The sequence below is a fragment of the Saccharothrix mutabilis subsp. mutabilis genome, assembly GCF_039521145.1.
Lineage (GTDB): Bacteria > Actinomycetota > Actinomycetes > Mycobacteriales > Pseudonocardiaceae > Actinosynnema > Actinosynnema mutabilis.
This window is the reverse complement of record NZ_BAAABU010000005.1, coordinates 1-445,655: the sequence shown is the minus strand read 5'-3', so window position 1 is coordinate 445,655 and position 445,655 is coordinate 1. Positions and strand designations below refer to the sequence as shown.

Genomic DNA, 445,655 nt, shown 5'->3' with positions numbered 1-445,655 from the left:
TCCGGCAGGCCGTGCGGAGGGAGACCGACGCCCTTCCCCTCCGGGGGCCTGCCGCGCGGCGAGCGCCGCTTTTCATCTTGAGAGCGCGCAGCGCGTCAAAAAGGCGAAGCCCAAAAGGACCCAGCCGACGCGGGCCGCGAAAAAGCACAGCGGAGCGTGCGCGCGCAACCTGCTGGTCCGGGAATTTCGTCACCCGGCATACTCACGTCCCGTGACCCTCCGGACTGCCCTGGCCGTGGTGGCTCTCCTGGTGCTCAGCGGATGCGGCCTGTTCTCCTCCAAACCCGGCCCCGACCAGGTCGCCGGGGACTTCCTGGCCAAGCTGGCCTCCGGTGACGTCGACGGCGCCGTGGCGCTGACCGACGACCCCGGCGGGGCGAAAGAGCTGCTGGAGAAGGTCCGCGGCGCGCTCAAGCCGGCCGCCGTGCGGGCCTCCGTCGAGCAGGTGCGCTCCGCGGGCGAGTCCTCGTCGGCCGACGCCACCGCGAAGCTGGAGTGGGAGCTGGAGCACGGCCGGGTGTGGTCGTACCAGACCAAGTTCGACCTGCGCCGCGAAGAGGACGCGTGGAAGGTGCACTGGGCGCCGACCGTGCTGCACCCGAAGCTGAGCGCGCAGCAATCCATCGGGGCGTCCGAGGTGAAGCCGGCGCTGGCCCCCGTCCTGGACCGCGAGGGCACGCCCCTGCTGTCACCTGAACAGGTGGTCTCGATCCTGTTGGACCCGGCGCAGGCCGGTGACGTGGGCGCGGTGGCCGGCGCGCTGGGCACGGCGCTGGGCCGGATCGACCCGAAGATCACGGCGGCGTCGATCACCGAGGGCGTGGGCAAGGTGCCCGCCGGGCAGGTGTACCAGGTGGCGGCGTTGCGCGACGCCGACTACCAGAGCGTGAAGCCGGAGATCTACGAGCTGCCCGGGGTGCGGTTCACCACCCAGACGAGCCTGCTCGCGCCGGCGCGGGACTTCGGGTCGCAGGTGCTGCCCGCGGTGCGCAAGGCCGTGGAGGAGGAGATCGCCGGGCGGGCCGGGTTGCGGATCTTCACCGTCAACGCGGCCGGCGCCGAGGTCGAGGACCTGCACGAGGTGGCGCCGGAGCCCGCCGAGGCGGTGTCCACCGGCATGAGCCGGGCCGTGCAGACCGCGGCCGAGGACGCGCTGGAGCCGATCGCCGAGCCCGCGATGCTGGTGGCGCTGTCCGCGTCGACCGGCGACATCCTGGCCGTGGCCCAGAACAAGCCCGCCGACGACCAGGGCGCCATCGCGCTGACCGGCCGGTTCCCGCCCGGGTCGACGTTCAAGATGATCACCGCGGCGGCGGCCGTGGAGGCGGGTGTGCCGGCGGACTCGCCGCAGCCGTGCCCGGGCAAGATGACCATCGACGGGCGGCGGATCGTGCCCAACGACAAGGAGTTCGACAAGGGGACGATCCCGCTGCACTCGGCGTTCGCGTTCTCGTGCAACACGACGTTCGCCAAGGTCGCCTCCGAGCTGCCGGCGGACGCGCTGACCAAGCAGGCGGAGAAGTTCGGCCTGGGCGTCGACTTCGAGATCCCGGCCATCACCACCATCACCGGCTCCGTGCCGCCCGCGACGGACGTCGTGGAACGCGCGGAGGACGGCTTCGGCCAGGGCAAGCTGCTGGCGAGCCCGTTCGGCATGGCCCTGGCGGCGGCCACGGCGGCCCACGGCTCGATGCCCACGCCGGTGCTGCTGAAGGGCCGCGAGACGAAGGCGAACCTGAAGCCGACCGCGCCGTCGCCCACGGTCCTGGAGCCGTTGCGGGCGATGATGCGCGAGGTGGTCGAGTCGGGCACGGCCCCGCAGTTGCGGCCGTACGGGGACGTGCGGGGCAAGACGGGGACAGCTCAGTTCGGTGACGGGACCAACTCGCACGGCTGGTTCATGGGGTACCGGGGCGACGTGGCCTTCGCGACGTTGCTGCTGGGCACGAACACCTCCGCGCCCGCCGTCGACGCCTCGGCCCGGTTCCTGAGCGCACTGGGCTGAACGGAGCAACATTGATGTGATACCATGTGATACATGGAGCGCATCGGGCTTCGCGAACTGAGGCACCACTCCACCGACTACGTGCGGCGGGCGGAGGCGGGCGAGCGGATCGCCGTGACCGACCACGGACGAGTCGTCGCGCAGATCGTCCCGCCGGACCCGGAGGCTTCCAGCCTCTGGGACGAACTGGTGGCCAATGGTGAGGTGCTGCGCGGCCGTGGTGGCCCGCTCCCCGAACCGCTACCCCCGACGACCGGCACGCCGTTGTCCGAGGTCTTGCGCCAACTGCGGGAAGACGAGCGCTGGTGATCTACTTCGACACCTCCGCACTGGTCAAGCTGGTGCAGACCGAGTCGGAGACGGCCGCGCTTCGCGAGTGGATCGACTCCCGGACCGGGGTGCGGCTGCTGACGAGCACCCTGGCCCGGGTCGAGCTGGTTCGAGCGGTGCGCGCTGAAGGCGACGCCGCCGTTCGGGTGGCGACCCGCTTGCTGGTGCAGCTCCACCAGATGCCGATGACCATGGATCTCCTCGACGCGGCCGGGGCGCTGCCAGTCCCGTTGCGGTCGCTCGACGCCATCCACCTGGCCTCGGCGCTGCGCCTGAGGGGCGAGCTGATCGCGTTCGTCGCCTACGACAAGCGGTTGCTGGCGGCGGCGGACGAGTTGGGGCTTCCGGTCGCCGCGCCAGGGGTCTCTTGACCGCATTGCGGGCATACGGCGCACAGAGCGTCACGGGCACGCCGTACTGTGGAGGGCATGTCCGTGCGTGCCCCTCTTGAGCCCGGTGTGCTCTCCCCGCGTCGTCCGGTGCCCGCTGAGATCGAGCGGCCCGAGTACGTGGATCGCAAGGAGCCCAAGCGCAACACCGACCCGTGGGTGCAGCCGCCCGAGGTGATCGAGGCGATGCGCGTCGCCGGGCGGTTGGCCGCGCAGGCGTTGCAGGAGGCCGGGAAGGTCATCGTGCCCGGTGTCACCACCGACGAGATCGACGCCGTCGTGCACGAGTTCCTCTGCGACAACGGCGCCTACCCCTCGACGCTGGGCTACCGCGGCTTCCCCAAGTCGTGCTGCACCTCGCTGAACGAGGTCATCTGCCACGGCATCCCCGACTCGACCGTCGTCCAGGACGGCGACATCGTCAACGTCGACGTCACCGCCTACATCGGCGGCGTGCACGGCGACACCAACGCCACCTTCCTCGCGGGCGAGGTCAGCGAAGAGGTCAAGCTGCTGGTCGAGCGCACCCACGAGGCCACCATGCGGGCGATCAAGGCGGTCAAGCCCGGTCGTCAGCTCAACGTCGTGGGCCGGGTCATCGAGTCCTACGCCAACCGGTTCGGCTACGGCGTCGTGCGCGACTTCACCGGGCACGGCATCGGCCGCACCTTCCACAGCGGCCTGGTCGTGCTGCACTACGACGCCCCGCACGTGCCCACGGTCATCGAGACGGGCATGACGTTCACCATCGAGCCCATGATCACGCTCGGCGGCATCGACCACGACATGTGGGCCGACGGCTGGACGGTCACCACCCGCGACAAGAGCTGGACCGCCCAGTTCGAGCACACGATCGTGGTCACCGAGGACGGGGCCGAGATCCTCACCGTCTGCTGAGGTCGGCCACCAGGCCGGCCACGGCGGCGGCGACCGGTTCGGGCGTGGACGCGGCGGCCAGGTGGTGCGCGTCCAGCGACCGCACCGGCCAGCCCAGCGCGCGGGCCCCGGCGGCGGCGTCCGCGTAGGCCTCGCTGAGCCGCAGGTAGCCGCACGGCCCGGTCCAGGACACCGTCGGGCGGGGCTCCTTGAGGAACGCCAGCGGCACCTCGGGGGCCTCGCCGACGATCTCCTCCAGCAACCGCACGTCCGGCACCATCGCCGAGAGCACCTCGGGCGCGAACCAGGTGTCCCACCGGGGCATCAGGCCGTCGCGCGAGATCGCCTTGAGGTGCGCCATGCGCTCGGCCGGGGCGTCGTCGCGCCAACTGCGGCCCGGGGTGGGCAGTTCGGCGTCCAGGAACACCAGGCCCGCCACCGGGGTCTCCAGGGCGTCGGCGAAGGCCGGGAGCAGCGGGCCGGCGCCGCTGTGCCCGACCAGCACCAGCTCGCCCTCCACCAGCGAGTCCTCCACGGCGTCGGCGAAGACCCCGATGATCCGCTGGTGCACGGGGGCCGCGTTCACGGTGACCCGCAGGTCCAGCAGGAGCGTCGGGTGGCCGTGCGCGGCCAGCGCGTCGGCCAGCGGGCGCAGGCTCGCCGGACCGAGGTAGGGGCTGTGCACCAGGACGGTGGTGGCGGGCACGTCGACCATGACGTGGATGATGTCAGCCGGGACCGACAACGGAGGGACTTCGAGGACTGTGGGCGGTGCGCTGCTGGTCGCGGGCACGACCTCGGACGCGGGCAAGAGCGTCCTGGCGGCCGGGTTGTGCCGCCGGCTGACCCGGCTGGGGGTGCGGACGGCGCCGTTCAAGGCGCAGAACATGTCCAACAACTCCGTGGTCACGGTCGAGGGCGGCGAGATCGGCCGGGCGCAGGCGCTCCAGGCGGCGGCGTGCGGGCTGGAGCCCAGCGTGCGGTTCAACCCCGTGCTGCTCAAGCCCGGCGGTGACCGGTCCTCGCAGGTGGTCGTGCTGGGCAAGGCGGTCGGCGAGGTGTCGGCCCTGTCCTACCGCGAGCGCAAGGCCGAGCTGATGACGACCGTTCTGTCCACTTTGGATGGTTTGCGGCGGGACTTCGACGCCGTGGTCTGCGAGGGCGCGGGCTCCCCGACCGAGATCAACCTGCGCGCCGACGACATCGCGAACATGGGCCTGGCGCGTGCCGCGGACCTGCCCGTCATCGTCGTCGGCGACATCGACCGCGGCGGGATCTTCGCGCACCTGTTCGGCACCCTCGCCCTGCTCGACCCCGCCGACCAGGCCCTGGTCTGCGGGTTCGTGGTGAACAAGTTCCGCGGCGACCCCGCCCTGCTCGAACCCGGCCTGCGCCAGCTCGACGCCCTCACCGGGCGGCCCGTGCTCGGCGTGCTGCCGTGGCGCGAGGAGCTGTGGTTGGACGCCGAGGACTCCCTGTCCTACACCGCCGACGGCGTGATCGGCCGCCCCGCGCCCCCGCACGGCGACCAGTGGCTGCGGGTGGCCGTGGTGCGGCTGCCGCGCATCTCCAACGCCACCGACGTGGAGGCGTTGGCGTGCGAACCCGGCGTGTCGGTGCGGTTCGTCACCGAGCCGTCCCGGCTGGCCGACGCGGACCTCGTCGTCGTGCCGGGTACCAAGGCCACGGTCAGCGACCTGGCCTGGCTGCGCGCCACCGGGCTCGCCGACGCGATCGCCCGCCACGACGGCCCGGTCCTGGGCGTCTGCGGCGGCTTCCAGATGCTCGGCCGCACCATCGAGGACGCCGTCGAGTCGCGCGCGGGCACCGTCGAGGGCCTGGGCCTGCTCGACGTGGACATCCGGTTCGAGCCGGAGAAGACCCTGCACCGCCCGCACGGCGAAGCGCTGGGCGAACCGGTCACCGGGTACGAGATCCACCACGGCCGCGTGGTCCGCTCGACCGGGCAGGGCCTGGTCACCCTGCCCGACGGCACGCCGGAGGGCGTCCTGGCCGGCCGGGTCGCCGGCACGCACTGGCACGGCCTGCTGGAGAACGACGGCTTCCGCCGCGCGTTCCTGCGGTGGGCGGCGGGTCACGCGGGCCGCGACGGGTTCACCCCCGCCCCGGACACGGACTTCGCCGGCCGCCGTGCGGCGCAACTGGACCTGCTGGGCGACCTGGTCGCCGACCACCTGGACACCGACGCGGTGCTCGCGCTGCTCGAACGCGGTGCTCCGGCCGGACTCCGAGTCGTCCCACCCGCGGGCGCCCCGCCGATCGCCTGAGCGGTGTCGGGGTCGTGCGCGACCACCAAGTCGCGCCGGGTGCCACCAACGGCGTGCTCTCGGGCGGTTGTCACCGGGGCGCGGCGGAGCGGGGCCTGATCGGCCACCAAGCCGGGGCTTCCACTCGCCGGGTCACCGGTGGTCCGCGCGGGCCGAGCCGCGGTGCGGAACCACTGCGAAGTCGTCAGGGGCCTTACTTGTCCAGCACCGATGTGCTGCCGAGGCCCGAGGAGGTCCCGCGTGCTTGACGCGCGTCGCATCGCATGGCAGGCATCCCCCTTCCCAGCGCGAGTGGCTGTAAAAGGAAAGTACCGGTGACGCCCTCCGGAATACGTGGCCCGATCGGGGGAAGAGTCGCTACTTCTCGTGACGGAGAACGGCCCAACCGCTGTCCGAGGGCGCTTCCGTCCACCCTTCCGGCCACTTCCGCCGCGCGTCGCCGAGTTTCGTGCTCGCTCCGTCAAGGGCGGCGGTCGTGTGGACGCCGAAGTCGGTCTCGCCCTCGAACCGCGCGCCGCGGAACACCGCCTCGGCGAAGGTGACCCGGCGGAAGTCCGCGAGCCCGCGGAACCGGGCCTCGCGGAAGTCGGCCGGGCCGGTGAACCGCGTGCCCCGGAACGTCGCCGGGCCCACGAACGTCGTCCCGGTGAACGACGCCGACCGGACCCGCGCGTGGGTCAGCGTCAGCTTCACGAGGGTGGCGTGGGACAGGTCGAGGTCGACGTCCGCCCAGAACGCCTCCGGCCGGTCCGGCCGCAGGTGGCCGACGAGCAGGCCGGTGGCGGTCTGGCGGACCTCCTGCTCCTGGAACTTGCCGGCGTCGCGCGGGCCGATGCGGTCGCGGGTGTCCGGCGGGAGGCTGAACGGCATCCGCAGGTAGGCGCACACCAGGTTGACGATGGTCTGCCGGTGCGCGGGGTTGCCCTGCGCGAGCCGTTCGAGGGCGTAGAGCCCGGCCAGCCGCACCGGGGCCTTGTCGCTGCCCAACTGGTCCGCGGCCTTGCCGTACAGCTCGGTGACGCGGCGCTCGGTGGCGTCGTGGTCCTTCTGCGCGAGGTCCAGCTCGGTGGACCGCTGGCGGCGGGCGGTCAGCAGCAGCGCCGCCGCGCCGCCCGCGCCGAGCACGATGCTGGACGCGGTGCGGATCACGTCCAGCCGCACGCCGTCGCGCGCGTCACCGGACCCCAGCGTCACCAGCAGGACCACCACGGCCGCCGCCGCCAGGACGACCAGCCCGACGCCCCAGGCGGTGATCGTCCTGGCCGACAGCACCCGGTGCTCCACGCACCCAGGTAATCGTCACCCGCTGCGAGCGTCAACCACCTCTCTGTGCACGATCGGGGGTGTCGCCGGTTTCGACCACCGGACGGTCGTGGCCGCCATGCCCGCGATCACCAGGGCGGCGGCCCCGATCCGCACCGGCGACACGGCCTCGTCCAGCAGCAGCCAGCCGGAGAACATGCCCGCCACCGGGACCAGCAGCGCGAACGGCACCACGGTCGAGGCGTCGTACTCGCGCAGCAGGAACCCCCACACGCCGAACCCGAACAGCGTCGAGACCCAGGCGATGAACAGCAACGCGCTCACGCCGGTCCAGCGCAGGTCGCTCAACGCGGCCCACCCGGCGGCCGGGCCCTCGAACACCAGCGACAGCCCGAGCAGCGGCAGGACGGCGACGGCGCTGACCCAGACGATGAAGCTCAACGCGTCCGGCGGCTTGGCGTGGCGGGTGGCGACGTTGGACAGCCCCCACGCCACCGCGCCCAGCACGACCAGCAGCAACGCGGACATCGGGCTGGTGACGCCGTAGTCCAGCGCGATGAGCATGATGCCGACGGCGGCCACGGCCATGCCGGCCAGCTGCACCGGGCGCGGCCGTTCGCGGAGCAGGACGGCGGCGAAGACCACCGTGAAGATGACCTGGCTCTGCAGGACCAGCGACGACAGCCCGGCCGGCATCCCGGCGCCCATGCCGATGAAGAGCAGCCCGAACTTGGCCACGCCGAGCAGGAACCCGACCGCGAGCACCCACTTCCACGCCACCCGCGGCCGGCCGACGAACCACAGCGCGGGCACGGCGGCGGCCAGGAAGCGCAGCGCGGAGAACAGCAGGGGCGGGAACTCGGCGAGACCGACCTTGATGACGACGAAGTTGACGCCCCAGATGCTCGTGACGAGGACCGCCAGGGCGACGTGGCGAGGTTTCACGCCGTCGAGTCTTCGCGGACCAACTGTTTAGCACCAGCGAATACTGCTTAGGTTTTCGGTTTAGTATCACTACATGCTCGATCTCGGGAGGTTGCGGGCGCTGCACGCCGTCGCCACGCACGGGTCGGTGGGCGCGGCGGCCACCGCGTTGGGCTACACGCCGTCGGCGGTGTCCCAGCAGATCGCCAAGCTGGAGCGCGAGACCCGCAGCACGCTGTTGGAGCGGCGTGGACGCGGGGTGGCGCTGACCGACGCAGGGTTCCTGCTGGCGACCACGGCCGCGCAGGTGCTGAAGCTGGTCGAGGAGGCCGAAGTCACGCTGGAGGAGCAGCGCGGGGCGGCGGTGGGGGAGCTGCGCATCGGCGCGTTCGCCACGGCCGCGCGCGGCTTGCTGCCGGCGGCGCTCGTGGCGCTCACGCGGGACCACCCGGCGCTGGACGTGCGGCTGGTGGAGGTGGACCCGCCGGAAGGGCTGGAGGCGGTGGCGCGGGGCGAGCTGGACATGGCCGTCACGCACGACTGGGTCAACACGCCGTTGGCCGTGCCGGACGGGGTGTCGCGGGTGCGGTTGGGCGAGGACGTCGCGGACGTGCTGTTGCCGGTGTCGCACCGGTTGGCGGCGCGCGAGGTCGTGGAGCCGGAGGACCTGGCGGGGGAGCGGTGGATCTGCCAGCCGGAGGGCACCATCTGCCACGACTGGCTGGTCAACACCTTCCGCGGCGCGGGCCTGGAACCCGACCTCGCCTACCGGATCGCCGAGTACGAGACCCAGTTGGCGTTGCTGGCCAAGGGGATCGGGGTCGCGTTGCTGCCCCGGCTCGGGCGCGGCGAACTGCCCGCCGTGGTCCGGGCGGTGCCGTTCACGCCGACGCCGACGCGCCGGGTGTTCGCGGTGTGGCGGACGCAGGCCACCCGGCGGCCCGCCGTGGCGGCCACGCTGGCGGCGCTGCACGGCTGTTGGGGTGAACGTTCGACCGCCTGAGTAACGATCGCGCAACCGCGGCCCGCGGCGCCGCGCGCGCCGACGACCCTGGTCGCGGGCACCCGGAAGCCACCACCCAGGGGACCTCCCAGGGATTCATCCGCCGCCGTGGGAGGTCCCCGCCCGGCTCTTTTCAGTCCTTGTGGCGTTCCAGCAGCTCCTCCAGGAACCCGCCCGCCTCCGCGGCGGCCCGCGCCGGGTCGCGGTCGCGGACCGCGTCCAGGAGGCCGGCGTGGGACACGTGGTCGTCCTCGTGGTCGGTCTCGACCGTCGCCGTGATGCTCGCCCGAACCGCCTCCGTCAAGCCCTGGTAGAGCTGGTACAGCAGGTTGTTGTGCGAGCACTGCACGAGCAGCAGGTGGAAGGCGGCGTCGCGCTCGACCAGGTGGTCCCAGTCCTTGGCGGCCAGGGCCGCGTCGCGTTCCGCCAGGAGCGCGGCCAGGCGGGTCAGCTCCTCGTCGGTGCGTTCGGTCGCGGCCAGTCGAGCCCCCTCGACCTCCAGCGTCCGGCGCACCTGGAGCACTTCGCGCAGCTCGCTGCCGCACAGCCGGCGCACCGCGCCGGACAGTTCGCTGGTGGCGCGCACGAACGTGCCGTCGCCCTGTCTGACCTCCAGCAGCCCCGCGTGGGACAGCGCACGCACCGCCTCCCGCACGGTGTTGCGGCCCACGCCGAGGGCGTTGACCAATTCGGGTTCCGGCGGGATCCGCCGGCCCACCGGCCATTCACCGCCGGCGATCGCGCCCCGCATCTGGTCGATCACCTGGTCGACGAGTCCGGCCCGTCGGGTAGTGGCCAACGGCACAGCGTCGTCCTTTCATCCGAACATCCCATGTCTGCGATAGTAATCCGGTGACGATCCAGCAGACCCAGCCAGACCGGACACCGTCGAAGGTTCACATTGCCACTGATGCCGGTGCCAATGCGACGATCGCGGTCCATCCTTCTGGCACGACTGCCGGGTCCGCGGCAACGAATCGCCAAGTTGCCCTGGTCGGCAGCACCCTGTTGGCGATCGGCGTAGCGCTGGCCGCCGCCAACCTGCGGCCGGCCGTCACGAGCCTCGCCTCCGTCCTCGGCGACGTGCGCGGCTCGCTCGGTGTCTCGACGGCGTGGACGTCCCTGCTCACGGCCGTGCCGACGCTGTGCTTCGGTTTCGCGGCCTTCCTGGCCCCCTGGTTGGGGCGTCGGCTGGGGATGGCGCGGGCGGTCGGCTTGTCGCTCCTGGTGCTGACCGCCGGCCTGGTGCTGCGGGTGGTCGACGGTCCGGCGGTGGTGCTGGGTGGCACGTTCATCGCGTGCGCCGGGATCGCCGTGTGCAACGTCCTGATCCCTGTGGTCGTCAAGGACTCGTTCCCGGGGCGGGTCGGTCTGATCACCGGTGTCTACACGGCGGCTCTCGCGGCCGGTGCCGCGCTGGGTGCGGCTTTCACGCCCGGTCTGGAGTCGTGGCTGGGTTCGTGGCGACTCGCGGTGGGGGCGTGGGCGTTCCTGTCGCTGGCGGCGTTGGTGGTGTGGCTGGCGGGTGCTCGGCACGGTGCGCCGGCGCGCACGACCGCGTCACGTGGTGCCGCTCCCAAGCGTTCGTTGGTGCGCAGCCCGTTGGCTTGGGTGATCACCGTGTTCTTCGGCTTGCAGTCGCTGCTGGCCTACACGGTCATGGGGTGGCTGCCGCAGATCCTCGGTGACGCGGGCGTGGACCGGACGACGGCCGGGTTGCTGCTGGCCATCACGATGGTGCTGGGCGTCCCGGTGAGCCTGATCGTCCCGCCGCTGGCGGCTCGGCGTCCCAGCCAGTCCGGCCTGGTGCTGGGCCTGGGCCTGTTGTCCATGGCCGGTGTCGCCGGGTTGGCGCTGGCTCCGGCGGCGGCTCCGGGCCTGTGGGTCGTGCTGGTGGGGCTGGGCATGGGCATGTTCCCGCTGGCCCTGGTGATGATCTCGCTGCGCACGTCCTCGACGGCGGACACTGCGCGGTTGTCGGCGATGGCGCAGTCGATCGGTTACCTGATCTCGGCGGCCGGGCCGTTCGCGTTCGGCGTGCTGCGGGGCGCGACGGGGACGTGGACCGTGTCGATGCTCCTGCTGGTGGGCCTTCTCGCGCTGCTGACCACCCTGGGCTGGATCGCCGGCCGCCCGCGCACGGTGTGACGCGGGCGGCCCGGCGGGTCAGTCCAGCGGCAGGTTGAGCAGGGCGTTCTCGACCACCTCGGGCATCGCCGGGTGGATCCAGTACTGGCCCCTCGCCATGGTGCGCGCGTCCAGGCCGAAGCTCATCGCCTGGATGATCGGCTGGATCACCGACGACGCCTGCGGCCCGATGATGTGCGCGCCCAGGATCCGCCCCGTCGACGGGTCGGCCAGGACCTTCGCGAAGCCCGTCGTGTCCTCCATCGCCCAGCCGTAGGCGATGGACGCGTACGCCTGCGACGCCGCCACGTACCGGACGCCCCGCGCGCCCGCCTGCTCCTCGGTCAAGCCGACCGACGCCACCTGCGGGGACGAGAAGACCGCCGCCGGGACGAAGCGGTGGTCCGAGGCGATCGGGGACCCGGGGTGGAGCAGGTTGTGCTGCACGACCCGCGCCTCGTGGTTGGCCACGTGCTTGAGCTGGTACTCCGAGCTGATGTCGCCCATCGCCCAGATGCCCTCGACGGAGGTCCGCTGGAACTCGTCCACCGCGATCCGGCCGTCCGGGTGCACCTCGACGCCCGTCGCGGCCAGGTCCAGCAGGTCCGAGTTCGGCCTGCGGCCCACCGCCACCAGCAGTTCGTCCGACTCCACGACCTCGGCGCCGGCCGGACCCTCCAGGTGGAGGCGGACCGTGCCGTCGGCGGCGCGTTCCGCCCGCACGGCCTTGCGGCTCAGGCGCACGTCCCACTTCTCCGCCGCCAGCGCCGTGAAGCGCTCGGCGACCTCGCGGTCCTCGTGGCGCAGGAGCAGGTCCGAGCGGGCGATCACGGTGACCTCGACGCCGAAGGACGAGAACACGTGCGCGAACTCCGCCGCCACGAAGCCCGAGCCCAGGATGGTCAGCCGCCGGGGCAGCTCCTCCAGGCGCATGACGGTGTCGCTGGTGTGGTAGCCGACCGACGCCAGGTCCGCGACCTCCGGCACCACCGGGCGCGAGCCGGCCGCGATCACGAAGCGGTCCGCCGTGATCACCTCGCCGGTGCCCGTGTCCAGGGTCTTCGGGCCGACGAACCGGGCTGTCCCCTCGTACACGGTGACGTTGGCGTTCTCCTCCGCCCGCCACCGCCTGCCGCCCTCGGAGATGGGGTCGATGCGGCCGAAGATCCGGTCCCGCACGTCGGCCCAGCGCACGCCCTCCAGCGCCAGGTCCACGCCCAGCCGGCCGCCGGCCCGGGGCGTGGCGGCGACGTCGGCGGTGTGCACGAACATCTTCGTGGGGATGCACCCGACGTTCAGGCACGTGCCGCCGAACACGCCCTTCTCGACGATCGCGATGTCCCAGTCCGCGAATCGCTCGTCCGCGATGGAGTTGCCGGAGCCGGTGCCGATGATGACCAGGTCGAAGTGCCTCACGTCGTGCTCCAACCCACGACGTGGGGCGCTCATTCCCGCACCTCAGGCCGCGTAGGTCGCGACCAGCACGGCCCGCGCCAGCGTGTGGAAGGCCAGGTTGAAGCTCACCACCGCGGGCGACGAGTCCGGCGTGACGTCCAGCTTCTCCACGTCCACCGCGTGCACCACGAAGTAGTACCGGTGCGCGCGGTCGCCGGGCGGCGGCGCGGCGCCGCCGAACGAGCGGGTGCCGTAGTCGTTGCGCACGTGGAAGGCGTCGCCGGGCAGGCCGTCGTCGGACCCGCCCGCGCCGGTCTCCAGGGACGTCGCCGACACCGGCAGGTTGACCGCCACCCAGTGCCAGAAGCCCGACGGCGTCGGCGCGTCCGGGTCGAAGCACGTGACCACGAAGCTCTTGGTCCCGGCGGGGAAGCCCGACCAGCTCAGCTGGGGCGAGGTGTCGCCCTCCGCGTGCACGTGCGCGTCGGGCAGCGTCCCGCCGTCGCGCACGTCGGTCGAGGTGACGTCGAACGACGCCACGGCCGGGAGCAGGGAGTAGGGGTCGGGAGCGACGGGGCGCTCAAGGCTCATCTGTGGTCCTCCACCCAAGCGGTTCTCGCTCGACCTTATCGGTCGGGTGAACATTGGTTGCGAATCCGTCACCGCGCAACCCGAGTGGCGCTCGGACCGTCTCCAATACCAGGGGCCGCCGCGCCGGCGGCGGATCTTCACCTGGGGGGACGTCCCGACAATGCGAAGAATCGGCGTGGCGGTCGCCGCTGCCCTGGCCGTGGTCACCGTCGCCTGCGCGCCCGAGCCCGTGGCCCGGCCCACGACCTCGGCGGCGACTGCCACCACGGCCACCGCCACCACGACCACCCCGCCCACGGCGGTGCCCGGTCCCGGCGGCACGACGGTGCCGGTGTTCCAGCACCCCTACGAGTACGGCACCCCGCAGGCCAAGGTCCCCGCGAGCCAGGACGGCCTGTTGCCGGTGGTCCGGCGCATCCAGACCGACAAGCCGTACGTGTTCATCACCATCGACGACGGCGCGGTCCGGCACCCGGCGGCGCTGGAGCTGATGAAGAAGTCGGGCACCCGGCCGTCGCTGTTCCTCAACACCAAGCACGTGGTGGAGCAGCCCGCGTTCTTCAAGGCGTTCCAGGACGACGCGAAGGCCGCCGTCCACTCGCACACCGCGAACCACCCGAACCTGATGGGCAAGGGCTACGCGTTCCAGAAGCAGGAGATCTGCGGCAACGCCGACTACCTCCAGCAGCAGACCGGGGTCCGGCCGACGCTGTTCCGCCCGCCGTTCGGCAACCACGACGCCACCACCCGCAAGGCGGCCACCGACTGCGGCTTCAAGGCGCTGGTCATGTGGACCGCGGCGGTCAACGACGGGGTCGTGCAGTTCCAGGCGGGCGCCAAGCTCGTCCCGGGCGACATCGTCCTCATGCACTTCCGGCACACGTTCGTCGAGGACTTCCTGGCGTTCCTGGAGCACTGCAAGGCACACGGCCTGACCCCGGTGCCCCTGGAGGACTTCCTGTCCACGACGCAACCCTGACGGCGCAACCGTGTGACCCGCGACACGTCCTAACGGGTGTCACCCGGCACCAGCCGGGCCCCGCCCCAGGAGGGCAGCCACATGACCAGCCGCCTCAGAAAGCTCGTCGTCCTCGCCCTGGCACTCGTCGCCGTCGGCGTCGCGGTGCCCGCCGCGGCGACCGCCGGCCCCACCACCCCGGAGCTGACCGGCATCCGGGTGGGCCGGCACGACGCGTTCGACCGGGTCGTGCTCGACCTGAACGGGCCGCGCCCGGAGTTCTTCATCCGGCGCGTCGACCAGCTCCACCACGACGGCAGCGGCGCGCCGGTGTCGTTGCCGGGCAGCACCTTCCTGGAGGTGCGGTCCTTCCCCGCCGCCGCGCACGACGACAGCGGCAACCCCACCTACACCGGTCCCCGGCAGTTCACCACGCCGTCCCTGGTCAACGTCCAGGCCGTGGCGATCACCGGCGACTTCGAGGCCAACCTGACCGTCGGGCTCGGGATGCGCCGCGAGTCGTGGCACCGGGTGTTCCTGCTGAGCGGCCCGACCCGCGTGGTCATCGACGTCGGTCACTGACGTCCTGCGAGGGCAAGGGGGTCCCGTCCGTCCGGGACCCCCTTGCCGACAGGTGAAGTCCGGGTGAACGTCCCGCCATCGAGACCGGGCCCGGGTGAGCCGGCGACGCAGAATTCGGTGTGCAGATCCTGCGGTCCGCGCTGGACTTCCTCGGCGGCCCCGGCCCGGTGGCGCTGGCCATCGGCCTGCTCTTCGCGACGCCGCTCATCGACCGGTTGTTCGTGCGCCGCAAGCGACTGGGCTTCCGCGTGCTCTACAACTCCAAGATCGGCCTGGGTCCCGACCAGCTGCACGACGGCACCGACTCCCAGGCGCCCCAACTGCGCGAGCTGGTGCACCAGTTGGAGCGGATGAGCATCGTGGTGGTCCGCGTCCGCAACAGCGGCAACTACGACATCGACCCCGACGACTTCGACAAGCCGCTGACCTTCACCTTCGGCGACCGGGTCGTGTGGAACGCGCGAGTGTCCGAGGCCGGGTCGGAGGAACTGCGCGAGGAGGTGCGCCGCAGCCTCCAGTTCTTCGGCCGCGACGAGCTGCGCGTCCCCCTGCCGACCGTGCGCGACCGGGTGGCCCAGAGCCTGACCCGCTTGTTCCGCAACGGCGGCGACCGGCCGCGCGCGGTCGTGGAACCGGTGTGGCACGGCGTCCGCCTGGAGTCGTTGACGCTGCGCCGCAAGCAGAAGTTCAAGCTGCTGGTCGTCCTGCGCGAGCCCGACACCAACCCCGCGGGCGAGATCGGCAAGGAGGTCAAGATCACCGGCAGCCTCGGCGGGGCCGGGGTCCTGCACGACGAGAAGCAGGAGCGCTTCCTCACCCTGCCCCGCCTGACCGGCGGCCTGGCCGCGGTCCTGGCGGGGGTGCTCGTGGTGACCCTGGCGTGGGCGCCGCCGTCGTCCGACGCGTCGGTGGCCTGCGGGAGCGGGCCGTTGCGCGTCGAGGGGTCGAGCGTGTTCATGCCGACCATGGCGAAGATCGCCGAGCAGTACCGGAAAGCGTGCCCGGACGCGGACGTGGTGACCGACCCGAACGGCAGCATCGCCGGCGTCCGCTCGGTGGCGTCGGGAACCGCGGCGATCGCCCTGTCCGACGGCAAGCAGGACGTGCCGGACGTGGTGGCCCAACAGGCGGCGATCGTGGTGTACCACGTGGTCGTGCACAGCTCGGTGGGTCTGGACACGATCAGCCTGGACCAGCTGAAGGGCATCTACTCCGGCGCGTACACCGATTGGAGCCAGTTGCGCGGCGGGGACCCGTTGCCCGTCCGGATAGTCGGCCGCGGCGGCGAGTCGGGCACCCGGGAGCTGTTCGAACAACGCGTCCTGGGCACCGGCGAGGGCGCGCTGACCTCGGACGACTGCCGGACCAGGGACCGGGCCCCGCAGGCGCCGGTGATCAGGTGCGAGCGCGACAAGAACGCCGACGTGGTGCGGGAGATCGGGGCGGTCGAGGGCGCGATCGGGTACGCGGACGCGCCTTCGGTGGCGGAGGCCCGCAAGACCGACCGGATGACCGCGCTGTCGTTGGACGGCAAGGTGTTCGACGCCTCGGTGGGCGTGGAGGCGGGCTACCCGTTCTGGACGGTGGAGTACCTCTACACCAAGGGGACGCCGGACGGGGGCGCGTTGCCGGGCCGGTTCATCCGGTACGTGCTGGAACACGACGAAGCCCGCGTCCGGATGAAGGACGCGGGCTACCTGCCGTGCCGGACCCCCGAAGGGACCCCGCTCGAACTGTGCAACCTCCGCTAGGACCGGGTCAGGCGGCGACCGCCGTGGCCGCCTCCCGTTCCAGCGCCAGGTCCAGCACCTCCCGGACGTCGGCCACCAGGTGCACGGTCAGCGCTTCCCGCACCGACTCCGGCACGTCGTCCAGGTCCGGCTCGTTGCGCTGGGGCAGCAGCACCGTCGTGATCCCGGCCCGGTGCGCGGCGAGCAGCTTCTGCTTCACCCCGCCGATCGGCAGCACCCGGCCCGTCAACGACACCTCGCCGGTCATCGCCACGTCCGAGCGCACCGGCCGGCCCGACAGCAGCGACGCCAGGGCCGTGGTCATCGTCACGCCCGCCGACGGCCCGTCCTTGGGCACCGCGCCCGCCGGGACGTGGATGTGCACGCCGCGCTCGGCCAGCGCCGCCGCCCGCTCGTCGTGGGACTTCAGGTACGACAGGGCGATCTGCGCGGACTCCTTCATCACGTCGCCGAGCTGGCCGGTCAGCGTGACGCCGGGCGAGCCGGTGCCCTCCGACGCCAGCGACGCCTCCACGAACAGGACGTCCCCGCCCGCGCCGGTCACCGCCAGGCCGGTCGCGACGCCCGGGACCGCCGTGCGCTCCGCCGACTCCGGCGTGAACTTCGGCGAACCCAGGTAGCCCCTGAGGTCCGGGACGTCCACCGCGACCGGCAGGGACGCCTCGTCCAGGGCCACGCGGGCGGTGACCTTGCGCAGCACCCGCGCCAGCGAGCGCTCCAACTGGCGGACGCCCGCCTCGCGGGTGTACTCGCCGGCCAGCTTGCGCAACGCGTCCTCGGAGACCGTGACGTCCTCGGGCGTCAGGCCGGCCCGCTCGACCTGCCTCGGGAGCAGGTGGTCACGGGCGATGGTGACCTTCTCGTCCTCGGTGTACCCGTCGAGCTGCACCAGCTCCATGCGGTCCAGCAGCGGGCCGGGGATGGACTCCAGGACGTTGGCCGTGGCCAGGAACACCACGTCCGACAGGTCCAGCTCGACCTCCAGGTAGTGGTCTCGGAAGGTGTGGTTCTGGGCCGGGTCCAGCACCTCCAGCAGCGCCGCGGTCGGGTCGCCGCGGTAGTCCGCGCCGACCTTGTCGATCTCGTCGAGCAGGACGACCGGGTTCATCGAGCCCGCCTCGGAGATGGCCCGCACGATCCGGCCGGGCAGCGCGCCGACGTACGTGCGGCGGTGGCCGCGGATCTCGGCCTCGTCGCGCACGCCGCCCAGCGCCACGCGGACGAACTCGCGGCCCATCGCCCTGGCCACGGACTCGCCCAGCGACGTCTTGCCGACACCGGGCGGGCCGACCAGGGCGAGCACCGCGCCGCTGCGCCGACCGCCGACGACACCCAGGCCGCGGTCGGCCCGGCGCCGCCGCACCGCCAGGTACTCGGTGATGCGCTCCTTCACGTCGTCCAGGCCCGCGTGGTCGGCGTCGAGCACCGCGCGTGCGCCGGCGATGTCGTAGGTCTCCTCGGTGCGCTCGTTCCACGGCAGGTCGAGGACGGTGTCCAGCCAGGTGCGGATCCACCCGGTCTCGGGGGACTGGTCGGACGTGCGCTCCAACTTGTCCACTTCGGACAACGCGGCCTTGCGCACGTGCTCGGGCAGGTCCGCGCTCTCGACGCGGGCCCGGTAGTCCTGCTCCTCGGTGGCGGGCTTGCCGTCCAGCTCGGCCAGCTCCTTGCGGATGGCGGCGAGCTGTTGGCGCAGGAGGAACTCGCGCTGCTGGCGTTCGACGCCCTCCTTGACGTCCTTGCGGATCGTCTCGGCGACGTCCAGCTCGGTCAGGTGCTCGCGGCCCCATTCGAGCAGCTTCTCCAGCCGCTGCGCGACGTCGCTGGTCTCCAGGAGCCAGATCTTCTGCTCGTCGGTCAGGTAGGAGGCGTAGCCCGCGAGGTCGGCCAGCGCGGACGGCTCGTCCACCTGCTGCACCGAGTCCACGACCTGCCACGCGCCGCGCTGCTGGAGGATGGTGGTGACCAGCGCGCGGTACTCGCGGGCCAGCTCGCGGGTGCGGTCGTCCACGGGCGGCTCGTCGGCCACCGTCGCCTCGACCCACAGCGCCGCGCCCGGCCCGGTGGTGCCGGTCCCGATCCGCACCCGCTCCGTGCCGCGCACGACGGCCGCGCGCTCGCCGCCGGAGAGCCGCCCGACCTGCTCCACGACCGCCAGCGTGCCGACCTTCGCGTACTTGCCGTCCAACCGGGGCACCAGCAACACCCGGGTCTCGCCGCCCGCCGCGGAGGCGGCCTCGACGGCGGCGCGCGCCTCGGCGGCGGCGTCCGAGCCGGTGAGCCGGATCGGGACGACCATGCCGGGGAGCACGACCACGTCGTCCAGCGGCAGCACCGGAAGCGCCAACGTCTCACCCATGTTCGATCCTCCAAAGTTGAGTCTGTACGGCTCAACCAACGTGAGCGGAGGATTGTTTCCCCCAAGCGTTCGCTGTCAGCGATGCCGGTGGAGGCCTCGGAAGCCCGCTTTACGGTCAACGGTTCTCGCGCGGAATCCATGTCGGCCACAAGGAATACTTCGGCTGTAGTACTTTGTCCGGAGTGGTTCTTGGGCGAGTGGAGTGGTGGCTGTGGTGCGGCGCAATCCCGAGCGGAGGGCGGCGTTGCTCGACGCCGCGATCGAGGTGTTGGCGAGGGAAGGCGCGCGTGGCCTGACCTTCCGCGCCGTCGACCAGCAGGCCGAGGTGCCCGCGGGCACCGCCTCGAACTACTTCGCCAACCGCGACGACATGCTCAAGCAGGCCGGCGAGCGCGTGTACGAGCGGCTGGTGGACGAGGACGTCATCGCCGGTGGGTTGACCGGGGCCCGTGACCGCGACCGCGTCACCGAGCTGATGCACGAACTCGTGGACCGCGTGGCCGCGTTCCCGACCGGGTTCCTGGCCCTGCTCGAACTGCGCCTGGAGGCCACCCGCCGCCCGGAGCTGCGCGAGGTCCTGACCCGCCGCATCCGCCAGGACGTGGAGTTCAACGTCGAGTACCACGAGAAGTCCGGCCTGCCCGGCGACGGCACCATGGTCGTCCTGCTCTGGCTGGCGCTCAACTGGCTGATCATGGAACGCCTGACCCTGCCCGACCTGCTCACCGAAGACCAACGCCGAGACCTGGTCACCGCCCTGGTGGACCGCCTCCTGCTCGGCCAACCAGGTGAACCGACCACCCCGTTCCGGGCCGGCCCGTAATCCTTCCGGGTGAACGACTCGTATCGACGCCCGCCCCGGCGGCTCCTCCTCGCGAACCGCGGCCCACCGGCCGCGCGAACCCGATCAGAGGAGTCGAAGTGCGAATCCCGTTCATCCGCACCACCCTGGCCGCCGCGGCCGTCCTCGCCGCGGTGGTCACCCCGGCCCAGGGCGCCACCGGCAAGACCGAGCAGACCCTGCCCCACGACAGCGCCTACTACGAGCGCGCCCTGGCGGAAGAAGCCGCGAACGCGCCCGTGCTCGAAGAGCGCCCGGAGGTCGCCGCGGCCAACGAGGCCGTCCGGGCGCGCGTCCACGAGCAGCTCGCCGCGGGTTCCCGGCACAGCTTCACGACCTTCACCGACCCGACCATCGGCAAGGCCGTGCTCCTCACGGACGCGCCGCGCGAGGTGGTCGCGACGCTCGTCGGCGAGCACGCCGACCACGTGACCGTCATCGCGGACCCCGTGCTGAACACCGCCAGCCGCAAGTACGACTCCGCGCCCTTCTACGGCGGCGCCGGCATCCAGTACTACAACGACCCGCCCTGCACCACGGGGTACGCGGTGAAGACCGCGTTGGCCAAGAAGTTCCTGGTGACCGCGGGCCACTGCTACGACAACGGGCAGAGCGTGTGGGTCGAGAACAGCCCCAACAACACGCAGAACACCCCCGAGCACCTGGGCAGCGTGAGCCTCGACGGCTACCCGGCCCACGACATGGCCCTCATCGGCGGCAAGACCTACTCCGGCAACATCTACGTCGGCGGGACGAACAGCACCACCTCGGTGCCGGTGGCGACGGCCTCGAACCCGATCAAGGGCGTCTACACCTACTGCCACAGCGGCCGGAGCACCGGCGAGCAGTGCGGCCACGGCGTGGTCAGCCTGGACGCCGAGGTGTGCAACTACGGCGAGACCTGCCGGAAGCCGGTCGCGGCCTTCAAGGGCGGCGTCCTCAACACCGGCGGCGACTCCGGCGCCCCGTTCTACACGAAGTTCCAGGACTCCAGCGTCGCCATCCGCGGTCACGTGATCGCCGCGAACAGCACGTACGGCTTCGCCGAGACGTGGGGACGGGTGCAGGCCAAGTACAACGTCTCCATCGTCACGCCCGGCGCGTAGCCCGTTCAGGGGTTGTGCCCCGGTTTGACCCTCCGCGACGATCACGCGGTTCGCGCAACGTCGAGGGGAAGTGGCATGGAGCAGGCAGGCTGGGTGCCGGCGTCGGTGGACCTGGGGCGCCCGAGCGCGGCCCGCATGTACGACTACTACCTGGGCGGTTCGCACAACTTCGCCGTGGACCGCGAGGCCGCCCAGTCGGTCGAGCGGATCTACCCGGGCATGTCCGGCGCCGCCCGCGCCAACCGGTCTTTTCTGCGCCGCGCCGTGCGCTACCTGGTGGAGCGGGGCGTGGACCAGTTCCTCGACCTCGGCTCGGGCATCCCGACCGTCGGCAACGTGCACGAGATCGCCCAGCAGGCCAACCCGTCGGCGCGGGTGCTGTACGTGGACGTCGAACCCGTCGCCGTCGCGCACAGCACCGCGCTGCTCGCGGACAACCCGGGCGCGACGGCGGTCCAGTCCGACCTGCGCGAGGTGGACACCGTCCTGGAAGCCGCCCGGGAGGTGCTCGACTTCGACCGGCCGATCGCGTTGCTGATGGTGGCGGTGCTGCACTTCGTGCCGGACTCGGACGAGCCGGGCAAGGCGGTGGCCCGCTACCGCGACGCGCTGCCGGCGGGCAGCTGGCTCGCGCTGTCGCACGGCAGCCTGGAGGGCGTGCCGCGGGACGGCATCCAGGACACCGAGCGCATCAAGGCGATCTACCGCCGCACCGACAGCCCGCTGGCGTTGCGGCCGCACGAGGAGATCGCGGCGTTCTTCACCGGGTTCGACGTGGTCGAGCCGGGCGTGGTGGCGCTGTCGGAGTGGCGGCCGGACTCCGACGACGCCTACATCAGCGCGTACGTCGGCGTGGGCCGCAAACCTATTCCGGGGGCGTGAGGCGCAGGTCCGGGTCCACCGGCGGCTCGCCGTCGAACGGGCCCGGCCGCAGTCCCGCCAGGCCGTCCAGGGTGAGGATGACGTCGGCGCCGTGCGGGTCGGCGCCGACGGGCGGCGTGTCGAACCACTCGTGCAGGTCCGCGGGGATCGGGTAGTCCTCGGCGAGGTCCTTAAACAGGTCGGCGTGCTGCCGGGCCTGGGCGGCGAGCAGTTGGTACTCGCGCATGGCCAGCCGCATCCGGATCCAGCGGTAGCGGTCGGTCTTCTCGGCGTCGTCGGCGGTGAACCGGTCGCGCAGCAGCGTGCCCGCGAGCCGGCCGCGTTCGGCGAGGGCCAGGATGGTGTCGGGCGGCATGAACAGGTTCGTGCCGCCCTCGCCGTCGGCCAGCCGGATGTGCGCGATGCGGCCCCGGTAGCCGGGCAGCGCGGACTGCATGGTGTCGCGCCAGGCCAGCATGGTGTCCAGGATCGCGGTGGCGAACTGGAGCGGCCGGGCGACGTCGCGGTGGGGCGTGCCGGCGGTGGAGGAGTCCTGTTCGGGCAGCCACACCGGGTCGTTCGAGCCGCGGAACCCGCTGAGCGTCAGGCCGAACGTGGGCCAGCGCGGCAGCAGGCTGTCGAAGAAGTGGATCGGGAAGTTGCTCGTGATGCCGCCGTCGGAGAACCAGTGCACGCGCGGCTCGGGTTCCGCGCGGCACAGCGGGACGGCGGCGATCAGGCCGGGCATCGGCATGCTCATCCGGACGGCCAGCGCCACCGGCAGGTCGTGCGGCAGGGTGCGCAGGGGTGTGCCGTCCAACGGGCAGGCGTGCGGGGTTTCGGCGCCGTCGAGCGCATCGGTGATCCGTTGGGGGACAACGTTGTTGAGGCAGCGCGTGCAGTAGAGCCACTCGGGTCGCGGCTCGCTGAACGGCAGGCGGTAGGGGCGGCCCTCGGACAGGTCGGTCGTCATCAGGACGAGGTTCGTGGTGAGGTCGGAGAACTTGAGGTTCTCCGTGCCGGCCAGGTCGTCCAGGCGGTCGGCGAACCAGTCGCTCATCGGCGGGACGCCCGTGGAGCGCGGGACGCCGCAGCGCCGGTCCCAGAAGTTCGCGGTGAACCCGCCGGTGCCCGGGACCAGTCCGAAGTGGATCGCCTGCGCCTTGGCGGTGAGGAACCGCTTGGCGCCGAGGAGGTAGGTCGTCGCCACGGCGCTGACGAAGGCGAAGCCGAGCACCAGCCACCAGGCCGTGGCGGTGGCGGCGGAGGCGAGGCTGGGGGTGGTCCAGCGGGTGGCGAGGTAGACGGGGATGAGCGGCAGGACGAGCAGGGCGGCCGTGCCCAGGCGGCGCAGCCACGTGAGGGCGGTGCTCCTGCGGGTCTTGCGCCTCGGGCGGACGCGGAGGAGCACGCTGGGCACGACGACGAGCACGGTGACGATGAGGGCGATGAGCACCCAGCTCGGCGTGGTGCCCCAGTCCACGGCGAGGAACCAGGCCGTCGGGCCGACCAGCCACAGGGCGAGCACGAGCGTGAGCGCGATCTTGGCCCGGAACCCGATCGCGCCGAGGAGGGCGAGGACCAGGCACGTGGTGGCGCTGCGGCCGGTGGTGTCGCGGGACTGCATGGAGGCGGCGACGATCCGGTAGAGCTTGCGGGTGTGCTCGCTGGGCTGGAAGAGCTGGGCGAGCCGCCAGTCCGGGTGGGCGAACCACCGGATGACCTCCGCCAACTTCCCGAACCCGCCCGCGTCGCGCCCCTTCTCGGCGGCGGCGGTGAAGGCGGCGGCGATGGCCCCGGCGGAAGCACCCCCCAACGACCGGAACCGGTAATGCCGAGCCAGCTCCACCACGGCCCACGGGTAGACCACCCCGCTGGCCGCCCCACCCCGCATGGTGACGTCGCAGTACCGGTTGAACTCCTCGCGGTCATCGCCCATGGCGACCTCCTCGGTACGGCTCAATGATCGCGCCACCGGGCCGGGCCGTCGCTAGACCAACAGGCTGGCCGACCACGCGGTTCGCGCGCCTCGCTACGCGCGTTCGACCGATCGGGTGGTTGGCGGACGTGCCCATAACGCCGAACGCGTGCGGCGCGAAGGAGGTGACGACCGGCCACCGAACGGCGGTGCCGAGGAACACGGGTGTCGTCATGACTCAACCACCACCGGGGTACTCGTACCCGCCGCCCGGAGACGGGCCGCAGTACGCACCGCACGGCCCGCAGTACCCGCAGCATGGCCCGCAGTACCCGCAGTACCCGCAGCAAGGGACGCAGTACCCGCCGCCGTGGGGACCGCCACCTCCGCCGCCCCAGGGGTTCATGCCGCCACAGCCCGTGCCGCCGCGGAAGAAGTCGCCCAAGTGGCCGTGGGTGGTGGGCGGGATCGTCGTCTTCGTGGTCGCGGCGGCTGCCGTCACGCCGCCGTCGAGCACCAAGACCGCGGAACCGGCGGCCTCGTCGGCACCGGCGTCCCAGGAGCCGGTGGTGGCGGCGGAACCCACGACGACCACCACCACACCGCCTCCGCCGCCTCCGTCCGTCTACACCGGATCCGGCGACGACGTGATCACGCTGGACCGCCCGGCGGGTGTCAAGATCGTCAAGTTCGAGTGCCCGGCCTGCACCGGCAACACCGTCCTGAAGTCCAACGGCTTCGAGTCCCTGCTGGTCAACGAGATCGGCGCGTACACCGGGCTGCGGTGGATGGACGTCCGGGACGGCAGCCGCTCGACCACCTTGACGGTCACCGCGACCGGTGCGTGGACCATCACCGTGGGCGGCTTCGACATGGCCGGCACGTCGGACGGCGCGATGTCCGGCAGCGGCGACTCCGTGCAGATCTTCACCGGCAACTCCACCAAGGCGCGGATCACCAACAACGGCGAGGGCAACTTCGTCGTCCACGTCATCTCGGTGAAGTCCTCGCGGATCGCGTTGGCGGTCAACCACATCGGCGGTTACGAGGGCACGGTGCCGTTCGACGGGCCCGCGCTCGTCGAGATCACCTCCACCGGCGACTGGACGATCACGCCGTCCTGACCGCGCGCCTCACGAGTCCTTCAGCAGGCCGTGGTCTTGAGCGATTCTCTCGATCTCCGACGGCGTCCCGGACATGATCGTGCGCACGTGCTCGGTCACCAAGGAAATCGGCCAGTCCCACCACGCCGCCCGCAAGAGCCTGTCCACGTCGTCGGGTGAGTAGCGTTGCTTCACCGCCTTCGCCGGGTTGCCGCCGACCACCGTGTACGGCGGCACGTCGGTCGTCACCACCGCGCCGGACGCGATGATCGCCCCGTCCCCGATCCGCACGCCCGGCATGACCAGGGACCCGTAGCCGAACCACACGTCGTTGCCCACCACGGTGTCCCCGCGTGACTCCATGCCCGTGATCAGGTCCAGCGTCTCGGTCTGCCAGGTCCCGCCGAACATCGTGAACGGGAACGTCGACACGCCCGACGTCAAGTGGTTGCCGCCGGCCATGATGAAGCGCGTTCCCGTCGCCAGGGCGCAGAACTTCCCGATGACCAGCTTCTCCGTCCCGTACGCGTACAGCACGTTCCGCGTCTGGAACTCCGCCGCGTGCTCCGGGTCGTCGTAGTACGTGTACTCGCCCACCTCGATGGTCGGCGCGTCCACCAACGGCTTGAGCAGCACGACGCGCGGGTGGTCGGGCAGCGGGTGGACGGTGGTCGGGTCGGGGATGAACGTCAAGGCGGCTCCTTAAAGCAACTCGGGTTGCGTTAAGCATGCCCTCAACTCGCCGCAAAAGCAACACGAGTTGCGTTTAGGATCGGCGCCGTGACCACGAGACCCGGTGGGCGCTCCGCCCGCGTCCGCGACGCCGTCCGCGCCGCGACCTACGCCGAGCTGGTCGAGCACGGCTACCTCGGGCTGACCGTGGAGAACGTCGCCACCCGCGCCGGCGTGCACAAGACCACCGTTTACCGGCGTTGGGCCACCATCGACGTCCTCATCGCCGACGCCCTCGACCACGCCCGCGACACCGACTGGCCGGTCCCCGACACCGGCACCCTCGAAGGCGACCTGATCGCCATCGCCGACGAGGTGGTGGACGCCTTCACCGACCCGGCACTGCGCGCCATGCCCGAGGCGATCGTCACCGCCGCCCTGCACTCCCAACGCGCCCGCGCGGCCAAGCGCGACTTCTACGCCGCCCGCCAGGCCCAGGCCGCCGAGGTCGTGCGCCGCGCCCAACGACGCGGCGAGCTGCCCGAAGGGGTCGACGCCGTCGAACTCGTCCGGCTCACCTGCGCCCCGCTCTACTACCGGATCTTCGTCACCGGCGAACCGCTCGACCACGACACCGCCCGCCGGTCGGCCCGCGCGGCACTGGCCGCCGCACGGGCCGGGGTGCTCTAGAACTCGTACCAGCGCAGGATCTCCGGGTCGAGGACGCGCGTCGCCAACCCGATCCGCCGGGCCGTGTCGGCCAGCTCGGCAGCCGCCGCCGGGTTGCCGCGCGGCGGGAGCTTCGGGTCGTCCAGCTGGGTCACCATGTCGTCGTGGTGGCTGGGCACGACCACCCGCGGCCGGGTCGCGCGCAACGCCCTAGCCGTGTAGTCGAAGACGTTCGCGTGCCCGCTCATCCCCAGCACCAGCACGTCCGGCCGCAACCCGGCGACCTCGCGCTCGATGAAGTTCGCCGTGCCGGACAGGAACAGCACCGAGAACCCGCCGACGTCGACCAGGTAGGCCAGCGTCCCGCCCTCGACCAGGTCCGCGATCGTCTCGGGACGCCGCGGCACGGCGGTCAGGGTGCCGGGCGCGAAGGTGCCGTAGTTCCCGAACACCGAGTGCAGGCTGCGGAACGCCTGCACGGTGAACCCGTGGAAGTCCAGGTGCTCCCCACCGGACGCCAGCGTGATGTTCGACGCCGGAACGCCTTGCGCCAGCAGGAGGTTGCGGTGGGTCTCGGTCCCGATCACGCGGGAACCGTGCTTCTCCACCAGGTACGGCGCCTCCAGCATGTGGTCGTAGTGCCCGTGCGACACCAGCACCAGCTCGGGCTTCTCGGCCAGGTGCCGGTCGAGCAGGTCCTTCCGCACGGTCAACGGGTAGTCCTCGATGAACCCGCCGTCCGCGCCGAACACCGGCAGCCGGGTCAGGTACGGGTCGATCACCACGCGCCGCCCGGCGAAGGTCAGCTCCCACCCCGCGACGCCCAGCCACCGCAGCCGCACCCCGCTGCGCCCCTCGGCGAAGGCCGGCACCGCCGATCCCGCGACCGCCGCCCCCGCCAACGCCGCCGCGGACCCGACCAACACCTGTCGTCTGTTCAAGCACATGAGCCCAGGACACCAGCGCACGCGAGCATGTGTCCAAGTCCAATATCGCGCGGACAGCGATATTCGAACCTCTATCATCGCTGCTCGTGGACCTCCTGCGGCACCTCCGGTACTTCCTCGTGGTCGCCGAGGAGCTGCACTTCGGGCGCGCCGCCGCCCGGCTGCACATGTCGCAGCCGCCGCTGTCGCAGAGCATCCAGCGCCTGGAACGCGAACTCGGGGTCCGCCTGTTCGACCGGGACGCCCGCCGCGTCGCCCTCACCGACGCCGGTCGCCACCTGCTGCCCGAGGCGCGGGACGTGCTGGCCGGCGAGGACCGGTTGCGCGCGTCGGCCGAGCGGTTCCGGCGCGGCGAGGCGGGGACGTTGCGCGCGGGCGTGCCGCCGGACCTGGGTGGTCGGGCGGTCGCCGCGTTGCTGCCCGCGTTCCGGGTGCGCAGCCCGGTGGAGCTGAAGTTGCGCGAGATCGGCACCGCCGAGCAGTTGCGCGCCCTGGCCGACCGGTCGCTGGACGTCGGCGTGCTGCGGCTGCCGTTCGACGTGTCGTGGCTGAGCCTGGGGGAGGTGCTGACCAGCCCGCTGGGCGTGCTGCTGCGCGCCGACCACCCGCTGGCCGCCGCGCCCGACGTGCGGCTGGCCGACCTGAACGGCCTGGGCCTGGTGCTGTTCCCGCGCGCCACCGCGCCCGCGCTGCACGACGAAGTGCTCACCACGTGCGCCCGGCACGGGTACACGCCGACCGAGGTGCACCAGGCGGGCAACGCCGAGTTCGCGCTGGGCCTGGTGCTCGCGGGCGGCGCGGTCGCGTTGCACGACGGCGTCTCGCCGCCCGCCGACGTCGCCTGGCGACCCCTGCGCGGCACCCCGCTGCTGTGGCGGACCGCGCCCGCGTGGCCGCGCGGCCGGCACACCCCGGCGGTCACCGCGTTCGCCGACGCCGTCGCGGAAGTGCTGACGGGACAGGGGATGCGGCCCGCCGAGGGCACCCTCCCGCGCTACCCGCGCCCGGCCGCGGAGTACCTGTCGTGAGCGCCGCCCGCGTCCGCGCCGCGTTCGCCGACGCCGGGGTCACCGGCCGGCTGCACGCCGTCGACCTGGCCGACCCGACCCGCGAGGTGGCCGTCGGCGCGGACGAGCCCGTGGTGCTGGCCAGCGTCTTCAAGCTGCCGCTGCTGGTGGCGCTGCTGCGCGGCGGAACGGACCTCACCCGGCGGGTCACCCTCGACCCGGGCGGGCGCAGCACCGGCCCGACCGGCATCGGCGGCATGCTCGACCCGGTCACCATGTCGTTGCGGGACTTGGCTTTCCTCGCGATGACGGTCTCCGACAACGCCGCCGCCGACGCGCTCGTGGACGTCGTCGGCCTGGCCGAGGTGAACCGGGTGCTGCGCGAGCTGGGCCTGACGAAGACGACGGTCGTCCACCGCGCCCGCGACTTCGCGCGGTCGATGGCCGAGGACGCCGCACCCGCCGAACTGCCCGCCGCCCTGACCGACCCGCTGGTCCTGTCCCGCCTGCGCGCCCTCGACCCGGCCCGGACCAACCGCGGCACGGCCCGCGAGCTGACCACGTTGCTCGGGCACGTCTTCGGCGACGACCGCTACGAGCCGATCCGCCGCGCGATGGAACTCCAGGTGTGGCCGCACCGGCTCGCGTCGGGCTTCCCGTTCGACGACGTCCGGGTGGCGGGCAAGACCGGCACCCTGCCGACCGTGCGCAACGAGGTCGGCGTGGTCTCCTACCCCGACGGCGGCCGGTACGCGGTGGCGGTGTTCACCCGCAGCGCGAGCACGGCGTTCACCCTGCCCGCGGCGGACGCGGTCATCGGGACGGCCGCCCGCCTGGCCGTCGAACACCTGCGCTGACCAGTGGTCGTGGAGTGCGCCGGACGCTGCCCACGACCACCGACGATCAGATCGAGTCGAGGAACTCGTCGACCTCCGCCAACGCCCGGTCGCGCACGGGTTCGGCGGACAGGAACAGGTCGTGCAACCCGTTCTCCACCTGCACGACCGTCACCCGGGAACCGATCTTCGGCGCCCACCGCCGCATGTGCTCGACGTCCAGCACGGTGTCCGCGCTCATCGCCTCCGGCGTCCACTTCTTCGCGTGCAGGTGGCTGCGGGCGGACCGGAGGAGCAGCACCGGCACCGACACGTCCAAGCCCCGGTGGACGGTGGCGTGCCCGCGGCGGACCGCCCGCAACCAGCCCGCCAGCACGGGGAACGCCTCGATCGGCTTCCACGTCGTGTCGAAGTCCCACTCGCCGTGGTGGTCGGAGTGGATGCTCTGGCCGTACACCGGGCCGAGGCCCTTCTTCAGCACCAGCTTCGGCGCGATCCGGCCCACGGCGCGGATCACCGCCGTGCCGACGGTCCGCGTGATCCACGGCTCCGCCAGGTCCAGCCACGGGCTGTTGAGCACCAACGCGTCGAACAACCCGTCCGCACGCCGCTCGTGCGCCCACAGCGTGGTGATCAGCCCGCCCGTCGAATGGCCCATCACGACCAGGTGCCGGTGCCCGTCCTCCTCGCGGATCACGCGCACCGCCGCGTCGATCTCCTCGAAGTGCTCGGCCAGGTCGGTCACGAAGTTCGCCGTCTGGCCCGCCTTCAGCGACCGGCCGTACGCGCGCAGGTCCAGCGCGTAGAAGTCGAAGCCGCGCGCGGTGAAGTGCTCCGCCACGTGCGTCTGGAAGAAGTAGTCGGCGAAGCCGTGGACGTAGAGCACCGCACCCCGGGTCGCCGGCCGGGCGCGGCGGCGGACCAGGGTCGCGCTGAGGTCCCCGCCGCCCAGGGGCAGCGTCCGGGTCTCGTAGCCGGCGCCGAGCACGTCTGCGTTCACCGCGCCAGTGTGCATCGGGAATGCCCGTTCCGGGAGATGACACTGCCCACCCGTGGCACTGTGGAGGCCATGAGCGAGGAGATCGAGCGGTCGAGTTCGCGCGTGCGGTTCCCGGGGATCAGCCCGCGGGCCTACGAGCACCCGGCCGACCGGGGGGCGTTGGCGGTCTTGCGGGCGGTGCCGGGCATCGGGCCGGTGTTGCAGGCGGTGGCGGGGGCGTTCACCGAGCGCGGCGAGCGGTTGTTGTACGTGGCGTCGGCGATCCGGGTCGGGCCGCGCCAGTACCCCGTGATCGACGGGCTGCGGAAGGAGGCCGCGGCGGCGCTGGACCTCGACCCGGTGCCCGAGGTGTTCATCGAGCGCAACCCCGACCCGCAGGCGGCGACGCTGGGCATCGACAGGCCGTTCATCGTGCTGACCACGGGCCTGGTGGAGCTGCTGGACACCGAGGGCCTGCGGTTCGCGATCGGCCACGAGATGGGGCACGTGCTGTCCGGCCACGCCCTGTACCGCACGATCCTGTTCCGCCTGATGCAGCTGCAGAACAGCCTGGGCTGGATGCCCGCCGGCTACTGGGCGGTCCGCGCGGTGATCGCGGCGCTCACCGAGTGGTACCGCAAGACCGAGTTGAGCTGCGACCGCGCCGGCCTGCTGGTCGGCCAGGACCCGGCCGCCGCGCTGCGGGTGCACGTGGCGATGGCGGGCGGCATGGACGTCTCGCAGGTGGACACGGCCGAGTTCCTCAAGCAGGCCAAGGAGTACGAGCAGGTCGAGGACGTGCGCGACAGCGTGCTCAAGCTGGCCAACACGTGGCGGCGGACCCACCCGATGGCCGTCGTGCGCGCCGCGGAACTCCAGCGGTGGGCGGCCGGCGAGGAGTACCGGGAGATCCTCACCGGCACCTACGCGCGCCGCGAGGACGACCGCCCGACGTCGTCGTTCACCGAGGACCTTAAGAACGCGGCCCGCTCGTACAAGGACTCCGCGGCCCGGTCCGAGGACCCGCTGGTCAAGGTGCTCAACGAGGTCGGCGACGTGCTGGTCGGCGCGGCGGACAAGGTGCGCTCCCGCTTCGGCGGCAACGGCGCCAAGGACGACGCGGAGTAACCCGATAGCGTGACAGCCCCGCCACTGCCGCTGATTGGCGTAGCGCGCGCGGCCGTTCTGGCTAGCCTCGGACGGGTGTTGCCGATCAGAGGAGGCCTTGTGCGGCTGGGTGCGCTCGTGGCGGTGTTGGCGGTGCTGTTCGGGGGTTCGGCGGCGGCCGACCCGAGAGTGGTCGGCGGTGACCGGGTGAAGATCGCCGACCACCCGTGGGTCGTGTTCATCGCGGACGCGAGCGGCAACCAGTTCTGCGGCGGGACGCTCGTCGCGCCGACCAAGGTGGTCACCGCGGCGCACTGCGTCGCCGGCCGCTCCACGCGCTCCACCCGGGTCGTCGTCGGCCGCGAGGACAAGCAGAGCGAGGAGGGCAGGGTCGTCCGGTCCTCGTCGATCTGGGTGCACCCGGACTACATCAGCGCCGACCGCGGGAACGACGTGGCCGTGCTGACCCTGCGCGAGCAGGTGACCGCGCGGCCGGCGCGACTGGCCGACAGCGCCGCCCCGTACGCGCCCGGGACGAAGGCGTTCGGGCTGGGCTGGGGCCGGACCTCCGAGCAGTCCCCGGCGTCGCGCTACCTGCTCGGCGTGACCCTGCCCGTGGTGTCCGACGAGGACTGCGAGAACGCGTACTTCCAGTACGACGCCGAGTCGATGGTGTGCGCCGGCTACGCCGAGGGCGGCAAGGACACCTGCCAGGGCGACTCCGGCGGCCCGCTCGTGGTCGGGGAGGTCCTGATCGGCGTGACGTCGTGGGGCGAGGGCTGCGCCCGGCCGGGCAAGTACGGCATCTACTCGCGCGTGGCGACCTACCACGGTGTGCTGTCCGAGCAGATCGCCCTGCCCGGGGGAAGCGCCTCCGAGTGACGTGAGTGGCGCGGGCCGGGGCGACTCATTTCAGTGCTGGTCACGAGGACTTCCTTGGCCGTGCTGCCGGCACTGGTGACGTTCGCCCCGTCCGCCGTCGCGACCGAGGACCCGAGGATCGTCGGCGGCACCGTCGTGGAGGACGTGTCGGAGATCCGGGCCGGGTCAGACGACCAGGCCGACCGACATCGCGAAGAAGACCGCCGCGCACACCGCGTCCAGCGCCGTGGTCACGCCGGGGCGGCCCAACCGGGTCGCCATCCGGCTTGCCGCCAGCACGATGAGCAGCTCCCACAGCGCCGCCAGGCCCAGGAAGACGACCGCCAGCAGCGCGAGCTGCGCCGTCGGGCTGCCCGTCCCGATGAACTGGGGCAGGAAGGCCAGCGAGAACAGCAGCATCTTCGGGTTGGTGATGTTGGTCAGGAACCCCTGGCGGAACGGGCGGACCGACACGACCTCGCCGTCGTCCTCGACGCCCACCCGGCGGACCAGGCTCCGCGCGATGGTCACCGCCAGGTACAGCAGGTAGGCCGCGCCGATCCAGCGCAGCGCCGTGAGCACCGGCGGGTACTGCGCGATCACCACGCCGAGGCCGGAGATCACCAGCAGCACCTGCACCGCGGCGGCGGTGTGGATGCCGGCCAGCGCCCACAGGCCGGCCTTGGTCCCGGCGCGCAGCGACGTCCGGAGCAGGAGGAAGGCGTCCACGCCCGGCGTCAGCACGACCACCGCGCACGCGATCAGGAACGCCGGTAGCTGGGTGAAGTCCAGGTGCATGTTTCCCTCCCTCGATGGCCGGACAGATGCGCGTGATCTGCCTCACCTGCCGTGGAATCTTCGGCTCTACAGGATCCTAACAACAAAATTTCCGGATTTGATACCCGGTGAGCACGACCGCTACTGTCTGTGCACATTCGGCCACCTGTCGTAGAGGGGTGCTCCATGCGGATCACTGCGCTGGTCTTCGCCGTGCTCGTCCTCGTCGCCACGCCGGCCGCCGCGGTCGTGGGCGGGCGGGAGGCCGCCGACCAGCCGTGGGTGGTCGCGCTGTACGACCGGTACGGGCAGTTCTTCTGCGGGGGCGCGTTGATCGCGCCGGACAAGGTGCTCACCGCCGCGCACTGCACGGTCGAGCGCTCGGCCCTGGGCACCCGGGAACGGCTGGTGGGCGACCTGCGCGTGGTCGCGGGCCGGCGCGACCTGGACCGCTCGGACGGGCGGGAGGTGCGGGTGGCCTCGGTGTGGCGGCACCCGGACTTCGAGACCGCCGCCCAGGGCGACGACATCGCCACGCTCACCCTGGTCCAGCGGCTGCCGTACCGGCCGGTCCCGCTGGGCGAGGCCGGGCCGGGCGACGTGGCCACCGTGTACGGGTGGGGCCGCACCGCCGAGTTGGCCCCGCCCAGCGCCACGCTGCGCGAGGTGGACCTGCCGGTGTTGAGCGACCAGGCGTGCGCGCAGGCGTTGGAGGGCTTCCGGCCCGACTCGATGCTGTGCGCCGGCTACCCCGAGGGCGGCAAGGACGCCTGCGAGGGCGACTCCGGCGGGCCGATGACCGTGCGCGGCGCGCTGGTCGGGATCGTGTCCTACGGCAAGGGGTGCGCGCGGGCCGGGTTGCCCGGCGCCTACACCAGGGTGAGCCGGTACCTCGACCGGATCTGAGACTGTGGTACCAATCCGGGGTGCGTTCGCAACCGTTCCCGGCCACCCTGCGCCGCAAGTGGTCCGCCGACCTGACCGCGGCGGAGGTCTACCACCTGCTCAAGCTGCGCAACGACGTGTTCGTGGTCGAGCAGAACTGCGTGTACGCCGACCTCGACGGCCGTGACCTCGAACCCGCCACCCGGCACTTCTGGCTGGAGGTCGACGGCGTGCCGCAGGCCTACCTGAGGCTGCTGGAGGAGCCGGGCGGCACCTACCGCATCGGCCGGGTCTGCACGGCCCGCGCCGCGCGCGGCCTCGGGTTCAGCCGGCGGCTGGTGGAGGCGGCGCTGGTCGAGGTCGGGACCACCGAGTGCGTGCTGGACGCCCAGACCTACGTGGCCGACTTCTACGCCTCGTTCGGGTTCCGGCCCGAGGGCGCGGAGTTCATCGAGGACGGGATACCGCACCTGCGGATGCGCCGGTCTCGCTGATCACCCGCACCGCGCGCTCGACGTCGGCCTCGGTGAGGTCGGCGCGGGCGGTCAGGCGCAGCCGCGAGACCTGGTCGGGCACCGACGGCGGCCGGAAGCAGCCGACCAGGACGCCCTGCGCCCGGCACCCCTCGGCCCACGCCACGGCCGCCTCCGGCGACGGCGCCTGCACCGACACCACGGCGGCGGTCGGCGAGCTGACCCGGAAACCCTTGTCCTTCAGACGGAACGCCAGGTCCTGAGCCACGTCGAGGGCGCGCGTGGGCCGGTCCGGCTCCTCGCGCAGCACCTTCAGCGCGGCCAGGGCGGCGGCGGCGCTGCTGGGCGCCAGGCCGGTGTCGAAGATGAACGTGCGCGCGGTGTCCACCAGGTGCTTGATCACCCGGCTGGGGCCGAGCACGGCGCCGCCCATCGCGCCCAGCGACTTGGACAGCGTCACCGTCGTCACCACATCGGGTGCTTTCGCCAGGCCGGCCGCGTGCACCGCGCCCCGCCCGCCCTCGCCGACCACGCCCAGGCCGTGCGCGTCGTCCACGACCAGCGCCGACCCGTGCTCGCCGCAGGTCGCGGCGAGTTCGGCCAGCGGGGCCAGGTCGCCGTCGACGGAGAAGACCGAGTCGGTCACCACTAGCGCGCGCCGCTTGCCGCGGGTGGCCAGGGCGTGCGCGACCTTCGGCACGTCGCAGTGGCCCGCGACGACGACGTCCGCCTTGGACAGCCGGGTCCCGTCGATCAGCGAGGCGTGGATGTGCTGGTCGGCGACGATGGCCGTGCCGGGGCCGGACAGGGCCGTGAGCACGCCCAGGTTGGCCGCGTAGCCGGAGGAGAACACCAGTGCGGACTGGGTGCCGCAGAAGTTGGCCAGCTCGTACTCCAGCTCGGTGTGCAGCTCGGTGGAACCGGTGACCAGGCGGGACCCGGTGGAGCCCGCGCCCCAGCGCAGCGAGGCCGCCGCGGCGGCGCCCGCGACCCGCTTGTCCCGGGCCAGGCCCAGGTAGTCGTTGGACGCGAGGTCGAGGTCGGTCGAGTCGGCCGGGCGCGGGCGCACCTGACGGGCCAGGCCCGCCTTCGCGCGCGCCTCGGCACGCGTGTCGATCCAGTCGAACACCGACTCCGGCGCGGACACCCCTGTGCTCACACTCACGCCGGCAGTGTCGCATCCGACGGTTACCGTCCCCGCGTGGACCTCTTCCAGCTCGGGCGGGACGACCTGCGGTCGCTGCGCGTGGACGCGCCGGTCCACCGCGACGAGCGGACCGGGTTGTGGCTGGTCAGCCGGTACGCGGACGTGAAGGCCGTGCTGGCGGACCCGGGGACCTTCCACCCGGACAACGCGCTGACCGCCGTGACCCCGATCCCGTCGCCGGTGCTGCGCACGCTGGCCCGCGCGGGCTTCTCGCTGCCGCCGACCCTGGCCAACAACGGCACCGACACCCACACCGGCCTGCGGCGACTGGTGGCGGCTTTCCTGACCCCGTCGCGGGTCGCCGCCATGCGCCCGCGGATCGCCGAACTGGCACGCGAACGTTTGCGCGAGTTGTCGGGGAGGGTTGACCTGCACCCCGCGCTGGCGCGGGACCTGCCGGCGATCGTGCTGCTGGAGGTCATGGGCATCCGGGACGTGGACGTCGACAAGCTCAAGGCGTGGAGCACGGCGTCGCTGGAGCTGTTCTGGGGTGACGTGACCGTCGAGCGCCAGCACGAGCTGGCTGGCCCCGCCGCCGAGTTCCACCAGTGGCTCACCGCGCGGATCAAGGCCGCCGACCCCGCCGGGGACGACCTGTTCGCCGCGCTGCGCCGGGAGGACGTGCCGGTCCGGGACGCGGCCGGCCTGTGCTACTTCCTGCTGATCGCGGGCCAGGAGACCACGACCCAGCTGCTGTGCGCGGTGTTCGACGCGGTGCTGCGGCACGGCGACCTGTGGTCCCGGCTGGGCGAGCCCGGCATGGCGGAGCGGTGCGTCGAGGAGGTGCTGCGCCGCGACCCGCCGGTCAACACGTGGCGGCGGGTGGCGGCGCGGGACGTGACGCTCTCCGGCGTGGCCGTGCCGAAGGGCGCGCAGCTGCTGCTGATGCTCGCGGGCGCCGGGTCCGACCCGGAGGTGTTCGACGAGCCGGAGCGGCTGTGCCCGGCCCGGCCGAACGCGCGCAAGCACCTCGCGTTCGGGTTCGGCCGGCACTTCTGCCTGGGCGCGGGCCTGGCCCGGCTGGAGGCGGAGGTGGTGCTGCGGGAGACCTTCGCGCGGTTCCCCCGCCTGCGCCTGGCCTCGACCGAGCCGCCGCCCATGCTCGGGCTGCTGTCGTTCCGGGCGCCGCTGAGCGTGCGCGTCGAGCTAGGGGACGAGGATCAGCTTGCCGGTGGTGGCGCGGGACTCCAGGGCCTCGTGGGCGCGGGCGGCGTCGGCCGGCGGTAGCGCCTCGCCCGGGGTCGTCTTCAGGCCCAGCTCGAACACCTTGCGCACGTTGTCCGGCGTGAGCGGGTCGCCCAGGCCGATCAGGGCGACGCCCTTGGCGAAGACGTCCGACGCGGTGACGTCCAGCGGTTCGCCGCTGGCGAAGCCGAACACCACCAGTCGGCCGGTCCCGGGGCGGACCAGGTCGAACGACTGCCGGGCGGTGGTGCCGCCGACGGAGGAGAACACCACGTCCACCTCGCCGACCCGCTCGGCCCAGCCCTCGAATCGGACCGACGGTCCGCTTTGCTCGTCCGCTACGATACGGACTGCCGGTCCGGTTCTGTCGAGTCGTGGGAGGTGCCCGTGGCCGAACGCCGCGACGCCGCGCGCAACCGGGCCGCGATCCTCGCCGCCGCCTCGCGGCTGATCGGGGAACGCGGGCTCGACGCGGTGAACATGGAGGACGTGGCGGTCGCGGCGGGCGTCGGCAAGGGGACGGTGTTCCGCCGGTTCGGCGACCGGGAGGGGTTGGTCCAGGCCGTCGTGGCGGAGAGCGCCGAAGCCTGGAAGGCCGAGTCCGAAGTGTTGGTCACCTCCACCGACCGGCCGCCGGACGAGAGGGTGATCACGTTCGTGGCCACCCTGTTCGACCACGTGATGGCCAACCTGGCGGTGGTCCGGGCGTTGGAGCAGGTGTCGGCGCGGGGCAGCGGGTGCGACGCCGACCTCGACCTCGCGCACGCCCGGCTGTCGACGTTGATCGCGCAGGTCAGGCCGTACGAGGACGCGGATTTCCTGGCGCACGCGCTGCTGGCGAACCTGCGCGGTGAACACCTCCACCACCTGGTCCACCGGGTCGGTCTGCCGGTGGGGCAGGTGCGGCTGGGTGTGATCGCGCTCGCGCGCGCCGTGCTGACCGGGGACTTGGTCGGCGCCGGCCGGGATGCGACGATGCCTCCGCTGTAGGGGTGCGCGAGGAAGCCGGTGCGAATCCGGCACGGTCCCGCCACTGTGACCGGGGGAGTTCCGCCGGGAGTCAGGAACTCGGCCCCCGGACGACTCGACCGGACACGGGCGTGGACACCCGAGGAAGGACACCGCCGCATGGGCGCGCGTTTCCCCTTTTCCGCCGTCGTCGGACACGACGACCTCCGCTTGGCCCTGCTGTTGAACGCCGTGCACCCCGGGATCGGCGGTGTGCTGGTGCGGGGTGAGAAGGGGACCGCGAAGTCGACCGTGGTCCGGGCGCTGGCGGCTTTGCTGCCGGAACTGGACGTGGTGCCGGGCTGCCGCTTCGCGTGCGACCCGGCGGTGGAGGTGGACTGCCCGGACGGCCCGCACGACGCGGGTGTTCCGGACCGGCGGCCGGCGCGGTTGGTCGAGTTGCCGGTCGGGGCCACCGAGGACCGGTTGATCGGGTCCCTCGACCTTGAGCGCGCGTTGACCGAGGGCGTCCGGGCGTACCAGCCGGGGCTGCTCGCCGCCGCGCACCGGGGCGTGCTGTACGTCGACGAGGTCAACCTCCTGCACGACCACCTGGTGGACCTGCTGCTCGACGCCGCCGCGATGGGCCGCGCCCACGTCGAGCGCGAAGGGGTCTCCGTCTCGCACGCGGCCTCCTTCCTGCTGGTCGGCACGATGAACCCCGAGGAAGGCGAACTCCGCCCGCAGCTGCTGGACCGCTTCGGCCTCACCGTGTCCGTCAAGGCCGCCCGGGACGTCGCGACCCGCACCGAGGTCATCCGCCGCCGCCTCGCCTACGAGGCCGACCCGGTCGGGTTCGCCGCGCGGTGGGCCGAGCAGGACGCCGAGCTGGCCGCCCGGATCGTCACCGCCCGCGACCGCCTGTCCGCCGTCGTGCTGCCCGACGCCGAGCTGCGCCGGATCGCCGCCGTCTGCGCGGCCTTCGAGGTGGACGGCATGCGGGCCGACCTGGTCGTCGCGCGCACGGCCGTCGCGCACGCCGCCTGGCGCGGTGCGGACGAGGTCGCCGAGGCCGACGTGGAGGCCGCCGTCCGGCTCGCGCTGCCGCACCGCAAGCGGCGGGACCCGTTCGACGAGCCGGGCCTGGAAGAAGAGCAGCTCGAAGACGCCATGAAGCAGGGCGCCGAGCACGCGGCCGAGCCCGAGCCCGAACCCGACCCGGACGGCCCGGACGGCGGCGGCCTGCCCGACGGCGGCGACGACGGCCTGCCGCCCGACCACGGCGATGCCCCGTCCACTCCGGACGGTCGGGGGAACGCGCCCGAGCGCACGCACGCGCCGGCGCCGTCGTTCCGCACGCGCCTGCTCGAAGTGCCCGGGGTCGGTGAAGGCGCGCCGGGCAAGCGGTCCCGGGCGCGCGCCCGCACCGGGCGGGTCGTGCGGTCGTCCACTGTGGACGGCAGCGGGCTGCACCTGGTCGGCACGCTGGGCGCGGCGGCGCCGCACCAGGCCGCGCGCGGGCGCAGCGGTCCCGGGCTGGTGCTGCGCGGCGCCGACCTGCGGCGGGCGGTCCGCGAGGGCAAGGAGAGCAACCTCGTCCTGTTCGTGGTCGACGCGTCCGGCTCGATGGCCGCCCGGCAGCGGATGTCGGCGGTCAGCGGCGCGGTGATCTCGCTGCTGCGCGACGCCTACCAGCGGCGTGACAAGGTCGGCGTGATCACCTTCCGGGGCGGCGCCGCCGAGACCGCGCTCCCGCCGACGAACTCCGTGGACGCCGCCGCCGCCCGCCTGCGGCAGCTGCGGACCGGCGGGCGCACCCCGTTGGCCGACGGCCTGCTCAAGGCCCGCCGGGTGTTGCAGACCGAACGGGTCCGCGACCCGCGCCGCCGCCCGCTGCTGGTCCTGCTCACCGACGGCCGCGCCACCGCAACGAGCACCGGCGGCGACCCGATGCGCGACGCCCTGCGCGCCGCCGGCCTGCTGGCCGCCGACGAGGTGGCGGCCGTGGTCGTGGACTGCGAGTCCGGCCACATCCGGCTGGGGCTGGCCGCCCGCGTCGCCCAGGCGCTGGACGCGGTGTGCCTGCGCCTCGAAGAACTGTCCGCCGACCAGGTCGCCGGCGTCGTGCGCGCCGCACGCGCCGCGTAAAGGAGCCCGCAGTGCCCCAGGGACAGCCATCCGTCGTGCCCACCGACGGGCTCACCACCAGGCAGCGGCGCAACCGGCCGCTGGTCGTCCTCCACACGGGGGAGATGAAGGGCAAGTCCACCGCCGCGTTCGGCCTCGCGCTGCGCGGGTGGAACCAGGGCTGGTCGATCGGTGTCTTCCAGTTCGTGAAGTCGGCCAAGTGGAAGGTCGGCGAGGAGAACGCCTTCCGCGCGCTGGGTCGGTTGCACGAGCAGACCGGCGAGGGCGGGCCCGTCGAGTGGCACAAGATGGGCGAGGGCTGGTCCTGGTCGCGCAAGCAGGGCACCGAGGAGGACCACGCCGCCGCCGCGCGCGAGGGCTGGCGGGAGATCGCCCGCCGGCTCTCCGCCGAGCAGCACGGCCTGTACGTGCTGGACGAGTTCACCTACCCGCTGCACTGGGGCTGGATCGACGTGGACGAGGTGGTCACGGCGCTGCGCGAGCGGCCCGGCCACCAGCACGTGGTCATCACCGGCCGGTACGCGCCGCGGGCGCTGGTCGACGCCGCCGACCTGGTCGTGGAGATGACCAAGGTCAAGCACCCGATGGACGCGGGGCAGAAGGGCCAGAAGGGGATCGAGTGGTGAACCGCCTGGTGGTCGCCGCGCCCGCGTCGGGCAGCGGCAAGACCACCGTGGCCACCGGCCTGATGGCGGCGCTGCGCCGCGCGGGGGACCGGGTGGCCCCCTTCAAGGTCGGGCCGGACTACATCGACCCCGGCTACCACGGCCTGGCCACCGGCCGACCGGGCCGCAACCTCGACCCGGTGATGGTCGGCGAGCACCGCGTGGCGTCGCTGTTCGCCCACGGGTCGCGCGGCTGCGACATCGCCGTGGTCGAGGGCGTGATGGGCCTGTTCGACGGGCGGGTGGACACCGAGGGCGTCGGCTCCACCGCGCACGTGGCCAAGCTGCTGTCCGCGCCGGTGCTGTTCGTGGTGGACGCGCGCGGCCAGAGCCGCAGCCTGGCCGCCCTGCTGCACGGGTTCCGGGGCTACGACCCGACCGTGCGGCTGGGCGGGGTGGTGCTCAACCAGGTCGGGTCGGCCCGGCACGAGCACGTGCTGCGCGGCGCGTGCGCCGAGGTCGGGCTGGAGGTGCTCGGCGTGCTGCCCCGGGACGACCGGTTCGCGCTGCCGTCCCGCCACCTGGGCCTGGTCACCGCCGCCGAGCACGGGTCGGCGGCGGTCGAGGCCGTGGACGCCGTGGCCGAGGCGGTCGCGGCCCACGTGGACCTGGCGGCGGTGCGGCGGCTGGCGGCCGGGGTGCCCGCGCTGGCGGTGCCCGCGTGGGATCCGGCGGAGGAGGTCACGGCCGTGTCCGGCGCGCCCGTCGTGGCGGTCGCGGGCGGGGCCGCGTTCACGTTCGGGTACGCCGAGCACGTCGAGCTGCTGCGGGCGGCCGGCGCGGACGTGGTGACGGTGGACCCGTTGCGGGACGAGGACCTGCCGGAGGGCACGTCGGGGCTGGTGCTGCCCGGCGGGTTCCCGGAGCAGCACGCCGCCGAGCTGTCGGCCAACGCCGGTCTGCGGGCGGCCGTGGTGGCGCTGGCCCGGTCCGGCGCGCCCGTGCACGCGGAGTGCGGCGGGCTGCTGTACCTGGCGAAGTCGCTGGACGGCGTGCCGATGTGCGGGGTGCTGGACGCGGACGGCTCGATGACGCCCCGGCTCACCCTGGGCTACCGGGACGCCGTCGCGCCCCACGACTCCGTGCTGGCGCGGGCGGGCACGCGGATCACCGGGCACGAGTTCCACCGGACGACGTTGAGCGTGCCGGCGGGGGCGAAACCGGCCTGGCAGTGGCGGGGGCACGACCTGAAGCCGGTGGCCGAGGGTCACGTGCTCGGCGGTGTGCACGCGTCCTATCTGCACACCCACCCGGCATCAGCACCTGACGCGATCACCCGCTTTGTGCGGGCTTGCGAAACGAAGCAGGTCCGGGTCGAGGCCACTCGATAGTGGATCGCCCGGGCGCGGTACGGTCGTTGCCCACCAAGCCGAACACGTCGTGGGGAGCAGTTGTGATGACTGGTCGGGTCTCCTTCGTGGGCGCCGGTCCCGGCGCCGCCGATCTCATCACCCTCCGGGGCGCGAAGCGCATAGCCGAGGCCGACGTCGTGATCTGGGCGCCCAGCGTCGTGGAGGCCGAGTGCGTGCGCGAGCACGCCCGCCCCGACGCCGAGCTGGTCGACTTCTCCCGCGTGTCCGAGGCCGAGGTCGTGGACGTGTACCGGCGCGCGTCGGCCGCGCAGCTCAAGGTGGTCCGCCTGCACGCGGGCGACCCGGCGCTGTGGGGCGGCCTGCGCGAGCAGCACGAGACGTGCCAGCGGCTCGGGCTGACCACCGAGGTCGTGCCCGGCGTGTCGGCCGTGTCGGCGGCGGGCGCGGCGGTGGCGCGCGAGCTGACCTCCTCCGACGTGGCGCAGTCGCTGGTGCTGGCCGGGCCGGAGGGCGCCGAGCACCTCAAGGACTTCGCCGCCCACGGCACGACCCTGGCGATCTCCGCGTCCGGCGCGCGCACGGCGCGGATCGTGGAGCAGTTGCGCGAGGGCGGTTACGCCGACGACACGCCCGTGGTGGTGGCGTACAAGGTCTCCCTGCCCGACGAGACGCTCGCGCAGACCACGTTGGGCGAGCTGGAGGCGTGCGTCAAGGAGCACAAGCTCTACCGCACCACGCTGTTCCTGGTGGGCGACGTGCTGAAGGCGTCGGCGCGGCGGTCGTCCGACGAGCCGGTGCGGCGGTCGCGCGCGGCGAAGTGGGGCAAGCGCCGCGAGTCGCCGTCCGCCACGGCGTGGTCGATGGTGCACGACTGGCAGGAGACCGCGCGGGCCAACCGCCCCGCCGCGAAGGCGAAGCCGGCCGAGCCGGTGCTCGCGCTGGTGTCGGAAACCGTTGAGGCGCAAGAGGAACCCGGGGCCGTCGAGGAAGCGCCGAAGCCCAAGGCGGCCGTCGCCGCGGCGGCGAAGAAGAAGCCCGCGACCGTCCAGGCGAGCACGACGCCGCGCCCGCGCAAGCCGGCCGCGCCGCGCACCACCAAGAAGACAAAGCGCGCCAACTGACATGGATGTAGTCGCACTGCACGGTTTTCTCACCGCGACCGGCCGGTCATGGGACTCGGTGACCGTCGTGGACGCCGCCGCCGTGGGCGTCCGGCACGCGCTCAACGTGTGCCGCGCCCGCGCCGCCGTCGTCGTGTCCGGCGCGGACCCGGCCGAGCTGGCCGCCGGGCTGGCCGGGTGGCGGCGGACGCTGACCGTGTCCGACGGCGGTGAACTGTCCACTGTGGACCCGGCGGACGCGGTCGTGCGCCGGTGGAACGCGCCGGACTTCCTTCTGTGCGCGGCGGAAAGCGCTCTTCCGGTCGCGGCCGGCGGTTGGGCGCTGCCGGACGACGACTTCGCCCACCGGGACGGCATGGTGGCCACCGCGGAGGTGCGCGCGCTGGCCCTGTCCCGCCTGGCCCCGCGGCCCGGCGTGCTGGTGTGGGACGTCGGCGCGGGTCCCGGTGCGGTCGCGGTCGAGTGCGCCCGGCTGGGGGCGGCCGTGATCGCGGTCGAGCAGGACCCCGTGCAGTGCGTGCGGATCATCGCCAACGCCTCCGCGCACGGCGTGGACGTGCGGGTCGTGGAGTCGCCGCTGGCCGAGGCCGCCGACCTGCCCCGGCCGGACGCCGTGTTCGTCGGCGGCGGTGGCGCGGACGCGGTGCGGCGGTGCGCCCGGGTCGGGGCCGGCCGGGTCGTCGTGGCGACCGCCGACCTGGACCGGGTGCTGCCCGCGCGGGACGCGTTGGCGCAGGCCGGGTACGAGGTCGAGGGCAGCCAGCTGTCGGCGGCGCGGCTGACCGGCGGGACGCTGCTCGCGGCGAACCCGGTGACCGTGCTGTGGGGGACGAGGAAGTCGTGATCGGGGTCTTCGCGGCGGGTGAGGCGGCGCGGCGGTCGGCCGTCGACCTGGCCAAGCGGCTCGGCCCGGACGCCGTCGTCCCGGACGGCCCGGTGCGCCCGGCGCTGCGCCGGCTGTGGCCGCGCCTGGGGTCGGCCGTGTTCTTCCTGGGCACCGAGGCGACGGTCCGGCTGGTCGCGCCGCTGCTGCGCGACGAGCGCGCGGACCCCGGTGTGGTGTGCGTGGACGGCGGGTTCACGGTGTCGCTGCTGGGCGGTGCGGACGCGTTGGCGGTGCAGGTCGCGGACCTGCTGGACAACACGCCGGTCCTGACGCCGACGGACATCTCGCCGTTGGACGAGCTGGTCGAGCTGCTGGACGTGTCGGTCGAGGGCGACCTGGCGGCGTGCGGCGCGGCGCTGCGCGCGGACGAGCGGGTCGTGCTGGCCAACCCGTTGGGCTTCCCGTTGCCGGCGCTGCCGGACAACGTCGTGGTCGGGGCGGACGCGCACGGCGCCGGGTGGACCGTGCTGCTGGACGACCGCATCCCGCAGGGCAGGCCGCGCGAGGACGTGGTCCGGTTGGTGCCGCGGTCGCTGGTCGTGGGCATCGGGTCGAGCAGCGGGGTGTCGGCGCAGGCGGTGTCGGCGGTGCTGGGCGAGCTGGAGGCGCGCGGCCTGGACCTGCGGGCGGTGCGCGCGTTCGCCACGGTGGACCGCAAGGCGGCGGAGCAGGGCATCGCCGACGCCGTCGAGGACTGGGGCTTCTGGCACTCGGGTGTCGCTCCGCTGCTGGTGTACCCGGCGGAGGAGCTGGCGGTCGTGCCGGTGCCGAACCCGGCGGAGCTGGCGATCGGCATCCCGTCGGTGGCGGAGGCGGCGGCGCTGCGCGGTGCGATGGAGCTGTCGGGCGGCGGCCGGGTCGAGATCGCGGTGGAGAAGGTGAAGGGCGAGTCGGTGACCGTGGCGGCGGCCCGCGTGCTGCCGCGCGGGCGGCTGGCGCTGGTGGGGCTGGGTCCGGGGGAGGCCGACGAGCGCACGCCCCGGGCGGAGGCGGAGCTGCGGCGGGCATCCGTGGTCGTCGGGTCGGAGGAGTGCGTGGACCTGGTGCGGCACCTGTTGCGGCCGGGGACGCGGGTGGTCGCGGACGGCGCGGTGGGGTTGGCCGAGGCCGGCGCGGCGGTGGCTTACGTGGGCCGGGACTTCGGGCCCGAGGTGACCGGGCCGGTGCGCGCGGAAGTCGTGCGGGTGGCCGGTGTGAGCACCACCCGCACCCGCTGACACGCCGACCAACCGCCCAGAACCCGCCGCCCCGGCAACCCGCCGCCCCGGCCTCGCTGCCGCCGTCGCGCCCGCCCGGCGTCGCTGCCGCCGCGCCTGCCCGGCCTCGCTCACCCGGCCCGCGCCCACCCGGCCGAACCCGGACTCACCCCGAACCCCCGCACGTCGGGTCGTCAAGTGTGAATTCGGGTCCGAGGCTTGTCGCCCCAGCGTTTTTCCGCCTAGCTGGGAGGACGCCGCCGACCGTTCCCTGCCGGAAGGACAGAGCGCCATGGCGAAAACCCTGCATCGCCTGATCACCGCTCTCGCCGCAGCCATCGCCGCGGTCGGGTTGCTCACCGTCGCACCAGCGCAAGCGGACACCGTCGAGCCCTACATCGTCGGTGGCACGCGGGCGTCGATCAGCCAGTACCCCTGGACCGTCTACCTCGCCACCTCCAGCGGCGGGCAGTTCTGCGGGGGCACGCTCGTCTCCGCCAACAAGGTCGTCACCGCCGCCCACTGCACCAGCGGCCGGACGGCGTCGAGCACCCGCGTGGTCTGGGGGCGTGAGGACAAGCAGAGCACGGCCGGCATCGTCGCCGGCGTCACCCGGATCTGGATCCACCCGTCCTACCGCTCGGCCGGCTCGGGCTACGACGTCTCCGTCCTGACCCTCGACCGCAGCATCTCCTCCGCCTACCTGCCCCTGGCCACCCCGTCCGACACGGCCCTCTACGCGGCCGGCACGAACGCCACCATCCTCGGCTGGGGCACGACCTCCTCCGGCGGCTCGGCGTCGCGCTACCTGCTCAAGGCCACCGTCCCGGTCACGTCCGACGCGACCTGCCGCTCCGCGTACTCCAACTACAGCAGCACCTCGATGGTGTGCGCGGGCTACCCGCAGGGCGGCGTGGACACCTGCCAGGGCGACTCCGGCGGCCCGCTGGTCGCGGGCGGCAAGCTGATCGGCGCCACCTCGTGGGGCCGGGGCTGCGCGCTGGCCGGCTACCCCGGCGTCTACGCCCGCATCTCCACCTACTACTCGGCGCTCACCCAGCAGATCAACTCGTGAACCGCGCCGTGCCCACGTCCGGGTGACCTGCCGGGCGTGGGCACGGCCCGCGTGGTCCGATCGACGCCATGCGACGACTGCTCATCGCCGTGCTCCTGCTCCTCGGCACAGCCACGACCGCCGCCCACGCCGACCCCGGCCTCTACGGCTGCGGCACGTCCGTCCTCGGGTCCACCGGCAACGGCTGGTGCTCCGGCACCGGCACCTTCCGCCTGGTCGTGGCCTGCGAGGACGGCAAGTTCGCCCGCAGCCGGTGGATGACCATCGAGACCGGTGACGGCACCCTCGCGATCTCCTGCGCCAACGCCAAGGCCGTCGGCGCGGAGATCGAGGTCAAGTAGCCTCCGCGGCGTGGACGACTACCTGCCGCTGCCCGAGGACTGGGACCGCGCCCTCGCCGTCGTGGCCCACCCCGACGACCTGGAGTACGGGGGTGCGGGCGCGGTCGCCCGCTGGACGCGGCAGGGCAGGTCCGTCGCGTACCTGCTGGTCACCCGGGGCGAGGCGGGGATCGACTCGATGCCGCCGGAGGAGGCAGGCCCGCTGCGCGTGCGCGAGCAGATCGCCAGTGCCGCCGTCGTCGGCGTGACCGAGGTCGAGTTCCTCGACCACCCGGACGGCACGGTCGAGTACGGCCTGCCGCTGCGCCGCGACATCGCCGCCGCCATCCGCCGGCACCGCCCGGAGATCGTGTTCACCAACAACTTCCGCGACACCTTCCCCGGCGGCGCGCTCAACATGGCCGACCACAAGGCCGTCGGCCGGGCCGTCGTGGACGCGGTGCGCGACGCGGGCAACCGGTGGGTGTTCCGCGACCTCGGTCTCGAACCGTGGAACGGCGTCCGCCACGTCGCGCTGGCCGCCTCGCCCGAGTCCGGGCACGCCGTGGACCTCACCGACACCTTCGACCTCGGCGTCGCGTCCCTGCGCGAGCACGCCGCCTACCTGGCGGGTCTCGGCGGCGGGCACCTGGCCGACCCCGAGGCTTTCCTGCGCCGGATGGCCGAGTCGGCGGCGCAGCGGTTCGGCGGCCGGCTCGCCGCGCCCTTCGAACTCCTGGCGATGTGACCGCGGGCCCGGGGGTGCTCCATCTAACACGGCACCCGGGCTTGGACATGACATGTCTGGTGTGGATGCTTCTACCCATGCACGGTGAACAGCACTACCTTGTGGGCCTCGACCTGGCGGGCAAGCGGGTCGTCGTCGTGGGCGGCGGCACGGTCGCCCAGCGGCGGCTGCCGCGCCTGGTCGCCGCCGGCGCCCGGGTCGAGGTCGTCTCGCCCGAGGTGACGCCCGCGGTCCAGGGGATCGTCGACGCCGGGGACGCGGTGTGGCACCGCCGCCGCTACGAGGCCGGCGACCTCGACGCCGCCTGGTACGTGCTGGCCTGCACGTCCGACCCCGAGGTCAACGCCCGGGTCACCGCGGACGCCACCGCCCAGCGGGTCTTCTGCGTGCGCGCCGACGTGGCCGTGCAGGGCACCGCCGTCACACCGGCGGTCGGCGAGCACGACGGGCTGCTGCTCGGCGTCCTCGCGGGCGGGCAGCACCGGCGGTCGGCGGCGGTGCGCGACGGGCTGCTCTCCGCCCTGCGCGACGGTTCCCTCACCGACCAGCACGAGCGGTTCGCCGGCGTGGCGCTGGTCGGCGGCGGCCCCGGCGACCCGGACCTGATCACCGTGCGCGGTCGGCGGCTGCTGGCCCGCGCGGACGTCGTCGTGGCCGACCGGCTGGCCCCGCAGGAGCTGCTGGACGAGCTGCCGCAGCACGTCGAGGTGGTGGACGCCGCGAAGATCCCGTACGGGCGGGCGGCGTCGCAGGAGTTCATCAACACCACGCTGGTGGACAACGCCAAGGCCGGGAAGTTCGTCGTGCGGCTCAAGGGCGGCGACCCGTACGTGTTCGGGCGCGGTTTCGAGGAGCTGATCGCGTGCGCCGAGGCCGGGGTCCCGGTGACCGTGGTGCCCGGCGTGACCAGCGCGTTCGGCGTGCCGGCGCTGGCCGACGTGCCGGTGACGCACCGGGGCGTGGCGCACGAGGTGGTCGTGGTGTCCGGGCACGTGGCCCCCGACGACGAGCGGTCCATGGTCGACTGGGACGCCCTGTCCCGGCTGCGCGGCACGGTCGTGATCCTGATGGGCGTGGAGCGGGCCGGCGCGTTCGCCGCGGCGTTGCGCGCCGGCCGGCCCGGTGACACCCCGGTGGCGGTCGTGCAGGAGGGCAGCACGCGGGCCCAGCGCGTCGTGCGGTCCACTTTGGACTCCCTGGCCGCCGACGTGGTCGAGCACGCGATCCGCCCGCCCGCGATCATCGTTGTGGGACCGGTTGCCGGACTGGCGTCGGAGTTGCCGTTCCGGACTTCCTGAACGCCCACGCGACGCCCAGGACGAGGGCGGCGAGCACGGCCAGCAGCGAGGCGAGCGTGGTGGGTCCCGGGTGCACCAGGGGCTCACCGCGCAGCGCCTGCCAGGTCAGCACCGCGAACACGCCGGTGTAGCCCAGCGCCGCCACCAGGACCAGGCGCAGGCGGGTGCGCTCGGCCAGGCCCAGCGCGGTCAGCCCGAGGCCGAGCAGGATCAGCACCTGCAAGCCGTGCATGCCGAAGAAGTGCGGGATGCGCAGGTCGCCGCCGGTGGTGCTCCACGTGGTCACCGGCATGCCGGGGCCGCCGTCCGCAACGCCCACCGCGTGGCCGCCGTGCATCTTGATCTCGTGCCCCGCCGCGTCGGTGACCACGGACCGCTTGTGCTTGGCCTGGAAGACCATCAGGTAGCCCGACGCCATGCCCAGGATCGCGATGTAGAGGCCGGTGCGGATGGCCCACGTGGTCGGGCGGTCGCCGAGCCTCTGCACGGACAGGAAGACCGCGAGGACCACGTTGGCCAGGAACATCAACGGGATCGAGGTCCCGAACATGAACTGGACGACCTGGTTGTAGGGGTCGCCCTTGATGCTGTTGAAGTGGCTGAACGTGCCGCGCGCGGCCTGGATGCCCACCAGCGCCACGTCCGCGAACAGGATCCACGTGATCGTCGTGGCCAGCCCGGACGTCCACCGCTTCCCCTTGTGCGGCAAGGAGAGCATCCACGACAGGGTGGCCGAGTAGATCGCCAGGGACAGGCCGAACTTCAAGGGCTTGAGCCACACCGGTTCGCCGTTGAGCACGCGGTCGTCCACCACGAGCCCGACCAGCGGGACCAGGGACAGGACGGCCATCGCGACGGCGACCCACAGGGAGGGGCGGTGCCAGGACTTGGTCATGCCGTAGAGCGTGCTCGGTTGTACCGTGTCGATCACTGGTGTCGGCAGGCGAGTCCGGGGTAGGGCTGTCCCCCGCCGCGAGGGAGGGTTGGCCCGGTGGCCGTGCGGATCTCGTTGGCGGGCGTGGGCCTGGCCAGGGTGCGGTTCGCGTACTCGCCCGTGTTCGAGACCGTGATGGCGGTGGACGGGCTGCGCGTGCCCGGTGCGCACGCCGTGCACCTGCCGTGGGTGTCGTGGGCGCGCGGGCGGGCGGGGTCCGTCAAGGACCTGGACGTGCTGCTGGACCTGGTCGCGGGGCCGGTGAAGCCCGCGGTCCTGATGCCCGTGCCGGACGTGCGGATGCCGGACCTGGAAGCCGAGCTGACCGGCGTGCCGGCGCGGGTGGCGGACGTCGTGCGGGCGTGCCACGAGGTGCTGGTCGCGCCGTTCTGGTCGCGGATCACGGCGCTGCTGGAGGCGGACATCGCGTTCCGCGCGTCGGTGTTGGCCGAGCGCGGGGTGGAGGCGGTGTTCGGCGACCTGCACCCGGAGGTGAGCTGGTCGGGCGGTGAGCTGGTGCTCTACGCGGACCGGCGTGCCGACCAGCCGCACCGGGTGGACCTGTCCGAGGCGGGCCTGGTGCTGTCGCCGAGCGTGTTCTGCTGGCCGCGGGCGTGGGCGGCGGTGGACCCGGTGGGGCCGGGCGTGGTCCGCTACCCGGCGCGCGGGATCGGGACGCTGTGGGAGGAGCCCGCGCCGGTGGTCGGCGACGAGTTGGCGGCCCTGATCGGCCGGACCCGGGCGGCGCTGCTGGGCCTGCTGTCGGCCCCGATGTCCACCACGGAACTGGCGTCCCGGCTGGGCGTGACGGCGGGCGCGGTGTCGCAGCACGTGGCGGTGCTGCGCGCGGCCCGCCTGGTGACCACCCGCCGCGAGGGCCGGACGATGCTCCACATGCGCACCGCCCGCGCCGACGCGCTCATCGGCTGAAAGCGACGAGGCCGCCCGCGGCGTCACACCGCGGGCGGCCTCGTCGTCATCGCTGATCAGGAGTGCTGTGCGCTCCGGCGCGGGCGGAAGCCGCGTTCGGCGCGGTCGCGGTCCGGTCGGCTGCCGCGGAAGCCGCCGCTGTTGCCGCCGCGGCGCGGGCCGCCGTTGCGGCGCGGTGCGCGCACCGGGACCTCCGGCTCGGTCACCGGGATGCCGCTGGGCACCCGGGCGCCGGTGATGCGGACCAGCTCGTCGTCGCCGGGGCGCACCTTCGACGTCGCCGGGCGGATGCCCGCACGGGCCGTCAGGCCCTGCACGGCGCGCTTCTGGTCGTGGGTCACCAGGGTGACCACCGTGCCCGACTGGCCCGCGCGCGCCGTGCGGCCGGCGCGGTGCAGGTAGTCCTTCGGGTCGGCCGGCGGGTCGACGTGCACGACGAGCGAGACGTCGTCCACGTGGATGCCGCGCGCGGCCACGTCGGTGGCGATCAGGACCGGCGTGGTGCCCTCGCGGAACTGGCCGAGCACGCGGGTCCGGGCGCTCTGCGCCTTGCCGCCGTGCAACGCGCCCGCGTGGACGCCCATCTGGCGCAGCTTCTTCGCCAGCCGGTCCACGTGGTGCTTGGTGCGCACGAACATGATCGTCCGACCCTCGCGGGCCGCGACCTCGGTCACCACGTTCTGCTTGTCCTCCGCGGAGACGAACAGCAGGTGGTGCTCCATCGTGGTCACGCTGCCGGTCGGCGGCGCGACCGAGTGGACCACCGGGTCGTGCAGGTACTGGCGGACCAGCTTGTCGACGTCGCCGTCCAGCGTCGCCGAGAACAGCAGCCGCTGCCCGTCCTGCGGGGTCAGGTCGAGGATGGCGCGGACCTGCGGCATGAAGCCCATGTCGGCCATCTGGTCGGCCTCGTCCAGGGCGGTGAACCGCACCTCGGACAGGTCGGCCGTGCCCTGGCGCACGTGGTCGGACAGCCGGCCCGGCGTCGCGATCAGCAGGTCCACGCCGCGCCGCAGCGCGTCGATCTGCCGCGGGAACGACGTGCCGCCGACGACCGTGCGGCACCACAGGCCCAGCGCCCGCGCGAACGGCGAGAGCGCCTCTTCGACCTGCATGGCCAGCTCACGCGTGGGCACGAGCACCAGCGCGCGCGGCTTCAACGGCTTCGCCCGGCCGCCCGCGAGGCGGGACAGCAGGGCCAGGCCGAACGCCAGCGTCTTGCCGGAGCCGGTCTGGCCCCGGCCGAGGATGTCGCGGCCGGCCAGCGAGTCGGGCAGCGTGGCGGCCTGGATGGGGAACGGCTCGGCGATGCCGGCCTGCGCGAGCGCCTTGACCAGCTCGTCGGTGAGGCCGAGTTCGGCGAACGAGGGCAGCGGGCCCTCGGGCACGGTGCTCTCGACGTGATCCGGGATGGTCGTCTCCAGCACGGGCTGGGGACGGCGGTTGCCCTGGCCTGACGGGCGCCGCGTACGCGGTTTGCGGTTCTGCGGGCGCTCGGAACGGCCGTGGGACAGTGGTGGCAAAACAAACCTCCGGGACATGGCACGTCTCGGGGATCTGCCTGTTGCCGCGGATCGCAAGGACGAGCCCGGCGCGGTTGCGCGCCGATCGTGGTTGGGGAGCACCGCGGTAGGAACCGCTGATTCGCGTCACCGGGCGGTGCACCGTCCAGTCTAGCCGATCAATGTCCGGTCTGTCGCACCAAGGCGGTGTTCTCGCGCACACGGGTCGCCAAATGCGCGATTCCGTGCACGGTTCCCACGGCGATCGGGAACCACATCAGCGCACGTGGGGACGTGTTCGGGCGGATGCCTTCGCGGCGGAGCCGACGAAGTGCCCACCACGTGAAGGGCGCGACGACGGTGGGCGCGGTGATCACGCCCGGGGTGTACCCGCGGAACACCAGGCTCGCCGCCACGTGCGTCGCGGAATGCAGCCCGAATCCGGTGAGGACGGTCTGGAAGAACGGTGATCGCCCACCCGTGCGGGCGCCGGCCGCCGCGGCGGCGGTGAAAACACCACCCATCAGGCCGATGGCGATCGCCGCTTGTGCCGGAGTGGTGGGCATTACCCGTTTTTTGCGGGTCCAGCCGGGCATGGTCGCCAACTCCTCCAGGTCGTGGACGACCCATGCGGCGAGCAACCCCCAGGTGACCTTCTTGCTGACCATGACACTTACGTTACAAGATGTAACGTATGTCGGGTAGACCACGCAGCGCGGAGATCGACCGCGCCCTCACCACCGCCGCCCTCGACCTGCTCGCCGAGGTCGGCTACGACGCGTTGACCCTGGACGCGGTGGCGGCCCGCGCCGGCGTGAGTCGACCGGCGCTCTACCGGCGCTGGCCGACGAAGCTGCACCTGGTCGCGCACGCGGCGCTGGCGAGCGTGCCGATGCCCGACCCGGACACCGGCGACGCCCGCGAGGACCTGTTGCGGATGGCCAACGCCCTGGTCGACGGCCTGTCGTGGGTCGTGCTGGCCGTGCACGCCGAGGCCCGGCGGGTGCCGGGCCTGGTGGACGGGTTCCTCGCCGAGCGGCACGCGGTGGTGGCCGAGGTGGTGCGGCGGGGCGTGGCGCGCGGCCGGCTCCGGGCCGACGTGGACCCGGAGCTGGTGCGCGACCTCCTGTTCGGCCCGCTGGTCTACCACTGGCTGGCCACCGACCGCCGCCGCCCGGCGGAGGAGGTGTTCGCCCTGGTCTGGCCGGTGCTCAGCGCAGACCGGCCAGGTCCAGCAGCGTCGCGGTCAGGTCCATCGGATCAGCCATCTCGACCGGGAGGCCGCGCTGGCTGAACCAGCCCACGATGTTGCGCACGTCCCGCTCCAGGAACTCGGGCCCGCGCGGGTTCGCCGCCAGGTCCACCACCTGGGGCAGGTCGATCACGACCAGCCGGCCGTCGTGCACCATCAGGTTGTACGCCGACAGGTCGCCGTGCGCGTAGCCCGCCGCGGCGAGCATGCCCAGGGCGTCCACCAGCTGCCGCCACAGGTCCAGCAGCTCGTCGGGCTCCGGCCGCAGCTGGGCGAGCCGGGGCGCGGCGGCGCCGTCCGTGCCGATGAACTCCAGCAGCAGCTCGGTGCCCGCCCGCTGCACCGGGTACGGCACGGGCGCGCCCCGCTGCCACAGCGCGCTGAGCGCGGCGAACTCGGCGACCGCCCACTGCTCGGCGATCAGGTTGCGCCCGAACGCCGTGCGGTTGGCGATGGCCCGCGTCTCGCGGGACTTCTTCATCCGGCGACCCTCCAGGTAGCCGGCGTCCCGGTGGAACATGCGGTGGTCGTTGCTGCGGTACCGCTTGGCGGCCAGCACGCACGACCGGTCGGTGCCGGGGACGGCCCGTTCCAGCAGGAAGACGTCCGCTTCCTTGCCGGTCTTGAGCACGCCCAGCTCCCGGTCCACGGCGGACAGGTCGGTGACCAGCCACGCCGGCCACGGCTCGGGGCCCTGGTCGGCGGTGTCCCAGGTGGTCCAGCGGTCGCCGTCCTCGGGGACGTCGGCGGCCTCGGCGTCCTCGCGCAGCTGCGCGAGGCGGTCGCGGGCCTCCTCGGTGAGCCGGCCGCGGCGGGTCGGCTCCACGTCGTCCTCGGTCCGGCGGCGCTTGGCGCCCCAGGTCAGGTCGTCGGCGTGGTCGAAAGCGTCCTCGAAGTCGTTGTCGAGGTCGTCGGAGCGCAGGTTGAACTTGTGCTTGCGCACTGGGGTGATCTCCAAGAGGGAGGAGGTGGTCGCCCCAGCTAGCGCGTGTGGTCGGCGCGCTAGGCCTGAGGGGCGAGTGGACGGGTCGGTGCCACGTCCCGGACAGCGATCGCCATCTGGCACCTCCTCGGGTCCACCGGATCACCCGGCGCTCGTGCGTTCGCGGGAAGAGTGCCGCGCGGGCGCCGCGCGGCGCAAGCGGTTTTACCGGTCGAGGCGGTAGCTGGTGCGTTGGCCGAGCCAGGCCGCGCCGAGTTCGCCCATGACCTTGGAGTCGTGGCGCAGCACGCGTTCGTCGTCCCACTGGGTCGCGCTCGGTGCGGCGGCGAGCATGGCGCGGCGGGCGGTCGCGCTGAACTCGACCAGGGCGTCCACCGCCTCCTGGGCCTGCTCGGGCGGCAGCGGCGCGGCGGTCGGCGGGGTGGGCAGCGCCAGCGGTTCGCCCGCGAAGGCGGCGGAGGTGCCCAGGTCGCGGGCCAGCTGGTGCTCCACGGACTCGGCGTTGACCTGGAGCTTGCGGTAGCGGTCGTCGGCGGCCAGGCGCAGGCCGAGCAGGCGTGCCTGGACCAGTCCGCACCAGACGCGTTTCAGGGTCTCCGGCGCGTCCATGGCGTCGGTCCGCAGGTCTTCGATGACGCCGCGCAGACCCTTCGGTGTGACAGCGTCGTCGTCTTCGCCGGGTGTGTCGGGGCTCACGCGGCCTATTGAATCAGCAGCGTCACGAGAGGTGACACCTCGCTGCGTTCAGTCACGCTTTTGGCCGCTCACCGATGTGCGAACGACCGGCGGTAGTCCTTGGGCGCGACGCCCACCACGGAGTGGAAGTGGTGCCGCAGGAGGGCGGCGGTGCCGAACCCGCACTGGTGCGCGATGGCCTCGATGCCGAGGGTGGTCTCCTCCAGGAGCTGGCGGGCCCGCAGGACGCGCTGGGTGGTGAGCCAGCGGTGCGGCGTGGTGCCGGTCTCGGCGGCGAACCGGCGGGCGAAGGTGCGTTCGGACATGCGGGCGTGCCGGGCGAGGCTGCCGACGGTGTGCTCGGTGTCGAGGTGCTCGGTCATCCAGGCCAGGGTCGGCTGGAGGCTGTCGGCCTCGTGCACGGTCGGCTGCACGATGAACTGCCGCTGCCCGCCCTCCCGCTGCGGGGCCACGACCATGCGGCGCGCGATGGCGTTGGCGGCGGCGGCCCCGAGTTCGCGGCGGGCCACGTGCAGGCACGCGTCGATGCCCGCCGCCGTGCCGGCTCCGGTGATGACGTCGCCGTCGTCGACGAACAGGACGTCCGGGTCCACCTTCGCCTTGGGGAAGCGCTCGGCCAGTTCGTCCACGTACCGCCAGTGCGTGGTGCAGGGCCGCCCGTCCAGCCGGCCCGCCGCGCCGAGCACGAACGCGCCGCTGCACACGGACAGGACGGTCTTGGCGCTCGCGACGGCGTCGAGCAGGGCTTCGGGGTAGCCGTCGCGGACCTTGCAGGCGGCGACCGCGACCAGGTCGGCGGAGTAGAGGGCGTCGAACCCGTGGTCGGCGACGAGCGAGGCGCCGATGCTGGTCCGGACCGGTTCGCCGGGACGTTCGCCGCACACCTTGAAGTCGATGGGTGGCACGCCCTCGTCGGTGCGGTCGATCCCGAAGACCTCGCAGAGGACGCCGAACTCGAACGGCGTGACCCCGTCGATGACCGGGACGGCGACGGATCTCAGCATGGGGGGAGCGTAGCTGGCGGGATTTTGACGGACAACGGCAAAGCTGCCAATGGTGGCAGGTTCTTGGCGGTCGCATAGTTGGTGCCATGACCGCACTGCTGATCGTCTTGTCCGTCCTCGCGCTGGTGGTCTACGGCCTGGAGCGCAACCACCACCGGCAGGCCCGCTACGGCGCCCGCCTGGCCGGGAGCCACGACGTGGACGACCGCGACCTGGCCCGCGTGGAGACGGAACTGCACGCCGCCGCCGACCACGCGCCGGTTCGCGAGACGCCCCGCCTGGCCCGGTTCGCCCCGCGCTCGGTCTGACCCCGCCGGCGAGGCGGCTCCGACCAAGTGCTCCGGTGGTCGGACGCGGCGGATTGTCGGTGGTCGTCGTTACGGTTCGCGGCATGTCCTTCACCATCGCCTCGATCACCATCGACACCGCCGACCCGCGCAAGCTCGCCGACTTCTGGACCAAGGCCCTGAACACCGAGGTCGCCCACGACTGGGGCGAGTACCTCATCCTCGCGCCCTCCTCCGAGGGCGGCCCGCAGCTCGGCCTCCAGCGCGTGGACGACGCCGTGCCGGGCAAGAACCGCATCCACTTCGACGCCGTCGTGGAGGACCGGGTCGCGGAGGTCGCCCGGCTGATCTCCCTGGGCGCGACAGAGGTGGCCGAGCACACGGTGCCCGGCCTGACCTGGACCGTCCTCGCCGACCCCGACGGCAACCAGTTCTGCGTCGGTCAGGCCGGCTGAGGCGGTGGTCCGGCGGGGTCGGTAGTGCCGGCGCTGGTTGGGCCGGCGCTGGTTGGGCCGGCCCTGGTTGGGCCGGCGTGGTCGGGTCGGCTCCGCCGCCGGACTAGGCTGCCCGTTCGTGCTGGTACTGCTCCCCCCGTCGGAGACCAAGGCGTCCGGCGGCGACGGCCCGCCGTTGTCGTTCGAGGCGCTGTCGCTGCCCGAGCTGAACCCCGTGCGGGCGAAGCTGGTCGACGCCCTGGTGGACCTCGCGGGCGACGTGCCGGCGAGCCTGGCCGTGCTCGGGCTGTCCGAGCGGCAGGCCGGTGAGGTGGCGCGCAACGCCGAACTGCGGACGTCCCCGACGCTGCCGGCGCTGTCCCGGTACACCGGCGTGCTCTACGACGCGCTCGACCTGCCCACCCTGACCCGGGTCGAGCGGGGCCGGGCCGCCGAGCGGCTCGGGGTGGCGTCCGCGTTGTTCGGCGTCGTGCTGGGGGCCGACCCGATCCCCGCCTACCGGCTCTCGGGCGGGAACGTGCTGCCCTCGGTCGGTCCGCTGGGAAGCCTGTGGCGGCCCGTGCTCACGCCGGCGCTGGCCGAGCGGGAGGTCATCGACCTGCGGTCGGCCCCGTACTCGTCGCTGGCCCGGATCCCGCACGCGATCACCGTGAAGGTCGTGACCGAGGACGGGACCGGGCGCCGGCAGGCGGTGAGCCACTTCAACAAAGCCCACAAGGGGCTGCTCGCGCGGGCCATCGTGCGGTCGCGGGCCGTGCCGCGGGCGCGGAACCTCGTGAAGATCGCCGCGAACGCCGGCCTGCGCCTGGAGCCCGCCGGCGAGCGCCACTTCGAGCTGGTCGTGTAGCCCGACGCCGGACAACCCGTTGGAACCGCCCGGTGGGGGTTCACTACTCTTTCCGGACAACCCGCGCCACGAGGAGCACCCACCGTGATCACGAGGATGTCGTCGCTGTTCCTGCGCACCTTGCGCGAGGACCCGGCCGACGCCGAAGTCCCCAGCCACAAGCTGCTGGTCCGCGCCGGCTACGTCCGCCGGGTCGCGCCGGGCGGGTACTCGTGGCTGCCGCTCGGGCTGCGGGTGCTGCGCAACATCGAGCAGGTCGTGCGCGAGGAGATGGACGCGTTCGGCGCGCAGGAGATCCAGTTCCCCGCGCTGCTGCCCAAGGAGCCCTACGAGGCCACCAACCGGTGGACCGAGTACGGCCCCAACATCTTCCGCCTCAAGGACCGCAAGGGCGCGGACTACCTGCTCGGCCCCACCCACGAGGAGCTGTTCGCGCTCACCGTGAAGGGCGAGTACTCCTCGTACAAGGACTACCCGGTCACGCTCTACCAGATCCAGACCAAGTACCGGGACGAGGCGCGGCCCCGCGCGGGCATCCTGCGCGGGCGCGAGTTCGTCATGAAGGACTCCTACTCCTTCGACCTCACCGACGAGGGCCTGTCGCACTCCTACCGGCAGCACCGCGACGCCTACATCCGCATCTTCGACCGCCTGGGCATGGAGTACGTGATCGTCTCCGCCACGTCCGGCGCGATGGGCGGCTCGGCGTCGGAGGAGTTCCTGGCGGTCGCGCCGACCGGTGAGGACACCTTCGTCCGCAGCACCGGGTCCGACTACGCGGCCAACGTCGAGGCCGTCACGACGCCCGCGCCGCCGGAGCAGTCGATCGAGGACAAGCCCCAGGCACAGGTCCACCACACGCCGAACACGCCGACGATCGAGTCGCTGGTCGACTTCCTCAACGCCGCCGGCCTCGGCCGGACGTTCACCGCGGCCGACACGCTGAAGAACGTCCTGGTCAAGCTCACCCAGCCGGGCGCGAAGGAGTCCACGCTGCTCGCCATCGGCGTGCCCGGCGACCGCGAGGTGGACTTCAAGCGCCTGGAGGCGGCCGTCTCGCCCGCCGAGGTGTCGATGCTGGAGGAGTCCGACTTCGCCAAGAACTCCTTCCTGGTCAAGGGCTACATCGGGCCGGGCGCGCTCCAGGCCAACGGCGTGCGCTACCTGGTCGACCCGCGGGTCGTGCGCGGCACGGCGTGGGTGACCGGCGCGGACAAGGCCGACCACCACGTGGTGGACCTGGTCCAGGGCCGCGACTTCACCCCCGACGGAGTGATCGACGTCGCCGAGGTCCGCGAGGGCGACCCGTCGCCGGACGGCCAGGGCGTGCTGGTCGCGGCGCGCGGCATCGAGATCGGCCACATCTTCCAGCTCGGCCGCAAGTACGCGGACGCGTTCGCGCTGGACGCCCTGGGCCCGGACAGCAAGCCCATCCGGATCACCATGGGCTCCTACGGCATCGGCGTGTCCCGCCTGGTCGCGGCGATCGCCGAGCAGAGCCACGACGACCGCGGCCTGATCTGGCCCCGCAACGTCGCGCCGTTCGACCTGCACGTGGTGGTCGCGGGCAAGGACGAGGCGCTGGCGGCGGGCGGCGAGAAGCTCGCGGGCGAGCTGTCGGCGGCCGGTCTGAAGGTCCTGCTGGACGACCGCAAGGCCAGCCCCGGCGTGAAGTTCGCCGACGCCGAGCTGATCGGCGTGCCGACCATCGTGGTCGTGGGCCGCGGCCTCGCGAACGGCGTGGTCGAGGTCAAGGACCGCCGCTCGGGCGAGCGGGTCGAGGTCGCGGTGGACGAGGTCGTGGAGCACCTCCGGACGCTGGTCCGGGGCTGAGCGCGGACGCCGGGAGGGCTCGCGCGAGGAGCCCTCCCGGCGGACCCGGTCAGCGGCGGAGGATCGCCGCGAGTGCCGCTTCGGTGTCCGACAGGTCCTTGAGGACCACGTGGGCGCCGGCCTCTTCCAGCTCCGCCACGCTGCTGCGCCCGGTCGCCACGCCGATCGCCAGCGCGCCGTGGTGCAGGGCCGCGTCCACGTCGTGGGGCGTGTCGCCGACGACGACCGCCGAGAACTCCCCGCCGTGCTTGGCACGGGCCAGGCGCACGGCCTCCAGCACCAGTTCCGGCCGGTGCTCCGAGAGGGTCCCGTACCCGCCGATCTCGAAGTCCAGGTGCGTGTCCAGCCCGAACGCCGCCAGCTTGAACCGGGCGATCTCCACCAGGTTCCCGGTCACCAGGGACTGCACCACGGTCTCGTGGCCCGCCAACGCCTCCAGCACGGCCGCCGCGCCGGGCAGCGCGTGCCCGTGGGTGGGCAGCAGGTCGGCTTCCCGCGTGGCGACCGCGACCAGTTCCTCGTGCACCCGGTCGACCACCTCGTCGGTCGGCTCGATGTCGTGCAGCGCGAGCAGTTCCAGGGTGATCGCCCGCTCGGTGCGCCCCGGGAACGTCGGCACGTGCAGCAGGTCCACCCCGGTGGCGGCCTGCAACGCCGTCCGGTACCAGGTGTGGCCCAGGCCCCGCGCGTCGATCAGGGTCAGGTCGATGTCCCACAGCACCAACGTGTTCACAGCTTCTGCACGCTCTCCAGGATGTGCTTGACCTCGTCCGCGCTGGGCCCCTCGGCGACGTGCGGGCCGCCCTCGGCCACGTTGAGCACGACCACGGCGACCTTGCTGCCGTCCCGCATCGCCACGGCGGTGACGGTCGCCTTGGGCGCGAAGCACGGGTTGACCGCGTTCGGCTCCGCCTTGACGCTCACCACGGCCCGGTCGTCGCTCTCCGACTCGACCTTCGGCTCACCCAGCCGCGGTTCCTTGCGGTCCACGGTGTAGCCGCCCTTGGCGATGCCCGTGGCGACCTCGGTGGCGATCTCGGCGGGGGAGTCGGACACCACCGACCCGGACGCGATCTGCGCCTGGATCATGCTGCGCCCCTGGCACTCGAACGGCCGCGACACCGCCGACTTCGCCAGCCGCACCCGACCCGCCACGCCGCCGCCGGAGGTCTCCCACGACTCGGGCAGCTCGTAGGAGACACCGGACTGCGCGTCCTCGACCGTCTGCCACTTGGTCTGCTCCACGGGCTGCGCGGACGTGGTCGGCGCGGCTTCGGTGTCGCCCCGCGTGAAGACGACCGCCGCGACGACGCCACCCGCGACCGCGAGCACGCCGAGGATCGACAGCGCGATCCACAGTGGACGGCGGTTCGGCTTGGGCGGCGGCTGGGGCTGGTAGTAGCCGAGTCCGGAGTAGCTCATGGCGTCAGCCCAGCGGCTTCACGGAGTCGACCATCGCCTGCAGGTCGGCCTCCGTCGGCGGCTTGGGCTCGGCCGGGCCGCCCTCCAGGTCGCCGTTGGCCATGAACACGTGCAGACCCTTGGTGCTCTTCAGGATCAGGATCTTCACCATGCCCTTGGTGGCCAGGCACTCGCTGCCGGTGGTGGTGATGGTGGCGTCCACCTGCACGGCGTCGATCTGGCCGCCGTTGTTGTTCGGGATCTTCAGCGCCTTGGGCTCGGTGAGCTTGATGTCGCGCGTCTTGCCCGAGCTGTAGTACTCCGCGCCGATCTTCTCGGCGAGGTCCTTGGCCACGGCCGCCATGTCGCCGGACGGCAGCACCGCCCCGCCGGTCGCGCCCCGGTTGTAGCCGCCGCCCTGGCAGTCGTACTTGCCGAACAGGGTCAGGCCGGTGAGCGCGAGGTCCGGGATGGTCTGGAACTTGGCCGACCCGGCCGCGGGCGTCCACGTCTTGGGCACGTCGTAGCTGTAGTGCAGGTTCTCGACGGCCAGGCAGTTCCAGTCCGCCTTCGACGCCTTGCACGACGACCCCGCCGTGCTCGGCTTGGTGGAGCTGGTGGTGCTCGGCTTGGTCGTGGTGGTCGTCGCGGGCTCGGACGAGTTCTGCGCGACGTTGGTCTGCTGCGCGTCGTCGGGGCGGGTCAGGAAGAACGCGGTGAGCCCACCCCCCACGAGGACCACGACGGCCGCGGCGACGGCGATCCACACCTTGGCGCCGCTCTTCTTCGGCGGCTCCTCGCCACCGGAGAACACGCCGAGACCGCCGTAGCCCCCGAACTGTTGCTGCTGCTGGGGATCGCCGTAGGGGTAGCCCGGCTGCTGGCCGTACGGGTCGCCGCCGTAGGGCGCGCCGTAGCCCGGCTGCTGCCCGTACTGCTGCGGCTGCTGCTGGCCGTACTGCTGCTGTTGCGGGTCGTAGGAGCCGCCGTACCCCTGCTGCGGGTAGCCCTGGTTCTGCTGCCCCCAGTCGCCCTGGCCGGACTGGCCTCCCCAGTTGCTCTGCCCGTCACCTGGGTAAGTCACCGGCAAACCGTACCCCGCCGGTTCCGCCGGCCGGGCCGCCCCAGCTAATTCAGCACGCGTTGACTTGTGTGCGGGCCAGTCGTACGCTCCCAATTCAACAGGTGATGAACAAGTTCTGGAGGCAGTCATGGCCACACCACAGGACCGGCCGCCGGCCGTCGTCGCGGTGGCCGCCGCCGTCGTCGCGGTGGCCGCCGCCGTCGTCGGCGCGCTCGTGGCGCTCGTGCTCGGGCTGGTCACGTTCGGCGTGCAGGCGACGGTCCACCCCGCCGACGTGCCGCTGGCGGTCGCGGTCGGCGCGGACGCCCCGCCGCAGCTGCGCGCGGTGGCGGACAAGCTCGCCGGCGCCGACGCCGCCGAGGTGGCGTGGCGGGTGGCCGCGCCCGACGAGGCGCGGGACCTGCTCAAGGCGCAGGACGTCTACGGGGTGCTCGAACTCGCGCCGGGGAGCGCGACGGTCGTGCTGTCGGGAGCGGTGAACCCGTCCGGCACGCAGGTCGCCCAGCAGGTGCTGACCGGGGTGGCACAGGGGGCGGGGCTGCCCGCCGAGGTCGTGACGCTGGACCCGGCGTCGGCGGCGGGCCGGACGGCGCCGCTGGCCGCGAGCGCGTTGCTGTGGATCGGCGGGCTCGTGGCGGGCGCGGCGTTCACGGTGCTGTCGGCGCGGAGCCGCGCCCGGGTCGGCGTGGGGGCGCGGCTGCTCGGCGCGACCACCGCCGCCGTGCTCGCGGTGGCCGTGGTCGCCGGGTTCTTCGCGTGGTGGGACCCGGCCCTGCCGCTGGGCTGGGACGTGCTGGGCTACCTCGCCCTGGTCGCGGTGTCCTTCGCGCTGCTCCAAACCGGCCTGCTCCGGGTGCTGGGCCTGCGGGCGATGGCCGTGCTGGCCCCGCTGTACCTGATGGCCCCGGCGGTCGCGGGCCAGGTGCCGGAGCTGCTCAACCCGGCGTACCGGGCGCTGCTGTGGTCGTGGACGCCGTTCCGGTTCTCCACCGAGGGCCTGCGCGCCCTGCTCCAGAACGGCACGCTCGAAGCCGCGCAGGTGTGGGTGTTCGTGGGAATCGCGCTGGCCGGCCTGCTGATCCTGCTGCTACCCGCGATGGAAGCTCAGCCGGACCTTGCGGACGGGGTTGCGGTGTCGGGTGGCGCGACTCCGTCGCGCGGCGAGGCCGCCTCGGAGTCGGCCCGTCGCGTCGTCTTGCCCGCCGATCGGAAGGGCTGATCGGCGGGCAAGGCGGCGCGACAAGCCGACGGCGGCCTCGCGGTGAAGGGCCGGGTGGCTGATCGTGCTGCTACCCGCGAAGGAAGCTCAGCCGGACCTTGCGGACGGGGTTGTCGACGTTGGTGTCGACCAGGCAGATCGACTGCCAGGTGCCCAGCGCCAGCGCACCGCCTAGGACCGGGATCGTCGCGTACGGCGGCACCAGCGCGGGCAGCACGTGGTCGCGGCCGTGACCGGGGCTGCCGTGCCGGTGCCGCCAACGGCCGTCCTTGGGCAACAGGTCGCGCAGGGCGGCGAGCAGGTCGTCGTCGCTGCCCGCGCCGGTCTCCAGCACCGCGAGGCCGGCCGTGGCGTGCGGCACCCACACGTGCAGCAGGCCGTCGCCGTCCTCGTCGCGCAGGAAGTCCTCGCACGCGCGGGTCAGGTCGTGGACCACCTCTTCGCCGCCGGTCCGGATCTCGATCTCTTCACTGCGCATGGATCAATCGTGCAGGATTCGGTCTCGTGCAGCACACCGCCATCGTCACCGGCGCCAACCAGGGCATCGGGGCCGCGACCGCGCAGGCCCTCGCCGCGCGGGGCGTGCAGGTCCTGATCACCTTCCTGCGCTACGCGCCCGCGCCGGACCCGAGCGTGCCGGAGGAGTACTTCACCGCCCGCGAGGCCGGCGCGGACGCCGTCGTCGCCGCGATCACCGAGGCCGGCGGCAAGGCGCACGCGATCGAGGTGGACCTCACCGAGACCACCGCGCCCGCCTTGCTGTTCGACACCGCCGAGCGCCTGTTCGGACCGGTGGACGTCCTGGTCAACAACGCCTCCGGCTGGGTGCAGGACACGTTCCTGGCCACCGAGACCGACCAGTTCGGGCGCGTGCTCAAGGCGGTCACGCCGCAGACGTTCGACGCCCAGTTCGCCGTGGACGCCCGCGCCGGCGCGCTGCTGATCGCCGAGTTCGCCCGCCGCCACCTGGCGCGCGGCGGCAACTGGGGCCGGATCGTCTCGCTGACCTCGGGCGGGCCGAACGGGTTCCCCAGCGAGGTGTCCTACGGCGCGGCGAAGGCGGCGCTGGACAACTTCACCATGTCCGCCGCCGCCGAACTCGGCCCGCACGGCGTGACCGCGAACGTGGTCAACCCCGGCGTCACCGACACGGGTTGGGTCAACGACGCCGTCCGCGCGCGGCACAAGGTGGGCCTGCCCGAGGAGGTGGCGGACGTGATCGCGTTCCTGTGCTCGCCCGCCGCGAAGCGGGTGACGGGCAACATCATCCGGCTGCACTGACATTACTGGCGAGTAACATGCCTCGCATGAAGGCTTCTCGTCTGCGGCGGGGCATGAACCTGTGGCCGCCGTTCCTGTTCGCCGGCATCCGGGTCGTCGCCCTGTCCGACGACTACCGGCACGCCAAGGTGCGCATGCGCCTGCGCTGGTACAACCGCAACTACGTGGGCACCCACTTCGGCGGCTCGCTGTTCGCCATGACCGACCCGTTCTGGATGCTGCTGGTGCTGCGCCACCTGGGCCGCGACCACGTGGTGTGGGACCGGGCGGGTGAGATCGACTTCGTGAAGCCGGGTCGCGGGACCGTGCACGCGGAGTTCACGCTGACCGACGAGCACCTCGACGAGCTGCGGGCGCAGGCGGCGGACGGCGGCAAGGCGCTGCTGTGGTTCCCGGTGGACGTGGTGGCCGAGGACGGGACCGTCGTGGCGCGCGTCCGCAAGCAGGTCTACGCGCGCCGCAAGGATGCCCGACCGGACAAATTGGCGTCCGAGGCGCTCAATGCCTGAGATTCATCGGTAAAACTATGGACTAGCTGAACGATCCACGGTAGTGATAGAGGTCATGCGCACCTCCTTCGGCTCCACCTTCGACGTCCCCGCCGGTTACCTCAACACCCCGAGCATCGGCGTCCCGCCCGCGCCCGTGGCGGCCGAGGTGGCCGACGCCGTGCGCCGGTGGGCGGGCGGCCTCGACGGTCCCACCAGCGCCGAACCGGCCGTGGACACCGCCCGCGAGGCCTTCGGCAAGCTCGTCGGCGCGCCGGTGTCGCGGGTCGCCATCGGGGCGTCGGTGTCGCAGCTGGTGGCGAACGTGGCGGTGGGTTTGCGGCCCGGGTCGCGGGTGCTGGTGGCGCGCGGGGACTTCACGTCGCTGACGTTCCCGTTCGCGGCGCGCGGGTGCGAGGTCACCGAGGTGGAGCTGGCCGACGTGCCCACGGCGGCGGCCGGGCACGACCTGGTCGCGGTGAGCGTCGTGCAGTCCGCCGACGGCCGGATCGTGGACCTGGACGCGCTGCGGGCGGCGGGCGTGCCCGTCCTGCTGGACGCCACCCAGGCCGTCGGGTGGCTGCCGCTGGACCTGGCCTGGGCGGACTACGTCGTCGCCGCCGGGTACAAGTGGCTGCTGTCGCCGCGCGGGTCGGCGTGGCTCGCGTGCTCCCCGGCGGGGATCGAGCGCGCCGAGCCGGTCGCGGCCAACTGGTGGGCCGGCGACGACCCGTGGACCTCCGTCTACGGCCTGCCGCTGCGGCTCGCGCCCGACGCCCGCCGGCTGGACATCTCGCCGGTGTGGCTCGCGCAGTACGGGGCGGCGGTGGCCCTGCCGTACCTGGCGTCGCTGGACCTGGCCGCCGTGCGCGACCACAACGTGGCGTTGGCGGACTCGCTGCTCACGTCGCTGGGGCTGCCGGCGCGGGGGAGCGCGATCGTGTCGCTGGAGCTGACCGACGAGCAGGCGGCGCGGCTGGCGGCGGCCGGGGTGCGGTCGGCGAGCCGCGCCGGGCGGACCCGGCTCGGCTTCCACCTCTACAACACCTCCGAAGACGTCGATCTCGTGCTCGAAGCGCTCGCGTAGCGGCCGTCCGTTACCGTGACGGTTTGTGTCGGTTCCTCCCGAATCACCTGAAGAGGTGACCCAACGGTTACCCCGCGTCCCTCCGGCGCGACCGTCGGACACCGCACCGCTGTGGCGGTCGGAGATCGGGCAGCTCGACTCGCTGATGGGTTCGGCGCCCGCTCCCCGGCCCGCGCCCGCTCGTCGGCCGCCGCCGCGGAAGGGTTGGCTGCTCAAGGGGTTGGGCCTGGTCGGCGTGGCGCTGGTGTCCGGGCTCGTGTGGCTCGTGGTGATGTCCAAGGGCGACACCGAGACCCCGCCGACCACGACCTCCACCGCCCCGACGGGCGAGTTCTCCTTCGCCCGAGCACCCCAGGCGCCGGAACCGGTCCTGGACAGCTCGTGCGCGCCGCACGCCTACGGCAAGGCGAAGGAGTACTTCACGACCACGCCGTGCCAGCAGTTGTCCCGGTCGCTCTACACGGTGAGCGCCGGCGGCAAGCAGGTGCTGGTGTCCGTTGTGGTGGTGAAGATGGCGGACGACAAGGCGGCGACGGAGCTGAAGAAGTTCCTCGACGGCGACAACACCGGCAACATCTACGACCTCTCGCGGGAGGGCGTGGCGAAGGTGCCGGGCGGTCCGGACTGGGTGGCGCACGGCGAGTACGCGTCCACCCTGAAGGGCCGCGAGCTGGTCATCGTCGAGTCGGACTTCTACGGCGCGGCGAAGTCCGCCGACCGCGACCGCAAGCTGCTCGACCGGATCAGCAACGACGCCCTGCGCCTGGCTTCCTGAGCCGGGCGGGGGCGTCCCGCTCGGCCCGGGTCAGCCGACCGCGGTGCCGGGCAGGGTGATCGAGATCGGCGTCACACCGGCGATCCTGCGCCAGCGGGTCGCCCGGATCGCCGATGTCGTCAGCGCGTCCAGAGCGCTCTTGCGCAGCTCCGCGTCCTCCGTCCGCTCCACCACCCCGCGCCAGGCCACACAAGCGTCCGTCTCGACGGCGATCAACGCCGCGATGGCCGACGCCGCGCTGTCCACCGGCGCCGGCGGCAGGTAGGCCGGCGCCGGCGGGCGGGGTGTGGCGGACTTGTCGCGCAACCAGCGCTCCGTGACGTCCCGGCGGGACCGGTGCGCCAGCGCGCCCTCCGCCACGGCCGCCGCCTGCTGCTCCACGAACGCGCTGACCAGTCCGTACGTCCACACCGCCGCGTGCTCGGCCGCCAACGCGTCCTGCACCGCATCCACGCTCACGCCAGCGCCTCCAGCAAGCTCGCGCACCCCGCCGACACCGACGCCACCAGGCCCGCCCGGTGGGTCGGCACGGTCGGCGCCAGGTCGGCCGCCTGCTTCTGCGCCGCCCGCAACGCCGCCACCAACTGCTCCCGGGTCGCCCCGGCGGGCGGCGCCACCGACGTGGGCGCGGCCGACGAAGGGGAAGACGTCGTGGGGACCTTGGGGGTTGCCCGGTCGATCTCGGCGGCCAGGCGGGTCGCGTGCTCCGCCCGCGCCGCGGCCGTCTCCGGGGCGCCCACCGCCGTGGCCAGGGCCGCGTCCGAGCGGGCCGCGCGGAGCAGGTCCTCCAGGACGTCCGGCGGCGGCGGGGGAGGCGGGGGTGTGGTGCACGCTACTGCCAGCGGCGCGGTCGCGACCGCCACCAGCACGCCGCGCCTGCTGAGCGCCGTTGTTCCGATCACGCGTCCCGATCCTGCCAGAGCCGCCGTGATCGCCTCTGCGGCGTGCGGGACCCCGGAGACGAGATAGTCTGGGCGACCACGGCCGGCGGCGTGCAGCGTCGGCCGGGGTCGCCGTGCCCTCTGCACTCGAAGCTCAAGGAGTCACCACGTGTCCAGCCCGCCGCGCGGAGATCTCGCCGCGCAGCTAGCACCCGTCGTGCGGGAAGCGGTCGAGGCCATCGGCTTCGACCTCGAAACGCTCGACGTGAACCAGGCTGGGCGTCGCCGGCTGGTGAAGGTCGTCGTGGACGGCGACGACGGGATCGGCCTGGACGAGGTGGCGCAGGCCAGCCGCGCCGTGTCCGCCGCCCTCGACGCGCACGAGCACCTCATCGCGGGCCCGTACACGCTCGAAGTGACCTCGCCGGGCGCCGACCGCCCGCTCACCAGGCCGCGCCACTGGAAGCGCGCCCGGCTGCGCCTGGTCAAGGTCAAGCAGCCCGACCAGGTCGAGTGGTTCGGCCGCGTCGGCGAAGCCGACGACACGGGCGTCGTGCTGCTGGTCAAGGGCGAGCTGCGCCGCGTCGAGTACCGGACGATCGAGCGCGCCGTCGTCGAAGTGGAGTTCAAGCAGCCGCCCGTCGAGGAGCTCGCGCTCCTGGAGGGCCGCGCGCCGAAGGAGGAGTCGGAGTGAACGTCGACATCGCCGCACTGCGGGCGATCGAACGGGACAAGGACATCCCCTTCGACACCGTCCTGGAAGCCATCGAGACCGCCCTGCTGACCGCCTACAAGCACACCGAGGGCCACCACTCGCACTCGCGGGTGGAGATCGACCGCAAGACCGGGGTCGTGCGCGTGCTCGCCCAGGAGATCGGGCAGGACGGCCAGGTCCTGGAGGAGTGGGACGACACCCCCGAGGGCTTCGGCCGCATCGCCGCCACCACCGCCCGCCAGGTCATCCTCCAGCGCCTGCGCGACGCCGAGCACGAGCGCACCTTCGGCGAGTTCTCCGCCAAGGAGGGCGAGATCATCGGCGGCGTCGTGCAGCGCGACGCCCGCGCCAACGCCCGCGGCATGGTCGTGGTGCAGATCGGCGACACCGAGGGCGTCCTGCCGCCCGCCGAGCAGGTGCCCGGCGAGGCCTACGAGCACGGCTCGCGGATCAAGTGCTACGTCGTGGGCGTCTCCCGCGGCGCGCGCGGCCCGCAGATCACCCTGTCCCGGACCCACCCGAACCTCGTGCGCAAGCTGTTCGCGCTGGAGGTCCCGGAGATCGCCGACGGCACCGTGGAGATCCCCGCGGTGGCACGTGAGGCAGGTCACCGTTCCAAGATCGCGGTCCGCTCCACGGTCCCCGGCGTCAACGCCAAGGGCGCGTGCATCGGCCCGATGGGCGCCCGGGTGCGCAACGTCATGAGCGAGCTGGCGGGCGAGAAGATCGACATCATCGACTTCTCCGAGGACCCGGCAACCTTCGTCGGGAATGCCCTGTCACCTGCGAAGGTTGTGTCCGTACGGGTGGTCGACGAACGGGCCAAGACGGCGCGCGTCGTCGTGCCGGACTTCCAGCTCTCCCTCGCCATCGGCAAGGAGGGCCAGAACGCCCGCTTGGCCGCCCGGCTGACGGGGTGGAAGATCGACATCCGCAGCGATGTGGCGGGTGCCCCGACGGGCGCCGCGACATCCGGTTCGGCTGATTGAGCGTCAGGAGATAGACTTCTCAGTGGTTCAACGTCGGGGATCGGTTTTCACGCACAACGGCCCGGTTCGTACGTGCATAGGATGCCGCGCCCGGACGTTGCCCTCCGAGTTGCTGCGCGTCGTGGTCGTGGACGGGGCCGTGGTCCCGGACACGCGTCGGCGGTTGCCCGGCCGGGGAGCTTGGCTGCACCCCGATCCGGGCTGCCTCCGCGACGCCGAGAAGCGGCGGGCGTTCCCGCGGGCCTTCAAGGTCCCGGGGCCGCTCGACGTGGAACGCGTGCGCGGGCACCTCGCGCAGCAGGAGCACCAGGTCACGGGATCGCCCCGGGACCGCCAGGAAGCAAGGAAGCAGGTCGACCCGTCATGAGTCAGCCGTGAAGCTGAAGACATGAACGCGCGACGTTAAGACGAGGTCGACGGGACTGCCGCCGGCCTCATCACCAGAGGAGTGCAGTGGCAGGTAAGGCCCGTGTGCACGAGCTCGCGAAAGAGCTCGGTGTCACTAGTAAGGAACTGCTCACGAAGCTCGCCGACCAGGGCGAGTACGTGAAGTCCGCGTCCAGCACCGTCGAGGCCCCCGTGGCCCGGCGGCTGCGTGACGCTTACGCCGCGAAGTCCGAGGCGAAGCCCAAGCCGGCCGGCGCGCGCCCCGCGCCGCCGAAGCCGCAGGCGAGCGCGGCCCCGTCCGAGTCCAAGACCGACGCGAAGCCCGCGGCCCCGGTCGGCAAGCCGGGCCCGCGCCCGGTGCCCGGCCCGAAGCCGCAGGCCCCGAAGCCCGCGCCGAAGCCGGCTCCGGCCGCCCCGGCCCCGGTGGCGCCCGCCGCCCAGGCCCCGGCCGCGCCGGCCACCCCGGCTCCGGCCCCGCAGGCCCCGGCCGCGTCCACCCAGGCCCCGTTCCAGGCTCCGACCCCGCAGCAGCAGGGTCCGAAGCCCGGTGGCGCGCCGCGTCCCGGCCCGCGTCAGCAGCCGGCCGCCGCGCAGGGCGGTCCGTCCGTCGTGCCGCCGAAGCCGCAGGCCCCCAAGCCCGCGGGTCCGCGCGCGCCGCGTCCGGGCAACAACCCCTTCGGCGTGGGCGGCGGCGCTCCGGCTCCGCGTCCGGCCCCGCCGCGTCCTTCCCAGCCCGGTCCCGACCGCGGCGAGCGCGGCGGCGCGCCCAAGCCGGGCGACCCGCGTCCGGCCGGCCCGCGTCCCGGTGACCCGCGTCCGGGCGGTCCCCGTCCCGGCGGCGGCGCCGGCTCCGGCGGTCCGCGCCCGAACCCGGGCAACATGCCGCCGCGGCCGAACCCGGGCATGATGCCCGGTCGTCCGGCCGGTCCGCGGCCCGGTCCCGGCGGCGGTGGCCGTCCGGGCGGTGGCCCCGGTGGCGGTGGCCGCGGTCCCGGTGGCGGCGGCGGTCGTCCCGGTGGCGGCGGTGGCGGTGGCTTCCGCGGCGGTCCCGGTGGGGGCGGCGGCGGTGGCGGCTTCCGTCCCGGTGGTGGCGGTGGCGGTGGCGGTGGCTTCCGCGGCGGCCCCGGTGGCGGCGGCGGTGGCGGTGCCCCGGCCGGCGGTGGCGGCTTCCGCGGTGGCGGCGGTCGTCCCGGTGGCGGTGGCCCCGGCGGTCGCGGTGGCGCGGCCGGCGCCTTCGGTCGTCCGGGTGGTCCGGCGCGTCGCGGACGCAAGTCCAAGCGGCAGAAGCGCCAGGAGTACATGGACAACATGCAGGCGCCTTCGGTCGGTGGCGTCCGCCTGCCCAAGGGCAGCGGCGAGACCATCCGCCTGCCGCGCGGCGCCTCGCTGACCGACTTCGCCGACAAGATCAACGCCAACCCGGCCTCGCTGGTGCAGGTGCTGTTCCACCTCGGCGAGATGGTCACCGCGACGCAGTCGGTGTCCGACGAGATCCTGGAGCTGCTCGGCTCCGAGATGAACTACGTCGTGCAGGTCGTGTCCCCCGAGGAGGAGGACCGCGAGCTGCTGGAGACGTTCGACATCACCTACGGCGACGACGCCGGTGGCGAGGAGGACCTCCAGGTCCGCCCGCCGGTCGTCACCGTCATGGGTCACGTCGACCACGGCAAGACGCGCCTGCTGGACACCATCCGCAAGGCGAAGGTGGCCGAGGGCGAAGCGGGTGGCATCACCCAGCACATCGGCGCCTACCAGGTCCGCACGGAGCTGGAGGGCACCGAGCGCCTCATCACCTTCATCGACACCCCGGGTCACGAGGCGTTCACCGCCATGCGTGCCCGCGGCGCCAACTCGACCGACATCGCGGTCATCGTGGTGGCGGCCGACGACGGCGTCATGCCGCAGACGGTGGAGGCGATCAACCACGCCCAGGCGGCCGAAGCGCCGATCGTGGTCGCGGTCAACAAGATCGACAAGGAGGGGGCCAACCCCGCCAAGATCCGCCAGCAGCTCACCGAGTACGGGCTGGTCGCCGAGGAGTACGGCGGCGACACCATGTTCGTGGACATCTCGGCCAAGCAGGGCATCAACATCGACGGCCTGCTGGAAGCGATCCTGCTGACCGCCGACGCCTCGCTCGACCTGCGGGCCAACCCGGAGATGGAGGCGCAGGGCGTCGCCATCGAGGCGCACCTCGACCGCGGTCGCGGTCCGGTCGCCACGGTCCTGGTCCAGCGCGGCACGCTGCGCGTGGGCGACTCGATCGTGGCGGGCGCCGCCTACGGTCGCGTGCGCCGCATGGTGGACGAGCACGGCGTGGACGTCACCGAGGCGTACCCGTCGCGTCCGGTCCAGGTCATCGGTCTGACCTCGGTGCCCGGCGCGGGCGACACCTTCCTCGTGGTCGAGGAGGACCGGGTGGCCCGGCAGATCGCCGAGCGCCGCCAGGCCCGCAACCGCAACGCCATGAACGCGGCGAAGCGCAAGCGCGTCAGCCTGGAGGACCTCGACGCCGCGCTGAAGGAGACCAGCCAGCTCACGCTGATCATCAAGGGTGACAACTCGGGTACCGTCGAGGCCCTGGAAGACGCCCTGATGAAGATCGAGGTCGGCGACGACGTCGAGCTGCGGGTCATCCACCGCGGTGTCGGTGGCATCACCGAAGGCGACATCAACCTCGCCGTCGCGGGTAGCGCGATCGTCCTGGGCTTCAACGTCCGGGCCGAGGGCAAGGCCACCGAGCTGGCCAACCGCGAGGGCGTGGACGTCCGCTACTACACGGTGATCTACCAGGCGATCGACGAGATCGAGCAGGCCCTCAAGGGCATGCTCAAGCCGGAGTACGAAGAGGTCCAGCTGGGCCGCGCGGAGGTCCGCGAGGTCTTCAAGTCCTCCAAGGTCGGCACGATCGCGGGTTGCATGGTGCTGTCGGGCGAGATCCGCCGCAACGCGCGGGCCCGCCTGCTGCGCGACAACAACGTCGTCCAGGAGAACCTGCCGATCAGCTCGCTGCGGCGGTTCAAGGACGACGCGACCGAGGTCCGCGAGGGCTTCGAGTGCGGTCTGACGCTGGGCAACTACTCCGACCTCAAGGTCGGCGACGTCATCGAGACCTTCGAGATGCGCGAGAAGCCGCGCGTCTGATGTTCTCCCGGCCGCCGGGGGCTCTCCGCGAGGGGAGCCCCCGGCACCACCCACGGTGATCACATTTGTACGTAGGTGCCCTTGAGCTGGACGTGCTGCTCGGCGACGTCCACTCGTTGAAGCAGAAGCGGTCCGTGGTGAAGCCCGTCGTGGCCGAGCTGCGGCGCAGGTTCGAGGTGTCCGTCGCCGAGGCGGGCCACCTGGACCTGCACCGCCGAGCGCTGATCGGAGTGGCGGCCGTCGCCGCCGATGCCGAACATGTCAGGGACGTCCTGGCCGCGTGCGAGCGGCTCGTCGCGGGACGCCCCGAACTGGAACTTCTCTCCGCCCGCCACCGGTTGGTGGGGCCGGAGGACGACTAGCCGGCCGGTCGCCGCGTTCGACCGCCGGGGTGTGAAGGAGGGAGCGCCGTGGCCGACCAGGCACGTGCGCGCAAGCTGGCCAAGCGGATCTCGCAGATCGTGGCCTCCGCGCTCGAACACGAGGTGAAGGACCCGCGCCTGGCGCGCGTGACGATCACCGACACGCGGGTGACCGGCGACCTGCACGACGCGACGGTCTACTACACCGTGCTGGGCGAGAAGCTCGACTCGGAACCGGACCTCGCGGGCGCCGCGGCGGCCCTGGAGAAGGCCAAGGGCGTCCTGCGGACGATGGTCGGCCAGCAGACCGGGGTGCGGTTCACGCCGACCCTGTCGTTCGTGACCGACACCGTGCCCGAAGCGGCCCGGCAGATGGACGAACTGCTGGCCAAGGCCCGCGAGCAGGACGCCGAGGTGGCCCGCCTGGCTTCGGGTGCCGAACCCGCGGGTGAGGCAGACCCGTACAAGGCCCCTCGCGAAGCCGAGGAAGCCGACTAGCGTTCCTGTCGTGTCCACTGACCTGAACGCCCCCCTGCGGGCCGCCGCCCGGACCCTGACCGACGCCACCGACGTGACCCTCCTGGCCCACGTGAACCCGGACGCCGACGCCCTGGGCAGCGCCCTGGCCCTGGGCCTGGTCCTGCACCGGATGGGCAAGCGGGTGCGCGTGTCCTTCGGCGCACCGGACGAGGTGCCGGAAACCCTGCGGGACCTCGACGTCGAGGGCCTGCTGGTCCCGGCCGCCGCCGTGCCCGAGGCCCCGGAGGTGCTGGTCGCCCTGGACACCGGTTCGGTCAAGCGCCTGGGCCCGCTGGCGGACCGGGTGGAGAAGGCCGGCGCGGTGATCGTCCTGGACCACCACGTGTCGAACCCCGGGTACGGCACGGTCAACGTCGTGGACGACACGGCGGAGGCCACCGCGCTGGTGGTGCTGCGCCTGTTGGACGAGCTGGGCGTGGAGCTGGACGAGCCGGTCGCCAGGTGCGTCTACGCGGGTTTGGTGACCGACACCAGGTCGTTCCGGCACGCGTCCTCATCCACCCACCTGGTGGCCGCGCGCCTGCTGGATGCCGGTGTGGACGCGGAGGCCGTCGCCAGGCCGTTGATGGACTCTCACCCGTTCGGGTACCTGGGGATGTTGGCCAAGGTCCTGTCGAAGGCCACCTTGGAACCGGCGGGCGCCGGCGGCTTGGGCTTCGTCCACGCCGTGGTGACGCTGGAAGACGCCGAGGGCTTGCGGCCCGAAGAGGTCGAGAGCGTGGTCGACCTGGTGCGCACCACGGCGGAGGCCGAAGTCGCCGCTGTGCTGAAGGAGTTGCGACCGGCTTATTGGTCGGTGTCACTACGCGCGGTGTCGAAGGTGGACGTCCGCGAGGTCGCGCAGCTGCTCGGTGGCGGCGGCCACCGCCTGGCCGCAGGCTTCACGGCCCGAGGCGAAGCCGACGACGTCCTCACCAAACTACGAGAAGCCCTGAACACCGTCACCAGCGCTTAACACCGGCGCGAAGCGCCGAACGGGCAGTCCACCGGAGGGGACACAACCCAAGCCGGGCTTCTTGCTTGTGTCATCTCCGTATGGCCCGCCCGAAGGGCTACCACATTTTCCCGGGGTTGGGCCAAAAAGTTTTGCGAGGAACGAGCAAAAGTTTTTCGACCAACCCCGGGAAAATGTGGTCGGCTTTGCCGGGTCATGCGGAGATGGGACAAGCAAGAAGCCCCCGCTTTGGTAGTTGTGTCCATCTTCGGTGGCTCGCCCGCCGGCGAGGCTCTTTTACGCTTTGAACTTGCGCTGTCGCTCTCAAGCCCACGCTTCGCGCGTCTAAACGCAACGCGCTCCGCGCTAACTAAGGATGAACGCGCTTCGCGCTTGGAAGCGCTTCGCGCGTTGCGCGAAGCGCTCTAAAGATAAAAGCGGCCGGGAGGCCTCCAGTGGGGGGGAAGGGCCTGCGTGTTCCCCACCGCATGACCTGGCGGAGCCGACCACACTTTTCGGGGGTCGGTCGAAAAACTTTTGCTCGTTCCTCGCAAAACTTTTTGGCCCGACCCCCGAAAAGTGTGGTAGCCCTTCGGGCAGGTCATACGGTGGGGAACACGAAGGCCCCTTGTGGCTGGGAGCCCAGCCCGCCGCTGCGCGGCGAAGTGCCGCGCTTCGCGCGAAGGGTGTGCCGTGCTTCCGATCGGTTGGAGTGTCGGTGGGGCGTGAGAAGGTGGGATGACCGGAGGAGGTGGGCTGTGTCGGAGCGGGTGTCTGCGAGGCGGGTTGTCGGGTTGGCTGTGCCCGCGCTCGGTGTCCTGGCCGCCGAACCCCTCTACGTCCTGGTCGACACCGCCGTGGTCGGTCACCTCGGTGCGCTGCCCCTCGCCGGGCTGGCGCTGGGTGGCGTGCTGTTCACCCAAGTGGCCACTCAACTGACCTTCCTCTCCTACGGCACCACCGCCCGCGCCGCCCGCCTGTTCGGAGCGGGGCGGCGCGCTGAGGCCGTGCAGGAAGGTGTGCAGGCGACCTGGTTGGCGCTGGCCGCCGGGGTGCTCGCCGTGCTCCTCCTCCAAGCCGTCGCCTGGCCGGTGGCCCGGGTCCTCGGTGGGGACGAAGTCGCCGGGCAAGCGGTCGCCTGGTTGCGCATCGCGGTGCTGGGGGCGCCGTTCGTGTTGGTGACCATGGCGGGCAACGGGTGGATGCGCGGGGTCGAGGACACCGTTCGGCCGCTTCGGTACGTGCTCCTCGGCAACGGGCTGTCCGCCGTGCTCTGCCCCGTTCTCGTCTACGGCGCGGACTGGGGGCTCGAAGGCAGCGCGGTGGCCAACGTGGTTGCCCAGGTCGTGTCGGCGGGGTTGTTCTTCCGGGCGTTGAAGGCGGAGGACGTGCCGCTTCGGCCGCAGCCCAAGCTGATGGTCGCCCAACTCGGCCTCGGGCGGGACCTGGTGGTGCGGGGGCTCGCGTTCCAGGCCTGCTTCATCTCCGCCGCCTCGGTGGCCGCGCGGACCTCGGTCGCGGCCGTGGGCGCGCACCAGATCGTCCTCCAGTTGTGGACGTTCCTGGCGCTCGTGCTCGACTCGCTGGCGATCGCGGCCCAGGCGATCGTGGGGCAGGCGCTGGGGGCGTCCCGACAAGAGCAGGCCAAGCGGTTCGCCTGGCAGATCACCGGCTACGGGCTGGTGTTCGGCGTGGTCCTCGGACTGCTGTTCGCGGCGCTGTCCGGCGTGATCCCCGGGCTGTTCACGTCCGACCCGGCGGTGTTGGGCGAGGTGCCGCACGCCTGGTGGTTCTTCGTGGCGTTGCAGCCCGTCGCCGGTGTCGTGTTCGCCCTCGACGGGGTGCTGCTGGGCGCGGGGGACGCGAAGTTCCTCCGGACCGCCACCCTGCTGTCCGCCGCGCTCGGCTTCCTGCCGCTGATCTGGCTGTCCCTCGCCTTCGGCTGGGGGCTGACCGGGATCTGGACCGGACTGTCCGCGTTCATGGCGCTGCGGCTGGTGACGATCCTCCTGCGCACCCGTTCGGGCAGGTGGGCGCGGGTGGGCGCGGTGTGGTGAGACCCACGTACCGGAATTGTTAACACTAGGCAAGTGTTTGCGGATGAACGGGGTGCCGCCGCGAAACCCAGAGGAGTCCGAACCTTGCCGGTCGATCGTGCCACGAAGCGAGCGTGGCTGATCTGGTCCACCGCGGTCGTCGTCTACGTCGCCGCCCTCTTCCACCGCACCTCGCTCGGCGTCGCCGGGCTGGAGGCCGCCGACCGGTTCCACGTCGGGCCGGCCGCGCTCGGCACGTTCACCGTGCTCCAGATCGGGCTCTACGCCCTGATGCAGATCCCCACCGGCCTGCTGGTCGACCGCTTCGGACCGCGCCGGGTGCTCACCGCCGCCGCCCTCCTCATGGGCACCGGCCAGCTGATGTTCGCGCTCGCCGAGTCCTACCCGCTGGGCCTGGCCGCGCGCGCCGTGCTCGGCGTGGGTGACGCCATGACGTGGGTCAGCGTGCTGCGCCTGGCCGCCGCGCACTTCCCGCCACGCAAGTTCAGCGTGGTGATGACGCTGTCCGCCGCGCTGGGTGGCGCGGGCAACCTGGTGGCGACCGTCCCGCTGACCCTGCTGCTGCGGAGCACCGGCTGGACCCTCACGTTCCTGGTCGCGGGCCTGGCGACCGCCGCCTACTCCGCCGTCGTGCTGTGGCGGGTCCGCGAGGCGCCCGAAGGGGTGACGCCGCCGGTCCCGGAGGCGGTGCCGCTGCGGACCGTGGCCAAGCGGGTCGCCTCCGCCTGGCGGGTGCCCGGCACGCGGCTCGGGTTCTGGGTGCACTTCACGTCCATGTCCGCGCCCGCGCTGCTCGGGCTGCTGTGGGGCTTCCCGTACCTGGTCGAGGCACAGGGGCTGAGCCGGCCGCAGGCCTCCGCCGTGCTGAGCGTGCTGGTGCTGGTGGCGATCGCGTCCGGGCCGGTGATGGGCGCGGTCATCGCGCGCAAGCCGGAGTGGCGGATGCCGATCGTCGGCGGGTACCTCGCGGCGGCCCTGGGGTGCTGGGCGGTGCTGCTGGGGTGGCCGGGCGGGGTGCTGCCGACGCCGGTGCTGTACGCGGTGTTCGCGGTGCTGGCGTTCGGGAACCCGGCGTCCGGCGTGGCGTTCGCGCTGGTGCGCGACTACAACCCGCTGCACCGGGTGTCCACGGCGACCGGCGTGGCCAACGTCGGCGGGTTCGGCGCGATCACGTTCGCCGCCCTCGCGGTGGGCGTGGTGCTGGACGTGCTGCCCCCGATGCCCGTCGCGCAGGCCTACCGGATCGCGTTCCTGTCCGTGGTCGCCGTGCTGGTGCTCGGGGTGTGGCGGACGGCCGTGTGGTGGCGCCGGGCGCGGGCCGCCGTGTTCGCCGCCGAGGACCGGGGCGAGCAGGTGCCGGTGCAGATCCGTCGCCGGCGTTGGGACGTGCTGGCGTCGGCCTAAGATGTCCGGTCGTGTCCGCATCATCTTCCGCTGTGCAGCCAGGTCTCGTCGTCGTCGACAAACCCGAGGGCATGACGTCGCACGACGTCGTGGCCAAGGTCCGCCGCATCCTCGGCACCCGCAAGGTCGGGCACGCGGGCACGCTCGACCCGATGGCGACCGGCGTCCTGGTGCTGGGCGTGGAGCGGGCGACGAAGCTGTTGGGCCACCTCGCGTTGGACAGCAAGGCGTACCTGTCCACGATCCGGCTCGGCGCGGCCACCACGACCGACGACGCCGAGGGCGAGGTGTTGTCCACTTCGGACGCTTCGGCGGTGCCGGAGGACGCGATCCGCGCGGGCGTCGCCAAGCTGACCGGGCCGATCCAGCAGGTGCCCAGCGCGGTGTCGGCGGTGAAGATCGACGGCAAGCGCGCCTACGCGCGGGTGCGGGCCGGTGAGGCGGTGGAGATCCCGGCGCGGCCGGTGACCGTGCACCGGTTCGACGTGCTGTCCATCCGCCGGGAGGAAGGCGCGACCGAGCTGGACGTGATGGTCGAGTGCTCGTCGGGCACGTACGTCCGGGCGTTGGCCCGCGACCTGGGCGCGGACCTGGGCGTGGGCGGTCACCTGGCCGCGCTGCGCCGCACCCGCGTGGGCCCGTTCGACCTGCGGGTCGCGCGGACCCTGGAGCGGCTGGCGGAGGAGCCGGGGCTGTCGCTGTCGCTGGACGAGGCGGTGGCGAAGGCGTTCCCGCGCCGGGAGATCGCGCCGCGCGAGGCGGTCGCGCTGTCCCACGGCCAGCGCCTGCCGGCCGGCGGCATGGAGGGCACGTACGGCGTGTTCGGCCCGGACGGCCACGTGGTCGCGCTGGCGAAGGACGAGGGCCCGATCGCCAAGCCGCTGGTGGTCCTCACCCCGGCGGGCTGACCTCACCCGGAAGGGTGATATTCGCGCACGGTCGGGTTCGTCGTGCCGAAGCCGCCGTTGGCGGTACTCGCACGCGGCCGACGCGCCTACGGTGGGGCGCATGGCGAGATGGGTGTGGCCCACGGCGGCCGGCGTCGTGACCTCGGCCACCGGGGTGGTCATCAACGTGGCCACCGACCGGGCGGACAGCCTCCTGGCGTGGGTGGGCGTGGTGCTGCTGACCGCGCTCGGGGTCGGGATCGGCATCGCCGCCCAACGAGCGGACCTGCGCCACCGGGAGGCCGCGCGGCACGACCTGCGCCCCACCGCGCCCGCCGCCCCGCCCGCCACGCCGCCCGCCGCCACGCCGCCCGCCGCCGCCCCGCCCGCCGCCGCCCCGCCCGCCGCCGCCCCGCCCGCCGCCGCCCCGCCCGCCGCCACAGCGCCCGCCGCCACAGCGCCCGCCGGCGAGCGGGCCGCTGCCGGTTCGCCGGACCCCGCGCACGCGCCGCCGCCCGAGGTGCCCCGATCCGTCTACAACCACCACCAGGGCAACACCTCCGGCCCCGTCATCCAGGTCGGCTACCTGCACGGCAACCTCAACCAGGGCAACACCGTCGACCAGAGCGCCACCGCCCACGGCGGCAGCACCATCCACCAGGCCGGACGTGACGTGCGCCTCGACCGCGACCGCTGAGTCCGCCCCTCACCGCCCACCACCCGCGGCTAGGCTTCCCCCGTGCAACGGTGGCGAGGGCTGGAACACCTTCCGGGCGGCTGGGGTCGCTGCGTCGTGACGATCGGCGTGTTCGACGGCGTGCACCGCGGGCACCAGGCGCTGATCAACCGCGCCGTCGCGATCGCCCGCGACAAGCAGGTGCCGTCCGTCCTGATGACCTTCGACCCGCACCCGTCCGAGGTCGTCCGGCCCGGCAGCCACCCCGCCCAGCTGACCTCCCTGCGCCGGCGCAGCGAGCTGGTCGAGGAGCTGGGTGTGGACGTGTTCTGCGTCATCCCCTTCACCGTTGAGGTGTCGCGGATGCCCGCGGACGAGTTCGTGCACGAGGTGCTGGTGGAGCAGCTGCACGTGGCGGCCGTCGTGGTGGGGGAGAACTTCACGTTCGGCAGCAAGGCGCTGGGCAACGTCGAGTTGCTGCGGCGGCTCGGGCAGCGGTTCGGTTTCGTGACCGAGGGGGCGGACCTGGTGACCGACGACGGTGTGACGTACTCGTCCACCTACATCCGGGCGTGCATCGACGCCGGTGACGTGAAGGCCGCGGCGCACGCGCTGGGCCGCCCGCACCGGCTGGAGGGCATCGTGGTGCGCGGCGACGGGCGCGGCAAGGAGCTCGGCTTCCCCACCGCGAACCTGTCCACGACCCGGTTCGCGGCGGTCCCGGCCGACGGCGTCTACGCCTGCTGGTTCGTCCACTCCGACGGCCGGCGGCTCAAGGCGGCCGTGTCGGTGGGCACCAACCCGACGTTCAGCGGTCGCGAGCGGCGCGTGGAGGCGTTCGTGCTCGACGTGGACGAGGACTTCTACGGGCAGCGGGTCGCGCTGGACTTCGTCGAGCGGCTGCGCGGCATGGAGAAGTTCGACACCGTCGAAGCCCTGCTGGAGCAGATGCACCGCGACGTCGAAGAGGCCCGCGGGTTGCTGGCGTGAGGGCTTTGGGCTAGCTGGGTGGAACCACCCGTGGGCCGGCGGCCCACCTGGCAAGATGCCTGTCACGTCCAAGCCGGTCAGGGGAGAGGCGAAGGTGGAGGACCACAAGATCGTCCAGCGCAACCTCGCGTTGCAGCGCGAGTGGTACGGGGAACCCCTGGGGGACCGGGTGCGGCGGCTGGTGGTCGCCTTCCGGGTGTCCCAGGCCCAGTTGGCCGACGTGCTGGGGATCAGCGCGCCCATGCTCAGCCAGGTCATGAGCGGGCGCCGCGCCAAGATCGGCAACCCGTCCGTGCTCGCGCGGATGATCATGCTGGAGCGCAAGGTCCTGACCCCCGACGTGGCCACCGGCGCGCCCGAGGCGTTGCAGCGGGCCCTGGACGAGGTGCGCGACTCCAAGCCCACGGTCAGCCGCGACTCGCTGCCGGTCAACGGCGCGGACGACGAGGCCGTCGTGTTCCCGTACCTGCGCCGCGTCGCCGACCGGCGGGAGCTGTCGCAGGCGGCGGACATGCTGCGCGACGACTTCCCGGCGCTGGCCGAGCTGCTGCGCCGCGCGGGCAAGGGCCGCGACGGCTGACGTGCGGCTGTTCACCGGCGTCTTCCCGCCCGACGCGGTGGTGCGGGAGCTGACCGCGGCGCTGGCGCCGGTCCGCGCCGCGCACCCCGGGCTGCGCTGGGTCGCGCCCGGTCGCCTGCACGTCACGCTCCGCTTCCACGGTGACGACGCGGAGCCGGGCGGGCAGCTCGACGCGCTGGCCGGCCTGCCCGCGCCGACGGTCCGGCTGGCGGGCTGCGGGCACTTCTCCGGGGTGCTGTGGATCGGGGTGGAGGGGCCGCTGGAACCGCTGGCGGCAGCCGCCGGGACGCCCCTGGACACCTGGCGTCCACATCTGACGGTCGCCCGCGCCCGCGGCCGGCGCACCCGTTGGCCGCACGTGGAGTTCACCGGTCGTGAGTGGACCGTGGGCGAGGTGGCGCTGGTGCGCAGCGACCCCGCGACGGGGTACGAGGTGCTCGACCGGGTGCCCTTGAGCACGTCGAACGCCCCGGACTAGCGACTACTGGTAACCTCGACAGTTGGGTCTGGCTGCGGTCCGTGGCGGCCATGACCGACTACCCCCGGCGACGGGGGCCGCACGGAACACGTCAAGGTAACAAGGAGTAGCGGGAACGTGGCACTGACCACCGAGCAGAAGAAGACCATCCTCGCCGAGTACGGCGTCCACGACAAGGACACCGGCTCCGCCGAGGCCCAGGTCGCGCTGCTGAGCAAGCGCATCGCGGACCTGACCGAGCACCTCAAGCAGCACAAGCACGACCACCACTCGCGTCGTGGTCTGCTGCTGCTGGTCGGCCGTCGCCGCCGGCTGCTCAACTACCTGCAGAAGGTCGACATCCAGCGCTACCGGTCGCTGATCTCGCGGCTCGGCCTGCGCCGGTGACCACCGCCGAGGGGGAGTGACCGGTCCGGTCGCTCCCCCTCGGTGCAGTACCAGCGGTACAACGAAACAAAGAGGATAGGGACGCAACGCACGCGCGGCGCACGGGACGACAGTTCGCCGGTCCTCGGTAGTGGCCCCCTGGCAGTGGAAAAGACCAGGGGACTTCGATCGAAGACCGGCCTCGTCCGAACCGCGACCCCGCGCCCGAACGCGCGCTGCGGCCCGCATGACGAGGAGTTTTTGAGCATATGACGGACACCGAGGTCCACGAGACTTCCGCCGTGATCGACAACGGGCGCTTCGGCACCCGCACCATCCGGTTCGAGACCGGTCGGCTCGCCCGCCAGGCGGCGGGCAGCGTCGTCGCCTACCTGGACGACGAGACCATGCTGCTGTCGGCGACCACGGCGTCGAAGCACCCCAAGGAGCACTTCGACTTCTTCCCCCTCACGGTGGACGTCGAGGAGCGGATGTACGCCGCGGGCCGCATCCCCGGCTCGTTCTTCCGCCGCGAAGGTCGCCCGTCGACCGACGCGATCCTGACCTGCCGCCTGATCGACCGCCCGCTGCGCCCGTCCTTCGTGGACGGTCTGCGCAACGAGATCCAGGTCGTCATCACGGTGATGAGCCTGAACCCGGCCGACCTGTACGACGTGGTGGCGATCAACGCCGCGTCCGCGTCCACGCAGCTGGCCGGCCTGCCGTTCTCCGGCCCCATCGGCGGCGTCCGCGTGGCGCTGATCGAGGGCCAGTGGGTGGCGTTCCCGACCCACGAGCAGCTGGAGAAGGCCGTCTTCGACATGGTCGTCGCCGGCCGCGTCGTGGGTGACGACGTCGCGATCATGATGGTCGAGGCCGAGGCCACCGAGAACGTGATCGACCTGATCGGCGAGGGCGCGCAGGCGCCGACCGAGGAGGTCGTCGCGGCGGGCCTGGAGGCGGCCAAGCCGTTCATCAAGGTGCTGTGCGAGGCGCAGGCGCAGCTCGCGCAGGTCGCCGCGAAGGCCACCGGCGAGTTCCCGACCTACCCGGCCTACCAGCCGGACGCGTTCGAGGCCGTCGAGGCGGCGGCGTCGGGCGAGCTGGCCCAGGCGCTGACCATCGGCCCGAAGCAGGAGCGCGAGACCAAGCTCGACGAGATCAAGGCGTCGGTGCTGGACAAGCTCGCCGAGCAGTTCGAGGGCCGCGAGAAGGAGGTCGGCGCCGCGTTCCGCTCGCTGACCAAGAAGCTGGTCCGCCAGCGCATCCTGCGCGACAAGGTCCGCATCGACGGCCGCGGCCTGACCGAGATCCGCTCGCTGTCGGCCGAGGTCGAGATCATCCCGCGGGCGCACGGCTCGGCGCTGTTCGAGCGCGGCGAGACCCAGATCCTGGGTGTCACCACGCTGAACATGCTGCGCATGGAGCAGCAGATCGACTCGCTGTCCCCCGAGACGCACAAGCGCTACCTGCACCACTACAACTTCCCGCCGTTCTCCACCGGTGAGACCGGCCGCGTCGGCTCGCCGAAGCGGCGCGAGATCGGCCACGGCGCGCTGGCCGAGCGGGCGATCATGCCCGTGCTGCCCAAGCGCGACGAGTTCCCCTACGCGATCCGCCAGGTCTCCGAGGCGCTGGGCTCCAACGGCTCCACCTCGATGGGCTCGGTCTGCGCGTCCACCATGTCGCTGCTCAACGCCGGCGTGCCGCTGAAGGCGCCGGTGTCCGGCATCGCCATGGGCCTGGTGTCCGACGAGGTCGACGGCAAGACCGAGTACGTGGCGCTGACCGACATCCTCGGCGCCGAGGACGCGTTCGGCGACATGGACTTCAAGGTCGCCGGCACCAAGGAGTTCGTCACCGCGCTGCAGCTGGACACCAAGCTGGACGGCATCCCGTCCGAGGTGCTCGGCGCGGCCCTGGGCCAGGCCCGCGACGCGCGCCTGACCATCCTGGAGGTCATGGCCGAGGCCATCGACAGCCCGGACGAGATGAGCCCGTTCGCGCCGCGCGTCACGTCGGTGAAGATCCCGACCGACAAGATCGGCGAGGTCATCGGGCCCAAGGGCAAGATGATCAACTCGATCACCGAGCAGACCGGCGCCGACATCTCCATCGAGGACGACGGCACGATCTACGTCGGCGCGGCGGACGGCCCGTCCGCCGAGGCCGCGATCGGCATGATCAACGCCATCGCGAACCCGCAGCTGCCGAAGGTGGGCGAGCGCTTCCTGGGCACCGTGGTGAAGACGGCCGCGTTCGGCGCGTTCGTCTCGCTGCTGCCGGGCAAGGACGGCCTGATCCACATCTCCAAGCTGGGCAACGGCAAGCGCATCGGCAAGGTCGAGGACGTCGTCAAGGTCGGCGACAAGCTCCGCGTCGAGATCGCCGACATCGACCAGCGCGGCAAGATCAGCCTGGTGCTGGTCAACGAGGACGACAACGCCGCTGCTCCGGCCGAGGCTCCGGCGCAGGACGAGGCCGAGGTCTCGGAGACCCCGGCGCAGTGACCGGACGCGTCAACGGGACGGCCGCGGGTGCTTCGAGCACTCGCGGCCGTCCGCTTAGCGGCCGGCTCGGGCACCTCCAGCGGCCGGGCAGCACCCGGTTGCTGGAGAGCGGCGAGACCGGGGTGACGGTGCGGCGCAGCGTGCTGCCGTCCGGGCTGCGGGTGATCACCGAGCAGATCCCGGGCGTGCGGTCGGCGTCGGTGGGGCTGTGGGTGCAGGTCGGGTCGCGCGACGAGCGGCCGGAGGTCGCGGGCGCCGCGCACTACCTGGAGCACCTGCTGTTCAAGGGCACGGCCAACCGGTCGGCCGCCGCCATCGCGGAGGAGATCGACGCGGTCGGCGGCGAGCTGAACGCGTTCACCGCCAAGGAGCACACCTGCTACTACGCGCACGTGCTGGACGAGGACCTGCCGCTGGCGATGGACCTCGTGTGCGACGTGGTGTTCGAGGCGCTGTGCGAGCCCAAGGACTTCGAGACCGAACGCGGTGTGGTGCTCGAAGAGATCGCGATGCGGGACGACGACCCCGAGGACCTGCTGCACGACGCGTTCCTGGACGCGCTGTTGGGCGAGCACGCGTTGGGGCGCTCGGTGCTGGGCACCGAACGGTCCATCCAGGACATGGACCGCGATGCGCTGTTCAGCTTCTACAAGCGGCGGTACACGTTGCCGCGGATGGTGCTCTCGGTCGCCGGGAACATCGACCACAACCACGTGATGCGGTTGGCGCGCAAGCAGATCGGCGACCGCCTGGCGCGGTCGGGGTCACCGGTCGCGCCGCGCACCGGACGGGCGCGCATCGCGTCCACGCGCAAGCTGGTGCTGCACAGCGACGACACCGAGCAGGCGCACCTGATGCTGGGCGTGCGGGCGTTGGACCGGCACGACGAGCGGCGGTTCGCGTTGAACGTGCTCAACGCGGCGCTGGGCGGCGGCATGTCGTCGCGGCTGTTCCAGGAGGTCCGCGAGCGGCGCGGGCTGGCGTACCAGGTGTACTCGTCGGTGGGGCTGTACGCGGACACCGGCACCTGGTCGGTGTACGCGGGGTGCCAGCCGGACCGGCTCGGCGACGTGGCCGGCGTGGTGCGCGACGTGCTGTCCGTGGTGGCGTCCGGCGGCCTGACCGACGCGGAAGTGGCGCGCGGCAAGGGCCAGCTGCGCGGCGGGCTGGTGCTGGGGCTGGAGGACACCAGTTCCCGCATGTCGCGCATCGGCAAGGGCGAGCTGAACTACGGCGACTACCTGTCGGTGGAGCAGACGTTGAGCCGGATCGACCAGGTGACCGGCGAGGAGGTCGCCGCGCTGGCCCGCGAGTTGTTGCGACGCCCCGTCGCCGCGGCCGTGGTCGGCCCTTACGCTCACGCCGACGATTTGCCGTCCCAGGTGCACGAGGTGATCTCTTGAGTGAGCGTTCTGCGATCCGTGTCGGCGTGCTGGGTGCGCACGGGCGGATGGGGTCCGAGGTGTGCCGCGCGGTGGACGCGGCGGCCGACATGGAGGTCGTGGCCCGGGTCGACGCGGGTGACCCGTTGCAGGCCCTGGTCGACGCGGGCGTCGAGGTCGTCGTGGACTTCACCAACCCGGACGTGGTCATGGACAACCTGCGGTTCTGCGTGGACCACGGGATCCACGCGGTCGTCGGCACGTCCGGTTTCGACGGCGAGCGCCTGAAGACCCTGGAGAAGTGGCTCGGTTCCGGTTCGGTCGGTGTGCTGATCGCGCCGAACTTCGCGATCGGCGCGGTGCTGTCGATGCGCTTCGCGGAGCTGGCGGCCAAGTACTACGACTCGGCCGAGGTCATCGAGCTGCACCACCCGCGCAAGCTGGACGCGCCGTCCGGCACGGCCGCCCACACGGCGCGGCTGATCTCCGCGGCGCGGGCGGCGGCCGGCGTGCCGCCGATGCCCGACGCGACCACGCAGGAGGCCCCCGGGGCGCGGGGGACGCTGGTCGGGGACGTGCGGGTGCACTCGCTGCGGATCGCCGGGATGATCGCCCACCAGGAGGTCGTGTTCGGCACGGAGGGCGAGACGCTGACCCTGCGCCACGACTCGCTGGACCGGACGTCGTTCATGCCCGGCGTGCTGCTGGCGGTGCGCACGGCGCCCGAGCGGCCCGGGTTGTCGGTCGGGCTCGACAAGTACATGGACCTGTGAAGACCCGCACGGTCGCGTTCCTCATCACCGCCGCGCTGGCGGTGTACTTCGTGCTGCTCGGCGGCCGGGCGTTCGTGCTCATCGGCACGGGCGACCCGGTCGGCGTCGGGCTGGGGATCGGCGTGCTGGTGCTGCCCCTGATCGGGGCGTGGGTCGCGTGGACGAACCTGCGGTTCGGGTTCGTGACCGAGCGCATGGCCCGGCGGTTGGCGGAGGAGGGCGGGCTGCCGGACACGTCGTCGTTGCCGCGCCGCCCGTCGGGCCGGGTGGACCGGGACGCCGCCGACGCGTGGTTCGAGGAGCGGCGGGCCGAGGTGGAGCAGTCGCCGGAGGACTGGCGGCGCTGGTTCCGGCTGGCGCAGGCGTACGACCTGGCGGGGGACCGGGGGCGGGCGCGGTCGACCATGCGCAAGGCGATCGAACTATTCCAATTGCCGACGAATCGGGCGTGAAGCATTCGGGTGAGACGGACTTCATCCGGTCTTAACGGCTTCTTGCCTTGGATTGTCCGGTGACCCTCAGTAGCGTGGGTGGCGTGTCGAACGCCTGCCAGAACGTGCGGCTGACCGTCGCCTGCCTGCTCATCGTGACCGCCCTCGGCGCGGCCCTCGCCCTGACCTGACCCGGCCCCGTTGGGATGTTCGGGGGTCACACCTCCGGGTGGTTCCGGGTGCGATCAGTGCTGGACACGGGTAGCCGCATGAACATGGACCGAACAGCGGTGGACCGCCTTTTCGACTGCGACCTGCTCGACCGTCACGGAGAACGCGTGGGCACCGTGGCGGAGCTCTGGATGGACGGCGGCCGTCCCCTGTGGGCGACCGTGCGGACCGACCACGCCACCACGCTCGTGCCCATCAGGGGCGCCCAGGTGCGGGATCGGCGACTGGTCGTGCCGGTCGACAAGAGGGAGATCGAGGACGCGCCCGAGATCGGCCCCGAAGTGTCCGAAGTGGACCACGTCCGGCTGCACGACCACTACGGGCTGACCGTCCCCCAGCAGCGGCTGGTGCGGCGGGCGCGGCCTAGTGGAGCAGCCACCCCGCCATCAGACCGGGCGACGCGGCGAGGACGCTGAACCGCGCGAACCTGCCCACCATGCCGGTGGTGATGAACAGCCACGACGACATGCCCGCCAACCCCGCGAGCACCGTGGTGAACATGAACGGCGGCAAGCCGACCACCGAGCTGACCGCGTGCGTGCCGAACATCCAGTGCGGGTGCCGGTGGCAGCGGTCCCGGATGCGGTCCAGGCGGGCCTTCCACCTCAGCCGCCGCGTCGACGGCGGCTTCTCCTTCCCGGTCCGGTGCATGAACGCCGGCAGGCGCAGCGAGCCGCGCGCGGCCAGGAAGTAGAACATCTTGCCCAGGACCTGGCCCACCGCGACCGCGAGGCCGATCCACCACCACGAGATGTGGGGCTGCTGCGTCACGAGGCCGATGACGAAGACCTCGATGCTGATGAGGGGGATGATCGCGGACCCGAACGCCACTCCGAACGTCAGGCCGAGCCACCCCAGCAGTGCCCACACCCGTTCGAGGCTAGCAACACCTCAGTCGGCCAACAGTAGGGTCAACCCCCCGGAAACCCTTATTTCGCGCAACGGTCGCCCTCCGGCGTCCAGCGTGCGCACCGTGCCGTCGGACTCCCACCCGGCCTTGGCGTAGAAGCCCGTGGACGCCGGGTCCGCTTCCGGGACCCAGGCGACACCGCGCGTGTTCCCCTTGTCACGCAGCGTCCCGGCGGCGGTGGCGAGCAGGCGTCCGCCGTGCCCCCTCCTGCCCCAGCGGGGTTCGACCAGGATGCTGACCAGGCCGGTGGTGGCGGCGTCCGCGGGAAGCGTTCCGTCCGCCCTGGCGACCTCGTCCGCCGGCGCCTGGCCCACCACGCAGTAGCCCACGAGGTGGTTGCCCTCGGTGGCGACCAGGACCTGGCCCTCCTCGACGGCCTCGGCCCACGCCTGCGTGGTGTCGCCCAGACCGCCCAGGACCTCCTCCGGAAGGAGGTTGCGGTACGCGGTGCGCCACGTGTCGCGGTGGAGGCGGGCGATCTCCTGGACGTCGTCGGGTGTCGCTGCCCGGACTGCGGCGTCGGCCATGGGAAGACCCTAGTGGCCGAAACTCGCGTGAACCGGACGGGTGTCCCGTGAAAGCGTGCGGGGCATGCGCTGGGCAGCTCTGGGTGTCGTGTATGTGGTGTGGGGGTCTACGTACCTGGCCATCAAGTTCACAATCGAGACCATGCCGCCGCTGTTGTCGGGTGGGTTGCGCTTCTTAGTGGCCGGCGTGGTGCTCACGCTCGTGGTGGGGCGTCGGATGCGCATGACGTGGCCGCAGGTGGGGACCGGTGTGCTGCTCGGGTTGCTGTTGCCCGCGTGGGGCAACGGGTTGGTCGTGGTGGCGGAGCAGTCCGTGGCGTCCGGGTTGGCGGCGTTGATGGTGGCGTCCGTGCCGCTCTACGTGGTGGTGATGCGGCGCGTGGGCGGTGAAAGGCCGCCGGCGGTGACCTATGTGGGCGTTGTGGTCGGGTTGGTCGGCCTGGGCGTGTTGTTGCTGCACGACGTGGGCGGATCGACGTGGTGGGGGCCGTGGTTGGTGCTGCTGTCCGCGTTCGGGTGGGCGCTGGGGACGTACCTGAGCGGGCGGTTGCCGGTGCCGGCCAACCCGTTCGCGTTGTCCGCCGTGGAGATGGTGGCGGGCGGGGTGGCGTTGACCGTCGTCGGGCTGGCGTCGGGGGAGCGGCTGGACGTGACGGCGGTGTCCGCGCGGTCCTGGACCGCCTGGGGTTACCTGGTGGTGTTCGGGTCTCTGTTGGCGTTCAGCTCGTACGTCTACGTGCTGGGGCAGTTGCCGGTGTCGACAGTGGCCACTTACGCCTACGTGAACCCGGTGATCGCCGTGCTGCTCGGGGTGTGGCTGGCCGACGAGCGGTTCGGGGCGGTCCAGCTGGCCGGCGGCCTGCTGGTGGTGGTCGCGGTGGTGCTCGTGGTGCGGGCCGAGCGGAAGTGTCGTACCCCCGTGGGAACATCCGAACCGTGCAGAACATGAGTGCGGACGTCGCCCGCCGGATCGCGCTGGGCGCCCAGGGATTCGCCGACCCGCGGCCGTCGTCGCCGCCCACGCGGCGGCACCTCCAGCGGGTGCTCTCGCGCGTCCAGCTGATCCAGCTCGACTCGGTCAACGTGGCCGTGCGGGCGCACTACATGCCCGTGTTCAGCCGGCTGGGGTCCTACACACCGTCGCTGGTCGACGAGGCGGCCTGGTCCCACAGCTCGCGCAAGCCGCGCATGCTCGTGGAGTACTGGGCGCACGAGGCGAGCCTGGTGCCGGTCGAGGACTGGCCGCTGCTGCACTCCGGCGCGAAGCGGCCCGGCTGGTGGCACAACTACACCTCGATCGCCGAGCGCGACCCGGGCCTGGTCGAGGACATCCTGGCCGTGGTGAAGGAACTCGGGCCGGTCGGCGCGGGCGCGATCGAGAAGGCGCTGGCGGGCGGCGGGCCGCGCCGCAAGGACCACTGGGGCTGGAACTGGTCGGAGGTCAAGAAGATCTGCGAGTGGCTGTTCGGGTCCGGGCAGCTCACCACGGGCACGCGGCGCGGGTTCGAGCGGCTCTACGACCTGACCGAGCGGGTGCTGCCGCCGGAGGTGGTGTCGAGGCGCGTCACGGCGGAGGAGGGCGCGCGGGAGCTGGTGGCGCGGGCCGCGTCGGCGCTGGGCGTGGCCACCGAACCGGACCTGCGCGACTACTACCGCCTCGCCCCGGCCCGCAGCCGGCAGGCCGTGCGGGAGCTGGTCGAGGAGGGCGTGCTGGAGCCCGTGCAGGTGCAGGGGTGGACGTCGGTGGGCTACCGCCACACGTCCGCGCGCGTGCCGAGGTCGGTGCCGGGCCGGGCGCTGCTGTGCCCGTTCGACCCGCTGATCTGGGAACGTGACCGGACCGAACGCATCTTCGGCTTCTACTACCGGATCGAGATCTACGTGCCGGCGGCGAAGCGCGTGCACGGCTACTACGTGTTCCCGTTCCTGCTCGACGGCCACCTGGTGGGTCGGGTGGACCTGAAGGCGGACCGGCAGGCGGGCGTGCTGCGCGTGCAGGCGGCGCACTCGGAACCCACGGCCGACCTCGGCCGGGTGGCGGTGGAGCTGGCCGCCGAACTGCGCCACATGGCCGACTGGCTGGAACTGGACAAGGTCGCCGTGACCTCGCGCGGTGACCTGGCCCCGGCACTGAAGGCGGTGGTGCGCTGACCACTGCTGTCGCCAAGCGCCGGGCGGGCGGCACAGGGCGGTCCGCACGCTCCTCGGATGAGGACCGCGGCGCGCGCGTCGGGGGTGCGCACGCCGCGGTCGGTCTCAGGCGGAGCCCGCGGTCGAGGCCGCGGTCACCAGGGCGTTGCCGGTGCCCGTGCGGCCGGTGATGACCAGGGCCGGCGTCTCGGTCGGCGGCGTCCCCGACACGTCGAGTTCGCTGCGGGCCGTGCCGGCGGTCGAGAGCAGGTCCACCTCGGCCGCCACGCCGGGGTGCACGCCCACGCGCACGTGGCCCGAGCCGGTGCCCATCTGGATGCGGCCGGCGGCGGCGTCCGCGATGGTCACGTCACCGCTGCCGGTGCGCACCTGCACGTCGTTCCGCACCGCGCCCAGCCACACGTGCCCGGTGCCGCTGTAGAGCACCGTGTTGCCCGCGATGGACGCCACCTCGATGTCCCCGCTGCCCGTCTTCGCCCGCAGCCCGCCCGGCATCGGGCCCAGGCGCAGCTTGCCCGACCCCGAGTTGACCTGCGACGGGGCGTCGGCGCCGTCCGTGGTGACGTCGCCGGTGCCGGTCTGGATCTCCAGCCGGCCCGCGGTGCCGGTCACGGTCACGTCCGCCGCGCCCGACTTCGCGATCACGTGCGACCCGACCGGCGCGCGCACGGTCACGCCCAGCGGCACCGCGCGCAGCGGCAGCGCCTTGGACGAGTGCACCTTCAGCCGCCGCCCGGTCAGCTCGACGCGGGCGTCCCGCACGGCGTCCGGCGGCGCGGCCCCGCCACCGCCCTGCCCGAACTGGTCGTTCACCCAGCTCAGCAGGCCGGTCAGGCCCGCGGTCCACGAGTCGCCCGGCGCGGCCTCGTGCCGGACCTCGACGTGCACCCCGGGCTCGTCCACCAGGTGCACCCGCACGCGGCCGGCGAGCAGGGCGATGTCGACCTCCACCACGCCCTCGACCTCGAAGCTCTGCTGTCGCACGACTTCCGAGTCCACGACGTCCCCCCTCAGCCCTGCACCCAGCCGCGCACCCGGGACCCGTTGTCGTCCTTCGGCGGCTGCTGGTGCTTGTCGTGCCAGTTCTTGTGGTGCCCGCGCCGCCCGCCGACCGCGCCCTGCACGGCCTGCGCGACGAACGTGTTGAGCGACATCCCCTGCGCCGCGGCGGCCTGCTCGGCCTTGGACTTCAGCTCGTCCAGCAACCGCAGCGTGATGCGCGTGGCGTCACCGCCGGTGGGCCGGGGAACTTCCCGCGGCTCCGGTTCGTGGTCCCGGGGGGAGGACGCGCCGGTGACGACCACCTGGACGTCCCGGCCGTCCAACCGGACCTGCACGACGGGCCCGTCGAGCGCGACGGTCACCTCCGCGGCCAGGTCGGACAGGGCGTTCATGAGGGCCAGCCGGGCGGCCGGCTCCAGCGCGGCGGACAGCACGGCCGCGGTGCGCCGGGTGTCGTCGTCCCCGGCGGAGGCGGCCGTCGCGAGGTCCTCGCGCAGTTGCGCGATGTACGGCGACAGATCCATGACACCACCATGCCGCCATCGGTGACATCAGTCAAGGAAGAAATGACATCACGACGACACCACAACCGTTGCCATAGCTGCTCGGCCTACTCCATGCGGCGCAATGCGGCGTGATTCTGAGCCACGCGCGGCCCTGGGTTAGGGTTCCCGGCATGGCTGAGACGGTGTCGCCGAAGGTGCAGTTGATCGCGAAGACGGAGTTCTTCCCCCCGGCGGACGTCCCGTGGTCCACCGACGCCGACGGCGGCGAGGCGCTGGCCGAGTTCGCCGGGCGCGCCTGCTACCAGTCGTGGACCAAGCCGAACCCCGCGACGGCCACCAACGCCGGCTACATCAAGCACATCATCGAGGTCGGCCACCTGTCCGTGCTGGAGCACGGCAGCGTCAGCTTCTACTTCACCGGCCTGTCGCGGTCGCTCACCCACGAGCTGATCCGGCACCGCCACTTCAGCTACTCGCAGCTGTCCCAGCGGTACGTGCCCGAGCGCAACGCCGCCATGGTCGAGCCGGACGTCATCGCCGCCGACCCCGAGCTGCACGAGCTGTTCCTCAAGGCCACCCAGGCCAGCGTCGACGCCTACACCGAGCTGCTCAAGGGCCTGGAGCAGAAGTTCTCCGACGTCCCCAGCGCCACCCTGCGCCGCAAGCAGGCCCGCCAGGCCGCCCGCGCGGTGCTGCCCAACGCCACCGAGACGCGCATCGTCGTGACCGGCAACTACCGCGCGTGGCGGCACTTCATCGCCATGCGCGCCACCGAGCACGCCGACGTCGAGATCCGCGCCCTGGCCGTCGAGTGCCTGCGCCAGCTGCAGAAGGCGGCGGCCAACGTGTTCGCCGACTTCACCATCTCCGCGCTGGCCGACGGCACCGAGGTCGCGTCCAGCCCGCTGGTCACCGAGGGCTGAGGCGCCGGCGTGAAGCGGCTGATCGTCGACGTCCAGCCGGGGGAGTACACGGTCGCGCGGCTGCCCGCCGACGCGGCCGTCCCGCCCGGCCTGCTGGACCGGGCGGGCCTGGTGTCGGTGACGCGCACGCCGGACGAGCTGTCCATCGTGTGCCCGAGCGAGCACGCCCCCGCCGGCGGCGACGCGCAGCCGGGCTGGCGGCTGCTCACCGTGCGCGGTCCGCTGGAGTTCACGCTGACCGGCATCATGGCGGCGCTGTCCGGTGAACTGGCGGCGGCCGGCGTGAGCCTGTTCGCGCTGTCCACCTACGACACCGACCACCTGCTGGTGAAGGCCGCCGACCTCGGCCGCGCCACGCAGGCCCTGCGCAACTCCGGCCACGAGGTGAACCTCCCGACCTGATCGGGCGTGTTCCCCGGCGAAGTCACGAATCCGTGAAACCGGGTGGGCCGCGCGACGGTCTGAAGTAGCGTTCGGCCGTTCCAGGCTTCGAGGAGTTGCGCAGCGGTGACAGGTCCACAAGGTGTGAGTGCCCAACCACGCGTCATCGCGGGCAGGTACGCGCTGCTCGGCGAGCTGGGCCGCGGCGGCATGGGCGTGGTGTGGCGCGCGCAGGACAACGTCATCGGGCGCCAAGTCGCCATCAAGGAGCTGCACCTGCCCGACGGCATCGCGGCCGAGGAGCGCCGCGTGCTGGAGGAACGGGTGCTGCGCGAGGCGCGCACCGCGGGCCGGCTCAACGACCCCGCCGTGGTGACCGTGTTCGACGTGGTCGCCGAGAACGGCATGACCTACATCGTCATGGAGCTGGTCGAGGCGGCCACGCTGTCCACGATCATCGCCCAGTCCGGCCCGATGCCGCAGGACCGCGTGATCTCCATCGCGCTCCAGGCGCTGTCGGCGCTGGAGACCGCGCACAAGGCCGGGATCGTGCACCGGGACGTCAAGCCCGGCAACCTCATGGTCCAGCCCAACGGCCGGGTCAAGCTCACCGACTTCGGCATCGCCCAGGCGATGGACGACCCGCGCCTGACCACCAGCGGCAGCCTCATCGGCTCGCCCGCCTACATGTCGCCCGAGCGCATCCACGGCCACGAGGCCTCGCCCGCCTCCGACCTGTGGGCGCTGGGCGCCACGCTCTGCTACGCCGTCGAGGGCCTCAACCCCTACGAGCGCTCGTCCACCGCGTCCACGCTGCACGCGATCATGAACGAGATGCCGCGCCTGACCAGGGCGCACGGCGCGCTGGGCGCGGTCATCACGGGCCTGCTCATGCCCGACCCGAACGCCCGCCTCACCGGCCCGCAGGCCCGCGCCATGCTCGACCGCGCGGTCGCCCAGCCGACGCCGCCCAGCGGGTTCGCCGGCCCCGGCGGCCCCACGATGCAGTACCAGCCGCCGACCATCCCGCCGCGGCGCAAGCCGTGGGTGAAACCGCTGCTCACGGCGGTTGCCGCGATCGGCGCGGTGGCGTTCCTCGTCCTCGGCGTCCTGGTGGACCGGTGGCTGTTCACCGACAAACCGCCCGCCGCGATGGCCGAGACCATCACCTTCGGCAGCGGCGGCACGCTGCCCGAGTTCAAGCTCAACGCGGGCTACTGCGGCGACAACTTCCTCGCCCCGTCGGTCCGCGTCGGCAGCGCCGAGTGCGACGAGGCGCACAGCGTCGAGGTGTACGGGGAGGGCGGCCCGTTCGGCAGCTCGGACAAGGTCGCCTACCCGGGCGACGAGTGGCTGCGCAAGTACGCCGAGAACTTCTGCACGCTGGTCTTCAAGTCCGACCGCGTGCCGCTGGAGGGCAAGGACGCCAAGCTGCGCTACGTCGCCGTCGTGCCGACCCAGGCGGAGTGGAAGGAGAGCTACTCCGCGTCCAAGGGCTCGCGCGAGGTGTTCTGCGTGCTGTGGGACAAGAACCGGGTCGAGCTGACCGAGCAGGTGCACGCCAAGAAGTAGGGTGGGGCGCATGGGCGTCGCACAGGACGAACGCAGGCTGCTCAGCGAGCTGTTCACCGAACGCGGGCCGGACGCGCCCACCCTGTGCGACCCGTGGCGCACCCGCGACCTCGCCGCCCACCTGGTCCTGCGCGAACGCCGGTTCGACGCGGCCCTGGGCATCCTGGCCAAGCCGCTGGCCGCGCACGCGCGGCGCGTCCAGGACGGTTACGCCGCCAAGCCGTGGGCCGAGCTGGTCGACCTGGTTCGCTCGGGCCCGCCCGCCTGGTCCCCGTTCGCCCTGCTCGACGACGTGCTCAACACCGTCGAGTACTTCGTCCACCACGAGGACGTGCGGCGCGCGGCCGACGACTGGTCGCCCCGCTCGCCCGACCCGCGCCGCGACGCGGCCCTGTGGAAGGGCCTGGCCCGCGTGGCGAAGCTGACCTACCGCGCGAGCCCGGTGGGCGTCGTGCTGCGCCGCCCGGACGGCGAGTCGGTGACCGCGAAGGCCGGTCCGAACCCGGTGATCCTGTCCGGTCAGGTCTCGGAACTGCTGATGCACGCCTTCGGCCGGGCCCGCGCCGAGGTCGAGTACGACGGCGACCGCGACGCCGTCACCGCCGTGAAGAGCCTCGACCGGGGCGTGTAAGCCCAGCCCAAAGGGGGTTGCGGGCACCGCAGGCGGTAGCGTTTGGCCATGACCGGATGCCCGACCGCCTCACCCGGCCGACCTTTCGGCCGCGTGCTCACCGCCATGGTCACGCCGTTCGACGCCTCCGGGGCGCTGGACCTGGACAAGGCGCAGGAGCTGGCGAAACACCTGGTCGACCTGGGCAACGACGGTCTGGTCGTCAACGGCACCACGGGCGAGAGCCCCACGACCACCGACGCCGAGAAGGCGGAGGTCATCCGCGCCGTGGTGCAGGCCGTGGGCGACCGCGCCACCGTGGTCAGCGGCGCCGGCACCTACGACACCGCCCACAGCGTCCACCTGGCCCGCTCCGCCGAGGCCGCCGGCGCCCACGGCCTGCTCGTGGTCACCCCGTACTACTCCCGGCCGCCCCAGGCGGGCGTGGAGGCGCACTTCAAGACCGTCGCGGACGCCACGGGCCTGCCCGTGATGCTCTACGACATCCCGCCGCGCGCCGTGACCCCGATCGAGGTGGACACGCTGCTGCGGCTGGCCGAGCACCCGCGCATCCTGGCCGTCAAGGACGCCAAGGGCGACCTGTTGGCGGGCAGCAAGGTCATCGCGGCCACCGACCTGGCCTACTACTCCGGCGACGACCCGCTGAACCTGCCGTGGCTGTCGGTCGGCGCGGTGGGCTTCGTCAGCGTGATCTCGCACATCGCCGCCGACCGGCTGCGCGCGATGCTCGACGCGTTCGAGTCCGGCGACGTCGCCGCGGCCCGGACGATCCACCGCGAACTGCTGCCCCTGCTGCGGCCGTTCACCCGAATGCCCGGCGTCACCTACGCCAAGACCGCTCTGCGTCTGAAGGGCCTGGACGTGGGTAACCCACGCCTGCCCCTGGTACCCGCATCCACCGAGGACATCGAGGCCGTCTCCGCTGTCACGGCCGAACTGGGAGTCAACGCGTGATCAACCCGACGTCACCCCCGCCCGCCCTGCCCGACGGAGGTCTGCGCGTCGTCGCACTGGGCGGCATCGGCGAGGTCGGCCGCAACATGACCGTGTTCGAGCACGCCGGCCGGCTGCTGGTCGTGGACTGCGGCGTGCTGTTCCCCGAGGACGACCAGCCGGGCGTCGACCTGATCCTCCCGGACTTCCGGGCGATCGAGGACCGCCTGGAGGACATCGACGCGCTGGTCCTGACCCACGGGCACGAGGACCACATCGGCGCGGTGCCGTTCCTGCTCAAGCTGCGGCCCGACCTGCCGGTGGTGGGCTCGCGGTTCACCCTGGCCCTGCTGGCGGCGAAGTGCCGCGAGCACCGGCAGACGCCCGCGCTGGTGGAGATCGCCGACGGCGAGCGCCGCACGTTCGGGCCGTTCGAGCTGGAGTTCTTCGCGGTCAACCACTCCATCCCGGACGCGGTCGCGGTCGCCATCCGCACGGCCGCGGGCCTGGTCCTGCACACCGGCGACATCAAGCTGGACCAGCTGCCGCTGGACGGCCGGCTGACCGACCTGGCGGGCTTCTCGCGCCTGGGCGACGAGGGCGTGGACCTGTTCCTGGTCGACTCCACCAACGCCGAGGTGCCCGGTTTCGTCGCGCCGGAACGGGAGATCGGCCCGGTCCTGGAGAACGTGATCCGCAAGGCGAACCAGCGCGTGATCGTCGCGTGCTTCGCCTCGCACGTGCACCGGGTGCAGCAGGTGCTGGACGTGGCGGCGCAGTACAAGCGCCGGGTGGCCCTGGTGGGCCGTTCCATGGTGCGCAACATGGGCATCGCGGCCGAGCTGGGCTTCCTGCACGTGCCGGACGGCTTGTTCGTGGACCTCAACGAGGCCATGGACATGCCGGAGAACGAGGTCCTGTTCGTCTCGACGGGCTCGCAGGGCGAACCGCTGTCGGCGCTGTCGCGCATGGCGCGCGGCGAACACCGCCAGATCTCCATCAAGGCGGGCGACACCATCGTGTTGGCGTCGTCGCTCATCCCGGGCAACGAGAACGCGGTCTTCAACGTGGTGAACGGCCTGTCCCGCTTGGGCGCGACGGTCGTGCACCAGGGCAACGCGAAGGTCCACGTGTCGGGCCACTCGCCGGCGGGTGAGCTGTTGTTCCTCTACAACGCCGTGCGGCCGTCCAACGTCATGCCGGTGCACGGCGAGTGGCGGCACCTGCGGGCGAACGCGGCGCTGGCCGTGGCGACGGGCGTGTCCGAGGACCGGGTGGTGATCGCCGAGGACGGCGTGGTCGTGGACCTGGTCGACGGGAAGGCCTCCATCACCGGCCGCGTGGAGGTGGGCCACGTGTACGTGGACGGCCTCTCGGTGGGCGACGTCGGCGAGTCCACCCTGTCCGACCGCCTGGTGCTGGGCGAGGGCGGCTTCATCGCGATCACGGTGGCGGTGGACTCCAACACCGGCCGCGCGGTGGCCCCGCCGACGGTGTCGGGCCGCGGCTTCTCCGACGACCCGAAGGCGCTGGACCAGGCGATCTCGTTGGTGGAGATGGAACTCTCGCGCACGGAGGTCGAGGGCATCACCGACTCGCACCGCATCGCGCAGGCGGTCCGCCGCGTGGTGGGCCGCTGGGTGGCCGAAACCTACCGCCGCCGCCCGATGATCGTGCCGACGATCATCCCGGTCTGACCGGCCCCGTGCCGCGCGGCGAGCGTTCGCCGCGCGGCACGGTGTTCTACGCCGCCTCGGGCCGCCAAGGGCTGCTGCCCGTCGTGGGTCGCGTCGGGTCGTGGAACTTCGGCAGGTCCGGTTCGTCCGCCCGCAACGGCACCAGCCCCGCCGTGATCGCCCGCATGATCCGTTCGTGCGCCCGTCGCGCATCCCCCGGCCGTCCGTCGCGCAAGTCCGACAAGTCCACCGGCGCGCCGAAGTGCACCTTGAACGTCGGACGCCGCCGCAGCCCGCGCACGTAAGAAACCAGGTAGGGCTTGAAGTCCGCCCACCCGTTCACGTGCGTGTTGCCCCAGTACACCGCCTCGTGCGCGCCCCACTGGCTGACCGGGATCACGGGCACCCGACCGCTCAACGCCAGCCGCGCCGCCCCCGTCTTCCCGCGCTCGGGCCACAACCCGGGGTCCAGGCTGATCTTGCCCTCCGGGTACACCGCGATGGGGTCGCCGCCGCGCCGCAACGCCTCCACCGTCCGGTGGTAGGCCTCGCCGACCGACGTCGACGCCCGGTCCACCCGCAGGTGGCCCGAGGCCCTCAACGCGGGCCCCATGACCGGGGCGTCGAGCAGGCCGCCCGCGAGCAGGAAGCGCGGGTGCACGCCCAGTTCGCGGCACGCCGCGATCAGGACGAACGGGTCGAGGTTGCCGATGTGGTTGGACGCGAGCAGCAGGGGACGGCCCTTGAGGTCCGCCGGGATGTCGCCGGTGACTTGCAGCCGTCCGCTGAGACCTACGAACCCGCGGTCGATGGTCGTCAGCACGCGCCACAGCAGTGGTGTGGACACAGCGGGGAAGGCTACGGCGTGTCGAGGTGTGGCCGTAACCGATTCCGGGCAACTATGGACGACGAGCAGCGCAAGTCACGTCCTGCCGTGACCGTTGGGGCCGGTGGGACCAGAGCGACTAACGTTGGAAACCATGGCTGGCCGAACCGGATCCCCGCGTGGCAAGGGCACGACCCGGAAAGGCGGGTCGAAGCCCCGGGCGCGCACGTCCCGGTCCCGCCCCGCACCCCGCAAGCCCGCCGGAGGGGGCTCGGTCGCCAGGGCCTGGGGCCTGCTCGGCCGCGGCGTGGGCGGCGTGGTCCGCGCGGTCGGTCGGGGCAAGGACCTCGACCCCGAGCACCGGCGCGACGGGCTCGGCCTGGTGCTGATCGCCGCCGCCGTGATCACCGGCGCGGGCGTGTGGTGGCAGGCCGGCGGTCCGGTGGGGCAGTGGGTGGACGTCGCCGTGCGCAGCTCGGTGGGCGCGCCCGCGATGATCGTGCCGCTGGTCCTGCTCGCGGTCGGCGTCACGCTGATGCGCACCGACCCCGACCCGGAGGCCCGGCCCCGCCTGGTGATCGGCGGCGTGCTGGTCGCGGTCGGCTTCCTCGGCATGTTCCACCTCGTCGGCGGGCTCCCGACCGACCCGGTCGAGCGGCGCGGCGCGGGCGGCGCGCTGGGCTACCTCGCCGGCGGGTTCCTCGCCCAGGGCCTGACGCCGTGGGTCGCCGGGCCGCTGCTGGTGCTGATCTTCGCCTACGGCGTGCTGGTCCTCGCGCACCTGCCGATCCGCGAGGTGCCCGCCAAGCTCGGCTCGCTGCTCGCCGGCCGCCGGACCGACGACCGGCTGGAGGGGTTCGGCCGCGAGGAGGAGCAGCCGGCGGAGGAGGACAAGCCGGTCCGGCTGCGCCGCCCGTCGCGCCGCCGCCAGGCCTCCGCCCCCGACGAGCAACCCGAACTGCCGCTGGACGAGGCGCCCGCGGAGGAACAGCCGCCGCCACCGCCGCGCCCGGCGCCGAAGCCCAAGCCCAAGGCGGAGCCCGAGAAGCCGCAGCCGACGATGGCCGTGCGCGCGGTCGAGGGCGACTACCAGCTCCCGCCGCCCACCATCCTCAAGGACGGCGACGCGCCCAAGGCCCGCAGCAAGGCCAACGACCAGATGATCGAGGCGATCACCGGCGTCCTCGACCAGTTCTCCATCGACGCCCAGGTCACCGGTTTCACCCGCGGCCCGACGGTGACCCGCTACGAGGTCGAGCTCGGCCCCGGCGTGAAGGTCGAGAAGATCACCGCGCTGACCAAGAACATCGCCTACGCCGTCGCCACCGACAACGTCCGCCTGCTCGCGCCCATCCCGGGCAAGTCCGCGGTCGGCATCGAGGTGCCCAACAGCGACCGCGAGATGGTGCGGCTGGGCGACGTGCTGCGCTCGCCGAGCACGGTCAAGGACAACCACCCGATGGTCATCGGGCTGGGCAAGGACATCGAGGGCCACTTCGTCACCGCGAACCTGACCAAGATGCCGCACCTGCTGGTCGCCGGCTCCACCGGTTCGGGCAAGTCGAGCTTCGTGAACTCGATGCTGGTGTCGCTGCTCGCCCGCGCGACGCCGGACGAGGTCCGGATGATCCTCATCGACCCGAAGATGGTCGAGCTGACGCCGTACGAGGGCATCCCGCACCTGATCACGCCCATCATCACCCAGCCGAAGAAGGCCGCCGCCGCGCTGGCCTGGCTGGTGGAGGAGATGGAGCAGCGCTACCAGGACATGCAGGTCAACCGGGTGCGCCACATCGACGACTTCAACCGCAAGGTCCGCTCCGGCGAGATCGCCGCGCCGCCGGGCAGCGAGCGCGTGTACCGGCCCTACCCGTACATCATGGCGATCGTGGACGAGCTGGCCGACCTGATGATGACCGCGCCCCGCGACGTCGAGGACGCCATCGTCCGCATCACGCAGAAGGCGCGCGCGGCGGGCATCCACCTGGTGCTGGCGACCCAGCGGCCGTCGGTGGACGTCGTGACCGGCCTGATCAAGACCAACGTGCCGTCGCGGCTGGCGTTCGCCACGTCGTCGCTGACCGACTCGCGGGTCATCCTCGACCAGCCCGGCGCGGAGAAGCTGATCGGCATGGGCGACGGCCTGTACCTGCCGATGGGCGCGTCCAAGCCGGTGCGCGTCCAGGGCGCGTTCGTCGGCGACGAGGAGATCGCCGAGATCGTCAACTTCACCAAGCTCCAGGCGCAGCCGGAGTACACCGACGGCGTCACCGCGGCGAAGGCGGGCGAGAAGAAGGAGATCGACGCCGACATCGGCGACGACCTGGAGCTGCTGTTGCAGGCGGCGGAGCTGATCGTGACGTCCCAGTTCGGCTCGACGTCGATGCTCCAGCGCAAGCTGCGCGTGGGCTTCGCCAAGGCGGGCCGGTTGATGGACCTGCTGGAGACGCGCGGCGTCGTCGGTCCCTCGGAGGGGTCGAAGGCGCGCGAGGTGCTGATCAAGCCGGACGAGCTGGACTCGGTGGTGTACCTGATCAAGGGCGGGCCGGCCCCGGACGAGGACTGACCCGCCCCGGTCTCAGCTCGCGCCGAACTCGCGGACCGCCTGGTAGTACAGGTCCGCGGTCCGGTCGCACGTCCAGTTCCCGGCGCACTGGTGGTACAGGTCCGCCTTGAACTTGTCGTCGATGCGCAGGCGCGTGGTCTCGTTGAACCGGGACTGGCGCTTGTAGTTGCGGTAGCCGAAGTCGTGCCGGTGGCAGGCGGGCAGGAACTTGAAGCCGAACGGGTTGTCCGGCGACCAGGAGCAGCCGTCGGAGGACCAGTCGAGCTGGTCGGCGTGCGGGGTCTGCGCCCGGATCGAGCCGAACTGGGCCAGCGTGCGACCGAACAGGTAGTCGTCGGTCACGGCCGGCGCGTCGATGGCGGCTCGGGCGTCGCCCGCGCCGAGCAGGAAGGCGGCGGTGGCGAGGACGGCGGTGGCGGCGGAGCGCAGGGTTTTCACAGGTGTTCCCCCTCGTGAGGAATGGCCGTGAAAACGTTCCTACCGGTGGCTGATCGACATCCGACAGCCCCGATCGGCTCACGCGAGAGCAACACCGGGTGAACGTTCGCGGTGCCCGGCGGGCCTCTCGCGGTCCGCCGGGCACCGTCGTGCCCCGTCGTCGGACGTGCGAGCCGAACCCCTCCGAACCGGCTCGTGCGCCCCTGGCACGCTCAGGAGGGCTCGTCGCCCTGGTCGAGGAACCGGCGGATGGTGGTCTCGTCCGGTATCTCGTTCTCCGTGTCGATGAGACGTTCGGCGATGGGCACGGGTTCCTCTGCCCAGGCGGGTCGGAAGTCGCCGCCGGGCAGCAGCCCGTGCCGCCGCGCGAACTCCTCGGCGGCCTCGCGGATCGACTCGCGCAGCGTGCCGACGACCACCGTCTCGGCGGTGTAGGTCAGCTCGACCAGCAGCGCCCGGACCCGGTCGAGCTGGTCCTCCTCGGCGGACTTGCCGTCCAGCTGGGGCCACAGCCGCCGCTCGAACACCTCCACGAAGTCGGCGGCGATGCCGTCGGTGGCCCGGCGCAGCCCCGCGAACTGGTCCAGCACGTCCTCGGCGGGCACGGCCAGCCCCGCCAGCCGGTTCCCGGCCTCCAGCGCCCACCGCCGGGTGTGCGGCCACCCCCGCCGCCACCGCACGAGCCCGAGCTGGATGGCGCGGCGCAGCACGGCCGGCCGCATGTCCCCGGTGGGCACCAGCCGCTTGAGGTCCCGGACCCGCACGCGCACCCAGTCGTCGGGACCCTCGGTGTCGCCGACGCCGAGCACCGCGGCGACGCTCGCGCCCTGTTCCCGGGCCTTGACCAGCTCGGCGATCGCGGGCAGCGAGAACCCGCGCGACTGCAACCGCTGGACCAGCGTCAACCGCTCGATGTGGGACTCGTCGTAGTAGGCGACCCGCCCCTGCCGGCGCGGCGGGTGCAGGACGCCCTTGGTCTGGTACATGCGGATGGTGCTGCCCGGCAGCCCGACCCGGACCGCCAGCTCGTCCACGGTGAGCTGCACGCGCCCATCCTTCCGGCGCGTGGCTCAACGAGTCAACACTGTTCGAGTGAACACTCGAACAATCAGAGGTGGAGCAGCATCCGCGAGTTGCCCAGGGTGTTCGGCTTCACGTAAGAGAGGTCGAGGAACTCCGCCACGCCCTCGTCGGCCGACCGCATGATCTCCTCGTAGACCTCCGGCGACACCGGTGTGCCGTCGATCTCCACGAACCCGTGCCGGCTGAAGAACTCGGTCTCGAACGTCAGCACGAACACCCGGGACAGCTGGAGCTCGCGCGCGGTGTCGATCAGCCGCCCGACGAGCCGGTGCCCGATCCCGCGCCCCAGCGCCTGCGGCGCCACGGCCACCGTGCGGATCTCCGCGAGGTCCTCCCACAGCACGTGCAGCGCGCCGCACCCGAGCAGCTCGCCGCCCTCCTCGGCCACCCAGAACTCCTGGATGTCCTCGAACAGCGTGACCAGCGGCTTGGACAGCAGCACCTTGCCCGCGTACAGGTCGATGAGCGCCTTCATGGCCCGCACGTCACCGGTGCGCGCCCGGCGCACGTTGATCGGGTCGTTCACGGTGCAAACGTAGCTCCCGGCGGTCCCGTCGTGCCGCTCGTGGGCATCCGGGTCGCCGATGGCGGTGATCGGGTGAGCGGCAGTTGGGCGCTGACGTCCGGCGTTCACACCCAGGGCGGCTACCCTGAGCACCGTGTCTTCCCCCACCACGGCCAAGCGCGTCGCCATGCTGACCCTCGGGTGCGCCCGCAACGAAGTCGACTCCGAGGAGCTCGCCGGCCGGCTCACCGCCGGCGGCTGGGAGCTGGTCGACGGTGACGACGCCGACGTGGTCGTGGTCAACACGTGCGGCTTCGTGGAGTCGGCCAAGAAGGACTCCGTCGACACCCTGCTCGCCGCCGCCGACAGCGGCGCGAAGGTGGTCGCCGTCGGGTGCATGGCCGAGCGGTACGGGGCGGAGCTGGCCGACAGCCTGCCCGAGGCGCAGGCCGTGCTGGGCTTCGACCACTACGACAAGCTCGCCGAGCGCCTGGACGACGTCCTGGACGGCAAGACCATCGAGTCGCACAAGCCGGTGGACCGCCGCACGCTGCTGCCGCTCACGCCCGTGCAGCGGCCCAAGGCGGCCGAGGACGTGCAGGTCCCGGGCCACGGGTGGGGCCCGCGCGTGCTGCGCACCCGCCTGGAGGACACCCCGGTCGCCCCGCTGAAGATCGCCTCCGGCTGCGACCGCCGCTGCTCGTTCTGCGCCATCCCGAGCTTCCGGGGCGCGTTCGTGTCCCGCCACCCCGACGAGATCGTGGCCGAGGCCCGGTGGCTGGCCGAGCAGGGCGTGCGCGAGGTGTTCCTGGTCTCGGAGAACTCCACCTCCTACGCCAAGGACCTGCCGCGCGAGCTGGGCGGCCTGGAGAACCTGCTGGAACGCCTGGCGCAGGTCGCGGACCGCGTCCGCGTCTCCTACCTCCAGCCCGCCGAGACCAAGCCGTCGCTGGTCAAGGCCATCGCGACGACCCCGAACGTCGCCCAGTACTTCGACATGTCCTTCCAGCACTCCAGCGAGGCCGTGCTGCGCCGGATGCGCCGGTTCGGGTCCACCGAGTCGTTCCTGGGCCTGGTCGAGCAGATCCGGGCGCTGGCGCCGCGGGCTGGCATCCGGTCCAACGTCATCGTCGGCTTCCCCGGCGAGACCGAGGAGGACGTTGCCGAGCTGGAGCGGTTCCTGACCGAGGCCCGCCTGGACGCCGTCGGCGTGTTCGGCTACTCCGACGAGGACGGCACCGAGGCCGAGACCCTCGACGGCAAGCTCGACGCCGACACCATCGCCGAGCGGGTCGCGCGGATCTCGAACCTGGTCGAGGAGCTGACCGCCCAGCGCGCGGAGGACCGCGTCGGCGAGGAGGTCGTCGTCCTGGTCGAGACCGAGGAGGACGACGAGAACGACTGCGTCGGCCGGGCCGCCCACCAGGCGCCCGAGGTCGACGGCGAGTGCGTGATCACCAACGCCGACGGCCTGCGGGTCGGTGACCTGGTGCGCTGCCGCGTCGACGCCGCCGAGGGCGTGGACCTGGTGGTCACCGCGATCGAGGTGCTCCCGAGGTGACAGAACCCGCGCGCGTGCCGGTGCTGAACATCGCCAACGTGCTGACGATGTCCCGGCTGGTGCTCGTGCCGGTGTTCCTCTACCTGCTGTTCGCCGAGGACGGCGGCTCCTACTGGTGGCGGCTGGCGGCGTTCGGCGTCTTCGCCGTCGCGTCGGTCACCGACCACGTGGACGGCAACCTCGCCCGCAAGCACGGCCTGATCACCGACTTCGGCAAGATCGCCGACCCGATCGCGGACAAGGCGCTCACCGGGGCCGCCCTGGTCGGGCTGAGCCTGCTGGGCGAGCTGCCCTGGTGGATCACCGTGGTGATCGCGGTGCGCGAGCTGTTCATCACCCTGCTGCGGTTCTGGGTGATCCGCCACGGCGTGATCCCGGCCAGCCGGGGCGGCAAGGCCAAGACCCTGGTGCAGATCGTCGCGATCGGCCTCTACCTGCTGCCGCTGCCCGCGAACCTGGAGCTGATCGCGGTGGTGGCCATGTACGCGGCGGTCGTGCTCACCGTTGTGACCGGCGTGGACTACGTGGTGCGCGCGTTCCGGCTGCGTGCCCGCGGGAAGAGGGCGGTGGCCGGGGCGTGAGCGCCGTGGACGTCGTCGCCGCGCTCAAGGCGCGGGGGGAGACCGTGGCCACCGCCGAGTCGCTGACGGCCGGGCTGGTGGCCGCCGAGATCACCACCGTGCCGGGGGCCAGCGCGGTGCTGCGCGGCGGGCTCGTGGTCTACGCGACCGACCTGAAGGCGTCCCTGGCGGGCGTGGACGCGGCGCTGCTGGCCGAGCACGGCGCGGTGCACCCGGAGGTGGCCCGGCAGCTCGCCGAGGGCGCGCGGACGCGCTGCGGGGCGACGTGGGGCCTCGGGCTGACCGGGGTGGCCGGGCCCGACCCGCAGGACGGGGTCGAAGCGGGTACGGTCCACATCGGTTTGTCCGGTCCGTCCGGTTCGGCGGTCGAAACCATCACTGTCGGTGGTGATCGTCACGAAGTCCGCCACGCTTCCGTGATCGCCGCACTCGATCTTCTGGAGGACCACCTGAAGATCGCCCGAGCGTGACTTGAGCAGCGCAATCCCGGTCACACCGGGACGGCCCCGCGGGAACAACGGGGCCGGTTCAGTCGTTCGCTTGTGGCGGACGTGCACCGAAGTCACTGCCCGTCGACGGGACGGGTCGGTAACGTGGTGGCACGGCCGGCCGGAAGGAGGCGCGCGATGACCGTGCTGCTACGCGAGGCGATCGGTGATCGGCTCCGCCATGCCCGCACCACCCAACGCCGCACGCTGCGCGAGGTCTCCAGGACCGCCCGCGTGAGCCTGGGGTACCTGTCCGAGGTGGAGCGTGGCCGCAAGGAGGCGTCCAGCGAGCTGCTGGCCGCCATCTGCGAGGCGTTGGACCTGCCCCTGTCGGAGCTGCTGCACCTCGTCGCGTCGGACATCGGCGCGGTGACGCAGCCGGTGCCCACGCCCGCGGAGCTGGCCGAGCGGACCGAGCGTCCGACCGCGCCGAGCCTCGAAGGCGGCACCCTGGTGCCCACCGTCATCGGCAACGACCTGTCCGATCTGCGCATCCAGCCGATGCTCACGCACCGGCTGTCCACGTCGATCGAGCCGCGCGGCGCCGTGGTGGCGGCGTAAGCCGAGCACTGCTCACGACGAAGCCGAGCCGGGGCACACCGGCTCGGCTTCGTCGCATGCGCGCGGGCGCTGCGTCCGAGCATGGGTTTCGTCACACTGCAACGAGTTGGCAACCGGGGGCGGGGTCGCCGCGTCCACCCCGGCACAGGAGCGGCAGGATGACCATGTCGACGCCGAAGTTTCAGGGGTGACTCAGGGTGAACCCGGATATCTCCCCAGGTCGGTGGAAGCGGCACGGGACAACTGACACGATGGAACCAACACCGGCACCGGGTCGTTGCCAGTCACGAGCGCGAGCCAGGGAAGTGCGGAGAAGGCAGGCGTAGGAGATGGCCAACCCTTTCGTGAAGGCGTGGAAGTACTTCATGGCGGCGTTCTCGTCCAAGATCGACGAGCACGCCGACCCGAAGGTGCAGATCCAGCAGGCCATCGAGGAGGCGCAGCGGCAGCACCAGGCCCTGTCGCAGCAGGCTGCCGCCGTGATCGGCAACCAGCGCCAGCTGGAGATGAAGCTCAACCGGCAGCTCGGTGAGGTCGAGAAGCTCCAGGCGTCCGCGCGCCAGGCGCTCGTCCTCGCCGACGAGGCGCGGACCAAGGGCGACGAGCAGCGGGCGCAGGAGTTCGAGAACGCGGCCCAGTCGTTCGCGACCCAGCTCGTGACGGCCGAGCAGAGCATCGAGGACCTCAAGACGCTGCACGACCAGTCGTTGCAGGCCGCGCAGCAGGCCAAGTCGGCGGTCGAGCGCAACGCGATGGTGCTGCAGCAGAAGCTCGCCGAGCGCACCAAGCTGCTCTCGCAGCTGGAGCAGGCGAAGATGCAGGAGCAGGTGTCCAACTCGCTGCGCCAGATGACCGAGCTGGCCGCGCCGAGCAACACGCCGTCGCTGGACGAGATCCGCGACAAGATCGAGAAGCGCTACACCACGGCGCTCGGGTCGGCGGAGCTGGCGCAGAACTCGGTGCAGGGCCGGATGCTGGAGGTCCAGCAGTCGACCACGCAGATGGCGGGCTCGTCGCGGCTGGAGCAGATCCGGGCGTCGATGCGCGGCGGGCAGGTCGCCGGTGAGGTGACCAGCGGCCAGTCGCAGAGCGCGGCGGCGAGCATCCAGCAGGAGATCGCGCAGCGCGTGCAGCAGGCCCAGAGCGCGCCGCAGGGTGCGCAGCAGGCCCAGCAGAACCCGCCCGCGAGCCAGAGCTGAGCGTGGGGTCCGCGATGGAGCACCCCGCGCGCAAGGCGGCGGGCGAGATCGCCCAGATCGTCGGCGCCCAGCTGCAAGGTCAACTCGCGGACCAGGTCAAGAGGCGGTTCGCCGCGTGGAACGACCCGCGCGCGAAGCTCGACCGGCGCTACCGCCGGTCGAGCCGCGCGCTCACGTTCTGGCTGATCGTGCTGTCGATCCTGACCGTCGTCGGCGGCCTGGCGCTGGCGGTGGGCATCCACACGGCCTTCGCCGTGGTGGCCTTCGGCGGCGCGGCGGGCACGGGCGTGCTGGCGCTGCGCACGCGCGGCAAGATGCGCGAGATCGACGCGGCCCGGCAGCAGTTGGCGATCGCCCCGGTGCGCACGCCCCTGCCGGCGCGGTCGTCGGCGGCCCGCGGCCCGATGGAGCGCCTGGAAGAGGCCGAGGACACGCTGCGCGAGTTGCTGCACCAGATCGACTCGGCGGCGCTGACGTCCGTGCCGACCGACTCGGTCGTGCAGGCGCGGGCGACCGGCGCGGAGGCGGCGTCGGCCCTGCGCGCGGTGTCCCAGCAGTTGCAGGCGGTGGAACGCGCCCGCGACACGGCCCCGCCCCTGGACCGCGCTGCGCTGGTGGAGGGCGTGCGGCGGTTGCGGGAGCAGCTGGACGAGGGCGTGGACGGCTACTGCGGGCTGGTGGCGGCGGCGGGGCGGGTGCTGGCGGAGAGCACGGCGTCCAACCCGCGGCAGGTGCTGGGTGAGGCGACCGACCACCTGGCCGGCCTGGCCTCGGCCATGCGCGACCTACCCCGCTGGAACTGAGCCCGACACGGCCGGCGTTGTGCCGCGCGGCCGGCTGGCGGCTGGCGTTGTGCCGCGCGGCGGGCTGGGCGGCTGGCGTTGTGCCGCGTGGCCGGCTGGGCGGCCGGCGTTGTGCCGCGGCTGGCTGGGCGGCCGGCGCTGACTGCCGGGCGGCCGGCGTTGTGCCGCGGCTGGCGCTGAGTGCGGCGCGGCTGGCTGGGCGGTCGGCGTTGAGTGCGGCTGTCGAGCGCGGCGCGGGCGGCTTGGCGGGTTTGTCGTGCTTGGGCGCGGCCTCCGGCCCCCGGTTCGATCATCGCACGCGGCACCGACAGTTCACCGCGTGTGGTGGTGGGAGGCGCGCAGGAACCAGTCGACCTCGGCGCGCGTGCTCTCCGGCGCGGCCCAGCCGTTGATCAAGGCCAACAGGGTCAGGTAGCGCTCGCGGCGCGGGTCGTTCACGGCCTCCAGGTGCTCGGCCAGGCCGTCGCCGAAGCGGTCGGTGAGCTCCGCGACCACCTCGCCCGCCTCCGGTGCCGTCGGGTCGAGTGCGAGCAGCGGGCGCACCCGGTCGCGGACCACCGCCACCGCGTCGGGCCGCACCCCACCGGACCCGCCGCCGCCCGACCAACCGGACCCGCCGCCGCCCGACCAACCGCACCCGTCGCCGCCGGACCCGCTGGACCCGCCCGACCGACCGGACCCGTCGCCGCCGGACTCGCCAAGCCGCCCGTAGCGGGCCGTCAGACGGGCCAGGAGCGTCCGGAAGCCCGGGTCCCGGGCCAGGGCCGCCAACTCCACCCACGCCGCCACCTGCGCGGGCTCCGGGTCGTCGGGCAGCTCGGGCGTCAGGGTCCGCGCGATGCCCTCCACGCCCGACCGGCCGGCGAACACCTCCGCCAGGAAACCCGCCACCAACTCCCGGCGGGCGTCGGCGGACAGCAGGGCCAGGTCGTGCACCACGTCGATCTCCTCCGGGTTCGTCGCCAACCGGCGCAGCACCGCCCGTCGCCCCACCAGCACCCGGAGGTGGGCGTCGAGCGCGTCGGCGTGCGCGGCGGCGACCTCGGCGACGGTCGTCTCCCGGTCCAGCACGCGTTGGATGGTCGCCAGGTCCACGCCCAGGTCGCGCAACGTCCGCACGAGGTCCAGGCGGGCCGCGGCGGCGTGGTCGAAGCGGCGGTGGCCGGTCGGTCCGCGGTGCGTCGGCGGCACCATCCCCCGATCGGCGTAGAACCGGACCGCCTTGACCGACAGGCCGCTGCGTCGCGCGAGGTCACCGATGGTGAGGGAAGTGTCACCGCTCATGGCGCCCACCCTGGGTGCTCCCCCTGGTGGAAGGTCAAGTTCCCGGTCGCGCCATGATGGGGCCATCCGCACGAACGGGTGTTGGATCACGTTGCGTAGTCGAGTTGGGCTGAAGTGGCACTGGGCCTGGTATCCCTTGCTGCAATCGTGTGATTATCAGACCGTTATCTGGCCTCGCCCACTACATGGCGTGGCAGGATCCGTTGGTCGGACAACGGCGTTCGGCCTGGTCGCCGGGGAGGGCATTGAGTGGCGTTGTGGACCGTGCACGGCGATGGGCGCACCACCGACGGTGACGCCATCGCGCCCGAGGAGCGGCTGAGCTGGCCGCTCACCATCGGCTTCGGTGCCCAGCACCTGGCCGCCATGGCCGGCGCCACGATCCTCGTCCCCGCCACCACCGGTCTGCCCGTCAGCACCACCCTGCTCTTCTCCGGCGTGGGCACGCTGCTGTTCCTGCTCATCACCCGCAACCGGGTCCCCAGCTACCTCGGCGCGTCCTTCGCGTTCATCGCCCCGCTGGAAGCCGCGCGCAGCGAGGGCGTCGCCGCCCAGCTCGGCGGGGTCGTCGCGGCCGGCCTGCTGGTGATCATCCTCGGCGTGGCGGTCAAGGCCCTGGGCGTCCGGCTCCTGGAGTCGGTGATGCCGCCGGTCGTGACCGGGGCCGTGGTGATCCTGATCGGCCTCAACCTGTCCCACCGGGCCACGGACTCGTTCTCCGAGCAGCCGCTGCCCGCCGTGGTGACGATGGGCATCATCCTGCTGTGCGGCGTGCTGGGCCGGCGCCTGTTCTTCCGGTTCTCGGTGCTGCTCGGCGTGGTCGTCGGCTGGGTCCTCGGTTTCGTGCTGGGCGTGGTGAACACCGACGCCGTCGGCAACGCCGCCTGGGTCGGCCTGCCCGACTTCCACGCGCCGGAGCTGCGCCCGTCGGTGACGCTGCTGGTCTTGCCGGTGGTGATCGTCCTGGTCGCGGAGAGCGTCGGCCACGTCAAGGCGGTCGGCGGCCTGACCGGGCGCAACCTCGACGGCAGCGTCGGCGACTCGATCATCGCCAACGGCCTGTCCACCACGTTGGCGGGTTTCGGCGGCGGCACCGGCACCACGACGTACTCGGAGAACATCGGCGTCATGGGCGTGACGAAGGTGTACTCCACGGCCGCCTACGCGGTGACCGGCGTGTTCGCCGTGCTCCTGGCGTTCTCCCCGAAGGCGACCGCGGCCCTGGCCACCGTCCCGGCGGGCGTGGTCGGCGGCGCGACGCTGGTCCTGCTCGGCCTGATCAGCCTGGTCGGCGTGCGCATCTGGATGGACAACCGGGTGGACCTGACGAACCCCGGCAACGCCCTGGTCGGCGGCGCGGCCCTGGTGGCGGGCGTGGGCGACCTGACGTTGAAGCTGGGCGACCTGGAACTGGGCGGCCTGGTGTGGGGCTCGCTGCTCGTGGTGATCCTGCACCCGATCATGCGCTGGCTGCGCGCCGCGCGCCCCGCCCAGCCCTAGAGCGCCTTCACGATCCGGCGCACCAGCCCCGGGCCCTCGTAGATGAACCCGGTGTAGACCTGCACCAGGCTCGCCCCGGCGTCGAACATGGCCTTGGCGTCGTCCGCCCCGAAGATCCCGCCCACGCCGACGACCGGCAGCTTCCCGTCGGTCTCCCGGCTCACGAACCGCACGACCTCGCGCGCCCGCGCGGCCAGCGGACGGCCGCTCAACCCGCCCGCCTCGCCCGCCCTGGGCTGGTCGGCCGGCGCGAGGCCGTCCCTCGACAGGGTGGTGTTGGTGGCGATCAACCCGGCCACCCCGTGCGCCGCGCACACCTCCAGCACCTCGCCGATGGCCTGGTCGGTCAGGTCGGGCGCGATCTTGACCAGCAGCGGCTTGCGCCGGCCCGACCCGGCCAGCTCGCCGGACGTCTCGTCCAGCGCGGACAGCAGCTCGGTCAGCGCGCCGCGGTCCTGGAGGCTGCGCAGGCCCGGCGTGTTGGGGGAGCTGATGTTGACCGCGAAGTAGTCGCCGTGCCGGTACAGGGCGCGCAGCGAGGCGCGGTAGTCCTCGACGGCCTCCTCGACCGGCGTCACCTTCGACTTGCCCAGGCTGATGCCCAGCGGCACCGACAGCGGCCCGAGCCGGTCCAGGCGGTTGGCCAGTTCCAGCGCGCCGTCGTTGTTGAAGCCCATCCGGTTGATGATCGCCTCGCTGTCGCGCAGGCGGAACAGGCGCGGCTTGGGGTTGCCCGGCTGCGGGTGCCGCGTCACCGTGCCGACCTCGACGAACCCGAACCCCAGCGCGCCCCACGCGGGCAGCGCGCGGCCGTTCTTGTCCAGGCCGGCGGCCAGGCCGACCGGGTTGGGGAACCGCACGCCGAACACCGTGCGCTCGGCGGCGGGCTTGCGGCGCACCGCCTTCGCCAGCGGGCTGACGGCGCTCAGCGCCCGCAGGGTGGTCTCGTGGATGCGCTCCGCGTCCCCGCCGTGCATCCGGAACAGGACGTTGCGCACCACGCTCTTGTAGACCACGGCGGCAACTCTAAGCGATCGGGCCCGGTTGGCAGCGCGGGCACCAGAACGTCGGCCGCTCCTGCACGCCCGGTCCCTGACCGGCCACGCGGATCTTGGTGCCGCAGCGGAAGCACGGCCGGCCGGTCCGTTCGTACACCCAGGACTCCTTGCCGCGACCCATGAACCCGGTGGTGTTGCGGAAGACGGTGTTCGCGTTGGCCAGCAACAGCTTCCGGCTCAACTTGACCGCCTTCGCGGCGTCCACGTCGGACACTTTGGTCCACGGCGAGGCGCCCATCAGGAAGCACACCTCGCACTTGTAGACGTTGCCGACGCCGGCCATGATCCGCTGGTCCAGCAGCGCCTGGCCGATCTCCTGGTCGGGCTGCGCCGTGAGACGCCTCACGGCCTCCGCCTCGGCCTCGGGGGTCCAGTCGCCGAGCAGGTCGGGCCCGAGGTGACCCACCAGGGTGTCCTCGCGGTCGGTCGGCACCAGTTCCAGGTCGTGCAGGTTGAACCCGACCGCGAACCGCTCCGGGACCTCCAGCAGCACGCGCACCTGGTGACCGGGCCGCTTCCAGCGCTCGCCCGGCCGGTACAGGTGCCACGAGCCGTCCATGCGCAGGTGGCTGCGCAGCGTCAGGTCGCCGGAGAACCGGGTGAGGATGTGCTTGCCGACCGTCGCCACCTCGCGGACCTCCCGCCCCGCGAGGTCCACAGTGGACAGGCGCGGGTGGCGCAGTTCCGCCCGCACGAGCGTCTTCCCGGCCAGCGCCTCGTCGAGCCGCCGGCCGGTCAGGAAGACCGTGTCACCCTCGGGCACCGGTGTCGAACGCCACCTTCAGGCCGAAGCCGACCAGCACGGACGCGGTCAGCCGTTCCGTCCACCGCCGGACGCGGGGCCTGGTCAGCGCCACGGCCGCCCGCCCGGCGAGCCACACCACGCCGATCTGCCACACCTGCCCGAGCCCGACGTGCACGCCGACCAGCAGCGCCGCCCACCCGGTCGGGTCCCCGGCGGTCGGCAGGAACTGCGGCAGCAGCGACAGGTAGAACACGCCGATCTTCGGGTTGAGCAGGTTCGTGGTGAACCCGACCCGCAACGCCTGCCCCGGCGTGATCTCCGGGACGTCCGCGGGCCGCTCGACCCTCCGCCCCCGCCACGACCTCCACAGCGCCGACCCGCCCAGCCACAGCAGGTAGGCCGCGCCCGCGTACCGCACGACGTCGTAGGCGAAGCGGGACGCCACGAGCAGCGCCGTGAGACCCGCGATGCTCGCCGCACCCCACACCAGGCAGCCCAGGGTGGTGCCGAACCCACCGACGATCCCGGCCTTGCGCCCGCCGCCCAGCACCATGCGCAACAGCATCATGGTGTCCAGGCCCGGCGTGATGGTCAGCAGCAGCGCGGCGACCGTGAACGCCAGCAGGGCGGTCGTGCTCACGCCTCCACCGCCTCCTGGATCTCCTCGTCGTCGAAGTCGGCGTGCACCGGCCGGCGGCGGCTGCGGCTGATCCGCAGTATCCGCGCCAGCAGCAGGTTGAACGCCAACGCCACCTCCCGCGCCCCCGGGGTGCCCCATTCGTGGATCGGCATGCACGCGCCCTGCGCCTGCTGCACCGCGAGCCGGTCCGGCAGCGCCACCGGCATCACCAGCGGGCCGAAGATGTCGCGCAACTCGTCGATGCGGAACTGGTGCTCGTGCGAGCGGGGCCGGACCCGGTTGACCACGACGCCCAGCGGCTGGAGGTCGGCGTTGTGCGCGCGCTCGGACTGGACCGCCTCGAACGCCCGCTGCACGCCCGCCACGGCGAACATAGTGGGCTCGGTCACCAGCAGCGCCCGGTCCGCCGCGACCAGCGCCGAGCGGGTGAGCTGGCCCAGCGACGGCGGGCAGTCCAGCAGGACCAGCTGGTAGGGCTCCTCGTCCTCCTCGGCCAGCACCCGCAGCGCCTCGCGCAGCCGCCCCAGCCGGGACTCGCCCGGATCGGGGTGGTTGAGCAGCTCGGCGTCCTCGGACCCCGAGAGCACGTCCACGCCGTCACCCCAGGCGCTGGTCGAGACGGCCGCGCGCAGCTTGTCCACCGTGGGCTCCCGGAGGACGTCGTAGATGCTGGCGTCGGTCTCTTCGGGCTCCAGCGTCGAGGTGGCGTTGCACTGCGGGTCCAGGTCGATGACCAGCGTCCGGACGCCGCGCCGGAGCGCGGCCGACGCGAGACCCAACGCGACCGTCGTCTTGCCCACGCCACCCTTGAGGCTGAGCACCGCCACCGTATGCACGGGGTGCAGCCTACGGTCTCTAGGCTCTACGTCCATGCGACCGGACGCCGTACACAGGGTGCTCGACACCGAGCTGGCCGCCGCACGCGACCGCCGCGGCGGCGAACCCCCCAGGGTGCTCGACGTGGGCGGCGGCAGCGGCGTGTGGGCCGTGCCGCTGGCCGTGGCGGGCTGCACGGTGACCGTCGTCGAGCCCAGCCCGAACGCCCTGGCCACCCTGGACCGGCGGGCGTCCGAGGCGGGCGTCCTGGACCGCATCACGGCCATCCAGGGCGACACCGACGCGTTGGACGCGGACGCCTCGGCCGACCTGGTCCTGGGGCACGGCCTGCTGGAGGTCGTGGACGACGCCCCGGCGGCCCTGGCGGCCCTCGCGGCGGCGGCGGCCCCCGGCGCGGCGGTGTCCATCCTGGTGGCGAACCGCTACGCGGCCGTCCTGCACCGGGCCATCGCCGGCCGCCTGGTGGACGCCCGCAGGCTGCTGGACGACGAGGCCGGCCAGCTGGCCGGTTCGCGGGAGCCGGTCCAGCGCCGCTTCGACGTGGCGGGCCTGGAGGCGCTGGTCCTCGACGCGGGCCTGAAGATCGAGCTGCTTCAGGGGCACGGCGTGGTGGCGGACCTGGTCCCGGGCGCGGTACTGGAGGCGAACCCGGGCGCGGCGGACGCCCTGGCCGAGCTGGAACTGGCCGCGGCCACCCGCCCACCGCTGCGCGACGTGGCCGCCCGCCTCCACGTCCTGGCCCGCAAGCCGGCCTGACGGCGGCCATCCGCCCACCCGGGGCGTCGAACTTGCGGTAGAAACGCGGGAGGCAACCGCCGCCTACCCGCGAGGAGCCCGCAGTGGGAGACCCGCACTTAGCCGAGGCCGCCTGATGGCCGACACCCCCGACCTCGACGACGGGGTCCGCAGGGCCGTCGCGGGCGACCGCACCGCCACCGCGTGGCTGCTCGGCGCCGTCCGCCCGCTGGTCGTGCGCTACTGCCGCGCCCGCGTCGGCCGCCAGGAACGGTCCTTCGCCTCCGCCGACGACGTCGCGCAAGAGGTCTGCGTGGCCGTCCTCACGGCGCTCCCGACGTACAAGGACCACGGCCGCCCGTTCCTGGCCTTCGTCTACGGCATCGCCGCCCACAAGGTCGCCGACGCCCACCGCGCCTCCCTGCGCAACCGCGCCGACCCCGTCCCCGAACTGCCCGACGCCCCTACCGACGAGGACGGCCCCGAGCAGGCCGCCCTGCGCGACGAACTCGCCCGCCACGTCGCTGAACTGCTGAAAGTCCTCCCCGAGAAGCAGCAGGAGATCCTGCTGCTCCGCGTCGTCGTGGGCCTGTCCGCCGAACAGACGGCGGCCGTCGTGGACTCCTCGCCGGGCGCGGTCCGGGTCGCTCAGCACCGAGCGCTGTCGCGGCTGCGCAAGGAGATGTCCCGCTTCAGTGCCGCCACCGGGTGACGCGCGCGACCTCCTCGGGCGACGCGCCGGCGAACCGGGCTACCTCCCCGCGCCGCACGTCCACGATGGTCGCCGCGAACTCCGGGCCGAACGCCTCCACCAGCACGTCATCCGCCTCGAACGCCCGCACCGCCTCCTCCAGCGACCGCGGCAACCGGGGCACGCCCGCCACGTGCACCGGGTCCACGTCCACCGGTTCGGGCAGCCGCAACCCGTCCACGATCCCCGCCAGCCCGGCCGCCAGCGTCGCCCCGACCACCAGGTACGGGTTGCCCGCGAGGTCGTAGCACTTGACCTCCAGGTCACGGCCCTCGACCACGCGCAGCGCCGCCTCCCGGTTCTCCACGCCCCACGCCGCGAACGCCCCCGCCCAGTGCGACGGCACCAGCCGCAGGTAGCTGGCCACCGACGGGCAGCCGACCGCGCACAGTCCCGGCAGGTGCCGCAGCACCCCGGCCGCGAACGACTCCGCGTCCGGCGCCCCGGCCAGGTTCCGCCCGTCCCGCCACAGGCTGACGTGCAGGTGACCGCCGTTGCCCACCCCGTCCGCCACGACCTTCGGCGAGAACGACGCCCGCAGCCCGTGCCGCGCGGTGATCGCCCGGACGGTCTCGCGCACCAGCACCGCCGTGTCGGCCGCGTGCACCGGGTCCTCCGGCGCGGTGGACACCTCGAACTGGCCCGGCGCGTACTCCGGGTGGAACTGGAGCACCTCCACGCCCTGCTCGCCCAGCGCCGCCACCAGGTCGGCGCAGTAGTCCGACAGCTCGACCTGCCGGGTGTGGCCGTAGGCGGGACCGGTCGCGGCGGGCACGAAGTCGTCGGTGCCGGGCTGCCCGACCGCCCACTCCACCTCGAACCCGGCGCGCACGTCGTAGCCGTGCACGGCCATCCGGTCGGCCATCGCCCGCGCGAAACCGCGTTCGTCCTGCGGGTGCGGCACGCCGTCCCGGTCGTGGCGGTCCGCCGGCGCCCACGCCCAGCCCGGCTGGCCCGCCAGCACGGTGATCCGGTCCAGGTCCGGGTGCAGCCGCAGGTCGCCCACCGGGCCGCCGGCGTGCCGACCGGCCACGATCGAGTCGTCCAGCAGGAAGGCGTCGAACACGGGGGACGCGCCCACGCCGTGCGCGGCGGCGTCCGGGAGTCTGCGCAGCGGCACGGACTTCACGCGCGTGATGCCGCTGTGGTCGACCCACGTGATCGCGACGAGGATCACGTCCCGGTCGGCGAGGTCGTCCACGAGGTCGGCGGCCCGGTCGTACCGGCGTTGCCGTTCGTCCGTGTCCATGAGGTGCGTGGTTACACCAGGTCACTACTCTTCAACAAGTGGAGCCGCTGCTGCCTTATGTGGCCGAGTTGAACCTCGTGGACCACCACTGCCACGGGGTGCTGCGGGACGACGTGGACCGCACCGGGTTCGAGGAGTTGCTGACCGAAGCGGACGTGGTGAGCCCGTGGGGCACATCGCTGTTCGACTCGGCCGTGGGCCTCGCGGTGCGCCGTTGGTGCGCCCCGTTGCTCGACCTGGCGCCCAACGCGCCCGCCGACGAGTACATGGCGCGGCGGCTGTCCTTGGGAGCCTCCGAGGTGAACCGGGCGTTCCTGGTCGCGTCGGGCATCTCGGTGTTCCTGGTGGACGGCGGCCTGTGGCCGGAACGGTTGTCCGGGCCGTCGGTTTTCACCGGATCACGTGAGTTCCCGGTGCTGCGGCTGGAGCGGTTGGCCGAGGAACTCGTGGGGGACGGGCCGAAGGCGTTCCCGGACGCGGTCCGCGCCGCGCTGGAACGCGCGCCGGCCGTGGCCGCCAAGTCGATCGCCGCCTACCGGGTGGGCCTCGACCTGGCCCCCGAACGGCCGTCCGACGCCGAGGTCGTGGCCGCGTGCGAGCGCTGGGCCGGGAACGGGCGGTGCGCGGACGAGGTGCTGTCGCGGTTCCTGGTGTGGGAGGCGCTGGAGCGGGGCCTGCCGGTGCAGTTCCACGTCGGCTACGGCGACCGGGACGTCACCCTGCACCGCGCGGACCCGTCCCTGCTCACGCCGCTGCTGCGGGCCACCGGACCGCTCGGCGTGCCGATCATGCTCCTGCACAACTACCCGTTCCACCGCACCGCCGGGTACCTGGCGCAGGTGTTCCCGCACGTGTTCGTGGACGTCGGGCTGGCCACCCACAACGCCGGCCACCAGGCCGGACGGGTGCTCGCCGAGGCGCTGGAGATCGTGCCCTACGGCAAGTTCCTGTTCTCCACGGACGCGTTCGCGCTGGCCGAGCTGTACCACCTGGGCGCGCTGTTCTTCCGGCGCGCGCTGTCGGACTTCCTGCTCTCCGCCCTGCGCAGGCATGCTTTCGCGGAGGCCGACGCCGTGCGCATCGCTCACCTGATCGGGTGGGAGAACGCGCGTCGGGCCTACCGTTTGGACTAGACTGTCGAACAAGCGTTCGGACCGGGGGGGGGGGGGTCATGGGCCGCAGCGCGAACCTGCCACGCGGCCTGGTCGACCGGTTCCGGGCGCGGGGCGACGTCTGGCCGGACGACACCGGCTGCTCGATGCTGCACGTCGACATGGACGCCTTCTACGCGTCCGTGGAGATCCGCGACAACCCGGAGCTGGCCGGCAAGCCCGTGGTGGTCGGCGGCACGGCCAACCGCGGTGTCGTGTCGTCGGCGAACTACCTGGCGCGCGAGTACGGCGTGCGCTCCGCCATGCCCACCTCCCACGCCCGGCGGCTCGCGCCGCACGCGGTGTTCGTGATGCCGAACTTCGCGCGCTACCAGGAGGTGTCCCGGGGCGTGATGGCGATCTTCCGCGACATCACCCCCCTGGTCGAACCGCTGAGCCTGGACGAGGCGTTCCTCGACGTCAGCGGCGCGCTGCGGCGGCTGAAGGCGACACCGGCCCAGATCGGGGCGCTGATCCGCCGGCAGGTCGAGGAGGCCCAGGGGGTCACCTGCTCGGTCGGCGTGGCGCCCACGAAGTTCCTGGCCAAGCTGGCGTCGGGCATGTGCAAGCCGGACGGGATGATGGTGGTGCCGCGCTCCGACGTGCTGGAGTTCCTGCACCCGCTGCCCGTGTCGGCGCTGTGGGGCGTCGGCAAGCGCACCGCCGAGCAGCTCGACCGCGTCGGGCTGGAGACGGTGGCGGACGTGGCGGCCACCCCGTTGCCCCGGCTGCGCCGCGTCCTGGGCGTGGCGCTGGCCGAGCACCTCCACGCCTTGGCCCAAGGGCTGGACGACCGGCCCGTGGTGCCGTCCACCAGGGAGAAGTCGATCGGCGCGGAGGAGACGTTCGAGGTCGACCACTACGACCGCGAGGTGCTGCGGCGGGAGCTGCTGAGGCTGTCCGAGCGGTCGGCGGCCACGCTGCGGCAGCGCGGGCTGCGCGGGCGCACGGTGTCGATCAAGGTGCGGTTCGCCGACTTCACCACCATCACGCGGTCCAAGACGCTGCGCGTGGCCACGGACGTGACGCGCGAGGTCTACCAGACGGCGTCGACCCTGCTCGACGAGCAGGTGCCGCCGGGCGCGGTGCGGCTCATCGGCGTGCGCATCGAGCAGCTGGTCGAGGGCGACGACGGCGAGCAGCTCATGTTCGACGCGCCCGAACGCGGCTGGCGCGAGGCCGAGCAGGCCGCCGACCAGGCGCGAACACGCTTCGGCCGGGCGGCCGTGAAACCCGCGTCCCTGCTGTCCTCCGCCCCGGCCCAGCCGAACCTGCCCGAACCCAAACCGGACCGCTAGGCGCGCCGTTCGGGTGGTCGTGCCGGACAGCGGGGGCGATCATGGGCCACCCTGTCGGGCGTGGACCGTTTCTGGGGTCTCCTCACGCCCGCCGAACACGCGGTGCTGGCCGCGACCGGCACCGAGCGCGACTACGCCAGCGGAGCCGTGGTGTGCCACGAGGGCGAGGTCAGCCGGCACGTCCTGGTCGTCCTGCGCGGGTTGCTCCGGGTCACCGCCGCCACCGCCAACGGCGGCGAGAAGGTGCTGGCCGTGCGCGGCGCGGGCGACATCGTGGGGGAGCGGTCCGCGATCGACGGGCGACCCCGGTCGGCGACCGTGCGCGCCCTGGTGGACGTGCGGGCGCTGGTGCTGACCGACACGGCGTTCGCCGACCTGTGCCAACGCCGGCCGCGCATCGCGTGGGCCGTGCTGACGGTGGTCGTGGCGCGGCAGCGGGACACCGACCGGCAGCGCATCCAGTTCAGCGGCACCGCCACCCAGCGCGTCGCGGCCGTGCTCATCGACGTGGCGCTGCAACGCGGGATCGCCGACCAGGGGGCCGTGTCGCTCAGCCAGGAGGAGTTGGCGGGCATCGCCGGGACGTCCCGGGAATCGCTGGTCCGGGTGCTGCGATCACTGCGCGAACAGGGCATCATCAGGACGGGTCGAAAGAAGATCGACATCCTCCAGGTGAGCCGGCTGTACGACCTGACCACCTGAATTCTCCCGTTGTGCGTCATCTGACGCAGAAGGCGTCCGTCATTCCCCTTACAAATGAGCCATGACGAGCTGAAGGGGGAGAGATGAACCGAAACGAGGAACCCGCCCGGTCGCGCCGCCGCTTCACCGAACGCCTTGCCTGCACCCTGGTCTTCACCGCCGTCCAGCTGTGGGCCGCCGCCGTGATCGTCACCCAGTTGGACACGAACGGCCTGGTCGCGATGGCCGTGGCCCTGGTGCTGTCGGGTGCGCTGGTCGCCGTCCACGACGCGTGGCAGACCGTGCGGGCGGGGCGGCGAGCGCTGGACGAGAAGATCCGCGAGGACCTGGTCCGGCTCTAGCGGGCCACACGGCGGCCGACGAGGGGCGGCCGTCGTCTCCCAGAGGCCTTCTGCGGGCGGTCGGGTCCGCAGAAGGCCTCTTCGCTCGTTTGTCCACAGGCCCGGAGTTGTCCACAATTCGGCTTTCGCTGCTCGCCGAGTCCGTCGTCGGGCCCGATCGTGGACCCATGCACACCAAAACCCGAACCACGATCACCGTAGAAGCCCTGGCCACCCTGTTCCCGCACCAGGTGGCGACCGCAGGCGACCTGATCACCCTGGGCCTGGACCACGAGGAGTTGGTGACCAGACGCCAGTCCGGCGAGTGGCAACTCCTGCTCCCCGGGGTCCTCCTCCTGACCCGAAAACCGGCGACCCGCCGCCAATGGGTACAAGCAGCCCTCCGCTACGCCGGCCCGGGCGCGTTGCTCACGGGTCTGGACGCCCTGCACCTGCACGGCCTGCGCACAGTCCCGGCAACCGGCCAGGTCCTGCTCCTGACGCCCCGCCCGATGGAACCAACAGCCGAGGTCAAGGCCCTGCGCCCCCGAACGACGGTTGAGCCGTGCCTACGGGCGGGCTTCCCCACGGCCCCCCTGCTGAGGGCGGTGGCCGACACCACAAGGCACCTGACGTGCCCGCACGCGCGCCGAGCAGTCCTGAGGGACGCGGTTCACCGAGGCGGCATCCCACCGTCAGACCTGGCCCGCCTGCTGTCAAAACGAGGGGAAGAAATCAAACACTTCCTAACCACCCTCACCCCACCCCCACCACCCCCCACCCGCACGTCCACCCACCCGCGCACGGCACCCCACCCCCGCACGTCCACCCACCCGGGAAAGGCACCCTCCCCACCAACGCCCACCCCACCGACCAAGCCAACCCCTCCAACCAGCCCCGCCGCCCCAACACCCTCACCGCCACCGCCACCGCCACCGGTGCCATCGCCGCCGGTGCCATCGCCGCCGGTGCCATCGCCACCGTCGCCGGTGCCGCCGCCCCTCCCACCCTCCGGTACTTCGGAGTTCCGAATAATGTCGGCGGGCGCGGACGGTCGGGCAGGGGGTTGACAGTTGACCTTGGGTGCCGCCGGCGACTCCGGGCCGGTCCGTTTCGTGACCTCACGAAGGTCCTACCGTTGACCCGTGAGGATGATGGTGACCGAACGAACCGCTTAGGGGCGCGGACTGGGTAGTCGCCAAGCCTCGCGAATCGTATCCTGGTTGTGACGCCCCCAGGGTGGGGCGTCCGCCGGGACCGGCGGCAACCGTGAACACCCGGCGCCCGCGACCGCTGTGCCGGAGGAGGAGCCATGCCACTCTCCGAGCACGAGCAGCGACTGCTCGACCAGATCGAGCGCGCGCTCTACGCCGAGGACCCGAAGTTCGCATCCACTGTGCGCGGCGCCAAGCTGCGCAAGCCGTCCCGACGGCGTCGCATCCAGGGCATCGCGCTGTTCGCCGTGGGTGTGGCTCTGCTGGTGACGGGTGTGATGTTGCCGAAGCTCGCTGGTATCCCGGTGGTGAGCGTGGTCGGCTTCTTGTTGATGTTCTTCGGCGTGCTGCTCACCGTGACGACGCTGCGTCGTGGTGACCAGGGTGCCGACGAGCCCAGCGAAGAGGGAAGCCGCCCCAGCCGCAGCTCGTTCTCCCAGAAGATGGAAGAGCGTTTCCGTCGTCGCCTAGAGGACGAGTAGGAAGCCATTGCCCCCACGGCCCGCCCTCACCCGAGGGCGGGCCGTGCGGCATGCCCACCCACCGCCACCACCCCTAACCACCCCTACCGGCGGCGCGCTCAACACATCACCCAATCGAGCGACATACAGGATCCGCGACCAAACCCCATCTCACGCGTCCCGTAAACAAGGAGCGCGGCACAACGGCACCCCCCACCAAGGCCACCACCCCAGCCACACCCCCACCCACCCGCGAACACCCCAACGACCACCCGCCGCCAGCCTCCCAGCTGCCCCTCACCGCGACCCGCGCCACGCCGCCACCCGCGCCACGCCGCCACCCGCGCCACGCCGCCGCTCGCCGCGCCCACTCGCCGACTTGCGCCACCGACTCGGCCCGCCGCCATTTGCTCCTGAGGTGTCGCCGCGAGCCCCCGCAGCGCACCGGCCGTCGAGCCACGCGAGTTCGCCCGCAATCCCGCCGAGCCGCGCCGCAGCGAGCCCGCGCGAAGCCGGCCCGCTTACTCGTCGCCCCCGCGCTACCGCGTGCCCGCTCCGCCGCTTGCCCCGCGTGCCGGTGCCCCGCGCCGCGCCTGACCCGCGTGCCGGTGCCCCGCGCCGCGCCTGACCCGCGTGCCGGTGCCCCCCGCCCCGCCCTGCGCCGTCGCGGTCCGCCGGCACCGCCTGCCGCGGTCAGCCGTCAGTCGTCGGCCGTCAGTCGTCAGCCGTCAGTCGTCCGTATCCGGCGGGGTGGTGGGTTGTAGGACTGAGCGGGGGAGGACTTTGGCTCGTAGGGCCAGTGGGGCGTTTCTCGTCATGCTCTTGCGGACTTCGTCCACCGCGCCGGGCAGGGTCGGGTCGGCGGCCGAGTTGGTGCTGTACCAGGAGCGTTCCACCGCCCCCACCACCGCGCGCAGGCCGTCGCGGCCCTGTTCGTCCAGGTTGTGGGCCTTCGCCATGCGGCGGGCGGCTACTCGGACCGTTTCCGTCGTCGGCACTCGGGTGCCCCGGTCCACCGACTCCGCCAGCAACTCCTGCCACGCGGCCCCGGCGGCGTCCGGGCCCAGGCCGGCGACGGCGCGCAAGCGTTCGCGGCGGCGCCATTCGCGTATGCCGGCCGGGATCGCGATCAGCACGGCCACCAACAGCGGGATGGCTATCCACCACGACATCAGGGCCACCAGCAGCGTCGCCATGACTATCCACGCCACCGCGGCCACGGTGGTGAGGAGGGGCCGCAACCAACGTGCCCTGCGAAGGTTGAGCGGGATGCGGGTGGCCTGGCGCGACAGCAGCAACAGGAGCGCGGTGAGCAGGACTCCGACGGTGGCGGCGACCAGCAACGTGACCATGTGCCACGTCGGGATCGGCGTCTCCCTCGCGTTCGGGTCGTCGCCCGCCTGGTCACCCGTCGTCGCGGTGGTGGTCGCGGCGGACGCCGAGGTCGTGGGGGCGGTGGTCGTGGTGGGGGCCGTCGAGGTGTCGGATTCGTCGCCGTCGACCTGGCGGCCGGCGATGTACGGCGGCACCACGCCGCGGCCGTCCGACAGCGGGGTCGGGTCGAAGACGGTCCAGCCGTAGTCCGGGAAGTAGATCTCCACCCACGCGTGCGCGTCCTGCGTCGTGATCGTCTGCGCGTCACCCGTCGGGAAGCCCGCCGTGAAACCCATCGCCACCCGCGACGGCAGGCCGATCGACCGCGCCATGATCGCCATCGCCGACGCGTACTGCTGGCAGAACCCGCGCTTGCCGGTCATCACGAAGTCGCGCAGCGCGTCGGACGTCGCCGCCCCGCCGGTGTCCGTGGTGTAGGTGAACCCCTGGGTGCCGTCGGTGAAGTAGTTGTAGAGCGCGGTGGCCTTGTCGAAGCCGTTCGGCTGGCTCCGGGTGATCTCGCGCGCGAGGTCCGCGACCTCGGGGCTCACCCCCCGCGCGTCCAGGTACACGTCCTCGACGTCCGCCGCGCCGTTCGCCCGCCGCAACGCGTCCGCCGGGGGCGTCTTGAGCACCGTCTCCAGCTTGTACGGCGCGGCCTTGCGCTGCCGGACGCTGTAGACCATCCCGCGCACCGGGTCGTACCGCCAGTTGTCCTCGACGTCCTGGATGCGCCGCGGTCGCCCGTACACCGGCAGCCAGTTGTCCAGCCAGTTCACCGGCTCGATGGTCACCGTGGTGACCTCGCCGTCGCCCGGGTCGCCCGGCTGCTGCGGCAGGTCGCCGTTCGCGGGCACGCCCGTGGACAGGTCGCCGCCCAGCTGCCAGCCCTTGTCCGGCACGTACTCGCGCAACGTCATCGCCCGCAGGTACGCCGCCTCCGGCAGCCCGCGCACCCGGAACATCTCCCGCGTCGCGCCCTGGTTGAGCATGCCGCGCAGCTCGGTCATCGGGTCCAGGCCCAGACCGTCCGCGCCGCCGCCGACCTCGTCGCCGCCGGGCAGCCGGCCGACCGTCCCGACCAGCGTGAAGCTCGCCCCGGCCAGCATCGCGACCACCACGGCCGCACCCGCGACCGCCGTCGCCGCCGGCCCGGAACTGCTCCCGCCCGGCCCGGGTCGCCGCCCGCGCCACGCGTCGTGCCGGTGCTGCCCGTCCACCGCCAGGAGCAGCGCGAACGCTCCCGCGCCGAACACGAACGTCCACACCGGCAGCATCTCGTCGGCCAGCGACGCCGGCACCGCGAACACGCACAGCAGCACCAGGCCGGACGCGGCGGGCGCGGCGGCCCCGACCGCCAGCAGGTCCACCAGCACGGCCACGAGACCGATCGCCAGCATCACCAGGCACCGGATGGCCTCGCTGTCGGCCACCGGCGGCACCCCGGTCTGCACCTCGGCGAACGCGTCGCCGAGCACGGTCATCAGGTCGCCCAGCGACTGCGGTCCGGGCAGCACGACCAGCACGCCGGTCCGGGTGAAGATCGTCACCAGCAGCGACATCAGCGCGAACACCTGCACCAGCGCGATCAGCGGGTTGGGCAGCCGCGTCTGCCGCAGCAGCACGCCCACGCCGACCACGACGGTGATCGCCACGGCCAGGTTCACCAGCCACAACACGCCCGCCACGACGCTGGACAACGCCGTCGCGGCGCACAGCGTGGCGAGGCCCGCGACGGCCGGTGTCGCGCTCACGACCCAGTTGCCCCGAGCGGCGGTACTGCCGGTCACTACCCCACCTCCGTGCGCACCACCGGGCCGCGGTTGCCCGCGCTGTGGCACAGCTCCTGCCAGACCTGGCCCATCGGCGTCGACGGCCGGGCGACCACCGCGCCCCAGCCGGCCGCCGCCAGCAGGCCACGCGCCTCCTCCGGGTCGGGCGCGGGGTCCTCGCCACCCGCCGCCCACGCCCGCACGTCCATCACCACGGCCAGGCTGCGCATGCCGCGCGGCCGGTTGCGCACCAGCGCGTCCACCACGGCCGGCGTGCTGCCGCCGAGCACCGCGATGACCTCCTGGCCCGCGCCCGGGTCCAGCCCGACCGCCGGTTCCCGCCGGTGCGACGGCTGGAGCGCGGCCAAGGCGTCGAGCACCACGGCGTCGCTGTGCCCGCCGTCGCCCGACCCGCCCGCCAGCACCCGCCCGTCGTCGCCGACCAGCCGCACCTGGTGCCCGAACCGGTGCAGGTGCAGGCACACCGACGCCGCGAACGACACCGCCCACTCCAGCGACGAGTTCGGCCCGGTGCCGCGGTGCGCGGTCAGCCGGTGGTCCAGCAGCACCGTCGTGCCGCCGCGCCACGGCCGTTCCTCGACGCGCACCATCAGCTCGTCGCGCCGCGCGGTGGACCGCCAGTGCACTTTGCGCAGGTCGTCGCCGTGCCGGTACGGCCGCACCACGGCGTCGTCCTCGCCCTGCCCGGCGCGCAGCCGGATCGAGCCGTCGTCGCCCGCGCCCATGCCGGACCCGCTGGGCAGCCCGGCCAGGCCCACCACGCGCGGCACCACGACCAGCTTCGAGCGGCCGGCCAGCTCGCGGTCGAACTCGGCCAGCCCGAACGGGTCGGTGATCCGCGCCATCAGCGGCCCGACCTGCTGGATGCCGCGCATGACCGGCTTCAACGGGTAGCGCAGCGCGGTCACCGTGTTGCGCGGCAGCCGCTCGACGACGAACCGCGGCCGGGCGCCCAGCGCGTACGGCACGGCGTCCTCCAGCAGCAGACCGCCGGTGGGCAGCCGGCCCGCGGAGCGCAGCTCGACCTTCACCTCGGTCGCCGCGCCCACCTGGACGCGGCTGGGGAACAGGAACCGGGACGCGTGCAGGCCCACGCGGGCCCGCTGCGCCAGCCACGCGGCCAGCACCGGCAGGGCCACCACGAACGCCGCGACCCGCAGCAGGTCCCGCTCGTTGAGCACGACCGCGCACAGGCCCGCCGCGAACCCGGCGGCGAGGAGGCAGCGGCCCCGGGTGGTCAGCCCGGACAGGGCTCCGCGCATGTCAGCGGTGGTGGCCGTCGCCGTGGCCCGGGGCCGGGTGGCCGCCGGGGTGGCGCTGCACGTTCGCGAGGAACTGGCCGGACGGGTCCATCGCCGCCTGCGGCACCGGCACCCGCTGCAACAGGTTGCGGACCAGGTCCGCCGCCGACCGGCGAGCCGCCTGGGCCTCGGCCGTCAGCACCAGCCGGTGCGCCAGCACGGGCACGGCCACGGCGTGGATGTCGTCGGGCACCACGAAGTCGCGCCCGGCCAGCGCCGCCTGCGCCCGCGCCGCCCGGACCAGCTGCAACGTCGAGCGCGGCGACGCGCCCAGTCTCAGCTCCGGCAGCCGCCGGGTGGCCCCGACCAGCTCCACCGCGTACCGGCGCACCTCGGGCGACAGGTGCACCCGGCGCACCGCGTGCACCAGCTTGAGCACCGTGTCCGCGTCCGAGACCGGGCGCAGGTCGGCCAACGGGTCGTTGCCCGCGTGCTCGTCCACCATCGCCAGCTCGGCCTGCGGGTCGGGGTAGCCGATGGAGACGCGCGCGGTGAACCGGTCCCGCTGCGCCTCGGGGAGGGCGTAGGTGCCCTCCATCTCGATCGGGTTCTGGGTGGCGATCACCATGAACGGCGCGCTGAGCGGGTAGGTGTTCCCGTCCACCGTCACCTGGTGCTCTTCCATGCACTCCAGCAGCGCCGACTGGGTCTTCGGCGACGCCCGGTTGATCTCGTCGCCGACCACGATGTTGGCGAACACCGGGCCGGGGCGGAACTCGAAGTCGTTGTCCTGCCGGTTGTAGATCGACACACCGGTGATGTCGCTGGGCAGCAGGTCCGGGGTGAACTGGATGCGGCTCACCGAACAGTCGATGGACCGCGCCAGGGCCTTGGCCAGCGACGTCTTGCCGACGCCGGGCACGTCCTCCACCAGCAGGTGGCCCTCGGCGAGCAGCGTCACGATGGCGATGCGGACCACGTCCGGCTTGCCGACGATGACCTTCTCGACGTTCGCCGCGATGCGTCCCACCACGGCGTGCAGTTCGGCGAGCACCTCGTCGGGCCGGCTGTGCACGTGGGCCGTGTTGTTCACGTGATTGAGCCCACCGCCCCCGAAAGAGTGTTCGGGCAGCGCGGCTGGCTGGGTACTCGGAGTCACTCGACCTCCCGAAGACCACCGCGACCGGTTCGCGGAGGCGGTGAGCGTTTCACGCAGTGTGTCAAACCGGGGCGAAGCGCCCCACACCGATTGAACATTCTCGTGCCGCTGGTTTCCACGGCCGTCCCCGGCTGCCGGTTCACCCGCTCCCACCACGATTCCCCACCACCCGCCGCGCTGAACCCGATTTGCCCGATTTCGCTGGGCCGTTCGGGTGGGATTTCGAGTCGATCACCGCCCTCGCGGCGGCCGGGGCGCTCGGCTTCCCCCACCACCCCCCACGGTCGTCATCTCCGCTCTACCTGCGTAAACGTTCCCCATCCGGGTGGCTGACCACCCGTTTCAGCGTTGACTGTGGTGAAAAGTGGGGTACTGTGGCGGCCGGTGGGGCAGACGGGGGCCCCACTGCCGGTTCGCCGTCCGGCGGCGGGAGGTGGGTTGCCGTGTTCCTGGGCACGCACCACCCCAGGCTGGACGACAAGGGCCGGCTGACGCTGCCTGCGAAGTTCCGGGACGCGCTAGCGGGGGGTCTCATGGTCACCAAGGGCCAGGACCACTGCCTCTACGTGTTCCCTCGGGCCGAGTTCGAGCAGATGGCGCGCAAGGTCGCGGAGGCGCCGTTCACCAACGAGGCGGTCCGCGCCTACCAGCGCTACCTGTTCGCGGGGACCGATGAGCAGCGGCCGGACGGCCAGGGCCGGGTGTCGATCGCACCGGAACTGCGCCGCTACGCCGGGCTGACCAAGGAGTGCGTGGTCATCGGCGCGGTGAACCGGCTGGAGATCTGGGACGCGCAGGCGTGGCAGCGCTACATGGACGAGCACGAGGACAGCTACGCCGAGGCTCGCGAGGAGGTGCTGCCGGGCGTTTTCTGATGGGCTTGGACGCTTGAGGTTTCGGGTGCCGTGAGGCCTCGGTCCGCTCGGCTTTCGGCCCTGGCGCACCTTCCCCGGCGCCAGGTCCGACGGGCGGGCGGGGACCTGACGACACCCGAATTTTTGTCGGTGGGGGGATGTGGGAGGGGACATGGGCGAGCGGGCGCGGCACGTGCCGGTGCTGCTCGACCGCGTCCTGGGCCTGCTGGCCCCCGCGCTGGCCGACCGGGACGCGGTGTTCGTGGACTGCACGCTCGGCCTGGGCGGGCACTCCGAGGCCGTGCTGCGGGCCCACCCGCGGGTCCACCTGATCGGCCTGGACCGCGACCCGCAGGCGATCGAGCTGGCGCGCGAGCGCCTTGAGCCCTTCGCCGACCGGACGACGTTCGTGCAGACCACCTACGACCACATCGCCGAGGCCGTGGACGGCCCGGTCGACGGCATCCTGATGGACCTCGGCGTCTCCTCGCTGCAACTGGACGCCGAGGAGCGCGGTTTCGCGTACTCGCGGGACGCGCCGCTGGACATGCGGATGAGCGCCGGCACCGGGATGACGGCCGCGGACGTGCTCAACGAGTACTCCGTGGACGACCTGACCCGCATCCTGCGCGACTACGGCGAGGAGCGGTTCGCCCGCAAGATCGCCCAGGCCGTGGCGCGCGAACGCGCCCGCGAGCCGTTCACCAACTCCGGGCGGCTGGTCGAGCTGCTCTACGACGTGGTGCCCGCGGCGACCCGGCGCACCGGCGGCCACCCCGCGAAGCGCACGTTCCAGGCGCTGCGGATCGAGGTCAACGGCGAGCTGGAGTCGCTGCGCCAGGCCCTGCCCGCGGCGCTGTCGGTGCTCGCGGTGGGCGGGCGGATCGTCGTGGAGTCCTACCAGTCGCTGGAAGACCGGATGGTCAAGCGGGCGTTCGCCGACCTGGCCGTCTCCAAGACCCCGCCGGGCCTGCCGGTCGAGCTGCCCGGCCACGGCCCCGAGCTGAAGCTCGTGACCCGGGGCGCCGAGGTGGCGACCGAGCAGGAGATCGAGGACAACCCCAGGGCCGCGCCGGTACGACTCCGGGCGGCGGAACGGATCAGGGAGGCGACATGACCGCACCGGCCCGGACCGGCGGCGTGCCGTCCACCCCCGGCAAGCCGCGCGAGCGCGCCCTGCGCTCGGTGCCCACCCGCTCCCGCTCGGCGGCGGCCGAGCGCGCCTACGCCCGCCGCGAGCAGCGCACCCGCGGCACCGCCGTGACCCGCCGGCCGGTGCCCGCGCCCCGCGCGCCGTTCGTGGTGATGGTGATGGTCGTGCTGGGCGTCGGGATCGCCGCGATCATGTGGCTGTCCACCCAGGCGACCGCCGACTCCTACCGCCTCCAGGACGCGCGGGCGGAGGAGAAGCGCCTGGCCCGCCAGGTCGAGCAGCTGCGCCAGGAGGTGGCGCTGGCCGAGTCGCCGCGCCAACTCGCGGAGGCCGCGGCGCGGCTGGGCCTGGTCCCGGTCGAGGACCCGGCGCGCCTGCGCCAGCTGCCCGACGGGACGATCGAGGTCCACGGCAAGCCGTCGGCCGCCCAGACCCCGACCCCGCCCGCGCCGCCGGCCACGTCCACGCCCCCGCCGGACCCGAACGCGCAGCAACCCCCGGCCGACCCGAACGCCCAGCAGCCGCCGGCCGACCCCAACGCGCAGCGACCACCCGCCGACCCGAACGCACAACAACCACCCGCACAGCAGGTGCCCGGAGGTCAGTGATGCCAGGGCCCACCAGGGGGAGGCCCACCAGGCGGCCGTTGTCGGTCCGCGCGCCCAAGCGGCGCCGGGGCGGCAACAGCAGGGTCCGCATCGCCGTCGGCCGGCTGCTGCTGGTCGGCGCGCTGGTGCTGGCCGGGCTCAAGCTCGTCCAGGTGCAGGGCTTCCAGGCCGAAGCCCTGTCCAAGCAGGCGGAGGAGCAGCGCGCCACGCAGATCGACGTCCCGGCGGCGCGCGGCTCCATCACCGACCGCAACGGCAACCAGCTGGCGTTCAGCGTGGAGGCCCGCCAGCTCTACGCCGTTCCGCAGCTGACCCGCACGAAGTGGGCCAAGGCGCAGGAGGCCGACCCGAAGATCGGCTCCTACGAGGACTGGGCGCGCGGCGTCGCGAAGTTCATCCAGGACACGCTCGGCACCGAGGTCAACGGCCAGAAGACCGACGAGCAGACGATGTACTCGCTGATCACCAAGGACATCACCTACGTCGAGCTGGTCGACAACATCGACCCGGCGAAGGCGGCGGCGATCACCGAGAAGTACGCCGACATCGGCCAGGAGTACCGTGCGGTCCGCGTGTACCCCAACGGCGAGCTGGCGTCGAACATCATCGGCGCGGCGAACTGGCGCGAGGACCAGGAGCCGCCCGCCACGCACGGCGTGCTGGGCCTGGAGAACTCGCAGGACAACCTGCTCGCCGGCCGCATGGGCCGCCGGGTCGTGGACACCATGCAGGGCAACAACGACGTGGTGATCCCCGGGCCGGGCCGGTCCCGCGAGCTGGCCGCCGCCGTGCCGGGCCGCAGCCTGGAGCTGACCCTCGACGTGGACACGCAGTACGCGTTGCAGCGCATGGTCACCGACTACACGGCCAAGTCCGGCGCGAAGACCGGTTCGGCGGTGGTGCTCGACTCGCGCACCGGCGAGATCCTGGCGATGGCCAACGACAAGACGTTCGACCCCAACGACTTCGGCAAGGCCTCCGAGGACCAGCTGCGCAACGCGGCGGTGTCGTCGGTGTTCGAGCCGGGGTCGGTGAACAAGATCGTGACGGCGGCGACGGCCATCGAGGACGGCATCTACCAGCCGGACAGCGTGCTGACCGTCGACTACACGATCAAGGTGGCCGATCGGACCATCAAGGACTCGGTGTTCCACCCGACCCAGGACATGACGTTCACCGGCGTGTTCGCGAAGTCCTCCAACGTCGGCACGCTGATGGCGGCGCAGAAGATCGGCGAGGACCGCTACGCGGACATGCTGCGCAAGTTCGGCCTGGGCAAGCGAACCCAGTCCGGCCTGCCCGGCGAGGAGTCCGGCTCGGTCCCGCCGCGCAACCAGTGGTCCGGCTCGACGTTCGGCAACCTCCCCATCGGCCAGGGCCTGAACATGACCCTGTTGCAGATGACCGGCATGTACCAGGCGATCGCGAACGACGGCGTCCGCGTCCCGCCGCGCATCATCCGAGCGGAGGTCGACCAGAACGGCGCCCGCAAGGAAGCCGAGCGCCCGGAAGAAGTCCGCGTGGTGTCCCCGCAAACGGCGAAGACGGTCCGCGACATGTTCCGCGCGGTGGTCCAGAACGAGCCGGGCCAGACGGGCACCGGCCCGTCGGCGGCCCTGGCCGGCTACCAGGTGTCGGGCAAGACGGGGACGGCTCAGCAGGTGGACCCGAAGTGCGGGTGCTACAGCCAGACTTCGTACTGGATCACGTTCGCGGGGATCTTCCCGGCGGACAACCCGAGGTACGTCGTGGGCATCATGCTGGACGCGCCGAGCGGCGGCGGGCAGTACAGCGCGTCGGCCGCGCCGTTGTTCCACGACATCGCTTCGTACTTGGCCCAGCGGTTCCAGGTGCCGATGTCGGCGGAAGAGGCTCCCGTCATGCAACTGGTCCTCTGACCCGCCTCGGCGCCCCGCGCAGCGGGCCTCGCCCTCGGCACGCGCAGCGCGCCCGCTTTTGGGCTTTTCCGTCCTCCCCGTATGGCCTGCCCGAAGGGCTACCACAGATTCGCCTGGGTGCAGCCGAAATTTTTGTGAGGAACGAGCAAAAATTTTAGCGGCACCCAGGCGAATCTGTGGTTGGCTCCGCCAGGCCATACGGGGAGGACGGAAAAGCCCCCTCTTTTTCTTTTCCTCCCCCGGCGGCCTGCCCGCCGGCGAGGCTCTTTTATGCTTTGAACTCACGCTTCGCTGCTCAAGCCCACGCTTCGCGGGTCCTCGCCGGACGCGCTCCGCTCTCTTGACCTCGAACGCGCTTCGCGCTGTAGAGCGACGCGCTGGCGCGCTCTCAAGATCAAAAGCTAAAAGCGGCTGGGGAGGCCTCCAGTGGGGGGAAGGGCCTGCGTGTTCCCCACCGCATGACCTGGCGGAGCCGACCACAGATTGCCGGGGTCGGTCGAAAAACTTTTGCTCGTTCCTCGCAAAACTTTTTGGCCCGACCCCGGAAATCTGTGGTAGCCCTTCGGGCAGGTCATACGGTGGGGAACACGGAGGCCCCTTGTGGCTGGGAGCCCAGCCCGCCGCTGCGCGGCGAAAAGCGGCGGCGGTCGTGGGATGGGTGTGGCTTGTTGCCGGCGGGTGGCGGTTGTGAATGGCGGGTGCGGGTGGCGTGCGGCGGGTGTGGGTGGCGTGGCCTCCGGCCCCCGATGCCATGGTCGCACGGCGGTACGACGGTTTCTGCTGGCAATGAATGGTTTTCGTGTCCGCAGTGGACGTGGTGGGTGAACACTCTCCGTGCGCCGGTAGCCTTCCGCGCGTGCCTGCCAAGCTTGAGGGCAAGGTCGCGACCGCCCCGCCTCGCCCCTCCCGCGTCCAGCCCGTCGCCGTGTCCGAACTCGCCTCGACCGTGGACGCGCACCTCACCGCGCCCGATCGGGCGCACACCCCCGTTTCCGGAGTGACGTTGCGCGCCCAGCACGTCCAGGCCGGGGACCTGTTCGCCGCGCTGCCCGGGGCTCGGGCGCACGGTGCGGACTTCGCCGACCAAGCCGTCGCTCGCGGAGCGGTGGCGGTGTTGACCGACGAGGTCGGCGCGGCGAAGGTGCGGGGGGTGCCCGTGCTGGTGCACCCGGACCCGCGTGAGGTGTTGGGGGCGTTGGCCGCCCGCGTCTACGGTGAGCCCGCCACGAAGGTCGCGGTGTGGGGGGTCACCGGCACGTCCGGCAAGACCACCACCAGCTACATGGTCGAGTCCGCGTTGCGCGCCGCCGGGCGCACGACCGGGTTGATCGGCACGGTCGAGACGCGCATCGCCGGGGAGCGGCTGGACAGCGCGCTCACCACGCCCGAAGCGCCCGACCTGCACGCGCTGCTCGCCGTCATGGCCGAGCGCGGGGTCACCGACGTGACCATGGAGGTCTCCAGCCACGCCCTGCGCCTGGGGCGGGTCGGCGGGGTCGGGTTCGCGGTCGCCGGGTTCACCAACCTGTCGCAGGACCACCTCGACTTCCACCCGGACATGGAGGACTACTTCCAGACCAAGGCGCTGCTGTTCGACGGCCGCGCGCGGCGCGAGGTCGTGTGCGTGGACGGGGAGTGGGGGCGTCGCCTGGTCAAGCCGGGCACCGTCACCGTGTCCACCACCGGCGAGGCCGACTGGACGGCCTCGGGCATCAGCGTGTCCGCGACCGGTGAGCAGCGGTTCACCGCGCACGGGCCGGACGGTCTGGTGTTCGACGTCGAACTGCGGCTGCCGGGTGAGTTCAACGTCGCCAACGCGCTGCTGGCCACCGCCCTGCTGCACCTCCAAGGGGTTGACGTCGAGTCCATCGTGCGCGGGCTGGCGGACGTCCAGGTGCCGGGCCGGATGCAGCGGGTCGACGAGGGGCAGGACTTCACCGCCGTCGTCGACTACTCGCACAAGCCGCAGGCCGTGGCGCTCGCGCTGGACGCCGTCCGGGCCCGTGCCACCGGCCGGATCATCACGGTGCTCGGCTGCGGCGGCGACCGGGACACCGCGAAGCGCCCGCTGATGGGCGAGGAGGCGGCTCGGCGCAGTGACGTGCTGATCGTCACCGACGACAACCCGCGCAGCGAGGACCCGGCCGCGATCCGGGCCGCGATGCTGGCGGGCGCCCTGAACGTGCCCGACGGCGACCGCGGCGAGGTGCTGGAGATCGGCGACCGCCGCGCGGCGATCGAGCACGCCGTGAACCTCGCCCGGCCCGGTGACGTGGTCGTGGTGGCGGGCAAGGGCCACGAGACCGGTCAGGAGGTGGCGGGCGTCGTGCACCCGTTCTCCGACGCCGACACCCTCGCGCACGCGATCAGAGAGGTCCGCCGGTGATCCCGCTCAGCCTGGCCGAGATCGCCGACGCCGTCGGCGGCGCCCTGCACGGCACCGACGGGACGCCGGTGGTCACCGGCACCGTCGAGTTCGACACCCGGAAGATCACGCCCGGCGGCCTGTTCCTAGCCCTGCCCGGCGAACGCGTCGACGGCCACGACTTCGCCGCCCAGGCCGTCGCCCAGGGCGCGGCGGGCGTCCTCGCCGGTCGCCCGGTGGACGGCGTTCCGACCGTCGTCGCACCCCCCGCCGAGAAGGGGCACGGCAACGCCTACGTGCTGTCCGGGGACAAGGACGGCGCGGGCGCGGCGGTGCTGGCGGCGCTGGCCAAGCTCGCCCGGCACGTCGTGGACCGGCTCCCCGACCTCACCGTGATCGGCGTCACGGGCTCGTCCGGCAAGACCTCCACCAAGGACCTCATCGCCCAGGTGCTGGCCCCGCTGGGCCCGACCATCGCGCCGCCCGGGTCGTTCAACAACGAACTCGGCCACCCCTGGACGGTCCTGCGCGCCGACGAGTCCACCCGGTTCCTGGTGCTCGAACTGTCCGCGCGCGGTCGCGGGCACATCGCCGCGCTGTGCACGGTCGCCCCGCCCAAGGTCGGCGCGGTGCTCAACGTCGGCAGCGCCCACCTCGGCGAGTTCGGCTCCCGGGAGGGCATCGCCCAGGCCAAGGGCGAACTGGTCGAGGCGCTCCCGGCCGACGGGATCGCGGTGCTCAACGCCGACGACCCGCTGGTCGCCGGCATGGCGCCCCGCACGGCGGCCAACGTCGTCCTGGTCGGCGAGCACCCCAACGCCGAGGTCCGCGCCGTGGACGTCGAGCTGGACGCCACCGCCCGCGCCGCGTTCACGCTGGTCGCGCCGCAGGGGCAGGCGCGCGTGCGGCTCGCCGTGCACGGCCCGCACCAGGTCGGCAACGCCCTCACCGCCGCCGCGATCGCCCTGCGCCTGGGCGCGACCCCCGAGCAGGTCGCCGACGCGCTCGGCCAAGCCGAACGGGTTTCCGCGCATCGCATGGCGGTCTCCGAACGTCCTGACGGTGTGACGATCGTCAACGACGCCTACAACGCCAACCCGGAGTCGGTGCGCGCGGCGCTCAAGTCGCTCGCCACCATCTCGCGGGCCACCACCCCCGCCCGGCGCAGTTGGGCCGTCCTCGGCCCCATGGCCGAGCTGGGCGAAGACCACGTCCGCGCGCACGACGAGATCGGCAGGCTCGCCGTGCGCCTGGACATCAACAAGCTGGTCGTCGTCGGGGACCAAGCCCGCCCGATGCACCAGGGCGCGCACCTGGAAGGATCATGGGGCGAAGAAGCGGTATTGGTGCCCGATGTGGCGGCGGCCGTGGAGCTGCTGCGCGACCAGGTGCGTCCGGGTGACGTCGTGCTGGTGAAGGCATCCAACTCATACGGCCTGTGGCGGGTTGCCGAGGCCCTCCTGGAGGCGGTCAGCAAGTGAAGAGCATCCTCATCGCGGCGGCCATCGCGCTGATCGCGTCGATCATGCTGACGCCGTACCTGATCAAGATCTTCTCGCGGCAGGGCTTCGGCCAGGAGATCCGCGAAGAGGGCCCGCAGCACCACAAGACCAAGCGCGGCACGCCCACCATGGGCGGTGTGGCCATCCTGGTCGCGATGTGGGCGGGCTACCTCGGCGCGCACCTGGTGAACTCGATGTCCGCGTCGGCGGCCGAGCAGACGCCCAGCGCGTCCGGCCTGCTCGTGCTCATGCTCACCACGTCGCTGGGTGTCGTCGGCTTCCTCGACGACTTCATCAAGATCCGCAAGCAGCGCAACCTCGGTCTGAACAAGACGGCCAAGCTGGTCGGCCAGTTCGTCGCCACGATCATCTTCGCCGTCCTGGTCATGCAGTTCCCGAACAAGGACGGCCTCACGCCCGCGTCGGTGAACCTGTCGTTCGTGCGCGACATCGCGGTGGTGTCGTTCGGCGTGGTCGGGTTCGTGGTGTTCTGCTACGCGGCGATCTCCGCGTGGTCCAACGCGGTCAACCTCACCGACGGCCTGGACGGCCTCGCGGGCGGCACGTCCGCGATGGTGCTCGGCACGTACGTGGTGATCAGCTTCTGGCAGTTCCGCTACAACTGCTCGAACCTGCTGGTGGCCGGCTGCTACGACGTGCGCGACCCGCTGGACCTGGCGCTGGTGGCCGCCGCCGCGATGGCGGGCTGCATCGGCTTCCTGTGGTGGAACGCCGCGCCGGCCAAGATCTTCATGGGCGACACGGGGTCGCTGGCGCTGGGCGGCCTGGTCGCGGGCCTGTCCATCGCGACGCGCACCGAGCTGCTGATGGTCGTGATCGGCGGCATCTTCGTGGTCGAGGCGCTGTCGGTGGTGCTGCAGGTGGCGGTGTTCCGGACGTCGCGGCGGCGGTTGTTCCGCATGGCGCCGTTCCACCACCACTTCGAGCTGGCCGGGTGGGCGGAGACCACGGTCATCATCCGGTTCTGGCTGATGGCGGGCATGTGCTGCATGCTCGGCCTGGGCCTGTTCTACAGCGAGTGGCTCACCGCGGCGGGGAGCTGACGTGGGGTTCCTGGCCGGCCGTGACGTCCTGGTCGCCGGCGCGGGCGTGACCGGCCGGTCCGCCGCCGAGGCGTTGCTGGCGGCGGGGGCGTCGGTGACCGTGACCGACTCCTCCGCCGACCGGCTGAGCGCCCTGGAGCCGCTGCTGCCCGGGGTCGCGCTGGTGCCGGGCCTGGTCGCGCCGCCGCCGTCGGCGGAGCTGGTCGTGACCTCGCCCGGGTGGCGTCCGGACAGCCCGTTGCTGGTGGCGTCGCGGGCGGCGGGGCTGGAGGTCGTCGGCGAGGTCGAGCTGGCGTGGCGGATGGGCCTGGAACTGGCCGACCCGCCCGCGTGGCTCGCGGTGACCGGCACGAACGGCAAGACCACGACGGTGGGGATGCTGGAGTCGATCCTGCGGGCGGCCGGCATCGACGCGGTGGCGTGCGGCAACGTCGGCCTGCCGGTGGTGGACGCCCTGCTGGCCGGGCACCGGGTGCTCGCGGTGGAGCTGTCGAGCTTCCAGCTGCACTGGTCGCCGTCGGTGCGGCCGGCCGCCGGGGTGCTGCTGAACCTGGCCGAGGACCACCTGGACTGGCACGGCTCGTTCGCCGCTTACGCGGAGGCGAAGGCCCAGGTGCTCACCGGCGACGTCGCCGTGGCCGGCGTGGACGACCCCCACGTGGCCGGGCTGCTGTCGGCTTCGCCGTCGCCGGCGCACGTCGGTTTCACGCTGGGCGCGCCCGAGGAGGGGCAGCTCGGCGTGGTGGACGGGAACCTGGTGGACCGGGCGTTCGGTCCGGACGCGGTGCTGGCGGCGGTGTCGGACGTGCGGCCGGCGGGGCCGCCGGGGCTGTCCGACGCGTTGGCCGCCGCGGCGTTGGCCCGGGCGCACGGTGTGTCGGCGGAGGCCGTGCGGCAGGGGTTGCGCGATTTCCGGCCCGGGGCGCACCGGGCGGAAGTCGTGGCGGTGGTCGAGGGCGTCACGTACGTCAACGACTCGAAGGCGACCAACCCGCATGCGGCTGCGGCGTCGTTGCGGTCCTACGAGAGCGTCGTGTGGGTCGCGGGCGGGTTGTTGAAGGGCGCGTCGGTCGACGAGTTGGTGCGGGCCGAGGCGTTCCGGATGCGCGGGGCGGTGCTGATCGGGGCGGACCGCGAGGTGATCGCGGCGGCTTTGGCGAAGTACGCGCCTTCCGTGCCGGTGGCGGTGCTGGAGGCGGCGACCATGCGCGACGCCGTGCGGGCCGCCCGGTCGATGGCGCGGGCCGGGGACGCGGTGGTGTTGGCTCCGGCGGCGGCGTCGATGGACATGTTCAGCGACTACGCGCACCGGGGGCAGGCGTTCGCGGAGGCGGTGCGGGAGCTGACGGGCCAGGGCTGAGCGAGCCGGCGTGGCCTCCGGCCCCCGGTTCCATTGTCCCATCGGGGACCGACAGGATCGGGTGGCGGAGCTGAGGGGCGGCTGGCGGGGGATTCGGTCGGGGGCGCAACCGGGGGTGGGTTTCGGGCGTCCCACGGGTAGGTAACCCGCGTGACTGCGGTCGCGTCTGGGCGACACGCGGTGGATTTTCGGCTTTCGCCGTGCGATGCGGGAGACGATGGGCGCATGACAGCGGTGGACAGAGCGGTGGAGCGGGGGGCGCGGCCCAAGCGCACGGTCAAGGTGGTCGCCGTGCGCAGTGCCCTCACCGCCTGGTTGGGCCGGCCGCTCGCCGACTTCCACCTGCTGCTCGCGATCTTCGGCCTGCTGACCGTGCTGGGCCTGGTGATGGTGCTGTCCGCGTCCGCGCCCGGCGAGGTCGCGGACGGGGCCTCGGCCTACAGCGTCTTCCAGAAGCAGTTGCTGTACGTGGTGGTCGGGGCGGTGCTGTTCCTGATCGTGCTGCGCATCCCGCTGCGGACCGTCCGGCAGAGCAGCATGATGGCGATGCTCGCGTGCGTGATCATGCTCGGCCTGGTCCTCACTCCACTCGGGACGGTCGCGGGCGGCGCGCAGTCCTGGTTCACCGTGGGGCCCGTGTCGTTCCAGCCGATCGAGGCGGCGAAGCTCGCGATGGCCCTGTGGGGCGCGCACGTGCTCGTCACCAAGCGTGCGCTGCTGGACCAGTACCGGCACCTGCTCGTGCCCGTGGTCCCGGTGGCGTTGTTGGTGTTCGCGCTGGTGATGCTCCAGCCCGACCTCGGCGGCACGATCACGCTCGGCGTCGTCCTGGTCAGCCTGATGTGGTTCGTGGGCGCGCCGATGCGGTTGTTCGGCGTGATCGCGGTCGGCGCTGCGGCGGGGGCGGCGGTGCTCGCGGTCGGCGCGACCTACCGGCTCCAGCGCGTGCTGACCTACCTCGACCCCGACAAGGACCCGACCGGCGCGGGGCTCCAGGCGCGGCAGGCGATGTTCGCCTTGGCGGAGGGCGGGTTCTTCGGCAAGGGCCTGACCAACGGCAGTTCCAAGTGGCGTTACCTGCCGAACGTGCACAGCGACTTCATCTTCGCCGTGATCGGCGAGGAACTCGGGTTCATCGGCTGCCTGCTGGTGCTGGGCCTGTTCGGGTTGCTCGCCGTGGTGGGCCTGCGGATCGCCGCGCGCAACACCGACCCGTGGATCCGGCTGGTGTCCGCGACGCTCACCGTCTGGCTGGTGGCGCAGGCCGCGATCAACATCGGCTACGTCGTGCGGCTGCTCCCGGTCACCGGCATCACGCTGCCCATGATCTCCTCCGGCGGCACGTCGATCGTCACCACGATGGTCGTGTTCGGCATCCTGGCCAACTGCGCGCGCCACGAGCCGGAAGCGGTGTCCGCGCTGCGCTCGCTGGGTCCCGGCCGCGTCGGCGGCGTGCTGAAGCTGCCCGCCCCGGAGGCCTACAAGCCGCCGCCCAAGCGCCGGCCCGTCCGACCGTCCACCCCGCCGCGCGGGCGCAAGGCCGCGCCGCCGCCGGTGGACGAACGGAGGATGGCCGGCCGTCACGCTCCGCCGTCGGAGTACCGTCGGCGCGACTCGCGCCGGGCGACCCAGGACCGGTCCCGGCGCCGCGACGGGCGCTAGCCCGCCCCACGACACAAGGAGGAAGTGCGTGACCGGGGTTCCCCAGCAGGCCGGACCGTGCGTGGTGGTCGCCGGAGGCGGCACCGCCGGGCACATCGAGCCAGCCCTGGCCCTGGCCGACGCGGTCAAGCGGCTGCGGCCCGACGCGCGAGTGATCGCGCTGGGCACCGAGCGCGGGCTGGAGAACAAGCTCGTGCCCGCCCGCGGCTACCCGCTTGAGCTGATCCCGCCGGTGCCGATGCCGCGCAAGCCGTCGCCCGACCTGTTGAAGCTGCCGCTGCGCGTGCGGGAGTCGGTGAAGCGCACCCGCGAGGTGCTGGAGCGCCACCACGCCGACGTCGTCGTCGGCTTCGGCGGCTACGTCTCGCTGCCCGCCTACCTCGCCGCGCGCGGCCGGGTGCCGATCGTCGTGCACGAGGCCAACGCCAAGGCGGGGCTCGCGAACAAGGTCGGCGCGAAGTTCGCCGAGCGCGTCGCCGCCGCCGTGCCCGACTCGGGCCTGACCGACGCCGAGATCATCGGCATCCCGCTGCGGCACTCGATCACCACTCTGGACCGGGCCGCCCTGCGCGGCCAGGCCCGCGCCCACTTCGGCCTCGACCCCAACGCCCCGACGCTGCTGGTGTTCGGCGGCTCGCAGGGCGCGCGGTCGATCAACAACGCGGTGTCCGGCGCGGCGCAGGCGTTCGCGCGGGCCGGGATCGGCGTGCTGCACGCCCACGGCCCGAAGAACTCCGTCGCCGTGCAGGCGGTGCCCGGCGCGCCCGCGTACGTGCCGGTGCCCTACCTGGAGCGGATGGACCTCGCCTACGCCGCCGCCGACGCGGTGCTGTGCCGGTCCGGCGCGATGACCGTCGCCGAGGTGTCCGCCGTGGGCCTGCCCGCGGTGTTCGTGCCGCTGCCGCACGGCAACGGCGAGCAGGCCCTCAACGCGGGCCCCGTGGTCGGCGCGGGCGGCGGCATCCTGGTCCCCGACGAGCAGCTGACCCCGGACTGGGTCGCGCGGCACGTCGTCCCGCTGGTCGCCGACCGCGACCGGCTGGCCGCGATGACCACCGCCACCCTGAGCACCGGCCACCGCGAGGCCGACGAGGTGCTCGCCCGGATCGTCCTGGATGTGATCAAGAAGTGAACGTGCTGGAACGGGTCCACCTGGTCGGCATCGGCGGGGCGGGCATGAGCGGCATCGCCCGGATCCTGCTCGCGCGCGGCGCGCACGTGTCCGGCTCCGACGCCAAGGACTCCCGCACCGTCCTGGCGCTGCGGGCGCAGGGCGCGCACATCGCCGTCGGCCACGCGGCCGAGCACCTCGACCTGCTCGACGGCGGTCCCACCTCCGTCGTGGTGTCCACGGCCATCCGCGAGGACAACCCCGAGCTGGCGGCGGCCCGCGAGCGCGGCGTGGTCGTGCTGCGCCGCGCCGAGGCCCTGGCCGCGCTGATGCTCGACCACCGGGTCGCGTGCGTGGCCGGCACCCACGGCAAGACGTCCACCACGTCCATGCTCACCGTGGCGTTGCAGCACTGCCGCATGGACCCGTCCTTCGCCATCGGCGGCGACCTCAACGAGTCCGGCGCCAACGCCCACCAGGGCACCGGCGGGGTCTTCGTGGCCGAGGCCGACGAGAGCGACGGGTCGTTCCTGTACTTCGCGCCGTCGGTGGCGGTGGTGACCAACGTCGAGGCCGACCACCTCGACCACCACGGCACGGTCGAGGCCTACACGGCCGTGTTCGGCTCGTTCCTGGAGCGGATCGAGCCCGGCGGCGTGCTGATCGCGTGCGTGGACGACCCGGGCGCGAAGGCGCTGGCCGACCGCGCCAGGGGCCTCGGCCTGCGGGTCCGCCCCTACGGCCGCACCGCGACCGGCGAGGGCGCGGCGACCCTGGTGGACTACCGGCCCGAGGACGGCGGCGGCATCGCCGTGCTGGACCTCGACGGCGAGAAGCTCGACGTGCGGGTGGCCGTGCCCGGCGAGCACATGGCGGGCAACGCGATCGCCGCCCTGCTGGCCGCGCTGGAGCTGGGCGCGGACCGCGACTGCGTGCTGGAGGGCCTGGGCGCGTTCGGCGGCGTGCGGCGGCGGTTCGAGTTCAAGGGCCGCGCCGCCGGGGTCCGCGTCTACGACGACTACGCCCACCACCCCACCGAGGTCGCCGCGCAGCTCACCGCCGCCCGGCCGGTCGCGGGGGAGGGCAAGCTGGTCGTGGTGTTCCAGCCGCACCTGTACTCGCGGACCCGGCTGTTCGCCGACGAGTTCGGCGCCGCGCTGGGCCTGGCGGACGAGGTCGTGGTCCTGGACGTCTACGGCGCGCGGGAGGACCCGGAACCGGGCGTGACCGGCGCGCTGGTGGCCGGGACCGTGCCGCTGGAGCAGGACCGGGTGCACTACGAGCCGTCGTTCGACCGGGTGCCCGCGCTGGTTGCGGGCCTGGTCGGCGAGGGCGACGTGGTGGTGACCATGGGCGCGGGCGACGTGACCATGCTCGGCCCGGAGATCGTCGGGGAGCTGGACCGGGCATGACGACCCAGACGGCGCGCCGCCGCACCGCCTCCGCGTCGCGGCGGCGCCCGTCCCGGCGCGGAGGGCCCTCCCGGCGCGTGGTGCTGCGCCGCCGGGCGGTGGCGCTGCTGTCCGTGCTGTCCGTGGTCGGCCTGGTCGTCGCCGTCTGGTTCACGCCGCTGCTGGGCGTGCGGCGGGTGGACGTCGCCGGCACCGTCGAGCTGACCGCCGACCAGGTCCGCGCCGCCGCCGCGGTCGAGCCGGGCTCGCCGCTGGTCCGGCTGGACGTCGACGGGATCGCCGAGCGCGTGCGCGGGCTGTCCCGGGTGGCGGCCGTGCGGGTGGAGCGCTCCCTGCCGGGCACCGTGCTGCTCACCGTGGACGAGCGCACCCCGGTCGCCGTGGTGAACGCAGGCGACGGCGCGCACCTGGTGGACGCCACCGGCCGGGACTACGCGACCGTCGCCCAGCCGCCGGCCGGGCTGCCGGAGCTCAAGGCCGAGGGCAAGGGGCGGCCGGCGGCCGTCGCGGTGCTGGTCGCGCTGCCCGAGCCGTTGCGCCGGGAAGTCCTGGCGGTGTCGGCGACGTCGGGAGCCGACGTGCGGCTGACCCTGACCGCCGGGCGCGAGGTGCGGTGGGGCTCGCCGGACGACACGCCGCGCAAGGCCGCGGTCGTCGAGGTGCTGATGACCCGCGACGGCTCGGTGTTCGACGTCTCCAGCCCGGAGCTGCCGACCGTCTCGTGATCTTCACCACGGCGGTCGGGCGAAACTCGGTCGTTCGCCGCGTTCGCGCAGGTGATACTGCGCGGCATGACTGTGACGAAGATCGTGACCAAGCCCGAGGAGCGGGTGGACATCGCCTTCACCGGCGACGAGCGGACCCTGCTCAACGGGTTCCTGGACTACCTGCGCGGGACCATCGAGCTGAAGTGCGCCGGACTGTCCGAAGAGGACGCGACCCGCTCCACGCTCCCGTCGCCGCTGAACACGGCCGCGGGCATCGTCAAGCACCTGCGGTGGGTCGAGCACCACTGGTTCGAGGTCGCGCTGCTCGGACGGCCCAGCGCCGCCCCCTACACGAGGCAGGACCCGGACGCCGATTGGCGGATCGAGCCGGGGGAGACGATCTCGGGTCTGCTGGCCGACTACGCTGAGCAGTGCGGGGTGAGTCGCGACATCGCCGCGGGGCTCGACCTCGACCACGAGGTGGTGTTCCGGGGGGACAAGCGGCTTTCCGCGCGCTGGGTGCTGATCCACATGATCGAGGAGACGGGTCGGCACGCGGGGCACCTGGACGTGGTGCGCGAACTGCTCGACGGGGTGACCGGCGAGTAGTCGGCCTCACCCGGTCGGGACACAACACGGCGTGGCAACTGGACCGAGGCATTTCTGGTGCATAACGTCCGGTGGGAACATACGGGGTTGACATAACTCTCGACCTCTGGTTGAGGGTTTCAATCCGGGTGGACTTCCGTCCGGGTGTGACACCGGTGGTCATCCACTCCAGCACATGAGCACGGACACGATCAGGAAGGCGGATCCGATGACGCCCCCGCACAACTACCTCGCGGTGATAAAGGTCGTCGGCATCGGCGGCGGCGGTGTCAACGCCGTCAACCGGATGATCGAGGTCGGGCTCAAGGGCGTCGAGTTCATCGCGGTGAACACCGACGCCCAGGCTCTGCTGATGTCCGACGCCGACGTGAAGCTCGACATCGGCCGTGAACTGACCCGCGGCCTCGGCGCGGGCGCCAACCCCGAGGTCGGCCACAAGGCCGCCGAGGACCACCGCGAGGAGATCGAGGAAGTCCTCAAGGGCGCCGACATGGTCTTCGTGACCGCCGGCGAGGGCGGCGGGACGGGCACCGGCGGCGCGCCGGTCGTCGCGTCCATCGCCCGCAAGCTCGGCGCGCTGACCATCGGCGTCGTGACGCGCCCGTTCTCCTTCGAGGGCAAGCGGCGCGCCAAGCAGGCCGAAGAGGGCATCCAGGCGCTGCGCAACGAGTGCGACACGCTCATCGTGATCCCCAACGACCGGCTGCTTCAGCTCGGCGACATCGGCGTCTCGCTGATGGACGCGTTCCGCTCGGCGGACGAGGTGCTGCTGTCCGGTGTCCAGGGCATCACCGACCTGATCACCACCCCCGGTCTGATCAACCTGGACTTCGCCGACGTCAAGTCGGTCATGTCGGGTGCGGGCTCGGCGTTGATGGGCATCGGTTCGGCGCGCGGCGAGGGCCGTGCCGTGCAGGCGGCGCAGAAGGCCATCAACTCGCCGCTGCTGGAGGCGTCCATGGAGGGCGCGCACGGCGTGCTGCTGTCGATCGCGGGCGGGTCGGACCTGGGCCTGTTCGAGATCAACGAGTCGGCGTCGCTGGTCCAGGAGGCCGCGCACCCGGACGCGAACATCATCTTCGGCACGGTCATCGACGACTCGCTGGGCGACGAGGTCCGGGTCACGGTGATCGCGGCCGGCTTCGACAGCGGCGGCCCGACCCACAAGAAGCTGGAACCGCAGGCCCTGTCCTCACCACCGCGCACGACGGTGGCGCCGGGCCAGTCGGGCACGGTGCAGCCGGCTCCGGTGGCGCAGCCGGTCCAGCCGCAGCCGGTGCAGCACCAGGTCCAGCCGCCGGTCCAGCCGCAGGTGGTGGAGCAGGCCCCGGTGGCCGCGCCCCGCCCGACCGTGCCGACGCAGCCGACGCAGCCGAACGGGACGACCCCGCAGCCCGCGTACCCGACGTCCCAGCCGGCGGTGCCGCGCTCGCTCTCGCAGAGCGGGTCGCTGCCGTCGCGCGCGGTGCCGGTGACCGACGACCCGGACGACGAGGTCGACGTGCCCCCGTTCATGCGCCGCTGAGGTAGACAGGCCGCCATCGAGAGCCCGCTTCCCGCTCGGGGAGGCGGGCTCTTCGCGCCTGGAGGACCAGCCGGACCTGCTCCAAGGGACCGCGACGAGCCGGGTTGGGCTTGGCTGGCTCAGGCCGGGCTGGGCGAGGTAGGGCGGGGCTGGGCAAGGCTGGGCAAGGCTGGGCAAGGCTGGGCAAGGCTGGGCAAGGCGTCTCGGCAAGTGGGTGGCCGGGGTGGCGGGCCTCAGGTCGGCCTGCCCGGATTGTCGGTGGGTGCTGGGACAATGGCATCGGGGGCCGGAGGCCGCCGTCGCCGCGGGGGCCGGAGGCCGCGGTCGCCGCCGCACCGGTCATGGCAGGCTTGGCGCGTGCGCATCCGTCGTGTCGTGACCACCCGCGAAGGCGGGGTGTCGAAGCCCCCGTTCGACTCCTTCAACCTCGGCGACCACGTCGGTGACGACCCCGCCGCCGTCGCCGCCAACCGCCGTCGGCTCGCCGAGGGCATCGGGCTCGACGTCGACCGGCTCGTCTGGATGGAGCAGGTGCACGGCCGGACCGTCCAGGCCGTCGACGGCCCGCAGGCCTCCCCGCTCGAAGCCACCGACGCCGTCGTCACCGCCACGCCCGGCCTCGCCCTGGTCGTCCTCACCGCCGACTGCGTCCCCGTCCTGCTCGGCGACCCCGAGGCCGGGGTCGTCGCCGCCGTCCACGCCGGGCGCGTCGGCGCCCGCGTCGGGGTCGTCCCCGCCGCGCTGGACAAGATGGTCGAGCTCGGCGCTCGGAAGGACCGCGTCGAGGTGCTGCTCGGCCCCGCCGTCTGCGGCCAGTGCTACGAGGTGCCGGCCGAGATGCGCGCCGACGTCGAGAAGCACCTCCCCGGCAGCGCCGCCAAGTCCCGCCGCGGCACGCCCGCGCTCGACCTGCGCGCCGGGATCTGGCAGCAGCTCGCGGACGCCGGCGTCGGCCGGATCGGCGTGGACCCGCGCTGCACGGTCGAGGAGAAGGCCCTGTTCAGCCATCGGCGGGACCCCGGAACGGGGCGGATCGCCGGCGTCGTCTGGATCGACGCGTGAACCGCCGCGACGAGCTGGCCGCCAACCTCGCCGAGGTCCGCGAGCGCATCGCACGGGCCTGCGACGCCGCCGGCCGCGACGTAGCCGACGTGACCCTCCTCGCCGTGACCAAGACCTTCCCCGCCGAGGACGTCGCGATCCTCAGCGACCTGGGCCTGACCGAGTTCGCCGAGAACCGCGACCAGGAGGCCGGCCGCAAGACCGCCGAGTTCGCCCGGCTCCGCCCGGCCGCCACCGCCCGCTGGCACATGGTCGGCTCGGTCCAGCGCAACAAGGCCCGCTCCGTCGTCACCTGGGCCGACCAGGTGGACGCGGTCGACTCCACCCGGCTCGCGGACGCCCTGGCCAAGGCCAACGCCGGCCGCGACCCGCTGGACGTGCTGCTCCAGGTCAGCATCGACGGCGACCCGGCTCGCGGCGGCTGCCCGATCCCGGACCTTCCCGATCTTGCCCACCATGTCGCTGAGAAGGGTGAACTTCGTCTGCGCGGTGTGATGACCGTCGCACCCCTCGGGATGTCTCCAGAGGTCGCGTTTCGTGCTCTACAAGGTGCGGTAACCCGCTTGCGTGACGATCATCCCACTGCCACCGTGATCTCGGCGGGGATGTCCGGTGACCTGGAAGATGCCATCGCGCACGGATCCACGTGCGTGCGTGTCGGAACAGCGCTGCTGGGCAGCCGAGGGCTAGCCTCGCCGTAACTGGCAGGAACCTCGGGACGGCCGCGACGTCCTAGCGGGTAGGGATCGGCGGAGGAAGGGCTCGACCATGAGCGGGTTTCACAAGCTGAAGGCCTACTTCGGGATGGTTCCCGCCGAGTACGCCGACGACCCCGACTACGACGGTGAGCGCGGCCGGTACGACTACCGGGCCGAGGCCGAGGACTACGACGCCTACCCCGAGTACCCGGAGCGCAACGGCCGCCGACGCCCGCACGGCGGCTACCGCGCCGAGCTGGACGACGCCGACGACTACGAGCAGCCCGACGCCCGCACCCGGTCCCGCCGGTCGTGGGCGGCCGAGCCGACGCACGGGTCGCTGGCCGTCGAGCCGGCGCGCGAGCCGGTCAGCCGGGTCCGCCCGGCGCCCGAGCCCTCCCGCCAGTCGCTGGGGCGCATCACGACGCTGAACCCGCGCAGCTACAACGAGGCGCGGACCATCGGCGAGCACTACCGCGACGGCACGCCGGTGATCATGAACCTCACCGACATGGACGACGCGGACGCCAAGCGCCTGGTCGACTTCGCCGCGGGGCTCGCCTTCGCGCTGCGCGGCTCGATCGACAAGGTGACGAACAAGGTGTTCCTCCTCTCACCCCCCAACATCGACGTGACGGCGGAGGACCGGAGGCGACTCGCGGAGGGCGGGTTCCTCAACCACGGGTGAGTGATGGCACAGTTGACGGTGTGTATGCCCTCGCGCTCGTCGTCTACTACGTGCTGTTCTCGTTCTGGCTGCTGCTCACGGCCCGCGTCGTGGTCGAGCTCGTCCGGACTTTCGCCAGGGAGTGGCGGCCGGCGGGCGGCGTCGCGGTGGCCCTGGAGACCGTCTACACCGTGACCGACCCCCCGGTCCGACTGCTGCGTCGGCTCATCCCGACCGTGCGGATCGGGGGCATCGGTCTGGACTTGTCCATTATTGTGCTGTTGCTGGTCGTTATCATTCTGATGCGAGTAGCCGATCCCAGGTGAGGGGACCAGGGATGTCCACAGCCCAGGAGTGCGTGAGGTGATCTGATGCCGTTGACCCCCGCGGACGTGCACAACGTCGCGTTCAGCAAGCCGCCGATTGGCAAGCGGGGCTACAACGAGGACGAGGTGGACGCGTTCCTCGACCTGGTTGAGGGCGAGCTCGCCCGCCTGATCGAGGAGAACAACGACCTGCGCCAGCAGGTCGAGCAGCTCGACCAGCAGGTCGAGACCGCGCGTGCCGACCTCGAAGACGCCCGAGCCAAGATCGCCGCTGGAGTGGGTGGTCCCAGCCGAGTCGTCGACGAGCCGCGCAGGCTGGCGCCGGTGCCACCCCCCTCGGCGCTGGAGCAGACCTCGCCCGGTGGTGGCGGTGACCACCACGTGCAGGCCGCCAAGGTGCTCGGGTTGGCCCAGGAGATGGCCGACCGGCTCACCGGCGAGGCCAAGGCCGAGGCGGACGGGATGCTGTCGGAGGCCCGGACCAAGTCCGAGCAGCTGCTCTCCGAGGCCCGTGCCAAGGCCGACACGATGGTCAACGAGGCGCGCACCCGCGCCGAGACCATGCTGAACGACGCGCGGACGCGCGCCGAGACGCTGGAGCGGCAGGCCCGTGAGAAGGCCAGCGCGCTCGACCGCGACGCGCAGCGCAAGCACGCCGAGGTGATGGGCAACATCACCCAGGAGAAGAACACGCTCGAAAAGCAGATCGACAAGCTCCAGACGTTCGAGCGCGAGTACCGGACCCGGCTCAAGACCATGCTGGAGTCCTCGCTGCGCGACCTGCAGGACCGCGGCCCGGCCGCACCGTCCGACGGCCGCCAGCAGGGCTACTCGTTCGGGGCGCGTGCCGAGGCCGGCTGAGCGGTCGCGTTGATCTAGTCTGCGCAACGTGCTCTACATCGTTCTGCTGCTGGTGCTGGCAGCCCTGGGGCTGCTCGTGCCCGCCCTGACCACCGCCCAGACCCACTGGGCGTGGCTCTCGGTGGGCGCGAGCGCGGCAGCGGCCCTGGTCCTGGTCTGGGACTGGTGGCTGCGCCGCCGGTCGGGACCCGTCCCGGCGGCTGCCAGTACCGCGGCGGAACGAGGTGATCACCAGGCTAACCCCGCTGACCAGGCGGAACCCGCGGCCGAGGCCGCGGACACGCCCGTTTCACCCGATCAGGACAGCGAGCCGGGCGAGGAGGACACGGACGCCGCCGACCTGCTGGTCGTGGCGGACCTGACCGACGAGGTCCGCGTTCTGGACGAGCACCCCCGCTACCACCTGGCCGCCTGCGGGTGGCTGGGCTCGCGGGCCACGCTGGGCCTGCCGATCGCCGAGGCCAGGCAGTTGGGCTTCACGCCGTGCGCGGTGTGCACGCCCGACGCGGTCCTGGTGGCGAAGAAGCGGGCCTCGGGCGACTAGCCGCGGGCGCGGCAACCGGTTTGCGGCGACCGGTTACCCTTGACGCACAGGCACCGATCCGGCCATCACCGGGGAGCCTCCGGAAGAACGGGCGCGACCACCTCACCGAGGCGCGCGCCCCAGTAGAACCGGACGGGAACGGCCCGTCACAGCCGTCAACGAGAGGCCGTCGCGCGTGCGCGTCGGCAAGCGGGGTGGTACCGCGGTGTGCCCGCCGACAGGGCGCGTCGTCCCCGCGTGCCGGGCGAGAACAGCACGCGAGGAGCAACACGATGGCCTACCCCAAGGCAGGCGAGGGTCCGGTGCCCTCCCAGCCGTCCTTCCCCGCCCTAGAGCGGGACGTCCTCGACTTCTGGAAGTCCGACGCGACCTTCCAGGCCTCGATCGACGCGCGACCGGCGGGGGACAAGGGCGCCAACGAGTTCGTCTTCTACGACGGCCCGCCCTTCGCCAACGGCCTGCCGCACTACGGCCACCTGCTGACCGGTTACGTCAAGGACGTCGTCCCGCGCTTCCAGACCATGCGCGGCAAGCACGTCGAGCGCCGGTTCGGCTGGGACACCCACGGCCTGCCCGCCGAGGTCGAGGCGGAGAAGCAGTTGGGCTTCTCGTCGAAGTCCGAGATCGAGGCGTTCGGCATCGAGAAGTTCAACGAGGCCTGCCGCACGTCCGTGCTGCGCTACACCGACCAGTGGCGCGACTACGTGACCCGCCAGGCCCGCTGGGTCGACTTCGACAACGACTACAAGACCCTCGACCTGGACTACATGGAATCGGTCATGTGGGCCTTCAAGACCTTGTGGGACAAGGGCTTGGTCTACGAGGGCTTCCGCGTGCTGTGGTACTGCTGGCGCTGCGAGACGCCGCTGTCCAACACCGAGACCAAGATGGACGACACCTACCGGGACCGGCAGGACCCGGCGGTCACGGTCGGCCTGCGCCTGGAGACCGGCGAACTGGCCCTGGTGTGGACGACGACCCCGTGGACCCTGCCGTCCAACCTCGCCGCCGCCGTGCACCCCGACGTGGACTACGTGACCGTCGAGGGCCAGGACGGCAACCGCTACCTGCTGGCCGAGGCCCGCGTGCCCGCCTACGCCCGCGAGCTGGGCGAGGAGCCGACGGTCGTGGCCCGGCACAAGGGCGCGGACCTGGTCGGCAAGAAGTACGCGCCGCCGTTCGACTTCTTCGTGGGCCGCGAGAACGCCCACCAGGTGCTCGCGGCGGACTACGTCACCACCGAGGACGGCACGGGCATCGTCCACATCGCCCCCGCCTTCGGTGAGGAGGACAAGGTCGTCACCGACGCGGCCGGCATCGAGGTCGTCGTCCCGGTCGACCCGCACGGCCGGTTCACCGCCGAGGTCCCGCCGTATGAGGGTCAGCAGGTCTTCGAGGCGAACAAGGCGATCATCCGCGACCTGAAGGACGCGGGCCTGCTGCTGCGCCACGAGACCTACGACCACCCGTACCCGCACTGCTGGCGGTGCGACAACGCGCTCATCCAGCGCGCGGTCTCGTCGTGGTTCGTCGCCGTGTCGCAGTTCAAGGACCGGATGGTCGAGCTGAACAAGCAGATCAACTGGGTGCCCGAGCACATCCGCGACGGCCAGTTCGGCAAGTGGCTGGAGAACGCCCGCGACTGGAACATCTCGCGCAACCGGTTCTGGGGCTCGCCGATCCCGGTGTGGGTGTCCGACGACCCCGAGTACCCGCGCGTGGACGTCTACGGCTCGCTGGACGAGCTGGAGCGCGATTTCGGCGTGCGCCCGACCGACCTGCACCGGCCGGGGATCGACCAGCTGACCCGACCCAACCCGGACGACCCGACCGGGCGGTCGGTGATGCGCCGCGTCCCGGAGGTCCTGGACTGCTGGTTCGAGTCCGGGTCGATGTCGTTCGCCCAGGTGCACTACCCGTTCGAGAACGCGGAGTGGTTCGACAACCACTATCCGGGCGACTTCATCGTCGAGTACAACGGCCAGACGCGCGGCTGGTTCTACACCATGCACGTGCTGGCGACGGCCCTGTTCGACCGGCCGGCGTTCAGCAACTGCGTGGCGCACGGGATCGTGCTGGGCGACGACGGCCAGAAGATGTCAAAGTCGCGCAAGAACTACCCGGACGTCAACGAGGTCTTCGACCGCGACGGCTCCGACGCCATGCGCTGGTTCCTCATGGCGTCCCCGATCCTGCGCGGCGGCGACCTGATCGTCACCGAGCGCGGCATCCGCGACGCCGTGCGGCAGGCCGTGCTGCCGCTGTGGAACTCGTGGTACTTCCTGGCGCTGTACGCCAACGCCGAGGGCGTCGAGGGCACGTGGCGGACGGATTCCCGGCACGTCCTGGACCGGTACGTGCTGGCGAAGACGCACGACCTGGTGAAGGTCGTGACCGAGCAGCTGGAGACCTACGACATCTCCGGCGCGTGCGCGTCCATCCGGGATTTCCTGGAGGTCCTGACGAACTGGTACGTCCGGCGGTCGAGGGACCGGTTCTGGGCGGGCGAGCAGGACGCCGTGGACACCCTGCACACCGTGCTGGAGGTCGTGTCCCGGGTGGCAGCGCCGCTGCTGCCGTTCACGACGGAGGTGGTGTGGCGGGGCCTGACCGGCGGGCGCTCGGTGCACCTGACCGACTTCCCGTCGGTGGCCGACCTGCCGGCGGACGACGCCCTGGTGGCGGCGATGGACCAGGTCCGCCAGGTCGCGTCCACCGCGTTGTCGCTGCGCAAGGCCAACAAGCTGCGCGTGCGCCTGCCGCTGGCCAAGCTGGTCATCGCGGCGGCGGACGTGGCGCAGCTGGAGCCGTTCGTCGAGGTGCTGCGCGACGAGGTGAACGTCAAGGACGTGGAGCTGACCACGGACGTGGACGCGCACGGGCACTTCCAACTGGCGGTGAACGCGCGCGTGGCGGGTCCCCGGTTGGGTCCGGACGTGCAGAAGGTCATCAAGGCGGTCAAGGCCGGGGACTGGTCGGAGGTCGAGGGCCGCGTCGTGGCCGCCGGTCTGGAGCTGTTCCCGGAGGAGTACGAACAGCGCCTGGTGGCGACGGACCAGGGTGCGACGGCGGCGTTGCCGGGCAACAGCGGCCTGGTGGTGCTGGACACCGTGGTGACGGACGAACTGGCGGCCGAGGGCGTGGCGCGCGACCTGGTGCGCGTGGTGCAGCAGGCCCGGAAGGACGCCGGGTTGGACGTGTCCGACCGGATCGCGTTGACCTTGCAGGTGCCGGACGAGGTGGCCGAGGCGGTGCGGCGGTTCGAGGAATTCGTGGCCTCGGAGACGTTGAGCACGTCGGTGGTTTACGGCGAGGTGGCCGAAGGGTCGGATGGCGCGGTGGGGGACGGCGCGAAGGTCCGGGTAGCGGTCACCCGCTCCTGACACCCGACGCCCGACGCATGACGCTTTTCGCGCGGAGCGCGGCTCTTCGCCGCGCTCCGCGCGGCTCCGCCGCGCAGCGGCGGCTGGGCTCCCAGCCACAAGGGGCCTCCGTGTTCCCCACCGTATGACCTGCCCGAAGGGCTACCACAGATTTCCCCGGGTGACGCCGAAAGTTTTGCGAGGAACGAGCAAAAGTTTTAGCGGCACCCGGGGAAATCTGTGGTCGGCTCCGCCAGGTCATGCGGTGGGGAACACGCAGGCCCTTCCCCCCACTGGCGGCCTCCCCAGCCGCTTTTAGCTTTTGATCTTGAGAGCGCGTCAGCGCGTCCTTCAACGCGCGAAGCGCTCCCAAGCGCGAAGCGCGTTCGAGGTCAAGACAGCGGAGCGCGTTGCGTGAGGACCCGCGAAGCGTGGGCTTGAGAGCGTCAGCGTTCAGTTCAAAGCGTAAAAGAGCCTCGCCGGCGGGCAGGCCTCCGGGGAGGAAAGAAAAAGAGGGGGCTTTTCCGTCCTCCCCGTATGGCCTGGCGGAGCCAACCACACTTTTGGTCGGGTGCCGCTAAAAATTTTGCTCGTCCCTCACAAAATTTTCGGCTGCACCCGACCAAAAGCGTGGTAGCCCTTCGGGCAGGCCATACGGGGAGGACGGAAAAGCCCAAAAGCAGGGCGCTGCGCGCCCCAGAAGCGGGGGGCGCTGCGCGCGGTCAAGTCAGGGCTCTGGAGATGGTGATCAGCAAGCGGACCGACTCCACCAGGTGGGGTGGAGGCGGGTCGATGCAGTCCACCAGTTCTTCCAGCCATGTCGTCTCGTCGTCCATGTCAGACACCTCCCTCCCGGTCCAGCAGGTTGCGCAGCGTCCCCAGGCATCGGCCCCTTGTCGGGCCGATGCTGCCCCTCGGCATCGACAGGGCTTCGGCTACCGCCTTGTACTCCGCCCGGCCCGCCAACACCGTCAGGCGCAGGATTTCCTGGCAGCGCCTCGGCAGTTCCGAGAACGCTCGCCACAGGCGGCGGTCGCGGTCGTCTCGCAGGGCCTCCGTTTCCGGGAGCCACCTGGTGTCGGCCACGTCCAGGGCGGAGTCGGAGGAGAGGGCCGGGCGGCCGTTGAGTTCTCGCCACGCGCGTTGGGACTCGCGTCTCGTGGTGACGATCAGCCAGCCCGCCAGGGCCCTGGGTTGGGCGATGCGGTCGAGGTGGCGCAGGAGGCTCAGCCAGACCGTTTGGACCACGTCCTCCGCCGTGGGCTGGTCCAGGCCGTTGCCCCTGGCCACGTGCCAGACCAGCGGGGTCAGCTCGGTGATCAGGGTGTCCAGGGCGCCCCGGTCGCCGTTCCTCGCCGCGGTGAGGAGGGCGGCGTGGCGTTCGGGGGTGGACTGCTTGGGCGTGGCCTGGGCCATGATCGCCGCCACGCCCAGGTCGTCCTCGGCCGGGTCGTCGGGGATGGACTCGGACAGTTCCGCGCGCAGGTCGTCCAGGCGCGGGTCCAGGTCGGCGGTCCGGTCGGGGTCGTCCTCGGTCATTCGGTCCCCTTTCCGCGCCTCGGGCCGCGGGCCCTGCGCTCGACGTTGCCGACCACCGCGCTGACCCGGGCGCGTGCCTCCGACACGTACCGCCGCACCGAGTCCCTCCGGCATCCCAGCACGTCCGCGATCTCCTCGTCGGCGAAGTCCCAGAACCGCAGGACCAGGGCCGTGCGCAGCTGGTCGGGCAGTCGGGCGATCGCGGCGAGGGTGGCGTTGAGCTCGTGCCACGTCTCGGCCTCCCGGTGCCGTTGGACCAGCAGGTGGGACCGGGCGATCACCTCGTCGGTCACCTCGCTGGGCCGTTCCAGCCGGCGGGACTGGTCGACCAGGAGGTTGCGGGTGGTCTTGACCAGCCACGACCGCCGCGCGGGCGGGCTGATCGAGGGCCAGTTGCGCCAGGCGCTGACGAACGCCTCCTGCACGGCGGACTCGTGGTCCAGGTGCGGGGACATGACGGCGGCGAACCGGAACAGCCTGGTGCGCTCGCGGTGGTAGAAGTCGCTGAAGGAAGCCGCGTGGTCATCGGAGTCGCCCGGTGTCACGAACCCTCCCTCTGGTCAGCGCCCGGTAACCAGAGGACGGACGCCGGGGCGGGTTGTGGATGCCCCGGGTTCAGCCGAACCGGCGCGCCACCGCCCGCAGCACCCGGACCCACCACGAGTAGCGCGACCTCCGGAACGCCACGCCGGCCTCGGTGCTGAGGTTGTCCAGCAGGTCTTCGATCAGAGCGTCGTGCAGCCAGCGGACGGCCAGGGGCCACCACAGGCGCATCCACCCGGTCAGGTGACCGCGGATCACGTGCCGCACCCCGCCGGGCACGACCTCGAACGCGTGGGTGCCCACCAGGCCGATCCTCGGGTCGAACGTGAACTCGACCCGCCGGCCCGGCTCGTAGGCGGTGCAGCGGTAGCGGACGAAGCCGTGGCCGCCGTCCGCGCCGACGCCCAGCGGGCGGTCCAGCACCAGGGGCGGCCAGTCCTCCGCCGGCCACGCGGCCACCGCCCGCTCCACCCAGTCGCCCTTCGGCGGCAGCATCCGGACGTGCACGTTCTCGACCACCACAACCTCCGTACGGTCCCGTATGGAACAGGACCGTACGGTAGCGTACGGCGGTGTGAAGAAGCGCCGGACCAAGGACGACTGGACCGCGGTGGCCCTCCAAGCCCTCGCCGAGGGCGGCGTGGCGGCGGTGGCGGTGGAGCCGCTGGCCGCGCGGATCGGGGCCACCAAGGGCAGCGCGTACTGGCACTTCCCGAACCGGGAGGCGCTGCTCAAAGCCACCCTGGAACGCTGGGAGGCCGAGCACACCGAGGCCGTGATCGCGCTGGTCGAGGCGCGCGACACCCCGCTGGACAAGCTGCGCACGCTGTTCGCCTACGTGCTGGAGGACCCGGAGTCCAGCACGATCGAACTGGCCATGCTCGCCGCCAAGGACGACCCGGCCGTGGCGCCCGTGCTGGCCCGGGTCACCGAACGCCGGATCGCCTACCTGGAAGAGCTGTTCGCCGCCCTGGGCTTCCCCGCCGACACCGCGCACCACCGGGCCGTCCTCGCCTACTCGATCTACCTGGGCCAGGCCCAGCTGCTGATCGCCACCCCGCACGTGGTCACCGGCGGCCGGGCGCTGCTGGAGGACACCATCGCGGCGGTGACCGGCCGTGGCTGAGGCGTTCCGGTTCGCCGTCCGGGTCAAGCCGGGCGCCAAGCGCGCCGCCGTGGGCGGCCGGTGGGACGACCGGGCGCTGGTCGTGGCCGTCGCCGCGCCGGCCGTCGAGGGCAAGGCCAACGACGCGGTCCGGCGCGCCCTGGCCGCCGCGTTCGGCGTCCGCCGCCAGGACGTCCACCTGGTGCACGGCGAGCGCGGCCGGGACAAGGTCGTGGAACTCGACCCCGCCCCGGCCGACGCCCGGGACGTGCTGGACCGCCTGCTAGCCGGCTAGCGTCCAGAGCGCCGAGGCGATCGCGTCGGCGTTGCGGTCCAGGGCCGTGGCGTTGACGTTCGCCGTCGTGTCGCACGAGCGGTGGTAGCAGCGGTCGTAGGCGACGCCCGCCTGGCCGCCCCACTTTTGCGCCTGCGCCGAGGTCTTGATGCCCTCCGCGCCGGTGAACGTGCCGCCCACCGGGATGCCCGCCCGCGCGAACGCCGCGTGGTCGGACCGGCCGCCCACCGAGGTCAGCTCCGACTGCACGCCGATCGAGCTGAAGTACTGCTGCAACACCTGCTGCACCCGCAGCGAACCGGACGGCTGCCCGGACGCGCTGTAGACGAAGTACCCCGGGTTGGGCGAGCCGGTCATGTCGAAGTTCAGGTACGTCTTGATCCGCGAACGGTCCGTTGTGGACAGTGAGTTCACGTAGTGGGTGGACCCGACCAGGCCCAGCTCCTCGGCGCCCCACCAGGCGAACCGCAGGTGCCGGCGCGGCTGGAACCCGCTGCTGCGCACCGCCAGCGCGACCTCCAGGATCGACGCCGAGCCGGTGCCGTTGTCGTTGATCCCCGGACCGGCCGACACGCTGTCCAGGTGCCCGCCGAGCATCAGCACGTCGTCGGTGTCGCCGCCGGGCCAGTCGGCGATCAGGTTGTAGCCGGTCGCGCCGTTGCGGCTGAACGACTGGACGCGGGTGGTGAAGCCGGCGGCGTCCAACTTGGACTTCACCCAGTTCACCGAGGCCAGGTAGCCCGGACGGCCGTGCGCCCGGTTGCCGCCGTTGGCCGAGGCGATGGACTGCAGTTGGTCGAGGTCGGCCCGCACGGCGGACACCGGGATGTCCGGGGCCGCCGCGAGGCGGACGGGCTGGGCGTCCGCGAGGCCGGATCCGACGAGCGCGCCGGCGGTGACCAGCGCGGTGAGGAGTGCTTTCACGGTTTCTCCCGCAGGGATGGGGGTGTGAACCGGGGCGGCGGACCCGCACATCAACATGCACGCACCCGCATGGTTCGCGATACCTGCGTTCGGCTGGTGACGCTGCGCGCCCGCCCGATTAGTCCAGATCGGTGTCGCCGGGGGAGAATGACCCCTCCGGGTGAACAGGGAGGTCGAGTGGGTGGTGTGACGGCCTTCCTCGGCATCGGCGCCGCGGTCCTGCTGCTCTCGGTCATCGCGGTGCGGGTGTCGATCCGGCTCGGTCTGCCCTCGCTCCTGCTGTACCTGGGCATCGGCGTGCTGCTGGGCGAGGCGGTGCTCGGCATCCAGTTCGAGGACGCCGACCTGACCCGCTCGCTGGGCACGGCGGCGCTCGTGCTGATCCTCACCGAGGGCGGCCTGACCACCCGCTGGACGGCGGTGAAACCCGCGCTGGGCCTGGGGATCGCACTGTCCACAGTGTCCGTCGGCGTCAGCGTCGGGATCACCGGCCTGGCCCTGCACGAACTGCTCGGCCTGGACTGGCGCACGGCCCTGCTGTGGGGCGCGGTGCTCAGCTCGACCGACGCGGCGGCGGTGTTCAGCGTGCTGCGCGGCGTCGGGGTGGGCAAGCGGCTGACCGGCGCGCTGGAGCTGGAGTCGGGCATCAACGACGCCCCGGTCTACATCGCGGTCGTCCTGCTCGCCTCGCCCGACCCGATCACCTGGACCGCCCCGCTGCTCATGGGCTACGAGCTGGTGGCGGGCGCGGCGATCGGCGTCGCGCTGGGCTGGCTGGGCGCGGAGGGCCTGCGCCGGGCGGCGCTGCCCGCGACCGGCCTGTACCCGCTGGCCACGGTCGCGGTGTGCCTGCTCGCCTACACCGCGGGCGACCTCGCGCACGCGTCGGGGTTCCTCGCCGTCTACACCGCCGCGCTGGTGCTGGGCAACGCCCGCCTGCCGCACCGCGCGGACACTCTGTCCTTCGCCGAGGGCCTGGGCTGGATCGCCCAGATCGGGCTGTTCGTGCTGCTCGGCCTGTACGCCTCGCCCGGCCGGCTGCTGGAGGCGCTGGTGCCCGCGCTGGTGGCGGGCGGGGTGCTGGTGCTGCTGGCCCGGCCGCTGTCGGTGCTGTGCGCGGCGCTGCCGTTCCGGGTGCCGTGGCGCGAGCAGGTGTTCATCTCGTGGTCGGGGCTGCGCGGCGCGGTGCCGATCGTGTTCGCGCTGATCCCGTTGATCCAGAACGTGCCGGGCGCGCAGGACCTGGTGGACGCGGTGTTCGTGCTGGTCGTCCTGCTGACGGTGGTGCAGGGCAGCACGCTGCCGTGGCTCGCGCGGTGGCTGGAGCTGGAGAGGTCCGGGGAGGCCCGGGAGGTCCAGGTCGACTCGTCCGCGCTGGACGAGCTGGGCGCGGAGCTGCTCCAGGTCCGCATCCAGCGCGGCTCCAAGCTGCACGGCGTGTACCTGAGCGAGCTGCGGCTGCCGCCGGGCGCGGTGGTGAGCCTGGTGGTGCGGGGTGACGAAGGGTTCACGCCGCTGCCCACGACCCGGCTCCAGGAGTTCGACCAGCTCCTGGTCGTCTGCACCGACACCGTCCGCACCGCCACCGAGCAGCGCATCCGCGCCGTGGACCGGGCCGGCCGGTACGCGCGGTGGAAGGGCGACACCGGTCTCCCATGATGTGAACGCGGCTCGACGCGTCGTCGGCGGTGGGTTAACGTCGGGTCCAAGGTCATGAGTGCCGGCGCGAAGCTCGGGCTAGCCGGCCGGCAACCCTCCTACCGCGGTGGGGTGCCCCCGATGAGGACCTGGCCTGGCGCGGAGGGCGTCGGGCAAGCGCGGGCCTCCTCTCCCGGTAGCGGAGTCCGCCTGGACCCCGCCGGAGGGTGTCGTGACCGTCGCAGTCCCCGGATCGATCGCCGCTTTGCCCCGCGTCGTCGGCGCGTCGCTGCGCGTGCCGCTGGTGACCGGTGAGCGCGTGGAGTACGCCAACCTCGACCACGCGGCCAGCGCGCCCTGCCTGGAGCAGGTGCGCGACGCGGTGGACGAGCTGCTGCCCTGGTACGCGAGCGTGCACCGGGGCGCGGGCTTCGCTTCTCAGGTCTCCACGAAGGTCTACGAGCAGGCCCGGGACTCGGTGCGTCGGTTCCTCGGGGCGCGGACCGGCGACACCGTCGTGTTCACCCGCAACACCACCGACGCGCTGAACCTGCTGGCCCGCAGCCTGCCGCGGAAGACCGCCGTGGTCCTGTTCGACACCGAGCACCACGCGGCCCTGCTGCCGTGGCGCGGGCCGCACGTGCGGCGGCTGCGGACGCCGGGCAGCGCGGGCGAGGCCGTGCTGGAGCTGGACCGCGCGCTGCGCGCGGCCCCGGTCGGACCTCGGCTGGTCGTCGTGACCGGTGCGTCCAACGTGACCGGCGAGGTGTGGCCGGTGGCCGAGCTGGCCGCCGTGGCCCGGCGGCACGGCGCCCGCATCGCCCTGGACGCCGCCCAGCTCGCCCCGCACCGGCCGGTGGACCTCAGGGCCCTGGACGTCGACTACGCCGTGCTGTCCGGGCACAAGGTCTACGCGCCCTTCGGCGCGGGCGTCCTGGTCGGGCGCGCGGACTGGTTGCAGGCGGCCGAGCCGTACCTGGTCGGCGGCGGCGCGACGGCCCGGGTCAGCGACCGCGGCGACCGGCTGGGCGTGGCCTGGACGGCGGTGCCCGAGCGGCACGAGGCCGGGTCGCCCAACGTGGTCGGCGTGCACGCCCTGGCCGTGGCCTGCGACGTGCTGGGCCGGCACTGGGAGCAGACCGCGGCGCACGAGCGGGAGCTGCTGGCCCGGCTGCGGGCGGGCCTCGCGACCGTGCCGGGGACCTGCGAGCTGGCGCTGTTCGGGCCCGAGCACGACCGGGTCGGCGTCGTCAGCTTCGTGGTGCGCGGGCAGGACGCCGGTTTCCTGGCCGCCGCGCTGTCCGCCGAGCACGGGATCGGCGTGCGGGACGGGGCGTTCTGCGCGCACGTCGCCGTGCACCGGCTCGCCGAGGGGCAGCGGGCGCTGCGCGCGTCGCTGGGCCTGGGCACGACGGTCGAGCACGTGGACCGGCTGGTGGCGGCCCTGCGGTCGCTGGTGGTCGAGGGACCGCGCTGGGAGTACGAGGTCGTGGACGGCCGCTGGACCCCGGCCGACGACCGGCGTCCGCTCCCGCCGTTCCTGCGCTGAGGCGATGCTGGACAATGGGCCGGTGAGCACCGAGTCCAACGCCGAGCCCGCCGAGCCCGCGGCGGCGACGCCGGTCGAGAAGCCGCTGCCCCCGAAGCGGGTGTGGTTGCTGGCCGCCATCGCCCCCGTCGTCTTCGCGCTGGACCTGGTGACCAAGGTCATCGCGGTGCAGCAGTTGGAGGGGCAGCCGCCGGTCGAGCTGTTCGGCGGGCTGGTCTACCTGTCCTTCCTGCGCAACTCCGGCGCGGCGTTCGGCATGGCCGAGGGCTACACGGTGATCCTCGCGCTGATCGCGTGCGGCGTGGTCGGGTTCATCCTGTGGATCGCGCGCAAGCTGCGGTCCGTCGGCTGGGCGATCGGCCTGGGCCTGGTGCTGGGCGGCGCGGTGGGCAACCTCGCCGACCGGATCTTCCGCGGCCCGGGACCGCTGCGCGGGCACGTCGTGGACTTCGTCTCCGTGGTCGAGCCCTACGGCGCGTTCTTCCCGGTGTTCAACGTCGCCGACTCCGCCATCTGCGTCGGCGGGGCCGTGATCGTGCTGATGGCGATCCTGCAACGCGACTACGACGGGACCCGCGTGGAGAAGAAGTCGGCCGCGTCGCCGGAGAAGAAGGCATGAGCGGCTACCGCACGCTGCCCGTCCCCGACGGGCTGGACGGGATGCGCGTCGACGCGGGCCTGGCGAAGCTGCTGGGCCTGTCCCGGACCGCCGTCGCGGCGCTGACCGAGTCCGGGGACGTCGTGCTGGACGGGCGTCCGGCGGGCAAGTCCGACCGGCTGGTCGCGGGCGCGTGGCTGGAGGTCACCCTGCCCGAGCCGGAGCGGCCGGTGCAGGTGCAGGCCGTGCCCGTGGAGGGCTTGATCGTCCTGCACGAGGACGACGACGTGATCGTGGTGGACAAGCCGGTGGGCGTGGCCGTGCACCCCAGCCCCGGCTGGACCGGGCCGACCGTGGTCGGCGGCCTGGCGGCGGCCGGTGTGCGGATCGCCACGTCCGGCGCGGCCGAGCGGCAGGGCGTGGTGCACCGGCTCGACGTCGGCACCACCGGCGTGATGGTCGTCGCCAAGAGCGAGCACGCGTACTCGGCGCTCAAGGCGGCGTTCAAGGAGCGGACCGTCGAGAAGCTCTACCACGCGCTGGTGCAGGGCCACCCCGACCCGATCCGGGGCACCATCGACGCGCCGATCGACCGGCACCCCAAGCACGACTACAAGTTCGCCGTGATGGCCAACGGCAAGCCCAGCATCACCCACTACGAGGTGGTGGAGGCGTTCCGGGCCGCGTCGCTGCTGGACGTGCACCTGGAGACCGGGCGCACCCACCAGATCCGCGTGCACTTCTCGGCGCTGCGCCACCCGTGCGTCGGCGACCTGACCTACGGCGCGGACCCGGTGCTGGCCAAGCGGCTGGGCGTGACCCGGCAGTGGCTGCACGCCCGGACGCTCGGGTTCCACCACCCGGCGGACGGCCAGTGGGTCGAGTTCACCAGCGAGTACCCGGCGGACCTCGCCGGAGCGCTGGAGATCCTGCGCGCGGAGGGCTGACCTCCCCCGATCACCGCCTCCCCGACCAGGTCGCGTTCGCGTAACGTTCTGATCAACGGCACGTCGACCAGGGGGAGGTACGTGTGGTGTCCACGCACCACGGCGATGCGGATCTCACGCCGCCGCAGGGTTTCCCGCGCGCGGAGGACCCGGACGGGTTCACCGTGGCGCCGGCGGTGATCGGCGGCGACCTGCCGGGAGCCCCACCGGCTCCCGCACCGCCCCCGACCGCCGGCCACCAGCCGCACGCCCGCCCGCCCGGCCCCGACGTTCACGGCCCCGGTGTCCACGGCCCCGGTGTCCACGGCCCCGGTGTCCACGGACCTGGGGTCCGCGGCCGGGAGGCCCACGGCCCTGGCGTCCGCGGTCGGGAGAAGGCCGAGGAGGCACCCAAACGGTCGTTCTTCGGCAAGTTGCTTCGCCGGAACGGGTGACCACGCGCATCTCGGCGGCGCGTGGTCCCTCCACTCCTGCGTAGCTCCGAGTGGAACCGGGGGGATCCATGAGGACGAGGCTCGTTCTGCTGTTGGGCGCGTTGTGCCTGCTCGGCCCGTTGTCCATCGACACCCACCTGCCGGCGTTCCCCGCCATCGCGGAGGAGTTCGGCGCGGGGCAGTCGGAGGTCCAGTGGTCGCTGGCGACGTTCATCATCGGCATGTCGATCGGCCAACTGGTCGTGGGCACCCTGTCGGACTCGTGGGGCCGCCGCCGGCCGCTGCTGTTCGGCGTCGCGCTCTACGCGGTGGTGTCCCTGGTGTGCGCGGCGGCCCCGTCGGCGGGCGCGCTGGCGGCGTTGCGGCTGGTCCAGGGGTTCAGCGTGGCGTCGGGGTTCGTGGTGGCGCTGGCGATCGCGCGGGACCGGTTCGAGGGTCTGGCGATGGCGCGGTTCATGTCGCTGCTCATGCTGACCAACGGGTTGGGGCCGGTGCTGGCCCCGGTGCTGGGCGGTCAGCTGCTGCGGGTTATGACGTGGCGCGGGACGTTCGTGGTGCTGGCGCTGGTCGCGGTGGTGCTGTTCGCGGTGCTGGCCTTCGCGCTGCCCGAGACGCTGCCGCCGGAGAAGCGGCGGCCCACCCAGTGGCGGCCGACCGTGCGGGTGTTCGGGGCGCTGCTGGCCGACCGGGCGTTCCTCGGGTACGCCCTGGCCTCGGCGTTGGCGCTGGGTGCGCTGTTCGGGTACGTGGCCGGGGCGTCGTTCGTGCTCCAGGGCGTGTTCGGGTTGTCGCCGCAGGGGTTCAGCCTGGTGTTCGCGGCCAACGCGGTGGCGATCTTCGTGGCCGGGCTGCTGAACACGGCGTTGACCGGGCGGGTGGTGCCGAAGGCGCTGCTGCGGCTGGGGTTGGCGATGGGCGCGGTCGGCGGGCTGGGGCTGGTGGCGACCGGCCTGTTCGGCGGTGGGCTGGTGGCGTTCCTGGTGCCGTTGTTCGTGGTGACGACCAGCGTGGGGGTGCTGACGCCGAACGCGGCGACGCTGGCCATGGCCCGGCACGCGGAGGCGGCGGGCAGCGCGTCGGCGGTGCTGGGCGTGACGCGGTTCGTGGTGGCGGGGCTGATGGCCCCGCTGGTGGGGGTGAGCGGGTCCGCGAGCACCGGGCCGATGATCGCCGTGATGGCGTGCTCCACCACGTTGGCGCTGGTCGTCGGGGTGGTGCTCACCAAGGGTGACGCGGGCATCACCCGGGAGGCGGCGGTCGCCTAGTCCTCGACCACCCAGACCAGGGTGTTCAGGTCGGTCTCCGGGCGGGAGCTCCAGCGGATCGACGTGACGCGGGTGTTCTCCGGGAGGATGTAGACCGTGTGGCCGCCGGCGGTCTCGCCGGGCTGGACGCCGATCTTGTGCGGCGGGCGGGAGGAGAGGGAGACCGGGGCCTTGCCGACCGTCTCGCCGGTGTTGGTCATCAGGACCAGGTACATGTCCGGCAGCGCGTTGAAGGGCACGGTGCCGATGTTGTTCAGCTCGGTGTGCACGACGACCGCGCGCTCGCCGTCGGCGAGCTTGTAGCCGGCCGCGGTGAACAGGAAGTCCGCCGGGTCCACGACCTCGACCAGCTGGATGGTGAAGCGCGCGCCTTCCAGGCCCTCGGTTTCGAGGGTGCTGCCGACCTTGCCGGTGCGGGACCGGGGCGCGGGGGCCTGCTCGCCGCGGGCCCAGCCGGACGTGCCGGGCACGCCCCAGGTGTTCTGGGGTTCCGGCACGGGCACGGGTCCCGAGTGCACCGGGACCGGGCCGGACTGGGCGGGGAACGGGCCGCTGGGCGGGCCCTGGCGGTAGGGGCCGGAGACCGTGCCGGGCGGCTGCGGGTAGGGGCCGCTGGGGGTGCCGCGGGTCGCGCCGGCGGGGCCGTTGTAGTTGCCCCAGGCGACGCTGTTGGCCAGGGCCTTGCGGATGCCGTTGGGGTCGCACTCGACGCCGACGAGCAGGGGCAGGCCGCTGCCGGACAGGGTGATCAGCCTGGTCGCGGCTTCCCGGGGGTCCATCCCCAGCCGGGCCGCGATCTCGTGCACGGCGGCGCGCCCCATCTCGGCGAGCATGGCCAGGAGACGGGCGTCGACGGGATCCGGCGCTACCACACGGGGAACGCTACCCGTCCGACAAGATCCGCGCCCCATCGCCCCGCCGCCGATCACCGGATCGACCCATCCGCGCGGGTCGGTCGCCGGAAGTCGCGACATGCCCGGCGCGGTCCGCGGTCCGGCGATCCGGCGGGTGGAGAATCGGGTTCGCGGAGGGTCCCGGGCCGTGTCCGGCCGGCGCGCGAGATGTAGGGTCGGAGGCAGTCTTGCCCGTGCCTTCCCACCGGGCAGTTTCGATCTTCGAGGAGGCATGGTGGCGGACTCGTTTGTGCACCTCCACGTGCACACCGAGTACTCGATGCTCGACGGCGCGGCGAAGCTGAAGGACATGTTCGCCGAGTGCGAGCGCCTCGGCATGACCGCCGCCGCCATCACCGACCACGGCAACATGTACGGCGCCTACGACTTCTTCAAGCAGGCGACGGCGGCCGGCATCAAGCCCGTGGTCGGGATCGAGGCCTACATGGCGCCCGACTCCCGGTTCAACAAGAAGCGCGTCCTGTGGGGCGACCCCGGGCAGAAGGCCGACGACGTCTCCGCCAGCGGCGCTTACACGCACCAGACGATCTGGGCCCGGAACAACGAGGGCCTGCACAACCTGATGAAGCTGTCCAGCCGCGCCTCCACCGAGGGCCAGCTGGGCAAGTGGCCGCGCATGGACGCCGAGCTGGTCGCCGAGCACTCGGCCGGCCTGATGGCGACCACCGGCTGCCCGTCCGGCGAGGTGCAGACCCGGCTGCGGCTGGGCCACGAGAAGGAAGCGCTGGAGGCCGCCGCCAAGTGGCGCGACATCTACGGCGCCGAGAACTTCTTCGTCGAGCTGATGGACCACGGCATCGAGATCGAGAGCCGGGTCCGCGGCGGCCTGCTGGAGATCTCGAAGAAGCTGGCCATCCCGTTCGTCGTCACCAACGACAGCCACTACACCTACGCCGAGGACCGCGAGGCCCACGACGCGCTGCTGTGCGTGCAGACCGGCAAGACCCTCCAGGACCCGACCCGGTTCAAGTTCGACGGCTCGGGCTACTACCTGAAGTCCCCCGCCGAGATGCGCGCGATCGACTCCTCCGACGCCTGGCAGGAGGGGTGCCGCAACACCCTGCTGGTGGCCGAGAAGGTGGACACCACCGGCATGTTCGCCTTCCAGAACCTCATGCCGCGCTACCCGATCCCGGACGGCAAGACCGAGGCCGAGTACTTCCGCGAGCAGGTCTGGGAGGGCATGCGCCGCCGGTTCCCGGAGGGCGTGGACGAGGTCCACGAGAAGCAGGTCGAGTTCGAGATCGGCGTCATCCTCCAGATGGGGTTCCCCTCCTACTTCCTGGTGGTCGCGGACTTCATCAACTGGGCCAAGGAGAACGGCATCCGCGTCGGTCCGGGCCGCGGGTCCGCCGCGGGCGCGCTGATCGCCTACGCGATGGGCATCACCGACCTGGACCCGCTCGCGCACGGCCTGATCTTCGAGCGGTTCCTCAACCCCGACCGCGTGTCGCCGCCCGACATCGACATCGACTTCGACGAGCGCCGGCGCGGTGACGTGATCCGCTACGTCACCGAGAAGTGGGGCCAGGACAAGGTCGCCCAGGTGATCACGTTCGGCACCATCAAGGCGAAGGCGGCCATCAAGGACTCCGCCCGCGTCCTGTACGGCCAGCCCGGCTACGCGGTGGCCGACCGCATCTCCAAGGCGATGCCGCCCGCCGTGATGGGCAAGGACATCCCGCTGTCCGGCGTGTTCGACCCGGCGCACAAGCGGTACTCCGAGGCCGCCGAGGTCCGCGCGCTCTACGAGACCGACCCGCAGGTCAAGGAGATCATCGACACCGGCCGCGGCCTGGAGGGCCTGATCCGCAACGCGGGCGTCCACGCCTGCGCGGTGATCATGTCCGCCGAACCGCTGATGGACCACATCCCGGTGTGGATGCGGCCCCAGGACGGGTCGATCATCACGCAGTTCGACTACCCGACGTGCGAGACGCTCGGCCTGCTCAAGATGGACTTCCTGGGCCTGAGCAACCTCACCACCATCGACGACGCCCTGAAGAACATCAAGCTCAACGGCAAGGGCGACGTCGACATCACCCAGGTCCCGCTGGACGACAGGAAGACCTACGAGCTGCTGGGCCGCGGTGACACCCTGGGCGTGTTCCAGCTCGACGGTGGCGCGCTGCGCGACCTCCTGCGCCTGATGCGCCCGGACAACTTCGAGGACGTCTCCGCCGTCATCGCCCTGTACCGGCCGGGCCCGATGGGCGCGAACTCGCACACGAACTACGCGCTGCGCAAGAACAAGCAGCAGGAGATCGTGCCCATCCACAAGGAGCTCGAAGAGCCGCTGGCCGAGATCCTGGACACGACCTACGGCCTGATCGTCTACCAGGAGCAGGTCATGGCGATCGCGCGGAAGGTCGCGGGCTACTCGCTGGCCCAAGCGGACCTGCTCCGCCGCGCGATGGGCAAGAAGAAGAAGGAGATCCTCGACAAGGAGTTCGAGGGCTTCGAGAAGGGCATGCTGGACAACGGCTACTCGCCCGAGTCCATCAAGACGCTGTGGGACATCCTGGTCCCGTTCGCCGACTACGCGTTCAACAAGGCGCACTCCGCCGCCTACGGCCTGATCGCGTACTGGACCGCCTACCTGAAGGCGAACTTCCCCGGCGAGTACATGGCCGCCCTGCTCACCACGAACTCCGACAACAAGGACAAGTCGGCGATCTACCTCGCCGAGTGCCGGCGCATGGGCATCACCGTGCTGCCGCCGGACGTCAACGAGTCCGAGCGCGAGTTCGTCGCGGTCGGCGACGACATCCGCTTCGGCCTGGGCGCGATCCGCAACGTCGGCGCGAACGTGGTCGAGGCGATCATCAAGGCGCGCAAGGAGAAGGGGAAGTTCGTCGACTTCTCCGACTTCCTGCGCAAGGTCGACGCCACGGTCTGCAACAAGAAGGTCGTGGAATCGCTGATCAAGGCGGGCGCGTTCGACTCGCTGGGCCACCCGCGCAAGGGCCTGCACATGATCCACGTCGAGGCGGTCGACGCGATCATGGTCACCAAGAAGGAGGAGGCCCGCGGCCAGTTCGACCTGTTCGGCGACGGCGGCGGCGACGACGGCGCGGGCAGCGCCTTCGACGTGAAGATCCCCGACGAGCAGTGGGAGCCCAAGCACCAGTTGACGCTGGAGCGGGAGATGCTGGGCCTGTACGTGTCCGGCCACCCGCTCAACGGGGTCGAGCAGGTGCTGGAGTCCTATTCGGACGCTTCCATCGCGCGCATCCTGGAAGGCGACGTCCCGGACGGCACGCAGGTCACGCTGGGCGGCATCCTCGCGTCGGTGACGCGGCGGGTGAACAAGAACGGCGAGCCGTGGGCGTCGGCGCAGCTGGAGGACCTCGCCGGTGGCATCGAGGTGTTGTTCTTCCCCAAGAGCTACATGGTCCACGGCATGTCGGTCGCGGAGGACGCGATCGTGCTGGTCAAGGCGCGGGTGGCCAAGCGGGAGGACCGGATCTCGCTGATCGCCAACGACCTGGTCGTGCCGGACCTGTCGGAGCTGGGCGCGCAGGCGTTGAAGCTGAAGGTGCAGGCGGCGCGGTGCGACCCGAAGCTGGTGACGTCGTTGAAGGAAGTGCTGCGGGCGCACCCCGGGACGACCGAGGTGCACCTGAACCTGATCATCAACGCCAGCCGGAACACGGTGCTGAAGCTGGACGACGCGTTGCGGGTCAGCCCGACGCCGTCGCTGATGGGTGACCTGAAGGCCCTGCTGGGTCCGGGCTGCCTGGGCTGACGGCGCCGGTCTCGCGGGCGTGGACCACGCGTCCCGCGACGGACCCCGCTAGGCCGATCGAGTGACGTTGTGACGAAGTGGGCACTCTCCGATTCCCACGAGCGTTGAGTAAACAGAGTTAACTCAACAGGAGGGTTGCACCATGGGGGAGACCGCGAGGGGTCCGCTCGTGATCGACCAGGAGTACTTCGAGGACCCGCACAGCGTGCACGCGCGCCTCCGGGAGGAGTCCGCCGCGACGCGGATCGTGCTGCCGCGCGGGTTGCGGGTCTGGCTGGTCACCCGGTACGAGGAGGCCCGCTTCGCGCTGGCCGACCCGCGCTTCGCCAAGGACCACGCGAAGACCAACGAGCTGGCCGTGCGGCACTGGACGGGTGAGGGCGACCCGGTGATGTTCGACCAGTCCCTGGTCCGGCACATGCTCAACACCGACCCGCCCAACCACACCCGGCTGCGCAAGCTGGTCACCAAGGCGTTCACGCCCAAGCGGGTCGAGGCGCTGCGCCCACGCATCCAGGAGATCACCGACGAGCTGCTCGACGCCGCCGCCGGCCGGGGCGAGGTGGACCTGGTCGAGGCGCTCGCGTTCCCGCTGCCCATCACGGTCATCTGCGAGCTGCTCAACGTCCCGCTGGACCAGCGCGACGACTTCCGCCGCTGGTCGAACATCCTGGTCGCGGGCAACCAGCCGGAGCTGATGCACGAGGCCGGCGCGGCGATGGCGGGCTTCCTCGCGGGCCTGGTCGCCGACAAGCGGGCCAACCCGGGCGACGACTTCTTCTCCGCCCTGGTGCACGCCACCGAGGACGACGACCGGCTGGACGAGGTCGAGCTGATCTCGATGGCGTTCCTGCTGCTGGTCGCGGGCCACGAGACGACCGTCAACCTGATCGCCAACGGCGTGTTCAACCTGCTGCGCCACCCCGACCAGCTGGAGAAGCTGCGCGCGGACCGGTCGCTGCTGCCCGGCGCGATCGAGGAGTTCCTGCGCTACGAGGGGCCGGTCAACCAGGCGACCTTCCGCTACACCACCGAGGACGTCCAGGTCGGCGACGTGCTGATCCCCGAGGGCCACTTCGTGCTGGTGTCGCTGGTCGCGGCGAACCGGGACGGGGCGCGGTTCCCCGACGCGGACTCCTTCGACATCACCCGGCCGGCGGGCGGGCACCTCGCGTTCGGGCACGGCGTGCACTACTGCCTGGGCGCGCCGCTGGCCCGGCTGGAGGGCGAGATCGCCGTGGGCTCGCTGCTGGACCGGTTCGACGTCGCCCTGGCCGCCGAGCCGGAGACCCTGCGGTGGCGGGAGAGCACGCTCATGCGCGGCCTGTACTCGCTGCCGGTTAGCCTTTCGGACCGTGGAGCGCACTGAGCTGCTGAAGCTGGACCAGGCGCACGTCTGGCACCCGTACGCCCCGATGCCGGGCACCCACCAGCCGTTGGTCGTCGCGTCGGCGGAGGGTGTCCGGCTGCGGCTGGACGACGGGCGCGAGCTGGTCGACGGCATGTCGTCGTGGTGGGCGGCCATCCACGGCTACCGCCACCCGGTGCTCGACGCCGCCGTCCGCGACCAGCTCGACCGGATGAGCCACGTGATGTTCGGCGGGCTCACCCACGAGCCCGCCGTGGCGCTGGCGAAGAAGCTGGTCGACATCACGCCCGAGCCGCTGGAGCACGTGTTCCTGTGCGACTCGGGCTCGGTGTCGGTCGAGGTCGCGGTCAAGATGTGCCTCCAGTACTGGCGGTCGCGGGGCCGTCCGGAGAAGCGGCGGCTGCTGACCTGGCGCGGCGGGTACCACGGGGACACGTTCCAGCCGATGTCGGTGTGCGACCCCGAGGGCGGCATGCACGCGCTGTGGCGGGGCGTGCTGCCCGACCAGGTCTTCGCCGGCCCGCCGCCGCGCGACCTGGAGACCGACTACGTCGAGGAGCTGGCGCGGCTGGTCGAGCAGCACGCCGACGAGCTGGCCGCCGTGATCGTGGAACCGGTGGTCCAGGGCGCGGGCGGCATGCGCTTCCACGACCCGCGCTACCTGCACGTGCTGCGCGAGCTGACCCTGGCGCACGACGTGCTGCTGGTCTTCGACGAGATCGCCACCGGGTTCGGCCGCACCGGCGAGCTGTTCGCCGCCGACCACGCGGGGATCAGCCCGGACGTGATGTGCGTCGGCAAGGCGTTGACCGGCGGTTACCTGTCGATGGCGGCGACGCTGTGCACGGCGCGGGTGGCCGACGGGATCTCCCGTGGCGAGGTGCCGGTGCTGGCGCACGGGCCGACGTTCATGGGCAACCCGCTGGCGTCGGCGGTCGCTTCGGCGTCGATCGACCTGTTGCTGTCGCGCGACTGGCGCGCGGAGGTGGCCGGGATCGAGGCCGGGTTGCGGGAAGGCCTGGCGAACGCGCCGGGTGACGTGCGGGTCTTGGGCGCGATCGGCGTTGTGCAGTTGGACCACCCCGTGGACATGGCGGCGGCGACCGCGGCGGCCGTGGACCACGGGGTGTGGCTGCGGCCGTTCCGGGACCTGATCTACACCATGCCGCCGTTCATCAGCACCCCCGACGACGTGGCGACGATCTCGGCGGCTGTGGTCGCAGCCGCCGAGGCTGCCTCGAATTGACCTGCCTTACGACAGGTCGGCTCGGCCGCTTGGAGGTCGGGCTGTCGCGGCCGAGCGTCACGCGCGCGGCGGGGTCGAGCCCCGGTTGAAGCTGCTCCCGGCCATCAGACCTCGATGGCCTCGGCCAACTGGGTGTTCGTCGGCTCCACGAGGACCTTCCCGTCGGGCAGCACGACCACCGGGATGTTCTTCCGGCCGCCCGCGATCTCGATCGCCTTGTCCCGCGCGGCGTCGTCGTGTTCGACGTCGACCTCGGTGAACGCCACCCCGTGCTCCCGCAGCCAGGCCTTCGCCCGGCGGCAGTCGCCGCACCAGTCCGCACCATAGAGAACGATCTCAGCCATGTGAGTGAGCGTAGAGCGCTGCCGGTCGTCACGGTGCGTGCAGTCGTAGGGTGAGCACCCGTGAGCGTCCTCGTGATCACCGGAACGGGCACCGAGGTCGGCAAGACGGTGACCGTAGCCGCCCTGGCCGCCCTCGCGGTCGCCGACGGTCGCCGGGTAGCCGTGCTCAAGCCCGCGCAGACCGGGGTCGCGGACGGCGAGCCCGGCGACCTGGCTGAGGTGACCCGTCTCGCGGGTCCCGTCACCACCCGTGAGCTGCGGCGTTACCCCGAGCCCCTGGCGCCGGCGACGGCCGCGCGGCGGGCCGGGCAGCCCAGCGTGCACCCGAGCGAGGTCGCCGCGGCGGCCGTCGAGCTGGACCAGGCGCACGACCTGGTCCTGGTGGAGGGCGCGGGCGGGCTGCTGGTGCGCTTCGACGACGAGGGCACGACCATCGCCGACGCCGCGTGGGCGCTCAACGCGTCCGTGCTCGTCGTCGCGCAGGCCGGCCTGGGCACGTTGAACGCGACCGCCCTGACCGCCGAGGCCCTGCTGCGGCGGGGCCTGGAGTCGGTGGGCGTGGTCGTCGGCCGCTGGCCCGCCGAGCCCGACCTCGCGGCCCGGTGCAACCTGCTCGACCTGCCCGAAGCCGCCGGCGCGCCGCTGCTGGGCGTGCTGCCCGACGGCGCGGCCGGGCTGGGGCGCGACGAGTTCCTGGCCGTCGCGCGCGAGGGGCTGTCGCCGTGGTTCGGGGGCACGTTCGACCCGGAGAAGTTCGCCGCGCCACACGTTTGTTGACCGTGTCAGTGACGTACGTCGCTGGGTGGGGGGCGCGGGTCTGCGGCAGACTGACCGCCGGACCACCGCCGGACGACCCCCTGGGAGAACCACCGTGACCGCAGCCCCCGAACAGGTCGATGTCCTCGGCGTTGCCCGTGAGCAGGTGCTTCAGCGCGGTGTCGGCCTGTCCGAGGAGCAGGTGCTCGCCGTGCTGACCCTGGGCGACGACCGCATCCCCGAGCTGCTGGAGCTGGCCCACCAGGTCCGGATGCGCTGGTGCGGGCCCGAGGTCGAGGTCGAGGGCATCGTGTCGCTCAAGACCGGCGGCTGCCCCGAGGACTGCCACTTCTGCTCGCAGTCCGGGCAGTTCCCGTCCCCGGTGCGCTCGGCGTGGCTGGACATCCCCGGCCTGGTGCGCGCCGCCCGCCAGACCCGCGACACCGGCGCCACCGAGTTCTGCATCGTGGCCGCCGTGCGCGGCCCGGACAAGCGGCTGCTCTCGCAGGTCCGCGACGGCATCAAGGCGATCCGCGAGGACGGCAACGACATCCAGATCGCCTGCTCGCTGGGCATGCTGACCCAGGAGCAGGTGGACGAGCTGGTCGCGATGGGCGTCCACCGCTACAACCACAACCTCGAAACCGCGCGCTCGCACTTCCCGAACGTCGTCACCACCCACTCCTGGGAGGAGCGGTGGGACACGCTGAAGATGGTGCGCGAGGCGGGCATGGAGGTGTGCTGCGGCGGCATCATCGGCATGGGCGAGACGCTGGAGCAGCGCGCGGAGTTCGCCGTGCAGCTCGCCGCCCTGGAGCCGGACGAGGTGCCGCTGAACTTCCTCATCCCCAACCCGGGCACGCCGTACGAGAACTACCCGGTGGTCGAGGGCACCGAGGCGCTCAAGACCGTCGGCGCGTTCCGCCTGGCCCTGCCCCGCACGATCCTGCGCTTCGCGGGCGGCCGGGAGCTGACCTTCGGCGACCTGGGCGCGAAGCAGGGCATGTTGGGCGGCGTCAACGCGATCATCGTCGGCAACTACCTGACCAACCTGGGCCGCCCGGCGCAGGAGGACCTGGACATGCTGGAAGAGCTGTCCATGCCGATCAAGGAACTGAGCAAGACCCTGTGACCGGGCGGGACGCGGTGATGACGGCTGTGTACTGCGGCTACTGCGGCAAGGAGCTGGCGGGCGCCGACCACGCCCCGTGCGCCAAGCGGCTGCGGGTGATCGACCCGCCGCGGTTCTGCTCGGCGTGCGCCCGGCGGATGGTCGTGCAGGTGACGCCGGCCGGCTGGACCGCGACGTGCAGCCGGCACGGGGAGATCGCCTCGACCTGACCCGGTCCGCCGTCGCTGGTGTTGTGGGCACGCGCGGTAACCTGCCCTGCGTCGGGTCGTTCGGGCAGGGGAGGTCGTGCGTGGTGGCGGAACAACCGGTGGACGAGCGCGCCGCGCCCGTGCGCGTGCCGCCCGTCTTCGTCTACCGCTACCTGCCGCCGCGGCCCCGGGTCGTGGTGAAGCGCGACCTGCTGCCCGGGTTCGCGGTGCTGTCCACGATCGCCCTGCTCGGCCTGCCCGTCGGGTGGCTGTGGGCCCGGCTCGCGCCGCCGCAGAACGTGGTGGTGGCCGACGACGGCGCGCTGGTGCCGGTGACCGGCGAGAGCTACCACCGGCTGGACGGGCTGATGCTGTTCGTCCTGATCGGGTTGGGCGCGGGGCTGCTGACCGGGATCGCGGTGTGGCTGCTGCGCGAGCGGCGCGGCCCGGTGGTGATGCTGGCGGCCACCGGTGGCGGCGCGCTGGCGGCGTACCTGGGGCAGCGGACCGGGATCGGGTCGGCGGCCGGCCGGTACGCCCTGGAGGCCGCGCCCAAGGTGGGGGACTCGATCGCCTTGGCCCCGGTGCTGGAGACCTGGTGGGGCGTGTTGGCGTGGCCCTTGGGCACGGCCTTGGCGTACGGCTGCCTGGCGGCGTGGAACGGGTTGGACGACCTGGGTCGCCGCCTCGGTTAGCCGGTGGGGCCGTCGGTTCTCCGGCGGAGGTCCGCGGGGCTCATGCCAGTTCCCTCCCGAGCGTCTCGGGCAGGCCGAGCAGCGCGAGCACGGCGATCCCGTACGCGACCGCACCGAAGATCATCGCGCCGCCCACGCCCATCGTGCTCGCCATGAACCCGACCAGCGCCGGGAACAACGCGCCGACCGCGCGGCCGAAGTTGTAGGTGAAGCCCTGGCCGGTGCCGCGCAGCGCCGTCGGGTACAGCTCGGCGAGGAACGAGCCGAAGCCGCTGAAGATCGCCGACGTGCAGAACCCCAGCGGGAAGCCGAGGAAGAGGATGACCGTGTTCGCGCCCTCGGGGACCTGGGTGTAGAGCACGATCAGGATGGCCGACAGGAAGGCGAAGAGGGCGAAGGTCTTCTTGCGGCCGAGGCGGTCGGTCAGGTAGCCGCCGGTGACGTAGCCGATGAACGCGCCGGAGATCAGGAAGGCGAGGTAGCCGCCGGTGCCGATGACGGTGAGGTCGCGTTCCTTCTTCAGGTAGGTGGGGAGCCAGGTGGCGAGGGTGTAGTAGCCGCCCTGGACGCCGGTCGCGAGGAGGGCGGCGAAGAAGGTCGTGCGGAAGGTGCCGGCTTTGAAGATGGCGGCGAAGGAGCCCTTGTTCTTGGTGGTTTCGCGGCGCTCGGTGACGTGCGGGGCGTCTTCGACGTTGCGGCGCAGGTAGATGATCAGGACGGCCGGGAGTGCGCCGGTCCAGAACAGCACGCGCCAGGCGACGTCCTGCGGGAACAGGTTGAACACGAGCGTGTAGACGAGGACGGCGAGCGCCCACCCGACCGCCCAACTCGACTGGACGAACGCGACCGCCCGGCCGCGGTAGCGCGGTTTGCAGTACTCGGCGACGAGGATCGCGCCGGCCGCCCACTCGCCGCCGAAGCCGAGTCCTTGGAGGGCGCGGAAGATCAGCAGGGTTTCGTAGCTGGTCGCGAAGCCGCAGAGGACGGTGAAGACGGCGTAGGTGATGACGGTGATCATGAGGGTGCGGACGCGGCCGATGCGGTCGGCCATGATGCCCGCGATCACGCCGCCGAGGGCGCTGACCAGGAGGGTGACGGTGGTCAGGAGGCCGGCTTGGCCGGTGGAGATGCCGAAGTAGGCGGTGATGGCGACCAGGCTGAGGGGGAGGACCTGGAAGTCGTAGGAGTCCAGACCCCAGCCGCCGGCAGCCCCGACGAAGGCCCGCTTGCCCTTCTTGCCGAGGGTCCGGTACCAGGCGAAGGCCCCGGTGTCGTGGCCGGTGCCGGTGGCAGTGTCGCGGCTGGTGCCGGTGGCGTGGCCGGTGCCGGGGCCGGTGGCGTGGCTGGTGCCGGTGGCGTGGCTCGGGGCGGTCTCCGCGGTGGCTTTCGCTGTGGCGGCGGTGGTTTTCGCGGTGGTCGTGTTCGCGGTGGTGTCGGCGGTGGTGTCCGCGTCGTGGCTGCTCATGTCGACTCTCACCTCGCAGCTCGTGGGTGTGCGGTGCCGGGGTTCGGTGCTGACTGTGCGCTGCACCACACGGTAGGGGATTGTTGAACAATCCGACTAGGGGGCAATAGGATTAATCAACACGAGAACAGCCGGCGGCCACCCAGCCGGCCCGACGCAGGCTGAAAGGGCTGGCGGGCCGACCGGTCGGGTTGGCGCGCTCGCGGCTCCGCGGGTCGGCGGCTGCGCGGGTCGGCGGCTGCGCGGGTCGGCGGCTGCGCGGCTCGCCGGCGGCGGCTGGCGGCGCTCGGCCTGCCGTGCCTCGATCAGCCTCCGCGGCAGCCCGTAGTCCGCCGCGTGGTCGACCGGAGTCCGACCCGTGCCGTGTCAGTTGCGGTGGGGGAGGTGGCCCAGTTCTGCCAGGGGAGCCGGGACCGCGTGCAGCGCCGTGATGATGCCGGCCTCTCGGTGCATCGCCCGCCGCACCATCCGCAGCCGCCGCGCCTCCGACCGCTCTTCCAGCAACCGCTGCCGATCCTCCAACGTCAGCAAGCAGTCATTCGCCAACACGTAGGCCAGCACGTCCGAAGCCCCGACCTCCGGATCGTCCTCGAACGCCGCCCGCCGGTACCGGCTGAACGCCGCCCGCGCCCGCTCCTCCAGCAACGGCAGCATTTCCGCCACCTCCGGCGGCGACGCGACGTCCTCCACCCACTCCACCGTCCCCATGAGGTACGGCGCGCTCTCCGTGTCCACCGACACCAGCCTGAACCGCCGCCCACCCCGGCACGACAGGTCGAACCGCCCGTCCGGCAACGGCTTCGCGTCGTGCAGCAGCGCCTCGCACCCCACCGTGTGCAGCGCGGTCGCGTTGCCGGGGCCCACCTCCCAGCCCTGGCGGATCGCGACGACGCCGAAGCTCTGGTCGGGCAGCCGGCCCGTCACCAGGTCCACCGTCAGCTGCCGGTACCTGGGCTCGAACACGTGCAGTGGCAGCGACGTCCCCGGCAGCAGCACGGTGCCCAACGGGAACAGCGGGAGCGTCGTCGTCACATGCCCAAACTACGGCCGGCCGGTGGCCGCAGCACGGCGAACGGGTCGGTCACCCGCATTTCCCCCGACACGAACCGGAACAACGCCGCCGGCCGCCCACCCGAGGGTCCCACCGGCGCGACCCCGCCCGTCGGCTCCAGCAACCCCCGCCGCGACAGCACCCGTTGCAGGTTCGTCGCCGACACCTTGTACCCCAGCGCCGCCGAGTACAGCGACCGCAGCGCGGAGATCGTGAACGACGGCGGCGCCAGCGCGAAGCCCAGGTTCGTGTACGACAGCTTGGCCGCCAACCGGTGCCGCGCCCGCTTGATGATCGCCTCGTGGTCGAACGCCGTCGGCGGCAACGCGTCCACCGGGTGCCACGCGGTGTCCGAGGGCACCACCGGGTCCGTGTCGGACGGCACCAGGCCGAGGAACGCCGTCGCCACCACCCGCGGCCCGGGTACCCGCGTGGGCGCGCTGAAGACCGCGAGCTGCTCCACGTGCGAGAGCTGTCTCACGTCCACCTTCTCCGCGAGCTGGCGGCGGATCGACGCCTCCACGTCCTCGTCCGCCCCGAGTCCGCCGCCGGGCAGTGACCAGCGGTGAGCGTGCGGTTCCCGCGCGCGCTCCCACAGCATGACCTGGAGTGATCCGTCTCTCACCTGGAGCACTGCGGCCAGTACCTCATGTCCCGCGAGACCCACTTGGCTGATACTATCGGCCACGTTTTCGCCCGGAAGGCGAAAACCTGGCTCAAGGAGGACACGATGGTCGCTACCGCCTACGTGGAGCGAACCGCCGACGGTGCGTACGACGGCATCGCGCCGGACGCCGCGTGGCGGGACGAGGTGCTGGAACTGGCGCGCAAGCAGGACGCCGTGATCCTCGCGCACAACTACCAGCTCCCCGAGATCCAGGACATCGCCCACCACACCGGCGACTCGCTGGCGCTCAGCCGCATCGCGGCGGCCAGCGACGCGTCGACCATCGTGTTCTGCGGCGTGCACTTCATGGCCGAGACCGCGAAGATCCTGGCCCCGCACAAGACCGTCCTCATCCCCGACGAGCGCGCCGGCTGCTCGCTGGCCGACTCGATCACCGGTGAGCAGCTGCGCGCCTGGAAGGCCGAGCACCCGGGCGCGGTCGTCGTGTCCTACGTGAACACGACCGCCGAGGTGAAGGCCGAGACCGACATCTGCTGCACCTCGTCGAACGCGGTGGACGTCGTGCGGTCCATCCCGGCCGACCGCGAGGTCCTGTTCCTGCCCGACCAGTTCCTCGGCGCGCACGTCAAGCGCGAGACCGGTCGGGACAACCTGCGCATCTGGGCCGGCGAGTGCCACGTCCACGCCGGCATCAACGGCCCCGAGCTGGCCGAGCGCGCGGCGGCGAACCCGGACGCCGACCTGTTCATCCACCCCGAGTGCGGCTGCGCCACCTCGGCGCTGTACCTGGCGGGCGAGGGCACCGTCCCGGCGGAGAAGGTCAAGATCCTCTCGACCGGCGACATGATCACCGCCGCCCGCCGCACCAGCGCGAAGTCGGTGCTCGTGGCGACCGAGGTCGGCATGCTGCACCAGCTGCGCCGCGCCGCGCCGGAGATCGACTTCCGCGCCGTCAACGACCGGGCCTCGTGCCGGTACATGAAGATGATCACCCCGGCCGCCCTGCTGCGCTGCCTGCGCGAGGGCAAGGACGAGGTCTTCGTCGACCTCGACACCGCGCGGCGCGCGCAGGGCGCCGTGCAGCGGATGATCGAGATCGGGCAGCCCGGCGGCGGCGAGTGAACACCCCCGTGTGGGAGGCCCGGGCCGACCTCGTGGTCGTCGGCACGGGGGTCGCGGGTCTGACGGCCGCGCTGCGCGCGCGGGAGCTGGGACTGCGGGTCCTGGTGGTCACCAAGGCCGAGCAGGGTGACGGCAACACCCGGTGGGCGCAGGGCGGCGTGGCCGTCGTGCTGCCCGGCGAGCACGACGAGGGCGACACCGTCGAGGCGCACGTCCGGGACACCCTGGTGGCCGGCGCGGGGCTGTGCGACGAGGACGCCGTCCGGGCGATCATCGCGGACGGGCCGGCGGCCGTGGCGCGGCTGCGCGAACGCGGCGCGGTGTTCGACTCCGGTGTGGACGGTCGGCTCGCGCGGACCCGCGAGGGCGGGCACAGCGCGTTCCGCGTCGTGCACGCCGGCGGCGACGCGACCGGCGCGGAGGTCGAGCGGGCGCTGCTCGCGGCGGCCGGCGACGGCCGGGTCCCCGTGCTGGAGAACCACATCGCGGTGGACGCGGTGCGCACCCCGCTGGGGCAGGTGTGCGGGCTGCTCGTGCTCGACGGCGGCGGCGTCCCGGGCGTGCTGACCGCGCCCGCCGTGCTGCTGGCCAGCGGCGGCCTCGGGCAGCTCTACCAGGCGACCTCCAACCCGGAGGTGGCCACCGGCGACGGGCTCGCGCTCGCCCTGCGGGCCGGCGCGGCGGCGGCGGACGTGGAGTTCGTGCAGTTCCACCCGACCGTCCTCTACACCGGGCGCGGCGCGCGCGGCCGGTGCCCGCTGGTCACCGAGGCGGTGCGCGGCGAGGGCGCGGTGCTGGTCGACGCGACCGGCGCGCGCGTGATGCGCGGCGTGCACCCGCTGGAGGACCTGGCCCCGCGCGACGTGGTGGCGGCGGCCATCACCCGGCACATGGCGAGCGCGCCCGGCGGCATCGACGACCACGTCTTCCTCGACGCCACGAGCATTTCCGACTTCGCGCGGCGGTTCCCGACGGTGCACGCGGCGTGCGTCGCGGCGGGCATCGACCCGGCCACCGATCCGATCCCGGTGGCCCCGGCGGCGCACTTCGCGTGCGGCGGCGTGGTGTCCGATGTGGACGGACGCACCGGCGTGACCGGTCTCTACGCGGCCGGTGAGGTCGCGCGGACCGGCCTGCACGGCGCGAACCGGTTGGCGTCCAACAGCCTGCTGGAAGGCCTGGTGGTCGGCACCCGTGCCGCCGAGGCGGTCGCGAGCGACCTCGCGCTGGGCCTGCTGGCCAAGTGCACCGGCACCGCCGAGCTGCCCGTCGCGCCGGTCGCCGACCGGGACGCGTTGCAGCGCGTCATGAGCCGGTACGCGGCGATCGGGCGCGACGCCGAGGGCCTGGCCGTCGTCGGCTCGGTGCTCGACCTGTCCACTGTGGACCGACGCCTGGACACCCGGGAGCTGGTGGAGGACGCGGCGCTCACCGTGGCCGCGCGGGCGCTCATCGCGGCGGCTGCCGCGCGCACCGAGTCGCGCGGTTGCCACGTCCGCACCGACTTCCCGCGGCGCGACGACGTGAACTGGCTGCGCAGCCAGGTCGTCCGGCTCACCCCGTCCGGCCAGCCCGTGCTGGCGGACCCCGTCACGACCGCGAGGGGAGTGGCATGACGCTCGACCCGGACGACGTGCGCCGCGTCATCGAGACGGCGCTCGCCGAGGACCTGCGCTACGGGCCGGACGCGACGACGGAGGCCACCGTGCCCGCCGACGCCGTGGCCGTCGCCGAGCTGACCCCGCGCAAGGCGGGTGTGCTGGCCGGCATCCCGGTGGCGGAGGAGGTGTTCCGGCACGTCCTCGACGTCGAGGTGCTGGAGCGCAAGCACGACGGCGACAAGGCCGTGCCCGGCGAGCCGGCGCTGGTGGTGCGCGGGCCGGTGCGCGGCCTGCTGACCGCCGAGCGCACCGCGTTGAACCTGCTGTGCCACCTGTCCGGCATCGCCACGCTCACCGCCGCGTGGGTGGACGAGGTCGAGGGGACGAAGGCGAAGATCCGCGACTCGCGCAAGACCCTGCCCGGCCTGCGGCTGTTGGAGAAGTACGCGGTCCGGTGCGGCGGCGGCGTGAACCACCGGCTGGGCCTCGGGGACGCGGTGCTGATCAAGGACAACCACGTCCAGGCCGCCGGTTCGGTGCGCGCGGCGATGGCCGCCGTCCGGGCGCACGCCCCGCACCTGCCGTGCGAGGTCGAGGTGGACTCGCTGGAGCAGCTGGCCGAGGCCGTGGCCGAGGGCGCGGAACTGGTGCTGCTGGACAACTTCAGCGTCGCCGAGTGCGCGGAGGCGGTGCGGCGGGCAGGGGGCGTGGCACTGGAGGCCTCCGGCGGGCTGACGTTGGACGTGGCGCGGGCGTACGCCGAGACGGGCGTGGACTACCTGGCGGTGGGCGGCCTGACCCACTCGGCCCCGGCCCTCGACCTGGGCATGGACCTGCGCTGACCCGACCCGACGTGTGACGCGACCCGGCACGTTTCGGGCGGGCTTGGCTCGGCCCGGCACATGTCGGCGGCCGGCGGCTCGGCCCGGGCCGGGACGGCGGGAGTGTGACGGCGGGTGTGTGACGGCGGGTGGCGGCCCGGCCCGGTGCGGGGCCGCCACCCGCCGGCTCGGCCGGTCGCGGGGCGTGGCCTCCGGCCCCCGGTTCCATTCTCCCACCGGGTACCGACAAAAGCGCCGCCGCGCGGTCGGCCGCCTCGGCGCGCGGTCGGTGCGGGACCGGGCGCCGAGAGCTTGTCAGCGGTTGCGCGGGTCGCGCGGGTCGCGGGGGATGCGGCCCTCCGGGTGTTCGACGTCCACCCGTTCCTTGCGCACCTCGCCGCCGACCTTCTGCTGCTCGGTCACGGCCTCCTTCTCCAGCCGGACCCGCTCCACCGCCTCGGCGTGCTTGTCCACCACCGGCTCCTGCCGGCGCAGCGAGACCTCGGCCTCCTCGTCCGCGAACGGGCGGCTGCCGTCGGGCCCGTCGGCGGGTTCGCGCACCACGCGCACTTCTTCGTGGGTCACCGGGACGGTGACGTCGCGGTGCTCGGTCACGGTGTGCTTGACCAGCCGCACGCGCCCGGCCTCGACGTCCCGGGTGCCGACGTCGAGCTGCTCCTCGTACCGGGTCACCGAGTCGCCCCGGTCCCGCGCCGCGCGCTCGTCGGTCAGCTTGCCCGCCATCGACTCCCGGCCGCGCGTCCCGGTCTCCGGCCCGCGCGTCCCGTGCTTGCCGGGCAGCCTGTCGTGCTCGCCGGACCGCACGCCGGGGATCATCCCGTAGTGCCGGTACAGCTCCTCCTGCTGCGCGTCGGACATGTGCTGGTCGTCGGTGTCGATCCGGGGCGCGTCCTTGACCTGCTGCTTGTCCACCGGGACGACGATGTGGCCCTTGCTGACCTCCGCGTCCTGGATCGGGACGAAAGACTCCTTCATGCCGAACAGGCCGGTGTGCACGGACGCCCACATCGGGCGGCCGTCCCGGTCGTCCAGCCACACCTGCTTGACCGACCCGATCCGCTCACCGTGGGCGTCGAGGACGTCGCAGTCGTACAGCCGGTCCACTTCCGCCTGGTTGATCATGGGTTCACCCTTCGCATGGTCCTGTGCTGCGAGGACGGGGTTACCCGTGACCTGGGCGAGTCCACGATCCGTCACTCGGACGTGGCGCAACGTCCCTCGAAAGGGATTCGGGTCCCTCGGGGAGCGGTCAGAGCCTCCGGTTGGCCAACACCGGGAGTGCGCGCCGGGCCTGGTCGACCGCCTCGACCTCGACCTCGGCCACCAACAGGCCAGGCTCGCCGCCCAGCTGCCCGACCACCGCGCCCAGCGGCGACGCCACCGTGCTGAACCCCACGCCCGTGGGGGCGCCGCCGTGGTCCACGCCCGGGTCGGCCTGCCCGCACGCCAGCACCCACGACGTGCAGTCCAGCGCCCTGGCCCGCACCAGCAGCTCCCACTGCTCCCGCTTGCCCGGTCCCGCGCCCCAGGACGCGCACAGCAGCACCGCCGCGGCGCCCTGGTCGGCCAGCGCCCGGAACAGTTCGGGGAACCGCACGTCGTAGCAGGTGGCCAGGCCCAGCGTCAGGCCGTCCACCTCGACCACGACCGGCTTCGCGCCCGGCGCGACCGTCCGCGACTCCTCGAACCCGAACGCGTCGTACAGGTGGATCTTGTCGTAGCCCACGTGCAGCCCGCCGCCGGTGACCAGCAGCGTGTTGGCCACCCGCCCGTCGGGCGCGGGCGTGAACATGCCCGCCACGACGATGACCCCGGCCTCGTCGGCGATCTCCCGCACGGCCGTGGCCCACGGCCCGTCCAGCGGCTGCGCCACCGGTCCGAGCGGCACGCCGAACCGGCACATCGTCGCCTCCGGGAACACCACGACGCGGGCGCCGGCGGCCCGCGCCACACCGGTGCGCACCAGGTCGAGGTTGGCCACCGGGTCGGTGGAGGAGTTGATCTGGCAGAGCGCGACACGCATGCCGCCCACTCTAGGTAGTGTCGGGTCTCGTGCGCTCCCTGTTGCCCCCGCTCGTACTAGTCGCAGTCCTCGCCGCCTCCGGGTGCACTGGGACGACGACACCGAGCGCCGAGGGCACCGCGGACGGCAGCTCGATCGTCCTGGCCGACAACGCCGAGCCGACCACGCTCAACCCGTTGCTGGGCTACGGCCGCGACGGCGTCTCCAAGCTCTACGACGGCCTGGTCGAGCACCGCGCGGACCGCACCCTGCGCCCCCGCCTGGCCGCCGACCCGCCGCAACCCTCCGCCGACGGCCTGACCTGGACCGTGCGGCTGCGCGACGACGTGAAGTTCACCGACGGCACGACCTTCGGCCCCGAGGACGTCGTCGCGACCTACCGCGCCCTGCTGGACCCGGCGCGCGGCTCGACCGAGCGGACCGCGTTCGCCGCGCTCACCGGGGTCGAGCAGCTCGACGTGCACACCGTGCGGTTCGCGCTGGCCAAGCCGTGGGCGGCGTTCCCGCACCAGCTCGTGCTCGGCGTCCTGCCCAGCGAGGCGCTGGACGGCGTGGCCCTCAAGGACGTCAAACCGGTCGGCACGGGCCCGTACAAGCTCGCCGACTGGCGCAGGGGCGACCGGATGGTGCTGGAGTCCAACCCGGCCCACTTCGGCGGCGAACCCAAGATCCGCAAGCTGACCGTCGTCTTCGTGCCCGACGACAACACGCGCGCCCAGCGCCTCCAGGCGGGCGAGTTCGACGGCGCGGAGCTGCCGCCCCGCCTCGCGGCCGGGTTCACCGGCGCCGGCGGCATGCGCGTGGTCACCCACCGGTCCACCGACCTGCGCGGCATCACGCTCCCGGCCGGCCCGGTCACCGGCGACCCGGCGCTGCGGTTGGCGTTGAACCACGCGGTGAACCGCAAGGGGATGGTGGACAACCTGTTGGGCGGCAAGGGGACGCCGGCGAGCACCCCGATCCCGGACACGCTGCCGGAGTTCCACGACCCGACGGCGGTGTTCACCCACGACAAGGCGCAGGCGGAGCTGCTGCTGGACCAGGCGGGCTGGGTGCGCGGCGCGGACGGCCTGCGGGCGCGCGACGGCGTCCCGGCCCGGTTCACGCTCATGTTCCCGATCGGCGACGTGGTGCGGGCCGACCTGGCGACGGCGTTCGCGGCGGAGGCCAAGGCGGTCGGCGTGGACGTGCAGCTGGCGGGCCTGAGCTGGGAGGCCATCACGCCCCGGCTGGGCGCGGACGCGCTGGTCCACGGCGGCGGCAGCCCGTTCGACCCGGACCTGACCGCCTACCCGACCCTGCGCGGCCCCAACCCGTGGGGCTACGCGAACCCGCAGGTCGACGCCCTGCTGGACACCGGGCGGACGCTGCTGGACCCGGCGCAGCGGGCGGCGGCGTACCGGCAGCTGCAACGGGCCTACCTGGCCGCGCCCGCGATGGTGGTCGTGGCGGCGGTGCAGCACACGTACGTGGTCCGTGAGAACTGGACCGGCTACCAGGAGGTCGTGGACCCGTACACGCACGGCCCGCTGTCGTGGGGGCCGTGGTGGAACCTGGAGCTGTGGACGCCCCGCTAGCCGTCGTGTAGACGGGACTGTGAGCCGAACACACCCTTGGGGGCCACAGTGATCGACCCAGCCGTCGTCCGCGCCGACACGCCCGGCGCGAGCGCCAAGGTCTTCCTGGACTCGGCGGGCTCGTCCCTGCCGCCGCGGCCGGTGCTGGACGAGGTGGTCGGGCACCTGCGCCGGGAAGCCGAGATCGGCGGGTACGTGGCCGCCCGGGAGCGGGCGGACGACCTGGAGGCCGGGTACGGGGTCTTCGCGTCGCTGATGGGCGCGCACCCCGACGAGGTCGCGTTCACCGACAGCGCCACCCGGTCCTGGCTGGCGGCCTTCGACGCCGTCCCGCTGGGCCCGGGGGACCGGGTGCTGGTGACGGAGGTCGAGTACGGGGGCAACGCGATCCCGATCCTGCACCGCGCCCGCGAGGTGGGGTTCGAGGTGGTGACCGTCCCGTCGGACGCGGTCGGCCAGGTCGACGTCGAGGCCCTGCGGGAGCTGCTGGACGAACGGGTCAAGCTCGTCTCGCTGGTGCACGCGCCCACCAACGGCGGCCTGGTGAACCCGGCGCGCGAGGTGGCGTCGGCGGCCCACGAGGTGGGCGCCCTGGTGCTGCTGGACGCCTGCCAGTCGCTCGGCCAGCTGCCCGTGCGCGCCGACGAGCTGGGCGTGGACATCATCTCGGCGACCGGCCGCAAGTGGCTGCGCGGCCCGCGCGGCACCGGCGTCCTCGTGGTGCGCCGCTCGGCGGCCGACCGGCTGCGGCCGAGGCTGGTGGACCTGCACAGCGGCGAGTGGGTCGGCCCCGACGAGGTCGAGCTGCGCGAGGACGCCCGCGTGTACGAGCTGTGGGAGACCAGCGTCGCCGACCGGCTGGGCCTGATCGCCGCTGCCCGCTACGCCCTGGACCTGGGCATCGACGCGATCGCCGCCGAGGTGCGGTCGCGCGCCGAGCGGCTGCGGGCGGGTCTGCGCGAGGTGCCCGGCGTGGAGGTGCGGGACATCGGCGCGCGGCTGTCGGGCATCGTGACGTTCACCGTCGAGGGCCGCGACCCGGTGGCCGTGCGCGACGAGCTGGCGCGCCACGACGTGGTCGCGACCACCAGCCACCTGACCTCGACCCGCATCGACATGACCCGGCGGGGCGTCGAAGGGGTGGTGCGGATGTCCCCGCACTACTTCGTCTCGCCGGAGCAGGTGGACCGCGCGGTCGAGGTCGTGGCGGCTCTCGGCTAGCGCAGGGTGGTGTGGAGGACGACGTACTCGACGTCGGCCTGGTGGCGGCCGGTCTCGGTGAAGCCGAGGCGGCCGGCCAGGCGCAGGCTGCGTTCGTTCCAGGACTGCACGACGATGCGGACGCGGTCCACGCCCGAGGACCGGAGGTGGTCGAGCACCGCGCCGGCGAAGGCGGGGCCGTGGCCCCGGCCGACCATGGCCGGGTGCATGCCCACGCCCAGGTCCACCGCGTCCGGTTCCTCCGCCAGGCCCGGGACGCGGGCCTCCTCGCCGACGCACAGGAAGCCCGCCAACGAGCCGTCCCGGGCGTCCACGACGGCTGAATAGCCCTCTTCGGGCTCGTACAGGCCGTCTTCCGGGCGGGAGTCGTAGACCGACCAGCGGCCGGAGTAGCGCCAGGTGGTGATGTCGGTCGCGTGGGAAGTGGTGAGCGGGGTTACTACGAAGTCCACGGGGTGAGATTGGCAGAAGAGTGGGGCGCGGGACTTCTCATTTAGCCCGCGCCCCACTCTTTCGGGGAACTGTCAGCAGGTGCGGCCGATGATGCGCGGCACGCAGTCCGAGTAGGACAGGAACAGCTCCACCGCGCTGTCGTTGCGCTGGGTCTCCGTCGCGATCACCGTGTCACGCGGGTAGAACCCGGGGCTGCTGGAGCGGGGGTACATCTCGAACGTGTAGCTCCAGATCTTGTGCACGCCCCACAGCCAGTCGTTGATGGTGCCGTCGGTGATGTACAGGTCGCTGGACTGCTGCGGCGTGTACCCGTTGAGCGACGCCATCCGCCGCCCCAGCGTGCTGAACGCGCTGGCCTGCGTGGCGTCCAAGCCCGGAGCGGTGTCGTTGTAGGTGTAGCCGTACGGCCACAGGATCAGCTCCGAGTAGGTGTGCCAGTCGATGTGCGTCTTGATCTGCTGCACACCGCCGACCACGCGGGTGTTGACGAAGTCGCGGATGCGGGCGACCTCCGGGGCGGAGAACGCCGACGGGCCGCGGTAGGTCTCGCTGGACCCGCTGCTGCTCGACCCGCCGCAGCAACCCCACTGGTAGCCCCAGTTCCGGTTGGGGTCGGTGCCCACGGCCGTCGAGTTCGGCTGGCGGTTCTTGCGCCATGACCGGAACGAGCCGGTCGCGATGTCGTACTCGACGCCGTCCGGGTTCACCATCGGGATGATCCAGATCTCGCGCGAGTCCACGAGGTTCTTGATCGTCGGGTTGGTGGCGTAGCCGTCGGTGTACTGCTTGATGATCCGCAGGCACATCTCGACGGTCAGGTGCTCCCGCGCGTGCATGTTGCAGGTGAACAGCACCTCGGGCTCGTTCTCGTCCACGGCCGGGTTGTCGCTGAGCTTGAGCATCCACAGGTCGCGGCCCTGGTAGGACTTGCCCACGCTGGACAGCCGCACCAGGTTCGGGTGGTCGGTGACGGTCTGGTTGAGCTCGGTCACCGTCTCCTGGAAGTTGTGGTAGCCGGTGTAGCCGGACGGGAAGTCCTGCGTGCCCACCTGCGGGTCGGTGAAGTCGACCTTGCCCAGCGCTTGGAGCTGGGCGTCGTAGTCGCCGAGGTTCTCCACCCGCAGCCCGGTGGCGCGCAGCGCCCACTGCTGGCGGGGCTCGGCGACGACGGTGAGCTTGTCGCCGTCCTGGCCGAGGACGTCCACCCCGGTCCGGGCGACCCGGGTCCGGGCCTCGGGGGTGCTCGCGGTGACCTCGAAGACGGTCCGCTCGGGGGTTTTCGCGGTGCTCGGCTGTGCCGACCCGGTGTGCAGCGGGAGTACCAGGGCCACGCACGCGCCGAGCGCGGCGGCCATCAGGCCGCGCCGCTTGGGTGACATTGCGCCTCCATCATCAGCAGGGTTTGCGACGGAGTGGTGCCTACGCAGCGTGGCGCGGGTGTCACAGATCGGCATAGCCGCCGTTTGTCGGGTTCCCCACTCCGAGGGCGGGCTGACAGTTGACGGAATTCGCGACCGCTTACCCTAGGAGCATGCTGAACCGCATCGACCTGCGTGGTCGGGTCCCGTCGCCTGCCGAACTGCGCGCCGCGCTGCCGCGCGCCGAGGTGGACGTGGACGCGGTTCTGCACCATGTGCGGCCCATCGTGGACTCGGTGCGCGAACGCGGCGTCGAGGCAGTGCTGGAGGTCACCGAGCGGTTCGACAAGGTGCGGCCCGCGGCCGTGCGGGTGCCGGCGGCCGAACTGGACCGCGCGCTGGCCGAACTGGACCCGGCCGTGCGGGAGGCGCTGGAGGAGTCCGTCGCGCGGGCCCGCAAGGTGCACGCCGACCAGCGGCGCGCCGACACCACGACCCAGGTCGTGCCTGGCGGGACGGTGACCGAGCGCTGGGTGCCGGTCGCCCGCGTCGGCCTCTACGCGCCCGGCGGCTTGGCCGTCTACCCGTCCAGCGTGGTCATGAACGTCGTCCCCGCGCAGACCGCGGGCGTCGAGTCGCTCGTGGTGTGCTCCCCGCCGCAGGCGGAGTTCGGCGGCCTGCCGCACCCGACGATCCTGGCCGCCGCCGCGCTGCTGGGCGTCACCGAGGTGTGGGCGGTCGGCGGCGCGCAGGCCGTGGCGCTGCTCGCGTACGGCGGTGTGGACACCGACGGCGGCGAACTGGCGCCGGTGGACCTGGTGACCGGTCCGGGCAACATCTACCTCACCGCCGCGAAGCGCCTGCTGCGCGGCCTGATCGGCATCGACTCCGAGGCCGGCCCCACCGAGATCGCGATCCTGGCCGACGAGACGGCCGACCCGGTGCACGTGGCCGCCGACCTGATCAGCCAGGCCGAGCACGACACGCTCGCGGCGAGCGTCCTGGTCACCACGTCGGAGGCGCTGGCCGACGCCGTGGACGTCGAGCTGGAGCGCCAGGTCGGCGCGACCAAGCACGCCGAGCGCATCCGCACGGCGTTGCGCGGCAAGCAGTCCGGCACGGTTCTGGTGTCCACTGTGGACGACGGGCTGACCGTGGTGAACGCCTACGCCGCCGAACACCTGGAGATCCAGACCGACCGGGCGCGCGAGGTGGCCGCCCGGGTCCGCGCGGCCGGCGCGATCTTCGTCGGCGCGCACTCGCCGGTGTCGCTGGGCGACTACTGCGCGGGCTCCAACCACGTGCTGCCCACCGGCGGCTGCGCGCGGCACTCGTCGGGCCTGTCGGTGCAGACGTTCCTGCGCGGCATCCACGTCGTGGACTACAGCGAGGACGCGTTGCGCGAGGTGGCGGACAAGGTCGTCGCGCTGGCCAACGCCGAGGACCTGCCCGCGCACGGCCAGGCCGTGACGGCGAGGTTCCCGCGGTGAGGCCCGTCGGAGACCGGGTGGAGCTGGCCGACCTGCCCCTGCGCGAGGACCTGCGCGGACGCACGCCCTACGGCGCGCCGCAGCTGGAGGTCCCGGTCCGGCTCAACACCAACGAGAACCCGTACCCGCCGTCGGACGAGCTGGTCGCCGACGTCGTCGCGGAGGTCGCGGAGGTGGCCGCCGAGCTGCACCGCTACCCCGACCGCGACGCCGTGGCGCTGCGCGAGGACCTGGCGGCGTACCTCAGCGACTCGACGGGCGTGCCGCTGACCGGCGCGAACCTGTGGGCCGCCAACGGGTCCAACGAGATCCTGCAACAGATCCTGCAGGCCTTCGGCGGCCCCGGCCGCACCGCGCTGGGCTTCGAGCCGTCGTACTCGATGCACCCGATCATCGCCGCCGGCACCCGCACCGAGTGGGCGCCCACGCCCCGGCGCGCGGACTTCTCGCTGGACACCGACAAGGCGGCGGAGATCGTCGCCGACCGGCGGCCGGACGTGGTGTTCGTGACCAGCCCGAACAACCCGACCGGGCAGAGCGTGCCGACCGAGGACCTGCGCGGGCTGGTCGAGGCCGCGCCGGGGATGGTCGTGGTGGACGAGGCGTACGCGGAGTTCTCCTCGCGCCCGTCGGCCGTGCACCTGCTGGCGGACTACCCGGACAAGCTGATCGTCAGCCGCACCATGAGCAAGGCGTTCGCGTTCGCCGGTGGCCGCCTGGGCTACCTGGCCGCCGCGCCCGCCGTGGTGGACGCGTTGCAGCTGGTGCGCCTGCCCTACCACCTGTCGGCGCTGACCCAGGCCGCCGCGCGGGCGTCGCTGCGGCACGCGGCGGAGACGCTGGGTTCGGTGGCCAAGCTGGCCGCCGAGCGCGACCGGGTGGCGGAGGCGTTGGGCGGCATGGGTTTCGACGTCGTGCCCAGCGACGCGAACTTCGTGCTGTTCGGGTGGTTCGAGGACGCGCGCGCCACGTGGCGGTCCTACCTGGAGCGCGGTGTGCTGATCAGGGACGTCGGTGTCGCGGGTCATCTGCGGGTGACGGTCGGGACTCCGGAGGAGAACGACGCGTTCCTCGCGGCGAGCAAGGAGGTTGGCCGGTGAGCCGGGTCGGCAAGGTGGAGCGGACCACCAGGGAGTCGTCGGTGTACGTCGAGGTGGACCTCGACGGCACCGGTCAGGTCGAGATCGGCACCGGGGTGCCGTTCTACGACCACATGCTGACGGCGCTGGGCGTGCACGGGTCGCTGGACCTGGTCGTGCGCGCGACGGGCGACGTGGACATCGACGCGCACCACACGGTCGAGGACGTGGCGATCGTGCTCGGGCAGGCGCTGCGCGAGGCGTTGGGCGACAAGGCGGGCATCCGGCGGTTCGGTGACGCGTGGATCCCGATGGACGAGACCCTGGCGCACGCGGCGGTGGACGTGTCCGGCCGGCCGTACTGCGTGCACGTGGGCGAGCCGGCGGAGTTCAACACGTTCACGATCGGCGGCAACTACCCGTTCGTGCTGAACCGGCACGTGTTCGACTCGCTGGCCTTCCACGCGGGCATCGCCCTGCACGTGCGGGTGGAGTACGGCCGCGACCCGCACCACATCGCGGAGGCGCAGTTCAAGGCCATCGCGCGGGCACTGCGGGCGGCGGTCGAGCCGGACCCGCGGGTGGGCGGGGTGCCGTCCACCAAGGGCGTGCTCTGATGCCGGAGGAGTACGTCGTCATCGGGCTCCTCGCGCTGGCGGGCTTCCTGATCGGCGGCGTTTACAGCACGTGGAAGACGGCCAAGGGGTTCGCGGTCGTGCTGGGCGTGCTTGCGGTGCTGGCGGTGGGCGGCGCGATCGCCTGGCTGGTCTGACTCGCGGGGCCCCGGCGTGGTCGAGCGGCGCGGCTTGGCCGGCCCAGCAGCCGTGTGAACAGGTGTTTCGAGCGGCAGGCGCGGCCTCCGGCCCCCGTTTCGATCGTCTCACGGGACACCGACACGCACCCGCGCGCAGCCGCCGGAAGCGCGAAGCGGGCACCGTGCCCGTTTCGCGCTGAGCGTTATGGTGGACCCATGTCCGGCGAGGCCACCCGTCCCCGCGGAGGCGTCGAGCGCCCTCGCGAGCGGGCCGATGCCGCGCGGAACCGGGCTCGGGTGCTGGCCGCCGCCGAGAAGGTGTTCGCCGAGGCCGGTGGGGCGGACGGGGTCACCATGGAGGAGATCGCCCGGGTCGCCGGCGTCGGGCGGGCCACGCTGTACCGGCGTTACCCCGACACCGCCTCGATCGCGCAGGCCCTGCTGGACGAGCACGAGTCCGAGATCCAGGCCGGCATCCTGAGCGGACCGCCGCCGTTGGGTGCGGGTGCGCCGCCGCACGAGCGGTTGGCCGCGTTCTACCGCGCGTTGGTCGGGCTGCTCGAACGGCACCTGCACCTGGTGCTCGGCGCCGAGACCGGGCAGGCCCGCTACCGGACCGGTGTCTACGCGTTGTGGCGGCGGCACGTCGAGGTCCTGCTCGAACAGGCCCACGCGCCCACCGAGCTGGCCGACACGCTCATGGCCCCGCTCGCCCCCGAGGTCTACCGGTACCAGCGGCAGGTGCGCGGGCTCACGCCCGAGCAGGTCGCCGCCGGCCTCGACTTCCTCAGCCGGCGCGTTCTCGCAGGTAACCCGGCGGAACGGTAGCCGTCAGCCACACCCCGTTCGCGCTCACCCGGAACTCGTGGCCGGCCGCGTGCATCGCCGCCGCGTCCACCTCCAGCACCACCGGCTTGCCGCGCCGCGCACCCACCCGCACCGCCGTGTCGACGGTCGCGGACAGGTGCACGTCGTGCCGGGTCATGGGCAGCAGCCCGTCACGCATGATGTCGGGCAGGTACCGCGCCACCGTGCCGTGGTAGAGCACGGCCGGCGGCTCCGCCGAGGGCAGGTCCAGGTCCACGGCCACGGTGTGCCCCTGGTTGGCCCGGATCCGCCCGCCGGCGATGGTGAAGCGCTGCTTGTCGTTGCGCGCCACGACCTCGCGCACGTCCTCGTGGGTCGTCCCCAGCTCGCGCACGAACTCGTCCAGGTCCACCCAGCCCGCCGCGTCGAGCGTCAGCCCGAGCCGTTCGGGCTGGTGGCGCAGGTGCTTGGACATCCGCTTCGACAAGCGGACCACGTCTTTCTCATCCATGTCGCGCACAGTGCAGCACGCCCGATCCCGGTCAGGCCAGCGCTTTCACGTCCCGCCCTCGCTCGCCGGCTTCAGCTTCGGCGCGCCCGGCCCGTCGGAGGCCTGCTCGTCGTCGAAGTTGTGCAGGGTGCAGCTGCGCAGCGACAGGCACCCGCAGCCGATGCACGACGTCAGCCGGTCGCGCAGCCGGATCAGGGCGTCGATGCGGGCGTCCAGCTCGGCCTGCCAGTTCGTGGACAGCCTGCTCCAGTCGGACTTGGTGGGCGTGCGGTTGTCCGGCAGGGCCGCCAGCGCGTCGTGCACGTCCTCCAGGCTCAGGCCCACCCGCTGGGCGGTGCGGATGAACGCGAGCCGGCGCAGCACCGAACGCGGGTAGCGGCGCTGGTTGCCCGCCGTGCGCTCGGAGTGGATCAGGCCGCGCTCCTCGTAGAACCGCAGCGCCGTGTGCGGCACCCCGCTGCGCTCGGCCACCTGGCCGATGGTCAACATCTCCGGCAACTTGCTCACGTGCCCAGCCTAGTGCTTGACCTCGACCTAAGTCGAAGTTGTTGGCTGTGTTCCATGGCAGTAGGGGAGAAGACGGGCTTCGCGGACATCCCCGCGTTGTTCGACCGGATGACCGGGGACGAGAAGCACGAGTGGGCCGCCGCGTCCACCTTGCACGTGCTGTGGGTGCTCTACGACCGGGTGCTGGACGTGTCGCCCGACCGGGTGGACGACCCGGACCGCGACCGGTTCCTGTTGTCGAAGGGGCACGGGCCGATGGCGTACTACGCCGTGCTGGCCGCGAAGGGCTACCTCGAACCGTCCCTTTTGGACGATTGGACGTCGTGGGACTCGCCGCTGGGCCAACACCCCGACCGGGTGCTGGTGCCGGGCGTGGAGATCAGCAGCGGGTCGCTCGGGCACGGGCTGCCGATCGCGGTCGGGCAGGCCGTGGGCCTGCGCGTGCAGGGTCGGTCGGCGCGGGTGTTCGTGCTGGTGGGGGACGCCGAGCTGGACGAGGGCAGCAACCACGAGGCGATCGCCCTGGCCGGGCGGCTGGGGCTGGACAACCTGACCGTCGTGGTGGTGGACAACGAGTCCGGCACGCACGGGTGGCCGGGCGGCGTGGCGGCGCGGTTCGCCGTCGAGGGGTGGGAGACGTCCACTGTGGACGGACGTGACCAGGGCGCGTTGCACGAGGCCTTCACGGCGGCCCACCCGGGTCGTCCGCTGGTCGTGGTGGCGAAGGTGGTGGAGTCGTGAAGACGATGCGCGAGGTGTTTGCGGACACCGTGCAGGAGGTCATGGCCGACGACCCGCGGGTGGCGGTGGTGATCGCGGAGATCTCCCGCGACGCCTTCCGCCCGTCGCCGCGCGTGGTCAACGTCGGCATCCGGGAGCAGTTGATGGTGGGCGTGGGCAGCGGCCTGGCGCTGACCGGCATGCGGCCCGTCGTGCACTCCTACGCGCCGTTCCTGGTGGAGCGGCCGTACGAGCAGATCAAGCTGGACTTCGGGCACCAGGACGTCGGCGGTGTGCTGGTCGGCATCGGCGGTTCCTACGACGACCCGGCGTGGGGGAGGACGCACCAGTCGCCCGGCGACGTGGCGCTGTTCGACAGCATGCCCGGGTGGCGGGTGCAGGTGCCCGGTCACCCGGACGAGGTCGAGCCGCTGGTGCGGGCGGCGCTGGCGGCCGACGACCGGCGGTACCTGCGGTTGTCGCTGCGGCGGAACACGGCGTCCTTCCCGGTGGTCGAGGGGTTCACCGCGGTGCGCCGGGGGTCGGGCGGGGTCGTGGTGGCCGTCGGGCCGATGCTGGACCCGGTGCTGGCGGCGACCGCGGACCTGGACGTGACGGTGCTCTACGCGACCACGGTCCGGCCGTTCGACGGCGCGGGCCTGCGCGCGGCGGTGGCCGCGGCCCGGCCGGACGTCCTGCTGGTGGAGCCGTACCTGGAGGGCACGTCGGCGCACCTGGCGTCGGAGGCCCTGTCCGACGTCCCGCACCGCCTGCGCTCGCTGGGCGTGCGCCGGGACGCGGAACTGCGGGCCTACGGCACGGCCGAGGACCACGACGCGGCGCACGACCTGGACGCCCTGGGCATCGCCGCCGCGGCCCGCCGCCTGTTCACCCACCCGGTGGCCGCCTGAAAGCAGCCGCCGGCGGGCGGCCGAACGTGTGTCGGGATCGGGGGGTCCGGGCGACTGCGGCATGATCTCCGTCCGTGAGCGTGCCGAGAACCCTGATCTGGACACCCACGCCGACCGCGGAGCTGCAACTCGCCCTGCACCGGGCAGTGGCGGGTCCGGCCGCCCTCGTGCCGGTGGCCTCCGGGACGGTGGTGCTGCCGCGTCGGCAGATCGGGTTCGCCGACGCGGCCAAGCTCGCCGGGCAGGTGCGCGCCGTCGACGACCAGGCGCTGCTCGTGCGGTGGTCCGGTGACGCCGTGCTCTGGTCGGACGGGGTGTCCGCCGGGTTCAGTGGCGGCGCGCGGCGCCTGGTCGGGGTGCTCACGTGGTGGCGCCTGAAGGCCGAGGCGGGGTCCCTGGACCTGCCCAAGGACGTCGCCGAGGTCAAGGCGCTGGTGGACCAGGGACGCGCCGACACCTGGGTCACCGCCCTGCCCGACCGGGCCGGCCTGCCCATCGGCACGGTGCTGCCCGTGGTACCGGTGACGCAGGGCGGGTCCCCGTTGGCCTAGCCTGGTGGCGTGGCACGAGTCGTCGTACTGGACTACGGATCAGGCAACCTCCGCTCCGCCGAACGCGCCCTCCAGCGCGTGGGCGCGACCGTCGAGGTCACGTCCGACCATCGCGCGGCGCTCGACGCGGACGGCCTGCTGGTGCCCGGCGTCGGCGCGTACGCCGCGTGCATGGCCGGGCTCGACGCCGTCAAGGGCGGCCGGATCATCGGCGAGCGCCTGGCCGGCGGGCGGCCGGTGCTGGGCATCTGCGTGGGCATGCAGATCCTGTTCGAGCGCGGCATCGAGCACGGCGTGCTGACCGAGGGCTGCGGCGAGTGGCCGGGCACGGTGGAGCGCCTGGAAGCGCCGATCGTGCCGCACATGGGCTGGAACACGGTCAAGGCGCCCGAGGGCACGAAGCTGTTCGCCGGCCTCGACCCGGACACCCGCTTCTACTTCGTGCACTCCTACGCCGTGCGCAAGTGGGAGCTGGAGGCCTCGGAGGTCATCCGGCCGCCGCTGGTGACGTGGGCCACGCACGGCGGTGACGACTTCGTCGCGGCGGTGGAGAACGGCCCGCTGTGGGCCACCCAGTTCCACCCGGAGAAGTCCGGCGACGCGGGCGCTCACCTGCTGGAGAACTGGCTCAAGAGCTTCTGAGGACCCGGCGACCCGGGCCGGGATCCCGACCCGGGCCGCCGGTTTCGCGGAGTGGGACCGGCAGTGGCCGGTGGACCAGTGGCAACTAGGCTGTTCGCGTGACTTTCACGCTGCTTCCGGCCGTCGACGTGGCCGACGGCCAGGCCGTCCGACTCGTGCAGGGCGAAGCCGGTACCGAGACGCATTACGGCTCCCCGCTGGACGCCGCGCTCGCCTGGCAGCGCGACGGCGCCGAGTGGGTGCACCTGGTGGACCTCGACGCCGCTTTCGGGCGGGGCAGCAACCGCGAGCTGCTGGCCCGGGTCGTGGGCGAGCTGGACGTCAAGGTGGAGCTGTCCGGCGGCATCCGGGACGACGCGTCGCTGGCCGCCGCCCTGTCCACCGGGTGCGCCCGGGTCAACCTGGGCACCGCCGCGCTGGAGGACCCGGTGTGGTGCGCGAAGGCCATCGCCGAGCACGGCGACCGGATCGCCGTCGGCCTGGACGTGCGGATCACCGCCGAGGGCCACCGGGTCGCCGCGCGCGGCTGGACCAAGGACGGCGGCGACCTGTGGGAGGTGCTCGACCGGCTCGACCGCGACGGCTGCGCCCGCTACGTCGTCACCGACGTGGGCAAGGACGGCACGCTCACCGGCCCGAACGTCGAGCTGCTGCGCGAGGTGTGCGCGCGGACCGACGCGCCGGTGATCGCGTCCGGCGGCGTGTCCAGTGTGGACGACCTGGTGGCGCTGGCGGCGCTGGCGCGCGACGGCGTGGAGGGCGCGATCGTCGGCAAGGCCCTGTACGCGGGCGCGTTCACGCTGCCCGAGGCCCTCAACGCGGTGCGTTGACCGCCCGGTCGAACTCCGCGACGACGTAGGCCTCCGCCGCGGCCTTGGTGATGCCGGTCGTCGCCATCACCTTGGCCGCGGTGCAGTCCTGCTCGGACAGCAGCCCGAGCAGGACGTGCTCGGTTCCCACGAACGTGTGACCCAGCCGCAGCGCCTCGCGCACCGACAGCTCCAGCGCCTTCTTGCAGTCCGCGCTGAACGGCTGCGGGTCCGGGCGCTCCCGGCTGGTCCGGTCCAGCGCGTTCAGCGTGGCCAGCCGGGTCGTGCCCTCGGCGGCCTCCAGCCGGGCGATGGTCCGCGCGCCCAGCCCGCCGGACTCGTCCATCAGGCCCAGCAGCAGGTGCTCGGTGCCGATCCGCTCGCTGAACCGCGCGTGGTGTCGGGCCAGCACGACCACGCGGCGCGCCCGGTCGGTGTAGCGGTCGAAGTTCGGCTTGAGGTCCGGCGACTCGCGGGGCACGAACCGCTTCTGCGCGGCCTGCTTGGTGACGCCGATGCTCTCCCCGATCTCGGTCCAGCTCGCGCCCGCGCGCCGGGCCTCGTCCACGAAGTGCCCGATCAGGTGATCGCCCAGCTCGTCGAGCTGACCGCTCAGCTCGACCGCGGCGGCCAGCCGGCCGAGGACGTCCGGGTGCTCCTGCGCGACGGAGACGATGAGGTCCGTCAACTGGACGGGTGCGGTGACCACCCCGTCAACTCTAGGTTGACGCTGGAAGCGGAGTCAACTTCAGGTTGACGGCACGATCTCGATGCCGACGGTCCCGTTCTTCCCGCGCCGCAGCTTGCTGCCGAACACGGTGACCTTGCCCATCACCCCGTACTTGCGCCCGATCAGGCGCCGGACGCGGTCGCTGCCGGGCTCGTCCAGCAGCCGAGCCTTCGCCTTCACCGCCGGACCGGTCGGGTTGCCCTTGAAGTCGCACGGCGCGACCTCGACGTCCCCGCTGCGCCGGATCCGCTTGACCTTGCCGGAGTCCACGGGCGTCCACACCAGGACCGCGTCGCCCTCGCGCACCGCCCACAGGGGCGTGGGCACGGCCGTGCCGTCCTTGCGGAACGTCGTCAGCAGCACGTACTTCTCGTCGCCGAGGCTCATGCGGCCAACCTAGTCCCCGGGAACGGCAACGGCCCCGCTCCCACGAGGGGAGCGGGGCCGTTCGAGTTCGGGGACTCGCTCAGATCGCCACGACGTTGGTCGCCTGCGGGCCCTTGGCGCCCTGGCCCACGTCGAAGGACACGCGCTGGTTCTCCTCCAGGCTGCGGTAGCCGCCGCCCTGGATCTCCGAGTAGTGGACGAACACGTCAGCGCCGCCGTCCTCGGGGGCGATGAAGCCGAAGCCCTTTTCGGAGTTGAACCACTTCACGGTGCCGTTGGCCATACTTTTTCTCTCCTCGTGCAAAGTGCCGGCGACGCCCTTGCGCCTCCGAGGCCGCTTCAAGATGAGGAGATCCCGGGAAAATCCGGCAAAACCACACGCTCGAACAGCGTTTCGCGAGCGTGGAAGACACGGACACAAAACCTACGACCTCTTACAGTCAACCACACCCGGCGCGATCGCGCCTCCTCCGATCGCCGGATGTGACCCAGGACGCCGTCGCGCCGCGGACCGGCACCGCCGGCAAACGCCCGGTGACCTGCCCGTAGGCTTTGTGCCATGTCAGTCGCGGTGCGCGTGATCCCCTGCCTGGACGTCGACCGGGGACGGGTGGTGAAGGGCGTGAACTTCACCAACCTCGTCGACGCGGGCGACCCGGTCGAGCTGGCCCGCGCCTACGACGCCGAGGGCGCCGACGAGCTGACCTTCCTCGACGTCACCGCCTCCTCCTCCGACCGCGAGACCACCTTCGACGTGGTCCGCCGCACCGCCGAGCAGGTGTTCATCCCGCTCACCGTCGGCGGCGGCGTGCGCACCACGGAGGACGTGGACAAGCTGCTGCGCGCCGGCGCGGACAAGGTCGGCGTCAACACTGCCGCCATCGCCCGGCCGGAGCTGCTCAAGGAGCTGTCCGAGCGGTTCGGGGCCCAGTGCATCGTGCTGTCGGTGGACGCCCGCCGCGTCCCCGGGGGCGAGCGGCCGACGCCGTCCGGGTTCGAGGTCACCACGCACGGCGGGCGCAAGGGCACCGGCATCGACGCCGTCGAGTGGGCCGCCCGCGGCCAGGAGCTGGGCGTCGGCGAGATCCTGCTCAACTCGATGGACGCCGACGGCACCAAGGCGGGCTTCGACCTGGAGCTGATCAGGCTCGTGCGCAAGGTCGTGGACGTCCCGCTGATCGCCAGCGGCGGCGCGGGCGCCGTCGAGCACTTCCCGCCCGCCGTCGAGGCCGGCGCGGACGCGGTGCTGGCCGCGAGCGTCTTCCACTTCGGGACGCTGCGCATCGGCGAGGTCAAGAAGTCCCTGCGCGACGCCGGTGTGGAGGTGCGCTGACGTGCGCAACGGTCCGGTCGAGGTCTTCCTCGCGATGGTCGTCGGCGCGGCCGGCGGCGCGCTGTTCCTGCTCGAAGGCCTCATCCGCTGGCAGAGCAGCGGCGACGGCGCGTGGGTCAAGTTCCCCCTGATCATCCTGGTGCTGGAGCTGATCGCGGTGGCCGGGCTGATCGCCCGGTTCCGGCCCGCGCGGCTGACCGCCGCGTTCATCTACGGACTGGTCGGCCTGGTGCACCTGCTGGCCACGTTGAACGAGGGTCCGCTGTGGGTGCGCGTCCTGTCCGGCGTGCTGTCCGCGGGCCACATCTTCGGCGTGGTGCTGCTGAACATGAAGCCCGCCCGCGAGCACTTCGGAGCAGCCCGATGACCAGCGCGCTGGACCCCACGATCGCCGCACGCCTCAAGCGCACCGCGGACGGTCTCGTGTGCGCGGTGGCGCAGCGCAAGGGCACCGGTGAGGTGCTGATGGTGGCGTGGATGGACGACGAGGCCCTGCACCGCACCCTCACGACCCGCCGGGCCACCTACTACTCGCGCAGCCGCCAACAGCTGTGGGTCAAGGGCGAGACGTCCGGCCACACGCAGTACGTGCACGAAGTGCGGCTGGACTGCGACGGCGACACCGTGCTGCTGGTCGTGGACCAGGTCGGCGGGGCGTGCCACACCGGCGACAAGACCTGCTTCGACGCCACCGTGCTGCTCGCGCCCGAGTCGGGCGGCTGAGCGCGGGTCAGCCGATGTCGCCGGTCAGGTAGCGCTGGAGGTTGGGCGCGACCGCCTGGACCATCGTCTCCACGTCGGTCGAGGCCAGCGGCTCGAACTTGACCACGTACCGGACCATGCCCATGCCGAAGATCTGGCTGGCGGCCAGCGTGGCGCGCAGCTCGGGCCGGTCCTCGGTGCCGATGCCCGCGACGACCTTCTTGAGCAGGGTGCCCACGAAGAAGTCCCGCAGCACGTCCGCGACCTGGTCGTGGGCGGTGACGCTGCGCATCAGCGCCGCGAACTGGCCGCCGCCGATGGGGTCCCACACGCCCAGGAACGTGCGGACGATCCGTTCGCCGATGTGCTCGCGCGGACCCGACAGGAGGTGGTCCACCAGCGTGTTCGGGTCGACCGGGAGTTGGAGGACGGCCTTGGCGAAAAGGCCCTCCTTGCCGCCGAACCAGTGGTTGACCATCGCCGCGTCCACGCCCGCGCGCGCCGCGATGGACCGCACCGTCGCGCCCTCGTAGCCGCGCTGCATGAAGACCTCGCGGGCCGCCGCGAGCAGGGCGGCCTTGGTGTCCTCGCCGCCGGCGCGGCGGCCCCGGCGGCGGGGTTCGGCCTGTTGCGTGCCTTCGTTCACCCGTCCATCATGAGTGGCGCGCGCAAGTTTTTCAACGTGCGATGAATTTGTGCCGCCGGCAACCCGTGTGGATGCACACGGCAGAATGGCGCGCATGGTGAGCGTCATCGGTGCCGGCGCGGGGCTGGGCGAGGTCAGCCCGACGCGCGAGGAGTTCCGCGAACTCGCCGCGCAGCGGAGGGTCATCCCCGTCGTGCGGCGGCTGCTCGCGGACGCGGAGACCCCCGTCGGCCTGTACCGCAAGCTCGCGGCGGACCGGCCCGGCACGTTCCTGTTCGAGTCCGCCGAGAACGGCCGCTCGTGGTCGCGCTGGTCGTTCGTCGGCGCGCGCTGCGCGGGCGCGCTCACCGCGACCGGCGGCGAGGCGTTCTGGACCGGCCAGCACCCCGTGGGCCTGCCCGAGGGCGGCTGCCCGCTGGAGGCGCTGCGCGAGACCATCGAGGTGCTGCGCACCGACCCGCTGCCCGGCCTGCCCCCGTTGACCGGCGGCATGGTCGGCTACATCGGCTACGACGCCGTGCGCCGCCTGGAGCGGCTGCCGTCGCTGGCCGAGGACGACCTCGGGGTCCCCGAGCTGGTCATGATGCTCGCCACCGACCTGGCCGCCCTGGACCACCACGAGGGCACGGTCACGCTCATCGCCAACGCGATCAACTGGGACGACAGCGCCGAGCGCGTGGACGCGGCCTACGACGACGCCGTGGCCCGCCTGGACCGCATGACGCTGGACCTGCAGAGCGCCGCGCCGCCCACCGTGGCCGTGTTCTCCCGGCCCAAGCCGGAGTTCGTGCGCCGCCGGTCCCAGCAGGAGCACTACGCGGTCGTGGAGAAGGCCAAGGAGGCCATCCGCGCGGGCGAGGCGTTCCAGGTCGTGCTGTCGCAGCGGTTCGAGATGCGCACCACCGCCGACCCGCTGGACATCTACCGCGTCCTGCGCACGTCCAACCCCAGCCCGTACATGTACCTGCTGCGGCTGGACGACTTCGACATCGTCGGGTGCAGCCCCGAATCCCTGGTCACCGTGCGGGACGGCAAGGCCACGACGCACCCCATCGCGGGCACCCGCTGGCGGGGCGTGGACGTGGAGGAGGACGCCCTGCTGGAGAAGGACCTGCTGGCCGACCAGAAGGAGCGCGCCGAGCACCTCATGCTGGTCGACCTGGGCCGCAACGACCTGGGCCGGGTGTGCAAGCCGGGCTCGGTCACCGTGGTCGACTTCTTCAAGGTCGAGCGGTACAGCCACGTCATGCACATCGTGTCCACGGTCAGCGGCGAGCTGGCCGAGGGCAAGACGGCGTTCGACGCGGTGGCCGCGTGCTTCCCGGCCGGGACCCTGTCCGGCGCGCCCAAGCCGCGCGCGATGGAGCTGATCGAGGAGCTGGAGCCGACCCGGCGCGGCCTGTACGGCGGCGTCGTGGGCTACCTGGACTTCGCCGGCGACGCCGACACCGCCATCGCCATCCGCACCGCGCTGGTCCGCGACGGCGTGGCGTACGTGCAGGCCGGGGGCGGGATCGTGGCCGACTCGGACCCGGTGGCCGAGGACAACGAGTGCCTGAACAAGGCGGGCGCGGTGCTGTCGGCGATCGCCACCGCGGGGACCATGTCGCGGACGGTGGCCCCGGCGGTGGACTCCGCGCGTGTCTGACCCCGGCCGGCCCGACCGGCGTCCACTGTGGATCGTGGTCGCCCTGCTGGTGCTGGGCGCGGTGGCGCTGTGGGGCTCCTCGGCCATGACCTGGGGTTCGACCAGGCTTACGCCGGAGGCCACCGGGGCCGAGGTGTCGCCCGCGCTGGTGCCGACCGCGCTGTTGAGCGCGGCGGCGGTCGCCGCGGTGGTGGCCCTGGGCGGCTGGGTGCGGCGGCTGGTGGGCGTCGTGCTGGTGCTCGCCGGCGTCGCGGTGGCGGTCACGGCCGTGACCGCCGGACCGCCCGTGACGGCGCTGCTGGTGGCGTTGGCGGGCACGGCGTGCGTGGCCGGCGCCGGGGTCGTGCTGGTGCTGCGCGGCGGGGCGATGCCGCGCCTGGGCGGCGGGTACCAGACCCCCGGCGCGGCCAGGAAGTCCGCCGACCCCGAGCGCGAGATGTGGAACGCCCTGGAACGCGGCGACGATCCCACGGAGCGGGACTGACCGGTGAAGCCGCGCACGTGAGCGCACGTGGACCCGTGACAGCCCCGGTCATCTGCGCGAACCCGGCCACCCCGGTGGCGGGAAGCGGTTCGTGCCGGGGTTAGCATCCTTCTGGCGGGAAGGGGAGCATGACGTGCGGGAGCTTGCGAGCGCGAAGGACGGGTTGACCGCCGCCGGCGGCGGCAGGACGACGACGGACACGGGCGAGGTGCTCGGATGACCGTTCTTGAGTCGATCATCGAAGGCGTCCGCGAAGACCTCGCCGCGCGCGAGGCGGAACTGCCCTTCGACGTGCTGAGGGAGCGTGCGGCCAAGGTGCCGCCGGCGCTGGACGTGATGTCGATCCTGCGCTCGCCCGGCGTGGGCGTGATCGCCGAGGTCAAGCGGCGCAGCCCGTCCAAGGGCGCGCTCGCGGAGATCCCGGAGCCGGCGGAGCTGGCGGCGCAGTACGCGGCGGGCGGCGCGCGGGCGATCAGCGTGCTGACCGAGCAGCGGCGCTTCGGCGGGTCGCTGGCGGACTTCGACGCGGTGCGGGCCGCGGTGAACGTGCCGTTGCTGCGCAAGGACTTCATCGTCAGCCCGTACCAGGTGCACGAGGCGCGCCTGCACGGCGCGGACCTGGTGCTGCTGATCGTGGCCGCGCTGGAGCAGAACGCCCTGGTGTCGCTGCTGGACCGGGTCGAGTCGCTGGGCATGACGGCGCTGGTCGAGGTGCACACGGCCGAGGAGGCCGACCGGGCGCTGGAGGCGGGCGCGAGCGTGATCGGCGTCAACGCGCGCAACCTGCACACCCTGGAAGTGGACAAGGACGTGTTCGGGCGGATCGCGCCCGGACTGCCGTTCGAGACGATCAAGATCGCCGAGTCGGGCGTCACCGGTCCGGGTGACCTGATGGCGTACGCGGGCGCCGGCGCGGACGCGGTGCTCGTCGGCGAGTCGCTGGTGACCAGCGGCGACCCCAAGGTCGCCGTGAACAAGCTGGTGACGGCGGGGTCGCACCCCGCGTGTCCCCGGCCGAGCAGGTAAATCGGAGGAGAGCGCATGTCGCCTGGGCAGCTGGCCCCCACCCCCCACGACCCCGACGAGCACGGCCACTGGGGACGATGGGGTGGCCGCTACATGCCCGAGGCGCTCATCGCGGCCGTGGACGAACTCGCCGCCTTCTACGAGAAGGCGCGGGTCGACCCGGACTTCCTGGACGAGTTCGCCCGGCTGCTGCGCGACTACGCCGGGCGGCCGTCGCTGCTCACCGAGGCGAAGAAGTTCGCCGAGCACGCCGGCGGGGCGCGGGTCTTCCTCAAGCGGGAGGACCTGAACCACACCGGCTCGCACAAGATCAACAACGTGCTGGGCCAGGCGTTGCTGACCAAGCGCATGGGCAAGAAGCGCGTCATCGCCGAGACCGGCGCCGGGCAGCACGGCGTGGCCACGGCGACCGCGTGCGCCCTCATGGGCCTGGACTGCGTCGTCTACATGGGTGAGGTGGACACCGAGCGGCAGGCGCTGAACGTGGCGCGCATGCGGCTGTTGGGCGCCGAGGTCATCCCCGTGAAGACGGGTTCGCGCACCCTGAAGGACGCGATCAACGAGGCGTTGCGCGACTGGGTCGCCAACGTGGACGACACGCACTACCTGCTGGGCACCGCGGCCGGGCCGCACCCGTTCCCGGTGCTGGTCCGCGACTTCCACCGGGTCATCGGCATCGAGGCGCGGGCGCAGGTGCTGGAGCAGGCCGGGCGGCTGCCGGACGTGGTGGCGGCGTGCGTGGGCGGCGGGTCCAACGCGATCGGCATCTTCCACGGGTTCATCGACGACCCGTCGGTGCGCCTGGTGGGCCTGGAGCCCGGCGGCGACGGCATCGACACCGACCGCCACGGGGCGACGCTGACCGTGGGCACGCCGGGGTCGCTGCACGGCGCGATGTCCTACGTGATGCAGGACGAGGATGGCCAGATCACCGAGGCGCACTCCATCTCGGCCGGTCTGGACTACCCGGGCGTCGGCCCGGAGCACGCGCACCTGAAGGACATCGGGCGGGCGGAGTACCGGCCGGTGACCGACGCGGAGGCGATGGAGGCGTTCGCGCTGCTGTCGCGCACGGAGGGCATCATCCCGGCCATCGAGTCGTCGCACGCGCTGGCCGGCGCCATGGTGCTGGGCCGCGAACTCGGCCCGGACGGTCTGATCGTGGTGAACCTGTCCGGCCGCGGCGACAAGGACATGGACACCGCGATCAAGTGGTTCGGACTGGGGGCGCGGTCGTGAGCGGTCTTTCTTCGGTTTTCGCGACCTGCCGCGACGAGCGCCGGGCGGCGCTGATCGGCTACCTGCCGGCGGGGTTCCCGTCGGTGGAGGGGTCGAAGGACGTGCTGCGGACGATGGTCTCGTCGGGCTGCGACATCGTGGAGGTCGGCCTGCCGTACTCCGACCCGGTGATGGACGGCCCGACCATCCAGCGGGCGGCGGAGGAGGCCCTGCGGGGCGGGTTCCGGGTGCGGGACCTGTTCGGCGTGGTCGAGTCGGTGGCGTCGCTCGGTGGGCGCGCGGTCGTGATGACGTACTGGAACCCGGTGCTGCGCTACGGGGTCGACGCGTTCGCGCGCGACCTGGCGGCGGCCGGCGGGCTGGGCCTGATCACGCCGGACCTGGTGCCGGACGAGGCGTCGGAGTGGCTGGCCGCCTCCGAGGCGCACGGATTGGACCGGATCTTCCTGGTCGCGCCGTCGTCCACGGAGGAGCGCATCGACCTGACGGCGCGGTCGTCCAGCGGGTTCCTGTACGCGACGTCGGTGATGGGCGTGACCGGCGCCCGTGACGTCGTGTCGTCGGCGGCTCCGGCGCTGGTCAAGCGGGTGCGGGAGCACACGTCCATGCCGGTGGCGGTGGGTCTGGGGGTCCGTTCGGGCGCTCAGGCGGCGGAGTTGGCCTCGTTCGCCGACGGGGTCATCGTCGGGTCGGCCTTCGTGTCGGCGGTGGCGGAGAACCGGGTGGCGGAGCTGACGGCGGAGTTGGCCGAGGGCGTCCGCCAGGTTCCCGCTCCGGCCTAGAACACACGTTCGAGTGAACTGACGATTCCGGGGGTCGCGAGGCCCCCGGAATTGTCGGTGCCCGTCCGCATGCTGGCTCCCATGAACAAGCCGACCGCGATCCCGACGGACACCCACCACAACGGCGCTCACCACAACCGCGCTCACCACGACCGCACCCACCACGACCGCACCCGCCGCGACCGTGCCCACCCGGTCGCCGACCACCCGGGGCCCGGTGGACCGCCGACAACGACCCTTCCCGGTAACAATCGAGCTGTCCCCGTAGGACGGATCGGCCCACCCACTACGGTGGTGGCCGTGGTGACGACTTTCCTCGCGACGATCCCCAGTCCGGACCGGGGCGTGTGGCAGCTCGGGCCCATCCCCATCAGGGCTTACGCGCTGTGCATCATCCTCGGCATCATCGTGGCCATCTGGTGGGGTGAGCGCCGGTGGGTGGCCCGCGGCGGGCTGAAGGGCGAGGTCACCGACATCGCCGTGTTCGCCGTGCCGTTCGGGCTGGTCGGCGGGCGGCTCTACCACGTCGCGACGGACTGGCAGAAGTACTTCGGCGAGGGCAAGAACCCGTGGGAGGCCTTCGCGATCTGGAACGGCGGCCTGGGCATCTGGGGCGCCATCGCGCTGGGCGGTGTCGGCGCGTGGATCGCGTGCCGCCGCCGGGGCATCCCGCTGCCGGCGATGGCCGACGCGCTCGCGCCGGGCATCGTGACCGCGCAGGCCATCGGCCGGCTCGGCAACTACTTCAACCAGGAGCTCTACGGCGGTCCCACCACGCTGCCGTGGGGTCTGGAGATCTACGAGCGGGTCGACCCGGCGACCGGGTTCGAGGACGAGCTGGGCGGTGTGGCGCTGGACCACACGCCGCTGGAGATCGTGCACCCGACGTTCCTGTACGAGCTGCTGTGGAACCTCGGCGTGGCGCTGCTGATCGTGTGGGCGGACCGGAAGTTCCGGCTCGGCCACGGCCGGGTGTTCGCGCTGTACGTCGCGGGCTACACGGCGGGCCGGTTCTGGATCGAGATCATGCGGGTGGACCCGGCCACGCAGGTGTTCGGGCTGCGCATCAACGTCATCACGTCGGTCGTGGTGTTCCTCGGCGCGGTGGTCTACTTCGTGCTCGCCGCCAAGCGCGGTGACCGCGAGGTGATCGTCCGCAAGGAGCCGGCCGACGAGGAGACCCCCGAGTCGCCCTACGCCACAACCGACGGCGACACCGAGCCGCGCACCGACGAATCCGGCAGCGACAAATCCGAAAGCGACAAACCCGAAAGCGACAAACCCGGCAGCGACAAACCCGGCAGCGACGAACCCGGCAGCGACAAGACCGCCGCCGGGGCGTCGGACGCCGAGACCAAGGTGCCGGACACCAAGCCGGGCGGGAAGTCGGCGGAGTGAGGCGGTAGGGCCGATGCGCATCCTCGTCGTCGAAGATGACGACCGGGTGGCTCGGGGCCTGCTGACCGCCTTGAAGCACGCGGGTTACGAGGTCCACCGGGCGGCCACGGCCGCCGCCGCGCTGGCCGCGCCGCCCGCGGACGTGGTGCTGCTCGACCTGGGCCTGCCCGACCGCGACGGCCTGGAGGTGCTGCGCGAGCTGCGCCACCGGCCGGGCACGGCGGTCATCACGGTGACCGCGCGCGGCGAGGAGCGGGAACGCGTACTGGGCCTGCGCGCGGGCGCGGACGACTACGTGGTGAAGCCGTTTGGCACGGCCGAGCTGCTGGCGCGCATCGAAGCCGTCCTGCGGCGCACGCGCGCCGCCCGCGCGGCCGAGGACCAGGCCGACCGGTTGGCGCTGGGCGCGGTCGTGCTGGACCCGGCCACGCGGGAGGCGACGATCGACGGCGTCCCGATCACCTTGACCCGCAAGGAGTTCGACCTGCTGGCGCTGCTCGTGCGGCGGGCCGGCGCGGTGGTCAGCCGGGACCTCATCGTGGACCAGGTGTGGCAGGCCCACTGGGAAGCGCCGTCCCGCACGCTGGACACGCACATCGCGGCGCTGCGCGGCAAGCTCGGCGACGCGCTGAGGATCGAGACGATCCGCGGTGTGGGCTACCGGGTGGCAGCCCACACCTGACGCGTCACCAGGAGTGGGCGACGCCCACGACGACCCAGCGCGACCCCCGCCGCCCGAGCCACCCAGCAAGAGCCGCCCACCGCCACGCCGCCCGCCCGCCCCACTGCCCGGCCCAGCCGCCCGCCGCCCCACTGCCCGGCCCAGCCGCCCGCCGCCCCACTGCCCGGCCCAGCCGCCCGCCGCCCCACTGCCCGGCCGAGTCGCTCGCCGCCCCGCCGCCCGGCCGAGCCGCTCGCCGCCCCACTGCCCGAACGAGCCGCTCGCCGCCCCCGCCAGGCCGAGCCGCCCGCCGCTCGGCCGAGCTGCCCGCCCCCGCCGCCCGCGCGTCCGTCGTGAAGCGCCGGTCGCCGTGGGGCAGGATGGCGGCGGAACCCTGACGAGGTGTGATGCTGCGTCGACTGCTCGTCCTGATCGTGCCGTTGCTGGTGGCGCTCGTCGCCGCCCTCGGGGTGCCGCTCGCCTTCGCCGTCGTGCAGAGCGAGGGCCAGGAGACCTACCTCGACCGGCTCGGGGACGCCAGCCGGTTCGCTTCCCTCGCCGAGAACGCCCTCGCCTCCAACCGCCGCACCGCCCTGCGCGAGGAGATGGTCCGCTACGACCAGCTCTACGGCATCGCCGCCGCCCTGGTCAGCACCGACCGCACCATCGTCGAAAGCTCCCGCCAGCCCTTCCCGCTCACCGACCCGGACGTCGACACCGGCCTCAGGGCGGCGTTCAGCGGCTACCGGGGCGAGGCCGACCAGACGATCTGGCCGTGGGAGGACGAGGACCTGGTCGTCGTCGAACCGGTCGGCCGGGACAGCGAGGTCGTCGCCGCCGTCGTCACGATCTCGCCCACCGGCGGCCTGCGCGCCGCGATCCTGCGCCAGTGGGGGCTGCTGACGCTCGTCGGCCTGGTCCCGATGCTCGCGGTCATCGCCGTCGCCTGGCCGATGTCGCGGTGGGTGCTGCGGCCGATCCGGACCCTGGACGAGGCCACCGCCGCCGTCGCCGGCGGGGAGCTGGACGCCCGCGCCGACGAGGTCGACGGGCCGCCCGAGCTGCGCCGCCTGGCCGCGTCCTTCAACGCGATGGTCGACGTCGTCGGCCGCGCCCTGCGCCGGCAGCGCGCGTTCGTGTCCGACGCCTCCCACCAGCTGCGCAACCCGCTGGCCAGCCTGCGCCTGGCCGTGGACAACCTCGCCCCGCACGTCACCGACGACGCCGGCCGCGAGGCGCAGCGCATCGCCGTGGACGAGGCGGAGGAGATGGGCCGCGTCCTGGACACCCTGCTCGCCGCGACCCGCCTGGACAGCGCCTCCGCCGCCGAACCGGTCGACGTCGACTCCCTGCTCGCCACCCACACCCCGGGCTGGCGCGCCCTCGCCGGCGACATCGAGCTGCGCGTGGACGTCCCGCCCGGCCTGCACGTCCTCGAACCGCCCGGCGGCCTGGGCAGCGTGCTGGACGAACTGGTCGGCAACGCCATCCGCCTGTCCGGCGCGACCACGATCCGCGTCTGGGGCCACCGGACCGGCGACCGGGTCGAGCTGCACGTCACCGACGACGGCGAGGGCCTGTCCGACGAGGACCGGGCGCTGGCGTTCGAGCGGTTCTGGCGCGCGTCCCGCCACCAGAACACCGCCGGCACCGGCCTGGGCCTCGCGATCTGCGCCGAACTGATCGCGGGCGCCGGCGGACGCCTCGACCTGCACCCCGTCACGCCGCACGGCCTCGACGCCGTCGTGACCCTCAGCGCTTGACCGACCGGAACCACCGCTCGGCGCCCTTGTGCAGCGGCACCTGCCCGGTCGCGATCCCGGTCCGCACGTTGATCCGCGACGCCTCGGGGTGCCCGGCGGCGATCCGCTCGGCCTGCGTGTAGACCGTCCGCGTCACCACCTCCACCACGGCCGGGTCCAGCGCGGTGCGCGCGAGCAGCAGGTTGGGCACGGCGAAGGTCTGGCACGGGCCCAGCGCGCCGTAGGTGGTCGCGGGGATCGTGACCGGCACGTACGGCCCCGGGTACGCGCGGGCCAGTTCGGTGGCCTCGCCGGGCAGGTCGAGCAGGCGGACCGGGAACGAGCCGAGCAGCCCGGTGATCGCGGGCGTCGGGATGCCGGTCAGCGCGAGCAGCGCGTCGATCGTCCCGGCCGCCAACTGCCGCGCGGCCTCGGCGTGCGCCATCCGCACCGCCTCGACCCCCACCCCGAGCAGCTGGAACAGCCGGGTCGCGGTGAACTCCGTGCCGGACTCGCGCGGCCCGAACGACACCCGCTTCCCGACCAGGTCCGCGACCCGGTAGACGGGCGCGTCGGCGGGCACCACGATCTGCAGGAAGCTGTCGTAGAGCCGGCCGACGGCGCTGATCCCGTTGGGGTCCTCGGCGCTGAGCAGCGCGCCACCCATGATCGGGTCCAAAGAGGACAGTCCGAGGTGGACTTCGCCGCCGCCGAGCAGCCGGACGTTCTCCACCGACGCCCCGGTCGGCCGCGCCACGACCCGGGTGTCCGGCAACTCGTCCGCCAACGCCCGCGCCAACGCCCCGCCGACCTCGCGGAACACGGCCCCGTCCGGCCCGGTGGCCAACACGAGTTCCCCCGGCGCGGGCGGCCCGCCGCCGGTGCACGCCGGAACGCCCGCCGTCACCGCGGCGAGCAGCAGGGACCGCCGGGACATCCGCACCCCCGAAGGGTAAGCCCGGTCACCGTCCTGGTCGACGACCTCGCCCACGCCCGTCGGACGGTCGACGCGGTCGGCGCCGAGACCCGGTCCGCCGGCGCCGGCTTCGTCGTCCCCGCGCGGGACGCCCGCGGCGCGGCACCGGTCTTCGCCACCCCCTGGAACGCCGGTGAACGGCGCGTTACGTCAGAGGGATCTGAAGTTTCCGCCGAGCGTCTTGTCGCAGGTCGGGGCTGTGCTGAGGATCACTGACCAACCCCCGCCGGAGCGGCTCCCTGGAGGACGACGTGGTCACCGCCCAAATCCGAGAACGCAAACCGATCTACCGGCACCTCTACTTCTGGGTGCTGGTGTCGATCGTCCTGGGCGTGATCGTCGGCTACGCCTTCCCCGCCCAGGCCTCCGGTCTGAAGTGGATGGCCGATTTCTTCGTCGCGCTGGTGAAGGTCGTCATCGCCCCCACGATCTTCTGCACGGTCGTCGTCGGCATCGCGGGCCTGGGCAACCTCGCCAAGGCGGGTGGGCTGGCGCTGCGGACGATCCTGTACTTCACCGCGATGACCACCGCCGCGCTGGCGATCGGCCTGATCGTGGTCAACATCGTGCAGCCCGGCCACCACGGCCCGTCGATCCCGATCAACGACGACGCGGCGGCCAAGACGCTGGCCGACGCCAAGACCGCCGAGACCGGGGTGACCGGCTTCATCCTCAGCCTGGTGCCGAAGTCGTTCGTGGGCGCGTTCACCGACGGCCAGCTGATCCAGGTGCTCGTGGTCGCGATCCTGGTGGCCGTCGCGGTCGCCGGGATGGGCAAGCGCGGCGAGAAGGTCGTGGCCGCGCTGGACACCTTCGCCAAGGTCATGTTCGGCGTCATCAAGATCGTCATGTACGCGGCCCCGATCGGCGCGTTCGGCGGCATCGCCTACACGATCGGCAAGTTCGGCGGCACGATCCTGGGCAAGCTCGCGTGGCTGATGGGCTCGTTCTACGCCACCTGCCTGCTGTTCATCCTGGTGGTGCTGGGCGGCGTGGCGCTCTACGCCGGGTTCTCGATCTTCAAGTTCCTGCGGTACATCAAGGACGAGCTGCTGATCGTGCTGGGCACGTCGTCCTCGGAGTCGGTGCTGCCGCGCATGCTGGTCAAGCTGGAGGCGGCGGGCGCGGACAAGTCCGTGGTCGGCCTGACCATCCCGACCGGCTACTCGTTCAACCTCGACGGCACCTGCATCTACCTGACCATGGGCGCGATCTTCATCGCCCAGGCGACCGGCCACGACGTGGGCCTGGGCACGCAGGTCGGCCTGCTGCTGTTCATGCTGCTGGCGTCCAAGGGCGCGGCGGGCGTGACGGGCGCGGGCCTGGTCACGCTGGCCGCCTCGCTGACCGCGTTCGAGGCCAACAGCGCGATCCCGGCCGTGGGCATCGCCCTGATCGTGGGCATCGACCGGTTCATGTCCGAGGCCCGCGCGATCACCAACGTCATCGGCAACGGCGTGGGGACCCTCGTCGTCGCTCGCTGGCAGGGCCAGCTCGACCGGGCCCGCCTGAAGGAGGTCCTGGACAACCCGTCCCAGGTCGACGTGGACGACCTGCTGGACCGCCGGCACGCCGACGACCACGCGGAGGACCGGGTGCCCGTGGGCGCCGGCCGCCGCACCTGACCACACGGACCCGAGCCCCGCAGCGACCCGCGCCGGCGTCGCTGCGGGGCTCCGCCGCGAGCGCCGGCCTGTGCGCGGACCGTGACCGCCGGCCGGCACGCCGCAAAAGGCCACCCACCTGGGTGAACTTGCCGAGAACGCGCCGCTGTCGGCAAGCTCTCACCAGGCGCGCGCCACGGCCGCCAGTCCGTTATGCTTAACAACGCGTAACAAGGTCAGGCCCAATGTCGCTCTGCCCGCTCGAATCGTTACGCGTCAATGACCGGGATCACCCGTTGGATGGTGTGTCTCGGTTTCGCGACTGTTAAAGTCGCGTCAACACGCGGGCCATCGTCGTCCCGTGCCCAGCAACCGGATTCCTAGGAACTGGACACGAGGACTCGTTCTTTCGTAGGACGACGAAGGAGGTCTGCGCAGTGATCTTCTCCGCCATCCCGTCCCCGCAGGGGTTGTACGACCCGACCGCGGAACGTGACGCCTGTGGTGTGGCGATGGTCGCCGACATCCAGGGGCGGCGGTCGCACGCCATCGTGGTGGACGCCCTGACCGCGCTGGCGAACCTGGAGCACCGCGGCGCGGCCGGCGCCGAGCCGACCAGCGGCGACGGCGCGGGCATCCTGCTGCAACTCCCCGACGCCTTCCTCCGCGAGGTCGTCGACTTCGACCTGCCCGAGGCCGGCCACTACGCCGCCGGCATCGCCTTCCTGCCCGCCGACGACGAGCGCCGCGCCAAGGCGCAAGCGCTTGCGCAGCGGATCGCGCGGGAGGAGGGGCTCGCCGTCCTGGGCTGGCGCGACGTCCCGGTGGACCCGGACCTGGCGGACGTGGGACCGACGGCGCGGTCGGTCATGCCCCACTTCGCCATGCTGTTCGTCGCCGCCGAGGACGACGCCGAGGGCGTCGCCCTGGACCGGCTCACCTTCGCCCTGCGCAAGCGGGTCGAGCACGAGACCCGCGCGGCGGACGCCGGCACGTACTTCCCGTCGCTGTCCGCCCGCACGATCGTCTACAAGGGCATGCTGACCACCGGCCAGCTCCCGGCGTTCTTCCCGGATCTGCGCGACGACCGGCTGGCCACCGCCATCGCCCTGGTGCACTCGCGGTTCTCCACCAACACCTTCCCGTCGTGGCCGCTGGCGCACCCCTTCCGGTACGTCGCCCACAACGGCGAGATCAACACCGTGCGCGGCAACCGCAACCGCATGCGGGCCCGCGAGGCGCTGCTCGCGAGCGACCTCATCCCGGGCGACCTGGCGCGCCTGTTCCCGATCTGCGACCCCGACGGCTCGGACTCGGCGTCCTTCGACGAGGTGCTGGAGCTGCTGCACCTGGGTGGCCGCAGCCTGCCGCACGCGGTGCTGATGATGATCCCCGAGGCCTGGGAGAACCACGCCTCGATGGACCCCAAGCGCCGCGCGTTCTACGAGTTCCACGCGAGCCTGATGGAGCCGTGGGACGGCCCGGCGTGCGTCACCTTCACCGACGGCGCGCTGGTCGGCGCGGTCCTGGACCGCAACGGCCTGCGCCCGGCCCGCTGGTGGCAGACCGCCGACGGCCGCGTGGTGCTCGCCTCCGAGACCGGCGTGCTCGACGTGCCCGCGGACCGGGTCGTCGCCAAGGGCCGCCTCCAGCCGGGCAAGATGTTCCTGGTCGACACCGTCGAGGGCCGCCTGGTCGACGACGACGAGGTCAAGACCCGCCTGGCCGCCGAGCTGCCCTACGACGAGTGGCTGCACGCGGGCCTGCTGGACCTGGCCGACCTCGCCGACCGCGAGCACGTGGTGCAGAGCCACGAGTCCGTGGTGCGCCGCCAGCTCACCTTCGGCTACACCGAGGAGGAGCTGCGCGTCCTGCTGGCCCCGATGGCGGTCGGCGGCATGGAGCCGCTGGGCTCGATGGGCACCGACACCCCGGTCGCCGCGCTCTCCCAGCGCTCCCGGCTGCTCTACGACTACTTCGTGCAGAACTTCGCCCAGGTCACCAACCCGCCGCTGGACGCGATCCGCGAGGAGATCGTCACGTCCGTGTCGCGCGTGATGGGCCCGGAGCAGAACCTGCTGGAGCCGGGCCCGGTCAGCTGCCGGCACATCAAGCTCGCCTACCCGGTCATCGACAACGACGAGCTGGCCAAGCTCATCCACATCAACGACGACGGCGACCTGCCGGGCTTCGCGTGCACCGTCCTCAACGGACTGTACGAAGTGGACGGTGGCGGCCCGGCGCTGCACGCCGCGATCGAGCGGGTCCGGCGCGAGGCGTCCGAGGCGATCGCCGCCGGCGCGCGCATCCTGGTGCTGTCGGACCGCGACTCCGACCACCGCATGGCCCCGATCCCGTCGCTGCTGCTGGTCTCCGCCGTGCACCACCACCTGGTGCGCACCAAGGAGCGCCTGCGCGTCGCGCTGGTCGTGGAGACCGGGGACGCCCGCGAGGTGCACCACATCGCGGCGCTGCTGAGCTACGGCGCGGCGGCGGTCAACCCGTACCTGGCCTTCGAGACCATCGAGGACCTGATCTCGCAGGGCGCGATCACCGGCATCGAGGCCCGCAAGGCGATCCGCAACTACGTGCAGGCCCTGGTCAAGGGCACGCTGAAGATCATGTCCAAGATGGGCATCTCGACGGTCGGCGCGTACACCGCGGCCCAGGTCTTCGAAGCGGTCGGCCTGGCCAACGAGCTGCTCGACGAGTACTTCACCGGCACCGTCTCCAAGCTGGGCGGCGCGGGCCTGGACGTGCTGGCCGAGGAGGTCGCGCTGCGCCACCGCCGCGCCTACCCGGACAACCCCACCGAGCGCGTGCACCGCCGGCTGGAGGTGGGCGGCGAGTACGCCTACCGCCGCGAGGGCGAGCTGCACCTGTTCACGCCGGAGACGGTGTTCCTGCTCCAGCACGCCACCAAGACCGGCAAGCAGGACGTCTACCGCCGCTACACCGAGGAGGTCGAGCGGCTGTCCCGCCAGGGCGGCACGCTGCGCGGCCTGTTCTCGCTGCGCACCGAGGGCCGCACGCCGGTCCCGATCGACGAGGTCGAACCGGTCTCCTCGATCGTCAAGCGGTTCAACACCGGCGCGATGTCCTACGGCTCGATCTCCGCCGAGGCGCACGAGACGCTGGCCATCGCCATGAACCGGCTGGGCGGCCGGTCCAACAGCGGCGAGGGCGGCGAGGACCCCGAGCGCCTCTACGACCCCGAGCGGCGCAGCGCGGTCAAGCAGGTCGCGTCCGGCCGGTTCGGCGTGACCAGCGAGTACCTGGTCAACGCCACCGACATCCAGATCAAGATGGCGCAGGGCGCGAAGCCCGGCGAGGGCGGGCAGCTGCCCGGCTACAAGGTCTACCCGTGGATCGCGCGGACCCGGCACTCCACGCCGGGCGTCGGCCTGATCTCCCCGCCGCCGCACCACGACATCTACTCCATCGAGGACCTGGCGCAGCTCATCCACGACCTGAAGAACGCCAACGAGCGGGCCCGCGTCCACGTGAAGCTGGTCAGCGAGGTCGGCGTCGGCACGGTCGCGGCGGGCGTGGCCAAGGCGCACGCGGACGTCGTGCTGGTCTCCGGCCACGACGGCGGCACCGGCGCGTCCCCGCTGAACTCGCTCAAGCACGCGGGCACGCCGTGGGAGATCGGCCTCGCCGAGACCCAGCAGACGTTGCTGCTCAACGGCCTGCGCGACCGCATCACCGTCCAGGTGGACGGCGCGCTGCGCACCGGGCGGGACGTGGTCGTCGCGGCCCTGCTCGGCGCGGAGGAGTTCGGCTTCGCGACCGCGCCGCTGATCGTCGCGGGCTGCGTGATGATGCGCGTCTGCCACCTGGACACCTGCCCCGTGGGCGTCGCGACGCAGAACCCGGAGCTGCGCAAGCGCTACACCGGCCAGGCCGAGCACGTGGTGAACTTCTTCGAGTTCGTCGCGCAGGAGGTCCGCGAGCACCTGGCGGCACTGGGCTTCCGCACGATCGACGAGGCCGTCGGCCACGCCGAGCTGCTGCGCACCGACGACGCCATCGAGCACTGGAAGGCGGCGGGCCTGGACCTGACGCCGGTGTTCGACGTGCCCGACACCCCGTACCGCACGGCCAAGCGCCGCGTCCGCGAGCAGGACCACGGCCTGGCGCAGGCGCTGGACCGCACCCTCATCCAGCTCGCCGAGGCGGCGCTGGAGGACGCGCACCCCGTCCGCCTGGAACTGCCGCTGCGCAACGTCAACCGCACCGTCGGCACCCTGCTCGGCGCGGAGGTCACCCGCCGGTTCGGCGGCGACGGCCTGCCCGACGACACCATCCACGTGACCTTCACCGGGTCCGCGGGCCAGTCGCTGGGCGCGTTCCTGCCGCGCGGCATCACGCTGGAGATGATCGGCGACGCCAACGACTACGTCGGCAAGGGCCTGTCCGGCGGCCGGATCGTCGTGCGCCCGCACCCCGACGCGCCGTTCGCCGCCGAACAGCAGGTCATCGCGGGCAACGTGATCGGCTACGGCGCCACGTCCGGCGAGATCTTCCTGCGCGGACGCGTCGGCGAGCGGTTCTGCGTGCGCAACTCCGGCGCGCTCGCCGTGGCCGAGGGCGTGGGCGACCACGCCTTCGAGTACATGACCGGCGGCCGGGCCGTGGTGCTCGGCCCCACCGGCCGCAACCTCGCGGCCGGCATGTCCGGCGGCATCGCCTACGTCCTCGACCTCGACCCGGTCAACGTCAACAAGGCGATGGTCGAACTCCAGCGGCCCGGCGCGGAGGACCTGCGCTGGCTGCGCGAAGTGGTGGAGAAGCACCACAAGCTCACCGGATCGGCCGTGGCCGCGTCGCTGCTGGGCGACTGGCCCCGCCGGTCCGCATCGTTCACCAAGGTCATGCCCGGTGACTACCAGCGCGTGCTCGAAGCGATGAGGCTCGCCCGCGCGGAAGGCAGGGACGTCGACCAGGCGATCATGGAGGCCTCCCGTGGCTGACCCGTACGGTTTCCTCAAGCACCCCCGCAAGGACGCCAAGAAGCGGCCCGCCGCCGAGCGGCTCGACGACTGGCACGAGGTCTACGCGCGCGTCGACCCGGAGGTGCGCGACCGCGAGGTGCGCACCCAGGCGACGCGGTGCATGGACTGCGGCATCCCGTTCTGCCACTCCGGCTCCGCCGGCTGCCCGCTGGGCAACCTGATCCCCGAGTGGAACGACCTGGTCCGCCGCGGCGACTGGGCGCTGGCCTCCGACCGGCTGCACGCCACCAACAACTTCCCCGAGTTCACCGGGAAGCTGTGCCCCGCGCCGTGCGAGGCGGCGTGCGTGCTGGCCATCAGCCACGACGCCGGCGGCGCGGTGACGATCAAGCGGGTCGAGGAGACCATCGCCGACGTCTCGTGGGAGCAGGGGCTCGTGCAGCCGTGGCAGTCCCACGTCTCCAGCGGGAAGCGCGTGGCGGTCGTCGGCTCCGGCCCGGCCGGGCTCGCGGCGGCGCAGCAGCTGACCCGCGCCGGCCACGAGGTCACCGTCTACGAGCGCGACGACCGGCTCGGCGGGTTGCTGCGCTACGGCATCCCCGAGTTCAAGATGGAGAAGAAGGTCCTCGACCGGCGGCTGGCCCAGCTGCGCCGCGAGGGCACGAAGTTCGTCACCGGCTGCGAGGTCGGCGTGGACCTGACCGTCGAGCAGCTGCGCGAGCAGTTCGACGCCGTCGTGCTCGCGGTCGGCGCGCTGCGCGGCCGGGACGACACCACCACGCCGGGGCGGGAGCTCAAGGGCATCCACCTCGCGATGGAGCACCTGGTCCCGGCGAACCGGGCGTGCGAGGGCGACGGGCCGTCGGCCATCGACGCCGCCGGCAAGCACGTCGTGATCATCGGCGGCGGCGACACCGGCGCCGACTGCTACGGCACCGCCTCCCGCCAGGGCGCGGCGTCGGTGCTCCAGCTCGACCAGTACCCGCAGCCCCCGTCGCAGCGCGACGACGCCCGCTCGCCGTGGCCGGTGTGGCCGTGGATCCTGCGCACCTACCCCGCCCACGAGGAGGCGGGGGAGCGCAAGTTCGCGGTCGCCGTGGAGAAGTTCATCGGCGACGACGAGGGCCACGTCCGCCAGATCCAGCTGCGCAAGGTGCGGGTCGAGAAGGACGCCTCCGGGCGGCGGCAGGTCGTGCCGACGTCGGAGGAGGTCGAGGTGCTGCCCGCGGACCTGGTGCTGCTGGCGATCGGCTTCGAGGGCGTCGAGCACATGCCGCTGCTCGACGGCCTGGGCATCAAGCTGACCACGCGCGGCACCATCTCGTGCGGCTCGGACTGGCAGACGCAGGCGCCGGGCGTGTTCGTGTGCGGCGACGCCCACCGCGGCGCGTCGCTGGTGGTGTGGGCGATCGCCGAGGGCCGCTCGGTGGCCAACGCGGTCGACAGGTTCCTGACCGGCTCGTCGGACCTGCCCTCGCCGGTGATCCCGAACCAGCTGCCGCTCGCCGTCGTGTGACGTCGTCGGGGAGCGGTCCTCTCCGGACCCCGGCGTAACGGCGGGGCCGCTCCGCTCGACGCTACCTCCATGAGGGAGGTGGGCGATGACGTCCGACGCGCTGCTGCCCCGCCTGGCCGCCACCCGCGCCCGCTACGAAGGCCGTGCGGCGCAACGCGAACACGTACACGCCACGGTCGAGCGCCGCGGCGTCCTGCACACCGACACCCCGCACCGGGTGACCCGCCGGCTCAACCGGTTGGGTGTCGACTGGCAGCTGGCGGCGGCCGTCGAGAGCGGCGCGTCGGCCGTGCGGTCGGGTCGGCGGGAGCTGGCCCTGGAACGCCTCATCGGCCGCAACACCGTGGTGGACACGGGTTTCCTGGACTGCGGGTTGGCGGCGGCGCGGGCGGTCGGGCGGGTGGACGTCGCCGGGCGGTCGGCGACCGGGGTGCTCATCTCGCCGGTGTTGTTGCTGACCACCAACACCGCGTTGCCGAGCGTGACCGACGCGTCACGTGCGGCGGTCGAGTTCGACTCGGTCACGACGGGGTTGAGCCCGGAGCGGTTCTTCGTGACGGACCTGGTGCTGGACTTCACGGTGGTGGCGGTGCGCGAGGGGGCGTTGCCGCCGCACCTGCACCTGGTGGAGCACGAGGGCAAGGCGATCCTCGGTGAGCGCCTGACGTCCGTGCGCGTGCCGGAGGGCGGGCCGAAGCTGTTCGGGTTGCGCGAGCACGTGATGGTGGACGTGCTGGACGACTTCGTGCACTACGAGCCGGGGTTGGACGGGTCGGGCGGGCCGATCTTCAACGACCAGTGGGAGGTCGTGGCGCTGCACCACTCGGGCGTGGCGGAGGGGTCGGCGTGGCGCGCGGGGGAGGGGGTGCGGATCAGCCGGGTGCTGCGGGCGTTGCGGGAGCGGCCGTTGAGCGGCGAGGCGGCGCACCTGCGGGCCCAGGTCTTCGACACCGCGCCGGCGGTGCACGAGGCGGACTCGGAACTGCGCGGCGCGCTGGTGAACCTGGACATCGGCCGGAGCCGCGTCTACTACGACCCGTCGGCCGACCGAGCCGCCCGCGACCGTTACTACGAAGGCATCCACCCGACCCGGTCGAACCTGCACGACCTGCTGGCCCGCACCCACGTCCGCTGCCCGGCGTACCGGCCGTGCCGCATGCTGTACCCGTGGGTGGACCTGCACCCGGACCTGAAGCTCCGAAGCCTCCACTCCGGTGCCGCGGTCGATCCCGCCGACGTGATCCGAGCCGACGTCGAGGCCGAGGCGGCCCGAGCGCGCCGCTTCCGCGACCTGGCCGCGGCCGGCCTACCCGACCCGGGCACGCTGCTGGCGGAATTCGAGGTGTTGGAGGAAACCCACCCGTTCAACTGCGAACACGCCGTGCCACCGGCCTTGTTCGACCGCAGAGAACCCATGCGAGGCGACCTGCACCACCAGTTCACGAGGGAGGTGGGCGACCCGCCCCCGGCGACCCTCTGGGACGGCAGCGACCCTCGGGACCGCAGTGGCGTTGGGAATCCCAGCGGCCCGTGGGACCGCAGCGGCCCCTGGGACCGCAGTGGCCCGCTGGCGAGGGCGACCCTGTACTTCCTGGTCCGCTACCCGGGCGTGGTGGACGACGACCTGGTGCCGGACCTGATCATGTGGCACGAGCGCGACCCGGTGACCGACCACGAGCTGCACCGGAACGCGGCGATCGCCGAAATCCAAGGCAACCGCAACCCCTTCATCGACCACCCGGGCTGGGCCCTGGACATCTAACCCACCCACACCCGCGAACACCCGCGCCACCCTCGCGCCGCCACCCTCGCGCCGCCACCCTCTCTACGGGACGCGCGAGTCGCCAAAAGGTCGCGGATCCTGCATGTCACACGATCGGGTGAGACTCGACCGGCTTCACCGACCGTATGTGCCCCACCAGGAACTCACGCTGCTCCCCGTGCGGCCCGTTCACCGTCAGGTTCCCGGCCGCGTGCTCCACCGGCGTGATCACATGCCGAATGGTGCTCCGCGGCCCGTCCGCCACCGCTATCTCCACCGACGTCCGCGTCACCAACGCCTCCGCCAGCAACACCACCTCCGAATCGCGCAACACCAACGACTGGTCGCGCAACAACCGCACCGTCGTCAACCGCCGCGATTCCACCTTCGGCGGCACGATCCGCGGCCGGGGGCGTTCGCGCTCCACCAGCGCCACCGCCAACTTGGCCAACTCCTGATCCGTCAACGACGCCCGCCACCGCCGCCACGTCGGGATCTTCCGCGGCGGCGGTTCGACGCGGCGGCGTGGCATGCGGTCCAGGACGCCGTCGGCCGTGGGGGCGTAGCCGGCCGCCCGGAGCAGGGCCAGCGTCTCGTCCGCCGGTCTCGCCGACGCCAGCACGGTGGGCCCCAACGGCTGCAACGACAGCGGTGTCAACGACCGGTGGCCCGCGATCTCCGTCAGCAGCTCCGGGTCGTCCGCCCGCACGCAGCTCGCCACCGCCGTCACGCTGACCCGCCCCTGCCGCCGCGCCACCTCCCGCACCAGGCGCTCCACCGGCTGCGGCACGCCGTGCTCCGCGATCGACGCCAACCGGGCCAGCAGCCGCTCCGGGCTGTGCCCCGCGTCCAACGCCCGGCGCACGCTCGCTCCGGTGAACCGCCACCCGCCCTCGGCGGCGTCCGCGGCCAGGCCCAGCACCGACGACAGCTCGTCGTCCGGCAGACCACCGACCACCGCCGTCAGGTCCGGCCGCAGCAACGCCGTGCGCACCGCCGGCGGCACGAACCGGTCCGCCACCTCCGACTCCCGGCCCGCCAGGACGGCCCGGCCCAACGCCGTCGCCGTCCCCAGCGCGACCAGCCCGACCGCCTCCGCCTCGGCCAGCGCCGCCTCCGTCACCACGGCGCCTTGGAACGCCGGCCGCCGCCACGACAGCTCCGCCACCACCTCGTGCCGGTGCTCGAACGCCTCGTCCTCGCCCAACCGGGCGAACCGCTCCAGCACCCCGCGCCGCGTGACGTCCCCGCACGACAACGGGTCCGCCAACGCGGGGCGCGACTTGCCCGGCTGCCACACCAGCCGGGGCCACGCGCCGGCCAGCGCCGCCAGGCGGTCCGCCGGTTCCGCGCCGCGCCACGGGTCCGACCGGGTCGTCGGCACCACCCGCCAGTCCGCGACCGCCAGCAACCGCGCCTCCACGGCCAGTTCCAGCCACAGCCGCGCCCGCGCCTCGTCCGCCCGCAGCGAATCGGCGACCCGCCGCAACTCCCGCACGCCGACCCCGCCGCGCGCGCTCACCACCTCGCCGTCGCACAGGTCCACCAACCGGGTCACACCGTCCACAGTGGACGTCGCGGACGCGGCTGCCGCCCGGTCGGCGAACGCCCGGTTCTGCGCCACCCGCCGCGGCGCGCGCGGCGCGGGCGTGATGCGCCGGGGTGGTTCGGTCCCGCACGGCCGCAGGTTCGGGGCCGCGCGCAGGGCCTCGCCGGAGTCCCAGACCAGGGCGCGCGCCCGCAACTCCGCCAACGCCCGCTTCAGCTCGGCCCGCCCGGCTTTCCCGTTGCACCGCAAGCGTTCCGCGAGCACGTCCACGCCGACCGGCGCCACCGTCCCGCCCAGCGCCAGCACCGCGTCGAGCACGTCCCGGCACCCGCGGTCCAGGCCGTCCACCGCCAACCGCAGCGACGCCGCCGTCGACAGCTCGTCGGCCAGCGCCCGCAGCGACCGCGGCCGGGTGTCCGCCGCGTCCCGGCGCAGCGCGAGGACGTCCCTCAGCCCCGGCGCGTCGAGCCCGCGCAGCCAACCGGCCAACGCCGATTCCCTACCCACTCAGCCGATTATGCACACAAAGTCACCGGCCGGTGATTGTCTGCTATAGAGCGTTCGAATGGTGCCACGAATGGACGAACGTAAGCTGAGCGCCGTGGAATTCACCGGCTTCGGAGAGCACGCCATCGACTTCTTCGACGGCTTGTCGGTCGACAACTCGAAGGCCTTCTGGGAGGACAACAAGCACGTCTACCAGTCCGACGTGCGCGCGCCCATGGAGGCGCTGCTGGCCGCCCTGGAACCCGAGTTCGGCAAGGGCAAGGTCTTCCGCCCCTACCGGGACGTGCGGTTCAGCAAGGACAAGACGCCCTACAAGGACCACTGCGGCGGCGTGGTCGAACTCGGCCGCGGCGGCGGCGCGCACTACGTCCAGATCGGCACCGCGGGCCTGTTCGTGGCGGGCGGCTCGTTCGCGATGGCCTCCGACCAGATCGCCCGCTACCGCGAGTCGGTCGTCGACGACCTGCGCGGCCAGGCCCTGGAGAAGATCCTCAGGAAGCTCGCCAAGCAGGGCTGGGAGCTGCGCGGCGACAAGCTCAAGCGCGCGCCCAAGGGCGTGGACCCCGAGCACCCCCGCGTCGAGCTGGCCAAGCACAAGCGGCTGTACGTGGCGAAGGTCTGGCCGCCGGACGACACCCTGCACGAGCCGGAGTGCCACGACCGGGTCCTCAAGGCGTGGCGCGAGGTGAACCCCCTGGTCGACTGGTGCGCCGACCACATCGGGGTCACCGAGGTCGGGTTCCGCTGAGCGCCCGCCGCGCCACCAGCCACCCCAGCCCGACGCCCACGACGTCCACCAGGCCGTCCACGACGTCCCCGCCGCGCCCCAGGGCCGTGATCACCGCCTGCAACACCTCCGACACCGCCGCGTAGGCCACCAGCCCGCCCAGCAGCGGCACGGCCGGCAGCCGCGCCCACAGACCGGTCGCTGCCAGCAGCGCGAACAGCAGCACGTGCACGACCTTGTCGGTGCCCGGCGGCGAGTCCGGCACGCCCGACTGCGGGGTGAACAACACGATGACGCTGAGCAACACCGCGGTCACGAACGGGAGGATTCTGCGGCTCACAGGCCAGATTGTGCCTGTTTCGGCGAGATTACCCCCCGGTACATCCTGATCGGTCCAGTGAAGGGGACTAGTCTCTCCAGACGTGAGTCGACGCGCGAAGATCGTCTGTACGCTGGGCCCTGCCACCGCGACCGAGGAGAAGGTCAACGAGCTGGTAGCGGCCGGTATGGACGTGGCCAGGATGAACTTCAGCCACGGCAGCCATGCCGACCACAAGCAGGTCTACGACCTCGTCCGCGCCGCATCGGACCGCACCGGGCGCGCGGTGGGCATCCTCGCCGACCTCCAGGGCCCCAAGATCCGGCTCGGCCGGTTCGCGCACGGCCCCGTCGAGTGGCGCACCGGTGACGTCGTCCGGGTGACCGTCGAGGACGTCGAGGGCACGCACGACCGCGTCTCCACCACGTACAAGCAGCTCGCGCACGACGCCAAGGTCGGCGACCGCCTGCTGGTGGACGACGGCAAGGTCGGCCTGGTCGTGACCGACGTCGAGGGCGCGGACGTGGTCTGCGAGGTCACCGAGGGCGGCCCGGTCAGCAACAACAAGGGCCTCTCGCTGCCCGGCATGGACGTGTCCGTGCCGGCGCTGTCGGAGAAGGACATCGAGGACCTGGAGTTCGCCCTCAACCTGGGCGTCGACTTCATCGCCCTGTCCTTCGTCCGCTCGCCCGCCGACATCGACCTCGTGCACCAGGTCATGGACCGCGTCGGCCACGGCCGCCGCCCGGTCATCGCCAAGATCGAGAAGCCCGAGGCCGTCGACAACCTCGAAGCCATCGTGCTCGCGTTCGACGGCGTGATGGTCGCCCGCGGCGACCTGGGCGTCGAGCTGCCGCTGGAGCACGTGCCGCTGGTGCAGAAGCGCGCGATCCAGATCGCCCGCGAGAACGCCAAGCCGGTGATCGTCGCCACGCAGATGCTCGACTCGATGATCACCAACTCGCGCCCGACCCGCGCCGAGACCTCCGACGTCGCCAACGCCGTGCTCGACGGCGCGGACGCGTTGATGCTGTCCGGCGAGACGTCCGTGGGCCGGTACGCGATCGAGACCGTGCGCACGATGGGCCGCATCATCGAGGCCGTCGAGACCGAGTCCACGCAGGTCCCGCCGCTGACGCACGTCCCGCGGACCAAGCGCGGCGTCATCTCCTACGCGGCCCGCGACATCGGCGAGCGGCTCAACGCCAAGGCCCTGGTCGCGTTCACGCAGTCGGGTGACACGGTGCGCCGGCTGGCCCGCCTGCACACCCACCTGCCGCTGCTCGCGTTCACGCCGGAGCAGAGCGTGCGCAGTCAGCTTGCTCTCACGTGGGGCACCGAGACGTTCCTGGTGCCTAAGGTGGACTCGACGGACGAGATGGTCCGCCAGGTGGACCAGTCGATGCTGCACATCGGCCGGTACCAGCCGGGTGACCTGGTCGTCGTCGTGGCAGGCTCCCCGCCTGGCACCATCGGCTCGACCAACCTCATCCGGGTGCACCGCCTGGGGGAGGAAGACCACGCTTAGGGGATGACGTGACCGAGGCTGCCCGCGCCGCCGCTGCCGCCGGCTTCGCGGACCTTCCGCTGGACACCGATGGCGTACCGCACGGGCAGCCCGTGCTCGACCGCCTCGTGGCGCTGCTGGACCTGGAGCGCATCGAGGAGAACATCTTCCGCGGGGTGTCGCCCGCCGAGTCGCCCGTGCGGGTGTTCGGCGGGCAGGTCGCCGGGCAGGCCCTGGTGGCCGCCGGGCGGACCGTCCCGCCGGAGCGCCGGGTGCACTCGCTGCACTCGTACTTCATTCGAGGCGGTGATCCGACCGTCCCGATCGTGTACGAAGTCGATCGCATCCGTGACGGCCGGTCGTTCACGACCCGCCGGGTCGTCGCCGTGCAGCACGGCAAGGCGATCTTCGCGCTGTCCGCGTCCTTCCAGCTGGACGAGGAGGGCATGGACCACTTCGAGCCCATGCCGTCCGTCCCGCCGCCGGACTCGCTGCCCACCTACGCCGAGTCGGCGGCCGGGTACCTGGAGAAGGTCGGCATGGCGCGGCTGCCCCGCCCGATCGACATCCGCTACGTGACCGAACCGCCGTGGCGGGCCCGCGAGGACGGTCCGGGCGAGGCGCGCAGCCAGGTGTGGATGCGCGCGGACGGCAAGCTGCCCGACGACGACATGCTGCACGTGTGCGTGCTGGCGTACGCGTCGGACATGACGCTGCTGGACTCCGTCCTGGTGCGCCACGGCGTGTACTGGGGCACGGACAAGCTGCTGGGCGCCTCCCTGGACCACGCGATGTGGTTCCACCGCCGCTTCCGCGCCGACGAGTGGTTCCTGTACGACTGCGAGTCCCCGTCGGCGTCCGGCGCGCGCGGCCTGGCCACGGGCCGTTTCTACGCCCAGGACGGCCGCCTGGTGGCCACGGTGGTCCAGGAAGGCCTGCTCCGCCTCATGCGCTGACTTCGCTACAGTCGGTGACCAAGGGAGTGCCGCAATGAGAGGTGGGTTCGAGCTGAGCGCCATGCTGTGGCCTGACCACCTGCTCACACTCGAAGAGTGGGACGCGCTGCCGGAAGACGAGTCGCACCACGTTGAGCTGGTTGAAGGAGTCCTGCTAGGGGCACCGAAGCCAGCCCCCAAGCACCAGTTCGCGACCTCGGGGCTCTGGGCCACGCTCCGCGACCAGTTGCCAGGGGACGTCACACCGGTGCCCGATGTCGATGTCGTGATCAACGCGATCCCACCCGTCACCGTACGTGCACCGGATGTCGTGGTTGTCCACAACAAGCGTTTCCTGGAGTACCCGAAGCGCTTCGACGCCGACGACGTCTTGCTGGCCGTGGAGATCGTGTCGCCCGGAACCGGCCGAACGGACCGCATCTTCAAGCCGATCGAGTACGCCGACGCGGGCATCCCGCACTACTGGCTGCTCGAACTGGATGACCAGGTCACGTTGACCGCTTTCGACCTGGTCGGTGGCGGCTACCAGGTCGTGGCGAGCGGTACCGGGAAGGTCGAGGTGCCGAGTCCCTTCCCGGTCGTCCTCGACCTGCCCGCGCTGATCACCGGCTAGACCGCAGCGCCTCCCACATCGCCCGCACGTGCTCCTCTTGGGTCGCTTCCGCGCCGATGGCGATGCGGACCGCGAACCGGCCGTTCACCGTGGTGTGGGTGAGGAAGGCTGTGCCCTCGGCGTTCACCGCGTCCATCGCCCGTCGTGTGGCCTCGTCGCCGTCGCGGTGGGCGATGGTCACCAGGGACAGCGAGCGCGGCACGACCAGTTCCCAGTCGGCGTCGGCCGCGACCCAGGACTCCAAGGCCGAAGCCAAGGCCACGTGGCCGCGCAGGTGGGACCGGATGCCCTCCAGGCCGTACCAGCGCAGCACCGACCACAGCTTCAACGACCGGAACCGGCGACCCAGCGGGATCTGCCAGTCGCGGTAGTCCACGACCGCCCCGGATTCCGTCGCGCTGTTGCGCAGGTACTCCGGCAGGATCGTCAGCGCGTCCACCAGCACGTCCGGGTGCGCGGTCCAGAACAGCGACAGGTCGAACGCCGTCAGCATCCACTTGTGGGCGTTGGCGCAGAACGAATCCGCCTTCTCCACCCCCGCGAACAGGCCGCGGAACTCCGGGCACAGCGCCGCCGGGCCCGCCCACGCCGCGTCGACGTGCAGCCAGATCCCGTGCCGCGCGCAGACCTCCGCGATCTCGGCGACGGGATCGACCGCGCCGGTGCCGGTGGTGCCGATGGTGGCGCACACCAGCACCGGCCGCCGACCGCTGTCCACATCGGACTGGATCTGCCGCTCCAGCTCGGCCACGTCCATGGCCAGCACCCCGTCCACCGCGATGGACCGCACGGCCTCCTCACCCAGCCCCGCGATGCGGGCGGCACGCTCGATGGACGAATGCGTCTGCGATGAGACGTAAACCGTCTCGTCACCGTCCACACCGGACTGCCGCCACTTGCCCGACCGCCGGTGCAACGCCGCCAGCACGGCGACCAGGGCCGCCGAGGACGCGGTGTCCTGGATGACGCCACCCCCGACGAACGACCGCGGCAGGCCCATCGCGCCGACCAACTCGTCCATCAGGTGCTGCTCGACCTCGGTGGCCGCGGGCGAGGTGGACCACAGCATCCCCTGCACGCCCAACCCGGACGAGACCAGGTCGCCGAGCACCGAGGGCAGGGACGCGTTGGACGGGAAGTACGCGTAGAACCCGGGGTGCTGCCAGTGGGTCGTGCCCGGCACGACGACCCGGTCCAGGTCGGCGAGCAGGCCGTCGAACCCCTCCCCGTGCTCGGGCAGCGGGGCCAGCTTCGAGCGCACCCAGCCGGGCTCGACCTGGGACCGCACGGGCAGGTCGCCGAGGCGCTCGCGGTAGTCGGCGATCCAGTCGATCACCTCGTGGCCGATCCGGCGGAACTCGTCAGGCTGCATACCCGCACGGTAACCCGGAGGTCACACCCGCCGGCGGCGGTGGGTCGGTCGGCGGTCGGCGGGCGGGGTCAGGGCGCGGGTCTCGACGCGTTCCAGCACGACCGAGCTGGTCAGGTTCCGGACCTCGGTGCGCGAGGCGATCTTGTCCATCAGGAACGCCTGGAGGTGGGTGCTGTCGGCCACCGCGATGTGGATCAGGAAGTCCGCCGTGCCGCTGACGTGGAACAGCGAGCGGGTCTCCGGCTGCGCCATCACGAACGCCCGGAACGCCGCCACCACCGGCCGCGTGTGCGGGCGGACGTTGACCGACACCACCGCCTCCAGCGGCAGGCCCGTCGTGCGCGGGTCCACCACCGCGTGGAAGCCGGTGATCACGCCCAGCTCGCGCAGCCGCCGCACCCGTTGCAGGCACGTCGAGGGCGCGAGCCCGACCAGGTCGGCCAGGGTCCGGTTCGGCAGGGTGGCGTCGTTCTGCAACTCTTCCAGAATGCGCCAATCAACCGAATCCAGTTCGGCTACTTCCGTCACAACCGAACACTCTACTGAACCGGTGGCGTCGAACCGAACCTCCATCGTGGACTGTCGCCGTGCACATCGCCTGGACCTCCTTCCTGCTGGCCGTCGTGGTCATCACGATCGTCCCCGGCCCGGACTTCGTGCTGGTCACCGGCAACGCCGTGCGCGGCGTCCGCCTCGGCGCGCTCACCGCGCTGGGCGTGGTCACCGGCCTGCTCGTGCACGCGACGCTGGCCACGCTGGGCCTGTCCGCCCTCGTCGCCGCCGCGCCCACGGCCCTGCTCGTGGTGAAGGCGATCGGCGCGGCCTACCTGCTGTACCTGGGCGTGATGACCCTGCGCTCCCGGGGCGCCGCCACCGCACCGCCGCGCTCGGACCGGTCGGTGTTCCTGCGCGGCCTGATGTGCGACCTGCTCAACCCGAAGGTCATGCTCACGTTCCTCAGCCTCGTCCCGCAGGCCATGGACCCGTCCGCGCCGCCCCTGCCCCAGGCCGCGCTGCTGTCGGCGGTGGCGGTGGGTGTGTTCGCCGCGTTCTGGTCGGTGGTCGTCCCGCTGGCCGGCCGCCTGGCGACCCTGCTGTCCCGCCCGAAGGTCCGCCCGGTCTTCGAACGCCTCTGCGGCACGGCCCTCATCGGCATGGCGGCCTCGGTCCTCGCCGCCTGACCGCATCAAACCGCGCTCCGCGCTCATCGGGACAACGTCGGCACCCCGCCAGCCCCGCCGCCGTGACCCAACCACCGCCGCCGTGAACCTGACCGCCACCGGCCTTGCCGCCGCGAACCCGGCCACCGGGGTCTCGCGCCCCGCTGGTCAAGCCACTTCGGCGCGGGCAAGTACCCGCGTCCCGTTCGTGGCCGGCGACCACGCTTACGTCGGCGACGAGAACAGCCACCTCACCAAGCTCCCGCTCACCACCAGCACGGCGGGCTCCCGGCTTCACCCCGACCTGGAGCGCGAACGAGTGCTTCAACGGCGTTTACAGCAAGCCGCCGTGGGCCACGGCAAGGTCTTCGTCAGCACGATCGCCGGCTTTGTGTGCGCGTTCGACAGGACCCCGCCCGTCTCTGGCACCGACGGCATCCCCCGGCCCGAGCTCATGTGGCGGGCGAGGATGCCGAGCAAGGGCTGGGCGAACGGCCCGGTCCTCGCCCATGACACGCTCTACGCCATCGGCGACAACGGTGACATCCTCGCCCTCGACCGGTCCACCGGCGCACCCCGCTGGACCGCCAACGTCGGCGGCTCCGACGCGCAGCACCCGCTGCTCGCGGCACCGACCGTCCTTGAGGGCAAGCTCTACGTCGGCATCCACGACGGCCGGATCATGTCTGTCACTCCGCCGACCACCGGAACCACGGGCACTGTCCGCGCGGTGTCGCTGACGACCACCGGCACGACCCGCTGGAAACAGGACACCGGCCACGCGTGCACCTGCAGCGGCCGAGCGCAGGCCCCGGCGGTGGTGGACGGCATCGTGTGCGCCCCGACCAAGACCCACATCTTCTACCTCGACCGCGACACCGGCACGTGGACCGCCAGCGCCGACACCAGCCCGAACCAGCCGACCACCCCGGCGGTCATGATCGGCGTCGCCTACACCGGCGGGAACGCGTCCGGCGGCATGACGAGCGGGGCGTTGCAGGCGTTCGACGCGAAGATCGGCGCGCTGCTCGACTACCTGCGCACCCACACGGTGGCGAACACCAGCCCGGCGGTCGCGCCGGACGGCAAGGTGCTCCTCGGCGGCGGAAACGGCTGCCAGGGCGGCCGCGTCGTGTTGGCCTACACGCCCTCTGCACCCCAGCGCACGGCTGACCGTTCGTCAGCTCGCCCGGCCGCCGTAGTGGTCGGGCGAGTTCCGGTCGAAATCCTGCGCCGGAGTCGGGTCAGTCGCCATCGTCGGGCAGTTCCAGTCCGTCCGCGATGACTTGCTGGATCATGGGAAGCACTTCGGGGTGGATGCGGAACCCCGCTGCCCAACCCACTTCCGGCGAATCGTCGTTGTACACGGCCAAGAGAATGTCGACAGCCTTCTCGTCCGCGAGTCCAACGCCCTTCACGAACTGCGCGATCCGATTGACCGGTCTCGTGAAGCCGCGCAGGCTCCGCTGCGGTGAGTACTCCGCGATGTCGTAAACCTGGTCCCTCGTCACGAACCCCGACTGCGCCGCGGCTGCCTTGATCACCTCTGCCTGGACCTTCGCCTCGCCACTGAGACTGATCATGAAGATCGTCAACGCCTTCACCGTCCACCCACCCCCGGGCGGTACTTCCTCCGATCGGGAGACCGCGGAGTCGATGTTCTCGACATCCCTCACGGAGTCGGCGCTGACCTCGACTTCGAGGAAGGTCTTCGCGTATTCCAGAAGCTGTGACGGTCGCACCATAAGCAAGAGCTGCCCGGTCCGGCGAAGCATCTCCTGCACCAACTCCACCCGCGGACCTCGCCGCTGCCCAGCTTCGACCCGCCACCAGTCTTCCTTGTTGTCGCCGGTGACGAAGACAACGGGCTTCTTCCTCGCCTCGGCCTCGGTGAGGACCTGCTCCCAGACGATGTAGTCGCCGGCTGCCCGGGAGTCACCCTTGCTCTTGTCCTTGTATCCCGGCGGCTCCTGGTTGGCGACTCGGCGCAGTCCTTCGGTGACCGCCTTCGCGTGTGCTTGCGGGCTCATCTCGGCGCCGACTCGTCCGGCGACGATTTCCTCGAGCTCTTTGAGCACCGCGTCCTGCGCGGTGTTGTAGCTGAAGTCGGTGTTGGTCGCTGCCGACAGCGCGCGGACCTCGGACGCGACCTGGTCAAAACCCGATTGGATGTGGCCGACGAGAGTGCTTGTGGTCTCCGGGGGAAGCGAGACCCGGTTGGCCCACGACCGCAGGTCATTGATCGCATTCCCGCAGTGGGTGGCGATCGAGTCGACGGTCTTGTCGGAGTCGCCTGGGTCCCGGATGACAGACTCCCGGTTGCGCCAGAACTCGACCAGGACTTGGTGCGGCACCCACAGGTTGACGGCCAGTTTCCTGAGCACGCTGAGGAGGTTCTCGCGCGCGTCAGGGGTGTACCTGTACAGGTTGAGTAGGACGTTCGCATCCGGGACTATGAGTCCCTCGGACAGCGTCGCGGCCACCTCCTCCCGCGCGACGGTCCGATAGCCCTCGAATCCGTCGTAGAGGCTTCTGTGGTCTTGTCCGCCCGTGTCGGCCATGCCCGGTGATCGCGGATCGGTGGAAGAGCGTTACCGGGTCGGCACGCGCTTGGAAAGCCTTTGGCCCGCCCGGTGGCTCTCCACACCGGGCGGGCCGGAGGGGACGACGGCGGTTCACCCGCCCGGTGCGCCGCCGTCCGCGGCTCGTGGTGCTGCCGACACCGCGAGCCCGACGCGACGAAACGTCACAGGGTCCACTTCTGGTTCGCGCCCGTCGTGCACGTCCAGATCTGCAGCCGGGTTCCGTCCGCCGGGTTGTTCCCCGTCACGTCCAGGCACTTCCCGGAGAACTGGTTCACCAGCCGGCCCGACGAGTCGTGCGTCCACTTCTGGCTGGACCCCGGGTGGCAGTCCCACAGGTGGGTCACCGTGCCGTCCGCCGCGCTCGGGCCGTTGACGTCCAGGCACTTGCCCAGCGCGCGCAGGGTCCCGTCCGCCGCGCGGGTCCAGGTCTGGGCCGCCGTGCCGTTGCACGTGTAGAGCTGCACGGCGGTGCCGTTGGCGGTCGCCGCGCCGGCCACGTCCACACACTTGCCGGCCAGGCCGGTGATCGCACCGCCGCCGCCCGAGCCCGGCGTGCCCGACCAGGTGAACGTCGCCGACGTCCGCGCGGGCAGCGTGTAGGTGAAGGACTGGTTGCCCCAGTTCACCCGCACCGACTGCGCCGAGCCGCCGCCGTTGTGGGCGATCAGGGCCTTGGAACCGTCCGGGTTGCGCCACGCCACGTTCTGCACGGTGCTGTTGGCGGTCGAGTCGATGCGGAACGCGCCCGGCTTCACGAACTTCGTCAGGTGCCCGGTCGTGTAGTACTCGACCGTGTAGTCCACCTGGCCGGCCCGCGCCCCGCCCTCCTGCACGGTGATCAACCCGGTGCACGTGCCGCAGCCGCCGTTGTGCGGGCCCATGAACTGGTTGAGCGCCAACGACCACTTCACCAGGCTGCCGCTCCAGTTGCGGGCGTAGTTGACGATGTCGGCCATGTCCTCGTTGTGCTGGTTGGCGATCCAGGTGCCGCCCGAGTGCTCGGTGCTGAACTGCTTCACGTTCGGGTACTGGTCGTGCACCTGCGTCCCCACGGCGGGGTCGCCGAAGTAGCCGTGCCACGCGATGCCGCCGAACAACGGGTCGTTGCGGACGCCCGCGTCGTTGAGCACGCCCGAGCCGAAGTTCGCGTAGTCGCCGTAGTTCCAGTCGTGCACCAGGACCTTGGTGGACAGCCCCGCCGCGCGCAGCGCCGGGTACACGTGGTTCTTGGTGAACTCCACCAGCCCGGACGGGTTCCAGCTCATGCCCGGGTAGTTCATGGCGGTCGGGTTGGACGCCTGGCAGCAGTTCGGCTCGTTCTGCACGGACAGGTAGTCCACCGGGATGCCGGCGTTCTGGTAGCTCTGGACGTACTTCACGAGGTACTGGGCATAGGTGGGGTAGTGCTCCCACTTGAGCCAGCCCATCTGGTCCATGCGCCCGTTGTCCTTCATCCACCCCGGCGCGCTCCACGGCACGCCCTTGACCCGCAGCGCCGGGTTGAGCGACTTGGCCTGGGCGGTGAGCAGGCGGACGTCGGTGTCGTAGCCGTTGGCCCCGAAGTCGTTGAGGTCGCAGCACGTGTCGTCCAGTGACACCATGCCCGGCCGGGACAGGTCGGACGCCCCGATCGGGTTGCGCACGAACGACAGGCCGATGCCGTCGACGGGGTGGAACAGCTTGCGCATCACGGCGTCCCGCGTGGCCGCCGACACCGGCCCGCCGCGCAGGAGGTAGGCGGTGGTGTCGGTGATCGACGCGCCGCCGCCCTCGAACCGCTGGTAGGTGGTGCCTTCGTTGACGGTGATGGTGTGGGTGGCGCTGCCGCCGCTGGTGCTGAAGTTGACCGGCGTCTGCTGCTGGAGGCCCCGGGTCACCGTCCGCCCCCCGCTGTCGGAGGTGGTGGTGAGCCAGACGTCGACCTGCTCGCCCGCGGCACTGGCGGCAGGGACGGCCAGGGACGCGGCGACGACGGCCGCTATCGCGGCGGTGGTGGTGAAGACCCGACGGTGGGAGGGCACCTCGGACTCCTTTCGGCGATTTGCGAACTGCGGACTGCGAGCTGCGGAGTGCGGACTGCCAGACGAAACAAATGAAACAAAATCGGAACAGCAGCGCACGGCCCAGGAAACAGCTCGCCGAACACCGCTGTCAAGGGTGCGGAAAAGCGCGGGGGAAATACCGGGAAATACCGGGAAACGCTCAGCGCGCGGGCCCGGTGGACCGCACCGGTTGCCGGACGGTGGTCAGCTCCGGTGTCGTGGCCCGGCTGAGGTCCAGGTCGTCGAGCCCGGCGATCGACACGTCCCCGGGCACACCCAACCCGCGCTCCCGGGCCGCCCGCAACGCGCCACGGCCATCTTGTCGTTGAACGCCACCAGCGCGGAGGGCGGTCGGTCGAGGGCGAGGACGTCCCGCGCCGCCAGGTGCCGTTCAGGACACGCGACACGGTCGCAATGGACAATTAGGTCTAAGCCACCACGTCCCGCGCAGCGGGTGCGCTTCGCTTTTGGGGCGCGCAGCGCCCTCGCTTTTGGGCTTTTCCGTCCTCCCCGTACGGCCTGCCCGAAGGGCTACCACACTTTCCCGGGGTTGGGCCAAAAAGTTTTGCGAGGAACGAGCAAAAGTTTTTCGAACAACCCCGGGAAAGTGTGGTCGGCTCCGCCAGGCCGTACGGGGAGGACGGAAAAGCCCTTCTTTTGCTCTTCCTCCCCGGGGGCCTGCCCGCCGGCGAGGCTCTTTTACGCTTTGAACTGAACTCTCACGCTCTCAAGCCGAACGCGCTTCGCGCTCTCATGAGGACGCGCGGAGCGCTCGAAAGATCAAAAGAGGCGCTCGCCGCGCGGCAGGCCCCCGGGGGTGGAAGGGCGTCGGTTCGTTCCCCGTACGGCCTGCCGGAGGCAACCACCCTTTGGCCTTCTGCGCAACCGGTGAAGCGTGGTTGCACAGAAGACCAAAGCGTGGTTGGGCTGCGCCCAGGCCGTACGGGGAACGAACCGAGGCCCTTCCTGTGGCTAATAGCCCTTCAAAAGCGCGCCTGCGGCGCGGGAAGCAGCGCGACGAATGTGAGGGGGACGGGAGTGCGGGCGGGAGGGGGTGGGCTTGGGGGCCGTTGAGGTGGGTCGGGGTGGCTGGGTGGCGACTCGGCGTCATCTGCGGAACAAGGGTCGTGGGGGCGTGCGCGTGGGTGTGGGCTTGGGGCAGGCTGTGCAGATGACCAACTCCGAGGCTCCCGCGCGGATCGGCGTCACCGGGCTCGCCGTCATGGGCAGCAACCTCGCCCGCAACCTCGCCCGGCACGGCTTCCGCGTCGCCGTGCACAACCGCAGCACCGCTCGCACCAAAGCGCTGATCGCCGACCACGGCCACGAAGGTGACTTCGTGCCCGCCGAGACGTTGCAAGAACTGGTCGGCAGCCTCCAGCGACCCCGGCAGATCATCATCATGGTCAAGGCCGGCGCGCCCACCGACGCCGTGATCGACGAGTTGGTCCCGTTGCTCGAAGCCGGCGACATGGTGATCGACGGCGGCAACGCGCACTACGCCGACACCCGCCGCCGTGAGGCCGCGCTGCGCGAGGCCGGGTTGCACTTCGTCGGCACCGGGATCTCCGGCGGTGAGGAAGGCGCGCTCAACGGGCCGTCGATCATGCCGGGTGGGTCCAAGGAGTCCTACGAGCACCTCGGGCCGGTGTTGGAGGCGATCTCGGCCAAGGTGGACGGTGTGCCGTGCTGCGTCCACGTCGGACCGGACGGGGCCGGGCACTTCGTGAAGATGGTGCACAACGGCATCGAGTACGCCGACATGCAGCTCATCGCCGAGGCCTACGACCTGCTGCACCGCGTCGGCGGGCAGACCCCCGCGCAGATCGCCGACGTCTTCCGCGGCTGGAACACCGGCGACCTGGAGTCCTACCTGGTCGAGATCACCGCCGAGGTGCTGGGGCACACCGACCCGGACACCGGCGCGGCGCTGGTTGACGTGATCGCCGACGAGGCCGAGCAGAAGGGCACCGGGCGCTGGACCGTGCAGGAGGCGCTGGAGCTGGGCGTCCCGGTGACCGGGATCGCCGAGGCCGTGTTCGCGCGCTCCCTGTCCGGTCGGGTGGACCAGCGGCGAGCGGTGCGGGAGGCGTTCGGGGCGTCCCAGGTGGCCGCGCGGCCCGACGAGTCCCTTGTGGAGGACGTCCGGCAGGCGCTGTACGCGTCCAAGGTGGTCGCCTACGCGCAGGGTTTCGACCAGATGCGCGCGGCGAGCGCCGAGTACGGCTGGGACCTCGACCTGGGGGCGATGGCGACCATCTGGCGCGGCGGCTGCATCATCCGGGCGCGGTTCCTCGACCGGATCCGCGAGGCCTACGACAAGAACCCCGAGCTGGCCTCGCTGCTGGTGGACGACTACTTCCGGGACGCGGTCAACAGCGCCGAGGAGGCGTGGCGGCGGGTCGTGGTGAAGGCCGTGACGGCGGGGGTGCCCGCGCCGGGGTTCGTGTCCGCGCTGGCCTACTACGACGGCCTGCGCTCGGAGCGGCTGCCCGCGTCGCTCGTGCAGGGGCTGCGCGACTTCTTCGGCGCGCACACTTACCGGCGCACCGATCGGGCGGGCAGTTTTCACACTCTCTGGTCAGGTGACCGTTCTCAGGTGGACGCCTGACCCCACCGGCTCGACCATGGCCGGGTGCGTGAACGCTTCCGGCGCCACCCCGTCACGGCGGGCTACCTGCTCGCCGTGGCGGGGCTCGCCCTGCTCATGCGGTTCGTGTTCGCCGACGGGATGACGGCGCAGGTCCGCGAGTCGCTGAGCACCAACCCGGCCAACCTCGCCGACCACCCGGTGAACGCCCTGCTGGGCAGCGCGTTCGTGCTGGACCCCGCCGACCCGCTGGTGTTCACCGTGCTGGTCCTGGCGGCCGTGGCCGGGTGCCTGGGCGCGTTCGAGCGCGAGGTCGGGCCGTGGCGGGCGGTCGCGGTCGCGCTCGTCGGGCACGTCGGCGCGACGCTGGTGACCACCGCGGTCATCGCCGCCGGCGCGTACCCGGCCGACCTGACCCACGTGACCGACCTGGGCGTCAGTTACGTGGCCTTCGCCGCCGCGGGCGCGGTGACGGTGTTGCTGCCGATGGTGCTGCGCGGGCCGTGGATGGCCCTTGTCGTGGCGTACCCCCTGCTGACCGCCGACTGGTACGGGCTGGTGCCCGAGTTCGGCGCGGTCGGTCACGTAGCCGCCGCGTTCATCGGATCGGGTTGTGGGGCGTTCGCCGTTCACCGGGTCTACGCGTCAGTCGGGCGGTAGGCCCGTCACCTGCTGTAACGGCCCGGTCGAAGATCAACACGACCGGGTGGAACCGCTGTCAGGCGCGCCACATCGTCGTCATCATGGAGGGGACGCGAGCCGCGTGACGCGGGCTGGCGGTCCCCCCTGTGCCGACCCCCTGTGCGCCGACACGGAGGTGCCACCGTGGCGACTCCCCACGACCGCGCCGAGGCCGAGCCACTGCTCGACGCCTACCGGCCGCACCGCGTGCCGCCCTTAGCGCCGCGTCAGATCCGCTCCGCCGCCGCGCCTCGCGGCTAGGCCCCCGCTTCCACCACGCCCCGCGCCACCCCGGCGCGGGGGCGGTCCCCCCTTGTCCCGAGAGGAAAGCCGAATGAACCGACCGCGCCCCAACAAGTCCCACGCCGGCGAGCACACCACCGCCGGTCCTCCGGAAGGGCTCGCCGCCGTCCTGCGCCACGACGTGCCGGCCTCGCTCGTGGTGTTCCTGATCGCCGTGCCGCTGTCGCTGGGCTTCGCCGCCGCGACCGGCGCGCCGCTGATCGCCGGGCTCATCTCCGCCGCGGTGGGCGGCATCGTGGCGGGCGCCCTGGGCGGCGCGCCGATGCAGGTCAGCGGGCCGGCCGCGGGCATGGTGCTGATCACCGGCGGGATCATCGCCGAGTACGGGTGGGCCGCCACCGCGATGATCACCATCGGCGCGGGCCTGGTGCAGGTGGTGTGCGGGCTGACGCGGGTCGGCCGGGTCGCGCTGTCGCTGTCGCCGGCCGTCGTGCACGGGCTGCTCGCGGGCATCGGCGTGACCATCGCGATCGGCCAGCTGGTCGTGGTGCTGGGTGGTCAGCCCGGGTCCACGGTGTGGGTGAACCTGGCGCGGACGTTCGACGCCTTCGACTCCTCCGCGCTGGTCGTCGGGCTGGTCGCCGTGGCGGTGCTGGTGCTGTGGCCGAAGGTGCCGCGCTCGTCCTACGTGCCCGCGCCGCTGGTCGCGGTGCTGGTGGCGACCCTCGCGGGCGCCGGGATGGACGTGGCCCGGGTGGACCTGCCCTCCGGCGCGCTGGACCAGGTCGTGCTGCCGCAGATGCCCAGCGGGACGTTCTGGGGCATCGCCTTCGCCGTGCTGGCCGTCGCCGTGGTGACCGCGGTCGAGTCGCTGCTGTCCGCGGTGGCCGTGGACAAGCTGCACGACGGGCCGCGCGCCGACCTGGACCGGGAGCTGGTGGCGCAGGGCGTGGCCAACGCGGTCGCCGGGTCGCTGGGCGGGCTGCCGGTCAGCGGCGGCATCGCGCGCGGCTCGACCAACGTGGCGGCCGGCGCGCGGACGCGGGCCTCGGCGGTGCTGCACGGCGTGTGGATCGCGGTGTTCGTGCTGGCCCTCGGGTCGGTGCTGGAGCTGATCCCGTTGGCCGCGCTGGCCGGTGTGCTGCTCGTCGTCGGCGTGCGGCTGGTGGACGTGCGGCGGATGCGGACGTTGTGGCGGCACGGCGAGTTCGGCGCGTACGCGGTGACCGGGCTGGGCGTCGTGGCGCTGGGCCTGGTGGAGGGCGTGCTGCTGGGCGTCGCGGCGGCGGCGCTGCGGTCGCTGTACCGGCTGACGCACAGCTCGGTGCGGGTGTTCGAGGAGCCCGACGGGTGGCGCGTGGTCATCCGCGGCTCGCTGGTGTTCCTCGGCGTCGGTCGGCTGGTGCGGGACCTGCGCGCGATCCCACTGGGGCAGAAGGTGGTGCTGGAGCTGCACATCGACTTCCTCGACCACGGCGCGTTCGAGGCGATCGACGACTGGCGCGCCGGCTACGTGCGGCTGGGCGGGCACGTGTACGTGGACGAGGTGCACGACACGTGGTTCTCCAAGGCGACGCGCGGCATCCCGGCCCTGCGCAAGACCCCGCTGTCGCCGCTGCCGCGGTGGTTCGCGCCGTGGTCGCACTGGCAGCGCCGGCGGGCGGTGACCCTGCCCCGGCCGCGCGAGGACGCCGACCCGATGATCCGCGGGATGCACGAGTTCGAGCGCTCCGCCGCGCCCCTGGTCCGGCCGTTCCTGGCGGAGCTGGCCGTGCGCGGGCAGCGGCCCCGGCAGCTGTTCATCACCTGCGCCGACTCGCGGGTGGTGCCGAACCTGATCACCACCAGCGGCCCCGGCGACCTGTTCTGCGTGCGCAACATCGGCAACCTGGTGCCCGTCGACGGCGACGACTCGGTGGGCGCGGCCGTCGAGTACGCGGTGGAGGTGCTGGCGGTCGAGACGATCGCGGTGTGCGGGCACTCCGACTGCGGTGCGATGAAGGCCCTGGTGAACGGGTCCGCGCGGCCGGGGTCGCAGCTGCGGTCGTGGCTGCGGGCGGCCGAGCCGAGCCTGATCCGGTTCCACGCGACGGGGTCGTCGGACCTGCCGGCGGTGGAACGGCTCGCGGTGGCGAACGTGGCGCAGCAGCTGGACAACCTCATGGCGTACCCGAGCGTGCGGGAGGCGGTGGGGGCGGGGGCGCTGCGGCTGGTCGGGATGTACTTCGACATCTCCCAGGCGCGGGTCTACCTGGTCGACCCGGAGCGCGACGGGTTGGAACCGGTCAAGGCGTAGGGCCCCGCGGCGGAACCGGCCCCGGTCGGGGGTGCGGGGTCGGTTCCGCCGCGAGGTGCGGTCGGGCGGCGCTTGAGGGGGCTCGATCTTCGGGGGGAGGCGCGTCGCCCGACCTGGCTCGTGGGTGTCAGACGGCGCTGCGGACGTGGCGGTGCAGGCCCGGCGACTCCGCCGACACCGTCAACGCCAGTTGCGCGCCCAGGTAGGCGCGGCACGGCGAGGGCAGCCGCCGGCTGAACCGGCGCGTGCGGCAGGTGGGGCAGCGGCCGTGCTCGTCGGGGGTGTGCTCGTCCAGCAGCGCCTTCAAGGCGGTCACCACGCGGGGCAGTTCCGAGCGGGCCAGTTCCACGGCGGTGTCGTCGTCCGCGGTCGCCGACAGGCGCACCAGGGTGGCCAGGTGCTCGTGCAGCGACTTGTCGAGCTGGCTGAAGACCGTCGTGGACATCTTCAGCGCTCCTTCCGGGCCTCGCGTGGTGGGTGTCCGGGGAGCAGCCTGCTTGCGGCGACCGGCGGTCTGCAAGTTGCACTACACGAATGGATGACGTCTCTTTGCTCCGTGCGCAGGCGGCCACACACTTCCGTGGGGACCACACGAGGAGGTGTGCCGATGGCACGCGGCGGCAGCCCGACGCTGCGCAAGCGCCGACTGGTCAGCGAACTGCGCAGGCTCCGGGAAGCCGCGTCGCTCACCATCGAGGAGGTCGGCGAGCGCCTGGAGTGCTCCGCGTCCAAGATCAGCCGCATCGAGACCGGCCGCGTCGGCGTGACGCCGCGCGACGTCCGGGACATGCTCGGCGCGTACGGCGCGGACCCGGCCACGCTGGAGGAGCTGGTCCAGCTCGCGCGCGAGGCCCGGCGCAAGGCGTGGTGGGACGAGTTCGGCGACATCGTGCCCGGCCGCTACATCGGGTTCGAGGCCGACGCCGACACGGTCCGCACCTACCAGGGCCTGATGATCCCCGGCCTGCTCCAGCACGAGGCCTACACCCGCGCGCTGATCGCCGACGTGCTGCCCGACGCCCCGCCCGGCGAGGTGGACCGCCGCGTCGCGCTGCGCAAGGCCCGCCAGGCGCTGTTGCACGGCGAGGACCCGCTCACCCTGCACGTCGTGATCGACGAGGCCGCGTTGCGCCGGCTCGTCGGCGGCGCGGACGTGATGGGCGCACAATTGCGGAAACTGGGTGAAGTCGGGCGGCTGGAAAACGTCACCCTGCAGGTGGCGCCATTCCGTTGCGGCGGTCACGCTGCGCTCGACGGGCCGTTCGTCATCCTGACATTTCCCGGGGACTCCGATCCCGACGTGGTATACATCGAAAGCCCGCGCAGTGACGTCTACCTGGAACAGCCGTCCGATGTCGCGAGGTACTCCGACATGTTCGCGCGACTGGCTTCGGCGTCCCTGGGCACGGCGGAGTCGGCGGCCTTCATCGAGCGGGTCGCCCGCGAACTCTCCGCCGACCGGGAGTGACCACATGCAGCAGGAATGGCGCAAGAGCAAGCGTTCGTCCGCCTCCGGGCCGGAGTGCGTGGAAATCGCGTTGAACGGCGCGGGCGCCGCCGTGCGCGATTCGAAGAACCGCGGCGCCGGCGCGCTGAGCTTCGGTTCGACGCAGTGGTGGCGGTTCGTCGAGGTGGCCAAGAGAGGCCGTTACGACGAGCGCTGAGCGGCGCGCGGGGGCGGATCCCGTTCGGGGTCCGCCCCTGACTTTGGTCAAGGGGACCCGTACGACCGTGGTCTGACGGGCGGTAGACCAGGGTCCGATGTGCCGGCTCCAACCGATCCGGTGAACTGTTCGCCCGACAGGGTGGTGGAGTCGGGTCGGGTCTTGCGCTCGCCGGTGTTCACCTCCACGGCGTTGGCCGCGTTCACCCGATCGGGCAAGATCTGCGCGGTTGTGGGTTGAAGCACCTTGGGGGAGAAGACATGGCGTTGCTGACCGACGCGTTGGAAGGGCTGGCGGGGCTGCCGCAGCCGGCGGTGCTGGCGGTGACCGGCGCGTTGACGTTGGCCGAGTGCACGCTGGGGGTCGGGTTCATCGCGCCCGGGGAGAGCGCGTTGCTGCTGGCGTCCACGACGGTGACCAGCGTGCCGCGGTTCCTGGTGATGTGGCTGGTGGTGTCGGTGTGCGCGGTGGTGGGCGACAGCATCGGCTACTACCTGGGCCGGCGGTACGGCGACCGGCTGCGGGAGAGCGGCGTGGTCCGCAAGATCGGGCAGGAGCACTGGGACAAGGCCGGTGAGCTGCTGCGGCGGCGCGGGGCGTGGGCGGTGTTCTTCGCGCGGTTCATGCCGGTGGTGCGGACCCTGGTGCCCGCGTCGGCGGGGGCGTCGAAGCTGGAGTACCGGCGGTTCCTGCCGGCGTCGATCGCGGGCGCGGTGTGCTGGTCGGCGCTGCACATCGGGATCGGCTCGGCGGCGGGGGCGTCGGCGAAGTACATCGAGTCGGTGTTCAACGGCGTGATGTGGGTCTTGATGGGGTTGGCGGTGGTGGTCGGCGTGGTCGTGGTCCTGCGCAAGCGCCGCAAGGCCGCCGCCGGTGCCGCGGGGGCCAGGGAGCTGGAAGAGGTCGCCTGACCCGGGCGCCGACATGGTCGAAGGGGCCGCGGCCGGGGGTTCGGGTCCCGGGCGCGGCCCCTTCCACTGGGGGAGGGCAAGGACGAGAGCCACCCCCTACCGGATGGCACCGCCCATGGGAACGTTCGAGGGACGAGGGCGGGCCGGCGTTCCGCCGCCGCGGGCTGGATGCCCCTTGCACGCCGGCCGGCCCTCGTCGTTCTCGGAGAGCAGCGGGTGTTCCGCTGTCTGGCCCAACCTTCCCCACCGGGGTTCGCCCTGTGTGGTTGGTCGGACACGCATAGCGTAAGAATGCGGTCTACAGCGCGACTGGAGTCGTACTGAAGTGATCTCCTAGGCTCGTCGTGAGCTGGTGAGCTAGAGCCCTTCGGCGAAGGATCGGTCGGTGGAGTACGACGGCGGGGAGCCCTTGCGGTTCGAGGTGCTCGGCCTGCTCCGGGTTTTGCGCGGCGGCCGGGAAGTCGACCTGGGCGCCGCCAAGCAGCGCGCGGTGCTCGCGGTGCTGCTGCTGGCCCGCAACACGCCGGTCAGCCGGGACCACATCATCGAGGCCGTGTGGGGTGACGCCACCCCGAGCAGCGCGGTCAACCTCGTGCAGACCTACGTGGCCGGCCTGCGGCGCGCCCTGGAACCCAGCCGCGCCCGCCGCGCCCCCGCCGAGACGCTGACCTCCGTCGGTGACGGCTACCTGCTGCGCGTCGACCCGTCGGCGGTGGACCTGGACGCGTTCGAACGCGGTGTCGCCGCCGCCGGCCGACTGCGGTCCACCGGCGACCTCGAAGCCGCCGCCCGCGTGCTGGACGAGGTGCTGGCGCTGTGGCGCGGCGAACCGCTCGGCGGCGTCACGGGCCTGTTCGCCGAGGTCGAACGGGGTCGGCTGGGCGAGCGCCGGTTGGCCGTGCTGGAGGAGCGGGCCGAGCTGCTGCTGCTCATCGGGCGCGGCTCGGAACTGGTGCAGGAGCTGACCGCGCTGGTCGCCGAGCACCCGCTGCGCGAACGCGTGCACGGCCTGCTGATGCGGTCGCTGTGCCAGGCGGGCCGGCAGGCCGAGGCGCTGGCCGTCTACCGCGAGGCGCGCCGGGTGCTGGTGGAGGAGCTGGGCGTCGAACCCGGCCCCGAGCTGCGCCGGCTCCAGCAAGCGGTGCTCGCCGGGGAGAACCCCGAGCCCGAACGCCCCACCCGGCCGATGGTCATCCCGCCGCAGCCCGCCGAACCGGCCCTGCCGACCACCCCGGCCCAGCTGCCGCGCGCTCCCGTCTCCCTGATCGGCCGCGACGCCGAGCTGGCCAAGCTCGACGGCCTGCTGGCCGCGCACCCGTCCGGCGGGCTGGTGCTGGTGGTGACCGGCCCGGCGGGCGTCGGCAAGACCGCTCTGGCCCTGCACTGGGCGCACCGCGTGCGCGAGGAGTTCCCCGGCGGGCAGCTCTACATCGACCTGCACGGCTACGACCCGAACCAGGAGCCGCTGGGCGCGGGCGAGGTGCTCAACCGGTTCCTGCGCACGCTCGGCGTCCCGTCGGCGGACATCCCGGTCACCGTGGAGGAGCGGTCGGCGCTGTTCCGCACGCTCGTCGCCGACCGGCGGATGGTGGTGATGCTGGACAACGCCCGCGGTTCGACCGAGCTGATGGCGTTGCTGCCGGGTTCGCCGTCGTGCGTCGTGGTGACGTCCCGGCGGCGGCTGGTCGGCCTGGTCGCGCACGCCGAGGCCAAGCTGGTCGAACTGGACATGCTCGACACCGACGCGGCCGTCGAGGTCCTGGGCCGGGTCGCGGGCCGCGACGGCGCGGAGGTCGGCGCGCTGCGACGCCTGGCGGTGCTGTGCGACGGCCTGCCGCTGGCCCTGCGCATCGCCGCCGCCCGCCTGGCGGTGTCCCCGTCGCTGCGCGCGGCCGAACTGGTCGCCGAACTCGACGACGAACACGGCCGGCTGGCCGCGCTGGGCCTGGAAGACGAGGACTCGACCGTCCGGGCCGCCCTGGACGCCTCCCGCCGCGCCCTGTCCCCGTTGCCGGCGCGGTTGCTGGCGCTGCTGGGCCTGCACCCGGGTCCGGACGTGACGGCCCAGGTCGTGGCCGCGATGGGGCGGGTCCGGGTGTCCGAGGCGCAGCGCGCGCTGGACGCGTTGACCGCCGCGAACCTGTTGTCGGTGAACGAGAACGGCCGCTACGGCGCGCACGACCTGGTCCGCGTCTACACCCGGACGCTGGCCGCCGAGCTGGCTCCCGAGGAGCGGCACGAGGCGACCAGCCGGATGCTGGACTTCTACCTGCACTGCGCGGACCTGGCCGACGGCCTGCTGCCCGTGGGCCGGGGTTCGGTGCGGGTCGCGCCGAAACTGGTGCCGCTGGAGGTGCCGCGCCTGACCGGTTCCGGCGACGCCATCGCGTGGCTGGACGCCGAGCAGGGCAACATCATCGCGGCGGCCGAACTGGCGGGCGAGGGCACGGACCGGGCGTGGCTGGTGCACGCGTGGCAGCTGCCGTACACGTTGTCGCGGTTCTTCTGGCTGCGGACGGACCGTTCGACGTGGCTGCGGACCACCGAGGCGGCGATGCGGGCGGCGACGTCGCTGGGCGACCCCGAGGCCCGGTTCGTGACGCTGTTCAACCTGGGCGTGGCGCTCAACCAGTTCCACCGGACCGACGAGGCGTTGGAGCGGTTGCGCGAGGCGCTGGAGGTCGCGCGGGGCAGCGGGGACGTCAGCGCCCAGGCGAGGGCGTTGACGACGGTCGCGGACATGCTGCACGGGTTGGGGCGGCTGGACGAGTCGGAACGGTTCTACCGGGAGGCGCTGGAGGTTTCCCGGACAGCCGGCGCGCGCTGGGCGGAGGCGACGGCCCACCACAACCTGGGGTTGCTGTACCTGTCGAAGCGCCGGTACGACGAGGCGAAGAAGTGGCTGCGGGCGGCGGTCGACATGTACCGCGAGGTGGGGGAGCAGTGCGGTGAGTCGACGTGCCACGTCGACTTGGCGGCGGTGTTGATGGAGTCTGGCGAGTTGTCGGACGCGGTGTCGTCGGCGAGGACGGCGTTGTCGATCGCTTCGGCGGCGATGAGCCCGTACCACCAGGCGTTGGCGCACGACCGGTTGGCGACGGTGTTCGACCGGCAGGGGATGGCCGGGGCGTTGGCGCATTGGCAGCGGGCGCTGGCCCTGTTCACGGAGTTGAACGCGCCTGAGGCGGACCGGGTGCGGGCACATCTGGCGCGAACCCGGTCAACCGCTCCCGCGACCTGAGCGAACTGACCAAAACGCCCCACAATCGCTTTTAGAAGGGCTGCCAAGCCAAGGAAGGGCCTCGGTTCGTTCCCCGTACGGCCTGGGCGCAGCCCAACCGCGCTTGGGTCTTGTTTGCAACCACGCTTCACCGGTTGCGAACAAGACCCAAGGGTGGTTGCCTCCGGCAGGCCGTACGGGGAACGAACCGACGCCCTTCCACCCCCGGGGGCCTGCCGCGCGGCGAGCGCCGCTTTTCGCTTTTCGCTTTGATCTTTCGAGCGCTCCGCGCGTTCAAGCGCGAAGCGCGCTCGGCTTGAGAGCGCGGAGCGCGTCTGCTCGAAAAGCTTGAAAAGCTTAAAAGAGCCTCGCCGGCGGGCAGGCCGCCAAAGATGACACAAAAGCAAAAGAAAGGGCGGGGGCTTCTTGCTTGTGCCATCTCCGTATGGCCTGGCGGAGCCAACCACACTTTTGGTCGGGTGCCGCTAAATTTTTTGCTCGTTCCTCACAAAAAATTCGGCCGCACCCGACCAAAAGTGTGGTAGCCCTTCGGGCAGGCCATGCGGAGATGACACAAGCAAGAAGCCCGGGTTGGGGTGTGACCTCGCGAGGCCCCGCGGCGCGCTGCGCGCGTTGTGGTCGCGCTCTCATGAGGGGCTGGAGCGGTTGAGTGGTCCAGACCTATTGACAGAGTGGTCCAGACCTATTTACGTTTCGTTCGCTCCACTCTGCGTTGAGGCCGCCGCCTGGTGCAGGAGGTACGGTCAGTGCCCAGAAAGCTGTTGCCGCTGTTGGCATCCCTCGCCACGGCGGCCGGACTCGCCCTTGTCGGGCTGTCCCCCGCGTCCAATGCCGCCACGGGTGACGAGTGCCGTCCTGACGGCCTCTACCAGACCCCCGGCGTCGCCGTCCCCTACTGCTCGGTCTACGACACCAACGGCCGCGAGTCCCTCGGGTCCGCCCACTCCCGGCGGGTGATCGGGTACTTCACGAGTTGGCGCACCGGCAAGAACGGCGCGCCCGCCTACCTCGCGTCCGACATCCCGTGGACGAAGGTCACGCACCTCAACTACGCCTTCGCCCACATCGACGGGTCCAACAAGGTCTCCGTGGGTCCCGACGGCCCCGACAACGCCTCCACCGGCATGACGTGGCCCGGTGTCGAACTCGACCCCTCCCTGCCCTACAAGGGCCACTTCAACCTGCTCAACAAGTACAAGAAGCAGTACCCCAACGTGAAGACCATGGTCTCCGTGGGCGGTTGGGCGGAGACCGGCGGTTACTTCGCGGCCGACGGGTCCCGGGTCGCCTCCGGCGGCTTCTACAAGCTCGGCCAGTCGCAGGCCGCCGTCGACACGTTCGCGGACAGCGCGGTCGAGTTCATCCGCAAGTACGGCTTCAACGGCGTCGACATCGACTACGAGTACGCCACCTCGAACAACCACGCGGGCAACCCCGACGACTTCTGGATCTCCAACGCCAACCGCGGCACGCTGTGGGCCGGCTACGAGCGGATCATGAAGACGTTGCGCGAGAAGCTCGACCGGGCCTCCGCCGCCGACGGCAAGCACTACCTGCTCACCGCGGCCGTCCCCGCGTCGGGCTGGCTGCTGCGCGGCCAGGAGGCCTACCAGGTCACCCGGTACCTGGACTACGTCAACATCATGTCCTACGACCTGCACGGCTCGTGGAACCACTTCGTCGGCCCCAACGCCTCGCTCTACGACGACGGCAAGGACGGCGAGCTCGCGGCCGGCGGCGTCTACACCGCCCCGCAGTACGAGGGCATGGGCTACCTGAACACCGACTGGGCCTACCACTACTTCCGCGGCGCGATGCAGGCCGGCCGGATCAACATCGGCGTCCCCTTCTACACGCGCGGCTGGCAGGGCGTCACCGGCGGCACCAACGGCCTGTGGGGCAAGGCGGCGCTGCCCGACCAGACCAAGTGCCCGCCCGGCACCGGGTCCAGCGTCGGCTCGACCACCCCGTGCGGCAACGGCGCGCTGGGCATCGACAACCTGTGGCACGACCTGTCGACGTCCGGCGCGGAGGTCCCGGCGGGCGCGAACCCGATGTGGCACGCCAAGAACCTGGAGAACGAGATCACGCCGGACTACCTGGCCTCCTACGGCCTGGACCCGGCCAACGACCCGACCGACCGCGTCTCCGGCAACTACGTCCGCTACTACGACAACACCCTCACCGCGCCCTGGCTGTGGAACGCCGACAAGAAGGTGTTCCTGTCCACCGAGGACGAGCAGTCCCTCGCGGCCAAGGCGAAGTACGTGGCGGACAAGGGCATCGGCGGCATCATGATCTGGGAGCTGGCCGGCGACTACCGGTTCGACTCCGCCAAGGGCCAGTACACGATCGGCGACACCCTGCTCACCACGATCAACAACGGCCTGCGCGGCGCGGCCCCGTACGGCGCGCAGAAGGCCGCGGGCACCCCGCCCACCGAGGTGCTCAACGTGTCGGCCACCGTCTCCGGGTTCGCGCTCGGCGACAACAACTACCCGATCACGCCCAAGCTGAAGATCACCAACAACTCGACCACCACCCTCCCGGGCGGCACGAAGATCGAGTTCGACTACGGCACCAGCGCCCCGGGCAGCATGTCCGACCAGTCCGGGTTCGGCCTGCGGGTCACCGCCAAGGGCCACACCGGCGGCAACGTCGGCGGCATCAAGGGCGACTTCCAGCACGTCGAGCTGGCCCTGCCGAGCTGGCAGTCGCTGGCGCCGGGCGCGAGCGTGGAGGTGGCGCTGAGCTACCAGCTGCCGATCGCCTCGCCGTCGAACTTCAAGCTGACCTTCGGCGGCAAGTCCTACGCCATCGCCTCCGACCACCCGCGCGGCGGCACCACCACCCCGCCGACCTCGACCACCACCACCACGACCACCTCGCAGGACCCGGTGTGCACCGCGCCGGCCTGGGAGCGGACGAAGGTCTACAACGGCGGCAACGAGGTCTCCCACCGCGGGAAGCGCTGGCAGGCGAAGTGGTGGACCCAGGGCGACGAGCCCGGGACCACCGGCGAGTGGGGCGTCTGGAAGGACCTCGGGGCCTGCTGAGGGGCGCCTGAGGCCCGCTGAGGGCATCCCTTACCCGCCGTCTGACCCCCCTTACGGCGGCGGGTAAGGGCACCAACGTCGGAACCCACGTGAACACCCGATGCCGGGGGCGCCACCTCAGGACGAATCTTCGAGTCACACCGGGACGGAACAAGCCGGACCGGGAGACAAGGAGAACGTCATCGTGGAATGGACCCCGGAGGCCATCAAGGCGGAGGTCGACTACCGGCAGGCGGCGCTGCGCGCGGACGCGGCACACGCCCGTCTCGCCAGGTCGAACTCCGCTCCGAAGCGCTCGTGGTGGCGCAGGTTGGGCCACCGGCCCCGCCCGGAGATCCCCGTACAGCGAAATGGCCGGCTCGACGCTGCCTGAGGTGTGCGAACATGCACCCCGTGGCACGCCTCGGTTCCGGAATCCCCTTGGTGGCGCGTAGCCGGGAGATGACCAGGCTGCGCGCCGCCCTCGACGAAGCCGCCGCCGGCCAGGCCGGCGCGGTCCTGCTGGCCGGCGACGCGGGCGTCGGCAAGACGCGGCTGGTGGACGAGCTGGCCGCCTCTGCCGGTGACGTGCTCGTGCTCACCGGCCGCTGCCTGGACGTCGGCGAGACCGGCCTCCCGTACCTGCCCTTCACCGAAGCGCTGGGGCAGGTGCGGGAGGCCGGTCTGCTCGACGTCTCCGCACGTCCCGCGCTCGGGCGCCTGCTGCCCGAGCTGGCCCTGCCGGTGTCCGCGCCCGGCGAGAACGGCCTGTCCGGGCTGCCCTCGCACCTGGTCGGCCGCCGCCCCGAGCAGGACGTCGGCCAGCTCCAGCTGTTCGACGCGGTCCACGGCCTGCTCGGCGAGCTGTCCGACGACCGGCCCGTGCTGCTCATCCTCGAAGACCTGCACTGGGCCGATGCCTCGACCCGGTACCTGCTGTCCTTCCTGCTCTCGCGGCTGCGGTCGCAGCGGCTGCTGGTCGTGGGCACCTACCGCTCCGACGACCTGCACCGCAGCCACCCGCTGCGCCCCCTGCTCAACGAACTGGTCCGGCTGCCCGCCGTGCAGCGCCTCGACCTCACCCCGCTCAGCGCGATCGACGCGCGGTCGTTCGTCGCCGCCCTGGCCGACGACCTGCCCGACGACGTGGTGCTGGAGGTCGCGGAGCGCTCCGACGGCAACCCGTTCTTCGCCGAGGAGCTGATCGCGGTCGCCGCGTGCGGCGCCGGCAGCATCCCCTGGACGCTGGCCGAGGTGCTGCTCGCCCGCATCGAGCGCCTCGCCCCCGACACCCAGCACGTCGTCCGCGTCGCGTCGGTCGGCGGCCGGTCCGTGCGGCACGACGCGCTGCGCGAGGTCGCCGGCATCGACGACCGCGCCCTGGACGAGGCGCTGCGCGAAGCCGTCCAGCACCACGTGCTGATCGTGAACCGCGACGAGGTCTACACCTTCCGGCACGCGCTGCTGCGCGAGGCCGTCTACGGCGACCTGCTGCCCGGCGAACGGGTGCGCCTGCACTCCGCGTACGCCGCGCGGTTCGCCGCGTCGTCGGACCGGGGCGCCGCCGCCGCGCTGGCCCACCACGCCCTGGAGAGCCACGACCTGCCCCGCGCGCTGCGCGCCTCGGTGGAGGCGGCGCAGGAGGCCAAGCGCGCCGGCGCGCCCGCGGAGGCGTTGCGGCACCTGGAGCAGGCGTTGAAGCTGTGGCAGGCGGTGCCCGCCGAGCAGCGGCCCGAGGGCGTGACGGAGGTCGGTCTGCTGCGCCGCGCGTCCTGGGTCGCCGGGACCGCCGGGCAGCCCGAGCGGGCCATCGCGTTCGCGCGCAGCGGCACGAAGCTGGTCGACGGCTCGGACCCGGAGGAGGCCGCCGAGATGTGGCGGCGCTTCGCCCAGGCGCTACAGGTGGTCGACGGCACCGAGAACGAGAAGTTCGCCGCGATCGAACAGGCGTGGGAACTGGTCCGCGACCGGCCCGCCAGCACGTCCCGCGCGTGGGTGCTCGCGGTGCTGGCGGCCTGCTGGCGGCACGAGCGCAAGTACGCGGAGGCGCGCGAGTTCGCCGAGCAGGCCGTGCGCGACGGGCGCGCGTCGGGCACCGAGTCCGCCGTGGCCGACGCCCTGGCCACGCTGGGCCTGCTGGACGAGGTGACCGACACCGAGTCGGCCCGCCGGCACCTCGAAGAGGCCGTGGCGTGCGCGATGGAGGTGGACGCGTACAGCACCGAGCTGCGCGCCCGCTACTTCCTGGGCCTGCACTACTACGACCGGGGCGCGCTGGTCGAGGCCGCGCGGGCGTTCGACGAGGGCATGGAACGCGCCAAGGCCACCGGCCTGACGTGGAGCGCCTACGGCCTGGAGCTGCGCATCCTCCAGGTCCTGACCCGCTACCACGTGGGCCGCTGGGACGACGCGGCGGTCGCCGCCGAACCGCCGGGCCTGCGCGTGTCCAGCACGGTCTCGGCGCGGCTCGCGGCGGCCGGCACGCACGTCGCGGTCAGCCGGGGCGAGTTCGGCCAGGCCGAGCGGCTGATCGGCGAGCTGCGCGCGGACTGGCACCGCGACCTCCAGATCGCCCTGATCACCGGCGGCACCGGCGCGGAGCTGGCGCTGTGGCGCGGCCAGCCGGAACTGGCCGTGGAACGGGCGCGCGACGCGATCGAGTGGACCCGGCGGGAGGGCGGCGAGTGGATCCTGGCCGGCATCCGCCTGGCCGCGCACGGCGTCGCCGGGTACGCCGAACTGGCCCAACGCGCCCGGCGGCGGCGCGACGCGGCGGGCGAGGAGGCGGCGGTCAAGGCCGGCGTCGAACTGGCCGAGTACGCCCGCACCACCGCCGAGATGGGCCTGCCGCGGACCGGGACGCTGGGGCCCGAGGGCGTGGCGTGGCTGGCGCGGGTCGTGGCGGAGGAGAGCCGGCTGACCGGTGTCGGCGACTGCGCGCTGTGGCGGCGGGCGGTGGACGCGTTCGGCTACGGGTCGGTGTTCGAGCAGGCGGTGTGCCGGTGGCGGCTGGCGGAGGCGTTGCTGGCCTCCGACCAGCGCGACCTGGCCGTGGCGGAGCTGCGGTCGGCCGACGAGGTGGCGACCGCGCTGGGTGCCGTGCCGCTGCGCGACGCGGTCGGCCTGGTCGCGCGCCGGGCCCGGGTGGCGCTGCACGCCGAGGCGGCGCGGTCGCGGGTGGACCCGTTCACGCCGCGCGAGCGGTCGGTGCTGGGGCTGGTGGCGCTGGGGCGGACCAACCGGGAGGTCGGCGAGGAGCTGTTCATCTCGGAGAAGACGGTCAGCGTGCACCTGACCCGGATCATGGCGAAGCTGGGCGCGAGCCGGCGGGCGGAGGCGGTGGCCATCGCCTTCGACCGCGGCCTGCTCGACCAACCGGGCTGACCGCGGTCTTGCACGGGCGGGCCGGGGGATCGTCCTTGAGTCGTTCACCCTCCTCCGCCCCGCCAAGGGGTCTGGTGATGCCGTGGGAGGAGCCGGGTCATCCTCTGGGTGGACCGGCGGTTCCGCCGGCGAGGTGACGACCGGGTACGGCGTGCGCCCCTAGCTTTTCCCTCGTCCGGGAGTCCTAGGGAATGAGGGAGCATGTCCGCACTGGTGTCCGACGTCGGGACCCGTACCGCTGTAGCCGCCGCGAACCTGGTGAAGGTCTACGGCAAGGGCGACACCGCTGTCCGGGCGCTGGACGGCGTGAGCGTCGCGTTCCAGGCCGGGAAGTTCACCGCCATCATGGGCCCGTCCGGGTCCGGCAAGTCGACGCTCATGCACTGCCTGGCCGGGCTGGACAACGTGGACGGCGGCGCGGTGCACATCGGCGGCACCGAGATCACCTCGTTGGGCGACAAGGACCTCACCAAGCTGCGCCGCGACCGCATCGGGTTCGTCTTCCAGGCGTTCAACCTGCTGCCCACGCTGACCGCCGAGGCGAACGTCCTGCTCGGCCTGGAACTGGCCGGCCGCAAGCCCGACCGCCAGTGGTTCGACCGGATCGTCGACGTGCTCGGCCTGCGCGACCGCCTCAAGCACAAGCCGACCGAGCTGTCCGGCGGCCAGCAGCAGCGCGTGGCCTGCGCGCGGGCGCTGGTGTCCAAGCCGGACGTCGTGTTCGCCGACGAGCCGACCGGCAACCTCGACTCCCGCTCCGGCGCGGAGGTGCTGGACTTCCTGCGGATGTCGGTGCGCCAGCTCGGCCAGACCGTGATCATGGTGACGCACGACCCGGTGGCCGCGTCCTACGCCGACCGCGTGGTGCTGCTGGCCGACGGCCGGCTCGCCGGCGAGATCGACAACCCGACCGCCGACTCCGTGCTGGCCGCGCTGAAGCACCTGGGGGCGTGACCTGATGCTGCGCACGATCATCGCGGGCCTCAAGGCCCGCACCGCGCGGCTCGTGCTGTCCTCGGTCGCGATCGCGCTCGGGGTCGCCTTCGTGACCGGCACGCTCGTCCTCGGCGACGCCATGAACGCGAGCATGCGGGACGAGTTCGCCAAGAGCGCCCGGGGCGTGGACGTCTCGGTGACGTTGAACGGCGCCACCGACAGCAAGGGCATCACGCCGGAGACCCTGGCGAAGATCCGCCAGACCCCGGGCGTCGCCGGCGCCGACCCGCGCGGGTACGCCTCCGTGCCGCTGATGACCAGCTCGGGCAAGGCCCGGCCGGCCATCGCGACCCCGTTGGCGGGCAACGACAAGCTGCGCGAGTTCGACCTGGCGAGCGGGCGCTACCCCGACCGGGCGAACGAGGTCGCGGTGGACGTCCGCACCGCCGACACCGCCAAGCTGTCGATCGGGCAGCCGGTGAAGCTGCTCGGCACGGACGACCAGACCCGCGAGTACACGCTGGTCGGCACCTACAAGCAGGGCGTCGGCGAGATGTCGATGGCCAGCGGTGACCACCTCGTGCTGACGCCGGACGCGTTCCAGGCGCTGGACCCCGAACGCCTGCCGTACCAGGTGGTCGCGGTCGCGGCGAACGGGTTCACCCAGCAACAGGTCGCCGACAACCTCAAGAAGTCGTTGGGGGAGAACGGCTTCGAGATCCAGACCGGTGAGCAGCTCACCGAGCGGACGTTGAAGCAGATCAGCTCGCAGGCCGCGGAGTTCACCGCGTTCCTGCTGGCGTTCGCGGTGATCGCGCTCGTCGTCGCGGCGATGGTCATCTACAACACGTTCACCATCCTGGTGGCGCAGCGCACGCGTGAGCTGGCGTTGATGCGGTGCGTCGGCGCGAGCCGCAAGCAGGTCTTCCGCGGCGTGCTGGCGGAGGCCGTGGTGATGGGCTTCGCCGCGTCCGTGCTGGGCCTGCTGGGCGGGCTCGGGGTGTCGGCGGCGCTACAGGTGGTGATCGGGTCGTTCGACGACCGCGGCGCGGACGTCGTGGTGCGCCTGCCGATCACCGTGACGACCGTGCTCGCCGCGTTCGGCGTGGGTGTCGTCGTGACCGTGCTGTCCGCGGTGCTGCCGGCGCGCAAGGCGACGCGGGTGCCGCCGGTGGCTGCGCTGCGCAGCCAGCCCGACAGCGGCGAGGAGGTGTCGCGCACCGGCAAGCTGCGGGTCCTGTCCGCCGGTCTGCTGGCCGTGCTCGGCGCGGTGGCGGTCGTGCTGGGCATGAAGCAGGAGAAGGAAGAGCCGGCCATGTTCATCAGCGGCGCGGGCACGATGGTGCTGCTGTTGGCCGTGCTGGTGCTCGGGCCGCTGCTGGTCGGGCCGGTGAACCGGGTGCTGGGCGCGGTGCCGAGGGCGATCTTCGGCGTGCCCGCCAAGCTGGCGTCGGCCAACGCCGGCCGCAACCCGAAGCGCACCGCCGCCACCACGGCCGCGCTGATGATCGGCGTGACGATCGTGGCGATGGTGACGGTGGTCGCCAACAGCGCGAAGCAGACCGCGAGCGAGCAGGTCGACCAGCGGCTTCCGGCGGACTACACGGTGACCTCGTCGGTCTACGACCGGCCGTTGCCGCCGGAGTTGGCCACCCGGCTGGCCGCCGTGCCGGAGGTCGCCAAGGTCGCGCCGACCAACCGCGTGAGCACGGTTGACGCGTACTTCACCGGTGTTTCCACCGACGCGCTGGGTGACCTGTTCCGGCCGAAGGTGGAAAGCGGTTCGCTGGGCGATCTGCGGGACGGCACGGTCGCCCTTCGGGCGGACTACGCGAAGGAACAGGGCCTTTCGGTCGGCTCCACGACGACTCTGAAGACCGAGGACGCCTCGGAGACCGTCAAGGTCGTGGCGATCGTTTCCGGTCAGCGGCTGGCCGACGGTGTGCTGACCCTGGGGACCGTGGCGAAGCTGTCGCCGGGCGTGGACGGCTACGACAGCATCATGGTCAAGCTCAAGCCGGGTGTGGCCAACGGCCGCGCGGCGGTGGAGAAGGTGACCGACGCGTCGCCGCTGGCGTTGATCGACTCGGCGGCGGAGACCAAGGCGCAGCTGAACAAGCAGCTCGACCAGGTGCTGGCGTTCGTGTGGGCGCTGATCGGCCTGGCCGTGGTGATCGCGTTGTTCGGCATCGCCAACACGTTGACGTTGTCGGTGCTGGAGCGGACGCGCGAGTCGGCGCTGCTGCGGGCGCTGGGCCTGACGCGGGGGCAGCTGCGGCTGATGCTGGTCGTGGAGTCGATCCTGATGGCGCTGATGGGGGCGGCGATCGGGCTGGTGCTCGGCGTCGGCTTCGGGTGGGTCATCACGACGGCGCTGTCGTCCGAGGCGGTGAAGCTGGCCTTCATCATCCCGTTCGGGCAGATCGGGGCGATGCTGGCGGCGGCGGTGGTGGCCGCGGTGGTGGCCGCCGCGATGCCCGCCCGCCGGGCGGCCCGGACCTCGGTGGTCGCGGGGATGGCCGAGGCGTGAGACGGCTCGGGCGCGCGTCGGGGTGCGCCTGAGCGAGCCCGGGGCGCGCATCGGGGTGCGCCTGGGGCAGGGGGTGGGAAGGCCCGTTCCGGGAGACCGGGGCGGGCCTTCTCCCGTGTGGCGGCACGTGGCTTGTGGCAGGGGTCACAAGATTTTCGGCGATGGCGCGTCACTTCTCGCGCCCCGTCCCCTCTAACCAGGTGCGGGGTGGCCCGGGCGAGGGCCGGGCCACCCCCGCCCTTCACCGCTCGTGGCACCGAGGTGACTTCCGGTGCACGAGAGCGCTTCAGAAAGTTACGGAACGGTGTCGACCGATTGTCGGCGGGTTGACACCGACCGTGCCCACCGCGACCGTGAGAGCGCTCTCACAGCGGCCCGCGCGGTGGGTCGAAGCGGCTAGGAGGACGGATGAGCAGGAGTCTGGGCGGCCGGGTGTCGGCGGCCATCGCGATCGCCGTGGCTGCCACCATGACGGCCGCGTGCGGCGGCGGTGGTGACGCCGGGGACGACAAGATCAAGCTGTCGATCGGGATCTTCTCCGACTTCGGGTACGACAACCTGATCAAGGAGTACCAGGCGCAGCACTCGAACGTCGAGATCGAGCAGCGCAAGGTCAAGATGGAGCAGCACCACACGCAGTTGGCCACCCAGCTCGCGGGTGGGCGCGGCGCGGCCGACATCGTGGCCATCGAGGAGGGCAACGTCGCCCTGTTCCGCCAGTCCAAGGACAAGTTCGTCAACCTCGCCGACTACGGCGCCAAGGACCTGAAGTCCCAGTGGGCGGCCTGGAAGTGGAACCAGGGCACGACCGACGACGGCGACTTCGTGCTGGGCCTGGGCACCGACATGGGCAGCCTCGCCCTGTGCTACCGCCGCGACCTGTTCCAGGCCGCCGGCCTGCCCACCGACCGCGAGGCCGTGGGCAAGCTCTGGCCGACCTGGAACGACTTCCTCGCCACCGCCGACAAGTTCACCGCCGCCACCCCGAACGTGAAGTTCGTGGACACCGCGCAGAACGTCTACAAGGCGATCCTCGACCAGACCGAGGAGGGCTACTTCGCCAAGGCCGACGACTCCTTCATCGCCGACACCAACCCGAAGGTCGCCGAGGCGTTCAAGCTCGCCGCGGGCCTGGGCGAGAAGAAGCAGACCGGCGCGCTGTCGCCGTTCAGCCAGGACTGGAACGTCGCGCTCAAGCAGGCCTCCTTCGCCACCACCACCTGCCCGGCGTGGGCGCTCGCGCTGATCAAGGCCGGCGCGGGTGACGAGGCCGCGGGCAAGTGGGACGTGGCCGCCGCGCCCGGCGGCGGCGGCAACTGGGGCGGCTCGTTCCTGGCCGTGCCCAAGCAGGGCAAGCACCCCAAGGAGGCCTACGAGCTGGCCAAGTGGCTGACCGCGCCCGAGCAGCAGAAGCGGATCTTCAAGGAGACCGGCAACCTGCCCAGCGAGCCGGTCGCCTACAAGGACCCCGAGGTCACCTCGACGGTCAACGAGTACTTCAACTCCGCGCCGGTGGGCCGGATCTTCGGCGACTCCGCCGAGAGCCTCAAGCCGACCTACCGCGGCACCAAGGACGCCAAGGTCACCCCGGTGTTCAACAACGCCCTCTCCCGCGTGGAGACCGGCAAGCAGTCCACCGCGGAGGCGTTCGACCAGGCCGTGCGGGAAGCGCGGGACGCCGCCAAGTGACGGTCGCTCCGGCGCGACGCGGGACGGAGTCCGGGCGCTCCGTCCCGCCGCCGCGCACCGATCCGCCGTCGTGGCGGCACCGCCTGGGGCGCTGGGACACCCGGTACACGCCGTACCTGGCGATCGCGCCGTTCTTCGTCGTCTTCGGGATCTTCGGCCTCTACCCGCTGCTCTACACGGCGTGGGTGTCGCTGCACGACTGGCAGCTCGTCGACGGCGCGCAGGGGTTCGTGGGCCTGGAGAACTTCCGCGAGCTGTTCGGCGACCCGCACTTCTGGAACGCCCTGGGCAACACGGTCAGCCTCTTCGTGCTGTCCACCGTGCCGCAGCTGCTGGCGGCCCTGGGGTTGGCGGCGCTGCTGGACCGCGGCCTGCGCGGGCGGGCGTTCTGGCGGGCGGGGGTGCTGCTGCCCAACGTCATCTCGGTCGCCGCGGTGGCGTTGGTGTTCGCGCAGCTCTTCGGCCGCGACTTCGGCATCGTGAACGGTCTGCTCGGGTTCTTCGGGATCGACCCGGTCGACTGGCGCGCCGAGACGTGGGCGTCGCACCTGGCCATCAGCTCGATGGTCATGTGGCGCTGGACCGGCTACAACGCGCTGATCTACCTGGCCGCCATGCAGTCCGTGCCCAAGGACATGTACGAGTCGGCGATGCTGGACGGCGCGTCCCGGTGGCGGGTGTTCTGGTCGATCACCGTGCCGAGCATCCGGCCCACGATCCTGTTCACCGTCATCGTCTCCACCATCGGCGGCATGCAGCTGTTCGTCGAGCCGCAGCTGTTCGACCCGGGCGGCACGGCCACCGGCACCGGCGGCGCGGACCGGCAGTTCCAGACGCTGGTGATGTACCTGTACGAGAAGGGTTTCCGGCTGTTCGACGCCGGTTACTCGTCGGCGATCGCCTGGGTGCTGTTCATGCTGATCCTGCTCGTGGCCCTGCTGAACTTCACGCTGACGCGGCGCATCGCGTCCAAGGGGTGAGCGCCGTGGCTTCCCGTGTGGGCCGGGCTGGACCGGTGGCGTACGCGGTGCTCGTCGTCGTGCTGGTCGCCTCCATCTTCCCGCTGTACTACTCGTTCCTGATCGCCAGCAAGGACAACTCCGCCCTGGGTGACGCCGTGCCGTCGTTGATCCCGGGCGGGAACCTGTTCGAGAACCTGGCTCGGGTGTTCGACACCGTCGACTTCTGGCTGGCCATGCAGAACTCGCTGATCGTGGCCGGCACGGTGGCGATCAGCAACGTCGTGCTGGGCACGCTGGCCGGGTTCGCGTTCGCGCGGCTGCGCTTCCCGGGCGGCAACTCGCTGTTCCTGGTCGTCGTGGGCACGTCCATGGTGCCGACCCAGCTCGGCGTCATCCCGCTCTACATGCTGATGTCCGACCTCGACTGGTACGGCACGCTGCAAGCCGTCGTCGTGCCCGCGCTGATCGGCGCGTTCTCGGTGTTCTGGATGCGCCAGGCGTGCGAGGAGTCCGTGCCGTTCGAGCTGGTCGAGGCGGCGCGGGTGGACGGGTGCTCGGTGTTGCGCACCTTCTGGCACGTGGCGTTCCCCGCGGTCCGGCCGCAGGCGGCCGTGATGGGGATGTTCACGTTCATGACGGCGTGGAACGACTTCTTCTGGCCGCTGATCGTGCTGGACCCCAACGACAGCCCCACCGTGCAGGTCGCGCTGTCCACGTTGGCCAGCGGCTACTACACGGACTACTCGCTCATGCTCTCCGGCGCGTCGCTCGCGGTGCTGCCGGTCGTCGGGATCTTCCTCCTGCTGGCCCGCCAGATCGTCGGCGGGATCATGCAGGGCGCCGTTAAGGGGTGAACACATGACCGCAACCGACCCGGACACCCAGGTCGGGCAGGAGCTGCTGCGCTTCCCACCGGACTTCCTGTGGGGAGCGGCGACGGCCTCCTTCCAGATCGAGGGATCGACCACCGCGGACGGTCGGGGCCCGTCGATCTGGGACACCTTCGCCGCCACGCCCGGCAAGGTCGAGGGTGGCGACACCGGCGAACCCGCGTGCGACCACTACCGGCGCTACGCCTCCGACGTCGGCCTGATGGCCGACCTGGGGCTGGGCGCGTACCGGTTCTCCGTGGCGTGGCCGCGCGTGCAGCCCACCGGCGCGGGCGCGGTCGAGGAGCGGGGGTTGGCGTTCTACGACCGGCTGGTGGATTCCCTGCTGGCGCACGACATCCAGCCCGTGGCGACCCTGTACCACTGGGACCTGCCGCAGGCGCTGGAGGACCGCGGCGGCTGGCGCGACCGCGACACCGCCTACCGGTTCGCCGAGTACGCGGCCCTGGTGCACGCCCGGCTCGCCGACCGCGTGTCGGTGTGGACGACGTTGAACGAGCCGTGGTGCTCGGCGTTCCTGGGCTACGGCAACGGCATCCACGCGCCGGGCGTCGTGGACCCGAAGGCCGCGCTGGAGGCCGGGCACCACCTGCTGTTGGCGCACGGCCTGGCGGTGGCGGCGTTGCGGGCGCAGGCCCCGGCGGACCACCGGTTGTCGATCGTGCTCAACTTCTCCTCGGTCTACGCCGACGACCCGGCGCACGGCGAGGCGGTGCGCAAGGTGGACGGGTTGCAGAACCGGTTCTTCCTGGACCCGTTGAACGGCAAGGGCTACCCGGCGGACGTCGTCGCCGACACCGCGTGGCTGGGCGACTGGCGGCGCGTCGTGCGGGACGGGGACCTGGACGTCATCGCCGCGCCGATCGACTGGCTGGGCGTGAACTACTACAGCCCCACCCGGGTCGCGCTGTCGGCGGACCCGTCGCGGGTGACCCCGGGCCCGTTCCCCGGCCTGCGGGGCGTGGACCTGGTGCCGCCGCGCGGGGAGCTGACCGGGTTCGGCTGGGAGGTCGACGCGGACGCGTTCACCGACCTGCTGCAACGCCTGGACCGGGACGTGTCGGTGCCGCTGGTGGTCACCGAGAACGGCTCGGCGTTCCCGGACGAGGTGACCGACGGCCGGGTCGCGGACGTCGAGCGCACCCGGTACCTGGTGGACCACCTGCGTTCCGTGCACACCGCGATCGCGCGGGGCGTGGACGTGCGCGGGTACTTCGCGTGGTCGCTGCTGGACAACTTCGAGTGGGCGGCGGGGTACAGCCAGCGGTTCGGCATCGTGCACGTCGACTACACCACCCAGCGGCGCACCGTGAAGGACAGCGGGCACACCTTCGCGCGAGTCGTGCGGAACAACGCGGTCCCGTCCCACGGCCACCGCTTCTGACCGCCGGCGGGGTCGTCCCGGTTCACGCCGGGGCGGCCCCGCCCACACGGCTAGGCCGACTCGCGGCGGACCAGCACCGTCGGCAGGACTTCGCGCTTGGCCTTGATGGGCTCCTCGCGCAGCAGGCGCAGCAGGTGGGTGACCATGTGGCGCACCTGGTTGGTGGTGTCCTGTTGCACGCTGGTCAGCGGCGGGACGGTGTGCGGGGCGATCATCGGGTGGTCGTCGAAGCCGACCACGGCCACGTCCTCCGGCACGCGCTTGCCCGCCTCGTGCAACGCGTCCAGCGCGCCGGCGGCCATCAGGTCGCTGGCGATGAACACCGCGTCCAGGTCGGGGACCCGCCGGAGCAGGGCGGCCATCGCGTTCTTGCCGCCCTCGCGGGAGAAGCCGCCGTCCTCGGTCAGCAGTTCCACGTCCGCGTCCGACGCGCCCGTGGCCGACCGCCAGCCGGCCAGGCGGTCCATCGCCGAGTGCTCGTCCAACGGCCCGGTGACGTGCGCGATCCGCTTGCGCCCCAACGAGATCAGGTGCTCGGTGGCGAGCACGCCGCCGCCCTCGTTGTCGTGGTCGACCAGGTGCATGCCGCGCAGCGGACCCCACGGCCGACCCGCGTACACCACCGGCAGCGACAGCTTGCGGGCCAACGCGGGCAGCTGGTCGCCCTTGTGCGGCGCGAACATCAGCGCGCCGTCGACGTGCCCGCCGGCCAGGAACCGCTCGGCGCGCGCCATGTCCTCGGGCGAGTGCACGAGCAGCAGCACCATCTGCACGTCGGCGTCGGCCAGCGACCGGGCGGCCGACCGGATCAGCCACGCGAAGTGCGGGTCGTCGAAGATCTTCGGCTCGGGCTCGGAGAACACCACCGCGACCGCGCCGGTCCGCCGCGTCACCAGCGCCCGCGCGGCCTGGTTGGGCTGGTAACCCAGCGCGATCACCGCCGCCGTCACGGCCTCGTGCGCCTCCGGGCTGACCCGCGGCGAGGCGTTGAGCACGCGGGACGCCGTCGCCCGCGACACACCCGCCCGCGCCGCCACGTCCTCCAGCGTGGGTCTGGGGCCGGAGTGCGACTGGACGGACACGGGCACCAACTCCTCGAACGGCTAGCCGACCGTCCCAGCTTAGCCCGAGGTCACCGGCTGGGAAGCGCTCTCCACGCGAGACGAGCCGACCGAGACCCGCAGCAGACCGTCCTCCCGCCGCGACGACGTGGGCAACCCCGCCCGCGCCGCCGTGCGCAGCAGCCCGGTCTCGGCGGTCAGGCACCACCCGACCAGCTCCCGGTACCCGGCCGCCCGCGCGGTGCGGGCCAGCGCCAGCAGCAGCCCGGTCCCCACGCCCCGACCCTGCCAGGCGTCCTCGACCAGCAACGACACCTCGGCGCTGTCCGGTGTGGACATCGGGATCAGCTGCCCCATGCCCACGACCGCGTCCGCGCACTGGGCGAGCACGGTGGTGCCGCGCGGAGGGGTGAGCAGGCGGTGCAGCCAGCGGCGGGGGAGCGTGCGCACGCCGGAGTGGTAGCGGCTGAACAGGGTGCCCATCGAGCACCGCGTGTGCAGAGCGGCCACGGCGTCGGCGTCCCCGACCAACCCCGGCCGCAGCACCACGGCCATGCCGTCGGCGGTCATCAACGCCGAGGTCGTGGGCGCGCGGGTCCCGAGCAACTCCACGAGCGCCTCGGCCCGAGCCACCTCGACGTGCGTGAAGGGCGCCCAGCCCCGACGGGCCACCAACGTCGCGTCCGGCGTCTCGACCTTGATCCGGTACTCGCTCTCCTCGACCTCCCCGTCCGCGACCACCACGGAATCGGCCCCCAGGACCGTGCGCACGGCATCACCCACGCCTCCGGGCAACCGCATGGCGCGACCGGCCGCCCGCAGCGCCGCCGTGGGGGCGTCCACGAGGTCACGCACGTCGGCAGGCGTGATCCCGACACACCGCCCACCCTCGGCCCGAACCGCCGCGACGAGGTCGGCGGGCAACAACCCCGGTGCGGCGCGGACAACCAGTTCGTCGATCACCCCGCCGGGGACGGGGATGACGGACAGGGCGAGCACGTTGCACCCGCGCTCGGCGAGCCGGATCGTCATGCGGGCCAACGCGCCGGGGCTGTCGTCCAGCTCGACGCGCAGACGCCAGGTCTTCGGTGTGGACTCCATGGGACCAGGTTGACGGGACCACGTTGCCGACCGGGGACACCAACGTTACGAGCACCCAGCCCCCACTGTGACCTCCACCGCCCCCACCCTCGCCGCTTTCGCGCCGCAGGCGCACGCCAAGCGCAGCGCCCGCGGAACGAACCGACGCCCTTCCACCCCCGGGGGCCTGCCGCGCGGCGAGCGCCGCTTTTCGCTCTTCGCTTTTGATCTTTCGAGCGCTCCGCACTTTTAGCCCGAAAGCGCGCAGCTCACTCGTCGCACTGAGGAGGCGGCAGCGGGTTGAGAGGCCCGCAAGGCCACTCGGTCTTCTTGGTCTTCGTAGTGGTGGGCGCAGGCGGAGGAGGCGGTGGCGGCGTGGTGTCCGCCGAAGTCGTCGTCACCGTCGTGGTGGTCACCCGAGGCGCGGACGTCGAGGCCCTCGGAGCCGAGGCGGCTTCCGTCGTCGGGGTGCCGGTGACCGCCGGTTCGGTAGCCGAAGTGATCGAACGGCTCGTGATCCAAGTGGACGCGGGCGGTTCCGCCTTCTGGCCCTCGTCCACGTTGTGGATGTAGACGCCCACCAGCACGCCGGTCAGCGCCGACGCCGCCACGGCCAGGCCGCACGCCGCCCACACCACACGCACAGCCGACCCCCTCCGTCCTGCCCGGAACCCCGTCCAACGCCCCGTCCAACGCCTGTCCGAGCGGCAGATCCGAGCGGCAGAACAGTACCGCTTGATCCACCGGACTCACCCGGCCCACACCACCTCGACCGCCTCGCCCAACCGGTCCGCCTCCGCGACCACCGCTTTCCGCACCTTCGCGGTCAACGAGCCGAAGGGTTCAACAGTTGTCTGGACCCGTCCGCCCTTGCGCTCCTGGGACCACACCCCGGCCATCAGGCCGTCCACCAGCAGCACCGGCGACAGCCAGCCCTGCGGGCGGTACACCAGGTCGGGCGACCCGCCGGTCATCAGGTTCGCCGCGTGCCTGGTCGCCGCCACCACGTACTGGTCGAACGCGGGCAACAGGCGCACGCCGCGCACCGGTTCGGCTTCCCGCAACGCTGTTACGAGATCCGCCCGCGCCCAGTGCGGCGCGCCCTCGACGTCCACCGGCACGACCCGCTCGCCCAACGCCTTGAGGACCCGACCGGCCTCCGCCGGGCTGACGCCCCACCAGCGGGCGAACTCCTCCCGCGTCGCCACGCCCTGCACACCCCACCACCGCAGGGCGATCTCCGGCACCGGGTCGGCCGGCGGCGGGCCGACCTCGATCCACGTGTCCGGCCGGGTGAACCGCACCAACTGGCCCTCACCGGGCCCGAACACCAGCCGGCCCTGGAACGACGCCGGCTTGAGGTACGCGCCCCAGCTCTCGCGCAGCTTCTCGCCGATGTGGTCGGACGTCCGCGCCGCCACCTCGTCGGCCAGCTCGGCCCGGGTCAGCACCCGGCCCTTCAGCGCCTCCGACACGCCCTCCAGCAGCGCCTGCAACTCCTCGGCGGTGATCTTGAAACCCCGGTGCCAGACCGGTTTGGTGTAGTGCCGGTACGTCCCGAACCCGGCCTGCCACAGCGCGTACTCGTCGGACCGCAGCAGGTGCAGCGTGCCGCGCATGCACCACGTCTTGACCAGCGTCCGGTCCTCCCACAGGGCCCGCTCGACGTAGTCCGCCGGCAGGCCGTCGACGCGCGCGTGCAACGTCGCCTCGGCGGACGACATGAGCTGCGCGTGCAGCCCGCACAGCTCGGACACCACGTCCAGGGCTTCCGCCGCCGGCCGCCGCACGTCCAGGCTGTGCGCGCGCGTGCGCCACGCCGCCACCCGCCCCCAGGTCAGGCTCACTCGTACCCCTTCTCGCGCACCGCGTGCTCGATCGCGGCCAGCCGGCGCTCCAACTCGGCCGTGCCCAGGACGCGGGCCAGCACGAGCGCCGCGCCGGACAGCCCCGCCACCAGCACCGACCCGGTCAGGTGCCACGTGGGCGCGTCACCCGTGCAGGTGAACACGTCACCGAACCGCTCCGCCGAGCACGTCACGAACGGCACCGCCGCGATGCCGACCGAAGCCGCCGCGACCCCGCCGAGCAGGGCCGAGCCGAACGTGCGCATCAGCGGGAAGACCGCGTTCAGCGCGCCGGCGGCGGCGATCGCGAACAGCAGCGGCACCGGGTGCGGGAACGGGCCGAGCACGGCGCAGCCCACCATCAGCGCCGTCACGACCACCAGTCCGGTCCGTTCACCCACCCGGCGACCCTAACCCGCGCCGACAGCCGGACGTCAGAAGTTCGTAAGGCGTTTCCAGGACTCTCGGAAGCGTCCGGTTCGTCAGAGTTAGGCACAAGCGGACGAATCGGAAGAGGCGGGGTCATGTCCAAGCGGAGTGTCCTGATCGGGGTGTCGGCGGTGCTGATGGTCGCGCTGGCGGTGGGGCTGTACCTGTTCCAGCCCTGGCGCCTGGTCACCGACCGGACGGCGGACGAGGCGCTGCTGGTGCCGGTGTCCACTTCGGAAACGGCGACGCCCAACGCCGAACCCACAACGCCAAGCGCCGCACCCACGACGCCCAGCGCGGCACCCACGACCAGCGCGGCTCCCACGGGTCCGGTGGCGTTGGCGTCCGGCCCGTTCCGATCGCTGGAGCACGCCACGACGGGCAGCGCGTCGCTGGTGCGGCGACCCGACGGCACGCACGCCGTCCAGTTCGAGTCGCTGGACACCAGCGACGGTCCGGACCTGTACGTGTACCTGTCGGACAAGTCGTCGGACTCGCCCGAGTCGGCGTTCGGCACCGGGTTCACCAGCCTGGGCAAGCTGAAGGCCAACCAGGGCAACCAGGTCTACGACGTGCCGGCCGGGGCGGACCTGGCGACCGTCCGCAGTGTCGTGATCTGGTGCAAGCGGTTCTCGGCCGGCTTCGCGGTAGCACCGCTGGAACAGTCGTGACACCCGGGGGAAACAAACGAGCATGGTCTGGACCAGGTATAGCCTTTTCGCAGTATTGACGCATCTGGTCTAGACCACTTAAAGTGGTGATGCACACAACAGAACGTCCCTCGTGGATGGGCGGGCGGATGCCCCATCGGCGAGGAGCCAGGCTCACTGGGGTGGGCCACCGGGGGCGGCGGCGCGGAACCTTCTCTCTCCCCACACCGCGTCGCCGCCTTCGGCTGTGCGCCGTTCCTGCCACACTGTGAGTGATGCTCACGAGGACCATCGCCATCCACTACGTCAAGGCGGCCTTGCGCGGCGCGCGGCGGCACGGTCACGACGTGGCCGGCCTGCTCGCCGCCGCGGGGATTCCCGAAGCGCTGCTGGCCGACGACCGCGCGCGGGTCACGCCCGCCCAGTACTCCCGGCTGATCCAGGCGCTGTGGGAGGTGCTGGACGACGAGTTCATGGGTTTCGGGCCGCAACGCAGCAAGCGCGGCACGTTCCCGACCATGTGCCTGCTCGCCGTGCACTGCGCGTCGCTGGAGGACGCGCTGCGCCGCGGGCTGGCCTTCTACGCGTTGTTCGACGTGCGGCCGGAGATGACGCTGGGGGAGCGCGGCGGCGTCGCGCGGTTCACCCTGGTGACGGAGGGTGTGGACGACCCGGACCGGTTCCTGGTGGAGTCGCTGCTGGTGCTGTGGCACCGGTTCTCGTCGTGGCTGATCGGCCGGCGCATCCCGTTGCGCGGGGTGGAGCTGGCCTACCCCGAGCCGCCGCACGCGGCCGAGTACCACCTGATCTTCGGCTGCCCGCTGCGGTTCGGCGCGCCGGAGACCGTGCTGGCGTTCGACACCCGGTTCCTGCGGATGCCGGTGGTGCAGGACGAGGCCGCGCTGCGCCGGTTCCTGCGCAACTCGCCGGGTGAGCTGCTGTCCCGGCGGGACTACGGCGCGGACTTCTCCAGCCAGGTGCGGCGGATGCTCGGCGGCGGGGTCGTCGGGCTGGACAACGTGGCCGCGCGGCTGGGGGTGTCGGCCCCGACGCTGCGCCGCAAGCTGGCGGCCGAGGGGACGTCGTTCCGCGAGGTGCGCGAGCAGTTGCTGCGCGACCAGGCGGTGGCGAGCCTGGTGCGCGGCGGCGAGTCGGTCGAGGAGCTGGCGCTGCGGCTGGGGTTCTCCGAGGCCAGCGCCTTTCACCGGGCGTTCAAGCGCTGGACGGGCAACAGCCCTGGCGCCTACCGGACGGGTGCTGCTACCCAGTAGGGCAGGTGGTCGCACTTGCTCCGAATGGCCGGTGTTCCGCCAAGCTCTCACGAGGTTGGCTGGCAGCGGGTAACTCATTCACCACACCGCGGGAGCCCCCGTGCCCAGACGCCTCCGACCGTTCGTGGTCGCCGCCGTCCTGACCCTCGTCCCCTTCACCCCGGCCCACGCGACCCCGGCCCACGCCGACCTGCGACCCCCGGCCCCTGACACCCCGGCCCACGCCGACCTGCGGCCTCCGGCCCCCGACACCATTGTCCCAGGTAGGACCGACAGTTCGGGCCTGAGTGCTCCTGGGGCCAATCACCCCGCGCCCCACCGACAAACCCCCGACCTGCCCGACGAGCCCGCCGCCCGGTCCGCCGTCGAGCGCCGCATCGAGACCGCGCGCACCACCCGGCCGGTCGCGCCGGGCGTCGAACTCAGCTCCTTCGACTGGTACGAGCCCGGGGACGCCGGCGGCTGGATCCGCGGCGACGCGCTCACCGTCGACCTCACCGCCGGCACGCGCGTCGACTACCTGCACCCCGGCGCGGTCACCGCCGCCGAACCCCTGTCCGCGCAGGCCGCCCGCACCCGCGCGGTCGCGGCGGTCAACGGCGACTTCTTCGACATCAACAACTCCAACGCGCCCGAGGGCGTCGGCGTGCAGGACGGCCGCACGGTCAAGTCGCCCGCCGCCAACCACCGCCGCGCGGTCGGCATCGACGCCGCGGGCATCGGGCGGGTCATGGACGTCCTGTTCGACGGCCGGATCACCCGCGCCGACGGCACCACGACCCCGTTGAACCAGCTCAACAGCGCGTCCATCGCCGCGAACGGCATCGGCGTGTTCACCCCGCTCTGGGGCTCCTACAGCCGCTCCCGCGCGGTCCGCGGCGCCACCAGGGTCGAGGAAGTGGTGGTGCGCGGCGACGTCGTCACCGAGCACCGCGCGAGCGCGGGCGACGACCCGATCCCGGCCGACGGCTTCGTCCTGGTCGGCCGCGAGACCGGCGCGGACGTGCTGAAAGCCCTGGCCGTCGGCGAGCAGGTCACCGTCGACTACACCACCAAGGCCCAGGACGGCAGCGCGCTCAGGGCGGCCGTCGGCGGCAACCAGCTCCTGCTCAAGGACGGCCAGGTCGTCGCCCCGGACGACCCGCTGCACCCGCGCACGGCGGTCGGGTTCTCCGCGGACGGCAAGAAGATGTTCGTGCTCACCGTGGACGGGCGGCAGGCGCCGTTCCTGCTCGGCCTGAACCTCAAGGACATGGCCGCGACCCTCAAGGAGATGGGTGCGCACAACGCGCTCAACCTCGACGGCGGCGGCTCGTCCACCCTGCTCGCCCGCACCCCCGGCACGGACGCCGTCACCGTGGAGAACACGCCGTCCGACGGCGGGGAACGCCCGGTGCCCAACGGCCTCGCCCTCTACGCGCCGGAGGGCAGCGGCGACCTGGTCGGGTTCTGGACCCGCACCGCGATCGACCCGCGCCGCGCGCCGGGCGCGGACACCGTGCCCGGCGGCCACCCCGAGCGGGTGTTCCCCGGCCTGACCCGCAGGCTGGTCGCCGACGGCTACGACGAGACCCACGGCCCGGCCCGCGACGACGCGCACTCGTGGCACTCGACGCGCCCGTTCGTCGGGCACGTCCGCGACGGCGTGTTCCGCGGCCACACCCCGGGCACGACCAAGGCCGTGGCCCGGCGCGGGGGCGTCACCGGCGAGGTCGAGCTGACCGTCCTCGGCCCGCTGACCCGCCTGTCCGCCACGACCAGCCGGCTCAGCCTGACCACGACCGGCGCGTTCGGCGTGATCGGCCACGACCCGGACGGCTTCACCGCGCCGATCGAGCCGACCGACCTCGCGCTGGACTACGACCGTTCCGTGGTGGACGTCGCGCCCGGCGACAACGGCTCGTTCACCGTCACCGCGCGCCGGCCGGGAGCCACCACGGTGACCGCGCGGGTCGCCGGCCAGGAGGTGCGGATCGCGGTGACCGTGGGGTTGGAGGAGAAGCTGGTCGCGGGCTTCGACGACGGCGCGTCCTGGACGTTCGGCTCGGCGCGCGGCTCGGGCTCGGTGACGCCGGTCCCGGACGGGCGCACCGGCGCGGGCCTGAAGATCTCCTACGACTTCAGCCAGTCCACCGGGACCCGCACGGCGTACGCGATCCCGCCCAAGCCGATCGTGGTCGAGGGGCAGCCGCTCGCGCTGGGCGCGTGGGTGTACGGGCACGGGCGCGGCGAGTGGACGGCGTTCACCGTGACCGACAACGCGGGGCTCACCAGGTCGCTGTACGGCCCGTACATCACGTGGACGGGGTGGAGGTACCTGGAGGTGCCGGTCCCGGCGGGCTTGGCGTTCCCGTTGCGGATCAACCGGTTCTACACCATCGAGACCAAAGCCGACCGCCAGTACAAGGGCGAGGTCGTGGTGGACGACATCGTCGCCAAGGTCCCGCCCGCGGTCGACCTCCCGCCGTCCCAGCCGACCTCGGACCGGGTCGTGGTGCGCGACGGCACGGTGGACGACCGGCCGTGGCGGTTCGCGGTGCTGTCCGACGCCCAGTTCGTGGCGCGCAACCCGGACAGCGACCTGGTCCGCTCGGCCCGCCGCACGCTGCGCGAGATCAAGGCGCAGAAGCCGGACTTCGTCGTGGTCAACGGCGACTTCGTGGACGAGGCGGCACCCGCCGACCTGGCGCTGGCCCGGCGCGTCCTGACCGAGGAGTTGGGCGACGAGCTGCCCTGGCACTACGTGCCGGGCAACCACGAGATCATGGGGCCGGGCACGATCGACAACTTCCGGCGCGAGTTCGGGGCCACCAACCGGACGTTCGACCACAAGGGCACCCGGTTCGTATTGCTGGACTCGTCCACCGGCACGGTGCGCGGCGGCGGTTTCGACCAGGCCGCGATGCTGCGGGACGCCTTGCGGCACCACGAGGACATCAACTCCGTGGTGGTCATGGAACACCACCCGCCGCGCGACCCGACGCCCACCAAGGGCAGCCAGCTCAACGACCGCATGGAAGCCGACCTGGTCGAGGACTGGCTGGCCGACTTCCGCCGCACGACCGGCAAGGGCGCGATGTTCATCGGCGCCCACGTCGGCGTGTTCCACGCGTCCAGAGTGGACGGTGTGCCGTACCTGATCAACGGCAACTCGGGGAAGTCGCCGGCGGAGGGCGGTTTCTCCGGCTGGACGCTGCTCGGCGTGGACCACCGGCGGGAGGACTGGGTCGCCGCCGAGATCCGCCCGCACGTGGACGCCCTGACCCTGACCGCGCCGGACGTCGCCGTCGTCGGCACGCCGGAGACCGTCGTCGCCACCCTGACCCAGGGGGCGCGGCAGGTGCGGGTCCGCTACCCGGTGAGCGCGGACTGGACCGCGTCGCCGAACGTCCACGTCGGACCGGCGCACGGCGTGCGCCCCTGGCACGCCGCGTGGCTGGACCCCGAGACCGGCCGGTTCACCGCGTTCCGGGCCGCGCGGGTGTCGCTGGCCGTGACCGTGAACGGGGTGACCCAGCGCGGGGACGTGGCCGTCACGTGGCCCGAGTGGGGTCGTCGGGTGGCCTGACCCACTTGACGCAACCGGATGGTTGCCATACTTTGGCAACCATCCGGTTGCTACTCACGTGGAGGTCAGTCATGGGTTTCCCCGACCGCATCGAGCGCACCGTCGAGGTCGCGCAGCCGCCCGAGCGGGTCTGGACGGCCATCACCACCGCGGAGGGCCTGGCGTCCTGGTTCGGCGACCGGGCGACCGTGGACCTGCGCCCCGGTGGTGGGGTCACGATGTCCTGGGAGAGCGGCGACGCCGTGGAGATGCGGGTCGAGCGCGTCGAGGAGCCGTCGGTGTTCGGGTTCACCTGGCGCATGCACGGCATGCCCGAGGACGACCCGCGCCGCACGTACGTCGAGTTCACCCTCGAACCGCACGGCCCGGGGACCCGGCTGACCGTCGTGGAGTCCGGTTTCGCCCAGCTCCCGGACGACTGCCACGGCAAGGCCTACGACGCCCACTCGCAGGGCTGGCAGAGCGAGCTGGGCGAGCTGGTCGACGTCCTCGATGCGGCCTGACGAGACGGTCGGGCGTGACTCGGAGACGGTCGCAGAACAGGTCTTCACCGCCCTGGCCGACCCGACCCGGCGGTCGATCCTGGCCGCCCTCGCCGCGCGCGGCCCCGCCACCGCCACCGACCTCGCCGAGCGGCTGCCCATCACGCGGCAGGCGATCGCCAAGCACCTGGCGCTGTTGGCCGAGGCCGGTCTGGTGACGGCGGAACCGGGCGAACGCCGCCGCGTGCGCTACCGGCTGGACTCGACGCCCATGCAGGTCGCCCAGCAGTTCCTGGCGGCGCTGGCCCGGGACTGGGACGGCCCGTTGGCGGCCCTGAAGAACCACCTCGAACGCACGGACCAGGAGAACGGACATGACTGAGCTGAGCCACGTCGTCCCAGAGGCAGGTGCCCGGTGAAGACGCCGCCGATCGTCAGCCGCGAGGAGTGGGACGCCCACCGCGAGGCCTTGCTGGTCAAGGAGAAGGAGCTGACCCGCGCCAAGGACGCGCTCGCCGCGGAACGCCGCCGGATGCCGTGGCTGGAGGTGACGAAGCCCTACCGCTTCGACACCGCGGCCGGTCCCCGGTCGTTGCTGGACCTGTTCGAGGGCCGCCGCCAGCTGATCGTGTACCGGGCTTTCATGGACCCGGGCGTGCACGGCTGGCCGGAGCACGGCTGCAAGGGCTGCTCGCTGGTCGCCGACCAGGTGGCCCACCCGGCACACCTGAACGCGCGGGACACGACTCTGGTGTTCGCCTCCCGCGCGGGTCAGGAGGACCTGTCGAGGATCAAGGCGCGGATGGGCTGGGAGCACATCCCGTGGCACACCATCACCGACGACTTCGACCAGGACTTCGGCGTCGACCAGTGGCACGGGACGAACGCCTTCATCAGGCAGGACGACAAGGTCTACCGGACGTACTTCCTCGACAACCGCGGGGATGAGGCGATGGGCGGCACCTGGGCCTACCTCGACATCACGGCTCTGGGTCGGCAGGAGACCTGGGAGGACTCGCCGGAGGGGTACCCGCAGAGCCCGCCGTACCAGTGGTGGATCTGGCACGACGAGGCCTCTGCTTCTTGACGGTCCGAGCGGCGCTTCGCTCTCAAGCGGTCGCGCTGGCGCGCTCTCAAGATCAAAAGCTCGAAAGCGGCCGGGGAGGCCGCCAGTGGGGGGAAGGGCCTGCGTGTTCCCCACCGCATGACCTGGCGGAGCCAACCACACTTTCCCGGGGTCGGTCGAAAAACCCCGCTCGTTCCTCGCGAACTTTTTGGCCCGACCCCGGGAAAGTGCGGTAGCCCTTCGGGCAGGTCATACGGTGGGGAACACGGAGCCCCTCTGTGGCTGGGAGCCCGGCCGCGCGGAGCGCGGCGGAAGAGGCGCTGGGTGGCTGAAGCGACCGCCGCGCCGGTGTGACGAGGGGCCACATCGGCGCGGCGGTTGTCGTGTTCAGGAGGTCAGAACCTCTCGTTCTTCGCGGCCTTCTCGCGCAGGGACGCCGTCGGGCGGAAGCGTTCGCCGTAGGTGTCGGCCAGGTAGTCCGCGCGTTCCACGAACTCGCTCACGCCGTACGAGTTGATGAACTGCAACGTCCCGCCGCTCCACGGTGCGAAGCCGAACCCGAACACGCTGCCCACGTTCGCGTCCGCCACCGAGTTCAGCACGCCCTCGTCCAGGCACCGCACGGTCTCCAGCGACTGGATGAACAGCAGGCGGTCCTCGATGTCCTGTTCGGTGACGCCCGCGTCCTCGCGCGCGTAGCGCGACAGGCCCGGCCACAGGAACTTCTTGCCGCCGTCGGTCGGGTACTCGTAGAACCCCGCCCCGCCGGACTTGCCGGTCCGGCCCTCCGCGACCAACTCCTCCAGCACCTTGAACGCCGGGTGGTCGCCCAGGGCGCCGGCGACGTCCGGGTCGTCGGCCAGCGTCTGGTCCCGGATCTTCAGTTGCAGGGTCAGGGTGACCTCGTCGGACACCGCCAGCGGCCCGACCGCCATGCCCGAGCGCTTCGCGATGTTCTCGATCAACGCCGGCCGCACGCCCTCCGCGATCATCGACACCGCTTCGGTCACGTACGTGCCGAACGTCCGCGACGTGTAGAACCCGCGGCTGTCGTTGACCACGATCGGCGTCTTGCCGATTTGCAGCACGTAGTCGAACGCGCGGGCCAGCGTCTCCTGCGACGTCTGCTCGCCCACGATGATCTCGACCAGGCGCATCTTCGGCACCGGCGAGAAGAAGTGCAGGCCGATGAACTTCGTCGGGTCCTGCACCGCCTGCGCCAAGCCGGTGATGGGCAGCGTCGAGGTGTTGGACGCGATCACCGCGTCCGGCAGCGCCGCCGCCTCGGCCGCCGGCAGGACCTTGTTCTTCAGCTCGCGGTTCTCGAAGACCGCCTCGATGACCAGGTCGCAGCCGGCCAGGTCGGCGTCGGAGTCCGTCGGCGTGACGCCCGGGTTGCCGTTCGCGCCGCGGGTGGCGGCCTCCAGGGTGACGTCCTTGAGCACCACCTCGATGCCCGCCTTGGCCGACACCTCCGCGATCCCCGCGCCCATCATGCCCGCGCCCAGCACGCCGACCTTGGTCACCTTCGTGGCGTCCACACCGGACGGACGCGACCCGCCCGCCGAGATCTCGTTGAGCTGGAACCAGAACGTCCCGATCATGTTCTTCGCGACCTGGCCGGTCACCAGCTCCACGAAGTACCGGCCCTCGACCTTCAGCGCCGTGTCGAAGTCCACCAGCGCGCCCTCGACGGCCGCCGCCAGGATCTTCTCCGGGGCCGGGTACACGCCGTGGGTCTTCTTGCGCAGCACGGCCGGCGCGGCGGCCAGCAGGCTGTAGACGTTGGGGTCGCCGAACTTCACGTCCGGCACGGTGTACCCGGGCTGGTCCCACGGCTGCACCGGCGTCGGGTTGGCCTTGATCCACGCTCGCGCCTGGGCGATCAGGTCCTCCCCGGACGACGCCAGCGCGTGCACGATCCCCGCCTGCAACGCCCGCTGCGGCCGGAGCTGCTTGCCCTCCATCAGCAGCGGCAGCGCCGGCTGCACGCCCAGCAGGCGCACCATCCGGGTCACGCCACCGCCACCGGGCAGCAGGCCCAGCGTCGCCTCGGGCAGGCCGAGCTTGATCCGGTCGTCGTCCAGCACGACCCGGTGGTGGCAGGCCAGCGCGATCTCGAAGCCGCCGCCCAGCGCGCTGCCGTTGATGGCCGCGACCACCGGCTTGCCCAGCTTCTCCAGCCGGCGCAGCTGGCCCTTCATGTCCTCCAGGAAGCCCAGCGCCTCGGCCGCGTTCTCCGGGGTGACCCGCACCAGCAGGTTCAGGTCGCCGCCCGCGAAGAACGTCTTCTTGGCGGAGGTGAGCACGACGCCGGCGATCTCGTCGCGCACCGCCTCCAGCTTGGCGACCGCCTCGCCCATCGCCTCGTGGTACTCGGCGTTCATCACGTTCGCCGAGCCCGACATGTCCATGGTCAGCGTGACGATGCCCTCGTCGTCGCGCTCGAAGTGGATAGCCATCAGACCCTCTCGATGATCGTCGCGATGCCCATGCCGCCGCCCACGCACAGCGTGGCCAGGCCCCGGCGCAGGTCCCGGCGCTCCAGCTCGTCGAGCAGGGTGCCCAGGATCATGCAGCCGGTCGCGCCCAGCGGGTGGCCCATGGCGATCGCGCCGCCGTTGACGTTGACCTTGTCGTCGGGCAGGTCCAGCTCGCGCTGGAACTTCAGCACCACCGACGAGAACGCCTCGTTGATCTCGAACAGGTCGATGTCCTCCACCGACAGCCGCGCCTTCTCCAGCGCCTTGCGCGCCGCCGGGGCCGGGCCGGTGAGCATGATCGTCGGCTCGCTGCCGACCACCGCGACCGACACGATCCGCGCCCGCGGGGTCAGGCCGAGGTCCTGCCCGACCCGGGCGTTGCCGATCAGCATGGCCGCCGCGCCGTCCACGATCTGCGACGAGTTGCCCGGCGTGTGGACGTGCCGGATGCGCTCGACGGTCGGGTACCGGTCGATGGCCACGGCGTCGAAGCCCAGGTCGCCGTGGAACTGGAAGGACGGCTTCAACCCGCCCAGGCCCTCCAGCGTGGTCTCCGGCCGGATCGCCTCGTCGTGGTCCAGGACGACCGTGCCGTTCTGGTCCACCACCGGCACCAGGGACTTCTCGAAGTAGCCCTTGTCGCGCGCCAGCGTGGCCCGCTGGTGGGAGCGCAGCGCCCACGCGTCCACGTCCTCGCGGCTGAAGCCCTCCAGCGTCGCGATCAGGTCCGCGCTGATGCCCTGCGGCACGAAGCTGGTGCGCAGGTTGGTCTCCGGGTCGGCCGCCCACGCGCCGCCGTCGGAGCCCATCGGCACCCGCGACATCGACTCCACGCCGCCCGCGACCACGAGGTCTTCGAACCCGGACGCGACCTTCGCCGCGGCCAGGTTCACCGCCTCCAGGCCGGACGCGCAGAAGCGGTTGAGCTGCACACCCGCGGGCCGCAGGTCCCACCCGGCCGCCAGCACGGCGGTCCGGGCGATGTCCGAGCCCTGCTCACCGACCGGCGACACGACCCCGAGCACGACGTCGTCCACCACCGACGTGTCCAGGTCGTTGCGCCGCGCCAGCGCGTCGAGCACCCCGGAGGCGAGGGTGATCGGCTTGACGCTGTGCAGCGAACCACGCTTTCCCCTGCCACGCGGTGTGCGCACCGCGTCGAAGATCAAGGCATCGCTCATGCTCCCACGGTAGGCAGCGCGGACGGCCAAGCCCATGACCGCGCGGAGTGACTTATTAGCTCACCGGGAGCTGCATCACCTCGTCCTCGCCGGAGAAGCCGAGCCGCTCGTAGAGCCGCCGCGCGGTGAGGTTGCCGCGGAACACCCTCAGCTGCACCCGCCGCCACCCGTGCTCACGGGCCCACGCCACGACGTCGCGGACCAGGGCCTCGCCGACGCCCCTCTTCCGGAACGACGGTTTCACCCACATGGAGTAGAGGTACAGCACATCGTCGTGGTCCTCGTGGGGCACGCCCGCCACGAGTCCGACCGGATCCGGAGCCTCGGCGACGACCTTCACGCCCCACCTCGGGTGCAGCAGCTCGCGCCACCGGGCCTCGTCGTAGCCCTGCTCCCGGGACAGGGCGGAGCCGAACGCCTGCGGGTCGCTGGCCAGCGCGGTGAGCCTCAGGTCGCGCCAGGTGACCCAGTCCCCGGGGGACAGCCTGCGGAGCTTCATGACCGCAGTGTTGCGCACCACCCTGACAATTGCGCTCACGATCTCGGGGCGACTGTGGGTGCGGCGGTCATGGCGGGTGGCCGCCCGCGGTGGGACCGTCGGTGACATGCCTACTCGCCGTTCACCGTGGATGACGGACGACCTGGACCAGCTGCGGCAGCTCGCCCGGACGTTCTTCGAGAAGGAATCGGTCCCCCACCACGAGCGCTGGGCCGCCCAGAAGCAGGTGGACCGGGACTTTTGGACCAAGGCGGGCGACCTGGGCCTGCTGTGCCTGTCCATCCCGGAGGAGTACGGCGGGGGCGGCGGCACGTTCGCGCACGAGGCGGTGCTGCTGGAGGAGCAGGCCCGCGCCGGCGACAGCGCGTGGGGCAACAGCGTGCACAGCGGCATCGTGGCGCACTACATCAACGCCTACGGCACCGAAGAGCAAAAGCACCGCTGGCTGCCCAAGCTCGCCAGCGGCGAGTTCGTGGGCGCCATCGCGATGACCGAGCCCGGCGGCGGCTCCGACCTGCAGAACATCAAGACCCGGGCCATCCGGCGCGACGACGAGTACGTCATCAACGGCTCCAAGACCTTCATCACCAACGGCGCGCAGTGCGACCTGGTGGTCGTGGTGGCCAAGACCGACCCCGGCCAGGGCGCGACCGGCATCTCCCTGCTGGTCGTGGAGACCGCCTCGACCCCGGGCTTCCGGCGCGGCCGGGTGCTGGACAAGATCGGCCTGAAGGGCCAGGACACCGCGGAGCTGTTCTTCGACGACGTCCGCGTGCCCGCCGCGAACCTCCTCGGCTCGTCCGAGGGCCAGGGCTTCATCCAGCTCATGCAGCAGCTCCCGCAGGAACGGCTGATCATCGCGGTGGCGTCCATCGCGGGCATCGAGGCCGCCGTCGACCTGACCGTGGAGTACGTCAAGGACCGCACCGCGTTCGGCCGGGAGCTGATCAAGTTCCAGAACACCCGGTTCACCCTCGCCGAGTGCGCCACCGAGGCCCGCGTGACCAGGGCGTTCGTGGACGAGTGCGTCGAGGCGCACCTCGCGGGCCGGCTCGACGTGCCCACCGCGGCGATGGCCAAGTGGTGGTCCACCGAGCGGCTGTGCCGGGTCGTGGACGAGTGCGTGCAGCTCTTCGGCGGGTACGGCTACATGACCGAGTACCCCATCGCCCGCGCCTGGGCGGACGCCCGCGTCCAGAAGATCTACGGCGGGACGAACGAGATCATGAAGGAAATCATCGCGAGGTCCCTCTAGTGGGCGGGCCGCTGGCGGGGCTCAAGGTCGTCGAGCTGGCGGGCCTCGCGCCCGCGCCGTTCGGCTGCATGGTGCTCGCGGACCTGGGCGCGGACGTGGTCCGCGTGGACCGGGTGTCCGGCGGGCTGGAGGTGCCCGGCGACGTGCTCGGGCGCGGTCGGCGGTCCATCGGCGTGGACATCCGGCGGCCGGAGGGCGCGGAGCTGGTGCTCAAGCTGGTGGAGCGCTCCGACGTCCTGGTGGAGGGCTTCCGGCCGGGCGTGACCGAGCGGCTGGGCATCGGGCCGGCCCAGTGCCTGGCGCGCAACCAGCGGCTGGTCTACGGCCGGATGACCGGCTGGGGCCAGGACGGCCCGCTGGCCGACCGGGCGGGCCACGACATCAACTACATCGCGCTCGCGGGCGCGCTGGAGCCGATCGGCCGGGCCGGGCAGCCGCCCACGGTGCCCCTCAACGTCATCGGCGACTTCGGCGGCGGCGGGCTGCTGCTCGCGCTGGGCATCCTCGCGGCCCTGTACGAGCGGGAGCGGTCCGGGCGCGGGCAGGTCGTGGACGCGGCCATGGTGGACGGCGCGGCGCTGCTGACGACGTTCCTGCACGGCATGAAGGCCGCCGGCGCGTGGGGCGGCGAGCGGGGCACGAACCTGCTCGACGGCGGCGCGCCGTTCTACGACGTTTATGCCACAGCGGATGGAAAGTTCGTCAGCATCGGCGCACTGGAGGAGAAGTTCTACGCTGATCTGCTGGTGTTGCTGGGGTTGGCGGACTCGGACGTGCCGAACCGGCACGACCCGGCCCAGTGGCCCGCCCTGCGGGCCCGCATCGCCGAAGCGGTGGCCACCCGGACGAGGGACGAGTGGGCGGCGCTGGCGGCGGGCACCGACGCGTGCCTGGCGCCCGTGCTCGCGCCCGACGAGGCCCCGGCGCACCCGCACAACCGGGCGCGCGGGACGTTTGTCGAGGTCGGGGGCCTGACCCAGCCGGGACCCGCGCCGCGCTTCGACCGCACGCCGGCCGGCGGACCGTCCGCACCGCCCGCCACGGGGCATCACACGGACGAGGTGCTGGAGTTCCTCGGACTGGGTGAAGGGGATATTGCGGAACTGCGACGATCCGGTGTCGTGGGCTAATGCGAAAAGGGTGCGACAAATCGTCCGGAGTGCTGCCGGGAAAGGGAGCGGCCGGGCCTCGGCCTAATGACACACAGTGGGTGCGTCGCGCAAGCGGGTGATGTGCTCGGGATTGCCGACGATGTGGCTGAACCTCGGTGCTCGTGCCTGGGGGAGTGGGGGCGAGTGGCCCGCACCCTGGTCATCGGCGGGTGCCGAGGGCCTCTTGATCGGCCGTTCGGGTGATGTGGGTCACGACCCACGCGTGGCAGCGTGTCCTGCCCTACGCCCGGTCGTGGGATCGCGGCGGGTTCCGCGCTCATCGTCCGGGTGAATGGGGGACCATGTGGGGTAACACGGCGGGCACGCGGCCCGCCGCCGCGCACCCTTGAACGGACGGAGAGGCACCAGTGAACGTCAAGAAGGTGGTCACGCTGGCGGCTGTCGCGCTGCTGCTGTTCCTCCTGATCACCCAGCCCGACCAGTCCGCCGAGGCGGTGAAGACGGCCCTCGGGTGGCTGCGCCAGGGCGCCGAGTCGATCATCACGTTCGTCCGCAGCCTGTTCAACTAGCCCCCGCCGCGGGGCGCGGTGGTCTGCTCACCATCCGTGATGGTCGGCCTCCCCCGTTGGACCGTCTGGGTGGAATGAGGGCTATAACGTGCTGGTAACAGGGTTTTTGACAAACCGGGGTCTAGCGGTTGTCGGTACCCGCTAATACGGTGCGCTGCATTGGCTGATCTTCGACCGACGAGGAGGCAGAATGGTCGAGGACTCCGGAGTCGACGAGCTGCTGCGGCAGTGGGCGGCCGAGCGCTCGGACGACGCCGAGCTGCGCGAGGTGAACCGGATCAAGGACGAGTGGCTGGCCGAGGCCCCGCCGTCCGCGCCGGGCATCCCCGTGCAGCGGGCGAACGGTGGACCGCGGGGCCTGGTGAAGGTCGAGTCCGCGGATCCGGCCTACGTCGCGGCGATGCGGAAGCGGGCGCCAGAGGTGCCCGAGGTCCTGCTGGCCGCGGCAGCGAGCTACTGGCAGCTCGTGGGCGACCTGTCCGAGGCGGAGGCGTGGTGGGACGCGGGCATCAGCCCGTTGGACCAGCGCGCCCTCGACTACCGGGCCGCCGGGCTCACGCCCGCCGACCTGGGACGTCGGCTCGGGCCGATGACGGTGCTCCAGCACCTGCGTCGGGGCAGCGCGGCGGCGTGGTGCGTCGCCAGGTTGCAGCGGCAGCGCCGGGACGGCGTTGCGTGATGTCGGGCGCGCCACGCGCGAGCGTGGCGCAGCGCAAGGGCGTCGCGCGGTGAGGGCGCGGCGTGGTCGGGACTAGCGTGATCGGGAGGGCGGGCTCCTGTGCGGGGAGCCCATCCCGGTCGGGGGTCGCCGACCCGAAGTACCCTTGAGCCGTGCGCAGCGGCCTCATCACCCCTCGACGTGTGGCGATCGCGGTCGCGTGCGTGCTCTCGCTGGTGGTCTGCTGCGGTCTCGCCTACTGGCAGTGGGAGCGGTTCTCCCAGGCCGGGGGCACCTTCCAGAACCTCGGTTACGTCTTCCAGTGGCCCCTGTTCGGCCTGTTCCCCGCGTTCATGGTGTGGCGGATGCGCAAGCTCGCCGCCCAGCGCCGCGCGGAGGACGCCGCTGTGGGCGCGGACACGTCGTCGCAGGTGGCGGGGGAGCCGGTGGCCGCGCCGTCGGAGCCGGTCGTTACCGTGGAGCCCGTCAGGACACCCGCGCACGACGACGAGGACGACGAGCTGGCGGCCTACAACCGCTACCTCCGCGAACTCCACGCGCGGGACCAGCGGTGAGCGAAGGCGGTCGGTAGGGCGATGAGCGGTGCGTTGGGCCGGTTCCGGTTCATGGCTTACGTGGTCGGTGTGGGCCTGCTGCTGCTCGTGGCCGCGATGGGCGTGAAGTACCTCGGCGACCAGGACGGCATGATGAAGGTCGTCGGCCCGGTCCACGGCTTCCTCTACGCGATCTACCTGGTGATCACGGTCGACCTGGCCCTCAAGGCCCGCTGGTCGCTCAAGGGCACCGCGCTGGTGCTGCTCGCCGGCACGATCCCGTTCGTGTCGTTCTACGCCGAGCGCAAGGTCGTCGAAAGCGTGAAGGCCGAGCGCGCCCTGTGACCACGCCGGCCGCCGCCACCTTCGGCCTGGCCGCCATGCCCGGTCGGGCCGTCGGCACCTTCCCGTCGGCCGTCGGCACCTCCGCGTCAGCCGCCACCACGTCCGGTCGGGCCGTCGGCACCTCCGCGTCGGCCGCCGGCGCCTCCGGTCGGGCCGCTTCCGCGTCGGTCCCGCCCGCGTCGGCCGCGCCCGTGGTGACCGGGCTCGTGTTGACCGGGCCGACCAGGCACAACTAGCGTCTGGCGGTACCAACTGAACACGGCCGTCGATGTCGCGCGGGAGAGTCCCCACCCACTACGGGGCGCCGAAGGAGCAACTCCTCCCCGGAATCTCTCAGGCACAGCTACCGCCCGACGAAGGCAACTCTGGAAAGCAGGCGCCAGCGCCTCGCCCACGGTGCAAGCCGCCCCCGCCGACGTGCGGGGTCCCGGCGAAGCTCTCAGGCTCATGACAGAGGGGGAGGCTCACTCGGACGAGGAGTCTCGATGGACCGTGTCATCCTTCGTAGCGGCAGGCCGACCCACCCGGTCGGCGCCCCTGCCGTGCCCGCCATCAGGGAGGACCCCGTGGAAACCCGCCGGACGCCGCTGCACGCCGAGCACGAGGCGCTGGGCGCCCAGTTCACCGACTTCGCGGGCTGGCGGATGCCGCTGCGCTACGACAGCGAGCTGGCCGAGCACCACGCCGTGCGCACGTCGGCGGGCCTGTTCGACCTGACGCACATGGGCGAGATCGTCCTGACCGGCCCGCAGGCCGGCGCCGCGCTCGACCACGCGCTGGTCGGCCACGCGTCCGCGATCGGCGTCGGCCGCGCCCGCTACACCATGATCTGCCAGGCCGACGGCGGCGTGCTCGATGACCTGATCGTGTACCGCACCGGTGACCAGGAGTACTTGGTCGTCGCGAACGCCTCCAACGCCGCCGTCGTGTTCGCCGCCTTGAAGGAGCGCGCGGAGGGCTTCGACACGACCGTCGAGGACAAGTCCACGGACTACGCGCTGCTGGCCGTGCAGGGGCCGAAGGCGGTCGCCATCCTCGAAGGCCTGACCGCCACCGACCTGGCCACGGTCAAGTACTACGCCTCCTACCCGACCGAGGTGGCCGGCAAGCCCGCGCTGCTGGCCCGCACCGGCTACACCGGTGAGGACGGCTTCGAGCTGTTCCTCGACCCCGCCGACGCCCCGCACGTGTGGCAGGCGCTGCTCGACGCCGGCCGGCCGCACGACCTCAAGCCCGCCGGCCTGGGCTGCCGCGACACCCTGCGCCTGGAAGCCGGGATGCCGCTGTACGGCAACGAGCTGAGCACGTCCCGCACGCCCTACCACGCCAACCTGGGCCGCGTGGTCAAGCTGGACAAGCCGGGCGACTTCGTGGGCCGCGAGCCGCTGGCGAAGGTGGCCGAGGCGGGCGTCGAGGCCAAGCTGGTCGGCCTGAAGACCGAGTCCCGCCGCGCCCCCCGCCACGGCTACGCCGTGCTGGACGCCGAGGGCAACGCGATCGGCGAGGTCACCAGCGGCGCGCTGTCGCCGACGCTGGGCTACTCCGTGGCGATGGCCTACGTGCCGCCCGCGCACGCCGAGCCCGGCACCAAGCTGTCCGTCGACGTCCGGGGCCGGCAGGAGCCCGTGGAGGTCGTCTCGCTGCCGTTCTACAAGCGCAACTCGTAGGGAGAAACCCCACCATGTCCGAGCACTTCAACACCTCCCTCGCGGAGTTCGACCCCGAGGTCGCCGAGGCGGTCGCGGCCGAGCTGCGCCGGCAGCAGGGCACGCTGGAGATGATCGCGTCGGAGAACTTCACGCCGGTGTCGGTGCTCCAGGCGCAGGGCTCGGTGCTGACCAACAAGTACGCCGAGGGCTACCCGGGTCGCCGCTACTACGGCGGGTGCGAGAACGTCGACGTGGTCGAGCGGCTGGCCATCGCGCGGGTCAAGGAGCTGTTCGGCGCGGGGTTCGCCAACGTGCAGCCCCACTCGGGCGCGCAGGCCAACGCGTGCGCCATGTTCGCCCTGCTCCAGCCCGGTGACACGATCCTGGGCCTGGACCTGGCGCACGGCGGCCACCTGACCCACGGCATGCGGATCAACTTCTCCGGCAAGCTCTACAACGTCGTGCCCTACCACGTGTCCGATGTGGACGGTCGGGTGGACATGGCCGAGGTCGAGGCGCTGGCGCAGGAGCACAAGCCGAAGCTGATCGTGGCCGGCTGGTCGGCCTACCCCCGCCAGCTGGACTTCGCGGAGTTCCGCCGGATCGCCGACTCGGTGGGCGCGTACCTGATGGTGGACATGGCCCACTTCGCGGGTCTCGTGGCGGCGGGCCTGCACCCGAGCCCGGTGCCGCACGCCCACGTCGTCACCACGACCACGCACAAGACCCTCGGCGGTCCGCGCGGCGGCGTGATCCTGACCAACGAGGCGGACCTCGCGAAGAAGATCAACTCGGCGGTGTTCCCCGGCCAGCAGGGCGGTCCGCTGGAGCACGTGATCGCCGGCAAGGCGGTGGCGTTCAAGCACGCCGCGTCGCCGGAGTTCGCCGACCGCCAGCGCCGCACGGTCGAGGGCGCGAAGATCCTCGCCGAGCGGCTGTCGCAGCCCGACGCGGCGGCGGCCGGCGTGAAGGTGCTGACCGGCGGCACGGACGTGCACCTGGTGCTGGTGGACCTGGTGGCCTCGGAGCTGGACGGCAAGCAGGCCGAGGACCGCCTGCACGAGGTCGGCATCACGGTCAACCGCAACGCGGTCCCCAACGACCCGCGCCCGCCGATGGTGACCTCGGGCCTGCGCATCGGCACGCCCGCCCTGGCCACCCGCGGCTTCGGCGCGGCGGACTTCGCGGAGGTGGCCGACATCATCGCGACCGCCCTCCAGCCGGCCGCGGACCTGTCCGAGCTGCGCTCGCGCGTCGAGGTGCTGGCCGCGAAGCACCCGCTCTACCCGAACCTGTGAGGGTTCCGCCGGCCCGCTGAGCGGGGCGGCACATGACCCCCGGCCCAACCCCAGGCCGGGGGTCATGTTCTTCGGGGGTGGACTCAAGCTCCAGAGGGATGGACTCAAGCTCCAGAGGGGTGGACTCAAGCTCCGGAGGGCACCGCCACGCCGGGCGGCAGGCACTCCACGTTGCGCTTGCCGTCGGGCTGCACGACGAACCACGTGCCGCCCACGCCCTGGCCCTTCCACTGGCCCGGCGCCTCGTCCTTCGAGTACGTGTAGAGCGCCCAGCCGGCCAGCGTCACCTGCTCGGTCCCGTCGGCCCGCTTCACGGTGCCGACCAGCGCCGGGTCGACGCCCTCCAGCTTCGGCGCGCCGCCGGCCAGCAGCGGCGGCCAGGTCTCCGCGCACTTGCCCTCGCAGTTGGACTTGGGCGGGTTCGGCGTGTCCTTGTCGAACCGGTACAGCGTGCGGCCGTCGCCGTCCTGCACGACGTCGCCCATCTTCGGCACGCTCTTGGCCACCAGCGTGACGCCCGGCCCGGACGGGGCGGGCGCGGCCTGACCGGCCGGGGTCTCCTCGGTCGCCTCGGTGGCGGGCTCCTGCGCGGCGGGGGTCTCCGCGGCCGGAGGTGCCGGTGGGACGTCCCCGTAGTCGGCCTGCGCGGCGGCGCCCACCTGCTCGGTCTGCGCGACGTTGGTCCCTTGCAGGCCGACGGCGTTGGAACTCCACATGACCAGCGCGAGCACGGCCGCCATGCCACCCGCTGCGGCGATGGCGATGCGGTTTCGTCGGATCACACTCAACTCCTCCTCGATGGCGTCGGTCGCTCCACCGACGATTACGGCCCGGTCACGACCGCGGTTCAGCGGCGAACCAAGACAGGGGTCGGCGCGAACGTCCGAGCACCAGACCCGTGAGGAGGAGTCCGTGGCCGTCAGCACCGCAGGCCGGCTCGCCACCGTCGTCGAACGCGTCCTGGGCGCGAGCCCGCCCGTGGGGCTGCGCGCGTGGGACGGCAGCACCGCCGGCCCGCAGGACGGGCCGGTCGCCGTGGTCCGCGACCGCCGCGCCCTGCGCCGCCTGCTGTGGAACCCCGACGAGCTGGGCCTGGCCCGCGCGTACGTGGCGGGCGAACTCGACGTGGAAGGCGACCTGACCGAGGGCCTGGCCAGGTTCTGGGCGTTGGCCCGGCGCGGCGCGGTGGGCAAGCCGAAGCCCGCCGACCTGGTGGCCGCATTCCGGGCGGCCGTGCGCCTGGGCGTCGTCGGACCGCGCCCCGCGCCGCCCGGCGAGGAGGCCCGGCTGTCCGGCCGCCGGCACACCCGGGCCCGCGACCGCAGCGCCATCGCCCACCACTACGACCTGAGCAACGCGTTCTACCAGCTCGTGCTGGACCCGAGCATGGCCTACTCGTGCGCGTACTTCTCGTCGCCGGACATGACGGTCGCCCAGGCGCAGCACGCGAAACTCGACCTGGTGTGCCGGAAACTGGGGCTGCGGCCCGGGATGCGGCTGCTCGACGTCGGGTGCGGGTGGGGCTCGATGGTCGTGCACGCCGCCAAGCACTTCGGCGTCCGGGCGACGGGCGTGACGATCTCGGCGCAGCAGAAGGCCTTCGTCGAGTCCCGGATCGCGGCGGAGGGCGTCGCGGACCTGGTGACCGTGCGGCTCCAGGACTACCGGGAGGTGTCCGGCGAGCCGTTCGACGCGGTGTCGTCCATCGAGATGGGCGAGCACGTCGGCGAGGAGAACTACCCGGAGTACGCGCGGGTGCTGCACCGGATGCTCAAGCCGGGCGGGCACCTGTTGCTGCAACAGATGTCCCGTGGCGCCAACGCGCCCGGCGGTGGCGCGTTCATCGAGTCCTATGTGGCGCCGGACATGCACATGCGGCCCCTCAGCCGGACCCTCGCGCACCTGGAGGGCGCCGGGTTCGAGATCCGGGGCGTGCAGGCGCTGCGCGAGCACTACGTGTGGACCGTGCGGGCCTGGGCGCGGACGCTGGAAGAGCACTGGGACGAGGCGGTGCGGCTGGTCGGCGAGGGGCAGGCGCGGGTGTGGCGGCTGTACCTCGCGGGCGGCGCGCTGACGTTCGAGGAGGGGCGGATGGGCGTGGACCAGGTCCTGGCGCGGCGGCCGGAGGTGTTGGCGTGACGTTCGGGTGGAACGTGCTGTGGTCGGCGGTCGCGGTCGTCGTGCTGATGTCGGCGCTGTTCGCGGTGGCGGTGCGGCGCAAGCGGTTCGACCTGGTCGACTCGTTCTGGGGGCCGGGGTTCGCGGTCGTCGCGGTGCTGACGCTGGTGTTGGCGGGGGCGTCGGCGCGGGCGGTGCTGGTGACGGCGTTGACCGTGGTGTGGGGTGTGCGGCTGGGGTGGCACATCCACGCGCGCAACCGGAAGAAGTCCGAGGACCAGCGGTACGTCGACATGTACCGGCGGGCGCGCGGCAACCCGGTGGCCAAGATGTACCGGGTCTACCTGTTGCAGGCGGCGATCATGGTGCTGGTGTCGCTGCCGGTGCAGTTCGCCGCGTACCGCGACGACCCGCTCGGCGTGTTCGACGTGGTGGGTGTCGTGGTGTGGGCGGTCGGGTTCGCGTTCGAGGCCGTCGGGGACTGGCAGTTGGAGCGGTTCAAGGCCGATCCGGCGAACCGGGGGCGCGTGATGGACCAGGGGTTGTGGCGTTACACGCGGCACCCCAACTACTTCGGTGACGCGTGCGTGTGGTGGGGGCTGTTCCTGTTCGCCTGCCCGGACGGGGTGGTGTTGGCGGTCAGTCCGGTCGTGATGACCTTGCTGTTGGTCAAGGGGAGCGGGAAACCGTTGCTGGAGAGGGACATCGTGCGGCGGCGGCCCGGTTACCGGGAGTACGTGGAACGCACGAGCGGGTTCTTCCCGCTGCCGCCCAGGAGTGCGAGGTGACCACGCCCTTGCCCAGTGGGAGGTGACCACGTGGACGGCGGTCGAGGACGAGCAACCGACCACCAGGGCCGCCGTCGGCCGAGGACGAGCAATCGGCCACCACCGGGGCCGCCGTCGGCCGAGGACGAGCAATCGGCCACCACCCGGGGCCGCCGCCGGCCACACCAGTCGCATGGCCCGCAGACCAGCGGTCCGGGCCGGAATAGGGTGTCCCCGTGGGCAACGAGACCTCCTTCCCGCGCCAGCAAGCGCGCACCCAGCGGTTCACCCTTGGCGCTCCGCGGAACTTCACCGTCGCACCCGACGGCGACCGCGTGTACTTCCTGCGCACCGCCGCGGCCACGAGCCGCGCGAACGGCCTGTGGGCGTTCGACCCCGCCACCGGGACCGAGCGGCTGCTGGCGGACCCGAACGACCTCCTGACCGACCCCGAGGACCTGTCGCCGGAGGAACGCGCGCGCCGCGAGCGCAGCCGCGAGCAGGCGGCGGGCATCGTGGCCTACGCGACCGACGCGGACTTCCGGCAGGCGGTGTTCGCCCTGTCCGGCCGCCTGTTCGTGGTCGAACTGGCGACCGGCGCGGTGCGCGAGCTGCCCGTGCCGGGCAGCGTCCTGGACCCGCGCCTGGACCCGACCGGCCGCCGCGTCGGCTACGTCACCGGCGGCGCGCTGCACGTCGTGGACCTGGAGACGGGCGAGGACCGCGTGCTCGCCTCGCCGGAGCACCCCGACGTGACGTGGGGCCTGGCGGAGTTCGTGGCGGCGGAGGAGATGGGCCGCTACCGCGGCTACTGGTTCTCCCCGGACGGCGAGCACGTCCTGGTGGCCCGCGCCGACAACTCCCCGGTGACCCGCTGGCACATCGCCGACCCGGCCAACCCGGCGACCCCGGCCGCCGAGATCGCCTACCCGGCGGCCGGCACGCCCAACGCCGTCGTGGAGGTCTTCATCCTGGGGCTGGACGGCACCCGGACGCCGGTCACCTGGGACAACGAAACGTTCCCGTACCTGAACACGGCGAGCTGGTCCGCGAACGGCCGCCCGCTGCTCCAGGTGCAGACCCGGGACCAGCGGCGCGTCCAGGTGCTCGCGGTGGGCGCGGACGGCGTCGAGGTCGTGGCGGACGACACCGACCCGGTGTGGCTGGAGATCGTGCCCGGCGCGCCGGCGTGGACCCCGGACGGCAAGCTCGTGCGGGTGCTGCCCGTGGACGGCGCGAACCGCCTGGTGGTCGACGGCACCCCGTGGACCCCGGACGGCTTCCAGGTCCGCTCGGTCGTGGAGGTGGGCGAGGACGTCCTGGTCACGGCGTCCACCGACGACCCGACCCAGGTCCACGTGTACCGGGTGACGGCGGACGAGGTGGTCGCGCTGACCACCGAACCGGGCGTGCACGCGGCGGCCCGTGGCGGTGACACCTTGGTGCTGTCGTGGAGCGGGCTGGACCACTTCGGGGCGAAGGTGTCGGTCGGCGCGCACGAGATCGCTTCGCACGCCGAGACGCCGGTTCTGACGCCGGATGTGCGGTTGTTGACGGTGGGCGAGCGCGGTCTGCGGGCGGCTTTGCTGTTCCCGCGCGATCACGTGAAGGGGACCAGGCTCCCGGTGTTGCTGGATCCGTACGGCGGTCCGCACGCCCAGCGGGTGCTGTCCGCGCGGAACGCTTACCTGGCCTCGCAGTGGCTGGCGGACCAGGGGTTCGCGGTGCTGGTGGTGGACGGCCGGGGGACGCCGGGTCGTGGGCCGGAGTGGGAGCGCTCGATCGCGTTCGACTTCGCCGGTGCGACGTTGGAAGACCAGGTGGACGCGTTGCAGGCCGTTGCGGCGCGGGGAGAGGACCTGGACCTGTCGCGGGTGGGCATCCGGGGTTGGTCGTACGGCGGGTACCTGTCGGCTCTGGCGGTGCTGAGGCGGCCGGACGTGTTCCACGCGGGTATCGCCGGTGCGCCGGTGACCGATTGGCGGCTGTACGACACCCATTACACCGAGCGGTACCTGGGCCACCCGGACGAGAAGCCCGAGGTGTACGACGCCAACTCGTTGATCGACGACGCTCCGAAGTTGGAGCGGCCGTTGATGATCGTGCACGGGTTGGCCGATGACAACGTGGTTGCGGCTCATACGTTGCGGTTGTCTTCGGCGTTGTTGGCGGCTGGTCGGCCGCACACCGTCTTGCCGTTGTCCGGCGTGACGCACATGACGCCGCAGGAGCAGGTGGCCGAGAACCTGTTGTTGTTGCAGGTCGACTTCCTGAAGAAGTCGCTGGGCTGAGGCATTCGCGCTGGAGCGCTGCGTGCTCTCAAGATCAAAAGCGAAAGATCAAAAGAGGCGCTCGCCGCGCGGCAGGCCCCCGGGGGTGGAAGGGCGTCGGTTCGTTCCCCGTACGGCCTGCCGGAGGCAACCACGCTTTGGTCTTCTGCGCAACCGGTGAAGCGTGGTTGCACAGAAGACCAAAGCGTGGTTGGGCTTCGCCCAGGCCGTACGGGGAACGAACCGAGGCCCTTCCTTGGGCTGGTCAGCCCGAGGAAGGGCCTCGGTTGGCTGTCAGGCGTTGCGGACCTGGTACGGGGGGATCGAGTTGCCCAGCAGGGCCAGGTCGTCGATCGTCTCCGGCTGGTAGCCGCATTCCTTGAGGCGTTCGGTCATCAGCGCGGTCGGGTCGGTGACCTCGTCCGCGCGGCCGAACAGGTAGGCCCACTCGTGCTCGTCGGAGCCGTAGTACGCCACCGTCGCGAACACCTCGTTGAAGCGCTGCCACATGCGCTTCAGGGTCGTGTTGCGCCACATCGTCTGGCAGCCGGCCTGGGAGACCACCACGCCGCCCGGGGTGAGGAGGGCCTTGCACATGGCCAGGAACTCCTCGCCGTACAGGCGGTTGTGCTGGGCCTCCTCCTCGCGCTCGTCCGGCAGGTCCACCAGGACGATGTCGTAGCGCTCCGACGTCGTCCGGATGTACTCGTAGCCGTCGATGTACCGCACGCGGACCGGGCCTTCACCACGTTCCGCCGCCGCCAGCTCCTCCAGCGTGTAGCCGTAGGGCAGGTGCTCGGCGCACAGCTTCACGGCCTCTTCGTCGATGTCGATGTGGTCGACCACCGACGCGCCCGCGGCCACCGCCATCTGGCACACCACGCCCTCGCTGGACCCGATCACCAGCACGCGGTCCACGCGGTCCGCGAGCAGGAGCGCCGGGACCATCAGCGCCTCGTGGTAGGTCAGCTGGCTGAACTCGGTGCTCTGCCGGTCGTCGTCGCAGAACAGCGACAACCCCTGGGCGGTGCGGGCGATGACCAGGTGCTGGAACTTCGTCTGGGTGTCGACGACTACCTCGTCGACGTCCCAGACCCTGGTCAGACCGGCCGCGAGCGGTTCGCGGATCAAGACGCCTTCTCCTCACCGACGAGCGCGGGGACCTGGGTGCCCCGGCTGATCATGTCCGTGCGTGCGGAGCGGGCACCCAGCGCCTCGGCCAGGAGCTGCACCGCGAGCGCGGGCTTGGCCCGTGTGCCGCAGGTGAACACGTCCACGAACACCGCTCCGACTTCCGGATAGGTGTGGATGGACGCGTGCGACTCCGACAGCAGGGCCAGCACGGTGACCCCCTGCGGCTCGAACTGCTTGGAGACCACCTCCAACACCGTGGCATCAGCCTGGGTGAGCGCCTCGCCGAGGGCGTGTCGCAGGAACTGCTCGTCGTCGAGCAGCTCCGGGCTCACACCGTCCAACTCGGCCAGCACGTGCTGTCCTGCGAACAAGCCAACCGGCTCGGATTCGCACGGGAGTCCGGACATCAATCACTCCAAACATCTTCAGGAGGGGGGTAAAGCTTCGAACAAACCGTGAGCGCGCTCACCGCACGCAGTACGTGGCCAACGGCTCGAAGCCGTTGAACGCCACCGAGGAGTAGCTCGCCGTGTAGGCGCCGGCGCACAGCAGGTCGACGTGGTCGCCCGCCCGCAGTTCCAGGGGTAGCTCGTAGCAGGTGTTCTGGTACAGGACGTCGTCCGCGTCACACGTCGGACCGGCGATCACCACGGGGCCGCGTGGCCCCTCATCCAGGGAAACACCCTCGCGGCTGGTTCGCAACGGGTAGGCGATCGCTTCGCCCTCCGTCTCCGCCAGACCGCCGTAGCGCCCGATGTCCAGGAACACCCAGCGTCGTTCGTCCGAATAGGACTTGTGCGACACCAGCACCACTTCGGAGCGCAGCACACCGGACTCGGCGACCACCGCGCGACCGGGCTCGATCATCACCTTCGGCACGACCTCGCCGAAGTGGCGGGTCAGGGAGGACCTGATGCCGGCGGCGTAGTCGGCCAGCGCGGGCAACGGGTCCAGGTAGCCCGCGGGCAGGCCGCCGCCCAGGTTCACCGTGCTCAGCTCGACGCCCTCGGCCCGCAGCTTCGCGGTGATCTCGGCGGCGTCGGCGATCGCGCCGTCCCAGCCGTCGGTGGCCAGCTGCTGCGACCCCGCGTGGAACGCCACGCCCAGCGGCGCCAGGCCCAGTTCCCCGGCCAGGCGCAGGAGATCCGTCGCCATCTCGGGCGAACAGCCGAACTTCTTCCCGAACGGGTACGTCGAACCCCGGCTGTCCACCTGGATGCGCAGCATCACCTGCGAGCCGGGGGCGTGCTCGGCCAGCGCCCGCACGTCCTGCTCGCTGTCGGAGACGAAGATCCGCACGCCGCGCGAGTACGCGTAGGCGATGTCCCGGGCCTTCTTGATGGGGTTGCTGTAGGAGATCGTCGCCGGCGCGGCCCCGCGGGCCAGGCACAGGTCGATCTCGTTCGGGCTGGCCACGTCGAAGCTGCACCCCTGCGCGGCGAGCAGCTCGACCACCTCGGGCGTCGGGTTCGCCTTGACGGCGTAGAAGACGCCCACCCCGGGCAGGGCGTCGCGGATCGCGGTGAAGCGGTCGCGCACCGTGGGGAGGTCGATGACCAGGCAGGGCGTGCCGGGTTGCTCATGGTCCAGGAAACGACGAATACGAGCTGTTGCCTCGTGATCAAGCCGTTGGCCGGCAAAGCTCGTCTTCATCTCGCTAGGGGTCCCCCTCCGCAACCGCATGTTGGCACGGCCGTCCACTCTAAGCGGTTTCGGTGAAGATCGCCCTATCGGGACGCGAAGTTGTGATGCAGCTCCACCAACGAGATGTCCGGCGGAGCGCCCACGCGGACCGGCGGACCCCAGAAACCGGCGCCGTTGGTGGTGTAGACCTGCACCCCGTCCACGACGTCCAGACCACTGCGGACGGGCTGCTGGAGGCCCACGGCGAGGTGGAACGGGAACATCTGTCCGCCGTGCGTGTGGCCGGAGAGCTGGAGGTCCACGCCGTGCTTGGCGGCTTCGTGCGCCTGCACCGGCTGGTGCGCCAGGAGGACCACGGGGTTGGCGGGGTCGCGCCCGTCCAGCGCCCGCGCGAAGTCCGGGCCGTCCTGGAAGCTCGCGCCGGTCACGTCGTTCACCCCGGCCAGCTCGAACGACGCGCCCGCCCGCTCGACGCGCACCCGCTCGTTGCGCAGGGGGTGCACGCCCAACCGGTCCAGCTCGGCCAGCCACGGTTCGAAACCGGAGTAGTACTCGTGGTTGCCGGTGACGAAGTAAGCGCCGTGCGTGCTCACGAGGTCACGCAGCGGCGCCGCCGCCTCGCCGAGCTGCTCGACGGTGCCGTCCACCAGGTCGCCGACGATGGCCACCAGGTCCGGCTGCCGCTCGTTGATCATGCGCACGATCCGCTCGGTGTGGGCGCGGCCGAGCAGCGGGCCGAGGTGGATGTCGCTGACGACGGCGATGCGGTACCCCGAAAGCCGCCGGTCCAACTTCGTCAGGTGCACCGGGATCGTCTTGACGCGCGGGTCGCCCAGGGCCTGGGTCGCGCCGTAGCCGACGATGCCGGCCGTCGCGACTCCGCCGGCGACGGCGAGTGACCGGGCGATGAACAACCGGCGATCGGGGTCGGCCGGGTCGGGCGGGTCCGCGGGGCCCGCGCCGACCGCGGCGGGGACCCTGCGGCGGGTGCGGTTGAGGACCAGGCGCGGGATCTCCAGGACGCCGAACACCACGGACAGGTAGAACACGCACGCCAGCCAGATGTACCCCGGCCACGACAGGACCGGCGTCTCGACCACCAGCCCGGCGAGCATCAGGACGAACAGGCCCGCGATCGCGGCGGTCCCGATCCGCCGGGCCCGACCGGGCCGGGTCGTGACCCGGACGGCCCGCCGCCACACGTAGTAGTGGGCGGACCCGATCACGACCGTGAACAGCAACAAGAACAACAACGCCCGGCCTCCCGAAGTCTCCGCCGACCAGTCTCCACGAAACCCGTGAACGGCATGCAACCCACCGGGGGCCCGGGAGCGTGACTAACCCGGTACCGCGGGATGGGGAGGACAGATGGGTGATCGGGACACCGCGTTCGCGGAGTACTTCGCGGCGCGGTCCGAGGCCATGCGCGGCACGGCGTACCTGCTGTGCGGCGACTGGCATCGCGCCGAGGACCTGGTTCAAGCCACTTTCACGAAGCTCTACGTCGCGTGGAAGCGGATCAACCGGCACGAGGCACTCGACGCCTACACCAGGCAGACGCTGGTCCGGACGTTCGTGTCCGACCTGCGCCGCGGCTGGTTCCGCAAGGAGCGCGTGAGCGAGACGACGCCGGAGACCGCGAGCGTCGGTCGCGGGTCCGCGGAGGACCGGTTGGTGCTGCTCGCGGCACTGGCGAAGGTCCCGCCGCGGCAGCGCGCCGTCCTCGTCCTCAGGTACTGGGAGGACCTGTCGGTCGAGGAGACCGCCAGGGCACTGCGCTGTTCCGAGGGAACGGTGAAAAGCCAGGCCGCGCGGGGGCTGCAGACGCTGCGCGGCCTGATCACCCCGCAGCAGGGAGAAAAGGTGCGATGAACGAGCACGAGCTGAAGAGCGCGTTGCAGGACGCGATGGTGGCGAGCAGCCCGCCGCCTCCGATGAGCGCCGAGGGCGCGGTGGCGGCCGGTCGGGCGGCCCAGCGGCGGCGCAAGGCCGCGTGGACCGGCGGTGTGGCCGGGGTCGCGGTGGTGGCGATCGCCGTGGGCGCGGTGCTGGTGCCGCAGCTCACCGGCGGCGGCTCGACCCGGGCCGGCGGCCCGCCGCTGACCACCGGGGCGCCGCCGAGCGCGACGGCCGACCCGTCGGCCGGGCCGACGACCGGCGAGGTGACGGCCACGGACAGCGTCGACCCGTCGGCGTCCAAGCCCGAGTGGCCCGACGGGCAGACCGACCGCACGGCCCGCTCCGGCGCGCGCGCCGACAAGTCCGTCCAGGTGCTCAACGACCTGGGCGCGTCGCTGCCGCCGACCTTCCAGGCGGTGGACAAGCAGTCGCTCGTCCCGGAGGGCGATCCGGACACGTCCTGGTACGGCCCGATGCGCTACACCCAGTCGCAGTTCGACGACTACTACGACGGCGGCAAGGAGAGCTGGGAGTACATGGGCACCAGCCCGGTCACCCAGCAGGGCACCTCCGGCGTCGGCAAGGTGTGGGTCCTGGTCCTCACGAAGGGCAACCGGTTCGCCGACGTCCAGTCGCCGTGCGAGGCCAAGCAGGTGGTGTGGACGATCGACACCGGCGACTGCGTGGTGCGGACCGTCGGCGGCAAGCAGGTGGGCCACCTCACCGCGGCGGCCTCCGCCCGGCGGCCCGACCTCGACGAGGCGGCGATCTTCCGCCACGACGACGGCACCCTGGTCGTGATCGGCCAGGCCAAGGAGTTCCGCCGGACCGGCCACCCGGCGCTGAGCGGGCTCCCGTTCACCGCCGACCAGCTCACGACGTTGGTGACCGACGAGAAGTTCCACCTGGACTGAGTCGGGGAAGGACCCGGGGGGCCGGTGTCGTGACCGGCCCCTCAGGGGTACTCCATCCGGGTGTTCGGGCAGGTACCGTTCCGGTCTGTCATGCGGACGCTGCTCATCGACAACTACGACTCGTTCACCTTCAACCTGTTCCAGTACCTGGCTCGGGTGAACGGGCGGGAGCCGGTCGTCATCACCAACGACGACCCGGGCTTCCGGCTGTCCGACCTGCGCCGGTTCGACAACGTGGTGATCTCACCCGGTCCCGGGCGTCCGCAGAACCGGGCCGACTTCGGCCTGTGCCGCTCCGTCGTCGAGCACGGCGACCTGCCGCTGCTGGGCGTGTGCCTGGGCCACCAGGGGCTCTGCCTGGCCGAGGGCGCCTCGGTGGGGCTGGTGACGCCCCGGCACGGCGTCGTGGACCAGGTCCGCCACACCGGGGTCGACGTCTTCGCCGGGCTGCCGTCGCCGCTGGACGTGGTCCGCTACCACTCGCTGGCCGTCACCGACCTGCCGCCGTCGCTGGAGCCGATCGCCTGGTCGGCCACCGAGGACGTGCTGATGGGCGTGCGGCACCGGACCCGGCCGATGTGGGGCGTGCAGTTCCACCCCGAGTCCATCTGCACCGAGCACGGCCACGACCTGCTGGCCAACTTCCGCGACCTGACCGGCGGCTTCTCCGCGGCCACGCCCGAACCGCCGCCCGTGGCGGCCCCCGCGCCCGTGACGCGCGAGGTGCTGGTGCGGCGGCTGGACGTCCACCCCGACCCCGAAGCGGTCTTCCAGGCCCTGCACGGCGCCGCCCAGGACGCGTTCTGGCTGGACAGCAGCCTTCCGGGGGAGCGGGGCCGGTTCTCGGTCATGGGGGACGCGAGCGGGCCGCTGGCGCGCGTGGCGACCTACGACGTGTGGACCGGCCGGGTGCGGGTGGGCGAGGAGGAGTTCGCCGGGCCGTTCCTGTCGTGGCTGGAGGCCGATCTCGCGGCGTGGCGGGTCGCGCAGCCCGAAGTGCCGTTCGACTTCGCCCTGGGCTGGGTCGGTTACCTCGGCTACGAGCTGAAGGCCGAATGCGGTGGTGAAGCGGCCCACCGTTCGGAGCAGCCGGATGCGGCGTTCGTGTTCGCCGACCGGGCCGTCGTGTTCGACCACGTCGAGCGCCACGTGTACCTGCTGACGCTGTCCGACGACGGGTGGCTGGAAAGCACGACGGCGTTGCTGACCGGTTTCACCGCGCCCACCGCGCCCGCGCCGGCGAAGGCCCGCGCGGAATCCGTCCAGCTCAGGCACAACCGGGCGCACTACCTGAAGCTGGTCGACGCCTGCCAGGAGGCCATCACGGCGGGCGAGACCTACGAGGTGTGCCTGACGAACATGGTGACCTGGCGGGGCGCGGTGGACCCGTGGGACGCCTACCGGTTCCTGCGCGCGGAAAGCCCCGCCCCGTTCGGGGCGTTGCTCCGTTTCGGTGCGCTCTCCGTGCTCAGCACTTCACCCGAGCGGTTCATCCGGGTCGACCGCCGGGGTGTCGTGGAATCCGAACCAATCAAGGGCACCCGGCCGCGCGGCGCGACGCCCGCCCGGGACGAAGCTTTGCGCACAGCCTTGGCGACCAGCCCGAAGGACCGCGCCGAGAACCTGATGATCGTGGACTTGGTGCGCAATGATCTGGGCCATTGCGCGGAAGTCGGCAGCGTCGAGGTGCCCCGGATCTTCGCGGTGGAGACCTACGCGACGGTGCACCAGCTCGTGAGCACCGTTCGGGCGACACTTCGGCCGGGCAGTTCGGCGGTCGCGGCGGTTAGGGCGGCGTTCCCCGGCGGGTCCATGACGGGTGCGCCCAAGATCCGGACAATGCAGATCATCGACGGGCTGGAAGCAGGCCCGAGGGGTGTCTACTCGGGTGCGCTGGGTTACTTCTCACTGACCGGAACGGCCGACTTCAGCATCGTCATCAGGACGCTGGTGGTGGACCGGGACAAGGTGAGTTTCGGGGTGGGCGGGGCGGTCATCGCCCTGTCCGACCCGGCGGAGGAATTCGAGGAGACGGCGGTGAAGGCGACCGCGCTCCTGCGCCTGCTGGACACGGCCTTTCCGGGCCGCGCGAATCGCTCAGCGGTGCCCTGACCTGGGTCTTCCCCCGCGGTCGGCCCGGGGCGCGACCGCGGGGGAAACGACACCCGGGTTCAGGACGCGTGCGCTTCCTGGAACTGCACGACCAGGCCCTGGGGAATCCGGCCGCGGTCCGAGATCTGGTGGCCCTGCGCCCGCGCCCAGTCCCGAATGGCCTGGGCCTGGGCCTTGTCACCAGCCTTTACCGTGCTCTTGCCGCTGCCCTTGCGCTGCTTGCGGCCACCCGCGCGGCGCGCCTTGGCGACGAAGTCGGCCAGGGAGTCGCGGAGCTTGTCCGCATTCTCCTTGGACAGGTCGATGGAGTACTCCACACCGTCCAGCGCGAAGGTCACGGTCTCGGCGGCTTCGCTGCCGTCGAGGTCGTCGATGAGTTGGACGACGGTCTGCTGTGCCACTGTTCCTCCGTGTGTGCTCGCATAGCGCGTGATGCCGTCGACTCCTATCTGCGCCACACGCTTCGATCGACACCATAGTGCACGGAAGGAATATCGCCTAACCTTTCGTCCCGAAAATGTGACTGATGCCCCCGGACGGGTCATTTCGGCCCGTTAACCGCCACCCCCGAAATGTGAGGACACCCTTCGGGGCTCCGCGTGGTGCCCGTCACACCCGGTCGAGTGGCCTATCCTGGGGTGCAGGGGTACCCGCCCAGGGTAGGGAGGCCGGGAGCGATGCACGGTTACACAGCGGACAAGGACGCCTTCCTCAAGCGCCTGCGCCGCATCGAGGGCCAGGTCCGCGGTCTCCAGCGGATGGTGGAGAACGACGAGTACTGCATCGACGTGCTCACCCAGATCTCGGCGGCGACCAAGGCCCTCCAGGCGGTCTCCCTGGGCCTGCTGGACGAGCACCTGAAGCACTGCGTGGCCCAGGCGGTGGCCGAGGGCGGCGACGTGGCCGAAGAGAAACTCGCCGAGGCGACCGCGGCCATCACCCGCCTGGTCCGATCGTGAACCCTGCGGTCAACCCGCGGGACCTGATCGAGTAGAGTGCACAGGCGTCAGCCCCCGTAGCCCAATCGGCAGAGGCAGCGGACTCAAAATCCGTCCAGTGTGCGTTCGAGTCGCACCGGGGGCACTCCTCCTCCACACCACCGCCGCCGTGCTCCCGCCGGCGCTTGGTCGGCGCGTCCACTTCGGAGACCCGCGTTGTTCGACATCGACGAGTTGCGCGTGCTCCAGAAGGGGTTGGTGGAACTGCGGTTCCTCGCCTCGGACGTCGACTGGGCCGGGCAGGGCAGCCCGTTGCTCGGCGGGACGCTGTCGTGAACCGGATGCGGCCGTTCGGCGCGACCGAACACGAAGTCCAGCAGTTGGTGGACGAACTCGACGCCGGCCTGGAGTAGCGCATATCGCCCGTGTATCGGGAAAGAGCACGCGATCCCGCAACACCGCGCACTGCCGTGGCGACAAATGGCCCCGTTGCCGATGGTCGAGGCCTTGCTCAACGACGGGCGGCCGAAGCGCTCCTCGTTCTACCCGCAGGTCGGGCACTGAACGTCCACATCGCTCAGTCCGCGGTCCGCCGGCGGTAGAGCAGCGTCGCCAGCAGGAACGAGCCGACGAGCAGGCCGCACGACCACGCCAGCGCGAGCGTCGCGTTCGACCCGATCGGCGTCCCGGTCAGCAACCCGCGCACGGTCTCGGTGAGCGGCGTGATCGGCTGGTGCTCGCTGATCACCCGCAGGACGCCGGGCATCGTCCCCGGCGGCACGAAAGCGCTGCTGAGGTAGGGCAGGAACAGCATGAAGAAGCTCAACGCGCTGGCCGACTCGACCGACTTCGCGACCACCCCCAGCGCCGCCGCCAGCCACGACAGCGCCAGCACGTAGAGCAGCACCAGCCCGGCGGCGGCCAGCCACTCCACGACGCCCGCGGACGGGCGGAAGCCGAACAGCACGGCCGCCACCACGACGATGGTGGTCGACAGGGCGTTGCGGGTGGCGCTGGCGACCACGTGCCCGGTCAGCAACGCGAAGCTGTTGACCGGCATGGACCGCAGCCGGTCGACCACGCCGTTGGACATGTCGTCGGCGACGGACATCGCGGTCGACGCCGCGCCGTACCCCGTGCACAGCAGGATGATCCCGGGCACGACGTAGTTCACGTAGGCGGTGCCGGTGTTGATCGCGCCGCCGAAGACGAAGACGAACAGCGTCATCATCAGCAGCGGCAACAGGATCGACATGATCAGCGTCTCGACGTTGCGGCGGCTCAGGCGGATGCTGCGGCCGATCAACGTCATCGAGTCGGCGAGGGCGTGGCTCATGCCGGGACTCCTTGCGGCGCGGTGAGGGCGAGGAACACGTCGTCGAGGGTCGGGCGGTGCGACGACACGCGGGTCACGGGGACGCCGGCCGCGCGCAGGTCGTCCAGCAGGCGGTGGAGGTGGGCGGCGGAGCCGTCGGACGGGACGCTGAGCACCAGCCGTTCCGGGTCCGGGAAGCCGTCGAGCCGGGCGGTCGCGGCGCCCAGGTCGGCCGCGGTGGCGAAGGAGAGGTCCACGCGGTCGCCGCCGACCTGGGCCTTGAGCGCGTCGGCCGTGCCCTCGGCCGCGACCTTCCCCCGGTGCAGCACGACGATCCGGTCCGCGAGCCGGTCCGCCTCCTCCAGGTACTGGGTGGTGAGGAAGATCGTCGTGCCGGTGTGGACGAGGTCGCGGATGGCGTCCCACATCGTCGCGCGGCTGGCCGGGTCGAGGCCGGTCGTCGGCTCGTCCAGGAAGATCACCTCGGGGCGGGCGACGAGGCTCATGGCGAGGTCCAGGCGGCGGCGCATGCCGCCCGAGTACGTCCGCACCCGCCGGTCCGCGGCCCCGACCAGGTCGAAGCGCTCCAGCAGCTCGTCGGCCCGGCGCCGCGCGCCGGCCCGGCCCAGGTGCCGCAGCCGGCCGATCACGGCGAGGTTCTCCCGGCCGGTCTGCTCGGCGTCCACCGCCGCGTACTGGCCGGTCAGGCTGATCGCGGCGCGCACCCGCGCCGGTTCGCGCACGACGTCGTGCCCGGCCACGCGGGCCCGGCCGCCGTCGGGGCGCGACAGCGTGGTGAGGACGCGGATGGTCGTCGTCTTGCCCGCGCCGTTGGGCCCGAGCAGGGTGAAGACCGTCCCGGCCGCCACGCGCAGGTCCAACCCGTCCAGGACGACGGTCGGTCCGTACCTCTTCCGCAGGTCAACGGCTTCCACGATCATGGCGACTCCCTTATTGCGTATGTCCTACGCGAAATAGCGTAGCTCATACGCAATTACGGGCGGAAGCCCTAGACTCGACCACGATGACCGAGATGCCCGCCGACATCGCGCTGCTCTGGGGCCTGCGCGAGGCGCCACGCCGAGGACGCCGGCCGACCCTGACGGCGGCGGACGTCACCCGGGCCGCCATCGCCGTGGCCGACGCCGAAGGGCTCGCCGCGGTGTCGATGGCGCGCGTGGCGGCCGAACTCGGCAACTCCACGATGGCGCTCTACCGGTACGTCAAGAGCAAGGACGAGCTGCTCACGCTGATGTCCGACGCGGCGCTGGACGACCCGCCCGAGCTGCCCGCCGACGGCGACTGGCGCTCCGGCATCACGTTGCTGGCCCTGGGCATGCTCGACGTCCTGCGCCGCCACCCGTGGTACGTGCAACTGCCGGTCAGCGGCCCACCGGCGGGCCCGCGCAACCTCCAGTGGTTCGACCGCCTCCTGACCGCCCTGGCCGACACCCCGCTGGACGAGGGCGAGCAGGTCGGCGTGGTGATGGGCCTGCTCACCTTCGTCCACGGCGAGATGCGGCTGCGCACCGAACTGGCGGCGGGCTACCGCGACAACCCGGAGTCCTTCGGCCGCGCCTACGCGGCGGCCCTGCGGCAGGTGGTGGACCCGCGCTCGATGCCGGCGCTGCGGAGGGTCGTCGACGCCGGCGTGTTCGACCTGGACACCCTCTACGACGAGCCCGACCTGGACGCCGAGTTCAAGGCCACCCTCGACCGCTACCTGGACGGCGTGGCCGCGCACCTGGAGCGGCGCGGTCAGAGCATGGGCGGCAACAGCCGGTAGGACTCGGTGTAGTAGTCGCCGGTGCGCCGGCGGTGGTCGTCCGGGTCGGCATCGGGGTCGTACTCGGGCGCGTTCTTGATCTGCTCCTTGGTGCGGTCGACGTAGACCTTGCGCTCCTCGTGGTCCACGCGATGCACCGTCCCGACCGGCAGCACCACCTTGCGCCCGAAGATCCACGGCCCGGTGTCCACCATCAGGCAGTCGGCCGGCACAAGGGCGTTGTCCTCGTCCACCTTGCCGATACCACCGTCGGTGGCCTCGACCTCGTACCCGATCAACCCGGTGTCCGGCCGCGGCTCGCCACTGCCCTCCCTGGTGTCCCGGTCCTCACGCTCGGCCAACCACGTCGGATCACGCCACACGAAGGGGACGAACGGAAACGGTTGCATGTCAACCTCCCAGATCGTTACCACCCCTCCGGATTACCCGCGATCAAGGGCCGGAACACTTGCCCTGACACCGGTGTCACCGTCCATGATCAGTCTCATGACGTCTTTCGACCCGCACGCGCTCCTGGCGGAGAGCCGCTTGGGCGTACTGGCCACCCTGAAGTCCGACGGCCGCCCGCAGTTGTCCCCGGTGACCCCGTTCTACGACCGTGCGTCGGGCAAGATCCTGATCTCGACGCGGGAGGGCCTGGCCAAGACCTCGAACCTCCGCCGAGACCCCCGCGCGGCCCTGGAGGTCACCAGCCCGGACGGCTGGTCCTGGGCCACCGCCGAGGGCACGGTCACCCTCACCGGCCCGGGCGCCGACCCGCACGGCCCGGAAGTGGAAGCCCTGGTCGACTACTACCGCTCGGCAGCGGGCGAACACCCGGACTGGACGGAGTACCGCACGGTGATGGTCGCGGACCGCCGGGTCCTGATCACGCTGTCGGTGGACCACGTCTACGGCGCGAAGCTCCGCTGAGGTCTAGCAGCGCGCTGGGTCGGTCGGGAGCATGAGGACGCACGTTGGTGGTTCGGCGGTGTTCTTGACGTCCGGCACGCGCAGGATCGTGATGGGGCGGTGGTCGCCGGTGCGGCCCGCGCGGAAGTCTATTGCCCCGGACGCGCCGTCGTAGCAGTTGCCGCGGGGTGCGTCCGGGGTGGTGGGGCAGGTGAGTTCCAGCAGTTCGTGTGAGATCGCCGCCCGGTTCGGGGTGTGGGGGGTGGGGTGGGTCCGGGCTGACAGGTTCCAGCGGATCGCGTGCAGGAACAGGCCGGCGCTGTCGTAGGCGATGGCCACCCGCTCCCCGATCCACGGCACCTTCTCCTTGTCCAGCAACGAACCCAGCGCACGCCACGCCGGCGGGTCCTCATCGGTGGACTGACGCAGGTCGCGCAAGGCGGAGCACAGGGCCGTCGGGGGCGTGGGCGGCTCGGGAGCGAGGCAGGTTCGGTTGTCCATGACCGCCACGCCGCCCAGCGACACATACAGGATCTCCTTGCCCGCGTAACCCGCCTTGTCGCGCTTGTCCGGCTGCGCCACGAAACGAGCCACGGTGTCACCGCCCAGGATGATCGGGAGGTTGCCGGCGCACTCGGTCAGCACCCGGTCCAGGAAGCCGTCGAAACCGGACTGCCTCCCGGCGTAGAACGCGATCCTGGCCCCGCACAACGGCTTCGCGCTGCTCACCGCGCCATCCCAATACCGGAACGACGACTCACCCACCTGCGCCGCCAGTTCGTCGCGCAACGAAGCCAAGTAGCCGTCACCCGGGATGTCGCGCTGCTGGTACACGTCCACCGGCCGCTGCGAACGGTCGGCGTAAGCCTTCACGACCGCCGCCTGGGCGCGGTTGCCCGGGACGAACTGGAAGTACATCGGCGAACGCGCGGCCACGGTGTCACCGGTCAAAGTGGTGCCGATGACCGGAATCCCGTTGTCGCCCAACGCGGCTATCGCGGTTTCCACGGGGTCCACGGTGCGGCCCATCCCGACCACGCCCATCAGGGACGGATCGGACCTGAACAGCGGGATGAGGAAGTCGTCGGTCACCTCCCGCGCGCGGTTCATCTCGTAGCCGCCGTTGGCGATCAGCACACGCAGCAACGGGCCGTTGTGGTCGCTGGGGACGTTGTCCTGCGACTGGCGCAGCAACAAGCCCGTGAGCTGCTCGGTGGCCGAGTCGGCGGACCCCAGCTCACCCTCCGGGTTGGTCAGCTCGGAGAAGTAGACGATGCTGACCAGCGGACGGTCCGGGTCCACCGCGTGCAGCTCTTCCGCTCGACCGTTCAGCTCGAAGATCGCCCGCTGCGCCGCCCGGAGCCGCTCGTTGTCGCCGAAGACCTGGGCCGCGTTGTCGCTGAAACCCACGCACTCGCCACCCCGCGCGTCCTCGACCCACCGAACGCCGACGCCCGCGCGCGGCGACGGCAGGCAGTCACCGGTCGCCCGGGGCCACAGCCACGACCCGCCGGTGGTGACGGCGACGGCCAAAGCGATCACCATGGCCGGCACGAGGAACGAACGGCGGGCGGGCACGGGAACCGGACGCGGCCGGATCGGTTCCACCGCGGTGTCGTCGTCCGGCGACAGGTCGACCGTGATCACCCGCATGCCGTCCCCCAGCAGGCGCTTGCGGCTCGGCCGGTCGACCCACGCGTCCAAGTCGTCACCGATCCGGTGAACCGGTTGCGCCATGCCGGTTTTCGTCAACCACTGCGGGTGATCGCGCATGGTGGCCACGACGAGCAGTGGCGCGTGCGCGGGGGACTCCTTGCGGACGTCGTTGACCAGGTGCAGCAGCTCACCGCCGGCGTTGTCCTCGGTGACGTTGTTCAGCAGCAGCAACGGGTACGTCGTGCGGCGGAAGCGGCGCAGGCGGGGAGTTCCGGTGCCGTAGGCGGTTCTGAGGTCGTTCAGGAACGCGTGCACGAGGAGTTTCTTGAGTTCCCACAGGCCTTGCTCGTCCTCTTCGTGGTCCCGCTGCGCGGCGAGGCGCTCGGCGAAACCGACGAACCCGGTGGAGTGGCCGGGCAGCGCGAACCGTTGGCGCATCAACCACCGCGGCTCCGCGCCGAACGGCCACACCCCGCGCGACCAGAGCCAGAAGCGCAACGGCCGGTGCCACGCGACGAAGAGCGCGACGAAGAACTGCGCCCACGGCGGAAGCGCCGCCCGCGCCGCCGCACCGGCCTCGGCCCGCGCCGGATCCGGCTCCACCCGCCGCCTGCGCCAAGCCCCGGCGAGACCACCGTCCCGGGTCTGCCGCGTGATGTCGTCCACCAGCCGGAAGTGCGGGAACGCCCGAACCCGCTGGTCTGCGAACCGGTCCTCCGCCAACCGGTCGCGCACCTCCACCAGCAGCGGCAACAGCGGTGGCCGCTGTTTCGCGGAAACCTCGGCAACCGGCGGGTTCTCCGCGTCCACCCTGGCGAACAGGACCTTCGGCGGCTCAGCGTCCGCGAGCCTGCGGGCCAACGCGACGGAGAAGCGTTCGGCCGCCGGCTGCCCGATCAGACAGACCAACGGCAACGCCCGTTCGCCGCGCTGGGGCCGGTCCAGCAAGGCTTTCAGCACGCGCGAGACGCTGTGCAGGCCGCGTAAGGCAGGGGTGGACAAGGTTCTCCCCGTTCGCTTGAGACATCACCGCGAGTATCGCTCCACACGCGGATGTCGTTGCGCAACAGGAACTTTCCATCCGCGCCCGATCGAACGAACTCGCCATTGCCTACGACGTCGTCCTGCTGCGATCAAGGCGCTGGGGGAAGCCCGTCGAGGAGCAGGCGAACCGCCTCCGCCTCCGCGAGGCGACTCTGAGCGCGGTAAAGGCTGTGCGCCTGGTGCAAGACCTCGCGCGCCTCCGCGTGGTCCCCGACCGCGGCCAGGCAACGGCCGAGACCCGCAGTGCTGTCCGCCGCGCCATAGGCGTTGCCCAGCTGCCGGCGCAGCCGGAGGGCCTCCCGGTACAGCGCGACGGCCGTGCGGTGGTCGCCGGAACGGACGTGCGCGTCGGCCAGGCAGTCCAACGACGCCGCTTCGCCGTCCAGGTCCTTCAACTCCCTCGACAGCTCGAGCGACCGGGCGCACAGCTCACGCGCTTGCCCGTGCTCGCCGAGACGGGCCTGGTAGCTGCCGGCGAGGTTGAGCGCCCTGGCCTCCCACACCGGCGTGCCGGCGTCGCGGAACAGCGGCCACGCCAGCATCGCGTGTTCCAGCGCCTTCGCGTAGTCCCCGCGAACCTCCCACGCGTGGGCGAAGTTCTGGTGCGCTCGACCCTCCTCCCGCAGGTCACCCGTGCGCACCGCCAGTTCCAGCGCCCGGGTCAGGTGCCGTGCCGCCTCGTCGTGCGAACCTCGCCGGGACGCGGCGAAACCGAGGTACCGGTGAGCCTTGCCCCGCAGGGCGTCGTCGTCCAGCGCCTCGGCCGCGTCCAGCGCGTCCTGCCACAACGTGAAGTGGTCGTGGACGTGACCGCGCCGCCAGTGGAACGTGTCGAGCGCGTACGCGAGCTGCCAGACCTTGGCGTGCCGGCGGTGGGCGACGGCGACCTTCCCCGCGCTCAGCAGGCAGGCGTGTTCGGCGTCGAGCCAGTCGAGGGCCGCGGTGCGGTCCGGGAAGTCCAAGGGCAGGCAGCCGGCGCTCGGCTCGGTCGTGGGCACCCTCGTCCGCTGGCCGTCGACCCGGACGGACGCGGCGAGCGCGGTGTGCAGGTGGAAGTCCACGAACCGCTCCTGCGCGGCGGTCCGCTCGACCGCGCTGTCGACCCGCTCGGCCTTCTCGCACGCCCACAGGCGGACCAGGTCGTGCATCCGGTAGCGGCGGGGCGCGTGGTTCTCCACCAGGTGCGCCTCGACGAGGTGCCGCAGGAGCCGCCGCCCCTCGGCCTCGGGCACCGCCGCCAGGCTCGCCACGGCGGCGGTCGTCGTGTCCGGCGCCGTCACCTGGCCGAGCAGCCGGAACAACCGCGCCTCGGCGGCGGGCAGCGCGCGGTAGGACCAGTCGAACACCGCGCGGAGGTCGTGCTGCGGCACCCGGCCGTGGAACGCGTCCAACCGTCGCCCGGCGTCGCGCAGCTCGGCCACGAACTCGTCCAGCGGGAAGCGCGGGTACATGCTCGCCCGCGCGGCGACGATGCTCAACGCCAGCGGCAGCCGGCCGCTCAGCTCGACCAGGGCCCGAACCGCGTCCCGCTCGGCCGCGACCCGGTCCGCGCCGAGGTAGCCCACGAGCATCTCGACCGCGGCTCGCGCGGTCAGCACGTCCAGCGACAGCAGCCGCGCGCCGTGCGCACCCGCGAGACCGCTCAACGTGTTGCGGCTGGTCACCAGCACGGTCGACGTGCCGCTGCCGGGCAGCAGCGGCAGCACCTGCTCCTCGTCCACGGCGTTGTCGAGCACGACCAGCACCCGGCGGCCGGCCAGCAGCGTCCGGTACAGCGCGGCCTGCGCGTCGAGGTCGGCGGGGATGGAGGCGGCGGCGACGCCGAGCGCGTCCAGGAAACCCCGCACGGCGACCGCGGGGTCCAGCGGCTTGCCGCCCGGGTCGAACCCGCGCAGGTTGACGTAGAGCTGCCCGTCGGGGAAGCGGGACTGGTTGAGGTGGGCCCAGTGCAGCGCGAGCGACGTCTTCCCGACGCCGCCCATGCCGCCGATCGCCGAGATCGCGACGGTCGTGCCCTGTCGGGCGTCGTCCACGGCTTCCGCGAGCACGGCGAGTTCCGGCTCGCGACCGGCGAACGAGCGCGGAGCGGCGGGCAGTTGGCGGGGCGCGATCGCGTCCGCGGTGGCGGGCACGTGGATGTGGACCCCGCCCGAGATCGTGCCCGCCTGCACCGCGGTGTGCGGGTTGCCCTCGATGTCGTTGCTTGTCGTGGCGGTGTCGTCCGCCATCCGGTGCTCCAGGGGCGTGTTGGACGAATGAGCGGGAGAGTAGTGCTTGCGCTGTCCCGTACTGGCGGGTTCGCGCGAACTCGGCTTCCGGCCGCAGAATTGCGGATTTGTTGGGATCTACGCGGAACGGCGGCGGTTGTGCGACGATCCGTCCGTTGCGCGCCCGTCGACCGAAAGTCCCATCGCGATGAACCGATTGCTGATCCAGCCCGTGGCGAACACCGAGGCCGAGCGCAACAGGAACAAGACGCTGCACAAGGACGTGCCGTTCAGCGAATCCCCGTTCCGGTCGAAGTTGGCGGACGGCGAACTGGCCGCCTTGGAGCGGCTGCACCCGGACGGCCGGGCCCGGTTCTGGGGCACCCGCCCCTTCCTCGACAAGGCCATGCGGCAGGTGGAACTGGGTGATGTCGCCCTGTTCGCCTGGGACAAGCACATCCGGGCGATCGGCGAGGTCGGCGTGAGCTTCCGCAACCAGGCGTTCGCGGACGAGCTGTGGAAGGAGCCGGGCGACGCGGACAGCTTCGTCAACGTGTACAGCCTGATCACGCTGGACGAAGAGGTCGAGATTCCCTACCAGGATCTCGCGGACGTTTCGGACGGGCGGCTCTCGGGCCCGTTCCAGTCCGGTCGGGTGGTCCGGGACGAGGTCCTCGTTCGCCAAGTCCTGGAAGGCCTCGGCCGACGCGCGGCGGAGGTGGCCGAAGCCGGCGACAAGTACGTGGAGTCGCGGTTGGAACAAGGCCTGGTCGTGGAACTCGAGAACTTCCTCACCTCGGAAGTCACCTACGGCCGCACCGCTCGCGACGTCACCGTCCACCGCGCGGAGTCGCTGCTGATGACCGAGTACGTGAAAGCGCACTCCGACCTCGAGTTCCGGCGACTCAGGTCGGCGGCCGGCATCTCGGACATGTACGTGCTCCGGCCCGAGGGTGCGGAGATCATCGAGGCCAAGGGCGGGTTCACGCGGGAACGCGTGCGCCAGGCGGTGGCCCAGCTCCTGCACTACGCACCCCACCGCCCGAAGGACGTCGAGGTGGTGCGCCTGACGGCGCTGTTCCCCGCCCGTCCCGACAACGACGGCGTGAAGTTCCTGCACGACCTGGGCATCGACTGCGTGTACCGCAGCGTGCCGGGGCGGTTCGAGCGGCTGGAAGCCCCGGCGGCGCGCCGGACGCACATGAAGCCGGTGTGGAACGACAACGTGCCGGAGTAGCGGCTACCCGCGCAGCCGCAGGAGGAAGTCCTGGGTCTCGGCGTCGGTCGAGTACAGCCGGCAGCCCAGCATCGCGCGGCTGGCCAGCACCCAGTAGATGTTCAGCGCCAGCGGCAGGTACTCCTCGGGGGACAGCCCGTTGACCCGGTCGTCCCTGCTCTCCTTCGGCTGCGCCACCCACCGGTCCGCACGCCACACCAGGTCCGGCCCCATGATCACGCCGCCGTAGTCGTACTCGAGGCCCTGGCACGTGTACACGCAGCCCACCTGGTCTTGGCCGCCCGGGTCCGTCGCCCAGTACTTGCGTCCCGGGGCGGTCACATTGCCGTTGGGGTCCCGGTGTTCCACGTGCGCGTTCCACGGGCGGTGCCAGGTCCGGTCCACGCCGTTCCGGTCGGTCCAGCGGAGCACCACGTCGTTCACAAGTGGTTGCTTGGCGCTGACTTCGGTCCAGGGCCAGCAGAAGCCCGCCGCGACGCGCGCCGTGACGCCCTCGCCGCTGTGGTGTCGGATCCACGTGTCCAGGTCGTCCGGGTCGCGGGCGATGTCGAAGTCGAAGGCGCGGTCCGCCCACGCCTCGGGGTACGTGTCCCGGGACAGCAGACGGCCGAGCCAGTTGAGGTAGGACTGGGACCCGCCGCACCGGAACTGGCTCTTCAGCTCCACGTGGCGGAAGTCGGCCCCCAGCCGCAGCGCCTCCTGCCGCAGCTCCTCGACGCGGTAACCCTCGTTCGGCAGGATCACCTGCCGCTCGTCCAACAGGAACACGCTGACCGGCGCGCACGTCATGAGCCGCTCCAGCTGCCAACCGTTGCGCTCGAGCCGTTGCGCCTCGTCCACCACGGGCACGATCGGCGTCGACGGCGGGTGCGAACTCGGGTGGCCGAACATGCCCCGGGCGCCGGCCACGCCCTCGACGTCGCGCCTGAGCTGCGCGACGAGAGTGCCGGACGGGGTGAGGTACCGGGCCTCCGTCTTGACCCGCGACCGCCGGCGCGTGAGATCCACGACCAGGCGGAGCGCGATCACGGACTTGCCGGTGCCGGGACCACCGGACACGACGATCACCCGTTTGCGCTCCGCGGTCAGGTCGGTCGCGGCGTTCCACACCAGGGCTTGCGCCTCCAGTTGCGCACCGATCAACCGGAACTGCGATCGCTGGTCCATCACGGCGCTGATGTCGTTGAGGAGCTTGGCCGATGGCCGCGGCTCGAGCGCGAGGAAGGCGGTGACCTGTTCCTCGGTCGGTGGCACCAGGTCGCCGCACCGCAGCAGGCCCGCGAGGGTGCTCGGATCGGGTTCGGCCAGCTCGCGACGCCCCAGCACCGGCACGTCGCCGCTGCCGACGCTGCCCCGGACCGACTCGCTGAGCAGCGCGGTCGTCCGGTCGTCGGCGTTGTGCAGGACCGCGGCGCCGCGGAACTCCAGCTCCAGCGCCTCGTCCGCGAGCCACTGCTCCAGGTGCCCGACGTATCCCGCCGCCTGCCGGCAGGGGTGGCCGCGGTGCTCGCCGCGGGTCCGGGCGAGGGCCGCGTCGGCGCTCGAGACCTCGTCCCACTGCTTAAGCTCGACCACCACACCGGTCAGACCACCGTCCGGCCGCGCCCCCAGGACCAGCGCGTCGACCCGCTCGGAGGTCCGGGGCAGTTCGTACTCGAACAGCAACGCGAGGTCCCGCAGCCCGGCCCGGACGAGGGCGTCGACCAGCACCGGCCAACTGTTGCGCCAACTCCGCAACTCGGCGTCGCCGGGCGCTTCACCGCGCCGCCTGCGGAAGTCGTCCGCGCACCGGCGGACGAACGCGTCGGGGGCGGACCGCAACAACTCGACCGCCACGCCGACCGTGCCCAGGTACACCTTCATGATCAAGGATTACCAGTCTGGCACCGTGTAGGGGTGCGTTCGAACGATGATGTCGGGCAGTCGCCCGTTCAGGTGGACCGGTCGTGGGGTGATCGGGTTGAGCGGCTGATGGTGTCGTTGGGGTCGCTCAACCGGCACCGGGCGGACGAGCACACGGGGTTTTGTGGTTCGGTCGCGTTGATGTGGGCGTTCGGGCAGCTCGCCGCGGGGCGGGGGCGGTTGTTCGGGTGGCCCGAGTTCCGGGAGGGGGTGGGGGCGGTGTTGTCCGAGTTCGGGACGTCGCGGAACACGCCCCAGTACCCGTTCTGGCACCTCGGGTCGGACGGGGAGTTGTGGGAGCGGCACGGGCTGGTGAAGGAACCCACGTCGGCGGATGTGGAGGCGGTGGCCGGGTTCACCGAGCAGGCTGCCGCGTTGTTGGGTGATCCGGCGGTGCGGGCGCAGGCCGTCGACGTGGTGCGGGCCGCTTACCTCGCCGACCTGGAGGACCAGCCCTCGCTGTTGCGGCGGGTCGGGTTGCCGGTGCCCGTGGCGCCGTCCGCGGTGGACGTGTTGGAGCGGCTGGTCGGGCGGGAGATCACCACGGTGGACGGCAGTGTCAACCGGGTGCTGGAGGTCGACCCGCGGAACGCCCTGGTCGCCACCTCCCGGTCGCCGCAGGGGAAGTTCGTGCCGGTCGCGTGGGTCCAGGAGGGGTTGGACAAGCTGTTCGCGCGGGGGCGGGTGGCGGCGTCCGTCGAGGAGTTGCGGTACCGGAGCGCGTTCGTGGCGGCGGTGTTGGCGCCCTGCCGCGGGCCGTGGTGACCAAGAACCCGGCCGCGGTGTCGCTCGGGTACGCGCCGGACGCCCGGGACCGGCAGTTCGCCGTGCTGGACCGGACGGCGGTGGCGAAGTACCGCGTCGAGCAAGGGGCGTTGCGGCACGTGCTGATCGGCGACGCCGCCGTGGGGACGTGTGCGCTGTGCGGGCGGGAGCTGCCGGTGAACCTGCTGGTCGCCGCGCACATCAAGCAGCGGGCCGAGTGTTCGGACGACGAGCGCAACGACCTGCGGAACGTGGCGATGCTGGCGTGCTCCCTGGGCTGCGACCGGTTGTTCGAGCTGGGCTACGTGACCGTCGGGCCGGACGGGACGGTGCTGGCCACCCCCGCCGAAGGGGCGCTGGCCGAACAACTCGCCATCCTGGCCGGCCGGGTGTCGCACGCGCACCACGCCGCGTCGGCCGGTTACTTCGCGTGGCACCGTGAACACGTGTTCGAGCGGGGCGTCCGGTCTGTTGTCGGTGGGGGTCGTTAGGATCGGTTCGTGGCTTCGCACGAGGTCTTGCGGAGGGTCTTCGGGTACGACTCCTTCCGTGGGGACCAGCAGGAGATTGTCGAGCACGTCATCGCCGGTGGTGACGCGCTGGTCCTCATGCCCACGGGTGGCGGCAAGTCGTTGTGCTACCAGATCCCCTCGCTCGTGCGGGACGGGGTCGGGGTGGTCGTTTCGCCGCTCATCGCGTTGATGCAGGACCAGGTGGACGCCCTGCGCGACCTCGGCGTGAAAGCCGGGTTCCTCAATTCCACCCAGTACCCCGACGAGCGGTCGATGGTGGAGGCCGAATTCCTCGCCGGGGAACTGGACCTGCTCTACCTCGCCCCCGAGCGGCTGCGGGTGGAGCAGACCGTCCGGTTGCTGGAACGGGGTCGGATCGCCCTGTTCGCGATCGACGAGGCGCACTGCGTGTCGCAGTGGGGCCACGACTTCCGGCCCGACTACCTCGCCCTCTCCCACCTGCACGAACGGTGGCCGGACGTGCCGCGCGTCGCCCTCACGGCGACCGCCACCAAGGCCACCCACGCGGAGATCGCCGAACGGCTCAACCTCGGCGGCGCCAAGCACTTCGTGGCCAGTTTCGACCGGCCCAACATCCAGTACCGGATCGTCCCCAAGAACGAGCCGAAGAAGCAGCTGCTCGAACTGATCACCACCGAGCACAAGGGCGACGCGGGAATCGTCTACTGCCTGTCCCGCAATTCCACCGAGAAGATCGCCGAATTCCTCAACGCGAACGGGATCAAAGCGCTCCCGTACCACGCCGGCCTCGACTCGCGGAAAAGAGCCGAGCACCAGTCGCGATTCCTGCGCGAAGACGGCCTGGTGATGGTCGCCACCATCGCGTTCGGCATGGGCATCGACAAACCGGACGTCCGCTTCGTCGCCCACCTCGACCTGCCGAAGTCCGTCGAGGGCTACTACCAGGAGACCGGCCGCGCCGGCCGCGACGGGCTGCCGTCCACCGCCTGGCTCGCCTACGGCCTCCAGGACGTCGTCCAGCAGCGCAAGATGATCGAGGACTCCGACGGCGACCAGGCCCACCGCCGCAAGCTCAACCAGCACCTCGACGCGATGCTCGCGCTGTGCGAGACGGTCGAGTGCCGCCGCGTGCAACTGCTCGACTACTTCGGCCAGAGCGGCGAACCCTGCGGCAACTGCGACACCTGCATCACGCCGCCGGAGACGTGGGACGGCACGATCCCCGCCCAGAAGGTCCTCTCCACCGTCTACCGCCTGCGCAGCGAACGCCGCCAGAAGTTCGGCGCCGGCCAGACGATCGACATCCTGCTCGGCCGCAAGACCGCCAAGGTGATCCAGTTCGACCACGACGCGCTGTCGGTCTTCGGCATCGGCACCGAGCTGAACGAGAGCGGCTGGCGCGGCGTGGTCCGGCAGCTGCTCGCGCAGGGGTTCCTGTCCGTGGAAGGCGAGTACTCCACGCTCGTCCTCACGCCCGCCAGCGAAGAGGTCCTCTACAAGGGCCGCAAGGTGCTGATGCGGCGCGAACCGGAGCGGAAGGCCAAGGCCGCCAAGGCGGAGAAGGCCGCCAAGTCCGCCAAGGCCCCCGCGGTGGAGATGCCGGCCGAGGCCGCGCCGGTGTTCGAGAAGCTGCGGGCGTGGCGCGCGGCCACCGCGAAGGAGCAGGGCGTCCCCGCCTACGTGATCTTCCACGACGCCACGCTGCGCCAGATCGCCACGCTCGCGCCCACCACCCTCGAAGAACTGGGCACGGTCAACGGCGTCGGCGAGAACAAGCTGGCCAAGTACGGGCAGCAGATCCTGGACGAGCTGGCCACATGACGGAGCTGCGCGCCGACTGCGAGCGGTGCTTCGGGTTGTGCTGCGTGGTCCCGGCGTTCGCCAAGTCCGCGGACTTCGCGGTCGACAAGCCCGCCCGCACCCCGTGCCGCAACCTCGGCACCGACTTCCGCTGCGGCATCCACGACAGCCTGCGGCAGCGCGGTTTCCCCGGCTGCACGGTCTACGACTGCTTCGGCGCGGGCCAGCAGGTCGCCCAGGTCACCTTCGAGGGCCGCAGCTGGCGCGACGCGCCCGAGTCCGCCGAGCTGATGTTCGACGTCTTCCCGGTCATGCGGGAGCTGCACGAACTGCTCTGGTACCTCACCCAGGCGATCGCGCTGGACCAGCGGGACCTCCGGCCGCGGCTGGAAGAGGCCCGCCGGGAGGTCGAAGCGCTCACCGCCGAACGGCCGGAAGTGCTGGCACGACTGGACGTCGGCCCCCGCTGGCGCGCCGTCGCCGCACTCCTGGAGCAGGCCAGCGACCAGGCCCGCCGGCACGTCAAGGGCCGCAAGGCCAAGCGGGGCGCGGACCTCATCGGCAAGAAGCTCGCCGGCGCGCACCTGCGGGGCGCGGACCTGCGCGGGGCCTACCTGATCGGCGCGGACCTGCGGGGCGCCGACCTGCGCGAGGCCGACCTCATCGGCGCGGACCTGCGGGGCGCGAACCTCGCCGGCGCGGACCTGACCGGGGCGCTGTTCGTCACCCAGGTCCAGCTCGACGGCGCGCAGGGCGACGCCGCGACGAAGCTGCCGCCCGACGTGACCCGCCCGACGCGCTGGACGTCATAGCCGCGCCAGCGCCCCCTCGACCACGTCCTCCAGCACCCGCCGGTCCCGCACGACCTTCCCCAGCACGCGCAACCCGTAGTACGCGCTGACGAACACCCTGGCCGCCACCGACGGGTCCACGTCCGCCGCCACCTCGCCGTCCCGCTGCCCGCACGCGATCGCCTCCCGCACCGCCGCCTCGAACCGCGAGAACTGCCGCAGCACCTGGTCCGCGACCACGTCGTCGGTGCCGCCCGCGTCCACGGCCGCGTTCACCGCGAGGCACCCGCGCTTGACCGGATCGCCCAGGTCGGTCTCGATCACCGCGACCATCAGGGCGCGCAAGCGTTGCTTCAGCGGGCCCGGCCGCTCCAGGATCTCCGCCTGCGCGCCGAACCCCACCTCGGCGTAGCGCCGCAGCACCCGCTCGTACAAGCCGCGCTTGCTGCCGAAGGCGTTGTACAGGCTGCCGCGGCCCAAACCCGTGCGCACGCACAGGTCCTCCGTCGAAGTGGACTCGTAGCCCTTCGACCAGAACACGTCCATCGCGGCGTCCACCACCGCCGCGTCGTCGAACTCCCGAGGCCTGCCCACGTCACCGGAGCGTAGCCGTTCGTGCACCCAGCGATAACCTGCCAGACCCCCAGATGTCGCACGGATTTGCTGTCCGGGCTGGTGTTTTCGGCCAACCGGGCGGACGCGCGTGCGTCGGAACGGGTGCATCCGGCCAGCCTGGACAGCACGGGGATGCAGCTACGTCGACGGGCGTAGTCCGGGATGCCGCTGTGAGGCGGACGTGGTGACGGGTCCGGGGCGGGCAGATTCCGGTGGCATGAAACCTGTCGCACGCAAGTCGTGGGTGCTGCTGCACGTCGTCACGTCGGTCGGGTGGTTGGGGGTGACGCTGGGGAACCTGGCGCTCGCTTCGGTCGGCGAGCGGGAGTTCTACCGGGCGATGGTGCTGCTGGCCGACTTCGTGGTGCTGCCGCTGGGGTTGGGCGCGCTCGCGACCGGGGTGGTGCTGTCGCTGGGGACGAAGTGGGGGTTGGTGAAGCACCGGTGGGTGCTGGTGAAGTTCGCGCTGACCGTGGTCGCCGTGGTGGCGACGACGTTCTCGCTGCGGTCGGGGGTGCGGGACGCGGCGGACGGCGTGGCCGGCGCGGGGGCGGACGTGCTGGTCGCGTGTTGCGTGTCGTTGACGTTGTACCTGGTCAACACGGCGTTGTCGGTGTTCAAGCCGTGGGGGAGGACCCGGTGGGGGTGAGCGCTTGGCGGCGGCGTTCGACGGTGCCGGCCAGGTCCACCGGGTCGCACTCGGCGAGGTGGTCGCGGACCGCGGTGTGCGGGAAGCGGTTGCCGTCGACGAGCAGGACGCGGTCCCGCGCCGATTGGATGATCGCCTTGCGGCGCAACGGGAACTCGTCCAGCGCGAGCGGTTTGGCCAGCAGTTCCACCACCGGTTCGGGTGGGCGGGCGACGGGGGCGACGGCGAGGCCGATCAGGAGGCCGGTGATCGGGGCGAGGTGCGGGGCGGGCGGCGCGCCGAGGGCGGTGGCGAGGGCGATGGCGGGGAGGCCGGCCAGCGGGAGCCAGCGCAGGGCGCGGGGCGGTGGTCGGTCGAGGGTCCGCCAGACCCTGGCGAGGCCGGTGGAGAGGACCCCGGCGGCCGTGCCGGCGAGCAGGCCCGCGCCCAGGCCGGTCAGGAGGGCGGCGGAGGGGCCGGTCCAGATCATCACGGCCGTGGGGGCGAGCGCGGCGGCGACGGCCCAGTAGCGGTCGCGGGTGATGCCCAGCGTGATCAGGAAGGTCGTGACCAGGACCAGGCCGAACGTGACGAACGTGGGCCACCGGGCCGCCTGGGCGCCCAGCCAACCGCCCACTGTGGACAGTGCCGCTCCGGTGGCCGCTCCCGCCGCGAAACCCGTCGCGGCCCAGCGGAGTCCTCGTCTTCGGTCGTCGGTCGTGACGGCGAACCGGCCTTGCCCCAGCCCGCCGGCCGCCACTGCCGCCACGACGGCCGTCGCCGAGCCGAGGTCGAGGGCGAGCGCGAAGCAGGTGCCGGCCACGAGCCCGGCCAGCGCGCCCGGGCCGGCGCGGCGGAACAGCCGCCACACCGCGGGTTCGCCGACGAAGTCCAGCCAGACGCGGCGGTGGGGGAGGCGGTGGCGGGCGGCGAGGTCGTTGCGGCGGCGGGCGATGCGGGCCAGGAACCGCAGCGCGCGGACGGTGCGCTCGGCCCGGGCGGGGCCGCGGGCGGCGGACTCGACGAGGTAGGTGTCCAGGACGCCCCGGTACTCGGCGCGGCCCGCCCGGTAGGCCAGGGCGAGGAGGTCGAAGGCGAGCGGGGTGCGGACCTCGTCCCACAGGTCGGGGTGCTTGGTGAGGGCTTCGTGGAGGCCGTCGAGGCGGGGTTCGCAGCCGGCGATCAGGTCGAGGACGTCGGTGCGGCGCAGGGGTTCGACGTGGACGACGTCGTAGCGGGGGAGGCTTTCGTAGTCGTCGGTCGAGCAGCAGAGGACGACCTGGGGGAGCTTGAGCGCGGTGATCCAGCGCAGGCAGTCGGCGCGGTGGGCGGCGGGCAGGTCGTCCAGGCCGTCGAACAGGACGGTGAGGCGGCGTTCGCGCAGCCACGTGCGGCCGAGCCGCACCCCGATCCGGTACCGCTGGTGGAGGGTGTGCAGCAGCCACTCGCCGAAGTCCTGTTCGGGCTGCCAGGCGCCGAGTTCGACCACGACGGGGACCGGCGTGCTCGGGTCGGCGCGGGCGCGCTCCAGCAGCCGGTCCGCGAGTTCGAGCATCAGGGTGGTCTTGCCGCACCCGGTCTCGCCGACCACCACCAACGGCGCCCGGATGCGCGCGGACAGCCTGGGGCCGACGCGCGGCACGACGCCGAGCTTGATCCGGACCTGCGCCCCCAACGACCCGTCGACGCTCCGGCGCACGAACCGCTCGACGCGGTCCAGCGCGGCGACGCGGTTGGCCGGGTGCGCGGGCCGGCGCTGGACGAGCCGGGCGCTCAACGGCTCCCACGCGGCGAGGGCGGCGGTGAGCGCGCCGAGGAGCACCAGCGAGGGCCACAGCCAGGTGGCGTACGGCCCGAGGACGCGCGGCGCGGACCCGCCGGTCGCGGCGTTGATGGCGACGGGCAGGAGCACGAGACACGTCACACCGCCCACGCCGATCAACGCGATCGTGCGCGAGGTACGGGCGATCCGCCGGTGGTCCATATACCCCTTCCGCAGGTCGCAACGACCGTAACGGCGTTTGCGGTCCGGTGGTAGGCCGGTTCCGGACGTGTGGGGTGCGGGTGGGGCGGTTGTTGCGGGTGTGACAAGGGTGCGGGGGTGCGGTTGGCAGTTGCGGACAGGGGTGGGTGCGGGCACGCACTCGGCCGCGACGCGAGCGCGGGCAGGGCGGGGCGCGTGGTCGGCCGGCGGCGGGCGTGGGCAGAGCGGGGCGCCTGGTCGCCGGCGGCGGGCGTGGGGTGAAGTGCGTCCTGACCTTGTTTCAGCTGGTCAGGAAGGTGGTCAGGAGGTGGTTGACCTTCGCCGGTTGTTCCAGGAAGCCGAAGTGGCCGGCGTCCCGCACCTCGGCGTACCGGGCGTCCGGGATGGCCTCGGCCACCTCCTTCGCCAAGTGCGGCGGTAGGACGCGGTCGTCCGCGAAGCCGACCACCAGGCACGGCACCCGCACGTCGCGCAGCGCGTCCAAGCGGCTGTCGAACTCGTCCAGGTCCATCTGCGCCCGCACGCCCGCGCCGACCGCCGAGCCGGTGAACTCGAAGACGTCCAGCCAGTCGCGGACGGCCACCGGGTCGCGCAGGGTCGCCGGGGACAGGTTCAGGATCGCCGTCATCGCCGCGTGGTAGCGGCCCGGCAGGACCACGCGTTCGTCGTGCAGCGCCCGTTCGCCCTGGGACAGGGCCAACTGGAGCGGGTCGTTGCGGGCGGCGGTGGCCAGGAGGACTGCCTTGGTCACCAGGTCCGGGCGGGCGAGGGCCAGTTCCTGGGCCACCCGTGCGCCCATCGACGTCCCCACCACGTGCGCCGGGCCGCCCAGGTGTTCGATCAGGGCCGCGGTGTCGTTCACCAGGTCCTCGATCTTCATGCCGGACGCGCACTCGTCCGTCGGCGGGATGCCCCGGTTGTCGAACGTCGCCACCCGGAAGCCCGCCGCGACCAGGGCGGGCACCTGGTGCGGGTGCCACACGCGACCCGGGCTGCCGGTGCCCATGATCAGGACCACCAGGTGTCCCGCGCCCTGGACGTCGTAGTTGAGGGTGATCCCGTTGAGCTCGGCTACCGGCATGACGCGAGGTTAGCGGCCGGCCGGGTGTCCGCGAGCGCCGCGGGTGCGGGTCAGCGCGGGCCGTTGGCCGCCCATTCGATCGCCGGGCAGCGGTCCATCACCATGTCGAGGCCGGCGGTGGTGGTGCGGTCGTACGCCTGCTCGTCGATCACGTCGAGTTGGAACCACACCGCCTTGGCGCCGATCGCCACCGCGGAGTCCGCGAACTCGCCCGCCGCCTCCGACCGCCGGAACACGTCCACGCAGTCGACCGGGAAGGGGATGTCCGCCAGCTTCGCGTAACCCTCCTCGCCCAGCACGGTCTCGGCGTCCGGGTGCACCGGCACGATGCGCTTGCCGTGCTGCTGAAGGAACCGGGCCACGCCGTACGCCGCGCGCTGCGGGTGGTTGGCCAGCCCCACGATCGCCCACGTCTCGCACCCGGCCAGGATGCGTCGGATCTTGTCGGTGTCGCCCCACGGTTCGGTCATGGGTCCAGGGTAGGACGAGATCACGTGAAACTCTTTCGCGTTGGGGCGAGGATGGGTGATCCTGTCGGGTGACCGCCGCATCCCTCGCCCGACCCCGGGAGGACGCTCGATGCGAGCCACCCCTGCACTCCTCGCCATCGCCCTGCTGCTCACCCCCGCCGCTCCGGCCGCCGCCACCGGCGCCGAAACGATGGTCTACCTGCAAAGCGTCACGACCGGGCTCAACGCCGCCGTCGCCGGGACCTCGGTCGTCCAACACCGGCCCAAAGGCGACGAAGACCACCAGCAGTGGACGCTGAGCGGTCGAACACTCAAGGAAGGCGGGCTCTGCCTGGGCCGCAGCGGTGACCAGGCGGTCATGCTGGCCTGCGACAGCCCCGACGCCCAGTGGGACGTCCTGCCGGACGCCGACCGCCACCGCCTCCGCGTCCCCGGCGTCGACCGCTACCTCGTGTCCGCCGGCGACCAGGTCAAGGTCGGCGCCGGCGACACGCTCTGGTACCTCACCCCGGTCCACCCCACCCGCACCCCCGTCCCCCAGGACGGCACCCGCCGGCTCGACCAGGTCACCTTCCTCACCGCCCACAACGCCTACGCCAACGGCGTCGACGGCGGTTTCGCGCCACCCTTCGTCAACCTCGCGCCCAACCAGCAACGCGGCATCGCCCAGCAACTCGCCGACGGCGTGCGCGGCTTCCAGCTCGACATCCACCAGACCCCGGACGGCGCGATCCTGTGCCACAACAGCTGCACGTGGGTCGGCCGCCCGGTCGCCCTCTGGGTGGACGTGCAGAAGGTCGTGGACTTCCTGCGCGCCAACCCCGGCGAGTTCGTCACGATCTTCCTGGAGGACTACGTCTCCGCGCAGGTCCTCAACAACGAGCTGTCCCGCGTCAACGGCCTCGCCGACGTCCTGTTCCGCCCCGACCAGGCGGGCGTCCGCACCACCGGCTGGCCCACCCTGAACACCCTGCGCGCCACCGGGAAGCGCCTGCTGATCTTCACCGACCACACCCGCGCCAACGACACCCCGCAACGCGACAGCTTCGGTGTCATGTACCAGTCCGAATGGACCGTGGAGAACCACTGGTCCATGGGCTCGGGCCTGGGCACGTCCGACTGGTCCTGCTACAGCCGCTGGAGCACGCCGCTCACCCGCACCGAACCGGGCTTCACCCCGCTGTTCGTCATGAACCACTTCCGCGACGTGCCGTTCACCGGCACCGCCACCACCGACAACGGCAAGCTCGCCGACCGCGCCCGCCGCTTCTGCGAACCCGCCGCCCGCAAGACCCCGAACTACCTGGCCGTCGACCACTACCACCTCGGCAACCCGATGGCGGCCGTGCAAACCCTGTCCCGGGAACGGTTCTAGGGCCGCGGCAACGAGCAGTCCGGCGCGTTCAGGTCCAGCACGCTGCCGGGCTTGAGGCACGCCACGAACTGGTGGGTCTGCTGCGCGTACCCGGTGCGGTGGTGAACCGTCACCGCACCGGACGCGTCCACCTCGCAAGGGTTGTTGAACGTGCAGCGCTCGCCGCTCTCGTTCATCGTGTTGTTCACCGCGACCACGCGACCGGCTCCATCGAGGACCGGCGACCCCGAACTGCCCGGGGCCGTCTCGCACTCACGCGTGTACCGGACGCTGTCGTGCCAGGTCCACCTGTCCTCGCGCAACTGGTGCACGAACCCGTCCAACCGGCACGAGTAGACCTTCTTCCAGTACCCCGAGACCACGTCGATCGCGATCCCGGCGGCGGGCCGCTCCGAGGACAGCTCCAGGGCGCGCGACCCGGCGGCCTCCACGTCGGCGTAGGTCACGTCCAGCCGGTACAGGGCCGCGTCGGTGCGGGTCATCGTCGCGTAGAGCAGGCGGTCGGCGTGCACCAGCCGCCCGGCCGCGGTGCCGTCGAGCAGCGTGAACGTGCGGGACGACTGCCGGTCCACCAGGACCTCGCCGTCCGGCATCATCCGCACGCAGTGCCCGTTGGTCAGCACCAGCGCGGGGTCGGCCGGCTGCGCGGCCGGTGTCCGCACCACCGCGCCCGAGCAGTTGCTCAACGCCACCGTGCCGCGGAGGTCCGCCGCCACCGCCGACGCCGGCACCGCTCGCACCGACGCCGGCACCGCTTGCGCCGCCGCCGGCACCGCCCGCGCGGGCTCGGCGGTCGCGAGCAGCATGAACACGGCGACCGCCACCGATGCGCGCTTGGCCACGGATCCTCCTGTGAGCGGGGTTCCGGGGCATGTAACCACCGACCCGGCGGCGGCGTCCGCTCCGACACCACCGCCGGGCGACGAAGTTCACCGGTACGCGGGAATCCCGGTCAGGGCGTGACCGAGCGCGAGCGCGTGGATCTCGGACGTGCCCTCGTAGGTCAGCACCGACTCCAGGTTGTTCGCGTGCCGCAGCGGCGAGTACTCCAGCGAGATGCCGTTCGCCCCGAAGATCGTGCGCGCCTCGCGGGCCACGGCGATCGCCGACTCGACGTTGTTCAGCTTGCCCGCGCTGATCTGCTCGGGTCGCAGCACGCCCCGCTCCTTCAGCCCCGCCAGGTGCAGGGCGAGCAGCATGCCGTTGCCCACGGCGAGCGACATCGACGCCAGTTTCCGCTGGGTGAGCTGGAAAGCGGCGATCGGCTTGTCGAACTGCACCCGCGTCCCGGCGTAGTCGCGCGCCACGCGGAAGCTGTCCAGCGCCGCCCCGACCGCGCCGAACACGATGCCGAACCGCGCTTCGTTCAGGCACGACAGGGGAGCGCCGAGGCTCGTGGCGAGCGGCAGGCGAGCGCTCTCCGGCAGCCGCACGTCCTCCAGCACCAGTTCCGACGTCACGGACGCGCGCATGGACAGCTTGCCCTTGATGTCCCGCGTGCTGAACCCGGGCGTGCCGCGCGGCACGAGGAACCCGCGCACGCCGTCGTCCGTGTTCGCCCACACCGTCGCCACGTCGGCCCAGCCGCCGTTGGTGATCCACATCTTGGTGCCGTTGAGCACCCAGTCGCCGCCCTGCCGCACGGCCCGCGTGCGCATGCCGGACGGGTTGCTACCGAAGTCCGGCTCGGTCAGGCCGAAGCACCCGATCGCCTCGCCGGACGCCAGGCGCGGCAACCACTCCCGCTTCTGCTCCTCCGACCCGTACTTCCAGATCGAGAACATCGACAGCGAGCCCTGCACCGACACGAAGCTGCGGATGCCGCTGTCCACGGCCTCCAGCTCCAGGCACGCCAACCCGTAGGCGGTGGCCGACGCGCCCGCGCAGCCGTACCCGGTCAGGTGCATGCCGAGCACGCCGAGCCGGCCCAGCTCGCCGGCGATCTCCCGGGGCAGGGCGCCTGCCTCGAACCACTCGGCGACGTGCGGCCGGACGCGGTCGGCGAGGTAGCGCTCCACAGTGGACTGGATGTCCCGGTCCTCGGCGCGCAGCAGGGAGGGGATGTCCAGCAGGGTCAACGGGTCCACGTCACTCCAGGTCGGGCGGCGGCAACCGGTAGGTCGCCGGGGTCTCGGACAGGCGGATGGGGTTGGCGAGGAGGTTCAGGCCGCCGACGTCCACGGTGGGGCGCAGGCCCAGCGACTCGGCCAGCTCGACCGCGCCGGCGAGGTCGTTGACCGGCCCGCACGGCACGCCCAGCGGCGTGAGCAGGGCGAACCAGTCGTCGGCCGGGCGGGTGCGCAGCCGCGCGGACAGCAGGTCCGCCAGCGCGTCCACGTTCGCGACGCGGTCGGAGTTGGTGGCGAACCTCGGGTCGGGAGCGAGGTCGAGGGCGTCCCGCAGCCGCTCGAACTGCCGGTCGTTGCCCACGGCCAGCACCATCGGCCTGTCGGCGGTGGGGAACACCTCGTAGGGCGCGATGGACGGGTGCCGGTTGCCCATGAGCCCCGGCACGACCCCGGCCAGCGTGTACGCCGCCGACTGGTTCACCATGCTGGACAGCAACACCGACAACAGGTCCACCTCGACCAGTTGCCCCTGACCGGTGCGGTCGCGGTGGCGCAGCGCGGCCAGGACGCCCACGGCGGCGTGCATGCCGGTCAGCACGTCCACCAGCGCCACGCCGACCTTGGTCGGTTCGGTCGTGCCGGTGACGCTCATCAACCCGCCGACCGCCTGCACCAGCAGGTCGTACCCCGGCAGGGCAGCGCCTTCGCCCGCGCCGAACCCGGTCACCGAGCAGTAGACCAGTCGCGGGTGCTCCGCCCGCAGGGTCGGGTAGTCGAGCCCGAAGCGCCGCATGGTGCCGGGCCGGAAGTTCTCCACGACCACGTCCGCGCCCAGCGCCAGCTCCCGGGCCTCCGCCAGGCCCTCGGGCGTGGCCAGGTCGAGCGTGCGCGAGACCTTGTTCCGGTTCACCGACAGGAAGTACGTGGCCTGGCCGTGCGCGTACGGCGGCCCCCACGCCCGCGTCTCGTCGCCGCGCGGGTGCTCGACCTTGATCACCTCGGCGCCCAGGTCGGCCAGGACCATCGTCGCGTAGGGCGCGGCGAGCACGCGGCCGAAGTCGGCGATGACGATCCCGTCGAGCGCGCTCACGCGACCCGGCCCTTCAGCCGCATCGCCGCCAGCACCCGTTCCTGGGCGACGGCCCGCGCGGTCTCGTGCGGGGTGACACCGCGAGAAGCGCTTTCCGCCACCACGAACGCCGCGTTGGCCCGCAACTTCCGCGACACCGCGTCCATCACCACCGCCGGGTCCACGGGGAACGGCGAGTACCGCGCGTCCATGCCGTAAGCCGCCGCCACCACACCGCCCGCGTTGGCGATGAAGTCCGGCACGACGGTGATCCCGCGCGCCGCCAGCACCTCTTGCGCCCGCGCGGACGTGGGCAGGTTCGCGCCCTCCACGACCAGGGACGCGGTCACCCGACCCGCCAGCGAGGCGTCCAGCACGTCCTGGGTGGCCGCCGGCACCAGGACGTCGCACGGCGCGACGAGTTCGGACCCCAACGGCCGCACCGGCCCGTACTCGGCGACGGCGTCGTCACCCAGCTCGTCCCGCAGCGCCAACAGCTTCGGCACGTCCACCCCGTCCGGGTCCAGCACCGCCCCGCGCACCGACGACACCGCCACCACGACGGCGCCCAGCTCCGCGAACCGCCGCACCGCCGCCGCGCCGACCGCGCCGAACCCCTGCACCGCGACCCGCTTGCCGCGCAACCCGACCAGCTCGTCCGCCACCTCCGCGACGCCGAACCCGGTGACCCCCAGCTCGTCGTAGGGCAGCCCGCCCAACGCGGCCGGCGCGCCCATCATCGCGCCCCGGTCGCCCAGCTCGTCCTGCACGACCGCCGCGTCCCGCTCGGTGAGGCCCACGTCCAGCCCCAGCACGTACTCGCGCGGCACCTCGTTGGACAGCGCCCGCGCGAACGCCCGCAGCGCCCGCTCCTTGTCCGGCGACGCCGGGTCGAACGCGATACCGGCCTTGGCCCCGCCGAAGAACAGGTCGACCCCGGCCCACTTCCACGTCATGACCCGCGCCAGCCGCGCCACCTCCGCCGCGGTCACGGTCGGCGCCATGCGCGTGCCGCCCTTGCCCATGCCGCGCGCGGTGTTGTCGATGACCAGCACGCCCTTCATGCCGGTGCGCCGGTCGGACACGGCGACGACCTTCTCCGGCCCCCACTCGTCCACCAGGTCCAGGACGTCCATCAGCCGTCCAGCCGGAAGCCCAGGTCGGCCTCGACCGACAGGGTGTCCATCTGCGCCTTCTGCAACGCGCCGGAGTAGTCCCAGTTCATCGACTGCCAGCGGGTGAACTGGTCGAGCACCCACACCCCGGACTGGCGGGACCCGTTGCCGGACTTGCCGTTCCCGCCGAACGGCAGGTGCGCCTCCGCGCCCGAGGTGGAGTTGTTGACGCTCACCATGCCCGCGCCGATCCCGCCGCGGAACGCGAACACCTTGTTCGGGTCGGTGGTGTAGATGGCGCTGGACAGGCCGTAGCCGGGCAGGTTGGCCAGCTCGACGGCCTCGTCCAGCGTCCGGTACGACGTCACGCCGACGATCGGGCCGAACGTCTCGTTGCGGAACAGCTCGTCGTCCGGGCGCACGCCGGACACGATCACCGGGTGGTAGAACAGGCCCGCGTCCGGGTCGCCGAGGAACCCCGCGCGGGGGTTGTCGGCGGTGATCCGGCCGACGCCGGTGGAGCCGTGGGTGGTGTGGTGGTCGCGGACCCAGCCCAGGTACTTCTCGTAGTTCGCGGCGAACTTGCCGTCCAGCATCGGCCCGTACAGCACGTCGCCGAACGGGTCGCCCACCACGGCCGCCTCGGTCGCCGCCGCGAACCGGCGCAGGAACTCGTCGTGCACCGACTCGTGCACGATGGCCGTGCCCAGCGACGTGCAGCGCTGCCCGCCGGTGCCGAAGCCGGAGAACAACGCGCCCTGCACGGCGAGGTCGAGGTCGGCGTCCTCGGTGACCACCATCGGGTTCTTGCCGCCCAGCTCCAGGCACGGCGACTGGAGGTGCCGCCCGCACAGCTCGCCGATCAGCGCGCCCACCTCGGACGACCCGGTGAAGCCCACCTTGTCCACCAACCGCTCCTGAAGAGCGCTTTCCAGGCCGCGGAACGTCTCCGAGCCCTCGGCGAACACGACGTTCAGGACGCCCTCGGGCAGGCCGGACGCGGCGAAGATGTCGTAGAACGCCTGCGCGGACGCGGCGGAGTACTCGGCGGGCTTCCACACCACGGTGTTGCCGCACAACAGGGCGGGCACGATGTACCAGGACGGCACGGCCACGGGGAAGTTGCCCGCCGTGATGAACGCCGTCACGCCGACCGGGTTGCGGAAGGTGAACAGCTGCTTGTCCGGCATCTCCGACGGCACGGTCTGCCCGTAGAGCCGGCGGCCCTCGCCGACGAAGAACGCGCACGTGTCGGCGATCTCCTGCACCTCGCCGCGCGCCTCGGCCAGCGGCTTGCCGATCTCGCGGGTGACCAGGCGGGCCAGCGCCTCGGCGTTGGCCTCGACCAGCTTGCCGATGTTCGCGACCACCTGCCCCCGCACCGGGGCGGGCACCCGGGCCCAGTCGCGCTGGGCGCGCTTCGCGCGGCGCGCGGCGGCGGTGAACTCGTGCGCGCCGACCAGCTCGACGGTGGTGACGACGTCGCTGAGGTCGGCGGGGTTGGTGGACGCGTAGGTCATGGTGCCCAAGCCTGGTCCGCGGCGCGGCCCCCTGCCAACTCCTCCAGCGTGAAACCTCACGGCCGCGAGCATAAGCTGGGCTGGTGCTGAACCCGGTCCACCTGCGCACGCTGGTCGAGGTCGTGCGGACCGGCTCGTTCGCCGAGGCCGCGCGGGCGCTGGGGTACACGGCGTCGGCGGTGTCGCAGCAGGTGTCGGCGTTCGAGCGGGCGGTCGGGGTGACCCTGTTCGAGCGCGCGGCGCACAGCATCCGGCCGGCGTCGGCGGCGCTGTTCATCGCCGAGCGCGGCGCGGAGCTGCTCGCGGCGCTGGACGGGTTCGAGCGGGAGATCGCGGGCATGGTCAAGGGCCTGCGGGGACGGCTGCGCCTGGGCACGTTCCCGACGGCGTCGGCCCGGGTCGTGCCGCACGCGGTGGCGCGGCTGACCGCCGAGCGCCCGGACGCGGAGATCCTGCTCGACGAGGCCGAGCCCGACGACGTGCTGCCGCTGGTGCTGGCCGGGTCGCTGGACCTGGCCCTGGTCTACGCCTACGACCTGGTGCCCCGGACCTGGCCGGACGAGCTGACCGTGCTGCCGCTGCTGACCGAGTCGCTGCTGGTGGTGCTGCCCGACGGGCACCCGGCGGCGCGCGCGTCGGTGCGGATCGAGGAGCTGCGGGACGAGCGGTGGGTGTCCAGCCGGGACGGGACGGCGGGCTCGACGTGCGCCGTGCGGCTGTGCGCGGCGCACGGGTTCACGCCCCGGATCACCTTCCGCAGCAACGACTACGGCGTGGTGCAGGGCCTGGTGCGGGCCGGGGTGGGCGTGGCCCTGGTGCCCGCCCTGGGGTACGAGGCGCTGCCGGGGACGGTCGGGCGGCTCGTGCGCGGGAAACCGTTGCGGCGGCACGTGTTCGCCGTCCACCGCACGGCCAACGCGAACCCGTTGCTGCGGGACGCGTTGACCGCGTTGGAGGCGGCGTGCGACCTGGTGGCCGACGAGCACCTGGCGCGGGCGTAGGGGCCTACTCGCCCTTCTCGCCGTCGGCCAGTTCGCGCAGGAAGTCCAGGTGGCCGACGTGCCGGCCGGTCTCCTGGACGAGGTGGGCGAGCACCCAGCGCAGCGTCCGGCCGTTGCCGTCGCGGTCGGCGCGGGTGCGGTCGCCGGGCGCGAGACCCGCGATGGCCCGCGCGGACCGCTCCCACTCGGCGCGGTAGCCGGCCAGCACGGACTCCACGGTCTCGTGGTCCTCGACCAGCCAGGACGCGTCGGCGTCCGCGCCCCACAGCGCCGGGACGTCCTGCCCGCCGGCCTCGATGGACAGCCAGTACCGCTCCACGGCGGTCAGGTGCTTGATCACGCCCAGCGCGGTGACGACGGGGGAGGTGGGGATGGGCGCGGCCGTGGCCAGGTCGCGGCTCAGGCCCTCGACCTTGCCGACCGCGGTCAGGCGCAGGAACGTGAGGAAGTCGGTGAGCAGGCGCAACTCGTCGTCGGCGGCGGCGCGCGGCCACGCACGGTTCGAACTCATGTTCGAACTTTACGGTACCAGCGGGGCGAGGTGTTCACCGGAGGCTTCAGGGCCGCTTTGACGACCAGGACGTTGGGGCCGTCGGCGGCCGTGCACTCGCGCAGGCGTTCCCGGAAGTCGTGGCCGAAGCCGTCCACGGTGGATGACGGGATGCCGAAGCTTCTGGTCAGGGCCTCGAAGTCCGGGGTGTGCAGGTCGACGCCGTGGGCGGGGTGGCCGGCCTGGACCTGGTCGTAGCGCAGCATGCCGTAGCCGCCGTCGTCGACCAGGACGACCGTGACCGGCAGGTCTTCTTGGGCGGCCGTGGCGAGGTCGCCGCACGCGAACAGGAACCCGCCGTCCCCGCACACGGCGACCGTGCGGCCCGTGACGGCCGCGCCGAGGGCGGCGGGGAAGCCGAAGCCGAGCGTGCCCCAGCCGACCGGGTAGGCCAGCGAGCGGGGTCGGGTGACCCGGTGGAAGCCGCCGATCCAGTAGCCGGCGACGCACATGTCCGCGACGACCCGGTGGCCTTCCAGGGCGTCGAGCAGGCCGGTGACCTGCGGTTCGTCCTGGGCGACGGCTTCCCGGGCGATCTTGTTCAGGGTCGCGACGCGTTCGGCCGCGGTGGGCGGTCGGTGGCCGTCGAGGGCTTTGACCAGGGCTTCGGTGACCGTTCGGGCGTCGCCGCGCAGGGTGACGTCCGGCGGGTAGTTGCGGATGGTGTCGACGTTGATCGAGAGGAGCTTGGGCGGGGCGGGCTGGAGCCAGTTCTGGGTCATCATGCCGTCGAAGTCGCTGCCGATGCCGATGACCAGGTCGGCCTCGTCCCAGAGCGCGCCGATCTCCGGCAGGTGGACGGGTCCGTGGACGACGTGGGGGTGGTCGACCAGCCCCTTCGCGGCGTAGGTGGTGAGGATCGGGGCGTCGAGGCGCTCGGCCAGGTCGCCGATCGCGGGGCCGGCCTGGGCGCGGTGCGCGCCGCCGCCGGCCCAGATGAGCGGCCGGCGGGCTTGGGCGATGAGGTCGAGGGCGGCGTCGAGGGGCGGGGTGACCGGCGCCTTCTCGGGGATCTTGTGCCACGGGCCGGTGGGGGCGGTGAGGTGGTCGGTGGGGATGCCGAGGTAGACCGGCCCGTGCGGGGCGGTGGTGGCGAGGAAGGCGGCGTTGTCGGCGTAGGTGCCCAGGTCGAGGGGGTTGCGCAGGGTCCAGCCGCCCTTGACGACCGGCAGGAACATGGCGCGCTGGTCGCGGGTCTCGTGCAGGACGCCCCGGTACTCGCCGGGTCGGCGCAGGTGGGAGGGGATGTCGGTGGCGACGACGAGCACGGGCGACCCGGACGCCATCGCCTCGCCGGTGGCCCCGAGGCAGTTGGCCGCGCCGGGGCCGGTGGTCACGATGGCGACGCCGAGCCGGCCGGTGGCGCGGGCGTACCCGTCGGCGGCGTAGACGGCGGTCTGCTCGTGCCGGACCCCGACGAGCCGCACGGGGGAGTCGCGCAGCGCCTCCCAGATCGGAAGGTTGTGGACGCCGGGAAGCCCGAAGACCACCTCGACCCCGTGCGCCACCAACACCTCGACCAACCGCGCCGCCCCGGTCACCATGCGCCGAAGCTAGGGACTGCGACCGGCCGGGGCAATGAACCACGGGGAACACTGTCGCTCAGCACCAGCACCGCTGTGAGCGGCTCGGGGCGGCCGGGCGGCGGGCCGCCGGGGCACGAGACGCTCGGGCGGAGGGCAGCTGGGCAGCGCGCCATCTCCGGCCCGCCGCCGCCGAGCCGTCCGCCCGCCCGCCGAGCCGCCCGCCCGCCGAGCCGTCCCACCGAGCCGTCCGCCCGCCGACCGCCGAGATGCCGCCGTCCGGAAGTCGCGCCGGCCGCCCGCCCAATCCGCGATCCCCGAAGCGCACACCCACCCGCACACCGCGATCACCACACCTGTGCGGAGCCGACCGGGAAGCGTATATCCAGAGCACACTTCCCGCCGCCGGACGGCCGCTTCGCGTTCGATCAACAGGTGGCCGCCGGCCCCCGATCACCATTCTGCCGGCGGGGTACGACAATTCCGCGGGCAAAGCGTCCCCGGGTAAAGCGCTCGCCGTGGCTGGTAACCTCTGGGGTGGCGTGTGTGGGCAGACGTGAGGCTGGAGCCACCTCCCGGCAAACGGGTGGCATGATCCGCCGCGGGGTGTGGGCACCCCTGTCCTCGGGCTCGACCTTCCACCAGCAGCCGACGCGTGTGCCGCGTCCTTGTGCGCCGAGCCGGGCGGCGGGAGCGAGGACCGCGATGTCACGTTCGTCGTTGACCGAACAATTGGTCGACCTGCGCCGCGGCTATACCGGCGAAAACCTCTCCCAGGCCGTTCCGGCCGTGAAATCCGTGCTGCACGGCCTGCCCGACGACCGGCGGCAGCGGGTGGTCGACGCCCTGCGCGGGAAGGCCGACGTCCGGGGGCTGTTCCTGCCGGACGCGCCCACCGACGACCAGCGGTCGTTGGAGTGCGTCCTGCTCCAGACCGCCACCGACGCCGCCTCCCACCTGCAACTCCGGCCCCCTGCCTCGATGCTGCGACCGGCGCACGTCTTCGCCGCCGTGCAACCCGGCGACACCGTCCGCCTGCACCTCGCCGAGCACGCCCTCGGCCCGTTGCTCTACGAACTGCTCCCGCGGCAGGAGGACCGCTGGGTCGCGGGCGTCCCCGGGCTGCGCGTCACGAGGCACCCCCGGTCCGTGGAACTCCGGCTGCTCGACCTCGACGCGAGCGCGATCCTCTCCGGCGTGGACGACGCCGCCTGGGCGGTCGGCATGAAGTACGTCCACACCCTGCTCAAGGGTCGTGACCTGCACGGACCGTTCATCGAGGGCCCGCTGACCGCCGTCGAGGAAGAGCACCTCGAACAACACTCCCGACCGAACGGGCTGGGCAGCGCCGTCCTGCGCCGCTACCACCTGTTCACCACCGCCCCCTGGCTGCGGTCGCTGCCCCGCGGGGACGAGTGGTGGCTGGAGTGGCCGCGCGGCCTCGGTGTCACGACCGTCGCCGACCGCCTGCTGCACCCCGTCTTCGGCGTCCCGGGCGCCACCGAGGTGCCCAGCGCGACCGGCGGGCTGGGCCTGGGCACCGGCTGGTACGACCTCTACCTGCGGGAGGTCGAACCGCCCGACCCGGCGGGCGAGGAGGCGCTGGGCCGCTTCGAGTGGCCCGAGGGCGTCACCGGCTGGTGGGAGCCGCCGCAGAAGACGACCACGTAAACAACGTTCACGGTGGAGCGGCGGAAGGCCTGTTCAGGGCACCGCGGACCGACCGGGTGACATCGGTGTCGGCGATCACGGTGCGACGCCGGCCGTCCGCCGCTCCCGCGCCGGTAGACTGCCCTTTCGGCCGGTGCGACCGCGTCGAGAGCCACCAGTGACGAGTTGTAGGAGGACCCCGGTGACCCAACAGGCTGCCGAGGCCCAGCGGACCGCGCCCCGTCGCGTGCTCGTGGCCGAGGACGAAGCCCTGATCCGCCTCGACCTGGTCGAGATGCTCCGCGAGGAGGGCTACGAGGTGGCGGGCCAGGCCGCCGACGGCGACGAGGCCGTGACGCTGGCCGAGGACCTGCGCCCCGACCTGGTCATCATGGACGTCAAGATGCCCAAGGTCGACGGCATCGAGGCCGCCAGCGCCATCGCCGGCAAGCGCATCGCCCCGGTGGTCATCCTGACCGCCTTCAGCCAGCGCGACCTGGTCGAACGCGCCCGCGACGCCGGCGCCATGGCCTACCTGGTCAAGCCGTTCGCCAAGCGCGACCTGGTGCCCGCGATCGAGCTGGCCATGAGCCGGTTCGCCGAGCTGCAGGCGCTGGAGAACGAGGTCGCCGGCCTCAACGAGCGCCTGGAGACGCGAAAGGTCGTCGAGCGCGCCAAGGGTTTGCTGATGACCAAGCAGGGTCTGTCGGAGCCCGAGGCTTTCCGGTGGGTGCAGCGCACCGCCATGGACCGCCGCACGACCATGAAGGCCGTCGCCGAAGCGGTCATCGAAAACTTCGGCTGAGTTCGACCACTTACCACGCCAGGGCGTCCGTTACCTGTTCAGGGTTACCTGTTCGGGTATCGGACGCCCTGTCGTGCTCATTGTTGGTTACTGCCCGCAATGGTGTTGTGACCTGCGGCTATTTGAGCTGGATTTAAGACTGTTAACCGGCACGCATTTGCCCCGGTGACTACCGTCACGATGTGGACACAGAGCAGTAAGACCACCTGTTCACGGAACTCATCTGAAGCTACGTTCCTGCCCTAACCCAAGCCCTCGTGCGAGGGCTCCGCCTACCGGCGGGCTGGTTGGTCATGGGAGGTATTCCGGTGTCAGGAGCACGACTCGGCCGAGTTCTCGCGCTGGCGGCGGCTTCGTCGCTGGTGCTTGCGGCTTGCGCCGGCGGCGGTGGCGGTGGCACGGGTGGCGGCGACTCCACCACGGTCAAGATCGGGTTCATGGGTGACCTCACCGGCGAGAACTCGGCGATCGTGATCCCGCCGTACAACGGCGCGAAGATGGCGATCGACGAGTACAACGCCAAGAACCCCAAGAACAAGATCGAGCTGATCAAGTACGACAGCCAGGGCAAGCCCGACCAGGCGACCTCGCTGATCACCAAGGCCGTCGGCACCGACAAGATCGTCGCCCTCATCGGGCCGGCGTTCTCCGGTGAGTCCAAGGCCATCGGCGGCACCCTGGAGGAGAACAAGATCCCCAGCGTCTCGCCGTCCGCCACGAACCCGGGCCTGGCGAAGAACGGCTGGACCTACTGGCACCGCGTCGTGGCCAACGACGACGACCAGGGTCCCGGCATCGCCGACTTCCTGATCAAGGCGAAGTCCCCGAAGAAGGCGTTCGTCCTCTCCGACGACCAGGAGTACAGCGTCGGCATCGCCGAGGCCGTCACCAAGACGCTGAAGGAGAAGGGCGTCGCGGTCGAGAACGACAAGTTCGCGAAGGACGCGTCGGACTACTCCTCGACCGTCACCAAGGTGAAGTCCGCCAACCCGGACATCATCTTCTTCGGCGGCTACTACGCCCAGGGCGGTCGCCTGCTCAAGCAGCTGCGTGACGGCGGCGTGTCCGCGACCTTCGCCTCCGGCGACGGCTCGCTGGACCAGCAGCTGGTCAGCGGCGCGGGCGCGACCGCGGCCGAGGGCGCCGTCGTCGGCTGCCCCTGCAACATCCCGTCCGCCGACGTGACCGGCACGCTGAAGACGTTCTTCGACAACTACAAGAAGAGCGCCAACGCCGACCCGGCCATCTACGCCACCGAGGGCTACGACGCCGCGACCGCCTTCATCAAGGCCGTCGAGGCGGGCAACACCACCTCGGACACGATCAACAACTTCCTGAAGACGGTCAGCTTCGAGGGCGTGTCCAAGCCGATCAAGTTCAAGGCCAACGGCGAGCCCGAGAACAACGACATCTTCGTCTACCAGGTCAAGGGTGGTGTCCTCAAGCTGCTCGGCCCGTCGGCCAGCGCCAAGCTTGAGGGCTGATCTGTCGAGACGGCAGTTTCAAAGCAAGTTAGCGCGCTGGGGAGCGGGTTCGTCGTGCTGGATGGCGACGTCCCGCTCCCCGCCACTATGGCGAAGATGCTCTCTCCCCCGCCCCGTCTCGTGAGGCAAACCTGTCATGCTTGATGATTTCCTGAACCAGTTCCTACCCAGCACGGTGGGTGGACTGGTGATCGGTTCGATCTACGCGCTGGTCGCCCTGGGCTACACGATGGTCTACGGCGTGCTGCGCTTGATCAACTTCGCGCACTCCGAGATCTTCATGATCGGCACCTTCGCGTCCCTGGTGACGCTGCTGGCGTTCGCGCCGACGGCTCCCCTCGCCGGGTTCGCGATGGTCGGGATGCTCGTGCTGTTGATGCTCGTGTCCGCAGCCGTCTCCGGTGGCGCCGCCGTCCTGCTGGAAACGGTGGCCTACCGGCCGCTGCGCAAGCGCGGCGCGACCCGACTGGCCGCCCTGATCTCCGCGATCGGCGCGTCGCTGTTCCTCCAGGAGTTCTTCGCGCTCGTCGCGATCCCCTGGCTGATCGACAAGCCGGGCCGCAACCAGGCCTCCGCGCCGCGCTACGTCGCCCGCGACGTCCTGTTCAAGATCGGCAACGCCGAGGTCCGGCTCGACCACGTCATCGTCGTGATCGCCGCCATCCTGGTGATGGTCACCCTGGACCGGGTCGTGAACAAGACGCGCATCGGCCGCGGCATCCGGGCCACGGCCCAGGACCCCGAAGCGGCCGTCCTCATGGGCGTCAGCATCGACAACATCGTGCGGGTCACCTTCCTGCTCGGCGGCGCGATGGCCGGTGTGGCCGGTTCCCTCTACATCATGGAGATCGAGAACACCTCGTACTTCATCGGGTTCGTCCTCGGCATCAAGGCGTTCACCGCGGCCGTCCTCGGCGGCATCGGCAACCTGCGCGGCGCCCTGCTCGGCGGCATCGTCCTCGGGCTCATCGAGAACTGGGGCGCGATCTTCCTCGGGTCCGAGTGGAAGGACGTCATCGCGTTCACCGTCCTGGTGGTCGTGCTGATGTTCCGGCCCACCGGCATCCTCGGTGAATCGCTGCAAAAGGCACGCGCATGAAAGGCGACGAAGTGACGAGGGAAGAGACTCCCGTGAAGCGAGGCGGGCTGGGTGCCATCGGGCACGGCTTCGACCGCATGCGCGACTGGTGGGAGCACGCCAAGGTCTGGCAGCGCTACCTGGTCTACATCGCACTCGTGGTCGGCGCGCTGATCCTGCCGGCGCCCGCGATCGGGCAGATCATGTCGCCCGGCTCGGACTGGACCAGCGTCCTGGTCTACCCGATCGGCACCTACATCCTGCTGGCCATCGGCCTCAACGTGGTCGTCGGCCAGGCCGGTCTGCTCGACCTCGGGTTCGTGGCGTTCTTCGCCATCGGCGGCTACTCGGTCGCCTACTACGGCACCCAGTACGGCTGGAACTACTGGGCCACGGTCGTGTTCGGCATCGCGCTGGCCGCCGTCTCGGGCGTCATCCTCGGCGCGCCGACGCTGCGGTTGCGCGGCGACTACCTCGCGATCGTGACGCTGGGCTTCGGTGAGATCGTCCGCATCACCGCGAACAACACCGACGAGATCGGCGGCGCCCGCGGCATCACCGGCGTCCCGCACCCGCCGCCCATCTTCGGCACCAAGTTCCTGCTCGACCCGGCGCCGTACTACTACCTGATGATCGCCGCGATCGTCGTGGTCATCATCTTCTCGGTGCGGCTGCAGAAGTCGCGCGTGGGCCGCGCGTGGGCCGCGATCCGCGAGGACGAGGACGCCGCCGAGCTGATGGGCGTGCCGACGTTCAAGTTCAAGCTGCTGGCCTTCGCCATCGGCGCGATGATCGGTGGCCTGGCGGGCGGCATCTACGCCGGCAAGGCCGTGTTCATCGAGCCCAACACGTTCCCGTTCATCCTGTCCGCGACGATCCTCGCCGCGGTCGTGCTGGGCGGCTCGGGCAACCTGCCCGGCGTGATCCTGGGCGCGTTCCTCATCGGCTGGCTGCCCGAGCGGTTCCGCGACTTCGCCGACTACCGCATCCTGGTCTTCGGCGGCGTGCTGGTGCTGATGATGGCGCTGCGGCCGGAGGGCCTGCTGCCGTCGCGGCGGCGCAAGGCGGAACTGCACGAGGGAACCGGCGGCATGGGCACCATGGGCGCCGAGGTCCCCGGTCCGGACACCGATGTCTCGACGGCGGAGGCGGCCAAGTGAGCACTCCCGTCCTTCAGCTCGACAACGTGACGATGCGCTTCGGCGGCGTCGTGGCGCTGCGCGAAGCGAAGATCAGCATCGCCGAGGGCGAGATCTTCGCCCTGATCGGCCCGAACGGCGCCGGCAAGACCACCGTGTTCAACGTGGTCACCGGCGTGTACCAGCCCACCGAGGGCCAGGTGCTGTTCAAGGGCGAGCGCATCGACGGCACCAAGCGGTTCCGCATCACCAAGAAGGGCATCGCCCGCACGTTCCAGAACATCCGGCTGTTCCACAACATGTCGGCCCTGGAGAACGTGATGGTGGGCGCGGACGCGCACCACAAGACCGGTGCCGTCGGCGCCACGCTGAACCTGCCGTGGCACCGCAAGGAGGAGCGGCGCGGACGCGAGCTGGCGCGGGAGCTGCTCGACTTCGTCGGCATCTCCGCGCGCATGACCGAGACCGCGAAGAACCTCCCGTACGGCGACCAGCGCCGGCTGGAGATCGCCCGCGCGCTGGCCACCGACCCGAAGCTGCTGCTGCTCGACGAGCCCGCCGCGGGCATGAACCCCGCGGAGAAGATCGCGCTGCAGGAGCTGATCCGCAAGATCCGGGACAGCGGCCGGACCGTCTTGCTGATCGAGCACGACATGAGCCTGGTCATGGGCGTCAGCGACCGCGTCGCGGTGCTCGACTTCGGCCAACTGATCGCAGAAGGGCTGCCGCACGAGGTGCAGAACGACCCGAAGGTCATCGAGGCGTACCTGGGGGTGTCCGAAGATGCTTCTTGAGGTCAAGGACATCCACGTCCACTACGGCAAGATCGCCGCGATCAAGGGCTTGAGCCTCCAGGTGAACGAGGGTGAGATCGTCTCCCTGATCGGCGCCAACGGCGCCGGCAAGACGACCACCCTGAAGACCATCTCGGGCCTGCGCCCGCTCAGCAGCGGCAGCGTCGTGTTCAACGGCCAGGACATCTCCAAGATGCCCGGCCACAAGCGCGTGCAGCTGGGCATCGGCCAGTCCCCCGAGGGTCGGGGCGTCTTCCCGGGCATGACCGTCCAGGAGAACCTCCTCATGGGCGCGTACATGCGCAAGGACGACCTGACCAAGGACCTGGAAGAGGTCTACGGGCTGTTCCCGCGGCTGGCCGAGCGCAAGAACCAGTTCGGCGGCACCATGTCCGGCGGCGAGCAGCAGATGATCGCCATCGGCCGGGCCCTGATGACCAAGCCCAAGGTGCTGTTGCTCGACGAGCCGTCCATGGGCCTCGCGCCCATGCTGATCGCGCAGATCTTCGAGATCATCAAGGAGATCAACAAGCGCGGCACGACGGTGCTCCTGGTCGAGCAGAACGCGCAGCAGGCGCTGAAGCTGTCCGACCGGGCCTACGTCCTGGAGACCGGCCGCGTGGTGAAGTCGGCCCCGGGCCTGGACCTGTTGGACGACCCGCAGGTGCGCGCCGCCTACCTCGGCGGGCACTGAGGACGCGTTAGGCCGCGAAGGCCCGCCCCCTCCTTCGTCGGAGGGGGCGGGCCTTCGTTCACTGCGCGAGCAGGATCTCGGTGCCGGAGACGTCCTGCGGGTCGGCCAGGGTGGGGCCGCCGAACACCTTGATCCCGAGGGGCTTCGCGTCCTTCGGGATGTCGTAGTACACGTCGTACTCCAGGCGGACGTTCGCGCCCAGGTCCAACGTGTCCGGCTGGCGCTTGATCAGCATCGCCTGCAGGTCGACCGCGTGCTCGGCCTTCCGGTCGTCGATCAGGACGTGCTTGCGGGCGTTGAACTGGACGCTGCTGCGGCCGTTGTTCACCACCGACATCCTGATCCGGACGTACTGGCCCTTCGCGGGCATCTCCGCGTGGCTGCCGACCAGGCTGGGCAGCTCGGCGGTCAGCCCCAGGAGGGTGAACGCCGTCTCGCCGTCACCCGCCGTCGGGACCCGCAGGACCTTCTCGTCCGGGCGGACCGGGACATTGGGGACGGGGTAGGTGGCCGAGCCGGAGCTGGGCGGCGGTTCGGTGACCGCGGGCACGTCCGCGCACCCCGCTGCCAACAGGACCGCCGCGACTCCCACTACCCAGCGCACCCCTCAAACCTTAGGCGCTTCCTTGAGGAAGCACGTGAGCCGCGCCGTGCACGAGCGCCGGCCCTGGTCGTCGGTGATGACGATCTCGTAGGTGGCCGTGGACCGCCCCCGGTGGATGGGGGTGCACACGCCGGTCACCATGCCCTCGGTGACGCCCCGGTGGTGGGTCACGGACAGCTCCAGGCCGACCGCGATGCGCTCGGGCGCGGCGTGCATGGCGGCGGCGATCGAGCCCAGCGTCTCGGCCAGGGTCGCGTTCGCGCCGCCGTGGAGCAGGCCGTACGGCTGGCGGTTGCCCTTCACCGGCATGGTGCCCACGAGGCGGTCGGCATCCCATTGGGTGATCTCGATGCCCATCCGGGCGGTCAACTGCTCGTCCGCGACCGCCTGGTCGGCGCCGGGGACGTCCACGGGGTTGGGGCTCACGGGCTGCTCCACTCGGTGCATGACTGTCGGACCCTCACCCTAGACTCGCCCCGTGAGCACTTCAGAAGCCTCCCGCCTGCTGCTGGTCGACGGCCACTCGATGGCCTACCGGGCGTTCTTCGCGCTGCCCAAGGAGAACTTCCAGACCGGCACGGGGCAGACCACCAACGCGGTCTACGGCTTCACCTCGATGCTGATCAACCTGCTGCGCGACGAGCAGCCCACCCACATCGCGGTCGCGTTCGACGTCTCGCGCAAGACCTTCCGCACCGAGGCCTACGCCGAGTACAAGGCCGGTCGCAGCGCGACACCGGACGAGTTCCGCGGCCAGGTCAGCCTGATCCAGGACGTGCTGGCGGCCCTCCAGATCCCGACGCTGGAGAAGGAGAACTACGAGGCCGACGACGTCATCGCCACGCTCACCACGCAGGCGACGGAGCTGGGCTACGAGGTCCTCATCTGCACCGGCGACCGCGACGCGTTGCAGCTGGTCAACGACAAGGTGACCGTGCTGTACCCGGTCAAGGGCGTGTCGGAGATGGCCCGCTACACCCCCGAGCTGGTGCTGGAGAAGCAGGGCGTCGCGCCCGCGCTCTACGCCGACTACGCGGCCGTGCGCGGCGACTCCTCGGACAACCTGCCCAACACGCCGGGCGTGGGTCCCAAGACGATCGTCAAGCTGCTCAACCAGTTCGGGTCGCTCAACGGCCTGATCGACCACGTCGACGAGGTGCCCGGCAAGACCGGCGACGCGATCCGCGCGAACCTGACCAACATCATGCTCAACCGGCAGCTCACCGAGCTGGTCCGGGACGTCGAGCTGCCCGTCGGGCCCGCCGACCTCGCGGCCAAGCCGTGGGACCGGGACGCCGTGCACCGGCTGTTCGACGAGCTGGAGTTCCGGGTCCTGCGCGACCGGCTGTTCGCCACCCTGTCCACCGCCGAGCCCGAGGCCGAGGAGGGCTTCGAGGTCTCCGGCGGCACCGTCGAACCCGGCGCGCTGGCGGCGTGGCTGGACGCCCACGCGCGCGGCCGGCGGGTCGGGCTGGCGTTCAAGCACACCGGCGTGGACCTGGAGGGGATCGGGTTCGCCGGCGGCGAGGGCGGGTACGTCGAGGTCGCCGCGCTGACCGAGGACGACGAGCGGGCGCTGGCCGCCTGGCTCGCCGACCCCGACCAGCCCAAGGCCGGCCACGACCTGAAGCTGCCGCTGCGGGCCGTGCGCGCGCGCGGCTGGACGCTGCGCGGGACCACCAGCGACACGGCGCTGGCGGCGTACCTGGTGCGGCCGGGGCAGCGGTCGTTCAGCCTCGACGACCTGGCGCTGCGCTACCTCAAGCGCGAGCTGCGCGCGGAGGAGTCCTCCGACGGCCAGCTGTCGCTGCTGGCCGACGAGGCCGAGGAGCGGGAGAAGACCGCCCAGGCGGTGATCCTGCGGGCCTTCGCGGTGGCCGAGCTGGCCGACGCGCTGGACGCGCAGCTGGTGGAGACGGGTCAGGCGCACCTGCTGGCCGACCTGGAGCTGCCGCTGATGCACGTGCTGGACGAGGTCGAGGCGGTCGGCATCGCGATCGACTCCGAGCACCTCGCGGCACTGGAGGCGCACTTCGCGGCGGGGGTGAAGCAGGCCGCGCAGGACGCGTACTCGGTGATCGGCAAGGAGATCAACCTCGGCTCGCCCAAGCAGCTCCAGACGGTGCTGTTCGACGAGCTGAACATGCCGAAGACGAAGAAGACCAAGACCGGGTACACCACCGACGCGGACGCGCTGCAGAACCTGTTCGAGGCCACGCAGCACCCGTTCCTGCAGCACCTGCTGGCGCACCGGGACGTCACCCGGCTCAAGTCCACCGTGGACGGCCTGCTGAAGTCGGTCGCCGACGACGGCCGCATCCACACGACGTTCCACCAGACCATCGCCGCGACCGGCCGGCTGTCCTCGACGGACCCGAACCTGCAGAACATCCCGATCCGCACCGAGGAGGGCCGGCGCATCCGCGAGGCCTTCGTGGTCGGTCCGGGCTTCGCGGAGCTGATGACCGCCGACTACAGCCAGATCGAGATGCGCATCATGGCCCACCTGTCCGAGGACGAGGGCCTGATCGAGGCGTTCCGGTCGGGTGAGGACCTCCACACGTTCGTGGCCTCGCGGGCGTTCTCCGTGCCGACCACGGAGGTGACGGGCGAGCAGCGGCGCCGGGTGAAGGCGATGTCGTACGGCCTGGCGTACGGCCTGTCGGAGTTCGGCCTGGCACAACAGCTGCGCATCTCCACGGCCGAGGCGCGGGAGCAGAAGGAGGCGTACTTCGCCCGCTTCGGCGGCGTGCGCGACTACCTGCACGCGGTCGTCGAGGACGCCCGCAAGAAGGGCTACACGGAGACCATCCTGGGCCGGCGGCGCTACCTGCCCGACCTGACCAGCGACAACCGCCAGCGGCGCGAGATGGCCGAGCGGATGGCGCTCAACGCGCCGATCCAGGGTTCGGCGGCGGACATCATCAAGGTGGCGATGCTCGGGGTGTTCCGGGCGCTGGCCGAGGCCGGCCTGCGGTCGCGGATGCTGCTCCAGGTGCACGACGAACTGGTGCTGGAGGTCGCGGAGGGGGAGCGGGAAGCCGTGGAAACCCTGGTCCGCGAGCAGATGGGGCGGGCGTACGAGCTGTCCGTGCCGATGGAGGTCTCAGTCGGCTTCGGCCGTTCCTGGGACGACGCGGCACACTAAACACAGCCACGGCACTGCTTTCGGACGCGCGAAGCGCGGCCCGCCGCGCAGCGGCGTTCTTCGCCGCGCTCCGCGCGGCGGGCTGGGCTCCCAGCCACAAGGGGCCTTCGTGTTCCCCACCGTATGACCTGCCCGAAGGGCTACCACACTTTTCGGGGGTCGGGCCAAAAAGTTTTGCGAGGAACGAGCAAAAGTTTTTCGACCGACCCCCGAAAAGTGTGGTCGGCTCCGCCAGGTCATGCGGTGGGGAACACGCAGGCCCTTCCCCCCACTGGAGGCCTCCCCAGCCGCTTTTGATCTTGAGAGCGCGCCAGCGCGTTGCGCGAAGCGCTCAAGAGCGCGAAGCGCGTCCGAGGTCAAGAGAGCGGAGCGCGTCCTGTTAGGACCCGCGAAGCGTGGGCTTGAGAGCGACAGCGTGAGTTCAAAGAGTAAAAGAGCCTCGCCGGCGGGCGAGCCACCGAAGATGGACACAACTGCCAAAGCGGGGGCTTCTTGCTTGTGCCATCTCCGCATGGCCCGGCAAAGCCAACCACACTTTTGGTCGGGTGCCGCTAAAATTTTTGCTCGTCCCTCACAAAAATTTCGGCTGCACCCGACCAAAAGTGTGGTAGCCCTTCGGGCGGGCCATACGGAGATGACACAAGCAAGAAGCCCGGCTTGGGTTGTGTCCCCTCCGGTGGACTGCCCGCTTGCGGCTTCGCCGCTCTGGTTTGTCAGCGCAGGCGGGTGACTCGTACGTCGCGTGCGCCTACGCCTTCGCCGCACGTCGTGCACTCGACCTTCACGTCCACGTCCCCGCCGCAGTCCTTGTGGTGCAGGTCGAACGACGGGCCGTCGGCCGGGGCCATCCACTTGTCGCCCCACTTGCGCAGGGCCATCAGCACCGGGTACAGGTCCAGGCCCTTCTCGGTGAGCCGGTACTCGTAGCGGGTGCGCGAGTCCTTGTACGGGACGCGCCGCAGGATGCCCTCGTCCACGAACGTCGCCAGTCGCTCGGTCAGCACGCTGCGCGAGATGTCCATGGCGGACTGGAAGTCCTCGAACCGGCGCGTCCCCAGGAACGCCTGCCGGAGCAGCAGCAGCGTCCACCGCTCGCCCAGCAGGGCGGCGGGCAGCGACAGCGTGCACAGCTCGTCGACGACCTTGACGCGGGACATGGCCTCCAGAATACCCCTTGCGTTCGAAAACTGGACCCAGCTAGGGTTCGGAATCCGAACCTTGGGGGCGTGTCCGATGACCACTGTTCGCGTGCTCGACCGGGAAGGGGCCGGCGCCGCCGTCGACGCCGTGTTCGACGGTCTCTCCGCCCAGAGCCGCTACCTGCGGTTCCACGCCCCGATGCCGCGCCTGACCGCGTCCATGCGGCGGCAGTTGACCGACCTGGACGGCTGGCAGCGCGCCGCCGTCGTCGCCGAGTGCGGGCAGCGGGCGGTCGGCATCGCCCGGTTGGCCGCGACCAGCGGGGGCTGCGCGGAGATGGCGGTCGCCGTCGTGGACCGGTGGCAGCGCAAGGGGGTCGGCACGCGCCTGATCACCGCCCTGGGCAACCTCGCCGTAGAATTGGACTACTCGGCGCTGACCGGCGACATCCTGCACGAGAACCTCGCGATGATGGCCCTGGTCCGCCGCGCCTTCCCCGGCGCGCGACTGGAACCCACCGAGGACGAGGTCGTGCGGGTGACCTACCCGCTCACCTTCACGCTCACCCACGAGGAGCTGGTGGCGGACTTGCGCTGGTGACCACAATCGAGGCCATGCGAAAGGTACTCGGGTTGACCGCGGTCCTGGTGCTCCTCCTCGCCACGCCGCACGCGTCGGCCTCCCCACCACCGGACCAGCCGCTGCCCGGGTACACGATCGACAACCCGCCGCTGCCGCCCGCCACCGTCGGCGGCCAACCCAGCCGGGTCCTCCAGGGCGTGCACAGGCACGCCGCCTACACCATCGAGGTCCCGCCCCGCTGGAACGGCCGGCTCGCGATGTGGGCGCACGGCTACCGCGGCGCGAGCACCGTGCTCACCGTGGACCCGCCCGGCTACGGCCTGCGCCAGAAGCTGCTCGACCAGGGCTTCGCGTGGGCGGCCTCCAGCTACTACGCCAACAACTACGACGTGAAGGCCGGCGTCGAGAGCACCCACGACCTGGCGCGGGAGTTCGCCAAGCTGGTCGACAAGCCCAAGGACGTGTTCCTGCTCGGCGTCTCCATGGGCGGCCACGTCACCGGGCGGTCGCTGGAGCAGTACCCGCACTTCTACAAGGGCGCGCTGCCGATGTGCGGCGTGCTCGGCGACCACGAGCTGTTCGACTTCTTCCTGGACTACCAGGTGGTGGCGCAGGCGCTGGCCGGCATCGACGCCTACCCGCTGCCCGACGACTACCTGTCCGCCGTCGTGCCGCGCATCAAGGACGCCCTCGGCCTCAACGGCACGCCCAACGACCTCGGCAAGCAGTTCGCGCAGGTCGTGATCAACCGGTCCGGCGGGCCGCGACCGGGCGCGGAGGCGGCGTTCGCGTTCTGGAAGGACTTCCTGTTCCAGCTGTCCGCGACCAGCACCGGCGACGGCCTGTCCACCAACCCGAGCCAGCTCGCCACCAACGTCCTCACGCACTACGCCCCGAACTCGCCGGTGGACCTCAACCAGAAGACCGAGCGGGTGCTCCCGGAGAACCCGAAGGCGCGGCTGACCCCGAAACTGACCGAGGTCCCGCGCATCGCCGGCCGCCCGACCGCGCCCGTGCTGTCCCTGCACAACCTCGGCGACCTGTTCGTGCCGTTCTCGATGGAGCAGCAGTACCGGCGGGACGTGCGCCTGCACGGCAAGGGCGACGCCCTGGTGCAGCGGGCGATCCGGGCGGTCAACCACTGCGAGTTCAGCCCCGCCGAGGCGGGCCGGGCCTGGGACGACCTGGTCGCCTGGGTGGACACCGGCAAGCGGCCCGACGGCGACGTCGTGGACGACCCGGCGGTGGTCGCGGCGCCGACCTACGGCTGCCGGTTCACCGACCCGACCGCGTACGGGACGGGCAGCCGCAAGCTGTTCGCCGCTTGCTGAGCGGTATCGATCGGCGGTCGGACAACCGGGTGGTGCCGCCGGCAGGGTCTCGGGCGCATGCCCCCGGACGGTATGGGATGGGGAGGTGCACAACTCGCCGGATGCCGCCGCCGGTACGACGCGCCTGGACCTGCGGGCCCGCGCGCGGGGTGGGGTGACCGTGCTGTCCCCCTCGGGGCGGTTGGACCTGTCGACCTACGCGGCCTTGCGCGACGGGCTGCTCAAGCACGTCGCCGAGCAGCCCGTCGCCGTGGTCGTCGTGCTCGGGCCGGCGCTGGAGATCGGCAGCGACACGCTGGCCGGGGTGTTCGGCGCGGTGTGGCTGCGGTCCTGCCGGTGGCCGGGCGTGCCGGTGGTGCTGGTCGCCACCGCCGACCGGCACCGCCGCCTGCTCTCGCGCACCGGGCTGCGCCGGTTCCTGCCGTGCCACGACCGGTTGAGCACGGCGCTGGCCGAGGTGGGCGCGCCGCCGCCGCGCCGCCGCGACCAGGCCGTGCTGCCCGCCGACCCCGACGCCTCCGACCTGGCCCGCGACTTCACCCGCCGCACCTGCCAGTCCTGGGGCGGCCTGCACGAGGTGACCGCGCGGGCGGTGTTGCTGGCGGCCGAGCTGGTGGTGGCCGCCCGGCGGCTGTCCGGCCGGGCCACCACGCTGGAGCTGCGCGTGGAGCGGACGCCGCGGCAGCTCACCGTGGCCGTCCGCTACACCTCCGCGCAGCCGCCCCACCCGAGCCGGGCGCCGGACATGACCCGGGTGCACCGCCTGGCGACCGCGTGCGGTTCGACGCCGACCCTGGGGCGGGGCGACATCGTGTGGGCCGCGGTCGCGCTGGCCGACTCGTCGTGACGGGGGTCAGCAGGTGGTGAACAGGTCCAGGGCGGCCTGGTCGGCCCTCGGGTCGTCCTCGGACATGATCGCCTCGCGCAGCGCCCGCGCCGCGTCCCGGCACTTGGCGGCCGACGCGCTGTCGTCCTCGGCGCGCTTGCGGGCGGTCTCGGCGGACTTCTGCGCGTCCTTCGCCTTGGCCGCCTCGTCCTGCGCGTCCTTGAGCTGCTTGGCGGAGTCGGAGACCTGCTTCTCCTTCTCCGCGACCTGACCGGTCAGCCGGTCGTTCCTGCTCGACTCGTTCGCGAACAGGATGCCGAACACGCCGGCGGTCGCGAAGAACACCACCGCGATGATCGACAACACGACCAGACCGGTCTTCTTGCGCGGCGCCGCGGGCGCACCCGACGCAACCGAAGTCGGCGGCGGGAAACCACCGGCCGGCGTGGCGGGCTGGAATCCGTCGGTCGGCGTGGCGGGCGGAAAGACCCCGGGCGGCGTGGCGGGTGCGAAACCGTCGGCCGGCGTGGCGGGCGCGGTCGGCTGGACCTGCGCGACCTGCTCGGGGTGGAGGCTGTAGGGCTCCAGCACCGGGAACGACGGCGGGTTCTCCGGTCTTCCGGAGTCCGGGTAGGTCATGGCAATCCCCCCTGAAAGATGTGCGCCCAGTATGGAGGCAGCCGCACGTTCCCGGAACTGGAATTCCCGTTTCCGCACAAATGATCCCGCGTTACGTGAATCGCATCTCAAGAACAGGCGATCGGAGTACCGGAACGCAGCGCGCGCACCCCGACGGGCACCAGTTCGCCCAACAACCCGACCCCGATCGACAACGCCATCGGCCGCGCGTCCGGGTGCACGCCGCTCGCCGCGCGCAGCCCGACGCCCGCCAACGCGCCCGCTACCACCCAACCCCACGTCCGGAGCAGTCAGGTCCACGCCCGGCAGGCCGCGCACCCCGATCCCGGTCAGCACCACCGGCGGCGGCAGCGGCTGGCGGCGCTGCTGGACGGGCTGGCCGTGAACGCCGTGCTCCAGCCGGACCTGATGATCCCGGCGAAGATGCGCGCCGTGTTGCGCCGTCACCTCGATGGACTGGCGGCGTCACGGCGGTAGCCTGGCCCGGTGCCGCTTCTGGGACCTGCCGACGAGTTGCCCCGACCGCCCCGCCGGGTCGTCGTCGCGGGCACGTCGGGCTCCGGCAAGACCACGTTGGCGCGCCACATCGCCGCGGAACTCGGCTTGTCCTATGTGGAGATGGACTCGCTGTTCCACGGTCCACAGTGGACGCCACGGCCGGAGTTCGAGGACGACGTGCGCGCGCTGGTGCGCGGCGAGGCGTGGGCCACGGAGTGGCAGTACACCCGGGCCCGCCCGATGCTGCTGGAACGCGCGGACACCCTCGTGTGGCTGGACCACCGCAAGCACACCGTGCTGCGGCGGATCACCGTCCGCACGGTGCGCCGCAGGCTGCGCAACGAGCAGTTGTGGAACGGCAACGTGGAGCCGCCGTTGCGCACCGTGTTCACCGACCGGGAGCACATCCTGCGCTGGGCGTGGAAGTCCCACCGCCGGACCGGCGAACGGGTGGCGGCGGTGCTGGCGGGCGAGCACGGTCCCCGACTGGCGGTGGTCCGCCTGCGCGGGCAGCGTGAAGTGGACCAGTGGCGCGCCGGACCCCTCCGGCGCGCGGCGGAGCGCGGTGAGAGGTCGGTGCGATGAGAACGGCGTTGGTGCTGGGTGGAACCGGCATGCTGAAGGGCTGCGCGGACGAGCTCCTGGCGCAGGGGTGGCGGGTGGTCCTCCCCAGCCGCCGCGCGGGCTCCGGTCCGGGGTCGGCGGCCCGGCGGGCCCTGGGCGCCCGCGGCCACGTGCCCCAGCACGAGGGCAACCAGCCGAAGCTGGTCGAGGCGGACTGGTCGCGGCCTGCGGAACTGGCCGAACGCGTCCAAGCGGTCCTGGAGGCGCCCGCCGACCTGTTGGTGGCCTGGGTGCACGCGAGCTACCGGGTCCCGGTCCTGGAGGCGGTGGCCCCGCTGCTCGCCCCCGGCGCGCCGGTCGTGGAGGTCCACGACATCGGCGACATCAACCCCCGCGAGGGCGTGCGGGACCCGATCCTGGCCGGTCACCCGACCCAGCAGGTGGTGCTGGGCTTCATCCGCCACGGCTCCACCACGCGCTGGCTCAGCCACGAGGAGACCTCGGTCGGCGTCCTGGAGGCGGTGCACCGGGCGCTGGACGGCAAGTCGCCCTCCATCCACCAGATCGGCGAGGTGGACACCTGGGTGGTCCGCTCGTAGCCCGGGGCGGGTCAGGGCTTGAGGCCGCGCACCAGCAGCAGCACGGCCTCGCGGACCTCGGTCAGCGTCCGCTCGGGCTGGAAGACCTGCCAGTCCAGGGCGATCACCAGCAGGGTGCCGAACAGCGCCGCCGACGCCGTGCCCACCTGCACCCCGTCGGGCAGCCGGCCCTCGTCGGACAACCGCTGCATCTGCCCCCGCACGATCGACACGATGTCGTCGCGCAGCAGGCTCAGCGTCCCGTGCCACTGGCCCGGCGTCCGCCACAGCTCGCTGACCAGCAGCTGCCCGAACGCCGGGTACTCGGCGAAGAAGCCGAGCATCCCGTCGACCAGCGACTCCATCGCGCGGTCGGTCTCGGCCTCGCCCTCCGCCACCCGCAGGCGGGCCGCCAGCAGGTCCACGCCGTGCCGCAGCAGGGCGTCCACCAGGGCGTCCTTGCTGGCGAAGTTGTAGTACACGGTGCCCTTCGCGACCCCGGCCTCCGCGGCGATCTCGTCGACCGTCACGCTCGCCGCACCCCGTTCGCCGACCAGCTTCAGGGCCGCGTCGAACAACTTCTGCTTGGTCACGGCGGTGCGGCCGGGGCGCGTGCCGGTCACAGCACCAGCTCGGGCTTGAGGCGAGACGGGGTCCACACCCGCTGCTTGTACGCGGCCAGCGTCGACAAGGCAAGGGCGCCGACGAGGTAGGCCACCAGGATCAGGGCGTCGGTCCCGACGCTGCCCAGCGACCCGCCGTACATCAGGTGCCGCAGGCCGTCGACCGCGTACCCCATGGGCAGGCCGTAGTGCAGCGGGTACAGCGGCACCGGGATGGTCTGCCACGGGAACGTGCCGCCGGCGCTGACCAGTTGCAGGATCAGCAGCACCAGGCCGATGAACTTGCCGACCGCGCCGAACAGGGCGTTCAACGCGTGCAGCACGGCCACGAACGTCGCCGACGTCAGCAGCAGGAACCCCAGCGTGCCCAGCGGGTGCGACGGCCGGATGTCCACCACCAGCGCCACCACCGAGAACATGATCACCACCTGCGCCGCGCCCAGCAGGACACCCGGCAGCCAGCCGCCCAGCGCGACCCGCACCGCGTTCTGCCCGGCCGCGAGGCCCCGCTTGGACAGCGGCTTGAGCAGCAGGAACAGCACGAACGCGCCGATCCAGGTGGCCAGGCCCAGGAAGAACGGGGCCAGGCCCGCGCCGTAGGTGCCCGCCGAGGTCTGGCTGACGCCGCGCACGTTCACCGGGTCGCCGATGGTGTCGGCGGTGGCGTGGCGGGTCGGGTCGTCGGGGTTGGGGATCTGCTGGATGCCCGCGTTCAGCCCGTCGCGCAGCTGGTTCGCGCCGTCCACGAGCTTCTGCTCGCCGTCGCGCAACGACAGCGCGCCGTCGCGCAGTTGGGCGTTGCCGCTCGCGACCTGCGCCGCGCCGTCGTTGAGACGGGTGATCGCGTCGGTGAGGGCCGGGGTGGCGGCGGCGAGCTGGGCCGCGCCGTCGGCGACCTGCTTGGACCCGTCCGACAGCGTCCGCAACTGCCCGGCCGCGCCCTGGACCTTGGCGTTCGCGTCGTCCACCGGCGCGCGGACATCGGTCATGGCCTGCACGACCCGCTGCACCTGCTCCTCGGTGAACCCGGCCGCGCGCAGGCGGTTCGCGACGTCGCCGTTGAACTGGTCCAGCCGGCCCACCAGAGCCTGCGACTTGGCCGCGTAGTCCTCGGCGGTCCGGGCGACGGTCTCGTTGCCGTCGGAGACCTGCTTCGCGCCGTCGGCCAGCTGTTGGGACTTGCGCGGCAGGTCGGCCGTCGAGTCACGCAGTTGCTTCAGGCCCGCCGAGACCTGCGCCGACCCGTCGGCCAGCGGCACCGCGCCGTTGACGATCTTCACGCTGCCGTCGTAGGCCTCCTGCGTGCCGGCCGCCAGCCGGGTCGCGCCGTCGGCGGCCTCCACGGTCTTCTGCCGGATCGTGGAGAACCCGAGCAGGAACCTGTCCGCCGCCTCCGCGCCCACCTTCACCGACACCGACCGGCGCACCTCCGCGACCACCTGGTTGGCGATGGTCGAGCCGAGGTAGTTGTTGGCGTCGTTGGTGGTCAGCATGATCACGCCCTGGCGCGGCTGGAAGTCGCCGGCGGACAGCAGGGCCTGCGAGAAGTCCTCGGGCAGCGTCAGCGCGAAGGTGTACTTGCCGCCGCGCACGCCCGCCTCGGCGTCCTCTTCGCTCACCCGGTGCCAGTCGAACTTGTCGCCGTTCACCAGCTCGGCGGCGACCTCCTCGCCGGCGTTCTTGAAGGTGCCGTCGCTCGCGGTCGCGCCCTTGTCCTGCACGACCAGCGCGGCGGGCACCTGCTTGAGGTTCGCGTACGGGTCCTTGTTGGCGTAGAGGTAGAGGGCGGCGTAGAGCAGCGGCACCAGGCACAGGGCGAGCACGGCCAGCTTGGGCAGCTTGCCTGAGGTGATGCGGCGCAGCTCGTTGAACGCCATCCGCAGGGCGGTCACGACTTCTCCTCGGAGTCTTCGGTGTTCTCGGCGGCGGCGTCGTCGGCGTTGTCGGTCGCGTTGCCGGTCGCGTTGTCGGCGTTGTCGCAGCCCAGGCGCGCGGCGGGAACGTCCAGCGCGGCGGCGGAGGTGGTGGTGCACAGCACGACCACGGACCGCTCGGCGCTCACCTGCTCGCGGGCCAACTTCCACCAGGTGGCGGGATCGCCGTGGTACCGGTCGGGGGTGTCCAGCACGAGGACCTCGGCCCCGGGCCGCCCGGCGGCCAGTTCCAGCATCAGCGAGCACCGCAGATCGGCCGGCACGTACTCGTAACGCGTGGTCAGGTGCTCGTCCGCGCCGCGCTCGACCAGCCAGTCGGCCACGGCCTTGCGCCCGCTGCGGCGCCCGTTCATGGCCAGCTCCTCGCCGACCACGCCCGCCAGCGTCAGCGACGCCTCCGGCTCGTTCACCCCGGGGGAGTCGACCAGCACGACGTGCCGCCGCAACAGCGCGGCGTCCGGCGACACGGACCCGGTGCTGGGCCGCAGCCGGCCCGACAGCACCAGCCCGAACGCGGTGTGCCCGGCCCCGGGCGGTCCCGCCACCAGCGCCGCCCCGCCCGCCGGCACGCGCAGTCCGGTCGGCTTGAGCAACGGGCCGTGCGGCCCGGCGACGCCGACGCGCTGGGCGTGGATCTCCACGAGGTGCCCTCCTTTGAACTGACCGGTCAGTTCAAATAGTGGCGCAGGCGGCGGCCCCCGGCAACTCGAACGCGTGTGACGTCGATCGACCGCCGCTACAGCATGCGGTCAGCCGCTCACCCGCGCAGCGCGTCCTAGCGGAGCGCGCCGGCGGGCCTGACCTCCCAGACCGTCCACAGCGGGCGGTAGCCCTGCCGCGGCCAGAACACCGAGGACAGCGGGTTCGGCGGGTTGTAGTACAGGTACGTGCCCACCGTGCCCAGCCGGTGCAGCTCCCGGTGGGCGTGGGCCATCAGCCGCTGCCCGATCCCGCTCCCGCGGGCGCCCGGCAGCACCGACACGCAGTTGACGTACCCCCACCGCCCGTACGGCAGCCGCGTGGACGTCCAGTTGCCCGGCTCGGACACCACCACCGCGCACTCCGCCAGCGCCACCGCGATGCCGTCCCGCTCCGCCAGCCACGCCGGACCGCCCGCCGCCAACCGCTCGGCCAGCGTCCGCCGCTTCAGCTCCGCCGCCTCCGGCCGGTCGACCGTGGACCCCACCAGGGCCGAGTACCGGAGTTCGGCCAGCGCGAGCGCCAGCACGGTGTCCAGGTCGGCCGGGGTGGCCCGGCGGATGGTCAACGACGTGTCCACGGGCGGCGGACCGGACCGGCGCACGGCGATCACCGACAGCGGCACCAGCCCGTGGTCCAGCAGCACCCGGGCGGCTTCAGCGTCGCGGCTGGGCCAGGTCAGCACGCACGCCGAGTCCTGCTCGGCCGGGCCCACGCGGTCCATCCGGTGCCGCCACGCCCGCAGCAGCGCGTCCATCGCCGCCGCGCCACCGCCGCCCACCAGCGGCGTCAGCTCCCACACCTCACCGGCCGACCACAGCCGCGCGGCGGACCGGCGGTCGTGGACCTGCCTGGTCAGCACGCCCGCCACCCTGGTCCCGTCCGGCAGGGCCGCGGTCACCACGTCGCCCTCCGGCGGCGCGGTCACGGCCGGCAACAACGGGTCCAAGCACGCGAAGCGCGCGCTCTGCGCCTCCACCAGCCCCCGACTGACGGTCATGCACCGCAGGTTACGGCTTGCGCGTCCGCAGGATCGCGGTCCCGGGGAACAGCCGCCCGCGCAGGGGGGACCACTGGCCCCACGTCCGGGTGTGGCCGGCGGGCCACTCGGGCTCCACCACGTCCTCCAGCACCAGTCCCGCCGCGACCAGGGCGCGCACGTAGTCGCCCATGGTGCGGTGGTGTTCCACGTACGTGGCGCGGCCGTTGTCGTCGACCTCCACGTACGGGGTGCGGTCGAAGTACGACTGCGTCACGGTCAGTCCACCCGGCCCCGGGTCGTCCGGGAAGATCCACCTGATCGGGTGGGTCACCGAGAACACCCACGGCGCGCCGGGCCGCAGCACCCGCGCGACCTCCGCGAACACCTCGCCGACATCGGCCACGAACGGCACCGCGCCGAACGCCGAGCACGCCGCGTCGAAGCTGCCCGCCGCGAACGGCAGCTGGTCCGCGCTGGCCTGCACCAACGGCACGTCCAGGCCGGTCGAGGCGTTGCCCGCGACGGCGTGCCGCAGCATGCCCGCGGAGATGTCGAAGGCCACCACGTCCGCGCCCGCGGCCTTCAACCACCGCGCGCACGGGGCGGACCCGCACCCGACCTCCAGCACCCGCCGGCCGGCCACGTCGCCCAGGTAGCGCGCCTCGGCCTCGCGCACCCCCTCCGGGCACCACACGAACTCCGCGGCGCCCAGGAAGTCCCCGTGCTCGGCGTGGTAGTCGTCGGCGTCGGCGTCCCACCAGATGCGGTTCGCGGTCCGGGACTCCGCGGCGTCGGCTCCGCGCTTGGCGATACCGGTGGTGCCCAGCGCGAGTTCCGCACTGGCGTGCTGGTCGGACACACTGCTCCTTCGAGGGGTACCGGTTTGCCCGGTGGTCGTCGAGCCGCGTACGATACCGCCCGCGTAGTGGGTTCGCGCTGCCCATGATCGGTGTGCAGTCACGGGATCGGTCGTCGGGGGAAGCCTTGCCTCCCGCGCAGCGTTGCACCCAAGGCCAGACAACCCCAATCCGTACCGGAGCCACCTACCTAATGTCCACCGACACCACCACTGTCCCGGCTGCCACCGCGCCGAAGCAGCAGATCGCTATCAACGATATCGGGACGGAGGAGGACTTCCTCGCCGCCATCGACAAGACCATCAAGTACTTCAACGATGGCGATATCGTCGAGGGCACCATCGTCAAGGTCGACCGGGACGAGGTCCTGCTCGACATCGGCTACAAGACCGAGGGCGTCATCCCCTCGCGCGAGTTGTCGATCAAGCACGACGTCGACCCCAACGAGGTTGTGAAGGTCGGTGACGAGGTCGAGGCCCTGGTTCTCCAGAAGGAGGACAAGGAAGGCCGGCTGATCCTCTCCAAGAAGCGCGCGCAGTACGAGCGCGCCTGGGGCACCATCGAGGCGCTCAAGGAGAAGGACGAGCCGGTCCGCGGCACCGTCATCGAGGTCGTCAAGGGTGGTCTCATCCTGGACATCGGCCTCCGGGGCTTCCTCCCCGCCTCGCTCGTGGAGATGCGGCGCGTCCGCGACCTCCAGCCCTACGTGGGCCGCGAGCTGGAGGCGAAGATCATCGAGCTGGACAAGAACCGCAACAACGTGGTCCTGTCCCGCCGCGCCTGGCTGGAGCAGACCCAGTCCGAGGTCCGCAGCGAGTTCCTCAACCAGCTGCAGAAGGGCCAGGTCCGCAAGGGCGTCGTGTCCTCCATCGTCAACTTCGGCGCCTTCGTGGACCTGGGTGGCGTGGACGGCCTGGTGCACGTCTCCGAGCTGTCCTGGAAGCACATCGACCACCCGTCCGAGGTCGTCGAGGTGGGCCAGGAGGTCACCGTCGAGGTCCTCGACGTCGACATGGAGCGCGAGCGCGTGTCGCTGTCGCTCAAGGCGACGCAGGAAGACCCGTGGCGCCAGTTCGCCCGGACCCACGCGATCGGCCAGATCGTGCCGGGCAAGGTCACCAAGCTGGTTCCGTTCGGCGCGTTCGTCCGCGTGGACGAGGGCATCGAGGGCCTGGTCCACATCTCCGAGCTGGCCGAGCGCCACGTGGAGATCCCGGAGCAGGTCGTCCAGGTCGGCGACGACGTCATGGTCAAGGTCATCGACATCGACCTCGACCGCCGGCGCATCTCGCTGTCGCTCAAGCAGGCCAACGAGGGCTTCACGGTCGACTCCGAGTTCGACCCGACCCAGTACGGCATGGCCGCCGAGTACGACGACCAGGGCAACTACATCTACCCCGAGGGCTTCGACCCGGAGACCCAGGAGTGGCAGGAAGGCTTCGACAAGCAGCGCGAGGAGTGGGAGCGGCAGTACGCCGAGGCCCACCTGCGCTACGAGGCCCACATGAAGCAGGTCGCCAAGGCCGCCGCGGCCGAGGAAGAGGCCGCGGGCGAGACCAACTACTCGTCGGGCGGCGACGCCCCGGCGTCCACCGGTGGCGGCGCTCCGGCGCAGGCCGGTGGCACGCTGGCCAGCGACGAGCAGCTGGCCGCGCTCCGCGAGAAGCTGTCGGGCGGCGCCTGATCAGCGCATCGGGCGGTTTGAAATGACCGTCTGAACGCAACGCCGCAACGGCCCCGCATCGGTTACGGTGCGGGGCCGTTGTCGTGCGCTAAGTTGTGATCCCTATGGGTGCGCGAACGAGGCGGTTGGCGGCATTGGGCCTGGTGGTGACGGCCCTGAGCGCGTGTGCGCGGGAGAAACCCCCGGCGGCCCCGCCGCCCCAGATCCCCACCATCGTGGCCCCGACCAGCGCGAGCAAGATCCGCCCCATGGTCGACCGGCCGATGCCGGAGGACTGCGAGCTGATCGTGCCCGTCGAGCGGGTGAACGAGCTGATCGGCCGCAAGATGGAGGGGGAGCTGAAGATGATCGTCGGCATCCCCGAGCCGTCCATCGCGCGCACGGCGAAGATCGACTGCTACCACGACGTGCCCAAGGGCAAGAACTTCGCCGAGTCGCCGCTGATCATCGGGCTGGCGACCTACGCGGACGAGGCGTCGGCCAAGGAGCGGGTGGCCGAGAGCGTCGAGGCGGAGAAGAAGGAGGGCGGGCAGGCGACCGAGGTCGAGGTGACCAAGCACAAGGCGCAGCTGGTCACGACCGGCGCCGAGCGGCTGCTGATCGGGTCGTTGGGGAAGACGACCTACGTGGTGCGCACCAAGGCCGGCTACCTGCCCGAGGACAAGGTGAAGGACATGCTGACGGCGCTGGCCGTGCAGTCCATGACACCCATCGAGGACGCCTGAAGTCGATCGCGGCCCGTCCCGGTTCCCGGCAGACTGTTCGCCATGTTGCGCGTTGGCCTCTCGGGGGGCATCGGGTCGGGCAAGTCGACGGTTGCGGGCAGGCTCGCAGAGCACGGGGCGGTGGTGATCGACTCCGATCGGCTGGCCCGGGAAGTGGTGGAGCCGGGCTCGGAGGCGTTGCGGGACATCGAGGAGGCGTTCGGGGCCTCCGTGCTCAACGCGGACGGGTCGCTCGACCGGGCGGCCCTGGCCGAGCGCGTGTTCGGGTCCGGGGACGACCGCGACCGGCAGACCCTCAACGGGATCATGCACCCCCGGATCGCGGCGCGGACCGCCGAGCTGATCGCCGCCGCGCCGGAGGACGCGATCGTCGTCCACGACGTGCCGCTGCTGGTGGAGAACGGCCTGGCGCCCGCCTACCACCTGGTGATCATCGTCCACGCCGACCCCGAGGAGCGGGTCAAGCGGCTGGTCGGCCGCGGCCTGGACGAGCAGGACGCGCGCAACCGCATGGCCAAGCAGGCGACCGACGAGCAGCGCCGCGCCGTGGCGGACGTGTGGCTGGACAACAGCGGCACCCCGGACCAGGTCCTGCTGGCCGTGGACGAGCTGTGGGCGGACCGGCTGGTGCCCTACGAGGCCAACGTGCGCCTGCGCCGCTACGCCGGCGGCCCGCCCAAGGTGGTGCCCTACGACGAGACGTGGCCGCTGCAGGCCGAGCGCATCGCCAAGCGGATCTCGCTGGCGGCCGGCGGGCGGCACGTCGAGCACGTCGGGTCCACGGCGATCCCCGGCCTGGCGGCCAAGGACGTGCTGGACTTCCAGCTCGGCGTCACGTCGATGGAGGAGGCCGACTCACTCACCGAAGCGCTGGCCCGGGCCGGGTTCCCGGCGCTGGGCTACGGCGAGGACGCCGTGCGGTTCGGCGACCCGGCGGAGTGGGTGAAGCGGCTGCACGCGGGCACGGACCCCAAGCGCCGGGTGAACCTGCACGTCCGGGTCGAGAACGGCCCGGCGTGGACGTGGGCGATCCGGTTCCGGGACTGGCTGCGGGTCGACGAGGCCGCCCGCCGCGAGTACGAGGCCCTGAAGCTGGAGCTGTCCTCGCAGTTCGCCGGTGACCGCGACGGGTTCGCCTACGGGGACGCCAAGGAGCCGTTCATGGAGGCGGCGGTCGAGCGCATGGCGGCCTTCTACAGGGACGGCCAGACGTCGTAGATGCCGCGGTGGGTCAGCCACGCGCCCAGGTCGTGGCGGTGCAGGCTGACCTGCTCCAGCGTGCGGTGCACGGTGCGCAGGGCCTGGTCGGCGTCCTCGGGGCCGAGGACCCGGCCGGCCACCGCCGCCGCGAACTCCTCCGACCGCACGATGCGCGCCGTGGTGCCGCCGGGCACGGCCAGGCCCAGCAGGAGGTCCGTGGTGCGCCACGACCGGCCGTCGCGCTGCACGCGGACCGCGCTGAGCACGCTGGGGCCGCTGCGGGCGTGCCGGGAGCGGGGCCGCTGGTGGGTGAGCCGCAGACCGAGGTCCGGCATCAACCAGGTGACCTCCGAGTCGGAGAACGGGTCCTCCGGGGTCGGGCACTCCAGGCGCAGTCCCCAGTGCTCCACCCGACACGTCGTCAAGTGCCGCGACATGCCCGAGGAATAGCTCCGAACAGCGCTGACGGTGTCGACCACGTCGACGAGCTGAGGTGTGATGACCGCTCCCACGCGACCCGAGGGTAGCCGTAAGTGTGCGGCTGGTAACACAGCGGGTCGATTCGTTACATCACGGTCTGTGTAGGGGTAGGTCACTTTCAGGTGACGGACTCGGATGGCGGTTGACCAGCGCGTCTCACCGTCTGTATTACCGCCGACGCCATGTGGTGACCGTTCCCTGAGCGGCAAGCCAACGGACGGTGTCGTGCCCGTGCGCGGCGATGCCCGCCACGGCGCGGTAGGTGGTCTCCAACGCCCACTGCGCGCGTTCTGGCTGCACAAGGCCGCGTTGGAGCGCCATCAGCAGTTCGTCGGTGTCCAACACGCGCACGCTGTGCCCGGTGCGCACCACAAGGTCCAGGTAGAGGTCCACGGTCTTCCACACGGACCCGCTGGAGCTGATCTCCACGACGTCCAGGTAGAGGTCGTAGTCGCACTCGTGGCCGGGGTGCCAGGACTGGCGGGTGACGCGCAGGCCGTGCGCGGGCAGCAGCCACGACTCGAAGTGCGACAGGCGGGGGTGGCCGGGCACCGGCCGGAACATGTAGAGCCCGTCCGCGGTCAGGCGGTACTCGTCGACGCCGCGCAGGATGCCCTTGGGGTCCGTGTTGCTCTTGGCGTCGAGGTCGAAGTACTCGATCTTGGGCGGGTGGATGTGCATGTGCGTGGTCCCTGCGGCGCTCAGCGTCACGTGCGCACCCTATGCACGCGTAGCGGCCGAACACCCCGTTCAGTCACCCGAAAGTAGGATGATCGCTTAGTCTTCCGGCCATGTTCGGAATCATCCGCCCGTGCCGCAACCGCCTGGGCGCGGACCTGCGCGAATCCTGGCTGGCGCACCTGTGCGGGCTGTGCCTCGCGCTGCGCGACGACCACGGTCACATGGCGCGGGTGGTGACCAACTACGACGGTCTCGTCATCTCGGCTCTCGTAGAGGCGCAGAGGGGCCGTTCAAGGCGCACCGCGGGCCCTTGTGCGTTGCGTGGGATGCAGTCGGCCGACGTCGCCGTGGGCGCGGGTGCGCGGCTGGCCGCGACGGTGTCGCTGGTGCTGGCGTCGGCGAAGGTCGGCGACCACGTGGACGACCGGGACGGCGCGTTCGCCTCGGCGCCGGTGCGGGGCATCGGGCGGCAGGTGGCGCGGCGCTGGGCGGCGCAGGCGGCGGCCACCGGCACGGACCTCGGGTTCGACACGTCGGTGCTGGTCGCGGCGGTGGCGCGGCAGTCGGCGGTGGAGGCGGCGGCCGGGCTGGGCAGCTCGGTGTTGCTGGTGACCGAGCCGACCGAGACCGCCGCGGGCGAGGCCGTGGCGCAGACCGCCGTGCTGGCCGGGCGGCCGGGGAACGCCGGGCCGTTGCGCGAGGTGGGTCGGCTGTTCGGGCGGCTGGCGCACCTGTTGGACGCGGTGGAGGACCTTTCGGAAGACCGGGCGTCGGGTGCCTACAACCCGCTTGATGCGACCGGCACCACTCTTGAGGAGGCCCGGCGGCTGTGTGAGGACGCCGCGCTGGGCATCAAGCTGGCGCTGAAGGAGGTCGAGTTCGCCGACGACCGCCTGGTGCACACGCTGCTGGTCCACGAGGTGCGCGAGTCGATCCGCCGGGCGTTCGGCGAACCCCACTCCCACGCCTGCCCGACCGGCCTGCACTCCGGCGTGGTCGGCCACACCCCGCCCACGCCACCCGGCTGGAACCCCGAACCCGGCATGTACCCGCCGCCCCAGGGGCCTCCGCCGCCCCACGGCGGTCACCCGGCCGGTCAGGTGCCGCCCGGCGCGGTCCCGCCGCCCGGCGCGATGCCCCCGCCGGCCGCCCCCGGCACCGGCGGCACCCCGCCGCCGCCGAGGAAGGGCAAGCGCAAGCGCGCCGCCGAGCCGCCGCCCGGCAGCGGCCCGTGGTGCTGGCCGAAGCTGGTCAAGCCGCCGATCGAGCGCGGGTTCGTGCTGGGCTGCCTGGCGATCCTCTACCAGTGCGGCACCTGCCAGTACTGCTGCCGCGACCCGTACCCCGGGCCGTTCAGCGGCAAGCCGCGCGACGCGTGGTGCAACTGCGACTGCGGCGGCCCGAACTGCGACTGCGACTGCGGGTGCTGCGACTGCAACTGCTGAGAGCGCGCTGACCTGGGCCGACCGGAAATTGTCGGACCCGGGGCGTACCGTCGTGTCCGTGGCATTCCCAACCGAGATCCCGGTCAAGGCGCACTCGTCGCACCGCCCCGTCGGGGACATCCCCCGTTCCGACGGCCAGTTCCGCGTGGTCAGCGAGTACCAGCCGGCGGGCGACCAGCCGGCGGCCATCGCCGAGCTGGAACGCCGGATCAGGGGCGGCGAGAAGGACGTCGTGCTGCTGGGCGCCACCGGTACGGGCAAGTCCGCCACCACGGCGTGGCTGGTGGAGAAGCTGCAACGGCCCACGCTGGTGATGGCGCCGAACAAGACGCTGGCCGCGCAGCTCGCCAACGAGCTGAAGGAGTTCTTCCCGCACAACGCGGTGGAGTACTTCGTCAGCTACTACGACTACTACCAGCCCGAGGCGTACATCCCGCAGACCGACACGTACATCGAGAAGGACTCCTCGATCAACGAGGACGTGGAGCGGCTGCGCCACTCGGCCACGATGAGCCTGTTGACCAGGCGCGACGTGATCGTGGTCGCGTCCGTGTCGTGCATCTACGGCCTGGGCACGCCGCAGTCCTACCTCGACCGGTCGATCCACCTGGAGGTCGGCGGGGAGGTCGAGCGCGACCTGCTGCTGCGGGCGCTGGTCGACATCCAGTACGCGCGCAACGACATCGCGTTCAACCGCGGCACGTTCCGGGTGCGCGGCGACACGGTGGAGGTCATCCCGGCGTACGAGGAGCTGGCGGTCCGCATCGAGTTCTTCGGCGACGAGATCGACAAGCTGTACTACCTGCACCCGCTCACCGGCGACGTGATCCGCGAGGTCGACGAGCTGCGCATCTTCCCGGCCACCCACTACGTGGCCGGTCCGGAGCGCATGGAGAAGGCCATCGCCAACATCGAGGCGGAGCTGGCCGACCAGCTGTCGAAGCTGGAGCGGCAGGGCAAGCTGCTGGAGGCGCAGCGGCTGCGCATGCGCACGACCTACGACATCGAGATGATGCGCCAGGTCGGGTTCTGCTCGGGCATCGAGAACTACTCGCGCCACATCGACGACCGCGGGCCGGGCACCGCCCCCGCCACCCTGATCGACTACTTCCCGGACGACTTCCTGCTGGTCATCGACGAGTCCCACGTCACGGTGCCGCAGATCGGCGGCATGTACGAGGGCGACGCGTCCCGCAAGCGCAACCTGGTCGAGCACGGCTTCCGCCTGCCCAGCGCGCTGGACAACCGGCCGCTGACCTGGGAGGAGTTCGCCGACCGGATCGGGCAGACGGTCTACCTGTCGGCCACCCCGGGCCCGTACGAGATGGGCCAGGCGGGCGGCGAGTTCGTGGAGCAGGTCATCCGCCCGACGGGCCTGGTCGACCCCGAGGTGGTGGTCAAGCCCACCGAGGGCCAGATCGACGACCTGGTCCACGAGATCCGGGTCCGCGCCGAGCGCGACGAGCGAGTCCTCGTCACCACGCTGACCAAGAAGATGGCCGAGGACCTCACGGACTACCTCCTGGAGCTGGGCATCCGGGTCCGCTACCTGCACTCCGAGGTGGACACCCTGCGCCGCGTGGAGCTGCTGCGCCAGCTGCGCCTGGGCGAGTACGACGTCCTGATCGGCATCAACCTCCTGCGCGAGGGCCTGGACCTGCCGGAGGTCTCGCTGGTGGCGATCCTGGACGCCGACAAGGAGGGCTTCCTGCGCTCGGGCACGAGCCTGATCCAGACCATCGGCCGCGCGGCCCGCAACGTGTCGGGCGAGGTCCACATGTACGCGGACCGGATCACCGACTCGATGCGGCACGCGATCGACGAGACCAACCGGCGGCGGGCCAAGCAGATCGCCTACAACGAGGCCCACGGCCTCGACCCCCAGCCGCTGCGCAAGAAGATCACCGACATCCTGGAGCAGGTCTACGCCGAGGCGGAGGACGCCATCGCCCCCGGCGGCTCCGGCCGCAACACCTCGCGCGGCAAGAAGCCCACCGGCGACCCGGGCGCGAGCGGACGCAGCTCGGGCGTCCTGGCCGACCGCGACACCACCACGATGGCGAGGTCCGAGCTGGCCGACCTGGTCCAGCAACTGACCGACCAGATGATGAACGCGGCCCGCGAACTCCAGTTCGAGCTGGCGGCCCGCCTGCGCGACGAGATCCAGGACCTGAAGAAGGAACTCCGGGGCATGGACGCGGCCGGCGTCAAGTGACCCCCGCTCCCACCACACCGGCCCCGGCGCTCACCCAGCGCCGGGGCCGACCTCACCTCCGGGACCCCCGGGCCGATCTCACCGCCGGGCCGACCCCGGTCCACCCACGCCGCGCCGTCTCCGACAACGACCTGGTGCGGACCGTCGAGGGTTGTCCCGCCTGGTGCGACGAGTGCCGGCGGCGGCTCGGCCCGTGTCACCGGCCCGTTTCCGTCGGTGCGTTGACCTAGCGTGTGCGCGTGACGGTTGACGACGTGATCGCGTACTGCCTGGCCAAGCCCGGGGCCGAGGAGAGCTACCCCTGGGGTGACGGGGAGCTGGTCTGCAAGGTCGGCGGCAAGGCGTTCGCCTTCATCGGCCTGCCGGGCGAGACCGTCGGCGTGAAGTGCGGCGTGAACGCCGAGGACGCGGCCGAGTGGCGGGAGCGGTTCCCGGACGACATCACCACCAGCCCCTACATCGGCCGCTACGGCTGGAACCGCGTGCGGCTGGGCGGCGGGGTGCCGGAGGACGAGGTCCGGGACCTGCTCGACCGGTCCTACGACGCCGTCGTGGCCAAGCTGCCGCGTGGCAAGCGCCCCTGAGCGGCCGGGGGCACCAGGACCAGCCGTCGCCGCACGCCGTCGTGAGCCCTGGCGACCTCCTCCAACGGCCACGTCTCCGGCTCGGCCACGCTCAGGGCGCCGGCGTCCACCATGTCCACCAGCGACGCCAACTGCCGCCCGTCGGCCCTGATCCACACGTTCGACACGCGCACACCGCGCAACGCGACCGGCGTCGCCGACCCCAGCACCGCGACGAACGAACCGCCGCCGCGCACCGCGTCCAACGCCTCGACGCCCAACGCCGCCGCGTCCACCACGCCGTCCACCCCGCCCGGCACGACCGCGCGCACCGCCGCCCCGACGTCCGCCCCGCGCGGGAAGACCCAGGTCGCCCCGTACCCCCGCACCCGGGCCTCGTCCGACGCCAGCGCCACCACCCGCAACCCCCGCGCCACGGCCAGCTGCACGGCGAACCCGCCCACGGACCCGCCCGCCCCGGTCACCAGCACGGACCCGCCCGCCGGCACGCCCAGCAGGTCCAACGCCTGCAACGCCGTCAACCCGCCCAACGGCACCGTGCTCGCCGCCGCCAACGACACCGTCCTCGGCGCCGGCGCCACAGCGGAAGCGTCCAGCACCACGAACTCCGCCTGCGCCCCCAGCGTCGGCAGCCGGTCCCGCAGCCCGACCACCTCGGCCCCGACCGCGAACGGCGCCCCGACCGCGAAGGGCGCCCCGGCCCCGACCGCGTCCACCACCCCGGCGACGTCCCAGCCGAGCCCGACCGTCCCCGCCGGCACCAGCCCGGCCGCGTGCAGCGCCCCCGACCGGGTCGCGAAGTCCACCGGGTTCACCGCCGCCGCCACCACGCGGATCCGCACCTGCCCCGGACCGGGCACCGGCACGGGGACGTCCGCCACTTCCACCACTTCCGGTCCACCGAAGGACCGCACGACCACCGCGAGCATGGCCACGAACCTACGGAGAGCTACTCTCCGACAGGAAGTACGTACCTTGAAGTGCGTAAGGGAGCCCATGGTCACCCGCACCGCCCGTGAACGGCGCGAAGAACGCCGTCAGGCCTTCGACGCCTACCTGAAGGAGTGCCCGGCGCGGCACCTGCTCGACCGGATCAGCGACAAGTGGGTCAGCCTGGTCCTGGTCGCGCTCGCCGCGGGACCCCGCCGCTACAGCGAGTTGAGCCACACGATCGCGGGCGTCAGCCAGAAGATGCTCACCCAGACCCTGCGGTCACTCGAACGGGACGGGTTGATCACCCGGACGGTCACCGCCGAGGTGCCCGCGCGGGTCGACTACGACCTCACGCCGCTGGGCCGGGGGCTCCTGCCGGTCATGGCCGCCATCAAGGAGTGGGCGGAGAACAACATCGAGGACGTGCTGGCGAGCCGGGAGCGGTACGACCGCTCCCGGCCCGACAAGTAGAACCGCTCCCGGCCCGCCGGCTAGGACGTGATGTCCTTGCGGGCGAACTTCCGGGCCGCCAGCAGCGTGAAGAACCCGCCGTAGGCCAGCGCGGAGAACGTGCCCCGCGCCATCTGCGACCAGTCCACGTCCGACGACAGCAGGTCCACCCACGCCAGCGCGTAGTGCGTCGGCAGGTAGTCCCGCAGGTCCTCCAGCGCCGTGATCTGGTCCAGGATCTGCGACACGATCGACACCAGCACCGCGCCGCCCACCGCGCCCAGCGGCGCGTCGGTGGACACCGACAGGAACAGCGCCAGCCCCGCCAACCAGAACAGGTGGATGGAGATGTAGCAGACCGCCAGCGCCAACCCGTACACGCCGGACCCGAACGACGCCGCCTCCCCGGTCGGGGACACCGCCTCGCCCGCCCCGTACCAGACGACGCCCACGGCCAGCGCCACCAGCGGCAGCAGCACCAGCGCGAACACCGACAGCAGCCCCGAGGCCACGGCCTTGCGCCGCAGCAGCCGGTGCCGCGGGATCGGCGCGGCCAGCAGGTACTTCAGGCTCGACCACGACGCCTCGGACGCGATCGTGTCGCCGAAGAACAACGCCACGATCATCGGCAGCAGGAAGCTCCCCGACACGAACAGCGTGAGGATCACGAAGTTCACGCCGGACGCCGTCGCCAGGTCCACGAACCCGCCCGAGCGACGGTTGGGCGACGCCTGACCCAGTTCGAACGCCACCACCAGGATGAACGGCAGCAGCACCAGGAAACCCAGCACCAACTGCGTCCGCCGCCGGCGCAACTGCCGCACCAGCTCGACCCGCACCGGCAGCGTCCGGCCGGCCCGGTAGCCGACCTTCGACCCGTCCGGCGCGACCCGCGACCGCTCGTGTTCCGCCGCGTCGGTCAGGTCGGAGATCGCCGACGGGTCGGTGTGCACCCCGTTCTCGCTCATTCGCCCACCAACTCCAGGAACGCGTCCTCCAACCGGCGGCGCGGACCGGCCTGGTCGACCGCCACCCCCGCCGTCACCAACGCCTGCAGCGCCTCCGCGCGCGGCGTGCCGTTCAGGCTCGCGTGGACCTGCTCGCCGTCCACCGACACCGACTTCACGCCCGACAGCCCGCGCAGCACCTCGGCCGCCTCCTCGGGCCGGTCGACCCGGAAGCTGGCCTCGCCGCCGCCCGTCGCGATCTGCTCGACCGGACCGGCCGCGACCAGGGTGCCCTTGTGCATGACCACGACGTGGCTGCACGTCTGCTCGACCTCGGCGAGCAGGTGGGAGGACACCAGCACCGTGCGCCCGGCGGCGGCGTAGCGCCGCAGCACCTCGCGCATCTGGTGGATCTGGGGCGGGTCGAGCCCGTTGGTCGGCTCGTCGAGCACGAGCAGGTCCGGCAGGCCGAGCATGGCCTGGGCGATGGCGAGCCGCTGCCGCATGCCCTGGCTGTACGTGCGGACCTTGCGCTGCACGGCGCCGCCCAGGCCCGCGATCTCCAGCGCCTCCTCGAAGTGCGCCTGCTCGACCGGGCGACCGGTGGCGGCCCAGTACAGCTTCAGGTTCGCGATGCCGGACAGGTGCGGCAGGAAGCCCGACCCCTCCACGAACGACCCGATCCGCGACAGCACCGGCGCGCCGGCGTGCACCCGGTGCCCGAACACCCTGATCTCGCCCTCGGACGGCGTGATCAGGCCCATCAGCATCCGCAACGTGGTCGTCTTGCCCGCGCCGTTGGGCCCGAGCAGGCCCAGCACCTGGCCGTGCTCGACCCGGAACGACAGGTCCCGCACGGCGGTCAGCCCGCCCGGGTAGGACTTGGTCAGCCCCGAGATGACCAGCGGCACCGACGTCAGCTCCGGGTCCACGTCGGCGGTCAGCCGGCGGCGGAACCACGCCACCACGGCCACCACCAGGCCCGCGATGAGCACGATCGCGATGCCCCACAGCGCGCCGGTCGGCACCTCGCTGGTCGCGTTCGCGCCCGGCACCACCGGCACCGACAGCTCCGGCGAGGCCAGCGAGATCCGGTACGCGGCGGGCTCGGTCGCGTTGGCGTACGCCTGGTCCGTGGTGGACACGACCAGCTGCAACCGGTGGTCGCTCTCCACCGGCCGCACCGCGCCCGGCAGGGTCACGGTCACCTCGACCGGCGTGCCGTCGGCGGGCAGGTTCCGCACCCGGAACGGCGCGACCGCCGAACCGGGCAGCGTGCGCACGCCGTTGGCGTCCGAGTCGTAGAGCTTGGCGAACAGCACGGCCCCGTCGGCCGGCACCGGCGTGCCGGGCACCGCAGCGACCCGCAGCTTCACCGTGGACGCGCCGGTGAGCAGCACCTGCGAGGTGAACGGCTCGCTGGCGAACACCGCCGCCTGGCCGGGCAGGTCGATCGACAGCCGCGCGGTCAGCGAGGACGAGCGCGACAGCGCCGACCCGAGGCCGGGCAGGCTGGACACCGCCGCCGGGTTGCCGCCCGCCGGGTTGACCACCGTCTGGTCCCGCCCGGTCAGCGGCACGGCCCTGCGCTCGACCGCGCCGCCGCCGGCCAGGCCGGGGTAGCTCGGCGCGATGACGTTGCGCAGCGACGGCGCGCCGCTGCTGCGGAACGCGCCCACCACCGTGTACTCGAAGCCGGTGCCCGGGTCGGCGCCCTTGCCGTCGAGGTGGAACGCCATCCAGTCGGCGATCTGCCCGCGCAGCTCGGGGCCCGGGGACCCGCCGTCGTGGCCGCCGGAGTACCAGACGACCTTGACCTTCGCGCCGTTCGCGGCGATCTGGCGGGCGTTGGCGTCGGCCTGGTCCAGGCCGAACAGGGTGTCCTGCTCGCCCTGCACCAGCATCGTCGGCTGGGTGATCCGGTCGGCGACCGAGGCGGGGGAGGAGCGGCGCAGGATCTCCAGCGTCTTCTCGCCGGCCCTGCCGGTGGTCGCGACCTCGGTGTACGCGGCGCACACGTCGGCGGCGAACCGGCCGCACGCGCCGTTCACCGGGCCCGCGGGCCGGCCCTGCTGCTGCGGCGCGGTGACCGCCGCCGCGGCGGCGTCGGCCGCCTGACCGGCCCCGTTGTCGTCCTGCCCGGGTTCGGCGGCCTCCTGGCCGGGGCTCGCGAGGTCGCCGCCGGACAGGCCCGCGGAGAAGAAGATGCCCGCCCAGGACCGCTTGAACACGCCGTCGTCGCCGAACGCGCCGGCCGCCGGGGTCGCGGCGTTCACCGAGCCGGTGCGCGCGGAGTTGGGCAGCAGCGCCTGGCCGAGGTCGTTGAACGTGATCACCGGCGCGATGGTGTCCACCCGCTGGTCGACGCCTGCCAGCGACAGCGCCAGCGCGCCACCGTAGGACCCGCCGGTCACGCCCACGCGCGGGTCGCCCGCCGCGTCGGTGCGCACCTCCTCGCGGGTGGCGAGCCAGTCCAGCAGCTTCTGCGCGTCGCGGACCTCGTGGTCCACCGAGTTCAGCTCGATGGAGCCGGTGCTGCGGCCGAAGCCGCGCGCCGAGTAGGCCAGGACGACGAACCCGCGCTGGGCCAGCTCGGTCGCCTGGGCGGACACGCTGTCCTTGCTGCCGCCGAAGCCGTGCGGGAGCAGCACCGCCGGGGCCGGGGTGCGTTCGGGCAGGTAGAGGGTGGTGTCGAGTTGGATCGTCCGGTCGCTGCCCGGGCTTTCCGGCACGTCGATCACCGCGTCGCGGGTGCTCACCGGCGGTGGGTCGTCGTCCCCGCGCGTCCAGACCACGACGGCGCCCACCAGGGCGACCAGCACGACCAGCGCGGGGAGCGACCACCTGCCGCGGAGGCGGGAGGATGGGGCCACGTCGCTGAGGTTAGGCCGACTGCGTCACACTGGCGTGTGATGCTGAGAAGACGTGATCTCCAAGGTCGCGCTTTCTCAGCGAAAGCCCACCCGGCCGGGTGTGTCTGATCACCTCGGCTGGCGCGAACCCGCAGTAATGCGTGAGACTGGGCGGGAGTGTGGAGGGGAGTACTCCCTCGCGGCGGTGTCGTCAGCACGGAGCCCAGCGTCGGGGTCCCGGTGCCGCCGGTCGATCCTGTGATCGGCGGAGGAGACCTCCGGTCATTGGCGTGCGCGCGATGTACCGGAGGAGTAATCGATGGCAGTTCCCGCGTGGTTGTGGATCGCGACGATCGCGGGCCTTCTCGCCCTGCTCGCGATCGACCTGTTCATCGTCGACCGCAAGCCGCACGAGGTCACCATCGGTGAAGCCGGCCGGTGGGTGACCTTCTACGTCGCGGTCGCCGTGGCGTTCGGTCTGGGCGTCTGGTCCCTGTTCGGCGGCACCTACGCGGGTGAGTTCTTCGCCGGGTACATCACGGAGTACTCGCTCAGCGTCGACAACCTCTTCATCTTCTTGATCATCATGAGCACCTTCAAGGTGCCCGCGATCCACCAGCACAAGGTGCTGCTCGTGGGCATCCTGATGGCGCTGGTCATGCGCGGCATCTTCATCGCCGTCGGCGCGGTGGCGATCGCCCAGTTCAGCTGGATCTTCTACTTCTTCGGCGCGTTCCTGATCTACACCGGCTACAAGCTGGCGCGGACGGACCACGACGAGGAGGAAGAGGAGTTCAAGGAGAACGCGGCGCTGCGCATCGTCCGCAAGATCTTCCCGGTGACCGACCAGTACCACGGTTCCAAGTCGTTCCTGAAGATCGACGGCAAGCGGTTCGTGACCCCGATGTTCATCGTCATGGTCGCGATCGGCACCACGGACCTGCTGTTCGCGCTGGACTCGATCCCGGCGATCTTCGGCCTGACCAAGGAGCCGTTCCTGGTCTTCACCGCGAACGCGTTCGCCCTGATGGGTCTGCGGCAGCTGTACTTCCTGCTCGGCGGTCTGCTGAACAAGCTGGTGTACCTGTCGATCGGCCTGTCGGTGATCCTGGGCTTCATCGGCGTGAAGCTGATCCTGGAGGCGTTGCACTCCAACGCGCTGCCGTTCCTCAACGACGGTCAGCCGCTGCCGGTGCCGGTGATCGGGATCGAGCTGTCGCTGTCGGTCATCGTGGGCGTCCTGGCCATCACGACGATCGCGTCGCTGATCAAGGTCCGCCGCCACCCGGAGGCCGCCAAGCAGGTCGTCAAGTAGCTCCACCCGCCGCGCGCGCCACCTTCCCCATCGGGAGGTGGCGCGCGCTGCTTTTCCGGGCCGCCTCACGAGCCACCACGACCCACCCGCCGCCCACTGCCGCCCGCCACGCGCGCCCGTTGTCCCGCCGCTGCCGCCACCCGCCTCGGCCCGTTCCGCTATTCCGGTGATTTCCCCGACCCGGCCGCGCTGATCTCCCGATGAGTTGGAATTTTCCGAAATACATCGAAGAATCAGTTACTTCGTGACGATCACCCTCCCTAGGGTGTCCGGGTGAAGTTCGGAGTTCTCGGGCCGCTCACGGTGCGCACGGCCGACGGGACACCCGTCCCCATTCGCGGCAAACGACTGCGGACGCTGCTTTCCGTGTTGCTCGTCCACGCGGGTCGGCCCGTTCCCTCGCACCAGCTCGTGGACGCGTTGTGGGAGGGCGAGCCGCCCAAGTCGTACCTGTCCAACCTGCACACCTACGTGTCCCGGTTGCGCGACCGGCTGCCCGACCTGCGCATCGACCACACCGACGGCCTCTACACCGCCCGCGTCGACCCGGCCGACCTGGACCTGCTGGTCTTCCGCGGCCGGGTCGACGCCGCGCGGCTGGCGGTGCGGCGTGGTGAGCACGCGTTGGCCGCCGACCTCTACCGGGGCGCGCTGGAGCTGTTCCGCGACCGCCCGCTGCTCGACCTCGACGCCCCCGCCCTGGAACCGGAGATCTCGCACCTGGAATCCACCCGCCTGCTGCTGGTGGAGGACCGGTTCGAGGCCGAGCTGAACGCCGGGCGGCACGTCGAGGTGGTGGCCGAGCTGGAGGCGCTGGTGGCCGAGCGGCCCACCCGGGAACGGCTGTGCCGCCAGCTCATGCTCGCGCTGTGCGCGGCGGGCCGGCAGGCGGACGCGCTGGCCGCCTACCGCACCACCCGGGACCGGCTGGTCGAGGCGGTCGGCGTGGAGCCGGGGCCGGCGCTGCGCCGGCTGCACCGCGAGATCCTGCGCGGCGACGTGCCCGAGCCGACGCCGGCCGAGGCGACCCCGCCCGAGTCCGCCGCCTTCCCGATCTGCCAGCTCCCGCCGGACACCGCGGACTTCAGCGGCCGGCGTGCCGAGGTCGCGCGGCTGGTGGCCGAGCTGAGCGCCCCGGACGGCCCGGTGCCGGTCGTGGTGCTCACCGGTCAGCCCGGCGCCGGCAAGACCGCGCTGGCGGTGCGGGTCGCGCACCTGCTGCGCGCCCGGTTCCCCGACGGCCAGCTGTTCCTCGACCTGAAGGGCGCCGCGGACACCCCGCGCGACCCGGGTGACCTGCTGGCCGGCCTGCTGCGGGCGTTGCAGGTGGACGTGCCGGAGGACGTGGCGGAACGAGCCGCGGCGCTGCGGGCGGCGCTGGCCGACCGGCGGGTCCTGGTCGTGCTGGACGACGCCGCGCACGCCGGCCAGGTGCGCGCCCTGCTGCCCGGCACCGCCGGGTGCGCGGTGCTGGTGACCGCCCGCAAGCGCATGGACGACCTGGCGGGCGCGACCCCCGTTCCGGTCGGTCCGTTCACCCCGGAGGACGCGCGCGAGCTGCTGGCGGCGGTCGCCGGGCCCGAGCGGGTCACGGCCGAGCGGGACGCCGCCGACGAGGTCGCGCGGCTGTGCGGGCACCTGCCGCTGGCGGTCCGCATCGCGGCGACCCGGCTGGCCGCCCGCGCCCACCTGGGCATCGGGGCGTTCGCCGAACGGCTGGCCGACGAACGCGGACGCCTGGACGAGCTGGGCGTCGACGGGCGCGGCGTGCGGTCGGAGCTGGCGCGGGCCCACCGGCGGCTGTGCCCGCAAGCGCGTCGGGCGGCCGAACGGCTCGCGGCGCTCGGACCCCGTGACGTGCGCGAACGCGAGTTCGTCGCGGTGGTGGCCGACGCCGCGGTGGAGGAGTTGGTGCGGTCCGGCCTGCTGCTGCCGAGGGGGCTCGACGCCGCCGGGGAGCCGCTGTACCGGCTGCCCGAGCTGTTCCGCGTCTACGCGCTCGAACCGCGCTGACCGCGCGAAAAGGGCGGGGACCAGCGGCCCCCGCCCTCTCGAAGGGATCTGATCAGGCGCCGGTGCAGGCGGCCGTGGCGAACGCGCCGGACGCGGTCTTGGTGGACACCACCGCGCCGTCCACGGTGATCTTGCAGGTCACCGTGCCGCCGTTCTCGCCGGCCGTCACGGTCAGCGTGCCGCCCTTGAAGACGCCCTTGTTCTCCACCTGCTTGGTCCACGGCAGCGCCGGCACGGTCTCCGACTTCGGGTCGAGCACCTCGCCGTAGAGGATCTCCACGTCGGTGGCGTCGCCGGTCACCTCGTAGTCCACCTTGGCGACCCGCTCGACCTCCTGCTGCACCTCGTCCACGGCGGCGTTGAAGATGAACACCCACGTGATGCACACGCCCAGGCCCAGCACGGACGCCACCACGCCGGCGATGGACAGGCCCTTGTTGGACGCCTTGCCCTTGCTCACCCGCGCGAGGCCGACGGCGGAGAAAATCAGACCCAGGACGACCAGGGGCCACGCGACCACCCCGATGAGCGGGATCGGTGACAACACCAGCCCCACCACCCCGAGGACGAACCCGGCGGTGCCCAGGCCGTTCCTGGGCGGCGCGGGCGCGGTCGGGGGCACGGGCGGGTAGGAGGTCTGCTGGGACATTTGTCCTTCACTTTCATTGCGAGAAACGGAATTCGCCCCGGCCGCGGAATTGGTGAGAACGGCTCGAAAGGCGTCGCACAGCGTGCCAAGGCCCACCACACGCGGCGCACACGCGCGGTGCACAAAGCGGTGCGGCGGGTGGTGGATCGCGCCGCGTGCCCGGATCCGGCCGCTGGGTGACGAAACTGTGAGCGTCAATTTCTCGTGAGCCTTGCTAACGAACACTGGGGTAACGTCCGTGGACGTGCGCCCCGATGACTTGCAGTCGCTGACCCTGCCCGGCTCGGTGTCGGTCCAGGGCGACCTCGTCCTGGTGAACGTCGCCACCCCCGACCTCACCGCGAACGCCTACCGGGGCGGGCTCTACCGCGTGCCCCTCGACGGCTCCGGCGCGCAGCGCTGGACCTGGGCGGAACGCGACCTCGCCCCCCGCGTCTCGCCGGACGGCCGCTGGGTCGCCTTCCTGCGGTGCGCGGACAAGGGCGGCAAGCCGCAACTGCACGTCATGCCGGCCACCGGCGGCGACGCGCGGCGGCTGACCGACCTGCCGCTGGGCGCGGGCGCGCCCGTGTGGTCACCCGACTCGGCGAAGCTCGCCTTCGTCACCCGCGTGCCCGAGGCCGGCCGCTACGGCGTGCCGATCGCCGACGGGGAACAGCCGTGGGGCCCGGAGTCCGAGGCGCCGCGCCACATCGCGCGACTGGACTACCGCTACGACGACATCGGTTTCGTCGGCGACCGGAACCCGCGCCTGTTCACCGTCGACGCGCTCGACCCCGAGGCGAAGCCGGTCGAGCTGACCGACGGCACCTTCACCGTCGCCGAACCCGCGTGGACGGCGGACGGGTCGGCGCTGCTGTTCGTGGCCGACCGCGACCTGGGCGCGGTGGAGACGCTGCACCAGGACGTCTACCGGGTGCCCGCGGCCGGCGGCGAGCCGGAGCTGTACGTGCGGTCCAAGGGCATGGTCGCGCACCCCGTGGCGGCCGGCGACGGGATCGTGTTCTACGGCAGCGAGTTCACCGGCGTGCACAGCGTGGCCCGGAACAACAGCCTGTGGCGGTACAGCGGCGGCCAGCTGACCCGCGTCACCGAGCTGGAGGGCGTGGACTGCGAGCGGGCCGCCGGCGCGCCCGTGGTGACCGACGCCGGCGTGCTGGTCGCGGTGCGCAACCGGGGCGCGGTGGAGCTGCGGCGCGTGCCCCTCGACGGCGTCGAGGTGCCGTTGGACGGGCTGGAGCTGCTGGCCGGCGAGCAGGCCGAGGTGAAGTCGTTCGCCGCTGACGGCGACGTCGTCGTGGCGGTCGTGTCGCGTGCGGACAACACCGGCGAGGTCGTGCGGGTCGGCGGTGGCGAGCTGACGTCGTTCGGGGCGACCGTGCCGCTGCGGCCGGTGGTCGAGCTGACCGGGTCCGCGTCCGACGGCTACCCGGTGCACGGCTGGCTCGTGCTGCCCGACGGCGAGGGCCCGCACCCGGTGCTGCTGGTCGTGCACGGCGGTCCGTTCATGTACCACGGGTGGGGCTTCTTCGACGAGGCGCAGGTGTACGCGGCGGCCGGGTACGCGGTCGTGCTGCCCAACCCGCGCGGGTCGGCCGGGTACGGGCAGGCGCACGGCCAGGCCGTGGTCGGCGGGTTCGGCACGGTGGACGTGGACGACGTGCTGTCGGTGCTGGACGTGGCGCTGGAGCGGCCGGACCTCGACGCCGACCGGGTCGGGGTCATGGGCGGGTCCTACGGCGGGTTCATGACGTCCTGGCTGGCGGCGCACCACGGCGAGCGGTTCCGGGCGGCGTGGAGCGAGCGCGCGGTCAACGCGTGGGACTCGTTCTCCGGGTCGTCGGACATCGGGTGGTTCTTCACCGAGGCCTACTGCGGGTCGAGCCTGGAGACGCAGCGGGCGATGTCGCCGCTGACGTACGCGGAGAAGGTGTCCATCCCGTTCATGGTGGTGCACTCGGAGCACGACTGGCGGTGCCCGTTGGAGCAGGCGCAGCGGCAGTTCGTGGCGCTGCGGCGCAACGGGGTCGAGGCGGAGATGCTGCTGTTCCCGGGCGAGGGCCACGAGCTGACCCGCTCCGGCCAGCCGCGCCACCGCAAGCAGCGCTTCGACCACGTCCTCGCCTGGTGGGCCCGGCACCTGTCCTGACCCACCGGCCGCGCGGCCGGGGGTCGCCTGCGGCCCCCGGATCGATCGTCCCACGCGACACCGACAATTACGGCGACCTTCCACGACCCCCGGCGACCTCGCGGCGGGGTTCGGCGACCTTCCGGCGGCCTTCCCCAACCGGGGGAGGCCGTCGTCGCGTTGCGGAGCCGCACCGCTACGGTGTGGCGCCACGTGGTCGGGTGCGCGCGACCGAGTTCGGGGAAAGCCGGCGGAGGTGGTGGGAGTTGCGGCACGCTCACCGGATGCAGTGGACAGTGCGGGCCGCCCGGCCCGACGACGCCCCCGAGATCGCCAGGATCAACGTCGACGCCTGGCAGCACTCGTACCGGGGCATCGTCGACGACCCGGTGCTGGACCGCATGCTCCCGGAGAGCCGGCTGCCCGCCCTCACCCGCGTGCTGCGGCTCCCCGAACCCAGTCGCGTGTTCGTCGCGGTCGGCGAGGACGGGCGGATCGGGGCCTACTGCGCGGTTGACGCGGTGCGCGAGTCCACCGACGCCCACCCCGACCTGCACACCGGCGAACTGGTCGCGATCTACGCCGACCCCCGCTTCCACGGCACCGGCGCGGGCCACGAGGTCCACGAAGCGGGCGTGCGGCACCTCATGGACCAGGGCTTCCGGTACGCCGTCCTGTGGGTCTTCCAGGACAACGCCCGGACCCGTGACTTCTACGAGTCCCACGGCTGGCGCCACGACGGCCTGGTCCACCGCTACGAACTCGGCGGGCAGGACCTCCCCGAAGTCCGGTACGGCCGCTTCCTCCCGATGCCCCGCCGCACCCGCGTCGCCAGGTAACGCCTCAGCGCGCGTCCAACCAGGTCAGCAGGGCCGTGCCGGCGTCACCCGCCCGCACCGCCGCGGCCCGCGCCCACCGCTCGGCCAGGGGTTCCAGCGCGAACGCCCGCTCCAGCAGCGGGAACGCCTCGGCGTGCCGGCCGCGCACCGCCAGCCCGATCCCGGCCGACCGGAGCGCACTCGGGTCGTCGGGGGCGCCCTCGGCCGCCGCCCGCAGCGCGGACACCGCGTCGTCCTCCGACACGCCCGGCGTCGCCGACCGGATCAGGTTGCGGTGCGCCCGCGCGACCCGCACCAGGCGGGACAGGTCGCCGACCGGGTCGCGGGAGTCGTCCACGCGCAGGTCGAACACCGGGTCGTCCCACTCGCCGTTCGACAGCGCGCCCCGCGCCGGCCCCACGACCAGCAGCGCGGCCGACTGCGGACCCCGGACGTCGCCGCCCTCCCGCTCGGCCGCCGCCAGCGCCGCCACCAGCCGCTCGGGCAGCCCGCCGGACGCGGACCCGTACGCGGCGAGCATCGCGGGCCACACCGCGTCCGACGCCATCATGTTCGCCTGCACCGCGACCCCGTCGCCCAGCGCGTGCCCCGCGCGCGGGATGCAGTCCGGGCCGGTGAACGCCGCCACCCCGCCCGTCGCGTCCACCACCGCGAACTGCGCCTCCGCCACGCCCGGCTGGGTCGCCAGCGCGGCCACGGCCCCCTCGGCGGTCATCCCCGACGCCACCAGGTCCAGCAGGGTCGTCCGCCACCACAGCTCCGAACCGGCCTGCGCGACCACCGCGCCCACCCCGGCCCGAGCCGCCGGCACCCGCGTGCCGATCGCCAGGACCCCGCTCTGCACGGCCACACCGAGGCACCCGGTCACCGGGTCGCGCGCCACGATCGAGCAAGTCATGAACTCGATCATGCCGTCAGCCCAGAAGCGTGTAATTGAGCTCCTCGCACACCCGCGCCAGCGGCAGGTCCAGACCGGGGTGTTCCAGCGGGAGCAGGACGTCCGGAGCCGCGGGCAGGCCCGAACCGCCCGGCGGGTCCCACAAGCACACCGCCGGGTCGCCGGAGTCCATCGACGACCGGTACCACAGGCCGTCCAGCTCCGGGTAGGCCGCGCGGATCGCCCGCGCCCATTGCTGCGTCATCGCCTTCGGACCGGAGCTGATCTCCTGCGACGCGCCCACCCGCGTCGGCCACAGGCCCGCCAGGTCCAGCAGGCGCAGGGTCCGGCGCGGGCGCAGCACCACCAGGAACGGGCTGCGCGTGCGGCGGTCCACCACCGACGTCGCCTGGAAGACCTCGGCGACGCTGGTTCGCACGGACAGCCCGAAGTACAGGACGCCCTGGTCGTGCGCGTGCGTCGGCGAACCGTCCGGCGCGGGCGGCTGGGTGTCGAAGCGCGCGTGCGGCAGCGGGCCGGTGTAGCGGAAGCTGTTCCAGCGCTGCGGGTGCAGGCCCTTGGCCGTGAAGATGCGCACCAGGCGCGTCGCGCGGTGCACCGCCACCACGTCCTCGGTGCGGCGCAGGTTCGCCTGGAGCACGGCAGGAGCGGGCGGCTGGGGTAGCCGTGACATGGAGATCCCGTCGGGAGGCGTCTGCTTACGCGGGCGTGCCCAGTTGGGCGGCCTGCTCGGTGACGCGGCGCGGGTCGCCGCCGGCGAGCAGCCAGTCCCGCGGCGACGTGGGCTCGCCCTCGACCAGGAGGTCCTCCTGCTCGGTGGTCATGAACCCGGCCACCACCAGCGCGGGCAGGTCGGTCGGGACGGCGGCCAGCACGGCCTCCAGACCGGGCAGCACCCCGCCGCCCGCGAACTGCCACGCGGGCAGCCGCCAGGAGCCGCGGTCCTTCCAGCCGACCAGCCGGCCCACGCCGAGCCGGTGCCGGATGCGGCTGGTGTCCACGCCCAGCTGCCGGGCCGCCTCGGCGACGGTCAGCGCCGAGTCCCGCAGCACCGCGTGCGCCACGACGGTGCGGGCGCGCGGCTGGTCGTCGCCCGCGTGGTGCGGGCTCAGGTCGAGGCCGACGTCGGTCAGCGCGTCGCGCTGGTCGGGGGTGAAGTAGCCCGCGGGGTCGGGGTGCGGCGGGGCGAGCCGCTTGGCGGCGTCCGCGACGAGCGACAGGAACTCGTCGGGCGTGACCTGCAGACCTGCCTTGGCCAAAACCGCCTCCAGCGCGGGACTCATGCGCACAGGGTATCCCGTGCGTGCGCTTTTGTGCGCAAGGATTCCCCGAATGTCCCATGGCCTCGACTGTGCGCGCACACCTCGCGACTCTACGTAAACGCGCGAGGTCGGGCATGGTGACCTCGGCCTCACCGGGGTGGTGGATACGATGCGGCCGGTTGACTTACCCCGGGGGTGTCAGGTGGCGGTACCGGTGCGCACGGACAAGCGTGCGCTGGGTCTGTGGTTGCTGGTGATGGCCGCGGCCCTCGCCGTCGTGCTCGTCCGCTCGGGCACCGGCCTGATCGACCTGCGGGTGTACCGGGTCGGCGGGCAGGCGTGGCTGGAGGGCGTGCGCCTGTACGCGGAGGGCTTCCCCAAGCCCCTCGACGGGCCCGCGCTGCCGTTCACCTACCCGCCGGTCGCCGCGTTCCTGTTCAGCCTGCTCGCGCTGGTGCCGTGGCCGGCGGCGGTCCTGGTGTGGACGGTCGTCGGGTTGGGCCTGCTCACCGCCGTGTGCGTGGTGACCGCGCAGCACCTGCACGGGCGCGTCGAGAAGGCCGTCATGCTCGGGCTGGCCTTCGCGTCCGGGTCGCTGCTGCTGGAGCCGGTGCGCGCGACCCTGGACTTCGGCCAGATCAACCTGCTGCTGATGGGCCTGGTCGCCCTGGACTGCCTGCTGCCCAAGACGAAGTGGCCGCGCGGCCTGCTGATCGGGTTCGCGGCGGCGATCAAGCTGACCCCGGCCGTGTTCGTCCTGTTCTTCCTGCCGCGCAAGCAGCTCCGGCCGGTGGTGACGGCGTTCCTGTCGTTCGTCGGGTTCGGCCTGGTCGGGTTCGCGGTCGCGCCGACCGACACCAAGCAGTACTGGCTGGAGTCGCTGCTGGACCCGGGCCGCGTCGGCGGGCTGGCCTACGTCGGCAACCAGTCGCTGCGCGGGGTCGTGCACCGGCTCGGGTTCACCGGGTTCGCCGAGACCGCGGTGTGGGGGCTGCTGAGCCTGGCCGTGGTGGTGCTGGTGTGGTTCGCGGTGCGGCGGGCGCAGGACGACGTGTCGGCGCTGCTGGCGGTCGCGGTCGGCGGGTTGCTGGTGTCGCCGGTGTCCTGGTCGCACCACTGGGTGTGGGTCGTGCCGGGGCTGTTGCTGCTGGTCACGGTGTCGCGGCTGGGCGCGGGCCTGCTGGCGGCGCTGTTCCTGGCGGCCCCGATGTGGCGGCTGCCGCACGAGAAGGACCTGGAGCTGACGTGGAGCTGGTGGCAGCACGTCATCGGCAACGCGTACGTGTGGGTGGGGATCGCGGTGCTGGTGCTGCTGGCCCGCCGCCCGGTGCCGCGCCGCGAACCCGCCGTCGCCGACTGAACCGCCCCGCCCGCGGCTCAGCCGCCGCCGGTGATCAGGGCGACGGCGCGGTCCCGGGTCGCCTCGTCCACCTCGGCCACCGCGAAGCCGCGGTCCACGATGTGGCGGACCAGGGCGGGCTCCGGCGGCAAGCCGTGCTTGCGCAGGTAGTGCGGCACCGCGCCGGCCCAGACCCACGTGCCGTCGGTGCGGAAGTTCAGCGGGACGTCCTGCTCGCCCGGCGCGAACTCGTCCACGTCCAGGTTCCGCGCGGCCAGCACGACCGGCGCGGCCTCCAGGTAGGCCAGGAGCGCCTCGCGCAGCTGCGGGTCCACGGTCTGCCGGTTGACCACGGGCCGGCCGGCGTCGTCGCGGCCGTCGTAGACGTGCGCGGTGCGCAGCTCGCCCGGCGGCACGACCTCCGCGCGCGGCGGGAGGCCGACGCGCTGCCGCAGCCAGTCCGGGATGCGGTCGTCGGCGCGCGGGAAGGTCCGCAGCTCGTCCTGGAAGCCGATGACCGGCGGGGCGTTGCGCCAGCGCGGCTCGTCCTCGGCGTCGAAGTCGACGGAGAACGTGCCCGGCTGCTCGATCTCGTACACGGCGGACAGCCACGTGCCCCGGTCCGCCTGGTACATCCCGGCGCGCAGCTGCCCGAAGAGCTGCACGACGTCCATCGGCGGGCGCACCGGTCGCCACTGGCCGTCGGGGCCGGCGAACGCGAGGTCCACCTCGATGTGCCGGCCCGCGGCCCGGTACTCGGCCCGCACCCGCTGCCAGCCCGGCGGGAGCGCGGGCAGCATCGCGCGGCCGATCTGCCGGACGAGCTGCTGCTGCTCCTGCTCGGACAGCGGTGTGGCTGGCTGGCTCATGCGTCGAACACCCCTTCGGCTCCCCCCGCACAGTGCGCGCCGATCTTAACGTTCATGAACCGGGGCCGTGGTCCGGTTGGGTGAGCCGGTCAGCCCGAGGTCTTGAAGCTGTCGCTGATGGAATCCTCCATCTCGCGGTACTGCTCGACGGTGTTCTTGACCTCGCGGCCGGACGCCTCCATGGCCGCGACGGCCTCGCCGAGCGCGTCCAGGCCCCACTGCTCCACCGGGTCGAGCATCATGCGGAACGGCTGGCAGATGATGCCGTAGGCGTCGGTGGGCATGCTCACGGTGCGGGCCGCGTCGATCGCGGTCTGGATGCGCGAGCTGAGGTCGGCCAGCTCCTTGCCGTGCGCGTCGAGCGTGTCCGAGACGATCTCGTAGCCGGTCATGCTTCATCCCCCGATCAGGTGGTTCAGCGCAGGAAGGACTGGCCGCCGAAGTCGTCGTCCTCGTCCTGGGCGCGCGGCGGGCGGCGGTTGGGCTGGGGTGGCGGCGGCGGGGCGGCGTGGCGCGGTCCGTGCGGCGGCTGCTCGTCGTCCTCGATGCCGAACCGGATCTCCTGGGCGCGCTGCGGCGCGGCCGGCGGGTCGTCCGAGGGCGGCGCGGGGAAGTTCTTCTTGGCCTCGTTGAACAGGACGTTCGCGGTCTCGTCCTGGGTGCCGATGGTCTCGGCCATCGCCTGCTGGAGCAGCTCCGGGATGCGCGACTGCGCCCGTTGCAGCGTGCGCATGATCTCGCCGGCGACCTCGGCCATCCGCTTGGTGCCCGCCGCCTCGGAGATCTCCAGGTGCTGCAGGATGCCGTTGGACCCGATGGTGAGCCGGACCTGGCCGTCCTTGGACGCCTCGGAGATCGACAGCCCCTGCACGCGGGTGGCCATCTCCTGGTAGCGGTCGGCCTTCTCCTGGATGCTCGCCTGCCACTGCTGGAGCATCCGCTCCGAGCCGCCGATGTCCTCGGGCACTGCCTGTTCCCCTCTTGTGTCTGTCTGGTCAATCGACGCGCCGGCGGGCGATCCGGTTCCCCGGACCGCCCGCCACGGGCTCAGTTCACGCCGAGCAGGTCCACCACGAAGATCAACGTCTCACCCGGCTTGATGACCCCGCCCGCGCCGCGGTCGCCGTAGCCCAGGTGCGGCGGGATGACGAGCTTGCGCCGGCCGCCGACCTTCATCCCGGCCACACCGCGGTCCCAGCCCGCGATGACCCGGCCACCGCCGAGCGGGAAGCTGAAGGCCTCGTCGCGGTCCCAGGAGGCGTCGAACTGCTCGCCGGTGGAGTGGGACACGCCGACGTAGTGCACGTGCACGAGCTGACCCGGCTGGGCCTCGGGCCCATCGCCGACGGTGATGTCCTCGACCACCAGGTCCGCGGGCGCGGGCCCGTCGTGCGGCTCGACCACGGGCTTGGTCATGACGTTCTCCTAGCGGTTGGAATCGTTGCCACCCGAGTCAACCACGCCCACCCCGGCCACACCGCGCACCACCCCGCCGGCCGCGACCAGGCCGCTCGACCCGCGCCTCCACCAGCCTCGACCGTACCGCCGCCCGCCGCCCGCCGGGCCTGATCCGCGCCGCCGCCCGCCTGGCCTGATCCGCGCCGCCGCCCGCCACCCCGCCAGCCCTGATTCGCGCCGCCGCCCGCCGAAGCGAAGAAGCGCGCAACGCAACCGGGCCCCTCCTCCGTCCTGGGGACATGACGCGATGGAGCTGGGGTAGGCGGGTGGCCTTGGTCGGTGGGGCCGCTCTGGTGGTGGGGGTTGCCGCGGCTTCCGCTGTGCCCTCCGCGTTCGACGTTCAGCGCACCGAACCCGTCGAGAACGTGCCGGTCGAACTGGTCGCCTTCGACACCTGCGGTGCGGCGTTGGACGGGTTGCGCGGTGCGGCCAAGCCGCACGTCGGCGTCTACGGCTTCGGCAACAAGGGGTTCCTCCTCGCCGAAGGGGACGTCCAGTCCGCCGACGCCCGCCAGGCCGCCCCGCCCCAAACCCAACAGGGCAAGGAGCACTCCACCACCAACGTCCACGAGCAGGGCGTGGACGAGCCCGACCTGGTCAAGACCGACGGCAACCGGGTCGTCAGCGTCGTCGACGGCAAGCTGCGCGTGGTCGACGTCGCCTCCCGCGCGCTCACCGGCACGCTCGACCTCCCCGCCGGGTTCGCCTCCCAGCTGCTCGTGCGCGGCGACCGCGCGCTGGTCGTCGCGGGGTCCACCATGGTCCTGGAGCGCGGCGTCGTGGACCCCGGGTTCGCGCCCGAGCAGGGCTCCACGATCACCCTGGTCGACCTCAAGGAGACCAAGGTCATCGGCTCCCTCACCGTCAACGGCCGCTACCTCGACGCCCGGCAGATCGGGGACGTCGTCCGCGTCGTCGTGCACTCCGGCCCGCGCCTGCCCTGGGTCTACCCGGACGGCACCCGCTCCGAGGCCGAAGCGCTCATCCGCAACCGCGAGATCGCCGCCACCGCACCCCTCGAAGCGTGGCTGCCCCAGTACGAACTGACCGAGAACAACAACAAGACCAGCGGCACCCTCGTCGCCTGCGAGCGCGTGAGCCACCCCGAGATCCACTCGGGCACCTCGATGCTCTCCGTCCTGACCTTCGACTTCCCCGGCGACCTCGGCACCGGCGACGCGGTCTCGATCCTCGCCGACGGCGACACCGTCTACGCCACCGACAAGTCCCTCTACGTCGCCGACGACCACCACCTGGCCCCCGACCAGAACCGCCGGGCCCCCGGCGTCACGGCGATCCACCAGTTCGACATCGCGCAGCCCGGACCGCCCAAGCACGTCGCGTCCGGCCAGGTCACCGGCAGTCCGCTGAACCAGTACTCGCTGTCCGAGCACGACGGCCACCTGCGCATCGCCACGACCGCCAACAACGCCGCCGGCATCCCCGAGCAGCCGCCCGCCAGCCAGAGCGCCGTCAGCGTCCTCAAGAAGGACGGCGCCATCCTCAAAGAGGTCGGCAAGGTCGACGGCCTGGGCATCGGGGAACGCATCTACAGCGTCCGCTTCGTCGGCCCGGTCGGCTACGTCGTGACCTTCCGCCAGACCGACCCGCTCTACACCCTCGACCTGTCCGACCCCGCCAAGCCGCGCAAGGTCGGCGAGCTGAAGATCACCGGCTACTCCTCCTACCTGCACCCGGCCGGCGACGGCAGGCTGATCGGCGTCGGGCAGGAAGCCGACGACCAGGGGCGCGTCCAGGGCACGCAGGTGTCGCTGTTCGACGTCTCCGACGCCGCCAACCCCAAGAAGGTCGCCGGGCACCACCTGCCGGGCGGTCACTCCGAGGTCGAGTTCGACCCGCACGCCTTCCTCCACTGGAAGGACCTCGTGGTCGTCCCGGTCATGACCTACGCGACCCGCGAGAAGCCGGTCGAGCCGCCGACCAGCGGCGTGCTCGTGCTCCGCTTGCAGGGCAACACGTTCACCGAGGTCGGCACGGTCCGGCAGCAGGCTGCCACCGGCTACGACGGTGTCCGGCGCGCGTTCGTGGTGGGCGACGACCTGTGGACGGCGTCCACGGCGGGTCTCCAGGTCAGCAAGCTGGACGGGCTCGCCCAGCAGGCCTGGATCCCGTTCACCTGACCTTCTGGTCCAGGGTCCCGGTGAGCAGGCGGTGCGCGAGGACCGTGCCGCCTGCCATCGCCGCCGGGAACACCACCAGCGCGGCCAACGGGACCAGGCACAGCAGGTAGGTCGGCACGGCGAACCCGAGCGTCACCGCGCGCCGGCTGCGCAGCACCCGCCGCCGCACGTTCAGCTTCAACCCGCGCCGGGTGAACGGGATGCCGGTCAGTTCGATGCCGAGCAGCGTGGCGTTGACGCACACCGCGAGCACCGGCACCACGGTCTGCCCCACGACGGGGATGAACCCGGCCGCGAACAACGGGATGGCGCACAGGATCGCCAGTCCTACCAGGAAGACCGCGTCCCGGATGCCGACACCCGCCGCCCGCGCCCAGCTCACCTTCTGCGACTCGGGCACGCCACCCAGGTGCTCGTCCTCGATCGTCTCCGCGATGTGCTCGTAGAACGGCCCGCCGATGATCAGCGTGATCGCCGAGAACAGCAGCAGCCCCACGGCCAGGAACGCGCCGATGATCGACGCGCCCGCCACGACCCGGGTCGCCGTGCGCAGCGACTCGTTCCAGTCGTCGGCGAACGGCGTCGCCCAGGCGGCGATGTCGTCGATCCACACGCCCAGCGCGATGACGCTGCCGATCAGCAGCACCGTCGTGATCAGGGCCGGGACGGCGCCGATGAGCAGCAGCCGGGGCGAGCGGAACACCAGCCCGAAGCCCTTGGCCAGCAGTCCGACACCGGTGGAGAAGTCGCGCAGCACCCTGATCACCGGCGGAGCATAACCGCCGCGCCTACGCCACCGGGGCCTGCTTGCGCGACATCAGGCGGTCCAGCCACCACGCGCCCGCCGCCAGCGCGAGGAACAGCACCGCGACCCCGGCGCAGTTCAGCAGCACCCGGCCGTAACCGAGCACGGTCACGTTGACGAACGGGTACGGGTACCAGTCGATGACCGCGCCCCGGACGAGCGTGAACGCCAGCCACGCCAACGGGAACACCACCGACCACCCGATGACCCGAGTGCTGATCGCCCCGCGCGGCCCGAACGCCAGCCACCCGATCACGCACAGCACCGGGGACATGGTGTGCAGGAGGAAGTCCGCGAACGCCGCCGCGCCGGTCAGCTCCCGCAGGCCTTTGAGGACCGTGTGGAACACGACACCGGTCACGGTGATCGCCAGCACGCCGTCCAGCCGCAACGCCCGGAACAGCGTCGAGGGCCGATCGGGGTTCGCCGCCAGCAGCGCGTTCGTCACCAGCACCAGGACGTTGGACTGGATCGTGAAGAAGCAGAACAGGTTGAACAGCCGCGGCCCGAGGTCGGGGAAGCGGCCCGTGGTGTCGCCGGCGGTCACCACCACCTGCACCACCAGACCGACCAGCGCCACCAACGCCGTGAACCCGAACCACCCGCGCCGAACGTCCATGATCGCGCACGCTACCCGCGGGTAGGCCGGTGCGCCCGGTCGAGCCCGCGCACCTCGCGGGCGTTGTGCGCCCGAAGAAGCACCCGCTCCGCGCCGGGGGTCGGCGCGGAGCGGGTGGTGTCGGGGACTTCAGCGGCGGCGGCGGAACGAGAAGGCCCGGGCGCCGACGCCCACGCCGGCCAGGTGCAGGGCCACGCACAGCAGGCCGGCCATCAGCAGGGTGCCGCCGTCGATGACGGAGCCCAGCGAGGCGTTCGCCAGGTCGAGCAGGAGGGCGAGACCGAAGATGACCGCGGCGATGATCGCGAACACGGGAGCCTCCTTGGGGAGTGGTTGACCGTCGTCTACCCAGCCGGAAGCCCCCCGAAGCAGGCGTTCGGAGCAATTTCCCCGCTACCGCGGTCCACCCCGCAGGCGAGGGGTGCCGGAGCCGCCGGCCCGCGCCCACGCCACCAGCCCGGCCACGTCCACGCCGTGCGGCGGGGCGTCCCGGTACGGCTCGATGTTGCGGGCGCCCCGCTCCACCAGGGACCGCGCGCCCTGGGCGTTGCCGCGGGCCGCGTGGGTCAGGCCGACCGCGAGCTGGGCCAGTCCCCGCCACAGTTCGCGCTCCGGCTCGGGCGCGGCCTTCCACGCGTCCTCCAGCACCTCGTGCGCGTGGAACGGTTTGCCGTCGTCCAGGAGCCGCTGCGCCTCGGTCAGGGACTCCCGCGGCGTGCGCGGCACGCCCTCGGGTTGGCGTTCGACGCCGGGAGCGCCGTAGGGCAGGGGACGGCCGAGGCCGTCGCGCGGGCGGGCGTTGCGGGCGCGGCCCGCGTCGTCGCGGTCGCGCGGACTGCCGGTCATGGGCTTGATCGTGGCACGGCCGGCGGTCCACGCGCACCCGTCAGCCCTTCTGGCCGCTGGAGAACCGGACCTGGTTGCCCGACGGGTCGCGGAACGAGCAGTCCCGCACGCCGTAGGGCTGGTCGATGGGCTCCTGCACGACCTCCGCGCCCGCCGCGCGGATCCGCTCGAACGTGGCGTCCACGTCGTCCACCTCGAAGATCACCCCGTCCAGCGCGCCCTTGGCGAGCAGTTCCCGAACGGTCACGGCGTCCTCGGGGGAGCGGGCCATGATCGGGTCGCACAGCGCGATCTGGACGTCGGGCTGCTCGGGCGGGGTGAGGGTGAGCCACCGCCACTCGCCCATGTCGGCGTCGACGCACGGCTTGAGGCCGATGACGTCCCGGTAGAACGCGAGGGCGGCGTCCTGGTCGTGCACCTGGATGAAAGTGTGCGAGAGCTTCATGGGCGAGACGCTAACGCCGCAGGTCAGGGCCGTGCTTCTCGAAATCTGCTCGGGCGGTCGGCGTGCTTGGCCCAGCAGCTCGGGACGGCGGCGGTCAGCGAGTGGTCGCGCGCCCGGTAGGCGCTGGGCGACTCGCCGACCAGCTCGGTGAACCGCGTGCTGAACGACCCGAGCGAGGTGCAGCCGACCGCCATGCAGACGTCGGTGACCGACATGTCCCCGCGCCGCAGCAGCGCCTTCGCGCGTTCGATGCGCCGGGTCATCAGGTAGTTGTACGGCGTCTCCCCGTAGGCGGCTTTGAACTGCCGGGCGAAGTGCGAAGTGGACATCAGCGCGGCACGCGCCATGGCGGGCACGTCCAGCGGCCGGGCGTGCTCGCGGTCCATGAGGTCCTTCGCGCGCCGAAGGTGTGCGAACTCCTCCGGGGTCACAAGAGCAGCATCCCACGCCCATACTGGCGGTTGTGTCCGAACCGCACTGGGTTCTGCATGTGGACCTCGACCAGTTCATCGCGGCGGTCGAGGTGGCCCGCCGGCCCGAGCTGAAGGGCCGGCCGGTGGTCGTCGGCGGCAACGGCGACCCGACCGAGCGCGCCGTCGTGGCGACCGCGTCCTACGAGGCCCGGGAGTTCGGCGTGCACTCGGGGATGCCGCTGAAGGTGGCGGTGCGCAAGTGCCCGGACGCGGTCTTCCTGCCCTCCGACCCGCCCGCGTACGAGGCGGTGTCCGAGCGGGTGATGGACGTGCTGCGGGAACTGCCCGCGGTGGTCGAGGTGATCGGCTGGGACGAGGCGTTCCTGGGCGTGCGCACCGACGACCCGGAGGGGTTCGCGGCGCACACCCGCGAGGTCGTGCTGGCCGAGACCGGCCTGTCCTGCTCGGTCGGGATCGGCGACAACCGGCTGCGCGCCAAGACCGCCACCGGGTTCGCCAAGCCCGCCGGGATCTACCGCCTGACCAAGGACAACTGGGTCGAGGTGATGGCCGCGCGGCCGGTGACGGCGTTGCGCGGGATCGGGTCGCGGACCGGCAAGAAGCTCGCGGAACTGGGTGTCGCCACGGTCGAGGACCTCGCCCGCGCCGACCCGGCGGACCTGGCGGCGCGGTTCGGGCCGGCGATGGGGCCCTACTACCACCGCCTGGCGCTGGGCGCGGGCGACACCGAGGTCAGCGCCACGCCGTGGGAGCCGCGCTCGCGCAGCCGCGAGACGACGTTCCAGCAGGACCTGACCTCGCGCGAGGAGATCCGCGAGCAGGTGGCGGCGCTGGCCCGGCGGGTGGTCGAGGACGTGCGGGAGGACGGCCGTCCGGTGGTGCGGGTGGTGGTGAAGGTCCGGTTCGCGCCGTTCTTCACCTACACCCGCGGGGTGGCCCTGGACGCGGCCACCCTCGACGCCGACCCCGTCGAACGGGCGGCGCTGGCCGCGTGGGAGCGGTTCACCGACGACCGGCCGGTGCGGCTGCTCGGGGTGCGGGCGGAGTTCGTCAGGTGAGGCCGAGCGAGCGGACCAGGTCGTCCAGCTCGGCTTCGTAGAGCTTGCCCGGCTGGGTGGTCTGGGCGCGCAGGCGGCCGTAGACCTCCAGCGTGACCAGGCCGTGCATGCGGCCCCACACGCGCAGCGCCAGCGCGACGGCGGCCGGCGGCAGGTCGGGGTGCTCGGCGCGCAGGCCCTCGGTGACGTGCGGGTCGAAGTCCTCCCACCGGTGGTCGCCGTGGGACTGGGTGGCGGCGGCGGTCGGCCAGGCGGCGACGACCAGCTCGGTGAGGTCGGCGCAGGCGCGCTTCTCCGGCTCGAAGCCGTCCTCGGGCGGCTGGTAGCCGGGCACCGGGTCGCCGTAGATCAGCCGGAACCCCTCGGGGTTGGCCAGCGACCAGGCCCGGAACGCGTGCGCCCAGGCCAGCAGGCGGGCGGCGGGGCCGTCGGCGGCGTCGCGGGCGGCCTCGGCCTGGCGGACCAGGTCGCCGTAGACCTCGGCGATCAGGGTCGTGACGAGGTCGTCACGGGTGGGGTAGTAGCCGTAGATCGCGTTGGCGGTCATGCCCATCTCGCGGGCGATGGCGCGCAGCGAGATCGCGTCCGGGCCGCCTTCGGCCATGAGCTTGAGCGCGGTCGCGCGGATCTCGGCGGACGTCTCGGCGCGCAGCCGCGCCCGCCTGCTCGGCACCTCGACAGCCATGTTGACACTCTACAGCGTTGCTGTACTGTGCGCCGTATCTGAACTATACGGCGTGCAGTAAAGATACGGGGTGCATCTTGTCTACTGGGGTGGCCGCGCGCCCGCGCACGGGTCTGCGGATCTTCTTGCTGGCGTTCGCGCAGTTCATCGTGGCGATGGACTACAACATCGTGTTCATCGCGCTGCCCGACGTCGGGCGCGAGTTGGGGTTCTCCGCGCAGTCCCTGCAATGGGTGCTCAGCGCCTACGCGGTGGGGCTCGGCGGTTTCCTGCTGTTCGGCGGGCGGGTCGTGGACCGGCTCGGCGCGCGGCGGGCGTTCGTCGGCGGGCTGGTGCTGTTCGGGCTCGCGTGCCTGGCCGGCGGGGTGGCCGCGGACCAGGGGGTGCTGGTCGCGGCGCGGGCGGCGCAGGGCCTGGGCGGGGCGTTGCTGGTGCCGGCGACGCTGGCGCTGATCGGGTCCGGGTTCGCCGAGGGGCCGGAGCGCAACCGGGCGCTGGCGGTGTGGGGCGCGGCGGGCAGCGGCGGGCTCGCGGTGGGGGCGCTGCTCGGCGGCGTGCTGACCGACGCGTGGGGCTGGGAGTGGGTGCTGCTGGTGATGGCGCCGTTCGCGCTGGGCGCGGCGGTGCTCGCGCCGTTCGCTCTCGCGCCGGACGCGGTGGTGGGCAGAAGCGGTGGGTTCGACGTGCCCGGGACGTTGTTGGCGACCGCGGCGTCGGTGTTGTTGGTGCTGGGGCTGGTCACCGGGCCGGAGAGCGGGTGGGTGCTCGGCGGGGTGAGCGTGCTGGCCGGGGTCGTGCTGTTCGTCGTCTTCCTGGTGGTCGAGCGGCGGACCCGGGAGCCGTTGGTGCCGCCTCGGCTGGTGCGCAACCGGGCGTTGCTGACCGCGATCGGCGTGATCCTGGTGTTCCAGAGTTCGTTGGGTGGCGCGTACTACCTGACGACCACCTACCTCCAGGACGCCCTCGGCTACCGGCCGCTGGCCGCCGGGCTGGTGTTCCTGCCGCTGACGCTGGTGTCCATGACGGCCTCGCTCAAGCTGCTCGGGCCGGTGGTCGCGCGGTGGGGCGTGCGGCGCGCGCTGGTCGTCGGGATGGTCGGCAACGGGCTCGGCATCGCGGTGCTCGCGGCGGGGATGGCCGTCGGCGGCGGGTTCTGGGCGTTGCTGCCGGGGCTGGTGGTGTGGGGCGTCGGGGGCGGTCTGACGTTCCCGGCCATGTTCATCACGGCGTCGGCCGGCGTGGACGCGGGGCAGGAGGGCGTCGCGTCGGCCGTGGCCACCACCGCGCAGCAGGTCGGCGGCGCGATGGGCCTCGCGGTGCTGGTCGCCGTCGCGGGCACCTCGGCCGGCACGGCGGGAGCGGCGCTGGCCGCGGGGCTGGCCACGGTGGTCGTCGGGCTCGGCCTGGCCGCCCGGCGCTGATCTGAGATCACCCCGTCGGGGGCTTTTCATCACCCCCGACGGGGTAACCCGGGGTGTCTCCGCGCGCGCGGAACGTGCCCGCCACCGAGCATCGACCGCATGTCCCGAACCCACCTGCTCGGCGTCTTCGGCGCGGTCGCCCTGGTCACGGCGGTCGCCCTGCACGGAACCGGCACCGCCGCCCCGCTGCCGGGCGGGCTCGGGCCGTGCGTCGGCTCGCAGTGCCCGGGCAAGCACCCGCCGATCAACAACGGGGCCATCACCGGCTACGACGACGCGATCAACGTGTTCGTCGGCGGCGACTTCCTGGTCCGGGCGAGTGCCGCGGAGGCCGAGGGGCGCATCGTCGTCGGCGGGAACTTCGACCAGGACAAGGCCGCCGGCTCGTCGCCGTCCTACAACGTCGGCATCGTCGGCGTCGGCTCGCGCGTGCCACCGCCGCCCGGGTCGGACTTCCTGGTCACCGGCGGCGCGGTGACCGTCGCGACCGGCCAGAAGCTGCTCGCCGAAGGCGGCAACATCCACCACGCGGGCACGCTGTCGGGCACGTTCACCGGCACCGACAAGCCCGACCCGGACGCGTTCAAGCCGTACGCGGGACTGTCGTCGCAGCTCACCGCGGCCAGCACGTGCTACGCGACGGCGGCGGCCACCGGCACGGCGGTCAACCAGAACTACCAGACGCTGTTCACCGGCGACGGCAAGTCCGCGCTCCAGGTCTTCACCGTCGACTTCGACCTGGTCGGCGCGTCCGGCGGCCAGCAGGGGCTGGTGTTCGCGGGCATCCCGGACGGCGCGACCGTGCTGGTCAACCTCGTCGGCGACGCCCGCAGGATCGCCACGTACACCGGCGAGATCGCCGACGGCGGGCAGCTCAACTCGATGCGCGAGCGGTTGCTGTGGAACTTCCCCGCGGCCACGACGGTCGAGCTGGCGGGCGGCGCGCAGTTCCAGGGCAGCGTGCTGGTCGGCAACCCGGCGAGCATGACGACGGTGACCATGCCGGGCGTCAACGGCCGCTTCTTCACCACGGGCTCGCTGACCCACGGCGGCTCCGGCGGCGGCACGGGCAACGAGTTCCACGCGTACCCGTTCACCGGCGACCTGCCGTCCTGCGACACGGCAACCACCACGACCACGACCACGACCGACAGCACCACGACCACAACGGACAGCACCACAACGGACGGCACCACGACGACCACGGACACGACGACCACGACCGACGCCACCACCACGACCACCGGCACCACCACCGGCGGCACCACGACCACCACCACCACCACCACTGCCGCCGCCACGACCACGTCCACCGCCCCGCTCGGCGGCGGCGACGAGTTGGCGAGCACCGGCCGTGAACTCGCCCCGTTCGTCATGATCGGCGGGATGCTCCTGCTCGGCGGCACGACCCTGCTCGTGCTGTTCGGCCGCAGGCGTCGGGGCTAGGAACGAAGAACGGCCCGCCCGCGCAGGGGCGGGCGGGCCGGTGCGGCGTTGATCAGACGCCGGCGATGGACTGGATCCAGGAGCGGTAGCGGGTGACGTTGGTGTACGCGGTCGTGGTCTGGCGGTCGCTCGTGGACGCCACGCCGATCTGCACGCCGTTGTACATCATCGGACCACCCGAGTCGCCGCCCGCGGTGATGCCGTTGCCGTAGCGGGCGCAGATCGCGCTGCCGCCGTAGGCGTCGGTGCACGCGCCGGAGACGACGACGTTGGCGACCTTCAGGTAGCGGGACTGGCAGTTGATCTCGGAGCCGCACCGGGAGGTCGCGCCCCAGCCGTAGACCTGCACGGTGGTGCCGGCCGACGGGCTGGTCGAGGCGAGGCGGGCGTAGGTCGCCGTGACCGACCGGTCGAGCCGGACGAGGGAGATGTCCGCCGAGTGGTTGTAGGTCTGGACGCCGTTGGCCATGGTGCCGCCGGAGGTCTGGTCGAGGCTGCCGATCCGGAACGACAGGCCGCCACCGCTCACGCAGTGCCGGGCGGTCAGGATCCACGTGGGGGCGATGATGGTCGCGGTGCACGTCTGCCGGCCGTTGGAGAACAGGCGGGCCGCCCAGGGCGCGTTGGACGCGTAGCCGCCGCCGATGATGTACGGCGACACGCCACCGTCGTTCGCGGGCGCGGCCGAGCCGGCCGGCGCCAGGGCGAGCAGGGACAGCAGAGCGGCTGCGAGCGCAGGGATCAACCTGGTGATTCGCAAGGTTCCTCGTTTCCGAAAGACACGCGATTTCTCGCGCACAGGGGTGTCTTTGGTCGACAACGAGTTTTACCAGCCAATAGAGTGAAACGGGACATACCGACTCGGTTATAGCGCGGCCTTACGACGCCGTTCGGTCGGAGCCGGACGGAGGGGTGGACGTGCTGGTCGAACTGGCGGTCGGGGACGCCTACGGCGCGGGTTTCGAGTACGCGCCGGCCGGTTTCGTCGCCGAGCACAACACCCTGCGCGACTACGTCCGCCACCCGCGGCACGACCTGCGGCCCGGCGCGTACACCGACGACACCCAGATGACCCTCGCCCTGGCCGAACTCCTCGCCGACGGCGAGGAGTGGACGCCCGAGACCATCGCCGAGCGGTTCGTGGCCGCGTTCCACCGCGACCCGCGCCCCGGGTACGCGCGCGGCTTCCAGGCGTTCCTGGGCGAGGTGCGCACGGGCGCGGACTTCCTGGCCCGTATCCGGCCGCACAGCGACAAGAGCGGCGCGGCCATGCGAGCCGCCCCCGCCGGCCTGCTGTCCACTGTGGACGAAGTGCTGGCGCGCACCGCGGTGCAGGCCCGGGTAACGCACGACACGCCGGACGGCGTCGCGTCCGCGTCCGCCGCCGCGCTGGCCGTGCACTACTGCCGGCACGGCCTGGGCCCGGTCGCCGAGGTGGGCGAGTGGATCGCCGACCGGCTCGGGTCACCGGTGTGGGCGCGGCCGTGGCGGGGCGAGGTCGGCGAGAAGGGCGTGATGAGCGTGCGGGCGGCGTTGACCGCGCTGGCCGCGCACGACACGCAGAGCGGGGTGCTGCGCGCGTGCGTGGCCTTCACCGGTGACGTGGACACGGTGGCGACGGTCGCCCTGGCCGCCGCCTCCCACACCCACCGGGCCGACCTGCCGGCCACCTTGCTGGACGGCCTGGAGAACGGCGCCTACGGCCGCGACCACCTGGCCGGGCTCGACGCGCGGCTCACCGCTCAGTCGGACGCGCGGCTCACCGCTGCGCCCGACGCGCGACGGGCGTAGCGGTCGGTCAGCTCGGCGACCCGGTCCGCGGGCCACGGGCAGCGGACCTCGCCGAACGTCGCCGCGAAGAACAGCTCCAGGTGCACGTGCCAGGCGGCGAGCGCGGTCGGCACGAAACCCGGGTCGCGCACGGCGTGGGTCAGCTCGACGGTCGTCCCCTGGTCCGGGTCGTGCCGGAACTCCCAGCGCACGCGACCGGTCGGCGAGTCGAACGCCAGCAGTCCCGGCTCCTCGCGCGCGGTCACCGGGCCGGGCGGCACGTGCGGGTTCGCGGCGCGCACGGGCAGGTCGGCCGACCCCTCGGTGAACAGCGCCCACACCTCGTCCAGCGGCTTCCACACCAGGTCGCGCACGAACCGCACGGTGGTGCCGTCGGCGTGGCCCTCGTCCAGGCCGAACTCCCGGACGTAGCGCTCCATCGGGCCGAGCCAGTCGGTGGGCCGCGTGAAGTCCTCGCCCGCCAGCGACGCCTCCAGCGCGCCGAAGCACGCGTCCCAGCCCGCCGCGGTCCGGCCCGCGCTCGGCTCGGCGCTCAGGACGTGGGTGAAGACGAGCAGGGTGCCGTCGTCGTGGGGGAGCAGTTCGAACCGCAGGACGTCGGTGTGCCAGCGGAACGCGAACACCTTCGGCGGGTCGGACTCCAGCACCTCGCCGCCGTTGCCGCCGCCGTCGGGGAAGGTGAACCGCAGCGCACGCCCGTCCACGGCCACCGCCGCCGGGAACCAGTGCGCGAGTTCACCCGGTTCGGTGACAGCCCGCCACACCTTCGCGGGCGGGTGCCGCAGGAGGCGTTCGAACCGCAGCACGGGCTTGCCGTCGACGCGGCGCAGTTCGGCGCTCATCGGTCCATCACGTCCAATCGCCGTTCGAGTGCGTCCAGGCTGCGCTCCCACATCCGCCGGTACGGCGCGAGCCACGCGTCGAGTTCGACCAGCGGCTCGGGCCGCAGCCGGTACCAGCGCCGCTGCGCGTCCCGCCGGACCTCGACCAGCCCCGCCTCGCGCAGCACGCGCAGGTGCTTGGACACGGCGGGCTGGGCGAGGTCGAGCAGGTCGACCAGGTCGTTGACCGGCCGCTCACCCGCGCGCAGCACGTCGAGGATCTCGCGGCGGTGCGGGTCGGCCAGCACGGCGAACGTAGATGCCACGACAGGAATATAACCAGACCGGCATACAACCTGCCAGTGGTTGCTCGATCGCGATCACCGGTTAGGGTGAAAGGAGGCGCCTCAACCCCGGTGCGACTCCTCGACGCGGCACGACCGCGCACCCCAGAACCCGTCCACCGGAGGACCGCCCATGCCCCGGAAGCTCACCGTCGCCAGTTCCCCCGTCCGCGACCTGCTCGCCCTGATCTCCCGACCCGAGGTGATCTCCTTCGCCGGCGGCCTGCCCGCGCCCGAGCTGTTCGACGTGGACGCGTTGCGGGCGGCGTTCGACCGGGCCGTGTCGCGGCGGACGCTGCAGTACGCGCCGACCGAGGGCGACCCCGACCTGCGCGGCCACGTCGCCGCCCGGCTCACCGCCCGCGGCCTGCCCACCGACGCCGCCGCCCTGCTCGTCACCACCGGGTCGCAACAGGCGTTGACCCTGCTCGTCACCGCCTTGCTCGAACCCGGCGCGGTGGTGGCGGTGGAGGAGCCGACCTACCTCGCGGCGCTGCAGGCGTTCCAGCTCGCGGGCGCGCGGATCGTGCCGGTCGCCGGTGACGAGCACGGCATGGACCCCGCCGCGCTGGCCGAGGTCGTCGAGCGCGAACGGCCCGAGCTGCTCTACCTGGTGCCGACCTTCGCCAACCCGACCGGCCGGACGCTGACCGCCGCGCGGCGGCGTGAGATCGCCGCGCTGGCCGACCGGCACGGGCTGTGGGTGGTGGAGGACGACCCGTACGGCGAGCTGCGCTACCGGGGCGAGCCCGAGCCCGCGTTGGCGACCTTCAGCGACCGGGTGCTCTACCTGGGCAGCTTCTCCAAGATCGGCGCGCCGGGCCTGCGCCTGGGCTGGCTGCGCGCGCCCGCGGACCTGCTGCGCACGCTGGTGGTCGTGAAGCAGGCCGCCGACCTGCACACCTCGACCATCGACCAGGCCGCCGCCGCGGCGTACCTGGCCGACAACGACCTCGACGCGCACGTCCGCGGCCTGTGCGCCGCCTACCGCGAACGCCGGGACGCGATGCTGGCCGCGCTGCCGTCGGCGCTGCCCGCCGGGTCCCGGTGGAGCGACCCGGACGGCGGGATGTTCGTCTGGGCGACCCTGCCCGGCGCCGTGGACACCGCCGAACTGCTGCCCAAGGCGCTGGCCCAGGACGTGGCCTTCGTGCCCGGCGCACCGTTCTACGCGACCACGCCGGACCGGTCCGCGCTGCGGCTGTCGTTCACCACCAACACCGTTCCGGAGATCACCGAGGGCGTCCGGCGGCTGGGGAGCGCGCTGGGTTAGCCGTGCGCTCCGCCGGGCCGTGGGGCACCATCGACCGCGGCCCGGTCCGGTTCGGTGGGAGGCGGCGTTGCGCATCCGCGTGCTGCTCGCCGACGACGAAGGCCTGGAACGGGCGGCGCTGACGGCGTTGCTGAACCTGGAGGGCGACCTCGACGTGGTGGCGTCCGCGGTGGACACCGAGTCGGCGGTCGCGTCGGCCCTCGCCCACACACCGGACGTGGTCGTGGCGGGCCTGCGCGGGCTGGACGGGTTCGCGGTGGCCCGCGACCTCGCGCGCCTGCTGCCGACGTGCGCGGTGGTCGTGCTGACCGGGGCCGCCGGCGTGCCCGACACCAGGCAGGCGCTGGTCACCGGGGCCAGGGGAGTGCTGCCGAAGTCGTCGCGGTCGGGTGTGCTGGCCGACGTCGTGCGCCACGTCCACGCCGGCGGCCGGTACCTGCACCCGGCGGTGGCGGCGGACGTGCTGGTCCCGACGACGTGCCCGCTGACGCCGCGCGAACTGGAGGTGCTGCGCCTGACCGCCTACGACACCCCGGTGGCCGAGGTTGCCCGGCGGCTGCGGGTGACCCCGGGCACCGTGCGCAACTACCTGTCGTCGGCGGTGGCCAAGCTGAACGTCGCCGACCGCTCGGCCGCCGTCGCCACCGCCCACGACAACGGCTGGCTCTGACGCCCCGGTCCGGCCCGTTCCGGGAAACCGGGGAACTCGCCTGACCTGCCGGAACGTGCCCCGCTGCCCGGAGTCGGCGGGACTTCGGCGGGGCGGGGCGCCTAGCGTCGGCCCCATGACCGGCCCGCAGCCCACCCCACCGCCCTACCCGCCGCCCGTGCCCGGACCGCCCCCGTCGAGGACCCGCCCGGCCGTGGTCGTGCTGGCCCTGCTGGTCGTGCTGGCCCTGGGCGCGGCGGGCACCATGGCCGCCCTGTGGAACGACGCCCGCCAGGACCGCGGCGCCGCGGCCGGCGAGCTGGACGCCGCGACCCGCCTGGTGGACGACCGCCGCGCGGAGCTGTCCGACACCCGCAAGTCCGTCCAGGAGACCGCGGAGAAGATCAAGTCGCTGGAGTCGGCCAACGCCGAGCTGCACAAGTGCGCCGACCCGGCCAAGGACTCGATCATCGCCGCCCGGGACGGCAACCAGCCGGCGCTGGCCGCCGCGATCGACAAGGTGGAGGTGGCCTGCCGATGAGCCGCGCGCCGATCATCGCCCTGGCCGCGGTGGCGGCCCTGTTCCTGGCCACCGCGGCGGTCTGCACCGTGCTGTTGTTCGACGAGCGCGGCGAGACCGACCGCCTGACCAGCGCGAAAGCCGCCCAGGACAGCGCCGCCGCCGACGTGGCGAGGGAACGCGAGGAAGCCGACAAGTCCCTCGCGGACAAACGCTCCCAGCACTCCACCCTGGACGCCGAACACGACCTGCTCACCCAGTGCGTGGAGGCGACCAAGGCCTACTTCAAGCTGCCGGTGGGCGACTCGGCCGAGTCCGAACGCCTCTTCAAGATCATGTACGACGTGTGCCCGCGGATCTAGCGGCCCGCGAGGTAGCCGCGCAGACCCCGGTGGCCGTTGCGCATCATCACCGCGTGGTTCGCCTTGAGCAGCGGCCGGGCCACCAGCGCCAACCGGCGCACCAGCGGCTTGGTGACCTCGACCTCCTGCGTGTAGACCAGCCGCGAACCCGACCGGCCCTCCGGGAGGACGCGCCAGCTCGCCGTGCCCTCCAGGTCGCCCACCAGGTCCGCGCGCAGCAGACCGGACTCGGGTTCCCGCGCGTTGTGGTGCGCCTCGAACACCAGGTCGTAGGGCAGGACCGAGCGGCACCGCAGCTCCGCCGCCCGCTCACCCACCCGGCGCGCCGCGCGGACCTCGGGCCACCACCGCGGGTAGCCGCCGAGATCCGCGAGCACGTCGAAGGTCCGCGCCGGCGGGCTGTCCACCGTCCAGACGCTGCGGAACCGGTAGCGGTGCAGCGACACGGCCCTACCCCGCGACCGCCGCGTCCGAGCCGAGCACTTCCCGCAGGAACTGGCCCGTGTAGCTCTCCTCCACGTCGGCCACGTCCTCCGGGGTGCCCTCGGCGACCACCGTGCCGCCGCCCGAGCCGCCCTCGGGACCCATGTCGACCAGCCAGTCCGACACCTTGATCACGTCGAGGTTGTGCTCGATCACGATCACCGTGTTGCCCTTGTCGACCAGGCCGTTGATCACGCCCAGCAGCTTGCGGATGTCCTCGAAGTGCAGGCCCGTGGTGGGCTCGTCGAGGATGTAGACCGTCTTGCCGGTCGAGCGCTTCTGCAACTCCGACGCGAGCTTCACGCGCTGCGCCTCGCCGCCGGACAGGGTGGGCGCGGGCTGGCCCAGCCGCACGTAGCCCAGGCCGACGTCGACCAGGGTGCGCAGGTGCCGGTGGATCGCGTTGATCGGCTCGAAGAAGGTCGCGGCCTCCTCGATCGGCATGTCCAGCACTTCGGAGATGGTCTTGCCCTTGTAGTGCACTTCCAGGGTCTCGCGGTTGTACCGCGCGCCCTTGCACACCTCGCACGGGACGTAGACGTCCGGCAGGAAGTTCATCTCGATCTTGATCGTGCCGTCGCCGGCGCACGCCTCGCAGCGCCCGCCCTTGACGTTGAAGGAGAACCGGCCCGGCTGGTAGCCGCGCACCTTCGCCTCGGTGGTGGCCGCGAACAGCTTGCGGATGTGGTCGAACACGCCCGTGTAGGTGGCCGGGTTGGACCGCGGGGTGCGGCCGATCGGCGACTGGTCGACCTGCACCAGCTTGTCCACGTGCTCCAGGCCCTTGACTCGGGTGTGGCGGCCCGGCACCTGGCGCGCGCCGTTGAGCTTGTTCGCCAGCACGGTCGCCAGGATGTCGTTGACCAGCGTGGACTTGCCCGAGCCGGACACGCCGGTGACCGACACCAGGCACCCCAGCGGGAACGACACGTCGATGCCGCGCAGGTTGTGCTCCCGCGCGCCGACCACGGTGAGCTGGCGCTTCTTGTCGACCTTGCGCCGCGAGGTCGGCAGCGCGATCTGCTTGCGGCCCGACAGGTACTCGCCGGTGATCGACTTCTTGCTCTTGAGCAGGTCGGTGTACGGGCCGCTGTGCACGACCTGGCCGCCGTGCTCGCCCGCGCCCGGACCGATGTCGACCACCCAGTCCGAGGTGCGGATGGTGTCCTCGTCGTGCTCGACCACGATCAGCGTGTTGCCCAGGTCGCGCAGGCGGGTCAGGGTCTCGATCAGGCGGTGGTTGTCGCGCTGGTGCAGGCCGATGGACGGCTCGTCCAGCACGTAGAGCACGCCGACCAGGCCGGACCCGATCTGGGTGGCCAGCCGGATGCGCTGCGCTTCACCACCCGAGAGTGTGGCGCTGGCCCGGTCGAGGGACAGGTAGTTGAGGCCGACGTCGAGCAGGAAGTGCAGGCGGGCCTGGATCTCCTTGAGCACCGCGCCCGCGATCATCGCCTCGCGCTTGCCCAGCTTGAGCCCGTCGAGGAACTCCGAGCACTCCTGCACCGACATGGCGCAGACCTCGGCGATGGACTTGTCGCCCTTGCGGGCGTGGTGCAGCGTGACGGCCAGGATCTCCGGCTTGAGGCGGGTGCCCTGGCACACCGGGCACGGCACCTCCCGCATGTAGCCCTCGTACTTCTCCCGCATGTACTCGGACTCGGTCTGCTCCTGGCGGCGCTCCAGGAACGGGATCACGCCCTCGTAGTTGGCGTAGTAGGAGCGCTCGCGGCCGTACCGGTTCTTGTAGCGGACGTTCACCTGCTCGGGCACGCCGTGCAGGATCGCCTTCTGCGCCTTGGCCGGCAGCTGCCGCCACGGGGTGTCCATGCGGAACCCGATGGTCAGCGCCAGCGCCTCCAGCAGGCGGGCGAAGTACTCGGCGGTCTGGCCGGTGGCCCACGGGGCGATGGCGCCGTCGGCCAGCGACAGCTCGTCGTCCGGGACGACCAGCTCCGGGTCCACCTCCTTGCGCACGCCGATGCCGGTGCACGTGGGGCACGCGCCGTAGGGGGAGTTGAACGAGAACGACCGGGGCTCCAGGTCCTCGATCGCCAGCGGGTGGCCGTTGGGGCAGGCGAGGTTCTCGGAGAAGCCGCGCACGCGGCCCGGGTCGTTGTCCGGGACGTCGACGAACTCCAGTTCGACCAGGCCGTCGGCCAGCCGCAGCGCGGTCTCCACCGAGTCGGTGAGCCGCTGCTTGGAGCTCGCCTTGACGGTGAGCCGGTCGATCACCACGGCGATGTGGTGCTTCTCCTGCTTCTTGAGCTTGGGCACCTCGCCCAGCGCGTAGACCACGCCGTCGACCTTCGCGCGCGAGTAGCCCTGCGACTGCAGCGTGGAGAACAGGTCGAGGTACTCGCCCTTGCGGCCCCGGATGACCGGCGCGAGCACCTGGAACTTGGTGCCCTGCTCCATCGCGAGGACCTGGTCGACGATCTGCTGCGGCGTCTGCTTGGAGATGGCCTCGCCGCAGGTGGGGCAGTGCGGCTTGCCCGCGCGGGCGTAGAGCAGGCGCAGGTAGTCGTAGACCTCGGTGATGGTGCCGACGGTCGAGCGCGGGTTGCGGCTGGTCGACTTCTGGTCGATCGACACCGCGGGCGACAGGCCCTCGATGAAGTCGACGTCGGGCTTGTCCATCTGCCCGAGGAACTGGCGCGCGTAGGCCGACAGCGACTCGACGTAGCGCCGCTGGCCCTCCGCGAAGATCGTGTCGAAGGCGAGGCTCGACTTGCCCGAGCCGGACAGCCCGGTGAACACGATGAGGCTGTCCCTCGGCAGGTCGAGGTCCACCCCTCGCAGGTTGTGCTCGCGTGCGCCGCGTACGACGAGGCGGTCAGCCACGACGGTTCCCTTCGGTATTCGGCCATCCCCCGAACAGACGTTCGAAAAGCGTAACGGACCACCTCGACAGGCCTGTCGGGGAGGGCGCGTCCCATGCTAGGGGCGGGCACCGACAAAAACGGGTGGGTCCCGCCGCGATCGTGCGCCAACGGCTCTACCGGTCGGTAGCGATCGCCCCTACGCTGGGACGATAGGCCATTCGGCCGCAGACGCCGGGGATGAGGTGCCCATGAGCTTCGCTGATGCCGCCCAGGTCCGATCCGCCGAGACGAGCGTACCCGCGCCGCGGGAGCAGTCGGCCGCCGCGCAGGACGCCGTCGCGGGCCTCGCCGAGGTCGAGCGGGCGACCGAGGCCCTCTACGAGGCTGTCGACGCCCTTGACCACGTGCTTCTGCGCGGACCGAGCCTGCTGCCGGGCTGGAGCCGGGCGCACGTCGTGACGCATCTCGCACGCAACGCGGACGCGTTGGTGAACCTGCTGACGTGGGCGAAGACCGGCGTCGAGCACCCCATGTACCTGAGTTGGGCGGACCGCGACGCCGACATCGTCGAGGGCGCCGCCCGCCAGCCGCAGCTGCTGCGCGCCGACCTGGACGCGGCGTGCCAGCGGTTCGCCGCCGCCGCCCGCGACCTGCCCCCGACCGCGTGGGAGGCGGAGGTCGTGCACCCGGTCACGGGGGTGTTCCTGGCCCACCGGGTGCCGTGGCTGCGGCTGCGCGAGGTGTGGTTGCACCTGGTCGACCTGGACGCGGGCGTCGGGTTCGGCGACCTGCCCGAGCACCTGCTGGAGGCGTTCGTGGACGACGCGGTCGGCCAGTTCGCCGACCGCGCCGACGTCCCCGACGTGCGCGTGGACGTGACCCTGCCCGACGGCCGTCAGCGCAGCTGGGAGCTGACCGCGAGCAGCGGTTCGATCGAGGTCAGCGGGTCCGCGGCGGACGTGCTGGCGTGGCTGACCGGCCGCCAGAGCGGCGCGCCGCTCGACGGCGCCGCGCCCGCGCTGCCCAGGTGGCTCTGAGCGGAGTGCAGGCGGGCGGCCAGCACCAGCCGCACCACGACCGGCCGGTGGCTCGCGGTCAGGGCCTTGAACGCGGGCTTCTCCACGAACCTGGTCAACAGCCAGCCGAGGAGGACGGCCGTGCCGAGGAACGTCGCGAGTTCCACGGCGGGTCCGAACCGGGCGACCCCGGCCATGGCGACGTACCCGATCTCCTGGTGCACCAGGTAGACGCCGTAGGAGATGCCGGCGAGCCACTTGACGGGCCGGCGCAGGAACCGGACGGGACCGATGTCCCAGTCCGGTCCCTTGGCGCACGCGGCCACGCCCACTAGAAGGACGCCCAACGCGACCGTGGACGCGATGTCCGCGGTGTGCACGGCCTGCGCCGTGAGGGCGGCGAGCAGCAACGCCGTGAGGTGCCGTGAGCCGAGCCGGCCCTTGGACCACAGCCACAGGCTCACACCCGCGGCGAACAGTTGACCGCGGTGCATGCCGAACCCGTCGTAGAGGGTGCGGACGGCACCGGGTTCGACGGTCCAGACGCGCAGCACGAGCGGCGCCGCGACCAACGCCCAGAGCAGGGCTTTCAACGCCCGGCCGCGGACGCGCGAAGCGAGCAGCGCGCCCGCGACGAACCCCGTGACCTGGACGGGGAGGGTCCAGTACGAGAAGTCGACCAGGCGGGCGTCGGGGAACCAGTTCTGGAGCATGAGGGCGTTGACCACGAGGTCGCGCGGTTCGAGTTGGCTCCAGCCCTCGGGCGCGACGCGGGTCAGGACGGCGTACGTGCAGACCGCCGCGACCACGTAGGCGGGGACCAGGCGGGCGAGGCGGTTGCGCAGGAAGCGCGCGGGTTGCCCCTTCGCGAGGGAGGCGCAGGCGAAGAAGGCGGAGATGACGACGAGCGTGCTGGCGCCCATCTCCAGGGAGACGGTGAACAGGGGCGGGCTGAGTTCGGGGTGGACGGCCGGGCCGGCGTGGGTGGCGTGCTGGAGCAGGACAGCCGCCACGGCCAGGATGCGCAGGACGTCCCAGTTGATCCGGCGAGGAGGAGGCACGAGGCTGAGTTACCCAGTTCGGTGCGTAATCAAATTACATCGTCTTGACTGGCGTGATCGTTACTAAGCCTATTGGAGCAACCTGTACGCGTCCTGAAGGGTGCCCCGTGGACTAACGTCGATGCACGTGGACGTACTTGAGGACTACACGGGACACGTCACCCCGAACGGCCCCGCCACCCGCCGCACGCTGGGCGACCTGACGATCACCAAGATCAGCGTGGGCCCGATGGACAACAACGCCTACCTGCTGGTGTGCCGAGCGACCAACGAGGCGCTGCTGATCGACGCGGCAGCCGACCCGACCCGCATCTCGGACCTGGTGGGCCACTCCACGGAACGCCCACGCCTGAAGACGATCGTGACGACCCATCGCCACCAGGACCACTGGGGCGCCCTCGGTGCCGTGGCGGGCGCGAACGGCTCCAACACGGTGGCGCATGAGTTGGACGCTTCGGTGCTGCCGATCCCGCCGGACCAGCTGGTGACGCATGGCGACACCGTGATGGTCGGCCAGGTGCCCCTGTCGGTGATCCACTTGCGCGGCCACACGCCGGGCTCGATCGCCCTGCTGTACCGGTCGCCGGTGGACGGTGCCCACCTGTTCACCGGCGACTCGCTCTTTCCTGGTGGGGTGGGGAAGACGACGTCGCCGGAGGACTTCACGTCGCTGTTCACCGACGTGAAGGAACGGGTGTTCGACGTCCTACCGGACGACACGTGGTTCTACCCGGGCCACGGCGACGACTCGACGTTGGGCCGCGAACGCCCACACCTGGAGGAGTGGCGCACCCGCGGTTGGTGAAATGGACGCGATCCGGGGCTGCTCAACCTTGTCGGGCAGCCCCGGCGACAAGGCGCGGAACCACGAGGCCAACGTGGGTGGGCGCTAGTGGACGATGGTGATGAAGCCTTCCTCCCACCGGTCCTCGTCCACCGCGTACCGGGAGATGTGGAAGCAGTCCGGCTCTTCGGCGAACCCCGGCGTCTTCCTCGCCCGCTCGATGCGCTCGCGGGCGCGTTGCTCCGTCGAGTACACGCCCAGCACCTTCACGTCGTCGCCGTCCTCCTCGTCCCAGACCAGCTCGCCGTCGTCACCGAAGTGGTCGGCCGTGCCGTCCGGGTACCGGGCGTGGCGGACGTGCCAAAGCAGGAAGACTTCCACTCTGCGACCCCTTGGTCAGGCGGTCACGGTGAAGAGGGTGTAGCCGTACGTCAGTTCGTGGCGGTTGGGGTGGGCCGTCAGCCACTGGTCCACCACGTCCGACGGGAACTCGATGCGCAGCACGGACTCCAGTTCCGCCGCGTCACGGCAGCGCCACGACGACATCACCTCGGTGCGGCGGGCGGCGTGCCGGCGCCACCACTCGTCGGTCGTGTCGGCCGTGCCCTGCGCCGTCGCCCACGCGGAGCGGCTCAGCAGTGCGCCGAACTCGCCGTGGCGCCAGTCGTTGTCGATCACGACCAGCCGCCCGCCCGGCTTGAGCACCCGCAGGACCTCGCGCAGGCCCGGTTCGCAGTCGGGTGGGAAGAAGTAGGCGAAGCGGGCGTGGACGACGTCCACCGAGCCGTCTTCCAGCGGGAGGTGTTCGGCGGAGCCGGCCAGGACCGGGGTGGTGACCCGGGCGGCGGCTCGGGCGCGCAGGTCGGGATCGGGTTCCACGCCGATGACCGCGGTCCCGGGGTCGGCGGCGTAGCGGGGGAGCCAGAAGCCGGTGCCGCAGCCCAGGTCCACGATCGTGCGGCCCGCCCAGTCGGCTTCGGCGCGCAGCGCCCGCCACAGCACGCCGGTCGGGTCGATCGCCTCGTTCTCTTGTTCGTACACGTCCGGGTGATCGGCGATGTTCGGCGCGCGGGCGAAGTCGGGGAACACGAGCGCGGATTCTCGTCCGATCGTGTCGAAATCCGCGACCGGGTTTCTACTCGTCCACGAGAGAAGGGAGCGGGCCATGACCGATCCGCGGGTGGACGACTACATCGACGCCCTGCCCGAGTGGCAGCGGGACATCTGCCGTCGCGTGCGCGCACTGGTGCACGAGGCGGACCCCGACATCGAGGAGACGATCAAGTTCACCAACCGCCCGTACTTCGTCCTCCAGGGCAACGTCTGCGCCCTGCTCGCGACGAAGGACCACGTCAACGTCTTCCTGTACGACGGCGCGATCGTCCCCGACCCGCACGGCATCATCACCGCGGGCCACGACAACAAGACCGGCCGCATGATCTCGATCTACCGCGACGACCCGATCAACGCCCCGGCCCTGGTCGAGTTGCTGCGCCACATCATCGCCAACAACCGCGCCGGCGGGTGGCGGAAGATCAAGAAGGCGGCATCCGGGTGATCGGCCCCTGATCCACGACCCGGTGACACCGCACCTGGCTATCGTCGTCACACAACGTGACGGCACGGAGGTCCGGTGGCACTCAGCGCGCACGCGTGGCGGCAGGCCCAGCGGCAGGCGGGCGACCTGGTCGGGCGGGCGTGGCCGGGGGCCGACCCGGCGGTGCGCCGGATCATCGGCGCCGTCGTCGCGCACACCGCGGACGGCCGGCGCGTGCTCGCCCGCCGCGACCTCGCGCGGCGGGACCGGGCGGACCTGTTCCTGATCGGGGCCAACGGTGTCACCGCCGTCGTGGTCGGCTCGTTGGACGACGGGCCCGCCGCGGTGAGACACGCCGAGGAGGCGTGCGCGGGCATCCGTGGGCCGCAGGGGCAGGTGCTGGCGGGCAGCGCCATCCACTACGCCGTGCTCGGCGGCCACGCGCCCGACCCGTTCCGGCGGCTGACCGAAGCCGAGGTGCCGCTGCTGTTCCGCCGCGACAACGCCCACCTCACCCGCGCCCAGGTCGACGCCATCACCGCCCGCCTCGCGCCCCGCCTCACCGGCTACGCCGAGCTGGGCGTCAAGGCGACCGCGAGCGCACCGGAAGAACGCGGGCTGCTGGACGTCGCCGACGTGGCCGAGGACCAGCTCACCGCCGCCCGGCAACGGCCGTTCGAGTCGTGGCAGACGTTCCTGCACCCGCACCAGCAAGCCCTGGTGACCCGCCGCTACAACGGCCCGGCGCGGATCAGCGGCCCGGCCGGCACCGGCAAGACCGTGGTCGCGCTGCACCGCCTGCGCCACCTCGCCCGCCGCACCACCGGCCCGCTGCTGTTCACCACCTTCGTCCGCACCCTGCCCGCGGTGCACCGGGCCACCTTCGCCCGGTTCGCGCCCGAACTGGCCGACCGCGTCGAGTTCACCAACCTGCACTCGTGGGCCCGCGACCTGCTCGACGCGCGCGGCCGGCCGCTGCCGGTCGACGCACGCGCCGCCGCCACCCAGTTCAACCGCGCGTGGACCGTGCACCGCGACGACCTGGCGGACCTGGAACCCAACCCCGCCTACTGGCACACCGAGATCGACCGCGTGATCAAGGGACGCGGGCTGAGCGCGCTGGAGGAGTACCTCGCCGTGGTCCGCAAGGGCCGCCGGGTGCGGCTGGACGCGGGCCAGAAGGCGAAGGTCTGGCGGCTCTACGAGACCTACCAGGAGTACCTGCGTCAACGCGGCGTCCACGACCACAACGACCTGGTGGCCGCCGCCTTGGACGAGGTGCGGGCCGACGGGCCGCGGTACGCGGCGGTCGTCGTGGACGAGGTCCAGGACATCCCGCTGAACGGCCTGCGCCTGCTGCGCGAACTGGCGGGCGACGTCCCGGACGGGTTGCTGCTGGTCGGCGACGGGCAGCAACAGGTCTACACCGGCGGCTGGCGGCTGTCCGACGCGGGCATCCCCGTGCAGGGTCGGGGCGAGGTGCTGCGGGTCAACTACCGCAACCGCGAGCGGGTGCTGGACTTCGCCCGCGGGTTCGACGCCGACAACGCGGTGGACGACCTGGACGGCGCGGCCGGCGTCACCCTGCGGGACGCGGAGGTCGCGGCGCCCGGCGGCGAGGCGAAGCGGTGGCGCGGCACCTGGGCGGAACTCGACGAGGCGCTGGCCAAGGCGGTCCGCGAGTTGCCCGTGCCGCTGGGCCAGGCCGCGCTGATCACGTTCTCGAACACCGCCGCCCACCGGTGCGCGGGCCTGCTCAAGGCGGCGGGCGTCCCGGTGTGCGCGCTGGAGGACTTCGCCGGCGAGCCGGACGACCGCCTGAAGGTCGGCACCGTGCACCGCGCGAAGGGCCTGGACTTCCAGGGCGTGCTGGTGGTGGAGGTGACCAGGGCGGGCGCCGCGCCCGCCGAGCAGGCCGAACTGCTCGCGCGCCAACGCCTGGTCGCGGCGACCCGGGCGCGCGACCACCTGTGGTGGGCCGAGGTGGCCGAGTAGGTATCTTGCCCGGGTGGGTGAGGGCGTGGTCGAGATCTACACCGACGGGGCGTGCAGCGGGAACCCCGGTCCCGGTGGGTGGGGTGCCGTGTTGCGGTACGGGCAGCACGAGAAGGACCTGCACGGCGGCGACGCCGGGCCCACCACCAACAACCGGATGGAGCTCATGGCCCCGATCCGGGCGTTGGAGAGCCTGACCAGGCCGTCGGTCGTGCGGATCTACACCGACAGCACCTACGTGCGCAACGGCGTGACGTCGTGGATGGCCAAGTGGAAGCGCAACGGCTGGCAGACCGCCGCCAAGCAGCCCGTCAAGAACGCCGACCTGTGGCGCCGGCTGGACGAGGCCGCCGCACCGCACCAGGTCGAGTGGCACTGGGTGAAGGGCCACGCCGGGCACGTGGACAACGAGCGCGCCGACCGGTTGGCCGTGCTCGGTGTGCAGGAGGCGCGGTCCGGGGGCTGATCAGCCCAGGTGGCCGATGAGCCGGGCCAGCTGCTCCGCGTAGTGCTCGGTGAACTCCGGTGACGCCGGGTCCCGCCCGGTGATCCGCCGGGCCATCTGCGGCATGAAGATGGTCGCGCTCGCCGCCGCCGTCATGGCCAGCAGGAACGCGGCCGGGTCGAGGTCCGCCGGGATCTCGCCTTCGGCCTGGCGTCGCCGCACGTCCTCGACCTGGGCCCGGAAGTGCTCCGTCTCGCCCTGGTCGGGCGGGGAGTCGTCCTCCGTCACGTTCGTCCACACCAGCAGCCGCGCCCAGTCCCGGTGGGTGGCGGTGCTCAGGGCGAAGCGGCGCACGACCTCGGCGAGCGGCCCCTCGCGCAGCACGTCGGCGTGCCGGAGCCAGCGGCCGGTGATCTCCTTGAACAGGCCTTCCTTGCCGCCGAAGTAGTACGAGATCAGCTGCTTGTTCACGCCCGCGCGCTCGGCGATGGCGCTGACCCTGGTCGCGGCGAAGCCCTTCGCGCCGAACTCGGCCACCGCCGCCTCGACGATGCGCGCCTTCGTGCGCTCGGGGTCGCGCTTGCGGTCGTCCGGGTCGGGGGAGCGGCGGGGCACGGTCGTCACGGTAGCCGATCACCGTTTTCATCTGTCGGGTTGACTTAATCATCCAACTGGATGATAGTGGGCCGCATGAGCATCCACGTAGCGGTGATCGGTGGCGGTGTCGGCGGGTTGTGCCTGGCCCAGGGGCTGGAGCGGGCCGGTGTCGAGATGTCGGTGCACGAGCGGGACCGCACGCCCACCGACCGCCTCCAGGGGTACCGCCTGCACATCGACCCGCACGGGTCCCGGGCGCTGCACGACTGCCTGCCGCCCCGCCTGTGGGAGCGGTTCGTCGAAACCGCCGGGTTCGCGGCCGGGTTCGGGTTCGTGGACGACCGCCTCACGCCGCTGCTGACCCTCGACCTCCCGCCGGCCCCGCCCGAGCGGGCGCACCACTCGGTCAGCCGCGTCACCCTCCGCGAGATCCTGCTCGACGGCCTCGACGTGCACTTCGACCGCCGGTTCACCCGCTACGAGCACGTGGACGGCCGGATCACCGCGCACTTCACCGACGGGTCCACCGTCCGCTGCGACGTGCTGGTCGGCGCCGACGGCGCGAACTCCGCCGTGCGCGCCCAGTACCTGCCGCACGCGCGCCGGATCGACACCGGCATCACGGCCGTGGCGGGCAAACTGCCGCTGAACGACCACACCCGCGCGTGGCTGTCGCGGCAGGTGCTGGACAACCCGCTGTCGGTCATCCCGCGCGGCGCGGCAGGCATGTTCCTCGCGCCGCACGTCCTCGACGGGGACGGCTACTTGATGTGGGCGTACGCGGCGGACGGGCTCACCACGTCCGGCGACCTCAAGGCCGTAGTGGCGCAAGCGATTGCGGACTGGCACCCGGACCTGCGGCGCATCGTGGGCGAGACGCCGGCCGAGGAGGTCGCGCACTGGCCGATCCGCACGTCCGAGCCGGTCGCGCCCTGGCAGCCGACGACCGTGACCCTGCTGGGTGACGCCATCCACAGCATGACGCCCATGCGCGGCATCGGGGCCAACACGGCGTTGCGGGACGCGCGGCTGCTGTGCCGCAACCTGGTGGAGCGTGCGCCCTTGGACGCGATCGCCGACTACGAACGGCAGATGCGGGACTACGGGTTCGCGGCGGTGAAGGCGTCGCTGCGCAGCGCCAAGCAGTTCGTGTCCGGCAACCGCGCGGGCAAGGTCGCGTTCAAGTCGGTGCTGCGGCTGTTCGACGCCGTCCCGCCGCTCAAGCGCGCCGCGTTCCGCGAGCCGAGCGTGGACTGAAATCCCGGTTGAACCGCCTGGGCCTGCCATCCGTGTTGGTGGCAGTCGGTCGCTGAAGCGCGATCATCCAAGGAGGTTCACCATGATCCGCACTCGTGCGGCCTTGTTCGGGGCGCTCGTCGGGATCGCGTTGCTGAGCGCGTGCGGCCAGGCCGCGCAACCCGGGACGGCGGTGCCGGCGGCGCGGGAAACCGTTGCCGCGCAGGCAGGCGCCAACACGCTCCAACAGGAGGTGGAGTTGGCCACGGCGGTCGTGCCCGGCCTGGGCACCGTGCTCACCGACGGAACCGGCCTCACGCTCTACCGGTTCGACAAGGACACCGCCAGTCCGTCAGTGTCCAATTGCGACGGGGACTGCGCGCAGAAGTGGCCGCCGGCCCTGGCCCAGAACGGGGAAGTCAAGCTCGCGGGCGTGGACGACAAGCTCGTCAACACGATCGAACGCGCCGACGGCACCCGTCAGATCACCGTCGGCGGCTGGCCGATGTACCGCTTCGCCCAGGACCAGGCGCCCGGTGACGCCAAGGGCCAGGGCGTCGGCGGCACGTGGTTCGTGGCCGCGCCGGACGGCAAGAAGGCGCAGCAGGCGTCGAACGGCCTCGCGTTGACCACGGCGTCCGTGGGCAAGCTCGGCACCGTGCTGACCGACAAGGACGGCATGACGCTGTACCGGTTCGACAAGGACACCGCCAAGCCGCCGACGTCGAACTGCGACGGCGACTGCGCGGTCAAGTGGCCGCCGCTGCTCGTGGAGTCGGACAACTTCGACGTGCAGGGCGTGGACAAGTCCCTGGTCGGCACGGTGACGCGCAAGGACGGCACCAAGCAGGTCACGGTCGCCGGCTGGCCGCTGTACCTGTTCGCCGAGGACAAGGTGTGCGGCGAGGCCAAGGGCCACGGCGTCGGCGGCGTCTGGTTCGCGGCCAAGCCCGACGGCTCCAAGGCCTGAGGCGGGACGCGCCTGTGCCCCCGCCGGGGCACAGGCGCTTTTCCCGGCTACACCACCAGGCTCAACAGGGCCGCCACCGCGAACCCGACCACCGACAGGATCGTCTCCAGCACGGTCCACGTCTGGAGCGTCTCCTTCACCGACAACCCGAAGTACCGCGACACGATCCAGAACCCGCCGTCGTTGACGTGCGAGGCGATGATCGACCCGGCGGCGATCGCCATGACCACCAACGCCAACTGCGGTTGCGAGTAGTTCAGGTCGCCCACGACCGGCACCACGATCCCGGTCGTCGTCACGATCGCCACCGTCGCCGAGCCCTGCGCGATCCGCATGCCGCAACTGATCACATAGGACAGTGCGATCACCGGAAGGCCCAGGTCCGACAGCTCGGTGGCCAGCACCTTGCCCACACCCGTCGCCGACAGCACCGCGCCGAAGAACCCGCCCGCGCCGACCACCAGCAGGATCATCGCCACCGGCCGCAGCGACGCCCCGGACAACTCCGTCACCTGTTGCCGCGTCATCCCGCGCCGGAACCCCAGCAGCCAGAACGCCAGCAGCACCGCGATGGTCAACGCCACGGCCGGCGTGCCGAAGAACGTGAACACCCCGTAGAGCGTGGATCCCTTGGCCAGCAGGATCGACCCGAACGTGCCGGCCAGGATCAGCACCAGCGGCACCGCGATGATCCCGAGCACCAGCGACAGCGGCGGCTCGCCCCGGCCCTCCTCGGCCCGCACCTTCTCCGCCGCCGCCAACATCTCCTCCGGCACGGGCACCACGATCCGCTTGCCCACCCACGCCGAGAAGATCACGCCACCGATGAGCCACGCCGGGATCGCCACGGCCAGCGCCATGATGATGATCCAGCCCAGCGACACCTTCAGCATCGCGGCCGCGGCGACCGGGCCCGGGTGCGGCGGCATGAACGCGTGCATCACCGACAGACCGGCCAGCAACGGCATCGCGTACAACACGATCGACCGACCGCTTCGCTTGGCCGCCACGTACACCAGCGGCGCCAACACGAAGATGCCGATGTCGAAGAAGACCGGCACACCGAAGATCAACCCGGCCAGGCCCATCGCGAGCGGCGCGCGCCTCTCCCCGAACGACCGCAGCAGCGACCGGGTCAGCACCTCCGCGCCGCCGGACGCCTCCAGGATCGCGCCGAGCAGCGTGCCCAGGCCGATGATCGCGGCGACGTGCCCGAGGATGCCGCCGAACCCGGTCTCCAGCAGCGACGTGGACGCCTTCTGCGCCGACCCGACCAGCTGCTCCACCGGCAGCCCGGCGGCCAGCGCCACCAGCAGGCCGACCACCAGCAACGCGATGAAGGGCTCCACCCTCACCTTGATGATCAGCACCAGCAGCAGGGCGATGCTCAGCGCGGACAGCGTGAGCAGCCCGCCGGTGGAATGCTGCAACCAGTCGATCATGCGCGGCTCCGGGGGTTTCGCAGGGAGTGGCCGGGCAGGGCGTCGGTGCGCCTGCCACCGTCGATCACGGGGACCCCGTTGACGACGACGTACGGGATGCCCGCGGCGGCCTGCCGGGGCTCGTCGAAGGTCGCGGTGTCCGCCACCTCGTCCGGGTCGAACAGCACCAAGTCGGCCGCGAAGCCCTCCTTGACCAGCCCCCGGTCGGCCAGGCGCAAACGCTTGGCGGCGCGTCCGGTCAGGTGGGCGACGCACTCCTCCAGGCTCAGCACGCCCAGTTCGCGCACGTAGCGCGCGAGGTAGCGGGGGAACGTGCCCCACGCGCGCGGGTGCGGCCGGGCGCCGACCAACAGGCCGTCGCTGCCGCCGGTGTGCGCGGGGTGGCGCATGATCGCCTGGACGTTCTCCTCGTGGCCGACGTGCATCAGGCAGGAGGTGCCCAGGCGTTCGGAGACGAGGGTGTCGAAGTACAGCTCCGCGGGCGGGCGGCCCGCCTCCCGGGCGGACTGCGCGACGGACTTGCCCACCAGGTGGGCGTTCTCGGCCTTGCGGACGCCGTTGATCTCGATGGCGTCCCAGTCGACCGGCACGCCGTGGCAGCCGTCCGAGCCGGTCTCCTCGATCTCGGCGCGGAGGCGTTCCCGCGTGTCCGGGTCGGCCAGGCGTTCCAGGGTCTTCTCCGGACCGCCTTCGCCGCTCCAGCTCGGCAGCAGCGCGGACAGGTAGGTCGCGCCCGGCAGGTACGGGTAGGTGTCGAGGGTGATGTCCGCGCCGGCCGCGATGGCGTCGTCCAGCAGGGCCAGCAGCTCGCCCGCGCGACCCCGGTTGACCTCGAAGTTCATCGTGGCGTGGGCGAGGTGCAGGGGGCAGCCGGACTCGCGCGAGACGTCCAACATCTCCGCGTAAGCCTCCAGCGCGCCCGCGCCGTAGCTGCGGTGGTGGGGGCTGAAGTAGCCGCCCATCTCGCCGACGACCCGGCACAGCGCCTTCAGCTCGGCGTCGTCGGCGTACATGCCGGGGGTGTAGGTGAGGCCGGCGGACATGCCGACCGCGCCCTCCGCCAGCGACCTCGCGAGGACCGCGCTCATGCGGTTGATCTCGGACTCGGTGGCGGGGCGGTCGTCGTAGCCGACGCACAGCATCCGCAGCGTGCCCTGCGGCACCAGGTAGGCGGCGTTGACGGCGATGCCCCGGTCGAGCCGGTCGAGGTACTCGCCGACCGACCGCCAGTCCCAGTCGAACCCGGCCGGGTCGTCGTTCCACCCGGCGAGCTGGGCGCGCAGGGCGGCGAGCACGTCGTCGTCCACCGGCGCGTAGGACAGGCCGTCCTGCCCGACGACCTCGGTGGTCACGCCCTGGGACACCTTGGCCAGGTGGTCGGGGTTGGCGAGCACCTGGATGTCGGAGTGGGAGTGCATGTCGATGAACCCGGGCGCGAGCACCAGCCCGGCCGCGTCCACCTCGCGCCGGCCGGAGGACCGCCCGACCTCCGCGATCCGGCCGTCCCGGACGCCCACGTCCGCCCGGTAGCCGGGCGCGCCGGTGCCGTCCACCACGAGCGCGCCCTTGAAGACGATGTCCACGCCGCCGTCCCCTCTCTAGAAGTACGTGCGCACCAGGTCGACGACGGTGGTGCCGTCGACCACCGGGAGCAGTTGCCACTTGTCGAACACCGTGCAGGGGTGGGACAGGCCGAAGCCCACCCAGTCGCCGACCTCGACCGCTTCGCCCGCGGGCAGGGCCAGGAACGTGTGCTGGTCGTTGAGCGCGGTGACCTCGCCGGTGAGCGGGCGGACGCCGGCGCGGGTGCGCAGCAGCTGCGGCTCGGGCAGGCCCTCGTCGAAGGACGCGTCCCGCTTGCCCATGGTCAGCAGCGCGAGGCCCGGTTCCGGGCGGGAGGTCACCTGGGCCCACGCCCTGAGCGCCGGGCGGAACGGCTGCTCGCCGGGCGTGCGGCCGAGCGGGGAGATGCCGCGGTAGAAGCCGTCGTCGTGGGTGATGTACGCGCCGCTGCGCAGCACCGGCCGGATCGGGAACGGCCACGGCCGCGTGAGGGTGGTGGCCACCTGGTCGAAGTACGCGCTGCCGCCGGCGGTGACGATCGGGTCGGCCACCTCGAACAGGTCGTGGATGCCGATGGCCAGCACGCGCAGGTTGTCCAGGTAGGCGTCGACGGTCGCCCGCGAGTCGTCGGTGGCGTCGTGCGCCAGCGCGCCTTCGTAGCCGCCGACGCCGACCAGGCGCAGCGCGGGGCTCTGCCGGGCGGCCTTCGCGACCTCGATGGCGGTCGGCAGGTCCCGCGCGCCGGTCCGGCCGCCCGTCGCGCCCAGCTCGACCAGCACGTCCACCGGTCGGGCGGGCGTGCCGAGGGCTTCGGTCATCCGCTCGACGCCCGCGACGGAGTCCACCCAACAGGTGAACTCGAAGTCCGGGTGCCGGGCCAGTTCGTCGGCGACCCACCGCAGGCCGGCCGGGTCCACGAGCTGGTTGGCCAGCAGGACCGTGCCGACCCCGAACGCCCGGTAGACGCGCAGCTGGCTGGTGTTGGCGGCGGTGATGCCCCACGAGCCGTGGTCGAGCTGGCGGGCGAACAGCTGCGGTGCCATGGTCGTCTTGCCGTGCGGGGCCAGCAGCACGCCGTGCTTGTCGCACCACGCGGCCATGGTCGCCAGGTTGTGCTCCAGCGCGGCGGCGTCCAGCACGACCAGCGGTCCGACGAAGCCGTCGGCGAACAGGTCCAGCCGGCGGGCCGCGACCTCGCCGACGGTCGCGCCGAACGCGCTCGCGGGCAGGCCCTTGAACCGCCAGTCGATCCGCTCGTCGCGGAGGGCGGCGACGGCGTCCCGGTCGATGTCCACGTGTCTCGCTCCTCACGTTGCATATTTCGCAACGGCTATTGCGCGATGTGATGCCGAGATGTGTAACATTCGCCTGCCGCCTCGTCAATTGACACCGGAGGACAGCGGATGCGGTTCGACCTATCGGGCGGCGTGGTGTGCCTGGGCGAGACGATGGTCGTCTTGGTGCCCGCGGAACCCGGTCCCGTGCGCTCGGCGCGCACGTGGAACCGGGCGATCGGCGGTGCCGAGTCGAACGTGGCCATCCACCTGGCGCGCTTGGGTTTGCGCAGCCGTTGGGTGTCCGCAGTGGGGGACGACGCCTTCGGTGGAGCCGTGCTCGACTACGTCGGCGGCGCAGGGGTGGACGTGTCGGACGTGCGGGTCGATCCGGCTCGGCCGACCGGGCTCTACGTGAAGGAAGCCGACCCATCGGGCAGCCACGCGCGGTACTACCGGTCCGGCTCGGCGGCTTCGGCGATGGGGCCGGAGGTCCTTGACGGGCTTGAGTTGGACGGCGTCGAGTTGGTGCACGTCAGTGGGATCACGGCGGCGCTGTCGGACAGCTGCCTCGAACTGTTGAGGGCCGTCTTGAGCGGGCCGCGCGAGCACCTGGTGTCGTTCGACCTGAACTGGCGGCCGGCGTTGTGGACCGACCGCGACCCGACCGTCCTGCTGGAGCTGGCCGACTCCGCCGACATCGTGCTGGCCGGCGCGGACGAGGCCGAGGCGGTGTGGGGGACCGGTGACCCGGAGAAGTTGCGCACCCTGCTGCCCGGCCCGTCCACCTTGGTGGTCAAGCAGGGCGCGGAGGGCGCGACGCTCGCCGAGGACGGCGCGTTCACCTACCAGGAAGCGCTGAAAGTGGACGTCGTGGAGCCCGTCGGGGCCGGTGACGGCTTCGCCGCCGGGTACCTCGCCGCGCACCTCGCGGGCCTGCCGCCGACACGCCGGTTGCGCGCCGGGCACCTCCAGGCCGCCGCCGCCCTGCTCACCAGCGAAGATGTGGGCGAACCGCTGCCGCCCGAGGTGACCGGGCCGCTGCTGTCCGCCGACCCGCCGGCGTGGGCCGCCGCGCACCTGAGGAGACTGTGATGAGTCAGAGCCTGGACCGGGCGTTGACGTTGATGGGGGAGTTGGCCAAGGGCGCCAAGACGCTCGACGAGCTGTCGGCCGTCATCGACGTGCACAAGTCCACCACGCTCCGGCTGTTGCGCACCCTGGAGTCGCACCGGTTCGTGCGCCGCGACGGCGTGCACCACTACCGCCTGGGCGCGGCGCTGTTCGACCTGGCCAACCGGGCGCTGGAGGAACGCGACGTGCGCCGCGCCGCCGAACCCGCGCTGCGCGAGCTGAACTCCAGACTCGGCTACACGGTCCACCTGGCGTCCTACGAGGGCGGCGAGGTGATCTACATCGACAAGTACGACAGCACCCACCCGATGCGCATGTACTCCCGCATCGGCCGCCGCGCCCCGCTGCACTGCACGGCCGTGGCGAAGGTCCTGCTGTCCGACCTGCCCGAGCCGCGCCGCCGCGAGGTCGCGCGGGAGATCGACTACGTGCCGCTGACCGCCAACACCATCACCACGCCCGAGGCGTACCTGGCGGAGTTGACCCGCGTCCGCGAACGCGGCTACGCCATCGACAACGCCGAGCACGAGGACTTCATCCACTGCATCGCCGCACCCATCCGGGGCGCGCGCGGCGAAGTCCTGGCCGCCGTGTCGATGTCCGTGCCCAAGGTCCTGCTCGACTTCGACGGCCTCCTGGGCCACCTGCCCGACCTGCTCGCGACCGCGCGGGCGGCGTCCCTCGAATGCGGTTACACACCGCGCGACTAACAGGAGAACACGCATGGCCAAGACCGAGATCCGCACGCCGAACGCGCCCACCCCGGTGGCGTCGTTCTCGCAGGGCGTCCGCAAGGGCGGCATCCTGCAAGTCGCGGGCCAGGTCGCGTTCGACCCCGCCACCGGCGCGATCGTCGGCGACACCGTCGCCGAGCAGACCCGCCAGGCGCTGCGCAACGTCGCCGCCGTGCTGGAGGCGGGCGGAGCGTCGATGGACGACGTCGTGATGATGCGCGTCTACCTCACCGACACCTCCCAGTTCGGCGAGATGAACGAGGTCTACAACGAGGTCGTGACGCGGCAGCCGTTCCCGGCCCGCACCACGGTCTACGTCGGCCTGCCCGCCGGCCTGCTCGTCGAGATCGACGCCCTCGCGGTCCTCGACTGACGTTTTGAGACGGGCGCGTACTTCTGCCGGTACTTCTGCGTGGTGCGCGCCCGGCCTCGGCGGTTGACTGGGGTCACCCCCACGAAAGGACCGCGTTGCGATGGCCAGGAACGCGTCACCGATCGGCTGACCGCAGTTCGGCGGCCCGGGCTCGGCACTCCCCTCCCGCCGCCGGGTCGCCGAGTTCGTCGTGGACGTCGGCCAGCACCTCCAACGCGTGCACCAGCCGGCGGTGCCGCTGCCGCGTCGCCACCGCGACCGCCTCCAGCAGCTCCGCCCGCGCCTCCACCGGCTCACCGAGCCGGAACAGGGCCAGCCCGCGCAACGCGCGCGCGTCGCTCGTGGTGTTGGGCGCCGTGGCGGCGACCGAGTGCTCGACGGCCTCGGTCGCCGTCTCCAGCACCTCCGGCCAGCGACCCAGCTCCGCCAGGCTGTCGGCGGTGCGCACGAGCAGGCTGCCCAGCATCTCCGCGGTCATCACCGGCGACAGGTCCAACACCCCCGCGCGCACGCCCGCCAACAGGCTCCGGTGCACGTCCACCGCTTCCTCGTACCGCTTGAGCCCGTGCAGCACGAGCCCCAGGCAGGACAACGAGATCTGCTCGCCCAACGGGTAGCCGGCCGCCCGGAACAGCTCCCGCGCCCGGCCCGCGCTCTGCCGCGCGGACTCCAGTTCGCCCGAGTGCATCTCCGACGCGGCCCGGTAGTGCATGGCCCAGGCCTGTTCGCGCACGTCACCGCTCGCGACCGCCGCGTCCCACGCCTCGTCGTGCAGGGCCAGGGCGTCCGCGGGCCGGTGCAGCAGCACGCACAACGTCCAGGTCAGGAAGTTCAGCTGCACGGCCTCGTCGCGCACGCTGCCCAGCGCCCGTGCCGCCGCCACCCCCGCGGTGAACACCTCCACCCACGTCTCACCACGTCCGCGCTGGTCGGAGTACCAGTGCATGGCGGTGGCCAGGTCCAGCACCTCGCGGTGCAGGCCGCGCGCCGACGCCCAGCGCAGCGCGCCCAGCCAGCCGGAGGTCTCCGCGGCCAGCCACGCGTCCGCGTCGTCCTTGTCCGCCAACAACTCCGTCGGCGTGTCACGGGCGTCGGGACCGTAGAACCCGGCCGCCGCCACCGCCGTGCCCAACAGGTGCCGGACCACCCGCGCGCGGGTCTCCTCGTGGTCGGGCTCCTCCTCGGCCAGCCGTTCCCCGGCGAACACCCGGACCAGGTCGTGGAACACGTACCGGCCGGGCGTCTCGGCGGTGTCCAGCAGGCTGACGTCCACCAGCTCTTCCAGCGTGTCCTCGGCCTCGAACCGGTCCATGCCCGCCGCGACCGCCGCCAGCTCCGGCGTGGACGTCGCCCCGGGCACCGCCGACAGCCGCCGGAACAGCAGCGCCGCCTTGCCGCCCAACTGCCGGTAGGACATCTCGAACGCCGTGCGGACCTGGAGGTCGCCCGCGGTCAACGCGGTCAGCCGGCGGCGCTCGTCGGCGAGCTGGCCCGCCAGGTGCTCCACCGTCCACTTCGGACGGCTGGCCAGCCGGTTGCCCGCGATGCGCAGCGCCAGCGGCAGGTGCCCGCACAGCCGGGCCACCCGCGCGGACGCCTCGGGCTCGGCGGCGACCCGCGGTCCCGCGATGGCGGCCAGCAGGTCCACCGACTCGGCCGGCCCCAGCACGTCCAGCGCCAGCCGCGCCACCGCCGCCAACCCGCCCAGCACCTGCCGGGAGGTCACCAGCACCAGCGACCGCCGGCCGGTGGCCAGCAGCGGGCGCACCTGGGCCTCGTCGGCGGCGTTGTCCAGCACCAGCAGCGTGGACCGGTCGCGCAGCAGCTCCCGGTACAGGTCCGAGCGCTCCGCCTCGCTCGCGGGCACCCGCGACTCCTCCACGCCCAGCGCGAGCAGCATCCGGTGCACGACCTCCGCCGGGTGCAGCGGACGCGCGTCCATGCCCCGGAGGTTGAAGAAGAAGCACCCGTCCGGGTAATGGTCGGCCAACCGGTACCCGGCCCGCACCGCCAGGCTCGTCTTGCCCGCCCCGGGCGGCCCGTGCACGACCGCGACGGAGGTCTCGGCGCGGTCGGCGATGGTGGCCAACACCTCCAGCGCCCGTTCCCGCCCGGTCAGGTCGGCGATGTCCGGCGGCAGCGCGCACTGCGCCACCGCGGGCTGCTTGCGCACCCGACCGTCCTTGGCGGCGCCGGCGAGCTGCCGCAGCTCCTCGTCGGACAGGGCCAGCACGCCCGCCAACGCCTCCACCGTGCGCCGCTGCGGCCCCTTGGCCCGACCGCGTTCCATGTCGCTGATCGCGCGGACGCTGACCCCCGAACCCTCGGCCAGCTCCTCCTGGGTCAGCCTCGCGCGCTGCCGGTACTCGCGCAGCAGACCGCCGAACGTCGTCCCCACTCCCGCCAGATTAGTGCGGGAGGGGGTCACAAGGTCTTTTCGGTGGTATTGGTCTCGCATGAAGTGGTACGCGGACGCCCCGGTGCGCCGGGCACGCCAGGCGGTGGCCGACCTGGTCGCGCTGGCCTGGGTGTGGTTCTGGGTCGAGGTGGCGCTGGGCGCGCGGGACGCCGTGCTGACCCTGCGGGCGCCCGGCGACGGCCTGACCAAGGCCGGCAACGGCCTGCGCGACACGTTCACCGACGCCGCCGCGAAGGCCCGCGACGTGCCCCTGGTCGGCGGGAAGCTCGGGGAGGCGCTGGACAAGGGCCGCGACGCCGGCGGCACCCTGGTGGACGCGGGCACCACCCAGGTGGAAGCGGTCGAGACGACGGCGCTGTGGCTGGCGGTGGCGCTGATCGCGATCCCGGTGGCGTTCCTGCTGATCACGTGGCTGCCGCTGCGCCTGCGCTACGCGAAGAGGGCCGGTGCCGCGCAACGTCTGCGCGACACCGGCCAAGTCGACTTGCTGGCCCTCCAGGCCCTGACCACCCTCTCACCGCGAGAGCTGGCCAAGTTCACCACCGACCCCGCCGACGCCTGGCGCCGCGGCGACCCGGAGGTCGTCACGGCCCTGGCGACCCGTTACCTCCGGACCAGGGGTGTGCGGGGCGGGTGAGCCCGTGCGGGTGACTCGCCGCCGGCGGTGCCGGTCGGTCAGTACACCGGTCCGGTGAACTTCTCGCCCGGGCCCTGGCCGGGCTCGTCGGGCACGGCGGAGGCCTCGCGGAACGCGCGCTGCACGGACTGGAGGCCCTCGCGCAGCGGGCCGGCGTGCGGGCCGAGGTACTCGACGGACGCGGTGACCAGGCCGGCCAGGGCGGTGATCAGGCGGCGGGCCTCGTCGAGGTCGCGGCGGGGGCTTGAGTCCGGGTCCTCGTCGGCCAGGCCGAGGCGCTCGGCGGCGGCGGACAGCAGCATGACGGCCGCCTTGCTGATCACCTCGATGCTGGGAACATCGGACAGCTCGCGGACGTTGTTCGAGGGCAGGTCGGTCACGTCGGCCATTGTCGCAGGCCGCGCCGCGCCGGTCGCCGGTTCGGGGGTTGACAAGCCGGTCTGCTACTATTCTCCGCGCGACCAGTCCCCACCCACGTGGGGACGGCAAGTGGAGCCCCGCTCCCACCCGCGTTCCACCGCTTCAGGTGGCCGGGTCCGGTCACCTCGACGGGTGGACTGCGCCCTTCGTTGTGCGATCGGTCGGAAGCGGGCCTCACACCGGGCAGGTGTGGGGCCTCTTGTCTTTGGCGCACAACGAGTCACAAAGGACGTGAATGACAAGTCCCTCGAACCGAGGTGCTCCCGCCAGCACCGAGCCGCGTATCAACGAGCGCATCCGCGTGCCGGAAGTTCGTCTGGTCGGGCCGAACGGCGAGCAGGTCGGGATCGTTCGCATCGAGGACGCGCTCCGACTCGCGCAGGAAGCGGATCTCGACCTCGTCGAGGTCGCCGCGCAGGCTCGGCCGCCGGTCTGCAAACTCATGGACTACGGGAAGTTCAAGTACGAGAGCGCCCAGAAGGCCCGTGAGTCGCGCCGCAACCAGCAGCTGACGGTCATCAAGGAGCAGAAGCTCCGGCCGAAGATCGACCCGCACGACTACCAGACGAAGAAGGGCCACGTGGCCCGCTTCCTGTCGCACGGGAACAAGGTCAAGGTGACCATCATGTTCCGCGGCCGAGAGCAGTCCCGGCCCGAACTCGGTTACCGGCTGCTGCAGAAGCTGGCGGAGGACGTCGCGGAGCTGGGCTTCGTCGAGTCGAACCCGAAGCAGGACGGCCGCAACATGATCATGGTGTTGGCGCCGCACAAGACCACGAAGACCCGTCCGGTGAAGCACGAGCAAGAGCAGGACGCCCCGGCGGAGTCTGTCGAGGAGTGACCCCGGCCACCGCGGCCGGGCGCAAGCAGTGGCCCGGCTCCCGGTCGGGCGCAAGCGTGGCCGTCCCGTGTCTGCGGGGCGGCCGGCAGGAGACGAGGACAGGAATGCCGAAGAACAAGAGCCACAGCGGGACCTCCAAGCGCGTGAAGGTCACCGGCAGCGGCAAGATCATCCGTGAGAAGGCGGGCAAGCGCCACCTGCTGGAGAAGAAGTCCAGCAAGCTGACCCGTCGCCTCAGCGGCACCACCGAGGTCGCCAAGAACGACGTGCCGCGGATCAAGAAGCTGCTCGGCATCTGATCCTCCCGCTCCCCCATGAACACCGGGGCCACGAGCCCCACGAGATCGACAGGATGGACCCGTGGCACGCGTCAAAAGGGCCGTGAACGCCCAGAAGAAGCGCCGTACCACCCTTGAGCTCGCCAGCGGCTACCGCGGCCAGCGTTCGAGGCTGTACCGCAAGGCCAAGGAGCAGGTGCTCCACTCGCTCAACTACGCGTACCGCGACCGCCGCGCGCGCAAGGGTGACTTCCGGAAGCTGTGGATCCAGCGCATCAACGCGGGTGTCCGGGCCAACGGCATGACCTACAACCGCTTCATCCAGGGTCTGCGCCTCGCCGAGATCGAGGTCGACCGCAAGATCCTGGCCGAGCTGGCCGTCAGCGACCCCGGCGCCTTCACCGCGCTGGTCGAGCTGGCGAAGGCCGCGCTGCCCGCCGACGTGAACGCGCCCGTCGAGGACAAGGCCTGAGCGACGCATCACGACCCGGGGCTGCTCCGTTCACCGAACGGACACCCCGGGTCGTTGCTGCTCGGCACCTGACGCGGCGGTCCGGCCGGGAACGGGCGGGCCGCTTCCTGGCCGAGGGCGCGCAGGCGGTGCGCGAAGCACTGGCCTGGGCCGCCGCCGGGCGCGGTCGGGTGCACGAGCTGTTCGTCACCTCGGTGGCCGCCGACCGCAACCCGGAGCTGGTCCGGGCCGCGGTGGACGCCGGGGTGCCGGTGAGCGCCGTCACCGAGAAGGCGGCGGCGGGCTTGTCGGAGACCGTGTCGCCACAGGGCCTGGTCGCGGTGTGCGACCTGCTCGACGTGCCCCTGTCGCTGGCCGGCGCACGCCTGGTCGCGGTCCTGCACGGCGTGGCCGACCCCGGCAACGCCGGCACCGTGGCCCGGGTCGCCGACGCGGCCGGCGCCGACGCGGTGATCTTCGCCGGCGACACCGTGGACCCGCACAACGGCAAGTGCGTGCGCGCCTCCACCGGCAGCGTCTTCCACCTGCCGATCTCCCGCTCGCGCGACGCGGCCGAGGTCTTCGCGGCGTGCCGAGCGGCCGGCCTGCGCCTGGTGGCCGCCGACGGCTACGCCGAGGAGGACCTGGTCACGGCCGACCTGCGCGGTGACCTGGCCCACCCCACGGCCTGGGTGTTCGGCAGCGAGGCCCACGGCCTGCCCGACGACGTGGTCGCCACCCTCGACACGTCGCTGAAGGTCCCCATCTACGGCGGCGCGGAAAGCCTGAACCTGGCCACCGCCGCCGCGGTCTGCCTCTACGCCTCCGCCCGAGCCCAACGCACCTGACCGCGCGCCGCCAAGCGAGCAGCCGTCAGTCGCGCAGCGCCACCCGCGCCGCGCCCCGCCGCCACCCGCGCGCCGCCGCCAGGTGCGCCGCGCCCAAATCCGCACCGCGCGGGCAGCCGCCACCCGCGCAGCGCCACCCGCGCGCCGTTGCTCCCGCACGTTCGGGCCGGGCCGGGCACCTCGCCTCGATGTGCCCGGCCCCTCCGGCAGCCCAGTCCCCAGGCCGCCCAGTCCCGACCCGCCGTCAGTCCTGCAGGCGTGCGTTGAGCGCTCGGAGCACCGGGTCGCCCGTGACCGGCTTGTCCAACGCCCGCAGTACCTCCTCCAGCACGTTGGCCGTGTCGCCCACGATCTGCAGCGGCGCGTTCTCCGCCAGCAAGCCGGCCGCCCGCCGCGCCTCCGCCTCCGCGTTCACCGCGTCACCCGACTGCAACAGGAACCGCGCCCCCCGCTGCGCCAGGAACGACTGCCAGTCGACATCGCCCAGCCGTGCCGCCAACTCCTCGGCCACCCCGTTGCGCTCCAGCGCCTCCGCGTACTCGCCGGCCTGGAAGTGCAGGAACGCCCGGATCGCCGCGATGCGCGCCGACAGGTGTGTCCGGTGGTCCTCGTTGTCCATCGCGGGCAGGAGCCGTTCCGCCGCGTCCAGTGCCGCACCGCACCGGTCGCGCTCGTCGTCCGGCAGCGCCGCCGCGGACTCGACCCACGACCCGGCCGCCTCCGCCGGGTCGGGCACCCGCTCCCACTGCTGCGCCGCGTCCGCGTACGCCCGCGCGCCGGCCGACGCCCGGTCCAGCCGCCGCAGCACGCCGCCCAAGAGGTCGTAGGCGAGCGCCCGCCGCCACGGCTCCTCCTCGGGGATCAGCGGCAGCGCCGTCTCCAGGTGTGTTCGCGCCGCCTCGTTCTCGTCCAGCCGCGAGCACGCCTGCGCCAACCGGTACCGCACCGGCACCTCGATGTCGTCGCGCACGTCGTGGCTCTCGATGACCCGGACCGCTTCCTCCAGCGCCTCGGCGGCCTCCACGAACCGCCCGGTCTTGAGGTAGCCGCCGGCCAGCGTGTAGCACGCGTGTGCCACGTCCTCGGGCACGCCCAGCTCGTGCCCCACGGAGATCGCCTCCCGCAGTTGCTCGAACTGCCGGTCCTCGACCTCCAGCCGGTCGATCGACGCCACCCGCTGCCGGTGCGCCTCCGCCGTCCACGGGCCGCGCGGTGTGTTGAACGCGGCCACGAACTCCTCCGCCGTCTCCAGCGCGGCGGGCAGCCCCAGCACGGTCTCGATCTTCAGCCGCAGCCGCAGCGCGTCGAACCGCACGCCCGGCATGGGCTCACCGGCCAGCACGTCGGCGACGACCGCGGACGCCTCGTCCAGCTCGCCGATGGACGCCAGGTGCTGGGCGACGTCGCACCGCACCCGCGACACCAGCTCGGGCACGTCCGCCTCGGCCAGCGCCAACGCCTCCCGCACCAGCCCGCCCCGCTCGTCGGTCGCGTCCAGCTCACCCAGCAGGTCGACCACCACGAGCCGGGTCAGCACCCGGGTGTACGGGGTGCCCGCGCGGTCCGCCTCCGCCACGCACTCCCGCGCCTCGGCCAGGGCCGCCTCCACCCCGACCTGCTCGGCCCGCATCGCCGTGCCCCGGCTGCGGTACCGGTTGGCGAAGTCGTGCTCGCCCGCCGCCGCGAGCCGGGCGACCGCCGCGTCCAGCTCGTCCAGGGCGGTCGTGTGCTCCTCGTGCAGCGGGCTCTGCCGCGCCGCCAGCGCCCGCCGGGCCGCGACCCGCGCCGCGAGGCCCTCCGGCAGCAGCGGGTCGAGGTCGCGGGGCAGGGACCGCAGCAGCCGCATGCCGGTGATGAAGTCGCCGTGGTCGAACGCGCGGTTCAGGTCGTGCGCCAGCTCGACCGGGTCGGCGACCGGCGTCGGCTCCTCTTCCGGCTCCGGGGCGACCACCGCCGGGACCGGCACCGCCAGCGGCACGTGCGGTGTGTCGTCCGCCGTGAGCTTCGCGCGGATGCGGCGGCTCACCGCGTCCGTCCCGTTGCGCCGGTCGAACCGCTCCGCGATCTCCAGCGCCTTGGCCTCCAGCAGCTCCCGGAGCTTCGGCGCACTGAGGATCTCCATCTGCCCGTCGCGCGGCACGACGAAGTCCTGGTGCTTGTCCACGCGGCTGAGCAGCGCCGCCGCGCCCGCCGCGAAGTGCATCTCCTGCGACGGGGACGGCGAGTGGTGCACCCGGTGCACCTGACGGTGCAGCAGGTCGATGCCGCGCTGCACGTTGCCCGAGGTCGCGCAGAACACCAGGTGGTCGTCCACGTAGCCGCCGTACTGGTCGTCACGCACCAACCGGTGCGCCACCACGTGGGCCTGCCGCGCCCGGTCGAGGTCGCCCAGGGCGACGAACGCCGGCGTCAGCGTGGTCAGGATGCCCTGCGGCTGGGTGGCGCACCCGGTGTCCTTCTCCAACTGGTGCTCGGCGTGCGCGACCGCCTCCGCGTACCGGCCCTGCCGGATCAGGTGCCCGGCCTGGTCCTCGACGACGCACGCCTCGCAGTCGCTCATCGGACCCCGGTCCATGGCCAGGTACCGGGCGAAGTGGTCGCGGTAGCCCTCCTCGTCGCCGATGTGCTCGGCGAGCTGCGCCCGCGCCCCGTACACCGGCTGCATCGAGTACCCGTGGGACTGGTACCGCTCGCCGAGCTGGGTGATCACCGACCGGACCTGCTCCAGTGTGAACCGGGGGTCGGCGATCAGCCCGCTGACGATCCACTTGTGGGCCCAGTCGAAGCTGTGGGTCTCCCACTCGTCGAACGCCGTCGCGTCGCGCTTCTCCGCCGCGCCGCACCACGCGAACGGCGCCAGCATCAGGTCGTAGCGGCCCAGGTCGTAGGCGGACCGGATCAGCGCGATCCGGCAGCTCACGCCCAGCGGCAGGTGGTCGACGCCGTCCGCGGTGCGCGCTGCGCGTTCCAGCGCCTCGTGCCGCGCCATGCCCTCGGGCATGTGGTAGGCCTCGACGAACTGCTGCTCGGCCGCGGTCTTCTCCTCGCTCACGATTGCCCTCCGACAGCACGGTCCAGCAGTTCCAGGAAAGAGCGGTTGAGCGCGGCCGTGTCCTTGGGGCGCATCGGCCGGCGCGCTTGCAGGAGCGCGTGCACGTACAGGGACTCCACGGTCAGCTCCACCAGCGCCGAGTCGTTGAGCCCCGCCAGCCGCCGCACCAGCGGGTTGCGCACGTTGAGCACCAGCCGCTGCGCCGCGTCGGACTCCTGCGACACCAGGCTGCCCAGCAGCTCCGCCCACAGCGGGTCGGCCTGCTCGCCCACCTGCTCGACGTCGCGCCGGCGCTCGCCCTCCACGTTGGTGACCAGCAGGGCGGGCAGCGACGCCGGGTCGAAGTCGCGCGGCACGGCCTCGCAGTCGTGCCGCTCCAGGACCTCCTTGGCCAGCGCCAGCCGGTCGCGCAGCGCCCGCTCCAGCTCCGGCTCCGGGTCGCCGAGCGCGGCCAGCACCTCGGTCGGCGCGACCCGCCGCGCCGCCGCAGGGCCGTCCAGCGCCACCAGCCGGTCCATGATCTCCACGTCGTAGGCGTAGCCCGCGTTGAGCAGGCCCATGCCCTGCGCGTGGGCCACCGGCGCGAGCTGGCGGAACTCGTCCACGTCCGGCACGTACGCGATCGAGCCGTGCTTGCGCTTGAACTGGCGCAGCGACTGCCCGCCGTCGGTGGTCTCGAACGGCAGCCACCGCTCCACCAGCCGCAGCATCTCGTCGTCCACCCGCGCCAGCGACTTGATGCCCAGGTGGTGGGCGTCGAGCAGCGCCGACGTGCGGTCCGGGTCGGTCGCGTCCAGCCGCACCAGCCAGTCGCGGACCTGCCGGCCCAGCTCCTCGCGCACCGCGAGCAGCGTCTCGTCCTGGTAGAGCGCCTCGCGGCTCGCCGTCGGCCGCAGCGACGACGAGTCGACCACGCACCGCACGAAGTACGCCCATTCCGGCAGCAGGCCCTCGATGGCGTCGCCGACCAGCATCCGCTTGAGGTACACGCGGTGGGACTGGCGCGCGCCGGGGTGCACCCCGGCGGGCAGCACGTACGCCACGCCGGTCAGGCCCACGGTCGGCACCTCGACCGCGATCGCGTCGAACGGCCGCACGCCCAACACCTTCGCGCCGTACTCCAGCGCGTCGTCCAGCCACGGCAGCCGCTCGGTGGTGAGCACCTCGCCGCTCACGCTGACCTTCACCGGCAGCAGCTCGCCGTACTCGGTGACCAGCGCCTTGACGACGTCGTGCTCCAGCCAGTGCTCGGAGTCCCGGTTGGGCACCAGCTCGATCGTGGTGCCGACCGGGATGTTCGAGCCCGCCGTGTCGCCTGTCGTCTGATTCTCGGCTTCGCCGAGGACCTCCACCTCGTAGTTCCCGGCCGCGTCGGCGATCCACCGCACGGCGGGGCCGCCCTTGGCCGAGCGGGACACCAGCCGGATGCGCTCGGCGACCAGGAACGCGGACAGCAGGCCGACGCCGAACTGGCCGAGGAAGCCCTGGCGGGCGAACCCCAGCTCGTCCCGCTTGGACGTGCGGCCCAGGGTCGAGAGCAGGTCGTGGACCTCGCGCTCGGTCAGGCCGATGCCGGTGTCGGAGATGCGGAGGGTGCCGCCCGTGCCGGAGTCGATCGGCTCGATCACCACCTCGCCCGGCGCGTCCGGCTGGAGCGCTCGGCGGGCGGTGATCGCGTCCACCGCGTTCTGCAACAACTCCCGCGCGTACACGCGGGGACTGCTGTAGAGGTGGTGGCTGAGCAGATCGATGATCCCGCGCAGGTCGACACCGAAGGTGTGTGCCATGGGAGTGGAATCCACCTCGGGTCAGGTCACGTAGGACGGTCGATTCTAGGTGCGCCACGGTGGCGGCGGACCCGGTTTTCGGCGCTTCGCCCGCCGGGCCGGCGGCTCACTCGAAGATCAGTGTGCACGAGGGGTACGACAATTCCGCGCGGCCGACCCGCCGGGGTAACGGCGCAGTCACGGCCGCGGTGGATCCCGCCCCGGCCCGATCACCTAGGATCGACCCGCCGCTCCGTGCCCTTCGCGGGGTGGTTTCCACACGCGGTACGCGACGGGAGCTGTCCACCAACCATGTCCGGAGCCAACGACCCGTACGACCCCAAGCAGGTCGCGGCGCTCTCACCGGAGGCGCTCGAGACGGCGGTGGAGCAAGCGCGGGAGGCCTTCGCCAAGGCGGCCGACCTCGACGAGCTGGCCGCCGTGAAGCCGAGCCACCTGGGTGACCGGTCGCCCGTCCTGCTGGCCAGGCGGGAGATCGGCGCGCTGCCGCCGGCCGCCAAGGCCGATGCGGGCAAGCGGGTGAACGAGGCGCAGAACGCGGTGAAGAACGCGTTCGAGGAGCGCCGCGCCGTGCTCCAGGCCGAGCGCGACGAGCGGGTCCTGCGCGAGGAGTCGGTCGACGTCACGCTGCCCTGGGACCGGGTCCCGCGCGGCGCGCGACACCCCATCAGCACCCTCGCCGAGCGCATCGCCGACGTGTTCGTCGCGATGGGCTACGAGGTCGCCGAAGGGCCTGAGCTGGAGACCGAGTGGTTCAACTTCGACGCGTTGAACTTCGGCAAGGACCACCCGGCCCGCACCATGCAGGACACCTTCTACGTGGCGCCCGAGGGCTCCGGCCTGGTGCTGCGCACGCACACCAGCCCGGTGCAGGCCCGCACGCTGCTGGAACGCGAGCTGCCGGTGTACGTGGTGTGCCCCGGGCGCACCTTCCGCACCGACGAGCTCGACGCCACCCACACGCCGGTGTTCCACCAGGTCGAGGGCCTGGCCGTGGACAAGGGCCTGACCATGGCGCACTTGAAGGGCACGCTCGACGCGTTCGCCCGCGCGATGTTCGGCGAGGACTCCAAGACCCGCCTGCGGCCCAGCTTCTTCCCCTTCACCGAGCCGTCCGCCGAGGTGGACGTGTGGTTCCCGGAGAAGAAGGGCGGCGCCGGCTGGGTCGAGTGGGGCGGCTGCGGCATGGTCAACCCGAACGTGCTGCGCAACTGCGGCGTCGACCCGGACGTGTACTCCGGGTTCGCGTTCGGCATGGGCCTGGAGCGCACGCTGCAGTTCCGCAACGGCCTGCCCGACATGCGCGACATGGTCGAAGGCGATGTCCGCTTCACCCAGCCATTCGGAACGGAGGCATGACCGGTGCGTATCCCGGTTACCTGGCTGGTCGAGAACCTGGAGTTCCCCGAGACCCCGACGCCCGAGCGGCTCGCCGAGGCGTTCGTGCGGATCGGCCTGGAGGTGGAGGACGTCCACCAGCTCGGTCCCGTCACCGGTCCGCTCGTCGCGGGCCGGGTGATGGAGATCAAGGAGCTCACCGAGTTCAAGAAGCCCATCCGGTACTGCCAGGTCGAGGTCGGTCCCGACCAGGTCAACGGCATCGTCTGCGGCGCGTCGAACTTCGTCGAGGGCGACACGGTCGTCGTGGCGCTGCCCGGCGCGGTGCTGCCCGGTGACTTCGCGATCACCCCGCGCAAGACCTACGGCCACGTCAGCGAGGGCATGATCTGCTCGGCCCGCGAGCTGGGCCTGGGCGACGACCACTCGGGCATCCTGGTGCTGCCCAGCGGCACCGCGCAGCCCGGTGACGACGCCGTCGAGCTGCTGGGCCTCAACGACACGGTCATCGAGGTCGCGCCAACGCCGGACCGCGGCTACGCGTTCTCCGTGCGCGGCCTGGCCCGCGAGATCGCCTGCGCGTTCGACGTGCCGTTCGGCGACCCCGGCCTGGCCGAGGTGCCCGAGGCCGAGGGCGAGGTGCTGCCGGTCCGGATCGAGGACGCGTCGGCGTGCTCCCGGTTCGTGGCCCGGCGGGTCACCGGCGTCGACCCCACCGCGCCCACCCCGTGGTGGATGCGGCGGCGGCTGATGCTGGCCGGCATCCGGTCCATCTCGCTGCCGGTCGACGTCACCAACTACGTGATGCTGGAGCTGGGCCAGCCGCTGCACGCGTTCGACGGCGCGACCGTCCAGGGCGGCCTGGTCGTGCGGCGCGCGGCGGCGGGGGAGAAGCTCACCACGCTGGACGAGCAGGTCAGGGCGCTGGACCCGGACGACATCGTGATCGCCGACGACAGCGGCGTGGTGTCGCTGGCGGGTGTGATGGGCGGCGCGTCCACCGAGGTCCGCGACACCAGCACGGACATCCTGCTGGAGGCGGCGAACTGGGACCCGGCGTCCATCGCGCGCACTGTAAGGCGGCACAAGCTGCCTTCAGAGGCGGCCAAGCGGTTCGAGCGGACCGTGGACCCCGCGTTGGCTCCGGTGGCGTTGGAGCGCGCGGCGCGCCTGTTGCACATGTTCGCCGAAGGCAGCATCAAGCCGGGTCGCACCGACGTGGGCTCCCCGGTGCTGCCCGGTCCGGTGACCATGCCGATCGACCTGCCCGACCGGGTGGCCGGCGTGCGCTACGCGCGCGGCGTCACGGCGCGGCGGCTGGGCCAGATCGGCTGCCAGGTCGAGGTCTCGACCGGTGACGACGGCGCGACCCTGGTCACCGCGGTGCCGCCGACGTGGCGTTCGGACCTGACCCAGCCCGCCGACCTGGTGGAGGAGGTGCTGCGGCTGGAGGGGTACGACACGATCCCGTCCACGCTGCCGCCCGCCCCGGCCGGTCGCGGGCTGACCGAGCAGCAGCGGCGTCGGCGGACCGTCGCCCGCGCCCTGGCCGAGAACGGGTTCGTCGAGGTCAAGCCGTTCCCGTTCATCGCGCCCTCGGTGTTCGACGCGTTCGGGCTGGCCGAGGACGACGTGCGGCGGCGCACGGTCAGCGCGCTGAACCCGCTGGAGGCGGACAAGCACGCGCTGGCGACCACGCTGGTGCCGGGCCTGTTGGAGACGCTCCAGCGCAACCTGGCGCGTGGCGCGCGGGACGTGGCCCTTTACACGATCGCGCAGGTCACGCTGCCGCGTACGCAGCCGGTGCCGGTGCCCGAGGTGGGCGTGGGCGCGCGGCCGTCCGACGAGCAGGTCGCGTCGCTGGTGGCCTCCCTGCCGCAGCAGCCGGTGCACGTCGCCGCGGTGCTGACCGGGCTGCGCGAGCACGCGGGCTGGTGGGGCAAGGGTCGTCCGGCGGACTGGGCGGACGCGGTGCAGGCCGCACGGCTGGTCGGTGAGGCCTATGGCGTCGAGCTGACCGTCAAGGCGTCCTCGTTGGCGCCGTGGCACCCGGGCCGGTGTGCTGAGCTGCGCGTCGGCGACTGGCCGGTGGGTCACGCGGGCGAGTTGCACCCGAAGGTCCTGGAGGCGCTGGGCCTGCCCAAGCGGACCGTGGCTTTCGAGCTGGACCTGGACGCGCTGCCGGTGGAGGATCGCCGTCCCGCGCCGATCGTCTCGCCGTACCCGCCGGTGTTGCTGGACGTGGCCGTGGTCGTGGACGCCGCCGTGCCGGCCGCCGAGGTGGCCCTGGCGTTGACCGCCGGCGGTGGCGGGTTGCTGGAGGACCTGCGCCTGTTCGACGTCTACACGGGCGACCAGGTCGGCGAGGGCAAGCGGTCGCTGGCGTACGCGCTGCGGTTCCGCGCGCCGGACCGGACGCTGACCGTCGAGGAGGCCACGGCGGCCCGCGACGCGGCGGTGGCGGAAGCGTCGTCCCGCTTCGGGGCGGTCCTGAGAGGCTGACGCACAGTTCCTGGACCCGCAGCAGTGCGGGTCCAGGATTGCGCCGTCCGGGTGAAACCGGCGGTCGCCGAGGTAGTGGGAACGCCCTGTTCAGGCCACTGTGTGTGACGTGTCAAGGGGTCTTTGGACCTGTATTTCCGGGCCTGCTTGGTGCTTGCGCCAAGGTTGAACGTTCTCCAAGATTGGCTTCGCGGCCCGCTGGGCCGAGGGGCGAAGCGATGAACCGCCGGGCGAGTCTGGTCGCCGGTCCGACGGGGAGCTAGCGGCGAACCCACCGCCTGATGCAGCAATCTAGTGAGGTTGCCTCATGCGCAGCTTGGGACCACGGATGGAAGTAGCCGTCGCCATGACCATCCTGGGTGTCGGTGCCGCCGTGGTAGCCGCCATGCACCTGACCTGGCCCGAGCCCGAACTGCCCGCCATGGCGTACGCGGTGAGCAACGGCGAGCCCGGTGTCTCCGACCTCAAGCCGTTCGAGATCAACGACGTGTCGGGCGCGCCGGTCGAGCTGACGCCCGGCGGGGTCGGTTCGCGGCTGGTGCGGCTGTCGAACCCGAACAGCGTCGACATCGTGGTGATGACGTTGCAGGCCGTGCCGGGGCAGCCGTTGGACGAGGCGCACAACCGGGTGGTCGACTGCCCGTCCGGCGTGCTGAGCGTGCGGCCGATGGCCGAGCCGGTGGCCATCCCGCCCGCCGGGGTGGTCGAGGTGGAGATGGTCGTGCAGATCTCCCCGGACGTGCCGGACGCATGCAAGGACTCGGTCTTCCCGCTGACCTACTCGGGCCGCGCCACCCGCGGCTAGGCCTCGATCAGCCTGCGCACCGCCTCGGCGACGTACTCGTAGCGCGCCTCGGCGTCGGGCAGCTCGCCCGGGAACTCCGGGTTGGCCTCCGTCCAGGTCGCCGCCAGGTGCAGCACCAGCCCGAGCAGCACCGAGGGCGGGAAGCGCTTCGGCAGCACGCCCTGCGCCTGGGCCTTCGCGATGAGCTCGACCTTCTGGCCGGTCGCCTCGACCGCCAGGGCGTTGACCTCGGACTCACCCGGCTCCAGTCGGTGCCACACGGCCAGCCGCATGACCTCGGGGTGCACGTCGTACATGCGGGCGAGCTTCGCGGCGTACCCCGGCAGGTCGTGCACGTCGATCGGGGTCGACTCGACCAGCCGCCGCACGATCGAGCCGTAGACCGCGTCGAAGAGCTGCGCCTTGCCACCGAAGTAGTGGTAGATCTGCGCCTTGTTCGAGTTGGCCTGGGCGGCGATCCGGTCCACCCGCGCGCCGGCGATGCCGTGCTCGGCGAACTCGGCGAGGGCCGCGTCGAGCAGGCGTTGACGGGTGGCGTCCGCGTCTCTGATCACGCCCGCGAGACTATCTTCTAACCGGTTAGTTGACAAATCCGAACCAGGCCGGCAAGCTCCTAACCAACCAGTTGGAAAGGAAGGTTCGTCATGATCCGCAAAGACCCGTTGATCGCCTGGCGTCCCGCACTGTCCGCGGCTGCCTTCCGGACGGCGTTCCCGGTCCTGCGCCGGCTCCGGTACGCGTCGCCCGAGCTCCAGTTCGCCACGAGGAAGGTGGCCAGACCGGCGAAGATCCGCATTCCCACGCGCCACGGCGAAGTCCGTGCCCTGGTGTACGCGCCACCCGATCCGGTGGACCGCCCGCCGGTGCACCTGGTGGTCCACGACGGGGCGTTCATCGCGCGGGTGCCCGAGCAGGAGGACAACGTCGCGCGGTTCCTGGCCTCGGAGGTCGGGGCGTACGTGGTGGTGCCCGACTACTCGACCGCGCCCACGATCCGGTTCCCGGTGGCGGAGGACGAGTTGTTCGACGTGTACCGGTGGCTGCGGTCGGCCACGTACGGGTGGGACGGCGCCCGCGTCTCGGTCGGCGGCGCCGGCGCCGGCGGCAAGCTCGCGGTCAACGTCGCGCTGCGGGCGGCGGAGGCCCGGCTACCGGCGCCGGTGGCGCTGACCGTCGAGTTCGGGACGGTCGACCTCGCCCGCCCGGACTCCAGCCGCACCTCGATCTTGGAAAAACCCGTGGTGCGCCGATCACTGATGTCCCTGGTCCGCCGCACGTACTTCGCGGGCGTGGACCCCGAGCACCCGCACGCCTCGCCGATCCGCCACCCGAGGCTCGCGGACCTGCCACCCACGCTCGTGCTGACCGCCCAGCACGACACACTGCGAGAGGAGATGAGCGACTTCGCGAAGATCCTGGAGTCCGAGGCCGTGCCCGTGACCTACCGCGAGTTCGAGGGCGTCGACCACGGCTTCACCCACACCCGTCCGGTCGAGGTGGCCCGCGAGGCGATCACCCTGATCGCCGACCACCTGCGCCACGCCTACACCCCGACCACCAACCCGACGCCCACCGTCCGCCGCAACTCCCTGGGGGTGCTCGACTGACCGCCGCCCAGTCCAGCGCACGCGGCCCGGCCGCCGCCGGTCCGCGGTAGGCACCGGCCGCCTCCCGCGACCATCCCGCACCCGGCCGTCACGCTGCGCCCGCCGCCCCCGTCACGAGCGCTTCCCCTCCGAGGTGCTTCGCCTCGGAGATGCTTCCCCGTCACAGGTGCTTCAACGCTTCACGTCGCGAGAGAGGAGAGAGTTCCGGGTGCGCCTCGACGAACGCGCGCACCCAGCCGGGGTCCACGCGGGCGTGTTGCCGCAGCGCCCAGCCGATCCCCTTGCGCAGGAAGAAGTCCGGGTCCGCGATGTTCGCCTCGATCGCGTCCCGGAGCAGGTCGAGGTCCGTCTCGCCCTTCGACCCCAGTTGGCAGATGATCGACACCCGCCGCCGCCAGCGGTCCGGGTCGGTCATCCAGGTGCGCACCACCGGTTCGACGTCGTCGGGGTGCGCGCGCAGCAGCGGGCCGATGCGGCGGGACGCGATCTCGTCCACGAAGTCCCACCACGCGCCGGTCACGACCAGCTCGTCGTACACCGGCAGCAGGGTCGGGTCCTGCCACTTCGGGTAGCGGCCCACGAGGTCCAGCGCCAGGTACCGCTCCTCGCGGTAGGTGGCGCCGCGCCACAGCTCCAGCACCGCGTCCAACCACTCGTCACGGGAGGTGAATGGGAACTCGCCGAACAGCGACCGCGCCAGTCGGGCGCGCTCGGGCTTCGGCACACCGAGGAACGGCATCTCGGACTTCATGTACCGCTGCATCTCCGGCGCCTTCGCCGGGTCGGCGGCCGACCTCAGTCCTTCGTGGATCGCCGTGACGAGTCCGTTCACGACACCACCGTAGAGCGGCTCGGTGTGACACGCTTCGGTCATGAGCGAGTACGACTATGACCTGCTTGTCATCGGATCGGGTCCCGGCGGGCAGAAGGCGGCCATCGCGGGCGCGAAGCTCGGCAAGCGGGTCGCGATCGTGGACAAGGCGGACATGGTCGGCGGCGTGTGCGCCAACACCGGCACGATCCCGTCGAAGACCATGCGGGAAGCGGTGATGTACCTGACCGGCATGAGTCAGCGCGAGCTGTACGGCGCGGACTACCGGGTGAAGAAGGACATCACGATCTCCGACCTCCTCGCCCGCACCCAGCACGTCATCGGGCGCGAGGTCCAGGTCGTGCGGGCGCAACTGCACCGCAACCAGGTCGACCTGCTCGCCGGCACGGCGCGGTTCGTCGACCCGCACACCGTGGCGGTGCAGGGCACGCACCGGGCCGAGCACCACACGGTCACGGCGGACAAGATCGTGATCGCCACCGGCACGCGCCCGGCCCGGCCGGCGCAGGTCGACTTCGACGAGGAGCGCGTCCTCGACTCGGACGAGGTGCTCGCGTTGGAGGAGATCCCGTCCTCGCTGGTCGTGGTCGGGGCGGGGGTGATCGGCATCGAGTACGCCTCGATGTTCGCCGCCCTGGGCAGCCGGGTGACGGTGGTCGAGCAGCGGGAACGCATGCTGGAGTTCTGCGACCCGGAGATCGTGGAGTCGCTGAAGTTCCACCTGCGCGACCTGGCGGTCACGTTCCGGTTCGGGGAGAAGGTGGTCAACGTCGCCGTGTCCGACCAGGGCACCGTGACCACCCTCGCGAGCGGCAAGCGCATCCCGGCGGCGGCCGTCATGTACTCGGCGGGCCGCCAGGGCGCGACCGAGGAGCTGAACCTGGCCGCGGCGGGCCTGGAGGCCGACCACCGGGGTCGGTTGACGGTGGACGAGCACTACCGCACGTCGGTGGAGCACGTCTACGCGGTGGGCGACGTGATCGGCTTCCCGGCGCTGGCCGCGACGTCGATGGACCAGGGCAGGCTGGCGGCGTACCACGCGTTCGGCGAGCCGGCGAAGGAGCTGTCGGGGTTGCAGCCGATCGGGATCTACACGATCCCGGAGATCTCGTACTGCGGCGCGACCGAGGCGGAGCTGACGGCGTCGGCGACCCCGTACGAGGTGGGCCTGGCCCGCTACCGCGAACTGGCGCGCGGCCAGATCCTCGGCGACGCCTACGGCATGCTCAAGCTGCTTGTGTCCACTGTGGACCGCAAGCTGCTGGGGGTGCACCTGTTCGGCACGGGCGCGACCGATCTCGTCCACATCGGGCAGGCGGTCATGGCGTGCGGCGGCACGGTGGACTACCTGGTGGACACCGTCTTCAACTACCCGACCCTGTCCGAGGCATACAAGGTGGCGGCCCTGGACGTGACGAACAAGATCCGAGCCCTGGACCGCTTCGGCTCCTGACCCGGCGACGGGCCCGGCTGGGCGGCGCGGTCGAGTAGGGCGGCGGGGCCGGGCTGGGTGGTGCGGCGGCGGTGCTTGGCGGGTCCGGCGCGGCGCGGATCGGCGGCGTGGTGAGGCCGCGGCGTGCGTGGGCGGCGGCGTGGGGTGGGTGTCGTCGGCCGGCGCGGGCCGGGTGGGTCAGGTGGGGAGGCGGTCCAGGAACTCGGCGATCAGGGGGGCGATTTCGGGGGCGTGTTCTTCCAGGGCGAAGTGGCCGGTGTCGAAGAGGTGCAGGTCGGCGTTGGGCACGTCTTGCAGGTAGGCCTTCGCGCCTGCCTCGGTGAAGATCCCGTCGCCGCGGCCCCACACGATCAAGGTCGGGGGCTGGTGGGTGCGCAGCCACTCCTGCCAGCGCGGGTACTCGGCCACGTTCGTGTGGTAGTCGAGCGCCAGGTCCACCTGGATCTCGGTGCGGCCCGGCTGGTCGAGGAAGTGCTGGTCCAGGGTCCAGGAGTCCGGGTTCACCAACGTCCGGTCCGTGGTGCCGTCTTCGTACTGGGACCTGGTGAAGGCCAGGGTCATCAGGGAGCGGGCCACGTCGCGGTCCTGGTTGGCCACGAACGCCTGGGCCGCCTCGGACAAGCCTTCCGCGTAGGCGTTGGCGTTCTGCACGACCAGGCCGGTGATCCACTCCGGGTGCCTGGTCGCCAGGCGGAAACCCACCGGGCCGCCGAAGTCGAACGCGTACAGGGCGAACCTGGTCAGGCCCACCGCCCGCACGAAGCCCTCGACCACGTCCGCGAGGCGCTCGAACGTGTGGTGGTCCAGGTCGCCGCTGTGGCCGAAGCCCGGGTAGTCCGGGGCGACCAGGTGGTAGCGGGTCCCGAGTGCGTCCATCAGGCGGCGGAACTGGTGGGACGCGCTCGGGAAGCCGTGCAGCAGCAGGAGGGTGGGCGCCTCCGCCGGGCCCGTCTCCCGGTAGAAGACCCGGACGCCCTCAACGTCGACGTGCCGGTGGAAGACCTTGGGGAGCAGCATGGCGCCTACGCTATCTAACGTTTGAAGTTAGTTGCAAGCATTAGGTTGGTGACCAGGTGGAGGCGGGTGTCGTCCACGCTGCGCAGCGGGGGCACCAGGAGGGTGGGCATGCCCGCGTTCACGGCCGCGCCGTCGTGGGTGGCGCGGTCGCCGACCATGAGAGTTTCGTCCGGGGTTGTGCCCAGTTCGCCCAAGGCGAGGTGGAAGATGGCCGGGTCCGGCTTCACGACGCCGTGCTCGAACGACAGCACGAACGAGTCGACCGGCAGGCCGTCGAACGCGGGGCGGATGTCGAAGTGGATGTCGCTCAGGACGCCGATCCGGATCCCGTTGTCGTGCAACGACTTCAGGGTTGCCGCGGCGTCTGCGGCGAACGGGTTGGAAGCGGCGTCGGACTCCACTTCGTACAGTGCGTCGGCCAGGTCGGCGTCCAGGCCGGCGTCGGTGAACGCCCCGTAGTACGTCTCGCGGTGTCGGGTGGCGTCGGCGTCGACGCCTGGTGCGTCCAGGCGGTCCACGTCGATCGACGCGACGATGTCGGCTGCCGCGGAGGTGTCGCGGCCCAGTCGGCGCAACGCCTCGGTGACCCAGCCCCGGAAGGTGGGCGTGAGCACGAGGGTGCCCCGCCAGTCGAAGATCACTGCCCTCATGGGGGCAACCTAGCGACCGGGCGGGCGGTGGCGACCCGATTTCGGCTCGACCGCTCGGTGACCCGAATCTCGGCTCAACCGCTCGGCGACCCGGATTCGGCTCGACCGCTCGGCGCGGGCGCTGCCAGGGTGGCCGGCATGGTCGCTCGCGAGCCGTCGTTGGCATGTCGTACGAGGTGCGGGCCAAGGAGGGGGAGTCGGTGACGTTCTCAGCCAAGTATCGGAGCGCTGCATGGGCGCGCGACTCGGTGAGTTGGAGCACGCTGCGGTTCCTTGAACGCGGACCACTGGTCAGGCTGGTGGAACGGGCCGGGCTCAAGGTCGTGGGGCAGTACGGCGACTGGGACGGCTCGCTGGTGGGCGACGGCAGTCCGGAGATCGTCCTCGTCACCTCGCCGTGACGAAGGTCGCGACCACCCATCGGGAAAGGCTATTTGAGTGACTTTGCACGAGCGTGCATACTTATCCGCATGACGGTACGGATCGCGGTCGCGGGAGCCAGTGGCTACGCGGGGGGCGAGCTGTTGCGGCTCCTGCTCGGCCACCCGGACGTGGAGATCGGCGCGCTCACCGCCGGCGGTAACGCGGGTACCCCGCTGCTGGCCCACCAACCGCACCTGCTGCCGCTCGCCGACCGCATCCTGGGCGAGACCACCGCCGAGAACCTCGCCGGCCACGACGTCGTCTTCCTCGCCCTGCCCCACGGCCACTCCGCCGAGATCGCCGCGCGACTGGGCGAGGACACCCTGGTGATCGACTGCGGCGCGGACCACCGGCTCACCGACGAAGCCGCCTGGACCCGCTGGTACGGCGGCGCGCACGCCGGTTCCTGGCCCTACGGCCTGCCCGAACTGCCCGGTCAGCGCGACGTCCTCACGACCGCGCGCAGGATCGCCGTCCCGGGCTGCTACCCGACCGTGTCGTCCCTGGCGCTCGCGCCCGCCATCCACCTGGTCGAGCCCGAGGTCACCGTGGTGGCCGTGTCCGGCACGTCCGGCGCGGGCAAGTCGCTCAAGCCCAACCTCCTCGGCTCGGAGGTGATGGGGTCGCTGTCCGCGTACGGCGTCGGTGGCGCCCACCGGCACACCCCGGAGATCACCCAGAACCTGTCCAAGGTCGCCGGCCGGGACGTCAAGGTCTCCTTCACCCCGGTTCTCGCGCCGCTCCCGCGCGGCATCCTCGCCACCTGCTCGGCCACCCTGACCGGCGACGACGACGTGCGCGCGGTCTACGAGAAGGCCTACGCGGACGAGCCGTTCGTGCACCTGCTGCCGGAAGGCCACTGGCCGACCACGGGCGCGGTGCTCGGTTCGAACGCCGTGCAGCTCCAGGTCACCGTCGACCCCGACCTCAACCGCCTGGTCGTGGTCGCCGCCGTCGACAACCTGGCGAAGGGCACCGCGGGCGCCGCGGTGCAGTGCATGAACCTGGCACTCGGCCTGCCGGAGACCACCGGCCTGTCCACCGTGGGAGTGGCACCGTGAACAACCCCGTCCGTGACAAGGGCGTCACCGGCCCCAAGGGCTTCAAGGCCGCGGGAGTCGCCGCGGGCATCAAGGAGTCTGGCGCGCTGGACCTCGCGCTGGTGGTCAACGAGGGACCGGGCCAGGCCGCCGCGGGCGTGTTCACCACCAACCAGGTCAAGGCCGCGCCCGTGCTGTGGTCCCAGCAGGTGCTCAAGGAGCGCAAGCTCAACGCCGTCGTGCTCAACTCGGGCGGCGCGAACGCGTGCACCGGCCCCGAGGGCTTCCAGGACACCCACGCCACCGCCGAGAAGGTCGCCGAGGTGCTCGGCGTCGGCGCGATCGAGGTGGCCGTCTGCTCCACGGGCCTGATCGGCGAACGCCTGCCGATGGACAACCTCAAGGCCGGCATCGAGGTCGCCGCCAAGGAGCTGGACTCGACCACCGAGGCCGGCCTGCACGCCGCCACGGCCGTGATGACCACCGACACCCGCCCCAAGCAGTCCTTCGCGGCCCACCCGGACGGCTGGTCGGTCGGCGGCTTCGTCAAGGGCGCCGGGATGCTCGCCCCGAACATGGCCACCATGCTCAGCGTCATCACCACCGACGCGGTCATCGACGGCGACGCGCTCGACGCCGCCCTGCGCGCCACCACCGCCAAGACCTACGACCGGCTCGACGTCGACGGCGGCACGTCCACCAACGACACCGTCCTGGTCCTGGCCTCCGGCGCGTCCGGCGTCACGCCCAGCGCCGAGGAGTTCCAGCAGCTCCTCACGGTCGTCGCGGGTGACCTGGTCAAGCAGCTCCAGGGCGACGCCGAGGGCGTGACCAAGGAAATCTCGATCACCGTCAACGGCGCGGTCGACGAGGCCGAGGCCATCGTGGTCGCCAAGACCGTCGCCGAGGACAACCTGGTCAAGACCGCCCTGTTCGGCTCCGACCCGAACTGGGGCCGGATCGCGATGGCCGTCGGCCGCTCGCAGGCCACCGTGGACCAGCACAAACTGGGCATCACGATCAACGGCGTGACGCTGTTCGCCGACGGCCACAAGGCCGCCGACCGCAGCGAGGCCGACCTGTCCGGCCGCGACATCGAGATCGTCGTGGACCTGAACCTGGGCGACGGCTCGGCGACCGTCCTCACCACGGACCTGTCCCACGCCTACGTCGAAGAGAACAGCGCCTACAGCTCATGAACCCCCGCGAAAAAGCCGAGGTCCTGATTGAGGCGCTGCCCTGGCTCCAGCGCTTCCGGGGCGCGACGGTGGTCATCAAGTACGGCGGCAACGCCATGGTGGACGACGAGCTGAAGCGGGCGTTCGCGCAGGACATGGTGTTCCTCAAGCTCGCCGGCCTGCACCCGGTCGTGGTGCACGGCGGCGGCCCGCAGATCGCGGCCATGCTCAAGCGGCTGGGCATCGAGAGCGAGTTCCGCGGCGGTCTGCGCGTGACCACGCCCGAGGCGATGGACGTCGTCCGCATGGTCCTGGTCGGCCAGGTGCAGCGCGAGCTGGTCGGCCTGATCAACGAGCACGGCCCGTACGCGGTGGGCCTGTCCGGCGAGGACGCCCACCTGCTCACCGCCGCCCGCCGCCCGGCGATCGTCGACGGCGAGCCGGTGGACATCGGCCTGGTGGGCGACATCGTGGAGGTCAACCCGGAAGCGGTGCTCGACATCGTGCGCGCCGGCCGCATCCCGGTCGTCTCCACGGTCGCCCCGGACGCCGACGGCGTGGTGCACAACGTCAACGCCGACACCGCCGCCGGCGCGGTCGCGGTGGCGCTCAAGGCCGAGAAGCTGGTGGTCCTCACCGACGTGGAGGGCCTGTACGCGGACTGGCCGGACAAGGGTTCGCTGCTGCACCAGATCCGCTCGTCCGAGCTGGAGAAGCTGCTCCCGGACCTGGACAGCGGCATGGTGCCCAAGATGGAGGCCTGCCTGCGCGCGGTGCGCGGCGGTGTGCCCGAGGCGCACGTCATCGACGGACGGCTGGCGCACTCGGTGCTGCTCGAAGTGTTCACCTCGGAAGGCGTGGGAACGATGGTGTTGGGGGACGAGAGTGACTGACCAGCAGCGGTGGCAGGCCGCCATGATGAACAACTACGGCACCCCCGGCCTCACCCTCGAACGAGGCGAGGGCGCCCACGTCTGGGACGCCGACGGCAACCGCTACCTGGACCTGCTCACCGGCATCGCGGTCAACGCCCTGGGCCACGCCCACCCGGCGATCATCGCCGCGGTCACCGAGCAGATCGGCAAGCTCGGCCACACCTCCAACCTCTACATCAACGAGCCCGCGCTCAAGCTCGCCGAGCGCCTGCTCGACCTGACCGGCCAGGACGGCGACGGCCGCGTGCTGTTCGCCAACTCCGGCGCGGAGGCCAACGAGGCCGCGTTCAAGCTGTCCCGGCGCACCGGCCGCACCAAGGTCGTCGCCACCGAGGGCGGGTTCCACGGCCGCACCATGGGCGCGCTCGCCCTGACCGGCCAGCCCGCCAAGCGCGGCCCGTTCGAACCGCTGGTGCCGGGTGTCGTGCACGTCCCGTTCGGCGACGTGGCCGCCCTCGAAGCCGCGATCGACGACGAGACCGCCGCGTTCTTCGTGGAGCCGATCCAGGGCGAGCAGGGCGTCGTCGTGCCGCCGGAGGGCTACCTCCAGGCCGCCCGCGCCATCACCGCCCGGCACGGCGCGCTGCTCGTGCTGGACGAGGTGCAGACCGGGATCGGCCGCGTCGGCTCCTGGTTCGCCTTCCAGCGCTTCGGCATCGTCCCGGACGTGATGACGCTGGCCAAGGGCCTGGGCGGCGGGCTGCCGCTGGGCGCGTGCATCGCGTTCGGCCCGGCCAAGGACCTGTTCCAGCCCGGCCACCACGGCACCACGTTCGGCGGCAACCCGGTGTGCTGCGCGGCGGCCCTGGCCGTGCTGGACACCATCGCCGCCGAAGGCCTGCTGGAGCACTCCGCCGCCGTCGGCAAGGAGATCGCCGCCGGCGTGGAGGCGTTGGGCCACCCGCTCATCTCCGGTGTGCGGGGAGCCGGCCTGCTGCTCGGGATCACGCTGCGCGAGGCGGTCTCGGCGAAGATCGCGGCTGCCGCGCAGCAGGCCGGCTATCTGATCAACCCCATCCAGCCCGACGTGATCCGCCTCGCGCCGCCGCTGGTGCTCGACGAGGCCGACGCCCACCGCCTGGTGGCCGACCTCCCGTCCTTCCTGCCGCCGCCCAGCGAGGAGTCCTGATGGTCCGGCACTTCCTGCGTGACGACGACCTGAGCCCCGCCGAGCAGACCGCGGTCCTCGACCTCGCCGACACCTACAAGGCCGACCGGCTGGGCGCGAAGCCGCTGGCCGGGCCCAAGTCGGTGGCGGTGATCTTCGAGAAGAACTCGACCCGCACCCGCCTGTCCTTCGAGGTCGGCATCGCCCAGCTCGGCGGCAACCCGGTCATCATCGACGGCCGCTCCATGCAGCTGGGCCGCGAGGAGACCATCGAGGACACCTCCCGCATCCTGTCCGGCTACGTGGACGCGGTGGTGTGGCGGACGTTCGCGCAGAAGCGCATCGAGGCCATGGCGTCGGTGTCGCGCATCCCGGTGATCAACGCGCTGACCGACGAGTTCCACCCGTGCCAGGTGCTGGCGGACCTGCAGACCATCCGGCGCGTGCACGGCCGGCTCGCCGGCCTCACCGTCACCTACCTCGGCGACGGCGCCAACAACATGTCCAACTCGATCATGCTGGGCGGCGCGACCGCGGGCATGCACGTCCGGATCGCCGCGCCGGCCGGGTTCCAGCCCGAGCAGTGGGCCCTGGACGACGCCCGCAAGCGCGCCGCCGAGACCGGCGGGTCGGTCGAGGTGGTCATCGACCCGCGCAAGGCCGTCGAGGGCGCGGACGTGCTGGTCACCGACACCTGGACGTCCATGGGCCAGGAGAACGACGGCCGCGACCGCGTCGGCCCGTTCCGCCCGTACCAGGTCAACTCGGCGCTGGTCGCGTCCACCGGCGTGAAGACGACCGTGCTGCACTGCCTGCCCGCGCACCGCGGCTGGGAGATCACCGACGAGGTGCTCGACGGCCCGGACAGCGCGATCTGGGACGAGGCGGAGAACCGCCTGCACGCCCAGAAGGCCCTGCTGGTCTGGCTGCTGGAGAACAGCCGGTGACCCGAACAGCGCGGCAGGCCCGCATCGTCGAGTTGGTCAGCCAGCGGGCCATCCGCAGCCAGTCCGAGCTGGCCAAGACCCTCGCCATGGAAGGCATCGAGGTCACCCAGGCGACGCTGTCGCGCGACCTGGACGAGCTGGGCGCGGTCAAGCTGCGCGGCCCGGACGGCGGCGCGCCCGTCTACGTCATCCCCGAGGACGGCAGCCCCGTGCGCGGCGTCCAGGGCGGCACGTCGCGGCTGGTCCGCGTGCTGGGTGAACTGCTGGTCTCGGCCGACTCGTCGGGCAACCTGGCCGTCCTGCGCACCCCGCCGGGCGCGGCGCAGTTCCTGGCCAGCGCCCTGGACCGGGCCGCGCTGACCGAGATCGTGGGCACCATCGCCGGTGACGACACCATCATCGTGGTCGCCCGCGAGCCCATGACCGGCGCGGACCTCGCGGCCCGCGTGCTGGCCCTGGCCGCCGGCGAGGACCACGGCAGTGGCTGAACGGGTCGTCGTGGTCGGCCGGGAGACGTTCGAGACCTTCGCCGTCGCCCTGGCCGCCGCCGAGGTGTTCGTGGTCGCGGTGGACGAGCTGCTGGTGGACGCGGCGGACGAGTTCGCCGACTCCTTCTGCGTGCCCGCGCTGCTGGCCAACGCCGCCGAAGCGCCCGGCTCCGCGCTGGCCGACCCGCTGGTGGCCAAGCACGTCGTCGCGGCGGCGCGCGAGCACGGCGCGACCACCGTCGCGCACAGCGGCGGCGAACGCCTCGACACCTGCCTGCGCGCCCTGGCCCCCGACCTGCGGGTGATCGTGCTGGACCACGCGCCCGCGACGGCGCGGACGGTGTGGTCGGGCAGCGCGGTGCCGCACGAGGACGACCCGCAGGAACTGGTGGTCACCTTCGACCGGGGTGTGCCGGTCGCGCTGGACGGCGAGACTGTGACCGCGATGCAGGCGCTGCGCGAGGTCAACCTGCGCTCCGGCGGGCACGGCGCGGCCACGTTGATCACCGCGCACCGCGAGCTGGAGGAGATCACCCTGGAGCGCGACCTGGTGCGCTTCAAGCGGCGGGTGGAGCGGCGCTGGGGTGAACTGGTGCACGACGGGCTGTGGTACTCGCCCCTCAAGGACGCGCTGGACACCTTCATCGAGCACACCCAGGGGGACGTGTCCGGCGAGATCAGGCTCGTGCTGCACGGCGGCCGGGCCACGACCAAGGCATACGCGCAGCCGTGACGGCTGGGAAACGGTGAAGAGGTAGACGTGAGTTCTTTGTGGGGTGGGCGGTTCGCCAGCGGGCCGGCGGACGCGATGGCGCTGCTGTCGGCGTCGACGCACTTCGACTGGCGGCTCGCCCCCTACGACATCAAGGGCTCCCGCGCGCACGCCCGCGTGCTGCACCGCGCGGGCCTGCTGACCGAGGACGAGCGCGACCGGATGATCGCGGCGCTGGACACCCTGGAGGCCGACGTCGCCTCCGGCGCGTTCACCCCGACGCTGGCCGACGAGGACGTGCACACCGCCCTGGAACGCGGCCTCATCGAACGCGCCGGCCCCGAGCTGGGCGGCAAGCTGCGCGCCGGCCGGTCCCGCAACGACCAGGTGGCGACGCTGTTCCGGATGTGGCTGCGCGACGCCGCGCACCGCGTGTCCGAGGGCGTGCTGGACGTCGTGGACGCCCTCGCGGGCCAGGCCGAAGCGCACCCGACCGCGGTCATGCCCGGCCGCACGCACCTCCAGTCCGCCCAGCCCGTGCTCCTCGCGCACCACCTCCTCGCCCACGGCCAGGCCCTGCTGCGCGACATCGACCGGCTGCGCGACTGGGACAAGCGCGCCGCCGTGTCCCCGTACGGCTCGGGCGCGCTCGCCGGTTCGTCGCTGGGCCTGGACCCGGCCGCGGTCGCGGCGGACCTCGGGTTCGACGCCCCGGCGGAGAACTCCATCGACGGCACCGCGTCGCGCGACTTCGCCGCCGAGATCGCGTTCGTGCTGGCCATGATCGGCGTGAACCTGTCCCGGATCGCCGAAGAGGTCATCATCTGGACCACGGCCGAGTTCCACTTCGCCGTGCTGGACGACGCGTGGGCCACCGGCAGCTCGATCATGCCGCAGAAGAAGAACCCCGACGTCGCCGAACTGACCCGCGGCAAGTCCGGGCGGCTGATCGGCAACCTGACCGGCCTGCTCGCGACCCTCAAGGCCCAGCCGCTGGCCTACAACCGCGACCTCCAGGAGGACAAGGAGCCGCTGTTCGACTCCGTCGAGCAGCTGGAACTCCTGCTGCCCGCGCTGGCCGGGATGATCGCCACCATGCGCTTCGACACCGCCCGCATGGCCGAGGTCGCGCCCGCCGGGTTCACCCTGGCCACGGACATCGCCGAGTGGCTGGTGCGGCAGGGCGTCCCGTTCCGCGTGGCGCACGAGGCGGCGGGGGAGTGCGTTCGCGCCGCCGAGGCGCGCGGCGTGGGCCTGGAGGACCTCACCGACGACGAGTTCGCGGGGATCTCGCCACACCTCACGCCCGAGGTGCGTAGCGTGTTGACCGTGGAAGGTTCGATCGCGTCACGCGACGCGCACGGCGGCACCGCGCCCGACCGGGTCGCCGAACAGCTCAAGCGGTTGCGGGACAAGGCACGCCTTGCTCGACACGCCTAGACAGCTCACCGAGCAGGAGCTGGCCGTCGACCCCGTCGACGCGTCCCGGCTCCTGCTCGGGGCGACCATCGAGAGCACCACGCCCGAGGGCGTCGTCGGCGTGCGCATCGTGGAGGTGGAGGCGTACCGGGGCGGCGACGACCCGGCGTCCCACTGCTACCGGGGCAAGACGCCGCGCAACGAGGTGATGTTCGGCCCGGCGGGTCGGCTGTACGTGTACTTCGTGTACGGCATGCACTTCTGCGCCAACGTCGTGTCGCTGACCGACGGCGTGCCCGGCGCGGTGCTGCTGAGGGCGGGCGAGGTCGTCTACGGCGAGGACCTCGCCCAGATGCGCCGCCCGTCGGCCCGCAGCCACGCCGAACTCGCGAAGGGCCCGGCGAGGCTGACCGGCGTCCTGGGCCTGGACCGCGCGCACAACGGCGTCGACCTGACCTCCGCCGACGCGTCCGTGCGGCTCTTGGCGGGCGAACCGGCGACCGAGATCCGAACCGGGCCGCGCGTCGGCGTGGCGGTGGCGGTGGACGTGCCGTGGCGCTTCTGGATCGACTCGCCCGCGGTGAGCACGTACCGCCGAGGCACCCGCCGCACCCGCGTGACGTGACCTGTCGCACCCCGCTGGGACAATGAGCCCCAGGGGGCGCTGGACGCGGCATGTCGTACCCCGGTGAGACAATGGAAGCGGGGGCCGGAGGCCGCCCCAAGCCTCACCGCACGGCCGACGACCAGCACAAACCCGGCCACGCCGAGCCCTCACCGCCGACTGGGACGCGCCCGCCCGGAGCCGCGCCGCGCCTGCCTGGAGCCGCGCCGGGCCTGCCCAACGCCCGCGCCGAGCCCGAGGCACCGACCAGCGCGAAGCCGCTCGCCGGCACCCAAGCCCCGGCCGGACGCGGCCCCGCGCGGTCGGCAAGCCCGCCGTCGCCGTCCGAGCCGGGTCAGACGGTCCCGAACACGTGCGTCCCCGGCGCGTCGGGGTCGTCACCCGCCCAGAACTCCACCCAGTGCCGCGCGAACTCGTTCTTCGACAGCCACCCGTCGCCGTCCAGGTCCAACCGCGCGAACGCCTCGTCCGTCGGCGTCTCGACACCGGTCCACGCCCGGATCATCCACGAGTACTCCTCGGCGGAGATCCGGCCGTCACCGTCCTCGTCCACCGCCTCGAACATGGACTCCGCCGTCGCCACCACCAGGTCCAGCATGGTGCCGAGGTTGTCCACCACACCCAGCAGCTCGTCGAAGGTCACCTTGTCGTCGCGGTCCTGGTCGGACGCCGACAGCAGCGCGTCCCACCACCCCATCATCAGCTCGCGCAACCGCGGCTCACCGCTGTCGCCGCGGATCGCCACCCACCGGTCGGTGAGCGCCTCGAAGTCCGCCCGCTCCAGGAGACCGTCGTCGTTGGCGTCCATCGCCGTGAAGACGATGGAGCTCTTCCGCTTCTGCAAGTCGCTGGCCACCCAGCAAACCTGGCGGGCCGCCGGCCGCACGACAATTGACCAGCGGGGCGATTTTTCCTCACCCGGGTGAGGCCGCCGGTGACCGAACGTAGTGCTACCGGACGGTCCGCCGGTACCAGGCGCGGCGTTCGCCGGCCGGCAGCGCGATCCTCGTGATCAGGTTCGTCAGCAGCGCGCCGATCACCAGCCACAGGATCGCCGCCAGGCCGTCGTTCAACAGCGTCCGCAGACCGTCGTTGGCCGGCGTGAACAGGTTGCGCAGCCCCAGCGACACCCCGGCCGACCAGGACTCGATCACCTGCGCGAACCCGTTGGCCGGGTTGGCGCCCGCGATCACCAGGAAGATGTGCACCGCCAGCACGATGGCGAACACCCAGCAGATCACGTCGATCACCGCGCACACCGCGCGCACCGTCCGCACCCGGCTGTCGCCGCGCTCGACGACCTCCTCGTGGTGCACGGGCGGACCGACCGGGCGCAGCGCCTCGGTGGGACGGTCGACGGGGCGAGGGTCGCGATCGGGGTAGGTCATCGGCCGAGTCCTCTCGACTAGGTGTGTCCCCCCGGCTCCTCGCGCCCCGACATACCCCAGCGGGCACCTGCCCAAACCGCTTTGCCCTGGTAGGGGAGAATGGCTACCCGTGAGTGAGCACATCCTCGACGAGCTGTCCTGGCGCGGCCTGATCGCGCAGTCCACCGACCTCGACGCCCTGCGCGAGGACCTCGACTCGGGCCCGCTCACCCTCTATGGCGGCTTCGACCCGACCGCGCCCAGCCTGCACGCCGGCAACCTCGTCCCGCTGCTCATGCTGCGCCGCTTCCAGCGCGCCGGCCACCGGCCGATCGTCCTCGCGGGCGGCGCGACCGGCATGATCGGCGACCCGCGCGACACCGCCGAGCGCTCCCTGAACACGCTCGACACCGTCGCCGACTGGGCCCAGCGCATCCGGGGCCAGCTGGAGCGGTTCGTCGAGTTCGACGACTCGCCGACCGGCGCCATCGTGGTGAACAACCTCGACTGGACCGGCGGGCTGTCGGTGCTGGACTTCCTGCGCGACGTCGGCAAGCACTTCTCGATCAACGTCATGCTGGCGCGCGAGACGGTGAAGCGGCGCCTGGACGGCGACGGCATGTCCTACACCGAGTTCAGCTACCTGCTCCTGCAGTCGCACGACTACCTCCAGCTCAACCGGAAGTACGGCACGCGGCTCCAGATCGGCGGCTCCGACCAGTGGGGCAACATCATCGGCGGCGTGGACCTGGTCCGGAAGGTCGACGGCAAGTCCGTGCACGCCCTGACCGCCCCGCTGGTGACCGACGCCGAGGGCCGCAAGTTCGGCAAGTCCACCGGCGGCGGGAACGTGTGGCTCGACCCGGCGATGACCTCGCCGTACGCCTGGTACCAGTACTTCGTGAACGTCGGTGACGCCGACGTGCTGCGGTACTTGCGCATGTTCACCTTCCTGTCCCGCGAGGAGATCGCCGAGCTGGAGGAGCAGACCGCGTCCGCGCCGCACCTGCGGGCCGCGCAGAAGCGGTTGGCCCAGGAGTTCACCGACCTCGTGCACGGCGAGCACCAGACCAAGCAGGTGATCGCGGCGAGCCAGGCCCTGTTCGGGCGGGGCGAGCTGCGCGAGCTGGACCTGTCGACGCTGGAGGCCGCGATGGCCGAGGCGCCGACCGGCGAGGTGCGCCTGGCCGACGGCCCGACGATCGTCGACCTCCTGGTCACCTCCGGCCTGGCCGACAGCAAGGGCGCGGCACGGCGCACCGTGAAGGAGGGCGGCGCGTACGTGAACAACGCGAAGGTGACCGACGAGGAGTGGGTCCCGACCACCGCTGACCTGCTGCACGGCACGTGGCTGGTGGTGCGCCGGGGCAAGCGGAACACGGCCGGCGTGCGCGTTCTGGTGTGATCGCGGTCACACTGTTGCGCGCAGGGCCGGTCGGATAGCGTGGTGACGAGTGCTGCACGGGCTGCTGACCTGCGGTTTCGGCCCGTGTAGCCACGCTGCGCCCCCGATTTGACCTCCGCTTCGGGTGCGTGTAACTTTCTCTCTGCCAGCGCGGAACGGGCCGGGAAAACCGGAACGGAGTGCGGCGGGGGTCACGAACCAAGCTCCCACCTAGTGTGGTAGAGTGGGTGACCTCGAAACGGGAAGACCCAGCCCGGACTCATCGAGTCGCTGTGGCCATGGGCGTTCGGTTTCACAAACAAGCTTACTGAATGCACAAGCCTTCGGAGTGAGCCGCTTTCCAGCGGTGAGCGATGTCGAGCGCGTGTTCTTTGAGAACTCAACAGCGTGCCGAATAGCCAGTAAATTTATGAACCTCGTCAAGAGGTTTCCTTTGAGATTGACTGGACAACTGG

At 72.2% G+C, this 445,655-nt stretch carries 424 protein-coding genes, 1 tRNA gene, 4 pseudogenes and 4 riboswitches; of the genes and pseudogenes, 275 read left to right on the top strand and 154 right to left on the bottom strand.

What is annotated here, in order from left to right:
- Positions 1-211 precede the first annotated feature (211 nt).
- From ABD126_RS16115 to map, 4 genes are read left to right on the top strand one after another with little or no spacing between them, the layout of a single operon-like run.
- Positions 212-2,005 carry a penicillin-binding transpeptidase domain-containing protein gene (locus ABD126_RS16115; protein ID WP_343934629.1) on the top strand — a complete coding sequence of 598 codons (1,794 nt, stop codon included), beginning with the start codon at positions 212-214 and terminating at the stop codon, positions 2,003-2,005.
- A gap of 33 nt (positions 2,006-2,038) precedes the next feature.
- A complete protein-coding gene (locus ABD126_RS16110) occupies positions 2,039-2,314 on the top strand; it encodes a type II toxin-antitoxin system Phd/YefM family antitoxin (protein WP_343934628.1) in 276 nt (91 codons plus the stop codon).
- Entirely contained in the window at positions 2,311-2,706 is a 396-nt protein-coding gene (locus ABD126_RS16105; protein WP_343934627.1) for a type II toxin-antitoxin system VapC family toxin, read from the top strand. The genes ABD126_RS16110 and ABD126_RS16105 overlap by 4 nt, the downstream gene beginning before the upstream one ends.
- A gap of 57 nt (positions 2,707-2,763) precedes the next feature.
- Positions 2,764-3,621 carry a type I methionyl aminopeptidase gene (gene map / locus ABD126_RS16100; protein WP_343934626.1) on the top strand — a complete coding sequence of 286 codons (858 nt, stop codon included), beginning with the start codon at positions 2,764-2,766 and terminating at the stop codon, positions 3,619-3,621.
- Here map and ABD126_RS16095 read toward each other — a convergent pair.
- Positions 3,608-4,315, bottom strand: a complete 708-nt coding sequence (locus ABD126_RS16095; protein WP_343934625.1) for an alpha/beta fold hydrolase — start codon at positions 4,313-4,315, stop codon at positions 3,608-3,610. The two genes, map and ABD126_RS16095, sit on opposite strands and share 14 nt — an antisense overlap.
- A gap of 7 nt (positions 4,316-4,322) precedes the next feature.
- Here ABD126_RS16095 and ABD126_RS16090 point away from each other — a divergent pair, with 7 nt between their 5' ends.
- On the top strand, positions 4,323-5,888 hold the full coding sequence (locus ABD126_RS16090; RefSeq protein ID WP_343934624.1) for a cobyric acid synthase: 1,566 nt from the start codon (positions 4,323-4,325) through the stop codon (positions 5,886-5,888).
- Between the two features lie 357 nt (positions 5,889-6,245).
- Here the strand turns inward: ABD126_RS16090 and ABD126_RS16085 are convergent, their stop codons facing one another.
- A complete protein-coding gene (locus tag ABD126_RS16085; RefSeq protein ID WP_343934623.1) occupies positions 6,246-7,172 on the bottom strand; it encodes a pentapeptide repeat-containing protein in 927 nt (308 codons plus the stop codon).
- Positions 7,173-7,187: 15 nt separating this feature from the next.
- Entirely contained in the window at positions 7,188-8,096 is a 909-nt protein-coding gene (locus tag ABD126_RS16080) for an EamA family transporter (RefSeq protein ID WP_343934622.1), read from the bottom strand.
- Between the two features lie 73 nt (positions 8,097-8,169).
- Between ABD126_RS16080 and ABD126_RS16075 the strand changes: the two genes are divergently transcribed.
- On the top strand, positions 8,170-9,078 hold the full coding sequence (locus ABD126_RS16075) for a LysR family transcriptional regulator (RefSeq protein WP_343934621.1): 909 nt from the start codon (positions 8,170-8,172) through the stop codon (positions 9,076-9,078).
- 133 nt (positions 9,079-9,211) lie between these two features.
- Here ABD126_RS16075 and ABD126_RS16070 read toward each other — a convergent pair whose 3' ends face one another.
- Positions 9,212-9,883 carry a FadR/GntR family transcriptional regulator gene (locus ABD126_RS16070; RefSeq protein ID WP_343934620.1) on the bottom strand — a complete coding sequence of 224 codons (672 nt, stop codon included), beginning with the start codon at positions 9,881-9,883 and terminating at the stop codon, positions 9,212-9,214.
- 125 nt (positions 9,884-10,008) lie between these two features.
- On the opposite strand from ABD126_RS16070, the gene ABD126_RS16065 reads away from it, so the two are divergent.
- On the top strand, positions 10,009-11,226 hold the full coding sequence (locus tag ABD126_RS16065; RefSeq protein ID WP_425542829.1) for an MFS transporter: 1,218 nt from the start codon (positions 10,009-10,011) through the stop codon (positions 11,224-11,226).
- A gap of 18 nt (positions 11,227-11,244) precedes the next feature.
- Here ABD126_RS16065 and ABD126_RS16060 read toward each other — a convergent pair whose 3' ends face one another.
- Positions 11,245-12,621, bottom strand: a complete 1,377-nt coding sequence (locus ABD126_RS16060; protein ID WP_343934618.1) for a mycothione reductase — start codon at positions 12,619-12,621, stop codon at positions 11,245-11,247.
- Positions 12,622-12,663: 42 nt separating this feature from the next.
- On the bottom strand, positions 12,664-13,191 hold the full coding sequence (locus ABD126_RS16055; protein ID WP_343934617.1) for a YbhB/YbcL family Raf kinase inhibitor-like protein: 528 nt from the start codon (positions 13,189-13,191) through the stop codon (positions 12,664-12,666).
- Positions 13,192-13,366: 175 nt separating this feature from the next.
- Between ABD126_RS16055 and ABD126_RS16050 the strand changes: the two genes are divergently transcribed.
- From ABD126_RS16050 to ABD126_RS16040, 3 genes are all read left to right on the top strand, one after another.
- The gene (locus ABD126_RS16050) at positions 13,367-14,170 is read left to right on the top strand and encodes a polysaccharide deacetylase family protein (RefSeq protein ID WP_343934616.1); all 804 of its coding nucleotides are present in this window, start codon (positions 13,367-13,369) and stop codon (positions 14,168-14,170) included.
- A gap of 81 nt (positions 14,171-14,251) precedes the next feature.
- The gene (locus ABD126_RS16045; RefSeq protein ID WP_343934614.1) at positions 14,252-14,731 is read left to right on the top strand and encodes an AMIN-like domain-containing (lipo)protein; all 480 of its coding nucleotides are present in this window, start codon (positions 14,252-14,254) and stop codon (positions 14,729-14,731) included.
- A 119-nt stretch (positions 14,732-14,850) separates the two neighbouring features.
- Complete coding sequence (locus ABD126_RS16040; protein ID WP_343934613.1) at positions 14,851-16,482, top strand: PstS family phosphate ABC transporter substrate-binding protein; 1,632 nt, start codon at positions 14,851-14,853, stop codon at positions 16,480-16,482.
- 7 nt (positions 16,483-16,489) lie between these two features.
- On the opposite strand, the gene lon is transcribed toward ABD126_RS16040, so the two are convergent.
- Positions 16,490-18,841 (bottom strand): endopeptidase La, encoded by a 2,352-nt coding sequence (lon, locus tag ABD126_RS16035; protein ID WP_343934612.1) that lies wholly within the window; start codon positions 18,839-18,841, stop codon positions 16,490-16,492.
- Between the two features lie 211 nt (positions 18,842-19,052).
- Between lon and ABD126_RS16030 the strand changes: the two genes are divergently transcribed.
- The 3 genes from ABD126_RS16030 (at position 19,053) to ABD126_RS16020 (ending at position 21,670) form a co-directional block, all read left to right on the top strand.
- Positions 19,053-19,664, top strand: a complete 612-nt coding sequence (locus tag ABD126_RS16030) for a TetR/AcrR family transcriptional regulator (protein WP_343934650.1) — start codon at positions 19,053-19,055, stop codon at positions 19,662-19,664.
- 98 nt (positions 19,665-19,762) lie between these two features.
- Positions 19,763-20,788 carry a S1 family peptidase gene (locus tag ABD126_RS16025; RefSeq protein WP_343934611.1) on the top strand — a complete coding sequence of 342 codons (1,026 nt, stop codon included), beginning with the start codon at positions 19,763-19,765 and terminating at the stop codon, positions 20,786-20,788.
- Between the two features lie 75 nt (positions 20,789-20,863).
- Entirely contained in the window at positions 20,864-21,670 is an 807-nt protein-coding gene (locus ABD126_RS16020) for an SAM-dependent methyltransferase (protein WP_343934610.1), read from the top strand.
- Here the strand turns inward: ABD126_RS16020 and ABD126_RS16015 are convergent.
- On the bottom strand, positions 21,654-23,588 hold the full coding sequence (locus ABD126_RS16015) for a patatin-like phospholipase domain-containing protein (RefSeq protein ID WP_343934609.1): 1,935 nt from the start codon (positions 23,586-23,588) through the stop codon (positions 21,654-21,656). The two genes, ABD126_RS16020 and ABD126_RS16015, sit on opposite strands and share 17 nt — an antisense overlap.
- A gap of 212 nt (positions 23,589-23,800) precedes the next feature.
- Here ABD126_RS16015 and ABD126_RS16010 point away from each other — a divergent pair, with 212 nt between their 5' ends.
- Positions 23,801-24,691, top strand: a complete 891-nt coding sequence (locus ABD126_RS16010; protein ID WP_343934608.1) for a hypothetical protein — start codon at positions 23,801-23,803, stop codon at positions 24,689-24,691.
- 9 nt (positions 24,692-24,700) lie between these two features.
- Here ABD126_RS16010 and ABD126_RS16005 read toward each other — a convergent pair whose 3' ends face one another.
- The gene (locus ABD126_RS16005; RefSeq protein ID WP_343934607.1) at positions 24,701-25,363 is read right to left on the bottom strand and encodes a CatB-related O-acetyltransferase; all 663 of its coding nucleotides are present in this window, start codon (positions 25,361-25,363) and stop codon (positions 24,701-24,703) included.
- 87 nt (positions 25,364-25,450) lie between these two features.
- Between ABD126_RS16005 and ABD126_RS16000 the strand changes: the two genes are divergently transcribed.
- Positions 25,451-26,032 (top strand): TetR/AcrR family transcriptional regulator, encoded by a 582-nt coding sequence (locus tag ABD126_RS16000; protein WP_343934606.1) that lies wholly within the window; start codon positions 25,451-25,453, stop codon positions 26,030-26,032.
- Here the strand turns inward: ABD126_RS16000 and ABD126_RS15995 are convergent.
- Complete coding sequence (locus tag ABD126_RS15995) at positions 26,029-26,952, bottom strand: MBL fold metallo-hydrolase (protein WP_343934605.1); 924 nt, start codon at positions 26,950-26,952, stop codon at positions 26,029-26,031. The two genes, ABD126_RS16000 and ABD126_RS15995, sit on opposite strands and share 4 nt — an antisense overlap.
- 92 nt (positions 26,953-27,044) lie before the next feature.
- On the opposite strand from ABD126_RS15995, the gene ABD126_RS15990 reads away from it, so the two are divergent.
- Both ABD126_RS15990 and ABD126_RS15985 read left to right on the top strand, forming a co-directional pair.
- Complete coding sequence (locus tag ABD126_RS15990) at positions 27,045-27,986, top strand: LysR family transcriptional regulator (RefSeq protein ID WP_343934604.1); 942 nt, start codon at positions 27,045-27,047, stop codon at positions 27,984-27,986.
- A complete protein-coding gene (locus tag ABD126_RS15985) occupies positions 27,983-28,822 on the top strand; it encodes a serine hydrolase (protein WP_343934603.1) in 840 nt (279 codons plus the stop codon). Before ABD126_RS15990 ends, ABD126_RS15985 begins: the two co-directional genes overlap by 4 nt.
- 46 nt (positions 28,823-28,868) lie before the next feature.
- Here ABD126_RS15985 and ABD126_RS15980 read toward each other — a convergent pair whose 3' ends face one another.
- Entirely contained in the window at positions 28,869-29,801 is a 933-nt protein-coding gene (locus tag ABD126_RS15980; RefSeq protein ID WP_343934602.1) for an alpha/beta hydrolase, read from the bottom strand.
- A 69-nt stretch (positions 29,802-29,870) separates the two neighbouring features.
- On the opposite strand from ABD126_RS15980, the gene ABD126_RS15975 reads away from it, so the two are divergent.
- Positions 29,871-30,908, top strand: a complete 1,038-nt coding sequence (locus ABD126_RS15975) for a M48 family metallopeptidase (protein ID WP_343934601.1) — start codon at positions 29,871-29,873, stop codon at positions 30,906-30,908.
- A 99-nt stretch (positions 30,909-31,007) separates the two neighbouring features.
- A complete protein-coding gene (locus tag ABD126_RS15970) occupies positions 31,008-31,769 on the top strand; it encodes a S1 family peptidase (RefSeq protein ID WP_343934600.1) in 762 nt (253 codons plus the stop codon).
- 165 nt (positions 31,770-31,934) lie between these two features.
- On the opposite strand, the gene ABD126_RS15965 is transcribed toward ABD126_RS15970, so the two are convergent.
- Positions 31,935-32,546 (bottom strand): LysE family translocator, encoded by a 612-nt coding sequence (locus ABD126_RS15965; protein ID WP_343934599.1) that lies wholly within the window; start codon positions 32,544-32,546, stop codon positions 31,935-31,937.
- 165 nt (positions 32,547-32,711) lie between these two features.
- Here ABD126_RS15965 and ABD126_RS15960 point away from each other — a divergent pair, with 165 nt between their 5' ends.
- Together ABD126_RS15960 and ABD126_RS15955 are read left to right on the top strand one after the other, a co-directional pair.
- Positions 32,712-33,431, top strand: a complete 720-nt coding sequence (locus ABD126_RS15960) for a serine protease (RefSeq protein WP_343934598.1) — start codon at positions 32,712-32,714, stop codon at positions 33,429-33,431.
- Between the two features lie 20 nt (positions 33,432-33,451).
- Positions 33,452-33,904, top strand: a complete 453-nt coding sequence (locus tag ABD126_RS15955; RefSeq protein ID WP_343934597.1) for a GNAT family N-acetyltransferase — start codon at positions 33,452-33,454, stop codon at positions 33,902-33,904.
- On the opposite strand, the gene ABD126_RS15950 is transcribed toward ABD126_RS15955, so the two are convergent.
- Positions 33,858-35,048, bottom strand: coding sequence for an 8-amino-7-oxononanoate synthase (locus tag ABD126_RS15950; protein WP_343934596.1), 1,191 nt, complete (start codon positions 35,046-35,048; stop codon positions 33,858-33,860). The genes ABD126_RS15955 and ABD126_RS15950 overlap by 47 nt on opposite strands.
- Positions 35,049-35,084: 36 nt before the next feature.
- On the opposite strand from ABD126_RS15950, the gene ABD126_RS15945 reads away from it, so the two are divergent.
- Positions 35,085-36,317 carry a cytochrome P450 gene (locus ABD126_RS15945; protein WP_343934595.1) on the top strand — a complete coding sequence of 411 codons (1,233 nt, stop codon included), beginning with the start codon at positions 35,085-35,087 and terminating at the stop codon, positions 36,315-36,317.
- Here the strand turns inward: ABD126_RS15945 and ABD126_RS15940 are convergent.
- On the bottom strand, positions 36,237-36,545 hold the full coding sequence (locus tag ABD126_RS15940; protein WP_343934594.1) for a zinc-binding dehydrogenase: 309 nt from the start codon (positions 36,543-36,545) through the stop codon (positions 36,237-36,239). The genes ABD126_RS15945 and ABD126_RS15940 overlap by 81 nt on opposite strands.
- Positions 36,546-36,662: 117 nt before the next feature.
- Here ABD126_RS15940 and ABD126_RS15935 point away from each other — a divergent pair, with 117 nt between their 5' ends.
- The 11 genes from ABD126_RS15935 (at position 36,663) to cobA (ending at position 47,993) form a co-directional block, all read left to right on the top strand.
- Positions 36,663-37,265, top strand: a complete 603-nt coding sequence (locus ABD126_RS15935) for a TetR/AcrR family transcriptional regulator (RefSeq protein WP_343934593.1) — start codon at positions 36,663-36,665, stop codon at positions 37,263-37,265.
- An 8-nt stretch (positions 37,266-37,273) separates the two neighbouring features.
- Positions 37,274-37,345, top strand: a riboswitch (cobalamin riboswitch).
- A gap of 58 nt (positions 37,346-37,403) precedes the next feature.
- Entirely contained in the window at positions 37,404-39,371 is a 1,968-nt protein-coding gene (locus ABD126_RS15930) for a putative cobaltochelatase (RefSeq protein ID WP_343934592.1), read from the top strand.
- Between the two features lie 11 nt (positions 39,372-39,382).
- A complete protein-coding gene (gene cobO, locus ABD126_RS15925; protein ID WP_343934591.1) occupies positions 39,383-39,997 on the top strand; it encodes a cob(I)yrinic acid a,c-diamide adenosyltransferase in 615 nt (204 codons plus the stop codon).
- The gene (locus ABD126_RS15920; protein WP_343934590.1) at positions 39,994-41,367 is read left to right on the top strand and encodes a cobyrinic acid a,c-diamide synthase CobB; all 1,374 of its coding nucleotides are present in this window, start codon (positions 39,994-39,996) and stop codon (positions 41,365-41,367) included. Before cobO ends, ABD126_RS15920 begins: the two co-directional genes overlap by 4 nt.
- Positions 41,368-41,432: 65 nt before the next feature.
- Positions 41,433-42,470, top strand: a complete 1,038-nt coding sequence (locus ABD126_RS15915) for a cobalt-precorrin-4/precorrin-4 C(11)-methyltransferase (protein WP_343934589.1) — start codon at positions 41,433-41,435, stop codon at positions 42,468-42,470.
- Position 42,471: 1 nt separating this feature from the next.
- Positions 42,472-43,314: a bifunctional cobalt-precorrin-7 (C(5))-methyltransferase/cobalt-precorrin-6B (C(15))-methyltransferase gene (locus ABD126_RS15910; RefSeq protein ID WP_343934588.1), complete on the top strand. Its 843-nt coding sequence runs from the start codon at positions 42,472-42,474 to the stop codon at positions 43,312-43,314.
- Positions 43,311-44,573 carry a cobalamin biosynthesis protein gene (locus ABD126_RS15905; RefSeq protein WP_343934587.1) on the top strand — a complete coding sequence of 421 codons (1,263 nt, stop codon included), beginning with the start codon at positions 43,311-43,313 and terminating at the stop codon, positions 44,571-44,573. Before ABD126_RS15910 ends, ABD126_RS15905 begins: the two co-directional genes overlap by 4 nt.
- A 271-nt stretch (positions 44,574-44,844) precedes the next feature.
- Complete coding sequence (locus ABD126_RS15900; RefSeq protein ID WP_343934586.1) at positions 44,845-45,627, top strand: S1 family peptidase; 783 nt, start codon at positions 44,845-44,847, stop codon at positions 45,625-45,627.
- 68 nt (positions 45,628-45,695) lie between these two features.
- The gene (locus ABD126_RS15895) at positions 45,696-45,968 is read left to right on the top strand and encodes a hypothetical protein (protein WP_343934585.1); all 273 of its coding nucleotides are present in this window, start codon (positions 45,696-45,698) and stop codon (positions 45,966-45,968) included.
- Positions 45,969-45,978: 10 nt separating this feature from the next.
- Positions 45,979-46,695 (top strand): PIG-L deacetylase family protein, encoded by a 717-nt coding sequence (locus ABD126_RS15890; RefSeq protein WP_343934584.1) that lies wholly within the window; start codon positions 45,979-45,981, stop codon positions 46,693-46,695.
- A 77-nt stretch (positions 46,696-46,772) separates the two neighbouring features.
- On the top strand, positions 46,773-47,993 hold the full coding sequence (cobA, locus tag ABD126_RS15885; protein WP_343934583.1) for a uroporphyrinogen-III C-methyltransferase: 1,221 nt from the start codon (positions 46,773-46,775) through the stop codon (positions 47,991-47,993).
- Here cobA and ABD126_RS15880 read toward each other — a convergent pair.
- Positions 47,935-48,888: a hypothetical protein gene (locus ABD126_RS15880; RefSeq protein WP_343934582.1), complete on the bottom strand. Its 954-nt coding sequence runs from the start codon at positions 48,886-48,888 to the stop codon at positions 47,935-47,937. The two genes, cobA and ABD126_RS15880, sit on opposite strands and share 59 nt — an antisense overlap.
- A 96-nt stretch (positions 48,889-48,984) precedes the next feature.
- Here ABD126_RS15880 and ABD126_RS15875 point away from each other — a divergent pair, with 96 nt between their 5' ends.
- Positions 48,985-49,857: an ArsR/SmtB family transcription factor gene (locus ABD126_RS15875; RefSeq protein WP_343934581.1), complete on the top strand. Its 873-nt coding sequence runs from the start codon at positions 48,985-48,987 to the stop codon at positions 49,855-49,857.
- 56 nt (positions 49,858-49,913) lie between these two features.
- Here the strand turns inward: ABD126_RS15875 and ABD126_RS15870 are convergent, their stop codons facing one another.
- Both ABD126_RS15870 and ABD126_RS15865 read right to left on the bottom strand, forming a co-directional pair.
- A complete protein-coding gene (locus ABD126_RS15870) occupies positions 49,914-51,398 on the bottom strand; it encodes a DEAD/DEAH box helicase (RefSeq protein ID WP_425542822.1) in 1,485 nt (494 codons plus the stop codon).
- Positions 51,399-51,538: 140 nt separating this feature from the next.
- Positions 51,539-52,027, bottom strand: coding sequence for an HXXEE domain-containing protein (locus ABD126_RS15865; protein ID WP_343934579.1), 489 nt, complete (start codon positions 52,025-52,027; stop codon positions 51,539-51,541).
- Between the two features lie 26 nt (positions 52,028-52,053).
- On the opposite strand from ABD126_RS15865, the gene ABD126_RS15860 reads away from it, so the two are divergent.
- Positions 52,054-52,653: a TetR/AcrR family transcriptional regulator gene (locus tag ABD126_RS15860; RefSeq protein WP_343934578.1), complete on the top strand. Its 600-nt coding sequence runs from the start codon at positions 52,054-52,056 to the stop codon at positions 52,651-52,653.
- Here the strand turns inward: ABD126_RS15860 and ABD126_RS15855 are convergent.
- From ABD126_RS15855 to ABD126_RS15845, 3 genes are all read right to left on the bottom strand, one after another.
- Positions 52,571-53,533 carry a serine protein kinase RIO gene (locus tag ABD126_RS15855; protein WP_425542828.1) on the bottom strand — a complete coding sequence of 321 codons (963 nt, stop codon included), beginning with the start codon at positions 53,531-53,533 and terminating at the stop codon, positions 52,571-52,573. The two genes, ABD126_RS15860 and ABD126_RS15855, sit on opposite strands and share 83 nt — an antisense overlap.
- A gap of 225 nt (positions 53,534-53,758) precedes the next feature.
- Positions 53,759-54,250 carry a hypothetical protein gene (locus tag ABD126_RS15850; RefSeq protein ID WP_343934577.1) on the bottom strand — a complete coding sequence of 164 codons (492 nt, stop codon included), beginning with the start codon at positions 54,248-54,250 and terminating at the stop codon, positions 53,759-53,761.
- A gap of 68 nt (positions 54,251-54,318) precedes the next feature.
- Positions 54,319-55,254: a GlxA family transcriptional regulator gene (locus tag ABD126_RS15845; protein WP_343934576.1), complete on the bottom strand. Its 936-nt coding sequence runs from the start codon at positions 55,252-55,254 to the stop codon at positions 54,319-54,321.
- 86 nt (positions 55,255-55,340) lie between these two features.
- Here ABD126_RS15845 and ABD126_RS15840 point away from each other — a divergent pair, with 86 nt between their 5' ends.
- From ABD126_RS15840 to ABD126_RS15825, 4 genes are all read left to right on the top strand, one after another.
- Positions 55,341-55,562, top strand: coding sequence for a hypothetical protein (locus ABD126_RS15840; RefSeq protein ID WP_343934575.1), 222 nt, complete (start codon positions 55,341-55,343; stop codon positions 55,560-55,562).
- An 83-nt stretch (positions 55,563-55,645) separates the two neighbouring features.
- Positions 55,646-55,996, top strand: coding sequence for a VOC family protein (locus ABD126_RS15835; protein WP_343934574.1), 351 nt, complete (start codon positions 55,646-55,648; stop codon positions 55,994-55,996).
- A gap of 118 nt (positions 55,997-56,114) precedes the next feature.
- Positions 56,115-56,843 carry a peroxide stress protein YaaA gene (gene yaaA, locus ABD126_RS15830; RefSeq protein WP_343934573.1) on the top strand — a complete coding sequence of 243 codons (729 nt, stop codon included), beginning with the start codon at positions 56,115-56,117 and terminating at the stop codon, positions 56,841-56,843.
- A gap of 84 nt (positions 56,844-56,927) precedes the next feature.
- Entirely contained in the window at positions 56,928-58,676 is a 1,749-nt protein-coding gene (locus ABD126_RS15825; protein ID WP_343934572.1) for a proline--tRNA ligase, read from the top strand.
- A gap of 49 nt (positions 58,677-58,725) precedes the next feature.
- Here ABD126_RS15825 and ABD126_RS15820 read toward each other — a convergent pair whose 3' ends face one another.
- From ABD126_RS15820 to ABD126_RS15810, 3 genes are read right to left on the bottom strand one after another with little or no spacing between them, the layout of a single operon-like run.
- Complete coding sequence (locus ABD126_RS15820) at positions 58,726-59,409, bottom strand: HAD family hydrolase (RefSeq protein WP_343934571.1); 684 nt, start codon at positions 59,407-59,409, stop codon at positions 58,726-58,728.
- The gene (locus ABD126_RS15815) at positions 59,406-60,098 is read right to left on the bottom strand and encodes a DUF8017 domain-containing protein (protein WP_343934570.1); all 693 of its coding nucleotides are present in this window, start codon (positions 60,096-60,098) and stop codon (positions 59,406-59,408) included. The genes ABD126_RS15820 and ABD126_RS15815 overlap by 4 nt, the downstream gene beginning before the upstream one ends.
- A gap of 4 nt (positions 60,099-60,102) precedes the next feature.
- The gene (locus tag ABD126_RS15810; RefSeq protein WP_343934569.1) at positions 60,103-61,161 is read right to left on the bottom strand and encodes a DUF8017 domain-containing protein; all 1,059 of its coding nucleotides are present in this window, start codon (positions 61,159-61,161) and stop codon (positions 60,103-60,105) included.
- A 127-nt stretch (positions 61,162-61,288) separates the two neighbouring features.
- Here ABD126_RS15810 and ABD126_RS15805 point away from each other — a divergent pair, with 127 nt between their 5' ends.
- On the top strand, positions 61,289-62,380 hold the full coding sequence (locus tag ABD126_RS15805) for a YhgE/Pip domain-containing protein (RefSeq protein ID WP_343934568.1): 1,092 nt from the start codon (positions 61,289-61,291) through the stop codon (positions 62,378-62,380).
- A 70-nt stretch (positions 62,381-62,450) separates the two neighbouring features.
- Here ABD126_RS15805 and ABD126_RS15800 read toward each other — a convergent pair whose 3' ends face one another.
- Positions 62,451-62,858, bottom strand: a complete 408-nt coding sequence (locus ABD126_RS15800; protein ID WP_343934567.1) for a YjbQ family protein — start codon at positions 62,856-62,858, stop codon at positions 62,451-62,453.
- A 26-nt stretch (positions 62,859-62,884) separates the two neighbouring features.
- On the opposite strand from ABD126_RS15800, the gene ABD126_RS15795 reads away from it, so the two are divergent.
- From ABD126_RS15795 to ABD126_RS15780, 4 genes are read left to right on the top strand one after another with little or no spacing between them, the layout of a single operon-like run.
- A complete protein-coding gene (locus ABD126_RS15795) occupies positions 62,885-63,661 on the top strand; it encodes an SDR family NAD(P)-dependent oxidoreductase (RefSeq protein ID WP_343934566.1) in 777 nt (258 codons plus the stop codon).
- 26 nt (positions 63,662-63,687) lie between these two features.
- Positions 63,688-64,170, top strand: a complete 483-nt coding sequence (locus ABD126_RS15790; RefSeq protein ID WP_343934565.1) for a DUF4442 domain-containing protein — start codon at positions 63,688-63,690, stop codon at positions 64,168-64,170.
- Positions 64,171-64,225: 55 nt separating this feature from the next.
- A complete protein-coding gene (locus ABD126_RS15785) occupies positions 64,226-65,236 on the top strand; it encodes an aminotransferase class V-fold PLP-dependent enzyme (protein WP_343934564.1) in 1,011 nt (336 codons plus the stop codon).
- A 55-nt stretch (positions 65,237-65,291) separates the two neighbouring features.
- Positions 65,292-66,011, top strand: a complete 720-nt coding sequence (locus tag ABD126_RS15780) for a hypothetical protein (protein WP_343934563.1) — start codon at positions 65,292-65,294, stop codon at positions 66,009-66,011.
- Between the two features lie 30 nt (positions 66,012-66,041).
- On the opposite strand, the gene ABD126_RS15775 is transcribed toward ABD126_RS15780, so the two are convergent.
- On the bottom strand, positions 66,042-66,470 hold the full coding sequence (locus ABD126_RS15775; protein ID WP_343934562.1) for a ferritin-like domain-containing protein: 429 nt from the start codon (positions 66,468-66,470) through the stop codon (positions 66,042-66,044).
- Positions 66,467-66,913 (bottom strand): twin-arginine translocation signal domain-containing protein, encoded by a 447-nt coding sequence (locus ABD126_RS15770; RefSeq protein ID WP_343934561.1) that lies wholly within the window; start codon positions 66,911-66,913, stop codon positions 66,467-66,469. The genes ABD126_RS15775 and ABD126_RS15770 overlap by 4 nt, the downstream gene beginning before the upstream one ends.
- Before the next feature lie 148 nt (positions 66,914-67,061).
- Here ABD126_RS15770 and rimP point away from each other — a divergent pair, with 148 nt between their 5' ends.
- From rimP to ABD126_RS15670, 20 genes are all read left to right on the top strand, one after another.
- Positions 67,062-67,586 (top strand): ribosome maturation factor RimP, encoded by a 525-nt coding sequence (gene rimP / locus ABD126_RS15765; protein WP_343934560.1) that lies wholly within the window; start codon positions 67,062-67,064, stop codon positions 67,584-67,586.
- Positions 67,583-68,596 (top strand): transcription termination factor NusA, encoded by a 1,014-nt coding sequence (gene nusA / locus ABD126_RS15760; RefSeq protein ID WP_343934559.1) that lies wholly within the window; start codon positions 67,583-67,585, stop codon positions 68,594-68,596. The genes rimP and nusA overlap by 4 nt, the downstream gene beginning before the upstream one ends.
- A 97-nt stretch (positions 68,597-68,693) precedes the next feature.
- Positions 68,694-68,963, top strand: coding sequence for a YlxR family protein (locus ABD126_RS15755; protein ID WP_425542821.1), 270 nt, complete (start codon positions 68,694-68,696; stop codon positions 68,961-68,963).
- Positions 68,964-69,049: 86 nt separating this feature from the next.
- Positions 69,050-72,127 (top strand): translation initiation factor IF-2, encoded by a 3,078-nt coding sequence (infB, locus tag ABD126_RS15750; protein ID WP_343934557.1) that lies wholly within the window; start codon positions 69,050-69,052, stop codon positions 72,125-72,127.
- Positions 72,128-72,192: 65 nt separating this feature from the next.
- Complete coding sequence (locus ABD126_RS15745) at positions 72,193-72,489, top strand: DUF503 domain-containing protein (protein WP_041315031.1); 297 nt, start codon at positions 72,193-72,195, stop codon at positions 72,487-72,489.
- A 48-nt stretch (positions 72,490-72,537) separates the two neighbouring features.
- Complete coding sequence (gene rbfA, locus ABD126_RS15740; protein WP_343934556.1) at positions 72,538-72,987, top strand: 30S ribosome-binding factor RbfA; 450 nt, start codon at positions 72,538-72,540, stop codon at positions 72,985-72,987.
- 10 nt (positions 72,988-72,997) lie between these two features.
- The gene (locus ABD126_RS15735) at positions 72,998-73,984 is read left to right on the top strand and encodes a DHH family phosphoesterase (RefSeq protein ID WP_343934555.1); all 987 of its coding nucleotides are present in this window, start codon (positions 72,998-73,000) and stop codon (positions 73,982-73,984) included.
- A 779-nt stretch (positions 73,985-74,763) separates the two neighbouring features.
- A complete protein-coding gene (locus ABD126_RS15730; RefSeq protein WP_343934554.1) occupies positions 74,764-76,020 on the top strand; it encodes an MATE family efflux transporter in 1,257 nt (418 codons plus the stop codon).
- Between the two features lie 84 nt (positions 76,021-76,104).
- The gene (locus ABD126_RS15725) at positions 76,105-77,424 is read left to right on the top strand and encodes an MFS transporter (RefSeq protein WP_343934553.1); all 1,320 of its coding nucleotides are present in this window, start codon (positions 76,105-76,107) and stop codon (positions 77,422-77,424) included.
- An 11-nt stretch (positions 77,425-77,435) separates the two neighbouring features.
- Positions 77,436-78,332, top strand: a complete 897-nt coding sequence (gene truB / locus ABD126_RS15720; RefSeq protein ID WP_380566990.1) for a tRNA pseudouridine(55) synthase TruB — start codon at positions 77,436-77,438, stop codon at positions 78,330-78,332.
- A 100-nt stretch (positions 78,333-78,432) separates the two neighbouring features.
- Positions 78,433-79,008, top strand: a complete 576-nt coding sequence (locus ABD126_RS15715) for a hypothetical protein (protein WP_343934551.1) — start codon at positions 78,433-78,435, stop codon at positions 79,006-79,008.
- 42 nt (positions 79,009-79,050) lie between these two features.
- Entirely contained in the window at positions 79,051-79,977 is a 927-nt protein-coding gene (locus ABD126_RS15710) for a bifunctional riboflavin kinase/FAD synthetase (protein WP_343934550.1), read from the top strand.
- A gap of 94 nt (positions 79,978-80,071) precedes the next feature.
- Positions 80,072-80,557, top strand: coding sequence for a helix-turn-helix transcriptional regulator (locus ABD126_RS15705; protein WP_343934648.1), 486 nt, complete (start codon positions 80,072-80,074; stop codon positions 80,555-80,557).
- A 1-nt stretch (position 80,558) separates the two neighbouring features.
- Complete coding sequence (locus ABD126_RS15700) at positions 80,559-81,035, top strand: 2'-5' RNA ligase family protein (protein ID WP_343934549.1); 477 nt, start codon at positions 80,559-80,561, stop codon at positions 81,033-81,035.
- A gap of 117 nt (positions 81,036-81,152) precedes the next feature.
- Positions 81,153-81,422 (top strand): 30S ribosomal protein S15, encoded by a 270-nt coding sequence (gene rpsO / locus ABD126_RS15695; RefSeq protein ID WP_121226692.1) that lies wholly within the window; start codon positions 81,153-81,155, stop codon positions 81,420-81,422.
- A gap of 248 nt (positions 81,423-81,670) precedes the next feature.
- Positions 81,671-83,911: a polyribonucleotide nucleotidyltransferase gene (locus tag ABD126_RS15690; protein WP_343934548.1), complete on the top strand. Its 2,241-nt coding sequence runs from the start codon at positions 81,671-81,673 to the stop codon at positions 83,909-83,911.
- A gap of 98 nt (positions 83,912-84,009) precedes the next feature.
- Positions 84,010-85,314 carry a M16 family metallopeptidase gene (locus tag ABD126_RS15685; protein ID WP_343934647.1) on the top strand — a complete coding sequence of 435 codons (1,305 nt, stop codon included), beginning with the start codon at positions 84,010-84,012 and terminating at the stop codon, positions 85,312-85,314.
- Positions 85,311-86,066 carry a 4-hydroxy-tetrahydrodipicolinate reductase gene (gene dapB / locus ABD126_RS15680; protein WP_343934547.1) on the top strand — a complete coding sequence of 252 codons (756 nt, stop codon included), beginning with the start codon at positions 85,311-85,313 and terminating at the stop codon, positions 86,064-86,066. Before ABD126_RS15685 ends, dapB begins: the two co-directional genes overlap by 4 nt.
- Positions 86,063-86,518, top strand: coding sequence for a tetratricopeptide repeat protein (locus tag ABD126_RS15675; RefSeq protein WP_343934546.1), 456 nt, complete (start codon positions 86,063-86,065; stop codon positions 86,516-86,518). Before dapB ends, ABD126_RS15675 begins: the two co-directional genes overlap by 4 nt.
- A 254-nt stretch (positions 86,519-86,772) precedes the next feature.
- Positions 86,773-87,144 carry a PRC-barrel domain-containing protein gene (locus ABD126_RS15670; protein WP_343934545.1) on the top strand — a complete coding sequence of 124 codons (372 nt, stop codon included), beginning with the start codon at positions 86,773-86,775 and terminating at the stop codon, positions 87,142-87,144.
- Here the strand turns inward: ABD126_RS15670 and ABD126_RS15665 are convergent.
- Positions 87,092-87,589, bottom strand: coding sequence for a hypothetical protein (locus ABD126_RS15665; protein WP_343934646.1), 498 nt, complete (start codon positions 87,587-87,589; stop codon positions 87,092-87,094). The genes ABD126_RS15670 and ABD126_RS15665 overlap by 53 nt on opposite strands.
- A gap of 30 nt (positions 87,590-87,619) precedes the next feature.
- Complete coding sequence (locus ABD126_RS15660) at positions 87,620-88,165, bottom strand: GNAT family N-acetyltransferase (RefSeq protein WP_343934544.1); 546 nt, start codon at positions 88,163-88,165, stop codon at positions 87,620-87,622.
- A gap of 64 nt (positions 88,166-88,229) precedes the next feature.
- Here ABD126_RS15660 and ABD126_RS15655 point away from each other — a divergent pair, with 64 nt between their 5' ends.
- Both ABD126_RS15655 and ABD126_RS15650 read left to right on the top strand, forming a co-directional pair.
- Positions 88,230-89,114: an EamA family transporter gene (locus ABD126_RS15655; protein WP_343934543.1), complete on the top strand. Its 885-nt coding sequence runs from the start codon at positions 88,230-88,232 to the stop codon at positions 89,112-89,114.
- Positions 89,111-90,316 (top strand): winged helix-turn-helix domain-containing protein, encoded by a 1,206-nt coding sequence (locus ABD126_RS15650; protein ID WP_343934542.1) that lies wholly within the window; start codon positions 89,111-89,113, stop codon positions 90,314-90,316. Before ABD126_RS15655 ends, ABD126_RS15650 begins: the two co-directional genes overlap by 4 nt.
- Before the next feature lie 105 nt (positions 90,317-90,421).
- On the opposite strand, the gene ABD126_RS15645 is transcribed toward ABD126_RS15650, so the two are convergent.
- Both ABD126_RS15645 and ABD126_RS15640 read right to left on the bottom strand, forming a co-directional pair.
- Complete coding sequence (locus ABD126_RS15645) at positions 90,422-91,315, bottom strand: DUF4097 family beta strand repeat-containing protein (RefSeq protein ID WP_343934541.1); 894 nt, start codon at positions 91,313-91,315, stop codon at positions 90,422-90,424.
- Positions 91,316-91,326: 11 nt separating this feature from the next.
- On the bottom strand, positions 91,327-91,842 hold the full coding sequence (locus ABD126_RS15640) for a toxin-antitoxin system HicB family antitoxin (protein ID WP_343934540.1): 516 nt from the start codon (positions 91,840-91,842) through the stop codon (positions 91,327-91,329).
- 152 nt (positions 91,843-91,994) lie between these two features.
- Here ABD126_RS15640 and thyX point away from each other — a divergent pair, with 152 nt between their 5' ends.
- From thyX to ABD126_RS15610, 6 genes are all read left to right on the top strand, one after another.
- Complete coding sequence (thyX, locus tag ABD126_RS15635) at positions 91,995-92,747, top strand: FAD-dependent thymidylate synthase (protein WP_343934539.1); 753 nt, start codon at positions 91,995-91,997, stop codon at positions 92,745-92,747.
- Positions 92,748-92,756: 9 nt separating this feature from the next.
- The gene (locus tag ABD126_RS15630) at positions 92,757-93,149 is read left to right on the top strand and encodes an ACT domain-containing protein (RefSeq protein ID WP_343934538.1); all 393 of its coding nucleotides are present in this window, start codon (positions 92,757-92,759) and stop codon (positions 93,147-93,149) included.
- A 123-nt stretch (positions 93,150-93,272) separates the two neighbouring features.
- Positions 93,273-94,700 carry a serine/threonine-protein kinase gene (locus tag ABD126_RS15625; protein ID WP_343934537.1) on the top strand — a complete coding sequence of 476 codons (1,428 nt, stop codon included), beginning with the start codon at positions 93,273-93,275 and terminating at the stop codon, positions 94,698-94,700.
- Positions 94,701-94,710: 10 nt separating this feature from the next.
- A complete protein-coding gene (locus ABD126_RS15620; RefSeq protein WP_343934536.1) occupies positions 94,711-95,331 on the top strand; it encodes a TIGR03085 family metal-binding protein in 621 nt (206 codons plus the stop codon).
- Between the two features lie 48 nt (positions 95,332-95,379).
- Complete coding sequence (gene dapA, locus ABD126_RS15615) at positions 95,380-96,285, top strand: 4-hydroxy-tetrahydrodipicolinate synthase (protein WP_343934535.1); 906 nt, start codon at positions 95,380-95,382, stop codon at positions 96,283-96,285.
- Complete coding sequence (locus tag ABD126_RS15610; RefSeq protein WP_343934534.1) at positions 96,282-97,961, top strand: ribonuclease J; 1,680 nt, start codon at positions 96,282-96,284, stop codon at positions 97,959-97,961. Before dapA ends, ABD126_RS15610 begins: the two co-directional genes overlap by 4 nt.
- A 46-nt stretch (positions 97,962-98,007) precedes the next feature.
- Here ABD126_RS15610 and ABD126_RS15605 read toward each other — a convergent pair whose 3' ends face one another.
- Positions 98,008-98,787 carry a lysophospholipid acyltransferase family protein gene (locus ABD126_RS15605; RefSeq protein ID WP_343934533.1) on the bottom strand — a complete coding sequence of 260 codons (780 nt, stop codon included), beginning with the start codon at positions 98,785-98,787 and terminating at the stop codon, positions 98,008-98,010.
- Between the two features lie 133 nt (positions 98,788-98,920).
- On the opposite strand from ABD126_RS15605, the gene ABD126_RS15600 reads away from it, so the two are divergent.
- On the top strand, positions 98,921-101,332 hold the full coding sequence (locus ABD126_RS15600) for a DNA translocase FtsK (protein ID WP_343934532.1): 2,412 nt from the start codon (positions 98,921-98,923) through the stop codon (positions 101,330-101,332).
- Between the two features lie 12 nt (positions 101,333-101,344).
- On the opposite strand, the gene ABD126_RS15595 is transcribed toward ABD126_RS15600, so the two are convergent.
- The 3 genes from ABD126_RS15595 to ABD126_RS15585 form a co-directional block, all read right to left on the bottom strand.
- Positions 101,345-101,770 carry a phospholipase gene (locus tag ABD126_RS15595; RefSeq protein ID WP_343934531.1) on the bottom strand — a complete coding sequence of 142 codons (426 nt, stop codon included), beginning with the start codon at positions 101,768-101,770 and terminating at the stop codon, positions 101,345-101,347.
- A gap of 212 nt (positions 101,771-101,982) precedes the next feature.
- Positions 101,983-102,816, bottom strand: coding sequence for a MerR family transcriptional regulator (locus ABD126_RS15590; RefSeq protein WP_343934529.1), 834 nt, complete (start codon positions 102,814-102,816; stop codon positions 101,983-101,985).
- 62 nt (positions 102,817-102,878) lie between these two features.
- Positions 102,879-103,379, bottom strand: coding sequence for an amino-acid N-acetyltransferase (locus ABD126_RS15585; protein ID WP_343934528.1), 501 nt, complete (start codon positions 103,377-103,379; stop codon positions 102,879-102,881).
- Between the two features lie 166 nt (positions 103,380-103,545).
- Between ABD126_RS15585 and rimO the strand changes: the two genes are divergently transcribed.
- From rimO to pspM, 6 genes are all read left to right on the top strand, one after another.
- A complete protein-coding gene (gene rimO / locus ABD126_RS15580; RefSeq protein WP_343934645.1) occupies positions 103,546-104,919 on the top strand; it encodes a 30S ribosomal protein S12 methylthiotransferase RimO in 1,374 nt (457 codons plus the stop codon).
- On the top strand, positions 104,916-105,500 hold the full coding sequence (pgsA, locus tag ABD126_RS15575; protein WP_343934527.1) for a CDP-diacylglycerol--glycerol-3-phosphate 3-phosphatidyltransferase: 585 nt from the start codon (positions 104,916-104,918) through the stop codon (positions 105,498-105,500). The genes rimO and pgsA overlap by 4 nt, the downstream gene beginning before the upstream one ends.
- Entirely contained in the window at positions 105,497-105,970 is a 474-nt protein-coding gene (locus tag ABD126_RS15570) for a CinA family protein (RefSeq protein WP_343934526.1), read from the top strand. Before pgsA ends, ABD126_RS15570 begins: the two co-directional genes overlap by 4 nt.
- A 156-nt stretch (positions 105,971-106,126) precedes the next feature.
- On the top strand, positions 106,127-106,549 hold the full coding sequence (locus ABD126_RS15565) for a helix-turn-helix domain-containing protein (RefSeq protein WP_343934525.1): 423 nt from the start codon (positions 106,127-106,129) through the stop codon (positions 106,547-106,549).
- Positions 106,550-106,878: 329 nt separating this feature from the next.
- Entirely contained in the window at positions 106,879-107,748 is an 870-nt protein-coding gene (locus tag ABD126_RS15560; protein ID WP_343934524.1) for a PspA/IM30 family protein, read from the top strand.
- Positions 107,749-107,762: 14 nt separating this feature from the next.
- Positions 107,763-108,551: a phage shock envelope stress response protein PspM gene (gene pspM / locus ABD126_RS15555; protein ID WP_343934523.1), complete on the top strand. Its 789-nt coding sequence runs from the start codon at positions 107,763-107,765 to the stop codon at positions 108,549-108,551.
- A gap of 312 nt (positions 108,552-108,863) precedes the next feature.
- On the opposite strand, the gene ABD126_RS15550 is transcribed toward pspM, so the two are convergent.
- Entirely contained in the window at positions 108,864-109,835 is a 972-nt protein-coding gene (locus ABD126_RS15550; RefSeq protein WP_343934522.1) for a MerR family transcriptional regulator, read from the bottom strand.
- A gap of 249 nt (positions 109,836-110,084) precedes the next feature.
- On the opposite strand from ABD126_RS15550, the gene ABD126_RS15545 reads away from it, so the two are divergent.
- On the top strand, positions 110,085-111,335 hold the full coding sequence (locus tag ABD126_RS15545) for a uracil-xanthine permease family protein (protein ID WP_343934521.1): 1,251 nt from the start codon (positions 110,085-110,087) through the stop codon (positions 111,333-111,335).
- Here ABD126_RS15545 and ABD126_RS15540 read toward each other — a convergent pair.
- Genes ABD126_RS15540 through ABD126_RS15525 form a run of 4 tightly spaced genes read right to left on the bottom strand, consistent with a single transcriptional unit; the run spans position 111,332 to position 114,614 of the window.
- Positions 111,332-112,351 carry a quinone-dependent dihydroorotate dehydrogenase gene (locus tag ABD126_RS15540; protein WP_343934520.1) on the bottom strand — a complete coding sequence of 340 codons (1,020 nt, stop codon included), beginning with the start codon at positions 112,349-112,351 and terminating at the stop codon, positions 111,332-111,334. The two genes, ABD126_RS15545 and ABD126_RS15540, sit on opposite strands and share 4 nt — an antisense overlap.
- 10 nt (positions 112,352-112,361) lie before the next feature.
- The gene (locus tag ABD126_RS15535) at positions 112,362-113,156 is read right to left on the bottom strand and encodes an Fpg/Nei family DNA glycosylase (protein WP_343934519.1); all 795 of its coding nucleotides are present in this window, start codon (positions 113,154-113,156) and stop codon (positions 112,362-112,364) included.
- Positions 113,143-113,778, bottom strand: a complete 636-nt coding sequence (locus ABD126_RS15530) for a LysE family translocator (RefSeq protein ID WP_343934518.1) — start codon at positions 113,776-113,778, stop codon at positions 113,143-113,145. The genes ABD126_RS15535 and ABD126_RS15530 overlap by 14 nt, the downstream gene beginning before the upstream one ends.
- Positions 113,775-114,614, bottom strand: coding sequence for a ParA family protein (locus tag ABD126_RS15525; protein ID WP_343934517.1), 840 nt, complete (start codon positions 114,612-114,614; stop codon positions 113,775-113,777). The genes ABD126_RS15530 and ABD126_RS15525 overlap by 4 nt, the downstream gene beginning before the upstream one ends.
- Before the next feature lie 34 nt (positions 114,615-114,648).
- Between ABD126_RS15525 and ABD126_RS15520 the strand changes: the two genes are divergently transcribed.
- Together ABD126_RS15520 and ABD126_RS15515 are read left to right on the top strand one after the other, a co-directional pair.
- Positions 114,649-115,371 carry a class I SAM-dependent methyltransferase gene (locus ABD126_RS15520; RefSeq protein WP_343934516.1) on the top strand — a complete coding sequence of 241 codons (723 nt, stop codon included), beginning with the start codon at positions 114,649-114,651 and terminating at the stop codon, positions 115,369-115,371.
- Between the two features lie 115 nt (positions 115,372-115,486).
- Entirely contained in the window at positions 115,487-116,062 is a 576-nt protein-coding gene (locus tag ABD126_RS15515) for a sigma-70 family RNA polymerase sigma factor (protein WP_343934515.1), read from the top strand.
- On the opposite strand, the gene ABD126_RS15510 is transcribed toward ABD126_RS15515, so the two are convergent.
- Complete coding sequence (locus ABD126_RS15510; RefSeq protein ID WP_343934514.1) at positions 116,043-117,350, bottom strand: glutamine synthetase family protein; 1,308 nt, start codon at positions 117,348-117,350, stop codon at positions 116,043-116,045. The two genes, ABD126_RS15515 and ABD126_RS15510, sit on opposite strands and share 20 nt — an antisense overlap.
- A 38-nt stretch (positions 117,351-117,388) precedes the next feature.
- Here ABD126_RS15510 and ABD126_RS15505 point away from each other — a divergent pair, with 38 nt between their 5' ends.
- From ABD126_RS15505 to ABD126_RS15485, 5 genes are all read left to right on the top strand, one after another.
- Positions 117,389-118,483: an amidohydrolase family protein gene (locus ABD126_RS15505; protein WP_343934513.1), complete on the top strand. Its 1,095-nt coding sequence runs from the start codon at positions 117,389-117,391 to the stop codon at positions 118,481-118,483.
- A gap of 38 nt (positions 118,484-118,521) precedes the next feature.
- Positions 118,522-119,799, top strand: coding sequence for a DNA polymerase IV (locus tag ABD126_RS15500; protein WP_343934512.1), 1,278 nt, complete (start codon positions 118,522-118,524; stop codon positions 119,797-119,799).
- A gap of 60 nt (positions 119,800-119,859) precedes the next feature.
- The gene (locus tag ABD126_RS15495; RefSeq protein WP_343934511.1) at positions 119,860-120,501 is read left to right on the top strand and encodes a Crp/Fnr family transcriptional regulator; all 642 of its coding nucleotides are present in this window, start codon (positions 119,860-119,862) and stop codon (positions 120,499-120,501) included.
- Between the two features lie 83 nt (positions 120,502-120,584).
- The gene (locus tag ABD126_RS15490; RefSeq protein ID WP_343934510.1) at positions 120,585-120,842 is read left to right on the top strand and encodes a hypothetical protein; all 258 of its coding nucleotides are present in this window, start codon (positions 120,585-120,587) and stop codon (positions 120,840-120,842) included.
- Between the two features lie 1,291 nt (positions 120,843-122,133).
- A complete protein-coding gene (locus tag ABD126_RS15485; RefSeq protein ID WP_309116618.1) occupies positions 122,134-122,517 on the top strand; it encodes a DUF3040 domain-containing protein in 384 nt (127 codons plus the stop codon).
- A gap of 707 nt (positions 122,518-123,224) precedes the next feature.
- Here ABD126_RS15485 and ABD126_RS15480 read toward each other — a convergent pair.
- Genes ABD126_RS15480 through ABD126_RS15470 form a run of 3 tightly spaced genes read right to left on the bottom strand, consistent with a single transcriptional unit; the run spans position 123,225 to position 127,997 of the window.
- A complete protein-coding gene (locus tag ABD126_RS15480; RefSeq protein ID WP_343934509.1) occupies positions 123,225-125,660 on the bottom strand; it encodes a transglutaminase TgpA family protein in 2,436 nt (811 codons plus the stop codon).
- A complete protein-coding gene (locus ABD126_RS15475; protein WP_343934508.1) occupies positions 125,660-126,925 on the bottom strand; it encodes a DUF58 domain-containing protein in 1,266 nt (421 codons plus the stop codon). The genes ABD126_RS15480 and ABD126_RS15475 overlap by 1 nt, the downstream gene beginning before the upstream one ends.
- A gap of 1 nt (position 126,926) precedes the next feature.
- Complete coding sequence (locus ABD126_RS15470) at positions 126,927-127,997, bottom strand: AAA family ATPase (protein WP_425542819.1); 1,071 nt, start codon at positions 127,995-127,997, stop codon at positions 126,927-126,929.
- 509 nt (positions 127,998-128,506) lie between these two features.
- On the opposite strand from ABD126_RS15470, the gene mraZ reads away from it, so the two are divergent.
- From mraZ to ileS, 21 genes are all read left to right on the top strand, one after another.
- On the top strand, positions 128,507-128,938 hold the full coding sequence (gene mraZ, locus ABD126_RS15465; RefSeq protein WP_121226791.1) for a division/cell wall cluster transcriptional repressor MraZ: 432 nt from the start codon (positions 128,507-128,509) through the stop codon (positions 128,936-128,938).
- Between the two features lie 151 nt (positions 128,939-129,089).
- Positions 129,090-130,034 carry a 16S rRNA (cytosine(1402)-N(4))-methyltransferase RsmH gene (gene rsmH, locus ABD126_RS15460; protein WP_343934507.1) on the top strand — a complete coding sequence of 315 codons (945 nt, stop codon included), beginning with the start codon at positions 129,090-129,092 and terminating at the stop codon, positions 130,032-130,034.
- Positions 130,031-130,678: a cell division protein FtsL gene (gene ftsL / locus ABD126_RS15455; protein WP_343934506.1), complete on the top strand. Its 648-nt coding sequence runs from the start codon at positions 130,031-130,033 to the stop codon at positions 130,676-130,678. Before rsmH ends, ftsL begins: the two co-directional genes overlap by 4 nt.
- Entirely contained in the window at positions 130,678-132,576 is a 1,899-nt protein-coding gene (locus tag ABD126_RS15450) for a peptidoglycan D,D-transpeptidase FtsI family protein (RefSeq protein WP_425542818.1), read from the top strand. Before ftsL ends, ABD126_RS15450 begins: the two co-directional genes overlap by 1 nt.
- Before the next feature lie 790 nt (positions 132,577-133,366).
- Positions 133,367-134,962 (top strand): UDP-N-acetylmuramoyl-L-alanyl-D-glutamate--2,6-diaminopimelate ligase, encoded by a 1,596-nt coding sequence (locus tag ABD126_RS15445; RefSeq protein WP_343934504.1) that lies wholly within the window; start codon positions 133,367-133,369, stop codon positions 134,960-134,962.
- Positions 134,959-136,422, top strand: a complete 1,464-nt coding sequence (locus ABD126_RS15440) for a UDP-N-acetylmuramoyl-tripeptide--D-alanyl-D-alanine ligase (protein WP_343934503.1) — start codon at positions 134,959-134,961, stop codon at positions 136,420-136,422. The genes ABD126_RS15445 and ABD126_RS15440 overlap by 4 nt, the downstream gene beginning before the upstream one ends.
- On the top strand, positions 136,419-137,507 hold the full coding sequence (gene mraY, locus ABD126_RS15435; protein ID WP_343934502.1) for a phospho-N-acetylmuramoyl-pentapeptide-transferase: 1,089 nt from the start codon (positions 136,419-136,421) through the stop codon (positions 137,505-137,507). The genes ABD126_RS15440 and mraY overlap by 4 nt, the downstream gene beginning before the upstream one ends.
- Before the next feature lies 1 nt (position 137,508).
- Positions 137,509-138,867, top strand: a complete 1,359-nt coding sequence (gene murD / locus ABD126_RS15430) for a UDP-N-acetylmuramoyl-L-alanine--D-glutamate ligase (RefSeq protein ID WP_343934501.1) — start codon at positions 137,509-137,511, stop codon at positions 138,865-138,867.
- A 225-nt stretch (positions 138,868-139,092) separates the two neighbouring features.
- Positions 139,093-140,529, top strand: coding sequence for a putative lipid II flippase FtsW (gene ftsW, locus ABD126_RS15425; protein WP_343934500.1), 1,437 nt, complete (start codon positions 139,093-139,095; stop codon positions 140,527-140,529).
- Between the two features lie 28 nt (positions 140,530-140,557).
- Positions 140,558-141,661, top strand: coding sequence for an undecaprenyldiphospho-muramoylpentapeptide beta-N-acetylglucosaminyltransferase (murG, locus tag ABD126_RS15420; RefSeq protein WP_343934499.1), 1,104 nt, complete (start codon positions 140,558-140,560; stop codon positions 141,659-141,661).
- The gene (gene murC / locus ABD126_RS15415) at positions 141,658-143,052 is read left to right on the top strand and encodes a UDP-N-acetylmuramate--L-alanine ligase (protein WP_425542816.1); all 1,395 of its coding nucleotides are present in this window, start codon (positions 141,658-141,660) and stop codon (positions 143,050-143,052) included. Before murG ends, murC begins: the two co-directional genes overlap by 4 nt.
- Positions 143,049-143,777, top strand: a complete 729-nt coding sequence (locus ABD126_RS15410; protein WP_343934497.1) for a cell division protein FtsQ/DivIB — start codon at positions 143,049-143,051, stop codon at positions 143,775-143,777. The genes murC and ABD126_RS15410 overlap by 4 nt, the downstream gene beginning before the upstream one ends.
- A gap of 66 nt (positions 143,778-143,843) precedes the next feature.
- Positions 143,844-144,368 carry a DinB family protein gene (locus tag ABD126_RS15405; protein ID WP_343934496.1) on the top strand — a complete coding sequence of 175 codons (525 nt, stop codon included), beginning with the start codon at positions 143,844-143,846 and terminating at the stop codon, positions 144,366-144,368.
- 208 nt (positions 144,369-144,576) lie between these two features.
- Positions 144,577-145,893 carry a cell division protein FtsZ gene (gene ftsZ / locus ABD126_RS15400; protein ID WP_343934643.1) on the top strand — a complete coding sequence of 439 codons (1,317 nt, stop codon included), beginning with the start codon at positions 144,577-144,579 and terminating at the stop codon, positions 145,891-145,893.
- A 357-nt stretch (positions 145,894-146,250) separates the two neighbouring features.
- Positions 146,251-146,955 (top strand): peptidoglycan editing factor PgeF, encoded by a 705-nt coding sequence (gene pgeF, locus ABD126_RS15395; protein ID WP_343934495.1) that lies wholly within the window; start codon positions 146,251-146,253, stop codon positions 146,953-146,955.
- Positions 146,952-147,656 (top strand): YggS family pyridoxal phosphate-dependent enzyme, encoded by a 705-nt coding sequence (locus tag ABD126_RS15390; protein ID WP_343934494.1) that lies wholly within the window; start codon positions 146,952-146,954, stop codon positions 147,654-147,656. The genes pgeF and ABD126_RS15390 overlap by 4 nt, the downstream gene beginning before the upstream one ends.
- Before the next feature lie 67 nt (positions 147,657-147,723).
- Positions 147,724-148,341 (top strand): cell division protein SepF, encoded by a 618-nt coding sequence (locus ABD126_RS15385; RefSeq protein WP_343934493.1) that lies wholly within the window; start codon positions 147,724-147,726, stop codon positions 148,339-148,341.
- Between the two features lie 20 nt (positions 148,342-148,361).
- A complete protein-coding gene (locus tag ABD126_RS15380) occupies positions 148,362-148,646 on the top strand; it encodes a YggT family protein (protein ID WP_309116599.1) in 285 nt (94 codons plus the stop codon).
- A 45-nt stretch (positions 148,647-148,691) separates the two neighbouring features.
- Positions 148,692-149,507 (top strand): DivIVA-like cell division protein Wag31, encoded by an 816-nt coding sequence (wag31, locus tag ABD126_RS15375; RefSeq protein WP_121226822.1) that lies wholly within the window; start codon positions 148,692-148,694, stop codon positions 149,505-149,507.
- Between the two features lie 28 nt (positions 149,508-149,535).
- Positions 149,536-150,051: a hypothetical protein gene (locus tag ABD126_RS15370; protein WP_343934492.1), complete on the top strand. Its 516-nt coding sequence runs from the start codon at positions 149,536-149,538 to the stop codon at positions 150,049-150,051.
- A 272-nt stretch (positions 150,052-150,323) separates the two neighbouring features.
- A complete protein-coding gene (gene ileS / locus ABD126_RS15365) occupies positions 150,324-153,434 on the top strand; it encodes an isoleucine--tRNA ligase (RefSeq protein ID WP_343934491.1) in 3,111 nt (1,036 codons plus the stop codon).
- 816 nt (positions 153,435-154,250) lie between these two features.
- On the opposite strand, the gene ABD126_RS15360 is transcribed toward ileS, so the two are convergent.
- The 3 genes from ABD126_RS15360 to ABD126_RS15350 all read right to left on the bottom strand — a co-directional run bounded on the left by ABD126_RS15360 (position 154,251) and on the right by ABD126_RS15350 (position 156,014).
- Entirely contained in the window at positions 154,251-154,829 is a 579-nt protein-coding gene (locus tag ABD126_RS15360) for an RNA polymerase sigma factor (protein ID WP_343934642.1), read from the bottom strand.
- Positions 154,830-154,948: 119 nt separating this feature from the next.
- Complete coding sequence (locus ABD126_RS15355) at positions 154,949-155,497, bottom strand: RNA polymerase sigma factor (RefSeq protein ID WP_343934490.1); 549 nt, start codon at positions 155,495-155,497, stop codon at positions 154,949-154,951.
- A gap of 70 nt (positions 155,498-155,567) precedes the next feature.
- Positions 155,568-156,014, bottom strand: coding sequence for an SRPBCC family protein (locus ABD126_RS15350; RefSeq protein ID WP_343934489.1), 447 nt, complete (start codon positions 156,012-156,014; stop codon positions 155,568-155,570).
- 55 nt (positions 156,015-156,069) lie between these two features.
- Between ABD126_RS15350 and ABD126_RS15345 the strand changes: the two genes are divergently transcribed.
- Positions 156,070-156,621: a TetR/AcrR family transcriptional regulator gene (locus ABD126_RS15345; RefSeq protein ID WP_343934488.1), complete on the top strand. Its 552-nt coding sequence runs from the start codon at positions 156,070-156,072 to the stop codon at positions 156,619-156,621.
- On the top strand, positions 156,614-156,895 hold the full coding sequence (locus ABD126_RS15340; protein WP_343934487.1) for a DUF167 domain-containing protein: 282 nt from the start codon (positions 156,614-156,616) through the stop codon (positions 156,893-156,895). The genes ABD126_RS15345 and ABD126_RS15340 overlap by 8 nt, the downstream gene beginning before the upstream one ends.
- Here ABD126_RS15340 and ABD126_RS15335 read toward each other — a convergent pair.
- Entirely contained in the window at positions 156,884-157,819 is a 936-nt protein-coding gene (locus ABD126_RS15335) for a M28 family metallopeptidase (protein WP_343934486.1), read from the bottom strand. The two genes, ABD126_RS15340 and ABD126_RS15335, sit on opposite strands and share 12 nt — an antisense overlap.
- A 186-nt stretch (positions 157,820-158,005) precedes the next feature.
- Here ABD126_RS15335 and ABD126_RS15330 point away from each other — a divergent pair, with 186 nt between their 5' ends.
- The 5 genes from ABD126_RS15330 to ABD126_RS15310 all read left to right on the top strand — a co-directional run bounded on the left by ABD126_RS15330 (position 158,006) and on the right by ABD126_RS15310 (position 164,250).
- Positions 158,006-159,478: a potassium/proton antiporter gene (locus ABD126_RS15330; protein WP_425542827.1), complete on the top strand. Its 1,473-nt coding sequence runs from the start codon at positions 158,006-158,008 to the stop codon at positions 159,476-159,478.
- Between the two features lie 50 nt (positions 159,479-159,528).
- Positions 159,529-159,643, top strand: a riboswitch (SAM riboswitch).
- A gap of 46 nt (positions 159,644-159,689) precedes the next feature.
- Positions 159,690-161,006, top strand: a complete 1,317-nt coding sequence (locus ABD126_RS15325; protein WP_343934484.1) for an aminotransferase class V-fold PLP-dependent enzyme — start codon at positions 159,690-159,692, stop codon at positions 161,004-161,006.
- A gap of 4 nt (positions 161,007-161,010) precedes the next feature.
- The gene (lspA, locus tag ABD126_RS15320) at positions 161,011-161,625 is read left to right on the top strand and encodes a signal peptidase II (protein WP_425542815.1); all 615 of its coding nucleotides are present in this window, start codon (positions 161,011-161,013) and stop codon (positions 161,623-161,625) included.
- Positions 161,622-162,551 carry an RluA family pseudouridine synthase gene (locus ABD126_RS15315; protein ID WP_343934482.1) on the top strand — a complete coding sequence of 310 codons (930 nt, stop codon included), beginning with the start codon at positions 161,622-161,624 and terminating at the stop codon, positions 162,549-162,551. Before lspA ends, ABD126_RS15315 begins: the two co-directional genes overlap by 4 nt.
- 502 nt (positions 162,552-163,053) lie before the next feature.
- Positions 163,054-164,250 carry a multidrug effflux MFS transporter gene (locus tag ABD126_RS15310; protein ID WP_343934481.1) on the top strand — a complete coding sequence of 399 codons (1,197 nt, stop codon included), beginning with the start codon at positions 163,054-163,056 and terminating at the stop codon, positions 164,248-164,250.
- On the opposite strand, the gene ABD126_RS15305 is transcribed toward ABD126_RS15310, so the two are convergent.
- A complete protein-coding gene (locus tag ABD126_RS15305; RefSeq protein ID WP_343934480.1) occupies positions 164,247-165,122 on the bottom strand; it encodes an AsnC family protein in 876 nt (291 codons plus the stop codon). The genes ABD126_RS15310 and ABD126_RS15305 overlap by 4 nt on opposite strands.
- A gap of 253 nt (positions 165,123-165,375) precedes the next feature.
- On the opposite strand from ABD126_RS15305, the gene dnaE reads away from it, so the two are divergent.
- The 3 genes from dnaE to ABD126_RS15290 all read left to right on the top strand — a co-directional run bounded on the left by dnaE (position 165,376) and on the right by ABD126_RS15290 (position 171,527).
- The gene (gene dnaE, locus ABD126_RS15300; protein WP_343934479.1) at positions 165,376-168,912 is read left to right on the top strand and encodes a DNA polymerase III subunit alpha; all 3,537 of its coding nucleotides are present in this window, start codon (positions 165,376-165,378) and stop codon (positions 168,910-168,912) included.
- 142 nt (positions 168,913-169,054) lie between these two features.
- On the top strand, positions 169,055-170,281 hold the full coding sequence (locus ABD126_RS15295) for a cytochrome P450 family protein (protein WP_343934478.1): 1,227 nt from the start codon (positions 169,055-169,057) through the stop codon (positions 170,279-170,281).
- Complete coding sequence (locus ABD126_RS15290) at positions 170,268-171,527, top strand: adenosylmethionine--8-amino-7-oxononanoate transaminase (RefSeq protein WP_343934477.1); 1,260 nt, start codon at positions 170,268-170,270, stop codon at positions 171,525-171,527. Before ABD126_RS15295 ends, ABD126_RS15290 begins: the two co-directional genes overlap by 14 nt.
- Positions 171,528-171,631: 104 nt before the next feature.
- Here ABD126_RS15290 and ABD126_RS15285 read toward each other — a convergent pair whose 3' ends face one another.
- Positions 171,632-171,871, bottom strand: coding sequence for a glutaredoxin family protein (locus ABD126_RS15285; protein ID WP_343934476.1), 240 nt, complete (start codon positions 171,869-171,871; stop codon positions 171,632-171,634).
- A gap of 60 nt (positions 171,872-171,931) precedes the next feature.
- Between ABD126_RS15285 and bioD the strand changes: the two genes are divergently transcribed.
- The 4 genes from bioD (at position 171,932) to ABD126_RS15265 (ending at position 174,642) form a co-directional block, all read left to right on the top strand.
- Positions 171,932-172,648: a dethiobiotin synthase gene (gene bioD / locus ABD126_RS15280; protein ID WP_343934475.1), complete on the top strand. Its 717-nt coding sequence runs from the start codon at positions 171,932-171,934 to the stop codon at positions 172,646-172,648.
- Between the two features lie 94 nt (positions 172,649-172,742).
- Positions 172,743-173,759, top strand: coding sequence for a biotin synthase BioB (gene bioB, locus ABD126_RS15275; RefSeq protein ID WP_343934474.1), 1,017 nt, complete (start codon positions 172,743-172,745; stop codon positions 173,757-173,759).
- A gap of 17 nt (positions 173,760-173,776) precedes the next feature.
- Positions 173,777-173,968: a biotin synthase auxiliary protein BsaP gene (gene bsaP / locus ABD126_RS15270; RefSeq protein WP_343934473.1), complete on the top strand. Its 192-nt coding sequence runs from the start codon at positions 173,777-173,779 to the stop codon at positions 173,966-173,968.
- Positions 173,969-174,051: 83 nt separating this feature from the next.
- Complete coding sequence (locus ABD126_RS15265; RefSeq protein WP_425542826.1) at positions 174,052-174,642, top strand: DUF2567 domain-containing protein; 591 nt, start codon at positions 174,052-174,054, stop codon at positions 174,640-174,642.
- Between the two features lie 40 nt (positions 174,643-174,682).
- On the opposite strand, the gene ABD126_RS15260 is transcribed toward ABD126_RS15265, so the two are convergent.
- The 3 genes from ABD126_RS15260 to ABD126_RS15250 form a co-directional block, all read right to left on the bottom strand.
- The gene (locus ABD126_RS15260) at positions 174,683-176,107 is read right to left on the bottom strand and encodes an MFS transporter (RefSeq protein WP_343934471.1); all 1,425 of its coding nucleotides are present in this window, start codon (positions 176,105-176,107) and stop codon (positions 174,683-174,685) included.
- Positions 176,108-176,473: 366 nt separating this feature from the next.
- Complete coding sequence (locus ABD126_RS15255; protein WP_343934470.1) at positions 176,474-177,139, bottom strand: LON peptidase substrate-binding domain-containing protein; 666 nt, start codon at positions 177,137-177,139, stop codon at positions 176,474-176,476.
- Positions 177,136-177,825: an NUDIX hydrolase gene (locus ABD126_RS15250; RefSeq protein ID WP_343934469.1), complete on the bottom strand. Its 690-nt coding sequence runs from the start codon at positions 177,823-177,825 to the stop codon at positions 177,136-177,138. The genes ABD126_RS15255 and ABD126_RS15250 overlap by 4 nt, the downstream gene beginning before the upstream one ends.
- Before the next feature lie 63 nt (positions 177,826-177,888).
- On the opposite strand from ABD126_RS15250, the gene nadA reads away from it, so the two are divergent.
- The 3 genes from nadA to nadC are packed head-to-tail and all read left to right on the top strand — an operon-like array spanning position 177,889 to position 181,351.
- Positions 177,889-178,908, top strand: coding sequence for a quinolinate synthase NadA (gene nadA, locus ABD126_RS15245; RefSeq protein WP_343934468.1), 1,020 nt, complete (start codon positions 177,889-177,891; stop codon positions 178,906-178,908).
- Complete coding sequence (locus ABD126_RS15240) at positions 178,905-180,524, top strand: L-aspartate oxidase (RefSeq protein ID WP_343934467.1); 1,620 nt, start codon at positions 178,905-178,907, stop codon at positions 180,522-180,524. Before nadA ends, ABD126_RS15240 begins: the two co-directional genes overlap by 4 nt.
- A complete protein-coding gene (gene nadC / locus ABD126_RS15235; protein WP_343934466.1) occupies positions 180,521-181,351 on the top strand; it encodes a carboxylating nicotinate-nucleotide diphosphorylase in 831 nt (276 codons plus the stop codon). The genes ABD126_RS15240 and nadC overlap by 4 nt, the downstream gene beginning before the upstream one ends.
- 294 nt (positions 181,352-181,645) lie before the next feature.
- Here nadC and ABD126_RS15230 read toward each other — a convergent pair whose 3' ends face one another.
- Both ABD126_RS15230 and ABD126_RS15225 read right to left on the bottom strand, forming a co-directional pair.
- Positions 181,646-182,473: a DUF2382 domain-containing protein gene (locus ABD126_RS15230; protein WP_343934465.1), complete on the bottom strand. Its 828-nt coding sequence runs from the start codon at positions 182,471-182,473 to the stop codon at positions 181,646-181,648.
- Between the two features lie 127 nt (positions 182,474-182,600).
- The gene (locus ABD126_RS15225) at positions 182,601-183,374 is read right to left on the bottom strand and encodes a carbon-nitrogen hydrolase family protein (RefSeq protein WP_343934464.1); all 774 of its coding nucleotides are present in this window, start codon (positions 183,372-183,374) and stop codon (positions 182,601-182,603) included.
- 29 nt (positions 183,375-183,403) lie between these two features.
- Between ABD126_RS15225 and ABD126_RS15220 the strand changes: the two genes are divergently transcribed.
- Entirely contained in the window at positions 183,404-184,951 is a 1,548-nt protein-coding gene (locus ABD126_RS15220) for an ABC transporter substrate-binding protein (protein ID WP_343934463.1), read from the top strand.
- Positions 184,952-184,999: 48 nt separating this feature from the next.
- On the top strand, positions 185,000-186,172 hold the full coding sequence (locus ABD126_RS15215) for an aminotransferase class V-fold PLP-dependent enzyme (protein ID WP_343934462.1): 1,173 nt from the start codon (positions 185,000-185,002) through the stop codon (positions 186,170-186,172).
- On the opposite strand, the gene ABD126_RS15210 is transcribed toward ABD126_RS15215, so the two are convergent.
- Both ABD126_RS15210 and ABD126_RS15205 read right to left on the bottom strand, forming a co-directional pair.
- On the bottom strand, positions 186,169-186,624 hold the full coding sequence (locus tag ABD126_RS15210) for a GNAT family N-acetyltransferase (RefSeq protein ID WP_343934461.1): 456 nt from the start codon (positions 186,622-186,624) through the stop codon (positions 186,169-186,171). The genes ABD126_RS15215 and ABD126_RS15210 overlap by 4 nt on opposite strands.
- A gap of 72 nt (positions 186,625-186,696) precedes the next feature.
- The gene (locus ABD126_RS15205; RefSeq protein ID WP_425542825.1) at positions 186,697-187,980 is read right to left on the bottom strand and encodes a M14 family metallopeptidase; all 1,284 of its coding nucleotides are present in this window, start codon (positions 187,978-187,980) and stop codon (positions 186,697-186,699) included.
- A gap of 176 nt (positions 187,981-188,156) precedes the next feature.
- Here ABD126_RS15205 and hisD point away from each other — a divergent pair, with 176 nt between their 5' ends.
- From hisD to ABD126_RS15180, 5 genes are all read left to right on the top strand, one after another.
- A complete protein-coding gene (gene hisD, locus ABD126_RS15200; protein ID WP_343934459.1) occupies positions 188,157-189,473 on the top strand; it encodes a histidinol dehydrogenase in 1,317 nt (438 codons plus the stop codon).
- On the top strand, positions 189,470-190,573 hold the full coding sequence (locus ABD126_RS15195) for a histidinol-phosphate transaminase (RefSeq protein ID WP_343934458.1): 1,104 nt from the start codon (positions 189,470-189,472) through the stop codon (positions 190,571-190,573). Before hisD ends, ABD126_RS15195 begins: the two co-directional genes overlap by 4 nt.
- Complete coding sequence (gene hisB, locus ABD126_RS15190) at positions 190,570-191,169, top strand: imidazoleglycerol-phosphate dehydratase HisB (RefSeq protein ID WP_343934457.1); 600 nt, start codon at positions 190,570-190,572, stop codon at positions 191,167-191,169. Before ABD126_RS15195 ends, hisB begins: the two co-directional genes overlap by 4 nt.
- Entirely contained in the window at positions 191,169-191,324 is a 156-nt protein-coding gene (locus ABD126_RS15185) for a hypothetical protein (protein WP_343934456.1), read from the top strand. Before hisB ends, ABD126_RS15185 begins: the two co-directional genes overlap by 1 nt.
- Before the next feature lie 198 nt (positions 191,325-191,522).
- Entirely contained in the window at positions 191,523-192,134 is a 612-nt protein-coding gene (locus ABD126_RS15180; protein ID WP_343934455.1) for a TetR/AcrR family transcriptional regulator, read from the top strand.
- On the opposite strand, the gene ABD126_RS15175 is transcribed toward ABD126_RS15180, so the two are convergent.
- Positions 192,094-192,624 carry an RNA 2'-phosphotransferase gene (locus ABD126_RS15175; RefSeq protein WP_343934454.1) on the bottom strand — a complete coding sequence of 177 codons (531 nt, stop codon included), beginning with the start codon at positions 192,622-192,624 and terminating at the stop codon, positions 192,094-192,096. The genes ABD126_RS15180 and ABD126_RS15175 overlap by 41 nt on opposite strands.
- A gap of 45 nt (positions 192,625-192,669) precedes the next feature.
- The gene (gene soxR, locus ABD126_RS15170; RefSeq protein WP_380567010.1) at positions 192,670-193,113 is read right to left on the bottom strand and encodes a redox-sensitive transcriptional activator SoxR; all 444 of its coding nucleotides are present in this window, start codon (positions 193,111-193,113) and stop codon (positions 192,670-192,672) included.
- Between the two features lie 72 nt (positions 193,114-193,185).
- Here soxR and ABD126_RS15165 point away from each other — a divergent pair, with 72 nt between their 5' ends.
- The 5 genes from ABD126_RS15165 to priA all read left to right on the top strand — a co-directional run bounded on the left by ABD126_RS15165 (position 193,186) and on the right by priA (position 196,785).
- On the top strand, positions 193,186-193,872 hold the full coding sequence (locus ABD126_RS15165) for a thiamine pyrophosphate-dependent enzyme (RefSeq protein WP_343934452.1): 687 nt from the start codon (positions 193,186-193,188) through the stop codon (positions 193,870-193,872).
- A 5-nt stretch (positions 193,873-193,877) separates the two neighbouring features.
- Complete coding sequence (locus tag ABD126_RS15160) at positions 193,878-194,762, top strand: transketolase family protein (RefSeq protein ID WP_343934641.1); 885 nt, start codon at positions 193,878-193,880, stop codon at positions 194,760-194,762.
- Between the two features lie 74 nt (positions 194,763-194,836).
- Positions 194,837-195,313, top strand: a complete 477-nt coding sequence (locus ABD126_RS15155; protein WP_343934451.1) for a hypothetical protein — start codon at positions 194,837-194,839, stop codon at positions 195,311-195,313.
- A 9-nt stretch (positions 195,314-195,322) separates the two neighbouring features.
- On the top strand, positions 195,323-195,955 hold the full coding sequence (gene hisH, locus ABD126_RS15150; protein ID WP_343934450.1) for an imidazole glycerol phosphate synthase subunit HisH: 633 nt from the start codon (positions 195,323-195,325) through the stop codon (positions 195,953-195,955).
- A 98-nt stretch (positions 195,956-196,053) separates the two neighbouring features.
- Entirely contained in the window at positions 196,054-196,785 is a 732-nt protein-coding gene (gene priA, locus ABD126_RS15145) for a bifunctional 1-(5-phosphoribosyl)-5-((5-phosphoribosylamino)methylideneamino)imidazole-4-carboxamide isomerase/phosphoribosylanthranilate isomerase PriA (RefSeq protein WP_343934449.1), read from the top strand.
- Here the strand turns inward: priA and ABD126_RS15140 are convergent.
- The 3 genes from ABD126_RS15140 to cspE form a co-directional block, all read right to left on the bottom strand.
- The gene (locus tag ABD126_RS15140; RefSeq protein WP_343934448.1) at positions 196,769-197,473 is read right to left on the bottom strand and encodes a Clp protease N-terminal domain-containing protein; all 705 of its coding nucleotides are present in this window, start codon (positions 197,471-197,473) and stop codon (positions 196,769-196,771) included. The genes priA and ABD126_RS15140 overlap by 17 nt on opposite strands.
- Before the next feature lie 39 nt (positions 197,474-197,512).
- On the bottom strand, positions 197,513-197,881 hold the full coding sequence (locus ABD126_RS15135) for a PPOX class F420-dependent oxidoreductase (protein ID WP_343934447.1): 369 nt from the start codon (positions 197,879-197,881) through the stop codon (positions 197,513-197,515).
- Positions 197,882-197,960: 79 nt separating this feature from the next.
- Complete coding sequence (cspE, locus tag ABD126_RS15130; protein ID WP_343934445.1) at positions 197,961-198,164, bottom strand: transcription antiterminator/RNA stability regulator CspE; 204 nt, start codon at positions 198,162-198,164, stop codon at positions 197,961-197,963.
- 276 nt (positions 198,165-198,440) lie between these two features.
- Here cspE and hisF point away from each other — a divergent pair, with 276 nt between their 5' ends.
- Genes hisF through hisI form a run of 3 tightly spaced genes read left to right on the top strand, consistent with a single transcriptional unit; the run spans position 198,441 to position 199,937 of the window.
- Positions 198,441-199,214: an imidazole glycerol phosphate synthase subunit HisF gene (gene hisF / locus ABD126_RS15125; RefSeq protein WP_343934444.1), complete on the top strand. Its 774-nt coding sequence runs from the start codon at positions 198,441-198,443 to the stop codon at positions 199,212-199,214.
- Between the two features lies 1 nt (position 199,215).
- Positions 199,216-199,581: a hypothetical protein gene (locus tag ABD126_RS15120; RefSeq protein WP_343934443.1), complete on the top strand. Its 366-nt coding sequence runs from the start codon at positions 199,216-199,218 to the stop codon at positions 199,579-199,581.
- Positions 199,578-199,937, top strand: coding sequence for a phosphoribosyl-AMP cyclohydrolase (gene hisI, locus ABD126_RS15115; RefSeq protein WP_343934442.1), 360 nt, complete (start codon positions 199,578-199,580; stop codon positions 199,935-199,937). The genes ABD126_RS15120 and hisI overlap by 4 nt, the downstream gene beginning before the upstream one ends.
- Positions 199,938-199,944: 7 nt before the next feature.
- On the opposite strand, the gene ABD126_RS15110 is transcribed toward hisI, so the two are convergent.
- On the bottom strand, positions 199,945-200,562 hold the full coding sequence (locus ABD126_RS15110; protein WP_343934441.1) for a TetR/AcrR family transcriptional regulator: 618 nt from the start codon (positions 200,560-200,562) through the stop codon (positions 199,945-199,947).
- Positions 200,563-200,656: 94 nt separating this feature from the next.
- Between ABD126_RS15110 and ABD126_RS15105 the strand changes: the two genes are divergently transcribed.
- The 8 genes from ABD126_RS15105 to ABD126_RS15070 all read left to right on the top strand — a co-directional run bounded on the left by ABD126_RS15105 (position 200,657) and on the right by ABD126_RS15070 (position 209,563).
- Positions 200,657-202,210 (top strand): anthranilate synthase component I, encoded by a 1,554-nt coding sequence (locus ABD126_RS15105; protein ID WP_343934440.1) that lies wholly within the window; start codon positions 200,657-200,659, stop codon positions 202,208-202,210.
- Entirely contained in the window at positions 202,203-202,694 is a 492-nt protein-coding gene (locus ABD126_RS15100) for a Trp biosynthesis-associated membrane protein (protein ID WP_343934439.1), read from the top strand. The genes ABD126_RS15105 and ABD126_RS15100 overlap by 8 nt, the downstream gene beginning before the upstream one ends.
- 216 nt (positions 202,695-202,910) lie before the next feature.
- Complete coding sequence (gene trpC, locus ABD126_RS15095; protein ID WP_343934438.1) at positions 202,911-203,720, top strand: indole-3-glycerol phosphate synthase TrpC; 810 nt, start codon at positions 202,911-202,913, stop codon at positions 203,718-203,720.
- 15 nt (positions 203,721-203,735) lie between these two features.
- Positions 203,736-204,959 carry a tryptophan synthase subunit beta gene (gene trpB, locus ABD126_RS15090; RefSeq protein WP_343934437.1) on the top strand — a complete coding sequence of 408 codons (1,224 nt, stop codon included), beginning with the start codon at positions 203,736-203,738 and terminating at the stop codon, positions 204,957-204,959.
- On the top strand, positions 204,956-205,741 hold the full coding sequence (gene trpA, locus ABD126_RS15085; protein WP_343934436.1) for a tryptophan synthase subunit alpha: 786 nt from the start codon (positions 204,956-204,958) through the stop codon (positions 205,739-205,741). Before trpB ends, trpA begins: the two co-directional genes overlap by 4 nt.
- Positions 205,742-206,044: 303 nt before the next feature.
- Positions 206,045-207,139 (top strand): prolipoprotein diacylglyceryl transferase, encoded by a 1,095-nt coding sequence (gene lgt, locus ABD126_RS15080; protein WP_343934435.1) that lies wholly within the window; start codon positions 206,045-206,047, stop codon positions 207,137-207,139.
- Between the two features lie 13 nt (positions 207,140-207,152).
- The gene (locus ABD126_RS15075; protein WP_343934434.1) at positions 207,153-207,821 is read left to right on the top strand and encodes a response regulator transcription factor; all 669 of its coding nucleotides are present in this window, start codon (positions 207,153-207,155) and stop codon (positions 207,819-207,821) included.
- Positions 207,822-208,207: 386 nt separating this feature from the next.
- Entirely contained in the window at positions 208,208-209,563 is a 1,356-nt protein-coding gene (locus ABD126_RS15070; protein WP_343934433.1) for a sensor histidine kinase, read from the top strand.
- Here the strand turns inward: ABD126_RS15070 and ABD126_RS15065 are convergent.
- Complete coding sequence (locus tag ABD126_RS15065; protein ID WP_343934640.1) at positions 209,553-210,479, bottom strand: TAXI family TRAP transporter solute-binding subunit; 927 nt, start codon at positions 210,477-210,479, stop codon at positions 209,553-209,555. The two genes, ABD126_RS15070 and ABD126_RS15065, sit on opposite strands and share 11 nt — an antisense overlap.
- Before the next feature lie 290 nt (positions 210,480-210,769).
- Between ABD126_RS15065 and dctA the strand changes: the two genes are divergently transcribed.
- The 4 genes from dctA (at position 210,770) to ABD126_RS15045 (ending at position 220,358) form a co-directional block, all read left to right on the top strand.
- On the top strand, positions 210,770-212,143 hold the full coding sequence (gene dctA, locus ABD126_RS15060; protein ID WP_343934432.1) for a C4-dicarboxylate transporter DctA: 1,374 nt from the start codon (positions 210,770-210,772) through the stop codon (positions 212,141-212,143).
- 416 nt (positions 212,144-212,559) lie between these two features.
- Positions 212,560-217,098, top strand: a complete 4,539-nt coding sequence (gltB, locus tag ABD126_RS15055) for a glutamate synthase large subunit (RefSeq protein ID WP_343934431.1) — start codon at positions 212,560-212,562, stop codon at positions 217,096-217,098.
- Positions 217,091-218,596 carry a glutamate synthase subunit beta gene (locus tag ABD126_RS15050; protein ID WP_343934430.1) on the top strand — a complete coding sequence of 502 codons (1,506 nt, stop codon included), beginning with the start codon at positions 217,091-217,093 and terminating at the stop codon, positions 218,594-218,596. The genes gltB and ABD126_RS15050 overlap by 8 nt, the downstream gene beginning before the upstream one ends.
- A gap of 85 nt (positions 218,597-218,681) precedes the next feature.
- A complete protein-coding gene (locus ABD126_RS15045; RefSeq protein WP_343934429.1) occupies positions 218,682-220,358 on the top strand; it encodes an endonuclease in 1,677 nt (558 codons plus the stop codon).
- Between the two features lie 106 nt (positions 220,359-220,464).
- Here ABD126_RS15045 and ABD126_RS15040 read toward each other — a convergent pair whose 3' ends face one another.
- Complete coding sequence (locus tag ABD126_RS15040; protein ID WP_343934428.1) at positions 220,465-222,414, bottom strand: helicase-associated domain-containing protein; 1,950 nt, start codon at positions 222,412-222,414, stop codon at positions 220,465-220,467.
- A 94-nt stretch (positions 222,415-222,508) separates the two neighbouring features.
- Between ABD126_RS15040 and ABD126_RS15035 the strand changes: the two genes are divergently transcribed.
- Positions 222,509-223,162, top strand: coding sequence for a DUF2461 domain-containing protein (locus tag ABD126_RS15035; RefSeq protein ID WP_343934639.1), 654 nt, complete (start codon positions 222,509-222,511; stop codon positions 223,160-223,162).
- Here ABD126_RS15035 and ABD126_RS15030 read toward each other — a convergent pair.
- A complete protein-coding gene (locus ABD126_RS15030) occupies positions 223,140-223,481 on the bottom strand; it encodes a VanZ family protein (protein WP_343934427.1) in 342 nt (113 codons plus the stop codon). The genes ABD126_RS15035 and ABD126_RS15030 overlap by 23 nt on opposite strands.
- An 82-nt stretch (positions 223,482-223,563) precedes the next feature.
- On the opposite strand from ABD126_RS15030, the gene pyk reads away from it, so the two are divergent.
- The 3 genes from pyk (at position 223,564) to ABD126_RS15015 (ending at position 226,536) form a co-directional block, all read left to right on the top strand.
- A complete protein-coding gene (pyk, locus tag ABD126_RS15025) occupies positions 223,564-224,988 on the top strand; it encodes a pyruvate kinase (protein WP_343934426.1) in 1,425 nt (474 codons plus the stop codon).
- Between the two features lie 8 nt (positions 224,989-224,996).
- Positions 224,997-225,923 (top strand): acyl-CoA thioesterase II, encoded by a 927-nt coding sequence (tesB, locus tag ABD126_RS15020; RefSeq protein WP_343934425.1) that lies wholly within the window; start codon positions 224,997-224,999, stop codon positions 225,921-225,923.
- A gap of 61 nt (positions 225,924-225,984) precedes the next feature.
- Positions 225,985-226,536, top strand: coding sequence for a Uma2 family endonuclease (locus tag ABD126_RS15015; RefSeq protein ID WP_343934424.1), 552 nt, complete (start codon positions 225,985-225,987; stop codon positions 226,534-226,536).
- Here the strand turns inward: ABD126_RS15015 and ABD126_RS15010 are convergent.
- Both ABD126_RS15010 and ABD126_RS15005 read right to left on the bottom strand, forming a co-directional pair.
- Positions 226,526-227,908: a pyridoxal phosphate-dependent decarboxylase family protein gene (locus tag ABD126_RS15010; RefSeq protein WP_343934423.1), complete on the bottom strand. Its 1,383-nt coding sequence runs from the start codon at positions 227,906-227,908 to the stop codon at positions 226,526-226,528. The two genes, ABD126_RS15015 and ABD126_RS15010, sit on opposite strands and share 11 nt — an antisense overlap.
- A gap of 21 nt (positions 227,909-227,929) precedes the next feature.
- Complete coding sequence (locus tag ABD126_RS15005; RefSeq protein ID WP_343934422.1) at positions 227,930-228,481, bottom strand: Lrp/AsnC family transcriptional regulator; 552 nt, start codon at positions 228,479-228,481, stop codon at positions 227,930-227,932.
- 14 nt (positions 228,482-228,495) lie between these two features.
- On the opposite strand from ABD126_RS15005, the gene ABD126_RS15000 reads away from it, so the two are divergent.
- Both ABD126_RS15000 and ABD126_RS14995 read left to right on the top strand, forming a co-directional pair.
- Positions 228,496-229,089, top strand: coding sequence for a LysE family translocator (locus tag ABD126_RS15000; RefSeq protein ID WP_343934421.1), 594 nt, complete (start codon positions 228,496-228,498; stop codon positions 229,087-229,089).
- 82 nt (positions 229,090-229,171) lie between these two features.
- Complete coding sequence (locus ABD126_RS14995) at positions 229,172-230,353, top strand: outer membrane protein assembly factor BamB family protein (protein ID WP_343934420.1); 1,182 nt, start codon at positions 229,172-229,174, stop codon at positions 230,351-230,353.
- On the opposite strand, the gene ABD126_RS14990 is transcribed toward ABD126_RS14995, so the two are convergent.
- The 3 genes and pseudogenes from ABD126_RS14990 to ABD126_RS14980 form a co-directional block, all read right to left on the bottom strand.
- Positions 230,313-231,629, bottom strand: a complete 1,317-nt coding sequence (locus tag ABD126_RS14990) for a PIN-like domain-containing protein (protein WP_343934419.1) — start codon at positions 231,627-231,629, stop codon at positions 230,313-230,315. The genes ABD126_RS14995 and ABD126_RS14990 overlap by 41 nt on opposite strands.
- A gap of 185 nt (positions 231,630-231,814) precedes the next feature.
- Positions 231,815-233,674: a ricin-type beta-trefoil lectin domain protein gene (locus tag ABD126_RS14985; protein WP_343934418.1), complete on the bottom strand. Its 1,860-nt coding sequence runs from the start codon at positions 233,672-233,674 to the stop codon at positions 231,815-231,817.
- 181 nt (positions 233,675-233,855) lie between these two features.
- Positions 233,856-234,041, bottom strand: a pseudogene (locus tag ABD126_RS14980) (substrate-binding domain-containing protein); the annotation flags it as partial.
- A gap of 825 nt (positions 234,042-234,866) precedes the next feature.
- On the opposite strand from ABD126_RS14980, the gene gndA reads away from it, so the two are divergent.
- From gndA to ABD126_RS14965, 3 genes are all read left to right on the top strand, one after another.
- On the top strand, positions 234,867-236,306 hold the full coding sequence (gndA, locus tag ABD126_RS14975) for an NADP-dependent phosphogluconate dehydrogenase (RefSeq protein ID WP_343934416.1): 1,440 nt from the start codon (positions 234,867-234,869) through the stop codon (positions 236,304-236,306).
- A gap of 24 nt (positions 236,307-236,330) precedes the next feature.
- Positions 236,331-236,945: a rhomboid-like protein gene (locus ABD126_RS14970; protein WP_343934415.1), complete on the top strand. Its 615-nt coding sequence runs from the start codon at positions 236,331-236,333 to the stop codon at positions 236,943-236,945.
- A gap of 355 nt (positions 236,946-237,300) precedes the next feature.
- The gene (locus tag ABD126_RS14965; RefSeq protein ID WP_343934414.1) at positions 237,301-239,505 is read left to right on the top strand and encodes a SulP family inorganic anion transporter; all 2,205 of its coding nucleotides are present in this window, start codon (positions 237,301-237,303) and stop codon (positions 239,503-239,505) included.
- A 127-nt stretch (positions 239,506-239,632) separates the two neighbouring features.
- Here the strand turns inward: ABD126_RS14965 and ABD126_RS14960 are convergent, their stop codons facing one another.
- A complete protein-coding gene (locus ABD126_RS14960) occupies positions 239,633-239,950 on the bottom strand; it encodes a hypothetical protein (RefSeq protein WP_343934412.1) in 318 nt (105 codons plus the stop codon).
- A gap of 162 nt (positions 239,951-240,112) precedes the next feature.
- Between ABD126_RS14960 and ABD126_RS14955 the strand changes: the two genes are divergently transcribed.
- The 13 genes from ABD126_RS14955 (at position 240,113) to ABD126_RS14895 (ending at position 260,131) form a co-directional block, all read left to right on the top strand.
- Positions 240,113-240,973 (top strand): helix-turn-helix domain-containing protein, encoded by an 861-nt coding sequence (locus ABD126_RS14955; protein ID WP_343934411.1) that lies wholly within the window; start codon positions 240,113-240,115, stop codon positions 240,971-240,973.
- 4 nt (positions 240,974-240,977) lie between these two features.
- On the top strand, positions 240,978-241,169 hold the full coding sequence (locus tag ABD126_RS14950) for a DUF397 domain-containing protein (RefSeq protein ID WP_343934410.1): 192 nt from the start codon (positions 240,978-240,980) through the stop codon (positions 241,167-241,169).
- Positions 241,170-241,429: 260 nt separating this feature from the next.
- Positions 241,430-242,080, top strand: coding sequence for a DedA family protein (locus tag ABD126_RS14945; protein ID WP_343934409.1), 651 nt, complete (start codon positions 241,430-241,432; stop codon positions 242,078-242,080).
- Between the two features lie 385 nt (positions 242,081-242,465).
- Positions 242,466-245,321 (top strand): AfsR/SARP family transcriptional regulator, encoded by a 2,856-nt coding sequence (locus ABD126_RS14940; RefSeq protein WP_343934408.1) that lies wholly within the window; start codon positions 242,466-242,468, stop codon positions 245,319-245,321.
- 746 nt (positions 245,322-246,067) lie between these two features.
- Positions 246,068-248,377 (top strand): chitinase C-terminal domain-containing protein, encoded by a 2,310-nt coding sequence (locus ABD126_RS14935; RefSeq protein ID WP_343934407.1) that lies wholly within the window; start codon positions 246,068-246,070, stop codon positions 248,375-248,377.
- A 184-nt stretch (positions 248,378-248,561) separates the two neighbouring features.
- Positions 248,562-248,750: a hypothetical protein gene (locus tag ABD126_RS14930; protein ID WP_343934406.1), complete on the top strand. Its 189-nt coding sequence runs from the start codon at positions 248,562-248,564 to the stop codon at positions 248,748-248,750.
- Between the two features lie 11 nt (positions 248,751-248,761).
- Positions 248,762-251,740: a helix-turn-helix transcriptional regulator gene (locus ABD126_RS14925; RefSeq protein WP_343934405.1), complete on the top strand. Its 2,979-nt coding sequence runs from the start codon at positions 248,762-248,764 to the stop codon at positions 251,738-251,740.
- Positions 251,741-251,941: 201 nt separating this feature from the next.
- Positions 251,942-252,694 carry an ABC transporter ATP-binding protein gene (locus tag ABD126_RS14920; protein ID WP_343934404.1) on the top strand — a complete coding sequence of 251 codons (753 nt, stop codon included), beginning with the start codon at positions 251,942-251,944 and terminating at the stop codon, positions 252,692-252,694.
- Between the two features lie 4 nt (positions 252,695-252,698).
- Positions 252,699-255,206 (top strand): ABC transporter permease, encoded by a 2,508-nt coding sequence (locus ABD126_RS14915; protein ID WP_343934403.1) that lies wholly within the window; start codon positions 252,699-252,701, stop codon positions 255,204-255,206.
- 408 nt (positions 255,207-255,614) lie between these two features.
- Entirely contained in the window at positions 255,615-256,895 is a 1,281-nt protein-coding gene (locus tag ABD126_RS14910; protein WP_343934402.1) for an extracellular solute-binding protein, read from the top strand.
- Between the two features lie 83 nt (positions 256,896-256,978).
- On the top strand, positions 256,979-257,875 hold the full coding sequence (locus ABD126_RS14905; protein ID WP_343934638.1) for a carbohydrate ABC transporter permease: 897 nt from the start codon (positions 256,979-256,981) through the stop codon (positions 257,873-257,875).
- A 5-nt stretch (positions 257,876-257,880) separates the two neighbouring features.
- The gene (locus ABD126_RS14900) at positions 257,881-258,711 is read left to right on the top strand and encodes a carbohydrate ABC transporter permease (RefSeq protein WP_343934401.1); all 831 of its coding nucleotides are present in this window, start codon (positions 257,881-257,883) and stop codon (positions 258,709-258,711) included.
- Positions 258,712-258,715: 4 nt separating this feature from the next.
- The gene (locus tag ABD126_RS14895; protein WP_343934400.1) at positions 258,716-260,131 is read left to right on the top strand and encodes a GH1 family beta-glucosidase; all 1,416 of its coding nucleotides are present in this window, start codon (positions 258,716-258,718) and stop codon (positions 260,129-260,131) included.
- A 50-nt stretch (positions 260,132-260,181) separates the two neighbouring features.
- Here ABD126_RS14895 and ABD126_RS14890 read toward each other — a convergent pair whose 3' ends face one another.
- The 5 genes from ABD126_RS14890 to ABD126_RS14870 all read right to left on the bottom strand — a co-directional run bounded on the left by ABD126_RS14890 (position 260,182) and on the right by ABD126_RS14870 (position 264,520).
- Positions 260,182-261,213 (bottom strand): LacI family DNA-binding transcriptional regulator, encoded by a 1,032-nt coding sequence (locus ABD126_RS14890; protein WP_343934399.1) that lies wholly within the window; start codon positions 261,211-261,213, stop codon positions 260,182-260,184.
- 39 nt (positions 261,214-261,252) lie between these two features.
- On the bottom strand, positions 261,253-262,293 hold the full coding sequence (locus ABD126_RS14885; RefSeq protein ID WP_343934398.1) for a GNAT family N-acetyltransferase: 1,041 nt from the start codon (positions 262,291-262,293) through the stop codon (positions 261,253-261,255).
- 248 nt (positions 262,294-262,541) lie between these two features.
- Positions 262,542-262,916 carry a hypothetical protein gene (locus ABD126_RS14880; RefSeq protein WP_343934397.1) on the bottom strand — a complete coding sequence of 125 codons (375 nt, stop codon included), beginning with the start codon at positions 262,914-262,916 and terminating at the stop codon, positions 262,542-262,544.
- Positions 262,917-263,021: 105 nt separating this feature from the next.
- Entirely contained in the window at positions 263,022-264,119 is a 1,098-nt protein-coding gene (locus ABD126_RS14875) for a winged helix DNA-binding domain-containing protein (protein ID WP_343934396.1), read from the bottom strand.
- The gene (locus ABD126_RS14870) at positions 264,116-264,520 is read right to left on the bottom strand and encodes a hypothetical protein (RefSeq protein ID WP_343934395.1); all 405 of its coding nucleotides are present in this window, start codon (positions 264,518-264,520) and stop codon (positions 264,116-264,118) included. The genes ABD126_RS14875 and ABD126_RS14870 overlap by 4 nt, the downstream gene beginning before the upstream one ends.
- A gap of 123 nt (positions 264,521-264,643) precedes the next feature.
- On the opposite strand from ABD126_RS14870, the gene ABD126_RS14865 reads away from it, so the two are divergent.
- From ABD126_RS14865 to ABD126_RS14840, 6 genes are all read left to right on the top strand, one after another.
- On the top strand, positions 264,644-265,219 hold the full coding sequence (locus ABD126_RS14865) for a DM13 domain-containing protein (protein WP_343934394.1): 576 nt from the start codon (positions 264,644-264,646) through the stop codon (positions 265,217-265,219).
- 254 nt (positions 265,220-265,473) lie between these two features.
- Positions 265,474-266,469 (top strand): AraC family transcriptional regulator, encoded by a 996-nt coding sequence (locus ABD126_RS14860; protein WP_343934393.1) that lies wholly within the window; start codon positions 265,474-265,476, stop codon positions 266,467-266,469.
- Positions 266,470-266,569: 100 nt separating this feature from the next.
- Entirely contained in the window at positions 266,570-270,037 is a 3,468-nt protein-coding gene (locus ABD126_RS14855; protein WP_343934392.1) for a phosphodiester glycosidase family protein, read from the top strand.
- Between the two features lie 71 nt (positions 270,038-270,108).
- Positions 270,109-270,540: an SRPBCC domain-containing protein gene (locus ABD126_RS14850; protein WP_343934391.1), complete on the top strand. Its 432-nt coding sequence runs from the start codon at positions 270,109-270,111 to the stop codon at positions 270,538-270,540.
- Positions 270,530-270,901, top strand: a complete 372-nt coding sequence (locus ABD126_RS14845; protein ID WP_343934390.1) for an ArsR/SmtB family transcription factor — start codon at positions 270,530-270,532, stop codon at positions 270,899-270,901. The genes ABD126_RS14850 and ABD126_RS14845 overlap by 11 nt, the downstream gene beginning before the upstream one ends.
- A gap of 33 nt (positions 270,902-270,934) precedes the next feature.
- Positions 270,935-271,606, top strand: coding sequence for a DUF899 domain-containing protein (locus ABD126_RS14840; RefSeq protein WP_343934389.1), 672 nt, complete (start codon positions 270,935-270,937; stop codon positions 271,604-271,606).
- A gap of 374 nt (positions 271,607-271,980) precedes the next feature.
- On the opposite strand, the gene ABD126_RS14835 is transcribed toward ABD126_RS14840, so the two are convergent.
- The 3 genes from ABD126_RS14835 to ABD126_RS14825 are packed head-to-tail and all read right to left on the bottom strand — an operon-like array spanning position 271,981 to position 275,748.
- The gene (locus tag ABD126_RS14835; protein WP_343934388.1) at positions 271,981-274,047 is read right to left on the bottom strand and encodes a 3-hydroxyacyl-CoA dehydrogenase NAD-binding domain-containing protein; all 2,067 of its coding nucleotides are present in this window, start codon (positions 274,045-274,047) and stop codon (positions 271,981-271,983) included.
- Positions 274,047-275,249, bottom strand: coding sequence for an acetyl-CoA C-acetyltransferase (locus ABD126_RS14830; protein WP_343934387.1), 1,203 nt, complete (start codon positions 275,247-275,249; stop codon positions 274,047-274,049). The genes ABD126_RS14835 and ABD126_RS14830 overlap by 1 nt, the downstream gene beginning before the upstream one ends.
- Before the next feature lie 55 nt (positions 275,250-275,304).
- Positions 275,305-275,748 (bottom strand): GNAT family N-acetyltransferase, encoded by a 444-nt coding sequence (locus tag ABD126_RS14825; protein WP_343934386.1) that lies wholly within the window; start codon positions 275,746-275,748, stop codon positions 275,305-275,307.
- Positions 275,749-275,854: 106 nt separating this feature from the next.
- Between ABD126_RS14825 and ABD126_RS14820 the strand changes: the two genes are divergently transcribed.
- The 9 genes from ABD126_RS14820 (at position 275,855) to glyA (ending at position 283,188) form a co-directional block, all read left to right on the top strand.
- On the top strand, positions 275,855-277,003 hold the full coding sequence (locus ABD126_RS14820) for an acyl-CoA dehydrogenase family protein (RefSeq protein ID WP_343934385.1): 1,149 nt from the start codon (positions 275,855-275,857) through the stop codon (positions 277,001-277,003).
- Positions 277,003-278,133 (top strand): CaiB/BaiF CoA transferase family protein, encoded by a 1,131-nt coding sequence (locus ABD126_RS14815; RefSeq protein ID WP_343934384.1) that lies wholly within the window; start codon positions 277,003-277,005, stop codon positions 278,131-278,133. The genes ABD126_RS14820 and ABD126_RS14815 overlap by 1 nt, the downstream gene beginning before the upstream one ends.
- A gap of 389 nt (positions 278,134-278,522) precedes the next feature.
- Positions 278,523-278,684 carry a hypothetical protein gene (locus tag ABD126_RS14810; protein WP_170199802.1) on the top strand — a complete coding sequence of 54 codons (162 nt, stop codon included), beginning with the start codon at positions 278,523-278,525 and terminating at the stop codon, positions 278,682-278,684.
- A gap of 190 nt (positions 278,685-278,874) precedes the next feature.
- The gene (locus ABD126_RS14805; protein WP_121227042.1) at positions 278,875-279,363 is read left to right on the top strand and encodes a helix-turn-helix transcriptional regulator; all 489 of its coding nucleotides are present in this window, start codon (positions 278,875-278,877) and stop codon (positions 279,361-279,363) included.
- A 152-nt stretch (positions 279,364-279,515) separates the two neighbouring features.
- Positions 279,516-279,917: a hypothetical protein gene (locus tag ABD126_RS14800; protein WP_343934383.1), complete on the top strand. Its 402-nt coding sequence runs from the start codon at positions 279,516-279,518 to the stop codon at positions 279,915-279,917.
- 21 nt (positions 279,918-279,938) lie between these two features.
- Positions 279,939-280,241: a DUF3817 domain-containing protein gene (locus tag ABD126_RS14795; protein ID WP_343934382.1), complete on the top strand. Its 303-nt coding sequence runs from the start codon at positions 279,939-279,941 to the stop codon at positions 280,239-280,241.
- Positions 280,238-280,477, top strand: a complete 240-nt coding sequence (locus ABD126_RS14790; protein WP_343934381.1) for a hypothetical protein — start codon at positions 280,238-280,240, stop codon at positions 280,475-280,477. The genes ABD126_RS14795 and ABD126_RS14790 overlap by 4 nt, the downstream gene beginning before the upstream one ends.
- Before the next feature lie 30 nt (positions 280,478-280,507).
- Positions 280,508-280,600: riboswitch (glycine riboswitch) on the top strand.
- Position 280,601: 1 nt separating this feature from the next.
- Positions 280,602-280,702: riboswitch (glycine riboswitch) on the top strand.
- Between the two features lie 105 nt (positions 280,703-280,807).
- Complete coding sequence (gene gcvT, locus ABD126_RS14785) at positions 280,808-281,908, top strand: glycine cleavage system aminomethyltransferase GcvT (RefSeq protein WP_343934637.1); 1,101 nt, start codon at positions 280,808-280,810, stop codon at positions 281,906-281,908.
- Between the two features lie 14 nt (positions 281,909-281,922).
- Positions 281,923-283,188 carry a serine hydroxymethyltransferase gene (glyA, locus tag ABD126_RS14780; RefSeq protein WP_343934380.1) on the top strand — a complete coding sequence of 422 codons (1,266 nt, stop codon included), beginning with the start codon at positions 281,923-281,925 and terminating at the stop codon, positions 283,186-283,188.
- A 125-nt stretch (positions 283,189-283,313) separates the two neighbouring features.
- Here glyA and ABD126_RS14775 read toward each other — a convergent pair whose 3' ends face one another.
- The gene (locus tag ABD126_RS14775) at positions 283,314-283,970 is read right to left on the bottom strand and encodes a hypothetical protein (RefSeq protein WP_343934379.1); all 657 of its coding nucleotides are present in this window, start codon (positions 283,968-283,970) and stop codon (positions 283,314-283,316) included.
- A gap of 130 nt (positions 283,971-284,100) precedes the next feature.
- Between ABD126_RS14775 and ABD126_RS14770 the strand changes: the two genes are divergently transcribed.
- From ABD126_RS14770 to ABD126_RS14760, 3 genes are all read left to right on the top strand, one after another.
- On the top strand, positions 284,101-285,327 hold the full coding sequence (locus ABD126_RS14770) for a class I SAM-dependent methyltransferase (RefSeq protein ID WP_343934378.1): 1,227 nt from the start codon (positions 284,101-284,103) through the stop codon (positions 285,325-285,327).
- Positions 285,324-286,094: a DUF1295 domain-containing protein gene (locus ABD126_RS14765; protein ID WP_425542812.1), complete on the top strand. Its 771-nt coding sequence runs from the start codon at positions 285,324-285,326 to the stop codon at positions 286,092-286,094. Before ABD126_RS14770 ends, ABD126_RS14765 begins: the two co-directional genes overlap by 4 nt.
- A 215-nt stretch (positions 286,095-286,309) precedes the next feature.
- A complete protein-coding gene (locus ABD126_RS14760; protein WP_343934377.1) occupies positions 286,310-288,364 on the top strand; it encodes a S9 family peptidase in 2,055 nt (684 codons plus the stop codon).
- 273 nt (positions 288,365-288,637) lie between these two features.
- Here the strand turns inward: ABD126_RS14760 and ABD126_RS14755 are convergent, their stop codons facing one another.
- From ABD126_RS14755 to ABD126_RS14740, 4 genes are all read right to left on the bottom strand, one after another.
- Positions 288,638-289,474 carry a spermidine synthase gene (locus ABD126_RS14755; protein ID WP_343934376.1) on the bottom strand — a complete coding sequence of 279 codons (837 nt, stop codon included), beginning with the start codon at positions 289,472-289,474 and terminating at the stop codon, positions 288,638-288,640.
- Entirely contained in the window at positions 289,471-289,884 is a 414-nt protein-coding gene (gene speD / locus ABD126_RS14750; protein WP_343934375.1) for an adenosylmethionine decarboxylase, read from the bottom strand. The genes ABD126_RS14755 and speD overlap by 4 nt, the downstream gene beginning before the upstream one ends.
- Positions 289,885-289,942: 58 nt before the next feature.
- On the bottom strand, positions 289,943-291,130 hold the full coding sequence (locus tag ABD126_RS14745; protein ID WP_425542810.1) for a type III PLP-dependent enzyme: 1,188 nt from the start codon (positions 291,128-291,130) through the stop codon (positions 289,943-289,945).
- A 74-nt stretch (positions 291,131-291,204) separates the two neighbouring features.
- Positions 291,205-292,374: a metallophosphoesterase gene (locus tag ABD126_RS14740; RefSeq protein WP_343934373.1), complete on the bottom strand. Its 1,170-nt coding sequence runs from the start codon at positions 292,372-292,374 to the stop codon at positions 291,205-291,207.
- 115 nt (positions 292,375-292,489) lie between these two features.
- Here ABD126_RS14740 and ABD126_RS14735 point away from each other — a divergent pair, with 115 nt between their 5' ends.
- The 3 genes from ABD126_RS14735 to pabB all read left to right on the top strand — a co-directional run bounded on the left by ABD126_RS14735 (position 292,490) and on the right by pabB (position 296,046).
- A complete protein-coding gene (locus ABD126_RS14735; protein ID WP_343934372.1) occupies positions 292,490-292,993 on the top strand; it encodes a SigE family RNA polymerase sigma factor in 504 nt (167 codons plus the stop codon).
- The gene (locus ABD126_RS14730) at positions 292,990-293,934 is read left to right on the top strand and encodes a hypothetical protein (RefSeq protein ID WP_343934371.1); all 945 of its coding nucleotides are present in this window, start codon (positions 292,990-292,992) and stop codon (positions 293,932-293,934) included. Before ABD126_RS14735 ends, ABD126_RS14730 begins: the two co-directional genes overlap by 4 nt.
- A gap of 90 nt (positions 293,935-294,024) precedes the next feature.
- On the top strand, positions 294,025-296,046 hold the full coding sequence (gene pabB, locus ABD126_RS14725) for an aminodeoxychorismate synthase component I (protein WP_343934370.1): 2,022 nt from the start codon (positions 294,025-294,027) through the stop codon (positions 296,044-296,046).
- 59 nt (positions 296,047-296,105) lie between these two features.
- Here pabB and ABD126_RS14720 read toward each other — a convergent pair whose 3' ends face one another.
- The gene (locus ABD126_RS14720) at positions 296,106-296,447 is read right to left on the bottom strand and encodes a histone-like nucleoid-structuring protein Lsr2 (RefSeq protein WP_309114549.1); all 342 of its coding nucleotides are present in this window, start codon (positions 296,445-296,447) and stop codon (positions 296,106-296,108) included.
- A 276-nt stretch (positions 296,448-296,723) separates the two neighbouring features.
- On the opposite strand from ABD126_RS14720, the gene ABD126_RS14715 reads away from it, so the two are divergent.
- Both ABD126_RS14715 and ABD126_RS14710 read left to right on the top strand, forming a co-directional pair.
- Positions 296,724-297,005, top strand: coding sequence for a metal-sensitive transcriptional regulator (locus ABD126_RS14715; RefSeq protein WP_343934369.1), 282 nt, complete (start codon positions 296,724-296,726; stop codon positions 297,003-297,005).
- 50 nt (positions 297,006-297,055) lie between these two features.
- Positions 297,056-297,129 (top strand) — tRNA-Leu (locus ABD126_RS14710).
- A 432-nt stretch (positions 297,130-297,561) separates the two neighbouring features.
- Here ABD126_RS14710 and ABD126_RS14705 read toward each other — a convergent pair.
- Together ABD126_RS14705 and ABD126_RS14700 are read right to left on the bottom strand one after the other, a co-directional pair.
- On the bottom strand, positions 297,562-298,320 hold the full coding sequence (locus ABD126_RS14705; protein ID WP_343934368.1) for an ABC transporter permease: 759 nt from the start codon (positions 298,318-298,320) through the stop codon (positions 297,562-297,564).
- Positions 298,317-299,240 (bottom strand): ATP-binding cassette domain-containing protein, encoded by a 924-nt coding sequence (locus ABD126_RS14700; protein ID WP_343934367.1) that lies wholly within the window; start codon positions 299,238-299,240, stop codon positions 298,317-298,319. Before ABD126_RS14700 ends, ABD126_RS14705 begins: the two co-directional genes overlap by 4 nt.
- Positions 299,241-299,323: 83 nt before the next feature.
- On the opposite strand from ABD126_RS14700, the gene ABD126_RS14695 reads away from it, so the two are divergent.
- On the top strand, positions 299,324-300,085 hold the full coding sequence (locus ABD126_RS14695) for a TetR/AcrR family transcriptional regulator (protein WP_343934366.1): 762 nt from the start codon (positions 299,324-299,326) through the stop codon (positions 300,083-300,085).
- Here the strand turns inward: ABD126_RS14695 and ABD126_RS14690 are convergent.
- On the bottom strand, positions 300,058-300,474 hold the full coding sequence (locus ABD126_RS14690; protein WP_343934365.1) for a PRC-barrel domain containing protein: 417 nt from the start codon (positions 300,472-300,474) through the stop codon (positions 300,058-300,060). The genes ABD126_RS14695 and ABD126_RS14690 overlap by 28 nt on opposite strands.
- Before the next feature lie 97 nt (positions 300,475-300,571).
- Between ABD126_RS14690 and ABD126_RS14685 the strand changes: the two genes are divergently transcribed.
- Positions 300,572-300,997: a PPOX class F420-dependent oxidoreductase gene (locus ABD126_RS14685; RefSeq protein ID WP_343934364.1), complete on the top strand. Its 426-nt coding sequence runs from the start codon at positions 300,572-300,574 to the stop codon at positions 300,995-300,997.
- Between the two features lie 3 nt (positions 300,998-301,000).
- Here ABD126_RS14685 and ABD126_RS14680 read toward each other — a convergent pair whose 3' ends face one another.
- Together ABD126_RS14680 and ABD126_RS14675 are read right to left on the bottom strand one after the other, a co-directional pair.
- The gene (locus ABD126_RS14680) at positions 301,001-303,592 is read right to left on the bottom strand and encodes a hypothetical protein (RefSeq protein ID WP_343934363.1); all 2,592 of its coding nucleotides are present in this window, start codon (positions 303,590-303,592) and stop codon (positions 301,001-301,003) included.
- 173 nt (positions 303,593-303,765) lie between these two features.
- Positions 303,766-305,904: an ATP-binding protein gene (locus ABD126_RS14675; protein WP_343934362.1), complete on the bottom strand. Its 2,139-nt coding sequence runs from the start codon at positions 305,902-305,904 to the stop codon at positions 303,766-303,768.
- 187 nt (positions 305,905-306,091) lie between these two features.
- Between ABD126_RS14675 and ABD126_RS14670 the strand changes: the two genes are divergently transcribed.
- Positions 306,092-307,120 carry a hypothetical protein gene (locus ABD126_RS14670; protein WP_343934361.1) on the top strand — a complete coding sequence of 343 codons (1,029 nt, stop codon included), beginning with the start codon at positions 306,092-306,094 and terminating at the stop codon, positions 307,118-307,120.
- A 3-nt stretch (positions 307,121-307,123) separates the two neighbouring features.
- Here the strand turns inward: ABD126_RS14670 and ABD126_RS14665 are convergent, their stop codons facing one another.
- On the bottom strand, positions 307,124-308,983 hold the full coding sequence (locus ABD126_RS14665; protein WP_343934360.1) for a DNA/RNA helicase domain-containing protein: 1,860 nt from the start codon (positions 308,981-308,983) through the stop codon (positions 307,124-307,126).
- A gap of 33 nt (positions 308,984-309,016) precedes the next feature.
- Between ABD126_RS14665 and ABD126_RS14660 the strand changes: the two genes are divergently transcribed.
- Genes ABD126_RS14660 through ABD126_RS14645 form a run of 4 tightly spaced genes read left to right on the top strand, consistent with a single transcriptional unit; the run spans position 309,017 to position 312,893 of the window.
- Positions 309,017-309,787: a phosphorothioated DNA-binding restriction endonuclease family protein gene (locus ABD126_RS14660; RefSeq protein ID WP_343934359.1), complete on the top strand. Its 771-nt coding sequence runs from the start codon at positions 309,017-309,019 to the stop codon at positions 309,785-309,787.
- A complete protein-coding gene (locus ABD126_RS14655) occupies positions 309,784-310,278 on the top strand; it encodes an HNH endonuclease (RefSeq protein WP_343934358.1) in 495 nt (164 codons plus the stop codon). The genes ABD126_RS14660 and ABD126_RS14655 overlap by 4 nt, the downstream gene beginning before the upstream one ends.
- A gap of 9 nt (positions 310,279-310,287) precedes the next feature.
- Positions 310,288-312,102 carry a DNA helicase RecQ gene (gene recQ, locus ABD126_RS14650; RefSeq protein WP_343934357.1) on the top strand — a complete coding sequence of 605 codons (1,815 nt, stop codon included), beginning with the start codon at positions 310,288-310,290 and terminating at the stop codon, positions 312,100-312,102.
- Positions 312,099-312,893, top strand: coding sequence for a pentapeptide repeat-containing protein (locus ABD126_RS14645; RefSeq protein ID WP_343934356.1), 795 nt, complete (start codon positions 312,099-312,101; stop codon positions 312,891-312,893). The genes recQ and ABD126_RS14645 overlap by 4 nt, the downstream gene beginning before the upstream one ends.
- Here the strand turns inward: ABD126_RS14645 and ABD126_RS14640 are convergent.
- Positions 312,888-313,466 (bottom strand): TetR/AcrR family transcriptional regulator, encoded by a 579-nt coding sequence (locus tag ABD126_RS14640; protein WP_343934354.1) that lies wholly within the window; start codon positions 313,464-313,466, stop codon positions 312,888-312,890. The genes ABD126_RS14645 and ABD126_RS14640 overlap by 6 nt on opposite strands.
- Positions 313,467-313,704: 238 nt before the next feature.
- Between ABD126_RS14640 and ABD126_RS14635 the strand changes: the two genes are divergently transcribed.
- A complete protein-coding gene (locus tag ABD126_RS14635) occupies positions 313,705-314,136 on the top strand; it encodes a hypothetical protein (RefSeq protein WP_343934353.1) in 432 nt (143 codons plus the stop codon).
- Here the strand turns inward: ABD126_RS14635 and ABD126_RS14630 are convergent.
- The 3 genes from ABD126_RS14630 to ABD126_RS14620 form a co-directional block, all read right to left on the bottom strand.
- A complete protein-coding gene (locus tag ABD126_RS14630; protein WP_343934352.1) occupies positions 314,105-316,099 on the bottom strand; it encodes an NACHT domain-containing protein in 1,995 nt (664 codons plus the stop codon). The genes ABD126_RS14635 and ABD126_RS14630 overlap by 32 nt on opposite strands.
- Before the next feature lie 280 nt (positions 316,100-316,379).
- Positions 316,380-317,180, bottom strand: a complete 801-nt coding sequence (locus ABD126_RS14625; protein ID WP_343934351.1) for an alpha/beta fold hydrolase — start codon at positions 317,178-317,180, stop codon at positions 316,380-316,382.
- A 50-nt stretch (positions 317,181-317,230) separates the two neighbouring features.
- Positions 317,231-317,650, bottom strand: a complete 420-nt coding sequence (locus tag ABD126_RS14620; RefSeq protein WP_343934350.1) for a CoA-binding protein — start codon at positions 317,648-317,650, stop codon at positions 317,231-317,233.
- A gap of 109 nt (positions 317,651-317,759) precedes the next feature.
- Here ABD126_RS14620 and ABD126_RS14615 point away from each other — a divergent pair, with 109 nt between their 5' ends.
- Complete coding sequence (locus ABD126_RS14615) at positions 317,760-319,025, top strand: phosphoinositide-specific phospholipase C-related protein (protein ID WP_343934349.1); 1,266 nt, start codon at positions 317,760-317,762, stop codon at positions 319,023-319,025.
- Here ABD126_RS14615 and ABD126_RS14610 read toward each other — a convergent pair.
- The 5 genes from ABD126_RS14610 to ABD126_RS14590 all read right to left on the bottom strand — a co-directional run bounded on the left by ABD126_RS14610 (position 319,022) and on the right by ABD126_RS14590 (position 324,798).
- Entirely contained in the window at positions 319,022-319,867 is an 846-nt protein-coding gene (locus tag ABD126_RS14610) for a S1 family peptidase (protein ID WP_343934348.1), read from the bottom strand. The genes ABD126_RS14615 and ABD126_RS14610 overlap by 4 nt on opposite strands.
- Positions 319,868-319,954: 87 nt before the next feature.
- Positions 319,955-321,112, bottom strand: coding sequence for an acyl-CoA dehydrogenase family protein (locus tag ABD126_RS14605; RefSeq protein ID WP_343934347.1), 1,158 nt, complete (start codon positions 321,110-321,112; stop codon positions 319,955-319,957).
- Between the two features lies 1 nt (position 321,113).
- On the bottom strand, positions 321,114-322,184 hold the full coding sequence (locus tag ABD126_RS14600; RefSeq protein ID WP_343934346.1) for a CaiB/BaiF CoA transferase family protein: 1,071 nt from the start codon (positions 322,182-322,184) through the stop codon (positions 321,114-321,116).
- Positions 322,181-323,299, bottom strand: a complete 1,119-nt coding sequence (locus ABD126_RS14595; RefSeq protein WP_343934345.1) for a Glu/Leu/Phe/Val family dehydrogenase — start codon at positions 323,297-323,299, stop codon at positions 322,181-322,183. The genes ABD126_RS14600 and ABD126_RS14595 overlap by 4 nt, the downstream gene beginning before the upstream one ends.
- Positions 323,299-324,798 (bottom strand): aldehyde dehydrogenase family protein, encoded by a 1,500-nt coding sequence (locus ABD126_RS14590; protein WP_343934344.1) that lies wholly within the window; start codon positions 324,796-324,798, stop codon positions 323,299-323,301. The genes ABD126_RS14595 and ABD126_RS14590 overlap by 1 nt, the downstream gene beginning before the upstream one ends.
- Before the next feature lie 83 nt (positions 324,799-324,881).
- On the opposite strand from ABD126_RS14590, the gene ABD126_RS14585 reads away from it, so the two are divergent.
- On the top strand, positions 324,882-325,799 hold the full coding sequence (locus ABD126_RS14585; RefSeq protein WP_343934343.1) for a LysR family transcriptional regulator: 918 nt from the start codon (positions 324,882-324,884) through the stop codon (positions 325,797-325,799).
- Positions 325,800-325,803: 4 nt separating this feature from the next.
- Here the strand turns inward: ABD126_RS14585 and ABD126_RS14580 are convergent, their stop codons facing one another.
- Positions 325,804-326,310, bottom strand: coding sequence for a DinB family protein (locus ABD126_RS14580; protein ID WP_343934341.1), 507 nt, complete (start codon positions 326,308-326,310; stop codon positions 325,804-325,806).
- Positions 326,307-327,893, bottom strand: coding sequence for a thiamine pyrophosphate-binding protein (locus ABD126_RS14575; RefSeq protein WP_343934340.1), 1,587 nt, complete (start codon positions 327,891-327,893; stop codon positions 326,307-326,309). The genes ABD126_RS14580 and ABD126_RS14575 overlap by 4 nt, the downstream gene beginning before the upstream one ends.
- 684 nt (positions 327,894-328,577) lie before the next feature.
- Between ABD126_RS14575 and ABD126_RS14570 the strand changes: the two genes are divergently transcribed.
- The 7 genes from ABD126_RS14570 (at position 328,578) to ABD126_RS14540 (ending at position 335,516) form a co-directional block, all read left to right on the top strand.
- Positions 328,578-329,543: a hypothetical protein gene (locus ABD126_RS14570; RefSeq protein WP_343934339.1), complete on the top strand. Its 966-nt coding sequence runs from the start codon at positions 328,578-328,580 to the stop codon at positions 329,541-329,543.
- Between the two features lie 181 nt (positions 329,544-329,724).
- Positions 329,725-330,327 (top strand): ANTAR domain-containing response regulator, encoded by a 603-nt coding sequence (locus tag ABD126_RS14565; RefSeq protein WP_343934338.1) that lies wholly within the window; start codon positions 329,725-329,727, stop codon positions 330,325-330,327.
- Positions 330,328-330,635: 308 nt separating this feature from the next.
- Positions 330,636-331,811, top strand: a complete 1,176-nt coding sequence (locus tag ABD126_RS14560; RefSeq protein ID WP_343934337.1) for a branched-chain amino acid ABC transporter substrate-binding protein — start codon at positions 330,636-330,638, stop codon at positions 331,809-331,811.
- 136 nt (positions 331,812-331,947) lie between these two features.
- On the top strand, positions 331,948-332,910 hold the full coding sequence (locus ABD126_RS14555) for a branched-chain amino acid ABC transporter permease (RefSeq protein WP_343934336.1): 963 nt from the start codon (positions 331,948-331,950) through the stop codon (positions 332,908-332,910).
- Entirely contained in the window at positions 332,907-334,049 is a 1,143-nt protein-coding gene (locus ABD126_RS14550; RefSeq protein ID WP_343934335.1) for a branched-chain amino acid ABC transporter permease, read from the top strand. Before ABD126_RS14555 ends, ABD126_RS14550 begins: the two co-directional genes overlap by 4 nt.
- A 32-nt stretch (positions 334,050-334,081) precedes the next feature.
- Complete coding sequence (locus tag ABD126_RS14545) at positions 334,082-334,822, top strand: ABC transporter ATP-binding protein (RefSeq protein ID WP_343934635.1); 741 nt, start codon at positions 334,082-334,084, stop codon at positions 334,820-334,822.
- Positions 334,812-335,516, top strand: coding sequence for an ABC transporter ATP-binding protein (locus ABD126_RS14540; protein WP_343934334.1), 705 nt, complete (start codon positions 334,812-334,814; stop codon positions 335,514-335,516). The genes ABD126_RS14545 and ABD126_RS14540 overlap by 11 nt, the downstream gene beginning before the upstream one ends.
- Positions 335,517-335,574: 58 nt before the next feature.
- Here ABD126_RS14540 and ABD126_RS14535 read toward each other — a convergent pair whose 3' ends face one another.
- Both ABD126_RS14535 and ABD126_RS14530 read right to left on the bottom strand, forming a co-directional pair.
- Positions 335,575-336,120: a DUF4352 domain-containing protein gene (locus ABD126_RS14535; protein ID WP_343934333.1), complete on the bottom strand. Its 546-nt coding sequence runs from the start codon at positions 336,118-336,120 to the stop codon at positions 335,575-335,577.
- 3 nt (positions 336,121-336,123) lie between these two features.
- A complete protein-coding gene (locus ABD126_RS14530) occupies positions 336,124-336,567 on the bottom strand; it encodes a hotdog fold thioesterase (protein ID WP_425542809.1) in 444 nt (147 codons plus the stop codon).
- Positions 336,568-336,598: 31 nt separating this feature from the next.
- On the opposite strand from ABD126_RS14530, the gene polA reads away from it, so the two are divergent.
- Positions 336,599-339,268 carry a DNA polymerase I gene (gene polA, locus ABD126_RS14525; RefSeq protein WP_343934331.1) on the top strand — a complete coding sequence of 890 codons (2,670 nt, stop codon included), beginning with the start codon at positions 336,599-336,601 and terminating at the stop codon, positions 339,266-339,268.
- Positions 339,269-339,981: 713 nt separating this feature from the next.
- Here the strand turns inward: polA and ABD126_RS14520 are convergent.
- Positions 339,982-340,425, bottom strand: coding sequence for a winged helix-turn-helix transcriptional regulator (locus tag ABD126_RS14520; protein WP_343934330.1), 444 nt, complete (start codon positions 340,423-340,425; stop codon positions 339,982-339,984).
- Between the two features lie 76 nt (positions 340,426-340,501).
- Between ABD126_RS14520 and ABD126_RS14515 the strand changes: the two genes are divergently transcribed.
- From ABD126_RS14515 to ABD126_RS14505, 3 genes are all read left to right on the top strand, one after another.
- Positions 340,502-341,008 carry a GNAT family N-acetyltransferase gene (locus ABD126_RS14515; RefSeq protein WP_343934329.1) on the top strand — a complete coding sequence of 169 codons (507 nt, stop codon included), beginning with the start codon at positions 340,502-340,504 and terminating at the stop codon, positions 341,006-341,008.
- A 14-nt stretch (positions 341,009-341,022) separates the two neighbouring features.
- Positions 341,023-342,321: an alpha/beta hydrolase family protein gene (locus ABD126_RS14510; protein ID WP_343934328.1), complete on the top strand. Its 1,299-nt coding sequence runs from the start codon at positions 341,023-341,025 to the stop codon at positions 342,319-342,321.
- 85 nt (positions 342,322-342,406) lie between these two features.
- Positions 342,407-343,168, top strand: a complete 762-nt coding sequence (locus ABD126_RS14505) for an STAS domain-containing protein (RefSeq protein ID WP_343934327.1) — start codon at positions 342,407-342,409, stop codon at positions 343,166-343,168.
- Between the two features lie 6 nt (positions 343,169-343,174).
- Here the strand turns inward: ABD126_RS14505 and ABD126_RS14500 are convergent, their stop codons facing one another.
- Together ABD126_RS14500 and ABD126_RS14495 are read right to left on the bottom strand one after the other, a co-directional pair.
- Positions 343,175-343,786, bottom strand: a complete 612-nt coding sequence (locus tag ABD126_RS14500; protein ID WP_343934326.1) for a hypothetical protein — start codon at positions 343,784-343,786, stop codon at positions 343,175-343,177.
- 107 nt (positions 343,787-343,893) lie between these two features.
- Entirely contained in the window at positions 343,894-344,055 is a 162-nt protein-coding gene (locus ABD126_RS14495) for a hypothetical protein (protein WP_343934325.1), read from the bottom strand.
- Here ABD126_RS14495 and ABD126_RS14490 point away from each other — a divergent pair.
- The 3 genes from ABD126_RS14490 to ABD126_RS14480 are packed head-to-tail and all read left to right on the top strand — an operon-like array spanning position 343,985 to position 345,447.
- Entirely contained in the window at positions 343,985-344,263 is a 279-nt protein-coding gene (locus tag ABD126_RS14490; RefSeq protein WP_343934634.1) for a TetR family transcriptional regulator C-terminal domain-containing protein, read from the top strand. The two genes, ABD126_RS14495 and ABD126_RS14490, sit on opposite strands and share 71 nt — an antisense overlap.
- Positions 344,264-344,272: 9 nt before the next feature.
- The gene (locus tag ABD126_RS14485) at positions 344,273-344,869 is read left to right on the top strand and encodes an AAA family ATPase (RefSeq protein WP_343934324.1); all 597 of its coding nucleotides are present in this window, start codon (positions 344,273-344,275) and stop codon (positions 344,867-344,869) included.
- Complete coding sequence (locus tag ABD126_RS14480; protein ID WP_343934323.1) at positions 344,866-345,447, top strand: Rossmann-fold NAD(P)-binding domain-containing protein; 582 nt, start codon at positions 344,866-344,868, stop codon at positions 345,445-345,447. The genes ABD126_RS14485 and ABD126_RS14480 overlap by 4 nt, the downstream gene beginning before the upstream one ends.
- Before the next feature lie 11 nt (positions 345,448-345,458).
- On the opposite strand, the gene ABD126_RS14475 is transcribed toward ABD126_RS14480, so the two are convergent.
- The 5 genes from ABD126_RS14475 to ABD126_RS14455 form a co-directional block, all read right to left on the bottom strand.
- Positions 345,459-346,049 (bottom strand): TetR/AcrR family transcriptional regulator, encoded by a 591-nt coding sequence (locus ABD126_RS14475; protein WP_343934322.1) that lies wholly within the window; start codon positions 346,047-346,049, stop codon positions 345,459-345,461.
- The gene (locus tag ABD126_RS14470; protein ID WP_343934321.1) at positions 346,046-347,941 is read right to left on the bottom strand and encodes a YhgE/Pip family protein; all 1,896 of its coding nucleotides are present in this window, start codon (positions 347,939-347,941) and stop codon (positions 346,046-346,048) included. Before ABD126_RS14470 ends, ABD126_RS14475 begins: the two co-directional genes overlap by 4 nt.
- On the bottom strand, positions 347,938-348,624 hold the full coding sequence (locus ABD126_RS14465; protein ID WP_343934320.1) for an ATP-binding cassette domain-containing protein: 687 nt from the start codon (positions 348,622-348,624) through the stop codon (positions 347,938-347,940). Before ABD126_RS14465 ends, ABD126_RS14470 begins: the two co-directional genes overlap by 4 nt.
- 134 nt (positions 348,625-348,758) lie before the next feature.
- Positions 348,759-349,682 (bottom strand): GNAT family N-acetyltransferase, encoded by a 924-nt coding sequence (locus ABD126_RS14460; protein WP_343934319.1) that lies wholly within the window; start codon positions 349,680-349,682, stop codon positions 348,759-348,761.
- 10 nt (positions 349,683-349,692) lie between these two features.
- Positions 349,693-350,523 (bottom strand): class I SAM-dependent methyltransferase, encoded by an 831-nt coding sequence (locus ABD126_RS14455; RefSeq protein WP_343934318.1) that lies wholly within the window; start codon positions 350,521-350,523, stop codon positions 349,693-349,695.
- 191 nt (positions 350,524-350,714) lie between these two features.
- On the opposite strand from ABD126_RS14455, the gene rpsA reads away from it, so the two are divergent.
- The 3 genes from rpsA (at position 350,715) to coaE (ending at position 354,148) form a co-directional block, all read left to right on the top strand.
- Entirely contained in the window at positions 350,715-352,205 is a 1,491-nt protein-coding gene (rpsA, locus tag ABD126_RS14450; protein ID WP_121227167.1) for a 30S ribosomal protein S1, read from the top strand.
- Positions 352,206-352,309: 104 nt separating this feature from the next.
- Positions 352,310-352,930 (top strand): hypothetical protein, encoded by a 621-nt coding sequence (locus ABD126_RS14445; RefSeq protein ID WP_343934317.1) that lies wholly within the window; start codon positions 352,310-352,312, stop codon positions 352,928-352,930.
- A gap of 42 nt (positions 352,931-352,972) precedes the next feature.
- A complete protein-coding gene (gene coaE / locus ABD126_RS14440) occupies positions 352,973-354,148 on the top strand; it encodes a dephospho-CoA kinase (protein ID WP_343934316.1) in 1,176 nt (391 codons plus the stop codon).
- Here the strand turns inward: coaE and ABD126_RS14435 are convergent.
- Both ABD126_RS14435 and ABD126_RS14430 read right to left on the bottom strand, forming a co-directional pair.
- Positions 354,124-354,642: a ribonuclease FAU-1 family protein gene (locus ABD126_RS14435; protein ID WP_343934315.1), complete on the bottom strand. Its 519-nt coding sequence runs from the start codon at positions 354,640-354,642 to the stop codon at positions 354,124-354,126. The two genes, coaE and ABD126_RS14435, sit on opposite strands and share 25 nt — an antisense overlap.
- Before the next feature lie 136 nt (positions 354,643-354,778).
- Complete coding sequence (locus ABD126_RS14430; RefSeq protein WP_343934633.1) at positions 354,779-355,291, bottom strand: ribonuclease FAU-1 family protein; 513 nt, start codon at positions 355,289-355,291, stop codon at positions 354,779-354,781.
- A 110-nt stretch (positions 355,292-355,401) separates the two neighbouring features.
- Here ABD126_RS14430 and ABD126_RS14425 point away from each other — a divergent pair, with 110 nt between their 5' ends.
- The 3 genes from ABD126_RS14425 (at position 355,402) to ABD126_RS14415 (ending at position 359,535) form a co-directional block, all read left to right on the top strand.
- Positions 355,402-356,736 (top strand): DUF5685 family protein, encoded by a 1,335-nt coding sequence (locus tag ABD126_RS14425; RefSeq protein WP_343934314.1) that lies wholly within the window; start codon positions 355,402-355,404, stop codon positions 356,734-356,736.
- Positions 356,737-356,794: 58 nt separating this feature from the next.
- Positions 356,795-358,951 carry an excinuclease ABC subunit UvrB gene (gene uvrB, locus ABD126_RS14420; protein ID WP_343934313.1) on the top strand — a complete coding sequence of 719 codons (2,157 nt, stop codon included), beginning with the start codon at positions 356,795-356,797 and terminating at the stop codon, positions 358,949-358,951.
- 239 nt (positions 358,952-359,190) lie between these two features.
- Positions 359,191-359,535 carry an MmcQ/YjbR family DNA-binding protein gene (locus ABD126_RS14415; protein ID WP_343934312.1) on the top strand — a complete coding sequence of 115 codons (345 nt, stop codon included), beginning with the start codon at positions 359,191-359,193 and terminating at the stop codon, positions 359,533-359,535.
- On the opposite strand, the gene ABD126_RS14410 is transcribed toward ABD126_RS14415, so the two are convergent.
- A complete protein-coding gene (locus ABD126_RS14410) occupies positions 359,490-360,464 on the bottom strand; it encodes an NADP-dependent oxidoreductase (RefSeq protein ID WP_343934311.1) in 975 nt (324 codons plus the stop codon). The genes ABD126_RS14415 and ABD126_RS14410 overlap by 46 nt on opposite strands.
- Before the next feature lie 67 nt (positions 360,465-360,531).
- On the opposite strand from ABD126_RS14410, the gene ABD126_RS14405 reads away from it, so the two are divergent.
- Complete coding sequence (locus ABD126_RS14405) at positions 360,532-360,939, top strand: winged helix-turn-helix transcriptional regulator (protein ID WP_343934310.1); 408 nt, start codon at positions 360,532-360,534, stop codon at positions 360,937-360,939.
- Between the two features lie 20 nt (positions 360,940-360,959).
- On the opposite strand, the gene ABD126_RS14400 is transcribed toward ABD126_RS14405, so the two are convergent.
- Positions 360,960-361,886: an ABC transporter permease gene (locus ABD126_RS14400; protein WP_343934309.1), complete on the bottom strand. Its 927-nt coding sequence runs from the start codon at positions 361,884-361,886 to the stop codon at positions 360,960-360,962.
- Complete coding sequence (locus ABD126_RS14395) at positions 361,883-364,738, bottom strand: alpha/beta fold hydrolase (protein ID WP_343934308.1); 2,856 nt, start codon at positions 364,736-364,738, stop codon at positions 361,883-361,885. Before ABD126_RS14395 ends, ABD126_RS14400 begins: the two co-directional genes overlap by 4 nt.
- Positions 364,739-365,036: 298 nt before the next feature.
- Here ABD126_RS14395 and ABD126_RS14390 point away from each other — a divergent pair, with 298 nt between their 5' ends.
- Together ABD126_RS14390 and ABD126_RS14385 are read left to right on the top strand one after the other, a co-directional pair.
- Entirely contained in the window at positions 365,037-366,032 is a 996-nt protein-coding gene (locus tag ABD126_RS14390) for a TerC family protein (RefSeq protein WP_343934307.1), read from the top strand.
- Positions 366,033-366,305: 273 nt separating this feature from the next.
- The gene (locus ABD126_RS14385) at positions 366,306-368,045 is read left to right on the top strand and encodes an AfsR/SARP family transcriptional regulator (RefSeq protein ID WP_343934306.1); all 1,740 of its coding nucleotides are present in this window, start codon (positions 366,306-366,308) and stop codon (positions 368,043-368,045) included.
- 52 nt (positions 368,046-368,097) lie between these two features.
- Here ABD126_RS14385 and ABD126_RS14380 read toward each other — a convergent pair whose 3' ends face one another.
- Positions 368,098-368,694 (bottom strand): MmpS family transport accessory protein, encoded by a 597-nt coding sequence (locus tag ABD126_RS14380; protein WP_343934305.1) that lies wholly within the window; start codon positions 368,692-368,694, stop codon positions 368,098-368,100.
- A 244-nt stretch (positions 368,695-368,938) separates the two neighbouring features.
- On the opposite strand from ABD126_RS14380, the gene ABD126_RS14375 reads away from it, so the two are divergent.
- On the top strand, positions 368,939-370,843 hold the full coding sequence (locus ABD126_RS14375) for a S9 family peptidase (RefSeq protein WP_343934304.1): 1,905 nt from the start codon (positions 368,939-368,941) through the stop codon (positions 370,841-370,843).
- A 263-nt stretch (positions 370,844-371,106) separates the two neighbouring features.
- Complete coding sequence (locus ABD126_RS14370) at positions 371,107-371,661, top strand: GNAT family N-acetyltransferase (RefSeq protein ID WP_343934303.1); 555 nt, start codon at positions 371,107-371,109, stop codon at positions 371,659-371,661.
- A gap of 4 nt (positions 371,662-371,665) precedes the next feature.
- Here the strand turns inward: ABD126_RS14370 and ABD126_RS14365 are convergent, their stop codons facing one another.
- From ABD126_RS14365 to ABD126_RS14355, 3 genes are read right to left on the bottom strand one after another with little or no spacing between them, the layout of a single operon-like run.
- On the bottom strand, positions 371,666-372,559 hold the full coding sequence (locus ABD126_RS14365; RefSeq protein WP_343934302.1) for a DUF1028 domain-containing protein: 894 nt from the start codon (positions 372,557-372,559) through the stop codon (positions 371,666-371,668).
- Positions 372,560-372,575: 16 nt separating this feature from the next.
- Entirely contained in the window at positions 372,576-373,232 is a 657-nt protein-coding gene (locus ABD126_RS14360; RefSeq protein WP_121227201.1) for an RES family NAD+ phosphorylase, read from the bottom strand.
- 25 nt (positions 373,233-373,257) lie between these two features.
- The gene (locus ABD126_RS14355; RefSeq protein ID WP_343934301.1) at positions 373,258-373,842 is read right to left on the bottom strand and encodes a DNA-binding protein; all 585 of its coding nucleotides are present in this window, start codon (positions 373,840-373,842) and stop codon (positions 373,258-373,260) included.
- Positions 373,843-374,035: 193 nt separating this feature from the next.
- Here ABD126_RS14355 and ABD126_RS14350 point away from each other — a divergent pair, with 193 nt between their 5' ends.
- Positions 374,036-375,181 (top strand): glycosyltransferase 87 family protein, encoded by a 1,146-nt coding sequence (locus ABD126_RS14350; RefSeq protein ID WP_343934300.1) that lies wholly within the window; start codon positions 374,036-374,038, stop codon positions 375,179-375,181.
- A 17-nt stretch (positions 375,182-375,198) separates the two neighbouring features.
- On the opposite strand, the gene ABD126_RS14345 is transcribed toward ABD126_RS14350, so the two are convergent.
- The 4 genes from ABD126_RS14345 to ABD126_RS14330 all read right to left on the bottom strand — a co-directional run bounded on the left by ABD126_RS14345 (position 375,199) and on the right by ABD126_RS14330 (position 377,445).
- The gene (locus ABD126_RS14345; protein ID WP_343934299.1) at positions 375,199-376,029 is read right to left on the bottom strand and encodes a hypothetical protein; all 831 of its coding nucleotides are present in this window, start codon (positions 376,027-376,029) and stop codon (positions 375,199-375,201) included.
- Positions 376,030-376,118: 89 nt separating this feature from the next.
- Complete coding sequence (locus ABD126_RS14340; protein WP_343934298.1) at positions 376,119-376,421, bottom strand: type VII secretion target; 303 nt, start codon at positions 376,419-376,421, stop codon at positions 376,119-376,121.
- A gap of 23 nt (positions 376,422-376,444) precedes the next feature.
- On the bottom strand, positions 376,445-376,996 hold the full coding sequence (locus tag ABD126_RS14335) for a YbaB/EbfC family nucleoid-associated protein (RefSeq protein WP_343934297.1): 552 nt from the start codon (positions 376,994-376,996) through the stop codon (positions 376,445-376,447).
- An 80-nt stretch (positions 376,997-377,076) separates the two neighbouring features.
- Complete coding sequence (locus ABD126_RS14330; RefSeq protein WP_343934296.1) at positions 377,077-377,445, bottom strand: FKBP-type peptidyl-prolyl cis-trans isomerase; 369 nt, start codon at positions 377,443-377,445, stop codon at positions 377,077-377,079.
- Positions 377,446-377,753: 308 nt separating this feature from the next.
- Between ABD126_RS14330 and ABD126_RS14325 the strand changes: the two genes are divergently transcribed.
- Positions 377,754-379,628: a beta-propeller domain-containing protein gene (locus ABD126_RS14325; protein WP_343934295.1), complete on the top strand. Its 1,875-nt coding sequence runs from the start codon at positions 377,754-377,756 to the stop codon at positions 379,626-379,628.
- On the opposite strand, the gene ABD126_RS14320 is transcribed toward ABD126_RS14325, so the two are convergent.
- From ABD126_RS14320 to ABD126_RS14295, 6 genes are all read right to left on the bottom strand, one after another.
- Positions 379,621-380,385, bottom strand: coding sequence for an EI24 domain-containing protein (locus tag ABD126_RS14320; RefSeq protein ID WP_343934632.1), 765 nt, complete (start codon positions 380,383-380,385; stop codon positions 379,621-379,623). The two genes, ABD126_RS14325 and ABD126_RS14320, sit on opposite strands and share 8 nt — an antisense overlap.
- Positions 380,386-380,416: 31 nt before the next feature.
- Positions 380,417-381,052 carry a Pr6Pr family membrane protein gene (locus ABD126_RS14315; protein WP_343934294.1) on the bottom strand — a complete coding sequence of 212 codons (636 nt, stop codon included), beginning with the start codon at positions 381,050-381,052 and terminating at the stop codon, positions 380,417-380,419.
- 129 nt (positions 381,053-381,181) lie between these two features.
- Positions 381,182-381,364: a hypothetical protein gene (locus ABD126_RS14310; protein WP_121227225.1), complete on the bottom strand. Its 183-nt coding sequence runs from the start codon at positions 381,362-381,364 to the stop codon at positions 381,182-381,184.
- An 81-nt stretch (positions 381,365-381,445) separates the two neighbouring features.
- On the bottom strand, positions 381,446-381,898 hold the full coding sequence (locus ABD126_RS14305; RefSeq protein ID WP_343934293.1) for a DUF309 domain-containing protein: 453 nt from the start codon (positions 381,896-381,898) through the stop codon (positions 381,446-381,448).
- 40 nt (positions 381,899-381,938) lie between these two features.
- Positions 381,939-382,343: a VOC family protein gene (locus tag ABD126_RS14300; RefSeq protein ID WP_343934292.1), complete on the bottom strand. Its 405-nt coding sequence runs from the start codon at positions 382,341-382,343 to the stop codon at positions 381,939-381,941.
- A 23-nt stretch (positions 382,344-382,366) separates the two neighbouring features.
- A complete protein-coding gene (locus ABD126_RS14295; protein WP_343934291.1) occupies positions 382,367-382,729 on the bottom strand; it encodes a helix-turn-helix transcriptional regulator in 363 nt (120 codons plus the stop codon).
- A 77-nt stretch (positions 382,730-382,806) separates the two neighbouring features.
- Here ABD126_RS14295 and ABD126_RS14290 point away from each other — a divergent pair, with 77 nt between their 5' ends.
- Positions 382,807-383,835 (top strand): DNA polymerase IV, encoded by a 1,029-nt coding sequence (locus ABD126_RS14290; RefSeq protein WP_343934290.1) that lies wholly within the window; start codon positions 382,807-382,809, stop codon positions 383,833-383,835.
- Here ABD126_RS14290 and ABD126_RS14285 read toward each other — a convergent pair.
- The gene (locus tag ABD126_RS14285) at positions 383,828-384,520 is read right to left on the bottom strand and encodes a TetR/AcrR family transcriptional regulator (protein WP_343934289.1); all 693 of its coding nucleotides are present in this window, start codon (positions 384,518-384,520) and stop codon (positions 383,828-383,830) included. The two genes, ABD126_RS14290 and ABD126_RS14285, sit on opposite strands and share 8 nt — an antisense overlap.
- A gap of 77 nt (positions 384,521-384,597) precedes the next feature.
- Between ABD126_RS14285 and ABD126_RS14280 the strand changes: the two genes are divergently transcribed.
- Both ABD126_RS14280 and ABD126_RS14275 read left to right on the top strand, forming a co-directional pair.
- Positions 384,598-385,941 (top strand): MFS transporter, encoded by a 1,344-nt coding sequence (locus ABD126_RS14280; RefSeq protein WP_343934287.1) that lies wholly within the window; start codon positions 384,598-384,600, stop codon positions 385,939-385,941.
- A 99-nt stretch (positions 385,942-386,040) separates the two neighbouring features.
- Positions 386,041-387,387: a choice-of-anchor A family protein gene (locus ABD126_RS14275; RefSeq protein WP_343934286.1), complete on the top strand. Its 1,347-nt coding sequence runs from the start codon at positions 386,041-386,043 to the stop codon at positions 387,385-387,387.
- 52 nt (positions 387,388-387,439) lie between these two features.
- Here the strand turns inward: ABD126_RS14275 and ABD126_RS14270 are convergent, their stop codons facing one another.
- Positions 387,440-388,147: a S1 family peptidase gene (locus ABD126_RS14270; protein ID WP_343934285.1), complete on the bottom strand. Its 708-nt coding sequence runs from the start codon at positions 388,145-388,147 to the stop codon at positions 387,440-387,442.
- 158 nt (positions 388,148-388,305) lie between these two features.
- Between ABD126_RS14270 and ABD126_RS14265 the strand changes: the two genes are divergently transcribed.
- A complete protein-coding gene (locus ABD126_RS14265) occupies positions 388,306-389,178 on the top strand; it encodes an ADP-ribosylglycohydrolase family protein (RefSeq protein WP_343934284.1) in 873 nt (290 codons plus the stop codon).
- On the opposite strand, the gene ABD126_RS14260 is transcribed toward ABD126_RS14265, so the two are convergent.
- Both ABD126_RS14260 and ABD126_RS14255 read right to left on the bottom strand, forming a co-directional pair.
- Positions 389,130-390,020: an SRPBCC family protein gene (locus ABD126_RS14260; protein WP_343934283.1), complete on the bottom strand. Its 891-nt coding sequence runs from the start codon at positions 390,018-390,020 to the stop codon at positions 389,130-389,132. The two genes, ABD126_RS14265 and ABD126_RS14260, sit on opposite strands and share 49 nt — an antisense overlap.
- Positions 390,017-390,325 (bottom strand): ArsR/SmtB family transcription factor, encoded by a 309-nt coding sequence (locus ABD126_RS14255; protein ID WP_343934282.1) that lies wholly within the window; start codon positions 390,323-390,325, stop codon positions 390,017-390,019. Before ABD126_RS14255 ends, ABD126_RS14260 begins: the two co-directional genes overlap by 4 nt.
- Positions 390,326-390,476: 151 nt before the next feature.
- Between ABD126_RS14255 and ABD126_RS14250 the strand changes: the two genes are divergently transcribed.
- From ABD126_RS14250 to ABD126_RS14235, 4 genes are all read left to right on the top strand, one after another.
- Positions 390,477-391,616, top strand: a complete 1,140-nt coding sequence (locus tag ABD126_RS14250) for an aminotransferase-like domain-containing protein (protein ID WP_343934281.1) — start codon at positions 390,477-390,479, stop codon at positions 391,614-391,616.
- A gap of 67 nt (positions 391,617-391,683) precedes the next feature.
- Positions 391,684-392,286: a response regulator gene (locus tag ABD126_RS14245; protein ID WP_343934280.1), complete on the top strand. Its 603-nt coding sequence runs from the start codon at positions 391,684-391,686 to the stop codon at positions 392,284-392,286.
- A gap of 115 nt (positions 392,287-392,401) precedes the next feature.
- Positions 392,402-392,806, top strand: coding sequence for a hypothetical protein (locus tag ABD126_RS14240; protein WP_343934279.1), 405 nt, complete (start codon positions 392,402-392,404; stop codon positions 392,804-392,806).
- Entirely contained in the window at positions 392,803-393,147 is a 345-nt protein-coding gene (locus ABD126_RS14235; RefSeq protein ID WP_343934278.1) for a hypothetical protein, read from the top strand. The genes ABD126_RS14240 and ABD126_RS14235 overlap by 4 nt, the downstream gene beginning before the upstream one ends.
- Here the strand turns inward: ABD126_RS14235 and ABD126_RS14230 are convergent.
- Together ABD126_RS14230 and uvrA are read right to left on the bottom strand one after the other, a co-directional pair.
- The gene (locus ABD126_RS14230; protein ID WP_343934277.1) at positions 393,144-393,593 is read right to left on the bottom strand and encodes an SRPBCC family protein; all 450 of its coding nucleotides are present in this window, start codon (positions 393,591-393,593) and stop codon (positions 393,144-393,146) included. The genes ABD126_RS14235 and ABD126_RS14230 overlap by 4 nt on opposite strands.
- A 4-nt stretch (positions 393,594-393,597) precedes the next feature.
- On the bottom strand, positions 393,598-396,474 hold the full coding sequence (gene uvrA / locus ABD126_RS14225; RefSeq protein WP_343934276.1) for an excinuclease ABC subunit UvrA: 2,877 nt from the start codon (positions 396,472-396,474) through the stop codon (positions 393,598-393,600).
- A gap of 229 nt (positions 396,475-396,703) precedes the next feature.
- On the opposite strand from uvrA, the gene ABD126_RS14220 reads away from it, so the two are divergent.
- Complete coding sequence (locus ABD126_RS14220) at positions 396,704-397,492, top strand: maleylpyruvate isomerase family mycothiol-dependent enzyme (RefSeq protein WP_343934275.1); 789 nt, start codon at positions 396,704-396,706, stop codon at positions 397,490-397,492.
- Between the two features lie 104 nt (positions 397,493-397,596).
- Here ABD126_RS14220 and ABD126_RS14215 read toward each other — a convergent pair.
- A pseudogene (locus ABD126_RS14215) lies at positions 397,597-398,532 on the bottom strand (acyltransferase family protein); the annotation flags it as partial.
- Positions 398,533-398,653: 121 nt separating this feature from the next.
- Here ABD126_RS14215 and ABD126_RS14210 point away from each other — a divergent pair.
- Entirely contained in the window at positions 398,654-399,337 is a 684-nt protein-coding gene (locus tag ABD126_RS14210) for an MBL fold metallo-hydrolase (RefSeq protein WP_425542808.1), read from the top strand.
- Between the two features lie 84 nt (positions 399,338-399,421).
- Here ABD126_RS14210 and ABD126_RS14205 read toward each other — a convergent pair whose 3' ends face one another.
- Both ABD126_RS14205 and ABD126_RS14200 read right to left on the bottom strand, forming a co-directional pair.
- Positions 399,422-399,697 (bottom strand): DUF7336 domain-containing protein, encoded by a 276-nt coding sequence (locus ABD126_RS14205; protein ID WP_343934273.1) that lies wholly within the window; start codon positions 399,695-399,697, stop codon positions 399,422-399,424.
- Between the two features lie 15 nt (positions 399,698-399,712).
- The gene (locus tag ABD126_RS14200) at positions 399,713-400,483 is read right to left on the bottom strand and encodes a class I SAM-dependent methyltransferase (RefSeq protein ID WP_343934272.1); all 771 of its coding nucleotides are present in this window, start codon (positions 400,481-400,483) and stop codon (positions 399,713-399,715) included.
- On the opposite strand from ABD126_RS14200, the gene ABD126_RS14195 reads away from it, so the two are divergent.
- The 3 genes from ABD126_RS14195 (at position 400,482) to rnhA (ending at position 403,314) form a co-directional block, all read left to right on the top strand.
- Positions 400,482-400,874: a DUF1801 domain-containing protein gene (locus ABD126_RS14195; protein ID WP_343934271.1), complete on the top strand. Its 393-nt coding sequence runs from the start codon at positions 400,482-400,484 to the stop codon at positions 400,872-400,874. The genes ABD126_RS14200 and ABD126_RS14195 overlap by 2 nt on opposite strands.
- A gap of 75 nt (positions 400,875-400,949) precedes the next feature.
- Positions 400,950-402,848, top strand: coding sequence for a UvrD-helicase domain-containing protein (locus tag ABD126_RS14190; protein ID WP_343934269.1), 1,899 nt, complete (start codon positions 400,950-400,952; stop codon positions 402,846-402,848).
- 13 nt (positions 402,849-402,861) lie between these two features.
- Complete coding sequence (gene rnhA, locus ABD126_RS14185; RefSeq protein ID WP_343934268.1) at positions 402,862-403,314, top strand: ribonuclease HI; 453 nt, start codon at positions 402,862-402,864, stop codon at positions 403,312-403,314.
- Here rnhA and ABD126_RS14180 read toward each other — a convergent pair whose 3' ends face one another.
- Complete coding sequence (locus ABD126_RS14180) at positions 403,315-403,917, bottom strand: TetR/AcrR family transcriptional regulator (RefSeq protein WP_343934267.1); 603 nt, start codon at positions 403,915-403,917, stop codon at positions 403,315-403,317.
- Between the two features lie 66 nt (positions 403,918-403,983).
- On the opposite strand from ABD126_RS14180, the gene ABD126_RS14175 reads away from it, so the two are divergent.
- Both ABD126_RS14175 and ABD126_RS14170 read left to right on the top strand, forming a co-directional pair.
- On the top strand, positions 403,984-405,147 hold the full coding sequence (locus ABD126_RS14175; RefSeq protein WP_343934266.1) for an FAD-dependent oxidoreductase: 1,164 nt from the start codon (positions 403,984-403,986) through the stop codon (positions 405,145-405,147).
- An 82-nt stretch (positions 405,148-405,229) separates the two neighbouring features.
- A complete protein-coding gene (locus tag ABD126_RS14170) occupies positions 405,230-406,096 on the top strand; it encodes a hypothetical protein (RefSeq protein WP_343934265.1) in 867 nt (288 codons plus the stop codon).
- A 47-nt stretch (positions 406,097-406,143) separates the two neighbouring features.
- Here ABD126_RS14170 and ABD126_RS14165 read toward each other — a convergent pair whose 3' ends face one another.
- The 3 genes from ABD126_RS14165 to ABD126_RS14155 are packed head-to-tail and all read right to left on the bottom strand — an operon-like array spanning position 406,144 to position 410,396.
- On the bottom strand, positions 406,144-407,538 hold the full coding sequence (locus ABD126_RS14165; RefSeq protein WP_343934264.1) for a GntP family permease: 1,395 nt from the start codon (positions 407,536-407,538) through the stop codon (positions 406,144-406,146).
- Positions 407,535-409,121 (bottom strand): N-acyl-D-amino-acid deacylase family protein, encoded by a 1,587-nt coding sequence (locus ABD126_RS14160; RefSeq protein ID WP_343934263.1) that lies wholly within the window; start codon positions 409,119-409,121, stop codon positions 407,535-407,537. The genes ABD126_RS14165 and ABD126_RS14160 overlap by 4 nt, the downstream gene beginning before the upstream one ends.
- 15 nt (positions 409,122-409,136) lie before the next feature.
- Entirely contained in the window at positions 409,137-410,396 is a 1,260-nt protein-coding gene (locus ABD126_RS14155) for an amino acid deaminase (protein WP_343934262.1), read from the bottom strand.
- A 108-nt stretch (positions 410,397-410,504) separates the two neighbouring features.
- On the opposite strand from ABD126_RS14155, the gene ABD126_RS14150 reads away from it, so the two are divergent.
- From ABD126_RS14150 to ABD126_RS14140, 3 genes are read left to right on the top strand one after another with little or no spacing between them, the layout of a single operon-like run.
- Positions 410,505-411,470 (top strand): sugar kinase, encoded by a 966-nt coding sequence (locus ABD126_RS14150; protein ID WP_343934261.1) that lies wholly within the window; start codon positions 410,505-410,507, stop codon positions 411,468-411,470.
- Positions 411,470-412,219 carry an IclR family transcriptional regulator gene (locus ABD126_RS14145; protein ID WP_343934260.1) on the top strand — a complete coding sequence of 250 codons (750 nt, stop codon included), beginning with the start codon at positions 411,470-411,472 and terminating at the stop codon, positions 412,217-412,219. Before ABD126_RS14150 ends, ABD126_RS14145 begins: the two co-directional genes overlap by 1 nt.
- A 13-nt stretch (positions 412,220-412,232) precedes the next feature.
- Positions 412,233-412,616 (top strand): RidA family protein, encoded by a 384-nt coding sequence (locus tag ABD126_RS14140; protein ID WP_343934259.1) that lies wholly within the window; start codon positions 412,233-412,235, stop codon positions 412,614-412,616.
- A gap of 115 nt (positions 412,617-412,731) precedes the next feature.
- Here ABD126_RS14140 and ABD126_RS14135 read toward each other — a convergent pair whose 3' ends face one another.
- The gene (locus tag ABD126_RS14135; protein ID WP_343934258.1) at positions 412,732-415,014 is read right to left on the bottom strand and encodes an ATP-binding protein; all 2,283 of its coding nucleotides are present in this window, start codon (positions 415,012-415,014) and stop codon (positions 412,732-412,734) included.
- 58 nt (positions 415,015-415,072) lie between these two features.
- Here ABD126_RS14135 and ABD126_RS14130 point away from each other — a divergent pair, with 58 nt between their 5' ends.
- Positions 415,073-415,672 (top strand): hypothetical protein, encoded by a 600-nt coding sequence (locus ABD126_RS14130; RefSeq protein ID WP_343934257.1) that lies wholly within the window; start codon positions 415,073-415,075, stop codon positions 415,670-415,672.
- A gap of 38 nt (positions 415,673-415,710) precedes the next feature.
- Here ABD126_RS14130 and ABD126_RS14125 read toward each other — a convergent pair whose 3' ends face one another.
- Entirely contained in the window at positions 415,711-416,061 is a 351-nt protein-coding gene (locus ABD126_RS14125; protein ID WP_343934256.1) for a DUF1844 domain-containing protein, read from the bottom strand.
- Positions 416,062-416,327: 266 nt separating this feature from the next.
- Between ABD126_RS14125 and infC the strand changes: the two genes are divergently transcribed.
- The 4 genes from infC to ABD126_RS14105 all read left to right on the top strand — a co-directional run bounded on the left by infC (position 416,328) and on the right by ABD126_RS14105 (position 418,510).
- Positions 416,328-416,933 (top strand): translation initiation factor IF-3, encoded by a 606-nt coding sequence (gene infC, locus ABD126_RS14120; protein WP_343934255.1) that lies wholly within the window; start codon positions 416,328-416,330, stop codon positions 416,931-416,933.
- A gap of 104 nt (positions 416,934-417,037) precedes the next feature.
- On the top strand, positions 417,038-417,232 hold the full coding sequence (gene rpmI / locus ABD126_RS14115) for a 50S ribosomal protein L35 (RefSeq protein ID WP_121227294.1): 195 nt from the start codon (positions 417,038-417,040) through the stop codon (positions 417,230-417,232).
- 61 nt (positions 417,233-417,293) lie between these two features.
- On the top strand, positions 417,294-417,683 hold the full coding sequence (rplT, locus tag ABD126_RS14110) for a 50S ribosomal protein L20 (protein WP_121227296.1): 390 nt from the start codon (positions 417,294-417,296) through the stop codon (positions 417,681-417,683).
- Positions 417,680-418,510, top strand: coding sequence for a TrmH family RNA methyltransferase (locus ABD126_RS14105; RefSeq protein ID WP_343934631.1), 831 nt, complete (start codon positions 417,680-417,682; stop codon positions 418,508-418,510). Before rplT ends, ABD126_RS14105 begins: the two co-directional genes overlap by 4 nt.
- Positions 418,511-418,754: 244 nt before the next feature.
- Here ABD126_RS14105 and ABD126_RS14100 read toward each other — a convergent pair whose 3' ends face one another.
- Together ABD126_RS14100 and ABD126_RS14095 are read right to left on the bottom strand one after the other, a co-directional pair.
- On the bottom strand, positions 418,755-421,562 hold the full coding sequence (locus tag ABD126_RS14100) for a hypothetical protein (RefSeq protein ID WP_343934254.1): 2,808 nt from the start codon (positions 421,560-421,562) through the stop codon (positions 418,755-418,757).
- Positions 421,559-423,349: an HSP90 family protein gene (locus ABD126_RS14095; protein WP_343934253.1), complete on the bottom strand. Its 1,791-nt coding sequence runs from the start codon at positions 423,347-423,349 to the stop codon at positions 421,559-421,561. The genes ABD126_RS14100 and ABD126_RS14095 overlap by 4 nt, the downstream gene beginning before the upstream one ends.
- A 291-nt stretch (positions 423,350-423,640) precedes the next feature.
- On the opposite strand from ABD126_RS14095, the gene pheS reads away from it, so the two are divergent.
- From pheS to ABD126_RS14080, 3 genes are all read left to right on the top strand, one after another.
- A complete protein-coding gene (gene pheS, locus ABD126_RS14090; RefSeq protein ID WP_343934252.1) occupies positions 423,641-424,708 on the top strand; it encodes a phenylalanine--tRNA ligase subunit alpha in 1,068 nt (355 codons plus the stop codon).
- A 3-nt stretch (positions 424,709-424,711) separates the two neighbouring features.
- The gene (pheT, locus tag ABD126_RS14085) at positions 424,712-427,189 is read left to right on the top strand and encodes a phenylalanine--tRNA ligase subunit beta (RefSeq protein ID WP_343934251.1); all 2,478 of its coding nucleotides are present in this window, start codon (positions 424,712-424,714) and stop codon (positions 427,187-427,189) included.
- Positions 427,190-427,535: 346 nt separating this feature from the next.
- Positions 427,536-427,994, top strand: a complete 459-nt coding sequence (locus tag ABD126_RS14080; protein WP_343934250.1) for a hypothetical protein — start codon at positions 427,536-427,538, stop codon at positions 427,992-427,994.
- Here ABD126_RS14080 and ABD126_RS14075 read toward each other — a convergent pair.
- Positions 427,991-428,548, bottom strand: coding sequence for a TetR/AcrR family transcriptional regulator (locus ABD126_RS14075; RefSeq protein WP_343934249.1), 558 nt, complete (start codon positions 428,546-428,548; stop codon positions 427,991-427,993). The two genes, ABD126_RS14080 and ABD126_RS14075, sit on opposite strands and share 4 nt — an antisense overlap.
- Before the next feature lie 90 nt (positions 428,549-428,638).
- On the opposite strand from ABD126_RS14075, the gene ABD126_RS14070 reads away from it, so the two are divergent.
- Entirely contained in the window at positions 428,639-429,601 is a 963-nt protein-coding gene (locus ABD126_RS14070; protein WP_343934248.1) for an alpha/beta hydrolase fold domain-containing protein, read from the top strand.
- Positions 429,602-429,761: 160 nt separating this feature from the next.
- Here ABD126_RS14070 and ABD126_RS14065 read toward each other — a convergent pair whose 3' ends face one another.
- Positions 429,762-430,475: a DNA alkylation repair protein gene (locus ABD126_RS14065; protein ID WP_380567625.1), complete on the bottom strand. Its 714-nt coding sequence runs from the start codon at positions 430,473-430,475 to the stop codon at positions 429,762-429,764.
- Between ABD126_RS14065 and sthA the strand changes: the two genes are divergently transcribed.
- Positions 430,474-431,886: a Si-specific NAD(P)(+) transhydrogenase gene (sthA, locus tag ABD126_RS14060; RefSeq protein WP_343934246.1), complete on the top strand. Its 1,413-nt coding sequence runs from the start codon at positions 430,474-430,476 to the stop codon at positions 431,884-431,886. The genes ABD126_RS14065 and sthA overlap by 2 nt on opposite strands.
- Positions 431,887-432,063: 177 nt before the next feature.
- Here the strand turns inward: sthA and ABD126_RS14055 are convergent, their stop codons facing one another.
- The gene (locus tag ABD126_RS14055) at positions 432,064-432,903 is read right to left on the bottom strand and encodes an alpha/beta fold hydrolase (protein WP_343934245.1); all 840 of its coding nucleotides are present in this window, start codon (positions 432,901-432,903) and stop codon (positions 432,064-432,066) included.
- A gap of 14 nt (positions 432,904-432,917) precedes the next feature.
- Positions 432,918-433,553: an HAD family hydrolase gene (locus ABD126_RS14050; RefSeq protein WP_343934244.1), complete on the bottom strand. Its 636-nt coding sequence runs from the start codon at positions 433,551-433,553 to the stop codon at positions 432,918-432,920.
- Between the two features lie 164 nt (positions 433,554-433,717).
- Here ABD126_RS14050 and ABD126_RS14045 point away from each other — a divergent pair, with 164 nt between their 5' ends.
- From ABD126_RS14045 to ABD126_RS14000, 11 genes and pseudogenes are all read left to right on the top strand, one after another.
- Entirely contained in the window at positions 433,718-433,954 is a 237-nt protein-coding gene (locus ABD126_RS14045) for a hypothetical protein (protein ID WP_343934243.1), read from the top strand.
- Positions 433,955-434,023: 69 nt separating this feature from the next.
- Positions 434,024-435,037: an N-acetyl-gamma-glutamyl-phosphate reductase gene (argC, locus tag ABD126_RS14040; protein WP_343934242.1), complete on the top strand. Its 1,014-nt coding sequence runs from the start codon at positions 434,024-434,026 to the stop codon at positions 435,035-435,037.
- Positions 435,034-436,215: a bifunctional glutamate N-acetyltransferase/amino-acid acetyltransferase ArgJ gene (gene argJ / locus ABD126_RS14035; protein WP_343934241.1), complete on the top strand. Its 1,182-nt coding sequence runs from the start codon at positions 435,034-435,036 to the stop codon at positions 436,213-436,215. The genes argC and argJ overlap by 4 nt, the downstream gene beginning before the upstream one ends.
- Positions 436,212-437,087: an acetylglutamate kinase gene (gene argB / locus ABD126_RS14030; RefSeq protein ID WP_343934240.1), complete on the top strand. Its 876-nt coding sequence runs from the start codon at positions 436,212-436,214 to the stop codon at positions 437,085-437,087. Before argJ ends, argB begins: the two co-directional genes overlap by 4 nt.
- The gene (locus tag ABD126_RS14025) at positions 437,080-438,258 is read left to right on the top strand and encodes an acetylornithine transaminase (protein WP_425542804.1); all 1,179 of its coding nucleotides are present in this window, start codon (positions 437,080-437,082) and stop codon (positions 438,256-438,258) included. The genes argB and ABD126_RS14025 overlap by 8 nt, the downstream gene beginning before the upstream one ends.
- Positions 438,258-439,184 carry an ornithine carbamoyltransferase gene (argF, locus tag ABD126_RS14020; RefSeq protein ID WP_343934239.1) on the top strand — a complete coding sequence of 309 codons (927 nt, stop codon included), beginning with the start codon at positions 438,258-438,260 and terminating at the stop codon, positions 439,182-439,184. Before ABD126_RS14025 ends, argF begins: the two co-directional genes overlap by 1 nt.
- A complete protein-coding gene (locus ABD126_RS14015) occupies positions 439,181-439,672 on the top strand; it encodes an arginine repressor (RefSeq protein ID WP_343934238.1) in 492 nt (163 codons plus the stop codon). The genes argF and ABD126_RS14015 overlap by 4 nt, the downstream gene beginning before the upstream one ends.
- Positions 439,665-439,970: pseudogene (locus tag ABD126_RS38805) on the top strand (argininosuccinate synthase domain-containing protein); the annotation flags it as partial. The gene ABD126_RS14015 and the pseudogene ABD126_RS38805, both read left to right, overlap by 8 nt.
- A gap of 66 nt (positions 439,971-440,036) precedes the next feature.
- Positions 440,037-440,381, top strand: a pseudogene (locus tag ABD126_RS38800) (argininosuccinate synthase); the annotation flags it as partial.
- Between the two features lie 99 nt (positions 440,382-440,480).
- Complete coding sequence (gene argH, locus ABD126_RS14005) at positions 440,481-441,824, top strand: argininosuccinate lyase (protein WP_425542824.1); 1,344 nt, start codon at positions 440,481-440,483, stop codon at positions 441,822-441,824.
- Complete coding sequence (locus ABD126_RS14000; protein ID WP_343934235.1) at positions 441,808-442,428, top strand: DNA-3-methyladenine glycosylase; 621 nt, start codon at positions 441,808-441,810, stop codon at positions 442,426-442,428. Before argH ends, ABD126_RS14000 begins: the two co-directional genes overlap by 17 nt.
- Before the next feature lie 334 nt (positions 442,429-442,762).
- Here ABD126_RS14000 and ABD126_RS13995 read toward each other — a convergent pair whose 3' ends face one another.
- Together ABD126_RS13995 and ABD126_RS13990 are read right to left on the bottom strand one after the other, a co-directional pair.
- Positions 442,763-443,284, bottom strand: coding sequence for an EF-hand domain-containing protein (locus ABD126_RS13995; protein WP_343934234.1), 522 nt, complete (start codon positions 443,282-443,284; stop codon positions 442,763-442,765).
- A gap of 94 nt (positions 443,285-443,378) precedes the next feature.
- Entirely contained in the window at positions 443,379-443,816 is a 438-nt protein-coding gene (locus ABD126_RS13990) for a hypothetical protein (protein ID WP_343934233.1), read from the bottom strand.
- Positions 443,817-443,925: 109 nt separating this feature from the next.
- Between ABD126_RS13990 and tyrS the strand changes: the two genes are divergently transcribed.
- Positions 443,926-445,200, top strand: coding sequence for a tyrosine--tRNA ligase (gene tyrS / locus ABD126_RS13985; protein WP_343934232.1), 1,275 nt, complete (start codon positions 443,926-443,928; stop codon positions 445,198-445,200).
- A 223-nt stretch (positions 445,201-445,423) separates the two neighbouring features.
- A partial coding sequence (locus ABD126_RS13980; RefSeq protein WP_343934231.1) for a hypothetical protein occupies positions 445,424-445,655 on the top strand: 232 nt, incomplete at its 3' end.

What these genes read in the sequence shown, in the direction of transcription:
- ABD126_RS15785 (WP_343934564.1), top strand. Translation starts at nt 64,226, where the DNA reads ATGCGCACCTCCTTCGGCTCCACCTTCGACGTCCCCGCCGGTTACCTC.
- argB (WP_343934240.1), top strand. Translation starts at nt 436,212, where the DNA reads ATGAACCCCCGCGAAAAAGCCGAGGTCCTGATTGAGGCGCTGCCCTGG.
- hisI (WP_343934442.1), top strand. Translation starts at nt 199,578, where the DNA reads ATGACCAGCGCGCTGGACCCCACGATCGCCGCACGCCTCAAGCGCACC.
- ABD126_RS15510 (WP_343934514.1), bottom strand. Translation starts at nt 117,350, where the DNA reads ATGGACACGGACGAACGGCAACGCCGGTACGACCGGGCCGCCGACCTC.
- ABD126_RS14500 (WP_343934326.1), bottom strand. Translation starts at nt 343,786, where the DNA reads ATGACCTACCCGGACTCCGGAAGACCGGAGAACCCGCCGTCGTTCCCG.
- ABD126_RS14220 (WP_343934275.1), top strand. Translation starts at nt 396,704, where the DNA reads ATGAGCTTCGCTGATGCCGCCCAGGTCCGATCCGCCGAGACGAGCGTA.
- ABD126_RS15845 (WP_343934576.1), bottom strand. Translation starts at nt 55,254, where the DNA reads ATGCTGAGATCCGTCGCCGTCCCGGTCATCGACGGGGTCACGCCGTTC.
- ABD126_RS14195 (WP_343934271.1), top strand. Translation starts at nt 400,482, where the DNA reads ATGACCGATCCGCGGGTGGACGACTACATCGACGCCCTGCCCGAGTGG.
- ABD126_RS14615 (WP_343934349.1), top strand. Translation starts at nt 317,760, where the DNA reads ATGCGAGCCACCCCTGCACTCCTCGCCATCGCCCTGCTGCTCACCCCC.
- ABD126_RS14885 (WP_343934398.1), bottom strand. Translation starts at nt 262,293, where the DNA reads ATGGAGTCCACACCGAAGACCTGGCGTCTGCGCGTCGAGCTGGACGAC.
- coaE (WP_343934316.1), top strand. Translation starts at nt 352,973, where the DNA reads ATGTTGCGCGTTGGCCTCTCGGGGGGCATCGGGTCGGGCAAGTCGACG.
- ABD126_RS14430 (WP_343934633.1), bottom strand. Translation starts at nt 355,291, where the DNA reads ATGCACATCCACCCGCCCAAGATCGAGTACTTCGACCTCGACGCCAAG.
- ABD126_RS15135 (WP_343934447.1), bottom strand. Translation starts at nt 197,881, where the DNA reads ATGAGCCTCGGCGACGAGAAGTACGTGCTGCTGACGACGTTCCGCAAG.
- ABD126_RS14050 (WP_343934244.1), bottom strand. Translation starts at nt 433,553, where the DNA reads ATGAGGGCAGTGATCTTCGACTGGCGGGGCACCCTCGTGCTCACGCCC.
- rsmH (WP_343934507.1), top strand. Translation starts at nt 129,090, where the DNA reads ATGGGCGAGCGGGCGCGGCACGTGCCGGTGCTGCTCGACCGCGTCCTG.
- ABD126_RS14845 (WP_343934390.1), top strand. Translation starts at nt 270,530, where the DNA reads ATGCGGCCTGACGAGACGGTCGGGCGTGACTCGGAGACGGTCGCAGAA.
- ABD126_RS15550 (WP_343934522.1), bottom strand. Translation starts at nt 109,835, where the DNA reads ATGAGCGGTGACACTTCCCTCACCATCGGTGACCTCGCGCGACGCAGC.
- ABD126_RS14950 (WP_343934410.1), top strand. Translation starts at nt 240,978, where the DNA reads ATGCAGCAGGAATGGCGCAAGAGCAAGCGTTCGTCCGCCTCCGGGCCG.
- ABD126_RS14625 (WP_343934351.1), bottom strand. Translation starts at nt 317,180, where the DNA reads ATGCCGGTAGCCGAGCTCAACGGGATCACCCTCAACTACGACGTCCAG.
- ABD126_RS14235 (WP_343934278.1), top strand. Translation starts at nt 392,803, where the DNA reads ATGAGCCGCGCGCCGATCATCGCCCTGGCCGCGGTGGCGGCCCTGTTC.
- ABD126_RS14700 (WP_343934367.1), bottom strand. Translation starts at nt 299,240, where the DNA reads ATGATCGTGGAAGCCGTTGACCTGCGGAAGAGGTACGGACCGACCGTC.
- ftsW (WP_343934500.1), top strand. Translation starts at nt 139,093, where the DNA reads ATGACAGCGGTGGACAGAGCGGTGGAGCGGGGGGCGCGGCCCAAGCGC.
- argC (WP_343934242.1), top strand. Translation starts at nt 434,024, where the DNA reads ATGACGGTACGGATCGCGGTCGCGGGAGCCAGTGGCTACGCGGGGGGC.
- ABD126_RS14745 (WP_425542810.1), bottom strand. Translation starts at nt 291,130, where the DNA reads ATGAAGACGAGCTTTGCCGGCCAACGGCTTGATCACGAGGCAACAGCT.
- ABD126_RS14175 (WP_343934266.1), top strand. Translation starts at nt 403,984, where the DNA reads ATGAGCATCCACGTAGCGGTGATCGGTGGCGGTGTCGGCGGGTTGTGC.
- soxR (WP_380567010.1), bottom strand. Translation starts at nt 193,113, where the DNA reads ATGTTGACCATCGGCCAGGTGGCCGAGCGCAGCGGGGTGCCGCACACG.
- pabB (WP_343934370.1), top strand. Translation starts at nt 294,025, where the DNA reads ATGCGGACGCTGCTCATCGACAACTACGACTCGTTCACCTTCAACCTG.
- ABD126_RS14675 (WP_343934362.1), bottom strand. Translation starts at nt 305,904, where the DNA reads ATGGCGGACGACACCGCCACGACAAGCAACGACATCGAGGGCAACCCG.
- ABD126_RS14805 (WP_121227042.1), top strand. Translation starts at nt 278,875, where the DNA reads ATGGTCGAGGACTCCGGAGTCGACGAGCTGCTGCGGCAGTGGGCGGCC.
- ABD126_RS15360 (WP_343934642.1), bottom strand. Translation starts at nt 154,829, where the DNA reads ATGGCCCAGGCCACGCCCAAGCAGTCCACCCCCGAACGCCACGCCGCC.
- ABD126_RS15450 (WP_425542818.1), top strand. Translation starts at nt 130,678, where the DNA reads ATGCCAGGGCCCACCAGGGGGAGGCCCACCAGGCGGCCGTTGTCGGTC.
- ABD126_RS16020 (WP_343934610.1), top strand. Translation starts at nt 20,864, where the DNA reads ATGGAGCAGGCAGGCTGGGTGCCGGCGTCGGTGGACCTGGGGCGCCCG.
- ABD126_RS14925 (WP_343934405.1), top strand. Translation starts at nt 248,762, where the DNA reads ATGCACCCCGTGGCACGCCTCGGTTCCGGAATCCCCTTGGTGGCGCGT.
- ABD126_RS14915 (WP_343934403.1), top strand. Translation starts at nt 252,699, where the DNA reads ATGCTGCGCACGATCATCGCGGGCCTCAAGGCCCGCACCGCGCGGCTC.
- ABD126_RS14635 (WP_343934353.1), top strand. Translation starts at nt 313,705, where the DNA reads ATGAAACCTGTCGCACGCAAGTCGTGGGTGCTGCTGCACGTCGTCACG.
- ABD126_RS15405 (WP_343934496.1), top strand. Translation starts at nt 143,844, where the DNA reads ATGACTGTGACGAAGATCGTGACCAAGCCCGAGGAGCGGGTGGACATC.
- ABD126_RS15895 (WP_343934585.1), top strand. Translation starts at nt 45,696, where the DNA reads ATGCGACGACTGCTCATCGCCGTGCTCCTGCTCCTCGGCACAGCCACG.
- ABD126_RS14285 (WP_343934289.1), bottom strand. Translation starts at nt 384,520, where the DNA reads ATGGCTGTCGAGGTGCCGAGCAGGCGGGCGCGGCTGCGCGCCGAGACG.
- ABD126_RS15860 (WP_343934578.1), top strand. Translation starts at nt 52,054, where the DNA reads ATGTCGGGTAGACCACGCAGCGCGGAGATCGACCGCGCCCTCACCACC.
- ABD126_RS15930 (WP_343934592.1), top strand. Translation starts at nt 37,404, where the DNA reads ATGGGCGCGCGTTTCCCCTTTTCCGCCGTCGTCGGACACGACGACCTC.
- hisF (WP_343934444.1), top strand. Translation starts at nt 198,441, where the DNA reads ATGTCAGTCGCGGTGCGCGTGATCCCCTGCCTGGACGTCGACCGGGGA.
- ABD126_RS15225 (WP_343934464.1), bottom strand. Translation starts at nt 183,374, where the DNA reads ATGCGTGTCGCGCTCTGCCAGATCAACTCCTCCACCGACCCGGTGGCC.
- ABD126_RS14920 (WP_343934404.1), top strand. Translation starts at nt 251,942, where the DNA reads ATGTCCGCACTGGTGTCCGACGTCGGGACCCGTACCGCTGTAGCCGCC.
- ABD126_RS15165 (WP_343934452.1), top strand. Translation starts at nt 193,186, where the DNA reads ATGGCAGTAGGGGAGAAGACGGGCTTCGCGGACATCCCCGCGTTGTTC.
- ABD126_RS14550 (WP_343934335.1), top strand. Translation starts at nt 332,907, where the DNA reads ATGAAAGGCGACGAAGTGACGAGGGAAGAGACTCCCGTGAAGCGAGGC.
- ABD126_RS15500 (WP_343934512.1), top strand. Translation starts at nt 118,522, where the DNA reads ATGGGCCGCAGCGCGAACCTGCCACGCGGCCTGGTCGACCGGTTCCGG.
- ABD126_RS14620 (WP_343934350.1), bottom strand. Translation starts at nt 317,650, where the DNA reads ATGACCGAACCGTGGGGCGACACCGACAAGATCCGACGCATCCTGGCC.
- ABD126_RS15065 (WP_343934640.1), bottom strand. Translation starts at nt 210,479, where the DNA reads ATGTCCCGGCGGTCCCTGCTGCTCGCCGCGGTGACGGCGGGCGTTCCG.
- ABD126_RS15520 (WP_343934516.1), top strand. Translation starts at nt 114,649, where the DNA reads ATGCGACCGGACGCCGTACACAGGGTGCTCGACACCGAGCTGGCCGCC.
- nadC (WP_343934466.1), top strand. Translation starts at nt 180,521, where the DNA reads ATGACGCTCGACCCGGACGACGTGCGCCGCGTCATCGAGACGGCGCTC.
- wag31 (WP_121226822.1), top strand. Translation starts at nt 148,692, where the DNA reads ATGCCGTTGACCCCCGCGGACGTGCACAACGTCGCGTTCAGCAAGCCG.
- ABD126_RS15445 (WP_343934504.1), top strand. Translation starts at nt 133,367, where the DNA reads ATGGTTTTCGTGTCCGCAGTGGACGTGGTGGGTGAACACTCTCCGTGC.
- ABD126_RS15910 (WP_343934588.1), top strand. Translation starts at nt 42,472, where the DNA reads ATGGATGTAGTCGCACTGCACGGTTTTCTCACCGCGACCGGCCGGTCA.
- ABD126_RS14405 (WP_343934310.1), top strand. Translation starts at nt 360,532, where the DNA reads ATGGTCACCCGCACCGCCCGTGAACGGCGCGAAGAACGCCGTCAGGCC.
- ABD126_RS15160 (WP_343934641.1), top strand. Translation starts at nt 193,878, where the DNA reads ATGCGCGAGGTGTTTGCGGACACCGTGCAGGAGGTCATGGCCGACGAC.
- ABD126_RS15715 (WP_343934551.1), top strand. Translation starts at nt 78,433, where the DNA reads ATGGCGAGATGGGTGTGGCCCACGGCGGCCGGCGTCGTGACCTCGGCC.
- ABD126_RS15975 (WP_343934601.1), top strand. Translation starts at nt 29,871, where the DNA reads ATGAGCGAGGAGATCGAGCGGTCGAGTTCGCGCGTGCGGTTCCCGGGG.
- ABD126_RS14850 (WP_343934391.1), top strand. Translation starts at nt 270,109, where the DNA reads ATGGGTTTCCCCGACCGCATCGAGCGCACCGTCGAGGTCGCGCAGCCG.
- ABD126_RS15815 (WP_343934570.1), bottom strand. Translation starts at nt 60,098, where the DNA reads ATGAGCTACTCCGGACTCGGCTACTACCAGCCCCAGCCGCCGCCCAAG.
- ABD126_RS14300 (WP_343934292.1), bottom strand. Translation starts at nt 382,343, where the DNA reads ATGAAGCTCTCGCACACTTTCATCCAGGTGCACGACCAGGACGCCGCC.
- ABD126_RS14865 (WP_343934394.1), top strand. Translation starts at nt 264,644, where the DNA reads ATGTCCAAGCGGAGTGTCCTGATCGGGGTGTCGGCGGTGCTGATGGTC.
- ABD126_RS14530 (WP_425542809.1), bottom strand. Translation starts at nt 336,567, where the DNA reads ATGCACCGAGTGGAGCAGCCCGTGAGCCCCAACCCCGTGGACGTCCCC.
- ABD126_RS14130 (WP_343934257.1), top strand. Translation starts at nt 415,073, where the DNA reads ATGAAGTGGTACGCGGACGCCCCGGTGCGCCGGGCACGCCAGGCGGTG.
- ABD126_RS15385 (WP_343934493.1), top strand. Translation starts at nt 147,724, where the DNA reads ATGAGCGGGTTTCACAAGCTGAAGGCCTACTTCGGGATGGTTCCCGCC.
- ABD126_RS14690 (WP_343934365.1), bottom strand. Translation starts at nt 300,474, where the DNA reads ATGCAACCGTTTCCGTTCGTCCCCTTCGTGTGGCGTGATCCGACGTGG.
- ABD126_RS15105 (WP_343934440.1), top strand. Translation starts at nt 200,657, where the DNA reads ATGGTGAGCGTCATCGGTGCCGGCGCGGGGCTGGGCGAGGTCAGCCCG.
- ABD126_RS15600 (WP_343934532.1), top strand. Translation starts at nt 98,921, where the DNA reads ATGGCTGGCCGAACCGGATCCCCGCGTGGCAAGGGCACGACCCGGAAA.
- ABD126_RS14545 (WP_343934635.1), top strand. Translation starts at nt 334,082, where the DNA reads ATGCGCTTCGGCGGCGTCGTGGCGCTGCGCGAAGCGAAGATCAGCATC.
- ABD126_RS16110 (WP_343934628.1), top strand. Translation starts at nt 2,039, where the DNA reads ATGGAGCGCATCGGGCTTCGCGAACTGAGGCACCACTCCACCGACTAC.
- ABD126_RS14945 (WP_343934409.1), top strand. Translation starts at nt 241,430, where the DNA reads ATGGCGTTGCTGACCGACGCGTTGGAAGGGCTGGCGGGGCTGCCGCAG.
- ABD126_RS16055 (WP_343934617.1), bottom strand. Translation starts at nt 13,191, where the DNA reads ATGAGCCTTGAGCGCCCCGTCGCTCCCGACCCCTACTCCCTGCTCCCG.
- ABD126_RS14095 (WP_343934253.1), bottom strand. Translation starts at nt 423,349, where the DNA reads ATGGCACACACCTTCGGTGTCGACCTGCGCGGGATCATCGATCTGCTC.
- ABD126_RS14315 (WP_343934294.1), bottom strand. Translation starts at nt 381,052, where the DNA reads ATGGACGTTCGGCGCGGGTGGTTCGGGTTCACGGCGTTGGTGGCGCTG.
- ABD126_RS14965 (WP_343934414.1), top strand. Translation starts at nt 237,301, where the DNA reads ATGAACCGACCGCGCCCCAACAAGTCCCACGCCGGCGAGCACACCACC.
- thyX (WP_343934539.1), top strand. Translation starts at nt 91,995, where the DNA reads ATGGCTGAGACGGTGTCGCCGAAGGTGCAGTTGATCGCGAAGACGGAG.
- ABD126_RS15960 (WP_343934598.1), top strand. Translation starts at nt 32,712, where the DNA reads ATGCGGATCACTGCGCTGGTCTTCGCCGTGCTCGTCCTCGTCGCCACG.
- ABD126_RS16010 (WP_343934608.1), top strand. Translation starts at nt 23,801, where the DNA reads ATGACTCAACCACCACCGGGGTACTCGTACCCGCCGCCCGGAGACGGG.
- ABD126_RS14540 (WP_343934334.1), top strand. Translation starts at nt 334,812, where the DNA reads ATGCTTCTTGAGGTCAAGGACATCCACGTCCACTACGGCAAGATCGCC.
- pspM (WP_343934523.1), top strand. Translation starts at nt 107,763, where the DNA reads ATGGAGCACCCCGCGCGCAAGGCGGCGGGCGAGATCGCCCAGATCGTC.
- ABD126_RS14575 (WP_343934340.1), bottom strand. Translation starts at nt 327,893, where the DNA reads ATGGTGACCGGGGCGGCGCGGTTGGTCGAGGTGTTGGTGGCGCACGGG.
- ABD126_RS14820 (WP_343934385.1), top strand. Translation starts at nt 275,855, where the DNA reads ATGCCTACTCGCCGTTCACCGTGGATGACGGACGACCTGGACCAGCTG.
- ABD126_RS15015 (WP_343934424.1), top strand. Translation starts at nt 225,985, where the DNA reads ATGCTGTGGCCTGACCACCTGCTCACACTCGAAGAGTGGGACGCGCTG.
- ABD126_RS15915 (WP_343934589.1), top strand. Translation starts at nt 41,433, where the DNA reads ATGACTGGTCGGGTCTCCTTCGTGGGCGCCGGTCCCGGCGCCGCCGAT.
- ABD126_RS14590 (WP_343934344.1), bottom strand. Translation starts at nt 324,798, where the DNA reads ATGACCTACGCGTCCACCAACCCCGCCGACCTCAGCGACGTCGTCACC.
- ABD126_RS14960 (WP_343934412.1), bottom strand. Translation starts at nt 239,950, where the DNA reads ATGTCCACGACGGTCTTCAGCCAGCTCGACAAGTCGCTGCACGAGCAC.
- ABD126_RS14330 (WP_343934296.1), bottom strand. Translation starts at nt 377,445, where the DNA reads ATGACCAAGCCCGTGGTCGAGCCGCACGACGGGCCCGCGCCCGCGGAC.
- map (WP_343934626.1), top strand. Translation starts at nt 2,764, where the DNA reads ATGTCCGTGCGTGCCCCTCTTGAGCCCGGTGTGCTCTCCCCGCGTCGT.
- ABD126_RS15690 (WP_343934548.1), top strand. Translation starts at nt 81,671, where the DNA reads ATGACGGACACCGAGGTCCACGAGACTTCCGCCGTGATCGACAACGGG.
- ABD126_RS14730 (WP_343934371.1), top strand. Translation starts at nt 292,990, where the DNA reads ATGAACGAGCACGAGCTGAAGAGCGCGTTGCAGGACGCGATGGTGGCG.
- ABD126_RS15880 (WP_343934582.1), bottom strand. Translation starts at nt 48,888, where the DNA reads ATGACCAAGTCCTGGCACCGCCCCTCCCTGTGGGTCGCCGTCGCGATG.
- ABD126_RS15660 (WP_343934544.1), bottom strand. Translation starts at nt 88,165, where the DNA reads ATGGCCGACGCCGCAGTCCGGGCAGCGACACCCGACGACGTCCAGGAG.
- ABD126_RS15285 (WP_343934476.1), bottom strand. Translation starts at nt 171,871, where the DNA reads ATGGCTGAGATCGTTCTCTATGGTGCGGACTGGTGCGGCGACTGCCGC.
- ABD126_RS14460 (WP_343934319.1), bottom strand. Translation starts at nt 349,682, where the DNA reads ATGACCGTCAGTCGGGGGCTGGTGGAGGCGCAGAGCGCGCGCTTCGCG.
- ABD126_RS15260 (WP_343934471.1), bottom strand. Translation starts at nt 176,107, where the DNA reads ATGAGCAGCCACGACGCGGACACCACCGCCGACACCACCGCGAACACG.
- ABD126_RS14990 (WP_343934419.1), bottom strand. Translation starts at nt 231,629, where the DNA reads ATGGCCGACACGGGCGGACAAGACCACAGAAGCCTCTACGACGGATTC.
- hisD (WP_343934459.1), top strand. Translation starts at nt 188,157, where the DNA reads ATGCTGAACCGCATCGACCTGCGTGGTCGGGTCCCGTCGCCTGCCGAA.
- ABD126_RS15560 (WP_343934524.1), top strand. Translation starts at nt 106,879, where the DNA reads ATGGCCAACCCTTTCGTGAAGGCGTGGAAGTACTTCATGGCGGCGTTC.
- ABD126_RS15490 (WP_343934510.1), top strand. Translation starts at nt 120,585, where the DNA reads ATGAACCGAAACGAGGAACCCGCCCGGTCGCGCCGCCGCTTCACCGAA.
- ABD126_RS15315 (WP_343934482.1), top strand. Translation starts at nt 161,622, where the DNA reads ATGAGCGGCTACCGCACGCTGCCCGTCCCCGACGGGCTGGACGGGATG.
- ABD126_RS14695 (WP_343934366.1), top strand. Translation starts at nt 299,324, where the DNA reads ATGACCGAGATGCCCGCCGACATCGCGCTGCTCTGGGGCCTGCGCGAG.
- ABD126_RS15515 (WP_343934515.1), top strand. Translation starts at nt 115,487, where the DNA reads ATGGCCGACACCCCCGACCTCGACGACGGGGTCCGCAGGGCCGTCGCG.
- rpsA (WP_121227167.1), top strand. Translation starts at nt 350,715, where the DNA reads ATGTCCACCGACACCACCACTGTCCCGGCTGCCACCGCGCCGAAGCAG.
- ABD126_RS14140 (WP_343934259.1), top strand. Translation starts at nt 412,233, where the DNA reads ATGGCCAAGACCGAGATCCGCACGCCGAACGCGCCCACCCCGGTGGCG.
- ABD126_RS14595 (WP_343934345.1), bottom strand. Translation starts at nt 323,299, where the DNA reads ATGGACGTCCTGGACCTGGTGGACGAGTGGGGGCCGGAGAAGGTCGTC.
- ABD126_RS14365 (WP_343934302.1), bottom strand. Translation starts at nt 372,559, where the DNA reads ATGACTTGCTCGATCGTGGCGCGCGACCCGGTGACCGGGTGCCTCGGT.
- ABD126_RS15485 (WP_309116618.1), top strand. Translation starts at nt 122,134, where the DNA reads ATGCCACTCTCCGAGCACGAGCAGCGACTGCTCGACCAGATCGAGCGC.
- ftsL (WP_343934506.1), top strand. Translation starts at nt 130,031, where the DNA reads ATGACCGCACCGGCCCGGACCGGCGGCGTGCCGTCCACCCCCGGCAAG.
- speD (WP_343934375.1), bottom strand. Translation starts at nt 289,884, where the DNA reads ATGTCCGGACTCCCGTGCGAATCCGAGCCGGTTGGCTTGTTCGCAGGA.
- cobA (WP_343934583.1), top strand. Translation starts at nt 46,773, where the DNA reads ATGCACGGTGAACAGCACTACCTTGTGGGCCTCGACCTGGCGGGCAAG.
- ABD126_RS14125 (WP_343934256.1), bottom strand. Translation starts at nt 416,061, where the DNA reads ATGGCCGACGTGACCGACCTGCCCTCGAACAACGTCCGCGAGCTGTCC.
- ABD126_RS15230 (WP_343934465.1), bottom strand. Translation starts at nt 182,473, where the DNA reads ATGATCAACCAGGCGGAAGTGGACCGGCTGTACGACTGCGACGTCCTC.
- ABD126_RS15185 (WP_343934456.1), top strand. Translation starts at nt 191,169, where the DNA reads ATGCCGGAGGAGTACGTCGTCATCGGGCTCCTCGCGCTGGCGGGCTTC.
- ABD126_RS15655 (WP_343934543.1), top strand. Translation starts at nt 88,230, where the DNA reads ATGCGCTGGGCAGCTCTGGGTGTCGTGTATGTGGTGTGGGGGTCTACG.
- ABD126_RS15900 (WP_343934586.1), top strand. Translation starts at nt 44,845, where the DNA reads ATGGCGAAAACCCTGCATCGCCTGATCACCGCTCTCGCCGCAGCCATC.
- ABD126_RS15640 (WP_343934540.1), bottom strand. Translation starts at nt 91,842, where the DNA reads ATGGATCTGTCGCCGTACATCGCGCAACTGCGCGAGGACCTCGCGACG.
- ABD126_RS15045 (WP_343934429.1), top strand. Translation starts at nt 218,682, where the DNA reads ATGACGTCCGACGCGCTGCTGCCCCGCCTGGCCGCCACCCGCGCCCGC.
- ABD126_RS14570 (WP_343934339.1), top strand. Translation starts at nt 328,578, where the DNA reads ATGTCACGTTCGTCGTTGACCGAACAATTGGTCGACCTGCGCCGCGGC.
- gndA (WP_343934416.1), top strand. Translation starts at nt 234,867, where the DNA reads ATGACCAACTCCGAGGCTCCCGCGCGGATCGGCGTCACCGGGCTCGCC.
- ABD126_RS14580 (WP_343934341.1), bottom strand. Translation starts at nt 326,310, where the DNA reads ATGAGTTCGAACCGTGCGTGGCCGCGCGCCGCCGCCGACGACGAGTTG.
- ABD126_RS14345 (WP_343934299.1), bottom strand. Translation starts at nt 376,029, where the DNA reads ATGAGCCAGCCAGCCACACCGCTGTCCGAGCAGGAGCAGCAGCAGCTC.
- cspE (WP_343934445.1), bottom strand. Translation starts at nt 198,164, where the DNA reads ATGGCCAACGGCACCGTGAAGTGGTTCAACTCCGAAAAGGGCTTCGGC.
- infC (WP_343934255.1), top strand. Translation starts at nt 416,328, where the DNA reads ATGACAAGTCCCTCGAACCGAGGTGCTCCCGCCAGCACCGAGCCGCGT.
- ABD126_RS14275 (WP_343934286.1), top strand. Translation starts at nt 386,041, where the DNA reads ATGTCCCGAACCCACCTGCTCGGCGTCTTCGGCGCGGTCGCCCTGGTC.
- ftsZ (WP_343934643.1), top strand. Translation starts at nt 144,577, where the DNA reads ATGACGCCCCCGCACAACTACCTCGCGGTGATAAAGGTCGTCGGCATC.
- ABD126_RS15805 (WP_343934568.1), top strand. Translation starts at nt 61,289, where the DNA reads ATGGCCACACCACAGGACCGGCCGCCGGCCGTCGTCGCGGTGGCCGCC.
- ABD126_RS14250 (WP_343934281.1), top strand. Translation starts at nt 390,477, where the DNA reads ATGCCCCGGAAGCTCACCGTCGCCAGTTCCCCCGTCCGCGACCTGCTC.
- ABD126_RS14145 (WP_343934260.1), top strand. Translation starts at nt 411,470, where the DNA reads ATGAGTCAGAGCCTGGACCGGGCGTTGACGTTGATGGGGGAGTTGGCC.
- ABD126_RS14830 (WP_343934387.1), bottom strand. Translation starts at nt 275,249, where the DNA reads ATGAGCGATGCCTTGATCTTCGACGCGGTGCGCACACCGCGTGGCAGG.
- ABD126_RS14380 (WP_343934305.1), bottom strand. Translation starts at nt 368,694, where the DNA reads ATGTCCCAGCAGACCTCCTACCCGCCCGTGCCCCCGACCGCGCCCGCG.
- ABD126_RS14170 (WP_343934265.1), top strand. Translation starts at nt 405,230, where the DNA reads ATGATCCGCACTCGTGCGGCCTTGTTCGGGGCGCTCGTCGGGATCGCG.
- ABD126_RS14825 (WP_343934386.1), bottom strand. Translation starts at nt 275,748, where the DNA reads ATGAAGCTCCGCAGGCTGTCCCCCGGGGACTGGGTCACCTGGCGCGAC.
- ABD126_RS15865 (WP_343934579.1), bottom strand. Translation starts at nt 52,027, where the DNA reads ATGGTCAGCAAGAAGGTCACCTGGGGGTTGCTCGCCGCATGGGTCGTC.
- ABD126_RS15670 (WP_343934545.1), top strand. Translation starts at nt 86,773, where the DNA reads ATGGACCGAACAGCGGTGGACCGCCTTTTCGACTGCGACCTGCTCGAC.
- rimO (WP_343934645.1), top strand. Translation starts at nt 103,546, where the DNA reads ATGCTGACCCTCGGGTGCGCCCGCAACGAAGTCGACTCCGAGGAGCTC.
- ABD126_RS14705 (WP_343934368.1), bottom strand. Translation starts at nt 298,320, where the DNA reads ATGAGCCACGCCCTCGCCGACTCGATGACGTTGATCGGCCGCAGCATC.
- ABD126_RS15835 (WP_343934574.1), top strand. Translation starts at nt 55,646, where the DNA reads ATGTCCTTCACCATCGCCTCGATCACCATCGACACCGCCGACCCGCGC.
- ABD126_RS14165 (WP_343934264.1), bottom strand. Translation starts at nt 407,538, where the DNA reads ATGATCGACTGGTTGCAGCATTCCACCGGCGGGCTGCTCACGCTGTCC.
- ileS (WP_343934491.1), top strand. Translation starts at nt 150,324, where the DNA reads ATGGCCTACCCCAAGGCAGGCGAGGGTCCGGTGCCCTCCCAGCCGTCC.
- ABD126_RS15410 (WP_343934497.1), top strand. Translation starts at nt 143,049, where the DNA reads ATGACGACCCAGACGGCGCGCCGCCGCACCGCCTCCGCGTCGCGGCGG.
- ABD126_RS14630 (WP_343934352.1), bottom strand. Translation starts at nt 316,099, where the DNA reads ATGGACCACCGGCGGATCGCCCGTACCTCGCGCACGATCGCGTTGATC.
- ABD126_RS14070 (WP_343934248.1), top strand. Translation starts at nt 428,639, where the DNA reads ATGATCCGCAAAGACCCGTTGATCGCCTGGCGTCCCGCACTGTCCGCG.
- ABD126_RS15070 (WP_343934433.1), top strand. Translation starts at nt 208,208, where the DNA reads ATGCTGCGTCGACTGCTCGTCCTGATCGTGCCGTTGCTGGTGGCGCTC.
- ABD126_RS15790 (WP_343934565.1), top strand. Translation starts at nt 63,688, where the DNA reads ATGAAGGCTTCTCGTCTGCGGCGGGGCATGAACCTGTGGCCGCCGTTC.
- ABD126_RS14510 (WP_343934328.1), top strand. Translation starts at nt 341,023, where the DNA reads ATGCGAAAGGTACTCGGGTTGACCGCGGTCCTGGTGCTCCTCCTCGCC.
- ABD126_RS14685 (WP_343934364.1), top strand. Translation starts at nt 300,572, where the DNA reads ATGACGTCTTTCGACCCGCACGCGCTCCTGGCGGAGAGCCGCTTGGGC.
- ABD126_RS14055 (WP_343934245.1), bottom strand. Translation starts at nt 432,903, where the DNA reads ATGCTGCTCCCCAAGGTCTTCCACCGGCACGTCGACGTTGAGGGCGTC.
- trpB (WP_343934437.1), top strand. Translation starts at nt 203,736, where the DNA reads ATGTCGCCTGGGCAGCTGGCCCCCACCCCCCACGACCCCGACGAGCAC.
- ABD126_RS15870 (WP_425542822.1), bottom strand. Translation starts at nt 51,398, where the DNA reads ATGTCCCGGAGGTTTGTTTTGCCACCACTGTCCCACGGCCGTTCCGAG.
- argH (WP_425542824.1), top strand. Translation starts at nt 440,481, where the DNA reads ATGGCGCTGCTGTCGGCGTCGACGCACTTCGACTGGCGGCTCGCCCCC.
- ABD126_RS15650 (WP_343934542.1), top strand. Translation starts at nt 89,111, where the DNA reads ATGAGTGCGGACGTCGCCCGCCGGATCGCGCTGGGCGCCCAGGGATTC.
- ABD126_RS15180 (WP_343934455.1), top strand. Translation starts at nt 191,523, where the DNA reads ATGTCCGGCGAGGCCACCCGTCCCCGCGGAGGCGTCGAGCGCCCTCGC.
- ABD126_RS14555 (WP_343934336.1), top strand. Translation starts at nt 331,948, where the DNA reads ATGCTTGATGATTTCCTGAACCAGTTCCTACCCAGCACGGTGGGTGGA.
- pheS (WP_343934252.1), top strand. Translation starts at nt 423,641, where the DNA reads ATGTCCGGAGCCAACGACCCGTACGACCCCAAGCAGGTCGCGGCGCTC.
- ABD126_RS15310 (WP_343934481.1), top strand. Translation starts at nt 163,054, where the DNA reads ATGAGGACGAGGCTCGTTCTGCTGTTGGGCGCGTTGTGCCTGCTCGGC.
- ABD126_RS15565 (WP_343934525.1), top strand. Translation starts at nt 106,127, where the DNA reads ATGACCGTGCTGCTACGCGAGGCGATCGGTGATCGGCTCCGCCATGCC.
- ABD126_RS14305 (WP_343934293.1), bottom strand. Translation starts at nt 381,898, where the DNA reads ATGACCGGCAGTCCGCGCGACCGCGACGACGCGGGCCGCGCCCGCAAC.
- ABD126_RS14410 (WP_343934311.1), bottom strand. Translation starts at nt 360,464, where the DNA reads ATGCTCGCGGTGGTCGTGCGGTCCTTCGGTGGACCGGAAGTGGTGGAA.
- ABD126_RS14400 (WP_343934309.1), bottom strand. Translation starts at nt 361,886, where the DNA reads ATGAGCGAGAACGGGGTGCACACCGACCCGTCGGCGATCTCCGACCTG.
- ABD126_RS14910 (WP_343934402.1), top strand. Translation starts at nt 255,615, where the DNA reads ATGAGCAGGAGTCTGGGCGGCCGGGTGTCGGCGGCCATCGCGATCGCC.
- ABD126_RS14860 (WP_343934393.1), top strand. Translation starts at nt 265,474, where the DNA reads ATGCTCACGAGGACCATCGCCATCCACTACGTCAAGGCGGCCTTGCGC.
- ABD126_RS14835 (WP_343934388.1), bottom strand. Translation starts at nt 274,047, where the DNA reads ATGGCTATCCACTTCGAGCGCGACGACGAGGGCATCGTCACGCTGACC.
- ABD126_RS14795 (WP_343934382.1), top strand. Translation starts at nt 279,939, where the DNA reads ATGAGCGGTGCGTTGGGCCGGTTCCGGTTCATGGCTTACGTGGTCGGT.
- ABD126_RS14295 (WP_343934291.1), bottom strand. Translation starts at nt 382,729, where the DNA reads ATGGACCGCGAGCACGCCCGGCCGCTGGACGTGCCCGCCATGGCGCGT.
- ABD126_RS14200 (WP_343934272.1), bottom strand. Translation starts at nt 400,483, where the DNA reads ATGGCCCGCTCCCTTCTCTCGTGGACGAGTAGAAACCCGGTCGCGGAT.
- ABD126_RS14260 (WP_343934283.1), bottom strand. Translation starts at nt 390,020, where the DNA reads ATGAGCGCCGAACTGCGCCGCGTCGACGGCAAGCCCGTGCTGCGGTTC.
- lon (WP_343934612.1), bottom strand. Translation starts at nt 18,841, where the DNA reads ATGGGTGAGACGTTGGCGCTTCCGGTGCTGCCGCTGGACGACGTGGTC.
- ABD126_RS16090 (WP_343934624.1), top strand. Translation starts at nt 4,323, where the DNA reads ATGATGTCAGCCGGGACCGACAACGGAGGGACTTCGAGGACTGTGGGC.
- ABD126_RS14370 (WP_343934303.1), top strand. Translation starts at nt 371,107, where the DNA reads ATGCAGTGGACAGTGCGGGCCGCCCGGCCCGACGACGCCCCCGAGATC.
- trpC (WP_343934438.1), top strand. Translation starts at nt 202,911, where the DNA reads ATGACCGTTCTTGAGTCGATCATCGAAGGCGTCCGCGAAGACCTCGCC.
- rpmI (WP_121227294.1), top strand. Translation starts at nt 417,038, where the DNA reads ATGCCGAAGAACAAGAGCCACAGCGGGACCTCCAAGCGCGTGAAGGTC.
- ABD126_RS14645 (WP_343934356.1), top strand. Translation starts at nt 312,099, where the DNA reads ATGACGGAGCTGCGCGCCGACTGCGAGCGGTGCTTCGGGTTGTGCTGC.
- ABD126_RS14515 (WP_343934329.1), top strand. Translation starts at nt 340,502, where the DNA reads ATGACCACTGTTCGCGTGCTCGACCGGGAAGGGGCCGGCGCCGCCGTC.
- ABD126_RS14150 (WP_343934261.1), top strand. Translation starts at nt 410,505, where the DNA reads ATGCGGTTCGACCTATCGGGCGGCGTGGTGTGCCTGGGCGAGACGATG.
- ABD126_RS15205 (WP_425542825.1), bottom strand. Translation starts at nt 187,980, where the DNA reads ATGGCCGCCGCGCTCGGCGCGTGCGTGGCCCTGGTACTCCCGCTGCAC.
- dnaE (WP_343934479.1), top strand. Translation starts at nt 165,376, where the DNA reads ATGGTGGCGGACTCGTTTGTGCACCTCCACGTGCACACCGAGTACTCG.
- ABD126_RS16045 (WP_343934614.1), top strand. Translation starts at nt 14,252, where the DNA reads ATGACCAGCCGCCTCAGAAAGCTCGTCGTCCTCGCCCTGGCACTCGTC.
- ABD126_RS14210 (WP_425542808.1), top strand. Translation starts at nt 398,654, where the DNA reads ATGCACGTGGACGTACTTGAGGACTACACGGGACACGTCACCCCGAAC.
- dapA (WP_343934535.1), top strand. Translation starts at nt 95,380, where the DNA reads ATGACCGGATGCCCGACCGCCTCACCCGGCCGACCTTTCGGCCGCGTG.
- ABD126_RS14355 (WP_343934301.1), bottom strand. Translation starts at nt 373,842, where the DNA reads ATGAGTCCCGCGCTGGAGGCGGTTTTGGCCAAGGCAGGTCTGCAGGTC.
- sthA (WP_343934246.1), top strand. Translation starts at nt 430,474, where the DNA reads ATGAGCGAGTACGACTATGACCTGCTTGTCATCGGATCGGGTCCCGGC.
- glyA (WP_343934380.1), top strand. Translation starts at nt 281,923, where the DNA reads ATGTCCGAGCACTTCAACACCTCCCTCGCGGAGTTCGACCCCGAGGTC.
- ABD126_RS13990 (WP_343934233.1), bottom strand. Translation starts at nt 443,816, where the DNA reads ATGACCTACCCCGATCGCGACCCTCGCCCCGTCGACCGTCCCACCGAG.
- ABD126_RS14390 (WP_343934307.1), top strand. Translation starts at nt 365,037, where the DNA reads ATGGCAGTTCCCGCGTGGTTGTGGATCGCGACGATCGCGGGCCTTCTC.
- lspA (WP_425542815.1), top strand. Translation starts at nt 161,011, where the DNA reads ATGCTGGACAATGGGCCGGTGAGCACCGAGTCCAACGCCGAGCCCGCC.
- argF (WP_343934239.1), top strand. Translation starts at nt 438,258, where the DNA reads ATGGTCCGGCACTTCCTGCGTGACGACGACCTGAGCCCCGCCGAGCAG.
- ABD126_RS14445 (WP_343934317.1), top strand. Translation starts at nt 352,310, where the DNA reads ATGGGTGCGCGAACGAGGCGGTTGGCGGCATTGGGCCTGGTGGTGACG.
- ABD126_RS14080 (WP_343934250.1), top strand. Translation starts at nt 427,536, where the DNA reads ATGACCATCCTGGGTGTCGGTGCCGCCGTGGTAGCCGCCATGCACCTG.
- ABD126_RS15800 (WP_343934567.1), bottom strand. Translation starts at nt 62,858, where the DNA reads ATGCGCAGTGAAGAGATCGAGATCCGGACCGGCGGCGAAGAGGTGGTC.
- ABD126_RS14520 (WP_343934330.1), bottom strand. Translation starts at nt 340,425, where the DNA reads ATGTCCCGCGTCAAGGTCGTCGACGAGCTGTGCACGCTGTCGCTGCCC.
- ABD126_RS14895 (WP_343934400.1), top strand. Translation starts at nt 258,716, where the DNA reads ATGACCGCAACCGACCCGGACACCCAGGTCGGGCAGGAGCTGCTGCGC.
- ABD126_RS15175 (WP_343934454.1), bottom strand. Translation starts at nt 192,624, where the DNA reads ATGGATGAGAAAGACGTGGTCCGCTTGTCGAAGCGGATGTCCAAGCAC.
- ABD126_RS15075 (WP_343934434.1), top strand. Translation starts at nt 207,153, where the DNA reads ATGCGCATCCTCGTCGTCGAAGATGACGACCGGGTGGCTCGGGGCCTG.
- ABD126_RS15965 (WP_343934599.1), bottom strand. Translation starts at nt 32,546, where the DNA reads ATGCACCTGGACTTCACCCAGCTACCGGCGTTCCTGATCGCGTGCGCG.
- ABD126_RS14065 (WP_380567625.1), bottom strand. Translation starts at nt 430,475, where the DNA reads ATGACCGAAGCGTGTCACACCGAGCCGCTCTACGGTGGTGTCGTGAAC.
- ABD126_RS15475 (WP_343934508.1), bottom strand. Translation starts at nt 126,925, where the DNA reads ATGCGCGGAGCCCTGTCCGGGCTGACCACCCGGGGCCGCTGCCTCCTC.
- nadA (WP_343934468.1), top strand. Translation starts at nt 177,889, where the DNA reads ATGGTCGCTACCGCCTACGTGGAGCGAACCGCCGACGGTGCGTACGAC.
- bsaP (WP_343934473.1), top strand. Translation starts at nt 173,777, where the DNA reads ATGACGGCTGTGTACTGCGGCTACTGCGGCAAGGAGCTGGCGGGCGCC.
- ABD126_RS15840 (WP_343934575.1), top strand. Translation starts at nt 55,341, where the DNA reads ATGACCGCACTGCTGATCGTCTTGTCCGTCCTCGCGCTGGTGGTCTAC.
- ABD126_RS14480 (WP_343934323.1), top strand. Translation starts at nt 344,866, where the DNA reads ATGAGAACGGCGTTGGTGCTGGGTGGAACCGGCATGCTGAAGGGCTGC.
- ABD126_RS15620 (WP_343934536.1), top strand. Translation starts at nt 94,711, where the DNA reads ATGGGCGTCGCACAGGACGAACGCAGGCTGCTCAGCGAGCTGTTCACC.
- ABD126_RS14045 (WP_343934243.1), top strand. Translation starts at nt 433,718, where the DNA reads ATGTCGTACGAGGTGCGGGCCAAGGAGGGGGAGTCGGTGACGTTCTCA.
- ABD126_RS14240 (WP_343934279.1), top strand. Translation starts at nt 392,402, where the DNA reads ATGACCGGCCCGCAGCCCACCCCACCGCCCTACCCGCCGCCCGTGCCC.
- ABD126_RS15295 (WP_343934478.1), top strand. Translation starts at nt 169,055, where the DNA reads ATGGGGGAGACCGCGAGGGGTCCGCTCGTGATCGACCAGGAGTACTTC.
- ABD126_RS14735 (WP_343934372.1), top strand. Translation starts at nt 292,490, where the DNA reads ATGGGTGATCGGGACACCGCGTTCGCGGAGTACTTCGCGGCGCGGTCC.
- ABD126_RS14360 (WP_121227201.1), bottom strand. Translation starts at nt 373,232, where the DNA reads ATGTCACGGCTACCCCAGCCGCCCGCTCCTGCCGTGCTCCAGGCGAAC.
- ABD126_RS14955 (WP_343934411.1), top strand. Translation starts at nt 240,113, where the DNA reads ATGGCACGCGGCGGCAGCCCGACGCTGCGCAAGCGCCGACTGGTCAGC.
- ABD126_RS14340 (WP_343934298.1), bottom strand. Translation starts at nt 376,421, where the DNA reads ATGACCGGCTACGAGATCGTCTCGGACACGCTCGACGCGCACGGCAAG.
- ABD126_RS14670 (WP_343934361.1), top strand. Translation starts at nt 306,092, where the DNA reads ATGAACCGATTGCTGATCCAGCCCGTGGCGAACACCGAGGCCGAGCGC.
- ABD126_RS15005 (WP_343934422.1), bottom strand. Translation starts at nt 228,481, where the DNA reads ATGGAGGTTCGGTTCGACGCCACCGGTTCAGTAGAGTGTTCGGTTGTG.
- ABD126_RS16095 (WP_343934625.1), bottom strand. Translation starts at nt 4,315, where the DNA reads ATGGTCGACGTGCCCGCCACCACCGTCCTGGTGCACAGCCCCTACCTC.
- ABD126_RS16075 (WP_343934621.1), top strand. Translation starts at nt 8,170, where the DNA reads ATGCTCGATCTCGGGAGGTTGCGGGCGCTGCACGCCGTCGCCACGCAC.
- ABD126_RS16015 (WP_343934609.1), bottom strand. Translation starts at nt 23,588, where the DNA reads ATGGGCGATGACCGCGAGGAGTTCAACCGGTACTGCGACGTCACCATG.
- ABD126_RS14665 (WP_343934360.1), bottom strand. Translation starts at nt 308,983, where the DNA reads ATGAAGGTGTACCTGGGCACGGTCGGCGTGGCGGTCGAGTTGTTGCGG.
- ABD126_RS14425 (WP_343934314.1), top strand. Translation starts at nt 355,402, where the DNA reads ATGTTCGGAATCATCCGCCCGTGCCGCAACCGCCTGGGCGCGGACCTG.
- ABD126_RS15010 (WP_343934423.1), bottom strand. Translation starts at nt 227,908, where the DNA reads ATGCAGCCTGACGAGTTCCGCCGGATCGGCCACGAGGTGATCGACTGG.
- ABD126_RS14715 (WP_343934369.1), top strand. Translation starts at nt 296,724, where the DNA reads ATGCACGGTTACACAGCGGACAAGGACGCCTTCCTCAAGCGCCTGCGC.